This is a genomic window from Phaeobacter sp. G2 (assembly GCA_025163595.1).
Classification (GTDB): Bacteria; Pseudomonadota; Alphaproteobacteria; order Rhodobacterales; family Rhodobacteraceae; genus Pseudophaeobacter.
Genome location: CP104100.1, coordinates 1,195,827 through 1,657,199, shown reverse-complemented (window position 1 = coordinate 1,657,199; position 461,373 = coordinate 1,195,827). Strand labels below are relative to the sequence as shown.

392 protein-coding genes, 5 tRNA genes, 3 rRNA genes, 12 pseudogenes and 3 riboswitches (2 of these 415 running past the window's edge) are annotated in these 461,373 nt (G+C 59.3%); of the genes and pseudogenes, 196 read left to right on the top strand and 216 right to left on the bottom strand.

What is annotated here, in order from left to right; all coding sequences use genetic code 11:
* The 6 genes from N1037_07870 to bioB form a co-directional block, all read right to left on the bottom strand.
* Positions 1–58, bottom strand: partial view of a betaine/proline/choline family ABC transporter ATP-binding protein gene (locus N1037_07870; protein UWS80916.1) — the 5' end (the start) only. 1,025 nt of this gene lie to the left of the window's left edge; the window shows 58 of its 1,083 coding nt (coding positions 1–58); its start codon is at positions 56–58; its stop codon lies off the left edge, out of view.
* An 8-nt stretch (positions 59–66) separates the two neighbouring features.
* Positions 67–1,026: an ABC transporter substrate-binding protein gene (locus N1037_07865; protein UWS80915.1), complete on the bottom strand. Its 960-nt coding sequence runs from the start codon at positions 1,024–1,026 to the stop codon at positions 67–69.
* 393 nt (positions 1,027–1,419) lie between these two features.
* On the bottom strand, positions 1,420–2,718 hold the full coding sequence (gene bioA / locus N1037_07860) for an adenosylmethionine--8-amino-7-oxononanoate transaminase (protein ID UWS80914.1): 1,299 nt from the start codon (positions 2,716–2,718) through the stop codon (positions 1,420–1,422).
* Positions 2,715–3,392, bottom strand: coding sequence for a dethiobiotin synthase (gene bioD, locus N1037_07855; GenBank protein ID UWS80913.1), 678 nt, complete (start codon positions 3,390–3,392; stop codon positions 2,715–2,717). Before bioD ends, bioA begins: the two co-directional genes overlap by 4 nt.
* Entirely contained in the window at positions 3,389–4,558 is a 1,170-nt protein-coding gene (locus N1037_07850; GenBank protein ID UWS80912.1) for an 8-amino-7-oxononanoate synthase, read from the bottom strand. The genes bioD and N1037_07850 overlap by 4 nt, the downstream gene beginning before the upstream one ends.
* Positions 4,555–5,595, bottom strand: a complete 1,041-nt coding sequence (gene bioB / locus N1037_07845; protein ID UWS80911.1) for a biotin synthase BioB — start codon at positions 5,593–5,595, stop codon at positions 4,555–4,557. Before bioB ends, N1037_07850 begins: the two co-directional genes overlap by 4 nt.
* Before the next feature lie 204 nt (positions 5,596–5,799).
* Positions 5,800–5,926: riboswitch (TPP riboswitch) on the top strand.
* A gap of 118 nt (positions 5,927–6,044) precedes the next feature.
* On the opposite strand from bioB, the gene thiC reads away from it, so the two are divergent.
* From thiC to N1037_07810, 7 genes are read left to right on the top strand one after another with little or no spacing between them, the layout of a single operon-like run.
* Complete coding sequence (gene thiC / locus N1037_07840; GenBank protein UWS80910.1) at positions 6,045–7,871, top strand: phosphomethylpyrimidine synthase ThiC; 1,827 nt, start codon at positions 6,045–6,047, stop codon at positions 7,869–7,871.
* The gene (locus tag N1037_07835; protein UWS80909.1) at positions 7,868–8,833 is read left to right on the top strand and encodes an FAD-dependent oxidoreductase; all 966 of its coding nucleotides are present in this window, start codon (positions 7,868–7,870) and stop codon (positions 8,831–8,833) included. Before thiC ends, N1037_07835 begins: the two co-directional genes overlap by 4 nt.
* Positions 8,830–9,027, top strand: a complete 198-nt coding sequence (gene thiS / locus N1037_07830) for a sulfur carrier protein ThiS (protein ID UWS80908.1) — start codon at positions 8,830–8,832, stop codon at positions 9,025–9,027. Before N1037_07835 ends, thiS begins: the two co-directional genes overlap by 4 nt.
* Positions 9,028–9,030: 3 nt before the next feature.
* Complete coding sequence (locus N1037_07825) at positions 9,031–9,798, top strand: thiazole synthase (protein UWS80907.1); 768 nt, start codon at positions 9,031–9,033, stop codon at positions 9,796–9,798.
* 14 nt (positions 9,799–9,812) lie between these two features.
* Positions 9,813–10,403, top strand: coding sequence for a thiamine phosphate synthase (locus tag N1037_07820; protein UWS81328.1), 591 nt, complete (start codon positions 9,813–9,815; stop codon positions 10,401–10,403).
* On the top strand, positions 10,403–11,416 hold the full coding sequence (locus N1037_07815; GenBank protein ID UWS80906.1) for a HesA/MoeB/ThiF family protein: 1,014 nt from the start codon (positions 10,403–10,405) through the stop codon (positions 11,414–11,416). Before N1037_07820 ends, N1037_07815 begins: the two co-directional genes overlap by 1 nt.
* Complete coding sequence (locus tag N1037_07810) at positions 11,413–12,150, top strand: hydroxymethylpyrimidine/phosphomethylpyrimidine kinase (GenBank protein UWS80905.1); 738 nt, start codon at positions 11,413–11,415, stop codon at positions 12,148–12,150. Before N1037_07815 ends, N1037_07810 begins: the two co-directional genes overlap by 4 nt.
* Positions 12,151–12,185: 35 nt before the next feature.
* Here the strand turns inward: N1037_07810 and N1037_07805 are convergent, their stop codons facing one another.
* From N1037_07805 to N1037_07795, 3 genes are all read right to left on the bottom strand, one after another.
* Positions 12,186–14,621, bottom strand: a complete 2,436-nt coding sequence (locus tag N1037_07805) for an ATP-binding protein (GenBank protein ID UWS81327.1) — start codon at positions 14,619–14,621, stop codon at positions 12,186–12,188.
* A 322-nt stretch (positions 14,622–14,943) separates the two neighbouring features.
* Positions 14,944–16,428: a HAMP domain-containing histidine kinase gene (locus tag N1037_07800; protein ID UWS80904.1), complete on the bottom strand. Its 1,485-nt coding sequence runs from the start codon at positions 16,426–16,428 to the stop codon at positions 14,944–14,946.
* Positions 16,425–17,180: a response regulator transcription factor gene (locus N1037_07795; protein ID UWS80903.1), complete on the bottom strand. Its 756-nt coding sequence runs from the start codon at positions 17,178–17,180 to the stop codon at positions 16,425–16,427. Before N1037_07795 ends, N1037_07800 begins: the two co-directional genes overlap by 4 nt.
* 286 nt (positions 17,181–17,466) lie before the next feature.
* Between N1037_07795 and N1037_07790 the strand changes: the two genes are divergently transcribed.
* The 5 genes from N1037_07790 (at position 17,467) to N1037_07770 (ending at position 22,621) form a co-directional block, all read left to right on the top strand.
* The gene (locus N1037_07790) at positions 17,467–18,720 is read left to right on the top strand and encodes an ABC transporter substrate-binding protein (GenBank protein UWS80902.1); all 1,254 of its coding nucleotides are present in this window, start codon (positions 17,467–17,469) and stop codon (positions 18,718–18,720) included.
* A 92-nt stretch (positions 18,721–18,812) separates the two neighbouring features.
* Positions 18,813–19,685, top strand: coding sequence for a sugar ABC transporter permease (locus N1037_07785; protein UWS80901.1), 873 nt, complete (start codon positions 18,813–18,815; stop codon positions 19,683–19,685).
* A complete protein-coding gene (locus N1037_07780) occupies positions 19,678–20,574 on the top strand; it encodes a carbohydrate ABC transporter permease (protein ID UWS80900.1) in 897 nt (298 codons plus the stop codon). The genes N1037_07785 and N1037_07780 overlap by 8 nt, the downstream gene beginning before the upstream one ends.
* Positions 20,575–20,578: 4 nt before the next feature.
* Positions 20,579–21,676 carry a sn-glycerol-3-phosphate ABC transporter ATP-binding protein UgpC gene (gene ugpC, locus N1037_07775; GenBank protein ID UWS80899.1) on the top strand — a complete coding sequence of 366 codons (1,098 nt, stop codon included), beginning with the start codon at positions 20,579–20,581 and terminating at the stop codon, positions 21,674–21,676.
* Complete coding sequence (locus N1037_07770; GenBank protein ID UWS80898.1) at positions 21,677–22,621, top strand: glucokinase; 945 nt, start codon at positions 21,677–21,679, stop codon at positions 22,619–22,621.
* Between the two features lie 521 nt (positions 22,622–23,142).
* Here the strand turns inward: N1037_07770 and N1037_07765 are convergent.
* The 7 genes from N1037_07765 to N1037_07735 all read right to left on the bottom strand — a co-directional run bounded on the left by N1037_07765 (position 23,143) and on the right by N1037_07735 (position 29,098).
* Positions 23,143–23,880, bottom strand: coding sequence for a thioesterase domain-containing protein (locus N1037_07765; GenBank protein ID UWS80897.1), 738 nt, complete (start codon positions 23,878–23,880; stop codon positions 23,143–23,145).
* Positions 23,881–23,959: 79 nt separating this feature from the next.
* Positions 23,960–24,157, bottom strand: a complete 198-nt coding sequence (locus N1037_07760; GenBank protein UWS80896.1) for a hypothetical protein — start codon at positions 24,155–24,157, stop codon at positions 23,960–23,962.
* Between the two features lie 220 nt (positions 24,158–24,377).
* Positions 24,378–24,680 carry an AMP-binding protein gene (locus N1037_07755; protein UWS80895.1) on the bottom strand — a complete coding sequence of 101 codons (303 nt, stop codon included), beginning with the start codon at positions 24,678–24,680 and terminating at the stop codon, positions 24,378–24,380.
* A 437-nt stretch (positions 24,681–25,117) separates the two neighbouring features.
* Entirely contained in the window at positions 25,118–25,918 is an 801-nt protein-coding gene (locus N1037_07750) for an SDR family NAD(P)-dependent oxidoreductase (protein UWS80894.1), read from the bottom strand.
* Positions 25,918–26,856 carry an SDR family oxidoreductase gene (locus tag N1037_07745; protein ID UWS80893.1) on the bottom strand — a complete coding sequence of 313 codons (939 nt, stop codon included), beginning with the start codon at positions 26,854–26,856 and terminating at the stop codon, positions 25,918–25,920. The genes N1037_07750 and N1037_07745 overlap by 1 nt, the downstream gene beginning before the upstream one ends.
* On the bottom strand, positions 26,853–27,755 hold the full coding sequence (locus N1037_07740) for a bile acid:sodium symporter family protein (GenBank protein UWS80892.1): 903 nt from the start codon (positions 27,753–27,755) through the stop codon (positions 26,853–26,855). The genes N1037_07745 and N1037_07740 overlap by 4 nt, the downstream gene beginning before the upstream one ends.
* Positions 27,752–29,098 carry an NAD(P)-binding domain-containing protein gene (locus N1037_07735; GenBank protein ID UWS80891.1) on the bottom strand — a complete coding sequence of 449 codons (1,347 nt, stop codon included), beginning with the start codon at positions 29,096–29,098 and terminating at the stop codon, positions 27,752–27,754. Before N1037_07735 ends, N1037_07740 begins: the two co-directional genes overlap by 4 nt.
* Positions 29,099–29,176: 78 nt before the next feature.
* Between N1037_07735 and N1037_07730 the strand changes: the two genes are divergently transcribed.
* Positions 29,177–29,845 carry a TetR family transcriptional regulator gene (locus N1037_07730; protein UWS80890.1) on the top strand — a complete coding sequence of 223 codons (669 nt, stop codon included), beginning with the start codon at positions 29,177–29,179 and terminating at the stop codon, positions 29,843–29,845.
* 65 nt (positions 29,846–29,910) lie between these two features.
* On the opposite strand, the gene N1037_07725 is transcribed toward N1037_07730, so the two are convergent.
* The 5 genes from N1037_07725 to ugpB form a co-directional block, all read right to left on the bottom strand.
* Positions 29,911–30,867 carry a glycerophosphodiester phosphodiesterase family protein gene (locus N1037_07725; GenBank protein ID UWS80889.1) on the bottom strand — a complete coding sequence of 319 codons (957 nt, stop codon included), beginning with the start codon at positions 30,865–30,867 and terminating at the stop codon, positions 29,911–29,913.
* Entirely contained in the window at positions 30,867–31,937 is a 1,071-nt protein-coding gene (locus N1037_07720; GenBank protein ID UWS80888.1) for a sn-glycerol-3-phosphate import ATP-binding protein UgpC, read from the bottom strand. The genes N1037_07725 and N1037_07720 overlap by 1 nt, the downstream gene beginning before the upstream one ends.
* A gap of 11 nt (positions 31,938–31,948) precedes the next feature.
* Positions 31,949–32,800 carry a sn-glycerol-3-phosphate ABC transporter permease UgpE gene (gene ugpE / locus N1037_07715; GenBank protein ID UWS80887.1) on the bottom strand — a complete coding sequence of 284 codons (852 nt, stop codon included), beginning with the start codon at positions 32,798–32,800 and terminating at the stop codon, positions 31,949–31,951.
* A complete protein-coding gene (ugpA, locus tag N1037_07710; GenBank protein ID UWS80886.1) occupies positions 32,800–33,681 on the bottom strand; it encodes a sn-glycerol-3-phosphate ABC transporter permease UgpA in 882 nt (293 codons plus the stop codon). Before ugpA ends, ugpE begins: the two co-directional genes overlap by 1 nt.
* Before the next feature lie 122 nt (positions 33,682–33,803).
* On the bottom strand, positions 33,804–35,105 hold the full coding sequence (gene ugpB / locus N1037_07705) for a sn-glycerol-3-phosphate ABC transporter substrate-binding protein UgpB (GenBank protein ID UWS80885.1): 1,302 nt from the start codon (positions 35,103–35,105) through the stop codon (positions 33,804–33,806).
* A gap of 135 nt (positions 35,106–35,240) precedes the next feature.
* Here ugpB and N1037_07700 point away from each other — a divergent pair, with 135 nt between their 5' ends.
* A complete protein-coding gene (locus tag N1037_07700; protein UWS80884.1) occupies positions 35,241–36,149 on the top strand; it encodes a LysR substrate-binding domain-containing protein in 909 nt (302 codons plus the stop codon).
* Positions 36,150–36,172: 23 nt separating this feature from the next.
* Here N1037_07700 and N1037_07695 read toward each other — a convergent pair whose 3' ends face one another.
* From N1037_07695 to urtA, 11 genes are all read right to left on the bottom strand, one after another.
* Positions 36,173–37,186: a LysR family transcriptional regulator gene (locus tag N1037_07695; protein ID UWS80883.1), complete on the bottom strand. Its 1,014-nt coding sequence runs from the start codon at positions 37,184–37,186 to the stop codon at positions 36,173–36,175.
* 30 nt (positions 37,187–37,216) lie between these two features.
* Positions 37,217–38,239, bottom strand: a complete 1,023-nt coding sequence (locus tag N1037_07690; GenBank protein ID UWS80882.1) for an ATP-binding cassette domain-containing protein — start codon at positions 38,237–38,239, stop codon at positions 37,217–37,219.
* Positions 38,239–39,228: an ABC transporter ATP-binding protein gene (locus tag N1037_07685; protein ID UWS80881.1), complete on the bottom strand. Its 990-nt coding sequence runs from the start codon at positions 39,226–39,228 to the stop codon at positions 38,239–38,241. The genes N1037_07690 and N1037_07685 overlap by 1 nt, the downstream gene beginning before the upstream one ends.
* 5 nt (positions 39,229–39,233) lie before the next feature.
* Positions 39,234–40,178 (bottom strand): ABC transporter permease, encoded by a 945-nt coding sequence (locus N1037_07680; protein ID UWS80880.1) that lies wholly within the window; start codon positions 40,176–40,178, stop codon positions 39,234–39,236.
* On the bottom strand, positions 40,175–41,155 hold the full coding sequence (locus N1037_07675) for an ABC transporter permease (GenBank protein ID UWS80879.1): 981 nt from the start codon (positions 41,153–41,155) through the stop codon (positions 40,175–40,177). Before N1037_07675 ends, N1037_07680 begins: the two co-directional genes overlap by 4 nt.
* Positions 41,156–41,350: 195 nt before the next feature.
* Positions 41,351–42,907: an ABC transporter substrate-binding protein gene (locus N1037_07670; protein UWS80878.1), complete on the bottom strand. Its 1,557-nt coding sequence runs from the start codon at positions 42,905–42,907 to the stop codon at positions 41,351–41,353.
* A gap of 256 nt (positions 42,908–43,163) precedes the next feature.
* Positions 43,164–43,859, bottom strand: coding sequence for an urea ABC transporter ATP-binding subunit UrtE (gene urtE / locus N1037_07665; protein ID UWS80877.1), 696 nt, complete (start codon positions 43,857–43,859; stop codon positions 43,164–43,166).
* Between the two features lie 3 nt (positions 43,860–43,862).
* The gene (urtD, locus tag N1037_07660; GenBank protein UWS80876.1) at positions 43,863–44,603 is read right to left on the bottom strand and encodes an urea ABC transporter ATP-binding protein UrtD; all 741 of its coding nucleotides are present in this window, start codon (positions 44,601–44,603) and stop codon (positions 43,863–43,865) included.
* Positions 44,600–45,832 carry an urea ABC transporter permease subunit UrtC gene (gene urtC / locus N1037_07655; GenBank protein ID UWS80875.1) on the bottom strand — a complete coding sequence of 411 codons (1,233 nt, stop codon included), beginning with the start codon at positions 45,830–45,832 and terminating at the stop codon, positions 44,600–44,602. The genes urtD and urtC overlap by 4 nt, the downstream gene beginning before the upstream one ends.
* Positions 45,833–45,835: 3 nt before the next feature.
* Positions 45,836–47,821 (bottom strand): urea ABC transporter permease subunit UrtB, encoded by a 1,986-nt coding sequence (urtB, locus tag N1037_07650; GenBank protein ID UWS80874.1) that lies wholly within the window; start codon positions 47,819–47,821, stop codon positions 45,836–45,838.
* A gap of 56 nt (positions 47,822–47,877) precedes the next feature.
* Complete coding sequence (urtA, locus tag N1037_07645; protein ID UWS80873.1) at positions 47,878–49,158, bottom strand: urea ABC transporter substrate-binding protein; 1,281 nt, start codon at positions 49,156–49,158, stop codon at positions 47,878–47,880.
* A gap of 445 nt (positions 49,159–49,603) precedes the next feature.
* On the opposite strand from urtA, the gene N1037_07640 reads away from it, so the two are divergent.
* From N1037_07640 to N1037_07590, 11 genes are all read left to right on the top strand, one after another.
* The gene (locus N1037_07640; protein ID UWS81326.1) at positions 49,604–50,455 is read left to right on the top strand and encodes an urease accessory protein UreD; all 852 of its coding nucleotides are present in this window, start codon (positions 49,604–49,606) and stop codon (positions 50,453–50,455) included.
* Between the two features lies 1 nt (position 50,456).
* The gene (locus N1037_07635; protein UWS80872.1) at positions 50,457–50,759 is read left to right on the top strand and encodes an urease subunit gamma; all 303 of its coding nucleotides are present in this window, start codon (positions 50,457–50,459) and stop codon (positions 50,757–50,759) included.
* A 23-nt stretch (positions 50,760–50,782) separates the two neighbouring features.
* Positions 50,783–51,370, top strand: a complete 588-nt coding sequence (locus N1037_07630; GenBank protein UWS80871.1) for a HupE/UreJ family protein — start codon at positions 50,783–50,785, stop codon at positions 51,368–51,370.
* A 14-nt stretch (positions 51,371–51,384) separates the two neighbouring features.
* Positions 51,385–51,690 carry an urease subunit beta gene (locus tag N1037_07625; GenBank protein ID UWS80870.1) on the top strand — a complete coding sequence of 102 codons (306 nt, stop codon included), beginning with the start codon at positions 51,385–51,387 and terminating at the stop codon, positions 51,688–51,690.
* Between the two features lie 71 nt (positions 51,691–51,761).
* Complete coding sequence (ureC, locus tag N1037_07620) at positions 51,762–53,504, top strand: urease subunit alpha (GenBank protein UWS80869.1); 1,743 nt, start codon at positions 51,762–51,764, stop codon at positions 53,502–53,504.
* A gap of 10 nt (positions 53,505–53,514) precedes the next feature.
* The gene (locus tag N1037_07615) at positions 53,515–53,952 is read left to right on the top strand and encodes an urease accessory protein UreE (protein ID UWS80868.1); all 438 of its coding nucleotides are present in this window, start codon (positions 53,515–53,517) and stop codon (positions 53,950–53,952) included.
* Entirely contained in the window at positions 53,936–54,601 is a 666-nt protein-coding gene (locus N1037_07610) for an urease accessory protein UreF (protein UWS80867.1), read from the top strand. Before N1037_07615 ends, N1037_07610 begins: the two co-directional genes overlap by 17 nt.
* A complete protein-coding gene (ureG, locus tag N1037_07605) occupies positions 54,598–55,221 on the top strand; it encodes an urease accessory protein UreG (protein UWS80866.1) in 624 nt (207 codons plus the stop codon). The genes N1037_07610 and ureG overlap by 4 nt, the downstream gene beginning before the upstream one ends.
* A 103-nt stretch (positions 55,222–55,324) precedes the next feature.
* Positions 55,325–55,945: a glutathione S-transferase gene (locus N1037_07600; protein UWS80865.1), complete on the top strand. Its 621-nt coding sequence runs from the start codon at positions 55,325–55,327 to the stop codon at positions 55,943–55,945.
* 969 nt (positions 55,946–56,914) lie between these two features.
* Positions 56,915–58,675: an ATP-binding protein gene (locus N1037_07595; protein ID UWS80864.1), complete on the top strand. Its 1,761-nt coding sequence runs from the start codon at positions 56,915–56,917 to the stop codon at positions 58,673–58,675.
* A 154-nt stretch (positions 58,676–58,829) separates the two neighbouring features.
* Positions 58,830–59,432 (top strand): autoinducer synthase, encoded by a 603-nt coding sequence (locus N1037_07590; GenBank protein ID UWS80863.1) that lies wholly within the window; start codon positions 58,830–58,832, stop codon positions 59,430–59,432.
* A 118-nt stretch (positions 59,433–59,550) separates the two neighbouring features.
* On the opposite strand, the gene N1037_07585 is transcribed toward N1037_07590, so the two are convergent.
* The 3 genes from N1037_07585 to N1037_07575 are packed head-to-tail and all read right to left on the bottom strand — an operon-like array spanning position 59,551 to position 64,893.
* On the bottom strand, positions 59,551–62,895 hold the full coding sequence (locus N1037_07585; GenBank protein UWS81325.1) for an error-prone DNA polymerase: 3,345 nt from the start codon (positions 62,893–62,895) through the stop codon (positions 59,551–59,553).
* Positions 62,896–62,945: 50 nt separating this feature from the next.
* Positions 62,946–64,400 carry a DNA polymerase Y family protein gene (locus tag N1037_07580; GenBank protein ID UWS80862.1) on the bottom strand — a complete coding sequence of 485 codons (1,455 nt, stop codon included), beginning with the start codon at positions 64,398–64,400 and terminating at the stop codon, positions 62,946–62,948.
* A complete protein-coding gene (locus N1037_07575) occupies positions 64,315–64,893 on the bottom strand; it encodes a hypothetical protein (GenBank protein ID UWS80861.1) in 579 nt (192 codons plus the stop codon). Before N1037_07575 ends, N1037_07580 begins: the two co-directional genes overlap by 86 nt.
* A gap of 166 nt (positions 64,894–65,059) precedes the next feature.
* Positions 65,060–65,270, top strand: a riboswitch (cobalamin riboswitch).
* 158 nt (positions 65,271–65,428) lie between these two features.
* Between N1037_07575 and N1037_07570 the strand changes: the two genes are divergently transcribed.
* The 12 genes from N1037_07570 to N1037_07515 all read left to right on the top strand — a co-directional run bounded on the left by N1037_07570 (position 65,429) and on the right by N1037_07515 (position 76,801).
* Positions 65,429–67,312: a TonB-dependent receptor gene (locus N1037_07570; protein ID UWS80860.1), complete on the top strand. Its 1,884-nt coding sequence runs from the start codon at positions 65,429–65,431 to the stop codon at positions 67,310–67,312.
* 3 nt (positions 67,313–67,315) lie between these two features.
* On the top strand, positions 67,316–68,152 hold the full coding sequence (locus N1037_07565) for an ABC transporter substrate-binding protein (GenBank protein UWS80859.1): 837 nt from the start codon (positions 67,316–67,318) through the stop codon (positions 68,150–68,152).
* A complete protein-coding gene (locus tag N1037_07560) occupies positions 68,149–69,132 on the top strand; it encodes an iron ABC transporter permease (protein ID UWS80858.1) in 984 nt (327 codons plus the stop codon). Before N1037_07565 ends, N1037_07560 begins: the two co-directional genes overlap by 4 nt.
* Complete coding sequence (locus tag N1037_07555; GenBank protein UWS80857.1) at positions 69,129–69,884, top strand: ABC transporter ATP-binding protein; 756 nt, start codon at positions 69,129–69,131, stop codon at positions 69,882–69,884. Before N1037_07560 ends, N1037_07555 begins: the two co-directional genes overlap by 4 nt.
* Positions 69,884–70,543 carry an adenosylcobinamide amidohydrolase gene (locus N1037_07550; protein UWS80856.1) on the top strand — a complete coding sequence of 220 codons (660 nt, stop codon included), beginning with the start codon at positions 69,884–69,886 and terminating at the stop codon, positions 70,541–70,543. Before N1037_07555 ends, N1037_07550 begins: the two co-directional genes overlap by 1 nt.
* The gene (locus N1037_07545; protein ID UWS80855.1) at positions 70,536–71,537 is read left to right on the top strand and encodes a hypothetical protein; all 1,002 of its coding nucleotides are present in this window, start codon (positions 70,536–70,538) and stop codon (positions 71,535–71,537) included. The genes N1037_07550 and N1037_07545 overlap by 8 nt, the downstream gene beginning before the upstream one ends.
* A 37-nt stretch (positions 71,538–71,574) precedes the next feature.
* Positions 71,575–72,216: a MotA/TolQ/ExbB proton channel family protein gene (locus N1037_07540; protein UWS80854.1), complete on the top strand. Its 642-nt coding sequence runs from the start codon at positions 71,575–71,577 to the stop codon at positions 72,214–72,216.
* Positions 72,213–72,593, top strand: coding sequence for a biopolymer transporter ExbD (locus tag N1037_07535; protein ID UWS80853.1), 381 nt, complete (start codon positions 72,213–72,215; stop codon positions 72,591–72,593). The genes N1037_07540 and N1037_07535 overlap by 4 nt, the downstream gene beginning before the upstream one ends.
* Positions 72,594–72,598: 5 nt before the next feature.
* Positions 72,599–72,982, top strand: a complete 384-nt coding sequence (locus tag N1037_07530; GenBank protein UWS80852.1) for a biopolymer transporter ExbD — start codon at positions 72,599–72,601, stop codon at positions 72,980–72,982.
* 1,379 nt (positions 72,983–74,361) lie between these two features.
* Complete coding sequence (locus tag N1037_07525) at positions 74,362–75,522, top strand: iron-containing alcohol dehydrogenase (GenBank protein ID UWS80851.1); 1,161 nt, start codon at positions 74,362–74,364, stop codon at positions 75,520–75,522.
* A complete protein-coding gene (locus N1037_07520; protein ID UWS80850.1) occupies positions 75,522–75,968 on the top strand; it encodes an acyl-CoA thioesterase in 447 nt (148 codons plus the stop codon). Before N1037_07525 ends, N1037_07520 begins: the two co-directional genes overlap by 1 nt.
* Before the next feature lie 77 nt (positions 75,969–76,045).
* Complete coding sequence (locus N1037_07515) at positions 76,046–76,801, top strand: NAD(P)H-dependent oxidoreductase (protein ID UWS80849.1); 756 nt, start codon at positions 76,046–76,048, stop codon at positions 76,799–76,801.
* Here the strand turns inward: N1037_07515 and N1037_07510 are convergent.
* Both N1037_07510 and N1037_07505 read right to left on the bottom strand, forming a co-directional pair.
* Positions 76,728–77,552 carry an RNA polymerase sigma factor gene (locus N1037_07510; protein UWS80848.1) on the bottom strand — a complete coding sequence of 275 codons (825 nt, stop codon included), beginning with the start codon at positions 77,550–77,552 and terminating at the stop codon, positions 76,728–76,730. The two genes, N1037_07515 and N1037_07510, sit on opposite strands and share 74 nt — an antisense overlap.
* Positions 77,549–77,950, bottom strand: coding sequence for an SRPBCC family protein (locus N1037_07505; protein ID UWS80847.1), 402 nt, complete (start codon positions 77,948–77,950; stop codon positions 77,549–77,551). Before N1037_07505 ends, N1037_07510 begins: the two co-directional genes overlap by 4 nt.
* 106 nt (positions 77,951–78,056) lie before the next feature.
* On the opposite strand from N1037_07505, the gene N1037_07500 reads away from it, so the two are divergent.
* Entirely contained in the window at positions 78,057–78,371 is a 315-nt protein-coding gene (locus N1037_07500) for a M48 family metallopeptidase (GenBank protein UWS80846.1), read from the top strand.
* Between the two features lie 240 nt (positions 78,372–78,611).
* Here the strand turns inward: N1037_07500 and N1037_07495 are convergent, their stop codons facing one another.
* The gene (locus tag N1037_07495; protein ID UWS80845.1) at positions 78,612–80,909 is read right to left on the bottom strand and encodes an adenosylcobalamin-dependent ribonucleoside-diphosphate reductase; all 2,298 of its coding nucleotides are present in this window, start codon (positions 80,907–80,909) and stop codon (positions 78,612–78,614) included.
* A 190-nt stretch (positions 80,910–81,099) separates the two neighbouring features.
* On the opposite strand from N1037_07495, the gene N1037_07490 reads away from it, so the two are divergent.
* Positions 81,100–81,531 (top strand): DUF1489 domain-containing protein, encoded by a 432-nt coding sequence (locus tag N1037_07490; GenBank protein ID UWS80844.1) that lies wholly within the window; start codon positions 81,100–81,102, stop codon positions 81,529–81,531.
* 275 nt (positions 81,532–81,806) lie between these two features.
* Here N1037_07490 and hisG read toward each other — a convergent pair whose 3' ends face one another.
* The 4 genes from hisG to N1037_07470 all read right to left on the bottom strand — a co-directional run bounded on the left by hisG (position 81,807) and on the right by N1037_07470 (position 86,103).
* Entirely contained in the window at positions 81,807–82,499 is a 693-nt protein-coding gene (gene hisG / locus N1037_07485; protein ID UWS80843.1) for an ATP phosphoribosyltransferase, read from the bottom strand.
* Positions 82,496–83,584, bottom strand: coding sequence for an ATP phosphoribosyltransferase regulatory subunit (locus tag N1037_07480; protein UWS80842.1), 1,089 nt, complete (start codon positions 83,582–83,584; stop codon positions 82,496–82,498). The genes hisG and N1037_07480 overlap by 4 nt, the downstream gene beginning before the upstream one ends.
* Positions 83,585–83,587: 3 nt before the next feature.
* A complete protein-coding gene (gene hisS / locus N1037_07475) occupies positions 83,588–85,087 on the bottom strand; it encodes a histidine--tRNA ligase (protein ID UWS80841.1) in 1,500 nt (499 codons plus the stop codon).
* Between the two features lie 188 nt (positions 85,088–85,275).
* Positions 85,276–86,103, bottom strand: coding sequence for a crotonase/enoyl-CoA hydratase family protein (locus tag N1037_07470; protein UWS80840.1), 828 nt, complete (start codon positions 86,101–86,103; stop codon positions 85,276–85,278).
* Positions 86,104–86,216: 113 nt separating this feature from the next.
* Here N1037_07470 and N1037_07465 point away from each other — a divergent pair, with 113 nt between their 5' ends.
* Entirely contained in the window at positions 86,217–86,411 is a 195-nt protein-coding gene (locus N1037_07465; protein UWS80839.1) for a SlyX family protein, read from the top strand.
* 61 nt (positions 86,412–86,472) lie between these two features.
* Here N1037_07465 and dnaE read toward each other — a convergent pair whose 3' ends face one another.
* Entirely contained in the window at positions 86,473–89,985 is a 3,513-nt protein-coding gene (gene dnaE / locus N1037_07460) for a DNA polymerase III subunit alpha (protein UWS80838.1), read from the bottom strand.
* Positions 89,986–90,433: 448 nt separating this feature from the next.
* On the opposite strand from dnaE, the gene xdhA reads away from it, so the two are divergent.
* From xdhA to N1037_07385, 15 genes are all read left to right on the top strand, one after another.
* On the top strand, positions 90,434–91,795 hold the full coding sequence (gene xdhA, locus N1037_07455; protein ID UWS80837.1) for a xanthine dehydrogenase small subunit: 1,362 nt from the start codon (positions 90,434–90,436) through the stop codon (positions 91,793–91,795).
* Positions 91,792–94,149 (top strand): xanthine dehydrogenase molybdopterin binding subunit, encoded by a 2,358-nt coding sequence (gene xdhB / locus N1037_07450; GenBank protein UWS80836.1) that lies wholly within the window; start codon positions 91,792–91,794, stop codon positions 94,147–94,149. Before xdhA ends, xdhB begins: the two co-directional genes overlap by 4 nt.
* Entirely contained in the window at positions 94,139–95,083 is a 945-nt protein-coding gene (gene xdhC / locus N1037_07445) for a xanthine dehydrogenase accessory protein XdhC (protein ID UWS80835.1), read from the top strand. Before xdhB ends, xdhC begins: the two co-directional genes overlap by 11 nt.
* Positions 95,080–96,597, top strand: a complete 1,518-nt coding sequence (locus N1037_07440; protein ID UWS80834.1) for an ABC transporter ATP-binding protein — start codon at positions 95,080–95,082, stop codon at positions 96,595–96,597. The genes xdhC and N1037_07440 overlap by 4 nt, the downstream gene beginning before the upstream one ends.
* Positions 96,598–96,663: 66 nt before the next feature.
* Positions 96,664–97,746: an ABC transporter permease gene (locus tag N1037_07435; GenBank protein ID UWS80833.1), complete on the top strand. Its 1,083-nt coding sequence runs from the start codon at positions 96,664–96,666 to the stop codon at positions 97,744–97,746.
* Positions 97,746–98,666, top strand: a complete 921-nt coding sequence (locus N1037_07430) for an ABC transporter permease (protein ID UWS80832.1) — start codon at positions 97,746–97,748, stop codon at positions 98,664–98,666. The genes N1037_07435 and N1037_07430 overlap by 1 nt, the downstream gene beginning before the upstream one ends.
* A gap of 77 nt (positions 98,667–98,743) precedes the next feature.
* Entirely contained in the window at positions 98,744–99,817 is a 1,074-nt protein-coding gene (locus N1037_07425; protein UWS80831.1) for a BMP family ABC transporter substrate-binding protein, read from the top strand.
* Between the two features lie 307 nt (positions 99,818–100,124).
* Positions 100,125–101,057 carry an IS5 family transposase gene (locus N1037_07420; GenBank protein ID UWS80830.1) on the top strand — a complete coding sequence of 311 codons (933 nt, stop codon included), beginning with the start codon at positions 100,125–100,127 and terminating at the stop codon, positions 101,055–101,057.
* Positions 101,058–101,318: 261 nt separating this feature from the next.
* Positions 101,319–102,266 (top strand): aldo/keto reductase, encoded by a 948-nt coding sequence (locus N1037_07415; GenBank protein UWS80829.1) that lies wholly within the window; start codon positions 101,319–101,321, stop codon positions 102,264–102,266.
* Positions 102,263–103,342: an FAD-binding oxidoreductase gene (locus N1037_07410; protein UWS80828.1), complete on the top strand. Its 1,080-nt coding sequence runs from the start codon at positions 102,263–102,265 to the stop codon at positions 103,340–103,342. The genes N1037_07415 and N1037_07410 overlap by 4 nt, the downstream gene beginning before the upstream one ends.
* On the top strand, positions 103,342–104,001 hold the full coding sequence (locus tag N1037_07405) for a class I SAM-dependent methyltransferase (GenBank protein ID UWS80827.1): 660 nt from the start codon (positions 103,342–103,344) through the stop codon (positions 103,999–104,001). The genes N1037_07410 and N1037_07405 overlap by 1 nt, the downstream gene beginning before the upstream one ends.
* Positions 104,002–104,102: 101 nt before the next feature.
* Positions 104,103–104,441 (top strand): carboxymuconolactone decarboxylase family protein, encoded by a 339-nt coding sequence (locus N1037_07400; protein UWS80826.1) that lies wholly within the window; start codon positions 104,103–104,105, stop codon positions 104,439–104,441.
* Between the two features lie 207 nt (positions 104,442–104,648).
* Positions 104,649–106,658: a hypothetical protein gene (locus N1037_07395; GenBank protein ID UWS80825.1), complete on the top strand. Its 2,010-nt coding sequence runs from the start codon at positions 104,649–104,651 to the stop codon at positions 106,656–106,658.
* Positions 106,659–106,759: 101 nt separating this feature from the next.
* Positions 106,760–107,842 (top strand): phosphatase PAP2 family protein, encoded by a 1,083-nt coding sequence (locus N1037_07390; GenBank protein UWS80824.1) that lies wholly within the window; start codon positions 106,760–106,762, stop codon positions 107,840–107,842.
* A 72-nt stretch (positions 107,843–107,914) separates the two neighbouring features.
* Entirely contained in the window at positions 107,915–108,892 is a 978-nt protein-coding gene (locus N1037_07385) for a C1 family peptidase (protein UWS80823.1), read from the top strand.
* Between the two features lie 16 nt (positions 108,893–108,908).
* On the opposite strand, the gene N1037_07380 is transcribed toward N1037_07385, so the two are convergent.
* The 5 genes from N1037_07380 to N1037_07360 form a co-directional block, all read right to left on the bottom strand.
* Complete coding sequence (locus N1037_07380) at positions 108,909–109,724, bottom strand: DNA-binding domain-containing protein (protein ID UWS80822.1); 816 nt, start codon at positions 109,722–109,724, stop codon at positions 108,909–108,911.
* Complete coding sequence (locus tag N1037_07375) at positions 109,721–110,674, bottom strand: DUF692 domain-containing protein (protein UWS80821.1); 954 nt, start codon at positions 110,672–110,674, stop codon at positions 109,721–109,723. Before N1037_07375 ends, N1037_07380 begins: the two co-directional genes overlap by 4 nt.
* Positions 110,671–111,282 carry a hypothetical protein gene (locus tag N1037_07370; protein UWS80820.1) on the bottom strand — a complete coding sequence of 204 codons (612 nt, stop codon included), beginning with the start codon at positions 111,280–111,282 and terminating at the stop codon, positions 110,671–110,673. Before N1037_07370 ends, N1037_07375 begins: the two co-directional genes overlap by 4 nt.
* A gap of 97 nt (positions 111,283–111,379) precedes the next feature.
* On the bottom strand, positions 111,380–113,200 hold the full coding sequence (locus tag N1037_07365; protein UWS80819.1) for a ferritin-like protein: 1,821 nt from the start codon (positions 113,198–113,200) through the stop codon (positions 111,380–111,382).
* A gap of 327 nt (positions 113,201–113,527) precedes the next feature.
* Positions 113,528–115,303, bottom strand: a complete 1,776-nt coding sequence (locus tag N1037_07360; GenBank protein UWS80818.1) for a biotin carboxylase — start codon at positions 115,301–115,303, stop codon at positions 113,528–113,530.
* A 230-nt stretch (positions 115,304–115,533) separates the two neighbouring features.
* Between N1037_07360 and N1037_07355 the strand changes: the two genes are divergently transcribed.
* Entirely contained in the window at positions 115,534–117,093 is a 1,560-nt protein-coding gene (locus N1037_07355) for a long-chain-fatty-acid--CoA ligase (protein ID UWS80817.1), read from the top strand.
* A 140-nt stretch (positions 117,094–117,233) separates the two neighbouring features.
* On the opposite strand, the gene lanM is transcribed toward N1037_07355, so the two are convergent.
* The 8 genes from lanM to N1037_07315 form a co-directional block, all read right to left on the bottom strand.
* On the bottom strand, positions 117,234–120,452 hold the full coding sequence (gene lanM / locus N1037_07350; GenBank protein UWS80816.1) for a type 2 lanthipeptide synthetase LanM: 3,219 nt from the start codon (positions 120,450–120,452) through the stop codon (positions 117,234–117,236).
* Positions 120,449–121,309: a cupin-like domain-containing protein gene (locus tag N1037_07345; GenBank protein UWS80815.1), complete on the bottom strand. Its 861-nt coding sequence runs from the start codon at positions 121,307–121,309 to the stop codon at positions 120,449–120,451. The genes lanM and N1037_07345 overlap by 4 nt, the downstream gene beginning before the upstream one ends.
* The gene (locus tag N1037_07340; protein UWS80814.1) at positions 121,303–122,265 is read right to left on the bottom strand and encodes a UPF0489 family protein; all 963 of its coding nucleotides are present in this window, start codon (positions 122,263–122,265) and stop codon (positions 121,303–121,305) included. The genes N1037_07345 and N1037_07340 overlap by 7 nt, the downstream gene beginning before the upstream one ends.
* A gap of 2 nt (positions 122,266–122,267) precedes the next feature.
* Complete coding sequence (locus N1037_07335) at positions 122,268–123,215, bottom strand: GNAT family N-acetyltransferase (protein ID UWS80813.1); 948 nt, start codon at positions 123,213–123,215, stop codon at positions 122,268–122,270.
* A 105-nt stretch (positions 123,216–123,320) separates the two neighbouring features.
* Positions 123,321–123,605 carry a hypothetical protein gene (locus tag N1037_07330; GenBank protein ID UWS80812.1) on the bottom strand — a complete coding sequence of 95 codons (285 nt, stop codon included), beginning with the start codon at positions 123,603–123,605 and terminating at the stop codon, positions 123,321–123,323.
* 195 nt (positions 123,606–123,800) lie between these two features.
* Positions 123,801–126,620, bottom strand: coding sequence for an ATP-binding cassette domain-containing protein (locus N1037_07325; protein UWS80811.1), 2,820 nt, complete (start codon positions 126,618–126,620; stop codon positions 123,801–123,803).
* Positions 126,617–128,761, bottom strand: coding sequence for an NHLP family bacteriocin export ABC transporter peptidase/permease/ATPase subunit (locus N1037_07320; protein ID UWS80810.1), 2,145 nt, complete (start codon positions 128,759–128,761; stop codon positions 126,617–126,619). Before N1037_07320 ends, N1037_07325 begins: the two co-directional genes overlap by 4 nt.
* Before the next feature lie 3 nt (positions 128,762–128,764).
* Positions 128,765–130,111: an NHLP bacteriocin system secretion protein gene (locus tag N1037_07315; GenBank protein ID UWS80809.1), complete on the bottom strand. Its 1,347-nt coding sequence runs from the start codon at positions 130,109–130,111 to the stop codon at positions 128,765–128,767.
* Between the two features lie 312 nt (positions 130,112–130,423).
* Between N1037_07315 and N1037_07310 the strand changes: the two genes are divergently transcribed.
* On the top strand, positions 130,424–131,026 hold the full coding sequence (locus N1037_07310; protein UWS80808.1) for a class I SAM-dependent methyltransferase: 603 nt from the start codon (positions 130,424–130,426) through the stop codon (positions 131,024–131,026).
* Between the two features lie 130 nt (positions 131,027–131,156).
* Here N1037_07310 and N1037_07305 read toward each other — a convergent pair whose 3' ends face one another.
* The 4 genes from N1037_07305 to N1037_07290 form a co-directional block, all read right to left on the bottom strand.
* Positions 131,157–131,870: a DeoR/GlpR family DNA-binding transcription regulator gene (locus N1037_07305; protein ID UWS81324.1), complete on the bottom strand. Its 714-nt coding sequence runs from the start codon at positions 131,868–131,870 to the stop codon at positions 131,157–131,159.
* Positions 131,871–131,905: 35 nt separating this feature from the next.
* A complete protein-coding gene (locus N1037_07300) occupies positions 131,906–133,591 on the bottom strand; it encodes an ABC transporter permease subunit (GenBank protein ID UWS80807.1) in 1,686 nt (561 codons plus the stop codon).
* On the bottom strand, positions 133,588–134,622 hold the full coding sequence (locus N1037_07295; protein ID UWS80806.1) for an ABC transporter ATP-binding protein: 1,035 nt from the start codon (positions 134,620–134,622) through the stop codon (positions 133,588–133,590). Before N1037_07295 ends, N1037_07300 begins: the two co-directional genes overlap by 4 nt.
* A gap of 81 nt (positions 134,623–134,703) precedes the next feature.
* Complete coding sequence (locus N1037_07290; GenBank protein UWS80805.1) at positions 134,704–135,711, bottom strand: ABC transporter substrate-binding protein; 1,008 nt, start codon at positions 135,709–135,711, stop codon at positions 134,704–134,706.
* 212 nt (positions 135,712–135,923) lie between these two features.
* Here N1037_07290 and hisN point away from each other — a divergent pair, with 212 nt between their 5' ends.
* The 4 genes from hisN to N1037_07270 all read left to right on the top strand — a co-directional run bounded on the left by hisN (position 135,924) and on the right by N1037_07270 (position 137,691).
* Positions 135,924–136,724: a histidinol-phosphatase gene (hisN, locus tag N1037_07285; GenBank protein UWS80804.1), complete on the top strand. Its 801-nt coding sequence runs from the start codon at positions 135,924–135,926 to the stop codon at positions 136,722–136,724.
* A gap of 137 nt (positions 136,725–136,861) precedes the next feature.
* Entirely contained in the window at positions 136,862–137,038 is a 177-nt protein-coding gene (locus N1037_07280) for a hypothetical protein (protein ID UWS80803.1), read from the top strand.
* Between the two features lie 97 nt (positions 137,039–137,135).
* Positions 137,136–137,209: transfer RNA gene (locus N1037_07275), tRNA-Cys, on the top strand.
* Between the two features lie 224 nt (positions 137,210–137,433).
* A complete protein-coding gene (locus N1037_07270; protein ID UWS80802.1) occupies positions 137,434–137,691 on the top strand; it encodes a hypothetical protein in 258 nt (85 codons plus the stop codon).
* Here N1037_07270 and N1037_07265 read toward each other — a convergent pair.
* Positions 137,688–138,698, bottom strand: a complete 1,011-nt coding sequence (locus N1037_07265) for a tyrosine-type recombinase/integrase (protein ID UWS80801.1) — start codon at positions 138,696–138,698, stop codon at positions 137,688–137,690. The two genes, N1037_07270 and N1037_07265, sit on opposite strands and share 4 nt — an antisense overlap.
* A gap of 889 nt (positions 138,699–139,587) precedes the next feature.
* On the opposite strand from N1037_07265, the gene N1037_07260 reads away from it, so the two are divergent.
* Positions 139,588–140,040 (top strand): hypothetical protein, encoded by a 453-nt coding sequence (locus tag N1037_07260; GenBank protein UWS80800.1) that lies wholly within the window; start codon positions 139,588–139,590, stop codon positions 140,038–140,040.
* A 578-nt stretch (positions 140,041–140,618) separates the two neighbouring features.
* A pseudogene (locus N1037_07255) lies at positions 140,619–141,563 on the top strand (methyl-accepting chemotaxis protein).
* A gap of 279 nt (positions 141,564–141,842) precedes the next feature.
* Here the strand turns inward: N1037_07255 and N1037_07250 are convergent.
* Both N1037_07250 and N1037_07245 read right to left on the bottom strand, forming a co-directional pair.
* Positions 141,843–142,376 carry a thermonuclease family protein gene (locus tag N1037_07250; protein UWS80799.1) on the bottom strand — a complete coding sequence of 178 codons (534 nt, stop codon included), beginning with the start codon at positions 142,374–142,376 and terminating at the stop codon, positions 141,843–141,845.
* A 666-nt stretch (positions 142,377–143,042) separates the two neighbouring features.
* Positions 143,043–143,567, bottom strand: coding sequence for a MarR family transcriptional regulator (locus N1037_07245; protein UWS80798.1), 525 nt, complete (start codon positions 143,565–143,567; stop codon positions 143,043–143,045).
* Positions 143,568–143,615: 48 nt separating this feature from the next.
* Between N1037_07245 and N1037_07240 the strand changes: the two genes are divergently transcribed.
* The 3 genes from N1037_07240 to N1037_07230 all read left to right on the top strand — a co-directional run bounded on the left by N1037_07240 (position 143,616) and on the right by N1037_07230 (position 147,583).
* On the top strand, positions 143,616–144,773 hold the full coding sequence (locus N1037_07240; protein ID UWS80797.1) for a C4-dicarboxylate ABC transporter substrate-binding protein: 1,158 nt from the start codon (positions 143,616–143,618) through the stop codon (positions 144,771–144,773).
* Between the two features lie 67 nt (positions 144,774–144,840).
* Positions 144,841–147,144, top strand: a complete 2,304-nt coding sequence (locus N1037_07235; protein UWS80796.1) for a TRAP transporter fused permease subunit — start codon at positions 144,841–144,843, stop codon at positions 147,142–147,144.
* A complete protein-coding gene (locus N1037_07230; protein UWS80795.1) occupies positions 147,125–147,583 on the top strand; it encodes a DUF3237 domain-containing protein in 459 nt (152 codons plus the stop codon). The genes N1037_07235 and N1037_07230 overlap by 20 nt, the downstream gene beginning before the upstream one ends.
* 275 nt (positions 147,584–147,858) lie before the next feature.
* Here N1037_07230 and N1037_07225 read toward each other — a convergent pair whose 3' ends face one another.
* Positions 147,859–148,173, bottom strand: a complete 315-nt coding sequence (locus N1037_07225; protein UWS81323.1) for a helix-turn-helix domain-containing protein — start codon at positions 148,171–148,173, stop codon at positions 147,859–147,861.
* Between the two features lie 129 nt (positions 148,174–148,302).
* Positions 148,303–148,800 (bottom strand): annotated as a pseudogene (locus N1037_07220) (hypothetical protein).
* A 106-nt stretch (positions 148,801–148,906) separates the two neighbouring features.
* Between N1037_07220 and N1037_07215 the strand changes: the two are divergent.
* The gene (locus N1037_07215; GenBank protein UWS80794.1) at positions 148,907–149,806 is read left to right on the top strand and encodes an alpha/beta hydrolase; all 900 of its coding nucleotides are present in this window, start codon (positions 148,907–148,909) and stop codon (positions 149,804–149,806) included.
* A gap of 215 nt (positions 149,807–150,021) precedes the next feature.
* Here the strand turns inward: N1037_07215 and N1037_07210 are convergent.
* Positions 150,022–150,743 (bottom strand): annotated as a pseudogene (locus N1037_07210) (IS3 family transposase).
* A 170-nt stretch (positions 150,744–150,913) separates the two neighbouring features.
* Here N1037_07210 and N1037_07205 point away from each other — a divergent pair.
* The 11 genes and pseudogenes from N1037_07205 to N1037_07155 all read left to right on the top strand — a co-directional run bounded on the left by N1037_07205 (position 150,914) and on the right by N1037_07155 (position 165,315).
* Positions 150,914–151,456: a hypothetical protein gene (locus tag N1037_07205; GenBank protein ID UWS80793.1), complete on the top strand. Its 543-nt coding sequence runs from the start codon at positions 150,914–150,916 to the stop codon at positions 151,454–151,456.
* A 36-nt stretch (positions 151,457–151,492) separates the two neighbouring features.
* Positions 151,493–153,766 carry a hypothetical protein gene (locus N1037_07200; GenBank protein ID UWS80792.1) on the top strand — a complete coding sequence of 758 codons (2,274 nt, stop codon included), beginning with the start codon at positions 151,493–151,495 and terminating at the stop codon, positions 153,764–153,766.
* Positions 153,767–153,961: 195 nt separating this feature from the next.
* Positions 153,962–154,288: pseudogene (locus tag N1037_07195) on the top strand (IS3 family transposase).
* A gap of 644 nt (positions 154,289–154,932) precedes the next feature.
* Positions 154,933–155,415: an Arm DNA-binding domain-containing protein gene (locus N1037_07190; GenBank protein ID UWS80791.1), complete on the top strand. Its 483-nt coding sequence runs from the start codon at positions 154,933–154,935 to the stop codon at positions 155,413–155,415.
* 1,089 nt (positions 155,416–156,504) lie between these two features.
* A complete protein-coding gene (locus N1037_07185; GenBank protein UWS80790.1) occupies positions 156,505–157,242 on the top strand; it encodes a hypothetical protein in 738 nt (245 codons plus the stop codon).
* A gap of 39 nt (positions 157,243–157,281) precedes the next feature.
* On the top strand, positions 157,282–157,857 hold the full coding sequence (locus N1037_07180) for an ImmA/IrrE family metallo-endopeptidase (protein UWS80789.1): 576 nt from the start codon (positions 157,282–157,284) through the stop codon (positions 157,855–157,857).
* 711 nt (positions 157,858–158,568) lie between these two features.
* Positions 158,569–160,017, top strand: a complete 1,449-nt coding sequence (locus tag N1037_07175; protein ID UWS80788.1) for an AAA family ATPase — start codon at positions 158,569–158,571, stop codon at positions 160,015–160,017.
* Positions 160,018–160,227: 210 nt separating this feature from the next.
* Entirely contained in the window at positions 160,228–160,803 is a 576-nt protein-coding gene (locus N1037_07170) for a recombinase family protein (protein UWS80787.1), read from the top strand.
* 409 nt (positions 160,804–161,212) lie between these two features.
* Positions 161,213–162,577 (top strand): DNA (cytosine-5-)-methyltransferase, encoded by a 1,365-nt coding sequence (gene dcm / locus N1037_07165; protein ID UWS80786.1) that lies wholly within the window; start codon positions 161,213–161,215, stop codon positions 162,575–162,577.
* A 36-nt stretch (positions 162,578–162,613) separates the two neighbouring features.
* Positions 162,614–164,038, top strand: coding sequence for an AAA family ATPase (locus N1037_07160; GenBank protein ID UWS80785.1), 1,425 nt, complete (start codon positions 162,614–162,616; stop codon positions 164,036–164,038).
* 8 nt (positions 164,039–164,046) lie between these two features.
* Positions 164,047–165,315 (top strand): McrC family protein, encoded by a 1,269-nt coding sequence (locus N1037_07155; GenBank protein ID UWS80784.1) that lies wholly within the window; start codon positions 164,047–164,049, stop codon positions 165,313–165,315.
* Between the two features lie 316 nt (positions 165,316–165,631).
* On the opposite strand, the gene N1037_07150 is transcribed toward N1037_07155, so the two are convergent.
* On the bottom strand, positions 165,632–167,065 hold the full coding sequence (locus N1037_07150) for a hypothetical protein (protein ID UWS80783.1): 1,434 nt from the start codon (positions 167,063–167,065) through the stop codon (positions 165,632–165,634).
* A gap of 337 nt (positions 167,066–167,402) precedes the next feature.
* Positions 167,403–167,588 carry a hypothetical protein gene (locus N1037_07145; GenBank protein UWS80782.1) on the bottom strand — a complete coding sequence of 62 codons (186 nt, stop codon included), beginning with the start codon at positions 167,586–167,588 and terminating at the stop codon, positions 167,403–167,405.
* Between the two features lie 414 nt (positions 167,589–168,002).
* On the opposite strand from N1037_07145, the gene N1037_07140 reads away from it, so the two are divergent.
* The 3 genes from N1037_07140 (at position 168,003) to N1037_07130 (ending at position 169,184) form a co-directional block, all read left to right on the top strand.
* Positions 168,003–168,236, top strand: a complete 234-nt coding sequence (locus tag N1037_07140; protein UWS80781.1) for a hypothetical protein — start codon at positions 168,003–168,005, stop codon at positions 168,234–168,236.
* Positions 168,237–168,478: 242 nt separating this feature from the next.
* A complete protein-coding gene (locus N1037_07135; protein UWS80780.1) occupies positions 168,479–168,922 on the top strand; it encodes a hypothetical protein in 444 nt (147 codons plus the stop codon).
* Positions 168,912–169,184, top strand: a complete 273-nt coding sequence (locus N1037_07130; GenBank protein ID UWS80779.1) for a helix-turn-helix domain-containing protein — start codon at positions 168,912–168,914, stop codon at positions 169,182–169,184. Before N1037_07135 ends, N1037_07130 begins: the two co-directional genes overlap by 11 nt.
* 80 nt (positions 169,185–169,264) lie before the next feature.
* Here N1037_07130 and N1037_07125 read toward each other — a convergent pair.
* Positions 169,265–169,351, bottom strand: a tRNA-Leu gene (locus N1037_07125).
* Positions 169,352–169,506: 155 nt separating this feature from the next.
* Positions 169,507–171,165 (bottom strand): peptidoglycan-binding protein, encoded by a 1,659-nt coding sequence (locus N1037_07120; GenBank protein UWS80778.1) that lies wholly within the window; start codon positions 171,163–171,165, stop codon positions 169,507–169,509.
* Between the two features lie 126 nt (positions 171,166–171,291).
* Between N1037_07120 and lipB the strand changes: the two genes are divergently transcribed.
* Complete coding sequence (gene lipB, locus N1037_07115) at positions 171,292–171,951, top strand: lipoyl(octanoyl) transferase LipB (protein ID UWS80777.1); 660 nt, start codon at positions 171,292–171,294, stop codon at positions 171,949–171,951.
* A gap of 76 nt (positions 171,952–172,027) precedes the next feature.
* Here the strand turns inward: lipB and N1037_07110 are convergent, their stop codons facing one another.
* The gene (locus tag N1037_07110; protein ID UWS80776.1) at positions 172,028–173,224 is read right to left on the bottom strand and encodes an alpha/beta hydrolase; all 1,197 of its coding nucleotides are present in this window, start codon (positions 173,222–173,224) and stop codon (positions 172,028–172,030) included.
* Positions 173,225–173,671: 447 nt separating this feature from the next.
* On the opposite strand from N1037_07110, the gene N1037_07105 reads away from it, so the two are divergent.
* A complete protein-coding gene (locus tag N1037_07105) occupies positions 173,672–173,866 on the top strand; it encodes a hypothetical protein (GenBank protein UWS80775.1) in 195 nt (64 codons plus the stop codon).
* A gap of 304 nt (positions 173,867–174,170) precedes the next feature.
* Here N1037_07105 and N1037_07100 read toward each other — a convergent pair whose 3' ends face one another.
* A complete protein-coding gene (locus N1037_07100) occupies positions 174,171–174,596 on the bottom strand; it encodes an HIT family protein (protein ID UWS80774.1) in 426 nt (141 codons plus the stop codon).
* A gap of 341 nt (positions 174,597–174,937) precedes the next feature.
* Between N1037_07100 and N1037_07095 the strand changes: the two genes are divergently transcribed.
* The 3 genes from N1037_07095 (at position 174,938) to N1037_07085 (ending at position 178,028) form a co-directional block, all read left to right on the top strand.
* On the top strand, positions 174,938–176,611 hold the full coding sequence (locus N1037_07095; GenBank protein ID UWS80773.1) for a cytochrome c oxidase subunit 1: 1,674 nt from the start codon (positions 174,938–174,940) through the stop codon (positions 176,609–176,611).
* A gap of 166 nt (positions 176,612–176,777) precedes the next feature.
* Positions 176,778–177,272, top strand: coding sequence for a DUF2244 domain-containing protein (locus N1037_07090; GenBank protein ID UWS80772.1), 495 nt, complete (start codon positions 176,778–176,780; stop codon positions 177,270–177,272).
* A 132-nt stretch (positions 177,273–177,404) separates the two neighbouring features.
* Entirely contained in the window at positions 177,405–178,028 is a 624-nt protein-coding gene (locus tag N1037_07085; GenBank protein UWS80771.1) for a tetratricopeptide repeat protein, read from the top strand.
* A gap of 63 nt (positions 178,029–178,091) precedes the next feature.
* Here N1037_07085 and N1037_07080 read toward each other — a convergent pair whose 3' ends face one another.
* Positions 178,092–178,565, bottom strand: coding sequence for a GatB/YqeY domain-containing protein (locus tag N1037_07080; protein ID UWS80770.1), 474 nt, complete (start codon positions 178,563–178,565; stop codon positions 178,092–178,094).
* Positions 178,566–178,821: 256 nt separating this feature from the next.
* Between N1037_07080 and carA the strand changes: the two genes are divergently transcribed.
* Together carA and N1037_07070 are read left to right on the top strand one after the other, a co-directional pair.
* Entirely contained in the window at positions 178,822–179,985 is a 1,164-nt protein-coding gene (gene carA, locus N1037_07075; GenBank protein ID UWS80769.1) for a glutamine-hydrolyzing carbamoyl-phosphate synthase small subunit, read from the top strand.
* 200 nt (positions 179,986–180,185) lie between these two features.
* Positions 180,186–182,126, top strand: a complete 1,941-nt coding sequence (locus tag N1037_07070; GenBank protein ID UWS80768.1) for a glycosyltransferase — start codon at positions 180,186–180,188, stop codon at positions 182,124–182,126.
* Between the two features lie 134 nt (positions 182,127–182,260).
* Here the strand turns inward: N1037_07070 and N1037_07065 are convergent, their stop codons facing one another.
* Positions 182,261–182,914 carry a GntR family transcriptional regulator gene (locus N1037_07065; protein ID UWS80767.1) on the bottom strand — a complete coding sequence of 218 codons (654 nt, stop codon included), beginning with the start codon at positions 182,912–182,914 and terminating at the stop codon, positions 182,261–182,263.
* 170 nt (positions 182,915–183,084) lie between these two features.
* Between N1037_07065 and N1037_07060 the strand changes: the two genes are divergently transcribed.
* The 3 genes from N1037_07060 to N1037_07050 all read left to right on the top strand — a co-directional run bounded on the left by N1037_07060 (position 183,085) and on the right by N1037_07050 (position 185,423).
* Positions 183,085–183,741: a pyrimidine 5'-nucleotidase gene (locus tag N1037_07060; GenBank protein ID UWS80766.1), complete on the top strand. Its 657-nt coding sequence runs from the start codon at positions 183,085–183,087 to the stop codon at positions 183,739–183,741.
* A 135-nt stretch (positions 183,742–183,876) separates the two neighbouring features.
* A complete protein-coding gene (locus tag N1037_07055; GenBank protein UWS80765.1) occupies positions 183,877–184,128 on the top strand; it encodes a hypothetical protein in 252 nt (83 codons plus the stop codon).
* A gap of 98 nt (positions 184,129–184,226) precedes the next feature.
* Entirely contained in the window at positions 184,227–185,423 is a 1,197-nt protein-coding gene (locus tag N1037_07050) for a UbiH/UbiF family hydroxylase (GenBank protein UWS80764.1), read from the top strand.
* Positions 185,424–185,542: 119 nt separating this feature from the next.
* On the opposite strand, the gene N1037_07045 is transcribed toward N1037_07050, so the two are convergent.
* The 3 genes from N1037_07045 to N1037_07035 form a co-directional block, all read right to left on the bottom strand.
* On the bottom strand, positions 185,543–186,667 hold the full coding sequence (locus N1037_07045) for an aminotransferase class V-fold PLP-dependent enzyme (protein UWS80763.1): 1,125 nt from the start codon (positions 186,665–186,667) through the stop codon (positions 185,543–185,545).
* A 134-nt stretch (positions 186,668–186,801) separates the two neighbouring features.
* Positions 186,802–187,260 carry an Lrp/AsnC family transcriptional regulator gene (locus N1037_07040; GenBank protein UWS80762.1) on the bottom strand — a complete coding sequence of 153 codons (459 nt, stop codon included), beginning with the start codon at positions 187,258–187,260 and terminating at the stop codon, positions 186,802–186,804.
* Complete coding sequence (locus N1037_07035; protein UWS80761.1) at positions 187,257–187,712, bottom strand: Lrp/AsnC family transcriptional regulator; 456 nt, start codon at positions 187,710–187,712, stop codon at positions 187,257–187,259. Before N1037_07035 ends, N1037_07040 begins: the two co-directional genes overlap by 4 nt.
* Before the next feature lie 131 nt (positions 187,713–187,843).
* Between N1037_07035 and ilvC the strand changes: the two genes are divergently transcribed.
* The 3 genes from ilvC (at position 187,844) to N1037_07020 (ending at position 190,948) form a co-directional block, all read left to right on the top strand.
* Complete coding sequence (gene ilvC / locus N1037_07030; protein ID UWS80760.1) at positions 187,844–188,866, top strand: ketol-acid reductoisomerase; 1,023 nt, start codon at positions 187,844–187,846, stop codon at positions 188,864–188,866.
* A 174-nt stretch (positions 188,867–189,040) separates the two neighbouring features.
* Complete coding sequence (locus N1037_07025) at positions 189,041–189,952, top strand: DMT family transporter (GenBank protein UWS80759.1); 912 nt, start codon at positions 189,041–189,043, stop codon at positions 189,950–189,952.
* An 84-nt stretch (positions 189,953–190,036) separates the two neighbouring features.
* On the top strand, positions 190,037–190,948 hold the full coding sequence (locus N1037_07020; protein UWS80758.1) for a DMT family transporter: 912 nt from the start codon (positions 190,037–190,039) through the stop codon (positions 190,946–190,948).
* 9 nt (positions 190,949–190,957) lie between these two features.
* Here N1037_07020 and folP read toward each other — a convergent pair whose 3' ends face one another.
* From folP to N1037_06980, 8 genes and pseudogenes are all read right to left on the bottom strand, one after another.
* The gene (gene folP / locus N1037_07015) at positions 190,958–191,953 is read right to left on the bottom strand and encodes a dihydropteroate synthase (GenBank protein UWS80757.1); all 996 of its coding nucleotides are present in this window, start codon (positions 191,951–191,953) and stop codon (positions 190,958–190,960) included.
* The gene (locus N1037_07010) at positions 191,950–192,870 is read right to left on the bottom strand and encodes a dihydroneopterin aldolase (GenBank protein ID UWS80756.1); all 921 of its coding nucleotides are present in this window, start codon (positions 192,868–192,870) and stop codon (positions 191,950–191,952) included. Before N1037_07010 ends, folP begins: the two co-directional genes overlap by 4 nt.
* 198 nt (positions 192,871–193,068) lie before the next feature.
* Positions 193,069–193,716, bottom strand: coding sequence for a cell wall hydrolase (locus N1037_07005; protein ID UWS80755.1), 648 nt, complete (start codon positions 193,714–193,716; stop codon positions 193,069–193,071).
* Between the two features lie 178 nt (positions 193,717–193,894).
* A pseudogene (locus tag N1037_07000) lies at positions 193,895–196,466 on the bottom strand (pyruvate, phosphate dikinase).
* 308 nt (positions 196,467–196,774) lie between these two features.
* Entirely contained in the window at positions 196,775–199,000 is a 2,226-nt protein-coding gene (gene glyS, locus N1037_06995; protein ID UWS80754.1) for a glycine--tRNA ligase subunit beta, read from the bottom strand.
* Positions 199,001–199,009: 9 nt separating this feature from the next.
* Positions 199,010–199,144: pseudogene (locus tag N1037_06990) on the bottom strand (sodium/glutamate symporter).
* Positions 199,145–199,216: 72 nt separating this feature from the next.
* Positions 199,217–199,756, bottom strand: a complete 540-nt coding sequence (locus tag N1037_06985; protein ID UWS80753.1) for a DUF6446 family protein — start codon at positions 199,754–199,756, stop codon at positions 199,217–199,219.
* A gap of 94 nt (positions 199,757–199,850) precedes the next feature.
* Complete coding sequence (locus tag N1037_06980) at positions 199,851–200,786, bottom strand: glycine--tRNA ligase subunit alpha (GenBank protein ID UWS81322.1); 936 nt, start codon at positions 200,784–200,786, stop codon at positions 199,851–199,853.
* A 351-nt stretch (positions 200,787–201,137) separates the two neighbouring features.
* On the opposite strand from N1037_06980, the gene N1037_06975 reads away from it, so the two are divergent.
* Positions 201,138–202,934 (top strand): trypsin-like peptidase domain-containing protein, encoded by a 1,797-nt coding sequence (locus tag N1037_06975; protein ID UWS80752.1) that lies wholly within the window; start codon positions 201,138–201,140, stop codon positions 202,932–202,934.
* Positions 202,935–203,092: 158 nt separating this feature from the next.
* Here the strand turns inward: N1037_06975 and N1037_06970 are convergent, their stop codons facing one another.
* The 4 genes from N1037_06970 to N1037_06955 all read right to left on the bottom strand — a co-directional run bounded on the left by N1037_06970 (position 203,093) and on the right by N1037_06955 (position 205,917).
* On the bottom strand, positions 203,093–203,734 hold the full coding sequence (locus N1037_06970; protein UWS80751.1) for an SDR family oxidoreductase: 642 nt from the start codon (positions 203,732–203,734) through the stop codon (positions 203,093–203,095).
* Between the two features lie 62 nt (positions 203,735–203,796).
* Positions 203,797–204,357, bottom strand: a complete 561-nt coding sequence (locus N1037_06965; GenBank protein ID UWS80750.1) for a DUF1178 family protein — start codon at positions 204,355–204,357, stop codon at positions 203,797–203,799.
* 186 nt (positions 204,358–204,543) lie between these two features.
* Positions 204,544–205,311, bottom strand: a complete 768-nt coding sequence (locus N1037_06960) for an EcsC family protein (protein UWS80749.1) — start codon at positions 205,309–205,311, stop codon at positions 204,544–204,546.
* 57 nt (positions 205,312–205,368) lie between these two features.
* Entirely contained in the window at positions 205,369–205,917 is a 549-nt protein-coding gene (locus tag N1037_06955; protein ID UWS80748.1) for an N-acetyltransferase, read from the bottom strand.
* Between the two features lie 92 nt (positions 205,918–206,009).
* Here N1037_06955 and N1037_06950 point away from each other — a divergent pair, with 92 nt between their 5' ends.
* Both N1037_06950 and N1037_06945 read left to right on the top strand, forming a co-directional pair.
* Entirely contained in the window at positions 206,010–206,615 is a 606-nt protein-coding gene (locus N1037_06950) for a flavin reductase family protein (protein UWS80747.1), read from the top strand.
* Positions 206,616–206,624: 9 nt separating this feature from the next.
* Positions 206,625–207,266 (top strand): CatB-related O-acetyltransferase, encoded by a 642-nt coding sequence (locus tag N1037_06945; GenBank protein UWS80746.1) that lies wholly within the window; start codon positions 206,625–206,627, stop codon positions 207,264–207,266.
* Positions 207,267–207,415: 149 nt separating this feature from the next.
* On the opposite strand, the gene N1037_06940 is transcribed toward N1037_06945, so the two are convergent.
* Entirely contained in the window at positions 207,416–209,059 is a 1,644-nt protein-coding gene (locus N1037_06940) for a SulP family inorganic anion transporter (protein ID UWS80745.1), read from the bottom strand.
* Positions 209,060–209,508: 449 nt separating this feature from the next.
* Between N1037_06940 and N1037_06935 the strand changes: the two genes are divergently transcribed.
* From N1037_06935 to N1037_06920, 4 genes are all read left to right on the top strand, one after another.
* On the top strand, positions 209,509–210,372 hold the full coding sequence (locus N1037_06935) for an S-methyl-5'-thioadenosine phosphorylase (GenBank protein UWS81321.1): 864 nt from the start codon (positions 209,509–209,511) through the stop codon (positions 210,370–210,372).
* 133 nt (positions 210,373–210,505) lie between these two features.
* A complete protein-coding gene (locus N1037_06930) occupies positions 210,506–211,516 on the top strand; it encodes a DUF418 domain-containing protein (protein ID UWS80744.1) in 1,011 nt (336 codons plus the stop codon).
* A gap of 57 nt (positions 211,517–211,573) precedes the next feature.
* Positions 211,574–212,206, top strand: a complete 633-nt coding sequence (locus N1037_06925) for a LysE family translocator (GenBank protein ID UWS80743.1) — start codon at positions 211,574–211,576, stop codon at positions 212,204–212,206.
* 179 nt (positions 212,207–212,385) lie between these two features.
* On the top strand, positions 212,386–212,925 hold the full coding sequence (locus N1037_06920; protein UWS80742.1) for an adenine phosphoribosyltransferase: 540 nt from the start codon (positions 212,386–212,388) through the stop codon (positions 212,923–212,925).
* Positions 212,926–213,194: 269 nt separating this feature from the next.
* Here N1037_06920 and N1037_06915 read toward each other — a convergent pair whose 3' ends face one another.
* From N1037_06915 to coxB, 10 genes are all read right to left on the bottom strand, one after another.
* Complete coding sequence (locus N1037_06915) at positions 213,195–214,625, bottom strand: FAD-binding oxidoreductase (GenBank protein UWS80741.1); 1,431 nt, start codon at positions 214,623–214,625, stop codon at positions 213,195–213,197.
* A 316-nt stretch (positions 214,626–214,941) separates the two neighbouring features.
* A complete protein-coding gene (locus tag N1037_06910; protein ID UWS80740.1) occupies positions 214,942–215,526 on the bottom strand; it encodes a GNAT family N-acetyltransferase in 585 nt (194 codons plus the stop codon).
* Positions 215,526–216,788 (bottom strand): insulinase family protein, encoded by a 1,263-nt coding sequence (locus N1037_06905; GenBank protein ID UWS80739.1) that lies wholly within the window; start codon positions 216,786–216,788, stop codon positions 215,526–215,528. Before N1037_06905 ends, N1037_06910 begins: the two co-directional genes overlap by 1 nt.
* A 13-nt stretch (positions 216,789–216,801) precedes the next feature.
* Positions 216,802–218,187: a threonine synthase gene (gene thrC, locus N1037_06900; protein ID UWS80738.1), complete on the bottom strand. Its 1,386-nt coding sequence runs from the start codon at positions 218,185–218,187 to the stop codon at positions 216,802–216,804.
* A gap of 4 nt (positions 218,188–218,191) precedes the next feature.
* The gene (locus tag N1037_06895; GenBank protein UWS80737.1) at positions 218,192–218,866 is read right to left on the bottom strand and encodes an SURF1 family protein; all 675 of its coding nucleotides are present in this window, start codon (positions 218,864–218,866) and stop codon (positions 218,192–218,194) included.
* A 127-nt stretch (positions 218,867–218,993) separates the two neighbouring features.
* Complete coding sequence (locus N1037_06890) at positions 218,994–219,803, bottom strand: cytochrome c oxidase subunit 3 (protein UWS80736.1); 810 nt, start codon at positions 219,801–219,803, stop codon at positions 218,994–218,996.
* A gap of 11 nt (positions 219,804–219,814) precedes the next feature.
* Positions 219,815–220,414 (bottom strand): cytochrome c oxidase assembly protein, encoded by a 600-nt coding sequence (locus N1037_06885; protein ID UWS80735.1) that lies wholly within the window; start codon positions 220,412–220,414, stop codon positions 219,815–219,817.
* The gene (locus tag N1037_06880) at positions 220,414–220,578 is read right to left on the bottom strand and encodes a cytochrome C oxidase assembly protein (GenBank protein ID UWS80734.1); all 165 of its coding nucleotides are present in this window, start codon (positions 220,576–220,578) and stop codon (positions 220,414–220,416) included. The genes N1037_06885 and N1037_06880 overlap by 1 nt, the downstream gene beginning before the upstream one ends.
* Before the next feature lies 1 nt (position 220,579).
* A complete protein-coding gene (cyoE, locus tag N1037_06875; protein UWS80733.1) occupies positions 220,580–221,521 on the bottom strand; it encodes a heme o synthase in 942 nt (313 codons plus the stop codon).
* A gap of 112 nt (positions 221,522–221,633) precedes the next feature.
* On the bottom strand, positions 221,634–222,548 hold the full coding sequence (coxB, locus tag N1037_06870; GenBank protein UWS80732.1) for a cytochrome c oxidase subunit II: 915 nt from the start codon (positions 222,546–222,548) through the stop codon (positions 221,634–221,636).
* 197 nt (positions 222,549–222,745) lie between these two features.
* On the opposite strand from coxB, the gene tldD reads away from it, so the two are divergent.
* The 6 genes from tldD (at position 222,746) to N1037_06840 (ending at position 231,697) form a co-directional block, all read left to right on the top strand.
* Positions 222,746–224,167: a metalloprotease TldD gene (gene tldD / locus N1037_06865; protein ID UWS80731.1), complete on the top strand. Its 1,422-nt coding sequence runs from the start codon at positions 222,746–222,748 to the stop codon at positions 224,165–224,167.
* A gap of 374 nt (positions 224,168–224,541) precedes the next feature.
* Positions 224,542–225,807: a DNA-processing protein DprA gene (gene dprA / locus N1037_06860; protein ID UWS80730.1), complete on the top strand. Its 1,266-nt coding sequence runs from the start codon at positions 224,542–224,544 to the stop codon at positions 225,805–225,807.
* A 215-nt stretch (positions 225,808–226,022) separates the two neighbouring features.
* Positions 226,023–228,743 carry a type I DNA topoisomerase gene (gene topA, locus N1037_06855; GenBank protein ID UWS80729.1) on the top strand — a complete coding sequence of 907 codons (2,721 nt, stop codon included), beginning with the start codon at positions 226,023–226,025 and terminating at the stop codon, positions 228,741–228,743.
* A 258-nt stretch (positions 228,744–229,001) separates the two neighbouring features.
* Positions 229,002–229,721 carry a CoA transferase subunit A gene (locus N1037_06850; protein ID UWS80728.1) on the top strand — a complete coding sequence of 240 codons (720 nt, stop codon included), beginning with the start codon at positions 229,002–229,004 and terminating at the stop codon, positions 229,719–229,721.
* Between the two features lie 3 nt (positions 229,722–229,724).
* A complete protein-coding gene (locus N1037_06845) occupies positions 229,725–230,354 on the top strand; it encodes a 3-oxoacid CoA-transferase subunit B (GenBank protein UWS80727.1) in 630 nt (209 codons plus the stop codon).
* Between the two features lie 308 nt (positions 230,355–230,662).
* The gene (locus N1037_06840) at positions 230,663–231,697 is read left to right on the top strand and encodes a fatty acid desaturase (GenBank protein UWS80726.1); all 1,035 of its coding nucleotides are present in this window, start codon (positions 230,663–230,665) and stop codon (positions 231,695–231,697) included.
* A gap of 225 nt (positions 231,698–231,922) precedes the next feature.
* On the opposite strand, the gene N1037_06835 is transcribed toward N1037_06840, so the two are convergent.
* Positions 231,923–232,789 carry a lytic transglycosylase domain-containing protein gene (locus N1037_06835; protein UWS80725.1) on the bottom strand — a complete coding sequence of 289 codons (867 nt, stop codon included), beginning with the start codon at positions 232,787–232,789 and terminating at the stop codon, positions 231,923–231,925.
* A gap of 15 nt (positions 232,790–232,804) precedes the next feature.
* A complete protein-coding gene (locus tag N1037_06830; GenBank protein ID UWS80724.1) occupies positions 232,805–232,951 on the bottom strand; it encodes a hypothetical protein in 147 nt (48 codons plus the stop codon).
* A 197-nt stretch (positions 232,952–233,148) separates the two neighbouring features.
* Between N1037_06830 and N1037_06825 the strand changes: the two genes are divergently transcribed.
* The 12 genes from N1037_06825 to N1037_06770 all read left to right on the top strand — a co-directional run bounded on the left by N1037_06825 (position 233,149) and on the right by N1037_06770 (position 243,770).
* Positions 233,149–233,346 (top strand): hypothetical protein, encoded by a 198-nt coding sequence (locus N1037_06825; protein ID UWS80723.1) that lies wholly within the window; start codon positions 233,149–233,151, stop codon positions 233,344–233,346.
* Between the two features lie 98 nt (positions 233,347–233,444).
* Complete coding sequence (locus N1037_06820; GenBank protein ID UWS80722.1) at positions 233,445–233,621, top strand: hypothetical protein; 177 nt, start codon at positions 233,445–233,447, stop codon at positions 233,619–233,621.
* A gap of 110 nt (positions 233,622–233,731) precedes the next feature.
* Positions 233,732–234,592 (top strand): Flp pilus assembly protein CpaB, encoded by an 861-nt coding sequence (gene cpaB / locus N1037_06815; protein UWS80721.1) that lies wholly within the window; start codon positions 233,732–233,734, stop codon positions 234,590–234,592.
* Positions 234,593–234,873: 281 nt separating this feature from the next.
* Positions 234,874–236,265: a type II and III secretion system protein family protein gene (locus N1037_06810; protein ID UWS80720.1), complete on the top strand. Its 1,392-nt coding sequence runs from the start codon at positions 234,874–234,876 to the stop codon at positions 236,263–236,265.
* A 20-nt stretch (positions 236,266–236,285) separates the two neighbouring features.
* On the top strand, positions 236,286–236,915 hold the full coding sequence (locus N1037_06805; GenBank protein ID UWS80719.1) for an OmpA family protein: 630 nt from the start codon (positions 236,286–236,288) through the stop codon (positions 236,913–236,915).
* Positions 236,916–237,088: 173 nt separating this feature from the next.
* Positions 237,089–238,327, top strand: coding sequence for an AAA family ATPase (locus N1037_06800; protein UWS80718.1), 1,239 nt, complete (start codon positions 237,089–237,091; stop codon positions 238,325–238,327).
* 41 nt (positions 238,328–238,368) lie between these two features.
* Positions 238,369–239,808 carry a CpaF family protein gene (locus N1037_06795; GenBank protein ID UWS80717.1) on the top strand — a complete coding sequence of 480 codons (1,440 nt, stop codon included), beginning with the start codon at positions 238,369–238,371 and terminating at the stop codon, positions 239,806–239,808.
* Positions 239,809–239,810: 2 nt separating this feature from the next.
* Entirely contained in the window at positions 239,811–240,779 is a 969-nt protein-coding gene (locus N1037_06790; GenBank protein ID UWS80716.1) for a type II secretion system F family protein, read from the top strand.
* Between the two features lie 10 nt (positions 240,780–240,789).
* Positions 240,790–241,770 carry a type II secretion system F family protein gene (locus tag N1037_06785; protein ID UWS80715.1) on the top strand — a complete coding sequence of 327 codons (981 nt, stop codon included), beginning with the start codon at positions 240,790–240,792 and terminating at the stop codon, positions 241,768–241,770.
* Between the two features lie 2 nt (positions 241,771–241,772).
* The gene (locus N1037_06780; protein UWS80714.1) at positions 241,773–242,381 is read left to right on the top strand and encodes a tetratricopeptide repeat protein; all 609 of its coding nucleotides are present in this window, start codon (positions 241,773–241,775) and stop codon (positions 242,379–242,381) included.
* Between the two features lie 28 nt (positions 242,382–242,409).
* On the top strand, positions 242,410–243,261 hold the full coding sequence (locus tag N1037_06775) for a hypothetical protein (GenBank protein ID UWS80713.1): 852 nt from the start codon (positions 242,410–242,412) through the stop codon (positions 243,259–243,261).
* Positions 243,262–243,263: 2 nt separating this feature from the next.
* Positions 243,264–243,770 carry a prepilin peptidase gene (locus N1037_06770; GenBank protein UWS80712.1) on the top strand — a complete coding sequence of 169 codons (507 nt, stop codon included), beginning with the start codon at positions 243,264–243,266 and terminating at the stop codon, positions 243,768–243,770.
* Between the two features lie 99 nt (positions 243,771–243,869).
* On the opposite strand, the gene N1037_06765 is transcribed toward N1037_06770, so the two are convergent.
* Positions 243,870–245,213: a methyl-accepting chemotaxis protein gene (locus tag N1037_06765; protein ID UWS80711.1), complete on the bottom strand. Its 1,344-nt coding sequence runs from the start codon at positions 245,211–245,213 to the stop codon at positions 243,870–243,872.
* 549 nt (positions 245,214–245,762) lie between these two features.
* Between N1037_06765 and N1037_06760 the strand changes: the two genes are divergently transcribed.
* Both N1037_06760 and N1037_06755 read left to right on the top strand, forming a co-directional pair.
* Positions 245,763–247,070: an ATPase gene (locus tag N1037_06760; GenBank protein ID UWS80710.1), complete on the top strand. Its 1,308-nt coding sequence runs from the start codon at positions 245,763–245,765 to the stop codon at positions 247,068–247,070.
* Positions 247,067–247,633: a hypothetical protein gene (locus N1037_06755; protein UWS80709.1), complete on the top strand. Its 567-nt coding sequence runs from the start codon at positions 247,067–247,069 to the stop codon at positions 247,631–247,633. The genes N1037_06760 and N1037_06755 overlap by 4 nt, the downstream gene beginning before the upstream one ends.
* 86 nt (positions 247,634–247,719) lie before the next feature.
* On the opposite strand, the gene N1037_06750 is transcribed toward N1037_06755, so the two are convergent.
* Complete coding sequence (locus N1037_06750; GenBank protein ID UWS80708.1) at positions 247,720–248,205, bottom strand: DUF4405 domain-containing protein; 486 nt, start codon at positions 248,203–248,205, stop codon at positions 247,720–247,722.
* Between the two features lie 210 nt (positions 248,206–248,415).
* Positions 248,416–249,939, bottom strand: a complete 1,524-nt coding sequence (locus tag N1037_06745) for an MFS transporter (protein ID UWS80707.1) — start codon at positions 249,937–249,939, stop codon at positions 248,416–248,418.
* 138 nt (positions 249,940–250,077) lie between these two features.
* Here N1037_06745 and N1037_06740 point away from each other — a divergent pair, with 138 nt between their 5' ends.
* Together N1037_06740 and N1037_06735 are read left to right on the top strand one after the other, a co-directional pair.
* On the top strand, positions 250,078–250,734 hold the full coding sequence (locus N1037_06740; GenBank protein UWS80706.1) for a MarR family transcriptional regulator: 657 nt from the start codon (positions 250,078–250,080) through the stop codon (positions 250,732–250,734).
* Between the two features lie 202 nt (positions 250,735–250,936).
* Complete coding sequence (locus tag N1037_06735; GenBank protein UWS80705.1) at positions 250,937–251,344, top strand: PaaI family thioesterase; 408 nt, start codon at positions 250,937–250,939, stop codon at positions 251,342–251,344.
* Positions 251,345–251,353: 9 nt separating this feature from the next.
* On the opposite strand, the gene N1037_06730 is transcribed toward N1037_06735, so the two are convergent.
* On the bottom strand, positions 251,354–252,115 hold the full coding sequence (locus N1037_06730; GenBank protein ID UWS80704.1) for a LytTR family transcriptional regulator: 762 nt from the start codon (positions 252,113–252,115) through the stop codon (positions 251,354–251,356).
* A gap of 142 nt (positions 252,116–252,257) precedes the next feature.
* On the opposite strand from N1037_06730, the gene N1037_06725 reads away from it, so the two are divergent.
* Both N1037_06725 and N1037_06720 read left to right on the top strand, forming a co-directional pair.
* On the top strand, positions 252,258–252,656 hold the full coding sequence (locus N1037_06725) for a DUF2306 domain-containing protein (GenBank protein UWS80703.1): 399 nt from the start codon (positions 252,258–252,260) through the stop codon (positions 252,654–252,656).
* A 15-nt stretch (positions 252,657–252,671) separates the two neighbouring features.
* On the top strand, positions 252,672–253,196 hold the full coding sequence (locus N1037_06720; GenBank protein UWS80702.1) for a hypothetical protein: 525 nt from the start codon (positions 252,672–252,674) through the stop codon (positions 253,194–253,196).
* Positions 253,197–253,258: 62 nt separating this feature from the next.
* Here N1037_06720 and folD read toward each other — a convergent pair whose 3' ends face one another.
* The 18 genes from folD to ruvC all read right to left on the bottom strand — a co-directional run bounded on the left by folD (position 253,259) and on the right by ruvC (position 270,606).
* A complete protein-coding gene (gene folD, locus N1037_06715; protein ID UWS80701.1) occupies positions 253,259–254,161 on the bottom strand; it encodes a bifunctional methylenetetrahydrofolate dehydrogenase/methenyltetrahydrofolate cyclohydrolase FolD in 903 nt (300 codons plus the stop codon).
* Between the two features lie 39 nt (positions 254,162–254,200).
* Positions 254,201–254,506 (bottom strand): chorismate mutase, encoded by a 306-nt coding sequence (locus N1037_06710; protein ID UWS80700.1) that lies wholly within the window; start codon positions 254,504–254,506, stop codon positions 254,201–254,203.
* Positions 254,507–254,566: 60 nt separating this feature from the next.
* Positions 254,567–256,243 (bottom strand): formate--tetrahydrofolate ligase, encoded by a 1,677-nt coding sequence (locus N1037_06705; protein ID UWS80699.1) that lies wholly within the window; start codon positions 256,241–256,243, stop codon positions 254,567–254,569.
* A 186-nt stretch (positions 256,244–256,429) separates the two neighbouring features.
* Positions 256,430–257,005 carry an MOSC domain-containing protein gene (locus N1037_06700; GenBank protein ID UWS80698.1) on the bottom strand — a complete coding sequence of 192 codons (576 nt, stop codon included), beginning with the start codon at positions 257,003–257,005 and terminating at the stop codon, positions 256,430–256,432.
* 268 nt (positions 257,006–257,273) lie between these two features.
* A complete protein-coding gene (gene ftsH / locus N1037_06695; GenBank protein ID UWS80697.1) occupies positions 257,274–259,247 on the bottom strand; it encodes an ATP-dependent zinc metalloprotease FtsH in 1,974 nt (657 codons plus the stop codon).
* A gap of 24 nt (positions 259,248–259,271) precedes the next feature.
* Positions 259,272–260,555: a tRNA lysidine(34) synthetase TilS gene (gene tilS, locus N1037_06690; GenBank protein UWS80696.1), complete on the bottom strand. Its 1,284-nt coding sequence runs from the start codon at positions 260,553–260,555 to the stop codon at positions 259,272–259,274.
* A complete protein-coding gene (locus tag N1037_06685; GenBank protein ID UWS81320.1) occupies positions 260,546–261,379 on the bottom strand; it encodes a tol-pal system protein in 834 nt (277 codons plus the stop codon). The genes tilS and N1037_06685 overlap by 10 nt, the downstream gene beginning before the upstream one ends.
* Before the next feature lie 13 nt (positions 261,380–261,392).
* Positions 261,393–261,893 carry a peptidoglycan-associated lipoprotein Pal gene (pal, locus tag N1037_06680; protein ID UWS80695.1) on the bottom strand — a complete coding sequence of 167 codons (501 nt, stop codon included), beginning with the start codon at positions 261,891–261,893 and terminating at the stop codon, positions 261,393–261,395.
* 113 nt (positions 261,894–262,006) lie between these two features.
* Positions 262,007–263,335 carry a Tol-Pal system beta propeller repeat protein TolB gene (tolB, locus tag N1037_06675; protein ID UWS81319.1) on the bottom strand — a complete coding sequence of 443 codons (1,329 nt, stop codon included), beginning with the start codon at positions 263,333–263,335 and terminating at the stop codon, positions 262,007–262,009.
* A 155-nt stretch (positions 263,336–263,490) separates the two neighbouring features.
* Positions 263,491–264,660: an energy transducer TonB gene (locus tag N1037_06670; protein ID UWS81318.1), complete on the bottom strand. Its 1,170-nt coding sequence runs from the start codon at positions 264,658–264,660 to the stop codon at positions 263,491–263,493.
* Positions 264,661–264,687: 27 nt separating this feature from the next.
* Entirely contained in the window at positions 264,688–265,194 is a 507-nt protein-coding gene (gene tolR, locus N1037_06665; GenBank protein UWS80694.1) for a protein TolR, read from the bottom strand.
* Between the two features lie 3 nt (positions 265,195–265,197).
* A complete protein-coding gene (tolQ, locus tag N1037_06660; GenBank protein ID UWS80693.1) occupies positions 265,198–265,893 on the bottom strand; it encodes a protein TolQ in 696 nt (231 codons plus the stop codon).
* Positions 265,894–266,082: 189 nt separating this feature from the next.
* On the bottom strand, positions 266,083–266,469 hold the full coding sequence (gene ybgC / locus N1037_06655; protein ID UWS80692.1) for a tol-pal system-associated acyl-CoA thioesterase: 387 nt from the start codon (positions 266,467–266,469) through the stop codon (positions 266,083–266,085).
* 95 nt (positions 266,470–266,564) lie between these two features.
* Positions 266,565–267,119, bottom strand: a complete 555-nt coding sequence (gene thpR, locus N1037_06650) for an RNA 2',3'-cyclic phosphodiesterase (protein ID UWS80691.1) — start codon at positions 267,117–267,119, stop codon at positions 266,565–266,567.
* A gap of 3 nt (positions 267,120–267,122) precedes the next feature.
* Positions 267,123–267,770 (bottom strand): hypothetical protein, encoded by a 648-nt coding sequence (locus N1037_06645; GenBank protein UWS80690.1) that lies wholly within the window; start codon positions 267,768–267,770, stop codon positions 267,123–267,125.
* 503 nt (positions 267,771–268,273) lie between these two features.
* The gene (gene ruvB, locus N1037_06640; protein UWS80689.1) at positions 268,274–269,305 is read right to left on the bottom strand and encodes a Holliday junction branch migration DNA helicase RuvB; all 1,032 of its coding nucleotides are present in this window, start codon (positions 269,303–269,305) and stop codon (positions 268,274–268,276) included.
* A gap of 111 nt (positions 269,306–269,416) precedes the next feature.
* Positions 269,417–270,112: a Holliday junction branch migration protein RuvA gene (gene ruvA / locus N1037_06635; GenBank protein ID UWS80688.1), complete on the bottom strand. Its 696-nt coding sequence runs from the start codon at positions 270,110–270,112 to the stop codon at positions 269,417–269,419.
* Entirely contained in the window at positions 270,109–270,606 is a 498-nt protein-coding gene (gene ruvC / locus N1037_06630; protein ID UWS80687.1) for a crossover junction endodeoxyribonuclease RuvC, read from the bottom strand. Before ruvC ends, ruvA begins: the two co-directional genes overlap by 4 nt.
* A gap of 370 nt (positions 270,607–270,976) precedes the next feature.
* Between ruvC and N1037_06625 the strand changes: the two genes are divergently transcribed.
* A complete protein-coding gene (locus tag N1037_06625) occupies positions 270,977–271,195 on the top strand; it encodes a DUF1127 domain-containing protein (GenBank protein ID UWS80686.1) in 219 nt (72 codons plus the stop codon).
* A gap of 391 nt (positions 271,196–271,586) precedes the next feature.
* Here the strand turns inward: N1037_06625 and N1037_06620 are convergent, their stop codons facing one another.
* The 3 genes from N1037_06620 to N1037_06610 form a co-directional block, all read right to left on the bottom strand.
* Positions 271,587–271,931 (bottom strand): hypothetical protein, encoded by a 345-nt coding sequence (locus N1037_06620; protein UWS80685.1) that lies wholly within the window; start codon positions 271,929–271,931, stop codon positions 271,587–271,589.
* Between the two features lie 104 nt (positions 271,932–272,035).
* Positions 272,036–272,908: a 50S ribosomal protein L11 methyltransferase gene (locus N1037_06615; protein ID UWS80684.1), complete on the bottom strand. Its 873-nt coding sequence runs from the start codon at positions 272,906–272,908 to the stop codon at positions 272,036–272,038.
* 118 nt (positions 272,909–273,026) lie between these two features.
* Positions 273,027–274,262 (bottom strand): MFS transporter, encoded by a 1,236-nt coding sequence (locus N1037_06610; protein UWS80683.1) that lies wholly within the window; start codon positions 274,260–274,262, stop codon positions 273,027–273,029.
* Between the two features lie 240 nt (positions 274,263–274,502).
* Here N1037_06610 and N1037_06605 point away from each other — a divergent pair, with 240 nt between their 5' ends.
* Complete coding sequence (locus N1037_06605) at positions 274,503–275,576, top strand: YeeE/YedE family protein (protein ID UWS80682.1); 1,074 nt, start codon at positions 274,503–274,505, stop codon at positions 275,574–275,576.
* A gap of 146 nt (positions 275,577–275,722) precedes the next feature.
* On the opposite strand, the gene N1037_06600 is transcribed toward N1037_06605, so the two are convergent.
* Both N1037_06600 and N1037_06595 read right to left on the bottom strand, forming a co-directional pair.
* On the bottom strand, positions 275,723–277,030 hold the full coding sequence (locus N1037_06600; protein ID UWS80681.1) for a M10 family metallopeptidase C-terminal domain-containing protein: 1,308 nt from the start codon (positions 277,028–277,030) through the stop codon (positions 275,723–275,725).
* A gap of 370 nt (positions 277,031–277,400) precedes the next feature.
* The gene (locus N1037_06595) at positions 277,401–279,596 is read right to left on the bottom strand and encodes a primosomal protein N' (GenBank protein UWS80680.1); all 2,196 of its coding nucleotides are present in this window, start codon (positions 279,594–279,596) and stop codon (positions 277,401–277,403) included.
* Between the two features lie 97 nt (positions 279,597–279,693).
* On the opposite strand from N1037_06595, the gene fsa reads away from it, so the two are divergent.
* From fsa to N1037_06580, 3 genes are all read left to right on the top strand, one after another.
* A complete protein-coding gene (fsa, locus tag N1037_06590; GenBank protein ID UWS80679.1) occupies positions 279,694–280,347 on the top strand; it encodes a fructose-6-phosphate aldolase in 654 nt (217 codons plus the stop codon).
* Between the two features lie 380 nt (positions 280,348–280,727).
* Positions 280,728–281,438, top strand: a complete 711-nt coding sequence (locus tag N1037_06585) for a DUF484 family protein (GenBank protein UWS80678.1) — start codon at positions 280,728–280,730, stop codon at positions 281,436–281,438.
* Positions 281,439–281,579: 141 nt separating this feature from the next.
* On the top strand, positions 281,580–282,518 hold the full coding sequence (locus N1037_06580; protein ID UWS80677.1) for a tyrosine recombinase XerC: 939 nt from the start codon (positions 281,580–281,582) through the stop codon (positions 282,516–282,518).
* A 106-nt stretch (positions 282,519–282,624) separates the two neighbouring features.
* Here the strand turns inward: N1037_06580 and N1037_06575 are convergent, their stop codons facing one another.
* Positions 282,625–283,098, bottom strand: coding sequence for a class I SAM-dependent methyltransferase (locus N1037_06575; GenBank protein UWS80676.1), 474 nt, complete (start codon positions 283,096–283,098; stop codon positions 282,625–282,627).
* Positions 283,099–283,391: 293 nt separating this feature from the next.
* Here N1037_06575 and N1037_06570 point away from each other — a divergent pair, with 293 nt between their 5' ends.
* Entirely contained in the window at positions 283,392–283,613 is a 222-nt protein-coding gene (locus N1037_06570) for a hypothetical protein (GenBank protein UWS80675.1), read from the top strand.
* Between the two features lie 39 nt (positions 283,614–283,652).
* Positions 283,653–284,345: a CDP-alcohol phosphatidyltransferase family protein gene (locus N1037_06565; GenBank protein UWS80674.1), complete on the top strand. Its 693-nt coding sequence runs from the start codon at positions 283,653–283,655 to the stop codon at positions 284,343–284,345.
* A gap of 179 nt (positions 284,346–284,524) precedes the next feature.
* Here the strand turns inward: N1037_06565 and N1037_06560 are convergent, their stop codons facing one another.
* The gene (locus tag N1037_06560) at positions 284,525–284,977 is read right to left on the bottom strand and encodes a methylated-DNA--[protein]-cysteine S-methyltransferase (protein ID UWS80673.1); all 453 of its coding nucleotides are present in this window, start codon (positions 284,975–284,977) and stop codon (positions 284,525–284,527) included.
* Between the two features lie 187 nt (positions 284,978–285,164).
* Here N1037_06560 and N1037_06555 point away from each other — a divergent pair, with 187 nt between their 5' ends.
* Positions 285,165–285,557, top strand: a complete 393-nt coding sequence (locus N1037_06555; protein ID UWS80672.1) for a hypothetical protein — start codon at positions 285,165–285,167, stop codon at positions 285,555–285,557.
* 231 nt (positions 285,558–285,788) lie between these two features.
* Here N1037_06555 and ileS read toward each other — a convergent pair whose 3' ends face one another.
* The 4 genes from ileS to N1037_06535 all read right to left on the bottom strand — a co-directional run bounded on the left by ileS (position 285,789) and on the right by N1037_06535 (position 291,730).
* Entirely contained in the window at positions 285,789–288,704 is a 2,916-nt protein-coding gene (gene ileS / locus N1037_06550; protein UWS80671.1) for an isoleucine--tRNA ligase, read from the bottom strand.
* A 331-nt stretch (positions 288,705–289,035) separates the two neighbouring features.
* A complete protein-coding gene (locus N1037_06545) occupies positions 289,036–289,512 on the bottom strand; it encodes a DUF2269 domain-containing protein (GenBank protein ID UWS80670.1) in 477 nt (158 codons plus the stop codon).
* A 1-nt stretch (position 289,513) separates the two neighbouring features.
* The gene (locus N1037_06540; GenBank protein UWS80669.1) at positions 289,514–290,839 is read right to left on the bottom strand and encodes an SDR family oxidoreductase; all 1,326 of its coding nucleotides are present in this window, start codon (positions 290,837–290,839) and stop codon (positions 289,514–289,516) included.
* Positions 290,840–291,019: 180 nt separating this feature from the next.
* Positions 291,020–291,730, bottom strand: a complete 711-nt coding sequence (locus N1037_06535) for a VIT1/CCC1 transporter family protein (protein ID UWS80668.1) — start codon at positions 291,728–291,730, stop codon at positions 291,020–291,022.
* 158 nt (positions 291,731–291,888) lie between these two features.
* Between N1037_06535 and N1037_06530 the strand changes: the two genes are divergently transcribed.
* Positions 291,889–292,338: a group III truncated hemoglobin gene (locus N1037_06530; GenBank protein ID UWS80667.1), complete on the top strand. Its 450-nt coding sequence runs from the start codon at positions 291,889–291,891 to the stop codon at positions 292,336–292,338.
* A gap of 588 nt (positions 292,339–292,926) precedes the next feature.
* Here the strand turns inward: N1037_06530 and N1037_06525 are convergent.
* Genes N1037_06525 through N1037_06515 form a run of 3 tightly spaced genes read right to left on the bottom strand, consistent with a single transcriptional unit; the run spans position 292,927 to position 295,849 of the window.
* A complete protein-coding gene (locus N1037_06525; protein ID UWS80666.1) occupies positions 292,927–293,946 on the bottom strand; it encodes a TIGR01620 family protein in 1,020 nt (339 codons plus the stop codon).
* The gene (locus tag N1037_06520) at positions 293,943–294,437 is read right to left on the bottom strand and encodes a GNAT family N-acetyltransferase (GenBank protein UWS80665.1); all 495 of its coding nucleotides are present in this window, start codon (positions 294,435–294,437) and stop codon (positions 293,943–293,945) included. The genes N1037_06525 and N1037_06520 overlap by 4 nt, the downstream gene beginning before the upstream one ends.
* A complete protein-coding gene (locus tag N1037_06515) occupies positions 294,434–295,849 on the bottom strand; it encodes a YcjX family protein (protein ID UWS80664.1) in 1,416 nt (471 codons plus the stop codon). The genes N1037_06520 and N1037_06515 overlap by 4 nt, the downstream gene beginning before the upstream one ends.
* A gap of 109 nt (positions 295,850–295,958) precedes the next feature.
* Between N1037_06515 and truA the strand changes: the two genes are divergently transcribed.
* Positions 295,959–296,765 (top strand): tRNA pseudouridine(38-40) synthase TruA, encoded by an 807-nt coding sequence (gene truA / locus N1037_06510; GenBank protein UWS80663.1) that lies wholly within the window; start codon positions 295,959–295,961, stop codon positions 296,763–296,765.
* A 137-nt stretch (positions 296,766–296,902) separates the two neighbouring features.
* Here truA and N1037_06505 read toward each other — a convergent pair whose 3' ends face one another.
* From N1037_06505 to N1037_06495, 3 genes are all read right to left on the bottom strand, one after another.
* Entirely contained in the window at positions 296,903–299,059 is a 2,157-nt protein-coding gene (locus N1037_06505; GenBank protein UWS80662.1) for a response regulator, read from the bottom strand.
* 316 nt (positions 299,060–299,375) lie between these two features.
* Complete coding sequence (locus tag N1037_06500; GenBank protein UWS80661.1) at positions 299,376–300,182, bottom strand: thioesterase family protein; 807 nt, start codon at positions 300,180–300,182, stop codon at positions 299,376–299,378.
* Between the two features lie 3 nt (positions 300,183–300,185).
* Positions 300,186–301,421: an acyl-CoA dehydrogenase family protein gene (locus tag N1037_06495; GenBank protein UWS80660.1), complete on the bottom strand. Its 1,236-nt coding sequence runs from the start codon at positions 301,419–301,421 to the stop codon at positions 300,186–300,188.
* Between the two features lie 123 nt (positions 301,422–301,544).
* Between N1037_06495 and N1037_06490 the strand changes: the two genes are divergently transcribed.
* Positions 301,545–302,480 (top strand): glyoxylate/hydroxypyruvate reductase A, encoded by a 936-nt coding sequence (locus tag N1037_06490; GenBank protein UWS80659.1) that lies wholly within the window; start codon positions 301,545–301,547, stop codon positions 302,478–302,480.
* A gap of 19 nt (positions 302,481–302,499) precedes the next feature.
* On the opposite strand, the gene N1037_06485 is transcribed toward N1037_06490, so the two are convergent.
* The 5 genes from N1037_06485 to N1037_06465 form a co-directional block, all read right to left on the bottom strand.
* Positions 302,500–304,245, bottom strand: a complete 1,746-nt coding sequence (locus tag N1037_06485; protein ID UWS80658.1) for an amidohydrolase — start codon at positions 304,243–304,245, stop codon at positions 302,500–302,502.
* Positions 304,246–304,457: 212 nt separating this feature from the next.
* Entirely contained in the window at positions 304,458–307,325 is a 2,868-nt protein-coding gene (gene gcvP / locus N1037_06480) for an aminomethyl-transferring glycine dehydrogenase (GenBank protein ID UWS80657.1), read from the bottom strand.
* Between the two features lie 176 nt (positions 307,326–307,501).
* A complete protein-coding gene (gene gcvH / locus N1037_06475; GenBank protein ID UWS80656.1) occupies positions 307,502–307,861 on the bottom strand; it encodes a glycine cleavage system protein GcvH in 360 nt (119 codons plus the stop codon).
* Between the two features lie 159 nt (positions 307,862–308,020).
* Positions 308,021–308,103: riboswitch (glycine riboswitch) on the bottom strand.
* A 210-nt stretch (positions 308,104–308,313) separates the two neighbouring features.
* Positions 308,314–309,783 (bottom strand): glutamine synthetase family protein, encoded by a 1,470-nt coding sequence (locus N1037_06470; protein UWS80655.1) that lies wholly within the window; start codon positions 309,781–309,783, stop codon positions 308,314–308,316.
* A gap of 80 nt (positions 309,784–309,863) precedes the next feature.
* Positions 309,864–311,180, bottom strand: a complete 1,317-nt coding sequence (locus N1037_06465) for an aromatic ring-hydroxylating dioxygenase subunit alpha (GenBank protein ID UWS80654.1) — start codon at positions 311,178–311,180, stop codon at positions 309,864–309,866.
* 165 nt (positions 311,181–311,345) lie between these two features.
* Here N1037_06465 and N1037_06460 point away from each other — a divergent pair, with 165 nt between their 5' ends.
* From N1037_06460 to N1037_06445, 4 genes are all read left to right on the top strand, one after another.
* Entirely contained in the window at positions 311,346–312,122 is a 777-nt protein-coding gene (locus tag N1037_06460) for a helix-turn-helix domain-containing protein (protein ID UWS80653.1), read from the top strand.
* A 241-nt stretch (positions 312,123–312,363) separates the two neighbouring features.
* Positions 312,364–313,188: a bifunctional allantoicase/(S)-ureidoglycine aminohydrolase gene (locus tag N1037_06455; GenBank protein ID UWS80652.1), complete on the top strand. Its 825-nt coding sequence runs from the start codon at positions 312,364–312,366 to the stop codon at positions 313,186–313,188.
* A gap of 205 nt (positions 313,189–313,393) precedes the next feature.
* Entirely contained in the window at positions 313,394–313,780 is a 387-nt protein-coding gene (locus tag N1037_06450; GenBank protein ID UWS80651.1) for a hypothetical protein, read from the top strand.
* Between the two features lie 121 nt (positions 313,781–313,901).
* Positions 313,902–314,888, top strand: coding sequence for a glyceraldehyde-3-phosphate dehydrogenase (locus N1037_06445; protein UWS80650.1), 987 nt, complete (start codon positions 313,902–313,904; stop codon positions 314,886–314,888).
* Positions 314,889–315,224: 336 nt separating this feature from the next.
* Here the strand turns inward: N1037_06445 and N1037_06440 are convergent, their stop codons facing one another.
* The 3 genes from N1037_06440 to puuE all read right to left on the bottom strand — a co-directional run bounded on the left by N1037_06440 (position 315,225) and on the right by puuE (position 318,633).
* Positions 315,225–316,652, bottom strand: a complete 1,428-nt coding sequence (locus N1037_06440; protein UWS80649.1) for a purine permease — start codon at positions 316,650–316,652, stop codon at positions 315,225–315,227.
* A 68-nt stretch (positions 316,653–316,720) separates the two neighbouring features.
* Positions 316,721–317,218, bottom strand: a complete 498-nt coding sequence (locus N1037_06435; GenBank protein UWS80648.1) for an ureidoglycolate lyase — start codon at positions 317,216–317,218, stop codon at positions 316,721–316,723.
* Entirely contained in the window at positions 317,215–318,633 is a 1,419-nt protein-coding gene (gene puuE, locus N1037_06430; GenBank protein UWS80647.1) for an allantoinase PuuE, read from the bottom strand. The genes N1037_06435 and puuE overlap by 4 nt, the downstream gene beginning before the upstream one ends.
* 199 nt (positions 318,634–318,832) lie before the next feature.
* Between puuE and uraH the strand changes: the two genes are divergently transcribed.
* Positions 318,833–319,201 (top strand): hydroxyisourate hydrolase, encoded by a 369-nt coding sequence (gene uraH, locus N1037_06425; protein ID UWS80646.1) that lies wholly within the window; start codon positions 318,833–318,835, stop codon positions 319,199–319,201.
* A 307-nt stretch (positions 319,202–319,508) separates the two neighbouring features.
* On the opposite strand, the gene N1037_06420 is transcribed toward uraH, so the two are convergent.
* The gene (locus N1037_06420; GenBank protein UWS80645.1) at positions 319,509–320,453 is read right to left on the bottom strand and encodes a LysR family transcriptional regulator; all 945 of its coding nucleotides are present in this window, start codon (positions 320,451–320,453) and stop codon (positions 319,509–319,511) included.
* Between the two features lie 192 nt (positions 320,454–320,645).
* Here N1037_06420 and N1037_06415 point away from each other — a divergent pair, with 192 nt between their 5' ends.
* From N1037_06415 to N1037_06395, 5 genes are all read left to right on the top strand, one after another.
* Positions 320,646–321,878 carry a urate hydroxylase PuuD gene (locus tag N1037_06415; GenBank protein ID UWS80644.1) on the top strand — a complete coding sequence of 411 codons (1,233 nt, stop codon included), beginning with the start codon at positions 320,646–320,648 and terminating at the stop codon, positions 321,876–321,878.
* 257 nt (positions 321,879–322,135) lie between these two features.
* Positions 322,136–323,959, top strand: a complete 1,824-nt coding sequence (locus N1037_06410) for a BamA/TamA family outer membrane protein (GenBank protein ID UWS80643.1) — start codon at positions 322,136–322,138, stop codon at positions 323,957–323,959.
* Positions 323,959–327,471, top strand: coding sequence for a translocation/assembly module TamB domain-containing protein (locus N1037_06405; protein ID UWS80642.1), 3,513 nt, complete (start codon positions 323,959–323,961; stop codon positions 327,469–327,471). The genes N1037_06410 and N1037_06405 overlap by 1 nt, the downstream gene beginning before the upstream one ends.
* 149 nt (positions 327,472–327,620) lie before the next feature.
* Positions 327,621–327,905 carry a hypothetical protein gene (locus tag N1037_06400; protein ID UWS80641.1) on the top strand — a complete coding sequence of 95 codons (285 nt, stop codon included), beginning with the start codon at positions 327,621–327,623 and terminating at the stop codon, positions 327,903–327,905.
* Positions 327,905–328,876, top strand: a complete 972-nt coding sequence (locus N1037_06395; protein UWS80640.1) for a glycosyltransferase family 2 protein — start codon at positions 327,905–327,907, stop codon at positions 328,874–328,876. Before N1037_06400 ends, N1037_06395 begins: the two co-directional genes overlap by 1 nt.
* A 191-nt stretch (positions 328,877–329,067) precedes the next feature.
* On the opposite strand, the gene N1037_06390 is transcribed toward N1037_06395, so the two are convergent.
* A complete protein-coding gene (locus tag N1037_06390; GenBank protein ID UWS80639.1) occupies positions 329,068–329,823 on the bottom strand; it encodes a WecB/TagA/CpsF family glycosyltransferase in 756 nt (251 codons plus the stop codon).
* Between the two features lie 356 nt (positions 329,824–330,179).
* Between N1037_06390 and N1037_06385 the strand changes: the two genes are divergently transcribed.
* The 8 genes and pseudogenes from N1037_06385 to N1037_06350 all read left to right on the top strand — a co-directional run bounded on the left by N1037_06385 (position 330,180) and on the right by N1037_06350 (position 349,223).
* On the top strand, positions 330,180–331,643 hold the full coding sequence (locus N1037_06385) for a hypothetical protein (GenBank protein ID UWS80638.1): 1,464 nt from the start codon (positions 330,180–330,182) through the stop codon (positions 331,641–331,643).
* Between the two features lie 338 nt (positions 331,644–331,981).
* Positions 331,982–338,479 (top strand): annotated as a pseudogene (locus N1037_06380) (KR domain-containing protein).
* A gap of 5 nt (positions 338,480–338,484) precedes the next feature.
* Positions 338,485–339,498, top strand: a complete 1,014-nt coding sequence (locus N1037_06375; protein UWS80637.1) for a glycosyltransferase family 2 protein — start codon at positions 338,485–338,487, stop codon at positions 339,496–339,498.
* Positions 339,495–344,141 (top strand): LLM class flavin-dependent oxidoreductase, encoded by a 4,647-nt coding sequence (locus tag N1037_06370; GenBank protein UWS80636.1) that lies wholly within the window; start codon positions 339,495–339,497, stop codon positions 344,139–344,141. Before N1037_06375 ends, N1037_06370 begins: the two co-directional genes overlap by 4 nt.
* On the top strand, positions 344,138–344,824 hold the full coding sequence (locus tag N1037_06365; protein ID UWS80635.1) for a 4'-phosphopantetheinyl transferase superfamily protein: 687 nt from the start codon (positions 344,138–344,140) through the stop codon (positions 344,822–344,824). Before N1037_06370 ends, N1037_06365 begins: the two co-directional genes overlap by 4 nt.
* Before the next feature lie 3 nt (positions 344,825–344,827).
* Complete coding sequence (locus N1037_06360) at positions 344,828–345,772, top strand: hypothetical protein (GenBank protein ID UWS80634.1); 945 nt, start codon at positions 344,828–344,830, stop codon at positions 345,770–345,772.
* Positions 345,769–348,303: a hypothetical protein gene (locus tag N1037_06355; GenBank protein ID UWS80633.1), complete on the top strand. Its 2,535-nt coding sequence runs from the start codon at positions 345,769–345,771 to the stop codon at positions 348,301–348,303. The genes N1037_06360 and N1037_06355 overlap by 4 nt, the downstream gene beginning before the upstream one ends.
* Positions 348,300–349,223 (top strand): glycosyltransferase family 2 protein, encoded by a 924-nt coding sequence (locus tag N1037_06350; GenBank protein ID UWS80632.1) that lies wholly within the window; start codon positions 348,300–348,302, stop codon positions 349,221–349,223. Before N1037_06355 ends, N1037_06350 begins: the two co-directional genes overlap by 4 nt.
* Positions 349,224–349,341: 118 nt before the next feature.
* Here N1037_06350 and N1037_06345 read toward each other — a convergent pair whose 3' ends face one another.
* Positions 349,342–350,571 carry a glycosyltransferase gene (locus tag N1037_06345; protein ID UWS80631.1) on the bottom strand — a complete coding sequence of 410 codons (1,230 nt, stop codon included), beginning with the start codon at positions 350,569–350,571 and terminating at the stop codon, positions 349,342–349,344.
* Between the two features lie 166 nt (positions 350,572–350,737).
* Here N1037_06345 and N1037_06340 point away from each other — a divergent pair.
* A pseudogene (locus N1037_06340) lies at positions 350,738–351,037 on the top strand (oligosaccharide flippase family protein).
* A gap of 5 nt (positions 351,038–351,042) precedes the next feature.
* Here N1037_06340 and N1037_06335 read toward each other — a convergent pair.
* The 3 genes from N1037_06335 to N1037_06325 form a co-directional block, all read right to left on the bottom strand.
* Positions 351,043–352,323 carry a DUF874 domain-containing protein gene (locus tag N1037_06335; GenBank protein UWS80630.1) on the bottom strand — a complete coding sequence of 427 codons (1,281 nt, stop codon included), beginning with the start codon at positions 352,321–352,323 and terminating at the stop codon, positions 351,043–351,045.
* A gap of 151 nt (positions 352,324–352,474) precedes the next feature.
* Positions 352,475–353,605: an exopolysaccharide biosynthesis protein gene (locus N1037_06330; protein ID UWS81317.1), complete on the bottom strand. Its 1,131-nt coding sequence runs from the start codon at positions 353,603–353,605 to the stop codon at positions 352,475–352,477.
* 247 nt (positions 353,606–353,852) lie between these two features.
* Positions 353,853–354,638, bottom strand: coding sequence for a sugar transferase (locus tag N1037_06325; GenBank protein UWS80629.1), 786 nt, complete (start codon positions 354,636–354,638; stop codon positions 353,853–353,855).
* A gap of 562 nt (positions 354,639–355,200) precedes the next feature.
* Here N1037_06325 and N1037_06320 point away from each other — a divergent pair.
* Entirely contained in the window at positions 355,201–356,082 is an 882-nt protein-coding gene (locus tag N1037_06320; GenBank protein UWS80628.1) for a 2-dehydro-3-deoxygalactonokinase, read from the top strand.
* Positions 356,083–356,319: 237 nt separating this feature from the next.
* On the opposite strand, the gene N1037_06315 is transcribed toward N1037_06320, so the two are convergent.
* Positions 356,320–357,114: a TIGR03084 family metal-binding protein gene (locus N1037_06315; protein UWS80627.1), complete on the bottom strand. Its 795-nt coding sequence runs from the start codon at positions 357,112–357,114 to the stop codon at positions 356,320–356,322.
* A gap of 103 nt (positions 357,115–357,217) precedes the next feature.
* Between N1037_06315 and N1037_06310 the strand changes: the two genes are divergently transcribed.
* Together N1037_06310 and N1037_06305 are read left to right on the top strand one after the other, a co-directional pair.
* On the top strand, positions 357,218–357,916 hold the full coding sequence (locus N1037_06310) for a TetR/AcrR family transcriptional regulator (GenBank protein UWS80626.1): 699 nt from the start codon (positions 357,218–357,220) through the stop codon (positions 357,914–357,916).
* A complete protein-coding gene (locus N1037_06305; protein ID UWS80625.1) occupies positions 357,900–359,042 on the top strand; it encodes an acyl-CoA dehydrogenase family protein in 1,143 nt (380 codons plus the stop codon). Before N1037_06310 ends, N1037_06305 begins: the two co-directional genes overlap by 17 nt.
* 13 nt (positions 359,043–359,055) lie before the next feature.
* Here the strand turns inward: N1037_06305 and N1037_06300 are convergent, their stop codons facing one another.
* Positions 359,056–360,069, bottom strand: a complete 1,014-nt coding sequence (locus tag N1037_06300) for a hypothetical protein (protein UWS80624.1) — start codon at positions 360,067–360,069, stop codon at positions 359,056–359,058.
* A gap of 409 nt (positions 360,070–360,478) precedes the next feature.
* Here N1037_06300 and N1037_06295 point away from each other — a divergent pair, with 409 nt between their 5' ends.
* Positions 360,479–361,900, top strand: coding sequence for a hypothetical protein (locus N1037_06295; protein UWS80623.1), 1,422 nt, complete (start codon positions 360,479–360,481; stop codon positions 361,898–361,900).
* A 126-nt stretch (positions 361,901–362,026) separates the two neighbouring features.
* On the opposite strand, the gene N1037_06290 is transcribed toward N1037_06295, so the two are convergent.
* Positions 362,027–362,536: a thioesterase family protein gene (locus N1037_06290; protein UWS80622.1), complete on the bottom strand. Its 510-nt coding sequence runs from the start codon at positions 362,534–362,536 to the stop codon at positions 362,027–362,029.
* 176 nt (positions 362,537–362,712) lie between these two features.
* Positions 362,713–363,840, bottom strand: coding sequence for a class I SAM-dependent RNA methyltransferase (locus tag N1037_06285; GenBank protein UWS80621.1), 1,128 nt, complete (start codon positions 363,838–363,840; stop codon positions 362,713–362,715).
* Between the two features lie 299 nt (positions 363,841–364,139).
* On the opposite strand from N1037_06285, the gene N1037_06280 reads away from it, so the two are divergent.
* The 8 genes from N1037_06280 to N1037_06245 all read left to right on the top strand — a co-directional run bounded on the left by N1037_06280 (position 364,140) and on the right by N1037_06245 (position 372,073).
* The gene (locus N1037_06280; GenBank protein UWS80620.1) at positions 364,140–365,873 is read left to right on the top strand and encodes an ABC transporter substrate-binding protein; all 1,734 of its coding nucleotides are present in this window, start codon (positions 364,140–364,142) and stop codon (positions 365,871–365,873) included.
* Between the two features lie 162 nt (positions 365,874–366,035).
* Positions 366,036–367,127 (top strand): ABC transporter ATP-binding protein, encoded by a 1,092-nt coding sequence (locus N1037_06275; GenBank protein UWS80619.1) that lies wholly within the window; start codon positions 366,036–366,038, stop codon positions 367,125–367,127.
* Between the two features lie 11 nt (positions 367,128–367,138).
* Complete coding sequence (locus tag N1037_06270; GenBank protein ID UWS80618.1) at positions 367,139–368,233, top strand: ABC transporter ATP-binding protein; 1,095 nt, start codon at positions 367,139–367,141, stop codon at positions 368,231–368,233.
* Positions 368,230–369,093, top strand: coding sequence for a sugar ABC transporter permease (locus N1037_06265; GenBank protein UWS80617.1), 864 nt, complete (start codon positions 368,230–368,232; stop codon positions 369,091–369,093). Before N1037_06270 ends, N1037_06265 begins: the two co-directional genes overlap by 4 nt.
* A 14-nt stretch (positions 369,094–369,107) precedes the next feature.
* Complete coding sequence (locus N1037_06260) at positions 369,108–369,905, top strand: carbohydrate ABC transporter permease (protein UWS80616.1); 798 nt, start codon at positions 369,108–369,110, stop codon at positions 369,903–369,905.
* Positions 369,905–370,183: a DUF2160 domain-containing protein gene (locus N1037_06255; GenBank protein ID UWS80615.1), complete on the top strand. Its 279-nt coding sequence runs from the start codon at positions 369,905–369,907 to the stop codon at positions 370,181–370,183. Before N1037_06260 ends, N1037_06255 begins: the two co-directional genes overlap by 1 nt.
* Before the next feature lie 332 nt (positions 370,184–370,515).
* Positions 370,516–370,932 carry a BlaI/MecI/CopY family transcriptional regulator gene (locus tag N1037_06250; GenBank protein ID UWS80614.1) on the top strand — a complete coding sequence of 139 codons (417 nt, stop codon included), beginning with the start codon at positions 370,516–370,518 and terminating at the stop codon, positions 370,930–370,932.
* Positions 370,922–372,073 carry a M56 family metallopeptidase gene (locus N1037_06245; GenBank protein ID UWS80613.1) on the top strand — a complete coding sequence of 384 codons (1,152 nt, stop codon included), beginning with the start codon at positions 370,922–370,924 and terminating at the stop codon, positions 372,071–372,073. Before N1037_06250 ends, N1037_06245 begins: the two co-directional genes overlap by 11 nt.
* A 54-nt stretch (positions 372,074–372,127) precedes the next feature.
* Here N1037_06245 and N1037_06240 read toward each other — a convergent pair whose 3' ends face one another.
* Positions 372,128–372,586: an Lrp/AsnC family transcriptional regulator gene (locus N1037_06240; protein UWS81316.1), complete on the bottom strand. Its 459-nt coding sequence runs from the start codon at positions 372,584–372,586 to the stop codon at positions 372,128–372,130.
* 134 nt (positions 372,587–372,720) lie between these two features.
* On the opposite strand from N1037_06240, the gene N1037_06235 reads away from it, so the two are divergent.
* The gene (locus tag N1037_06235) at positions 372,721–373,932 is read left to right on the top strand and encodes a methionine gamma-lyase (protein UWS80612.1); all 1,212 of its coding nucleotides are present in this window, start codon (positions 372,721–372,723) and stop codon (positions 373,930–373,932) included.
* A gap of 30 nt (positions 373,933–373,962) precedes the next feature.
* On the opposite strand, the gene N1037_06230 is transcribed toward N1037_06235, so the two are convergent.
* The 4 genes from N1037_06230 to N1037_06215 form a co-directional block, all read right to left on the bottom strand.
* Entirely contained in the window at positions 373,963–375,195 is a 1,233-nt protein-coding gene (locus N1037_06230; protein ID UWS80611.1) for an FAD-dependent oxidoreductase, read from the bottom strand.
* Between the two features lie 114 nt (positions 375,196–375,309).
* A complete protein-coding gene (locus tag N1037_06225; GenBank protein UWS80610.1) occupies positions 375,310–376,740 on the bottom strand; it encodes an aldehyde dehydrogenase family protein in 1,431 nt (476 codons plus the stop codon).
* A gap of 32 nt (positions 376,741–376,772) precedes the next feature.
* The gene (locus N1037_06220) at positions 376,773–377,705 is read right to left on the bottom strand and encodes a proline racemase family protein (GenBank protein ID UWS81315.1); all 933 of its coding nucleotides are present in this window, start codon (positions 377,703–377,705) and stop codon (positions 376,773–376,775) included.
* Between the two features lie 2 nt (positions 377,706–377,707).
* On the bottom strand, positions 377,708–378,658 hold the full coding sequence (locus tag N1037_06215) for a dihydrodipicolinate synthase family protein (GenBank protein UWS80609.1): 951 nt from the start codon (positions 378,656–378,658) through the stop codon (positions 377,708–377,710).
* 232 nt (positions 378,659–378,890) lie between these two features.
* Between N1037_06215 and N1037_06210 the strand changes: the two genes are divergently transcribed.
* Positions 378,891–379,553 carry a GntR family transcriptional regulator gene (locus N1037_06210; protein ID UWS80608.1) on the top strand — a complete coding sequence of 221 codons (663 nt, stop codon included), beginning with the start codon at positions 378,891–378,893 and terminating at the stop codon, positions 379,551–379,553.
* 95 nt (positions 379,554–379,648) lie between these two features.
* On the opposite strand, the gene N1037_06205 is transcribed toward N1037_06210, so the two are convergent.
* Positions 379,649–379,855 (bottom strand): cold-shock protein, encoded by a 207-nt coding sequence (locus N1037_06205; GenBank protein ID UWS80607.1) that lies wholly within the window; start codon positions 379,853–379,855, stop codon positions 379,649–379,651.
* Between the two features lie 353 nt (positions 379,856–380,208).
* Between N1037_06205 and N1037_06200 the strand changes: the two genes are divergently transcribed.
* From N1037_06200 to N1037_06190, 3 genes are all read left to right on the top strand, one after another.
* Positions 380,209–381,162 carry a GAF domain-containing protein gene (locus N1037_06200; GenBank protein ID UWS80606.1) on the top strand — a complete coding sequence of 318 codons (954 nt, stop codon included), beginning with the start codon at positions 380,209–380,211 and terminating at the stop codon, positions 381,160–381,162.
* Positions 381,163–381,316: 154 nt separating this feature from the next.
* The gene (locus tag N1037_06195) at positions 381,317–382,840 is read left to right on the top strand and encodes an aldehyde dehydrogenase (GenBank protein ID UWS80605.1); all 1,524 of its coding nucleotides are present in this window, start codon (positions 381,317–381,319) and stop codon (positions 382,838–382,840) included.
* Between the two features lie 88 nt (positions 382,841–382,928).
* Entirely contained in the window at positions 382,929–383,783 is an 855-nt protein-coding gene (locus tag N1037_06190) for an EAL domain-containing protein (protein ID UWS80604.1), read from the top strand.
* Between the two features lie 167 nt (positions 383,784–383,950).
* On the opposite strand, the gene N1037_06185 is transcribed toward N1037_06190, so the two are convergent.
* The 10 genes from N1037_06185 to N1037_06140 form a co-directional block, all read right to left on the bottom strand.
* Complete coding sequence (locus N1037_06185; protein UWS80603.1) at positions 383,951–384,184, bottom strand: hypothetical protein; 234 nt, start codon at positions 384,182–384,184, stop codon at positions 383,951–383,953.
* A gap of 50 nt (positions 384,185–384,234) precedes the next feature.
* A complete protein-coding gene (locus N1037_06180; protein ID UWS80602.1) occupies positions 384,235–385,698 on the bottom strand; it encodes an aldehyde dehydrogenase family protein in 1,464 nt (487 codons plus the stop codon).
* Between the two features lie 24 nt (positions 385,699–385,722).
* Complete coding sequence (locus N1037_06175) at positions 385,723–386,607, bottom strand: dihydrodipicolinate synthase family protein (protein UWS80601.1); 885 nt, start codon at positions 386,605–386,607, stop codon at positions 385,723–385,725.
* Between the two features lie 8 nt (positions 386,608–386,615).
* The gene (locus tag N1037_06170) at positions 386,616–386,963 is read right to left on the bottom strand and encodes a ferredoxin family protein (GenBank protein ID UWS80600.1); all 348 of its coding nucleotides are present in this window, start codon (positions 386,961–386,963) and stop codon (positions 386,616–386,618) included.
* A gap of 11 nt (positions 386,964–386,974) precedes the next feature.
* Positions 386,975–387,751, bottom strand: a complete 777-nt coding sequence (locus tag N1037_06165) for an enoyl-CoA hydratase-related protein (protein ID UWS80599.1) — start codon at positions 387,749–387,751, stop codon at positions 386,975–386,977.
* Positions 387,748–388,914, bottom strand: coding sequence for a CoA transferase (locus N1037_06160; GenBank protein ID UWS80598.1), 1,167 nt, complete (start codon positions 388,912–388,914; stop codon positions 387,748–387,750). The genes N1037_06165 and N1037_06160 overlap by 4 nt, the downstream gene beginning before the upstream one ends.
* A gap of 9 nt (positions 388,915–388,923) precedes the next feature.
* Entirely contained in the window at positions 388,924–390,288 is a 1,365-nt protein-coding gene (locus tag N1037_06155) for an FAD-dependent oxidoreductase (GenBank protein ID UWS80597.1), read from the bottom strand.
* 79 nt (positions 390,289–390,367) lie between these two features.
* On the bottom strand, positions 390,368–391,174 hold the full coding sequence (locus N1037_06150; protein ID UWS80596.1) for an ABC transporter permease: 807 nt from the start codon (positions 391,172–391,174) through the stop codon (positions 390,368–390,370).
* Positions 391,174–391,983 (bottom strand): ABC transporter ATP-binding protein, encoded by an 810-nt coding sequence (locus tag N1037_06145; GenBank protein ID UWS80595.1) that lies wholly within the window; start codon positions 391,981–391,983, stop codon positions 391,174–391,176. The genes N1037_06150 and N1037_06145 overlap by 1 nt, the downstream gene beginning before the upstream one ends.
* A gap of 7 nt (positions 391,984–391,990) precedes the next feature.
* On the bottom strand, positions 391,991–393,034 hold the full coding sequence (locus tag N1037_06140; GenBank protein UWS80594.1) for an ABC transporter substrate-binding protein: 1,044 nt from the start codon (positions 393,032–393,034) through the stop codon (positions 391,991–391,993).
* An 81-nt stretch (positions 393,035–393,115) separates the two neighbouring features.
* On the opposite strand from N1037_06140, the gene N1037_06135 reads away from it, so the two are divergent.
* On the top strand, positions 393,116–394,090 hold the full coding sequence (locus N1037_06135; protein UWS80593.1) for a LysR family transcriptional regulator: 975 nt from the start codon (positions 393,116–393,118) through the stop codon (positions 394,088–394,090).
* Positions 394,091–394,187: 97 nt separating this feature from the next.
* A pseudogene (locus N1037_06130) lies at positions 394,188–395,216 on the top strand (IS110 family transposase).
* A 220-nt stretch (positions 395,217–395,436) separates the two neighbouring features.
* Here N1037_06130 and N1037_06125 read toward each other — a convergent pair.
* Positions 395,437–396,375 carry an IS5 family transposase gene (locus N1037_06125; GenBank protein ID UWS80592.1) on the bottom strand — a complete coding sequence of 313 codons (939 nt, stop codon included), beginning with the start codon at positions 396,373–396,375 and terminating at the stop codon, positions 395,437–395,439.
* A gap of 411 nt (positions 396,376–396,786) precedes the next feature.
* Between N1037_06125 and N1037_06120 the strand changes: the two are divergent.
* Positions 396,787–396,938 (top strand): annotated as a pseudogene (locus tag N1037_06120) (IS3 family transposase).
* Positions 396,939–396,942: 4 nt separating this feature from the next.
* Here N1037_06120 and N1037_06115 read toward each other — a convergent pair.
* On the bottom strand, positions 396,943–398,016 hold the full coding sequence (locus tag N1037_06115; protein ID UWS80591.1) for a putative sulfate exporter family transporter: 1,074 nt from the start codon (positions 398,014–398,016) through the stop codon (positions 396,943–396,945).
* A 119-nt stretch (positions 398,017–398,135) separates the two neighbouring features.
* Here N1037_06115 and N1037_06110 point away from each other — a divergent pair, with 119 nt between their 5' ends.
* The 12 genes from N1037_06110 (at position 398,136) to metC (ending at position 409,479) form a co-directional block, all read left to right on the top strand.
* The gene (locus tag N1037_06110; protein ID UWS80590.1) at positions 398,136–399,272 is read left to right on the top strand and encodes an ABC transporter substrate-binding protein; all 1,137 of its coding nucleotides are present in this window, start codon (positions 398,136–398,138) and stop codon (positions 399,270–399,272) included.
* 69 nt (positions 399,273–399,341) lie between these two features.
* Complete coding sequence (locus N1037_06105; protein UWS80589.1) at positions 399,342–400,217, top strand: branched-chain amino acid ABC transporter permease; 876 nt, start codon at positions 399,342–399,344, stop codon at positions 400,215–400,217.
* The gene (locus tag N1037_06100; protein ID UWS80588.1) at positions 400,214–401,218 is read left to right on the top strand and encodes a branched-chain amino acid ABC transporter permease; all 1,005 of its coding nucleotides are present in this window, start codon (positions 400,214–400,216) and stop codon (positions 401,216–401,218) included. Before N1037_06105 ends, N1037_06100 begins: the two co-directional genes overlap by 4 nt.
* A complete protein-coding gene (locus N1037_06095) occupies positions 401,215–402,036 on the top strand; it encodes an ABC transporter ATP-binding protein (GenBank protein UWS80587.1) in 822 nt (273 codons plus the stop codon). The genes N1037_06100 and N1037_06095 overlap by 4 nt, the downstream gene beginning before the upstream one ends.
* Positions 402,029–402,757 carry an ABC transporter ATP-binding protein gene (locus N1037_06090; protein ID UWS80586.1) on the top strand — a complete coding sequence of 243 codons (729 nt, stop codon included), beginning with the start codon at positions 402,029–402,031 and terminating at the stop codon, positions 402,755–402,757. Before N1037_06095 ends, N1037_06090 begins: the two co-directional genes overlap by 8 nt.
* A 32-nt stretch (positions 402,758–402,789) precedes the next feature.
* Positions 402,790–403,833: a M14 family metallopeptidase gene (locus tag N1037_06085; protein UWS80585.1), complete on the top strand. Its 1,044-nt coding sequence runs from the start codon at positions 402,790–402,792 to the stop codon at positions 403,831–403,833.
* A complete protein-coding gene (locus N1037_06080) occupies positions 403,823–404,668 on the top strand; it encodes a hypothetical protein (GenBank protein UWS80584.1) in 846 nt (281 codons plus the stop codon). The genes N1037_06085 and N1037_06080 overlap by 11 nt, the downstream gene beginning before the upstream one ends.
* Positions 404,665–405,447, top strand: coding sequence for an IclR family transcriptional regulator (locus N1037_06075; protein ID UWS80583.1), 783 nt, complete (start codon positions 404,665–404,667; stop codon positions 405,445–405,447). The genes N1037_06080 and N1037_06075 overlap by 4 nt, the downstream gene beginning before the upstream one ends.
* 34 nt (positions 405,448–405,481) lie before the next feature.
* The gene (locus tag N1037_06070; GenBank protein ID UWS80582.1) at positions 405,482–406,081 is read left to right on the top strand and encodes an urea carboxylase-associated family protein; all 600 of its coding nucleotides are present in this window, start codon (positions 405,482–405,484) and stop codon (positions 406,079–406,081) included.
* A gap of 35 nt (positions 406,082–406,116) precedes the next feature.
* Positions 406,117–406,716 carry a cysteine dioxygenase family protein gene (locus N1037_06065; GenBank protein UWS80581.1) on the top strand — a complete coding sequence of 200 codons (600 nt, stop codon included), beginning with the start codon at positions 406,117–406,119 and terminating at the stop codon, positions 406,714–406,716.
* On the top strand, positions 406,713–408,284 hold the full coding sequence (locus tag N1037_06060; protein UWS80580.1) for a rhodanese-like domain-containing protein: 1,572 nt from the start codon (positions 406,713–406,715) through the stop codon (positions 408,282–408,284). The genes N1037_06065 and N1037_06060 overlap by 4 nt, the downstream gene beginning before the upstream one ends.
* Entirely contained in the window at positions 408,277–409,479 is a 1,203-nt protein-coding gene (metC, locus tag N1037_06055; protein UWS80579.1) for a cystathionine beta-lyase, read from the top strand. The genes N1037_06060 and metC overlap by 8 nt, the downstream gene beginning before the upstream one ends.
* An 18-nt stretch (positions 409,480–409,497) precedes the next feature.
* On the opposite strand, the pseudogene N1037_06050 reads toward metC, so the two are convergent.
* Together N1037_06050 and N1037_06045 are read right to left on the bottom strand one after the other, a co-directional pair.
* A pseudogene (locus N1037_06050) lies at positions 409,498–409,784 on the bottom strand (transposase).
* Positions 409,785–410,127: 343 nt separating this feature from the next.
* Positions 410,128–411,297, bottom strand: coding sequence for an MFS transporter (locus N1037_06045; GenBank protein ID UWS80578.1), 1,170 nt, complete (start codon positions 411,295–411,297; stop codon positions 410,128–410,130).
* An 88-nt stretch (positions 411,298–411,385) separates the two neighbouring features.
* On the opposite strand from N1037_06045, the gene N1037_06040 reads away from it, so the two are divergent.
* The gene (locus N1037_06040; protein ID UWS80577.1) at positions 411,386–412,708 is read left to right on the top strand and encodes a PLP-dependent aminotransferase family protein; all 1,323 of its coding nucleotides are present in this window, start codon (positions 411,386–411,388) and stop codon (positions 412,706–412,708) included.
* 201 nt (positions 412,709–412,909) lie between these two features.
* Here the strand turns inward: N1037_06040 and N1037_06035 are convergent, their stop codons facing one another.
* Both N1037_06035 and N1037_06030 read right to left on the bottom strand, forming a co-directional pair.
* A complete protein-coding gene (locus N1037_06035) occupies positions 412,910–413,485 on the bottom strand; it encodes a hypothetical protein (protein UWS80576.1) in 576 nt (191 codons plus the stop codon).
* Positions 413,486–414,194: 709 nt separating this feature from the next.
* On the bottom strand, positions 414,195–414,752 hold the full coding sequence (locus tag N1037_06030; GenBank protein UWS80575.1) for a TetR/AcrR family transcriptional regulator: 558 nt from the start codon (positions 414,750–414,752) through the stop codon (positions 414,195–414,197).
* 133 nt (positions 414,753–414,885) lie between these two features.
* Here N1037_06030 and N1037_06025 point away from each other — a divergent pair, with 133 nt between their 5' ends.
* A complete protein-coding gene (locus N1037_06025) occupies positions 414,886–415,320 on the top strand; it encodes a DUF3995 domain-containing protein (GenBank protein ID UWS80574.1) in 435 nt (144 codons plus the stop codon).
* A gap of 724 nt (positions 415,321–416,044) precedes the next feature.
* Here N1037_06025 and N1037_06020 read toward each other — a convergent pair.
* The 8 genes from N1037_06020 to N1037_05985 all read right to left on the bottom strand — a co-directional run bounded on the left by N1037_06020 (position 416,045) and on the right by N1037_05985 (position 427,083).
* Positions 416,045–417,805: an AMP-binding protein gene (locus tag N1037_06020; GenBank protein ID UWS80573.1), complete on the bottom strand. Its 1,761-nt coding sequence runs from the start codon at positions 417,803–417,805 to the stop codon at positions 416,045–416,047.
* Between the two features lie 10 nt (positions 417,806–417,815).
* On the bottom strand, positions 417,816–420,209 hold the full coding sequence (locus N1037_06015; protein UWS80572.1) for an amidase: 2,394 nt from the start codon (positions 420,207–420,209) through the stop codon (positions 417,816–417,818).
* Positions 420,206–420,922 (bottom strand): ATP-binding cassette domain-containing protein, encoded by a 717-nt coding sequence (locus tag N1037_06010; protein UWS80571.1) that lies wholly within the window; start codon positions 420,920–420,922, stop codon positions 420,206–420,208. The genes N1037_06015 and N1037_06010 overlap by 4 nt, the downstream gene beginning before the upstream one ends.
* Positions 420,915–421,952: a branched-chain amino acid ABC transporter permease gene (locus tag N1037_06005; GenBank protein UWS80570.1), complete on the bottom strand. Its 1,038-nt coding sequence runs from the start codon at positions 421,950–421,952 to the stop codon at positions 420,915–420,917. The genes N1037_06010 and N1037_06005 overlap by 8 nt, the downstream gene beginning before the upstream one ends.
* Positions 421,952–422,818, bottom strand: a complete 867-nt coding sequence (locus N1037_06000; GenBank protein ID UWS80569.1) for a branched-chain amino acid ABC transporter permease — start codon at positions 422,816–422,818, stop codon at positions 421,952–421,954. Before N1037_06000 ends, N1037_06005 begins: the two co-directional genes overlap by 1 nt.
* Before the next feature lie 99 nt (positions 422,819–422,917).
* A complete protein-coding gene (locus tag N1037_05995) occupies positions 422,918–424,141 on the bottom strand; it encodes a transporter substrate-binding protein (protein ID UWS80568.1) in 1,224 nt (407 codons plus the stop codon).
* A 44-nt stretch (positions 424,142–424,185) separates the two neighbouring features.
* Entirely contained in the window at positions 424,186–425,790 is a 1,605-nt protein-coding gene (locus N1037_05990) for an SPFH domain-containing protein (protein UWS80567.1), read from the bottom strand.
* A 141-nt stretch (positions 425,791–425,931) separates the two neighbouring features.
* Entirely contained in the window at positions 425,932–427,083 is a 1,152-nt protein-coding gene (locus tag N1037_05985; protein ID UWS80566.1) for a substrate-binding domain-containing protein, read from the bottom strand.
* A gap of 75 nt (positions 427,084–427,158) precedes the next feature.
* Here N1037_05985 and N1037_05980 point away from each other — a divergent pair, with 75 nt between their 5' ends.
* The gene (locus N1037_05980; GenBank protein UWS80565.1) at positions 427,159–427,581 is read left to right on the top strand and encodes a MarR family transcriptional regulator; all 423 of its coding nucleotides are present in this window, start codon (positions 427,159–427,161) and stop codon (positions 427,579–427,581) included.
* Positions 427,582–427,768: 187 nt separating this feature from the next.
* Here N1037_05980 and N1037_05975 read toward each other — a convergent pair.
* Positions 427,769–428,038, bottom strand: a pseudogene (locus tag N1037_05975) (IS5/IS1182 family transposase).
* An 88-nt stretch (positions 428,039–428,126) separates the two neighbouring features.
* Here N1037_05975 and N1037_05970 point away from each other — a divergent pair.
* Positions 428,127–429,113 carry a LysR family transcriptional regulator gene (locus tag N1037_05970; GenBank protein ID UWS80564.1) on the top strand — a complete coding sequence of 329 codons (987 nt, stop codon included), beginning with the start codon at positions 428,127–428,129 and terminating at the stop codon, positions 429,111–429,113.
* On the opposite strand, the gene N1037_05965 is transcribed toward N1037_05970, so the two are convergent.
* The 6 genes from N1037_05965 to N1037_05940 all read right to left on the bottom strand — a co-directional run bounded on the left by N1037_05965 (position 429,110) and on the right by N1037_05940 (position 434,683).
* Positions 429,110–430,366 (bottom strand): TRAP transporter large permease, encoded by a 1,257-nt coding sequence (locus N1037_05965; GenBank protein ID UWS80563.1) that lies wholly within the window; start codon positions 430,364–430,366, stop codon positions 429,110–429,112. The genes N1037_05970 and N1037_05965 overlap by 4 nt on opposite strands.
* A gap of 12 nt (positions 430,367–430,378) precedes the next feature.
* Positions 430,379–430,951 (bottom strand): TRAP transporter small permease, encoded by a 573-nt coding sequence (locus N1037_05960; GenBank protein ID UWS80562.1) that lies wholly within the window; start codon positions 430,949–430,951, stop codon positions 430,379–430,381.
* A complete protein-coding gene (locus N1037_05955) occupies positions 430,951–431,916 on the bottom strand; it encodes a TRAP transporter substrate-binding protein (protein UWS80561.1) in 966 nt (321 codons plus the stop codon). Before N1037_05955 ends, N1037_05960 begins: the two co-directional genes overlap by 1 nt.
* A 73-nt stretch (positions 431,917–431,989) precedes the next feature.
* Complete coding sequence (locus N1037_05950) at positions 431,990–432,742, bottom strand: glucose 1-dehydrogenase (GenBank protein ID UWS80560.1); 753 nt, start codon at positions 432,740–432,742, stop codon at positions 431,990–431,992.
* A 49-nt stretch (positions 432,743–432,791) separates the two neighbouring features.
* Positions 432,792–433,835, bottom strand: a complete 1,044-nt coding sequence (locus N1037_05945; GenBank protein ID UWS80559.1) for a transketolase family protein — start codon at positions 433,833–433,835, stop codon at positions 432,792–432,794.
* The gene (locus tag N1037_05940) at positions 433,832–434,683 is read right to left on the bottom strand and encodes a transketolase (protein UWS80558.1); all 852 of its coding nucleotides are present in this window, start codon (positions 434,681–434,683) and stop codon (positions 433,832–433,834) included. Before N1037_05940 ends, N1037_05945 begins: the two co-directional genes overlap by 4 nt.
* A 384-nt stretch (positions 434,684–435,067) precedes the next feature.
* On the opposite strand from N1037_05940, the gene N1037_05935 reads away from it, so the two are divergent.
* Positions 435,068–435,808: a hypothetical protein gene (locus N1037_05935; GenBank protein ID UWS80557.1), complete on the top strand. Its 741-nt coding sequence runs from the start codon at positions 435,068–435,070 to the stop codon at positions 435,806–435,808.
* Between the two features lie 407 nt (positions 435,809–436,215).
* Here N1037_05935 and N1037_05930 read toward each other — a convergent pair whose 3' ends face one another.
* From N1037_05930 to N1037_05890, 9 genes are all read right to left on the bottom strand, one after another.
* The gene (locus tag N1037_05930; GenBank protein UWS80556.1) at positions 436,216–436,548 is read right to left on the bottom strand and encodes a nuclear transport factor 2 family protein; all 333 of its coding nucleotides are present in this window, start codon (positions 436,546–436,548) and stop codon (positions 436,216–436,218) included.
* A gap of 62 nt (positions 436,549–436,610) precedes the next feature.
* Positions 436,611–438,056: an aldehyde dehydrogenase gene (locus tag N1037_05925; GenBank protein ID UWS80555.1), complete on the bottom strand. Its 1,446-nt coding sequence runs from the start codon at positions 438,054–438,056 to the stop codon at positions 436,611–436,613.
* Between the two features lie 23 nt (positions 438,057–438,079).
* Positions 438,080–438,859: a coniferyl-alcohol dehydrogenase gene (locus N1037_05920; protein ID UWS80554.1), complete on the bottom strand. Its 780-nt coding sequence runs from the start codon at positions 438,857–438,859 to the stop codon at positions 438,080–438,082.
* Positions 438,860–438,876: 17 nt separating this feature from the next.
* Entirely contained in the window at positions 438,877–439,512 is a 636-nt protein-coding gene (locus N1037_05915; protein ID UWS80553.1) for an ABC transporter ATP-binding protein, read from the bottom strand.
* 92 nt (positions 439,513–439,604) lie between these two features.
* Positions 439,605–440,336: an ABC transporter ATP-binding protein gene (locus N1037_05910; GenBank protein UWS80552.1), complete on the bottom strand. Its 732-nt coding sequence runs from the start codon at positions 440,334–440,336 to the stop codon at positions 439,605–439,607.
* Positions 440,333–441,259, bottom strand: coding sequence for a branched-chain amino acid ABC transporter permease (locus N1037_05905; GenBank protein ID UWS80551.1), 927 nt, complete (start codon positions 441,257–441,259; stop codon positions 440,333–440,335). Before N1037_05905 ends, N1037_05910 begins: the two co-directional genes overlap by 4 nt.
* Positions 441,259–442,119 (bottom strand): branched-chain amino acid ABC transporter permease, encoded by an 861-nt coding sequence (locus N1037_05900; protein ID UWS80550.1) that lies wholly within the window; start codon positions 442,117–442,119, stop codon positions 441,259–441,261. The genes N1037_05905 and N1037_05900 overlap by 1 nt, the downstream gene beginning before the upstream one ends.
* Positions 442,120–442,187: 68 nt before the next feature.
* Positions 442,188–443,405: an amino acid ABC transporter substrate-binding protein gene (locus N1037_05895; GenBank protein UWS80549.1), complete on the bottom strand. Its 1,218-nt coding sequence runs from the start codon at positions 443,403–443,405 to the stop codon at positions 442,188–442,190.
* On the bottom strand, positions 443,402–444,859 hold the full coding sequence (locus N1037_05890; protein ID UWS80548.1) for an aldehyde dehydrogenase family protein: 1,458 nt from the start codon (positions 444,857–444,859) through the stop codon (positions 443,402–443,404). The genes N1037_05895 and N1037_05890 overlap by 4 nt, the downstream gene beginning before the upstream one ends.
* A 206-nt stretch (positions 444,860–445,065) precedes the next feature.
* On the opposite strand from N1037_05890, the gene N1037_05885 reads away from it, so the two are divergent.
* Complete coding sequence (locus tag N1037_05885) at positions 445,066–445,836, top strand: AraC family transcriptional regulator (protein UWS80547.1); 771 nt, start codon at positions 445,066–445,068, stop codon at positions 445,834–445,836.
* Positions 445,837–446,186: 350 nt separating this feature from the next.
* On the top strand, positions 446,187–447,074 hold the full coding sequence (locus N1037_05880) for a recombinase family protein (GenBank protein ID UWS80546.1): 888 nt from the start codon (positions 446,187–446,189) through the stop codon (positions 447,072–447,074).
* 359 nt (positions 447,075–447,433) lie between these two features.
* Here N1037_05880 and N1037_05875 read toward each other — a convergent pair.
* The 9 genes from N1037_05875 to N1037_05835 form a co-directional block, all read right to left on the bottom strand.
* Positions 447,434–447,510 (bottom strand) — tRNA-Met (locus N1037_05875).
* A gap of 95 nt (positions 447,511–447,605) precedes the next feature.
* Positions 447,606–447,720, bottom strand: a 5S ribosomal RNA gene (gene rrf / locus N1037_05870).
* Between the two features lie 194 nt (positions 447,721–447,914).
* Positions 447,915–450,742, bottom strand: a 23S ribosomal RNA gene (locus N1037_05865).
* A 449-nt stretch (positions 450,743–451,191) separates the two neighbouring features.
* Positions 451,192–451,267, bottom strand: a tRNA-Ala gene (locus tag N1037_05860).
* A 21-nt stretch (positions 451,268–451,288) separates the two neighbouring features.
* Positions 451,289–451,365, bottom strand: a tRNA-Ile gene (locus tag N1037_05855).
* Between the two features lie 259 nt (positions 451,366–451,624).
* Positions 451,625–453,084, bottom strand: a 16S ribosomal RNA gene (locus tag N1037_05850).
* The 16S, 23S and 5S rRNA genes sit together here with 3 tRNA genes alongside, the layout of an rRNA operon.
* Before the next feature lie 787 nt (positions 453,085–453,871).
* Positions 453,872–454,597 (bottom strand): NAD(P)-binding domain-containing protein, encoded by a 726-nt coding sequence (locus N1037_05845; GenBank protein UWS80545.1) that lies wholly within the window; start codon positions 454,595–454,597, stop codon positions 453,872–453,874.
* Between the two features lies 1 nt (position 454,598).
* On the bottom strand, positions 454,599–456,644 hold the full coding sequence (locus N1037_05840; protein ID UWS80544.1) for an NADH:flavin oxidoreductase: 2,046 nt from the start codon (positions 456,642–456,644) through the stop codon (positions 454,599–454,601).
* Between the two features lie 90 nt (positions 456,645–456,734).
* Positions 456,735–458,297: a trimethylamine methyltransferase family protein gene (locus N1037_05835; GenBank protein UWS80543.1), complete on the bottom strand. Its 1,563-nt coding sequence runs from the start codon at positions 458,295–458,297 to the stop codon at positions 456,735–456,737.
* Positions 458,298–458,402: 105 nt separating this feature from the next.
* Here N1037_05835 and N1037_05830 point away from each other — a divergent pair, with 105 nt between their 5' ends.
* Positions 458,403–459,044, top strand: a complete 642-nt coding sequence (locus N1037_05830; GenBank protein UWS80542.1) for a TetR/AcrR family transcriptional regulator — start codon at positions 458,403–458,405, stop codon at positions 459,042–459,044.
* Here N1037_05830 and N1037_05825 read toward each other — a convergent pair.
* Positions 459,031–459,942, bottom strand: coding sequence for a LysR family transcriptional regulator (locus tag N1037_05825; protein UWS80541.1), 912 nt, complete (start codon positions 459,940–459,942; stop codon positions 459,031–459,033). The two genes, N1037_05830 and N1037_05825, sit on opposite strands and share 14 nt — an antisense overlap.
* Positions 459,943–460,002: 60 nt before the next feature.
* Here N1037_05825 and N1037_05820 point away from each other — a divergent pair, with 60 nt between their 5' ends.
* A complete protein-coding gene (locus N1037_05820; protein ID UWS80540.1) occupies positions 460,003–460,284 on the top strand; it encodes a DUF1330 domain-containing protein in 282 nt (93 codons plus the stop codon).
* A 317-nt stretch (positions 460,285–460,601) separates the two neighbouring features.
* Here the strand turns inward: N1037_05820 and fdhF are convergent, their stop codons facing one another.
* Positions 460,602–461,373, bottom strand: partial view of a formate dehydrogenase subunit alpha gene (gene fdhF, locus N1037_05815; GenBank protein UWS80539.1) — the final stretch only. 2,003 nt of this gene lie beyond the right edge of the window; the window shows 772 of its 2,775 coding nt (coding positions 2,004–2,775); its start codon lies beyond the right edge, outside the window — the gene reads right to left on this strand; its stop codon occupies positions 460,602–460,604.

Genomic DNA, 461,373 nt, shown 5'->3' with positions numbered 1-461,373 from the left:
AGGAAATGGCGGGCGTATCAGAGCCAGCCGCAGCTGTCTCGCGGGCTGTCTCGATCACCGTCTTGCTCACTTGATTGCGGCGTCGACGACGGGGCGCCAGCTGGCTTCATTGGCTTCCATCCAGGCTGCAACCACCTCTTTGACCTTGCCACCGTCCACATCGATAGCGCCCATCATCGGCTGCTGGTCGGCTACGTTGAGGGTGTAGTTGGACAGGATCTCATAGGCTGCGGGCCAGGTTTCCGCCGTACCGGACCAGGCCGCCTTGAAGATGCGCGAAGGCGCAAAGTCACAGTCGTTGATCGCATTGGGGTTTGGACCCCAGGCCGGATCGGTAAAGCAGGCCTCTTCGCCTGCGGGCAGATCGACAAATTTTACGTCATAGGCCGACATCGCCCAATGGGGTTGCCAAAAGGTGACCAGCAGCGGCGTCTTGCGCTCGGTCGAGGCGCGCAGCTCGGCGATCAAGGCGCCTTCAGACCCTGCGGGAACCGCTTTGAATGGCAGTTCAAGCCCGGTCATGCGGTCGGCACCAGGGGTGCCCCAATCAGCGGGGTAATCCACCAAACGACCTGCTGGCAGGGTCTCAGCCGTGGCAAACAGCGGCGCGCAGGCCTTCAGGGCTTCCCAGGCTGGCAGACCGGGGCAGAGCTCGGCCACATGAGCGGGATAGGCGATACCTTCCTTCGCCGCCAGCTCCAGATCGCCCAGCTCAACAACAGTGCCCTCAGAAATCTTGATGGCATATTCATCGGAGACATTGGAGGACCAGATTTCCAGCGTGGCGTGGATTTCCCCATCAGCAATCGCTTGGAACTGGTTCAACATGCCAGCGGTGACATATTCCACTTTGTAACCCGCCGCTTTCAGCATCTCGCCAGCGATATGGGTGGTGACATGCTGGCCGGTCCATTCGTTGATCGCCAGTTTGATCGGCTGATCCACGGCGCCCAGCTCTGCCGCGTTGGCGGTGCCTGCAACCAGTGCTGCAGCGCCAATAAGGCATGCAAATGTTGTCTTTTTCATTGTTCACTTCCCTGTTGTATGCCTTGCCATTCCAATTGGTCGGCAAGGTGATTATGGTAGACCAGAACAGTCCAATACGGCCCCAGAACTCCTGATGCTCCGCACGCAAAGGCACATGCCAACGGTACAGGCCAAAGGCACGGGCCAAAGGTACAGCTGCCAGTCACAGCCGCCAGTCTTGGCCCAAGTGTGACCGGGTATGCCACAAGTATTTGAACGCTTTACGACCATTTGTCGAGGTTTTGCGGCACATTTCAGGTAAAACCTTGATCCGCCATTCAAGTTTCGAAATGAAAAAGCAATTTTATGGCGCAGCGTGACACATGATTCCCCAAGCTGTCTTGCCCCTGCGCGACTCGCGGCGGTGCTAAAACCTCACCGCCGCTTGCTGTCTCACAGCTGCTGCGCCAGGTGCAGCATCCCTGCGGTGATCTGGCTCAGCTGCTCGGGCGTGGTCACAAAGGGCGGCATGGTATAGATATTCTTGCCAAAGGGGCGCAGGAAAACCCCCATCTCATGGGCCAGCCCATGGGCCGCATCCGCCGAGACCACATGAGCCATCTCGATCACACCAATGGCCCCCAGCACCCGCACATCGCGCACATTTGGCAGGGCGCGGGCGGGTTCCAGCTCTTGTGTCAGCTGGTCAGAGATCGCGGCCACCCGGGCGCGCCAGTCCTGCCCCGTCAACACATCCAACGCCGCTTTTGCCGCAGCGCAGGCCAGCGGATTGGCCATATAGGTGGGCCCATGCATAAAGATACCGGGCGCGCCACCGCCAATGCCCAGCGCCACCCGGTCATTGGTCATGGTGCAGGCAAAAGAGATATGGCCCCCTGTCAGCCCCTTGCCAAGGCAGATGATATCGGGCTCCACCGTGCAGAAATCGGTGGCAAACATCTCGCCGGTGCGGCCAAACCCGGTGGCGATCTCATCAAAGATCAGCAGAATGCCCAGCTCATCACAAAGGCTGCGCGCCTGATTGAGGTACTCAGGATGGTAGAAATACATCCCCCCGGTGCCCTGCACCACAGGCTCCAGGATAAACCCGGCGATCTTGTCGGCCCCCGCCTCCAGCAAAGCCCGCAGTGCTGCGATGCCGTTTTGCGCCGGGTCCTCGACCCAGTCCTGACCCAGGGTGATGGGCGGGCGGGCCACAAAATGCTGCGCGCTCAGCGCGCCCTGAAACAGATGGTGCATGCCGGTATCCGGGTCGCAGACGCTCATCGCCTTCCAGGTGTCGCCGTGATAGCCTGAGCGCACCGTAGCGAACTGACTGCGGCCCTCAAACCCCTGAGCGTGCTGATATTGCACCGCCATTTTCATTGCCACCTCAACCGAGACGGATCCAGAGTCGCAATAAAAGATCCGGGTCAGGCTGGGCGGGGTGATCTGCAGCAGCATGCGGCCCAGGTCGATGGCCGGATCATGGGTCAGCCCGCCAAACATCACATGGGGCAACCGGTCCAGCTGTTCATGGATCGCGGAGGTGATAGCCGGGTGGCGATGGCCATGCATCATGCACCACCAGGACGACATGGCGTCAATCAGCCGGGTGCCATCCTCCAGGGTGATATGCACCCCCTCACCCTCTTTCACCACAAAGGTGGGACCGGGTTTGGCAACATTGGTATAGGGATGCCACAGATGCTGCTGGTCAAACTCCAGCTGGCTCAGCTCAGCAGTACTCATGGCAGTTCTCCTCCGGTCAGGGCCGCGCGGATCAGGTCCAGTTTGATGTGCCTGGCAAAGACCTCTGCCAAGACCGAGGGCTGTGCCCCCAGAGCGGGCTCTGCCCCCAGATCCGTGATCATCGGCAGCCGCCCCAGATGGGCCACTGCGCCAAATTGGACGATGCTCTCCTCCACCTCCGGCTCGGCATCGCCAATGAAGGCCACCCCAATCACGGTGCAGCCCGCGTCCCGCAGCGCCTTGAGCGACAGAAGCGTGTGATTGATGGTGCCCAATTGCGTGCGCGCGCACAGGATCACCGGCGCGCCCCAGCGGGCAAAGAGATCCAGATAAAGCAAGTCGCGGTTCAGCGGCACCATCACCCCGCCCGCGCCCTCGACCACCAGCGGGCCATCCAGCTGCGGCAGCGCCAGGTGAGCCGGGTCGATCTCAACCCCTTCAGCCTCAGCTGACAGATGCGGCGAGGCGGGCAGTTGCAGGCGATAGCCCTCAGCCAGGACTGTGCCAGCAGACAGGCGTGCGACGATCTCGCTGTCGGTTTCCTCTTCCAGGCCCGACTGCACCGGTTTCCAGTAACTGGCCTGCAGCGCCTGAACCAAACCGGCGGAGAAAACAGTTTTGCCGATGCCAGTGTCCGTTCCGGTCACCACCAGTGTCTGGTTCACAGCGCTCATGCCACCTGCTCCAGACCCGCTGGCTGTTGCTGCAAACGCGCCAGCTCTGGCGCCAGTCTTTCAAACAGCTCGGTGATAATGCCTTTGGTCAAGGCGCCGGTCAGCGAAATCCGCAACCGTGACGTGCCCTTGGGCACTGTCGGCGGGCGAATGCCACGCACGTCAAAGCCCTGGCCCTGCAGATGCTCGGCCAGCGCCATGGTCCGCCTGTCATCGCCAATCACCACCGGCAGGATCTGGCTTTGAAAGCCGGTGAGACCGCACAGCCGCGCCGCCTCGCTGTGGGCATGGGTGATATGGTCCCAGGCCCGGTTGCGCCGCTCAGGGTTGTGCGCCAGATCACGCAGCGCCACCCGCACCAGGGCTGCATTCAGCGGCGAAGGCGCGGTGGCAAAGATAAAGCCCCGCCCGCGATTGATCAGAAAATCAATCAGCACTTGGGCGCCGCAGATCAAGGCCCCGGAAACGCCCAGGCCCTTGCCGCAGGTGTGCAGTGTCAGCACAGCAGGGTTCTGGGCATAGTCATGGGCCAGCCCGCGCCCCAGATCGCCAAACAGCCCGGTTGCATGGGCCTCATCCACCACCAGAACCGCCGCCTCGCGCGTGGCCAATGCGGCAAATTCCGCCAGCGGTGCCTGAGTGCCCTCCATGGAATAGACCGACTCGATGGCGATCCAGACCTGGCCGGCGCCACCTGCCGCGCGCCACTGGGCGATCTGCGCCGCCGCATCGCTGGGGTCATTGTGGCTGAATTTACGCGTCTCCGCCCGGCCCAGCCGCATGCCATCATGGGTGCTGGCATGGATCAGCGCATCATACAGCACCAGGTCGCCGCGCTGCGGCAGGGTGGAAAAAATCGCCTGATTGGCATTAAAACCGCCGCCCATGAACAGCGCCGCCTCACTGCCAAAAAACGCCGCCGCCTCGGCTTCGAGCAGGGCGTGCTCATCAGCATTGCCGCGCAACAGCCGCGAGCCACCGGCGCCAACCGGCACCCCCCGCTCCAAAGCCTCCAGCGCCGCTGTTTTCAGGGTCTGGCTCTGCGCCAGCCCAAGGTAGTCGTTGGAGGAAAAGTCGTGCCCGGCGCGGGGGATCAGGCGGCGAAACCGCCCCTGGTCGCGCAGCTCCTGCAGCCCGGCGGCATGTCGCGGAAAACCCAGGCTCATGCCGAGACCACTTCGCCGTTATTGGCCGCACTATCCGCGCATGTTTTGCTCTGGTTTTCGCTATGGCTACCGTCGCAACCCACGCCCATGGCGGTGATACCCAGACGATCAAACAGCATCTGATCTTTGTCCTCTTCGGGGTTGTCGGCGGTCAGCAGGGTGTCGCCCACAAAGATTGAATTGGCCCCGGCAAAGAAACACATGGCCTGCAGCTCATCCGACATGTCACTGCGCCCGGCGGAGAGGCGCACATGGGATTTTGGCATCAGGATTCGGGCCAGGGCGATGGTGCGGACAAACTCAATCGGGTCCAGCTTGGCCACATCGGCCAGCGGCGTGTCTGGCATCGGGATCAGCATGTTCACCGGCACCGAATCCGGGTGTTCCTCCAGCGTGGCCAGTGCCAGGATCATGTCGATACGGTCCATCTGCTGCTCACCCATGCCAACAATGCCACCGGCGCAGACCTTCATCCCCGCCTCGCGCACCCGGTTCAGGGTGTCGATCCGGTCGGCAAAGGTGCGGGTGGTGATGATTTCGGAATAGTAGCGTTCCGAGGTGTCGATATTGTGGTTGTAATAGTCCAGACCTGCGTCGCGCAGGCGAAAGACCTGACTGTCATCCAGCATGCCCAGGGTCATGCAGGTTTCCATTCCCAGATCCTTGACCCCCTCGATCATCGCCTCAAGCGCGGCCATGTCGCGAACCTTGGGCGAACGCCAGGCCGCCCCCATGCAATAGCGCGTGGCGCCGCCTGCCTTGGCCTTGCGCGCCTCGGCAATCACCCGTTCCACCTCGATCAGCTTGCTGGCCGACAGCTTGGCGCCGTTGCGGGCAGACTGCGAACAATAGGCGCAATCCTCGGCGCAGCCGCCGGTTTTGATGCTCAGCAGTTTGGATTTTTGCACCTGATTGGGATCATAGTGCTGACGGTGCACCGACTGCGCCTCAAACAACAGATCCATGAAGGGCTTGTTGTAGATCTCTTCCGCCTCGGCGCGGGTCCAGTCGTTTCGAATAGGGGCAGCGTCCAGCATGGGCTCTCCTGAGGGTCACAGTGTTGCGTTTGAGCGGCCCTGAGGCGCGCTGTATTTTTATAGATAATAATCGCAAGAGCGCAAAGAAAATATATTGCAGCGCGGCTTTACCTGCAAAACATAGGCATATATTTCTGTTATTGTTGAATTATTTTTATCTATCAAAATTCATGTTGACGGCAACCCATCGCCTCCCCTAGGTCTTAACTCACGCAGGGGAGTCCCACCGAGGGGACTGAGAGGCTGACAGGGCAGAGCAATCTGACCGGCGACGCGACCCTTAGAACCTGACCCAGTTGACACTGGCGTAGGAAGCTAGGACGCGCCGCCAACGGGCTTTTGCCTCTTTGGCTCTGCGCCCGAACCGGGAGGGCCGTAGATCCTCCCCGCGCCTCCCTGCCATGCCTCATCTGGTGACTTTTTTGAGTATTGGCTCGAGGAGCACCAAAATGAACGTAAGCCCGCCAAAGATCACCCCAAAGGTGACAACAGGCGCCCTGCCTGCATCGCGCAAGATCTATGTGCCCGGCGAGATCCACGCCGATATTCGTGTGCCTATGCGCGAGATTTCCACCCATCCCACCGCAGGTGAGGCGCCGCTGCCGGTCTATGACAGCTCTGGCCCCTATACCGATCCGCAGCAGCAAACCGACATCCGTCAGGGCCTCGCGCAGCTGCGCCGCAGCTGGATTCTGGCGCGGGGGGACGTTGAGGAATACCAGGGTCGCGCCATCACCGATGCGGACAATGGTTTTGTCGCAGGCGACCGCCTGACGCCGGAGTTCCCGGTCAAACCCGCGCCGCTGCGCGCCAAGGGCGGCAAGGCGGTGACCCAGCTGGCCTATGCCCGCGCCGGCATCATCACGCCAGAGATGGAATTCATTGCCATCCGCGAAAACCAGCTGCGCGAGACCTCGCCCTGCCACCGGGACGGCAATGACTTTGGCGCCAATATCCCCGATTATGTGACGCCGGAATTTGTCCGCCAGGAGGTCGCCGAAGGCCGCGCCATCATCCCGGCAAATATCAACCACCCCGAGATCGAGCCGATGATCATCGGCCGCAATTTCCTGGTGAAGATCAACGCCAATATGGGCACCTCGGCGGTTTCCTCCTCGATGGAAGAGGAAGTGGACAAGCTGGTCTGGTCGATCCGCTGGGGCGCGGATACGGTGATGGACCTGTCCACCGGCCGCAACATCCACAACACCCGCGAATGGATCATTCGCAACTCTCCCGTCCCCATCGGCACCGTGCCGATGTATCAGGCGCTGGAAAAGGTGAACGGCATTGCCGAAGACCTGACCTGGGAAGTGTTCCGCGACACCTTGATCGAACAGGCGGAACAGGGGGTTGATTACTTCACCATCCATGCCGGCGTACGGCTGCATATGGTGCCGATGACGGTAGAGCGCGTCACCGGGATTGTGTCGCGCGGTGGCTCGATCATGGCCAAATGGTGCCTGCATCACCACAAGGAGAGCTTTCTCTACGAGCACTTTGAGGAAATCTGCGACATCTGCCGCAAATACGATGTCTCCTTCAGCCTTGGCGATGGTTTGCGCCCCGGATCAATTGCCGACGCCAACGACGAAGCGCAATTTGCCGAGCTGGAAACCCTGGGCGAGCTGACCAAGATCGCCTGGGCCAAGGATTGCCAGGTGATGATCGAAGGCCCCGGCCATGTGGCCATGCACAAGATCAAGGAAAACATGGACAAGCAGCTGGAGTGCTGCGACGAGGCGCCGTTTTACACCCTGGGGCCGCTAACCACCGATATCGCGCCGGGCTATGATCATATTACCTCGGGCATTGGGGCGGCGATGATTGGCTGGTTTGGCTGCGCCATGCTCTGCTATGTGACCCCCAAGGAACACCTGGGCCTGCCCGACCGCGACGACGTCAAGGTTGGTGTGATCACCTACAAAATCGCCGCCCATGCCGCCGATCTGGCCAAGGGCATGCCCGGCGCCCAGCGCCGGGACGATGCGCTGAGCCGCGCCCGGTTTGAATTCCGCTGGGAGGATCAGTTCAACCTGTCGCTGGACCCGGATACTGCCCGCGACTACCACGACCAGACCCTGCCAAAAGAGGCCCATAAGGTGGCGCATTTCTGCTCCATGTGCGGGCCGAAATTCTGCTCGATGCGGATCAGCCACGACATCCGCGCCGAGGCCCAGAAGGAAGGCATGGAGGCCATGGCGGCCAAGTTCCGCGAAGGCGGTGAGCTTTATGTGCCTGCCCCAGCTGACAAAGCGCTGGAACCGGGCGCATGATCACCATCGCGGGGGCGGGGCTTGCCGGCCTCGCCACCGCTTACGAGCTGTTGCAGCGCGGTGCCAAGGTGACGCTGTTTGAACGCGGGCCAGGCCCAGGTGCGGCCAGTGTGGCGCGCTTTGCCGGCGGTATGTTGGCGCCCTTTTGCGAAGGCGAAAGCGCCGAAGAAGAGGTTGTCAGCCTCGGCAGCCGCGCCTGTGACTGGTGGGCCAAGATCACACCGGTGCATCGGCGCGGCACGCTGGTGGTTGCGCCTGCCCGCGACCGGGCCGAGCTCAGCCGTTTTGCCCAACGCACCCGGGGCCACCAGCTGCTGGGCGGCAGTGATATCGCCGAACTGGAACCCGCCCTGGCAGGTCGCTTTGCCAATGGCTTGTTCTACAAGGACGAAGCCCATCTCGATCCGCGCCGCGCGCTGGTTGACCTTGCCACCGCCGTAGAAACCCTCGGCGGACAAATTCGCTATGACACCCCGGCCCCACCGCGCGTGGATCTGGACTGCACCGGCATGGCTGCCGCCCTGCCCGCCCTGCGCCCGGTGCGCGGCGAAATGGCGCTGCTGCACTGCGAGGGGGTCGAGATCAACCGCACCCTGCGACTGCTGCACCCGCGCATTCCGCTGTATCTGGTGCCGCGGGGCGACCAGCATTTTATGATCGGTGCCACCATGATTGAAAGCGCATCCACCCGCGCGCCCAGCCTACGATCGGTCAATGAATTGCTCAGCGCTGCGTTTGCGCTGCACCCCGGCTTTGGCGAGGCCAGCGTGGTTGAGCTCGGCGCTGGTCTGCGCCCCGCCTTTGCCGACAACCTGCCCCGCCTGATCGAACAGGACGGCGTGCTGCACCTCAATGGGCTGTACCGCCACGGCTTTCTTCTGGCGCCAGCCATGGCGCGCCGTGCCGCCGAACGGTTGCTGCCACAGCCCGCAGACCTCGTGTTACTGGAGACCTCTGGATGAACATTACCGTAAACGCCAAACCGCATGACATCTCTGCCACCACGCTGGACGCCGCCCTGCACGAGCTGGGCCTGACCAGCCCGGCGCTGGCCACCGCCCTGAACGGCAGCTTTGTTTCGCGTGCGAAACGTGTTGATACCCCGTTAACAGAAGGCGACCGGATCGAAGTCCTGGCGCCGATGCAGGGAGGCTGAGCCATGCAGTTTTACGGCACTACGCTCAGCTCTCGGCTGTTTCTGGGCACCGCGCAATACCCCTCCCCCAAGGTGCTCTGTGAGGCGATTGCCGCCAGCGGTTGCGAGGTCATCACCCTGTCCCTGCGCCGCGAAACCAGCGATGGTGCTGGCACCGGGTTCTGGCAGATGCTGCGCCAGACCGGCGCCCGTATCCTGCCCAATACCGGCGGCTGTCACAGCGTGCAGGAGGCCGTGACAACCGCTCAGATGGCGCGCGAGATCTTTGACACCGACTGGATAAAGCTCGAGGTCATTGGCCATGCCGACAGCCTGCAACCGGATGTCTTTGGCCTGGTGGAGGCCGCAAGGATCCTTAGCGACGATGGCTTTAAGGTCTTTCCCTACACCACCGAAGATCTGGTGGTGGGCGAGCACCTGCTGCAGGCAGGTTGCGAGGTCCTGATGCCCTGGGGGGCGCCGATTGGATCTGGCCAGGGGCTGCGCAATCCCGATGGGCTGCGGGCCATGCGGGCGCATTTCCCGAATACGCCCTTGGTGGTGGACGCCGGCATTGGCCGCCCCTCGGATGCGGCGGCGGCGATGGAGCTGGGGCTGGATGCGGTGCTGCTGAACACGGCGGTGGCCAAGGCCGGGGACCCGGTCGGGATGGCCCGCGCCATGGCCCAGGCGGTGGCAGCCGGTCAGGCCGGCTATCAGGCCGAGCCCATGCCGCGCCGCGACATGGCGGTGCCCTCGACCCCGGTTTTGGGACTGGCAGAGCTGACATGAAGGACAATCAGGCAATGGAACGGTTTTATCTCATCGTCGGCCACGTGGGCCGGCTGGAACTGCTGGTGCCGCAGGGGGCCAGATTGGTGCAGCTGCGGATCAAGGACGCCACCGAGGCTGAGCTGCGCCGCCAGATCGCCCGCGCCCGTGATTTCTGCGCCGTGCACGGTGCGCAATTGGTGGTCAATGATCACTGGCAGATCGCGCTGGATCTGAACTGCAGCTTTGTGCACCTGGGTCAGGAGGACATGGCAACCGCCGATTTTGCCGCGCTCAACCGTGCCGGGGTGCGCTATGGGCTGTCGACCCATGACGAAGCAGAACTGGAGCGGGCGCTGCGCCATGATCCGGCATATGTGGCGCTGGGGCCGGTCTATCCGACCCTGTTGAAGAAAATGAAATGGGGGCCGCAGGGGCTGGACCGCGTCAGCCGCTGGAAACAGATCGCGGGGCAAACCCCGCTGGTGGCCATCGGCGGCCTAACGCCCGCGCGCCTGCCCGGTGTTTTTGCCGCCGGCGCAGATAGCGCCGCGGTGGTGACGGATATTCAACAGGCACCGGACCCCGAGGCGCGCTGCCGCCAATGGGCCGAGGCCTGCGCCTGATGTCGCGCTACGCCCGCCAAATGGCCCTGCCCGAGGTCGGTGCCGCCGGTCAGGCGCGACTGGCACGCGCCCATGTGCTGGTGGTGGGTGTCGGCGGGCTGGGCGCGCCGGTGTTGCAGTATCTTGCCGGTGCCGGTGTCGGGCAGCTCACCCTGCTGGATCCAGACCGGGTGGAGGAGAGCAATCTGCACCGACAGGTGCTGTTTACCATGGCCGATATCGGCCAGCCCAAAGTCACCGCGGCGCAGGCGCATCTGATGGCCAGAAACCCAGGCCTGACAGTGCACCCCCTCGCCGAGGCCCTGAGCGCGGCAAATGTGGCGCGGAATCTGAGCAACGGGGATCTGGGCGCGGTGGATCTGGTGGTGGATGCGGCGGATAGTTTTGCCACTTCCTATATCCTGTCGGATGCCTGTCTGGCGCGGGGATTGCCGCTGATCTCGGCCTCGGTGCTGGCGCAACGGGGCTATGTCGGTGGCTTTTGTGGCGCGGCGCCCTCGCTGCGCGCCCTGTTTCCAGAGCTGCCAGAGAGTACCGCAAGCTGCGCCAGTGCCGGGGTGATGGGACCGGTAGTGGGTGCCATTGGCGCGCTGCAGGCACAGATGGCGCTTAAGACCCTGCTGGGCCACAGCCCCACGCCGCTGGGCCGGGTAATGCAGATAGACATGGCGGATCTGACCCTGAGCAGTTTTGACTTTAGCTCTGCCTGCGAACCCGCAGATCCCCTGCGATTCACCAGCCCCGAGCTGATCCCGGCGCAGGCCCAAGTGATAGATCTGCGCCCCGTTGAAGAAGCACCCCAGCCTGCTGTCACCGGGGCGCGACGCTGCCTGCCCGATGACCTGATTGCTGCAAATAGCATCGCCGCGGCCCCGGCCCCTGCCAGGCTTGAGCCCGGGCTGCCAACAGTTCTGTGTTGCCGATCCGGCGTCCGGGCTTGGCGCACGGGGCGCGCGCTACAGGCACAGGGTTTTAACCAGATTGAAATTCTCGCCGTTGGTGACCCCGCATGAGCCGCATTCTGGTGGTGGCCGGCACCGACAGCAGCGGCGGTGCCGGCCTGAGCCGCGATGTGGCCATGGCCCAAAGCCTGGGCTGTTCGGTTGCACCGGTGGTGACTGCCGTCACGGTGCAGACCAACTCGGCGCTGATTGCCACCCAGCCAATCCCACCGCAGATTATCGCAGATCAGGTCACAGCCGCTTTTGATCCGGCGGGGCAGATCCCACGCGCCATCAAGATTGGCATGATCGGCACCCCAGAAGCCGCCCGGAGCCTGGCACAAGCGCTGGCCGCCCAGGTGCCGATTGTGCTGGATCCCGTCCTAAGAAGCTCCTCTGGCGGCGACCTGATGTCTTTGGAAGCCCTGAGCCCCCTGCTGCCAAAAGTGACGCTGTTGACCCCCAATCTGGAGGAAAGCGCCCGGCTTGCCGGCACCTGCCACCACCCCCAGGAGCCGCCAGAACTGGCAGAATTGAAAATGCGGGCGCAGATCATTTTGGCGACGGGCGTTGCTGCGGTATTGATCAAGGGTGGACATGGCCAGGGCACCCACAGCACGGATCATTTGTTTACCGCTGACAGCCATCAGATGTTTTCAGCCCCACGTCTGCCCATAAGCAAGCGCGGCACCGGCTGCAGCCTGGCAACCGCTCTCGCCTGTGCGCTGGCGCAGGGCGCATCTGTGGCAGAAGCCTGCGCCCAGGCCAAGGCACAGATGACCCTTTGGTTGAGCAATCCAGATTAAGCCATAAACCCTGTTATCGCGGCAAAATCCCAGGATCAGCCGGATTGGCCGTTATTTTCATCCTGGCCAATGCGCAGCATGGTCAGGGTGCGCAACAAAACCGATTTACTGATAGGTTTTTGCAGAAAATAATCCATCCCCGCAGCCAGACAGGCCTCGCGGTCGGATTCAAAGGCATTGGCGGTCAGCGCAACAATCACTGGCTGCTCGATCTCAAGAGCGCGAATTTCCCGCGTTGCCGCAAGCCCGTCCAGCTCGGGCATGGACATATCCATCAAAATGATATCCGGCGCCATTTCCTCCTGACACAGGGTGACCGCCTGTCGGCCATTATGGGCTTCGCTCAGGGTGATGCCCAGATCGGCCAGATACTTGCGGACCAGCAAACGGTTGGTCCTGTTGTCCTCTGCCAGCAAAACCCGGCAGCCTGCCAAAGCTGCAGTGTCCATCATGGTCTCAACCCGAGAGGCGCCGCTGGAATTAACCGCCTTGGCCAGTTGAACTTTCAAGCGAAAGCACGAGCCCTTTTCCTTGAGACGACACAGATCAATGCCGCCTCCCATGCGCTTTGCCAGGATGCTGGAAATCGTCAATCCCAGCCCGGTGCCGCCAAAGGCCCGCGTGGTGGCCGCATCCGCCTGCTTGAAGCGATCAAAAATATATTCGGCCTGGTGGTCTGAGATACCAATGCCGGTATCATCCACCGCAATCACCAGATTGTAGGGGTCGTCTGCGCGGCAGCTGACGCTGATGTCCACGCCGCCCTCAGAGGTGAATTTCACCGCATTGCCGATAAGGTTCACCAGAATTTGCCGCAAGCGACCATCGTCACCATGCACCCGTTCCGGCAGGTTGTCCGCAAAACTCACCGACACCCAAAGGCCTTTTTCCCGAGCTTTGGGCCGCAACAGATTGACCGCGCCAGCCACACAGTTTTGCAGATCAAAATCAATCGGGCTGATCGCCAGGCGCCCCGCTTCGAGACGCGACAGGTCAAGAATATCGTTGATGATTTTAAGCAGCGCGTTGGAGGAATCCTGAATGGTGCTCAGATATTGTCTTTCCTCCGGGCCCAGATCGAACTCCGACATCAGCTCCGCCATGCCCAGAATGCCATTCATCGGCGTGCGGATCTCATGGGACATGTTGGCCAGAAATTCCGATTTGGCGCGATCGGCACTTTCAGCCGCGATCTTGGCATCATTCAGATCATTGTTGCGCTGCAACAGCGCCGTATTTGCCTCGATCAGCTTTTCACGCAGTTGCACGTCCTGGGTCACATCCAGATTGACCCCGACCATCCGCAGCCAGCCATCGCTATCCGCATAGGCGGTTCCCATACTGCGGATATGGCGCACCTCCCGGCTGGGCAAAATGATGCGGTATTCCGATCTGTAGCTGCCCCCGACGTGACAGGCATTGCGGAATTCAAGAACCGTCTTCTTATGATCATCGGGGTGCAGGCAACTCTCCCAGGTGTCAATCGACAGCGGATCATTGAGCTTGAACCCATAGATTTCGCGCAGGTTTGGATCCCAGACGGTTGTACTGTTCTTGGTATTCAGCTCCCAAATGCCGATCTTTGAAATATCCACCGCGATCTCAAGCCGCCGCGACAGGGTCTCCAACTGCCGTTCGCGCCGCTTCAAGGTTCGAATTGCATCGCGCCGTGCCGCCGACAGGCGACTGATCATATAGATCGGCACAACAATAAATCCGCCGGCAATAAAAACCAACAGACGCCAGGGCCAGGGATTGGCCCTGCTGGCCGACCACCCGCCCTTGGGGCGCGCTGCAATTTGCCAGGACCCAACCGGGAGCGGGATGTCCAGGAGAACCGGGTTATCGGTAAAAACGGATGGGTCGCCAAAGAACTGTACGCCCTCGGCCCCCATACCGTCCTGTCCCCGTATTCCAACCTCGATGCCCAGGTCGGGAGAGTTGAACCCATGCGACTCGTACAGAGGTTCAGCCTTCATGACCGAGGATAAAATCCCCCAAAACCGGCGATTTTCCCCTGTTCCGACAAAGACCGGAAAGCGGCCAATAAAGGCCTCATCGCCCTGCACCAGCTGGACCGGACCTGCCAGAACCACTGCGCCCTTATCGCGGACTTTGTAGGCAGCCTCTCGCTGGGCGGCGTTTTGGTTGTAATCCAGTCCCAAGGCCGCCTCGTTGCCGTGCAGCGGGTAGATCATCGAAACCACAAGGTCCGGCGCCGCTGCAACATGGCTAATGCCCGATTGTCTGCCCAGCACCATTTCCCCCAGCTGGGTGAACCGCTCCTGTGACATGTCCGGCTCGGTGGACAACACCGCAACCAGCCCGCGCACCAGCTGAAGATCGGCATTGAGCGCCCCTTCAAGACTGACCTGCAGCTGGTTTACTTCGCGGCGCACATCGGCCCGCAGCGCCTGATTATGGATGATGTCGTTTTGTTGTTCTGAATAATAGCCCGCAGCCAGAACCATAACGAGGGCGACCAGAACCGGGATATGGGCGCGTCGCACTAGCCCGCCAATGGGTTTTGCAGAAGAACCTCTCACGGAACAGACACCACTCAACCTTACCCATTTTGGCCCTTCATAGAAAAGACCAAACCAATTCACCATTATCTATCGTTCGTCATGCAAGCTGCCGCACAGATGTTCATATCTGCTTAAAAACGCTTCCATTCAACGACGTTCTTTACAGACCTAATCCTACCGTAACATTTACATGTCACAAAAAGCAGAGCGTTTATCAGATGAATTCATCACCACCACCCCCTGCAGTCATTGCCCCGACCGGCCCCTAGTGGCGCTGGATGTCCAGGCTGGCGCGCAGCCCCTGGCTGCCCTGATCGAACTGCAGCGTGCCGCCATGCTGTTCTGCGACGGTGGCAACGATGGTCAACCCCAGGCCAAACCCGTCAATAGCAGAGCTGTTGGCACCGCGCTGAAACGGGGCCAGAACCTCCTGGATCTCGGCCACGGTCAATTCAGATCCCTCGTCCTCAACCGTGATCACCGCCCGCTCCGCGCTCGCCTCCAGCCGCACCACGGCACGGCGGCCGTATTTCAGGGCATTGTCCACCAGATTGGTCAGGGCGCGCTGCAACAGGATCGGCCGCGCCGTCACAAGCACCCGGCGCGCATCCGGCAAGGCGCCCTGCCCCGCGCGGGCTGAAAACAGCGACTGCGCCCCCTGAACCACCTCGGGCTGCATCCGCACATAGCTCACTGGCTTGTCCAGATCCTGATAATCCGCCACCAGAGCCTCCACCAGCGCGGTGAGCGAGATCTGGCGCGGCACTTCCAGGCTGAGTTCCGAGCGGGTATAGGTCAGCACGCTTTCGATCATGCCGGTCATACTGTCGATATCCGCCTCCAGCTTGCGGCGCAGGGTCTGGTCCTGGATCAGTGCCGCCCGCAGGCGCAAGCGGGTGGCCGGCGTGCCCAGATCATGGCTGACCGCCGACAGAACCGTGGCGCGTTTTTCGATCTGCGCCCGTGCCCCGGCCAGATGATCATTCACCGCCGCGACAATCTCCTGCAGCTCTGCCGGGCCGGGGGCGGAGTAGCTATCCGGCCCCCCCAGCACCCGCGGCTGACGCAGCAGCCGGGCGAAGGCACCAAACCGCGCCGAGATCTCGCCACTTTGGCTGAGCACAATCGCCAGCCCCACCGCCGCAAGAATCACCGCCAGCAGGCGCAGATCCGTCGGCGCCGCCTGACAGCCCCAGTAGGAAGCCCCCTCGACCTGCCGCCAGCCCCTGTCGCCATATTGGGCAAAGACCAGCGGATCGCTGCAATGGCGTGCCAACAGGCGGGTGACCGCCCCCAGCTGCTGCGCCGCCGTTTGCCGGGGCGCGGTTTGCAGATCGGCAACCCCGTAGCGCAGGCGATCTGACACAATCATCAACCGCAACACCGTGCCGGTGCGTACCCCCATGCCAGGCCCAAAACCTGACCCCAACCCCAACGCCCGCCCTGTTTCCCCCAAGATCGAGATCTCGGTAACAAAACCGCCGCCCGGCACCTCGGGGCGTTGACCGCGCGGATGGTCGTTGGCCACGTCTGACTGCAGCGACAGAGCCTGGATCTGCAGACCTGCGGGCGCAGGCGCATTGCCCTGCAGGGCCTGATACAGCAACACCCCCGCCATCTGGCTGCGGGCCAGATGCTGCTCCCAGGCGCGGGATGATTGCAGCCACAGGAAGGCCGCCCCCAGACCAATGGCAAAGCCGCCAAAGATCCACAGGCGCGCCTGGGTTTTCAGATCCCAGATGCGGCTCACGCGGTCTGCTCTTCCGCCACATCCACGGCCAGGACATAGCCAATGCCGCGCGCGGTGCGCAGCATCTGCGGATCTTTGGGGTCGCTTTCGATCTTGGAGCGCAGCCGCCCCACCAACATGTCGATTGCCCGCCCGGAGCCGTCGGGCTCTGCACTGCTGCCACTGCTGCCACTGGCAAAACCTTCCAGCAGGCCCGCCTGGATTTCCTCGCGCTTCAACGGAATATGCGGGTTGGCCAAAAACACCTTGAGCAGGCTGGTCTCCCGCTGCGACAGCGCCACCTGAAACCCCTGCGGCGAGAGCACCTCATCGCGTTTGCCGTCATAGGTCCAACCGGCAAAGCGGAACAGCGCCAGCCGCCGCCGATGAACCAGCGAGGCACTGCGGTTGGCCCGCTGCAAAACCGCCCGCACCCGCGCCAGCAGCAGCTCCGGGTTAAAAGGCTTTGCCACATAGTCATCCGCCCCGACCTCATAACCCGCCATGCGCTGGTGATCCTGAGACAGCGCCGAGACCAGAATGATCGGAACATCCTGTTCGCGGCGCAAGCGGGCACAGATCTCGACGCCGCTTTCCGATCCCAGCATCACATCCAACAGGATCAGATCCACCCGCCCCGCCTGCATCAGCGCCCGGATCTCCGCCTCATTTTCGGCGGCATGGGCGATAAAGCCGTTTTGCTGCAAAAACTGGGTCAGCATGGCGCGGGTCTCCGCATCATCATCCACCACCATAAGCCGGGGTATCGTCATAGCCTCTTACTGCCTCTTACTCTCTCTGCCTTTGCCTGCCAGACTGCCCCATTTTTGCGGCCAAAGGTACAGCTAGGTAACAAGTTGTAACGGAAGTGACGGATTTCTGCTCTCTGACCACTGCAGTGGTCGGCTCAACCATTGCGACAGCCCCCTCCGTCAGCGCAGGCTAGGGCAATACCGTCGCCTTCAGTGGCGGCATCTGCGCCACTGCATCTTGGAGGAAGAGGTGGTGTAGTTCAAAGGGGCTGGTTGAGCTCTTGACGACTTTAGGGAGGAAGACAAAATGAAAAGATCCGTATTTACGGCCGCGTCCACGCTGGCGGTTGTCGCTGCATCCGCAGTATCCATGGCCCAGGCCGGCCCAGAGGCAGAGGTGCTGCATTGGTGGACCTCGGGCGGGGAAGCCAAATCCGTCGCCGTATTGCAGCAGGAATTTTCCGCCAATGGCGGCACCTGGACCGATATGCCAGTGGCAGGCGGTGGCGGCGATGCCGCCATGACGGCGCTGCGAGCGCGGGTTCTGTCCGGCAATGCCCCCACTGCGGTGCAGCTGAAAGGCCCCGCCATTCAGGAATGGTACGAAGAAGGCGTTCTCGCTGATATCTCGGCCGTGGCCGAGGCCGAGGGCTGGGACAAGGTGCTGCCAGCCTCCATTGCGGCCCATATGAAATGCGAAGGCCAGTGGTGCGCCGCGCCGGTGAATGTGCACCGGGTGGACTGGCTCTGGGCCAATGCCGAAATCCTCGCGGCCAATGACATTGCGATGCCAACCAGCTGGGACGACTTTAACGCCGCCGCAGATAAACTGATGGCGGCCGGGGTGATCCCGCTGGCTCATGGTGGTCAGGCCTGGCAGGATGCCACGGTATTTGAAGTTGTCGCCCTTGGCCTTCTGGGCCCGGATGGGTTCCACAAGGCCTTTGTCGATCTGGACCCTGAAATGCTGGGGTCGGACAAGATGGTCGCGGTTTTTGACCAGATGCGCAAAATGCGCGGTTATGTGGACAGCAATTTCCCCGGTCGCGACTGGAACCTTGCCACCTCGATGGTGATGAACGGCGAAGCGGCGTTTCAGATCATGGGCGATTGGGCCAAGGGCGAATTCCTTGCTGCTGGCAAGGTGCCGGGTGAGGATTTCCTCTGCGCCTCGGCACCGGGGGAAGGCTTTCTCTATAATGTTGACAGCTTTGCCATGTTTGATGTCAGCGGCGACGACAAACAGCAGGGTCAGGCGCTACTGGCCAAGCTGATCGTCGGCCAGAACTTCCAGAAGGTCTTTAACCTCAACAAGGGCTCGATCCCGGCGCGGGTTGATGTTGCCATGGACGATTTTGACTCCTGTGCGCACCTGTCATCGGCAGAGATGACCACCAGCTCCAAAGACGGTTCCCTGCTGCCCAGCTATGCCCATGGCATGGCGATGCGCGGCGCCCAGTCCGGGGCGATCACCGATGTGGTCACCGCGCATTTCAATTCCGACATGTCCTCGGCTGAGGCGGTTGAAATGCTGGTCGCCGCAGTGGAAAACTCGCTGTAATATCACCCGACCAAACGACCCGCTCCACTCACATGAGCTGTTCCGCCCGGGCAATTTTGCCAGGGCGGGACAAAACATAAAGGCACGATCCAATGCGCGCATGGCTGGAACGCCAGATCCCCAAGATGGTACTGGCCCCTTCGTTTGTGGCGATCCTCATCTTTGTTTATGGCTTCATCGCCTGGACAGCCTGGATCTCTCTGACCCGTTCAAAACTACTGCCCAAATACGATCTCTATGGGGTCATCCAGTATAAGCGGCTGTTTGCAGCACCGCGCTGGGACACCGCCATGGACAACCTGTTCCTGTTTGGCGCGCTATTCATCTGCATTTCCATGGCACTGGGACTGCTGTTGGCAATCCTGCTGGACCAGCGCATCCGCGTCGAAGGCGTGCTGCGCACCATCTATCTGTACCCCATGGCCCTGTCGATGATCGTCACCGGCACCGCCTGGAAATGGATCATGAACCCCGGCCTGGGGATCGAGGCCATGGTGCGGAACTGGGGCTATGACAGCTTTCGCTTCAACTGGGTAATTGACCCCGACATGGCGATCTATGCGGTGGTGATTGCCGGCGTCTGGCAGGCCTCTGGCTTTGTCATGGCGCTGTTTCTGGCCGGGCTGCGCAGCGTCGATGGTGAGATCATCAAGGCGGCGCAGATTGATGGCATTCCCGGCTGGCGGATCTATTCGGCCATTATCCTGCCCTCAATGGCGCCGATTTTCCTGTCCGCCTTTATCGTGCTGGCCCATCTGGCGATCAAGAGCTTTGATCTGGTGGTCGCCCTCACCGGGGGCGGCCCTGGCTATGCCACCGATCTGCCCGCAACCTATATGTATGCCATGGCCTTTTCGCGCGGTGACATTGGTCAGGCGGCGAGTTCCGCCATGGTGATGATGGGCGTGGTCTTTGCCATTGTTGTTCCCTATCTCTATTCCGAACTGAGGGCGAAACATGTCTGATTTTTCTGCCGCTCCTGCCGTGTCACCGCCCCTGCGCCCGGGGCAAATTGCCCTGCGCTGGCTGCTGTTTTCCCTGCTGGGCCTGTTTGCGCTGTTCTACCTGATGCCGCTTTTTGTCATGCTCACCACCTCGCTCAAAAGCCTGGAGGAAATCCGCAGTGGCAGCCTGGTGGCGCTGCCCCGCGAGGTCACGTTTGACGCCTGGCGCACCGCCTGGTCCGAGGCCTGCACCGGCATTCAATGCGAAGGACTGCGCCCCTATTTCTGGAACTCGGTACTGCTGGCGGTGCCAGCTGTGTTGATCTCCACCTTTCTGGGCGCCGCCAACGGCTATATCATTGCCCAGTGGAATTTTCGCGGCGCCAATCTGATCTTCTCAGCGATGTTGTTTGGCTGCTTCATCCCCTTTCAGGTGGTGCTGCTGCCCATGGCCCGGATGCTGGGGCTGATGGGGCTGGCGGGGACAATTCCGGGGCTGATCTTTGCCCATGTGGTCTACGGTATCGGCTTTACCACACTGTTTTTCCGCAACTTCTACGTCACCATCCCCGGTGATCTGGTGAAAGCGGCCAAGGTTGACGGCGCCGGGTTCTTTCGCATCTTCTGGTCGATATTCCTGCCGCTGAGCCTGCCGATTATCGTCGTCACAGTGATCTGGCAGTTCACCCAGATCTGGAATGATTTCCTGTTTGGCGTTAGCTTTAGCCAGGCGGGCACCCAGCCGGTGACTGTGGCGCTGAACAATATCGTCAACTCCACCACTGGCGTCAAAGAATACAACGTCGACATGGCCGCCGCGATCATTGCCGGTCTCCCCACCCTGTTGGTCTATGTGGTTGCAGGAAAATACTTTATTCGCGGCCTCACCGCCGGCTCTGTAAAAGGCTAATGCTATGACCCCGATCCTGGACATCCAGTCCCTCAGCAAAAACTACGGCGCGGTGGAAATCCTCAAGGAGGTCAATGTCGCCATCAACCCCGGCGATTTTCTGGTGCTTGTCGGCCCCTCGGGCTGCGGCAAATCCACCCTGCTCAATTGCATCGCCGGGCTGGAGCCGATCTCAGGCGGGTCGATCCGCATTGGCGGACGCGACATGACCCAGGTCAGCCCCAAGGACCGCGATATCGCCATGGTGTTTCAGTCCTATGCGCTCTACCCCACCATGACGGTGGCCAAAAACATCACCTTTGGCATGAAGGTGCGCGGCATAGATGCTGCCACCCAGGCCCGCAAACTGGCCGAGGTGGCGCAGCAGTTGCAGATTGAGCCGCTGCTGGATCGTCGCCCCGGCCAGCTGTCAGGCGGCCAACGGCAAAGGGTGGCCATGGGCCGCGCCCTGGTGCGCGATCCAAAACTGTTCCTGTTTGACGAGCCGCTGTCGAACCTGGATGCCAAGCTGCGGGTCAGTATGCGATCAGAAATCAAGAAACTGCACCAGAACCTGGGCGCCACCATGGTCTATGTCACCCATGACCAGATCGAGGCGATGACCCTGGCCACCAAAATTGTGGTGATGAAGGGCGGCGTGGTGCAACAGATCGGCACCCCAGCCGAGATCTACAACCACCCGGCCAATCTGTTTGTCGCCGATTTCATGGGCTCGCCCGCGATGAACCTGATCCCGGCGCGCACCCAACGGGCAGGCAGTGGCATCCAGATCGAAATCGCCCGCCCCGAGGGCACCCCGATGGTGCTGCAAAGCCCGCATTCGCAAGACCTGCCTGAGGATGTCATCCTGGGCCTGCGCCCCGAAGATATCGCCGAAGCCGGGTTCCGCAGCGGTGCATCGGTTCAGGCCGCCCAGTGCCGCATTGATCTGGTGGAACCGGCCGGCGCCGACACCTATGTGGTCTCGGAACTGGGGGGCAAACAGGTCACCGCACGGCTGCATGCCGAAACCAAAGCCCAGCCTGGCACCCTGCTGGATCTGGCCTTTGATCTCGGTAAGGTGTCCTTCTTTGCGCCGGATACCGGCGAGCGGTTGAACTAGATGCGGCGTCTGGTTGCAGATCTTGGCGGCACCAATTGCCGTCTGGCGCGGAGCACGGCAGCAGGCCAGCCATTGCAGGCGGTGCAGAGCTACCGGAACGAAGATTTTGCCAGCTTTTCAGATCTGCTGGAGCGCTATCTCAGGGATACAGAGCAGACCGCGATTACCGAGATGGTGATTGCGGTTGCCGGTCCGGTCAATGGATCTGCGGGGGACCAACATGCCCAGGTAACCAATCGCGGCTGGGATCTCTCGGCGCGGGATCTGTCCCAGGACATGGGCAATATTGCGGTCTGTTTGCTAAATGATCTCAGCGCATTGGGGCATAGTCTCGCTGAGCTGTCGGAACACGACCTCGCTGAGATCCAGCCACTAGGCACGGCAGATCCTCAGGGGCAAAAGCTGGTCATCGGGATCGGCACCGGGTTTAATGTCAGCCCGGTGATTGCTGCGGATCACGGCGTTGTCAGTCTGAAATCTGAATTTGGCCATGTCGCCTTGCCGCTGGATCTGTATCAGGCGCTGCAGGCGCAGATCGGCGCCAAAGCCACTGATTTCACCACCATAGAGCGCTGCTTTTCCGGCCGTGGCTTTGCGGCGCTCTATGCGGCCTGGGCACCGGATGCCCCGCCGCTGCACAATGCCGCTGCGATCATGGCAGCCTCTTCTCACAATGATAGCGTCGCGGCCTTTACCGGGTTCTACGCAGAACTCCTGGCACTGCTAAGCCGCAACCTCATCAAGGGGTTTTTGCCCCGTGGCGGGCTGTATTTTGCCGGAACCCTGGCCCGTAATCTGCTGACGAGCCCCGCCAAATCCGCCTTTTTACAGGCCTATGGGCGGCCAGATCCCCAGTTCCCGGAGCTGACCGCCCCGGTGTTTTGCATCCTTGATGACGGGGCCGCCTTGAAAGGCTGCGCCGGGGTTGCGCTGCCAAACCGGTGATCTCTGGCCTCCTGACCTGCGCAAACCAGCCGGGGTGCCGCTACACCGCTGCCAACTCCCCTGCCGCCTGCTCTGCCTGTGCCCCTTGCCCTGCCTGTGCCCCTTGCTCTGCCTGTGCCCCTGCTCTGCCTGCGCCAGCCAGAACAACAGGTCGGGGGTGCAGTCTTTGGTGTCTTTTGCAGGTGCCAACAAAGACAAGGCCCTGTGAAACTTCCCTTGCTTGGCCAGGCAAATCCCCAAGGCAATCGAGATATCCGATCGGGTCGCACCAAGTTTATTGGCGTGCACCAACACCGCCGTTGCCTCCTCCATGCGGTCTGTTTGTTGCAGAAGGTCCGCATAGATCACCTCAAGCTCACGTATCCGCTTACCGGCCAAATGAGCGCTGGCGCTGGCGCGCGCTATCTCGACCTCTGCCAGCGCCGCCTGCGGGTTCTGCAAGCGCAGCCCCGTGCCAGGCCAGGGCAGGAACCCCCTTGGGTGGCAGCAGGTCGGCAGTCTCGATCCAATCCGCCAGCATATCAGTGCACTCTTTCCCCATATCCAAGGCCAGCTGATCGGCAACCAAGGCCGCCCAGGGTGGAAAAAACATGGGTGCGCCGCCGTTTTTCAGCCCGAATAGCCTCCCGGCCCCAGGTCGGATCCACCGGCCACTGTCTTCGAAACACCGGCCCATGATCGATAACCGTCAGGCCGGCAGGCGCAGACCCCAACGCTGCAAGCTGGCGCGCGGTTTCAAATGCCTCGGCACCGCCATAGGAAAACCCGGTCAGATGCAGTTTGGCCTCTGGATAGCTGTGATCCAGAACCCTTGCATAACAGCGCGTGTGATCCGCAAAGCTGCGCGGGGTGGCCAAGGCCGCAGCCACAGGTCTTTGCATTAAATAGCAGTTCAGATCCTGGGGCGCCTGGGCCATTATATCCGTCAGATTTGGCCCTGTCGGCACCAGGCCGGGCAGAAAGACAAGCGGGTCAGGTCCACTGCCTGCTTTGGTGCAGACCAGGGCTTGGTGCCATCCTTGCAAAATAGCCGGAGCCAGATCCGCCCCGATGTCCCCTTCTGCACCGCCATGCAAGCGGGGTGCGGGGTTAAATTCTGGGTCATATGCCGCATTCCGGGATGTAAAACGAGTCGCAAAGAGCGCCTTGCTACGACGCGGCAGCGCTCTGCGGTCCAGTTTACCCGAGGGGGTCAGAGGCAGCGCATCACACTGGGCCACCAGTGCTGGAACCCAGGCCGAGGACCGATTTGCCTGCAATAGCATTCCCCACAAAGAGGGTGTGGCAAAGAAATGATGCGGCGCGGTATCGCGCAGGCACTCAACAATATGCCAGGGATCACGGCGCTGGTCGACAGCAGCCGATCACCAGAGCGCAGGCGGGTTGGTCCCCATAGTGATCAAAGGCCCGGGCCAACAGCTCTCCCACCGGCGGGCTTGGGGCGACGACATCACAGGAAAGCACCCGCGAGCGCCCCTCCTGGGCGCTGACCTGGGGGATGCCCAGCGCCAGAGCCTGCTCCAGTGTCTGCTCCAAAGCAGCACAGATATGGGCGATACATGCAGGAATTTCGCCATCGCCTCAAGGGCAGACCAGGTCTGCGCGCCAATCTGCAGCGGCGTGCTTTTGCCACCATAAGAAGGCTGTGCCGGCGGGGCAAAGTCAAAGGGCAGTGGTGCGAATGAGGCCGGGTTCTGCGCGACAGCCGCCCCCTGGGGCTGCTGTTCCAGATCTCTGGCGTAATCGGCAAAATCATTCAGGCGGCGATCCGCTTTCCCGCAGAGATTTGCACCAGTATTTGCACCGGCTTTTGCACAGGAAGACTGCCCATAGAGCTGCCCCAGCTCCTTGCAGAACTTCCCCACTGACCAGCCATCCATCCATGGATATGAAACAGCGGCATGGAGCAGAGCGAGATATCCAGATCGTTCAGCTCCACCGACTGGGCGATATTGCCGCAGGAGATCGCCAAGTTCTGCTGGCTCAGCTGCACCATCTTGGGGCGCGCCGTGGTGCCTGAGGTATGCAGGATAAGCCCCGCTGCGCTGGGCTCAGACATGGCTGGCAAATCGTGCCCCGGCCGGGGGATTGAAACAGCGCATCATCAAGCGTCAGGCTGGCAACACCCACAGCGGCAACTGCGGCATAGGCTGCGGCGCAGGCGCCCTCTCCCACCAGCCCAACCACGGCTTTAGATCCTTGAGATAAAAAGAAATTCTTCGGTGGTATAGTTTGGGTTCAAAGGCGCCGCCGCATGGGCGTGCAGGCAGGCCAGAAACCCAAGCGCAGCATGACGGGCCAGCGCACAATTGTCCTCCAAATGTACCACAGCCCCCCAAATTTAACGATGCAATGCCGCAGGACGACGAAATCGATTGAATAAAAGTCTCCTATTCGCCGTACCATGAAAGATCAAAAGATCCGTTCCTAAACCCGCGTTTTGCGTTAACTTTGGTTAACAACTGGGCCGGGATGGTCATCATTGCGCCAGTTGATCTACTGTTCCTTTGCAAGACCTGCGCCGATCTTTCGCTGCATCAGCCATTCAAAAAGTCCCGGCGACACTCGGTTGATGATCCAGGACAATCGCGCCACCCGCCCCACGGGAATGACGCTTTTGCCCCGCTTCAGCCCCTTAAGGATCTCTGCCGCAGCCTCTTCGGGGGTCATGTAATCCACCCCGTCCACCGCCGCCCCTGGGCGGGCAATGCCATTGGTTTTGGCCTCGGATCGGCCAATATTGGTCGCCACAAAACTGGGCGCGGCAATCGCCACCCGGACCCCGTATTGCTTTTCCTCAGATCGCAGGGATTTGAAGAACCCCTCCAGCGCGTGTTTGCTGGCGGCATAGGCGGTGCGGTGCAACAGCGGGCTAAACCCGGCAACCGATGAGATCGCCAGATGGGTGCCCTTGGCCCGGCGCAGGTCCCCGAGCAGGGCCTGGGCCATTTCCGTTGCCGCAAAGTAATTGATATCAAAAACCTTTCGATGCGCCTCTGGGCTCAGATCGGCGCAGGCGCCAATCCAGGTGATGCCCGCATTATAGACCACCAGATCAATTGAGCCCTGATCGTCACGGATCTGCTCACACAGCGTGCCCATGGCGGCGGCATCCGTCAGATCACAGCCAATGACTTGCCGCCCCTTCACTGCAGGCAGAGCCGCAAGCGCAGGTCCCGGCAAGTCGATCAAGACTGTAGACCAGCCCGCCTGGCGCAACCCCGCATCCAGGGCCAGGCCCAGCCCCCCTGCTCCGCCGGTGATAATAGCCGTTTTGTTGTGGTTCCCGTTTGTCATCACAGCCCCGCCGCCTTTTGCCAAAGCGAAAAAACCTCGGCGCTGGTAAGGTCAGGCACATAGCCAAACCGCGTCTTCAGGGCGCTGTTATCCAGCACCGGACGATATTGCAGGAACCGCACCTGAGCCGGACCATAGCGCGACAGTTTCAAAGGATGAGCGATGGCCAGCGCCACCTTAAGCCCCCAGGCCGGCAGGCGCAGCACTGGTTTATTCATCGCCCGCGCCAGATCCGAAACCCCCAGCGCCCCGTCACCGGCCACGTTGAAAATTCCCGGCGGCCCCTCTGCCACTGCCCGTTTCAGAATCCGTGCCAGATCGCGGGTCCAGATAAAGACAAAGGGGCTGTCACAGCCCGCAATGGCCAACAGGCGTGGTTTGTGAAACAGCGCGGTGATTTGGTTCTCCAGCCCCGCCCCCAGCACGGTCCCAACCCGCAGCACCACCTGCTCCAACGCAGGGGTATCGGCGCGGGCTGTCGCCAGCATTTCTTCGACCTGGCGCTTATGGTCCGAATAGGCGAACTCGCGGTTGCCCCGGACGGGATCGCTCTCAGTCAGTGGCTGCGCATTGTCCGCATGATAGCCATAGGCCGCCCCGGAAGAGGTCACCACCAGACGTTTGACCCCGTGGCTCACACAGGCCGCAAGCACATTGCGCGAGCCAACAACATCCACCGCGTGGGCAAAATCACGCGTCGTTGGCGCAACAATGGAGGCCAGATGGATCACCACATCCGGGCGCTCTTGCCCGATCAGCCGATCAGGATCATCGCCGCGCACGTCAAGTGGCACAAACCGGATCCCCGCAGGCAGAACTGCCGGCGACCGTATATCCGTCGCCACCACCTCATAGGGGCTGCCCGCGTCCTGCGCCAACGCGTGCAGCAGGGCTGAGCCAACATCCCCTGCAGCACCAGTGATCAGAACCTTTGTCATCGTCTTGCCTCCCGCCGGGACATGATTTGGGCCAGGCAGAGACCGGACACCGCGTGCCAAATCCCCCAAAGTGCCGCCACCACGGCCATGCCGCCCAGACCGTTAAAAAAGCCAAAGATCAGCACCAGCCCCAGGCCCGAGTTCTGAATGCCGGTCTCGATGGTGATGGCGCGCCGATCATAGTCGCTCAGCCCCGCCAGCGAAGCGGTGCCATAGCCCGCAGCCAGCGCGATGGCGTTATGCAGCACCACCAGCCCGCCCACAAAAGGCGCAAACTGCAGAAAGAAGGCCCAATTCGCCGCAAGCGCCAGCACCACAAAGGCCAGAAAGATCAGCATCGACAGGTTCTGCATTGGCCGCCGCACCCGGTCGGCCAATGCCGGGCGGCGACTGTTGAGAAAAATCCCCAGCACCAGCGGCAGCACCAACATCAGCGACACCGTTACCGCAATCTGCACCGGGTCGATCGCGACCCGGTTCAAAATCTCTCGCGTCGGCGCGTAAAGCTGGCCCCAAAAGGCGATGTTGAACGGGGTGATCAGGATCGCCCCAACGGTGGCAAAGGCGGTCATCGACACCGACAGCGCCGCGTTACCCCCGGCCCGATGGGTGATGAAGTTTGAGATATTGCCACCCGGACAGGCGGCAACCAGGATCAGCCCCAGCGCAATAGAGGCCCGAGGCTCCACTATAAGCACCAGCAAAAAGCTCAGCGCGGGCAGCACGATAAACTGCGAAATCAACCCGGTCACTACAGGTTTGGGAGCCCGTGCCAGTCGGGCAAAGTCGCTGGGCTTGAGATCCAGCGCGATGGAAAACATCACGATGGCAAGAATGGCGTTCATCACCATCAAGCTGGCACCGCTGAAGTTCAGAACAACTGTATCAAGATCGGTCATGCCCGCCCCCCGGTCAGGGCCGCGATCCAGCCGGTAACGGCCTTGCGGTAGGTTGCCTTGTCCACGTAATAGGCCATACGCGCCAGTTTCAGGTAGTTCATACCGCCGGTTGCCCGCTCAAACCCTGCGGATTTTTCCCGTTTCAGCTGCGCCGCCCCCGCAGAGCCATCCCGCAGCCCCTTGATATAGCGCGCCACCATTTCCGCCTGTTCATGGCGCCCCTGCCAGCCCAGCCCCGAGGCCTCGACCATGCCCAGCACAAACAGGTCGTCGCGTTTGGGATGCATGCAATTGAGGTAGAGATGTGGTGCCGCGCCTTGCCAGTTCAGCAGCTCTTTGTCGATAAAGGGGTAGTGCAGCAAATAGCCGGTGGCGGTCAGGATCATGTCATAATCCGCCTGTGAGCCATCGGTAAAATGCACCGTTTTGCCGTCGATATGGTCGATATCCGGGCGCACAGTCAGGTCGCCATGGCCCGCATGAAACAGGATCAGCGAGTTCACCACCGGGTGGCTCTCATAGAGCGCATAATCCGGTTTGGGAAAGCCGTATTTTTGCGGGTCGCCAACAAACCATTTCAGGATCATCCCATCGACCCGGCGCTTTAGCCACATCGGCAGGCGAATGGCACCGCCCATGGTATCCGCCGGTTTGCCAAAGACGTATTTGGGCACAAAATAGTATCCGCGCCGCATCGAGATATCGCAGCTCACCCCGTGATGAATGGCATCCACGGCAATGTCGCAACCGGAATTCCCCGCCCCGACAATCAACACCCGCTTGTCGGCAAACTGGCGCGGGTCGCGGTACTGGGCCGAATGGATCTGCTCGCCGTCAAAGTGACCTTTGAAGCTGGGTAGATTGGGCTCTGCCAGAGTGCCATTGGCGATCAATACACCGGCAAAGACCGCGCTGTGCTCCTGCCCCTCGCCATCGCGCCAGGTCACGCGCCAGCCATCGCCGCTGCCCCCCAGGGGATCACAGGACAGCACCTGACAGTTAAAAGCGTAGTCTTTGTAGAGATCATAGTGACGGGCAAAATCGCAAAAATAGCGGCGCATTTCCCAGTGCGAGGGGTATTCGGCAACCTCTTCGGCCATTGGAAAGTCGTGAAATTGAGTCATCTTTTTGGACGAAATCAAATGCGCGGTTTCATACATGGTCGATTGCGGCGCATCGATGTCCCACAGCCCCCCCACGTCCGAATGCAGCTCGAACCCCTGAAAGGGAATGCCCTGTTCTTTCAACAGTTTTGCCATGGCCAGCCCCATGGGCCCCGCCCCAATCAGTGCAAACCTATCCGCCGCGACGCTCTCTTGCGCCGCGTTTGTCTGTGCCGTCATCATTTTTCCTCCCTGGTGCGCCATCAGGCGCTCTTTTAAATTGAACGACTGTTAAAAATAGGGCAAGATATTTCTGCCATGACCGAAAAAGTGAAAGAAAATCAACGACAACGTGCGCCGAGCAAGCGCTCTTTGGCGACTCGTGAGCGCATTTTTGATGCCGCAGAGCAGCTGTTTTCAGAGCGTGGGTTTGAAGGGGCTTCGATTCGTGACATCGCCCGCGCCGCCGATGTGCAGGGGGCGCTGGTCAATCATCACGGCGGCAGCAAAGAGGCGCTGTTTGCCACTGTGGTCACCCGGCGGGCGCAGGAACTGGCCCGGCTCAGACAAGATGCCCTGGCGCAGGCAAAGGCTGAAGGTCCGCTCACCCTGCGCCGGATTCTGACCTGCTTTATTGCGCCTTTCATCGACAAGACCCTGAACGGCGGCGCCGCCTGGTCGGCCTATGGTCGGCTGATCGCCCATGTCTCGTCGGATGTGCGCTGGCAGCATATTGCGCAGATCTGTTTTGACCCAACCGTCAGGGTCTTTCTGGCGGAGATTGCAGCAATCCTGCCCGAGAGCTCGCAGCAAAAGATCAGCACCCATTTTGTCTTTATGGTCTCTGCAATGCTGTCCCTTTGCACCTCGCGCTGGCGTATTGCAGGCCTCGCAGACAGCGACCCCCCGCAGGATGCAGCCGGGGACCTGGCTGCGGATCTCACCGCGCACTTGTTGGCCTTTTGCGAGGCGGGATTTAGATCCTAGGGCCAGGCACCCGGCCCCATACAGCGCGCCAGTGTCAGTGCCAGAGCCTGTGCAAGAACCCGCGCCTAAACGGCCATTGCCGCCTGTTCCGTCCAAACATGGTCCAGCGCCAGCAACCTGCGCTGCACCCGGCCTGGGTAGTCGGTGACAATGCCATCAACGCCCAAAGCAATCATCCGGTCGATATCTGCCATCTCATTCACCGTCCAGACCGCAACCCGCAGGCCCAGGGCATGTGCCCGCGCGACCTGCGCTGCGGTCACATCCAGGTAATAGGGGCACCACAGCGCGCCACCTGCCTGTGCCACCAGGTCAGGCGGGCTGGCGTCGGCCTCAGTCAGACCGGGAATCGCAGGGGTGGCGTGATCTTCGCCGATATCCGCTGCATTTTGCGGCATCTGCGTGAGAAAAGAGGTCGGCATTTCGGGCGCCTGGCGGGCACATTCCGCCAAAAGCGCCCAGTCAAAGCTGTGCATCAAGGTGCGCTGCGTCAGTCCCAGGGCGCGAACGTCCGCCACCACCGCCGCCACAACGGCGGCGCGGGCCGAGGCATCCTGTAGTGTCTCAGGGTCGGATTTGATCTCAAGCATCAGATGCACATCCTGATAACCCGGCTGGGCAATCAAGGCACAGAGATCGCTGAGACGTGGAATGCGAGCGCCATAGAGAAAAGCCTGATCGGGAAAGCGCTGGCCGTATTCGCTGCGACCATCCAACCCGCCCACATCCATCTCGGCCAGATAGGCCCAATCCAGATCTGACACCCTGGGCTCTGCCCCCTGCAGCCAGTTGCCGGCCCCGTCCCGCACGATCGAGCCCGTCAGGCTGTGATTATGGGTGATCACCGGCACCCCGTCGCGGCTCATCACCACGTCGAATTCCAACAGGCGCACCCCACAGTTCAGGGTAAAGGCAAAGCCCTCCATGGTGTTTTCCGGCATCACACCGCGCGCACCGCGATGCCCGATCACCCGGATCAGACCATCGCCACCGGTAAAGGCCGCCAGCTGGGGGAACTGCATCACGCCTCCAGCCGTTTTTCGGTCTTGGCGTCGAACAGGTGCAGCAGCTCTGGTGCGGCAGAAAACCGATGCTGCGCACCGGCCTGGGTAGACACATGCCCCGAAACCGAGGCCACCATGGCGTGAGTGGTGCCGCTGAGCATGCCATGCAACAGTGTGTTGGCGCCCAGTTGTTCCACCATATCCACATCAATGGCAATGGGGCCGTTTTCATCCGCCACCAGATGTTCGGGGCGAATGCCCAACAAAACCGACCCCGCCTGCGCCTGTGCCTCAGACAGCTGCGGCGCCGCAAGTTTGGCGCCATTTGGCAGCCCCATGCCGTCGGCCGCTACCGTGACGGGGATAAAGTTCATCGCCGGACTGCCAATGAAACCGGCCACAAAGACCGACGCCGGGCGGTCATACAGCTCAATCGGGGTGCCGAACTGCTCAACATAGCCTCCGTTCAGAACCATCAGACGATCGCCAAGGGTCATGGCCTCAACCTGATCATGGGTCACATAGATCGAGGTCACCCCCAGGCGCTGCTGCAGCTTGCGGATCTCCAGCCGCATCTGCACCCGCAGTTTGGCATCCAGGTTCGACAGGGGTTCGTCAAACAGGAACACCTGCGGATCGCGCACGATGGCCCGCCCCATGGCAACCCGCTGACGCTGGCCACCGGACAATTGCCGGGGTTTGCGGTCCAGATACTGACGGATTTCCAGAATATCGGCAGCCTCTTCAACACGCTGATTGATCTCAGCCTTGGAGAGTTTGCGGATCTTCAGCCCGTAAGCCATGTTTTCACGCACGCTCATATGCGGATAAAGCGCGTAGTTCTGAAACACCATGGCGATATCGCGCTTTGATGGCTCCAGCTCATTCACCCGACGCCCCGCAATTGCGATCTCGCCAGAGGTAACAGTCTCCAGCCCCGCCACCATGCGCAGCAGGGTGGATTTGTCGCAGCCCGAGGGGCCAACGATGACGATGAATTCGCCATCTTTGATCTCGCCCTCAACATGGTGCAGCACTTCGGTGGGACCATAGGATTTGGTCAGGTCGGTCAGTTTAATTTCAGCCATTGAGGGGCGTCCTATTTATCGGTTTCCGTCAAGCCCTGCACAAAGAGCTTTTGCATCGAGATGACGACAAAGATCGGTGGGATCATCGCCAAAAGGGCGGTCGTCATGATGATATTCCATTGCGGGCTTTGCTCGGCCGCCTCCAGCATCTGTTTGATCGACATGACGATGGTGGTCATCGAGGTATCCGTGGTGATCAGCAGCGGCCAAAGGTACTGGTTCCAGCCAAAGATGAAGAGGATCACAAACAGCGCCGCGATATTGGTGCGCGACAGCGGCAGCAGGATATCCCAGAAGAACCGCATCGGCCCTGCCCCATCAATGCGCGCACTTTCCAGCATCTCATCCGGCACCGTCAGGAACACCTGACGGAACATGAATGTTGCCGTCGCAGAGGCAATCAGCGGGATCGACAGCCCCCAATAGCTGTTCAGCATGCCAAGGTTGGCCACCACCTCAAAGGTGGGCAGGATCCGCACCTCAACCGGCAGCATCAGGGTGATGAAGATCATCCAGAAACAGGTCATACGGAAGGGAAAGCGGAAATAGACGATGGCAAAGGCCGAAAGCAGCGAGATGGCGATCTTGCCCAGCGCAATCATCATCGCCATGGCCAGGCTGTTGAACAACATCAGCCAGACCGGCGCGCCTTCGCTGCCGCTCAGCCCAGAGCCAAACAGCGTCTGTTTCAGATTGTCCCACAAATGCGTTCCCGGCCACAGGGGCAGCGGCACCTGGTTCATGCGGAACTGATCATGGGTGGCGGCGACAAAGGTGATCCAGATCGGCAAGGCAATGGCGATGACGCCAAGCACCAGCACAAAATGGGTGAGCAATGCGGTAAGTGGACGATTTTCAACCATCAGTATTCCACCTTTCTTTCAACATAGCGGAATTGGACAACGGTCATGGCAATGACCAGCACCATCAGGATCACCGACTGCGCCGCAGAACCGCCGAGATCAAGACCCACAAAGCCATCGTTGAAGACCTTGTAGACAAGGATCGTGGTAGAGGAGCCAGGCCCGCCTTGGGTCACGGCATGGATGATGCCGAAGGTTTCAAAGAAGGCGTAGACCATGTTGATGACCAGCAGGAAAAACGTGGTGGGCGAGATCAGCGGCAGGATGATAGAAAAGAACCTGCGCCCCGGCCCGGCGCCATCAATGGCGGCGGCCTCGATGACACTGTTCGGGATCGATTGCATGGCGGCGAGATAGAACAAAAAGTTATAGGCCACCTGTTTCCAGGCGGCAGCCATGACCACCAGCGCCATGGCCTGATTGCCATTCAGGTAGTGGTTCCAGTCGATGCCGAAAAAGTCCAGAAAATAGGGGAAAATCCCCAGTGTCGGGTTGAACATAAACACCCACAGCGCCCCGGCCAGAACCGGCGCAACCGCATAGGGCCAGATCAGCAGGGTGCGGTACATCATGGCGCCGCGCACCACCCGCTGGGCAAATCCTGCCAGGATCAGCGCCACCCCCATGGACAGCGCCGCCACCAAGAGCGAGAAAATGGCCGTCCGCCAAAAGGCATCCAGATAATGCTGGTCCCCCCAAAGAGCCTGGAAGTTCTCAAACCAGACAAATTCGGACCCCAGGCCAAAGGCATCCTCGATGAGAAACGACTGATACATCGCCTGGCTGGCGGGCCAGATAAAGAAAACCAGCGTAATCGCCAGCTGCGGTGCCACCAGCAGATAGGGCAGTGGCGAAGAAGGAAAATGGACGCGTTTCAGCATGGAGTGCCCCGTGTAGTACCCGGTAGAGAGTGGTGCCCGGTAGAGATGCGCCGCTTGCGGCGGCGCGCAAAACGAGACCATGCCGCCCGAGGGGCGGCATGGCTCAGATCATCACGCAGTGCTTATTTCGCGGAGCGTTCGAACTTGCGCAGCAGGGTGTTGCCACGCTCGGCCGCTGCATTCAGCGCGTCGGTTGCAGACTTGTCGCCTGCCCAAAGGGCTTCCAGCTCTTCGTTGATCACGTCACGCACCTGAACAAAGTTGCCAAAGCGCAGGCCGCGGCTGTTCGGGGTTGGTGTGTTCAGGCTCAGCTGTTTGATGGCGATGTCGGTGCCGGGGTTGGCTTCATAGAACCCCTGCTCTTTGGACAGCTCATAGGCGGCTGTGGTGATCGGCACATAGCCGGTTTCCTGGTGCCACCAGGCCTGCACTTCTGGCGAAGACAGGTAGGTCAGGAACTTGGCAGTGCCTTTATACTCTTCGTCCTCGTGACCGGCCAGAACCCACAGGGTTGCGCCACCGATAACAGAGTTCTGCGGTGCATCCGCCAGGTTGGTGTCCAGCGGCAGCATGGTCTGACCAAATTCAAAACCGGCCTGGCTTTTCATCGAGCCATAATAGGCAGAGGAGTTCATCCACATGCCGCATTCACCATTGGTGAACATCGGCAGGCTGTCGCCGCGACGGCCACCGTATTTGAACAGGTTGCCTTCGGTCATCGAGGCAATGTCGTCCAGACGGGCAGCAACCGCAGGGTTGTTGAAGTTGAACTCGGTGTCGAAACCGGCAAAGCCGTTTTCCTTGGTACCCATTTCCATGTTGTGCCAAGCCGAGAAGTTCTCGATCATCACCCAGGACTGCCAGCCAAAGGAGACACCGCATTCCATGCCGTTGTCGACCAGTTTTTGCGCCGCAACCTTCACATCATCCCAGGTTTCTGGAACCGATGCACCCGCCGCGTCCAGCGCGTCTTTGTTGTACCACATGACCGGGGTGGAGCTGTTGAAAGGCATCGACAGCAGCTCGCCTTCGGGGGTCTCATAGTAGGACACAACCGCAGGCAGGAAGGCGTCGCCATCAAAGGGCTCGCCGGCGTCTTTCATCAGCTGCTCGACAGGATAGATCGCGCCCTTGGCAGCCATCATCGTGGCGGTGCCGACTTCAAAAACCTGCACGATCTGCGGGTGTTCTTTGGCACGGAAGGCCGCAATCGCGGCAGTCATGGTTTCGGTATAGTTGCCCTTGTAGACAGGAACGACCTTGTAGTCGCTCTGCGTGGCGTTGAAATCTTCGGCAATTTTGTTGACGCGTTCGCCATTGGCACCGCCCATGGCGTGCCACCACTGAACCTCGGTTTCAGCAAAGGCAACACCAGCGGTCGAGGCCAGGATGGCCGACGTGCAAAGAAGTGATTTGATAGACATATGAGATCTCCCCGTTCATCTGATGCCCAAAGAGTGAGCAGAAACAGGCATAATGCAAGTGAAAGTTTTTTGACATCAGGCATAACACAATGTTATGAATAGCCTCAGATATTCCGCAAATTTGAGGCTAAGCCATTGAAATTCAAGCTGAGGCAGTTGGAGGCTTTTCAGGCCGTTGCGCAGACCGGGTCGGTCACCCGTGCTGCAAAAACTTTGGGCATCTCACAACCCGCCACCAGTCGGCTGTTGTCAGACTTTTCCAACTCGGTCGCGATCGAGCTGTTCCAGCGCAAGGACGGCATGCTGATTCCCACCAGCGAAGCGCGCTATCTGTTGTCCGAAGTTGGCCGGGTCTTTGACAGTCTGCGCCATCTCGAAGAACTCAACCGTGACTTGACGGATCGAACGGCCGGGCATCTGCGGATCGCCTGCCTGCCGGGCTTTGCCAGCTCCCATCTTCCCAAACTGCTCGCCAAGTTTCTGCAGCAACGTCCGGGGGTGAATCTCACGCTTGAGCCGGACCGCCCGGAGCGGATCCTTGAGTGGATCATAGGCGAACAATATGACTGTGGCATAACAGATGGGTTCACGGGCCATCCAGCCGTTGAGCACATTGATATTGCGATCAAAACGGTCTGTATTTTTCCACGCGGTCACCGGCTGGCCAAGCTGGAGCAGATCTCGCCGATGGATCTGGCGGATGAAAAAATCATCCACGCCCGCAAAGGCAGCCCGTTTTTCAACAGCCTGTCGCAGGCCTTTGCCGACCATGGTGTCTTGTTGAATTCCTGGGTCGAGGTCCGCCAGTTCTCAACCGCTTGCCTGATGGTGGCCGAAGGTCAGGGGGTTTCCGTTGTCAGCGCCCTGGACGCCGATCAGTTCAAATCAAAAAACGTCCAGTCCAGACCCTTTGACCCAGAGATCTCTCACTGGCTGTCCATTTTGCGGCCTGTCTCTGGCAGCAGGTCGCTGCTGTCGCTGGACTTTGTCGATACCTTTTTGGAAAGCCTACAGCCCTATATCGCCGAGACCGCGTCGCGCTAGCCCACGGGCGCCCAGCCTATAGCCTAGGACGCCGCGTCGGGGGTGTCTGGGTTGGGAGTGCCTAGGTCGTCGGGAGCGTCTGGGTCGGGGCTATCTGGGCAGGGGCTATTTTGGAGGGTTGCGGCATCAGGGGAAAGCGCCTGCATGTCGCGCCACAGGCGGTTCAGCGTCGGTTTGCTGTTCTCCTTGTCCCGGTAAAGCCGGATCTCCAGCGCGTGGCAGTGTTGCGGGCCACCAACGATCTGCATCCGCCCCTCTGCCAGCTCTTCCTTGCACAGCTCCCGTGGCAGCCACCCCAGGCCAAAGCCCTCGAGCACCATCGCCTTGACAGAATTGGCCAGCGCGCTTTGGTTCACCACCAGCATCTTGGGGCCGTCAGCATTTTGCCGCAGGGCGTGTTCCACCACCGAGCGCAGCGCCGAAACCGTGCCGTAGGACAACAGCGACACTGGTTTCTTGGGGGGGGCGTCAAAATGGTGCAGCGGCCCATCCGGCCCGGTTTTGGACACCGGCACAAAGCTGTCTTTGGTCAAGGTGATATAGTCACAATTCCCCAGCGCCAGTGGCGCCAGCGCATCCATGGACGGGTGCCAATAGGTCAGGATCACATCGCAATAGCGCTGCTGCAGGGCGGATACAAACTGATCCGCCGCCCAGCCGGTGGAGTTCAAATCAATCTCCAAGCCCCCCTCATCGACCATCGGGGCGATGTGGGTTTTGTAATGGGTCATGTAAAGCGACTGGGAGGTGGCGAAGCGGATGACATTTTCGCCAGCCGCATCAATGATCTGGCAGCGCTCCAGCGTCTCGTCATAGGTGCGCAGCATCACCCGCGACTGGGCGAGAAACACCTCCCCCGCCGGGGTCAGCGACAGCGGCAGGGTTTGGCGATTGATCAGTTTGACGCCAAACTCCTCCTCCAGCGCCCGAATGCGCCGAGAGAAGGCCGGTTGGCTGACATTGCGCTCTTCCGCCGCGCGCGAGAAATTCTTCTGCGCGACCAAAGCCTCAAAGTCTCTGAGCCAGGCTATGTCCACTGTGTCATTCCGTTCTGCGCCGTTTTGACCCTAGCCGTCCAGCCGGTCTTCTTCGACGGCATGGCAGGCCACCAGGGCGCCGTCTGGCTGCAGCTGGGGACGAGGTTTTTCATTCTGGCACCGGCTATTGGCATGGGCACAGCGACTTTCAAACGGGCATCCCTGTGGCAGATTGATCGGTGTCGGAATTTCGCCACGCAATCGGATGTGGTTGGGATGGTCGTCTTTTAACTGCGGAACCGCCGAAAGCAAAGCACGGGTATAGGGGTGCTTGGGGTTCTCAAACAGCGTCGCCGTGTCCGACAGCTCGCAAACCGACCCCAGATAAAGCACCGCAACCTTGGTGCCAAAGTGCTGCACCACGCTCAGATCATGGGTGATGAACAGATAGGTGAGGCCGCGCTGGTCCTTGGCCTCGAGCATCAGGTTCAGCACCTGCGCCTGGATCGACACATCCAGCGCCGAAATGGGTTCATCGGCGATAATGAATTCAGGATCCACCGTCAAAGCCCGCGCAATGGCGATCCGCTGGCGCTGCCCGCCAGAGAATTCATGGGGGTAACGCCCAGCCCAACTGGGGTCCACACCCACCGAGCGCATCACCTCCGCCACCTTGTCGCGCACCTCGCCCCTGGACAGGGCAGGATTGTGATAGCGCACGGGTTCCTCCAGCGCCTGCTGGATGGTCATGCGCGGGTTCAGCGATGCATAGGGGTTTTGAAAGATCATCTGCATCTTTTTGCGCAGCGGCATCATTGCCCGGCGCGAGCGATTATCAATGCGTTCCCCCGCATAGTGGATCTCACCACCGCTGGGCGTCAGCAGGCCTGCAATCAACCGGGCAACGGTGGATTTACCACAGCCGCTTTCCCCCACCACACAGAGCGCCTCTCCGGCGGCGACTTCCAGCGAGATATTGTTGACGGCATGGACTTCGCGCTTTTCCTGAACCAGCTTGCCGCCCTTGAATTTCAGGGTTTCCAGAAAGCCACGGTCCAGCTCAAAGCGCTTTTCCAGGTTGTCGATCTTCAACAGGGGCTGAGGCGTCGTCATCAGTTCATCTCCTCAGCTTTGTCGCTGTGCAACCGGTTGACCTCATGGCAGGCCACCTGAACATGGGTGTATTGCACCGGCTTTGGCGCCTCGGTGCGGCAGTGATCCTGCACATATTCGCAGCGCGGACTAAAGGGGCAGCCCTTGGGGATTGAGGTCAGCGAGGGCATATTGCCCGGGATCTGTTTCAACCGTTGGCCGGGTTTGGTCTGCTGCGGCAGCGCGTTGATCAGCCCCTGGGTATAGGGGTGCTGTGGGTCGTTGATGATCTCGCGGGTACGGCCAGCTTCGATGATGCGCCCGGCATACATCACCAGGGTGCGTTCGGTCATCTGGCTAACCACGCCCAGATCATGGGTAATCAGGATCAGGCCTACCTTGTTGGAGTCGCACAGCTCCAGCAACAGCTCCATGATGTCGGCCTGAATGGTCACATCCAGCGCCGTTGTCGGCTCATCGGCGATGATCAGCTGCGGATCCAGCAGCAGGGCAATGGCGATGATGATCCGCTGGCGCATGCCCCCCGACAGCTCGTGCGGGTATTGGTCCAGACGCTCCTCTGGCGACGGGATATAGACCTCCCGCAGCTTCACGATGGCGATCTGTTCCGCCTCCGCCTTGCTGAGCTTGCGGTGCGCCATCAGGGTTTCCACCATCTGCTGGCCAATGGTCAGCACCGGGTTCAGCGTCACCATCGGATCCTGAAAGATCATCGCCATCTGATTGCCGCGAATGCCGCGCATCTTGGCCTCGGACATCTCGGCGATGTCGTCGCCCTGAAACAGGATCTGGCCACTGTCAATAAAGCCAGGGCGGCTGAGCAGGTTCATCAGGGCAAAACCGGTGATGGATTTGCCCGCGCCGGATTCACCGACGATGCCCAGGCGTTCGCCCTTGGCCAGATCAAAACTGATCTGATTGAGAGCGGTTACGGTATTGTCGCGCATGGCGAATTTAACGCTCAGGTCGCGCACGGAAAGCAAGGACATTGCGCTTATCCCTTATACAGTTTGGGGTTCAGGGCATCCCGTAGCCAGTCGCCCAACAGATTGATCACCAGCACCAGAACCACCAGCACGATGCCGGGAATGGCGGTGATCCACCAGCTTCCCGAAAAGATATAGTCAAAGCCGGAAGAGATCAGCGATCCCAGCGACGGCTGGCTGGGCGGCATGCCCAGCCCCAGGAAGGACAAGGACGCCTCGGAAATGATCGCATTGGCCACCTGCACGGTGGAGATCACAAAGATCGGCGACAGCGAGTTGGGCAGGATATGGCGCACCATGATGCGCAGCGGGCCAAAGCCCAGCACCCGGGCGCTGTCGACATATTCCTTTTTCTTCTCGGCCAGAACGGTGGCCCGCACGGTACGGGCATATTGCGGCCACTCCGCCACGCCAATCACCGCAATCAGGAAATAGATCGCATACTGGTTGAAGGTCTCAGAGCCAAACATCGCCTGGGTCACCGCCAGAAAGATGATCGCCACCATCAGGGTGGAAAACGACAGCTGGATATCGGCCAACCGCATCAGCAGGCTGTCGATCCGCCCGCCCACATAGCCGGCAATCAACCCGATCGAGATACCAAGAAAAGCCTGCAGCCCCACCGCACAGATGCCAATCAACAGCGACAGGCGCGTACCATAGAGGATGGTCGACCATAGATCGCGGCCCTGATCATCGGTGCCCAGCATGAACTGCGCATCAGCCCCATCCACCCAAACCGGGGGGTATTCGCTGTTCATGATGTCAATCTGACCCGGATCATAGGGATCAAAGGGCGCAATCAGCGGCGCGCAAAACGACATCACCGCAATCACCATAAAGACGGCCAGCGACACCATGGCAACCGGATTGCGCCGGAAGCTATAGCCGATGTTGGAGTTCCAGATCTGCGCCCAGCGCGATGGTTCGACGGTGGTATTCAGGCTGCTCATGCGCCCATCCTCGCAAGATTGACGGTGGGATTGACCAGCCCGTAGATCAGGTCAACGATTGTATTGGTGACAACAAAGATAAAGCCAACAACGATGAGATAGGCGACGATCAGCGGGGTATCGACACGGTTCACCGCCTCCAGGAACATGAAGCCCATGCCCGGCCACTGAAACACTGTCTCGGTCAGGATGGTATAGGCCACCATGGTGCCGATCTGCACCCCGCCGACGGTGATCACCGGCAGCAAGGTGTTCTTCAGCGCGTGCACAAAATAGATCCGCCAGGGCCGGATGCCCTTGGCTTTGGCGTATTTCACATATTCGCTCTGCAGCACTTCCATCATTTCGGCCCGGATCAGGCGGACAAACAGCGGCAACATGATAGAGGCCAGCGCGATCGAGGGCAGCAGGATATGCATCCAGCCATCCACCGTGGCAAAATTGGTGTCCCAAGAGCCAAAGACATGCACCACGTCCCCGCGCCCATAAGAGGGAAACCAGCCGTATTCGACTGAAAACACATAGATCATCAGGATCGCCGTCAAAAACACCGGGATCGAAATACCAATGATCGAAATCCCCATAACCAGACGGCTGATGATCGTATTGGGATAGATGGCGGTGTAGACGCCCACCGGGATCGACAGGCCGATGATGATGACAGCGGCGCCCAGGACCAGCTCCATGGTGGCGGGCAGCTTTTTCAGGATCACATCCAGCGCCGGCTCTTTGAAGAAATAACTGGTGCCCAGATCACCCTGCAGCGCATTGCCGGCAAAGCGCAGATATTGGGTGAGGAAACTGTCGTTCAGCCCCAACTCGTCGCGCAGCTCCTGGCGAACCTCTTCGCTGACGGATTGTCCGACAAGCTCTCGCAGCGGATCACCAAGGTTATCCTGAATGGCAAAACCGATCAGCGAGATGACAAACATCACCGCGATGGCCTGGAACACGCGTTTCACAAGGTAAGCAAACATGCTTTGGCACCTTCCTGGGGCAATTGGTAGTGGGGTCGTTCGGCCTGGAACGAAGAAGAGGGCCTGAGACAAATGGCAAAGGGCATCAAACCTCGCCTCCCTGTGCAGTCAGGAAGCATACCCTTGGCAATCTGTCTTGGAAAGAAGCCGGAACAGGTCACCGTGACCCGCCCCGGCTGAAAGTTGGAACGTTCCTTAATCGACGACAAGGTCACCAAAGTAAGGGAAGTTCAGCGCGTTCACGATGGATTCAGCGTGAACACCTTTGCGCGCACCCCAAGCGAGGTTCTGCCAGTGCAGCGGGATGAAAGCGGCCTCGTCATAGAGGATGGTTTCCATCTGCTGCAGCAGCTCAGCGCGTTTTTCAGAATCGGTTTCCGAATTGGCCTTGGCCATCAGCATGTCAGCTTCTTCGTTGCAGTAGTTGCCCGAGTTATACTGCCCATTGCCGGTTTCTTCATTGAAGCAATGGCTCAGGAACTGGTGGAAGTTGGCCGAGTCTTCGGTATCCGAGTGCCAGCCGATCATCATCATATCTGCTGCGCGCTCGTCAAAGGCGGGCCAGTACTGGGCCTTTGGCATGGTCTGCAGGTCAACCTTGATGTTGATCTTTGCCAGCATCGAGGCAACCGCCTGAGCGATCTTGTCGTCGTTCACATAGCGGTTGTTGGGCGCCATCATGGTCAGCTCAAACCCGTCGGCATAGCCTGCTTCGGCCATCAGTTCCTTGGCCTTGGCAACGTCAAAACGTGGGGTCAGATCAGCATTGTGACCCAGATAGCCAGCGGGGCTTGCCTGGGCGCCAACGGTGCCAAAGCCACGCATGATGCGATCGACGATACCAGCATTGTTGACGGCATAGTCGATGGCCTTACGGACGCGGGCATCTTTCAGCGCTTCGACACGGTCCTGGTTCATCTGGAAGGTGATGATCCGGGTGCCGGGCATGGTGATCAGATTGGTGCCTTCGTTTTCGTCAACACGGGCCAGATCGGTGGGCGGAACCGGCGCGATGAAATCAACATCGCCCGACAACAGGGCGGCCACACGGGTGGGGCTTTCCTTGATCGGGGTCAGGATGATCTGATCCACGTTGCCAGCGGTTTCGGTATCCCAGTAGCCTTCAAAACGGTCAAAGACCATCTTTACGCCCTGCTCCCGCGAGGTGACCACAAAGGGGCCGGTGCCGGAGACATTGCGCGAGGCGAAGCTGTCGCCGTGCTTGACCAGCTCAGCGCGATCCTTGCCGTCGTCAGTGGTGCCCGAATAGAACTTGCTGTCCATCGGGAAGATATAGGTCACCGTGTGCAGCACCAGCGGATAGGGCTCCGAGGTGATCAGATCAAAGGTATTATCGTCGATCACTTTCACATCGGTGAACAGGCTGAAGATCCCCTTGAAGTCGGGGCTTTCTTTCAGGCGGTCAAAGGTCCAGTCGACATCCGCTGCGGTCAGCATGTTGCCAGAGTGGAACTTTACACCTTCGCGCAGGTGAAACCGCGTGGTGTTTTCGTCGATCTGCTCCCAGCTGGTTGCCAGGCGGGGCTCAAACTGCAGGTCCTGGGTCCAGCGGACCAGCGGGTCAAAAGACATATGCGAGAACTGCAGCGTGCCCCCGGACAGTTGCTCATGTGGGTCCAGTGACACCGGATCGGCGTCATAGGCGACTTTGACTGTGACTTCGGCCTGAGCCACGGCGCCAAAGGCGAGCGACATCACACCAGCCGCAGCGATGCGGATAAATTGGTTCATTCTTCCCTCCATGTCGGACGCCTTGGTTGGCCTCCTGAAACAGTGAGAGATACCTAAGCCATGGCGCCCAACAGGGGCCAATGCCAATTTCAAATCACCCATGCAAATCCGGAATAGAGCGCATATCGCGCAGGCGCCAAACAGCAAACAGCGCCCTGCATGCAACGATGCAAAGCGCTGTTCTGAATAGGCTATACTCCAATCAGGACGATGTGCCCCCTGCCTGCCCCCGGCGTCTGCGCTGGCCGATCCACCGCTAGACTGAGACTTTCGGCAGCACCTCTTCGCGGCTGGTGCTGGCCTTGTCGCCGTCAAAGATCACCTCGCCCCGGCGCAGCACCACGATGTGATCTGCCAGCTCATAGGCAAAATCAAAATACTGCTCCACCAGTACAATGGCCATGTCGCCGCGATCGCGCAGCAGCCGGATCACTTCGCCGATCTGCTGGATCACATTGGGCTGAATGCCCTCGGTTGGCTCATCCAGCAGCAAGAGTTTGGGCCGGGTGATCAGCGCCCGTGCAATGGCCAGTTGCTGCTGTTGCCCACCGGACAAATCGCCACCGCGCCGATCAATGAAATCCTTCAGGATCGGGAACAAATCAAACAGCTCATCCGGGATGTGATGGTCGGATTTGGGCAGACAGGAAAACCCGGTTTCCATGTTTTCGCGCACCGTGAGCTGCGGAAAGATCTCGCGCCCCTGCGGCACCACAGCGACGCCCTTTTGCGCCAATTTATGCGCGGGCATCGGTGGCAGTTCTTCGCCATCCAGAACCATGCGCCCGCCCGAGCGCTGATGCTGGCCACAGATCGCCCGGATCAGGCTGGTCTTGCCCACCCCATTGGTGCCCATCACACAGGTCACCGCACCCGCCTTGGCCTCTAGCGAGACCCCATGCAGGATTTGGGAGTGACCATAATGCAGGGTGAAATCGTCGAGTGTCAGCATTTCTCAGCGCCCCAAATATACATCAATGACCTGGCTGTTTGCGGTCACGTGATCCAAAGAGCCTTCCGCCAGAACCGCCCCCTCGTGCAAGACCGTGACGCGGCAATCCAGCCTGCGCACAAACTCCATGTCGTGTTCCACCACCACCACGGCGCGGGTTTTGGCGGCCTCCACCAGAATGGCAGTGGTTTGCTCGCGCTCAGCCGGGGTCATGCCAGCGGCCGGTTCATCCACCAGCAACAGGCGCGGCTCTTGCGCCAGCAACATGCCAATTTCCAACCACTGTTTCTGCCCGTGGCTCAGCTCGCCGGATTTACGCCCCAGCGCCTCTGACAGGCCAATCTCAGTGGCCAGCTCATCAACCCGCGCCAGGTCGGCAGCGGTGGCACGATAAAACATCACCGCAAAAGGGCTACGGTTGGAGCGCAGCGCCATCAGCAGATTTTCCAGCACTGTCTGGTCCTCAAACACCGTGGGTTTCTGGAACTTGCGCCCAACGCCCTCGCGGGCAATGCGGGCCTCGCTCATCCCCAAAAGCGAGATATTGCGCTCGCCCCAGGTCACCCTGCCCTCGTCTGGTTTGGTCTTGCCGGTGACGATATCCATGAAGGTGGTTTTGCCCGCCCCATTGGGACCGATGATAGCCCGCATCTCTGCCTGGCCAATGGCAAAGCTCAGGTTGTTGATTGCCTTGAACCCATCAAAGCTGACGGAGACACCAGAGACTTCCAGAAGCATGCTCATTCATTCGCCTCCTTTTCGCGCAGGGCGCCGGCGCCCGGTCCCAGATCGGCACCGTGACGGTCGGGTCGACGCCGCTCGCTCCACAAATCAACCAGCCCACCAATGCCGCGCGGCGCAAACAGCGTCACCAGAACAAAGCTGAGCCCCAGCACAATGAGCCACCAATCGACCCATTTCAGTGTGTAAAAGCCAAGATTCACATCCGGCGCCTGACCGCCGGTAAACCAGGACGACACCAGGCTGACAAATATGGCGCCGATCACCGCACCGTACAGCCGGCCTCGGCCACCAATGGCCACCCAGACCGCCAGATAGATCGAGGCAACAGGGGCAATTTCCGCCGGGTTGATAATCCCCGCCTGCGGATAATACAGCGCCCCGGCGACACCTGCGATAATGGCGGTGACGGTAAAGATGAACAGCTTGTAGCCCTCAACCGAGTAACCAAGAAAGCGCACCCGCGCCTCGTTGTCGCGAATGCCACGCAGCACCGAGCCAAACTTGCCCGAAACAATCCAGGCGGCAAACAGATAGCCCAACGCCAGGGCCGCCGCCGAGGCCCAGAAAAACCAGATCGACATGGTGGCCTGTGGCACATGATCCAGCCCCGGCAGGTTTTGCAGGCCTGACAGCCCATTGTTGCCGCGCAAGCCGCTGTCGTTTTGAAACAGATACAGCGCCAGCCCCAGGGTCATCGCCTGGGTCAGGATCGACAGATACACACCGGTGACGCGCGAGCGGAAGGCCAGCCAGCCAAAGACCAGCGCCAGCACACCCGGCACCGCCACCACCAGCACAAGCTGCAGCAGCAGACTGTCAGCAAACATCCAGATCAGAGGGAACTCGCTGGATCCCACCACGCCGAAGATCTGATTGCCAATGGCATCGACAACCTCGCTCTCGGTGGCGGGGATCGGGGCCTCGGCCAGCGACGAGACAACAATCGCTTGGGTGCGGGCATACATCAGCCACATGCCGATCATGTAGCCGCCCAGGCCAAAGAAGGCAAAATGGCCCAGCGACAGGATACCCGTGTAGCCCCAGACCAGATCCATCGCCACCGCCACCAGGGCCAGACACAGCGTCTTGCCCAGGGTTTTGACAAAGCTGGTGGAGATCACCCCGGCCCCTGCCCCTTCGGCCAACAGGGTCACGCCCAGCACGAACAGGGCCAGCACAGCCAGAAACACCAGTGTCGAGGGGTTACGTTTGAAGAAAGTGTCGGACATCGCTTAATCTCCCGCCGCCCGGCCTTTGAGGGCGATGATCCCTCGTGGGCGAAATTGAATGAAGACGATGATAAAGACGATCATATAGGTCTGTGCGGCCAGGGTGTTTGACGGGTTCAGCCACTCGACGCCCTTTTGGAAGAAACCAATCATGGTGGCCCCTGCCAGGGTGCCCCAGATGTTGCCAACGCCGCCAACAACCACGGTCATAAAGCTTTGCACGATGTAGTCCGAGCCGAGCTCTGAGGTGACCTTGGCAAACAGCCCGATGGCGACGCCCGCGATGCCGGCAATGCCGGACCCCAGCCCAAAGGTGAGCATATTCACCCGCTCCGGGTTGATCCCCATGGACCCGGCCATGGCCCGGTTCTGCGTCACCGCACGGGTTTCCAGCCCCAGCCGGGTGCGCCGCATGATGAACAGGAACACTGCCAGAAAGATCAGGGCCAGCATGAAGATGGCGATGCGAATATAGCTGATCGACACCACATCGTTGATGATCCAGGCACCATCCAGCCAGCCCGGCGCGGTCAGCGGGCGCGCCTGGGTGCCAAAGATATTCTTGGCCAGCTGCTGCAGCGCAATCGAGATGCCAAAGGTGGCCAGCAGGGTCTCTAGCGGGCGATTGTAGAGCCAGCGAATAACCAGCCGCTCCATCGCCACCCCGGCGGCAAAGGTCACCGCAAAGGCCAGCGGCACCGCCACCAGGATCGACACCGTATGGTTGGGGATCACCTGCTGCACCACATAGCCGGTATAGGCGCCCATCATGATGAATTCCCCATGGGCCATATTGATCACCCCCATCACCCCAAAGGTAATGGCCAGACCAATGGCGGCGAGGAAATAGATCGAGGCCAGCGACAGCGCATCCAGCGTCAGGTCCACCGTCTGACCAATCGCCACCTGGGTGGAAATGCTTTTGAGCGCTTCGCTGGCTGCACTGATAATAGCCGCCGCAGGTTCATCGTAGATTTCGGCAAACACATGCGCGTTCAGGCTCTGGGTGATTTGTTCAGCACTGACCAGCGCCGGGGCCAGTTTGGCTGCAACCAGCGCCCCGTAGGCACGGGTCCGTGCGTCCTCTTGGCTCAACTGCGCCAACGGCACCCCGCCGACCCGGCCGCCCTCGATATGGGCTGCCAGCGTGGTGCGGATCTCATCACTTGAAACACGGGCCGGGGCCAGTTTGGCCGCAACCAACAGGTCGTAGGCCGCATCCTGTGTCAGCGCGTCCTGCCCCGGTTCCACCCGGCGCGCGACATTCAAGCCCGCAGGGATATCCCCGGCAAAGGCGCGCAGCTGGGTCGAAACCAGCGGGTTCAGCGTCGCCCGCACATCCAGCCCCAGATCCCCGGACAGGGATTGAATAGTGGCGACGCGACGGGTCTCATCCGTGTCATAGGCAATGGTCAAAAGCTGCTCAATGCGGGTTTTTCGCGCTTTCAGAACCGGATCTGTCTCGCCGGGGATCGAGGCGCGCAGCGGCGCAAGCAGCGCGCCAGCGGGGGCGCGCTCAATGGCCAGCAATGCTTCCTGGCGGCGGGAAGGATCCGGGTCCGACAGCTGAAACTGCACCAAGGCGGTGGCGATCAGGGCCCGAATGCCGCTGTTGGGTTTGATCTGTTTCAGATCCGATTTGGCCGCATCCCCGATGGCCTCTCCGGTATCAAAATCAAACAGGCGATAGCTTTTGCTTTCCAGCTTTTCGCCGCGAAAGAACAGCCCGTCAGACTTGCGCATCCACAGGGCCTTGACCTGCCAGGCCTGCAGCACCGCCTGCGCCTGGGGCAGCCCGCTGTCAGCGATCGCTGCAATCGCCGGGGCAATGGTCTTGCGTGAGCTTTTAAGGATCAGCGCGCTTTGCTCTTGTAAGAGGCTCTGCATTGCTGCCGGTTGCGTCAAATTTGTCTGGGGGGAGACCTGCTGCGCCAGGGCAGCAAGGCTCGATAGAAGGACCAGAAGGCCCGCCAAAAAGGAAGTTCTCATGATGCTGGTGCCTTCAATGTCCCGCAGAGCCGAGGGGCCCTGCGGGACTGTTACGATCAGTAGTTCGAGTTCAGCTGAACGCAGGTTTTGGTTTCGGTGTTATACATGCCGCAACCGATGTCTTTCCAATCAGACATCAAAACCGCACTGTCAGGCAGGAAGTCGGTCCAGGCATCGCCGGGGACTTCGGTGGTCTGGCTGATGATGTCAAACTGGCCGTCTTCCTGGATTTCACCAATCAGCACTGGCTTGGCCAGGTGGTGGTTGGGCAACATCACAGCAGTGCCGCCGGTCAGGTTGGGGAATTCCTGCCCATACATGGCCGTCCGCACCGCATCCACATCGGCGGTTTTTGCCGCTTCCACCGCATTCACCCACATGTTGAAGCCAATGTAATGGGCTTCCATCGGGTCATTGGTGACGCGCTCGTCGCCCATGGTGGTTTTCCAGGAGTCGATAAAGGCGGTGTTGGCCTCGCTTTCAGCCGACTGGAAGTAGTTCCAGGCCGCCAGGTGGCCTACCAGGTTCGAGGTATCCAGACCCGACAGCTCTTCTTCGCCAACCGAGAAGGCAACCACGGGGATGTCATCCGCCGAAATACCGGCAGCGGCCAGTTCTTTGTAGAAACCGATGTTGGCGTCGCCATTGATGGTGGAAATCACCCCAACCTTTTTGCCGTCTGCGGCCAGCGCCACAACATCTGCAACGATCTTGGACCAGTCAGAGTGACCAAAGGGGGTGTAGTTCACAAAGATATCTTCGCTGGCGATGCCCTTGGACTGCAGATAGCTTTCCAGAATGTTGTTGGTGGTGCGGGGGTAGACATAGTCGGTCCCCAGCAGGGCAAATTTTTCAACACCCAGCTCTTCGAGGAAGTAATCCGTCGCCGGGATCGCCTGCTGGTTGGGCGCCGCACCAGTGTAGAACACGTTCTTGGAGCTTTCTTCGCCCTCATACTGCACCGGGTAGAACAGCAATCCGTTCAGCTCTTCGATCACCGGCAGAACCGATTTGCGGCTGACGCTGGTCCAGTTGCCAAAGATCACATCCACATCATGCACCGTCAGCAACTCGCGCGCCTTTTCGGCAAACAGCGGCCAGTCGGAGGCCGGATCGACAACAACGGCTTCCAGCTCACAGCCCATGACACCGCCGGCAGCGTTCTGCTGGTCAATCAGCATCAACATGGTGTCTTTCAGCGTGGTCTCGGAAATCGCCATGGTTCCGGACAGAGAATGCAGCACGCCCACTTTATACGTGCAATCCGCTGCCAGAGCTGGCGTGCTGAGGGCGGCGACAGCAGCTGTGGCTGCCAAAGTGGTTTTTAGATTGATCATGTTTATCTCCCGGCGGAGGGGGTCGGGGGTGCTTGCGTCAACGCGCCTCTTTCCGTACCCAGTCCCCGCAACCTTTGTTGCACCCGTGTGGCGGCCGGTCAGAGCTGCAATTCGTCTGGTCGTCACACACCCTTCAAAAACAATTGCTCCTGGCAGGCACATACAGTGCTTCTGCATCGCAGCAATTGAAGCAACGTGCGGCGCCGAGTTTTCCCGCGCCATACTGCAAAATGATCAAAAATTGGGCTGTACGGCGCTCTGCGCGCTAAAAAACAGGCAATGCGTTTTTCAAAAGCGGAATTTTGCAAGTTTTTGTGGAGCCTCCGATCGGAACTGCCGAAAAAAAAGGCAACCGACTTGCGGCTGACATGCTGCTGTCGCCCGAAAGATCCGGCCTGAAGATCTGGCCAAAGGATCTGACCCGATAAAGGAGACCGGCATTACTCTGACCGCCGACATATCGCAGCAAGCCGCCCGGCCTGTGCCCCCTGCCCGCCCCAGCCAACCACGGGCGCAGGGCGCTGTTGACCTTACGGTCAAGCAGACGTCGCGGGGGTCGGTGCTGCGGGGGCTGCGGCAGTCTGGCTCGTTCAGGTGCTTGTTTCCACGAATAAAAACCACAAGCCTCGAGGCGGTGCTGATCAATACGGCCGGTGGCATCACCGGCGGCGATGACATGCGGATCACTGCCGGTGTCGGGGCCGGTGCTGCCTTGACCCTGACCACCCAGACGGCTGAACGCGCCTATCGCGCCCAGCCCGGTGAAGTGGGGCAGCTGCAAACCAAACTGAACGTCGCCGCAGGGGGCCATGTGAGCTGGCTGCCGCAGGAAACCATTCTGTTCCAAAGCTGCGCCCTGTCGCGTCGGCTCGATGTGGATCTCGCCGCCGATGCCACCGCCCTGCTGGTGGAGCCGCTGGTCTTTGGCCGCCTGGCCATGGGAGAAACGGTGACACAGGGGCGCTTTCATGACCGGATTTTGCTGCGCCGTAATGGCACCGAGCTCTACCGCGACGCCATTCGCTTTGACGGTGACATGCAGGCACAGCTGGACCGCCCGCATGTGGCCGCCGGGGCCCGGGCGCTGGTCTCGGTGATCTATGTGGCGCCGGATGCCCGCGGCCAGCTGGCCCCCTTGCGGGCCATGTTGCCGCCCCAGGCCGGGGCCTCGGTGATTGGGGATGACCTGTTGCTGCTGCGCATTCTCGCCGCTGACGCCTATGAGCTGCGCCGCAGCCTGATCCCGATCCTGAACCGCCTGACACAGGGCACCCTTCCCCGATGCTGGATGATCTGACATGAACCTGACCCCCCGAGAAAAAGACAAACTGCTGATCGCCATGGCCGCAGAGGTGGCCCGCCGCCGCCTGGCGCGCGGCGTCAAACTGAACCATCCCGAGGCCATCGCCCTGATCACCGATGCGGTGGTCGAGGGCGCCCGTGACGGCCGTTCCGTCGCTGACATGATGGAGGCCGGCGCCGAGGTCATCAGCCGCGACCAATGCATGGAGGGCATCGCCGAGATGATCCATGACGTGCAGGTCGAAGCCACCTTTCCCGACGGCACCAAGCTGGTGACCGTTCACAACCCCATTCGCTAATGTCCCATTTGGAGAAGCCCAAGATGAAACGACTGCTTGCTCTCACCCCAGCCCTCACCCTCACCGCTGGTCCTGCATTGGCCCATCTAGATCCGACCGAGCATGGCTCATTTGTTGCGGGCATGAGCCACCCGGTGTTTGGCGCAGACCATATCCTGGCCATGGTCGCCGTTGGACTGTGGGCGGTGATGCTGGCCGACAGGTCAGATGACCGTCGCGCCTTGGCAGCGCTGCCGGTCGCCTTTGTCGCTGCGATGGCTGCGGGCTTTCTGCTGGCAATGGCGGGTGTTGGCCTGCCTTTCGTGGAGCCGGTGATCCTCGCCTCTGTGTTGGTCCTTGGCGGTCTCTGCGCACTGGCCCTGCGCCTGCCGCTGACAGGCGCTGTTGGCGTGACCGCGCTTTTTGGCATGTTTCACGGTCACGCCCATGGGGCCGAACTGGGAAGCGCTGAGGCGCTGCCCTATCTGGCGGGTTTCGCCATCGCAACCGCGCTGCTGCATGCTGTGGGTGTTCTGGGCGGGCTTGGCCTCGCACAGCGGGCACCGCTGGCCACCCGCCTTCTGGGCGGATTGGTCGCCGCAGCAGGCACCACACTGATGATTGCAGGCTGAGGAGGGAAAAAGCCATGATCCCCGGAGAAATCATCCCCGCCGCAGGCGATCTGACCCTGAATGCAGACCGTGAGGCGGTATCGCTGATGGTGGCGAACACCGGCGACCGCCCGGTGCAGGTTGGCTCGCACTACCATTTTGCCGAAGCCAACCCGGCGCTGGAGTTCGACCGCGAGACCGCCCATGGCCATCGCCTGGACATTGCTGCGGGCACCGCCGTGCGGTTTGAACCCGGCCAGCGCCGCGAGGTGCAGCTGGTGCCCTTTTCCGGTGCCCGGCGGGTCTTTGGCTTCAACCAAAAGATCATGGGCGCGCTCTGACCGCTGCTGCCCCCTCTCAGGCGCGTGCCACTGCGCCCTACACCAAACTGTTTTGCTGAGGTTTCAACCCCATGCCCACCCAGATTTCCCGCGCCGATTACGCCGCCATGTTTGGCCCGACCACCGGCGACAAGCTGCGCCTTGCCGATACGGACCTGATCATCGAGGTCGAGCGCGACATGACCGCCGAGCGCGCCTCGGGCTCAGGAAATGCGCCGCTCTATGGCGAGGAGGTCAAATTTGGCGGCGGCAAGGTGATCCGCGATGGCATGGGGCAATCCCAGGTGACCCGCGCCGCTGGCGCGGTGGACACGGTGATCACCAATGCGCTGATCATCGACCACACCGGAATCTACAAGGCCGACGTGGGCCTAAAGGGCGGGCGCATTGCCAAGATCGGCAAGGCAGGCAACCCTGACACCCAGCCCGGAGTGGATGTGATCGTTGGTCCCGGCACCGAGGTGATCGCTGGCGAGGGGCGCATTTTGACCGCAGGGGGATTTGACAGCCATATCCATTTCATCTGCCCGCAACAGATCGAAGACGCGCTGCATTCCGGCCTCACCACCATGCTGGGCGGTGGCACCGGCCCGGCTCATGGCACCCTGGCCACCACCTGTACCCCCGGCCCCTGGCACATTGGCCGCATGTTGCAATCAGCCGATGCCTTTCCCATGAATCTGGCCTTTGCCGGCAAGGGCAACGCCGCGCTGCCCGCCGCCCTGGAAGAGCAGGTTCTGGGCGGCGCCTGCGCGCTGAAACTACATGAGGACTGGGGCTCGACCCCCGCCGCCATCGACTGCTGTCTGTCGGTGGCCGACGCCTGGGACGTGCAGGTGATGATCCATACAGATACCCTGAATGAAAGCGGCTTTGTCGAACATACCGTCGACGCCATCAAGGGCCGCACCATCCATGCCTTTCACACCGAAGGCGCAGGTGGCGGCCATGCGCCGGATATCATCAAGATCTGCGGCGAAGAGCATGTGCTGCCCTCCTCGACCAACCCGACGCGCCCTTTCACCGTGAACACGCTGGAGGAACATCTGGACATGCTGATGGTCTGCCACCATCTGGACAAATCCATCCCCGAAGACGTCGCATTTGCCGAAAGCCGCATCCGCCGCGAAACCATCGCCGCCGAAGACATCCTGCACGACATGGGCGCGTTCAGCATCATCGCCTCCGACAGCCAGGCCATGGGCCGGGTCGGTGAAGTGCTGATCCGCACCTGGCAAACCGCTGATAAGATGAAGAAACAGCGTGGCCGCCTGGCCGAGGAAACCGGCGACAACGACAATTACCGGGTGCGACGCTACATCGCCAAATACACCATCAACCCGGCCATTGCCCATGGGATATCCCATGAAATCGGCAGCCTGGAAGAGGGCAAACGCGCCGATCTGGTGCTGTGGAACCCAGCGTTTTTTGGCGTCAAACCCGAAATGGTGCTGCTGGGGGGCTCTATCGTGATGGCGCAGATGGGCGATCCCAATGCCTCGATCCCGACGCCACAGCCGGTCTATTCCCGGCCGATGTTTGGCGCCTTTGGCCGCGCCGTGGAAAACGCGGCTGTCACCTTTGTCTCGGCGGCCGCGCAGGACGCTGGCATCGGCCAGAACCTGGGGTTGGCGAAACAAACAGTGGCGGTGCAAAACACCCGCAACATCGGCAAGAAAGATCTGCTGCTGAACACTGCCACCCCGGTGATGGAGGTGAACCCCGAAACCTATGAGGTGCGCGCCGATGGGGAGCTGCTGACCTGCCAGCCCGCCGAAGTGCTGCCCATGGCACAACGCTATTTCATGTTCTGAGGAGGCCACAATGGACCTGCCAACCGCCCGCGAAGTGATCCACAGCCACCATGGCGACGACCAGGTGACGCTCACCTATGATGCACGGTTTTTGCGCCGCAAGGTTTTGACCGCCACCTCTGGGGCGCAGTTCCTGGTGGATCTGGCGCAGACGTCCTCTGTGGGTGGCGGGGATGCGTTCAAGCTCTCTGACGGGCGGCTGATTGAGGTCATCCCCGCCACTGAAACCCTGCTGGAAGTCACCGGCGATCTGCCCCGGCTTGCCTGGCATATCGGCAACCGCCATACCCCCTGCCAGGTCGAAGACAACAGGCTGCTGATCCAGATGGACCATGTGCTGCGCGATATGCTGGAAAAACTGGGCGCTGATCTGCGCGAGGTCGAGGCACCCTTTACCCCCGAAGGCGGGGCCTATGGCCACGGACGCACCCATGGTCACAGCCACTAGCGCCCAGATCCTCACCCTCAGCCAATGGCTGTCACCGGCCTATCCGGTAGGCGCCTTTGCCTACAGTCACGGCTTGGAAGCGGCTGTGGACCAGGGCTGGCTCCGCGATGGCAGCGATCTGGAGACCTGGCTACAAGAGGTGCTGGAGCATGGTGCCGGGCGTTCGGATGCGCTGTTTCTGGCCGCCGCCTGGCGCGCGAATGCGGCCGCTGATCTGGTCGCTGAACTGGCCGCGATCGACGCCACCGCCTGTGCCTTTGCAGCGTCACAGGAACGGCTGTTGGAAACCCGCCAGCAAGGCCGCAGTTTTGGCCTTGTGACCGAGGCGATCTGGGGTGCGCAGCTTGCCGGGCTCACCTATCCGGTGGCACTGGGGGCGGCGGCGGCGGCTGAGCGCCTGCCGCTGGAGCTGACCCAGGTGATGTATCTGCAGGGGTTCTTGTCCAATCTGGTCGCGGCGGGCCAGCGGCTGCTGCCGGTGGGCCAGACCCAGGGGCAGCAGATCCTGCAGCGACTCAGCTGCCGCCTGCCCACCATTGCGGACCAGACCCGCGATGGCGATCTGAGCCAGCTGTCAGCCACCGCCTTTCTGGCCGATATCGCCGCGATGAAACACGAAACTCAACGATCAAGGATATTTCGCACATGACGAGCCCCAATGGCCCTCTTCGTATTGGCATCGGCGGACCGGTTGGCGCCGGCAAGACCACGCTGACCGCAGCCCTGGCCGAAACCCTGCGGGACAAGCTTTCCATTGGTGTGATCACCAATGATATCTACACGCAGGAAGACGCCGAGGCGCTGGTGCGCATGCAGGTGCTGCCCTCGGACCGGATCATCGGGGTGGAAACCGGCGGCTGTCCGCACACCGCGATCCGCGAAGATGCCTCGATCAATCTGGCGGCGGTGGCTGAAATGGTCGACCGCCACCCGGAGGTCGAGGTCGTGCTGATCGAAAGCGGCGGTGATAACCTGTCGGCCACCTTCAGCCCCGAGCTGGCGGATCTGACCATCTATGTGATCGACGTGGCCGCGGGCGAAGAAATCCCCCGCAAGGGCGGCCCGGCGGTGACCCGTTCGGACATTCTGGTGATCAACAAGACCGATCTGGCCCCCCATGTGGGCGCCAGCCTGGAGGTGATGGAGCGCGACGCTGCGCGCATGCGCCAGGGGTTGCCGACCTATTTCACCAACCTGAAGGCCCGCGTCGGTGTCGATGAGGTCTGGCAAGAGATCCGCAACATTGGCGGCCTGCCCTCGGCGGCGTAGCCCCCGCCATATGCGCAGCTGACCCAACGTGACACTGGTGCTGGGCGACAAAGGAGGTCAGCCTGTGAGACAGGACACAGCACCACTGGGTCAGGAGGCCAGCATGTTTACCGTACATCATCTCAACAACTCACGTTCGCAGCGGGTTCTTTGGCTGCTGGAGGAACTGGGGCTGCCCTATGAGATTGAACACTATCAGCGCGATAGCGTGACCAATCTGGCGCCCCCTGCCCTGCTCGCCAAACACCCCTTGGGGAAATCCCCCATGCTGGAGGTAGACGGGCGGATCATCACCGAAAGCGGCGCAATTGTTGACTATCTCTGCGCCGGCTTTGGGCCGCAACTGGTGCCCGACCGCGACACCGACGCCTATATCAGCCATCTGGAGCTGATGCATTTTGCCGAAGGCTCTGCGATGACGCCCATCCTGTTGCAGCTTTATGTGGGCAAACTGGGCGAAGCAGGCGCGCCGCTGGCACCGCGTATCACCCAACAACTGGAAAGCCACTTTGTTTATATGGAGAGCCTGCTGCGTCCCTCGGGGCATTTTGTTCAGGATGAGCTGTCCGCCGCAGATATCATGCTGAGCTTTCCCGCCGAAATCGCCATCGCCCAGGGCCAGGGGAAAAACCTGCCAAAACTTGCGGGCTTTGTGGCCAGTATGCAGGCGCGGCCGGCCTATCAGCGGGCGCTTGAAAAAGGCGGCGCCTACGCCTTTGCCTAGGGTCAGGACCGATTGTTTCTGAGCTCCAAGCCCTGGTGTGCCGGGCCTGCTTGGGGCTCGGCTTCCTGCCTTTCATCTCTGGCCACAGCAGTCCCCGGAATCCGGGAGACTGCACTACCGTGCACTCTGACCCTGCGTTTGGCTAATTTGCGCCAGCACTCGCAAAAGTTGCAACCAATCCCTTAGGCGGTCAGCTGACCCGGCGCTTTAGATTCTGCTGATCCGGTTTGCCCAATCATCCCCAACGCCGATGCGCTCTGTGTCACTGGCACCGCCAAACGATCTAACGGCTCTGGCAGGTTTCGCCCCCTCACCCGCGCCTATAATTTGAACACAAAGCCTGGAATGAACACGAAGAGCTGAACCGGGCAAACCCAGCGCGGCGGGTCAGGCGCAGGGTCAGCCCAGCCGCCGTGCAGAACACGGCCCCCTCCTGCAGGGTCTTGCGGCTAAATCAATTTGCCCCCGGTGTACCAGCCTGTCGTGCAACAGATTTAGCCTCCCTGCGAGTGTTCCCAGCAGGTCGCTGTCTACCGCGCATCTGGTCAAACGGAACCGATCTGCACTGCGCAAACATTTCTGCGCGGCCACCACAAACCGTCGCGTGGAAAAATTTTTCCTTTGGTTTTATTCAATTACCACTTTACCCGCAGCCTTGCTGCACTGCCCATTGATGCTTTTTGCACGAGGTGCGCCCCCATCAGGATCCTCAACAAAGCGCGTGGTTGCGATTGACGGGCTTGATCATGGGGCACCCAAAGGGCAACACTTAACGAAAGATGGAAACACGGTCCTGCTTTCGGTGCGAGGTATTTCTACCACCCTGTGCCGATTAAGGGACCGCTCACCTTTTAATCCTACGCTGCGCGCAGGAGTTCGTGTCTATTTTAAGGGGTTGTTAACGGTTGCTACCGGCGCTTGGTTTGCCAAACAAGGAACGATGTGAAGGACACCGCAAGGACAATGCGAATGTTGAAATTATCACCAGACCTTAAGGCTTCGGTGTGCGCCCAAAACCAGCTGGTCCGCGAAGACATGCCGTCTCGGTTTGCTTCGATCACCGTCATTTCGCTCTTGTCGCTCTACTACCTTCCGTTTCAGACGGTTTGCTTTTTCTATGTCGCCATCGCCCTCATCGAACTTGTCGGATTGTATGTGTATAACAAGCTAAGGCACAAGGTGACTCTCGCCGGGGTTGTTATTTTTTCCCTCTCAGCCTTCGTTGGCATCTTGCTTTTCAATGCCATCCCGATCCTGCTTTTCCTGGAACCCGACGCCTTTCCCAAGCTCGCCGGGGCCATGCTATTGGTGATCGCGCTCAATCACAGCGTGGTGGCCCGCTCTGAGTGGATGTTCTTTGGCCTGCTGACCGCTTTGCCAATCATTTGCGCTGTCGGCTATATGATTGTCAGTTTTCTTCACTCCTTTGCCAGTCCGGTTGAGATTGGCATAGCCGTTGTCATTCTGGTGTTGGGGGCCGGCTATGTCGCCCATAGCATGCGAGCGCTTAACAAAATGACCGATCGTCTGCGCCAAGCCCTGAGCGCCGCTGAAGCCGGAAGCCGTGCCAAGAGCAGCTTTCTCGCCGCCATGAGCCATGAGATCCGCACTCCGCTGAACGCGATTTGCGGCATGGCAGAACTCATCGACGAAGAGGACACAGATCCAAAAACAAAACAGGAGCGCAGCCTGTTGCTGCGGCAATCCGCCCAGGCGCTTACTGGTATTTTGAACGATGTTCTTGACCATGCCAAAGTGGAATCCGGTCATATCGAAATCAATGTCACCGCTGCCTCGCCCCAGGTTGAAATCACCAGTGCGGTAGAGATGTTTCGGGCCCCTGCCCGGGCCAAGGGCCTGCAGTTCAGCCTGAATTTTAGCGAGGATCTGCCACGCTACGCTGAGTTTGATGCCTTGAGACTACGGCAAGTGATTGGGAACCTGGTGTCCAATGCAGTCAAATTTACCGAGACAGGGCATATCAAGGTTCAGGTGTCATCGCAGCAGGTTGATGCGACCTGCGTTCTGACCGTCCAGGTTTCGGATACCGGGCGTGGGATCGCCGCAAATCAGATCCCTCATCTTTTTGCTGAGTTTTATCGGGCCGTGGATAAAAACGCGCCAACGGTCCCGGGCACCGGCCTTGGGCTTTCGATTGCACGTCGGTTCGCCCGGATGATGGGGGGAGACATTTCAGTTCGTTCTGTTCTCAAGGCGGGAAGCTGTTTTTCTTTCACCAGTCAGCTCAAAATCCTGGAAGAGCCACAATCCCCGCCGGAGTTTCCCAACGCCAAACACGTCACAGACAACCCGCAAGCGCTTGACCACGATCTAGGCGTCAAATCCATATTGCTTGTCGATGACACCCAATCCAATCGCATGGTTGTGCGCTCCTTTCTGAAAAAGAGCAATGTCGAGATTATCGAGGCCGAAGATGGCGCCAAAGCATTGAAATGCCTCGAACAGCGCCCTGTGGACCTTGTTTTGCTGGACATGAAAATGCCAATCATGGATGGTGAAGAAACCTTGTTGGAAATGGCGCGGCGCGGCGGCCGAATTGCTGCAACGCCGGTGATCATGCTCACGGCCAATGCCGCAACCGAAGATCGCCAACGGTTCCTTGCGCTTGGGGCCTTGGGCTATATCGCCAAGCCCGTAAAGAAATCGGTCCTGTTGTCTGAGATCCGCAGCGTTTCAGCCGTCAGCCATGAGGCAAAAACCGCGCTTTAAACCGCAGACATCCCGCCTCGGGGCCTCACAAACCCTAAAATGACCCTATGTAAGTTAATGTAATATTTACGATTTCCTGTAAAAGTTGTTTTAAATTTTAGCAAATCCCCAAGACTGAGTCTTGAGAGATTCTAACAAATGGGTAGGCACCCAAATGCAATCGACAGAGATCACCTTTGATAACTTGGGTGAAACCGGTACATTATTCACGGCGCTTCTGCGCGCACGGTATCATCACTTCATCGAAACGCGCGGTTGGAAACTCCCCAATACGCGCGGGCTCGAATTTGACCAGTATGACACCCCGGAAAGCATCTATTGTACAATACATGATGGGCTGACCGTTTATGGCGGCCTGCGGGTGACGCCCACTACCGCCCATAACATCAACGCCAGCTACATGCTGCGCGATGCGCAGCTTGGCCTGTTACCGGATATGCCGACGAACCTTCTTGACGAGCCTGCACCACAGGATCCCGGCACATGGGAGGTCAGCAGAGTTTTTGTGACCGACACCCTGAGCAGCCGGGACCGAATGCGGGTGAGAAGTGAAATCGGCTTGGCTCTCGCCCGTTTGGCAGAGACCTGGAAGTTTGACTCCTATATCTGCCTGACCTCTGTCGCTGCAGGCTTGCTCATGCGCCGCACGGGTCTCACAATTTCGCCGGCAGGCCCGCGTCTCGAAGTCGGTGGCGAAACCTGCCAAGCCTATCACCTGAAGGTGGACGCCAAGAACGTGCGTAGCCACGCGGCCTGATCTAGCCGCCCCAGATTTCTCCGCTCCAGATTTCTCCTCTCCTGGGCGTAAAATGAGCCCCGCAGCCCTGTCGCAGCTTTGCGCACATCGTTTGGTGCCATTGGATACATGCCTGTTCTCAGTGGAAATCCCGGCTTGGGAACAACCGCTTTGCCTGCTCGCGCGGGTGACGGGCGGAGGTTTTGTAGCCTCCTCTGGGGGCGCCGTCCGCCTGGGGCTGGGTGATGCCCACCGCGTCATCAAGAGGATGACCCAACTCAGAAAGCCGGTGGGAGAGGTCCTCGATATGATCGGCGATGAGATGCACAACGATGCCTTCACGCTCCAACCGGCCTGTCACCCGCAAAAGCCGCCCCCCCATGACCACCCGCCGAAAGCGTTTATAGACCTTGGACCAGACCACCACATTGGAGACGCCAGTTTCATCCTCAAGGGTCAGGAAAATCACGCCAGACGCGGTGCCGGGGCGTTGGCGTGTAATGACGAGGCCGCAAACACTGGTGCGTTTCAGGGGGGCCTCGGGCAAACGGTCATGGGGCGTCAGATCGGGGATCATCGGGCGCAACAGCTCCATCGGGTGGGCGCGTAATGTGAGCCGCATGGAGACATAGTCTTCGACAACTTCTTCTCCCAGATGCATGTTGGGCAGATGCACCAGGGGTTCGTGAATGCCCTCTCCGTCCATTGGATTGGCAAAAAGCGGCAGTGGTTTGGCGGCGCGGATCGCCCGAACCTGCCACAGGGCATCACGCCGTGTCAGCCCCATGCCGATAAACCCATCCGCCTCTGCCAGCCGTTCCAATACCGAGGGCGCAACCCCCGCACGCAGCCAGACGCTTTCGGGGTCCTGATAGCCGTTGCCCCGCGCCGCCCTGATCCACCCCGCATCCTCCTTGCGAAACCCTTTGATCTGGCGAAACCCAAGGCGCAGCGCCAGCGCCCCATCGGCGCGCCGTTCCAGACTGTTGTCCCACTCGGAGTAATTGACGCAGACCGGTCGCACCTCGACGCCATGATCGCGCAGATCACGCACGATCTGGGCGGGTGCATAAAACCCCATCGGTTGGGAATTCAGCAGCGCGCAGGCAAACACCGCCGGATGATGGCATTTGAACCACGAGGAGACATAGGTCAGCATGGCAAACGCAGCCGCGTGGCTTTCGGGAAATCCGTAGTCAGCAAAACCCTCGATCTGCGTAAAACAGGCCTCGGCCACCTCTTGCGGATAGCCGTTGTCCAACATGCCCTGCACAAACCGGTCGCGATGCTCACCGATGGTGCCCATACGCCGAAACGACGCCAAAGAGCGGCGCAGTTTGTCGGCCTCTTCCGCCGTGTAGCCCGCGCCGACCACCGCGATCTGCATGGCTTGTTCCTGAAACAGCGGCACCCCAAGAGTTTTGCGGGTCACCTCTGCAAGTGCGGGACCAAAGGGTTCGGGGGCCTCTAGCCCCTGCCGCCTGCGGATATAGGGTTTGACCATGCCCCCCTGGATCGGGCCGGGGCGCACAATGGCGACCTCAATCACCAGATCATAAAATGTCGCGGGTTTCATCCGGGGCAAAAAATTCATCTGCGCCCGGCTTTCCACCTGAAACACCCCCACCGCATCCGCCCGCTGCAGCATCTCATAGGTGGCACGATCCTCCTGCGGCACGGTGTCAAGAGCCAGCTGCCGCCCCTCGAACTCCGCCAAAAGATCAAAACATTTATGCAGGCAGGTGAGCATCCCGAGAGAGAGCACATCGATCTTCAGGATGCCAAGCGCATCAATGTCATCCTTGTCCCACTCAATCACGGTGCGATCCTCCATCGCGGCATTCTCGATGGGGCATAGCGCGTCGAGCCGCTCATGGGTGATGATGAACCCGCCGACATGCTGGGACAGGTGACGCGGAAAACCGATGATCTCGCCAATGAGTTTGAGCGTCTGCGCCAGCCGCAGATCCGTCGGGTCCAGACCCAGCGCTCTGACCCGGTCCATGTCCACCCCCGCATTGGTCATGCCCCAGATATCGCCCGACAGCCGCGCCGTCAGGTCCTGAGACAGGCCCATGACCTTGCCCACCTCGCGGATTGCAGCGCGGGTGCGAAAGTGGATCACCGTGGCACAAAGCCCCGCACGGTGTCGGCCGTATTTCTCATAGATCCACTGGATCACCTCTTCGCGGCGCTCATGTTCGAAATCCACGTCGATGTCGGGCGGCTCGCCGCGGTATCGGGAGATGAAGCGTTCAAACACCATACCGATCATGTCCGGGCTGACATCGGTGATGCCCAGCAGGTAACAAATAATGGAATTGGCCGCCGAGCCCCGACCCTGACACAAAATGCCACGCGCGCGGGCTTCCTGCACGATATCATGCACCGTCAGGAAATAGGGCGCATACCCCAGCTCACCAATCACCGACAGCTCCTTTTGCATCAACTGATGCACCCGCGCCGAGGTACCCTCCGGATAGCGCCGGCGCAGCCCTTCCTGGGCCAGGCGGGTGAGCCGGGCCTGCGCGGATTCTCCTTCGGACATCTCGTCGGGGTATTCATAGCTCAGGTCCGACAAATCAAACCCACAGCGCGCGGCAATTTCCAGCGTCCGCTTCAGCGCCGCCGGATGCCGCTGATAGAGCCGCGCCATGTCGCCAGCACCTTTGAGACGGCGCTCGGCATTGGGCAGGGCCTTGGTGCCGATCTGGTCAATCGGGACGCCGTCGCGCAGGCAGGTGAGCACATCCGCGAGCTGTCGGCGTTTGCCGTGATGCATCAGCACATCCCCCACCGCCACCATCGGCGCAGAACAGCGTAGCGCCATGGCAGCACAAGCATCGAACCAGGCCTGATCGGAGCCGTCATAGCGCGGCGGCGCAGCAAAAAAGACCGCGCCGGGAAACCGCCGCCCCAGTCGCTGCACCGGTTCCTGCGCGCGGCTCAGATCCGCAGGCGGCAGGGCAATGAGGATCATCCCCAGGCAGCCCGCCTCCAAGTCTTGCAGATCCAGATGACACTCCGCCTTGTCGGCCCGCCGCTTGCCAAGGGTCAAAAGCCGCGACAGGCGGCGGTAGGCGGCACGGTCTGTGGGCAGAGCCAGCCAGTCCACCGGGCAATCCCGCAACACCAGACGGCTGCCGACGATCAGTTTCGGCAGATGCGGCGCTTGGGATGTATGGGGCACCTGAGGCAAGGGCAAATCCTGCGGCTGTCCGACCTGTTGGCGCGAACAGGCATCCACCTGATGCGACGAGCGCACCCGCAAGCTCTGACTCGCCTCGTCGCGCAGGGTTTTCAACGCTGAATAGGCCCGCACCACGCCAGCCAGCGTGTTGCGGTCAGTGATGGCGATGGCTTCCAGACCCAGCTCCGCCGCGCGCAGCACCAATTCCTCCGGATGTGAGGCACCGGTGAGAAAGGTGAAATTTGTTGTCACACACAGCTCCGCATAGCCCGCCTTGTCACGGTGCCAGAGCATGGGGTCAAAGCGGCGGGCCTCCTCCTGCCCCTTGTCACGCCCCCCCTGGGTCATGTGAATTCACCCTGTGCAAACCAGCCCGGGTTCTGCGGGGTATAAAACAGCCAGAGCCGCCGCCCTTCGCGGGTGTCCACCTGCCAATAATCACGCAGGCCCGTACGCCAGGTGTCATCCGAGAGCCACCATTCCGGCGCGATCCGTTCGGGGCCGATGGCACGGCCCGTTGTGAGCCGCATCCGCCGCCAGCGAAACTGAACCGGGGGCTGTGGTCCACGGGCCGCGATCGGCTCGGGGGGGAACAGGCACAGCGGGCGCGGACGCGGTGCGACCCAACCAGTCTCGGGCTTGCTAAAGGCAGCGGGCGCAATGGAAAAGGCGCGTTCGGGGATATGGCTGTCGGCGGGCAGGAAGCGCTGGATATTCTCCAACCCAATCCGGGTGCCGATGCGGGTGATCAGATCGTTGAGTTGGTCGGGAGAGCTCTGGCCGCTGCCAATCTGTTGGGCGGGGAGCGGCTCGATCAGCGTCGCCTCAATCCGCATTTGGTCGATCCCGAACCCGGCGTCGACCTCGCCCACGCCGCGCTCAAACAGCGGCAAAATACGGCTCGGGTCGCGCATTGGCGCGGCCAGGCGCAGCTCGACCTGCTGATGCCCCTGATCAACCCGCCGCAGGGTAAGACACAAGCGGCGCGCGCCCATTTCCTGGGCTTTGAGCTTGTCGCACAGCGGTCTGAGCAGCCGTGCGGTGATGCCCATCACGTCCTCGGTCAGGCCAATCGGGTCAGGCAGGCTCATCCGTGTGGCAAACTGCGGCGCCACGCTTTCGGGCATGATCGGCTCAGAGACATGCCCCATCGCCTGATCCAGCCGCAGCATCAGGTCGGGGCCAAACCGACGGGCCAGCGGAGCACGGGCCGCCACAGTGAGATCGCCGATACAACGCAGACCAAGACGTTGCAGCGCCGTGACCATCTGATCGTCAATCCGCAACGCAGCAACGGGCAAATCGGTGAGCGTGCTCTGTGCCTCGCCGTAATGTGCCCGCGCCCAGGCCGCGCCACGGCTCTCCCCCAGCCCAAGGCGCAGCTCCAATCCCGCACGGCTGGCCCGCGCCCGCATATCAGCCAGCATCATAGGCTCACCGCCCCAAAGATGGGTCGCGCCACTGACATCAAGCACCAGACCATCCATCCCCTCATAGCCCACCCAGGGACAATAGCGCGTCGCCCAGCGGCGCAGGCTGGCAAGGAAAGCCCTGTCGAGATCAGGGCGGGCGGGCTGGCTGATCAGATCGGGGCAAAAGGCGCGCGCATCAGCAAAGCTCATCCCGCGGCCCAGGCCGGCCTGTTCCGCCGCCCGGTTGAGGCAATAAATTCGTTCGGTATTCTTGGCCTTCAGCGTCAGCGCAAAAGCCCCGTCAACCGGGCGCGCCCGCAGAACCCGGTCGCTCGCCAACCGGGGAAACCACATCGAGACGACTCGTTTGCTGATCCCATCGCACATGCCAGGCTCCCAATGTTCCTGATTTGTTCTTGGTAATTTCCCAGCGCTTCAGAGTCGAGTCTTCTTGTTCAAAATCAAAAACCGGACGGGCGTGCCAGCGGGTTTCCGCAGCATTCGATCCCATGCCTTCCGGGATAATGCACAGCCCCGTCGTGCCCCCCGCCTTGGCCGCCAATTGCAACCGCCGCCCCTCGCGCAGATCAAGCGGACGGGTTATTTCGAGCACCACATGGGGCAGCGCCCCATCTTTGAGACCCTCTTCGGCCACCGCAAGCGCGTCCAGCTGATCCTTGGGGCGGGCCAGCAACATCTGCGCCGGATCAAAGAGCGGCAGCATCCCCTGTGGCGTCAGGGTCTCGGACAGCCACGCTTGCCGAATCCAAAGCACAGGCCCCCGTGCGGCCAGCACCGCAAACCCCATGGCTCCGGCCCCGCAGACCTCATGGACGCGGGCACGGCGCAGGGGAAAAACATTATGAAACTCGACTCGCATGCACGTGAACATAAAGGGAACAAATGGGCGCATCAATAACCCTGCTCTGGTGCAACAAAGTCGCCCAGTCCGCCACCTGCAGTGCTGCGCACCCAAACCTCACCATGCGACTGTTCTCAAGCGATCCGCTGTGAACTCGCTTCTTGACAGAGCGGACAATGCCGGACTAAGTCGTGAGCATTCTGGTCCGGCTGGGAGACCACCCGGATAATAGGGAACACGGTGAGGTGTAGCCAATAGGCGCCTAATCCGTGACTGCCCCCGCAACTGTGAGCGGAGAGCAATGCTGCAAAATGCCACTGCCCCAATAGGGCGGGAAGGCGCAGCAAAGCCTCGACCCGCAAGTCAGGAGACCTGCCAGAATGATCACCCTATCCCGGTGCGGGGCGCGCTGTAGATAACGGTTTTCCGTAGTGGTGGCGTTTTCACCGTCTGCGGAGGCACGTCCTCTCAAAGGCTCTCATTTTGAACGAGCTGTCCGCTATGGGCAGCTGCTTGGCCTGTGCTTTGACACCAGGCCGGGAGGAATTGAATTATGCGCAAGGCACGCCTGTCCTTGGCTGCGGCTCTGGCCGCGACCCCCGCTATTGCATTGGCCCAAGACTCTGAGGTTACCGACCTGGGCGAGATCATCATTTCTGGTGGCTTCACGCCTATTGAGGCCCAAAGATACGGCCGCTCAGCCTCGGTTCTCACCAGCGAAGAGATCCAGGAACGCGGCATCACCACCGTCCAGGATGCACTGCGGGCAGTGCCCGGCCTGATGGTCAATGGCTCCGGTGACAGTTTCACTCAAATCCGCATTCGCGGCGGCGAAGCCAACCACACCCTGATACTGATTGATGGCGTTGAAGCCTCCGGCGGCGATAGCGAATACATCCTGTCCGGTCTGGACACCGCCAATATCGAACGCATTGAGGTCCTGCGGGGTCCACAATCGGTGTTTTATGGCTCCAACGCCTCGGCCGGGGTGATCAACATCATTACCAAGACCGGCGGCATCGGCACCGAATACGGTGGCAGCGCCGAGGTTGGATCTGACGGCTACCGCGCCTCTGCACGGGTCTCCACACGCTCTGAGCGTGGTGGCATCTCTTTCAGCCTGGCCCATGACCAAGACGATGGCTACGACATCTCCGGCGATGGCGGCGAAGAAGATGGCATTCGTCGCACGACGCTTCAGCTGAAAGGCGACTACCTAGTCACGGAACGATTGAAACTCGGCTTCAACCTGCGCTCCTCGGACGAACACTACGACAGCGACAGCACCTCCGCCATCGCAACCGATGCGGCCGGTTATGTGGTGGACGATCCAACCCAATTCAGTGAGCGGGACGAGAGCCTGGCGCAGATCTATGCCGAGTTGGACACCTTGGGGGGGCGTTTGAAGCATCGCCTGTCTTTGGAGCGCACCGATTTTGACAGCGCCAGCAATGGTGGCACCCCAACCGAGACCACGACAGAAGCAGCCAAATATCTGCTGAGCTTTGGTCTGGATGGGCAGCCTGTTGATCAGGCCAATCACCAGCTGAACGCGATGCTGGAATGGGACGAGGATTCCAGCAGCAGCAACCCGCTTTATGCGCGCCGCACCAACTCATTCGCCTTGGAGTACCGTGGCAGCTTTGCCAATGGCCTGGATCTGCAACTTGGCGTGCGACGCGACAATAACAGCGCCTTTGAGGATGCAACCAGCTGGACCGCCAGCGCCTCATATACTTTTGCGGGCAGTGGCATCCGCCTGCATGGCTCGGCGGGGACAGGCGTGGTTAACCCCTCCTATTTCGAACTCTTTGCCAATGTGACGTATGGCACAACCACCTATCTCGGCAATCCGAACCTGAAACCGGAAGAAAACCGCAGTTTCGACATCGGTGTCGAGGTCCCATTCCTGCAGGGACGCGGGCTGGTTGACGTGACCTACTTTGACGAGACCCTGACCGGTGAGATCGAAAACTATGTGGTAAACCCCACCACCAGATCCTACCGCAACCAGGCAGGTGACAGTGACCGAAAGGGCGTTGAGCTCGCCGCCAGTCTCGACGCCACAGACACCCTCGACTTGCGTCTGACCTACACCTATCTGGACGCCAGCAATCCCGATGGCTCAGTTGAAGTGCGCCGCCCGGAACATGAGCTGCTGCTGAGCGCCACCCTGCAGGCCTTTAATGGCCGTGGCTCCGTAACGGCTGACCTCCGCCATGTGGCCGGCAATTGGGACAGCCAGTTCTTTGGCTCCTATGCCACCGCCCAACTACCAGACTACACCACCGTGGATCTATCGGCCCAGTATGAGCTAACAAACAACGTGGTTTTGACAGGCCGTGTCACCAACCTGTTTGACGAGGATTACACGGATGTCTGGGGCTATGCCAAACGGGGCCGTGCCGCCTATTTCGGCGTAAAGGCCTCGTTCTGATCCATGCGCAAACTGCCCGGAATAGCACTGGCCCTGTTTTGGGCCGCCACTGGCGCCTTTGCCGGGCCCGCGCGCGTGGTTTCAATGAACCTCTGCACGGATCAGCTGGCCATGCTGCTGGCGGCCCCCGGGCAGCTGGCCTCGGTTTCCTATATCGCGCGCGACAAGCGTGCCTCGGCCATGGCGGACACAGCCATGGCCTATCCGGTCAATCATGGCCAGGCAGAAGAAATCTACCTGATCAAGCCGGATCTGGTCATCGCCGGTGCCTATTCAACACGGGCAACAACCGACATGCTGCAACGTCTTGGCGTGCGCGTTGAGGTCTTCCAACCCGCCAACTCCCTACAGGATGTACGCAATCGCATCCGCGAAATGGGCGAGGTCTTGCAGCGACAGGAGGCCGCCGCAGACCTGCTGTCGGAGTTCGATAAGCAGCTAACAGACCTGCTGCCCGGGCCCGGGCAGCAGCCGCGTGCCGCGCTCTATGCTGCCAACAGCTACACCTCTGGGCCCAAAACCCTGGCCGGACAAATCCTGGCATCCGCAGGGCTCGGCAATATTGCTGCCGAACTTGGCTATGAGCGCTCTGGAAAGCTCCCCCTGGAAGTGCTGGCCATGGCGCAACCCGATCTGCTGGTGACGACCTCCCCCTATCCGCGGGCCTCGCGCAGTGAAGAAAACCTAGCCCACCCCGTGGTGCGGCAACTGATCGCCCAAAGTGCCTCTGGACAGATGCGTGATGCGGATTGGGTCTGCGGCACGCCGCATGTGCTGCGCGCCATCGAAAAGCTGGCTCAGGAACGCCGCCATTTGCTGGAAAAGGAAACCCTGCAATGACACGATTGATACTGTCGCTTTTGACTGCTGTTGTGGCCTTGTTCCTGGTGTCACTTTCCTTGGGGCCTGCCGATGTGAGCCTGGGCGAAAGCCTGGCTGCGTTGTTCGACGACAGCTACGGCCCCTTGACCTTGGTGATGCAGGAAATCCGCCTGCCCCGCGCCATTCTGGCTGTTGTCATTGGTGCTGGACTTGGCCTGGCCGGAGCCGCAATGCAAGGCTATCTGCGCAATCCACTGGCGGAACCTGGTCTGATCGGTGTCTCCTCCTCGGCGGCCCTGGGCGCGGTGCTGGCGATAAACACCGGGTTGGCGGCAGCGCTGCCCCTGGGTCTGCCGCTGGCGGCCCTGGCGGGTGCCCTCGCGGGTGTCTTTCTGGTTATGTCCCTGGCCGGACCACAGGGCGGGTCGCTGTCGCTGATCCTGGCTGGTATTGCGATTTCAGCCCTGGCAGGCGCGCTCACGGCGCTGGTGCTGAACCTGTCGCCCAATCCCTTTGCTGCAAATGAGATCGTGTTCTGGATGATGGGATCCCTGGCCGACCGCTCGATGGTGCATGTCTGGCTGGTGCTGCCCTTCGTGGGTGTTGGCATCGCGATCCTGCTGACATTGGCGCGCGGCCTGGATGCGCTGACGCTGGGTGAGGACGCGGCGCAGACGCTGGGAATGAACCTGAACCGGCTGCGGCTCTTGCTGGTCATCGGCACCGCCAGCATTATTGGTGGCGCTACGGCGGTTGCCGGGGCCATCGGCTTTATCGGTCTGGTGGTGCCGCATATCCTGCGCCCCTTTGTGGGGGGGCAACCCTCACGGCTGCTCTGGGCCTCGGGCCTAAGCGGCGCGGTCATGCTGCAGCTGGCGGATATCGCCGTGCGGGTAATTCTGCCCGCGCGCGACCTGAAACTCGGCGTGGTCACCGCTTTGGTTGGTGCGCCGTTGTTTCTGCATCTGATCTACAAGACCCGGAAGGGCCTGGCATGAGCTTGTTATCCGTTCAGAACCTGTCTGTGACATTGCGCAACCGCCCGGTGCTTCAGGATGTGTCCTTCGATATCAAACCGGGTGAGTTTGTGGGCCTGCTTGGCCCCAATGGCACCGGCAAGACCAGCCTGATGCGCGCCGCCCTTGGGTTGCTCGCCGCAACCGGGCACAGCTCACTCGCCAAGATGAGCGCCTCAGAGCGTGCCAGGGCAGTGTCCTGGATGCCGCAATCGCGCGAGATTGCCTGGCCGATCCCGGTGGAAAAGCTGGTCGCCCTTGGCCGCTTGCCACATCTCCCCCAAGGGCTGCGACTGCCCGCCGCCGACCAGGCACTAATCGATCAGGCGATCAGTCGGATGGGGCTGGAGTGCTTCCGCCAGCGCGCCGCCTCGCGGCTGTCCGGTGGCGAACAGGCGCGCGCCCTGATTGCCCGCGCCCTGGCCCAGGATACACCGCTGTTGATGGCGGATGAGCCCGCCGCCGGGCTGGACCCGGCGCATCAGATTTCCACCATGGAGGTCTTTGCCGCGCTTGCCGACGAAGGCCGCTCGGCCCTGGTGTCCCTGCATGATCTGGGATTGGCCGCCCGCCACTGTACCCGGCTGATCCTGCTGGCAGAAGGGGGCATTCTAGCTGATGGCACGCCCGCCCAGGTGCTGACGCCGGATCTGATGGCCCGCGCTTTTGGCATTTCCGTCTGGCATCAAAACACTGCCGAAGGCCCCGTGTTTCAGCCGCTGGAAGTCCTGTGATGGGCCGCGTCACACTGCAACGCCCCTGGATCGAGTTTGATCTAGGCGCTGACATGCAGGTGCTGAGCTGGGCGGTAAACCGTCCGGGTTTTGCCACTGCCCGCCACATTCTCTGGCGTGAGGTCCGCAACCGCGATCTGCCTCCCGAGCTGGAAGTTGAGGAGTGGTTCGCAAGCGAGCTGTCCGCGCGCGGCAGCCAAGACGCGGTCGCCTTTCTGACCTCGCGCGATGTGCGCCACTATTGTGAGGCCATGGCGGAGGTGGAAGGCATATCTGCCCATGCCGTTGCTACCGTTGGCCTTTCCAATGCCGAACGTGTGGGCAGCCGGGTGGACTACTCTGGCCGCAACTGGGGCACCATCAATGTGGCATTGCACCTGTCTGAAGGGCTGAGCCAAACCGGGCTGATCGAAGCCATGAGCATTGCCGTTCAAGCCCGCACCGCCGCCGTGATGGAGGCCGCTATTGACCTGCCCAGCGGAACCGCAACGGGCACCGGCACCGATTGTCTCGCCGTCGCAGCCCCGGCCGGAGCGACCCCCTATGCCGGGCTTCACACCGCCATTGGCGAAGCGGTCGGAAAGGCCGTCTACCAGGCCGTCCATCGCGGCGCGCTGGACTGGAAATCAACCAACAGCAGGAGAGCAGAACATGCCTGAGCTTCAACAGATCTTGAAAACCGCACTGACGCAAGAAGACTGCGGCTGGAACATGGGGGCCTTTGGGGCCATTGGCGAATTCCACCATGTCTATGGCGATCCGGCGCCAGCCGACCATGCCGGGCTGATGCAGCTCACCAGTCGCGGCGGCGTCCGTATTGACAGACTGGAGGGGGTGCGCCCGGTGGCCTATGAAACCCTCAGCCCCAAGCCCCATCGCTGGACCCAGGCGGTCTCGCTGTGCCTGCCCACAGAGGATGCGGCAATGCACCAGCGCGACGTGTTGACAGCGCTTGGCCCAGACACCGACGCCCTGCGCATGGAGGATCGCAGTGCCGAGCTCTTTGATATGGGGCTGGGCCAGTATCAGGCTGATTTTTGTATCCGTACTGCCGACCCCGAGCTTTTGGCAGTGCTGAACCAAAACGCGGGGCGGTCGCTTTTTGAACAGGGCAATCCGGCGATGGGGGCCATTCTGAAAGCCCATCCACATCGCGTGGTGCTGACCCAGATCGGTCGCGTCGAAGTCTATCAGATGATCGGCGGCCCCGACACCGGCGGCAAATCTCCTGAAGGGCCACACACACATGTGCTGCCCAAGCTCCTGAAAGCGGATCGCACCCATTCCGCCAACACGCCCATCCCCGAAGGCTGGGTGCCCTGCTGCGGCGTACATCCCGAAAACCCGGTCATTGGGCGCCTTGGCGAGGACAAGCCTTTTAACCGTACCGCCTTTGACGCGTTTCAACAGCTGCTGGGCGACTGGGGCGCCCAAGATTACTGTCAGGGGAAGGCTGCGGTTTGGCAGTTGCTGCAGTCAGGAACCCCTGCTGACCGCGCCCAAGAGCCACAAAGCCGCGAAGGCCGGGCTGGCTGGCGCAATGGGATCCGTCAGTGGCGCGTGCTGCAGGGGGCCAACAGCCTGACAGAGGACTATGCCGCACAGTTTGACCGGGGTGCCGATCAGACTGACCCGGAAAACCCAGGTCACTAAACTAGGTCACTAACCCTGGTCACTTACGGAGAGCACGATGTCCTTTGCCCCTCTTTTTGAATTCATGGCGCGCGGTGGCCCTGCCCTTTGGGTGATCGCGGCTCTCTCGGTCCTCACCCTTTCCCTCTTGCTGTGGCGGGTGGCAGAGCTGATGCAAGCAGGCCTTTGGCGCAGATCACAGGCAGAAGCCTGGCTCGACCTTTGGCGCAGGGGCAACGCAGCCCCAAACAGCGCCGCGCGCACGCCACGGGATCGGCTGACGCAGGCTGCGATGCATGCCGTGCTGACGCCGGCGTTCAGCACCGAAATGGCGGAAAAGGAAATCACACGCATTGCCAAGGGGGAACTGGCCGTCCTGCGCCGGGGGCTGCGCCCATTGGAATTGATCGCCACCATTGCGCCTCTGGTCGGCTTGCTCGGGACTGTTTTGGGCATGATCGGAGCCTTCCAGGCTCTACAGGACAGCGGCAACGGTGCCGACCCATCGGTGCTGGCCGGCGGGATCTGGGAGGCGCTATTGACCACCGCTGCCGGCATGGCCGTGGCCATTCCCGCTTCGGCGCTCGTGTCCTGGGTTGAGGCTCTGACAGAGCGCGAACAGGCCGCCATGGAAGACATTGCGACCCGTGTTTTCACCGGTTCGGCCACCCGACCGATCCTGCATCAGGCTGCTGAATGACACTGGTTTTTGGAACACCCCCGGCCAAAAGACGCCTGAGTCTTGCGCCGATGATCGACGTGGTTTTCCTGCTCTTGGTGTTTTTCATGCTGGCCTCGCAGTTCGGCCACGACCGAGCGGTGCCGCTGGCAATGGCGGGCGGGAGCGCCGCCTATTCCGGCCCGCCGCGTCTGGTTCTGGTGACAGCTGACGGGCTTCGGCTGAACGGAATTCCGGTGCAAACCGAAGCCTTGGTAGAACAGATGTCCAAGCTCACCCGTGAGAAATCGGATGCAATCCTCCTGCAACCAGACGCCAGCGCCTCGCTGCAGCAGCTGATGGATGCGGCCGAAGCGCTGACCGGGGCCGGGTTTTCCCAGCTCGTGGTCATGGAGTAAGGGCGATGGATTTCTCGCGCCCCCAAAAGCGGCAAACTGGCGAGCCGATCCTGCCGATGATCAATGTGGTCTTTCTGCTGCTGATCTTTTTCCTGCTGTCGTCACAGATCGCCCCACGCGCGCCCTTTGTGGTGGCGCCACCGAGGCTGGAAACTGGTCAGCCCTCTGGCTCAGAAGCCTTGCTGTTCATGGCAGCGGATGGTCGCCTACATTTTTCCGGTGCGCAAGCCGAAGACGCCATGACCGCTGTTTTGGCGCAGGCTTCGGAACTGGAGACCCTATCCCTCCGCGCTGATGCCAAAGTGCCGGCCAGAGAGGTGGTCCTCCTGATCTCCAAGTTGCGCGACGCCGGCATCCGATCTGTTACTCTCAGAGGGACCAGGCCATGAGTCGACCGGCCCTGTTTCCCATTTGCCTGGGCACAGCCTTGGCGCTGCATATTTTGCCCTTTCTGGTGCTGAACAACGGCGGCTCAAGAGCGACGGGTTCTGGGAGTGGCGGCAGTGGTCAGGTCACATTGGCTGCCGCCTCTCAGCAACTCGTGCAACAAGCCAAGCAGTGGAACCGCCCGCCGGATGTCCCGGATGTTTCCCCGGCAATTACCACTCCTGAAGTGGCAAACCAACCCCAGTTTACAACGCCCCCTGCGCGCCCCCAAGCGCCCTTTCCCGCTTCCCATCTTGCGCCCCCTTCGACCCCGCGTCCGGCAACGCCCTTCGCAGATGCAAGCCCGGCGTCTCCGGCGTCTCCATCGCCGCCAGCAAAGCCCGTCGCGCCAGAAAAACCTACGGTCACAGCTTCAGCGGCCCGCCAGCAAGAGCAAGCTACAGGCAAACAGCAGCAAGAGATCAAGGGAGATGCAGGAACGCAGGCCACCACAACCGGTGATCCGAGCCGCGCGGCCGCCAATCTAAAAAACCGCTGGGGGGCTGCCATCATTGCACGCATTCAGCGGCAGAAACGCCCTCCGCGCGGGGGCGGACGGGGCACAGTCCGCTTAAATATCTCGGTTTCAACCAAGGGGCGTCTGATTGCGGTTTCCCTCGCCCAAAGCTCTGGCCACGCTGCAATAGACCAGGCAGCATTGGGGGCGGTTCGAAAAGCCCGCTTACCGCGTTCTCCCAAAGCGATTTCTCCAGGAAATTACAGCTTCACCTTCCGCATGGTCTTCACCGACTGAGAAATACAGTTGCTAGTCACCCTCCTTACGTCGCTTTGGTACCATCGCGAATGACAATCACGCCACGGCCAGTGGTTTTCTTGCGGTGCACTCCTCGCGCGGGGCTCGGGCACTCAGCTTGGGCTGCGAGGGGGCTTGGGGACCAAGTGTCGTTCCTTTGGATCAAGAGCCAAGGGAACGCGCCTGTTTCCTGGCCTCACGAATGGGGTCATTTATGCATCCATCCCCCAAAGCACGACCTTTGGGCTAGGCATTTAATAGCCTATACTAAACCAGCGAAGCCGAAGTTGAGCACTTTTCCAAACGCGGCGCTTCAGCAAGTGGGCGCGTTCGCGGGGGAGGCAACCCATCGCGCAGATGCAGCGCCAGCAGGCGTCCCAGTGGCCTTTGTGCTATCAGATGACGGAACGTAACCCGATCTTGGAGCAATTCGTGCCTATTGTGGAGACCGGCTTTGCTCCTAAAAACCTATAACTGTAATACGAACAGTCCCAGTAATTCTGCCCAGGGGGGCGGGCAAGGTCATGCGGCTCAAACGGCGTGATAGCGACAAGGAAGAGGCGTGACACAGCACTCAAGGACACCAAAATGACACCATTCATTTTCAACACCACCAAATCTCTGGTTTTTGAAACCGGCGCATCGGCACGCCTTTCTGAGGTGGCAGGACAAACGCTGGGTAAATCGGTCTTGCTGGTGACAGATCCCGGACTGCGCCAGCTGGGGCTTGCGGATCCCGCCATCGCCTCACTTGAAGCCGCCGGACACAGCGTTGCGGTTTTTGATAAAGTAGAGGCCGACCCGTCGCGTGACACGCTACTGCAGGCGGTGGAGTTTGGACGCGAAGCCGGGGCGACCGGTGTCTTGGGCTTTGGCGGTGGTTCATCCCTTGATGTGGCGAAACTGGTGGCGCTGTTGCTGGGGTCGGGTGAGGATCTGGACGAAGCCTGGGGGGTTGCCCAGGCCAAGGGCCCACGCCTACCGCTGGTTCTGGTGCCCACCACCGCTGGAACCGGGTCCGAGGTTACCCCGGTCTCGATCATCACGGTGGGGGCAGAGGAAAAGCGCGGCGTCTCTTCACCGGTCATCCTGCCGGATATTGCGGTGCTGGATGCAGACCTGACTGTGGGTCTGCCCGCCCATATTACCGCCGCCACCGGTGTCGACGCGATGGTACACGCGATCGAAGCCTATGCGTCAAAATCGGCCAACAACAACCCTCTGTCCAAAATGCTGGCGCGCGAAGCCCTGCGCCTGCTTGGCGCCAACATCGAAACCGCCGTATTCAATGGTCAGGACAAAGATGCACGCGGCGCCATGTTGCTGGGCTCGATGCTGGCAGGTCAGGCCTTTGCCAACTCGCCGGTGGCTGCGGTACACGCGCTGGCCTACCCCATCGGCGGCACCTTCCACATCCCGCATGGGTTGTCGAACGCCCTGGTTCTGCCCCATGTGCTGCGCTTTAACGCGCCCGACGCCCATATGCTCTATGCTGAGATTGCCGCAGACGCCTTTCCACAGATCGCCGCGATCGAAGGCAGCCAGGCACGCTGTGCCGCCTTCATTGACGCGCTGGCAGATCTGTCCAAACATCTGGGCATGAAAACCCGCCTGCGGGACGTGGATATCCCCAAAGAGGCCATCGCCAAAATGGCATCGGATTCGATGGTCCAGCAGCGTCTTCTGGTCAATAACCCCCGCGAGGTCACCGAAAGGGACGCATACAACATCTACGAGGCAGCCTGGTGATGGGAGACAAGGCACCGATCACCACCCGCGCGGATTACCCCGCGTTCTATCCGCTGCAAACCCGCTGGATGGATAATGACGTCTATGGCCACATGAACAATGTGGTCCATTATTCTCTCTTTGACACTGCGGTGAATGGATGGCTCATCGAACGCGGTCTGTTGGACCCGCGCAATTCTGAAACCTATGGCCTGGTGGTTGAAACAGGCTGTAAGTACTATTCAGAAATGGGGTTTCCCGATAAGGTAACAGCCGGTCTGCGGGTGGCCCGGCTGGGCTCCAGCTCAATCAAATACGAAGTCGCCCTATTCCGCAATGACGAGACCACCGCCACCGCCGAGGGTTTTTTTGTCCATGTCTATGTCAATCGCAAAACCCACCGTCCGGCGCCAATCGAAAGCCACCGCCGGGTCGCATTCCAAAGTCTGATGAAAGACGACACCTGATACACCTTTGACCCTCTGCTGACCCTCTGCACGCCCCTGCGCTTTGGGTGGCAAGGCGCAGACTAAGGGGCTGAGCAGTGCGCGACACTGGACTGCGGCGTTCGCACTGCTGTTCGCTAGCGTCGCCTCGCGGCGATAACTCACAATCCTCAAAATTGGCAAATGCGTATCTTGCCGAACGCAAGGCTCGTCAGCCCAGCGTGCAAATTGATGCTCTTGATCTGTGGCAAGAAGATCGGCCTGAATTCGACGGCGATAAAGCTGCGGCCAAGATGACATTCTTTGGCCTAGGCGAAATGAACAATGAAACCCAATCAGCGTGGGATCAGATTGCCACGATCACACAACGATTTACCGATGCGGATGAATATGTCTTCTCGGTTCCGATGTGGAACTGCGGTGTCAACTACAAGCTAAAGCAATACATCGATATCATTACCCAACCTGGATTGCTTTTTGGGTTTGACCCAGAGGCCGGATATAGTGGGTTGCTGGAAAACAAAGTGGCGCGTGTCTTTTACACAGCGGGTGTTTATGCGCCCGGTGCGCCGGCGAAATACGGGTCTGATTATCAGTCAAGCTATCTGTCTTGGTGGCTCGAATTTATCGGTGTTTCTGAATTTAGGGACGTCCGTTTCCAGCCCTCTCTTTTGACAGGTGACCCGCTTGGGGACCAAAAGGCCGCGATTGAGCGTTCTGTCGAATTGGTATCGCAATATCGCCTGCTCCCCCGAAGGCCTCTTGGTCTTCGGGGGATCTTTACGAAATCTGGTCCAGCAGTTGCCCGACCAATGACGGAACCGAGGCCGCGAATTGCGGGTTCGATCGCATGATCGCGACTGTGCGTTGTACATCCTCCAATACTGCTACATCTTGCGTGATGACATCCGGAGCCCTGTGCCCAACCTGATCGCCGTCCAGATGTGTGAAGCCCTTCGCGATACGTCCCTTCTTGAGGGCGGGTGCGATACGGTTGTCACAGCGGCACTGCGCCTGTTCAGATTGGATGCCGCAATTCTTTTGCATGAACCCGCTGACTGTAGATCGCGCTCGCCGCAGCCTTTGGCGGTATGTGCCGGCTGGGATTTCTAGAACGCTACTGGCTTCTGTATCTGTCATCTCGAAGATATCACCCAGAATATAGGCCATGCGCAGTGGCCGTGACAGGCACACCAACATTGCCAACGTACAACCGACCTTCACTTCCTTTAACGCAAGCTGATGTTCAATTTCGGTCAATCCAAGATGTGCGGCGTCACCTTGATCGTGATGCAGATCTTCAGCGAAATCATCAAAAGTCATCCGTATCTTTTCGACCCGACCCAGCCGCGCGGTTTCACTCAGATGGCGGGTCGCGACACGAAAAGCCCACGCGCCAGCCAAATTGACGTCACGCACATCACCAAGGTGGGTGATGATCTTGATCAGAATTTCCTGCGTCGCGTCTTCGGCGTCCTCGCGATGGGCAAGCATCCGCATCGCGACGTTGAAAATGGGGCCTTTTGCCGCGTGAATGAGCGCGTCTAAGGCCGCGCGACTTCCCTGTCGCGCGGCCTCCACTTGTAAAGGATCAAAGATGATCATGCGGCAAGGATTCCTTTCAGTTCTTCCAGCTCGGTCGAGAGAATGCCTTTTTGGGCTTCAAGCGCACCTTCCAATGCTTCGAGCGGAACAGGCGGAGCCATCAGCACGAAGGAATAGATGGCTTCATCGTCGCCGTTTGGCGTGATCCGTGAATACGCTGCACCCGTTGAACCATCGGGAAAAGTCATTAACCAATCGACACTACCCGCGTCCCGTGACACCACAGTTTGCAACTTGATTGGAACTTCACCATTTGGCGTAACAAGGTCAGCCGTTGTGGCATCTGCGCGTGAAAACGCATTGGTCCATTTCGGCAAGTTGGACGGCTGCGAAATGTAGTCAAACGCCACGTTTGCGGAAACAGTAAGGCCGATAGATTGTACGTCGAAATTTTTCATTTTGATCTCCAAGTTTCCCGTCGCGAAAGTGCGGCGGATACATATGAAGAGAGGGCGAGATAGCAAACTGTTACATGTTGGTTCAAAGTATTTTGGTTTGGTGAGTATGGAAGATGTCATCGAAGGCCGTCTTCGTGCCTGGAACCTCGTGAGAGGTCGTGACTGCCTGAGCCGTCGCATTGATGCGTTGGCAAAAATCCTCCCCTGGGTGGATGCACCGCCACCCTTTCGACTACTGGAGATGGCACGCCAATGGGGAAGCTGCTCCCCGTCCGGCGAGATCATCATCAATCGTCACTTGGTCAAAGCGCCGCGGCAGTGTGTCGACTATGTGCTCATTGATGAACTGGCGCACCTAAAGCACCACGATCACAGCCCTGCCTTCTGGAACCTGATCGACGCACATGCAGGGGATTGGTGAAAAGCCAAGCATCATTTGGATGGGTTGGTCGAGGTTTTGATGGATTGAAGCGAGTCAAAAAGCTTGAAGGGTATCCCTTGGGACAGAGTCGAACCTCTGGCATTATGCTTCAGGGGCCAAAAACAAGAAAATCGGGCGTTTCCGCCCGATAGACTTCTTATGCTTGCAAAATGACCATTCTAACCCGGCCGGTGGCCATGAATTGGTAGCCAGAACAAGAATAAGAGGCTTTCTTCTCAGTCAGCCACATTTCGAGTGGCCACAGCTGCGGCAGGTCATGCAGCCTTCGATCATCTGCATGTCGAATTGGCCACAGCTTGGGCAGGCCTTACCGCGGGGGGCATTCAGGTTCACCACCTCTGCCTGCGGGTCGGACTTCAACCCCATGCCTTCGCCCTCAAGAAAGCCCGTCTTGACCATATGGGTCTCGATCACCCCACCAATGGCCGCCAAAATCGAGGGAATGTATTTGCCCTGTACCCAGGCCCCTCCGCGTGGATCAAATACTGCCTTCAGCTCCTCCACCACAAAGGAGACATCGCCACCGCGCCGGAACACCGCAGAGATCATCCGGGTGAGCGCCAAGGTCCAGGCATAGTGCTCCATGTTCTTGGAATTGATGAAGACTTCAAACGGCCGACGGTGATCGCTGATGATAATGTCGTTGATGGTCAGATAGATCGCATGTTCCGAATCCGGCCATTTCAGCTTATAGGTGTGCCCTTCCAGCGACTGTGGACGATCCAGTGGCTCCGACATGTAGACCACTTCGGCACCGGTCTCTCCCTGCGCGCTGGCATGGGGAGCATCTGCGGTTTCACCAGGAGCGGTATCAGCGCTTTCAGACACAGACAGAACTGACCCGGTCACATCGTTGGGGCGATAGGTGGTGCAGCCTTTGCAGCCCTGATCCCAGGCCTGCATGTAAACATCCTTGAAGTCGTCAAAGGAGATGTCTTCGGGGCAGTTGATGGTCTTGGAGATCGAGCTGTCGATCCATTTCTGTGCTGCGGCCTGCATCTTGACATGGGCCGCAGGTGGCAGCGTCTGGGCGTTGACAAAATAGTCGGGCAGTGCGGCATCGGTGCCAAATTTTTCCCGGTACATCTGTACTGCGTAATCGACGACCTCTTCTTCGGTGCGGCTGCCGTCTTTCTGCAAAACCTTGCGGCTATAGGCATAGGCAAAGACCGGTTCGATCCCCGAAGATACATTACCCGCATAGAGGCTGATGGTTCCGGTGGGCGCAATCGAGGTCAACAGCGCGTTGCGGATACCGTGTTCGCGGATAGCCTCGCGCACGTCCTCATCCATGTTCATCATATTGCCCGAGGCCAGATAGGCTTCGGCATCAAACAGCGGGAAGGCGCCCTTTTCCTTGGCCAAATCCACCGAGGCCAGATAGGCGGCGCGGGCGATCGCATGCAGCCAGCGGTCGGTCTGACGCGCCGCTTCGTCCGAGCCATATTCCAGCCCCAGCATCAACAGCGCATCGGCCAGCCCCGTCACGCCCAGGCCAATCCGGCGTTTCGCCTGGGCCTCGGCGGCCTGGGCCTCCAATGGGAATTTCGATACATCCACCACATTGTCCATCATACGTACGGCGGTGGCGACCAGCTCCTGCATGGCGCTTTGGTTCAGCTCGGCAGAGGCTTCAAAAGGGTTGGAAACCAGGCGCGCCATATTGATCGAGCCCAGCAAGCAGGCGCCATAGGGCGGCAGCGGCTGCTCGCCGCAAGGGTTGGTGGCGCAGATGTTTTCAATATAGCTGAGGTTATTGGCCTTGTTGATCCGGTCAATAAAGATCACGCCGGGCTCGGCATATTCATAAGTCGCCTGCATGATCTTGTTCCACAGATCCCGCGCCTGAACGGTGTGGTAGATTTTACCGTCGAACTGCAGCTCCCAGGGGCCATCCGCCTTGACGGCTTCCATGAAATCATCGGTGATCAGCACCGACATGTTAAACATCCGCAGACGGGCCGCGTCGGATTTTGCGGTGATAAAGGCCTCAACATCCGGATGGTCGCAGCGCATGGTGGCCATCATCGCGCCGCGGCGCGAGCCTGCGGACATGATGGTACGGCACATGGCATCCCAGACATCCATGAACGACAACGGCCCCGAAGCATCTGCCGCCACGCCTTTGACATCCGCGCCGCGCGGGCGAATGGTCGAAAAGTCATACCCGATGCCGCCCCCCTGCTGCATGGTCAGCGCCGCCTCTTTCAACATGTCAAAAATACCCGCCATGCTGTCGGGTACGGTCCCCATTACAAAGCAGTTGAACAGGGTCACCTGACGCGCGGTGCCAGCCCCAGCGGTAATCCGGCCTGCGGGCAGATATTTAAAGTCTTCCAGCGCCTCGTAGAACTTCTCTTCCCAGACGGCGGGCTTGTCCTCGGCGCGGGCGAGATCACGAGCAATACGACGCCAGCTATCCTCCACGGTCACATCGATGGGGGTGCCGTCCGCTTCCTTGAAACGATACTTCATATCCCAGATTTGTGCGGCGATGGGGGCAGCAAAGCGGCTCATATAGTGATTCCCTATTGGTCGGTGATCGGAGGTGAGTGGCGGCTTCGATACTACAGGCGGATAGAAATCCTCAACGGTGAAATCACAGATCGTTGAGAAATAATTACTGAGTGTACCACAATATCTTGCTCGCACCAAATTTCAAAACACTATATAAGGGTTGGGCTCTGGACGACTCTGTGGGGAAGCTGTGGATAACTATGTCAATCTGGTGAAGCTCTCTGTTGGCACAGAAAGCGTTGAAAACCTGCAGGACTGGCAGGACTTGACCGGGCTGCGACTGCCCGAAGGACTGCCGCGTCACGTCACCCGCATGTGGCCCAAACGCGAGGCAGAGATTCTTGCTGGTGGATCAATCTATTGGGTCATCAAGGGACAGATCCAGTGCCGCCAGCGCATCCTGCGCATGGATGAGGTGATCGGCGAGGATGGTATTCGCCGCTGCGCCATTATCCTTGACGCCAAACTTCACCGCACCCAGACCGCCACCAAGCGCCCCTTTCAGGGCTGGCGCTACCTCAAGCCCGAAGACAGCCCCGCCGACCTGCCAGAAGGGCGCAGCACAGAAGAGCCTCTGCCTCTGGAGCTCTCCCAGGCTCTGGCCGAAATCGGCGTCCTCTAATCGGCAGAAAGCCACAGTGGCCTCTCTGGTGTCCGGATTTTGCGGCACGCACCACCGCACCGCCCTGCGCAACAGGGTTTAGCCGTGCGGTCGCAAGGGTATGCATTGCTCTCGATCTGCGCAAAACCTGTCTCAGCACGAAAAAGCGCCGCGCGATAGCGCGGCGCCGGGCCCAACGGGAGCCCGGTGCACTTTAGTGCATGGGCGACGGGCGGGAGCCCCCCTTTTGGCCTTCTAACTCAGCGTTCCCTGGTCATTCCCCGGTCACCCCCAGCTCAGCCGTGGATCAACTCTGACAGCGCCTTCAGCGCGACGCGTTCCGCTTCCGAATAGGAGGCCACACGGCTGCGCCACAGGGTCGCCTGGCTTTGCAATACCAAACCATCCGACAGCAGTTTGAGGTGATTGGCCCGCAGGGTCTCGCCGGTGGAAGTAATATCGGCCACCATCTCTGCGGTTTCATTCTTCACCGTGCCTTCAGTGGCACCCTGGCTGTCGACCAGCTGGTAATCTGCCACTCCGGCCTCGGTGAGGAACTCACGCACCAGGCGGTGGTATTTGGTGGCAATCCGCAGGCGGTGACCATGGGTTTTGCGAAAAGCCGCCGCAACCGCATCCAGGTCATCCAGCGTATCCACATCGATCCAGCACTGCGGCACCGCCAAGATCAAATCCGCATGGCCAAAGCCAAGTGGCTCCAGCTCTTCAAGCTGTTGCTCCCAGAGCGGCAGTTTTTCCTGCACCAGATCGGTGCCGGTCACGCCCAGGTGAATGCGGCCTGCCGCCAGCTCCCGCGGGATTTCCCCCGCCGAGAGCAGCACCAGCTCCATGCCTTCAACCCCTTCGATGGCACCGGCATATTCCCGTTCCGACCCGGTCCGCGCCAGGGTCACGCCCCGTTTGGCAAACCAATCAAAGGTCTTATCCATCAGCCGCCCCTTGGACGGCACACCCAGTTTCAGGCTCATGACTGACCCTCCTCGAGCATCAGCATCAGATCCGGGCGCAGCACGCCCCCAACAGCGGGGATTTCACCGCCATTCCCCAATTGCCGCGTCAGCGCATCATAGCGCCCGCCACTGGCAATGGGAGGCAAATCCGGCCGCACTTCGGCATAGAACCCAAAGACAAACCCGTCATAATATTCCATCGAGGTGCGCCCGTAGGAGGCCTCAAAATCCAGACTGTCAATATCAATGCCCCGCGCCTTGAGCGCCGCAATCCGCCCGTCCAGACGATCCAGGGCCGGGTTGATTGCAGGCAGGTCCACCGCGATATCGCGCATCTGTTCAATGGCAAAGGGTACGGTTTCGCGTACCGCCATCAGCGCCTCAAGCGCCAGCAACTCGTTTTCCGCAATGGGCGGCGCCGCAGCATCGGCCCGCAGCAGCGCAATGCGCGCCTCCACTTCCGCTTCGCTGCGCTTGCCCAGAACCGTCGTCTCACCCGTCAACCCGCTTTCCGAGGACAGCAGTTTCAACCGGCTTTCCGGTACCGCACTGCGGCCGGCATAGCGGTCCAGCAAAGAGCGAAACCGCCGGGGACGCCAGATATGGCGCATCAGGGCAGATTTACGGATCTGCGTGGTGTTCAACCCCTCAACCGCAGCCATCAGAATACCAATATCGCCGGTTGCCGCCCGCAGGGGCAAGCCACGCAGTTGCAAGGCAATCAGCGCAAAGACCTCGGCGTCGGCGGCAGCAGGGTCATCGCGTTCAAACACCTCATAGCCCACCTGTAGGTATTCGCTGGCGCGATCCGGATCATGTTCCTGGCGGCGAAACACTTCGCCCGCATAGGTATAGCGCGCGGGCTCGGCCCCCTCCCGCATATGCATCTGCACCACGGGCAGGGTGAAATCCGGGCGCAGCATCTGTTCGCCACGCACCGCGTCCGAGGTCACATAGGCCCGGGCCCGAATGTCCTCACCATAGAGATCCAGCAGGGTGCCGGCCGGCTGCAACAGAGGTGGCTCCACCACCTGCGCCCCAGCGGCCTCAAAGTTCATGCGCAGCCGTGCGGCCCGCGCCAGTGTTTTTGAGCGATCCATCATGGTCTAGCCCTGGCTCTCTAGAATTTCGCGCACCTTGGCGACCAGTTCGCCGCGCGGCACTTCAAACTGGCTGGGACGCTCTTTCCACTCTTCCAGCGTGGCGCTTTCAGAGATCTTGGCGCCCAGGATCAGATCCTTGATCTGAATGACGCCATTTTCCTTTTCGTCGCCGCCTTCGATTACCGCGATGGGGGAATTACGCTTATCCGCATATTTCAGCTGATTGCCAAAATTCTTGGGATTACCCAGGTAGACTTCGGCACGAATGCCAGCATTGCGCAGCTCGGCCACCATCGCCTGATAATCCGCCATGCGGGCTTTATCCATCACTGTGACCACAACAGGCCCCGTGGGCGTGGCACTGAGGCGGCCCTTTTCGCGCAGCGCAGCGAGCAGGCGATCAACGCCAATGGACATACCCGTTGCTGGCACTTCCTGACCGGTGAAACGTTTCACCAGATCATCGTAGCGCCCGCCCCCGGCAACAGAGCCAAACTGCCGTTTGCGCCCCTTGTCGTCAAAGATCTCAAAGGTCAGCTCGGCCTCGTAGACCGGGCCGGTGTAATATCCCAGGCCCCGCACAATCGAGGGATCAATTTCAATCCGGTCAGCGCCATAGCCGCCGGCGGCCATCAGATCACCGATCTGTTCCAGCTCGCCAATGCCTTCGGCCCCCACTTTTGAGGCACCAACGGCGGCGCGCAGGTTCTCAAAGGTCTTGGCGGCCGTATCAGCCTTGGAGGTGAGGAATGCAATCACCGGCTCTGCCTGATCGGCGCTGAGACCAACCCCGTCAATATAGGCACCAGAGGCATCCAGACGGCCCTTGGTCAGCAGCTCACGCACGCCGGCCTCGCCCACCTTGTCAAATTTGTCGATGGTGCGCAGCACGTTGTCGCGGGCCAGCTGGTCATCGCCCAGCCCCATGACCTCCAGCACGCCGTTCATCACCTTGCGGTTGTTGACCCGTACCAGATAGTCACCACGCGGGATGCCGACGGTTTCCAGCGTATCAGACAGCATCATGCAGATTTCGGCATCTGCCGCCATAGACGCCGTGCCCACGGTATCGGCATCGCACTGATAGAACTGACGATAGCGGCCGGGACCGGGTTTTTCATTGCGCCAGACCGGCCCCATCGCATAGCGGCGATAGGGGCTGGGCAGATCATTACGGTGCTGGGCATAGACCCGCGCCAGCGGCGCTGTCAGGTCATAGCGCAGCGCCATCCAGTCGCCCTTGTTGCTGTCGGGATCGTTTTCATCGACCTCCTGCCAGGCAAAAACACCAGCGTTGGGGCGTTCAACATCGGGCAGAAACTTGCCCAGCGCTTCGACGGTTTCCACCGCCGCGCTCTCCAGCGCCTCGAACCCGTAATGATGATAGACACCCGCGATGGCACGCAGCATTTCAGAACGCTGTGTCACCTCTTCGCCGAAATAGTCACGAAATCCCTTGGGCGTTACCGCCTTGGGACGGGGCTGTTTCTTGATCTTGGCCATGAAAAGGCCTCCTCACGGGTGGGTTTGGGTCATTTACTCGCCGCGCGGTCTAGCCCAAGCCGTGCCTGTGAGCAAGGCAACAGGTTCGACCACACCGGGTCAAGCCCAAGCGATCTGGCGCTGCCTAGCTTTTCAGCATGACAGGAATGCGACAGCCCCTGCGCCGCACCAGGTACGGGCAACAAAGATCAAATCTGAGAAAAATCGCCGGACCGCCCCAGCCCAGAGGCAAAGCGCTGCGCCCCGTCGCGTCCCTCTGTCAAAAAGGCCTTGGCTGACCGCCACTCCCGCCGCAGCGCCGCCACCAGCTCCTGCGAGGGCAACCGCGCCGACAGGTGATCTGCCCGCATGCAGGCCTGCGGAAACCGGGTGAGCTCCTGCGCCAGGGCCTGCGCCATATCCAAGGCTTCCCCCGTTGGGGCAAGCCGGTCGGCAAAGCCAATCCGGTGGGCCTCCTCGGCGGGCAAGGTGCGGCCCGTCAGGATAAGATCATTGGCGCGGCCCTGCCCCAAAAGCCGCGGCAAGCGCACGGTGCCGCCGTCAATCAGCGGCACTCCCCAGCGGCGACAATACACCCCGGCAAAGGCATCCTCCGCCATGACCCGCATATCGCACCAGGCCGCCAGCTCCATACCGCCCGCCACAGCCGGACCTTCAATGGCGGCGATCACCGGTTTTGACAGCATCAGCCGCGACGGCCCCATGGGACCGGGTCGGGGATCAACAACGGGATCACGCCAATCCGCCTCGATATCCAGTGCGGCCAGCCACTCATCCGATGCGCCCCCCCCTGCGGATTTGAGATCAAAGCCGGCACAGAAGTAGCCGCCCCGACCAGTCAGGACCGCCACCTTAGCCGTTTCTTCGGCCTCAAAGCGCAGAAAGGCCGCATAAAGCGCGCGCGCTGTGGCGGGCCCCACCGCATTGCGGATTTCCGGACGGCAGATGGCAATTGTCATCACGCCGTCGCGCTGGCTGATGTCTACTGGTGGCATTTCATCTTCAGTTGCAGCCATGGTTATGTCCCTTGCAGCTCATTGGCATCTCTCTTTGAGCTGAGCCTGCGCGTCTTCCCCATGGACCGGCAAGAGGAAGGTGCTTATGACGTTGCGCAGCTATGGAGAAACACATGCAAGCCTTGGAAGAAAAGATCGCCCACCTGACCCGCACCGTCGAAGAGCTGAGCGACGTGGTCGCCAGCCAACAAACCGAGATTGATCGCCTGTCCAAACGGGTACGGATGCTGATGGAGCGCGAAGCTGGACGCGAGCAGGGCAGCGGCGGCGCCCATGTGTTCGGCGACGAGCGCCCACCGCACTACTAGGAAAGCGGCAGCCGGTTACCAGTGCCGGGAGGACGGTGAAGCAGGCACCGCAGGCGGCACCCTAAATCTCCTCAACCTCCATCACCCCTTCCAGTGATTTCAACGCGCCTTTGATCTGCGGGTTGATCGGGAAGGGCTGGCCCAGGTCCATCTCCACATCCCCGGGCAGGCCAGGGTCCTGTAGATAGAGGTAGATCGCCCCCGGGCTGGCGTTGCGGGCGGCGGATTTGGCGTCTTCCAACACGGTGGCGACGGTTGTGATCGCATTCGCATCGTCCAGATAGATCCGCAGCGAGGACCGCCCGGCATCGGCAATGGCCGCGTCCACCGGCCCGGCAGAACGCATCAGGAGTTTCAGCTGGTCGCTCTCCATCGTGGCCTCGGCGGTGATCACCACCTTGGAGCCGGTTTCGAGAAATTCGCGCGCCTTTTCCAGCACATCCGAGAAGATCGTTACCTCATAGCCGCCGGTGGTATCCGACAGCTGAGCAAAGGCAAAGCGATTACCGCGGGCCGATTTGCGCTCTTGCCGCCCTGCAACCACCCCGGCCATTTTGGCCATGAAAGGTCCGCGCGCAGCCTTGACCATGACCTCATCCAGGGTCATCACATCCTTGCGTTTCAGGGCCGGCATATAGTCGTCCAGCGGATGGCCAGACAGATAAAAACCAATGGCCTTGAACTCTTCAGACAATCGCTCAGCTGGCAGCCAATCGGGGGTATTGGCCAGACGCGGTTCCGGCAGGTCATCGCCGGCCTCCCCAAACAGGGACACCTGGTTGGAGTTCTTCTGTTCATGGATCGCGTTTGAATAGTTCACCAAGCCTTCGAGGCTGTCAAAGACCCGGCGACGGTTGCGGTCCAGCTGATCAAAGGCACCGGCGCGGGCCAGCATCTCCAGCGGGCGTTTGCCGATCTTTTTCAGGTTCACCCGGCGGGCAAAGTCGAACAGATTGACAAAGGGGCGCTCAATCCCGTCCTCAATGCGGGCCTCCGCCACCAGCCGCATCACATCGGCACCAACGTTTTTCAGCGCGCCCAGCGCATAGACCAGCTCGCCGTTGACCACATTGAACGTCGCCAGCGAGCGGTTCACACAGGGCGGCACATAGGGCAGACCAAGGCCCTTTTTGACCTCTTCAAAATAGATCGCCAGCTTATCCGTCAGATGGATATCACAATTCATCACGCCGGCCATGAATTCAACCGGGTGGTTCGCCTTCAGCCAGCCGGTCTGATACGAGACCACCGCATAGGCCGCCGCGTGGGACTTGTTGAAACCGTAGTTGGCGAATTTCTCCAGAAGGTCAAAAACTTCCGAGGCTTTTTTGGCAGGCACACCGTTTTCGCCCGCACCCTTTTCAAATTTGGGCCGTTCGGCGTCCATCGCCTCCTTGATCTTTTTACCCATGGCGCGGCGCAACAGGTCAGCGCCCCCCAGGCTATAGCCCGCCATCACCTGGGCAATCTGCATAACCTGTTCCTGGTAAACAATAATACCCTGAGTTTCCTCCAGGATATGGTCGATCAGGGGATGCACGGATTCGATCTTTTTGAGGCCGTTTTTCACCTCACAATAGGTGGGGATGTTCTCCATCGGACCGGGACGATAGAGCGCCACCAGCGCCACGATGTCCTCGATACAGGTTGGCTTCATCCGTTTCAGCGCGTCCATCATGCCGGTGGATTCCACCTGGAACACCGCCACGGTCTTGGCCGAGGAATACAGCTTGTAGGTGGGTTCATCATCCAGCGGGATGGCGTTGATCTCGTTCACCGCGCCCTCGGGCGGTTCATAAAGCGGGGTGCCGTCGGCTGCGGTGTGCAGATCACGCCCCGACTGTATGATCAGATCCACCGCGTTTTGGATAACCGTCAGGGTTTTCAGGCCCAGAAAGTCGAATTTCACCAGCCCGGCTTGTTCCACCCATTTCATGTTGAACTGAGTTGCAGGCATGTCTGATCGCGGATCGCGGTAGAGCGGCACCAAGGCATCCAGCGGCCGGTCGCCAATCACCACCCCCGCCGCGTGGGTCCCGGCCGAGCGCAACAGCCCCTCGACCTGCATGCCGTATTTCAATAGCCGGTCTACCACCGGTTCGTTCTTGGCCTCTTCGGCCAGGCGTGGTTCTTCTTTCAGACTGTCCACAATGGACATCGGCTTGACGCCTTCGACAGGGATCAGTTTCGACAGGCGATCGACCTGGCCATAGGGCATCTGCAAGACGCGACCCATGTCACGCACTGCCGCCTTGGACAAAAGCGCACCAAAGGTGATGATCTGGCCAACCTTGTCGCGGCCGTATTTTTCTTGCACGTATTTGATCACCTCTTCGCGGCGATCCATACAAAAGTCGATGTCGAAGTCGGGCATCGACACCCGTTCCGGGTTCAAGAACCGCTCAAACAGCAGCGAATAGCGCAGCGGGTCCAGGTCGGTAATTGTCAGCGCATAGGCCACCAAAGAGCCCGCACCAGACCCCCGCCCCGGCCCCACCGGGATATTGTGATCCTTGGCCCATTGGATAAAATCGGCAACGATCAGAAAGTAGCCGGGGAAGCCCATGCCCTCGATGATATTAAGCTCGAAGTCGAGCCGCGCCTGATATTCCTCAACGGTGACCGCATGGGGGATCACCGACAGACGTTGTTGCAGGCCTTCATTGGCGATGCGGCGCAACTCAGCCACCTCGTCATCGGCAAACTTGGGCAGGATCGGGTCGCGCAGATAGGCTTTGAAGGCGCAGCGCTTGGCGATTTCAACGGTGTTTTCAATGGCCTCGGGCAGGTCCGCAAACAGCGTGACCATTTCCTCCTGGCTTTTGAAGTAATGCTGCGCGGTCAGGCGGCGACGGGGTTCGGATTGGTCCACATAGGCGCCCTCGGCGATGCAGATCATCGCGTCATGGGCCTCATACATTTCTGTATTGGGGAAATAGACATCATTGGTGGCCACCAGCGGCAGGTCCATGGCATAGGCCATTTCCACATGGCCGCGCTCACTCAGCTTTTCTGCCTCGGGCTGGCCGTCTTCACCGGGATGGCGTTGCAGTTCCACATAAAGCCGATCTGCAAAAATCGCCTTGAGCCGCTGCATCAGCTCTTCTGCCGCCGGGCGCTGCCCCTGGCGCAGCAGCCGCCCCACCGGTCCATCCGGTCCGCCGCTCAGGCAGATTACATCGCCCGCGTTTGTCGCCAGCTCCTCCAGCGTCACATAGGGCAGTTCGCTGCCCTGGCGCAGGTAGAGACAGGAGTTCAGCTTCATCAGATGCTCATAGCCGGTCTCGCTCTGGGCCAGCAGCACCAGCGGCGCCGGCGGCTGCGGCCGCTCCCCCGGAGCAGGGTCGACAAAGCGCAGATCCACCTGACAGCCAATGATCGGCTGCACCCCCGCATTGCTGGCAGAGACCGAGAACTCCAAAGCCGAGAACAGGTTGTTGCTATCGGTCACCGCGATGGCCGGCATCTCGTGCTTTTTGCACAGATCCGGCAGCTTTTTCAGGCGCAGGGCACCTTCAAGCAGGGAATATTCCGTATGGCTACGCAGGTGAATGAATCGTGGAGCATTTGTCATGGGGGCCAAGCTATCCGATCCCCGGCGCAAGGATAAGAGCTGTTATTGCGCAAAAATATCTGGGGCACAGGCTGCTGACGCGTTAATAAAGCGGCGTGAATTTGGTCAAACAAGTCGCAATGTGATGCTTATTGCACCCAAGACACCCTGAAAAATTGAGGGTATTATCAAATCAAGTTTGAAAGTCCTACTCGAACTCCCCCACCCTGAGACCGTTTTTCGGGGGTTTTCCGTAGGAAGTGCTTTAAAAATAACAGCATGCCCCTAAAAGGAGTAATAATCTTGCGCGACCAAATGTAACAGAACAGAGTCACTTTTTCTTGCCAGAACGAGCTGCTGCTTCGTAGGTTAATCGCAGCAAGCATATGCAAAGGCCCGCCAGACTTTCTACGTCGCATCGAAAGCATGGCATTTGGGGTGGTTCACGTAAGGCGACGGGTTTCACACGATGACAATCACCTTTCATTTGAACGGTGAAGAGGTTGTGCTCGAGGATCTTGATCCCTCGGCCACTCTGCTTGATTTTTTACGCGAAGAGCGCGGACTGACAGGGACCAAAGAGGGCTGCAACGAGGGCGACTGCGGCGCCTGCACCGTGATGGTAACGGATAGGTCGGGCTCCAAGCCGTTGAATTCCTGCATCCTGTTCCTGCCGCAGCTCAACGGTAAATCCATTCGCACTGTAGAAGGTGCCGCGGATGCCGATGGCACACTGCACCCGGTACAAGAGGCGATGATCAGCCATCACGGCAGCCAGTGCGGCTTTTGCACCCCCGGTTTTGTCATGTCGATGGTCACCGCGCATAAAAACGGTGCGACGGATCATGATGTGCAGCTGGCCGGCAACCTGTGTCGCTGCACCGGCTACGCGCCGATCGTCCGCGCCGCCGAGGCAGCTGCCAATCAGCCGGTGCCTCAGTGGATCACCAAGGAACCCCTGCCCCAAGCCACCGAGGCGGCCAATATTCCGCAATCGTCGGATGCATTGGCACAGCTTTACGCGGCCAAGCCCGAAGCCCGGCTGGTGGCTGGGGCCACCGATCTGGGCCTTTGGGTCACCAAGGGGCTGCGCGATCTGGGAGAGATGATCTTTCTCGATGGCTGTGACGACCTGAAACAGATCACGCTGACCGACCAGGAGATCCGCTTGGGTGCCATGGTGGACATGAACCGTATGCGCGAGGCGATTGCGCCGCTGCACCCCTCTTATGGGGAAATGATCCGCCGCTTTGCCAGCCAACAGGTGCGCGCCGCCGCCACCCTTGGTGGCAATATCGCCAATGGCTCGCCCATTGGGGACAACCCACCTGCGCTGATTGCCCTGGGGGCGCGCCTGCATCTGCGCCAGGGCGACAGCCGCCGCGACATCGCCATTGAGGACTTCTTTATCGACTACGGCAAACAGGACCGCCGCCCCGGTGAGTTCGTCGAAGCCGTTAGCATTCCGCGTCAGCCAGACCGGTTGCGGGTCTATAAGCTTTCCAAGCGATTTGACCAGGATATCTCAGCCGTGCTGGGGGCGTTTAATGTCACTGTATCAGGTGGTCTGGTGACCGCCGCCCGCATCGCCTTTGGCGGGCTTGCCGCCACCCCAAAGCGCGCCAACGCTCTGGAGGCGGCGCTGACTGGCCAGCCCTGGAATGAAACCAGTGTCACAACGGCTATGGCCGCGCTGGCGCAGGATTTCACCCCACTCAGCGATATGCGGGCCTCGGCGGAGTACAGGCTGGAGACCGCAAAGAACATGCTTGCGCGCTATTTCGATGACATCAACGGCAACAGCCACTCAGTTCTGGAGGTGCAGGCATGAGCGTTGCAAAACCCCTGCCCCATGACGCGGCAAAACTACATGTGACCGGCAAGGCCCGCTATGTGGATGACACCCCCCTGCCGCGCGGTGCGCTGCATCTGGCCTTTGGGCTGTCGACAATTGCCAAGGGGCGCATCGACAAAATGGATCTGGCAGCGGTCAAATCCAGCCCCGGTGTGGTGGCGGTGCTGACGGCGCCGGATCTGCCCTTTAGCAATGATGTCTCCCCCTCGATCCATGACGAACCACTGCTGTCGGACGGCACGGTACATTATCTGGGTCAGCCGCTGTTTTTGGTGGTGGCCACAAGCCATCGCGCCGCCCGCGTTGCTGCGCGTCGGGGGACGGTTTCTTATAGCGAAGAAGAGGCGCTGCTGACCCTGGATGCCGCCCTGGCCGCCAACAGCCGCTTTGAGGAAGGCCCACGGATCTATCAAAAAGGCGATGCTGCAGCGGCCATCGCCCAGGCGCCGCATCAGGTTGAAGGCACGTTTGAGCTGGGTGGGCAGGAGCATTTTTATCTGGAAGGTCAGGCCGCCCTGGCGCTGCCACAGGAAGATGGTGGCATGCTGGTGAATTCCTCAACCCAGCACCCAACCGAGATCCAGCACAAGGTGGCCGAGGCCATTGGCCTGCCCATGCATGCAGTGCGGGTCGAGATCCGCCGGATGGGCGGTGGTTTTGGCGGCAAGGAAAGCCAGGGCAATGCCCTTGCCGTGGCCTGCGCTGTCGCCGCGCGCCAGACCGGCAAGCCCTGCAAAATGCGCTATGACCGGGATGATGACATGGTGATCACCGGCAAGCGTCACGCCTTTCGGATCAGTTATCGGGCTGGTTATGACGAGACGGGCCGCCTGCATGGGGTCGAGTTCACCCATCTGGTCAACTGCGGTTGGGCCCAGGATCTGTCGCTACCAGTGGCAGATCGCGCCATGCTGCACAGTGACAATGCCTACGCCATTCCCGCCATCCGCATCGAAAGCCACCGGTTGAAGACCAACCTGCAAAGCGCCACCGCCTATCGCGGCTTTGGCGGGCCACAGGGCATGGTGGGGATCGAGCGGGTGATGGATCACATCTCTTATGCGTTGGGCGCGGATCCTGTCGCAATACGGCGGTGCAACTACTATGACGCGCCCGACGAAAAGCCAGAGGGGGGCGCTGCCCCCCGGTCTGCGACCGCCCCCCGAGGTATTTCAGGCAAGATGAATACACGCGACAATACCACGCCCTATGGGATGGAAGTCCGCGATTTTGAATTACACACTTTGACAGATCAGCTCCTGGAAAGCGCTGATTACGCGGCGCGGCGGGCTGAGATTGCCGAGTGGAACAAGGGGCAGACCGATCTGAAACGCGGGCTTGCCTTTTCGCCGGTGAAATTTGGCATTTCCTTTACCCTCACGCATCTCAACCAGGCGGGCGCCTTGGTGCATGTCTATCAGGATGGGTCGGTACATCTGAACCACGGCGGCACCGAAATGGGCCAGGGGCTGTTTCAGAAGGTGGCGCAGGTGGCTGCCAGCGGTTTTGGGATTTCCGTGGATAAGGTGAAAATCACCGCCACCGATACCGCCAAGGTGCCCAATACCTCGGCGACGGCTGCTTCTTCTGGCTCCGATCTGAATGGCATGGCGGTAAAAGCCGCCTGTGATACCATCCGCATGCGCATGGCTGCATTTTTGGCTGAACGGCATCAGATAGCTGTGGAGGACGTCGTTTTCTCAGGCAATCTGGTTCGCGTTGGCAGCGAGGAGATCACCTTTGATGAGGCCGCAAAGCGCTGTTATGAGGGGCGGATCAGCCTTTCGGCAACTGGATTTTATAAAACACCCAGCCTGCAATGGGACCGGATCAAAGGCCAGGGGCGGCCGTTTTTCTACTTTGCCTATGGGGCCGCGCTGACTGAGGTGGTGGTGGATCGTCGCAGTGGCGAAAACCGCATCCTGCGCTGCGATATCCTACATGATGCAGGCGCCTCGCTGAACCCGGATCTGGACATAGGTCAGGTGGAAGGCGGCTATGTGCAGGGCGCGGGCTGGCTCACCACAGAGGAGTTGGTCTGGGACCAGCGGGGCGCCTTGCGCACCCATGCGCCCTCGACCTACAAGATCCCGGCCTGTTCCGATCGACCGGATGTGTTCAATGTGGCGCTGTATGCCGGCGAGAACCGTGAGGACAGTATTTACCGCTCTAAAGCGGTCGGTGAGCCGCCCTTTATGTTGGGGATTTCGGCCTGGTTGGCGATCAGCGATGCGGTGGCGCAGTTTGGCAACAGCTACCCGGCGCTGGCGGCCCCGGCGACGGCGGAAGAAGTCTGGCGCCAGGCCCGGAGGCAGCGCGATGGGGTTTGATCTGGACGCGCTTCGTGCCGCCCTTTTGCAACATGGCCGGGTGTGCCGGGTTGTGATTGCCGCCATTCGTGGCTCATCGCCGCGGGAAGTGGGGGCAGCCATGCTGGTTTGGGACAAGGGACAAAGCGGCACCATCGGCGGCGGCGCGCTGGAGTTTGAAGCGGCGGAGACGGCACGCAGGCAAGACAGGAAAACCCGTCTCAGCACCCATGCCCTGGGACCGGATCTGGGCCAGTGCTGCGGCGGATCGGTTACTCTGGTCAGCGAGATCTATGACATGGAGGATTTTGCGCGACTGGACACGGAGGTCATTTTGCGCCCCGTCACGCCGGAGGCCGCTACAAGCCCGCCACTGGCCGTGAAGCGCCAGCTGGCGCAGCTGCGGGCGCAGGGACAACGCCAGCAGACACAACTGATTGATCACTGGATGCTGGAGCCGGTACACAAGCCACAGCAAGATCTGTGGATTTGGGGCGCCGGTCATGTGGGGCGCGCCTTGGTTGATGTGCTGGCGCCCCTGCCGGATCTGGCAATCACCTGGGTGGATACGGCAACGACGCGGTTTCCGGCGCATGTTCCAGCGGGCGTGACCATTCTTCCAGGCCAGGACCCGAGCCTCCTGCTGCGTCATGCACCGGTAAATGCACAGCATCTGGTTCTCACCTATTCCCATGAGCTGGATCTGGCGCTATGCCACGGTCTGCTATTGCATGGGTTTTCCTTTGCGGGGCTTATCGGCTCGGCCACCAAATGGGCGCGGTTTCGCAGCCGATTGGCAGCCCTGGGTCACAGCCCGGCCGAGATCGCCCGCATAACCTGCCCAATTGGCACCCCTGCCCTGGGCAAACACCCGCAGATGATTGCGGTCGGCGTCGCGGCAGAGCTGCTGGCGCGGGCGGCACGCAGAGAGATAAAAGAGGAGCAGCGCGCGTGACTGAGGTACTCTTAAGCCTGAAAGGTCTGACCAAGGCCTACCCCGGTGTGGTGGCCAATGACGCTGTCTCCTTTGATATCGGCGCGGGCGAAGTGCATGCCCTGCTGGGAGAAAACGGCGCTGGGAAATCCACCCTGGTCAAAATGATCTATGGGCTGGTGAAACCCGACAGCGGCGAGATGACCCTGCGTGGTGCGCCCTTTGCCCCCGGTGAGCCGCGTCAGGCCCGCGCCGATGGCATTGCCATGGTGTTTCAGCACTTTTCCTTGTTTGATGCGCTCAACGTTGCAGAAAACATCGCGCTGGGGATGGAAAACCCGCCTGCGCTGCGCGATCTGGCCACCAAGATCCGCCAGGTCTCAGAGGCCTATGGCCTGCCGTTGGATCCCTATCGCACCGTTGGCGATCTGTCCGCCGGGGAGCGCCAGCGAGTGGAGATCATTCGTTGCCTGTTGCAGGACCCAAAGCTGCTGATCATGGATGAACCCACCAGCGTGTTGACCCCGCAAGAGGTCGAAATCCTGTTTCTGACGCTGGAAAAACTGCGGGCTGAGGGCACCTCCATCCTTTATATCAGCCATAAGCTGGAGGAAATCCGCAGGCTCTGTGATCACGCCACCATTTTGCGGCTGGGCAAAAACGTCGGCGAATGTGTTCCCGCCGAAACCTCGGCCAGTGAAATGGCGGAACTGATGGTGGGATCGGCGCTGACTCCGCCAGAGCGTGGAGACCGCGATTTTGGGGCTGTGGCGCTGGACATTTCCGGACTGTCGGTGCCGTCCCCCACGGCTTTTGGCACCGCGCTGCGCAATGTGCATCTGACCGTGCGCCGTGGCGAGATCCTTGGTATTGGCGGTGTGGCTGGCAATGGCCAGGACGAGCTGCTGTCGGTGCTCTCTGGCGAGGTCCAGACTGAGGCTGATGCGGTCAAGCTGGGCACCGATCCCATTGGACAGCTTGGGCCGGTTGCGCGGCGCGCGCTTGGCCTGTTAACCGCGCCCGAAGAACGCCTGGGCCATGCTGCCGCCCCTGATATGAGCCTGACCGAGAATGCCATGCTCACCGGAGCCACCCGTGAGGGGCTGGTAAAGAACGGCTTTCTCAAATGGGGAGCTGCCAGGGACTTTGCCAAGCGAGTGATCAAGGACTTTGACGTGCGCACGCCGGGGCCGGAGAATGCTGCCCGTTCCCTGTCGGGTGGTAACCTGCAGAAATTTGTCATTGGCCGCGAGGTGTTGCAACGCCCCGAGGTTCTGGTGGTGAACCAGCCCACCTGGGGGGTTGATGCCTCGGCGGCGGCTGCCATTCGCCAATCGCTGCTGGACCTGGCCGCAGGCGGCTGCGCCGTCATCTGCATCAGCCAGGATCTGGATGAACTCATGGAAATCTCTGACAGCTTTGCCGCCCTGAATGAGGGCCGCCTGTCTGCGCCGCGTCCTGCTGCGGGGTTAAGCGTGGAAGAAATCGGCCTGATGATGGGCGGCGCCCATGGCATGGAGGTGGCACATGTTTGACACCCTATGCCGTGAGATCGCCTTTGGCGGGAATATTTGGGGAAAGATAAAACAGGGGGCCGCGCAATGATCCGGCTAGAGAAACGACCGCAGCCGTCACGGGCCTGGTCACTGGCCACGCCGCTGTTGGCGGTTCTGGCAACCATGATTGCCGGGGGCTTGTTATTTGGGATCCTCGGCAAAGACCCGGTAGAGGCTATTCGCACCATTTTCTGGGAGCCGCTGTTTGGCGAGTTTGCCTTTTATTACCGCCCGCAGCTTTTGGTCAAAGGCGCGCCTTTGGTGCTGATCGCCATCGGTCTGTCGCTAGGGTTCAAGGCCGGTATCTGGAACATCGGCGCCGAGGGGCAGTATATCATGGGCGCCCTGTTTGGCGCCGGTGCGGGTCTTGCCTTTTATCCAACAGAGGCCTGGTACATCTTTCCGCTGATGGTCATCGCAGGGGGCTTTGGCGGTTGGGTCTGGGCAATGATCCCAGCCTTTCTAAAGGTCCGCTTTGGCACCAATGAAATCCTTGTCTCCCTGATGCTGGTCTATGTAGCGGAGCAATTCCTGGCCTCTATGTCATTGGGGTTGTTGAAAAACCCCGAAGGTCATGGATTTCCCGGGTCGCGCAACCTGCAACAATATGACAGCGCCTATAACGCTGACCTGATTGCTGGCTCTGGCATGCACTGGGGCGTGGTGGCAGCGCTGATTGCGGTGATCTTTGCCTATGTGCTGCTGAACCGCCATATTACCGGCTACCACATCCGCCTGACCGGCGAGGCCCCCCGCGCAGCACGCTTTGCCGGGGTCAATCCAAGCCGGTTGATCCTGTTCTGCCTTGGCACCTCCGGCATGTTGGCTGGTCTGGCAGGCATGTTTGAGGTCTCCGGCCCGTCGGGGCAGGTCAGTATTGATTTTAACGTCGGCTACGGGTTCACCGCCATTATCGTCGCCTTTCTGGGGCGTCTGCACCCCGTGGGCATCCTGCTCGCTGGGGGGCTGATGGCGCTGACTTACATTGGTGGCGATATCGCCCAGTCGAACCTGCAGCTGCCCTCTGCTGCCATTCAGGTGTTTCAGGGCATGTTGCTGTTTTTCCTGCTGGCCTTTGATCTGTTGACCAATTTCCGCATCTCGCTTGGCAAACCGGAGGTCGCGTAATGGATCTTTCTGCAATTAATCCCGTCCTGCTCATTGCCTCGCTGATGGTGGCAGCCACACCTCTGTTGTTTGCCGCTATTGGTGAGCTGGTGGTGGAGAAATCCGGGGTGCTGAACCTCGGCGTTGAGGGGATGATGATCATTGGCGCGGTGGCGGGCTTTGCCACGGCTGTGGAAACAGGTTCACCGCTGCTGGGGTTTGTCGCCGCTGCTGGGGCTGGCGCGACCCTGTCTGTGCTGTTTGCTATTCTCACTCAATACGCCCAGGCCAATCAGGTGGCTTCTGGCCTGTCGCTGACGCTGTTTGGCCTCGGCATGTCTGCCCTGTTGGGGCAGTCCTATGTGGGGGTGAAACCGCCTCAGATGGAAAAGCTGGACATTCCGGTGCTCAGCGATCTGCCGGTTGTCGGCCCGATCCTGTTTGGCCATGACCTCATGCTATATGTGGCGCTGGTCTTGATTGCCGCTGTTTGGGCCGTAATCAAATTCAGCCGGATTGGTCTGGTGCTGCGTGCGGTGGGGGAAAACCATGATGCCGCCCATGCCCTGGGATACAAGGTGGTGCGCATCCGCATCATGGCGATCCTGTTTGGGGGCGCCTGTGCGGGGCTTGGCGGTGCCTACATCAGCCTGATCCGGGTGCCGCAATGGACCGAGGGCATGACCGCAGGAATCGGCTGGATCGCCCTGGCTTTGGTGGTCTTTGCCAGCTGGAAACCCTGGCGTGTGTTGCTGGGTGCCTATCTTTTTGGCGGTGTAACCGTTGTTCAGCTTAATCTTCAGGCTGCCGGCGTTGCCATCCCGGTAGAGTATCTGGCAATGTCGCCCTATCTGATCACCATTCTGGTGCTCGTTATCCTATCGGCCGATAAGAGCAGCGCACCCGCTGCTTTGGGTCGCAATTTCCACGCTGCGCGCTGATTTATTGGCGGGCAGCCTACGACTTGCCCGGGCTACGCCCCTGGGCACAACTAAAACCAAAACGGGGGATCCCTTTGATGAAACTGACCAATCTTATGACCAGCGCCGCAGTGGCCTTTGGTCTTGCAACCGCAGCCCTGGCTGACGACCCGACCAAAGTCGGCTTTGTCTACGTCGGCCCTGTCGGTGACGGCGGCTGGACCTACGAGCATAACCAGGGCCGCAAGGCGGTTGAGGCCGAGTTCGGCGACAAGGTCGAAACAGTCTATGTTGAAAACGTTGCCGAAGGCCCCGATGCCGAGCGCGTGATCACCCAGATGGCGCTGCAGGGCGCTGACCTGATCTTTACCACCTCTTTTGGCTACATGGACCCCACCATCAATGTTGCGGCCAAATTCCCGGATGTAAAATTCGAGCACGCCACCGGCTATAAAAACGCGGATAATGTTTCGACCTATTCCGCCCGTTTCTATGAGGGTCGCGCGGTTCAGGGCACCATTGCGGGCCACATGACCGAAAGCAACATCGTGGGCTACATCGGATCCTACCCGATCCCCGAAGTCATCCGCGGCATCAACTCGGCCTATATCCACGCCAAGAAAGTAAACCCTGACGTCACCTTCAAGATCGTCTGGGCCTTTACCTGGTTTGACCCCGCCAAAGAAGCCGACGCCGCCAAGGTTCTGATCGAACAGGGCGCCGACGTGATCCTGCAGCACACCGATTCTACTGCGCCTCAGGCTGCGGCCCAGGCTGCTGGCAACGTCATCACCTTTGGTCAGGCCTCCGATATGGCCGAATACGGTCCAAAACCCCGCGTCTCCTCCATCATCGACGACTGGGCGCCTTACTACATCGCCCGGACACAGGCCGTTATGGATGGCACCTGGGAAAGCAAGAGCACCTGGGATGGGATCGGCGCCGGCATGGTTGGCATCGGTGAAATCTCCGACGCGGTTCCTGCTGACGTGAAAGCTGCCGCCCTGGCAATGAAAGCCTCCCTGGCGGATGGCTCCTATCACGCCTTCACCGGCCCGCTGAACAAACAGGACGGTTCTGCCTGGTTGGCAGAGGGTGAAACCGCCGATGACGGCACCCTGGCTGGTATGAACTTCTATGTTGAAGGCATCGAAGGCGATATCCCACAGTAAGCCTTTGTAGCATTACAACTAAGACGGCCCGCCCTAACAGGCGGGCCTTTTTGTTAAGACGCCACCTCACCTACTATTGGTAAAGCCCCTGTTAAGGCTGGGTTAGACCTTTTGATCAACACCACCGTAATCGCCTTGGGCGGGACAGAGCAGCCTATGTGAGACCGGAGGCAACGACGGCCCCCAGCGATCCTTCGCGGCCTGTGCAGCAACAAATCCACGGTTTAACATGACGGTTCCAAGGGGCTTTGTTGCACAAATCGTGACGGGGATTCACTGTATGAATCCAGCGTGATAGCTGGGATGCATGAGCAGTTGGGCCCCTACGAAGTATAAGACCACGAATTGGTCGTCTTCCAATGACGCGCTGAAGCAGCGTGGATCGTTGGCGATCTGGTTTGATCCCGAGATGGTTTGGACACCGCCACCGACCGGCAGGCGCGGTCGTCAATGCAAGTTCAGCGATGCCGCGATCCAGACCTGTCTGACCATGAAAGTCCTTTTCGGTATGCCACTGAGGCAGACGGCTGGGTTCGTTGAGAGTCTGTTGCGGCTGGTCGGACTGGATTGGTCCGTGCCCGATTTCAGTACGCTGTGGCGCCGCCAGAAGACGCTGAACGTGAGCTTGCCGTATTTCGGTGGGACTGGCCCACTGAACCTTCTGATCGATAGCACAGGCATCAAGGCAGAGGGCGAAGGTGAATGGAACGCCCGCAAGCATGGCGGCCCCAAGCGACGTATTTGGCGCAAGATACATATCGGGATTGATGAGGAAACGCTGGAGGTTCGCGCGGTAGAGGTCACCACCAGCAACATCGGTGATGCGCCCATGTTGCCTGAACTGCTCAACCAAATCCCACCAGATCAGGACCTTGGGTCAGTGACCGCCGATGGTGCCTACGACACGCGCAGATGCCATGACGTGATTGCAGCACGGGGCGCTCATGCAGTCATTCCGCCGCGCAAGAACGCCAAACCGTGGAAACCCACAAGCGCCGGAGCCATCGCAAGAAACGAAGCGGTCAATGCCTCACGATACCTAGGGCGCGCGCTGTGGCGACGATGGAGCGGATACCACCGCCGAAGCCGCGTTGAAACCAAGATGCACTGTGTGAAGCTGCTCGGCCAATCGCTGATGGCCTGGGACTTCGACCGGCAGGTAGCGGAAATCCAAGTCCGCATCGCGGTCCTAAACCGCTACACCGCTCTTGGCATACCCGTCACAGAGCCCGTAGGGTAAATCCGTCCAGGGAAAGGGGAAATGCGCTCAGACCCCGATTCGTGCAACAAAGCCCTTCTGTTTGCAAGCGGCCCTTGCAATGGTGGCTTTTCTCAAACCTTGGCCGCCGTGCCACATCACAGGGCGCCTCCCGGTATTGCACCAGTACCGCCCCAATGCCCATGCGGCGTGTTTGGTGCCAATAGCAAGTTCACCCCCAAAAGATCTTGCGACAGAACCTTGGCTCTTTTCCCCGTACCAAGGACGTGGCAGGTTGCCCGCATGACACAAATACTGATCTCCCCCGATGGAACCCCTGCCAGCCGTTTTGCCTTTGGCACCATGCAGTTTGGTGGCCGTGCGGATGCAGCACAATCTGGCGAAATCTACACCGCCTGCCGCGCCGCTGGCATCACCCATTTTGATACTGCCTGGGTCTACACAGACGGCCGCAGCGAAGAGATCCTGGGGGACCTCATTCGGGCAGAACGGGATCAGCTGATCATTGCCAGCAAGGTTGGCTATACGGGCGGCGCCGGGGCTGAAAACATGCAGGCGCAGTTTGACTCCAGCCGCAAACGGCTAGGGCTGGACTGCATTGATATCCTCTATCTGCACCGGTTTGATGAACAAACTGATCTGCGTGAAACCCTTGGCTGGTTTGGCGCCCGCAAAGAGGCCGGGGATATCCGCTATACCGGCCTGTCGAACTTTGCCGCCTGGCAGGTGATGAAGGCGCAGATGCTGGGGGCTGACCTGGGCTTTGCGACGGATATCCTGCAACCGATGTATTCGCTGGTCAAACGCCAGGCAGAGGTGGAAATCCTGCCCATGTGCACAGACCAGAACATCGCCATTGCCCCCTATTCCCCCCTGGGTGGCGGCTTGCTGACCGGGAAGTATGCCAGTGGCGGTCAGGGACGCCTGAGCGAGGATGCCCGCTACAACAGCCGTTATGGGCAGGCTTGGATGCATCAGGCTGCCGAGGGGCTCAGCGCGCTGGCTGACAGTCTTGATGTCTCCCCTGCCACACTGGCGGTGGCCTGGGCGGCGGCCCACCCATCGGTACCGATGCCGATCATTTCAGGGCGCACCGCTGAACAGATTGCGCCCTCGCTTGCCGCCATGGATTTTCAAATCGACGCCGCGCTGTATGACCAGATCGAAGCGCTCAGCCCGCGTCCCGCCCCGGCGACAGACCGGTTGGAAGAGCAGGAGTTGGGTGCATGAAATGTGATTTCCTGATCATTGGCGGCGGTATCGCGGGCAGCAGCGCCGCTGCCCGTCTGTCAGAGCTGGGCCATGTGGTGCTGCTGGAGATGGAAGACGCTCTCGGCTACCATGCCTCCGGGCGCTCGGCCGCCATGTTTGAGGAAAACTATGGCCCCGCCTCTGTGGTGGCTTTGAACACGGCCAGCGCCAGTTATCACCACACGGCCAATGGCGGCTATCTCACCCCGCGCGGCTTTATGTTGGTCTCTGGCCCCGGTCAGGAGCAGCAGTTTGCCTCTGACATCCAGCAGCTCCACCTCGATGAGATCAGTTTTGCCGAGGCACAGGCCCGCGTGCCAATCCTGAACCCAAAGACCGTCACCCATGCCGGGTTGCACGAGGCGGCGCAGGATCTGGACACCGATCGTATGGTCCAGGACTTTGCCAAGGCAGCCCGCAGCAATGGCGGCAAGGTCATCACCCGCGCCAAGGTCACCAGTATCAGCCGCAGCGCAGTGGGCTGGCAGGTCGAGGCAAGCGGCGAAAACTATACGGCCAAACAGCTGGTCAACGCGGCAGGTGCCTGGGTGGATGAAATTGCAGCCATAGCCGGTGTCGCCCCCATTGGCATTGCCCCGCGCCGTCGCTCGATGGCGCGGCTGCCGGCGCCCGGGGGCCATGACGTGACCAAATGGCCGATGCTGATGGGCGTTGGCGAAACCTGGTACGCCAAGCCCGACGCGGGCAAGCTGCTGGTCTCGCCGGCGGATGCAGATCAGGTTGCGCCACATGATGCCTATGCCGACGACATGGTGCTGGCCGAAGGGCTGGCCCGCTATGAAGAAAGGGTCACCACCCCGGTGACCCGGGTCGAAAGCAACTGGGCCGGGCTGCGCAGTTTTTCCCCCGATGGCACATTGGTATTGGGGCCGGACCCGGACCACCCCGATTTTATCTGGTGCGCGGCCCAGGGCGGATATGGCTTTCAAACCGCCCCTGCGGCCTCGCGCTTGCTGGCGGACCTGCTGGGCGGCACCACCTCAGAGCTGGACGCCGCAACCCGTGCAGCCCTCTCCCCAGAAAGGCTCCGCTGATGCCCGTTCGATCCACTCCCGGCACTGCCTCGGTTGCCAATCCCGAGGGCGGCAAGCTGTTTGCCCCGTCAGCGGCGCGCAACCTGGATGTGCTGGCTGACCTGCTGGAACAGGTCGCGCCGCCCTCGGGTCGCACCGCCCTGGAGCTGGCCAGCGGCACCGGCCAGCATGTGGTCGGCTATGCCACCCGCCTGCCGCAATATACCTGGCACCCCACCGAGGCTGACCCCAGCCGTTTGCACAGCATTGATGCCTACATAGCTGAGGCCGCGCTGGACAATGTGCGGGATGCCAAGGCGCTGGATGCCACCGCCGCAGGCTGGAGCGCTACGCAGGAGCCACAGGACCTGATTGTGCTGTCAAACCTGATGCACCTCATCAGCACGCCCGAGGCCCGCTGCCTGCTCCGCGAGGCGGCAAACACCCTCACCCCCGGGGGCCGTCTGGTGATCTACGGGCCGTTTTTGCGCGCGGGCGAGCTCACCAGCCCCGGCGACGCGCAGTTTCACAGCTCGCTCAAGGCCCATGACCCCGAGATCGGATACAAGGATGATTTTGATCTTCTGGACTGGGCAGAAGAGGTTTGGTTGAGCCCGGTTGAGGTCATTGAAATGCCCGCCAATAATCTGGCACTGGTCTTTGCCAAAGGTACCGCCTGACACGGCGGCTTTGCTGATTTTCCCCATGACCTAGATCAAGGTTGCGCTGACCAGAGCCGCCTACACCTTCGACAAGTTGAATATTTTTCGAAGGACATGCCATGAGCTGGTCAAACAAACTGGAAAGCACCCGCCAAGGGCTGCGCAATCTGAACAAATCCATTCCGGACACTGCGCAGGCCTTTGGTGCGCTTGGAAAATCCGTGAAACAGGGCGGCGTTCTGGAATTCAAACACAAAGAGTTTGTCGCCCTGGGGATCGCCGTCGCGGTGCGCTGTGACGATTGCATTGGCCTGCATGTGGAAGCCCTGATCAAAGCCGGCGCCAGCCGCGAAGAAGTCTCTGATGTGCTGGCAATGTCGATCCAGATGGGCGGCGGGCCCGCGATGATGTACGCGGCCAAGGCGCTGACCTGTTTTGATGAACTGACGGCCACTTAAAAACCTGAAAGGCGCCAAGGCGCGTCAACTGGCAGGCCGCACCAACTCCGCAAGTTCATAGCAGATCCGCGGTGGATTTTCTTGAGAAGGTCTGCCGCCACCAAGCCAGCCATAGCCCGTCACTTTTCCGCGCTGGTCCTGTTGGTCTTCCCCGTGTTGTCTGCTGAAAGAACCTGTGATTAACTTTCTCCTTGGGGGAAGACCACAATGCAGCAGACCAAGTCAGGCCTTTATATTCGGACACTTGGCAGTCCCGGTGTCAGCTGGGCTGGCGAGCCAGTGTTTCAGGGAAAGAAAAAGGCCACCGCGTTATTGGTGTACTTAGCTCTGCAGCCGGAACAGCGCGCCCTGCGATCAAAGCTGGCCGAATTGCTCTGGGAAGGCAGCGAAGAGGGCCGCGCGCGCTCCTCGCTGCGCCAATGCCTGTCAGAAATCAGACGCGAAGCGCCTGACCTGATGGCGACCGCACTTGAGGTCAACACAACAGACATTGCGCTGCGGGCGGATTTTGTTTCGTCAGATATTGGCGATCTGATTGCGGCGCTGGCGCAGAAAATTCCGGGACAGCATCTGGAAGCTGGCGCCGAGTTTAGCGATCTTTTCCTGATGGGATTTGGCCATATTGGTCAGGGCTTTGAAAACTGGGCGCGCGAGTGCTGCCAAAGCTGCGAAACGCAACTGATTGCGCGCTTGTTTGATCTGATGGAGGCCCCCCAGACCCGCGCCGCCGAAGCCCTGCGCGCCGCCCGTATCATCTGCCGTCTCGACCCCCTGAACGAGGAAGCCAGCCGTTTTGCCATGCGCAGCTTGGCTGAGCGCGGCGAAACCGGGGCCTCTTTGCAGATCTATGGCCAGCTTTATGACCGCCTCGACGAGGCCCTGGCAATGGATCCCTCAGCAGAGACCCAGGCGCTGGCGGTTGCGATCAAAAACGGTGATCTGCAGCACGCCAAGCCGAAGCCCCCACCGCCACAGCCGCGCGGTGTGTTCTCTGCGGCGTCATCCATCGCGCCCAACCGGGAGGGTCCGCCAAAACTGGCGATTTTTCCCTTTGTCGATCTGGGGCCTGTCCCCGTTGAGAGCTATTTCCTCCATGGGATCCTGGAGGATACCGTGTCACTGCTGGCACAGCTGCGCGAATTGCAGGTCTATTCCAGCAATACCACCCGGCAATTCCAGGGACTGCCCGGCGCCCCCGGCAGCCAGCCGCCAGAACTGGACGCCGACTATGTGGTGACCGGCAGCGTTCGCGGCGCAGGTGATCGGTTTCGCATCACGGTACAGCTGGTAGATACCCGTACGGGGCTGGTTGAATGGGCCAATACCTATGCCGCCCATGCCTCGGAACTGTTTGAAATGCAGACCGATATTGCCATCAACCTGACCCATCAACTGCTGCCCTCGGTCTCGGCGGCGGAACTGCGGCGCACCGAAGGCAGCCTGCCCGAAGACCTGTCGGCCTATCATCTGATGATCCGGGGGCGCGACATCGCCTTTCATCTTGATCCGGCCACCTTCACCACCGCCAAATCCCTGCTGGAAGAGGCCTGCGCCCGCGATCCCCGCTATGGCATAAGCCGGGTTGCCCTGACCGATTGGCACTCTGTTTTGCTTGGTCAAGGCTGGTCCAAGGACCCGAAAGCCGATGGCAAAGCTCTGCAAAATGCGACCGAAGAAGCGGTGCGGCTCAGCGGTGAAAGTGGCCGTGCGCTGGCCCGCTATGCCCATAATCAGACGGTGTTGTTTGGCTATGCGGAACAGGCGATCGAGATCTGTGGTAAGGCTTTGCGCAACGCCCCCAATGATGCCGAGGCGCTTTTGTGGTCCTCCCCGACGCTGACCTTTTCTGGTCAGCCAGAGCAGGGTATCAACAACGCCCGCACCGCCATTCACCTGTCGCCCTGTGACCCCTATCTGTTCAGATCAGAGCATTTTCTCAGCATCGCCCATTTTGCCGCCGGCAACTACGCCGAGGCCGTGGCCGCAGGGCGGCGTGCCCAAAGGCTGAACCCCAATTATACCTCCAACCTGCGCATGACCGCTGTGGCCCTGGCCGAAACCGGAGATCTGGCGGAGGCCGGCAAGATTGCGTCTGAGATCAAACGGTTGGATCCCGGCTTTCGCATTGGCCAATTCCTGAAAAAGCAACCTTTCCAGGATCAAGCCACCGGCCAGAGATACGCCGCCCGCCTGCGCGAGATTGGCCTACAAGACTAACCGATCTCACGGGCTCTTCACGCCAGGCTAACGCAGTGCTTTCCAGAGTTAATCTGGTCGGGCGTTCTATTCTAGAACCAGGGGCCGGAGTGGAGGGTTACATGACACATGGATATCGCGATGGCGCAGTTGACGGGGCCGTAGACGGCGCAGTGGATGGGGCCGTTGACGGGGCGGTAGATGGCGCTGTTGCCGCCGGATCTTACGCCCCTTATCGCTCTGCAGGAAAAGCTGCCGGGCTGCCCTTTAACGAGCCTTTGGGGCGCAAAGGTGGCGTGCCTTTTAGCTATCTCGGCGGTCAGGAATTTCCCGCCGATGCCTGGTCGCCGCAGCTCGAAGTCAAGCTGATCCTGCAGCGGTTTGCCAAAACTGGCTGGGACGAAGGCGATAGTGCCATTCAGGTGGATAACCCTGATGACGGCGATCTGGCCTTGCGCCGCGAAGTGCATGATCTGATTGCCATGCGCAACAACCACAGGTCCCATCGCGCCGCAGAGATCGTAGCGCAGGTCGCCAATAGCGAGGCCTATTGGTCAAACATGTTGATGATGGGGGCAGGCAACCGGCCCGCGACACAGAAATTGATCATGCTGGCAATGCAGGCCGGACAGATGGTTGCGCTTCATTTCAAACATAAGATTGGCCGCGCCCGCCCGGTGCAGGTCTGCCCAGCGCTGATGCCCCTGGTACCAACCCCGCCGCATGCCTCCTATCCCAGCGGCCACGCCACCCAGATGACCCTGATTGCGACGATGATTGCCGCTCTGTTTGACGACGGCGAAGCGCATGCCATGGCCCGCTATGCCGCTGCACTGGCGCAGCGCATTTCCGAAAACCGCGAAATCGCCGGAGTGCATTTTCGCAGCGATACCCGGGCTGGGCAGCAATTGGCAAAGGACACTTTTCACGGTTTCCTCAAGGAGATGCCGGAGGTCAAAGCCCTGCTCGCCGAGGCCCGCGCAGAGTGGTCCGGGATCACCTGCAGCTTTGCCCCTGACCCTGCGACCCTTCCGGATCTGGAGGGCGGCACCTCTTTGAGCCGCAGGGTATCCAACGCTGTGGCCAGAAGGCTGGCCAATGACCTGCCCGATCTGATTGCAGCAGCCCTGAACAGCGACTGCGAGGCTAAAAAAGCGGAACGCCCAGACAAGTCATTCAAGGACCAGAAAAAGAAATCCCCTTGATCCCAGCCATGGCCCGGCTCGGCCTGCTTTGCCCCCGATCCTCTCCCCGTTCCCCCGCTCATGGAGGCTGCCATGCCTGATTTTCCAACGCCCTTGGGACGCTTTTTTGCTGGGTTCACCCCCCCTGAGTCTCTGGACCAGCTGTTTCGCGCGCCTGGATATGCCGAATGGGTCCATCGCTGTGCCCACCTTGGAGCAAGCAGCGCTGAAAGCGCCCTGCGGGCGCAGGTGATTGATCTCGAAGCAGGTATGTCACCCCACTGGGATCCTCGGGATCAGCGCCCGCGCGGGACCTGCACCGCCTTTGCCGTCGCAGCCTGTGTCGATATCCTGCAGGCCCGGCGGGGGGAACAACCGGTCCTGCATTCGCCGGAATATCTTTATTGGCACATGCGTGCGGCCATTACCGCCGAGGAAGCCGCAGTTCTGCCGGACTATGCCAGGGGCGCCACCAAATTGAAGCAGGCGCATAAGGTGCTCGCCGCCCGTGGAATATGTACCGAGGCCCTGACCCCCTACCAGACCAGCGACCTGCAGAACGGGCTGTTTTCTAAACACGCCCCCCCTGAGGCCGCCGAAGCGGATGCCGCAACCCGGCGGTTTTGCACGGTAAAATATGAGGATTTTGAAAACGGCCCTGTTGCTGAAACCACAGCAGACAGTATCCTGCAAGAGCTGAGCCAAGGGCGCCCGGTGGCGCTGGGCCTGCCGGTGTTCAAGCTGAAGAACTCCCACAAAAACAACTGGACCTACAACGGCGCATTGAACTCTGGCATTGTATTTGACCCGGTGGCCCGCCCGGACCTGGTGGACCGTGAGGTGCGGGTTTCAGGCCATTGCGTCTGTGTGACCGGGTTTCAGCCCGGACCAGAAGAGCTAGGAGGCGGCTGGTTCATTTTCCGCAACAGCTGGAATGGCGATTTTGGAAAATACCCGGACGACCCGCTGGCGGGCTATCCAGGGGTTGGACGCCGGGGCAATGGCGCGGTCAGTTTGGACTATGTGAACGGCTATACCGTGGAATATCTGAGCCTGATCCCGGCGGACTAACCGGGAGGGGCAACCCCTAGGCCCATCTGCGATCCAGGAAAAACCCCGCTGTGATCCAGCCATCGCGTATCTCGGCGGCGTCTTTCCACGCCTGTTCAACCCTGTCCGGGGGCTGCCCAAGCTGCTGCGCCACTGTCGCCAGAGCAGTCTGCACCGTTCCGCCCTGGCACATCGCGTGCAAGAACACAAAATGGCCAAAGCTCACCGGGATGGTATGGGTGACATAATCCTTGCGCAGAACCGCTAGATAAACCTGCTCCCGCTGCGGCGGCGGCGGCGCGCGCCCCTGACGAACCGCGTGATAATACGTCCCGACAGGAAACCCATAGGACGCGACCGACAGGCTGGGTTGCACCACAAGCGCGGCGTCTGGCGTCGCCAGCTCTGCCAGGTGCAGATCCTCTGCTCCGGCGCAGTCAAAGGTGGAAAAAACCTGCCGCTCAAACCGGGTGAGGTCGATAATGAAATCCACCCAAAGTTCGGGCACGGCGGCGCCAAGATCGGGGCGATTGGCCTGCAAAAACCCTGCAAACCGGCGACCTAGATCATACAGAGTATAGCTTTCGGGCGGGTCCTGGCGAATGTATTCCGCAACAAAATCATTGAACAACCCCTCCCCCAAGGCATAGCACAGCGCCGGAAACTGATCGCGCATACAGGCCGCGATCCGCAGGTTGTAACTGTTTTGATAGATCTCCAGGCCCGCCGCAGCCGACAGCCTGGATGTGGACTGCACCCGGTCTTCAATTTCCTGGGGCGGCGTCTGTTGCGGCTGTAGCAACGCCCCCTGCATCCACTTTTGCAGGTCCAGCAGCTCAGGCGGGGCGCTCACCCCTTTTCCAGCTCTACTGCTCCGGCCATAACATCCGGCACCAGGAAACTGACTGGGTTGGATACCGCCCGGGTTTCAGCCAGCGGAGCAGGCGCGCCGGTCAGAGACGCAAAACCGCCATTCATATAGGCTTTGGCCTTGAGCAACTCTCCATGGCAGACCTCAAAGGCGGGAATATTGCCGTCCCACTCCAACAAGGTAGAGGCCCCATTGCTGCGCTGCCAGGCCAAGGCAAACAGCGCCCAGACCTCCGGGCGCACTGGTTGGTCATGGGTATCAATCAAATGGCTGCCACAATCCGTATGCCCCGCCAGGTGCATCTGCACCACACGGGCCCAGGGGAAGCTGTCAAAATAGTCCACCGGGTCGCTTTCGGCGTTGAAGCAGCTCACAAAGACGTTGTTGACGTCCAAAAGCAATCCGCAGTCGGTGCGGTCACAGAGGGCACGCAGGAATTCAGGCTCGGACAGAGTATTTTCGCGGAAATTCAGATAGGTAGAGGGGTTTTCCAGGATCAATGGACGCCCCAGCACCTCTTGCACACGGTGCACACGGGCGGCGATATGGTCCAGCGTTGCCTCGGTCAGCGGAACCGGCAGCAAATCATGCGAGTTCAATCCCATGACACCGGTCCAGCATAGGTGATCACTGATCCACTGCGGCTGCACCTCTTGGGCCAGGTGCTTTAGCCGCTGGAGGTAGTCCATGTTCAAAGGATCACTGCTGCCAATTGACAGCGACACCCCATGCAGCACCACCGGATAGCGCTCTGCCACTTTGCGGATCACCTGACGCGGACGCCCACCGGAATCCATAAAGTTCTCCGAGATGGCCTCGAACCAGTCGACCTCCGGCCAAGTGGTCAGGATATGGTCAAAATGGGTGTTGCGCAGCCCCAGCCCCAGGCCAAGCCTGGGCAGTTTTGCGATCTCTGTTGGCGGTGGTGTCACGAACAGCTGCCTCCCCCCGACAGCCCGCTGGCGCCACAGGCGGCAAAGCTGTTGCAGTTTTCCGTGATCCAGGATTCCGTCGGGCCGGTGTCGCTAAACGGCGCTGGTGCCGCCCCGAGCTTTTCACCCGATTGCTTTTGCGCATAGGCTTCCTCAAACACCTGGCGGGCCCGGGTCCAGACGCTCATCCCCTTGTGGTCACCTTCGGTGATAAAGCGTTCGGCATTGATCGGGGCCGCACATGACCCCATCGAGCGGCAGTCGTTCTGGCCGGGCTGGTCCATATCGGGCCCCCAACCATACAGCCCGCAGCCGCCCTGATTGGCGCAGTTGTTATTGGTATGGCAGGAATGGATTTCGGTGGTGGCGCAAAACCCCTGCCCGGCACAGCTGTTTGGATTATTGCCATTGGGCCCATGAATGCCGTAGCGATCCTGCCCCTTGCAGGAATTCAGCCCCAGACAGGCGTGCAGTTCTGCACCTTCCGGCAATTCCAGCGGCGCCCCTGCCTTACCATAGGGAGTGTCTTTCCAGTTAAAGGGCGGGGGCACCACAGCTGGCAGATCTGTCTGCGTTGTCTTGGCGTTGCTGTGCTTGGTCTCAGACATGGGTTTGTCCTTTCGGCATCTTTAAGTGGCGTAACGGCCAGTTCATTTGCAGCTTTTCAGGCCGGAACAGACCTGAACTGCAGGTGCAGATTGCGACCTAGGTCTGTGGCCAATAGGCGCTGACATCAGGCAGGTGCATACCCTCGCCATCAGCGGATGTTTTGTTGATGGTCAGGGCCACCAGCGGCGCCACAGACCCGTTGAGCGCACTATTGCCCGCCGTCGCAAGCAGCGCCTCGGCGCCAAGCTGCGCCAGATTGGCAAAGGCCTCCTGACGTGCGCCCAGCCCCTGCCCCGCCGGGCCAAAGCCAAGGTTATCAAAACTGGGCGCCAATGCGACGGTCCGGCCATCCGTCAAGGTCACCTCATAGCCACGCATCAGGGCGATGAATTTATCCAGAATCCAGATCATCGAGCGATGCAACGCGATGTTGAAAAAGTACTTTTGATGGGGAACAGTGCCATCTTTTGAAACCTTGTCAGCCCCCGGCTGGTCCGGCGCGACATAGTTCGGTTCGATCTTGTAGATGGTTTCGGACAGGATCAGCATGTACTGGAACAAGCCACTACAAAAATCATTCAGCGCCGTTGCGATCGGATCATGGGCATAGTCCGCGCGCGTCGGATTGGCCGGGTAGTCAAACAGCAGTTCTTTGGCTTTGAGCCCCTCCGCGCTCCATTTATTCGCCTTGCCCTGCACCGCTTCCGACAGCCACTGCAGGTCGATCTGTTCTTCCATCCAGGGCGGCAGGCTTTCCAGGCTGTGCGAAAAGTCCTCAAACTGCATCTGCAACTCAAGAAACTTGTCAAAATGGCTCTGCTCTGCCTGCGAGGCCGGGTCATCCCAGTTTGCCTCGCTACCGCCGGGTTTGGCGGAATATCCCTCGCCCTGCTCACAAATTGTTTCCAGCGCCAGCATGACATCCTGGCGACTGGAAATCGTCATCAGCTCAAAAGCGCCAGAAACCTTATGCCCCTTGTGGTCCTCAACCGGGCGCACCGGCGCATCAGAACTATCCGCCGCGTCGGCATAGACAGTGACCTCTGCGGCACCGGGCAGCCCCGCTGGACAGCCCGAGCCGCCCCCCGGAGCAGTCGGCGCCGGTTTGGAAGGATCAAAGGCCTGTTTGGGATAGATGGTGTCGATATTGTTCGGGGCGTAGTTATAGGGCTGGATTTGCTGCTTGGGATCTCCGGCCTGAAAATCCCCATCGTCAAAATAGGAAGAGGCCACAATGCAGCGGATAAAGGAATAGAACTGGCCAATCGAATTCCAGTTCTGATCCATCGGCCAGCCGTGTTCATTCAAAAACGCCAGGGCCTCCTTGCCGGGCATCTGGGACAGCTCCCGCACCAGATCCGGCAAAGCCTCGGCCGGGATTTCACTAAAGAACGGGTTATGGGGATATTCGATCTGCAGGAAATGCCACAGCTGAGCCGAGCAGAAAGGCCGCAGCGGGATCCCGCCCTTGGACTGTGGGTCCGGGCCTTCTGGCACCACCGGATTATGATGCGGCAACAGCGCAGGATAGCTTTGCGGTGCCGCCTGGTAAAGCTGCGGCGGCTGGCCTGTCAAAGCAAAATAAATGTTGCTGGACAAAGACATGTGCAGCATTTCTTCGACAGCAACCGACATGATGACGCCGCCCGCCTCATTGGCAAAAATCTGCGCGGCCTCCAGGTCTTTGCCCTGTAGCTTGGTCCGATTGATCGAGTAATAGGTGTACAAATACAGCGGAATAGTTGCCAGTTCGACCTGGATGGCGGCCTGCAGGTCCGCGATCAACCGCGCCTTTAGCGTGTCCTTATCCCCCAGCACCCCTGCATTGATGATGGCAACCATCATGACCTCTGCCTGCGACAAATCAAACGCTTCGTGCATGTCCTGCACGTGTTTCAAACTCGCATCTACATCCATTTGGGTGCCCCAATTTATCAAACAATGAGTTGGCTCTGACGGCTGCGCCGCGCACGACGTTGTGCAATGGGTGCACAGTTCCACCTGAGGTAGAGTTAGTCAAATATTTTCGCACACGTTTTGAGGGATAACACACCTCCCCCCATTGCAAAAGCTCTGGCCCCTGCGCCGCCCATTTTGGCCGGGACATGTCTGCCCTCAGCAGGGGCGATCTGGGGTTTGGGGAAGTCGGCTGATCAGAGGGCGGCGCTGGCCAGAAAGCAAAGAGCCCGATGCCGCCCAGCTGTTTCAGCTTTTGCGCGAAGTCGCGCGTGGTATCATCGTGCCTTACCAGGCATCGACATAGCGATCACTGGGGATGGTGGGACCTGACGCCGCGATAACCCGCGCGATTTCCTCACGCGTCAGGGCAGGATCAATCACCGCGTCGAATTCCAGCAGGCTCGCAGCGTTCAGGGCTGAACCGTTTTTGTACAGCTCGGCAACCAGGCGCTGGTATTCTGCCTCGCGCGCCACCGGATCCGAAATTGCGGCCAGGTGGTCGCGGTGGCCCAGCTTTACCGCGCCCTCCAACCCCATGGCGCCCACCTCGCCCGTGGGCCAGGCGCAACAATAATGCGGCCGGTCAAAGCCGCCGCCCGCCATCGCCATCGCCCCCAGGCCGTAAGCCTTGCGCAGAATGACGGTCACCAGGGGTTGGCCAAAATGTGCGCCAGCAAGGAACAGGCGCGAGATATGCGCCACCTGCCCGGTCTCTTCGATCGCTGGCCCCACCATAAAGCCCGGTGTGTCGCAGAGCGTCACAACCGGCAGCCCCCAAGCGTCGCAAAGTTGCAAGAACCGCGCGCCCTTGTCCCCTGCGGGCGCATCAATGGCGCCGCCAAGATGCAGCGGATTATTTGCCAAAATCCCATAGGCGTGCCCCTTGATACGCACAAACCCGGTGATCATGCCCTGACCAAAATCCCGGCGCAGTTCCAGGAAACTGTCCGCATCGGCCAGCGCCTCAATGGCCTGGCGCATGTCATAGGCGCGGCTGCGATCGGCGGGCACAACGCTGCGCAGGGGGATGACCGGCACGGTTTCTTGCGGGCAGATTTTTGCAGCTGACAACCCCAATAGCGCCTTTGCGGCGGCGACCGCCCCGGCCTCGTCCTGGCGCAACAGGTCGATGACACCATTGGCCTTTTGCGTTTCGGAGGGACCAATCTCCTGAGGCTTTACACTGCCCAAACCGCCGCCTTCGATCATCGCCGGGCCACCCATGCCGATCCAACTGTTGTCGGTGGCAATTCGGACATTACACAGGCCAAACATTGCTGCATTCCCGGCAAAGCACATCCCGGCGGCGATGCCGATCTTGGGGCCCCGATGGGCGGCAAAGTTGCGAAAGGAGGGCACGTTCAACCCGGCCACCACCAGCGGCGCCACATCGTAGTCATTGGGACGCCCGCCGCCACCTTCTGCAAAGAGCACGATAGGCAGATCGTCCCGCCCAGCGCGTTCAATCAAGCGGTCCATCTTGCGGTGGTGATTGTAGCCCTGGGTACCAGCAAGCACCATGTAATCAACCGCCATTGCCGCAACAGCGCGCCCGTTCACCGTGCCTGTGCCGCAAATGATCCCATCCCCCTGGGTGCGCGATTGCAAATCCGCCAGGGGGCGTTTTGTACGCTGTGCAGCCACGGCCAGGGCTCCGTATTCAGTAAAGGACCCTGGATCGAACAGATCATCGATATTTTCGCGCGCTGTACGGCCGCCATTTTTCTGACGCTTGGCAACCGCCTGTGATCTGCTGCTATCCGCAAGCCCCGCCATGCGCGCCTCAAACTCGGAAAACTCCAGCCGCAGCCCTTGCTCTTGCTGCTTCACCTGCAAAGAAACCTCGCCCGGCTCCAGGCTCACCAGCGGTTCGCCACCGCGCAGCTCATCCCCCGGTGACACATGCAGGGCCGTGACCACGCCACTTTCATCCGCGCGGATCTCGTGCTGCATTTTCATCAGCTCCGTCACAAGCAAAACAGTGCCTGCGGCAATCTCATCCCCAAGCCCTACGCGAATTTCAGAGACGATGGCCGGGTTTTCAGCTTTGATGGTTTTCACGTCTGTCCTCTTTAGATTGGCCGCTTCGGCTTTGCCCCTCACTGCTCCTTGCCAGGGTTCCGCCTCAGCATGCGCCAGTTCCGGCGCCCTGTGCAAAGGACGTTCCGTCACATCAAAATCAGGATTATCCAATCAGCCAAAAGCGTTGACTTGCGAGGATCTGATGATCAACTCTGGCTGAAACCCCGGGTTCCGCCCTTTCAATTCACAGCAACCTGAGAGGTCGCACCATGCAGATCACTTCGATGATCAAACGCGCCGCCCAGATCAATCCCAACGGGATTGCCACAATATTCCAGGACCGTCAGCAAAGCTGGAGCCAAATGCTGGACCGCGTTGCCCGCCTGGCTGGCGCCCTGCAGGGCCTTGGCATGAAACCTGGCGACCGGGTGGCTTTGGTCTCGCTGAACTCGGACCGGTTCATCGAATATTATTTTGCCGTGGTCTGGGGTGGCGGCGCCATGATGCCAATGAACATTCGCTGGAGCGCCGCCGAATGTGCCTATGCCCTGAACGACGCCGGGGCCGAAATCCTGATCTGCGACGCAACTTTCAAGGATCTCGCCGCCGAGGTGAAACCGCAAGTGGCCGGGCTAAAGACGCTGATCTATGCCGGAGACGACGCCACGCCAGAGGGCATGGAAAACTACGAAGACCTGATCGCAGCCGCCGCGCCTGCTGCTGATACAGAACGCAGCGGTGATGATCTGGCCGGTGTTTTTTACACCGGCGGCACAACCGGTTTCCCCAAAGGCGTGATGCTGTCCCATACAAATTTCTATGTGGCGGCAGTTGCAAACGCCCATGACATCAACATGCACGACAGGACGGTCTATCTGCATGCTGCCCCGATGTTCCACATCGCCGATCTGCTGTGGTTCAGTGCCATCACCCTGATGGCGGGGACCCATGTCATCATCCCCATGTTCACCCCTGAGGGTACTCTGAAAGCGATTGAACAACACCGCCCAGACCAGACCCTGCTGGTGCCGGTGATGTTGCAGATGGTTCTGCAAAGCGACAAGCTGGCGCAGACGGATATCTCCTCTTTGCGCCAGATCGCCTATGGCGCCTCTCCCATTACCGAGGCGGTCCTGAAAGACGCCTTTGTGAAATTCCCCAATGTTTCGTTTTTGCAGGCCTTTGGCCAAACCGAGCTGAGCCCGGTCGCGACCATTTTGCCCGCCGAATACCATGTGCTGGACGGCCCCAAAGCAGGTAAGCTGCGCTCTGCTGGTCGTGCCACGCGGGTGTGCGAGATCCGCATTGTGGATGATCACAACCAAGAGGTCGCGCGCGGCGATGTTGGTCAGATTGCGGTCAAGGGGCCGACCACCATGCTCGGCTATTGGAACAAGCCAGAGGTGACCGCAGAAACCATCATTGATGGCTGGGTCATGACCGGGGATGCTGGCTATATGGACGAAGACGGCTTTGTTTTTTTGGTGGACCGGGTGAAGGATATGATCGTCTCAGGCGGCGAAAACGTCTATTCTGCCGAAGTCGAGAATGCTCTGGGCCAGCACCCCGCCGTCGCCACCAGTGCGGTCATCGGCATTCCCAGCGATCAATGGGGTGAAAGCGTGCATGCTCTTGTCATCCTGCACCCTGACGCAACCGTCACCACCGAAGAGTTGCAGGCCCACTGTCACCAGCTGATCGCCGGATACAAATGCCCGCGTAGCATCGAATACCGAACAGAGCCCTTTCCCCTGTCTGGTGCAAACAAAGTGCTGAAAACCGAGTTGCGCAAACCCTACTGGCAAGGAAAGCAACGTCAGATCTCGTAACCACGCCCTGGCAAGGGTCCCGGCCTGCACCCTGTTTCACAGCGAAAACCAAGGCCGGGATCTACGCGCACCCTTCGCGAAACGGCAGGGATGCGGTGGAGCACTGGGAAATCAACATAATTTCAAGACGCTCAGCGCCCCTAAAAATAGGCAAATATATCGGGCAACCCTTGATCAACCTCGCAACGCAGCAGTTGGTAGCCAATTCCGGCGGTGCCTTGGAAAAAGCCAGGCAATGCTCCCCCCCGGGGCCAGCCAAACTCCAAATCACCGCTGGCCGCCCGGCCCCATAACCGGCGACTGGCACAAGCGGCATCCGCAGCCCACTCCGGGCGTCCGCAGACGTCGGCGCTGCGCTGCAGGATAGAAACCCGGGCTGCCTCTCCAAAACACAGATCATCCAGCGCGAGCCCAGAGTGACTGCCGAGCGCCACCATCTGCCGTTCAAGCCAGCTGCGCAAATCCAAATCCTCTGCACCAGGGACGGTCAGCGCTTCTTGCACGGCAATGCAAAGCCCTATGCGGCCGGTTTTCCAGCCTAGATCCTCCTGCAGGGCCTGATCCTGACGTAAAGCAAAACTGAGACCGCGACGGCCATAGTCCCAAAGCTGCGTATCCTGCAGGTGGCGTGCTGCGCGCATGAGAACTGTTGCGACCCCTGCGCTGCCATGGGCAAAACCATACACCCCGGGGCCATAGGGCGACGGCCAATAGACCCCGCCCGCCTGATCAGGAACCGCCGCCGTGACAATCCGCGCCGCACAATCTTCAAGCGTGCGCTGCACCCGGGCATCGCCGGGGTAATGCTGGTCCAGCGCCAAACATGCGTTCACATATCCCGACAGGCCGGCAGAGAGACCGTAGTCCGCTTTGGTGGTGCTGTGTGTACCGCTGCTGCGGTGGGCCTCAACCCTATAGAAGATATCCCGTGCCACATCGGCCAGATTATCTTGACCGCTGATCCGCGCAAGCTGCACCAGACCATAGATCGCCGACCCCACCCCGGTGCCGCACCCCAGCCCCGGTGCCATCAGCATACGCACCGTCGCCGCCCTGCCTGCGCTCTCAAGCAGGTTTGAAATCCCGCTGAGCCCCGCCTGCAAATAGTCATTGTTGCCGCTTTGCCGGGTCAGCGCCGCCAGGAACAAGGCAATGCCAAGCGCGCCATCAAACACCCGCTCGCGCAGGGGGGACAGACGCCAGGCGCCGATGCTTTCCTTATACACTGGCGCATGCCAGGCAAGCGACCCCTGCGTGCCGCGAATGGCCTGCGCCAAAAGATCATCGCCCAGGCGGCCCAGCACCACGCCCAAAGATGGATTAGCAGCAACCGGCCTGTTGGTTTCGACGCTCTGTTGCGGCCTATGTTGCGCCCAGGCAGAACACTCCGGCCCCGTCCGTTGCTGACAGGCAAAACTTGTGAGGATCTGTTGCCTTTGCAGCGCCAAGTCTTTGTCACCCAGCCGGGCAATCCGCGCCTTTAAGTTCTCCATGGCGGAGGTTGGAAACACATCGCGAACCTCAGTTTTACTTGGCAGCTGGATGGCGCGGCCATTGGCGCCGGCGTGCAGCACCGGCACGTCCATATTCATCAGTTGGGCAAGCTCGCTTTTGACAACGGGAACCAGGCTATCCGCCGTCGCCGGGTCCTGCAAAAGCGATTGAAACAGGCTCTCCATGGACAGCTGCGCGGCAATGCCATTGCGCAGATTGGCCGGCGCACACAGGCGGGTCAGCCGCTCGCTATAGGCACGGCTCTGCCGCAACACCACCCGGGCGCGCAGGGACTGTAGCTTTTGAACCAGCGCATCAGGCAGCTCCGGCGCGCTGCGCAGCGCGTGGTAAGCATCTGAAAACCCTTGCAAGATATCATCAACATGATCTGCAGACTGCACAATCCTGCCATCATGGCGCACCAGATTTTCCATGCGCCGCTCAACCGGTGTGATCTTGCGCACCAGCCGCATCAGGTCCGAATTCGGGTGCAAAACCACCAGGTCTGGCGTTTGTTTTTCGGGACCGCCTGCCCCCCCCAAAGCACTGATGTCGACCCGCTGGCCCTCAAAGGCGTCATTCCACTCCGGCAGCATCGAGCTCCGCAAAACGGTCTCAAATACCATGGCACGCACAGCGGCAACACCTGCCGGGGTCTGATCAACGCTGGGCGCTGGCCAATTGGTCATCAGACATTCCTGATCAATGATGACCGGCACCGGCCCCGCTGCAATCAGGTTATCACGGTGAATGTCTGCGCCGCCCAACAGGTACTGGCCAAACAACAGATGCCCGCTGGCGCGAAAGAAAGACGCAACCTCTGCCGCATCACCGCAGGCTGCAGATATGGTTTCCCTGCTCCAGCCATATAGACCACGATCCAGATTTTCCCCAGTGGTGGGCGCGGGAAGGCCAAGCAGCCCGGCCAAATGTACCTGGAAGGCTTCAAACACCAGCTCTGGCTGCAGCGATTTTGGTTTATAGAACACCGCCGGTCCGGCCTGCGGCACCAGTTTCACACAGACCTGGCCACCCAGATGCGGATCAGAGCCCGCCAATTCCAACCGGGCGGGCCCAACAAATCCAAACGCCTGCTTCAGCAGTGGCAGGTCGGCCACCAGACGGTCACGCAATGTGCGGGTAAATGCGATCCCATGTTGCAGAACCGTAGCCAGAAGCCGCGCAAGCACGGGGTATTTCTGAAAAAGCCCCAGCAAACCCGCCCCGTCCTGAAGGGAGCCGACAAAGGCGTCATAGGCGTGATGCGCGCCCGGCAGCACCATGGTCCCAGCCAACCGCGGGTGGCGAAAGATTTGAAATTCCGCCGTCAAGACCTGCACAGACACATCGCATAGACGGCTGAGCAAGGCGTCCTGCAGCACCGCAGGGGTGTCGCAGCCCAGCGCCTTGGAGATATCCTCATAGACGGTTTGTAAATGCTGCGTCGCGTAGTCGGAAAATCCTGCCAGAACCTCGGCAAAAGGATGGGACGAATGAGCAGCAGGGGCTGGGCTGGCCCCTGCATCAGGGCGGGGATTAGCCAACACATTAAGCAACCACTCCGCCCACTCCGGCCACTGACTGCGCGGCATGGCTGGAGGATCGCCCAGATAGGTCTCCAGCCGCGCCGGAGTAAGCCCTGACCACGCGAGACGTTTGTCGAAGTCTGCCGGATCGCCCTGACCACAGATCTGCCGCCAGTTCTGGACCATTTCGGCCTGCTGGTGCTGTGGCCAGTGCTGGTCCAGCGCTACAGGGTTTGCCAACCGCTCTTCCAGGGTCTGGGCGCGGGCGGCGATTATTGCCACCTGCTGCACCAGGTCCACAGCCCTGTCGCAAACCGCTGCAGGCTGGGCTGTGGTCATGGGGTCAGCTGCGCCTTTAGCGCCGGAACAAGACGCGCCTTTGCCTGCCAGACATCTGGCTGAGTATAGATGGTACGGAAAAATGCAGCGCTGTTGGTGGCGTTGAAAAAGTTCCCGGTGAGGCTGATCGAGGCCTCAAGAGCCACCACCGCATGAGCCCACCCCATTGGAATAATGAGTGTCTCGCCCGGTTCAAGCACCACCTGAAAATCCGGTGCATCCCCCTGCGCCGAATGGCCCGGCGTCCACAGATCAAACCGTTTGCGCCCACAAATCTGGGTGTTCCAGGCATGGGTATTCAGCGTGTCCAGATGCCGGGGCGTATAGGTCCCGGCCGGGCCGATGAACAGCCAGGAAAACCCGCGCAGCGCCCACTGCGCCATCAGCGCTTCGCTGGAACCCTCAGCGGCGTCAATCCCGCTGGCCTCCGGCATCCAGTTCTCAACCGTCTCAGAGACATCAAAATCGGCGGATAACTCCGGATGATCCACAAAAGGCGACCAATAGGGGGAATACCACGGGGTTTCGGCCTGCTGCCCTGGTAAAAGATCCACCGAAGGGTCGCGCACGTAGTCCAGATAGCGGCCAAAGCCGACCTTGTGGAGGTTCTTTGAGCCCAGGTAATCAGTCACTATGACCCGCTCATCGCCATAGGTTTTTGCAAAATGGTCAAAGCTCCAGCGATCCATCGCGGGCCAGCCATCGGTCAACCCCGTCAGCAGTACAGGCTGGGTGCTGCCCTGGCTGAGGAAGGCGCGGTTCAATTCAGAGGCCAATACCCGCGTGCGACGCGCGATCGTTGCTCCCTGCGCGCCTGCCTCTGGCGCCTGCGGGCTGGGTAAAGCGGCACTCACCATAGGTCAGATCCTTCCAGAAGTGTGCAGGGATAAACCGAGGCCAGCATGTCCTTTACCCGGGCCTCGATGAATTCGCATTGGTCGCGGGGGGTAAATCCGCTGATCTGTGAACGGGCGATCAGGATCAGGGCCGGGGCCTGTGTCTGGCGTGACAACATCGCCCCCAGCCTGTCGATCTCGACCTCAATCTCTGCGGTGTTGCGCACCAGCGGATCAGAGCTCCGGGGCGGCAGCATGTCATATTCCAGCCAGTAGCCCTGTTCATCGTGACGGGCCTCAACCCGGTGCGAGGGCGACAGGCGCAGCGGGTGGTGGCGGTTGGTGGAGACCTGTTCGTAGGTGTCCCGGGTGACACTGATGCGAAAGCCATTGTCCGGCATGCTGTTGCAAGAGAAGTAATCCAGATCAATGCCCAACACCCAGGGGGCGGCCTCCGGGCCCGGCCGGTCGGGCATCTGGGCCTCGGTATCAACAAAATGCAACGTCATCGACTTGCGGTCGTCATTGCCCACCTCACTGGCCTCAGGGCGCTGCGCCAGGGTGATCATCTCGCGCCGTTGCTCATCCATGGTGGCGATCCACAGGTACTTACTGGGCAGGGCTGAATGAGGTCGTCCCCCGGCAATGGCAGCCTTGGGCGCAAGCCAGAACATCTCATCCAGAAGCCCCAGATAAACCCCGGCCCAGATAAAGCTGGCGATGGAGATTTCGGTCTCCACCAGGTCTTTGATAGCCGCAACCGTCAGCGGCGTGCCGCCAATCGTTCGTCTGAGCTGGGGCACCACCAGATCCTGATGTTGATCCACATGCAAAAGGCGCGCAGGTGCGTTGCCCAGCAGGGAATTCTCGCGCGCCCAGGCCAGCGCAATCAGGGCCTCGTTGTGCTCTTCAAACCCGATCACCGGGATCGTGGGGGGCCTGTCTGTCTGCTGTAAAGGTGTCGTATGGTGCGCCATGGTCAGCATAGATCCTTTGCCACAAGATAGCTTTGATAGGAGCTGTCGATATAGGGCGCGATCCGACGCCTGTAGACAGTCATCATGGCCGTGTTGCGCTCATCCACATCAAAAAGAACCGTCGGATGGCTTTGGTGCAGGCTGCTGTTGACGTGACGCTCCAGGGCCGCTGCCATGATCCAGGCGCCATTGCCCCGAAAAGCGGTCTCGGCATGGCAGAAACTGCGGCTAAACCGGATGCTGCCTGGCCGCTGAGGTACAAAATGGCAGACCAGCCAGCCCACAACGCGCCCATCTGCCGCACGCAGGCCCAGACTGACCGGGGCGATATTGCCCTCATCCCAGAACGGGGAGACATCCTGCGGGTAGCGCCCAGCTGCTATTTCAGCCTCGACAAAGGCGCGGTCCGCTGGCGTCAGGTCGCTCCAGTCAAAGGCGGTAGCATTGCGCGGTCCCCGGCTCAGCACCCGCTGCGCCCAGGCCTGTTGCAACACCTGCTGCGGCGCCGTTTCTGCAAACAGTATTCGGGGTGCCGGCTCCGACCAGCCTGTACTGCGCAGCAAGGCTTTTAATGCTGTAACCTGGGGCATCCGGGACACAAACGACAGGCAAGCCCGTTTGGCCCCCTGTATTTCGGCTTGTTTCAGAGCCCGTTCCAGAAGCGCCCTGGCGATGCCCCTGCGGCGAAACTCGGGGGCTACAGCCAGCGACAAAACCGTGGCGTTGGGCTGATCGATCTCAACCAGAATGGCGCCCAGAACCCGCCGCGTTGCACTGTCACCCTGCGCCACAGCCGCCAATCGGATGCGTGCTGGATCTGTCCCGTTCAGGTGATTTCTATAATGCGGAAAAACCACCGAAGCCGCCGATTGGGCCAGCCACGGATCCATGGGTTGAATACAATAGGGCGGACAGGGCGACACTGCAGGCGTGGAAAACGGGACTGTCACAGAACGACCCTCAGGAAAAATCTGGGCCGGGCCTCAGCAAGAGGCGCGGCGCGTGATCCGGCCGGGCGCTGACGCGGCCAGCCGGAGCGCTTGATCAGTCGCGGATTACATAATGGTGACGGTACAGCTGCGACCACCACCGGCGACAGCTTCCAGATCCGCATCGGACAGATCTTCGCTCACCGGGTCGGGCAGGACCAGGGTCAGATCAGCCCCCTCATTTGCCACCAGACGCAGATTAAAGCCTTCAGGCAGCGCCTTGCCGGACACGGTTTTGATTGCCGCAGCAGGATCTGCAAGGGCGCTTTGATAAAAGTTCGCATCGCTTGCGCAGCGCTCCAACAAAGCGGAAATGGCAGTGTGTTGGTCTTCTTCGGTCCAAGTCGACATAATACGTTCCTTACGTGAAGTTTAAAAAAGACCCCTGCCCTAAGGCGGCATGACAAATATGCCCACTGGAGCAAAAGGCGCGGTTGTATTGTGGGGAGACGATAAAATGAAAAGGGTTAATTAGTTTCAAAGGCGCCATTGCAATGCCTGCTTTTTAAGGGCTGCCGCAGTGTTAGTTCCTGCAGGCCGCCAAAATCAGACAAGCTGGCGCTGTGCCAGGGCAGCAAATTTGCCATCCTGCGCCATCAGGCTGTCATAGTCGCCAACCTCGACCACCTTGCCATGATCCAGCACGATGATCTTGTCGGCTTTCACCACCGTGGACAGCCGATGCGCCACAACAATGCGCGTCGCCGTCATCCCGTCCAGCGTTTCTGTCACAATGGCCTGTGTCCGGTTGTCCAAAGCACTTGTCGCTTCATCCAACAACAAAACCTTGGGATTGGCTGCGATGGCCCGCGCCAGCATGATGCGCTGCACCTGGCCACCAGACAGACCACCGGAGGATTCAACAACCCCGGTTTGCAGCCCCATGGGCATCTGCTGAATGTCGTCTGCCAGTCCTACCTGACGAATGGCCCGGCTCACCTGCTCCATCGGCATGCCAAAATTGGTGCCGACAATATTGTCATAGATCGAGCCCGGCAGCAGTTTGGCATCCTGCATGACCACCCCAAACTGGCGGCGCATCAGGCGTTTGTCGATCACTCGCAAATCGATTTGGTCCAGGCTGACAGATCCCGACTTTGGCGTCTCAAACCCCATGAGCAACCGCAGCAGGGTCGATTTTCCGCAGCCCGAGTCCCCAACCAGCGCCACATAATCACCCGCCTTGATTGTCAGGCTCAGCCCATCCAGGATCATCGGACCCTGGTCTTTGTAGGCAAAGCGCACATTGGTGAGCGAAAACGCCCCCTGCAGCGCGCCGGGGTCGGTGCCGCCCTGACTGTTTTCTGGGATCTCCTGCAGAATGGGGGCTGCAAAATCATAGATCGGTTTAAAGCTGGCAAGCTGCGTCGCCGTGCGGGTCAACTGGCCTAAGCCCGTCATAAAGCTGGCAAAACATGTCAGAAAACTGACCAGACTGGCGGTAGAGAGCGCACTGTCACTCCCGCGTTGTCCAATCACCACAAAAACCGTCAATGTAGCCGTTGCCAGGAACGATCCGCTAAAGGTTTCCATCAGCGCCGCCATGCGTTTTTCCCGGTAGGCCGCCGATTGTTGCAGCTGAAAAGCCTGTGTCCAGCGCTCAAACGCCGGCGCCTCGGCAGCAGAAAAACGCAGTTTTTCAATGCCCTGCGCAATATCCATCATGCGCGCAATAACCGGGCCACTGGTCAGGATCTGACTGCGGGCGGCGGCTGTCTCGGCCCGGCCCAGCAAGGCGGCAATGACGATAAAAACCGCCGCCGCTCCGAGCGCGGGCAGGACAAGTCCGGGGGCAAAATGAAACATCAGGCCAAAGCTCAGAAACGAAAACAAGCCCGACAGGACACCGGTGATCATGCCATTGGTCACCAGACGCTCCAATCGGCTGATCGCCAGGGCGCGCTGGGTCAGCTCACCCGATGCGTACCTGCGAAAGAACCCCGTGGGCAGGCGCAAAATCCGGTCCATGACCGATCCCTGGATCCAAAGCGTCGCACGGGTTTCAATCCTGGCAGCTGCAATCTGGGAGATAATGCCGATGGCAAATTGCACCATCGCCACCAGCGCAAGGATCACGCCAAGCTGCACCAAAAGAGCCTGACTTTGCTGCGGGATGATTTGCCCAACCAGAATGCCCGCACCAATTGGCAGAACAAGCGCCAGCAGGCTCATGGCCAGGCTCACCCCAAAGACAGTCCAAAGATCCGAGGCGCAGATGCGAAACACCCGCCCGATCAAGCCCCAGCCATTGACCGGCTGATCTGGAAGCGGCCAATAGAGGAACAACCCCTGCCCCTCCCATTGGGCTGCCATCTCGGGACGAAACTGCCGTTTGTCACCATTGGCATCCATCACCACATAGGATCTGTTTTCGCGCATGAGGGTGAAAACCTGGCCAGCCTCATCAAAGACAACAAAGTCACCGGAATCCTTGCGCCACCAGTGTCCCGTCAGCGTGATTGTGCGGTAGCGGATATTGTTGGCATCGCACAGGGCGCAGATATAACCCCGCCCGGCCAGATCTTTGCCAGGCTCAAACGCAGTCAGGTCATGCCCTGCCCGCCGGGCCAAATGCGCGATCTGGGCAAAGCCAGCCGCCATCTGGGCAGGGCTGTGTCCCTGCTGAACTGTGGGAGATTTGGCCGACAAGGACGCGGTCAGCCGCCCAAAAGCACGATCCAGACGCGCCGTATCCTGAGTAGCCTGCAGCACCCGCCGCTGGACCTGGGCCTCCGCTCTGCTTTGCATCCCGTCAGCAATGGTCTGGGCAAGGTGCCCATTGGCCGCTGCAATGGTGGCAGCAGCCATCGGCTGTGCCAAGAGTGCCTCGGTATCACGGACGAACACAGTGAAGGAATTGCCATCCTGGTCCGGGGTGCCATCTTGTGGGAAATGCGGTCTCGGCAGCGCCTCTGCGCAATCAATGTCTTTGACCCATGTAATGCCCTGCGTCATCGCAGGGTGATCTGGCTGCGTGCCCTGCTGGGCGTAGCCCGGTGCAATCGCGTTGAGACGCGCCAACCAGATATCAAGGTTCAGCGCGTGCAGCAGTCTTTGCTCGGCATCCGCATCCGGGGCGCAATAGGCAGGCAGTTCTATCCGGCACAGCTGCAGATCGCCGCGCGCCCGGCCAAACAGGCGCTCCCTGCTGCCGTCCAGACCGAGAATAACCTCGCCCTCAACCAGCTCCGCTATGGCCTGTGACTGGTCTCCGCAGCCAATATAGACATCCAGGCGCCCGCTTTCGATCAGGAAACACCGGTTTGCCCCCTGCAAAGAGATCTGCGCGCCGTCGCCGTAGGCCACCATATCCTGATCATCCGCCTGCAATAAGCGCTGTGCAGCGGGGTTGGGCTGCGTGCTCATGCGGCGATCATCCTCTGATAGGGACCCTCCACATCGCGCAGACCTTGGTGGGTGCCCCGTTGCACAACGCTGCCATGATCCATCACCAGTATCTGATCGCAATCACGAATGGTCGACAACCTGTGGGCCACGATCACACAGGTGATCCCCAGCCGGGCAATATTCTGCATTACCTTTGCCTCGACAATGGGATCGAGCGCACTTGTGGCCTCATCCAGAACCAGGATGGATCCATCCCGCGCCAGCGCCCGGGCGATCTCAAGCCGCTGGCGTTGGCCGCCGCTCATGTTGCGCCCGCCTTCTTCCACCTGCGTGTCATAGCCGCTTTCCGTGCCGGCAATGAAATCATGGATTTCAGCCGCCTGGGCCGCTGCAGTCACCTGATCGTCGGAAATGGTTTCATCCCACAGGCGGATGTTGTCGCGAAAGCTGCCTTCAAACAACACGATGTTCTGGTCAACAACGGCCAGAGAGTTTCGCAAGACCGCGCGCGGCAGATCTTCGATTGATGTCCCGTCAAAGTCGATGCGGCCGGACCAGGTTGAATAGGCGCCGGTAATCAGTTTGGCCAAGGTCGATTTTCCACTGCCGGAGCCGCCGACAAGGGCAACACGTTGTCCCGGCGCCACCGCAAGATCGAGGTTTTCGATCAAAGGCGGGGACAAGCGGCTGTAGCCAAAACTGACATCCGACAATGAAATCGCGCCGTTTAACCGCGATGCGCCCGCAGGCTCCGCCGGGTTGCGCCGCTGGGAAAATTCACTGGCCTCCGGGTGGTCGGTAATATCCCTGAGCTGGTTCAACGGTCCCTGCAATTGCTGCAGCTCCTGCACGTTGCTCATCAGCCCCTGAAAGGGCCTGTCCATCGCCGCAAGCAAGGCCTGAAACGCCACCAGCGACCCCACTGTCAGCTCCCCGGCCATGACCTCAAGCCCGCCGATCACCAGTGTCAGGGCCTTGCCAAAGAAGGACACAAATCCCGGCGTGACCTGCAGCACCGATTGCCGAAGGGTCAGCTCAGCCTGTCCGTTCACTACATTGGCGTGGGTGCCGGCCCAGCCTTCAAAATATTTGGCTTCGGTGCCCGAGGACTTGATGCTTTCGATGGTCTGCACCCCGACCATGGTCTTGCCGGTGAGTTTCATAAACTCGATCATCGTCTTGATCGAAAGCTGATCCATACGCTGCTGCACCACCCAGATCAGCAGCCCACTGCCCAGAACCAACAGGCCCACCACCGCCGCCATCTGAAGGCTATAAAGCGCCATCACTGCGAGGAAAAAGATCAGGGTGGTTCCCTCCAGCGCGGTCGAAAGCAGAGTTTTGCCAGCCAGTTGCGCAATCCGTGCGGCCATCTGCCCCCGCCCGGCCAGCGCCCCGGAAAACCGTTGCTGAAAGAATGGAAGCGGCAACCGCAGCAAACGCCAGGCAAGCTTGGCGTTCAACGACAGGGCCAGTTTTGCTTCCAGCTTGGCGCTCAGCAAACTGCGCAGGGCCATCAGCCCGGACTGAAGCGCAATCACCGCCAGCATCATAACCGCAAACCAGAACAGCCAGTCGTCCTGCCCACCCATCAAAATATCGTCGACAAAGGCCTTGCTGAAGGCGGGAATAGCCAGACCGGGCACAATCAATGTCATCCCACAGAGCAGAATAAGCTGGCTGGCTGTGCGATCCCATTGCAGATAGCCGATCAGCGAAGACAGCTTGCCTGGCGGGCCTGCCTTGCGTTCAAACGCCTCCCCCGGTTCAAGCAAGAGAGTGATGCCCGTGAACATCTCATCAAAGGCGTCATGGTCGACAATGCGCCGCCCGGCAGCGGGATCATTGATGCGATACCGCCGCGCCGAGACCGCTTCCAGAACCACAAAATGGTTCATATTCACAAAGATGATCGCAGGCAGGGGAATTTCGGCCAGGCGCGGCAGTTCAAGCCGTTTGGCGCTGGCCGTCAGGCCATGGCGGCGCGCCCCCTTCAGCACATTGGCCGCCGTGGCCCCATCCCGGGAGACGCCACATTCAATCCGCAAATCCTCAAGCGGAATGTGACGGCCATGATAGGCCAAAACCATGGCAAGCGAGGCTGCGCCACATTCCTCGGCTTCGATTTGCAGGATTGTGGGTGTTTTGACCCCTTTCATGGCTCAGCCCTCAAGCCGAGACATGGGCTGCGGCGGCGCGGCAACCACCGGGGTCGGAGCGATACTGTCCACGGCGGGCAGGATCTCATCCAGTTTGGGGAACACAAAGCTGGCGATCCGCTTTCGGTCAACCACAAAACTGGCCTCTGTCAAAGTGCCGGGATGGATCACGAAGGCGGGCCCTTCGCCGCTGGACCAGGCAAGCCCGCTGGCCGTGCTTGGGTCAGGTTGAAGGCGCACCAACACTTCGCGAACCGGCCCATTGGCCAATAGCGCCGTAACCAATTCTGGGTTCTGCACACGCTTTAGCAATTGCGCCTGCGTCGCTGGCAGGACCGAGGCCTCAATGATCTGACCCTGAATAAACCCATCGCGTTCCAGTTCAACGGATGCAGGCACCACCTGAACCGCTGCCCCGGTTTCCAGCCTTGCTGCCTGGCTGGCATCCACATAGAGCACGGCCAGCAAAGCCGGTGCCTCTGGCTGGTCGCTAGCGACGGGAGCCGCGTCCGGCAGGATTTCAAAGAGAATTTCATTGGCGCTGACCTGATCACCGATGCTTTTGGTGCTTTCCGTCACAATGCCTGCCGCCAGGGCGCGGATCTCGACACTGCGCTGATAATCCGCCTGCAGGTCTTTCAGTCTTTCACGCTCTATTTCGGCTTGGTTTTCTTGCGCGGTGACATCGGCTGTCGATTTATGGATATCTGCCAGAACTGTCGTGCGGGTGGACGAAAAATCGTATTGCGCGGCGCTGAGGCTTTGACGGGCATCTTCCAGGCTCTGCAGGGTCTCAAGAAGTTTCTGTTCGACAATCAAGCCCTTGTCAAAAAGCACCTGTCGCTCTTGGTTGAGTTTGGCCAATCGCGCAATTCGATCGCGCAAATTACTGGCCTGATCCTGGTGAAAGGCCGCAGCATCCGCAAGCTCCGTCCGGAGCGATGTCACAAATTTCTGGTGTGCCTTGCGCGTTTGCGCCAGCATGGTTTCGCGCCGGGCCAAAGCAGCCTTGCCCTGCGCAATGGCTTCTTGCATCTGGAAATTTTCCAGGCGCGTCAGTAAATCCCCCTCCTGCACCCGGTTTCCGACCTCGGCCAGTTGCCCGACCACGATACCAGCCCCCTGGGCGCGCGCTGTGACGATCTCCCCCTCTGTCAAAAGAATGCCGCTGCCAACAACCTTGACCGGGGCTGTCGCAACCAGCGCCCAAAGCAGAAAAGCAAAAACGCTTGCCACAAGCAGCAGCGAGGCCAGCCAACCAAGCGGCGGCACCACGGTCAACATCGCGTCCAATTGCTCAGGCGACCGCGCCTTTTTGAGGGCGGACTTTCTAATCTTGTCCGATAACATGTCTGGCCTTCAAAGCGGTTAGCTATTAAATTTCTGAGGTTTCAGATCACAGTAGGCCTTGTTACCTTGCGATAAGTTTAATCACGGGCTGAAGTGGTCCCAGCAGGCCGGACCATTGGGAAAGGTGGCGTTGCAAGCTCTGCAGTGCAGCCCGTCATTCCCGAGTTCCCCGGACAGCATTGGATCAGAACTTTACGGAGAAAGCCCCTTCGTTTCAGCCGTTGAATTTGCGGGCTGTGGTCAATAAAGAAAACAGTACAAACTGAAAACCATGGAGAGCGGTGCTCTTCTGGGTTCGGAAATGAGTAGAGTGTGAAACAGGCTGTGGCAGAACTAAAGGTCGATTTTGTCAGCGGGTCAGTCGCGCACCGCCTGCGGTTCGGTGGCGGCCGTGGTCAAGACTTGGCAAAGGCTATGGGGCTGCGGGCGGGAAAAACGCCAACGATTGTTGATGCAACTGCCGGGCTGGGCCGCGATTCATTTCTCCTGGCCTCTCTGGGTGCGCAAGTGACCTTGATAGAGCGATCAGAAAAAATGCACGCCTTACTGGCGCAGGGTATGCAACGCGCCGAGCAAGAAGGCGGTCAGTTTCGCGAAATTATCAGCCGCATGACCCTGTTAAAGGGCGACTCCAAAGATTTGATCCCCGCGTTATCCTGCGACGCAATATTAATAGACCCGATGCACCCTGAACGGAAAAAGTCAGCGCTGGTGAAACAGGATTTGCGTCAGGTTCGAGAGCTGGTCGGCACTGACGATGACGCGGCAGATTTGGTTCGCATAGCGATTGAACACGCGCAAAAACGGGTGGTTCTCAAGTGGCCTGCAAAAGCAGATCCGATAGCTGGGGTTCAGAAATGCACCCACCAAATTCGCGGCAAAACAACGCGATATGATGTTTTTATGGTCGGCTAAGCAAGGGCATGTCGCCCAACTGTTGCAATACCCAGGGCCCGCCCCCAGACTGGATCGGCGAGCACTGCTATTCCAGCTCCCCGCGATTTTACCAGTCTGACCGCGCCCGGAGACCAGCCATCAAAACAGACTAAAGAACTTCGATATCGATGGTTCGGAACTGGTCAAGCAGGGCTGTGGCGGCGGTGTGGTTGGTGATCACCGTTGAGATCTCTGCCACGTCCCAAGCACGCACGCGATTGGTGGTGCCCAGTTTTGTGTGGTCAGCCAACGCCACTGTCCGCCGCGCCTGCGCTGCCATCGCGATGGAGATTTCGGCCTCCTGCAGGTCATAGAAATATGAGCCTTTTTCCGGGTGCAGGGCAACCGGGGCGGAAAAGCACAGATCGACCTCAAAACGCCGGATTTCTGACAGGGTAAGCTCGCCCACTGTTGCGGGCACATCTGCGGCGATCCGCCCCCCCAGCAGGATCACATCCATTCCGCCAGCCTGCAAGGTGGTAGCAATGTCCAGCGAATTGGTGATGACGGAAACCCCCGGAACCTTCACCAGTTCGCGGGCGAAGACAGCGGTGGTTGATCCGGCATCCACCATGATCGTCTGACCGGGCTGGATCAGGCCGACGGCCTTTTTTGCCATTTCGGATTTTGCCCGGATCTGGGTCGTCATCCGTTGGTGAAAAGGATCCTCGGAGCGGGCCTCTGGCAGGATGGCACCGCCGTGGACGCGTACAACTTTGCCGATCTCTTCCAGGTCGAGCAGATCACGGCGCACGGTTTCGCGCGAAACGCCCAGCATCCCGGCCAGATCATTGGCGCTGACCTGCCGGTTGGCCGTAAGCATCGACACAATCCGCTGATGACGCTCCTTTGCCCACATCAGACCGTCCCTTTGCTCCGACTGCGACGCCCCATCAGCGCCAAGGTTGCCTTCATTGACAAGACCGCTACACAGACCACCGCCATCACGCAAGTGGAGAAGGCTGCGGCCTGTGACGTCAGCCCGGCATCGTCCAGGCGCATGATCGTCACGGCGGCGACGCTCAGGTTTGGCGTGGTCAGGAAAACCACAGCCGAAAGCGTCACCATGGAGCGCATGAAGAGGAAGAAAAAGACAGAAACCAGCATCGGCGCAATAAAGGGCGCCACGATGTCGCGCGCAGTGCGGCCCAGCCCAGCGCCGAGGCTTCCGGCGGCTTCTTCCAGCGCCGCGGGCAATTGGCGAAACCCTGTCATCACTGTCAGGAACCCCTGTGTGTGGTAGTGGTAAAAGTTGACGATGGCGATCAGCGCAGCGGTGCCATACAGCAGGTAAAGCGGCGTCGCAGTGGAGTTAAAAGTCAGGATATAGGCCAGCCCCAGCACCATGCCCGGCACGGCGGCAGGCATCGCCGCAAGGATCTGGATCGGCTGGGCAAGGCTCTGTGGCAGGCGGCGCAGGCCGAGACCCAGCATGAACACCGCAATGGTGCCGCCGACGGCAGCTGCCAAAGAGACAAGGATCGTCATCCAAAGTGACGAATACCCCCCTGCCAGGGTGATGTTGTAGTGTTTAAACGACAATGACATGTTGTAGGGCCACAGCTTCACAAAGCTGGCATAGACCACGATCCCGATCACCGCGACAATGGCTGAACAAATCACCAGCGAGACAGCAGCCATGCTCAGGTCGCGCAGCGGTGCAAAGCTGGGCTGGTATGCGACCTGCCCGGTGGTCTGTCCGGCCTGCTGCCGCTTCATCGCTTGGCGTTCGATACTGTAGGAAATGACCGTGGGCAGCAGCAACATGATGCCAACCACGGCGCCCATGTTAAAGTTCCTCTGACCAACGACCTGGCTGTAGATCTCTGTGGCCAATACGGAATAATCGCCGCCGATCACCGCAGCATTGCCAAAGTCGGTGATTGTGATGGTAAAGCAGACAAACGCTGCATTCAGCACCCCAAATCGCGCGGCTGGCAGGGTCAGATCGCGAAACTGCCGCCAGGGCGACGCCCCCATGACCTCTGCCGCCTCATAGGTGCGGGCATCCAACAGGACCAAAGCCGCGCCAATGATCATCACCGCCTGCGGCAGTGCATAAAGCGTATTGGCGATCAGTAGCCCCCAAAACCCATAGATCTCGATCTCAACCCCAAGCGCCCGGCTGATGACGCCATTGCGCCCCAGCAAAAAGATAAGCCCCAGCGCCTGCACCAGAGACGGCGCCAGCAATGGCAGCACGATCACGCTGCGGATCAGCCATTTGCCCCTGAAGGCACAGCGGTATAGCCCATGGGCAATGATAAAGCCCAGAAAGACACTGAGCACCGTGGTGGCGCCCCCCATCGCCAACGAATGCCGCGTCGCCCGCCAGAAACCGGCAGAGCCGAGGACCTCGGTATAGTTGCCGATACCATAGCTGTCTGCGACGGTGATGGAGCGCAGGAAGACGATCACCATCGGGTAGGCAAAAAACAAGATCAACCCAAGCAACGGCAGGCCTACGCAGGCAAGTGTCAAAAGGCGATCGCCGTCAAAGTGACGGTGCAATGCGGGGCGGGAGGTCTGGTCGGTGGTGTTCATGCTGTAACGGTCTTTGGCTGATCCACGTCATCAAGAACCCAGGTACAGGCCTGTGAGGCGATGCTCAGATCTACGGAGTCTCCAGTACCACAGGGGGCCCTGCCGTGTGTTTCGACCAGGAGAGGGCCGGCCGGGCTGTCCACTTCCAGGCGCTGCAAATTGCCCAGAAAACTGATACTTCGTACTGTGGCGTTGCCGTTCTGATCAGGTGTCAGGACGATCTGCTCGGGACGGATACAGGCGAGATATGTCTTGTTATCGGCGGGACAGGTGGACATCAGTTCCGGGAAATGCTGTCTCACCTCTTGGGTCGACAACAAGTTGCTGCTGCCCATGAACTCCGCCACAAACCGCGTGGCAGGACGGTGGTACAGATCTTCCGGCGTGCCTGCCTGCACGACGATGCCGTGGTTCATACAGATGATCTTGTCGGCAAGCGCAAGGGCCTCTTCTTGATCATGGGTCACCATAAGCGTTGGAATTTCCAGGGACCGCTGCACCTGGCGGATCTCGTCACGCAGGGTGGCGCGGACCTTTGCATCCAGCGCCGAAAGTGGTTCGTCCAGCAACAGCACCCGTGGATCGACGGCAATCGCCCGCGCCAATGCGATCCGTTGTTGCTGCCCGCCAGACAGCTGGCCGGGTAGCTTGTCAGCCACCTGTGGCAGTTTCACCAGATCCAAAAGCTCCGTCACCCGTTCCGCAATTTCAGCGGCGGGAATATCGCGGATCTTCAGACCATAGCCGATGTTTTCTGCCACGCTCATGTTTGGAAACAGCGAATAAGACTGAAAAACGATACCAAAGCCACGCTTGCGTGCAGGCAGGTCGGACAGCGCCGCCCCCTCCAGGGTGATTTCTCCGCCATCCAGATCAGCCAATCCAGCGATCAGACGCAGCAGGGTGGTCTTGCCGCATCCAGAAGGGCCCAGAAGGCAGACAAATTCGCCCTTCTCGATCTCGATCGAGACGCGATCAAGCGCGGTGAAGGTACCATAGGTTTTTGTGGCGTCACGGACGGTTAAATACATAGGGGATCTTTCCTGGCGTACGGGCGGCTGGGTACCGGCCCGGGTAGACGTGGGGCGACCCTGGCCGCCCCAGTGTTTGGCTTAGCGGCCGAACTTCTCTTTCCATAGTGCCTTCACCGAAGACTGCTGCGTCGAGGCCTTAACAAAATCCACATCCGCGAGGATCGTTGAGATATCGGCAGGCAGGCCAGCCGCCTCTGCGGCTTTGGAGGCATCAACACCCGGCACTGTGATCAGGGCTTTGTAGGTCTGATACAGCCCGATGGCCTCATCCGACATGGTCCAATCCAGGAACGCCTTTGCGGCCTCCTTGTTGTCCGAACTTGCCATCAGGCCTGAGGCTTCCAGCTCATACCCAACGCCACCTTCGGGAAAGACCATGGCCAGCGGATAGCCTTCCTCGATCGACTGCATCGCGGTAAAGGCCAGCGAGATCCCGACGGTGTATTCCCCCACGCGGGCCGCTTTGCACGGCTTCGACCCAGAGGAGGTATACTGCGCCATGTTTGGATCAACAGCTTCAAGCTGGGCCCAGCCCGCCTCTTCTCCCATGCCCTGTAAGACAGCGTTTACATGCAGGTAGCCGGTGCCGGAAGAGTTTGGATCAGGCATCACCACCTCACCTTTGAAGGCCGGATCTTGCAGATCCGTCCAGCTGGTTGGCATCGTTAGCCCCTTCTCCTCCAGCCGCGCAGTATTGACGCAGAAGGCGCCCATGTAGCCAATCGGGGCGAACCATTTGCCATTTTCGCCTCGGAACGTGTCGGGCAGCACCTCGACACCCGCGGCCTGATAGGCTTCCAGCATCTCAAGGATCTGTGGGTCCATCATGGCGCTGACCGCCCAGCCCCAGATCACATCTGCCTGCGGATTGCCCGCTTCGGCCAGAAGCCGCGCGCCGAGCTTGCCGGTGGAAAGACGCAGAACGTTGATCTTGGTATCGGGCATAGCGGCCTGCGCTGCGGCAACATATGCGGCGATCTCTTCTTCTTCCAGCGCGGTGTAAACCGTCAGGTCATCGGCAAGGGTGGGTGCGGCAAAGCCAAGGGCTGCCAGCGAGAGTGCGGTGGTCTGCATCCAGGTTTTCATCGTGATCTCCTTGTTGGTCCATATCTGTTGGCCCGGACCTGTATCCGGAAAGCTGCGGGTCCTTGTGATGACCCGTTCTGATTGCCCCGCTCTGTTTTTAAACTTGGGGTTATTTGTGTAGTCTTGCGTTTTTGTGGCATTTGTCTACAACAAATTCCCAACACCGATGCCCACAGCCCGCCAACCCGCGCAATTGAGGAATTTTTATGCAGATGATGACGACTCTTTCTGAACCGGAGATGCTGGCCCAGTTTGCTGATCGATTGGCCAATACCACCGATACAATGGCCATGAGCTATTTCCGCAACCCGCTGGACATCGAGTCAAAAGCGGACGATTCGCCCGTTACCCAGGCGGACCGCGCCATCGAAGAAGAAATGAGGCGGCAGATCACGGAGACCTTTCCAACCCATGGGATTCTCGGAGAAGAACAGGAATCCATACGGTTAGAGGCCTCCCATTTGTGGGTCATTGACCCAATCGACGGCACAAAGAGTTTTCTGTCCGGCATGCCAACCTTTGGAACGCTGATCGCCTGCATGACCGATGGCAGGCCCGATCTGGGGGTTGTTTCAATCCCGCCCACCAGCGAACGCTGGGTCGGTCAGCGTGGCAAGCCCACCCTGCTCAACGGCAGAGCCTGCAAGACCAGCGCCAAGGCGCAGCTTGCCGATGCGATCCTGTATACCACCAGCCCCGACAGCTTTGACGCCGCGGGTTTGGCACAGTTTGAGACCCTGTCCAAACGCGCTGCTCTGCGGCGGTTTGGCGGCGATTGCTATGGCTACGGCCTGCTGGCTTCGGGGCATGTGGACCTCCTGTTCGAGATGAACCTGCAACCCTATGACTACATGGCCCTTATCCCGGTCATAGAAGGCGCAGGCGGCGTGATTACCGACTGGGATGGACAGCCGTTGACGCTGGCCTCCGAGGGAAAAGTCATCGCAGCCGCCAGCACCACACTCCACGCAGAAGCGCTGGCAGCTCTGCGCAGCGACGGCCCAAACCGCTAGTCCAGCCCCGTGTTTGATCCCAAGGACTGATTATGTGATCCGTTCGTATTCATTCCGGCGGGGCTGCGAGCAACGCCCCACAGATCAGACTACGGTGGCTCTGCCGCTGTGCAGCAGATCGGGACGGGAATGGGGCCATGACCTGGGGCATATCTGCGGCCTGCCACGCCACCACTGCCGAGCGTTTTCGGGCCAATGACAAGGGTGAAACCATCGCTGCACACCCCTGTAAAATGCGCCAACATAGCCCCCATTCCACCCGGCTTGTTCGTCAAAACACATCTGCCCAGCAGCCCATTGATTTTCGCGCCTAATTGTCGTTTTGCCCCTTGCGAATAAAAGGGAACAGAAATAGAAGGTGTCGCAGACTGTGTGGCAGGACACCACGTGCCACGGTTAAGTCCTGTAAAAGGCGAGTTGGCGGAGTGGTGACGCAGCGGATTGCAAATCCGCGTACACCGGTTCGATTCCGGTACTCGCCTCCAAACAAAATCAAGTACTTAGTCAGATTTTGACAGTTGACGCCATCGGCGTCTAAACAAATGTCTAAACATTCTGTTTTTGTTCTGTTCCACAACCACGCCAATTCTAGACTGGAATTTTACTCCTACGCCGCGACGAACTCTCAGGAAAGATGACACGCGAGGCTTGCAAGCAGCATAAAACAAGCTCAACCATAGCAGCACATGCGGGCATAGGAGTTGTTGCAGTGTTTTTTGTTATTGCAGGTCGCATCATTGCATGGGCCATGATGGGCTTAGGTGTACTACGCGTGGTAATGGGCTTTATCGTCGCTTCTACTTCTGAAGACGCCGCGGCCTTCGAGGCCGCGTCGAGGCGCTATCTTGGCGGCTCAACTTCCGGCGAGGCAATCGATAAGGGCCTGCTCTATATAGCAACCGGCATCGCATTCGGCCTTCTGGTTAGAATTGCGACGCGCGATAACCACCCTTCCAGTTCAGACTAGGACACATTGCCTTGGCTAGCACGCTTTTCTTGCGCTTGAAGTGCCCGCACCCTCTGACGAACTTTTTTCGTGTAATGCAGAACCATCGCCGGACTTTGCCCTGTGACCGAGGCGACCAGATCGTCACTACAGCCTGCTTCCACAAGCTCACAGGCAGCGTTGTAGCGCCAGCTATGGATATCATAGCGAATGGCACCAATGCGCTCCCTGACGTTTCTAACAGCCTGTGACGCCCCACGATATGACCAACGATTGGTTCCGCGCTCATTGGTCAAGATAAACATCGAATGCCGACTGGCGCCATTCAGCGCCGCTTGAAGTTCGGAAAGGATAGGAATCCAGAGTTCCTTGCCGGTTTTGTTCTGGCGAATAACAAAGCCACCATCCTGAATATCAGACCAGCGCATTTCCAACACGTCTCCGATCCTCTGCCCCGTACCGAGACACAGCTCCATCAGCAGCCGCTCCCGAGTGCCGAAGGCGCATGCACCGCGATAAGCTTCAAGAAGCTCTTGGGGCCAAGGATCGCGCTGTTGCTTTTCGGATTTAATCTCTGACACGCCCTTCGCCGGGTTGCTATCGCACCAGCCGAGATCCACACAATGCTCCATAAGGACCCGCAGCACACGCAGGGAGTAATTCGCAAAGTAAATTTTGTCCGCATTCGCGTCCCGCAACCGGATGACGTCTTTGCGCTTCATGTTGACTGGATTGGCGCCAGCCATGATTGACAGGAAGAATTCCAGATACTTGTCATAATCGAGCGCAGTTCTTGGCTTGAGCCGCGTATAGCGAGGCGACTTTCGGTAATCGCTAATCAAAGCCGAGAAGCTCCTAACATTGACCCGCTTGGGCTCCGCCCTGCCCGCAAGAATGTCGGCATATTCCTTCCAGAACTCCGGCGACCCAAAGTCGTGCTGGAACTTTCTAGACGGCCAGCCGCGACGCTGAAAGTATAGCCCGTTTCGCTGGCGATAGACGTGCTTGGGAAGTTCACGCTTTGCCATGACGCATTTCTATCCTCTCAAATTCGTCCAGCTCGTCGGACGATTTAAGCACAAGTTCGATCTTGCGTCCGTCCAAAGTGACACGGCTAACGGACTTTCCAGCCCTCTCGAACGCTGCAAGCGCTCTCAATGCCCTTTCCTCAATCGTTGTCCGTGCCATCTCACTTACCTTGCAGTCTTTCCATAAAAGTGCGCTTGCGCATCCTTTCGGCTGAATGGGCTGTTAGACCCATGCAAGCTCACTACGGAAAAAATACTCGTCAGCTGATTCGCTGACAACCGAGCAGACCGGAAAACGGAAATATTTCAGTCAGGGGGTGTCAGTAAACGTATACAACGAAACGTGCTTTGTTCTCCACAAAGCATCCACTTTGAAAAAAAACGAAACCCCGATCAAGAAAAAACTTGACGTGACCCGCACCAAAATCTGGCCAAATGTTACAATTTCGGGGTGTCAGTAAATGTATACAGGAACAAGGGGGGGAGGTGTTTGTGGCTCGCCCTTCTCTTCCTCCGATACTTGAAGTCTCCGGAAGAAAAGGGCTTGAGGCGAAAGAATAGCAGGCACGCGGGCAAAATGGAACGCTCAAGGCGCCGCGTCCACTCTTTGGCGCCCCACTCCTGCAGCAAAGCCATAGGGGCCCTCCTTGCTAGCGTCTAAGCGCCCCTATGGCTGCGAAGACTCTTCTCCCACCGAAGGAGCCGAAAACCGCAGGAGGTCAGCAATGCGCAGATAGCGACCTTTGCAAAATCTGCCTTTCGACCTAGGAATATAGCCTGTGACCGCTGCGCTACCGTATGAAAGCGGACATTGTGAACTCCATGTCGCAAATTCACTGGTCGGACTGTGTCTAGGCGGACATTGCTACACTTAAAGAACTGAGCCGCAATGACTTCTCCCAGTCCGACACAGACAGCAGTTCTCAAAAATGTGACCTTTTCTTTTCGACCTATTAAGATTGTCGGTTTTTTTGTCAGGGCAGTTCCTTGGGTCTTTAGATTCGATAAGGGATTTTGCTGCAAAGCTCTCAAGATGAAAGTTACCGTTTCAGATGCAGCACTCATGATGATCGCCACGGCCATTGTGATCTGTTCACCAATCTTGCCGCTGTTTATGCAGGCACGCCCACAAGTTGGAGACATCGCATTGGTTGTTGCGTCTCCTTGGGGAGATGCCGCATGGATTGCTAACAAGGCCGGCGTGCAAGAAGTGGCACCAGAGCGCGCGCCCTTGGGTGTTCTGGTTGCTCTGGAAAGTCCTGAAAGCGTTTCCCAGCTTTACGCGCATGGTGCTTGGCTGGTTATTGATGGTGAAAGAGTCTTAGAAATATGCGCAATATGAAACCCTCCGGGGATAAATCGAGTTCCGTCAGCGGGATCTTTGCAAACGAACGTAGCATTCAGCAAATCACCAGTTGGCTCTTGGTGCCAGGCCCGGCAGTTGCCGCACTCTACCTTAATGGCAATGGCAATTGGTGGGTCTTTGCGGGTTTCAGCATGGTGCTAGGTGTTCTTACCTATGTGTCAAAGGCCCTGCCTCCCTCAACAAGAGACTACTTGTTGAGTTTCAGCTTTGTGGCCCACTGTATCTTGCTGACAGCATCGCTGAGTGGCCACGCTTGGCAGCTAGATGCCCATATGATGTTCTTTGCGGCTCTTGCCATTGTCTCAACCTTAGCAAACCCTAGGGCATTGATCTTTGCAACTGTCTTGATCGCGCTGCACCATATTTCCTTTAGCGTTCTGTTGCCCAAGATGGTGTACCCCAGTGGTGATTTGATGGCGAACCTGCAGCGCACCGTTTTGCACGCAGGTATTGTTTTGCTGGAAGCGGGCGTTTTGTTGCTTAGCATGCTCAAAAGTATCGCGGCCGATACTGAGCTTAAACACCAGCAAGAAGAAGCAAGCGCGCAGACCCTTGTTGCTGAAGAAGCGCAGGCAAAGGCCACCAAAAGCCAGCAAGATGCTGAACATGTGGTGAAAACTGTAGGGTCACATCTGGGTGAGATGGCACGTGGCCGGTTGGATTGCACGATCAGTGGGAGTTTCCCGGGTGAATACGAAGAGCTACGCACGAACTTCAACACAGCGGTGGTCTCGCTGAAAGACACTATGAAACAGGTGGTTGGGGCAAGTGAGAGCATTAAAAACGGGGCCACTGAAGTCAGCCAAGCCTCGGATGATCTGTCGCATCGGACCGAAAGTCAGGCCGCCACGCTGGAAGAGACGGCCGCAGCCTTGGAAGAAATGACAGTCTCGGTGAAATCTGCTGCAGATGGTGCCCGCAATGTTGAAAACACCATGGATGAGGCTCGCAAGGAAGCCGAAAGCAGCGGTGAAATTGTCACCAAGGCGGTTGCAGCGATGTCAACAATTGAGAGTTCCTCTGATCAGATTGCGCAGATCATTAGTGTTATTGATGATATCGCTTTCCAGACCAACCTTCTGGCCTTGAACGCTGGTGTTGAAGCTGCGCGTGCTGGGGAAGCAGGCAAAGGGTTTGCGGTTGTTGCTTCCGAAGTACGCGGATTGGCGCAGCGGTCTGCCGATGCAGCGACTGAGATTAAGGTGCTAATCACCGAGAGTTCGAAGCAAGTTGAGCAGGGCGTTACCCTGGTTGGCGATGCCGGAAAATCCATCGGCACCATTGTCAGAAGGGTGAACGAAATTTCAAAACTGATTTCAGACATTGCCAATGGCGCGGTTGAGCAATCAACGGGCCTAGGGGAAATCAACACCGGTGTTAGCCAGCTGGACAATGTGACCCAACAAAACGCCGCAATGGTGGAACAGGCGACTGCCGCTGGCCACATGTTGCAGGCTGATGCAACCAAACTCTCGGGCTTGATGGCACGGTTTGAATTGGATCAACAAACTTCGGTGACGCCTAGCAGCGCTGCTGCTTAGGGCAGAGACAAAAACTGAAATCGGGGTTCCGTAGCAGACCATTGCCGCTACGATTTGAATTCACAAAGAGCGGTTACTGCATATCGCGGCCATTGGTTGGAGGTGCGGCATTTGTTTGGACAGCTATTACCCTTTGAATGGCAGATTCGGGAAGTTAGGCCAGTTTCGTTGGCCTCTCTGTATAGACGAAGCTACGCAAAGCACGAATGTCGTGAAAGGGCTGACTGCCGCCAATACCTACTTATTGAATACCTGCATATGCCCTCTTTGGCGTGCCGCCGCCTTCCAGTGTTTTTTACGCACGCCTTCGGGCTCAAGATGGGCGTATTTTCCGCCTGAAAACTTTGGCCAGTCCAAAGCTAGCCCTAAGCGCACCATTTCTGCGCTCAAGTCGCGCCCGTCTGGTAGGAAACAGGTTGCGACCAGACGATCGTAAGAGAGCTCTGGTTCGATCTCTGCTGTGATCACCTGCCCTCTACAAAGCTGAACAAGCTCCCACTTGGCTTTCTTGCCCCATGGGTGTTCCATTTCTGGCGCATCAATCCCAGCCAAGCGTAAACTCACCTTGCCAATCCTGATTGTATCCCCGTCAACAACATAGCATTTTCCGGAAAGCGTCGTCTCATGCGTAGGCTCTGGAAGGTCTGTCGGGGTCGCAATAGGAGCAGCCGATTTTACGGGAACAGCACGCGGCGGAACGAAGTCCCTTATAGGTGGACGTTTGGCCACTCTTTGGCTTTGAAAGAGAAGACGCCAGATAAATTTGATCATCACGAAGCACTTTGAATGAATAGAGAAATCACAACCTCTGACTGTGCGACAGATCGAGCACCCGATCAATACCTGCGGCTATTTCATAGCCCTTACGTCAGAAGACGTATCCGTTCTCCTTGGCAGCCAAGCAGCACCTTGAAGGATTACGAAAGAGGGAAGTTTCGATCTAAACATTCACGCAATGTTCCCCGCATTTCAGCCTTATATCTAAACATAATTCCACTTATTTTCAGACAGATACCTAGTCTTGCAAATCCGCGTACACCGGTTCGATTCCGGTACTCGCCTCCATTTAAAAACAATTACTTACATCACTCCTTGCCGTGTTTGGGCCCCCGCGTTTACAGGGGCGTTTACATTTTTGTGTCTTGAGACAGTAATTTTGCTCGATTGAGCTTGCGCAGAGCCGCATCGCTTTCGTCCGGGCTAACCTGCGCATATTCGATCGGCAACCAGGACCTTCTCCTAGAAGATGCTGAAACAGCAGCCGCTGCTGGAATCGGTCATTTAGAACAGGGTAGGTTTCAATTTCCCACTGATAGGCTCCAAGAACTGTCCGTCAGGCTTCGAGGGTTCGTAGCTCTCGCTGAAAGGCTAGCGGGTGATCTGTCCGAAACAACTCTCCTGAGTCCGCCATGATCCACAGGGCGTTGGGGCATTTGGTCACTTTGTGGGGTCCTTGCGTGCAATCCCGTCCGCAACAAGCTGTTCGACCGGAATGCGCAGGAACTGTTCCAGCCGGTCGAGGTAGCCGGCGAAGTCAGCTATTTCCTCTTCCGTGAAGACATCCCTTAGGGCAGCGCGGCGGTGGGCCATGACCGGGGCCGCCCGATCATAGGCGGCACGCCCTTGCGACGTGATCTCTACCATGGTCTGCCGCGCGTCTTGGCTGCTGCGCTGCATGGCGACGTAGCCCTTTTTCCGCATGTCCGGCAGGGCGCGGCTGAGCAGCGAATGATCCGCGCGCTGGATCGCGGCAAGATCGCGGATGGTCATCGGCCCGGCTTCGACAAGATCCCACAGTGTCCGCCACTCGACGATCGACAGCCCCCCGGCGAGGTCGAGGAACTTGCGGCCCTGGGTCCGCGACGCGGCGTAGACGGCCGGCAGGCGCGAAAAGATGTTCAGGCCTTCACGCTCCATCCGGGCGCGCACCTGGTCGGCGTCTATCTTTCCCTGTTCGGTCACGGCTTCTCCTCTCATCTGGTCATCTGGCAAATCATGGAGAAAAAGATTTTGCGTGACAAGTCATATAATTTCTGCAAGCCTTTGTGTGGGGCTCCGGGAAACCGGGCCTGCGTGCCTTTGGAGGAAGGCACGGGTTCAAGGGAGGACAGTATGATCAAGACAGTGATAATCGGGGCCGCGCTAGCAATCGCGCCCATAGCGGCGACCGCACAGGCGACGCTGACAGCGGAAACCACCACGCCGGGGTCGACCCCGCATTACATCGACACCACTCTGGCCGGGATCCTCGACAGTGCGGGCGTTGCGACGCTTCAGATCACCGAAGGCGCAACGCTAACCAATTCGGTGCAGGCCGTTGCCGAGGGCCAGCTTGACATGGCCCCCGCGCCGCTGATCCTGCCATTCCTGCTATCCCGCGGCATTGGCCCTTATAGCGGTATCGGTGCCGAAGATGGCGCTAGGCTGGCCGAAAACCTGCGGGTGATCTTCTGGAATTCAGGGTCGGCGCAGATCTTCGCCTACTACAACAACAACCCGGTCGAGGACATCCGTGCCCTGGACGGCCTGCGGATCTGGAACGGCCCGCCGCGCGGCGCCGCGCTGACCTCGGGCCGGGCCATGGTTCAGCTCTTGTCAGGATTGAAGGACGGCGAGGGCTATGAGGGCATCCAGACCCCCTGGCCCGACGCGGTATCGACCATCACCGGTGGCGGCGCCGATGCCTGGACCTCACCCGAGGGGCTGCCCTCGGGCCGACAGATCGCCATCGCGGCCGCGGGCGGAATCACTATGCATGATATCCCCTCCGATCTTCTGGCCAGCACGCTGGGCCAGCAGATCGTTGCGGCGCCCGGCCACGCACCCTATTCGCTGCCGGTCGAGGATTTCCGCAACGCCTATGCCGGCAACGACATCACCGTCGTGACCGACGACGATACCTTCGACACCTACGCCACCGCATTCGGGCAGATCGTCAACGCCTCGATGGACGAGGATCTGGCCTACCGGATCACCAAAGCCTACCTGGACGGGGAACGCCGATTCATCGAAGGATCGCCGCGCGGTCCGTTCTCGCGGCTCAGTTTCGGGGACATCGACGGCGTGTCGCAAGGCGCCTGCGGAGCTGTGCAGGTCAAGATGCACGCCGGCGCGATCCGCGCCTTTGAAGAGGCGGGCCATACGGTCGCCGATTGCCTGCGTCCATAACGCCTGAACTTGCCTGAACAACATGGAGGGGCTGGTTTTCGGCCTCTCCCTTGGGGACTTGTGCGCAATGACATCTCAGACATCCATCATCCTGCCGCTTGGCCGGCGCATCGCGATACTTCTGGCGCTGGTGCTGGTCTTTGTCGGCATGGCCAACACCATGCCCGAAATTCCCGGCCTGCAGGATTGGGCGCGGGATGTCACAGGGCGGCCGTTCTTCCGGGTGTCGAACTTCCCGCCCGAGTATTTCTACCCCCCCGTCTTCATGCTGATGATGGTGATCGTGGCGCTGGATGCCAGCGTCTACCGGGCGTGGAAGCTGGACAAACCTCAATTCGCCTGGTTTGGGCTGATGCTGGATGTCGGCCTGGTGATCGCGGCCTTTCTTGCCGCCTTCGGCTTTCTGGTCGAAATCGATTCCATCTGCCTGATCGACCAGATCACCGGTGAACGCGCGCGGCTGATCCAGGACGCGGCGGAACGCTCAGCAGGGGCGATCCCCGGCATCTCGTTCGAGGCCGAGGTGCCCGCCTGTCAGGCCCGTTTCGGGATCTGGATTCTGCCGCTGCTGTTCACGATCATCACGCTGTTCTTCCTCTACAACATTCGCATCTGGGGCCTGCCGCTTGTGGCGGTGGCCAGCATCGTCGTGCTGTACACTGTGGGCACGGCGCTGATCTGGGTTTTCGATCTGTCGGATAACAACTTCCTGCTGACCAAGCTGGGCGCCGAGGGTGGCGATCCGACTGCCGCCGCGATTCAGAAAGCGACGAACGTCTTCGTGACCCCTGACGGCTTCATGGGCCGGTTCATGGACATCGTCGTGAACCAGGTCTTTCCCTATGTGGTGCTTGGTGCTCTGTTCGGCACCTCGGCGGGCGGCACATCTCTGATCAAGCTGGCGGTGCGGGCCACGCGCAACCTGCGCGGCGGGCCCGCGCATGCGGCCATCGTATCCTCTGCCATGTTCGGCACCATTACCGGCGGTCCAGTGACCAACGTGCTGTCCACCGGTCGCCTGACAATCCCGATGATGCGCCGTAACGGGTTTTCACCGCAGTTCGCCGGCGGGGTCGAGGCCGCAGCCTCGTCCGGCGGGCAGATCATGCCGCCGGTCATGGGGGTCGCGGCCTTCGTCTTGGTGGCTTTGACGGCGGTGCCCTACACCAAGGTCATCACCGCCGCCTTCCTGCCCGCGATGTTCTTCTTCTTCTCGATCTTCCTGGCCGTCATGTTCCAGGCCCGGCGCGAGAAGGTCGAGGCCATGCGCGAGGTCCCCGACGACCTGATCATGGTCCGGCAGGATTGGTACAACCTGATCATCATCATCGTGCCGATCGCGACGATCCTGTTTCTGCTTCTGGGCAGCAAGGACGCCATCGGCGGCGGCCTGCTCGCCGCCATCCTGCCGGACGCGGCCCTCCGTACGATAACCAATTCGACTGGCGACGCCGTGTCAGCGGGCTGGTGGGCGGTCGCCGTCCTGATCCCGCTGCTGTTGCTGGACCCCGAGACGCGGGCTAAGCCATCAAAGATCCTTGCCTCCTTGGCTGATGGCGGGCTGCTGATCTCGCGCCTGTTCCTGCTCTTGTTCGCGGTGTCGATCATATCGGCCTTCCTGAACGAAAGCGGCCTGACCGGAGAGCTGACGCGCGCCGTAACCTCCTGGCTGGAGAAGGCGCAGGTGCTGCGGATCTTTGGCTTAGAAGTACCGATCGTCGGTGGCGTCTACCTGATGCTGGCGCTGACCTGCGCCATGTTCTGCGCGATCCTGCTGGGCATGGGGATGCCCACGGTTCCGGCCTATGTGAACGTGGCCCTGCTGCTGGGGCCGCTGCTCACCAACCTTGGCGTCAGCTTCTTCACCGCCCATATGTTCGTCTTCTACTTCGCGGTCGCATCAGCAATCACGCCGCCCGTCGCCGTCGCCGCTTTTGCCGCAGCCTCGATCACCGGGGCCGAGCCGATGCGCACCGGCTTTGCCGCCGTCCGCGTGGGAATCGTCATGTTCACGATCCCCTTCATCTTTGCCTGGTACCCCGAGCTTTTGCTGATCCCCGAGGCGGTGATGATCACCGACGAAAGCGGCGCCAAGACCCTGATCGAAGGGTATAGCGGCGAGGTCGAACTGGCTGCCCTTGGGCTTTTGTCGCTGCGGCTGATCCTGGCGCTGTACCTCGTGGCGTCGGCGCTGGCGCGGTTTGACCGTGGCCCGATGCGCGCCTGGGAAATCGCCTGCAGGCTGCTCCTTGCGGTGCTCATCATGTGGAAGACCGATCCCGTCATGTGGGTCGGCATTGTCGCCGGGCTGTCGCTGATCAGTCTGCATATTATTCTGTCTCGGAGGTCAAATGAACCCGCCCCTACTTGAATTCGCCTTCCGCCTCGAAGTGAAGCTTGGTCCGATCCGCGAAATGGGCCCCGGGCGGGCTGGTCATCGCCGGATCATCCCGATCATCGGCGGTACGGTCAGCGGCCCGAAGGTCAACGGGACGATCCTGAACCTTGGTGCCGACTGGCAAACCATCTTCGGGGACGGCACCGCCGAGCTGGACACCCGCTACGCGATGGAAACCGATGACGGTGCGACTATCGAGATCCGCAACTATGGCTTTCGCCATGGCCCGCCCGAGGTGATCGCAGCAATTGCCCGAGGCGAGGACGTGCCGCACGACAGCTATTACATGCGCACCCACGCCCTGCTGGAAACCGGAGACGAGCGCTACAACTGGGTCAACCGCACCCTTTTCGTGGGAACCGGTCAACGCCGCAACGCAAGCGTCATCGTCGATCTGTTCAGTCTGAATTGAAACGGGAACCATAGGCGGAGTGTGTGGAACGGGGATAGCCTAGGGTCGTGACGAATGACCGATATCGTGACTGGGCAGAACAGGATCATGAGGTTAGCGAGCCTGGGTACTTGTTTCAGGGGGGATAGGGCAGGAAAGCTATGGTTGGACGTTAGGGATCCAGCGAGGAATTCAGCTGCCCGCTAGCACACATCGCCCGTTTTGACGCCTACCCATTGCGGGGCAGTAGTTTAGCGACTTATTCCCCAGAAGCTCGCTCATAGTGTGCGACACGCTTAGTTCGCGTGGCGACAGTCTCTCGGGCTGACACCAAAGCGGCGTTTGAAGGCGCGGCTAAAATGGGCGGAGCTTGAAAAGCCGTGCGCAAAGGCAACCTGAGTCAAAGATGACGACCGCTCTGGGCTTTGGCGCAGCACCCTTGAGATCGCATCAAGTCTCTTTGCGATCAGCCTCGCCCGAAAGGTATCAGGCTCATCGACGAAGAGGTGGTGCAGGTAACGGACCGATATCCCAACGCTGGCCGCGATGTCAGCGGGGCTCAGATCGGGGTCGTGCAAGTGTTTGCCAATTGCGCTGTCGACCCGTGCCATAAGAGCGTCCCTTGGCGCGGTTACGTCGCGATTGCCTTGTGCCAGCAAACCGACCTCTTCGATCAAGGTTCGCCCGAGCCGCGAGAATGCAGCCTGATCCATGTCGCTCAGCACGGGCGGCAGCGACAGGATCCTGTCCCGCAACAGCGCGCCCCATCCGCCGGACACATCCAAGCGACCAACCGTCAAGGCGTCAGATCCCGTGATATCGCGAAGCAGTTTCCGGCTGATGAACAGCGTGGTCTTGTTAATCGGCCCTTCGGTTTTGAAATGGCACGGCAAGGAGGCATCCCAGACCATCATATCGCCCGCCGAAAGCGTCACCGCCTGATCCTCCTGAACCACGTGTTCACGACCAGACCTCAGTCCAAGCAGCCCAAAATACGCGTCATCGCTGTTCCCGATTTCCCGGTGCCCACGGGTGCCATGACACGGATCACAACCGCATTCGATAATCGAAAACCCGGACCCAACACGCGACGAGACAGTCGCCTTGAACCCATCCGCGCGGCGCCCCCGGTGCGCGCCCAAAGACCAGGTCTGATGCGAGGCATTCAACCCTTCACTCCACGCATCAAACTGGTGCGCCTTGTCTTCCAGGGCGTTGGTCCAGCGCTCTATGGCCATCAATCTTCCTCCCGACTTGCACCCACGATCAAACAATAATGCGCTGGCAGTCAAGAACAGGGCGTCCATCGCATGCACACTGCTTCATCTGAAATGGGAGGATTTCATGAGAAAAGATGTAAGCTTCAAGACCGAAGACGGCACCGAGCTTGTCGGCTGGTTCTACCAAACCGAAGCGACCCTGGCGCCCTGTATCATCATGGCGCACGGGTTCTCGGCGACCAAGGAAATGCACCTGTCAGGCTTTGCCGAGACGTTCCAGAATGCTGGTATGAACGTGCTGGTTTACGACAACCGCAACCTCGGCAGCAGCGGCGGACAGCCGCGCGGCGAGATCGACCCTGACCAGCAGATTGCGGACTATCGCGACGCGATTACCTATGCGCAGCAACTGGATTCGGTCGATGCCGAGCAGATCGGCATTTGGGGGTCCAGCTACTCTGGCGGACATGTTCTGGTGATCGCGGCCAAGGATCGAAGGGTCAAATGCGTCGTCAGCCAGGTGCCGCTTGTCTATGGTCTGGAGAATGCGCAGCGCCTTGTGCGTTCCGATCACTGGGCGGGCCTGCGTGCCGGATTTGCAGCAGATCGCACCGGGCGGTTGAACGGCGACGCGCCGCTCCGCCTGCCGGTCGTTGGCGAGAAAGAAGGCGACCCTTGCGCCTTGCCGACAGATGACAGCCGGGAGTTTTTCTTTGGCTTGAGCGACCAGGACCGCGGCGCATGGGAAAACGACATCACCCTGCGGTCGATGGAGCTGTTTACCGAATATGAGCCCGGAAACTGGGTGTCGCGCATCGCGCCCACGCCCTTGATGCTGGTCGCGGGCCGTCATGATCATTTGACGCCAGCGGATCTGACCTTGCGGGCCTATGAAAATGCCATGGAGCCTAAGAAACTCTTGATCCTCGACTGCGCACATTTCGAGGCCTATACCGATGCGCCGTTCGATATCTCGGCCCCGGCGCAATGTGCATGGTTCGCCGAACATCTGGGCGTCGCATGACTTGACCTGAGCCAGGGTCAAAAGGCCTCCACCGCGCTTGTTTACGGGGCGGTGGAGCTTTTGCCTGTCGTCAGCGAACCCACCCAACTGGATCCCGAACTAGCCGCGCGTCACGGTGTCTCGATGGCGCTCAAAACAAACGTCCACCAGTATGTGGGGCGCTTTGTTGCAGTAATTGCTATCAAAGGAGCGGCATCAAACCGTGACAGGTCCAAATCGACCCAGCCGAGAGTGGCCATTTCCAGATCCTGCATGTTGCGCCATGGCCTCTGGCAGTGGACCAGTTCGGTTTTGTAGAGACCATTTTTCGTCTCAGCGAGGGCGTTGTCGTAAGAATCCCCGACGCTGCCGACCGATGGTTCAATGCCTGCTTCGGCCAAACGCTCGGTATGGCGAATGGATAGATATTGCCCGTGGCGACCCTTTTGATCTCAGGCCGCAGCTCCGTGTCACGCTGATGCCGCGCCAAAGCTTTGGACGGATCAGCGAGGCATGCCAGGCGGTGATGGAATGTTCCCTCTCGAGAGATTGCTGCGCAATGACCTGCCGGGCAGTGAATGAAGGCGATCCTCGCTTCAGTGAGCGGTCGAGTTCCGCCTGCGCAAAGTCGAACCCGTCACGCCACGGGTTCGAGTGGGAGGTGAAACGCTGACGCCTTGCGGAGAATTTCATTCGCCTGGCGCAGTTCACGGTTCTGTCGTTCCAGGGTCTTGATGCGATCACGTTCCGCGGTCGTGACACCGTCGCGTATGCCACTGTCTGTCTCGGCCTGCTTACCCCATCCACTCAAGGTCTGGGGAATACAGCCGATCTAGGGTGCAATGGCGGCGATCGGACCCGCCTGCGTTTCATAGGAGCCTTGATGCTCAGACACCATATGGGCCGCGCGGACGCGGACCTCAGGCGAGTGGCGATTTGCCATTTTGCTTTTTGTCAGAACCATCATGCTTACTTTAATTGATGGTCTCCGACAAACTCGGAGCGATTCACTAGACCATTTTGGTGGACTATTTTTCGAGCTCGCCCTAGGCTTCATCAAAATTTTATCAGCCAACTTGTTTCGAACACCCCTGAAGGGGGTAGGTACTTTTGATGGAGAACTTCTAGTTGGAATACTCTGCTCGCAGCCAAGCTCGACGTGTTCTCGGAAACTCAAATATCGAAATTCGCAAACTCGAAGAAAGGGATCGCGCGGAGATCCTAAGGTTATGCCGATCAGCCTACGCTGAAATCTCTGGTCCCGAAAAACACCTGAAACAAAGTAAGTTTGATCGCGGTTTTGAACACGCTCTGACAGGCAAAAATGGCGATCTCAGTCTGGTTGCCTCGCGCAGACAAGGCGCGGACGAACACCTTGCTGGTTTTTTGTACTCCATTGCTGTGGAAGACTTTTTTTCTGAAGATATCATGGTGTCCTGTCAGGCGCTCTATGTCCAGCCCGAAGCCCGACATACCGTAGCTAGTTTCATGCTATTGCGATCGCTGATGCGCCGCGCAGTGAATGGCGGTGCAAAAAAGATTGGCGTGCAGGTGACGTCTGGGTTTCGGTTGAAGCAAACGCATCGTTTTCTGTCGAAAATGGGGTTCCAGTACATGGGGGGAACCTATGAGTTTTCAGCCGACAAGGTTCGCCCTGCCAAAGCAACGTGAAGTGTTAACTAGTAGCGCAAGAAGAGGATTCTTCCAATGGCCACCGTCATTTCCCAATCATTGGCACCTGGCCAATCGATGTTCTACAACGATCCTCTCGCGATCAATGGAACGATACCGGAGGGCGCGACCGGGGATGACGTGCGCGAAATCGCCAACGAGACCGAATTTCAGGCCACCATCCAGCTCAGGCTGACAGCCTTCAAAGGCGTCCTCACGGCCCGAAGTGTAGAAACTGTGGCTCATTTTCAGGGGAGCGGGTTTGTTTATGGCGAAGATGTCGGTGACCTGGTTTTCCCAACGGCCGGGAACATCAACACGCTCATTGTTGGAACGGAATGGGGGGTGCGCGTACGCCGCCCGGTAGGTGTTGAGACCCGTGAATCCAGCCTCACAATCAGTGATCTAGATCTCGATGTGGCCTCACTTCCAGGCCTCGATACAGACGAGCTTTGGTCGCTCATTTTTGATGGGGACGACGATTTCACGCTTAATCAGCGCGTAGACAACGAAGTTGCCGGTGACGGACGAGACCTGAATTCAGGCAATGTGACAGGTGGCAATGATGTCATGCGCCTATTTGAATCTGAGCCTCAACCGCCTCTGAACACGACTGATGGCAGCTTCGAATATAGCAGTACGCAGTACTTCGGAGATTTTTTCACCGTTGGTTTTTCTGCCACCTTGCAGGGCGGCAACGACAGCATTTCGGGGTTGGCACCAAAAAACCTTGCGTCTGGTGATGTTGAGCGGGCCATCGGAACGCTGACTGGTGGCAATGACATTATGGACTTCTCCACCAGTACGCGGGCTGTGACCGCGTTTGGCGATGCGGTATCGAACGCCACGACTGCAACAGGTGGTAACGACACAATTACAGGCACTGACCTCAACGATGTCTTGGTTGGCGACGTTGGCACGGTCGAGGATGGCGCGGTGCTATTTGGCGGTGATGACAGTTTGATTGGCGGTGCAGGCAATGATCAACTGTTCGGTGATCAGCGCATCATTGACGGCATAGGGACTGCCAACGGCGGCAATGACAGGCTGTTTGGCGGTTTGGGGGACGACACGCTCAGGGGCGGCGGCGGCGATGACGACCTAGAAGGCGGCGCAGGGCTGGACAGGCAGTTTGGAGAAGGTGGAGACGATTTTTTCCTCTTGGTCGACCCATCTGAATTGGTGGCCGGTGAAATCTATGACGGCGGTGAAGGCACCGATGAATTTGTTATCTTCTTTCAGGGGGACTATGACTTCACAAGTGTAGACCTTACCTCGGTTGAAGGGGTGCGAATGGGCGATATTTCGGGCCGAACAACCGTTCGCCTGGACTCAAGCCAGATCAATTCTGCTGGCTTTTCCCCAGACGCAGTGTTCGAATCCCTAGTTCCGACGGGGTCCAGAGAGTTCCTGATCGTGCAGGTTACTGACGGGAGCGCCGATCTGTCCGGGTTTTCGTTCATCGGCTGGGAAAACTTCACAGATGTTATCGAAGTTACCGGCAGCGATCTTAACGATACCATCGTTGGAACATCATTAACCGATTTCTTGTTTGGGCGTGACGGTGACGACTTTCTAGACGGCCGGGGTGGCAATGATTCTATGTCCGGCGGATTAGGCGATGACACCTATATGATTGACGGCGGTGACATAGCATTCGAACACACTGACGCAGGTACCGATTTGGTGCGGTCCTCCGTCTCTATCAACGCTCTAAATTCAAATATCGAAAACCTGGAACTATTGGTTGGGGAAAACGCTGCCATCGCGGGCATCGGTAATGAACAGAATAATCGCATTTCCGGAAATGAATTTGACAACAAATTGGGTGGCGGCGCAGGCCGCGACACACTGAAGGGACATGTCGGGAACGACACGATATCTGGCAATTCCGGTCGGGACAAACTCTTTGGCGGTAGCGGAGGTGACACTCTGAAAGGCGGCAATGGGAATGACAAGGTGTTTGGCGGCAATGGGAGTGACAAGGTGTTTGGGGGAAAGGGCAGCGATCTGCTGAACGGCGGTGGCGGCCGTGATGTACTGCAGGGCCAAAAAGGCAGTGATGTACTCACAGGTGGATCTGGTCGCGATGCTTTCGTGTTCAATCGCGGCGACGGACACGACACGATCACGGACTTTGCGGTCGGCATCGATCACATTCAAATCGGACGAGGTGCATCGAGGCTGCGTCAGCTAGACTTTGAGCAGCAAGGTGACGACGTTCTAGTAAGTTTCCGCAATGTTGAGATTACTGTCGAGGATATGACTGTTAGTGAAATAGCAGACAGCGACAATTTCCTGTTTGTCTAACACGTCTTTGAACTCGAAGAAAAAAAGAAAAGTGGTCGCCCCCGGCCAGCACGAAGCCAGACGAGGGTGTTTCTAGGCTAGCTTCCGGGTCAGCACGTATTCCACCAACCTGTCTGACGTCAGCCCCTTTGGAACAGATCTGAGGATTTGAACAACGGAGGGTTTCTGGTTCATCGTAGCCTTTAAGGAGCGAAGATGAACAAGAAGCCCGGAACATCGAAAGACGCAGCTGACAAACTGGTCGAAAGCATCCGCCGCAAGACGCGCCAGACCTACTCGGCGGCGGAGGAGAACCGCATTGTTTTGGCCGGATTGCGCGGGGAGGAAAGCATCTCGGTATTCTGTCGTCGTGAGGGTATCTCTGACAGCCCGGATTACACTTGGTCGAAGGAATTACTTGAGGCTGGAAAGCGTCGTCTTTCCGGCGACACAGCGCGTCAGGCAACTTCGCCTGAGGTGAAGGATCTGCGATCCGAGGCCATGGCTCTGAAGGAATGTGTGACCGACCTCACCTTGGAGAACGTCGCGTACGAAGACACCGATGAGGCCATCAGGATGCAGGAAGAAGTGCGGCGCTACAATGAGGTGATCGCCAACGCCTTCATCGACATTCCCAGCCAAGAAGAGCCAAGGGTCGATGACGTCGCAATCGACCACCATCACAAGCGGACCCGCCGGATCTTTAGCGGTGAAACTGGGAGCTAAATGGTCGATTCTATGGGGGCTGGTGGCAGAGCCTGAACAGCGACTGGCGCTCCAGGATCTTCATCAACGATACTCCAGTGGTCGAGGTAGCCTTCCGGGGACCGCATGTCTCCAACCAGAATCTGTTCGCATTGGCCGCGTAACATGCCCAGAACAGCGATCACCACATTTTCTGCCTGACTAATGCAACAGTCCCAAAAACGTCAGATTAGTGGTGAATTGTGTGCTTGATGTGTTCCAAGTTGCATTCTCCGGAGTTGAAAACTAAGGGAAAACAATTTCTTAACTATGGATAATGGTGCGGTCGAGAAGACACAGTGCGTGTAGCACGCTGTTGCAGGATGCCGATTTTGACAACTAATTTCAGCGACTTACGCAAGATCCTGTTGCCGCAGATCGCATGCTGATGCAGAAAATCGCAAACAAATTGTGGGGCTAACTGTGGGGCCAGAACAGCATACATGACCAGAGCAAGACATAAACTGAGCGCAGCCAAGATCAAGAACACCGAAACCGGTACTCTATATGATGGCGGGGGTTTGCAACTGCAGAAAACTTCCCGCAACTCAGGAAAGTGGATCTATCGCTACAGCTTCCTTGGCAAAAGACGCGACATGGGGTTGGGATCATTCCCAAGCATCGGTTTGGCTAATGCGAGATCGTTTCGAGATCACTGGGAGCACACTAAAATCTCGGGGCGCGATCCAGTTGAAGCACGGGAAGATGAACTAGCCCAAAAAATGAAGCAACTAAAGGCTTTCGACCCAACATTTGAAGAAGCCGTGGAAAGATGTCGCAAGCACAATGCTGCTAAGCTAAAGAGAGGAGGCGATGCTGGAAGGTGGAGGTCCCCTTTGGACACCCATGCCATCCCACTGCTCGGGAAGAGGCGTGTGTCCACTTTAAAAGTTCCGGATATCAAAAGAGTCCTAGAACCCATCTAGACAAGCCGCCAACCTACCGCAGAAAAAGTTGTCCAAAGAACCCGTATGGTTCTAAAATACTGCGCGGATTACGAAGCTCAGGCCGATCCCGATATCGTCAACAAAGCTGTGGGACAGCTTCCAATCGTAAATCATAAGACCAGTAACATTGCGTCCACCCCATGGCGAAACATCCCAGCCTTGTACAAACGGTTGAGCAAACCAACAGCCAGCAACTTGGCACTGAGGCTATTGATCTTGACCGCCCAAAGAGCTGACAGCGTATGTGGTGCTCGGGTTAAGGAAATTGAAGGAGACGTGTGGACAATTCCAGCATCACGCATGAAAAGTACTGAAAGCCAAGCAAAGGACTTTAGAGTTCCTCTATCGCCAGAAGCTCTAAATGTGATCTCTGAATGCCGCAAGCGGGGAAAATCAGAGATTCTTTTTCCCGGTCATAGAGGTAAGCCCATTCACGGGAACGCGCTTCTTAAGGCGCTAAATGAGCTAAATGAACCAGGCCGGCCTCATGGGTTCCGCAGTAGTTTTAAAGACTGGTCAAGGGAGTGCCACTCCGGCTTGCGTGAAGTCGCGGAAACATGCCTCGCCCATAAGGTTGGAAACAAAACCGAACGTTCTTACCATAGGTCTGACTTGCTGGCTCCACGCAGGAAGCTAATGAATTCCTGGTCAAGTTTCGTAATTCAAAAGAACAAACCTGAACTGTCGTCAAATAACATCGCAACGGCTAAGTAAGCCGCGGTATTGGCTCTGAATGCTACCAATCTCTTCCGCATTGGTTCAAGTACCATATTGGAACGCTTACGGCAGTCTTTTTGGCCATATCGTCGCCTTAGGTTTCTTTGTTTTATTACCTGTTTCCAATGACTTATACCCCAAGCAATCGTACTAGTGCATCGACTTATGGAGAACCCAGATGGCAGCTTGGCGCAGAAGCAGCCTTTGCAAAGTCAGAGACTCTGGCGCTGAGACACCGCTAGAAGCAAAAGCTTGGCGTGCCGCTCACGAACGTCTGGTGGGTTGCACAATTTTATGTTCTACACTCAAGAGCATAGTTGATACCCACCTTTTTTGAGGCTTAGATAGAAATTGAATCGATACACCCCTCGTTTGCTTTTACAAGTTCTTCTTTTTGTGGCATGCGCAACGTCCTCAGTGATTGCTCAATCGGCTCCGAAGAACGCTAGCCTTTCATCGGAACCGATAGCGCTACATGAGTTAAAAGATCATATCGAGGGTCTACAACAGCGGCTGGAAACAATTGAGGCGCGTCAGGCCGATAGTGCGATTTTGGTTGAGAAAGTCCAGTGGATCGAGAGGGAGTTAACCAATTCCCTAATGAACATTTCAAATGTTCTTGATGCTAGCAGCATGAATATGGATGCCGCCCACGCCACCATTGAGGCATCGCAATCTGCCGTCAGTGCAAGTGAAGCGTATCTTTCAATGGGAGGCTTTGCTGCAGCAATCCTAGGCATAGTGGCGGCATTCGCCGCAATCGCTGCTGCAATCGCAATGGAAGTAACAAATAGAAGGATCCGCAATGTAGCTTCGACAGCGGCTGAAGACATAATAAAGGAGTTCGTGTCGAGCTCCAGCGACACACCGAACCACGGAACAAGAAAAGTTCTCGAAGCTGTAAGAGAGAGCGTCAAAGAAGACCTCGAAGAGACTCCTGCATTGCTCATGCAAAACGGTGAGTTCAAGAACATGTTGACGCGCTTGGTCGACGCTGCGGTATCAAATAAATTGTCAAAGCCTGAAGATGATGACGGTGGAAGGAAAGCTACGTTCAATACGCTTGACGATGATGACTTTGCGAAATAGCGCCTATATAATCTCTAATGAGAGAGCTGGAGGTAGATTATGAAGAAGGAATTTCTTGAAAACCCAAGGCCTTACACTGCGCGTGAGGTCCTGGAGCTTGCAGGCATTACAGAGCCACCTGTTGATCTAAGCAAAGTTCTTGCGGCCTTTGAGCTGGCTCAGAGCGAAAATTTCGAGTTCGACCAACTGGAATTGTCGGGGTCGATCGAGTGGACGGCTGACCGAAAGTCCGCGAAAATTTGGGTGAACCCCATCGAAGCAGAAGTTAGGCAGCGGTTTACACTCAGCCATGAGCTAGGCCACCTTTTCCTCCACATGCTGCCCAAGCATGACAAAGAAGGGGAAGCTGATACCTTTAAGGACACGCCCAATAAGTTTCATAGAGACGGGAGCACTTCTCAGGTAGAACGTGAAGCAAATCAATTCGCAGCACGCCTCTTGATGCCTGCCCCGCTAGTGAAAGAATATGCAAAAAATATTGCTGATGAAAACCGCACTGATGACGGAAAGATTGGAATGTCACGAAATGCATATATTGAGGAGTTAGCAAGTATATTCAACGTCTCCAGGCAATCTATGGAGATTCGATTGAAGAACCTTCGAGTAATTTCCTGACCTCAGCCTATTCGTCCGGAGGTGTCCCTTCGCGACTGCAAAGAAGATCTCTAGGCTACCGACTGTATCTTCCTTAAAGCGCTTTTCTGCGCTTCCTAAGATGGCCGCGTCGAGATCGGCCGCACTTTGCCCTTCTCTCAGCCTCCATAGAAGCAAGAGATTTCAAGAAAAACATTCCCCTTTCCTCTCTCTGACTTTTGGTCGGAAGCAAAGGCTAAACTCTATACTGCGACGCACCACCTAACGGTTGTTGAGAGTTGCTCTCGCGGGAGGGCATGAAAGCTGACAATAGCCTAAGATGAAGAATTTCTGCACCTACGTCGAGCGGCAACTTCGGGTTTAAATGACACCTCCAAGGCATCGACGCAGATCAAACTAAATAGCGGGCACACCAACATTTCACACTCCCCTTTTTGGCGCATTTTTTACGATACGCTTTGTAAAATAAGCACTCACCCTTTCAAGAGCACCAGATTTTCCTTCTCCCTTTGACTTCTAAACCTCCCCTAACTACTTTAGGTGGATGATCAACGCACGCAACCACACCACGTCCGAAAGAATATCTACCTAAGTCAGATATTGACCCACTTTTGTGGGAGGGCGCAGGTGCGGCGGTCGGGTTTATACCCCTTCATTGTCGGCAGCAGATTACTGTGACACCCTAGGGTTCGAGTCCCTGTCCTCCTACCATTTTCAATGTAGGAGATTGAAATGACGGCCGACGAAACCACAAGTTTCACTATGGAGACGCTGAACTCCAAGACTTCTTCCAGCGGCAGTAAAGAGGATAGCCACGGTGCCTCCGAATCCTCCCAATCAGACGAACCCAACTGGCAGGCATTGATCACTCTCTGGGCGAACGGCAGCCCTGAAGACGCAGGTTGGTTAGGTGAGCTATTCAATAACACTCCCTATGAGCTTCTTGCTGAGCTACAAACCCGTCTTCTGATCTCGGCCTCCGATCAGCAAATTCTATCGGAGCATACAGCGAGACAAGCAAAGCGCGAGACCTCTTCCCGACGAGAGGCTGAAAGACTTGTGGGCGTAGAAAATGGCTCGAACTCAGGAACCCTAGCCAACGAACTGACTGGATGGATTTCCACCTCACATAGCCCTGAAGTCTTCTTTGAAACCCTCCAACAACTTTTAAGGAAACTGCCTGTTGAAGATCTTCGCCAGGGGATTGTTGGTCGCCGACCCAGAGATGAATCCGAGGCGGAAGAGATTAAGCACGAATGGCAGGCAATTCACGCAACGCAAGAGTCGAAAAATGTCACTCACAGCAGCAGCAATCGCTATCTGCTGAAACACAGAAAGTCACTGTCGCGAACCACTCAAAACAACATCAAAGGAAAACTAGAGAACATTCTCAAGCCTCTTAATTTCTCAAGGGTAACACAGGCACAGCTCCAAGCCGTTGCTAAGCTGGGTGAGAAGTTTCCAAACGCTGAGAATGCAATCGAACTGATTGGCCGGAATCTACGTCGCCGATGGCAATATGGTGACGACCGGGTCCATCTTCGCCCAATGATCTTAACGGGCGAACCTGGTACAGGAAAAACTAGGCTGTGCCGGGAGATTGGCAAAATTCTTAATGTGCATGTAGCCATCACTACCGTTGCTGGCCATTCTGACTCTCAGATTTTTGGAGTGTCAGGGGGATGGAGTTCTGCATCTCCGTCCGTCATGACTACAGCAATCTCAGACTCCGGCTCCATGAATCCTCTGATTATGGTAGACGAAATCGACAAAGTGAGGCCATCTCAAAATGGAGATGTCTGGGCTGAGTTCTTGGGCTTGCTGGAACCAACTGAAGCACAGACCTATTACGAACGCTTCTTAGCGACGAACGTAGATGCGAGTGGCATCTCCTGGGTGTTCACTGCGAATGATGTTACCTTGATCCCCCGGCCATTTCTATCTCGTTGTATGGTTTGCCGGATCGAACCCCCGCTTCCTACTCAAATTCGAGCAATCATTAGAAGCTTGATCTCAGACTATGCACAGGATCTGGGCATCGACCAACGCTTCCTTCCCGTGATGTCAGGAGATTTAGAGCAGCTTGAAGAAAGTTGGCCGAAGCACCGCTCAGTCCGAATCCTTTCTGAGCTCTTGAAGATTCTGCTGGATGATCGCCAAAAATTCTTCGGGAAAGCCTAACCAATTGACAGAGAAAAACATCGATCATTTTTTGATGGAGGCAACTTACTAAAGGTCAGTGAAATTAAAACCACCAACATAAAATACGCCTCTCAATACGGTACACCCGGGCAATAAATCCTCAAATCAGTACAAAGCCTATCATTAGGGTCATTTTAAAATCGATATACACCTTTATCAATTACATTCAGAATCAAATCATAAGGAAAAATGAAAGTGACAAAACTGGGTTACAAACGAGTTTCATCAAAAAGCCAATCTACAGAGCGTCAAGAACTACCAAACGACATATCCCCGAAAAACATCTACGAAGAAAAGGTATCAGGAGGAGGCAGGTATGATCGCCCAGAGCTTACAGAACTGCTAAGGCGAATTGAACCTGGAGACGAAATCTATGTATACAGTATCGACCGCTTGGCCAGGTCACTTACAGACCTGAGCAACATCGTAGATGAAATCGTTGACAAATCCTCTTCTGTACATTTTCTGAAAGAAAAATTGACCTTCTCTACGGGTACAGAAGATTTCGCTGGTCGCCTAATGATGCAAGTACTTGGGGCAATCGCTGAATTTGAGCGAAACTTGATCCGTCAACGACAGCGCGAAGGGATCGAAAAAGCCAAAAGCGCTGGAAAATACAAAGGCAAGCCTAGAACCATTGATCGGGAACCCATAGCACAAATGCTAACAGCGGGAGTAACTCCAACGCAGATAGCAAAACTGGCCAAAGTTGGGGTCGCTTCTGTGTACCGAATCCGCAAGGAGTTGGCCGAGGCGCCTTCGTAACACTCTCCCTCTATGACGTTCACTACATTTTGGGACGAACCTACCAATGCCAGACGTGCCAGATCTTCAGCAGAACGTGAACGGCCCATTCCTGCCGTTCGCCTCTGCTTCCGATCCCGCACGCGGGTTCACCAGTCCGGACATTCGCCGCAGCCGCAAAGAGCTATGGCGATCGAACTCACGCTATGTGGACATAGCGACGCCCACCTTCCCATCGTGATGACTGCGCAGGCGAGCAAGACCTCGCCGCGCCACTGAAGCTCAGGAATCGTGTTGCAAAATGGGTACGAAACCGCTAGATTTTGTGAGAACAAAACAAGAAATAGGCTGCCGGCTGTTCCTGTTTAGGTGCTATTGAAGAGATAGCAATCGATGAGCGTCAGTATAACGGCCGTGGAGACAGGTAGAGATGAACAAAACATTGCACCTCGGATTAAATCCTGAACCGGTTCATCCATCTGTCGACAAGACCGAAAAAAGTCAGAGCACGACTTCCCGCAAGACAAGATTATCGGTCAATTCTCTATTTGCCGGTATCGGTGGGTTTGATCGTGCTTTTGAACTCGCCGGAGCTGAGGTCAAGTTTCAGTGCGAACTCGATCCATTCTGTCGATCAGTGTTATCACGACATTGGCCGAACGCTGAATTGAAGTCCGATATCAAGTTATTGCAGCCAAATGACATTCCAAAAGCAGATGTGTGGACTGCCGGATTTCCATGCCAAGATGTTTCACTTGCACGGGGCAATCACGGGAGAACCGGGCTGAGAGGGAAGCAGACGAGCCTTTTCTATGAGCTCATGGCATTGGTAGAAGTCGCCCAACCGAAAGTCATCTTACTTGAGAATGTAGTTGGCCTCCTCAACTCCCACAAAGGTCAAGATTTTGCAATCATCCTGAAAGAGCTGATGCGACGGGACTACGCGGTTTCGTGGCGCGTCCTCAATGCTCGCTATTTCGGCGCCCCCCAATCCAGATCGCGCGTGTTTATCTGCGCCTGGAAGGGTGATTACAGAAGAGCGATTGAATCTCTGTATGAAGGTGAGGTTGGTGCAAAAACACCGCGGGAACGCTTAGGGTTTATCACTCCCACGGTTCACAAAACCGGAGCTATTGTCCCCGAAACAGCGTATTGTGTCGCTGCAACCTCAGGCCGACATACAGGAAATGACTGGGCTCGATCATACATTTCCTATTCTGATCGTGTTCGTCGACCCACACCTACCGAGAGTGAGCGGCTTCAGGGCTTTCCAGCCGGGTGGTCGATGCCTCTCGATGATTATGCCACGCCTCTCCGCGGTCTTGATTCTGACCGCTATAAAGCAGTTGGTAATGCGGTAGCGGTGCCCGTTGTTGATTGGATTGCCAAGCGCATTTCTTCTGTTATTCAGAAGAAATATCCCGGAAGACGTCGGAACTGCTTTGAGAGCGATGTACTGGCACGGGCTCCGGACTTAGAAAACCATTCACAGTTTTTCAACGTGAATGAGATTCTTCATGATGTAGAAGAAGAAGGTTTTTCTTACCGCTGGAAATCCGGTGGTTGCGCTTGGGGGGACCATATAGTTGAAGGCAAAGCATCCCAGGCACCTTCAGAGATTATCGGTTCCCGCTTCGTCGATGCGCTGGATGACGTGTGTCCAGATGATCGATATTTTCTGACGGCCAACGCCGCTGCTGGAATTATTCGACGAGCAGACTCCGTTGGTCGCACCCTGTTCTCGCCAATGCGACACGCGCTCGAAAGAATGGTTTCAAAGATCGCTGCTGAGTGATTGTAGGAAACGAACACTCTGAAGGAAAAGGCCTGTATGGAACCTGCGATAGTACGTCTTGGCCCGAGTAGTGCCGAACTTTCGAGAAACCTGGCAGGAGCGCCTGCAGGGTCCTATGGCGACTATATCGAAATCACCTGCGCCCAGGTCCCAGCTGATTTTGATGTGGGTTCTCAGGTGTGGCTATGGCTAGGTAGTGACAACAATAAGGGCCAACGCACGGACTGGGAGCAAGGCATACGTGCGTACGCCGTATGCGCGAATAAAGAAAGAGATCCGGTCAACACCAAGAGTTTTGAGATCACACTGAGTGACGTGATACTCTTGCCTCGAGCGATTGAGAAACACGAACTCCTCGAAACGTCTCCTGAAACCTATGCTCGATCTCTTTCGAGAGCTGCGATCGTGGGTCTCAATAACTACTCATCTCAAGTCGTTCAAATACTATCCGGGAATGAATTTAAGACAATCGGCGCAGTGATTTTCCAACTTCTACCAGAAGTCAGACCGGCATTAGAAGCCGCCATTCCCGGTATCGGTGATATCGAGTTGATTGAAAGACAATCTGGCGAGGAAGCGAAAGTCATCTCGTCCGATAACAAAAAAACTGAGCCTGAAATCAGTGAGGACGATCTGATCTTTCAGGAGGTGAAAACACTTATTGAGGACGATGGTGTTGGCGGCGTCTTGTTGCAAGGTGTCCCTGGGACCGGGAAGACTTGGTATGCCAAACAGATCGCGCTCCGTTTCGTCGACGGCCGACAAGAATTCATTCGCGAAGTTCAGTTCCACCCATCGTACCAGTACGAAGACTTTGTTGAAGGTTATGTCCCGAACGGCGAAATGGGCTTTACTATTCGCGACAAGCATCTTTTGCAAATGTGTACGCTTGCGAGGTCGCATGATGGACCCGTAGTCCTGATCATCGACGAGTTCAGCCGTACCGACCCTGCGAGGGTGATGGGTGAAGCGATGACATATATGGAAGGCACGTTGCGCGGCCAGGACTTCAGCTTGCCGTCTGGTCGGCATGCAAACATCCCGAAGAACCTCATCCTCCTGGCAACGATGAACCCCGAGGATCGCTCCGTAGATGAAATCGACGCGGCTATGGAACGGCGGTGGGCGAAGGTTACGCTCGATCCCGACAGCAATAAGCTTCGTCAGTTTTTAACAGATAATGGAATGACGGGTGCTCAACTTGGACCCATAATCAAGTATTTCAACGATCTACAGCGTCACATCAGCATAGGTCACGCGCTCTTTCGGACTATTCGAGACACGGCTTCCCTCGATCGGCTTTGGCGGACGCAGCTCAGGCACATCGTTTTCAAGAGGTTCCGTTTCGATGAAGTGTCATTCAAAGCAGTTGAAAATCTGACCGCAGATTGCCTGGAAGCTCTAAATGGAAATACTGATGCAACGGAAGGTGAAGCCGCCACCTTCGACGCAAATCAATAGGCGTAACATTGAGTGGTATCGTGATCACACGAAGCGTACCTTCAAGGAAATCTACCGAGCTGGATCTCGCAGACTTGCTGGTGAACGGCAAGCTTCAGATCTACCCTCATGTCGAAGAGAAGGGTTTGCTTTTCCTGCAATTCCGGAACGATAAGGTAATCGTTTCCGCTGGCCCGTATATTGGCCTGATCCCGCTGACGCCGTCAGTATCGATAGAGGTGGAGCCGAAGCTTCCAGTGAGCAACCTTGCCCGAGTTCTCGATACCGCCCGCAGCTCGTTGACAGCGCTCTCCGGAACCGACCGTCTCTACCTTGCCAGCGAAGCAAGCTCGAACAGCATACTGGAGTTTCTGGGTGCCAATCTTGTTGATGCTCTTAAGACCATAGAGGAGAATGGTTTTCACAAAGAATATCTCCCGGTTATCGAAAAGACATCATATCCGAGCGGTAAGTTGCTCTACTCTGAAACGCTTCTAAAATGTTGGAGCCGGGGCGAATACCACAGGGTGCGAGCGCAGAAGTTCGTACACACGGCAAATACTCCCCACAACAGAACATTGAAGAGTGCGCTTCGCATTCTTCTCAGTCGCCTTGATCCAGGTTCTGAAGGCGCTCGACATCTGATCAAGGTCGCCAATCAAGCTTTTGCGCGGTTCCCTGACATCGTCAAGGAGATGACCGGCAGAGATATGTGTGTCTGCCAAGCGACTATCGAAACTAGAAGCCTGCCGGCCACGAAGAGTTACTATTACCGTGCTCTCGATATCGCATCCCTTATTCTGTCGAACAAGAGCGTTGCACTCCAAAGTGTTGGGAGCGATATAATTCTGAATACATTCATCATCAATTTTGAGGTGCTATTTGAAGAATATCTCCGGCGCATCTTGAGCGCACACCGGCCAAACAGTGTTTCTGTTCAGGATGGAAACAAGGAAGGTAAAAGATCTCTATTTGATGACAAGAGGGATCCACCCGCGCAGCCAGACATAGTTCTACAATCGACACCTGATGGCACACAGATTGTTGGTGAAGTTAAATATAAAGACAAGCCCAATCGGGAGGATATAAATCAGGCTATTACCTATGCACTGTGCTACAGGACGCAGAAAGCTATATTGATTTACCAAAGCAGTCCAAGAAAGAAATCCGGACCTACAATAATTGGCGAAATAAATGGCATTACACTAAAGGGTTACGCCTTCAATCTGGAAAACGAAGACCTTGATCAAGAGGAAGAAAACTTCGCCACTTTCATGTTCCAAGAGCTAGCTTCTTAATCTCACCTATGGAACAGCTGTCTGCACCCTGACCAATCCCACACCCACTCCTTTTTTCAACCGCCATCACTTGCCCCTGTTCAGCATCGCTCGTGACCTTCCGCGCGCTTCCTCGATCAGAAGCGTGGTGAAATACTTGGGGTGGAGCGGCGGCGATTCTGGCGTGACGAGGACAAGCTCGAGATTGTCATGTCGGTTGAGATGGGCGGTGCAACGGTGACGCAGGTGGCACAGCCTGTCCTATTTCTCCTCGGAAAACGTCCTACCATCTCGGACGGATCGCAGCTGTGGCAGAGCGTGATCCCCAAGAAACCCATCACATCAAGTTATCGGCCCACTCTCGCCTTCTGTCTGCGATGCTGGCCTCTATGTGTCTCAAGACATCATAAACCTTGGGGCTGAATATTACCGTGTAACTCTTAAATAAAGAGGCTTTGATTGCTGCAAGTACTTCGAAAGCCAGAGGGCTAAGAAAAGTTTCCAAGTCGAATTTCTCCTTTGTGTTTCGCTCCCACGCCACTCGCGCTTCTTCATTCGCCTTGTAGAACATCCCCCGTTTTTCTCTAGATAACAGTTCAGGAAGTTGTTGTTCATTGAAGTTTTGCACGAAACCAAAGGCCAGCAACCGCCCTCCTGGCGCGGGGGTAGCCGGACTGCTTCCACAGTAAACATTTGAATTGGTTTGCGCCTCACTCTGCTCGGTTCTGTCCGAGCTAGAATGCGGAGTTTGCCCAGTAGCAGGCGTTTTGCAAGTGCCCACCCCCACCTTCTCCACTAGCACAACATGCGTGTCACCAGTGCTGTCACACCTTTGGAGCTTTGCCCGGCGCCCAGTTGCTTTGAGTGTTGCTAAACAGGCCTTCAAGCCATTCTCGGTTCGTGTGAGCCGCTTTCCACTAGTTGCGTCATAATAGTCTCTAAACGTGCTCTCATGGCCTGCTGCAGCGATCGTAACCGCAGTCTGGCTCGGCTTTGTACCGTAGCTGATGAACCGCATCGCATCCCGAGGAGCAACTTTTTTTAGCTCAACCCCAGAATGGCCGCCAACCCAAGGCATGTTTTCGTTAAGAACCTCATGAATACTACTCTTGTTCGCATCATAGTTTCGCGCTTCAAGAAACACATGGAAGTGTAGGTAGAACGTTTCATCATCTTTGCAGTAAGCCATTTCAAGCTGCGCATAAAGGAAACCTCCAAAACCAGATTTAGAGAAGCGGTGCTTTACAGATTTGTAGTGGGTGAAAGCAGCCTCAACGCTCTCTTTGATGTCTTCGACTTGAACCCGTGAACTTAAGGCCGGAAAAGTTAACGCTATGAGCCCACAAGAACTCGGCATCTCGGCTTCAACATAATAGAGCAGGTTTGCTGAAGCTTGCTTGCTGTCAACAATAGCGCTGGATGGAAGGTGCTTGCTGTGCGCAGGAGCATCATAAACGACCCCAAGATATTCACCATCAGGTAGTCCAAGTAAGAACTGCGCAGATTTTCCACCCCCGTTCCTGCGTAGCGATACCCCCACTCGATCACCCATTTCCATAACAATTTGTGTCTGTTCTCTGTGATCTAGTGAACCAGCTGCAAATTTGAATCCCCCTGTATAAACAGCATCAGTCCCAATCTTGCTGAGATTAACACCTCCTTCTATCAGCTCGTGCCCACGCAATGTGCGGGCCGCCTCCTCCTCACCTTGAACCTTCTTTTTTGCACTACCACGATCATCACCAATCGGACACTCTCTCGAGATTCTCATACCTCGCCTCCAAAGTTATTGGATCGAGATTTGGTGAACTCAGCCGCAAGACCAAAAATTGGCAATGGTGAAACCGGACACTCGATCATGTTACAAGCGAGAGCCAGTCAGTGTTCATATAGCATTCTGACTCATCACTTTGAGTCATATGGTCGAGCAATTTTCGCAGGTATTAAAAATTCTGGAGCTTAGGTGATTTCACCCTGGAAAGAAGGCATCACGAAACAAGCCAAAGGTTTTAGTTCAAACTGACTTTTGAGGAGCTCCTCCCGTTACTCCGTAGAAAAGTAATAAATTTCCACATTAAGGTACGAAAATTCCACTCCAAGAAAAATTTTCACTCTGTACGTTTCCATCTCCCATTCTTCTCCTCAGTTGCTAAACCAATTTTTATGAGTTCTCGAATTGCTTTCGATTTCCCATAAATCCTTCTCTGATGAAGGTACTCTTCAACATCCATCAACTCCTCTTCAGTAATAAGCAATTGAACTCGCTTTGGCGGTTCATTTCCTAGTCTTTCCACTTATCTCTCCCATTTTTCAGAGTTTAGTCATGCACAGACACCAGTAGTTGACACAACTTACGCCACACTATACGCACTATACGCACTATACGCACTATACACATCATACACACATTACTTCAATCACTACCTATCGCTCGGAGAAATATCATGATCAAGTTCATTCAATCTCGCTTCCACCAGCTGCATGAAATCTGTGTCGTCGTCTACGTTTGCTCCGCCGGCCTTGAACTGGCTCAGGTAGCACTACGCTTCTAACGTCATGAAGATGTCAGACCGCACAGTAGCGAAAACTCTACCGACCTATTACAAAGCGGCCAGATCTCTTTTAGGGCACCTACTAGGATCGCTTCTTTACGAACCGATAACAACAAAGCCTGAAAGTCATCAGTCCAGGATCAGGTGACAACACCAATGCTCACAACTGATTCCTCCTTCTACTGCTTCACTCCTTTCACTCTTGTCAATTTGGGCAATATTGAAGAAACGGCCCACCCCAGCAACAAGCAGTTGCACAAACGCATCACTCTCCACTTTTCCATGGGAGGAATTTTTTATTTATCATCGATGATGAAGGCAGAAATTGACCAAATCACACCAATCCTAGCTATTCTTGCCTATTCCCATCCTATCCTTGGCTATTCTTGAAAAGAAATAGATCTATCCTTGAAAGGGATCGTCGCGAAAATAAAAACAACTAAATTCCCCAAGGACAGCGCATATCAATCTGGATCAACATTTCGGATAACTATGTCAAATTCACGCCGTCATCGACTTTCCACGCCAGTTGCCACGGTGAAAGCTTTGACCTAACGATCCTTTATTGGCCTTTGACTTAACTCCGAGGCCAGCGCCTGAAACTTAAAACATCACGGAAGCAAAGGATCCAAATGATTACAACATCCATTCCCGGCAGAACGGCGGTAACTTGCCCTAAAGAACTAGAGTACATCGAATATCTTGACTGCCTCCCCTTTCCAGAATTGGGATTTGAAATCGACCTCCTCGACAGTCAAATAGAGGGAAAAATAGAAGACAGGTGCTTCGATCTGCCAGCGGACAAGAGAAGCGATCTTGCATTTTCGGTTTCAATCGAAAGGATCAATAACCTCCTCAAACCTATCTCTAGAGAGCAAAGGACTTTAAAAACTCTATCTCTCGAGGAAATTCAAAGATTTCGTGCTTCTGGCAACCACGCAAGTCTAAAAACATTGGAGTTCCTTCTCAGGACAGAGACCAAGAATATGGAAGAAGATTTCGACCCCGACATCTCACCCACGCAGAATCTAATCTCTCTCCTGGTAGCAAGAGCGAGGGCCAACCATGGGGAGTAACTTCCAAGAAACAAAGGTAGAGGAAAGCTCAATTAACAGATGTGACATAACCGAGATCCGCGAAGCAGCTAAAGAAACACCTGAACTTTCTCCGCTCTATGTCCCGCTGATCGAAGTACAAAAATGGTTCGGCATTTCACGCGACACGATCTATCGAGCAAAGAAGAAGGGAACGATCAAGATCTACAAGGCTGGAAATCGATCCCTGCTGCGGGTCGCAGAGGTTCACAGATGGATTGAGCATTGCTCAAACGTGCCTTGATCAATGTGGGGCTACTTGTGGGGCTGACCTAGCAACCCACTCAACTTATGAAACGTTGTCAAGGCTTTAGGCCTTGACAATGGTGCGGTCGAGAAGACTCGAACTTCCACGGGTGTTACCCCACAGCGACCTCAACGCTGCGCGTCTACCAATTCCGCCACGACCGCACTGTCTAGGCTTGGTGTGGGCGTATTAGACGAGGGGGGCAGAGATGTGAAGAGGCTAAATGGACCTTTGTGCAACTTTTGGCACAATCGGAATTCCAACGGCCGGAGCGGAGGAGCGGCCGTTGGGTTTTTGCTTGTGCTCAGTTCTGCCGACGCTAGTTGGAAGAGAAGCTGGGCAGGGCTGAGCTACTGGCGGCTGCGGGTACAGGCTGTACCATTGCCCCGCCAGTCAGACCGGAGGAAGCGGCTTTGATCAGAGCCGTGCGTTCGGGCTGCCCGGGCGCAAAGACCGCTTCGGCACCGCTTTCTAGCGAGGTGAGGGCCAGACCGTACCAATCCTGCGCTTGCGCAGTAGACTTCGCCACGCCAAAGCCCTGAGACAGGTGATGCCCTAGCAGTTCGCCATAGGGGCGTTGGCCGATACCCACCATGATCAGCGCGGCGCCAAGGGCAACCTCCATGTTGTCGCGGCGATAGCCCGAGAACATGCAGATCCCGGCGGTATTGGCGAGCTGCTCAATCGACATGTTCGATTGCAGGACAAACTTCTGCACCTCTGCCACCAGTGCTTCGCTTGAGGAGGTGCCGAGCTTGGCCAGGAAGGGCTGAACCGCTGGGCCAAAGGCATCACATTGGCTATCGACCTGCGCCTGGGTGACACCGCCGAGCTTGGCCACCATGCCTTCTCCAGAGTTGATAGCATAGGATCGGGCCAGGCAGAATTGTTCGCCAAGGGCCAGTTCCGGGTCGGTCATGTTTGCCACGGTCATATAGCCGCCGTTGGATCCGGTCAGCAGGCTCAGCTTGCTGCAGTGGCTGGCGAGGGACTGGGTTGCGGCAGGTGCGGCGGGGGCCGCAAACAGTTGAATACCTGCAAGCGGTTGTGCGGGTGCGGCAGCAGTAACCGGCGCGGGCACGGGTGCCGCAGGGGCGGGCGCAGCCGCCATGACAGTGCCGCCCGGTACAGCTGCGCTGGGGGCTGCGGCGCTGGCCATCTGGGTGCCAGTGCCTTCGTTCATGCGGCATATCCCCTGGTGGCACGAAAAATCAGCCGTGGTCACGCCGCGGGCCATGAAATCATTGCGTTGATAGCCCTGCGGTGTCGAGGCAAAGACCATGACAGAACAATGGGATGCGCCGCACCAGAAAGAGCTGCCAGAAACCGAGGTGTCGATCATATAGTCGTTTTTGCCGTCGCCGTTCAGATCGGCAAGATGCATGAAGCCCGACCGCTGCAACAGCTGTTCGGCGCTGGGTTCGGCGCTTTCGGCAATTTCATCTACCGCTTGGCTGACCTCGATGGGCATGCCGCCATACCCGGATCCGCTATAGCTCAACCCCGTGGTGCGCACGCCTGCGGCCTCGTCGCGCCAGATATGCAACAACCCGCGTACGCCATTGCCGCCCTGCATTGCCTTGATGACCTGCGGGCCGCCAATCTGCGCGCGACTATAGGATGAAACCAGAAAGTCGCGTTCATAAGGTGACAGCTGCCCGGTGGTGGGAAACCCCATAAAGGCCTGATACTGCCCAATCGCGGTGCGCGACTTGCGCCCCATGACGCCATCGGGCGTGCCGGCCGGGAAGCCGAAATAGTTCAGCGATGTCTGGGTCTCGCGGTTTTGTACCCTTGCTGCTGAATAGGTGCTGCGCCGCGTCGTGGTGCGGTTATTGCGCTGCACGCCGTTGGCGATTGCACCGCCAATCAACCCGCCAACAAGTGCCGCGCCAAGATTGTCAGCCGCCACAGATCCGGCGCCAGATGTGAAAATGATTGATGCGGCTAAGGCCGTCTTAAGTGACTTTGATAACATGCCACTCACCCCCTATAGATACGTTGAATGGAATCACGATAGCCAGTTCGGCGCTATTCACCTAGCAATTTCGCCGTTAATCTGGTTGCAGGGTTTATAGCCCCTTACCAAGCAGGAAGATTATTCATGGTTGAATGGATCACATCTGATCGTCCGGTCGACTATGACGAGGCGATTGATTTTATGGAAACGCGCGCCGCCGAAATCGCCGCGGGCACAGCCCCTGAATGTATCTGGCTGCTGGAACACCCGCCGCTGTACACGGCTGGCACCTCGGCCAGGATCGAAGATCTGACAGAGCCGGATCGCTTTCCGGTCTATACCTCAAAGCGGGGCGGGCAATATACCTATCACGGGCCGGGCCAGCGGGTTGTTTATGTGATGTTGAATGTGGCCAAACGGGGCCATGACGTGCGCCGTTTCGTGCAAGAGCTTGAAGCCTGGGTGATCAAGGCGCTGGCTGAATTCAGCCTGACGGGCCACATCCGCGAGGGCCGCGTCGGTGTCTGGGTGGAACGGCCTGACAAGCCCCGCCGCGCCGATGGCGCCCTGACTGAGGACAAGATCGCAGCTATCGGCATCAGACTGCGCAAATGGGTGAGCTTTCACGGGATTTCGATCAATGTCGAACCGGACCTGGAGCATTTTGGGGGTATCGTGCCTTGCGGCATTCAGGAGCATGGTGTGACCAGCCTGGTCGATCTCGGCCTTCCCGTTACCCTTTCGGACGTGGATGTCGCCCTGAAACGCAGCTTTTACGAAGTCTTTGCAGCAGAGATCGAATGATCAGCAGCTGCCTTTTCCTGCCTGGGGTTAGACAGCTATCCCGTTGCAAACGGACGCGATATCGCCACCTCTGACCTCATCCCCCCTGGCGAAACTGCGACGGAGGAAGCGAAGACAAATCGTCAAGCGCCGAAAGCACCAGTTCCGGACAGGCATACAGCAGCACATCTCCCGCCCCGGAGCAGACGCGAAGCTGGACTTTCTCGGCGCCCAACACCTGGGGATACAGCCCATTCTGACGGACCAAAGCATCCTCTGCGCCGCACAGATACACCGCCTGGTCTGCATGACCGATCATTTGCTCACGCCAATCCTCGGGCTGCAGCTTCAGGTCAGCCAGAATTCCCGCGCCGTCCTGTTGCATGATCATCGACAGGCTCAAAGAAAGCAGGTCCTCTAGCTTTTTGCCCCGAAGCCGCTCCAAGCCTTTGCTGCCTGATCGCGCCTGGTTGCGCACCAGAACTGCAGCCCCCTGTCGCTGAATCGATTTGCTCCAGCTCTTTAGAACCAAGGGGATAAGGGGCGGCAAAAACTGGGCACAAAGCGCCAAAGAGCGGTGGTTACGGCGGTAGTCGCGGGCCTGGGCGAGCGGCGGAGCGGGTGCGACCCCCAAAAGCCCCCCCACTCTGCCGCGCAACCGTAACGCCGCCGCCCGGGCAAAGATGACGCCACTGCGATGCCCCAACAGAAGCGGCCGACGCAGGTTTTCCTGATCAATAAGCGTCTCAATCTGCGCCACAAAAGCGTCGAGCTGCTGGTGCTTTTCCGGCGCCGGATGTGAGCCACCATAGCCCCCCCGCAGGGGCGCATAGACCCGAAAGCCGCCGGCGCGCAGCAGCGGCTGCAATTGCTGCACTCCTGCAATCCCATCCAACATACCATGCACAAATATCACGGGCTGGCCCGCCTCGGCCCCGAGTCTGAAACACTGGGTCACCCGCCCCTGGCTGTCGCGGATTTCCACACTTTGCGGCAGACACACGCCACGAGAAATTGCCATATCGCGCGCATGTTCCTGCAATAAGAACCCGATAAGACGGACAAGCTCCGCAGCACCGGGCGCGCCGGCCTTGGCGGCAATTCTTACCGGGTCCTGCGCCTGAGACCGCTCCTGCTCTGAGCCGAGCACAAGGGTTCGCAGACTATGCACCTCGGCAGAGCTGAGCCCAAAGGTCTTGGCGATAAAGCTATCGGCACTGCGGGGCCAATCGACCTCCAGAAGTTCAACCGATATTGCGACAGGCGGGCCAGACGCGCCTGCGTCTGCGCCCATACAAACCGGGCGGCACAGAAGCCTCCTGTTCGGCACCGATGTTTCAAGAACCAAAATGTCTTGCCAGGAAAAATCCTGCGCTCTGATTCGATCTACGAACCCGTGCCATTCCCCGTCGACTCGCTGTGCATGTCTCACCCAGGACAGCGTTTCCTGTTTTGCGCGCGCACGCGGGTCCGTGTCCCTGACCGGCGGTGCCTGCGTTTCTAATAGCTCCGCCTCGAGCGTTACCAGGATCCAGATTTCATCCTCGCTGGCGGTCTTGCCCTCCCAGCCGGGAACATCAGGGTTTGCCCATATCGTCGCCGGGTTTGGTCGTCCCATCTTTACCCACTTTTGTTCCAGAATTTCCAAAGCACGGGCAAAATGGCTCTGTATTCCCGGCGCTTCAAAGATCCGACTGGGTCCATCTGCTATGGGGTTTGCGCCTAAAGCTGAGCCAGACTGATGCGCGACGCTGAACCTGTCAAAAAACTGCGGCCGCAAAACAGTTTCATAAATAGCCGCAGCAATTTGCTCTCTGGAGGGCAGGAAATCTGGCTGAAAATCGGTCACACGCACCTCACCCATTACAAAAAAGCGACACACAAATCAGGTGCCCGAAAACAATACCAGCCGCCGCCCCGCGGCCCTGCCCATTGACGTTAAACGGCGACACGCCCCGCTAAAATGTGCGAACCCCATCGCAACCAGAGTTCAGCACTGCATCAGATCAAAGGGGCACAAGCGCCACAGACAAACTGTCGTTCAATGTCAGCCTTCAGTGATCTCAAATTTCAAAAAGCTGTAGTTTCATTTTGAGAAATACTACGCGACAAAATACTTAATCAACCCTGCGCTGAAAGAAATCTCAATATGATCGCAAACAGGACGGTATAGGATACCCGGTGCTCATCACCAGGTATTCACCTGATACCTTGCCGAAAGGAACCCACCAGCCCCGAACCTAAAGGGTCGCAACAGCCTCGCGGATCTGCGCGGCATGGGCTTCGATAACGTCGCGCTCTGCCATTGTTCCAGGGGGGCGCATTTTGTCTCCCTCGTGGCGCGGCAGAATGTGAAAATGCAGATGAAAGACTTCTTGCCCGCCGGCCGCCTCGTTAAACTGCTGCAAAGTGACCCCATCGGCCGAAAAGGCCTTGATCACGGCTTTGCTCAGTTTCTGCACCGTTTGCATGACCGCCGCCAGTTGTTCCGGGCTGGCATCCAGGACGTTACGGCAGGGGGTTTTGGGGATCACCAACAGATGACCATCGGCACGGGGCATGATGTCCATAAAGGCCAGGGTCTGCTCATCTTCATAGACGCGCGCCGCCGGGACTTCTCCGCGCAGAAGTTTGGCAAAAATGTTCTCGGGATCATAGGCAGTCATCTAGCTGGTCTCCATAGGTTGCTCGGATCTGTTTTGCAGCGCACTGTAGTGGGGTTTTGCGGTGCATGCGCTCCGTGGTCAAGCCTTTGGACTTTGGCGAGCCAAACGGCGCCTTTCCCAGCTGCGGCACCAGGCATTCAGGACAAATCAGCAAGATCCTAACAAATGCGGATGAAAGTGGGGAAAACGCTACAAAAAACAAGTGCCCGCGACAATTAATCTTGATCCAGATCAAACTCCGCCATTGAAGGCCACCACACGGCACACTAAAACCGCATGTGAGTCTATGGCCACCCGGAGTGTTTCCTGGGGCCAGAAAGTTTTGCAACAGGAGGCACCTAATGGCAGACGCAGCCATTCATGGTCACGGCCACGAAGACGAGCGCGGATTTTTTACCCGCTGGTTCATGAGCACGAACCATAAGGATATCGGCATACTCTACCTCATCGTTTCGGCGCTTGTAGGTTTCATCTCCGTCGCGTTCACCGTCTATATGCGGCTTGAACTGATGGATCCAGGCGTTCAGTACATGTGTGCAGAAGGCGCCCGCTTCTTCGCGGATGCCTCAAGCGAATGTACCCCGAACGGTCACCTTTGGAACGTGTTGATCACCGCGCACGGCATCTTGATGATGTTCTTCGTGGTGATCCCGGCGCTGTTCGGCGGCTTTGGCAACTACTTCATGCCACTGCAGATCGGCGCGCCTGACATGGCCTTCCCCCGGATGAACAACCTCAGCTTCTGGCTCTATGTGGCTGGTACTTCGCTGGCGGTTGCTTCGGTTCTGTCGCCTGGCGGCAACGGTCAGCTTGGCTCTGGTGTGGGCTGGGTTCTGTACCCACCGCTGTCGGTCAATGAGGGCGGCTATTCGATGGATCTGGCGATCTTTGCCGTTCACGTCTCTGGGGCCTCTTCGATCCTGGGCGCGATCAACATGATCACCACCTTCCTGAACATGCGTGCCCCTGGCATGACCCTGTTCAAGGTGCCGCTGTTCAGCTGGTCGATCTTTGTCACCTCCTGGCTGATCCTGCTGTCGCTGCCAGTTCTGGCGGGCGCGATCACCATGTTGCTAATGGACCGCAACTTTGGCTTCACCTTCTTTGATCCTGCCGGTGGCGGCGATCCAATCCTGTATCAGCACATCCTGTGGTTCTTTGGTCACCCCGAAGTCTACATCGTGATCCTGCCGGGCTTTGGTATCATCTCTCACGTGATTGCCACCTTCTCGCGCAAGCCTGTGTTCGGCTACCTGCCCATGGTCTGGGCGATCATCGCCATTGGTGTTCTGGGCTTCGTCGTTTGGGCGCACCACATGTACACCGTTGGCATGTCGCTGAACCAACAGGCCTACTTCATGCTGGCCACCATGGTCATCGCGGTGCCCACCGGCGTTAAGGTGTTCTCCTGGATTGCCACCATGTGGGGCGGATCGATTTCGTTCAAAGCACCAATGATGTTTGCCTTTGGCTTCCTCTTCCTGTTCACCGTTGGTGGTGTCACAGGGGTGGTTCTGTCCCAGGCCTCCATCGACCGCGCCTATCACGACACCTACTATGTGGTTGCTCACTTCCACTACGTGATGAGCCTGGGTGCCGTGTTTGCGATCTTCTCGGGCATCTACTTCTACTTTGGCAAGATGACCGGTCGTCAGTACAACGAGCTGGGCGCACAGATTCACTTCTGGATGTTCTTCATCGGCGCCAACCTGACCTTCTTCCCCCAGCACTTCCTGGGTCGTCAGGGCATGCCACGTCGCTACATCGACTATCCCGAAGGCTTTGCCTACTGGAACAAGATCTCGTCCTATGGCGCCTTCCTGTCCTTTGCATCCTTCATTCTGTTCTTTGGTGTGATGATCTACTCGCTGCTGCGCGGCGCACGTATCACCCAGAACAACTACTGGAATGAATATGCTGACACCCTCGAATGGACCCTGCCCTGCCCACCACCAGAGCACACCTTCGAGATCCTGCCAAAGCAGGAAGACTGGGATAAACCCCACGCGCACTAAGGTGACGTAACAGACGCAGAAAGGCCCCGAAGCAGACGCTTTCGGGGCCTTTCCTTTTGCAGCACAGCGCGCGCAATTGCCCGCTTGAAAACCTGTCTGCGACAGACATAAATAATCAGACCCTCCGTTCAGACCGCCCTCAGACCGCCCCTGACAAAGACCAAAGATGCCCTACTCCTGGATCACCCCTCCCCCAGCGTCCCCCGTGGCCGATGCCCCCGGCGAAATGCATCTGTGGCCGCACCAATCGCTGCCGCCCCAGGGCTACGCCCGCTTCATTGGGGTAACCGCGCTACTGATCGCCCTGCCGCTGCTATCCTTTGCAGGATCTATTGTGTTCTGGGGGCTGCTACCGTTTCTGCTGCTGGCGCTTTTTGGTCTGAAATACGCCCTGGACCGCAACCGCCGCGATGCGCAGGTGATCGAGGTCTTGACCCTGGACGCCACTGAGGCCCGCCTAGAGCGGCGCAATGCCAATGGCACCCAGCAAAGCTGGCAGTGCAATCGCTACTGGGTTGCCGTGGAGCTGCACCCCAAGGACGGCCCAGTTCCCAATTACGTCACCCTGCGCGGAGGTGGCCGCGAGGTAGAGATCGGCGCGTTTTTGTCCGAGGAGGAGCGCAAGGCGTTGTTTGATGAGTTGCAGAGAACCATGCAATGAGCGCAAACACCATCGTCAGCTTTGCCACTGATGTTTGCAGGGCACCACTCCAGCCTAAATTCCCAATCGCTCTTTACAACCATTAATTGCTACCGTTTGTTTAAGGCAAGAGCACTTGGGAGTTTTCGGTCTATGATTTTTGTCCGCTGTATCGTCGGCCTTTTCTGCACCGTAGCAGCCACTTCCTTCGCCTACGCAGGCCCGATCGAAGACTGTTCTCAAGAAAACAATCTGAGGCTTTCAGTCAGAGCTTGCTCGAAGGTCATCGAGTTGAATTTGCTGCCAGAAAAATCTGAAATGACCTATTACTTTCGAGGCAATGCCCATCATCGGCTCGGGAACACACGTCGTGCTCTGAAGGACTTACATCGATCAGTGGAAATTAACCCGTCTTATAAACATCCTTACATCGAGCTTGGAATTATCAGCAAGAACCGCAAAAACTACAAACTAGCTCTGGAGCACTACAACAAAGCTCTAGAAATTGACCCTCGGTTCGCAAAGGCATATTACAATCGCGGTAATGTTTATTTTGGAATGAATAGGTACACACGGTCGATCGCAGACTATGACAGAGCAACAGAGCTAGAGCCTAACTATGTTTTTCCCTACATTGGACGTGCATTTTCTCTTCTAGAAATGGGAGACAACAAAGCCGCGCTAGATTCAGCGGAACATGCACTGAGGTTAGCTCCCCGGAATGCCCATGCAGCCGAAATCCGAGCACACATACTGGACGAGGCCAAGCGCAACTAAAAGACAAGGAGGTTTCGATTGGGGAGGCACTTCGCGACGCCGCAATAATAGCGGCGCCCTATCTCAGCAGCCGCCGTCCTTGCACAGCTCGTCCTTGACCATGGGACCCACTTTGCCGAAATCCATCTGGCCGGTGAATTTGGCCTTCAATGCGCCCATCACCTTGCCCATGTCGCGAATCGAGGCTGCACCGCTTTCAGTCACTGCGGCCTTTACCGCAGCGCGGACCTCATCTGCGTCGAGCTGCTTGGGCAGGAACTCTTCTATAATCGCAATTTCTTCCAGTTCGCGCTCGGCCAGATCCAGACGGCTGGCTTCCTCATAGGCGCGGGCGCTTTCGTTGCGTTGCTTGGTCATTTTTCCAAGAATCGCCAGGACTTCGCTGTCCCCGAGGGCGATCTCGCCATCCTCGGCACGGGCTGCGATTTCTTTGTCTTTGATTGCGGCGTTGATCAGGCGCAGCGTGCTTACCCGTTGGGCAGCCTTGTCTTTCATCGCCCGTTTCAGAGCCTGGTTGACCAGGGTTCGCGTATCCATCGTTTTTATCCATGCAGAAGAAACCGGAAGTGGCACCTCTATCCAATCGACTGGCTCAGTTCAAGCGCCTGCTCTCCCACCTCGCCTTGCGTCAGGTCAACTGCATAGCCGTTTCAGCCGAGCCAGAACCGCGGGCGGCGCGCCTAGGGGCAATTTACCTCATGCTTCTTGTCCCCCTTGCCGCTCTGCTAGGCTTGACCCCATGCCCGCCCGGCCCTAAAAGCCGATGAATTTCACCCTCAGGAGAGTCTCTGTCATGGCCGATACTGCACCGTCCAAGCCAACCGCATGTCTGGCGCTAGCCGATGGCACCGTCTTTTATGGAGCCGGGTTTGGCGCCACTGGTAGCTGCGTCGCCGAGCTGTGTTTCAACACCGCGATGACCGGTTACCAGGAGATCATGACAGACCCGTCCTATGCAGGGCAGATCGTGACCTTCACCTTCCCCCATATCGGCAACACCGGCGTTACCCCGGAGGATGACGAAACCGCAGATCCGGTTGCCGCTGGCATGGTGGTAAAATGGGATCCGACGCTGGCCTCCAACTGGCGCGCCACCGAAGAGTTGACAAGCTGGCTCACCCGGACTGGCCGGATTGCCATTGGCGGTGTTGACACCCGCCGCCTGACCCGCGCCATCCGCCAACTGGGCGCGCCCCATGTGGCCCTGTCCCATGATCCCGAGGGCAACTTTGACGTTGAGGCCCTGGTGGCTGAGGCCCGCGCATGGGCTGGGCTGGAAGGTATGGATCTGGCCAAAGAGGTCACCTGCGCCCAAAGCTATCGCTGGGACGAAATGCGTTGGGCCTGGCCCGAGGGGTATTCGCGTCAGGAGAACCCGGTGCACAAGGTGGTCGCCATTGACTATGGTGCCAAACGCAACATCCTGCGCTGCCTGGCTTCGGCTGGCTGTGATGTCACCGTTCTGCCGGCAACAGCCACGGCCGAAGAGGTCCTGGCCCATAGCCCAGACGGCGTGTTTCTGTCCAATGGTCCCGGTGACCCCGCTGCCACCGGCGAATATGCCGTGCCAATGATCACCACCATTCTGCAAGACACCACTCTGCCGGTTTTTGGCATCTGCCTGGGCCATCAGATGCTGGCGCTGGCGCTTGGCGGCAAAACCGTCAAGATGAACCACGGCCACCACGGTGCCAACCACCCGGTCAAGGAAAAATCCACCGGCAAAGTTGAGATCACCTCGATGAACCACGGCTTTGCCGTCGACGCCCAGAGCCTGCCCGAAGGCGTCGAAGAAACTCATATCTCGCTGTTTGATGGTTCCAACTGCGGTATTCGCATGGCAGGCCGTCCGGTCTATTCGGTACAGCACCACCCCGAAGCAAGCCCCGGCCCCCAGGACAGTTTCTATCTGTTCGAACGCTTTGCTGCAGCCATGGCGGAGCGTAAAGCTTCGTAAAGATTCTAATAATTCCCGGTTAAAACCGCGACACGGATAATGTGGTTAACACACTGTTAAGCCGCCCTCTTCAACCTCAGATGTGCAATGCATCTGGGGTTTTTATTTTGAGTGATCGAATGCGCGGTTTGCAGTCTCGCGGCTTTAAACGTCTTCGCCGCCCTATCTGGATTACCCAGCCAGGGACAGGGTCCTCTGTATTGGCCGCGCCAAAAGATACAGTGCAGGAAAGCGCGCGGCAGGTCTATCTGCGCGGGAAAAACCACCAGCGCGAGGATCCGCCTCCTGCCGCCAAACAGGGACGGCAAGCCCCCCCCGGAGCGCCAGAATCCGCCCCCTTAGCCGCGCCTGCATCCGGTGCCGTCGCGCCGAAAGATCGCCCAGCGCACCCTAAAGAACACGTCGCGTCGCAGTCTGTCGCCGGGGTTTTCCGTGCCGAGGCACTGGCCCTGCGGTCTGTGGATCTCCGCAAACACAGGCCCAGCGCCCTCCTGTTGAATCGGATGCCCGCCAGTTTCTGGCTGCGTCACTGCGCGATTCCCTGGGTGCAACTCGGTGATACCATCGCCATTGCCTTTGCCTCCGCTGCAGAAGCCGAAAGCCAGCGACAAACCCTGAGCGCCTGTTTTGGTCCCTTCATACCCGTTCTCGCTCCGGCGGCGCAGATCTCACCGCTTCTGCAGGCCCATTTCAAAACAGCAATGGCCCGACAGGCAAGCAACAGTATCGCCCCCGACCTCAGCAGCAGAACGCTGTTCCAGCACTCCAAGCGCTTAAAACAACTGCTGCCTGTCTCCGCGTTTCTCTGCCTCTCGGTACTGTTCCCGCTAACGGTCTTCTCCTTTTGCTGCGGCGCTGCGCTGCTTTTTCTGCTGATGTTCACGGGGTTAAAACTCTGCGGCCTTGTCGCGCATCTTGTTCCAAAGCTGCACAACGGCCCAGCATCGCTGCCGCTGCACAACCCACAGAAACAGCCCCCAGAGCACCTGCCAAAGATCTCGGTCCTGGTGCCGCTCTACAAAGAATCCGCCATCAGCTCGGCATTGCTCAAACGGCTGGCACGCCTCACCTACCCGCAGGACCGAATGGAGGTTCTACTGGTTCTGGAAGCAGGCGACAGCCTCACTCAGCAAACCATCTCAGAGGCAACTTTGCCGCCCTGGATCTCAGCCATTGAGGTCCCCGCCTGGGGCGAGCTGCGCACCAAGCCGCGGGCGATGAACTATGCGCTGAACTTTTGCCAAGGTGAGATTGTCGGGGTCTGGGACGCCGAGGACGCACCACAACCGGATCAATTACAAAAAGTGGCCGCAGCCTTTGCCGCAGCCTCACCCGAGGTGGCCTGCTTTCAAGGGGTTCTGGACTATTACAACCCGCGCGCCAATCTGATTTCACGCTGCTTCACCCTGGAGTATGCCAGCTGGTTTCGCATTGTTTTGCCGGGCATTGCCCGGCTTGGGCTGGTGGTGCCTTTGGGCGGAACCACCATGTTTGTGCGCCGGGCTGTGCTGGACAAACTGGGGGGATGGGATGCCCATAATGTCACCGAAGACGCCGACCTTGGCGTTCGCCTGTATCGTGCTGGCTATCGCACCCAGATGCTTGCCACCGCCACCTATGAAGAAGCCAGCTGCCATATAGCCCCCTGGGTGCGTCAGCGCTCTCGCTGGCTCAAGGGGTTTATGGCCACCTATCTGGTCCATATGCGGCAACCGCTACATCTTGCACGGGGACTGGGCTGGCGCGGTTTTCTTGGCTTTCAGGCCTTTTTCTTGGGCACTATCGGCCAGTTTCTACTGGCGCCGTTCCTGTGGACCTATTGGTTGGTGTTCCTGGGTCTTCCACATCCCAGCACAGCTGTGCTGCCGGATATGCTCCTGTTTCTTGGCGTCTCATCCCTGATCAGCTTTGAAGCTCTGGGCATGGGCATAGCCGCATGTGGCGCTTTTGCCTCCGGTCGCCCCCGGCTGGCGCTCTGGGTGCCAATTTTGCCGCTTTACTATCTGATGGGGCCGATCGCGGTTTATAAAGCGCTTTATGAGCTGCTCTATAATCCGTTCTTTTGGGACAAAACCAGTCACGGCATGCATCCCCCGGATCGCAACGCGCAGGAACACGTCGCTTCGGAACAAGACCCATAGCAGGCGGGCCTAAATCAGACGGGCCTAAACCAAACAGGCCTAAATCAGACGGGTCCAAAGCAGGCGGGGCAGTAGCTTTTCACAGCCGCAATGCCGGATCTCTAAGACCTGAAGCTGGTATGGCGCGGTGACTGCTAGCGTCCCTGGCCACGGTCCCCCGCATCCTGTTTCAACCGGGTCATAAAGGCCACCGAGATATGATCCTTCAGCGCCTGACCTGCGGCCTTTTCATCGCGCGCCTCAATCGCGGCAACAATTTTTTTGTGTTCTGCCTGAGCAATTTCTCCCCGCCCTTCTGCCGCCAAAGAGGTGGTGGCCATAAGCGCCATGGAGCGATGCACCAGATTGAGTTGCTGCACCAGGTAGCGGTTGTGAGAGGCAAGATGGATCTGTTCGTGAAAGCGCCGGTTGGCCTTGGCCAAGTCTGCAGGTTTATCAATCAGTGCGTCATCCTCACGCACCATGTCTTTCAGCACCCGCACTTCTTCTTCGGTGGCATGACGCGCAGCCAGGCTGGCTGCCAGCCCCTCCAACTCGCGGCGCACCATATACAGCTCGGCCATCTGATTGTGATCCAGCGAGGCCACGATCAGTGAACGCCCGTCCCGCTCCAGCAAAGACTGGGTCTCCAGCCGCTGCAGGGCCTCACGGATCGGGGTGCGAGACACCCCAAGCCGTTCCGCAAGGTCGCTTTCCACCAGGCGATCCCCCGGTTTGTAGACCCCCACGTCAATGGCTTCCAGAATGAGAGAATAGGCGTCTTTCTGGGTGTTGCGGCTCTGGTTCATCTGCTGTCCCATTCAAATGGTAGGTCTGTATTCCTACAGCTCACGCCTTGGCAATCAAGCCTTTGCCAGATTTTTGGGGCCAGAATACGACAAAAGAAGCCAAAGCAATTTCACCCGGTCTACGTCAAATCCTCATTGCAAAACAATTCCAGTCTGCCTAGGTGCTGCCCATGGTCAAAAAAGCTTTCTCTCATGTGCGCCACTGGGTCTTTGACCTGGACAACACACTTTATCACCCTTCGGCCCGACTGTTTGATCAGATCGAGGTCAAGATGACCAACTATGTCATGGCAGAGCTGGGGGTCGACAAGGCAGAAGCAGACCATCTGCGCAGCAGCTATTGGCAAGAGCATGGCACCACCCTGGCAGGGCTGATGCGCGAACATGATATGGACCCTGTGCCCTATCTTGAGGCAGTCCATGACATTTCAATGGATCATCTGCCCAAAGACCCGGAGCTGGCCGCCTGTATCAAGGCCTTGCCTGGCAAGCGTATCGTCTACACCAATGGCAGCGCCCCCTATGCTGAACGGGTGCTGGCCGCACGTGGCCTATCGGGGCTGTTTGACGGGGTTTTTGGTGTGGAACATGCCGATTACCGCCCCAAGCCCGAGCGCGCCGCCTTTGACATGGTGTTTGACAAGGCAGGCATTCACGCCGAAACCGCCGCCATGTTCGAAGACGACCCCCGCAATCTCTCGGCCCCTCATGCGATGGGGATGCGCACTGTCCATGTGGCGCCAGAAGCGCTTGGCCAGGCTGAGGCGCGCAGCCACATTCACCATCACACCGACGACCTGGCCGGGTTCCTCGCCAAGATCCTGTAAACAGGCCCGGCCCACGCCCTCAAAACGGGGACACTCTGTCGCAGGAAGGCCGGTAAAAGACCGGCAAACTGGTCTCAAATTCTGCCCCCAAAGGCCCTACATAGGCAGCGATAACAACGCTAAAGGATCGCGCGCATGGCCCTTGCCTATACTCTCCCTGACCGTCTGCCTCTGTGGCAACGTTTCCTCTTTGCCATTCCCCTGCTGGGGCGGATTTCAAAAGAAGTGGCCTATGGAGAGGAAGAGAATTTCTACTATGCCCTGGCCATTCTGATCTGCCTCTGGGGCAGCTCGATCCTGTTGTTTGGCATCCCCGGTCTCTACCTGCCGGCAGTGGCGCTTGTGCCGGTGATGTTTACCCTGCTTATCGCCATTTCGCGCGGCTAGTGGCCAAACTCGGCCCAAGGTGGCCACTGGGACCACATGCCGCTTGTCATTGCCCTGGCCTCGGTCCTATCTGAGGAAGAGAGACGAAAGGCAGGGCAATGGCTGAAACATGTGACATTCTGGTTTCCGGTGGCGGTGTAGCCGGACTGACGGCAGCGGCAGCATTTGGGGCCGCCGGGTTCAAGGTGATCTGTGTAGACCCGACCCCGCCGGTGACCACACGCGATGCTGCGGGGTCTGATCTGCGCACCACTGCCTTTTTGCAACCGGCGCAGGCGCTGTTGCAGCGGTTTGGCATCTGGGAGCAACTGGCGGATCATGCGGCCCCCTTGCAGATCATGCGTATCGTTGATGCGGGCGGCGCCGAACCGGAACCCCGGGTGATCAAGGATTTCAACGCCGCTGATATTTCGCAAATGCCCTTTGGCTGGAACCTGCCCAACTGGTTGCTGCGACGCGAAATACTGGCCCGGATTGCGGCGCTTCCAAATGTGGAGTTTCGCGCCGGCACTGGCACAAAATCGCTGTTCACCCGCAACCATGAGGCTCGGGTCACCCTGAGCGATGGCGATCAAATCCGCGCCAAGCTGGTTGTCGCCTGTGATGGGCGCTCCTCGCCAATGCGCGCCGCCGCAGGTATTCCGGTAAAAACCACCCGTTATGGGCAAAAAGCATTGGCCTTTGCCGTTACCCACCCAGTGCCGCACGACAATGTCTCCACCGAGATCCACCGTTCTGGCGGCCCTTTCACCCTGGTGCCGCTGCCGGATTATCAGGGCAAACCCTCCTCTGCGGTGGTCTGGATGGAGCGCGGCCCGCGCGCCGAAGAGCTGCTGGCGCAGGCGCCGCAGGTGTTTGAAGCGGAAATGACAAGGCGCAGCTGTGGGCTGTTTGGCGACCTGACCCTGGCCTCACGTCGCAGTATCTGGCCAATCATCAGCCAATCCGCCGCGCGTATGGATGGCCAACGCCTGGCGCTGATGGCCGAAGCCGCCCATGTGGTGCCGCCAATTGGTGCCCAGGGTCTGAATATGTCACTGGGCGATCTGCGGGTGCTGCTGGAGCTGGCGGAGACCCGCCCTGAGGGTCTGGGGGACGCACAGATGCTGAGCGCCTATCACAAGGCACGTCACAATGAGATCATGCTGCGGGTGAAAGGCATCGACCTGCTCAACCGCAGTTCGATGATCGAGGCGCGCCCCCTGCGGGATTTGCGCGCCTTTGGCCTCAACGCGCTCTATTCCCTGGCGCCCGTACGCAAAACCCTGATGCAGATGGGACTGGGGGTAAAATAGAACCCGGTTTTCCCAAATGGGGAAAACCGGTGCCTTCGGCGAAGGTATTTAAGGCAAGATGAAAGGGGCGGCCCGCGAAAGCCACTGGCCAGCCCGCCCCTCACAGAAAGTAGCCCGGGTCAGAGCACCTGATCTACCGCCTTTTGCAGACGGCCAAGCGTCGCCTCGACATCGTAGAGCTTGTCGAGGCCAAACAGTCCCAGGCGGAAGGTGCAAAACTCGGTGGGTTCATCACATTGCAGCGGTACGCCTGCGGCGATCTGCATGCCTAGGGCGGCGAATTTTTTGCCGTTTTGCACTTCAGGATCTGAGGTGTAGCTGACCACGACCCCCGGAGCGCCAAAGCCCTCGGCGGCCACCGAAGTGACCCCCTTTGCGGCCAACATTGCGCGCACCTCATTGCCAAGCTGCCACTGGGCCTGACGCAGTTTTTCAAACCCGTAGTCTTTGGTTTCCAACATGGTATCGCGAAAGGCTTGCAGCGCATCCGTGGGCATGGTGGCATGATAGGCGTGGCCGCCATCTTCATAGGCCTGCATGATGGCACGCCATTGTTTCAGGTTCAGGGCAAAGCTGTCGGATGTGGTTTCCTCCAGCCGCGCCAGGGCGTTTTGTGACAACATCACCAAACCGGCCGAGGGAGAGGCGCTCCAGCCCTTTTGTGGCGCCGAAATCAGCACATCGACGCCATTGGCTCGCATATCAACCCAGGCACAGCCAGAGGCAATACAATCCAGCACCATCAGCGCGCCGACCGCGTGGGCGGCCTCGGCCATCGCGGCGATATAGCTGTCAGGCAGGATCACCCCAGCAGCAGTTTCCACATGTGGGGCAAAGACGATACCCGGCTTTTGCGCGTGAATGGCAGCGGTGACCTCCTCGATTGGAGCGGGGGCAAAGGGCGACTGGGCCTCATTTCCGCTTTGTCGCGCCTTCATCACCGTGGTCGCAGCTGTCAGCCCGCCAGTTTCAATGATCTGGCTCCAGCGATAGGAAAACCAGCCATTGCGCACCACCAGAACCTCTTGCCCCCGCGCGAACTGACGCGCCACCGCTTCCATCGCATAGGTGCCGCCACCGGGCACCAGGGCTACCGCATCTGCCTGATAGACCTCTTTCAGCAGGGCATTGATGTCCAGCATCACCTGCTGAAAATTCTTTGACATATGGTTGAGCGAGCGATCGGTGAAGACCACCGAGAATTCATCCAACCCCTGCGGGTCCACGGTTTCCAAAAGTGCCATTGCTGTCTCCGATCTGTTTGCCGCTGCCCCGCACGCTATGCGCCGGACCGTTACCTGCGGACATACTAAATTCGCTGTCGGGCGAAAACCCGCCCCTGCGCAAAAGCTGTTTCAAATTCCCGAGACAACACGACCTAGCCCAATGGGCCGGGGCGTCGTTCTTCGCTCAGCAGAACATTGGCATCCACAGAGCCGACCCCGGGCAAAAGCATGACCCGGCGACGCAGCACCCGTTCAAAATCGGCAATATCCCGGGCGGTGACCCGCAACCGGTAGTCATACAGCCCCAGCACATGCTCCACGGTCTGGACTTCGGGGATGGCACAGACGGCGCGTTCAAAATCTTCCAGGCTGACGCGGCCTTTGGTGCCCAGTTTGACCCCCAGAAACACCGTGACGCCAAAGCCCAGTTTCTCGCGGTCAAGATCCAGCCGACGCCCTAACAGGATGCCCAGCTCCTGCAACCGTTTGATCCGCCGCCAGGTGGCCGGTTGGCTGAGCCCAAGCGCGCGCCCCAATGCCCCGGCGGATTGATTTGCATCACGCGACAAGGCCTTTAACAGGCCAAAATCAATCTCATCCAGATCTGTCATAATGGCAGGCTTTCGTTGCTTTTGATCCGGGCCACATGCATCAAGGCTTCGATATCTGCGATATGTGGCAGGGTCAGAATGGCGCTGCGATAGATTTGCTGGTAGTGCCCCATGTCGCGCGCAATCACCGACAGGCGCACATCAACCTGGCCCAGAAAAGTCTGGATCTCCAGCACCTCGGGGATGTCACGCGCCTGGGCAATAAATTCGTCAAAGGCACGCGGATTGGTCTTGTCCAGGGTGACCCGCAGCGAGACCTCCACCGTGTAGCCAAGGGCGCGCCAGTCGATCATCGCCCGGCTGCCCAGCAGAATGCCCCCCTCGCGGAGCTTTTCCAGCCGCCGCGACAGGCGTGACGGGGTTAGCCCCAGGCGTTCGGCAAGGTCCGGAATCGATTGTTCCGGGTCGCTTTGCATATGGCGCAATATGCGCCGATCCAGGTCATCAAGCATGATTACACCAATACTTATCAAAATGACGAATGACTACTGCAAAATTTCCAGAATATTTGCCAAAGGCAGCACTGCATATCCCAGCCCGCGCCTTATGATGCCTGCAAACGACAACCAAGAGGAACTCTGATATGCGCGTATACTACGACCGCGATTGCGACGTTAACCTGATCAAAGACAAAAAAGTGGCCATCCTGGGCTACGGCAGCCAGGGCCATGCCCACGCGCTGAACCTGCGCGACTCTGGCGCCAAAAACCTGGTTGTTGCCCTGCGTGAAGGCTCTGCCTCTGCCAAGAAAGCCGAAGGCGAAGGCCTGAAAGTTATGGGTATCGCGGAAGCCGCAGCCTGGTGTGACGTGATCATGTTCACCATGCCCGACGAGCTGCAGGCCGAAACCTACAAAAAATACGTCCACGACAACATCAAGCCAGGTGCCGCCATTGCATTCGCCCACGGCCTGAACGTGCACTTTGGCCTGATCGAGCCAAAAGAAGGCATCGACGTGATCATGATGGCGCCCAAAGGCCCAGGTCACACCGTGCGCGGCGAATACACCAAAGGCGGCGGCGTGCCTTGCCTGGTGGCTGTAAACACCGACGCCACCGGCAAAGCGCTGGAAATCGGCCTGTCCTATTGCTCCGCCATCGGTGGCGGTCGCTCCGGTATCATCGAAACCAACTTCCGCGAAGAATGCGAAACCGACCTGTTCGGCGAACAGGCAGTTCTGTGTGGCGGTATCGTTGAGCTGATCCGCTGTGGCTTTGAAACTCTGGTTGAAGCTGGCTACGCGCCAGAGATGGCCTATTTTGAGTGCCTGCACGAAACCAAGCTGATCGTTGACCTGATCTATGAAGGCGGCATCGCCAACATGGACTATTCGATCTCCAACACTGCCGAATACGGCCAGTATGTCACCGGCCCCCGCATCCTGCCCTACGAGCAGACCAAAAAGGCGATGAAAGAATCGCTGCAGGACATTCAGTCCGGCAAATTTGTGCGTGACTTCATGCTGGAAAACGCCGTTGGCCAGCCCACCATCAAAGCCTCGCGTCGTGCCAACGACGAGCACCAGATCGAAGTTGTTGGTCAGAAACTGCGCGACATGATGCCGTGGATCTCTGCTGGCAAAATGGTCGACAAAGCAAAGAACTAAGGCGCCCGCGGCATAGACCGCAGCCTGAACACGACGGGGCGCTCCAAGCAATTGGGGCGCCCTTATTTTTCGGTGTATTTCTGACCTTTCAGAACCTATGTACCCCGACCCGAACTTTTTGGCGCCGCCTGATCCCGGATGGCGCCCCCTCCCCAGCGCAACAGGAAATTTCAGATGAGCAACACCATTGGCGCCATCAACTGGATCAAACTACTTATCCTCGGCCTGATCTGGGGGTCCTCCTTTATGGCGGTCTCCATCGCGCTGGACGGATTCGCGCCGATGACAATTGCCGCAACACGGATCACGGTCGGTGCGCTCGCCCTGTTGCTCATCACCGCCATAATGCGGATTGAGCTGCCCTCGCTCAACACCCGCCACGGACGCACTGTCTGGCTTTGTGCGCTGGGGATGGGTTTCTTCAGCAATGCGCTGCCCTTTTCCCTGCTCAGCTGGGGGCAAACCTACGTGGCCAGTGGCTTTGCCGGGGTCTGCATGGCGGTGGTGCCGCTGTTTGTGCTGCCACTGGCGCATTTCCTGGTGCCCGGAGAGCGCATGACCCTGCGCCGCGCCCTCGGCTTCGCCATCGGGTTTGGCGGCGTGCTGACACTGATCGGGTTCAAGGCCTTTGCCTCTGCGGGCAGTGATTTTGAATCTCTGGCCCGGCTGGCCTGTCTGGGGGCGGCGCTGTGCTACGCGATTGGCTCGATCATCACCCGGCTGTGCCCCGGTGTGAATATGCTCTCGCTCTCTGCGGCAGCGCTGAGCTGCGGGGCGGTGATGATCGTTCCAACCGCGCTGTGGCAAGAGGGCCTGCCCAGCCTGCCAGAAGGGCGCTCCCTGTTGGCTGTGCTTTATCTTGGGCTGGTTCCCACTGCATTTGCACAGGTGCTGCTGGTCCAGGTGGCGCGCAGCGCCGGCCCCAGCTTTCTGTCGACGGTGAACTATCAAGTTCCTGTTTGGTCAGTGTTTTTTGGCGCGTTGCTGCTCAACGAGACCCTCCCGCCGCAACTCTTTGCCGCCCTGGGGTTGATCCTGGGGGGCTTGTTGCTCAGCCGGGCACCGGTGCATCGCCAACGCCCCTGATGCCGCCCAACAGAGGGCCGAAATTGCAATTGACCTGCCGGGTGCAAAACCGTCTTGTACAGGCCTGACAGAAGCGGAGAATCTATGCCAGATCGAATGGGAAAATACTGGCTGATGATTGCCACGCTTGGATTTGTCTGGGGTGGGACGTTTCCACTGATCAAGCTTGCGCTGGACGGGATTACCCCCTTTTGGCTTGCTGCCGGACGGATCGGATTTGCCGCTGCTTTGCTGGGCGCTGTTTGGGCCTGGCGTGGCTTTGCCCTGTTCAAGGGGGCGCGCAACTGGTCGGCGGTGCTGATTATCGGCGCCTTCAGCACGGCCCTGCCCTTCATGCTGATCAACTGGGGGCAACAACATGTCTCGGCCGGGTTTACCGGGCTGAGCATGGCGGCAATTCCGCTGCTCGTCCTGCCCCTGGCGCATCTCTTTATTCCGGGAGAGCAAATGGTGCTGCGCCGCCTGGTTGGTTTTGTCATTGGCTTTGTCGGCGTGGCGATTTTGATCGGCGGCAAGGCCTTTGCCAGCAGTCATTCAGAGCTGGAACTCTGGGGACGTCTTGCCTGCGTATCAGCCGCTGGCTGCTATGCTGTCAGCTCGATCCTGACCCGCCGCCTGCCGCCGGTGGATCCGGTGGGGCTGGCTGCTGTTCTTTTGCTTATTGGCAGTGTGATCATCCTGCCCGTGGCCTGGAGCATCGAAGGCGCGCCGCCGCTGCCCGACCATCAGACGCTTGCACTTATTGCCCTGCTCGGGTTGATCCCCACCGCAGCGGCCAATCTGTTGCGGGTGATCGTAGTGCGCGAAGCCGGGCCAACCTTCATGACCCTCACCAACTATCAGGTGCCCATCTGGGCGGTGCTGCTGGGTGCAGTGTTCCTGAATGAAGCGCTGCCCGCTTCGATGATGCTGGCCATGGCGCTGATCCTGACCGGCCTGTGCATCAGCCAATGGGGGGCACTGACCCGACTGTTCACCCGGTCCCAGCATAGCTAGGGCTATGGTCTAGCGTGTTGCCTGCCACAGCCGCAGGGCCTGTGCGGTTTCCGCCACATCATGCACACGCAGCATCTGCACGCCTTTGGCCACACCAGCCAAGGCAACAGCAATCGAACCGGGCGCCCGTTTGTCCGCCTGCGGCTCCTGCCCGATATCGCCAATGAACCGCTTGCGGGACACCCCAAGCAAGACTGGACAACCCAGCCCGTGAAACAGGCTCAACCCTTTGATAAGGGACAGATTATGCGCCTGTGTTTTGCCAAAGCCAATGCCGGGATCCACCACGATCTGATCGCGCAGAATTCCCGTCGCCTCGAGCCGGTCCACCTGTTTTTCCAGGTAGTCATAGACGTCCAGCAGCACGTGATCATAGCGAGGATCTTTCTGCATGGTTTCAGGATCCCCCTGCGAGTGCATCACGCAAACCGGGGCGCCTGCCTGGGCCGCAAGCGGCGCCAGGGCCGCATCATAGGTAAATCCCGAAACATCATTGACCAGCTGCGCCCCCGCCTCCAGGGCGTCCATGGCCACAGCTGCCTTGCGGGTATCAATCGAGATCGGCACATCAGATGTGGCGCGAATAGCGGCAATCACTGGGATGGTGCGGGCAATTTCTTCATCTTCGGGCACAAAAGCCGCCCCCGGGCGGGTGGATTCCCCCCCAATATCAAGCATATCAGCACCCTCTGCCACCATACGCTGCGCCGCCTCCACACCAGCTGCAACGCCAATGTGACGCCCCCCATCGGAAAAACTGTCGGGGGTCGCATTCAGGATACCCATGATTTTAGGGCGGGTCATATCTAGGCCCGCAATGGCCGCGCGCCGAAACGTCAACCGGTGGCGCACCTCAGCCGGGACCAAACCAACCGGTACAATCCGTGGCGGCGCCTCCCGGCTCAACAATTCTACTTCTGAAAACCAAAGCGACCCGCCTGCAAGCGGCAGCGCGCCTTCGGGTCGTGTCTCTCCATGCCGCACCAGTGGCCGGTAATACATCACAACTGGGTTTGCTCCACATTGACGACGCGCAGCGGCACCTGCGGGCTCTCAGGAGACTCAGCGCCAATAACAATCATTTCGCCCGCTTCAAAGGTTGCCGCAAACCAGGCTGCCAATGCAACCGCTTCAGAAGGCGCTTCTGACGGACCATCCACAGCGTCCAAAACGATCTTTGACGGCGCCCAGACGCAGATCTGGCCATTTTTCATGGCCCAATCGAGCTCGGTCCGGGTGGCAACCACCACGCAGCGGTCGTCTTTGGCCGCCAGGCGCCAGGCATTTTGTTCGATAGAAAGTAAATCAATTCGACGCTGAGTCATTTTATGGCCGGTTTTGGGCACTTCCAGCGGATGTGCCCCGACGCAGAGAATCAGCGGTCGCTGCCGGCTTTCCATCTGGTCGATCCAGGTCTTGAAATTTGCGCTCTCGATCGCCGCGTTAGACAGATACATCAGCCGAGGATGCGGCGGCTCGTCCTCCTCGACGCTGTGGTTCACCTGATCTTTGGAGCGGGCAATTTCCACCCCCAGAGCGCCAGGGCCACGGTCCAGTTTTTCGATACGCACAAAAACCCGCACCGCCTGCGGTTCATGCAGGATCCGTTCTGCAACCCGTTCCGCCAATGTTTCCAAAAGGTTGAGCCGCTCTGCAGCCAGTTCATAGGCAATGGCTTCGGTCACTTTGTCATAGGACAGGATCCGATCCACATCGTCGTCCAGATCCGCAGGCAGAGGCGTTACCTCAACCACGACATTGAAACTGATCCGCTGGGTATTGCCCCTTTCGGCCTGAAAAGCGCCGATCTCAACCTCGACCATATGGTCGCGTAGGGAAATTCGGTCCAGAGGCCCCGGCCTGGCAGTCGCAGCGGCGCGTTCGGAGGGGTGTTCAAAGGCGAGGCGAACTTCTGAAGACATGGCAAACGGGCCTTTGGCTGGCAAGAGGTAGAACGTCATTCAACGCATAGGGCTTAGTCTAAGCGTTGATCCGTGCCTTAACAGGCCCGCTTACGTCCGACTAGGCCCTGAATGCGGCGCAGCATGGCTCCGCACTGTCAAAAACTGCCAGCCTCGGCGGCAGCTGGACCCCAGCACAGCATACCGACGGGCGTGTCCTCAGTCATTAGAGGCGGTGCGGTAGCGGTCATCGCGGTAAAACAAATGTACGCCGATACGCGTGGTCTTGGTAAAGCTACGGCTCCAACGCGGGCTGACGGCATTGGTATGATAATACGTCGCCCCCTGGGTAAGGTCAGGCGCAGCACCGTCAATCACCATACGTGCAATCTTGGCCCCCCGCACATAGGCCGTTTTCTCCCGGATCACCTCTTCGCGGCCATCACAGGTATAGGTAAACTGGCACTGATAGCGTCGGCCGGTCCCCTGGTTGATCACCCCACACAGCGAGTTGGGGAACTGGGCGCTTTTCACCCGGTTCATGATCACTTCAGCCACTGCAAACTGGCCTTTGACGGTCTCACCGCGCGCCTCAAAGTAGAGGGCTTCGGCCAGGCAGGCGAAGTTTTCTCCCCCTGTGGCCACGGGCTGTTCAGCCAGCCAGGCCTTGGTAAAGGTGATATCTTCTGGGGCCGTTGTCTTGGGGCGAATTTTGAAACCAAGAAAGCTCGACAGACGGGAGCCTGGAACCGAATTGAGGGTCGATTGCTCACGCTTGAACAGAGCGCTCAAGCCGGTCTCGGCCTTGGCCATTTGTCCCGTCATTGCTGTTGCTACCGCCAGGGCAGCCAAGGTCAGGAATTTCATGTCAGGGGTCCTCAAATTTTCCACTTCCGCACAGCCTCCCCAGTCCAATGCGATCGCCTCCTTTAACCACATTCGGCCAAAACGTCCAGTTCCGGGGCTCCCGCCCCCCTGAGACGCCCAAAACCCCGATCACAGGCCTGCCTATGTCGGGGTCGGAAAAAACAAATTTTTCCTAATTTTATGTGTATGTTGGAGAAACTGCGCCGGTTTTCTCGCCAATTGCCAGCTGTGCCGCAGCCAAGCGCACCACCGGAACCCGAAAAGGCGAACAGGACACATAATCAAAGCCAGCTTCACGGCAAAAAGCAATTGATTCGGGGTTGCCCCCATGCTCACCACAAATCGACAGGGTGACCTCGGGATTGGTGCTGCGTCCACGCTGCACACCCAGCTTCAACAGCTCGCCAACGCCGTCCACATCCAGCACGTGGAAAGGATCCTCGGGAAAGACCCCCTGCTGCACATAATTGGACATAAACCGACCCGCATCATCGCGCGACAATCCGTAGGTCATCTGGGTCAAATCGTTGGTCCCAAAACTCAGGAACGAGGTATGCGGGGCGATCTCATCCGCGCGCAACGCCGCCCGCGGTGTTTCCACCATGACCCCAAGACGGTAGTCAAAGCTTTCGCCCTGTTCTGCGGCAACCGCAGCAGCAACCGCATCAATGCGCGCCTTGACCAGTTCAACTTCACGCTTGGTCGAAACCAGCGGGATCATCACCTCCGGCACCACCGGCGCCCCATCTTTTGAAGCCAAAAGTGTGGCTTCAAAAATGGCCCGCGCCTGCATGTCATAGATCTCTGGCACGGTGACGCCCAGACGTACGCCGCGCAGACCCAGCATTGGGTTATACTCCGCCATTTCCTCGACCCGCCGGGTGACATCGCTCACCGGAATATCCAAAGCCTCAGACAGTTCGCGCTGGCCCGTTTTGCTGGTCGGCAGAAATTCATGCAGCGGTGGGTCAAACAGGCGAATGCAGACCGGCAGCCCCTCCATGATGCGGAACAGCTCCAGAAAATCCTCACGCTGCATCGGCAACAGCCGCGCCAGCACCGCAGCCCGCCCACTGGAGGTTTCGGCAAAGATCATTTCCCGCATCACCGTCAGGCGCCCGGGATCAAAGAACATGTGCTCGGTCCGGCACAGGCCAATGCCCTGAGCGTTGAAATTGCGCGCTGTCTGCGCATCTGCCGGGGTATCGGCATTGGCGCGAATGTCGATATCGCGCGCCTCATCCGCCCAGGCCAGCAAGGCTTGAAAGGCATCGTCCTCCGCCGCTTCCAGCATTTCAGGTTCCCCCGCAAGGACTTCTCCGCGGCTGCCATCAATGGTCACGATGTCGCCAGCGTGAAAGACCTGACCACTGGCGGAAATCAGTCGTTTCTTGCGGGAATCAAAGGTCATGTTCGACGCCCCCACAATGCTGGGCAGGCCAAGCCCACGCCCGATCACCGCCGCATGGCTGGTCATCCCGCCCCTGCCCGTCAGAACCGCCACCGCCGCATGCATGCCGCGCACATCATCCGGCGAGGTCTCCCGGCGCACCAAAACGCAAGGCTCACCACGAGCAGCGCTGGACTGCGCATCCGCCGCCGTAAACACCAACTGCCCCGTTGCGGCACCCGGGCTGGCAGCAATGCCGGCCCCGATCACATCCCGGGCTGCGCTGGGGGCAACCTGCCGGTGCAACAGCTCGCTCAGCACATGGGCGTCCACCCGCATGACCGCCTCATGTGGGGGGATGATCCCATCCTGCGCCAGCGCCACCGCGATCCGCACCGCTGCGCGCGAAGACCGCAGCACCCGCACCCCATCCAGGATATGCAATGCACCGTTCTGGATGACAAATTCTACCTGCATTTCTTCGCGCAGGCGCACCCGCATCAGCGCGGCATCCGCCTTGATCCGCGCAAAAGCCTCTGGCGCCAGCTCCTCCAGCGAGGGCCCCCGCGCATCTTTTTCCAAGAACAGCGCCTCAGTGCCTGCTCCCAATGCCTCGCGCCCCTGGCTTTGGCTCAGATAGCGGCCCGTCAGCTGCGGCAGCCCGGTATCAGAATCCACCAGCTGCAGCACGCCTGATCCGCATTCCCCCTGGCCCAGACCGGGAATCATCTCTTGCACCACCAGCCCCAGACCGGCATCTGCCGGAGCCCCCTTGGCCTGCCGCAACAGCCGCGCCGAGGTGCCCTCCCAGGCCCGCGCCATTGAACGCAGCACCGCCGCCAGCTGTTCGCCGGGATCCTGTGGGAAAACCTCGTCCGTCTCGGCCTCATAGGCCTGCAGGATTTCGCGCAGCGCATCCGGCCCGCCGTCTTCGACGTCATCAAAAACATCCGGATCCAGCCGCGCCACATGCACCGCATAGGACTGCACGAACCGCAGATACAGCGAGGCAGCAGCCGCCTGCCCCAAGACCTCACTCAGGGACAGATAGCGGGCGTCGTTCATACCGATATTCAGGATCGCACTCGGCCCGCCCCAATCCGGCACCTCAGACGAGGGCCGCACACAGAGCAGCGCATCCTCCGAGAACTCTGCCAGAATGGCACGAATGTCCGGCAACTCGCCCGTGGCCACCTGCTGCACCGCAGCAAAAGACAGGGCCACAGTGCGGGGAACCGGAAGATCCAGCCGCACCAAGCGCTGGAGGCATTTGGCACGCCCACCATGATTTGCGGCCTCAATTGGGGCCGTGGCGGTGATCAACGTAGAAAGCGGGATCTCAGACATGGTTTTTCTGCACTGCGGCACCTTTTATTTGCCTGCAGCATAATCACGCCAGCCACCTTCGCAAGAGCCAAGCCCAAAGCCACCGCTGAATTTACCTCAGGCTCTCTTCCATGCCACAGAGCAGACCTCGCGCTACAATGCCGGTTTGGGGCGCCAATCGGGTCAAAGCTGGCCCTGCCTGAACGCCCCTTCAGGGCCAAAAGGGGGGCGCTGGCGTTCGGGAAGGCCGAGCCCCGCCCAAAACACGCCTCTGCACAAAAACAGGGGCCGCGCCAAAACGCAGCCCCCTAAACTCTGGAAACTCTGATAATGCGCCCGACTTCAGGCTTCGATAAGAGACAGGTCCGCAACCTGGCCGCAGACCTTGCGGATTTGGCTCAGCAGGTTCAACCGGTTGCGACGGACAACTTCCTTCTCCGAATTCACCTGTACCGCTTCGAAAAACGCATCCACCGGCGCCCGCAGGGCCGCCATGCCGCCCATGGCGGCCGCGAAATCCTCGGCCTCGATGGCCGTGGAGATCGCTCCCTCGCTCGCAGCAAGCGCGGTGAAAAGAGCCTTTTCACTTTCGTCCTCGGCAAATTTCACATCGGCGCCATAGGAGTATTCCACCCCATCTTTTTCCTCAGCCTGGGTCAGGATGTTGTTGGCCCGCTTGAAGCCCTGCAGCAGGTTGGTACCGTCTTCGCTCTTCATAAAATCTTCCAGAGCCCGGGCGCGTTTCACCAGCAGCGTCAGATCGTCATTACCGTCCATGGCAATGCAGGCGTCAATGACATCGTGGCGAATGCCCTGTTCCCGCAGAAAAACCTTCAGGCGGTCATGGAAAAAGGACAACAGATCATCCGATAGATCCGGCACTTTTGTTTCCAGATCCAAGAAGGGCTCTTCGGCCAGATCGCCAAGGCTCTCCTTGACCACCTTGAAGGATGCACCAAAGACACCGTGTTCTGCAATTTCCTGCAGCAGCGATTCAATATCGGCCGCGGGCAACGAGCTGTCCAGCGCGCTTTCGACCCGCAACAGATGGCCGTCAAAAAACCGGTCCAAAGGCATGCGTGCACCATTCTCCAGCACCAGCCGGATCACCCCCAGTGCGGCGCGGCGCAGGGCAAAGGGGTCTTTGGATCCGGTGGGTTTTTCATCAATCGCCCAGAACCCGGTCAGCGTGTCGATCTTGTCGGCCAGCGCCACAGCCACCGAAACCGGCTCGGACGGCACATCATCAGAGGGGCCCAGCGGCGAATAATGCGCCTCACAAGCATTGGCGACCTCCTGCGGCAGGCCAGCCGCCTGGGCGTAGTAGCGCCCCATCAGCCCCTGCAGTTCGGGGAATTCATAGACCATCTCAGAGGACAAATCCGCCTTGGCCACCCGGGCTGCCTGTTCTGCCAGATCCGCATCGGCGCCCACCACCGGCGCGATTTCCCGCGCCAGGGCTGCGATCCGGTCAATCCGTTCCGACTGCATCCCCAGCTTGTTGTGGAAGGTCACATTGCTGAGCTGCGCGGTCCAGGCTTCCATGCCGGTTTCCGACTTGGCCACCCGCAGATCGTTTTCCCAAAAGAACTTGGCATCGGCCAGACGGGCGCTCAGAACCTTTTGATTGCCCGCCAGAATGGTCGCGCCATGGTCTGCGGTTTCACGGTTGGCAACAGTGACAAAGCCCTCGATCCGACCGGTTTTTGGGTTCTTCACCGAGAAAAACTTTTGGTGCTCGCGCATGCTGGTCTGCAGCACCTCCGGCGGCAGCTCCAGGAATTCGGCGTCGATATCACCCAGCAGCACCACGGGCCATTCCACCAGGCTAGCCACCTCGGTCAAAAGCCCCTTGTCTTCGACCAGTTCCAGCCCACGGGCAAAGGCCTGGTTGCCAGCCTCCTGCCAGATCGCCTGGCTGCGCTCTGCCGGGTCCAGCACCACATTGGCGCGCTTCAGCTTGGCCGCGTAATCCTCAAACCCATTTACCGTGATCTCTCCCGGCGCCATAAAGCGGTGGCCCTGGGTTACATTGCCCGCGACAATTCCGTCGATCTCAAGCGGCACCACTTCGGATCCGTTTTCATCGCTGAGCTGACAGAGGATCGAATGTAGCGGCCGCACCCAGCGCAGAGATCCAGCGCCCCAGCGCATGGACTTGGGCCAGGGGAAGTTGCGCACCGTTGCTTCCAGCACCTCGGCGATGATTTCAGCGGCTGGACGACCGGGCTTTTCAATCATAGCAAAATAGACCGCGCCTTTTGGCGTGTCGCGCTCTTCCAGCTGATCGCGGGTCAGCCCGGCGCCGCGTAGAAAGCCTTCGATTGCCTTGTCCGGCGCGCCAACCTTTGGCCCCTTGCGCTCTTCGCGCAGGGTCGGGCTTTCGGCCAGCAGGCCCTCCAGTGCCAGGGTCAGACGGCGCGGCGTCGAGAACGCGGCGGCGCCTGCATAGGTGAGACCTGCCTCGACCAGACCATCGGTCATGCGCTTTTTCAGATCCTCAGCCGCACGCGCCTGCATGCGGGCCGGGATTTCTTCGGAAAACAGTTCAATCAGCAGGTCGGGCATCTGGGGTCCTCAGAAGTTCACAATCGCCTGGATGACGATGGCATTGGCGATATCCACACAAGGCGCGGACAGCAGGGGAAGTACTACAAAAGCAACAGGAGAGGGTCCATAGGCTTTGCTCACTTCAGTCATATTCACAACGGCGCCAAAGAGCGCCTGGGTCGATCTGCCAACCCCCACAGCTGACGCGCCAAGGCGGCAGATCGCTCCATTCAGTTATTCTGCAGGCGGAGTATTCTGCGGGCGCGGCGGGCAGGTTTCCCCAACAACGGTGCCATCATAAGCCTTTTCACCGCAGGCGTTCAGCTCATGCCAGGCATAGCCCAGCCCCTGATCGGTGACAGCCACGATGCGATCCACCCCGTAAGAGATATTCTTGACCGAGACAAAGGCGGTGGCGGTCCCTGCCTGCAAAGCCTCTCCCAGGGCTTCGGCATCAAAACAGTCAAACCAGCCCGGTGCATTGCGCGGGACCTTTTGCTCTGACACCTGAAACAACTGCGCCAATGCTTCAGGCTTCAGCGAAGTGCTGAAACAGGCCCGATAGCGGATAGGGGAGCTGCTGGCATCAATCGCCTGAAAATCCCCATAGGCGATCGGCAAGGGGGTGTCCTTGCCCAAGGGAAGCAGCACCACATCCTGGCCCGGCTTCAGCGTCACCTCGTCATAATAGCCATAGACCTGCAGGTAATACATCGCCCCGCCAGCTGCGAGGCCGGAAACCACAAGTACAATCGCAAGAAACTTACCCAACATTGGCAATCGCCCTTATTCTGTCGCCAGCCTCACACCGATGCCCCGCCCAGCAGTGCACAGGTGGGGCATGGCCCAATTGACACCCAAACCTGGGTTAGCCCGAAAAACCGCCCGCGCTGGTCTGTACAAAGGCGTCAGCACATTGTTTTGCCAGTGTGCGCACCCGGCCAATATAGGCCTGACGCTCTGTCACCGAGATCACACCGCGCGCGTCCAGCAGGTTAAAGATATGGCTGGCCTTGATGCATTGATCATAGGCCGGATGCGCCATGATGATGCGCTTGCCGGTCTTGGGATCCACATGGTCCTGCGCCAGAATGGTGGCACATTCGGCCTCGGCCTCTTCAAAGTGGCGCAGCAGCACTTCGGTGTTGGCCACGTCAAAGTTCCAGCGGGCGTATTCTTCTTCGGTCTGTTTGAACACATCCCCATAGGTCAGCGGGATTGGCGCCTGCGGGTCGTTGAAGGGCATGTCCATCACATGGTCAACCCCCAGCACATACATCGCCAGACGTTCCAGACCATAGGTCAGCTCACCGGAAACCGGGTGACAGTCGTGGCCGCCAACCTGCTGAAAATAAGTGAACTGGCTGACTTCCATACCATCGCACCAGACTTCCCAGCCCAGGCCCCAGGCGCCCAGCGTCGGGCTTTCCCAGTCATCCTCGACAAAGCGGATATCGTGCATATCCATATCAATGCCAATCGCCTCTAGACTGCCCAGATACAGCTCTTGCAGATTGGGCGGGCTGGGTTTGATCAGGGCCTGAAACTGGTAGTAGTGCTGCAACCGGTTGGGATTTTCACCGTAGCGCCCATCGGTGGGGCGGCGCGAGGGCTGCACATAGGCTGCGGCCCAGGGCTTGCTGCCCAATGAGCGCAGGGTTGTCGCCGGGTGAAAGGTACCGGCGCCCACTTCCATGTCATAGGGCTGCATGATGGCGCAGCCCTTGGCGGCCCAATAGCTTTGCAGCCGCAAGATGATCTCCTGGAAAGAGCGCGGAGTGGATCTGGTCGCGCCAGCTGTCATCGTGCCCGTCTGGCCTACAGTCTGGCCCACGGTCTGACCGGTCGCCTGGGTGGCGGTCGGGGTGGCGGTCTGGGTCATATCCAAATCCCTCGTATAAGCAGCAAATGCGGCTTTCTTCCTATGCAAGCCCCCCGGCGGGGTCAACGGCTAGAAGCAGCCAATGCGGCGCAGATCAGTGACCAAGGAACCACAGGGCGTCTCAACATGACATTTTGTCGTGGCATTAAGGCCATAATCACCAGATTGCTGCATCAAGTGTGGAATTCCCCCCTGCAAGGGGCGTTTCCTTTGCCGCCACAAAATGCTTATCTGCGCGGCAATAATTTGGTTTACCGGGATAGGGTCCTGAGAATGAGAAAAATGATTGCCGCATTGGTCCTGTCGCTCAATGCGCTTGCCATGCTTCTAGCTGTACCAGCGCAAGCGCAGCAAAACCCACAGGACACAGTCTGGATCCAGGTGGCGGCACGCCCCACCCTGGCCTCGGCCAACCAAGAAGCACAGGTTTTTGCCGCCAAGATCCCTGATGTTGCCGGCTTCTCGCTTGTCGGTGGCTGGTATGGTGTCTTGATCGGCCCCTACACCCGCGAAGACGCGAATCGTGTGTTGCAGGTCTACCGCTCTGAAGGGCAGATCCCGCGCGACAGTTTTATCGCCCTGCCCAACAACCTGCGCAATCAGTTCTACCCATTGGGGGAAGACACTGCGCAGACCACCCAGCCAGCCCAGGCCCCAGCAACGGGTGCCACTGCTGAGGCGACAACGGCACCACAGACGCAGACCGCAGACCCCGTGGTGATCGCGGAACCGAGCCCCCCAGCCCTGCCCGACGAAAGCCCCGCCGAAGCCCGGCGCAGCGAGCGAACGTTGAGCCGAGATGAGCGCAAAGAACTGCAAATCGCACTCCAGGCCGCCGGGTTCTACAACTCGGCCATTGATGGCGCCTTTGGCCGCGGCACCCGCAGCTCCATGTCCGATTGGCAAGCCGCCAAGGGGTTTGAGATCACCGGCGTTCTGACCACGGCACAGCGCCAGATTCTGCTGGACGACTACAACGCGCCGCTGATCTCGGTTGGCATGCGCCGCATTATCGACACGCAGGCTGGTATCTCGCTGGAAATCCCCGCAGATGAAGTCACCTTTAGTCGATATGAGCCCCCCTTTGCCCATTACGACAGCTCCGGCGATCTGGGTGTCCGGGTGCTGCTGATCAGCCAGCGCGGCGACAAAAGCACGCTTTATGGCCTGTATGACATCATGCAGACTTTGGAAATTGTGCCCCTGGAAGGCCCGCGCGAGCGTGAAAACGACAGTTTCACCCTGGAAGGGCGCAACAGCCGCCTTGTCTCCTTTACCCAGGCCAGCCTCAAAAACGGTGAGATCAAGGGCTTCACCCTCATCTGGCCAGCTGGCGATGAGGCCCGCCGCAGCCGCGTTCTCTCCGCCATGCAGGCGAGCTTTGAGCGCAGCGAAGGCGTGCTGGACGATTCCGCAGGCGGCGATATTCAGCAGGACATTGACCTGCTGTCCGGTCTGGAAATCCGCAAACCCAAAATGTCGCGCTCTGGCTTTTTTGTCAGCAGCGATGGTGTGGTTGTGACCACCGCCGATGTGGTTCAGGGCTGCACCCGGGTCACCCTGGATTACGGCTACCGTGCTGAAGTTGTCAGCGCCGATACCCAATCCGGCATGGCGATCCTGCGGTCGACCCAGTCCCTGGCGCCGATCGCGGTGGCTGAGTTGAGCCCGCAAAGCCCACGGCTGCAATCCGAAATCGCCGTTTCCGGCTTTTCCTACGAAGGTGTGCTGGGAGCCCCCAGCCTGACCTGGGGAAAACTGGCCGACGTCAAAAGCCTGGAAGGGGATACCAGTGTTGCACGGCTGGCGCTTGCCGCCCAGCCTGGTGACGCGGGTGGCCCGGTGGTTGATGCCTCGGGTGCGGTGCTTGGTATGTTGCTGCCCCAAACCGCGCAGGGCCGTCAGCTGCCCGCCGGGGTGAGCTTTGCGGCAAATGCCGAGACCATTCGCGGCGCCATGGAGGCCGCAGGTCTTGAGGTTCAGACCCAGCTCGCAGGTGCTGCCCTGCCAAACCAGGCCCTGGTGAACCGGGCCACCGGAATGACAGTTCTGGTCAGCTGCTGGGAATAAGCACGCCTAGCCTGGTATTAGACCATCCCCAGAGACGGCACACCGCGCTGGCTCTGGGGATCACAAAGAAAAGACGCTGGTGGACATCCCACCAGCGTCTTTTTTGTTGCGCTTGTGGTGGCCAAAACCACCCACCAAAACCATCCGCCGGCCGCCTGTCAGTAGGCGTGAATACGCCCGTCCCAGGTATGAAAACAGCCTGTGATCTCTATGGTTAGTGCATCAAATTCCCGGATCAAGCCAGAGGCCGATTCCTCAACACTGATGTCGCCTGCCTCACCGCCCATTTCCGTGCGCACCCACCCCGGATGATAGATCCCAACAGCAATGCCTTCTGGCTTAAGATCGGTGGCAAGGTTGCGCCCCAAGTTCAGCACAGCCGCTTTGGAAGCCCGATAGGCATAGCTGCCCCCAGGTGCCCGCGCATGGCTGGCCATCTGCGACGAAATGATTGCGATCTTTGGTGCCGTCCCCAACCGCAGATTGGGCAACAGCGCCTGAACGGTCAGAAACACCCCGGTCACATTTGCGGCCATGCTCTGGCTCCAGATATCGGCTGTATAATCTTCCAGTGCCAGCCCCTTATCGAGATAGACCCCCGCGTTGCAGACCAGCAAATCAATCGGACGATCGCCAAGATGCGCCGCAAACTGTGCCTGTTGATCTGGGTCGGTCACATCCAGCGTCACCTCAGATGCGCCATCGCGGGCGGTTCCTGTCACCACATGGCCTGCCCCACTGTACTGAGACGCCATCTCGCGGCCAATTCCGCGATTTGCACCGGTAATCACTACATGCATAAGAATTTGCCTCTCACTTGGTCATACAGGTAATACTGTGGGTGGTTCATTTGTGAAGACCTTTAGTTGGTTTTGCGACTGCGCCCAAAGGGCAGCGGCACAACCGGGATCCCCTCTTCAATCAAGGCCTTGGCCTCTTCCGGCTTGGCCTCGCCATGGATTGCACGTTCCGGCGCATCACCCAGATGCATGGCACGGGCCTCGCTGGCAAAATCCTTACCCACATAATCAGAGTTTTCTTCCACCTTGCGGCGCAAATCGCCCAAGGCCTTTTGCATCTCTGCCGCCTCACTGCTCATCGGGGTGCTCAGCGCGCCCGGTCCACGCTCAGCGCCACGGTCTGGGCCAGCAGCCCCTGCAGGGGCATCCCCCTGGGCGGAAGCAGAGGGCGTATTTTGATGCTCTGGCGTCGCTGGCAGGTTTTGCTCTGGCTCCCCCATACCAGACACCGCTTTGCGTCCGGTGCGCACCCGTGGCGCCATGATGGCTTTCTCGACTTTGCTACTGCCGCAATAGGCACAGGCGACCAGACCGGCTGCCGCCAATTTGTCAAAAGCGGACGCGGATTGAAACCAGCTGTCAAAGCTATGCCCTTGGGCGCATTTAAGGCTGTAGTTTATCATTCTCTTACTCGTAGCAGGCTTTTCTGATTAACGGGCGAACAAATACAAGATCAAGAGGGGAAATATGCCGCAGCCCCGTCCGGGTGTTGTCCTGATGCCCCGCCAAAGGCCGCTGTTTGTTTCCGCAACCCAACGGACCTCACGCCTTGGGGGGCAAGGCAGGTGATCCGCGGCCGGTTTTCGATCCTAGCCTTTCACTGGCAAACGGCGGACAAAATTCGCCAGCAGCTCCGCCTCTGGCTGATCCGCCTCGATCGCAAGGCGGCGCAGGCCAAAATGCACCAAGGCGACCTCATGGTAGTAGCCGCAATAGACATAGTTCACCGTCGCCCCAGCAGCGGCCCCAAGGATGGGCACCGATTGAGCGGCAAGTTTTTGCCCCATCGCAGTGGCCAATCGCGGCGCCACAGTGGCAATGATCTGATTGAGCGCCTGGCCAGACAGGCTGAACCGCAAAGAGACAAAAGCGGTGTCGCTGCCATCATCCCGCGCCAGCGGTCCCGCCGAGGCAAAGACCCGCAGGCAATCAAACATGACGCTCTCGGCATTCGGGGCAAATCCTTCGGCCGCAGCGGCATCCTGGATCGTGCGTAGCAAAAAGGCGGTTGTGGCGGGCAGCTCGACCAGGGCTCCCGGCAATCCGGCAGCCCCGCCGGCTGCCCCCATCGCGGTGCTGACCAAACGGTTCACCCGACGCGATTGCCCCGGCACCACGCGTCGTGACTGTCGCGCAGCCTGCATCGCCAAATGCAAGGCCCGCTCAGTGGCCTGCCCCATCTGGGCGCGCGCCCCAGCGGGCATCTGCGCCAAAAAGCTCTCGACTTGCCCGCCGATCACATTCAGCAGGTTCACCCCCAGACCGCTTGCCGCCCGGTAGCGCCGCGCCAGGGCCTCCAGTTCGACCTCTATTTCACCGGGTGACAGGCTGCGGGACTGCTGCAGTATTTCGCTCATGTGCTTTGGCCCTCTCTGTCAAAGAGATTGGCTCCCGTCACGCCGGTTTCAAGTCCGTCAGGCCGTGAGCTCTGCTCCCTGCCAACGGATAACCCGGCCCCGGACCCCTTCCCAGGCCCCGGATTGCGCGCCCAGCCCCAGCACCCGCTCCGGGTTGGTGGGCGGTGGCATTTCCACATCCGACAGCCGCTCAAAGCCAAAACGGCTGTAGTAGGGGGCGTCCCCCACCAGCATGACCCGGTGCCAGCCCTTCTCGGCTGCCTTGGCCAGGCTGTCACGGATAAGCGAGCCGCCCAGCCCCTCGCCTTGGTGGGTGGGATGCACCGCCACCGGCCCCAACAGCAGTGCTGTTACCGGATCAGAAGCCGTGCTGGGTAAATCGCCTGCAGCCGGGCTCGGGGGCTCGATATGGACGGGCCAGAATCGGATGGCCCCGGCCAGAATGCCCAATTCGTCGCGGGCGACCTGGCTCAACCCCGGAACAGGTGGCACGTCATCGCGCAGCCGGTAAGACGACAAAGCCTCTCGTCCCGGCGCAAAGCACAGATCATACAGCGCCTCTACCTCCCAGCGATCGCCGGGCTGTTCTGCCATGAGTTCAATCACGCCGTTTGCTCTCCGTCCCTGCCCTCACCTCAAGGGGCTGGAAATCGCCCTAGCACGGGCGTAAGTCTGGGGCAAACAATTGGAGTCGCGCCATGTTCTACCGCCCCGAAGACGGCCATGGGTTGCCGCATAACCCCTTTAATGCCCTGATCACCCCTCGTCCGATCGGCTGGATATCCTCCCGCGCAGCGGATGGCAGTAACAATCTCGCCCCCTATTCCTTTTTCAACGGCGTCGCCTATACGCCGCCGCAGGTGATGTTTGCCTCCACCGGTAGCAAGGACGACCAACCCGGCACCAAGGACAGCCTTGCAAACATCGAAGACACCGGCGTGTTCTGCGTCAATATCGTGGCTTATGAGATGCGTGACGCGATGAACGCCAGTTCCGAGATGCTGCCCAAAGAGGTGGACGAGTTCTCCCATGCAGGTCTCACAGCGGTGGAATGCGACACCATCAACTGCGCCCGCATTGAAGGTGCCCCCGCAGCCCTGGAATGCAAACTAACCCAGATCGTCACCCTGCCCGGCGTGGCAAACCGCGTCGCCTTTGGCGAGGTCACCGGCATTCACCTGCGCGATGACTGCCTGCGCGATGGCATTTTTGACGTCACAACTTTCCACCCCCTGGCCCGCATGGGCTACCGTGATTATACCGTCGTGCGGGATGTGTTCTCGCTGGCGCGCCCTGATGATTGAGCCCCACTGATGCCCCTCCCAAATCCCGCCCTACGCAATCCCATTGTCCTCCCCGATGGCCAGGCCCATGCCGGCACCGTGATGCTGTCGCAGGCCATCACCCACCCCAACTTTCAGGTTGGCGAGTTCAGCTACGCCTCGGACTTTGCGCCGCCGCAGGACTGGGCCAGCCATCTTGCGCCCTATCTTTTTGCCGGCGCCCGCGAACGCCTGGTGATTGGGCGGTTCTGCCAGATTGCCCATGGGGTGCGTTTTATCACCGCCTCCGCCAATCACGCGCAGGATGGCATCAGCTGTTATCCGTTCCCGGTGTTTGATCCGGCGCAGATGGCCGGTTTTCAGCCAGACACCCGCGACACCGTGATCGGCAATGATGTGTGGATTGGCTATGGCGCCCTGATCCTGCCCGGCGCCCGTATTGGCGATGGCGCTATCATCGGCGCCGGGTCTGTGGTGCGGGGTACTGTCCCGCCCTATGGCATTGTCACCGGCAATCCGGCCAGCCTGCAACGATTTCGCTTTTCCAAGCCTCAGATCGCCCGCCTGTTGTCGCTGAAATGGTGGCACTGGCCACAAGAGCTGCTGGCTCGCGCCGAACCTGCGCTGCTGGCAGGAGATCTGGAGATGCTGGAAAGCCTCGCCCCCGACTGACAGGGCCTCCAGCTTGTCAGGGCCTCCAACACCAGCAGCAGCTCCAGCCTGCTGCTTGGTCCAACACTTCAGAGGCCTGTCTCTAAAACAAAACAGCCGCGCCCCATCTGGGGCGCGACCGCTCAACAACAGCAGGGTGGCTTGGGACGCTAGTGCCCCCCCAGGACCCCGGTCTTGACAGAATAATCCGCCGCCACCTGATACTCTGGATCGTCGTCGCTATCGATCATCAAATGGCCCGCTTTGGTCAATAGCTCATGGCAGTCACGGCTAAGGTGCCGCAACATCAGCTCCTTACCCGCCGCCTCATATTTACCCGCAATCACCTCAATGGCTTGCAACGCCGACTGATCAACCACGCGGCTGCGGCCAAACTCGACAATCACCTTGTCCGGGTCATTCTCGACATCAAACAGCTCAATAAACCCGTCGGTAGAGCCAAAGAACAGCGGCCCTTCGATCTCATAAACCTTGGCCCCCGCTTCGCTTTCGGATTGCCGGGTGATCGCGTGAATGCGGCGCGCGTTGCTCCAGGCATAGGCCAGGGCCGAGACAATCACACCCACTACAACCGCAATGGCCAAATCGCTCATCACCGTCACCACGGTCACCAACACAATCACAAAGGCATCCATGGGCGGAACTTTGGTCATGATCTTCAGGCTGTTCCAGGCAAAGGTTCCGATCACCACCATGAACATCACCCCAACCAGCGCCGCCAGCGGAATCTGCTCAATCAGCGGCGAGGCCACCACGATAAAGGCCAGCAGGCACAGCGCCGCCACAATGCCGGCAATCCGGGTACGACCGCCAGATTTCACATTGATCATCGACTGGCCGATCATGGCACAGCCGCCCATACCACCAAAGAAGCCGGTGATCACATTGGCAGTCCCCTGCGCGATACATTCTTGGCTGGCGCCCCCCCGCTTGCCGGTGATTTCACCCACCAGGTTCAGGGTCAGCAGGCTCTCAATCAGACCAATGGCGGCCAGAATGACCGCATAGGGCAGGATGATTTTCAGGGTTTCCAGATTGAACGGCGCCAGCATGTCACCATAGATGCCGAGCCCGGAGCCAAAGGGGTTGTGAATGGACGGCAAAGCCCCCTTGATCGAGGCCATATCCCCCACCCGGGGCACATCCAGGCCAAAGATAATGACAATCCCGGCCACAATGCCAATCCCGGCCAATGGCGCCGGAATGATCGAGGTGATCCGTGGCGTCGCCCAGATGATCACCATGGTCAGCCCAACAAGGCCCAGCATCAGCATCATCGGCATGCCCGACAGCCACTCAGCGCCCCCTGTGCCCGGCACTTTGAACTGGGTCATCTGAGCGAGGAAAATCACAATCGCCAAGCCGTTGACAAACCCCAGCATCACCGGATGTGGCACCAAGCGGATAAATTTCCCCCAATGCATCACCCCAGCAATCACCTGCAGGATACCCATCAAAACCACAGTGGCAAAAAGATACTCAACCCCGTGCTCTGCGACCAAAGCCACCATGACAACCGCCAGCGCCCCGGTGGCACCAGAAATCATCCCCGGACGCCCGCCAATCAGCGCCGTGACCAGCCCCACCAGAAAAGCAGCATACAGCCCCACCAGAGGATGCACCCCAGCAACAAAGGCAAAGGCCACCGCCTCGGGGACCAGAGCCAGGGAAACAGTGAACCCTGACAGGATCTCGGTGCGCACGCGGGCAACTGACCAGCCCTCGTCCTGCATGATCGAAAGGTTCGGCGGGGAAATATGATTGGCCAGCAGGGCCATGGCGGCGCGTCTCATGGGGGATACCTGTGATTGGAGGAGCTTGGTGTTCGCTGCCCGCCCCTAGCGGAAATTCGCCGATTGCACAAGGGCAGAGCCCTTCCTGCCGCGCCCGCAACCAAAGGCAGGTCCGCAAACCGTCACTTCCAGGCAGCAATCGCCAGCTGCGCTGCCAACCGCAGCCCCAGACACCATAACAGCCCCCCTACCAGGCACCAGCCCCGACACCATGACCAGCGTTGGTGAACCCTGGGTAGGGCACGCGGCCGTTGACCCCGCCAACAACAACGCCGCCGCCTTTGCGCGCGGCACCCAACCTTTCATCTTGCCAAAAATACCTCCGCCGGAGGCGCAAAAACACTGCAGTCACAGTCCCGGCAGTTGTCAAACCACATCTGGGCAGGCACAACCCAGTATAGCGCCAGTAAAGTGGAAAAACAGGAGTGTAGCACGTGACACAGGACACCATGATCGCCGTCATAGGCGGCTCGGGCATTTACGAAATCGACGGGCTGGAAGCCGCTGAATGGGTCTCTGTCGACACCCCCTGGGGTACGCCCTCGGATCAGATCCTCACCGGGCATCTGGATGGGGTCAAAATGGCCTTTCTGCCGCGCCATGGCCGTGGCCATGTGCATTCACCGACCGAAGTCCCCTACCGCGCCAACATTGATGCGCTCAAACGGTTGGGCGCGACAGATGTGTTTTCCGTCTCTGCCTGCGGATCGTTCCGCGAAGAAATGGCGCCGGGGGATTTTGTCATCGTTGACCAGTTCATCGACCGCACTTTCGCCCGTGACAAAAGCTTTTTTGGCACCGGCTGCGTCGCCCATGTCAGCACCGCCCACCCCACCTGTGCGCGGCTCTCTGATGCGGCCGAGCAGGCCGCCAAATTGGCCGGGGTCACCGTGCATCGCGGCGGCACCTATCTCTGTATGGAGGGGCCGCAGTTTTCCTCCATGGCCGAAAGCAAGATGTACCGCGAAAGCTGGGGCTGCGATGTTATCGGCATGACCAATATGCCAGAGGCCAAACTGGCCCGCGAAGCAGAGCTCTGCTATGCCTCCATCGCCATGGTCACCGATTATGACAGCTGGCATCCTGAGCATGGCGCGGTGGATATCAGCGACATTCTGGCCACCCTTCAGGGCAACTCCAACAATGGCCGCGACCTGGTGCGCCGCCTGCCCGCTCTGCTGGGCAAACAGCGCGACCTTTGCCCCCATGGCTGCGATCGTGCCCTGGAGTTTGCCGTGATGACGGCACCTGACAAACGCGACCCCGCCCTGCTGGCCAAACTGGACGCGGTGGCTGGGCGTGTCTTGGGCTAATCTGCCGCCAACAGACCCCCGGCAACACCACAGAGGGGGCGGTTTTTTTTTCGACCGCCCCCTTTATTTTCCACGGTTTTATCCCTTGATAGACAGCACGCGACCCCAAGTTTTTTGGCGAGATAATAACAACATGCGTCTTCACGGATTGGATATCGCCCGTTTTTTTGCCTTTTGCGGCATGGTGCTGGTGAATTTTAGAATTGCAGCCCAGGTGAGCCCAGGTAGCGATTTTGCCTCACTCCTGACCAATGCGCTGGAGGGGCGTGCCGCCGCCCTCTTTGTCATTCTGGCCGGGATCGGTCTGACCCTCAGCCAGCCCCCCAAACGGGTTGTTGCAGCCCGGGCCGGGGTGCTTTTTGTTTTGGGCTTGGCAAATCTCACCATCTTTGAGGCGGATATCCTACATTTTTACGCCCTGTATTTCCTAGTTGCCCTGCCCTTTCTAAACGCCGCACCACAGCGGCTTTTGCTGGCTGCTTTTGCCGCAATGGCGCTTGGTTTTGCCGGCCTGATTTTGCTCGACTATGAGGCCCATTGGAATTGGCAGACCCTCGCCTATTCGGATTTCTGGACCCTAGAGGGCTTTCTTCGGCACTCGTTTTTTAACGGCTGGCATCCGGTGTTTCCCTGGGTCAGCTTTGTGTTTTTCGGCATGTGGATCGGGCGCCAGGATCTGGCACAAAAGGCAACGCAAAACCGGTTGATCCTGTGGGGGCTGGCCGCCAGCCTGCTTGCCGCACTCCCAGGTATGATTATCAAGGATCCACAACTGGCTGAGCTCCTGGGCACCGCGTCACTGCCGCCGGGCCCCTGTTACCTGATTGCCGCCAGTGGCAGTGCCTGTGTGATGATCGGAGCCCTGTTGCGCCTGCAAGGTCTGCTGGATCGGTTCGGCCTGGCCGAATGGCTGGCAGCGCCGGGGCGTATGGCGCTCAGCCTCTATGTTGCCCATATTCTGCTGGGCATGGGCACGCTTGAAGCCATGGGACAGCTGGATGGGTCGCTGTCGCCAGAGGCCATCTTTGGCTTTAGCCTCGGCTTTTGCGCTCTGTCGATGATGCTGACCTGGGTTTGGACGCTCCTCACTCCCCGTGGCCCCCTCGAAGCCCTGATGCGGCGGATCTCTGAAATTTTCCGTTGACCTGCCTCAAAGCCGCTGTCTTTGCTGTGCTGAGCGTGCAGAGAAGAGAGGGATACAATGGACGTCACACTTTGGCTGGCCTTTGCCGCCGCCTCTGCAGCCCTGCTGTTGATCCCTGGCCCCACCGTGCTGCTGGTGCTGAGCTATGCCCTGTCCAAGGGGCGCCCGGTGGCCGTGGCCTCTGCTTTGGGCGTGGCCTTTGGTGATCTGATCGCCATGACCGCATCCCTGGCCGGGCTTGGCACCTTGGTCATGACCTCTGCAACCCTGTTCACCGCGCTGAAATGGGTCGGGGCGGCCTATCTTTTGTGGCTGGGGATCAAGCTGTGGCGCAGTGCCTCTGGCAGCAGCGGGTTGGAGCACCTGGCCAGCCCGGATGCGGTCACCGCGCGCGGGGTTTTTGGCCACATGGCTGTGGTCACCGCGCTGAATCCAAAATCCATTGCCTTTTTCATCGCCTTTGTGCCGCAGTTCATCCGTCCAAGCGATGCGCTGGCACCGCAGTTTGTGACCCTGATTGCCACCTTCGTGGCCCTGGCCGCTGTCAATGCCATGGCCTATGCGCTGCTGGCGGATCGGTTGCGGCGCTGGATCGCGCGCCCCACGGCAATTGCTCACCTGACCCGGGTCGGTGGCGGGGCGCTCATCGCTATGGGACTGGCCACCGCGCTGCTGCGCCGCCCGACCTGACGTTCCCGCGGGGGGCAGCCTGCTTGCCCCTTGCACGCGGGGACAGCTTGCGCCAAACCCTGCTGGCCAAACCCCGGTGACCGTTCCTGTTGGCCGTCCCTGTTGACTGGGACGCAACAGGCACAAAGCCGTATCGTCGCCGACCTGCCAAGACCTGCCCAAGCAAGAGAAAGCCCCCCATGCCCAAAAAAACCGCCGTGAAAGACTACATCCGTACCATCGTTGATTTCCCTCACGAGGGGATCATGTTTCGCGATGTCACCACGCTTTTTGCCGACCCGCGCGGATTTCGCATGGCCATTGACCAGATGCTGCACCCCTATGCTGGAGAGCGGATCGACAAAGTGGTGGGGCTGGAGGCCCGTGGCTTTATCATGGGTGGCGCCATTGCCCATCAGCTCAGTGTTGGGTTTGTTCCAATTCGCAAAAAGGGAAAATTGCCGGGCCGCACCCTGAGCCAAGATTACAAGCTAGAGTACGGCGAAGCCATTGTGGAGATCCATGAAGACGCGATCCAGCCCGGTGAAAAGGTTCTGGTGGTAGATGACCTCCTGGCCACCGGCGGCACGGCCTCTGCCGGCATCAAACTGATCGAACGCCTGGGCGGAGAAATCATCTCCTGCGCCTTTATCGTGGACCTGCCGAATCTGGGCGGTCGCAAGGTTCTGGAGGACCTCGGCATGGATGTACATGTTCTGTGTGAATTTGACGGCGAATAGACAAAGTATCTGCGAATAGGCTGTAGAGCCAGGCGCAGGACCCGCCCACCGGCACGCCAGTTTGCAGCAGCCGGGGGGCTCCCGCCCGTCAGGTCTCCCCTAAAGGGGAAACCTTCCCGTTGGGCATGGCCTTTTTGGCTCAAAGAGCCAAAAAGGCGCGCCGCGCGTCAGCGCGGCGCCGGGCCCAAGCAGCCCTTCCTCCGAATAGGAGGGAGCAGGCTGCGCGGGAGCCCCCCTTTTTCTTGTTTCAAGCTGCTGGTTCTCTGGTTTCAAGGCTTTGGTAACGGGAGGACTGCGCCAGGGTTCATGATCCCCCGAGGGTCCAGTGCCTGTTTGATTGCCTGCATCATTGCCAGCTTCACCGGGTCACCATAGGACTGCAGATCTGCAACCTTCATCCGGCCCACGCCATGTTCTGCGCTAAAAGACCCACCCATATCCTGCACCAGATCATGCACCACGGTTTTCACTGCACCACGCAGGTCGTCGTAGTCCGTGCGCGACCGCCCCTCTGCGGGAAAGACATTGTAGTGCAGGTTGCCATCGCCCAAGTGGCCAAAACAGTTGATGCGCATATCCCCCTGCCCCAAAGCAGCAATTGCTTCGCCCCCGCGTCGGATAAACTCGGGAATAACCGAGATCGGCACCGAAATGTCGTGACTTGCAATCGATCCAACCAGACGATTCGCCTCCGGAATTTGCTCGCGGACCGCCCAGAGTGCCTGAGCCTGCGCTTTTGACTGCGCAATCACCCCATCCTCAGCCAATTCAGCCTCAACCGCAGCTTCAAACAGATCGGACAAGGCAGCAACCGGATCCTGTCCACGGGCCAGCCCCAGATCAATCAGAACCGACCATTGCGGCGCTTGGGCAAAGGGTTGGCGCAGCTGCGGCAGGTGCTGAGCAAGAAACGCCAGCCCTTGCCGGTGCATCAGCTCAAAGGCGCTCACCGCCTCACCCAGTTGGTCCCGCGCCAATGCCAGCAGCGCGATTGCCGCCTCTGGCGACGGCACCACAAACAGCGCCACACCCTGATGGGCGGGGATCGGCGACAGCTTGAGCGCCGCAGCCGTGATCACCCCCAGAGTGCCCTCGGAACCGATCAAAAGGTTGCGCAGGTCATAGCCGGTATTGTCCTTGCGCAGTCGGGTCAGCCCGTTCCAAATCTCGCCACTTGGCAAAACAGCCTCCAGCCCCAGGCACAGGTCACGGGCATTGCCATAGCGCAGCACGTTCACCCCGCCTGCATTGGTGGCCAGGTTGCCACCAATGCGGGCGGTACCCTCCGCCGCCAAGGACAACGGAAACAGCCGCTCCTGCTCTAGAGCAGCCTGCTGTACATCAGCCAAAATAGCGCCGGCTTCTGCCAGGATAACGTTTTCCTGTGGATAGACAGCGCGGATCCGGGACATGCGTTCCAGTGAGATCACCAGGGGCGCCGCCCCCTCCGGCTTCACCTGGCCGCCAACCAACCCGGTGCCGCCCCCGTAGGGCACCACCGGCACACGGGCGGCGTTGGCAGCGCGCAACAGCGTTGCCACCTCTGCGGTGCTGTTTGGTTTGGCCAATAGCCCCGCCTGTCCCTGGTAGCGCCCGCGCGGCTCCTCCAGGTATCTCGGCGCGCAGGGGCCCAACACCCCCTCGGGCAAGGAAGCGGTCAGGCTGGCGGCGAAGGCGGCATCTGCAGGTGAATAGCTCATGCCCCTGCATCTCCAATCCCAGCCCCCGTGGCAAGCTTTTCTCGCCGACCTATCCCGGTAAAGAAGCAGACCACCGGTTTGAACAACTCCAAAATGCGCCACGGGGTGCCAGACTGGTTGCCAGACGGGTTTCCAGTCTGCTGGCACTGGGAGCACCCGCGCCGCGCGCTTGCGCGGCGCGGGGCCCAACGCTTATGTGACAGACCCGGGCCGTCAGGCAGGGGGCTATCGCAAAAGGGGCGGGAGGCCCCCCTCTTTGATCAGCAATCAGGTCCGATAACACCCAGCCCACAGTGATCCTCAACAGTATCAGGGGCTACCCCGCCTGTGTGCGGCCTCGACGGTCATGGCGTAGGGCAGCATATAGAACATGGGTGCGCCAGCGTCCGGCAATTTGCAGATAGGACTGGGCAACGCCTTCGTATTTGAACCCGGATTTTTCCAACAACCCGCGCGAGGCGGCATTTTCCGGCAGGCAGGCCGCCTCAATCCGGCTGAGATCCAGCTTGCCGTAGGCGTAGTGCACCACGGTGCCAATGGCCTCGCGCATATAGCCCTGACGCCCAAAGGGCTGACCAGTCCAGTACCCCAGCGTGCCGGCCATGGCCGGGCCGCGGCGGATATTGTCCAGGGTAATGGCACCAACGATCACCTGATCCTCGCGCCGGATCAGAAACAGCGGTAGCGCCGTCCCCCCAGAAACCGAGCGCTGCGCCCAGTACACCCGGTTGGTAAAGCTCTTGCGGCCCAGATGATCGGGCGCCCAGGCGGGCTCCCAGGGGGTCAGGTAGTCGCGGCTTTGCAAGCGCAGCGCCGCCCAGGCCTGAAAATCGGAATGCACCGGTGGGCGCAGCGTCAGCCGCTCGGTCTCAAGTCGAAGTTTGCGACGGCTCAGCAGCATCAGGCAACACGGCGCTCCTGCAGCGCGGCGAGGCTGGGGGCGCCCTCAACAGGCCCATAGAGCGCCATCGCCGCCGGGGCGCGCACCGCAAGCTGTTCGGCCATGGCGCGCACATCCGCAGTGCTGACGGCATCAATCAGTTTCACCGTCTCCTCAAGCGCAGGCACCCGGTCCCAGATCTGTACCAGACGTGCCAGACGTTCGGCGCGGTTGGTGGGGCTTTCCAGCCCCATCAGCATACCTGCCTTCATCTGCGCCCGGGCCCGCTCCACCTCGGCATCCGACATGTCTGTTGCGGCGCGCTTCATCTCATCCACAGTGATATGGGCGAGTTCTTCGACCTGATCCGCAGAGGTGCCGGCATAGATCGTGGTGCTGCCGGTATCCGCATGGGCGCCAGCCTGGGCAAAGATGGTATAGCACAACCCGCGTTTTTCCCGCACTTCCTGAAACAGGCGGCTGGACATACCGCCCCCCATGACGGCCGAATAGATCTGCGCCGTATAGATAGCGTCATCGCGGTAGCCTGGGCTTTCAAAGGACAGGGCAAAATGCGCCTGCTCCAGATCCTTGGCGTGACGGGCCTCACCGCCGGTGAACTGTGCAGGCTCCATCACCAGCGCTGGCCGCGCCGTCATATCACCAAACAGATCCTCCGCCAGTTTGACCAGTGCGTCGTGATCCACCGCGCCGGCTGCTGACAGGATCATCTGCCCCGGGCCATAATGTTCCGAGACAAACTGCGTCAGATCCTCGCGGGTGAAGGCGCTGACCCGCTCTGCCGGGCCCAGGATGGTGCGGCCCAGCGGCTGGTCGTGATAGCTTTCTTCCTGCAGCCAATCAAAGATCACATCGTCCGGCGTATCCAGCGCCTGGCCGATCTCTTGCAGGATGACGCCGCGCTCCACCTCGATCTCGCGCGGGTCAAACACCGGATTGCGCAGAATATCCGCCAGCACATCCAGCGCCAGCGGCACATCATCCTTGAGCACCCGCGCGTAATAGGCAGTCACCTCGCGCGAGGTATAGGCGTTGATATAACCGCCCACATCCTCCACCGCCTCGGCGATCTGCAGGGCGCTGCGCCGCTTGGTGCCCTTGAACGCCATATGCTCGAGAAAATGCGCAATGCCGTTCTGCTCGAGGCGTTCATTGCGGCCACCGGCGGTCACCCAGATGCCGATCGAGGCCGATTGCAGACCCGGCATGGCCTCGGTGACAATGCGAAAGCCATTGGCGAGTTGGTGCTGTTGGACGCTCACTGAATAGATCTCATTATGCGATGTTCTTTCTGATGTGGTCTTCGATGGCCGCCAGATCATTGTCGATCCGGCTCAGCCGTTCCTCACGCTCATACAGATCCGCCATACGGTCCGGCAAGTCCGGATATTGACCAGAGGCCTTTTCCACCGCTGCCGGGAATTTTGCCGGATGCGCTGTCGCCAGGGTGATCATTGGCACATCAGCCGCCCGTTGCTCTGCTGCGACCTTTACCGCAACCGCGCCATGGGGGCACAACAACTCACCAGAGGCCGCAAGCTCGGATTTGATGGTCGCCAGCGTTTCCTCTTCCGAGGCACGGCCCGATTTATAGGTTTCCGACAGGGCCTGCATGGCGCCCTGGCTGACCTCAAAACCGCCGTTCTTCAGCTCCCCCATCAGCTGCGCCACAGCGCTGGCGTCTTTGTCATAGGCAAAATAGAGCGCCCGTTCAAAGTTGGACGAGACCTGGATATCCATTGAGGGCGAAATCGACGGGACGGTATCGCCCTTGTGGTAGCCCTGACCTTCGAGGCAGCGGTGCAGAATGTCGTTTTGGTTGGTGGCCACCACCAGATCCTTGATCGGCAGGCCCATCTGTTTGGCAATGTAGCCTGCAAAGATATCGCCAAAGTTACCGGTGGGCACGGTAAAGCTCACCTCCCGTTCCGGTGCCCCAAGGCTGACAGCGGAGGAGAAGTAATAGACCACCTGCGCCAGCACCCGCGCGATATTGATCGAATTCACCCCGGCGAGTTTCACCCCATCGCGGAACTCAAAGTCGTTGAACATGTCTTTGACCCGGGCCTGGCAATCATCAAAGTCACCCTCCAGCGCCAGCGCATGTACGTTCTGATCCGCAGGTGTGGTCATCTGGCGGCGCTGCACCTCGGACACCCGGCCATGGGGGTACAGGATAAAGACATCCACGTTGCTGAGCCCGCGAAAGGCCTCCATCGCCGCAGATCCGGTATCGCCAGAGGTGGCTCCGGCAATGGTGACGCGATCGTTGCGGCGCTGCAGTGCCACCTGAAACAGCTGACCAATCAGCTGCATGGCAAAGTCTTTGAAGGCCAGCGTCGGCCCGTGGAACAGTTCCAACAGGAAGTGATTTGGCGCCAGCTGTTTCAGCGGCGCGCGGGCGGCGTGGTTGAATCCGGCATAGGCGCGTTCGATGATGCCACGAAATTCTTCGTCGGTGAAACAATCGCCCAGAAAGGGCTTCATCACCCGAAAGGCAGTTTCCTCATAGGACAGGCCAGACAGGGCGGCGATCTCATCCCGGCTGAGGGTTGGGATCTCGGCAGGCACATACAGCCCCCCGTCACGGGCGAGACCGGTCAGCATGGCCTCTTCAAATGTCAGCTCGGGCGCCTGCCCACGGGTAGAGATATATTTCATCGCTTCAGCCTTCGGATTTGGCGCGGGAACGCCATAGAAAAGAGGCAGTCATCGCGGCCCAGATAAAGGCCAGCGAAAACCAGGTGATCGCATATTGCAAGTGGTTGTTCGGAATGCCCTCAGCCGTCACAGCCTGTGGTGTCACGGCTGTTTCGGGCGTGATACTGCGGGCAACAATCAAAACCGGCTCGGTGCCCAGTTGTTCAGCCATATAGGCAAGGTCACGTGCATAAAGGATATTGGTATCGACTTCCGGCGCCGGCGTGGTCCAGTCGCCCTCATCCGGCCACAGAAGGTTCCCCGTCACCAAAACCGCTGCGGAGCTGCGGCGGCTATCCTTGTCAGCCGCCGGAACAAAGCCCTGATCCAGAAGCAGACGGCGTCCATCGCCTGTTTCCAGGGCAGAGATCACACGATAGCCCGTTTCGGCCTCTTTGGTGACCCAGAAGACATGCAGTTCCTGCGTCCCCAGCTCCCCCGCGGCGGTGACGGCACGGTAGCGGTCTTGAGCTTCGGATGGCGTCAGCGGGACATCCACAGGCGTCGCTGCGATGCGGGTCTGAATGACCTCCAATAGATCCGCTTTCCAAGCCAGACGCTGCACCTGCCAGGTGCCCAGCCCCAGCAGGATCGCCAGTCCAAGCCCGCCAATGGCGGAAAGGAAAATCAGTCGCTGCATGTCAGTTCCGTTGCCACAAAAAACAGCGCATGAGTTGCCCCATGCGCTGTGCTTGATACGGTCTGTTGCGTCGTTTTGAAACCTCAAACATGTACCCGGTACATTCCACCGGGCACTGGATTGATGATTACAAGCCCGAGGTGCCCCAGACATAGACTGCGAAGAACAGGAACAGCCAGACAACGTCCACGAAGTGCCAGTACCAGGCTGCGGCCTCAAAACCGACGTGCTGCTCGGGGGTGAAATCACCCTTCATCGCACGGATCAGGCACACAATCAGGAAGATGGTGCCCAACAGGACGTGGAAGCCGTGGAAGCCAGTTGCCATGAAGAAGTTGGAGTAGAACTCATCACCGCCAAACTGCCAGCCTTCGTGCAGCAGGTGGGCGTATTCGTAGCCCTGCAGGAAGGTGAAGAAAATGCCAAGCACGATACCAATGGACAGGCCCTGGATCAGCGCCTTGCGGTCATTGTTGTGCACCAGCGCGTGGTGCGCCCAGGTGACGGCACAGCCCGACAGCAGCAGCACAAGCGTGTTGATCAAAGGCAGGTGGAACGGGTCCACCCCGTAAATCTCTGGCTTGGCATATTCGGTGCCAAAGTATTCTTCCATTGGGTACATGGCGTGTTTGAAGAACGACCAGAACCACGCGAAGAAGAACATCACTTCGGACATCACGAAGAGAATGAAACCGTAGCGCAGCCCGATGCGGACCACTGGGGCGTGATCTCCCTGGCGGGCCTCGACGACCATCTGGGACCACCAGTCAAAGCTGACATAGAGCACCATGACGAGACCGCCCCAGAACATCCAGGCCGTGATACCCTGCATCCACAGAACGGCACCGAAGAGCATGATGAAACCGCCAAGAGCTGCCAAAAATGGCAGAATCGATGGAGGCAGAATGTGAAAATCGTGATTTTTAGCGTGCGCCATTTAAGTGTCCCTCACCCGTCGGCCTGGTTCGTAGTAAGATCTGCCCCGGTGTTGTCCCCGGTATCGAGGGCGGCATAGCCCTCGGGCAGATCGATTTCATAAAACGTGTACGAAAGCGTTATCGTATGCACGAATTTCCCGTCCCGGTCGGTAACGATTTCCGGGTCGACAAAGAAGGTCACGGGCATTTCCACCCGCTCCCCTGGTTGCAGCACCTGCTCGGTAAAGCAGAAGCAGTCGATTTTTTCAAAGAACGCGCCTGCGGAATAGGGCGTCACATTGTAAGAGGCCTGGCCGGCAATGGGCCGGTCCGTTGGATTGTAGGCCTCGTAGAAGGCCAGACCAGTATCACCGATCTGGATTTCCATTTCCCGCTGCACGGGTTTGAATTCCCAGGCAAAGTCGCGTTCTTTGGAACCGTCAAACCGTATGGTGACCGTCTTATCCAGAACCGTATCAGAGCCGCGCTCGGCCACCCCAGTGACGCCACCAAAGCCGGTGACCCGGCAGAACCAGTCGTAAAACGGCACCGAGGCCCAGGACAATGCGCCCATGGTGACGACAACACCCACCAGCTGCAAAACTGTTTTTTGTGGCCCCTGCAGCGCCATCAGTTCTGCTCACTTTGTGTTTGCGGGAACTGGAACCCGTTCGAGGTCACCTTGACGATGGTCAAGGCCAACACCAGCACCACAAAGCTGCCCAGCAACAGGCCAACGCCCATATTGCGGCCAAAACGGCGTTTGTGCAGGTCGTGTTCTTTGTTCAAAGCCATCTTACCAGCCTCCCAATCCATAGGGTTTCAGCGATGCTTCTACCAAGATGGCGCCAAAATGCAGGAAAAGATACAGCAGCGACAGCTTGAAGAACCTGCGCTCCGCCTTGAAGTTATCCTCTTCCGAATTGGTTTCATCGCGGCGGAAAATCTTCCAGGCGCCGAGCAGGAACAAGGCATTCATGACAACAGCGACGGCAAGGTAAATCGGCCCGCCGATGCCAGAAAAGGATGTTCCAATGGCTAGAATGGCCAGCAGGATCGTATAGACCAGGATATGAACCCGGGTGGCGCGGCGGCCATGGGTCACGGTCAGCATCGGCACGCCCGCATCATCGTAATCCGAGCGCATGAACAGGGCCAGGGCCCAGAAATGCGGCGGCGTCCACATGAAGGTCAGGGCAAACATCAGCCAGGGCTCAACCGACATGGTGCCGGTGGCGGCAATCCAGCCGATCACCGGGGGGAACGCCCCCGCGGCACTGCCAATAACGATGTTCTGTGGCGTCGCCCGCTTCAGCCACATGGTGTAGACCACCACATAAAAGAAGATGGTAAAGGCCAGGAAAGCGCCGGCAAAGACATTGGTCGCCAGCGCCAGCATGATCACCGACATGCCCGACAGCGCCAGCCCCAGGCTCAGCGCCTCGCCTGCCTCGACCTTGCCGGCGGGAATGGGGCGCGATTTGGTGCGCTTCATCACCTGGTCGATGTCGGCGTCCCACCACATGTTCAGCGCCCCGGAGGCGCCGCCGCCGATCGCGATAAACAATACGGCACAAAAGCCAATCACCGGATGCACGCCTACAGGGGCCGCCAACAGGCCAACAAAGGCCGTAAAGACGACCAGTGACATCACCCGCGGCTTGAGCAGGGCGAAATAATCGCCAAAGCTGGCCTCGTCTTCACGGGGAGTGCTGGCGTTGATGCTTGCGTCGCTCATCATAGACCCTTTTGTCGACCAGAAATGCGCAGACCCCTGCGCATTTCTCTGGTTTCAAACCCCTTCCGGGCGCCCTTCAGCGCGCCGGGGGAGCAGATTGGTGAGGCGTGCCTCAGTTGGAAGCAACCTGATAAGACTGGGGCAGACCGGCGTATTCGTCGATCGCACCTTGCAGCCACGCGTCATAGGCCTCTTGGCTGACCACTTTCACAGTGATCGGCATATAGGCGTGGTCCTTGCCGCACAGCTCGGAACACTGACCAAAGTAGATACCTTCCTTGTCCGCCTTGAACCACAGCTCGGCCAGACGGCCAGGAACCGCATCCTGCTTTACGCCAAAGGCGGGAATGGTCCAGGAGTGGATCACATCGGCACCGGTCACCTGCATCACGATGGTTTTGCCAACCGGCACAACAACCGAAGTATCTGTGGCCAGCAGGAATTCATCTTCGTTGAAACCCGCATCCACCAGCTTGGCGCGCATCGCATCGTCCAAAACAAATGGGGTCACATCGGCATCTGCAGCGCGGACTGTTTCATCCAATGTCGAGGGGTTGCCCAACATGTAGCTTTCAAACCCAAAGCCGTGATCGACATACTCATAGCCCCAGTACCACTGGTAGCCTGTCACCTTGATGGTAACGTCGCCTTTTGGGATTTCCTGTTGGCGGAACAGTTCGGGCAAGGAGAAGGAACCGATGAAAACCAAAACCAGGATTGGGATCAGCGTCCAGGCGATTTCGATAGGTGTGTGGTGGGTAAAGGCGGCAGGTGTTGGATTGGCGCGACGGTTGAACCGTACAATCGCATAAAGCAGCAAACCCGCAACAAAAACGCAGACCACGGTGATGATGACAAGAATCATCCAGTCGAGTTTGTGGATACCCTCCGCCAGTTCAGTCCCCGCTGGCTGGAAGTTCAGGCCGCCGTTGGTTGGCTTGCCAATTGTTTCTAGTGCTTCTTGCGCCATGGCTGGAAGACTGGAAAGGCCAGCAAAAAGGCCCGAAAGCATCAAAGCATTCTTCATATCATGTCCTGATCGTTTGTGATCGATTTATTCTTACAGCCGATTGCGCCCCATGGAGAGTTGATTCCACAAATCGCGCTCGTACCCGTTGTCTTTGATGCTGCTTAAAATCATATTCAGGCGTACAGATAAAGAGGCAGGCGAGCGTCAAAGCGTCGCTTTCTTGATTTAGATCAAAAAAACCTGAGGTCCGTGACATGGAAAACCCAGCCTTTCGACCCTTTGAAACCCTCCTCCCCGAGGATGAGGCCCTGCCAATCCTGCACGAAACCCTTGCAGGCGCCGAAGATGGAGAGATATTTGCCGAGCGTCACAAATCAGAGGCCCTGATGTTTGACGATGGTCGCCTGCGAAGCGCCAGCTATGATGCCTCCGAAGGGTTTGGCCTGCGGGCGGTCAACGGCGAGGTGGCCGGATACGCGCATTCCACCGAGGTTTCCATTGCCGCCCTGAAACGGGCAGCACAAACCGCGCGACTGGCAGTGGGGGAGGGCGGCGGCACCTATGCGGATGCCCCCCAGGCGACCAACAAACGGCTTTATACAGACGCGGATCCGATTGGCGACCTGCCCTTCCCCGTCAAGGTCGAGACCCTGCGCGAGATTGACGCCTATGCCCGTGATCTAGATCAAAGAGTGGTGCAGGTCTCCGCTTCGATTGCCGCCTCGCTGCAGGAAATCGAAATCCTGCGCGCCGATGGGGTGCGGGTGCGCGACACCCGGCCGATGACCCGGCTGAATGTGTCGGTGATTGTCGAACAGGACGGGCGGCGCGAAAGCGGCTCGGCTGGCGGCGGAGGCCGTGTCGGGCTGGACGGGCTGATAGATCCCGCCGCCTGGGCCGACAAGGCCAAAGAGGCACTGCGCATTGCCCTGGTCAACCTGGAGGCGGTCCCCGCCCCGGCGGGCGCCATGGAAGTGGTGCTTGGCCCCGGTTGGCCCGGCATTTTGCTGCACGAAGCCATCGGTCACGGGCTGGAAGGCGATTTCAACCGCAAGGGCAGCTCTGCCTTTGCCGGGCTGATGGGGCAACGCATTGCGGCCCCCGGCGTTACTGTGCTGGATGATGGCACCATCGCGGATCGGCGCGGCTCGATCACCGTGGATGACGAAGGCACCCCGTCGCAAAAGAACACCCTGATCGAAGACGGCATTCTGGTGGGCTTTATGCAGGACCGCCAGAACGCCCGCCTTATGGGGGTTGAGCCAACCGGCAACGGGCGACGCCAAAGCTACGCCCACGCGCCAATGCCCCGGATGACCAACACCTATATGCTGGGCGGCGAAACAGACCCCGCCGATCTGGTTGCCGGCGTCAAAGACGGCATCTGGGCCGTTGGGTTTGGTGGCGGCCAAGTTGATATTACCAATGGCAAATTTGTCTTTTCCTGCACCGAAGCCTACCGGGTGGAGAACGGCAAGGTGGGCGCCCCGGTCAAAGGCGCCACCCTTATCGGCGATGGCGCCACCGCGCTGAAACAAATCCGGGCACTGGGCAATGACATGCAGCTGGACCCGGGCATGGGCAACTGCGGCAAGGCCGGACAATGGGTGCCGGTTGGCGTGGGGCAACCCAGCGTGCTGATGGATGGGCTGACGGTTGGCGGTTCGGCAACTTGAGATCACGCGCCGTGCTTTACGGCAGGCGACTTTCTCAACCCCAGCCCGCCGCTCGCAAAGGCCAAAACCCGCCCCCTAAAGGGCGGAAAAAAGCTATCATAAATCGCGAGGATACGCGGGTTCTTTACCAAAAACGCGGCCGATTTGGGCGCGTTTTTTTGGAATTTTTGCGGGCTATTACAAGGAAAAACAGGCAAGCTGGTACCAGAAGCACGAATCTTTACTGTTAGTTTTCAATGCCCTGCAAAGGGTTTTCGTAGGATCTCTAAAAATCACGCTCAGGTTGTCGAAAATCTTTGGATAATTTTCAAATATTCACCGCCTGTTAACTGTTTCTAGGGTATCCCTTTAACTGCAAATAGGCGGAGCGACGGATGACCGAGGAAGCACATTCTTCCACTCACCCCCCACTCCCACCCACCACGGAAGATAGCTGGTTTTCCAAGCTCCGCCTTTTGCGCTCTCGACGTGTAGGCCCGGTGACGTTTCACCGCCTCCTCGCAGAGCATGGTTCAGCGCAGAACGCGCTGGATGCGTTGCCAAAAATGGCACGTGCCGCCGGAATGTCAGGATATGAAATATGCCCTGCAAGTGCGGTCACCGCAGAAGTAAACGCCGCAAAAGCCGCCAAAGCGCGGCTTTTGTGCTTTGATGCTCCGCTCTACCCCCCTGCACTCTCGCAGCTTAGCTCAGCGCCACCGTTGCTCTGGGCGATTGGCGATTTGCAGCATCTGACCCGACCAATGATTGCCCTGGTCGGCGCCCGCAATGCCTCCTCTTTGGGGACCCGCATGGCCCGTAGCCTGGCCCGGGATCTGGGTGCAGCGGGATTTACCGTGGTGTCAGGTCTGGCGCGGGGCGTGGATACTGCGGCCCATCTTGCCAGCCTGGAAACCGGCACCATTGCGGTTCTGGCCGGGGGCTGTGATGTGATTTATCCCTCGCAAAATACCGACCTGGCCCAAAATATCGCCCGCAAGGGCCTGATCCTGTCAGAACAACCCATGCAGCGTACCCCCCAGGCCCGTGATTTTCCCAAACGCAACCGCATCATTGCCGGTCTCGCCCAGGCCGTCATCGTGGTTGAGGCCGCCGGTCGATCCGGCAGCCTGATCACCGCCCGTGACGCGCTGGATCTGGGGCGCGAGGTCATGGCGGTCCCCGGTCACCCCTTTGACGCCCGCGCTTTTGGCTGCAATGCTCTGATCCGCGACGGCGCGGTACTGGTGCGCAACGCTGAAGATGTCATTGCAGCGCTGCCCCCGATGTCATTTACGGCAACTGGCAGCGTGTCAACCGCTGCCCCACCAGCGCCTGAGGTCTCCAAACCCGCGGCATCTGGCCGCAAGGAGACTGTGACAGAAAAACTGACGCAGCTTTCGGCCCTGACCCAGGCTCTGGCAGGGGTGCCGACGCCGCCGCCGGAAAAGCGCAGCCTGAAAGAAACTGCGGCCTTGCATCAGATGATTCTGGCCGGCCTCGGCCCCAGCCCGACGGCTTCCGACCAGTTGATGCGCGATCTGGAGCTGACACCGCAGGCTTTCACCCCGGCGCTGACCGAACTGGAGCTGGAGGGCAAGATCAGCCGTATTCCCGGCGGCCTGCTCACCCGGCGCAACCGCGGGGACAAGAGTGGATAGCCTGCCCCGCAACACCCGCCCGCCCCGTGTCTTTGCGCCCCCCGAGAGGGGCGAAAAGTCACCCCAAACATGACGTGGATCAGGTCAGAAAACGCCCCTGACAGCAGTCACACCTCCTGCGTCCAATGCTCTCTCATTGACATTCTCCCCTTGCGCCGCTGAACTTGCGCAGCCATAGAACGCCCGTTAGTGCACTTAAGAGGCCAAAGAATTACATGCCAGTTGTTGTTGTCGAATCCCCGGCCAAAGCCAAAACAATCAATAAGTACCTGGGGTCAGACTATACCGTTCTGGCCTCTTATGGCCATGTGCGCGACCTGCCCGCCAAAAACGGATCGGTCGATACCGACAACGAATTTGAAATGACATGGGAGATTGGCAACGACAGCCGCAAACATGTCAAAGCCATCGCCGATGCGCTGAAAGAAGACAACGAACTGATTCTCGCAACTGACCCCGATCGCGAAGGCGAGGCGATCAGCTGGCACCTGCAACAGGCGCTAACCAAACGGCGCTCGATCAAAAAGGATACGCCCGTCAGCCGGGTGACCTTTAATGCCATCACCAAAGAGGCCGTGGCCGAGGCCATGCGCAATCCGCGTCAGGTGGATATGCCCCTGGTCGAAGCCTATCTGGCCCGCCGCGCGCTCGATTATCTGGTGGGGTTCAACCTGTCGCCGGTTCTATGGCGCAAACTACCCGGCGCGCGCTCGGCCGGGCGAGTGCAATCGGTCTGCCTGCGCCTGATCGTTGAGCGCGAAATGGAGATCGAGGCGTTTAATCCGCAGGAATACTGGTCGGTCAAAGCCAATATGACCACTCCGCGCGGTCAGGATTTTGAAGCCCGCCTCACGGTACTGGGCGGCGATAAGCTCGACAAATACAGCCTGGCCAATTCCACTGCCGCCGAACTGGCGGTGCAGGCAGTATCCAGCCGCAACATGGTGGCTCAATCGGTAGAGGCCAAGCCCGCCTCCCGCAATCCATCTGCCCCCTTCATGACCTCGACCCTGCAACAAGAAGCCAGCCGCAAATTTGGCATGGGTGCCAAGCAGTGCATGAACGCCGCTCAGCGGCTTTATGAGGCGGGTCTCATCACCTATATGCGAACCGATGGCATCGATATGGCGCCTGAGGCGGTGCAGGCCGCGCGCGATGAAATCAAGACACGCTACGGGGCGGAATATGTTCCCAGCTCCCCGCGCATCTACAAGAACAAGGCCAAGAACGCGCAAGAGGCCCACGAATGTATCCGCCCCACCGAAATGGGCCGCGACGCCAAAAGCCTGAAGGTCTCGGAAGAGGACCAGCGTCGGCTGTATGATCTGATCTGGAAGCGCACCCTGGCCTGCCAGATGGCCGGTGCCCGGCTGGAGCGCACCACGGTTGATCTGGGCTCTGACGATGGCCAGGTGGTGCTGCGCGCCACCGGTCAGGTGATGCTGTTTGACGGCTTCCTCCGGGTTTATGAGGAAGGCCGCGATGACGTGGTCGACGAAGACGACAAGCGCCTGCCGCAGATCATGCAGGGCGAAGCGATGAAGTTCTCCGCCACCATGGGGCCACAGGCCGACAAGGCTGGCAAAGACGCCTCGATCCTGTCGGACAACAAGGCGGTTCTGGGGCTGCAGCACCACACCCAACCACCGCCGCGCTTTACCGAGGCAACCCTGGTCAAGCGGATGGAAGAGCTGGGCATTGGTCGCCCCTCTACCTATGCCAGCGTCATCACCACAATTCAGGACCGCGAATATGTCCGTAAGGACAAGAACCGGCTCTACCCCGAAGACAAGGGCCGCATCGTCACCATCTTCCTGCTGAACTTTTTCCGCACCTATGTGGGCTATGAGTTCACCGCCAATCTGGAAGGTGAATTGGATGACGTCAGTGCAGGCGGGCGCGACTACAAAGACATCCTAAGCAAATTCTGGCGCGATTTTTCGGCTGCGATCTCAGAAACTTCGGATCTGCGGATCTCGGAAGTGCTGGATGTGCTGGACGAAACCCTCGCACCACAGCTGTACCCGCCGCGCGAAGACGGCACCGATCCGCGCGTCTGCCCAAAATGCGGCGCCGGTCAGCTGCATCTGAAGACCTCGCGCACCGGTGGCTTTGTCGGCTGCGGCAACTACCCCGAGTGCAACTATACCCGCCCCATTTCGGGTGAGGGCGCCGAGGGCTATGAAAAGGTTCTGGGGGAAGACGACGGTGATGAAATTCATCTCAAGTCCGGTCGCTTTGGCCCCTATGTGCAACGCGGCGAGGCCACGCCCGAGAACAAAAAACCACCGCGCTCATCGCTGCCGAAACAGGGCAAGGAATTCCTGGCCGGCTGGGGCCCAAATGAGGTGACGTTGGAACAGGCGGTTACCCTGCTGACCCTGCCGCGTGAAATTGGCCCCCACCCCGAAGGCGGCGTCATTGCGGCCAATCTGGGTCGGTTTGGCCCCTATATCATGCACCAGCTGCCGGATGAGGAAAAACCCGTTTACGCCAATCTGAAAGAGACACTGGATGTCTTTGAAATCGGCATGAACCGGGCGATGGAGATGATCACCGAGAAGCGCAACAATCCGGGCCGCGGTCGTCGGGCAGCCGCCAAGGCGCTGCGCGAACTGGGCGAACATCCTGACAGCGGCGGCGCAATCCAGATCATGGATGGCCGGTATGGGCCGTATGTGAAGTGGGAAAAGGTCAATGCCACGATCCCGAAAGAGGTCGAGGTGAAGGATGTGACCCTGGAACAGGCGGTGGAGTGGATTGCCGAGAAGGCTGGTAAATCGGGGGCAAAGAAAAAGGCCCCGGCCAAGAAAAAAGCACCTGCCAAAAAAGCGACAGCCAAAAAGCCCGCAGCGAAGAAGCCTGCGGCCAAGAAAGCTGCACCAAAGACCGCCGCCGCAAAGGCCACCACGACAAAGGCCACAGACAGCAACTAACCTCTGTCTGTCGGCCCCAAGGTCGCAGTTGGGGGCGCTGCCCCCGGCCCCCTTTTTTTTGGGGGGCCTCCCCCGAGGTATTTTCGGTAAGATGAAACCCAGCCGTTGCAACGCCTGCTGCTGTAGGATGCGGCGGACGGCTCGTTTTGGGACGCCGGGCTGACGGCTCCGTAGTAATACGCGCGCTGATCAGTATTATTGACTCCGCGCCGCCTCGGGGCCAGAACCGGGGCAACTGGCTGTTGATGGGAGAACTCAATGAAGAAGATCTATTCCAGCGCCTCTGAAGCACTTGATGGGTTGCTTCATGACGGCATGTTCATTGCGGCGGGTGGCTTTGGCCTCTGCGGCATTCCCGAGCTGTTGCTCGATGCAATCAAGGAGGCAGGCACCAAGGATCTGACCTTTGCCTCCAACAATGCGGGTGTCGATGATTTTGGCATTGGCATTTTGCTGCAGACCAAACAGGTCAAGAAGATGATCTCTTCTTATGTGGGGGAAAACGCTGAATTTATGCGTCAGTATCTCAGCAATGAGCTGGAGCTGGAATTCAACCCGCAAGGCACCCTGGCTGAGCGCATGCGTGCCGGTGGTGCTGGCATTCCCGGGTTCTACACCAAGACCGGTGTGGGCACCGTGATTGCCGAGGGCAAAGAGCACAAGGATTTTCCCACCGGCGCCGACGGCCAGCCTGAGACCTATATCATGGAAGAGGGCATTTTTGCCGATCTCGCCATCGTAAAGGCCTGGAAAGCTGACGAAACCGGCAATCTGGTGTTCCGCAAGACCGCGCGCAACTTTAACGCGCCTGCCGCCACCTGTGGCAAGGTTTGCATTGTTGAAGTCGAAGAGATCGTGCCCACGGGCAGCCTGGAGCCCGACAGCATTCACCTGCCCGGCATCTATGTGCATCGCATCATCAAAGGCGATCACGAGAAACGCATCGAACAGCGCACTGTGCGCCAGAAGGAGGCCTGATCCATGGCATGGGACCGCAATCAAATGGCCGCCCGCGCAGCGCTGGAACTGCAGGACGGCTGGTATGTGAACCTCGGCATCGGTATCCCGACCCTGGTCTCCAACTATATCCCCGAAGGTGTCGAAGTGACGCTTCAGTCGGAAAACGGCATGCTGGGCATGGGCCCCTTCCCTTTTGACGGAGAAGAGGACGCCGATCTGATCAATGCCGGCAAGCAGACCATCACCGAGCTGCCGCAGACCGCCTATTTTGATTCCGCGCAGAGCTTTGCGATGATCCGCGGCGGCAAGATCGCCATGGCCATCCTGGGCGCGATGGAAGTGGCCGAAAACGGCGATCTGGCAAACTGGATGATCCCGGGCAAGCTGGTCAAAGGCATGGGCGGCGCCATGGATCTGGTGGCTGGCGTTGGCCGCGTTGTGGTGGTCATGGATCACACCAACAAACATGGCGACAGCAAGGTGCTGAAAAGCTGCACCCTGCCCCTGACCGGTCAGAAAGTTGTCGACCGCATCATCACCAATCTTGGTGTGCTGGATGTGGTTGAAGGCGGCTTGAAAATCGTTGAATGCGCCGATGGAGTCTCTGAGGAAGAGCTGCGCGCCGCCACCCAGGCCACCATCGTCAACTAAGCCCAAAGGGTCTGTCATTCCGCGCTTTGGTGAGGGACCGCTTTGTTAGAAAGGGCTCGTCTCATTTTGAGATGAGCCCTTTTCGATTCTCGACAGGACCTAAAGGCGAGTATGCTGGCGCAAAACCTGACCTTGACGTAAGGCAAGGGGTCTTTGGAGCAGAGCAGAAAAAATGCTGGGTATGTCGTTTTTAATGCGCCTTTTTCGACGGCATAAAGTCGCTGTGAACACATTGCGGGCAAAATTAACTTGCCAAGCGACACAGGTAGTTTATCCGAAGGCACATATTCAAAAAACACGGCAGGCGCATGACAAACTCCAATGACCTTCCCAAACCGCAGTCTCCTGAGCGGTCTTCGCGCGATTGGGTGAAGATTTTGGCAAAATATCGCGAGCCCAACGAGCTGCGCAGCGGCTTTGAACTGGGGGTCAGCGCGATACCGTTCTTCCTGCTTTGGGCGCTGGCGTGGTGGGCTTTGTCATACAGCTACTGGCTGGCTTTTGCGATCTCGGTGGTAAATGCTGCCTTTTTGCTGCGCCTGTTCACAATCCAACACGACTGCGGCCATGGTGCCTTTTTCAAAAATCGACAGTTGAGCGACTGGGTTGGCCGGATCTTGGGAGTTTTGACCCTCACCCCCTATGATGTCTGGCGCCGGACCCATTCTGAGCACCACAGCGCTGCGGGCAATCTCGACAAGCGTGGCATGGGGGATGTGCACACACTCACCGTGGCGGAGTATCAGGCGCTGTCGCCTTTTGGTAAGTTGCACTACCGGGTCTATCGCAGCCCGTTCACACTGTTTGGCCTGGGGCCAAGCTACCTGTTCCTTCTGCAAAACCGCATCCCGCTGGGTCTGATGAACAGCCTGCGCTATTGGACCAGTGCCATGGGCACCAACCTGGCCATTCTGGCGGCTCTGGGCGCGATCTGGTACTTTGGTGGCCTGTTGCCGCTGTTGCTGATCTTCCTGCCCTCGACCATTCTGGCGGCCACCGCAGGTGTCTGGCTGTTCTACGTGCAGCACCAGTTTGAAACCACCCACTGGGAAAACGCCGGCGATTGGCAACTGCATGATGCGGCGCTCAATGGCAGCTCTTACTATGTCCTGCCAGCGGTCTTGCAATGGTTCACGGCCAATATTGGCATTCACCAGGTCCATCATCTCTATAGCCGTATCCCCTTTTACCGTCTCACCGAGGTGATTAAGGATCATTCCGAGCTGGCGATGAAAAACCGGCTGACCATCCGCGAAAGCCTGGCCTGCGCTCGCCTGCATTTGTGGGATGAAAACAGCAAACGCCTGCTGTCGTTCTCGCAGGCGCGGGCCCTTTACGGGTAAACGCCCAATCAGATGGCACATCCATCATGCGGGGCCATGTGGCCCCGTTTTTTGTGGGGCCTTTGCTATTTTTAAGCCTGCTGGTGATGAGTGCCTGCGCGCCAGATCGCTGCACAAACGGCTGCGATTGCTTCCGGTAGGATCTGCAGCCCCTGTCCATCGACCGGCGACCGCTGATCGGACCGCTGATTAGCCTGCCGAGGCTCTCTCAAACGGTTCTCGCCGTCATTTCACCGGTCGAAACACACAGCCATCGCTGATCAGCTCTGGCGGTGTCAGGCACAGCGCCCGGGCCACTTGATAGGCCGCAAGCACCTTGGGCACATAGTCACGGGTTTCGGCAAAGGGTGGCACGCCTTGATGGGCCCGTACTGCCCCTTCGCCTGCGTTATACCCCGCCAGCGCCAGAACCGCGTCCCCGGAAAATTCGTCAAGCAGCCAATCCAGGTATTGGATGCCGCCACTGATGTTTTGATCCGCCATCAAAGCATCCGACACGCCAAAGCGCGCTGCGGTATCCGGCATCAGCTGCATCAGCCCCTCTGCCCCGGCGCTGCTCACCGCCTCTGCCTTACCTGCGGATTCCACCGCGATCACCGCCAGCACCAGCGCCGGGGACACCTGGCTATCCGCTGAGGCAATCAAGATGGGCACGGCCTGTTCCTGGATGATTTGCTGCATCAGCTGCAAGCCAGGTGCGGAAACCGGGGTTGGTGCGGTCCTGAGCGCCGTCAACGCCAGCTCCAGGCGATTGTGCGTCGGCTCCCCCGCGATCCCGGTTGGAACCCGCTGCCAGAACCAGCCATAGCGGCCAATCTCCCCCGGTGCAGCAGCTGCACTGGTTGCGGCCTGCGGTGCGTCAGCAGAACCGGTCGCAGGCGCCGTCTGCGGTTCCTGGATCTGAATGGTGATCTTTGGCGGTGTGCCGGGCTTGGGCGCAGCAACGCGTCTGGCTTCAAAGGTTGGAAAAGGCTGCGGCACGTTCCTTGGTCTGCCCGCATCACTCTGTTGGGCAGCGATCTCTGCCACCCCGAGGGCCAGAACCAGGGGGGCAATGATAAATGTCATCCCCAATAGAGATCTCTTGGTCATTTCACCGCTCAAAACTTAGGTCTTTTTTCCGGCAGACTCACCGATCCCGGCGCAAAAAGCCAGTTTTACCGCCGCAAATCTGGCAGTTTCGCCATATTTGCCGCCAACCGCCCCAGCAAAGCCCCGAGGATTGACAAAGAGTAAATTCTTAAATTGTTCCATTACAGACACTTACCTGCGATCTTGCCAAAAAGTTAAAATTGGGCAGCGATTTTCAGAATCCGGCCCAATTCCTGCCATGCTCTCCCGGCTATATGTATTCATCCAAGCGACACAGGGTCGGTGAGAGAGAGAGACAGACCCTGAAACGACGTCGCCGGGTAACGCAAAACCTTAGATATCCCTGGAGGGACAATACAATGATCAAATTCATCAAAAACTTCCGCAAAGACGACTCTGGCGCCGTGACTGTTGACTGGGTTGTTCTGACCGCTGCTGTTTGTGCCCTGGCTGGCGCTGCTTATACCGCGATCGAAACTGGTTCCGGCAACCTGACCGCAGACACCAGCGCCTACCTGAGCGGCAAAACTGATACTATTGGTGTTGCTGGTCAGTAATTGACCTTAGCGCGCTAGTATTATCGACGATTGCTTGGGGCCGTGTCTTTGCAAAAGGGCGCGGCCCCTTCCCGAAGCTACATATGAGCGAGGGTTAAATGAAGAAAATTTGGTTGTTTATAGCTAGCGACGACGGCGCTGTAACTGTTGACTGGGTCGTGCTGACCGCGGGAATAATTGGCTTAACAATGTTCGCTTTCAACTCGATGCTTGATGGCACTCTGAGCTTTACAGACGCGGTGATCGAGTACCTGTCAAACTGGGACTTCAGCTAACGCACCCCCATTGGCCAGGCCAAAGGGCTGCACTTTTGTCACTGTAAGACTTATCACCTTACCGGTTCTGCCCTTGGCTAGAGCCGGTTCCAAAAGAGAAAGGTCACACAATGCGCGCAGTATTTGGATTAGTCCTTATTGTCGGGGTCGCCCTCGCTGGCGGCGCTGTGATGATGGCAAAGAACTACATCTCCGCCTACCAGAACGAACTTGCCCGGGAACGCGCCAATCGTGGCGAAGTGATCCCAACCACAGACGTTTTTGTGGCCAACAGCCAGTTGAAATACGGCGAGCGGCTGACCAAAGACCTGGTGCGCAAGGTGCGTTGGCCCAGTGAATCTATCCCCGAAGGTGCCTTTACCTCGCTGGAAGCCCTGTTCCCCCCGGCCAATCCTGGTGATCTGCGGGTGGTGTTGCGGACCATGGAAAAGGATGAGGCCCTGCTGGCAGCCAAGCTGACCAATCCTGGTCAGGATGCCGGCATTACATCGCAGTTGCGCCGCGGCATGCGGGCTTTTGCCATCAGCGTTGATGTGTCCTCAGGTGTGTCTGGATTCCTGCGTCCCGGCGACCATGTGGATGTCTACTGGACCGGCAGCGTGCAGCATGGAGCAAATCGCGGCGGGCAAGAGATCACCCGGCTTATTGAACCCAGCATCGAATTGATTGCAGTGGACCAAAGCGCCAGCAGCGAAATCAACGGAGCCACAATTGCCCGCACGGTGACCGTAGCGGTGCAGCCAGAACAGGTGGCCGCATTGGCACAGGCCCAGACCACCGGGCGCCTGTCACTATCTTTGGTTGGCGCCGGTGATGACACTGTGGCTTCGGTTGTCGAAGTAAACCAGCGTAGTCTTCTGGGCCTTGGGGAGCAACTGGCGCCAGCGCCGGTCGAACAAAAACGGGTCTGCACCATCCGCACCCGCCGTGGCGCTGAAGTGGTGGAAATCCCGATCCCCTGCACCAACTAAGGCGCAGTGCAAGAAGCAGTGCCCAAACCAGCGACTTCCGGCCAGATCGTTTAGGCCTGTTGATTTGGGAAGGGCTGTGTTCTCAACCAATTAACCTCCAGCACCGGGCTGTCCTTTGGGATGGCCCGTTTTTTTCTGTTGCCGCTGCCCCACAGGGAAATAGCTGTAACTCTCCGCCAGAAGCCTTTGATTCTTGCAATAATTCGCAAATTGCCGCAGAGTGTAGCCAAACAACGGGCAAAAAGACCCGAAAATGAGGCGTGATCGGAAAGGCAGGTCACATGAGAATTCGTGGATTTATGGCGGCAGCTCTCACTGGGCTATCGTTGCTCTGTATGGCTGTGCCAGAGGCGTCTCTGGCCAATGGGTTGCGCGTGGTCAAACGCGGCACCTCTGTTACTTTGGATGTGCCGATGAACCGCGCCGTGGTGGTCGAAAGCGATGACCCCTTTGCCGAGCTGAGCATTGCCAACCCCAATATCGCCGATATCTCTTCGCTGTCCGACCGCACCATCTATGTGCTGGGGAAATCCCCCGGTCTGACCACCCTGACCCTGCTGGATGCCTCGGGCAAGCTGATCACCAATGTAAATGTACGGGTGGCTGCAGATGTCTCGGAGTTCAAACAACGCCTCCGCCAGATCCTGCCGGGTGAGCAAATCGAAGTGCGTACCGCAAACGACGGGATCGTTCTGTCCGGCAATGTCTCCAGTGCGGCACGTCTGCAACGTGCCCTGGATCTCGCCGAACGTTATGCCCCCGAACGGGTGAGCAACCTGATGAACGTCGGCGGTGTGCAGCAGGTCATGCTAAAGGTGCGCTTTGCTGAAATGCAGCGCTCCGTTTCCAAAGCCCTGCATTCCTCGGTTGCTCTCGGCGGCAGCAGTGGCACCTCTGGTGAAACCGGCCAATGGCTGCAAGGGACCAATGGGCTCGGCAATCCCGTCGAAGTCAAAAACGGCATTGCCGGGGCGCTTGCCTTTCAGTTCGGTGTCGGATCACTTCAGGTTGGCCTGTTGCTGGAAGCCCTGGAACGCAAAGGCGTGGTGCGCACCCTGGCAGAGCCAAACCTGTCTGCCCTCTCCGGGCAAGAGGCCAAATTCCTTGCCGGTGGCGAATATCCTATTCCCGTCGCCCAGGATGGCGGCACCGTCTCCATCGAGTTCAAACCCTTTGGTATCGAGTTGAACTTCGTTCCACGGGTCGTGGATGGCGATCTGATCAATCTTGAGCTCAAGGCCGCTGTTTCTGCGGTTGATACCAGTAACTCGATCACCGCAAATGGTCTTGACGTGGCCGCGTTCTCGCGCCGCGAAACATCGACCACAGTCGAGTTGCGTGACGGTGAGAGCTTTGCTGTTGCCGGGCTGGTGCAGGATGACTTTTTGGATCAGACCTCACAGGTGCCGTGGATTGGCGATGTTCCAGTGCTGGGCGCCCTGTTCCGCAGCGCCGATTATCAGCGTAATCAAACAGAGCTGGTGATTATTGTCAGCGCCCACCTGGTCACCCCCACCCGTGGCGAGGCCCTGAGCCTGCCAACCGACCGCATCAAACCCCCAAGTGAGTCCGAGCTCTTTCTCTTGGGCCGCACGGTTCATTCCCAAAAAGGCCCTGCCAGTGAAGTTGCCAAGCAAGACTTCAACGGCTCTTACGGCTATGTGATGGACTAAAGCAAAGGATGACCGGGAAAATGATCAAAAGCGTAGCGATCCTGGGGCTGTTCCTAAGCGCCACAGCCTGTAGCCACAATCAGGCGGGTGAACCGCTGGACAGCAGCCTGATGGGCGCAGCCACCGCCAATAACACGGCGATGATGCGCGGCGAAGGTGAATATGCCATTCAGCTGGCCGCACGGTTTGCCGAAGAAGTGCCAACCACTATCAATTTTGGCTTTAATGAGGCCCGCCTGGATGGTGAAGCCCGCGCGGTGCTGGATCGCCAAGCGGCATGGATCAAGCAATTCCCCGAAGTCCGCTTCCGGGTCTATGGCCACACGGATGCCGTTGGCGGCAATAGCTACAACAAACGGCTTGGCCTGCGCCGCGCCCGCGCTGCCGTCAATCACCTGGTGAGCCGTGGCATTGATCGCCGCCGCCTGGAGGCCATGGTGTCGCAGGGGGAAAGCCAGCCGCTGATCCTGACCCAGGAACCGGAGCGCCGCAATCGCCGCACCGTCACCGAAGTAAGCGGTTTCCTGAAACGCCACCCTTCGGTGCTGGATGGCAAATATGCGCAGATCGTCTATCGCGACTACGTCGAAAGCGCCGTTGTCCCCACAACACTGACCGCTGAGCAATCTCTGCCCACCGCTGGGGAATAATCTGGCCCTAACGGCCCGCCAAGTTCTTAGAGTTTTAGGAACCCTTAACAATTCCCAATAATTGGGGCTTTTTGGCCCCAATCTCGCCCAGATCTTCACCGACATTGATCCTCAGAAGCAGTCAGGCAATCCGTCGTTTGCCAGACCGCTTTGGAACCAAGAGGATGATGTCGATGAGCGGTGAAATGCCACAAACTGAAACAGCTGCCATTGTTGCCTGCACAATCAGCCGCGACGTGCAGAATTTCGACCTCTTGATTGAAGACATGGAAACAGCACTGGGCGAGGCCTGGGGCGATCTTGGGTTTAACGAAACCCTGGCCTTTTTTGCCCAGCCCGAAGCCGAGACCCTGGAATTTGTCGCCCTCGCAATGGACAGTGAAGATGAAGCCAACCTGGCGCAGATGGGCGAAATCATCACTCAGGCCAAGGCTCGCGACATCAAGGTGATTCTGATCGCCGAGGAAGTCAGCCCCGCCGCCCTGCACACCCTGCTGCGACAGGGGGCCGATGAGTTTATTCCCTATCCGCTGCCAGAGCGCGAATTGCAGGCCGCCATTGACCGGCTCAGCACACCCGAGCCCGAGCCAGCAGCGCAAAACAATCCACATGCTCTGCAACCGGATGCCCGCCGTGAAGGCGCGGTTATCGTCTGTCACGGCTTGGCCGGTGGCACTGGCTCGACCACGCTGGCTGTGAACCTCGCCTGGGAGCTCGCCGAGATGAGCAGCCAAAAGGCACCTTCGGTTTGCCTGCTGGACTTTGACATGCAGCAGGGGTCGATTTCGACCTATCTCGATCTGCCGCGCCGCGAGGTCGTGATGGAGATGTGGAGCGAAACCGAAGAGATGGATGCCGATATTTTTGGCCAGGCGCTACTGCCCTTTGAGGAAAAACTGCAGGTTCTGACTGCGCCCAGTGACATGATCCCGCTGGAATTCATCTCAGTGGAAGACATCGAACGCGTAGTGGAAATGGCCCGCAGCCATTTTGATTTTGTCATCATCGACATGCCCCATACGCTGGTGCAGTGGTCGGAAACCATTTTGCAGATGGCCCATGTCTATTTTGCCCTGATCGAGCTGGACATGCGCTCGGCCCAGAACGCCCTGCGCCTGAAACGGGCCCTGCAATCCGAAGGCCTGCCCTTTGACAAACTGCGCTTTGCCCTGAACCGGGCACCAAAATTCACCGACCTCAGCGGCAAAAGCCGGGTCAAACGCATGGCCGAAAGCCTTGGCATCTCGATTGATCTGCAACTGCCCGATGGTGGCAAACCAATCACCCAAAGCTGCGATCACGGGCTGCCACTGGCAACATCAAACGCCAAGAACCCCCTGCGCAAGGAAATCGCCAAACTGGCGCGTTCCCTGCACGACTTGGGGGCCAGCGAGGCCGAGGCAGCAGCCTAGCCTCTACCGTCCCATTTTACTGAGTACCCGGGGGGTCTCTCATGTTTTCGAAGTACAAGAAACAACCATCCAAGCCAAAGGCCGCAGCACCGGTCGTCGAAGCTGCTGCAGCAGCGACGCCCAGCCCAGCTGCAAAACCCAGCCTGCGGCGTCCGATCACCCGCGTTGCTGCCGAAGCCTCCGCCCATGACAAGGAGCGCAAGCGCCAGGAACGTCTGAGCGAAATCAAGGTTCAGCTGCACCGCGATTTGCTGGAAAACCTCAACCTGGCTGCCCTGGAAACCGCCCCGGAAGCAGAGCTGCGCGGCGAAATTTCTGCCATTGCCGCTGAAATCCTTGAAGAAAAGGGTATCGTGCTCAACCGTGAAGACCGCATGACGCTCAACAAAGAGCTCTATGATGAGGTCACCGGCCTGGGCCCGCTTGAGACGCTTTTGCAGGATGAAACCGTCAGCGACATTCTGGTCAACGGCCCGCACCAGATTTTCATCGAACGCAGCGGTAAACTGCAGCTGAGCAACATCGCCTTCAAAGATGAAAAGCACCTGATGCGGATCATCGACAAGATTGTATCGGCTGTTGGCCGTCGTGTGGATGAGAGCAACCCTTATGTGGATGCCCGTCTGGCTGATGGTTCGCGATTCAACGCCATGGTGCCGCCGGTTGCGGTGGATGGCTCATTGGTGTCGATTCGGAAGTTCAAAAAAGACAAGCTGGGCATTGATGACCTGGTTGAATTTGGCGCCTTCACCGAAGAAATGGCCGCCTATCTTCAGGCTGCCGTTTCCACCCGGCTCAATGTGATTGTGTCAGGCGGGACCGGGTCTGGTAAAACCACCACGCTGAACGCGCTTTCGTCCTTTATTGATAACGCCGAACGTATTCTGACGATCGAGGATACTGCGGAACTTCAGCTGCAACAGACCCATGTGGGACGGATGGAAAGCCGCCCGCCCAATGTTGAGGGCAAAGGCGAAGTCTCGCCGCGGGATTGTCTGAAAAACGCCCTGCGGATGCGTCCGGACCGGATCATCGTCGGGGAAACCCGTGGTGAAGAAGTCATCGACATGTTGCAGGCGATGAACACCGGCCACGATGGATCCATGACCACAATCCACGCCAACTCGGCGCGCGATGGCATTTCCCGACTGGAAAACATGATCGCCATGGCCGGCATGGAAATGCCGATCAAGGCGGTGCGCAGTCAGATCTCTTCGGCGGTGAACGTCATTGTACAGGCCTCGCGTCTGCAGGATGGCTCGCGTCGGATGACCTCGATCACCGAAATCACCGGCATGGAGGGCGATGTGATCTCGATGCAGGAACTGTTCCGCTTTCAGCGTGTCGGGCTGACCCCCGACAACAAGATCATCGGCCATTTCACCGCCACCGGCGTGCGCAGCCACTATTCCGAGCGCTTCCGTCTTTGGGGCTATGACCTGCCATCTTCAATTTATGAACCCAGCCAAGTGGAGGTCTGAAGATGCAACTGAGTGCAGAACCGGTCATCTATATCCTGATCTTTGTCGGTGTGGTGGTGCTGGTCGAGGGCATCTATCTGGTAGCCTTTGGCAAATCCATCCGGCTGAACAATCAGGTCAATCGCCGTCTGGAAATGATGGAAAAGGGCAGCAGCCGCGAACAAGTGTTGGAGCAGCTGCGCAAGGAACTGGGCCAGCATGGCAAATCCAAGACCATCCCGCTCTATTCCATTCTTGCCGAAAAGGCGCAAAAGGCGGCCATCGCCTTTAGTCCCAAACAGCTGATGATGATCATGGCAGGGGTCGCCACCCTTGCCTTTTTTGGCCTCAGCATCGGTACCAATACCCCCCTGCCCCTGCGGGTTCTGGCCGCGATCGTCATGGGTGTGGGCGGTGTGTTTTTCTGGGTCAACCGGAAGGCCAGCAAACGCATGGCGATGATCGAAGAGCAACTGCCAGATGCGGTGGAGCTGATGGTGCGCAGCCTGCGGGTGGGCCACCCGTTCAACTCGACCGTGCAAATCGTCGCGCATGAAATCGAAGATCCCCTGGCCACCGAATTTGGCATCATTGCCGATGAAAGCGCCTATGGGCGGGATGTTGGCGAAGCGCTGAAAGAAATGGCCGAACGGCTCGATATTCAGGATCTGCGCTTTTTGTCCGTTGCGGTGACCATTCAGCAACAATCAGGCGGCAACCTGGCTGAGGTTCTGGCCGGTCTGGCCAAGGTTATCCGGGCCCGGTTCCGATTGTTTCGCCGGGTCAAGGCCATCACCGCCGAGGCACAATGGTCCGGTAAATTCCTCTCGGCCTTCCCGCTGCTGGCCCTAATGGTCACCCTGCTCCGGGATCCTACCTATTACGACGAAGTGATGGGGCACCCTTGGTTCATTCCAGCCTGTTTCTTTGTCGGCATCATGTTGACGGTGAACCTGTTTGTGATGCGCCACCTAACCAACATCAAAGTGTGAGGAGGAGACCATGAGCATCTTTGCCAATATCGAAACCTATCTCACGGATCAGTTTGGTGCCTTTGGTCCGCTGCTGGTGCTGGGCCTTTTGGGCCTGCTGATGGTGGTCATTGCAGCGCTTCTGCTGCTCAACCAGCCCGAAGATCCACTGAAGAAACTGCAACGGGACCTGTCCACGGACAGCCGGAAAACACCGCAGAAAGAACGCCTGCGTCAGCACAACCGCAACGAACAGTTGCAGAAATTTGCCAGTTTCCTGGAGCCCCAGAACGCCGAGGAACTGTCGGCGATGGAGCTGAAGCTGCGCCAGGCGGGGTATCACTCAAAGGATGCTGTGCGGATTTTTCACTTCGCCCAAATGGCCTTTGGCCTCATCGGGCTCGCTGCGGGTCTGTTCTATGTCTACGTGATGAACGCCGGTTTTGAATTCGAAACCCAGGCGCTGGTCATTCGGATCATTGGCCCAGGTGGCGCCGGCTATATGCTGCCCAGATATTGGGTCACCCGCCGCATTGCCGAACGCAAAGAAGAAATCGAATCCGGTTTCCCGGACTCTCTGGACATGATGCTCGTCTGCGTTGAGGCAGGTCAGTCACTGGATCAATCCATCGTCCGCGTCGCTTCCGAGCTCAAGGCCTCTTACCCGCAGCTTGCCTATGAATTCGACATTGTCGCCCATGAGATGAAGGCCGGTAAAGACAAGGAAAAGGTGCTGCGCGACATGGGCACCCGCTGTGGCGTGCAGGATATCTCCTCCTTTACCACCGTGATGATCCAATCTGCCGCCTTTGGCACCTCGATCGCCGAGGCACTGCGGGTCTATGCCGCGGAAATGCGGGACAAACGCGTGATGCGGGCCGAAGAGGCCGCAAATAAGTTGCCAGTGAAGATGACCCTTGCCACAATGATGCTGACGGTTCCACCGCTGCTGATCATTCTGGTTGGCCCATCGGTGCAGAACATCACCAATATGGGCAATGCAGGCAACTGATGATGACGAAATTCGAACGGGGTATCCCTGTTCGCCAATATGCACCGCGCGCCGCCGCCTTTGCTTTTGCATTGGTGGCGGTTGGCTGTTCTCCGGCGGGCCTCTCACAGAAAAATTCCAACAGCTGGGCACCAGGCATCGACAGCCGCCAAGAAGGGGAAGATCCGCTCGTGGTCGGCCACCGTTTGATGGCTGCCCAGGAATACGACCTCGCGCTGGATGCCTTTACCCGCGCCACATTGGACCATGGATTGACCCCGGAGATCCTGTCCAGCCTGGGCTCGGCCAATCTCGGTCTTGGCCGAATGGGTCAGGCCGAGGAGCTGCTACGGCGCGCGGTCAAACAGGCCCCCGACTGGGCCGAGCCCCATAACAACCTAGGCATAGTGCTGATGGAACGGGGCAAAACCGCTGAGGCGGTGCAGATCCTCAAGCGGGCCTTTGCGCTGAACAATGGCGAAAGTGACGCAATCCGGGATAATTTGCGCTTGGCTCTCGAAAAAAATGAAAACACCCCTCATAGTGACGGGCAAAGCACAGAAAACAACGCGTACAAGTTGGTGCAACAAGGCGGGGGAAGCTATGCGCTTCACAAAAACCCCGACCTATAGAGGCTGAGCAGAAAAAGGACGCAGGAACATGCGCCACGTATTTCTAGTATCTGCATGTCTGGCAGGCGCTCTTGCGCTGTCAGCCTGTGGTAAACAGGACGGTGAAGAAACCGTCGAACGCGCCCTTCAGGACGTAAATGTCATTGATGAAACCAATCTCAATGATGTGATGTTGACCGTGGCCGATCCTAATCAGGCGGTGACCTATTTCCGGGACAGTGTGAAAAACAACCCCGAACGGATCGATATGCAGCGTGGCCTGGCGATCTCTTTGATCCGGGCCAAGCGCAACACCGAGGCCGCCGCAGCCTGGAAAAAGGTTGTTGCCATGCCCGAGGTCACCAGTGAAGATCGTCTTGGGCTCGCGGACTCGTTGATCCGTATCGGCGATTGGGATCTGGCAAAAACCGCCCTGAATGCGATCCCCCCGACCCATGAAACCTACCAGCGCTATCGCCTGGAAGCCATGGTCGCCGATGCCAATCAGGAATGGAAACGCGCCGATAGCTTTTATGAAACCGCTGTTGGGCTCACCACCCGGCCTGCCAAGATCATGAACAACTGGGGCTATTCCAAGCTGACCCGTGGCGATTACAGCGAAGCAGAGCGTTTGTTTGGCGAAGCGATCCACCAGGACCAAAGCCTGTTCACCGCCAAGAACAACCTGGTTCTGGCCCGTGGCGCCCAGCGCAACTACGATCTGCCGGTGATCTCCATGACCCAGACAGAACAGGCCAAGTTGTTGCACACACTGGCACTTTCGGCAGTCAAACAGGGCGATGTCAAAATTGGCGAGGGCCTGTTGCGCCAAGCGGTTGCCACCCATCCGCAGTATTTTGAAGCCGCCGCCAAGGCGCTGAGCGCTTTGGAGAACAGCTGATCATGCAGCTTATGGCCGGATCGGCAGAGGTGGCGCGTTGGTTTTTGCCCTTTGTGTTGCCGCTGTGTTTTGCCGCTGCCTACACCGACCTGTCGACGATGCGCATTCCCAATTGGATCAATGACATCCTGGGCGCGGTCTATGTGATCCTGGGGCTGTTTATCATGCCGACCTGGGCCGACTATGGCTGGCAGCTGCTGCATCTGCCTATTGGCGTTGCCATCGGTTTTTTGTTTTTCTCGGCTGGCGTCATGGGCGGGGGAGACGCTAAATTCATCGGCGCTGCCGCGCCACTGGTGGTGCTGGCCGATCTCCCTGCCCTGATCATGATCTATGCAGCCAACCTGCTGGCGGCCTTTGCCACCCATAGATTGGCCAAACACACTCCGCTCAGCCGCCTGGCGCCGCAATGGCAAAGCTGGAGTGTCGGCAAGAACTTCCCCATGGGCTTTTGCCTTGGCGGCACCCTGGCGATCTATCTGACCCTGGTGGCATTCTTTGGACAATAGTGCCGCCAGGGTTTCGAAAAATCTGCGCACCTAAAATCGCCAAGAGCGCGCGACGGAGCCTAAAAAAACGGGTTCAGGCGCAGATTTCGCAATGGCGTATCAGGTTCCAAAAGCAACCCGGTCATACCGGTGTGTCCCACCTGAAGCAGCAGCAGAAGGCATCTTTACGACGTTTCCAGCCTGGGTGTTAAACTTATCCACCTGCTGCGCCAGATTTGCCGCATCGTTTGCCAGAATTTGACTTGCTGCCGTCGTCTCTTCCACCATGGCTGCGTTTTGCTGCGTCACCGCATCCAGCTGACTTACACCGGTATTGATTTCTTCAAGTGTGATCGACTGTTCCTGTGCACCGCGAGCGATATTAGACACATGCCCGGAAATATTGCCGACATTCTCGATAATCGCATTCAGCTCAACCCCGGCTTTCCCAACCAGATCCACCCCTTGGCTCACATGATTGGAACTTTCTGAGATCAGCTGTTTGATTTCTCCAGCCGCCTCTGTGGATCGCTGCGCCAGCGCCCGAACTTCTGAGGCAACCACGGCAAAGCCACGTCCGGCGTCGCCTGCGCGGGCCGCTTCGACCCCGGCATTGAGCGCCAGAAGATTTGTCTGGAAGGAGATGTCATCAATGACTGAAATGATACGGGAAATTTTGTCCGAGGACCCCTGGATTTGATCCATGGCCACGATTGCGTCTTGCACAACCAAATTGCTGCCTTTGGCTGCCGCAGTTGCGTTGGCAACAATGTCTTCGACCTGTTTTGCGCCCTCAGCAGCAGAGCGTACGGTGGCTGTCAGTTCTTCAAGCGCAGCAGCGGTTTGTTCCAGGGTCGCCGCCTGGGTTTCGGTGCGGTTGGACAAGTCCGATGTTGATCCGTTGATTTCGTGAGCGGTGGAGGACACAGCCACAGACACGGATTTGACAGTATCCATGGCCTGTGAAAGCTGTTTCATTGCCTGGTTCAGCGAGCTACCCAGAACGCTCAGGTCTTCGATGCTCGATACCTGAACATGGTGTGCGAGATCCCCACTGGCCATTGCTGCCAAACCATTGGCGATGTCTTCGGTATCTTTTCTGCGTTGGGTCACATCCGTGGCGAGCTTGATAACGTAGTCGACAGTTCCGTCAGCGGCCAGAACAGGAGCGTAGGTCGCTTGGATCCAGATTTCATTTCCGCTCTTGGTCACCCTTGGAAACTGATCGGTGAAAAATTCACCCGCAGCGAGGTCTTTCCAGAAAGCGGCGTAGCTCTCTGTCTTGACGTACTCAGGGTCGACAAACATTGAATGGTGGTGGCCAACGATCTCATCCAGATCGTAGCCCAGCGCAGATAGAAAATTGTCATTTGCTTTCAGGATGGTTCCATCTGTTTTGAACTCAATAACCGCTTGAGTACGGTCGATGACCTCCATAAAGGATCGTTTCTCAGCCAGTTCCATGACTTCTGCGCGTCTTTTTGACCTGAACATTTTCATCAACCTTTTCCCAAGATAACAACGCTTTACAAATGAGCAGTATGTGAACACTGCGCTGAGAAGTTATTAACACTCCTTACTTCATCTCTGGGTAGCAATTTGGGCGTATTTGGCCCCTCTTTAGTATAGAAATGAGACCTGTTTCCCCTATTAAGTGCAACTAGGCCATGGCCAGAGCAGTACATTTTACGAATCACTTGGACAAAATAGACCTTTGCGAACCAACTACAGCCGAGGCCATTTTGGTTAATGTCAAGCTCTCCCATCCCTTGCACCATTGTGTTGTCGACAGAACCTCGGAACGCTGTATTCCCCCCCCCAGCCGCGCTGACGATGCCCCCTGAGGCTGGCTTCAGCTATTGGCTGCAATCCATTTCAAATCTGCCCTACTCCACCGCTAAATTGCTCTGGCTTTGCCTCAGTCTTGCCGCAGTGGTGAATAGACTGTTGCGCAAGCCCCCCCTGCCCTGTGCAGGCCCCGGCACCTTCGCGATCAGATGAGCAGGCCACCAGATGAACATGCAAAACAGCCCCGTCACTGCACCTCCGACCCCCAAGGGATTAGAGCAGATGCAGCTACCCATCGTGATGATGCGGGACATCCTGCTCAAGACGATTTTCCGTAAGAACGTCAATGTGGTCAGCGAAGTGGCCGAGGCGATCTGCCTGCCGATGCCGGTAACACAAGAGCTGATCGACATGGCCCGCGAGCAAAAACTGCTGGAGGCCACCGGCACGCTCAACGCCAATAGCGGTAACGAGATGGGCTATCAGCTGACCGATGCGGGCAAGGCGCGTGCACAGGACGCGCTGAGCCAATCAGAGTATTTTGGCGCCATGCCGGTGCCGCTGGATGTCTACCGCGAACAGATCAAACGCCAGTCGATCCGCAATATCATGGTGACACGGGATCAGCTGGTCAGCGCCATGGGCCATCTGGTGCTGCCCAACAGCCTGCTGGACCATCTGGGGCCCGCCGTCAGCGCTGGCCGCTCTATCCTGATGTATGGCCCGCCCGGCAACGGTAAATCCTCGATCTCCAACGGGATCCGCGATGCCCTGGGTGATCACGTCTATGTGCCGCGTGCTATTGAATATGCCGGTCAGGTGATCACCGTCTATGACCCAATCGTACATACCTTGATCGAAGAGGCGCCAGAGGATCCAAACGCCCTGCGCCGCCCCAAACGGTTTGACAGCCGCTATGTGAAATGTGAACGCCCCACGGTGATCACCGGCGGCGAGCTGACGCTGGATATGCTGGATCTGGTCTACAACCCAACGGCCCGCACCTATCAGGCGCCGCTGCAACTGAAATCCGCCGGTGGCATCTTCATCGTCGATGACCTTGGCCGCCAGGCGGAACCGCCGCAGACCTTGGTCAACCGCTGGATTGTGCCGCTGGAAGAAAACAAGGATATCCTCGCCCTGCAATCGGGGGAGAAATTTGAGGTGCCCTTTGACACCCTGGTGATCTTTTCCACCAACTTTCACCCCAATGAGATCTTTGACCAGGCGGCGCTGCGGCGGATTTTCTTCAAGATCAAGATCGACGGCCCAAGCCAGGAAAACTTCCTCAAGATCTTTGCCATGGTGGCGCGCAAACGCGGTATGCCCCTGGACGAGACCGCGCTGGTGCATTTGCTGAAAGCAAAATACCCGACCATCGACAATATCTACGCCAACTATCAGCCGATCTTCCTGATCGACCAGATGATTGCCATTTGTGAATTCGAAGGCATTCCCTATCAGATGTCACCAGACCTGATCGACCGCGCCTGGGCCAATATGTTTGTCAAAGACGAGCATATCGTCAAATGACGGTGACATCCTTGGCCCGTCTCGGTGTTGCTTTGCTGGCAGGTCAGGCAACCCTTGGGGTCTCCTTTGCTTTGGCGGACAGCCACAGGCAAGCCCTGGCCGCCCAGGTGGAAGCCGCTGGCTTTCATGAGACCGCAGAGCGCCGACATGAAGTGCGCCTGCAGCACTGTAGCCTCACCACCTATGTCTATGAAGACTGGCAGGACCACGGCAAGGTCCTGTGGTCGTCTTTTCTGCTCAACCTGAAAGATCTGCAGCTGCAGGACCCAGACCGCGACGGACACCGCTCCGCCTGGATCCCCGATTATGGCGATGGAAAAGGCGCCGCCATCATGGTGTTCACCATGGCAAAAGGGTCTTTTGCCCGCCACGAAATGGCAATGCGCCGCACTCCCAAACCGCCCTATACCCCCTCCCCCAGAGAGGGGGCAGACAGCTATGTTTACAGGGACAAAACCAGTTTCTTTATTCTGCATGAGAAGCTGGAAAGCCCTGAAAAATCGAATACTTTCATATCTCTGCTTGAACAATACCGGCTCGAATACTGCTTTCCTGTTAGCTGAGCCCTGCCCCTGCAGCCATTTGGCAGCGCCGCTGCAGACTGCCGCAGAGCCGGGCCAAACGCCGCGCTGCAGCGGCCAAGGGGTGGTTATTCGCCCGCGGTAAACAACACATCAATCACCTGCATTTGCACCCCGCGCGCGCCACCGGTGAGCTCTGCCATGGTGGTGGTGCGATCGGCCTGCAGCCCTGCCGCCGCCAGCGCCTCCAGTCCCGCATCCAGCTGCTGGCCGCTCAGCGCGATGACCGTGGCAACATCCGACTGCGCCACCGCCTGCATGAGATGGCGCACCGGGCTTCCATCGCTGGAAACCGGCCAGAAGGACAGCGCCAGAACCACCACCCCCAGCCCGATGATGCCCTGGCCGATGGGACGTTTCAGATAGCTGGTAAAGGGGCGCCAGTTCAGCACCAGATGCGCCAGTACGCCCCCCACCATCAGCCAGCCGCCCCATTCATGCAGCAGTTTGTTCAACGTGCTATCCAGATGAAAGAACATCAAAATCCCCGTCATCCCCATAACAAGGAAGGTTGCGACGGTCAGTGGCGTGGCCCATGTGCGTAACGCAGACATCATAAAGCTCCTGTATTTGACTTGCTTTATATCTGAACGCAGCGCCACCAGGTTTCCGTCGCGCCTCCTTGCCAGAATGGCGCACAATCTGCCGTGCCGTCTGGGGTCTCTGTCTTAATCCGGTGCCATTCCGGCCCAAAGGGATATTGACTACTGCCTGACCTTTGGGCGGCACAGCACTTGCCGCCTCAGCTGCCGCAGGCCCCGTCGCTATTCAGCGGCGTCCGCGCCCCTGGGGGCCAGTCTATCCTCCAAGGGAATTTCTGTCAGAAACAGCGAAATCAAGCAGGCGAGGCAGGCCATCACTGCCGCCGCCCAGAACAGAGGATGCAAAGCCTGTGCGATGCCACTCACCACCATCTCGCGCAGCTCAGGCGGCATTGCGGCAATGGCATCCTTGCTGAGACTGCGCGGATTTACCCCGCCAAGCGCGCCGCCAAGCTCCCGCGTTAGACCTGCGGCAAAGACTGCACCAAACACTGCTGTGCCCACCGAGCCGCCGATCATGCGAAACATATTGGCGCTTGCCGTGCCCACCCCCACCATGGAGACAGGGACTGCGTTCTGGATTGCCGTCACCCCGACTGCCATCACAGGTCCAATCCCCAGCCCGGTCAGAACCATGGAGACGGCGATCCACCAATCAGCCGTCTGGGTGGTCATCTGCGCAAAAGAGGCCATGGCTACGGCCAGCACCAGCGTAGACACTGTTGGCATCCGGCGATACCGCCCGGTCCGCACCATGATGCGCCCCGAAATAGTCGAGCCCAGAATGATGCCGATCATCATCGGGAAGGTGAACATGCCCGACAGCGCCGGCGACATGCCCTTGACCACCTGCATGAAGAAGGGGACAAAAACAATCGTCCCGAACATCGCAGAGCCGACAATCAACCCCACTGCGTTTGACACCAGGAAGGTGTTGATCCGAAACAGCCCAAGGGGCAAAATCGGCTCTGCCGCGCGTGTCTCGATCACCGCAAAGGCCAGCAACGCCACAGCTGTCGCCAGCAACAGCCCCAGCATCTCGGCACTGTTCCAGGCCAGAACGCTGCCCCCCAGGCTTGCCGAAATCACCGCCAACGACAGCAGCAGGGCCAGGCTCAGCCCTCCCGCGTAGTCAATTGAGGGACGCCGACCAGTCGGCACCGAGGTCAGGGAGCGCGAAAGCACCACAAAAGCAGCCAGCCCCAGGGGCAAGTTCAACAGAAACAGCCACTCCCAGGCAAAATGCTGCACGATAAAGCCCCCGGCCAAAGGCCCCACCACGGTGGAGGCTGCAAAAACGCCGCCCAGAAGCCCCTGATAGCGGCCCCGCTCCCGCGCCGGCACCATATCGGCCACGGTGGCCATCGACACCACGATCAAACCGCCGCCGCCAATCCCCTGTACGAACCGCCCTGCGACCAGCGCCCACAGGTTGGGCGCCAGCGCGCAAATCAACGACCCCAGCAAAAACACCGCAATGCCGCCCTGCATCACCGGTTTACGCCCAAACAGATCGCCCAGCTTGCCGCAGATGGGCGCCCCCACCGTTGCCGCCATCAGATAGGCCGTAATCACCCAGGTAATCTGCGCCAGCCCACCCAGCTCACTGAGGATAGTTGGCAGCGCGGTGGTCACCACGGTCTGCCCCAGCGAAGCAATAAACAGAACCGAAGCGATGGCTCCGATCATCAGTTTCAGCTCCCGGTCATCCAGGGGCGCGGGAGGACTTGGGATTGGTCCGTTCACATGATAATCCTTGCTCTGGCCGTGGACTGGAAAGATGCCATCCCAACGGACTGCTTGCGATCTGTCCTGCAACGGCTCATCTGTTGGTAGCAGATGTATGTTATTAGCAATTACATGTCAACAGCATGTAATTTTCACATGACGATCCCAGCGGGCGTCAGCAACCGGGAGGGCGGAGCTATAGGCGGACGCGACACTGAACTGACGCAATTTCTGGAACAGGCCGGAATTGACAGCCGGACCGGAACAGCCGCACTGGAGGTCGATGGCGTCCTGCAGCAGTGGCGGCGCCGGGTGAACAAGCGCGAACTGGGCGCGGCGGCCCTGGCGGCCTTTGGGCTGGACGATGAAATCGATCTGGCGCAGCTGGATGTAATGATGGCGATCTGGGCCCCGGCCAGCGCCTTTGGCGGCGACGACGAAACCGAAGAGGTAATGGTGGCCACCATCGCCACCCGCCTGCGCATAGACCCCTCGCGCGCCTCGCGCGTTGTCAGTGACCTGATCGCGCGCGGGCTGGCCAGGCGCACCGCCAGCCAGCGCGATGCCCGCCGCACTCTGGTAGAGCTGACAGACCGTGGGACTGCCATCATCGAGGCTGTGCGCCGCTTCAAGTTTCTGATCCTTGGGGAATTCCTATCCGGCTGGAGCGAGGAAGAGCTCGCGCTGTTTGTGCCGCTGTTCGAACGCTTCGCCGCATGGACGGAAGAGGCCGGCCCCATTGGCCGAACCCGGTTCCCGGAGGAAATCAAGGCCATCGCCGAGCAGCTTGCCAAGGATCCCGACACCACCTGACAACCTGCCGTAGCCCGCAGCCCAGGAGCGGGTCACGATGCGTAAGACAATGCCCCTGCTGTCACCCTGCGGCTATGCAGGGCTGCACCGCCCGCAGGCCATTGCGCGCTTGATCGGCACGCAGCGTCACCCGCGCAAGCGCCCTGTCCTGCTTTAGGCTTGGCGTCTGAACATTCACGACTTGCAACAAAAGGACCCGCCTTTGGAACAGCGCATTCGCGACAGCTTTGCCCGTCAGAGCATGATGGAAACCCTCGGGGCCAGTCTCAGCAGCATTGCCCCCGGAGAGGTGGTGATCACAGCCCCCATCCTGGCCACCAGCCGTCAACAGCAGGGCTTTGCCCATGCCGCGCTGACCTTTGCCATAGGGGACAGCGCTGCGGGCTATTCGGCGCTCACCCTGTTGTCACCAGATCAGGAGGTGATGACAGCCGAGATCAAGGTCAATCTGCTGGCCCCCGGCGCCGGGGACTATCTGCGCGCTACGGGCCGGGTGATCAAACCCGGGCGCCGGCTTGTTGTGGTCAGCGCCGAGGTGCATGCCGTCACTGGCCAGCAGGAGAAACTCATCGCCGTGCTGCAAGGCACCATGATACCGGTTGAGCCCTAAGCGAGGGCTCTAGAAAAGCCCCGCCGCCTGCGCGGCCTCTTTGTAGCTGCGGCTAACCGGCACCTGCTGCCCATCCGCCATCTTGAGAAAGTCACGGCCCTTTTGGCGGCTGTGCCCGCGCACCTGCGCGCAGCTGACCCAATGGGAGCGATGCACCCGCACCCCAACCTCAGCCAGTTCGTCAGCGGCATCGCCAAGGCGCAACAACAGGGTGTCGCGGCCTTGGTCGGTGACCACCAGTAAATAGTGATCCTGCGCCTCCAGCCGGATCAAAGCGCCGCGTTTTTCCAGTGGCAAACGGCGCTGGAACAGAACCGCCGGGTCAGGTTCACAATCAGCACCGGGATCAGGCGGCGCCGCCGGGTTGTCGGGCTCAGCTGTCGGCGGCACCACCGGCGGCGCAACCGGCTGGGCATAGCTGCGGGCCAGGAAAACCGCCGCCTCAATCATCAAAACAACACTCAGCGTCACCAGGGCCAAAAAGCCAAAATCGGACCAGCCGCCCCAGTTTGCAAAGATCACCATATTCATGCCGTGGGCAATCGCCGCCAGCGCCAACCCATAGGGCAGCTGGCTGGCAAAGCGCAGGATCTGTGGCCGACCGCGCAACAGATGCAATTGCAACCGGGTCAGACAGATCGACAGGCCCACAATCACGGCCCAATATCCAAGGCGCCCCCCAAACCCCAGGCCTTCAAAGGTGCCAAAGGGTCCGGCCGAGGCGGCAAAAATCGTCACCAGGACCCAGAGCAAAAGCAGCCAAACTGTCATCGGTTGTTGGCGCATCGTGAATGACATTTCCACAAAATTCCCTGCATTTCACGAAGCCATCTGGCCTCTGGCGTAAATCACTTTGCCGATATTGCGCTGAAATTGCCATGGGTTGAGGGCAGATATCAACCATGGACCTCCAATGACATTTTCACCGCTTTTCTCTGCGCCCTGGCCCATTCAGGTTCACGCCTGTGCTGCCCTGGCCCTTATCCCGCTGACCATCGCCCTGTTCACCCTGGTGCGCGGCAATCGCCTGCACAGGGTCCTTGGCTGGGCTTGGGTTTTGCTGATGGCCTGCGTCGCCCTGTCGAGTTTCTGGATCCAGGAGATCCAATTGATTGGCGGCTTCAGCCCCATCCACCTGTTGTCTCTGGTGACCCTGGTGTCGCTGGTCGTGGCTGTTTCTGCCGCGCGCGGCAAGCGCAGGGGCCGGCACCGCCGGGTGATGACCTGGCTCACCTATGGCTCTTTGACGGCGGCTGGCGTTTTTACCCTGCTGCCTGGGCGGCTGATGCATGCCGTTGTTTTTGGTCTTTGAACAAGGAATATGATGATGAACTTTCTAACTGAATTTCTGCCTGGCATCGTGACCGGCATTGTAACGGGCGCCCCGATCTGGATCTGGCCGCTGCTGTTTTTGCTGATTGGACTGGGAATTTTCTGTAGCCGGGACCGCAAAATTTCGATCCTGCCCTATTTCCTGATGCCACTGATTGCGCTGACCACCGTCCCTACCCTGATGGCGCAGCAACGCCCCGAGCTGGCCGTAACCGCCTGGGGCCTGGCCTATCTCTGTGGTATCCTTGGCGGGTATCGGCTGCAGGGGCGTTGGACCCTCTCCCGCACCGGGCTGCGGGCTGAGGTCACCGGAGAATGGCTGAGCCTCTGCGTCATGATGTTGTTGTTCTGGGCCAACTTTGCCAATGGCGTCTTTGCCGCTGTGGCGCCGGACCTGACCGCAGGGCTGGTCTATCAGATCCTGTTCCCGGCCCTGCTGGGGCTGGCCTCTGGCAGTTTTCTGGGGCGGCCCCTGCGCATCCTGACCTGGCCCAGCACCAGAGGCGCAGCTTTGGCCTGAAACAACACAGGGCACCCTGTTTAGGGCGCCCTGCTGGTTTTAAATCCAAAAGGTCGGCAGGATCAGGCGGTCAGGCCTTCGGGCTCTGCCAGACCATTGGCGCGGCAGCAGGCGGTAACCGTATTGGCCAAAAGGCAGGCAATGGTCATCGGGCCAACGCCACCGGGAACCGGGGTGATGGCACCGGCACGTTCCGAACAGCTGGCAAAATCAGCGTCGCCGACCAGCTTCATCTTGCCTTCGCCCTTTTCCGGCGCCGGGATGCGGTTGATGCCTACGTCAATGACGGTGGCGCCTTCTTTGATCCAGTCGCCCGGCACCATTTCAGGGCGACCCACAGCGGCCACCACGATATCGGCACGGCGCACCACCTCTGGCAGGTCTTTGGTGCGGCTATGCGCGATGGTGACGGTGCAGCTATCGCCCAGCAACAGCTGAGCCATCGGCTTGCCGACGATATTGGAGCGGCCAATCACCACCGCATCCATGCCAGAGAGGCTGCCGTGATAGTCACGCAGCATCATCAGGCAGCCCAGCGGGGTGCAGGGCACCATGGACTTTTGTCCTGTCCCCAGCAGGCCGACGTTGGAGATATGGAACCCGTCCACGTCTTTTTCCGGCGCGATGGAATTGATGATCAGGTCTTCGTTCAGATGATCGGGCAACGGCAGCTGCACCAGAATACCATGCACGGCAGGATCATTGTTCAGCCTATTGATCACCGCCAGCAAATCCTCTTCCGAGGTATCGGCCTCCATCTTGTGCTCATAGGAGTTCATGCCGACCTCAACAGTCTGCTTGCCCTTGGAGCGCACATAGACCTGGCTTGCAGGATCTTCGCCCACCAGAACCACGGCAAGACCGGGAGTAATGTCGTTTTCTTCCTTCAGCCGCGCAACATGCCCTGCGACTTTTTCGCGTACCGTGGCGGCGAAGGCTTTGCCGTCAATGATGTTTGCTGCCATTGCATTCTTCCTTTTACCGCGAAACCAAACCGGTTCGCCTTATCTCTCGTGGATCACTCGCGCCTCACGCGCAATCGACCATTCCACCAGCTGGCGCCACAGGCCCTCGATCAGATCCGGGTCCAGCCCGGACTGACCCGCCTTGGCGCGGGCGTTGCTGATGACTTCCTCTACCCGAGCCGGGATCCGTGCCGGCCAGCCATTCTGGCTTTTGAGCTCAACCGCCCGGTCAATATACCCCGCGCGTATCGCCAGGAGCTCTACCAGCATTTGGTCCAGATCATCAATCTGGACCCGCAGTTCGGTCATGTCAGCGCAGTTCTGCGCCGGGGTCAAATCTGTCATCACTTAAAACTCATACGGCCCGAGAGAGTGTCTCGGGCCGCAGAAAGCGCATTTTGCGTCTTAGAACAAGCCTTCGATCTGGCCGTCGTCATTTAGGCAGATATTCTCTGCTGCAGGGGTGCGGGGCAGACCCGGCATGGTCATGATCTCACCGCAGACTGCGACGATGAAACCAGCCCCTGCCGAAAGGCGTACTTCGCGAACCGGAACCGAATGGCCAACAGGCGCGCCGCGCAGGGTTGGGTCGGTCGAGAAGGAGTACTGGGTTTTCGCCATACAGACCGGCAGGTTGCCGTATCCTGCCTCTTCCCATTCTTTCAGCTGGTTGCGGATCTTGTTGTCAGCCAGCACTTCGTCCGCGCGGTAGATACGCTTGGCAATCGTGTCGATCTTGTCGAACAGTGACATGTCGTCAGGATAGATCGGCGCAAAGTTGGCAGATCCGGTATCGACGATTTCAACAATTTTCTCGGCCAGCGGCGCGGAGCCTTCCGAACCCAGCTCCCAGTGGCGCGACAGAACCGCCTCAACACCATGGGTTTCTGCATAAGCTTTGACCGCGTCAACTTCGGCTTCGGTATCAGTGACAAAGTGGTTGATGGCAACAACAACAGGCACACCAAAGCTTTTGATGTTCTCGATGTGGCGACCCAGGTTGGCACAACCATTGTTCACCGCCTCGACGTTTTCAGCGCCCAGATCTGCCTTGGCAACGCCGCCGTTCATCTTCATCGCACGCACGGTGGCAACCAGAACCACAGCCGACGGCGCGATACCGGCCTTGCGGCACTTGATGTTCATGAACTTTTCAGCGCCAAGATCAGCACCAAAGCCCGCTTCGGTCACAACGTAGTCACAGACTTTCAGCGCGGTTTTGGTGGCGATGACCGAGTTACAGCCATGGGCGATATTTGCAAAAGGACCGCCGTGTACAAAGGCTGGGTTGTTTTCCAGGGTCTGTACAAGGTTTGGCTGCATCGCGTCTTTCAGCAGCACGGTCATGGCGCCTTCTGCTTTGATGTCGCGGCAGTAGACGGCGGTTTTGTCGCGGCGGTAGGCCACGATGATGTCGCCAAGGCGCTTTTCCAGGTCTTTCAGGTCGGTGGCCAGGCAGAGGATCGCCATGACCTCGGAGGCCACGGTGATGTCAAACCCGGTTTCACGTGGGAAACCGTTGGACACGCCACCCAGGGAGGCGGTGATCTGACGCAGGGCGCGGTCGTTCATATCCACCACTCGACGCCAGGCGACGCGACGGATGTCGATGTCGCATTCGTTGCCCCAGTAGATGTGGTTGTCGATCATCGCCGACAGCAGCGAATGCGCCGAGGTGATCGCATGGAAATCGCCGGTAAAGTGAAGGTTCATCTCCTCCATTGGCACAACCTGTGCATAGCCGCCGCCAGCAGCGCCGCCCTTCATGCCAAAGTTTGGCCCCAGCGAGGCCTCACGGATGCAGACCATGGCGTTTTTGCCAATGCGGTTCAGGCCATCGCCCAGCCCCACGGTGGTGGTGGTCTTGCCTTCACCCGCAGGCGTCGGGTTGATCGCGGTCACCAGGATCAACTTGCCATCGGTACGGTCCTGCACCGAGTTGATGAACTCCTGGCTGACCTTGGCCTTATCGTGGCCATAGGGCAGCAGATCACCGCTCGAAATTCCGATTTTGGCACCAATCTCTTGGATCGGGAGCTTATTCGCCTCGCGGGCGATCTCGATGTCACTCTTGTAGCTCATGGCCTGGTTCCTGAATGTGAGAAAACGAACACCGGCCTGAATTTACCGGTTCTGTCTCAGATTTAGTCAGAATGTGGCAGCTTGCGCGCGTGGTTTCCGACATTTTCCGGCCGTGAAGCGGCGTCCCCCAAAGTTTGAGGGAACGAAAGTTGCCAAAACGAAAGTTCTGTCCCCGATGGGGTGCCCCTAGGGCGCCCAGGCGCGCTGATCTGGCACAAACAGCTGCAGGCTGTCGCCGCGTTTCAACTGCCCCGGGCGCTCAACCCAGGCAGTGATTCCCCGGCGCCCACGCGCCGCTGGTTTGAACTTGGGGCCAAAACCTGCGTGATCTTTGTCAATTTCGCGCCCCGGAAAGATGCAGGGGCGGTTCTCCATGTCCACGGTCAGGGTGACCCCATCGGGCCCCTGCAGCCGGGAGGAGGGCGGCACATAGGTGAAATCCGGGATACCACGCAGCACCAGGTTGGCCCCCAGGGCGGCAGGATCGACCCGTTGCAACCCCATATCCGCCGCGATCAGCGCCAGCTCCTCCTCTGACAGGATGCTCAGCTGTCTCACGTTCCGGATGGTGGTCCCTTCTGGGTAGAGGTTACGCATACGCACACAAGAAGCGCGGTTTTCACCCTGGTGACGTTCCCCGCTCACCCCGTGAAAACCAAGCGTCAGAGCCGCCACTTGCGTGGACGCAATGCCGCTATCGGCACCGGTTTCCCCAGCCCAGACCACTTCACCTTTGAATTCTGTTTCCAATAATACCGGCATGTCTCGCCCCTTTTCCCCAGATACCACGTAGGCTTTTGTTGGCGACAATAAGACTATCCCCGGCAAGAGAAAGCCCTCTTTCGGGTCGGATCGCAAAGCGATCCGACCCGGGCGCTGCGGCGGCGGGCAGCTTTAGCTGCCCGCCGCCGCAGCGCCACCCCCAAAGCCAGCCAAAGCGCAGTTCCTTAAAGAACACCGCCAAACGAAAAACCCCGGGACGCCAATGCAGCATCCCGGGGTCTATTACGTTTAGTGCGGCTCAAGGGCCTCAGGAAGTTGGTTCCGGCTCCAGGCCCGAATCAGTTTCCCCATCTGAGGAGGGTTTCTTGGGCTTGGCTTTCGGAATGGCTGTGACCGAGGAACTTCCCTGATCTTCATCCGAATCGTCGCCCTTTTCATGCGGCGGCTCGCCCTTCATCACCCGCTTGATCTCATCTCCGGTCAGGGTCTCATATTCCAACAGCCCCTGCGCCAGGCGCTCCCATTCGTCCTGATGCTCTGTCAGGATCTCAAAGGCGCGGTCATAGCCGTTCTGAATGAAGGTACGGACCTCTTCCTCGATCAGCTCTTTGGTATGAGCCGATACAGAGAAGCCAGTGGTATTGCCGCTGTAGCCCTCATGGGCTTCAGCATAGTCAATGTTCCCCACCTTATCGGACATCCCCCAGCGCATGATCATAGCGCGAGACAATTGGCTGGCCTGCTGGATATCGCCCGCCGGACCGTTCGACACATGGTCTTCGCCGTATTTAATGATCTCAGCCGCCTTGCCTGCCATGGTCATGGCCAGCTTCTGATTACACTCATCCTTGTGCCAGTTGAGGCGATCCATCTCCGGCAGCGACACAACCATGCCCAGGGCTCCACCACGGGGAATGATCGTCGCCTTATAAACAGGATCACATTCCGGCAGTTTCAAGCCAACAACCGCATGGCCTGCCTCGTGATAGGCGGTCTTTTCCTTCTGGTCCTGGGTCAGCACCATCGAGCGACGCTCGGCCCCCATCATCACCTTGTCCTTGGCGGATTCAAAATCCTCCATGGTGACAAAGCGACGGCCAACGCGAGCTGCCATCAGGGCAGATTCATTGACCAGATTGGCCAGATCCGCCCCGGAGAAACCCGGAGTACCACGGGCAATAATGCGCAGATCCACGTCAGGCCCCAGCGGGGTTTTGCGGGCATGCACGCCAAGGATCTTTTCCCGGCCTTTGATGTCGGGATTGCCAACGGTGACATTGCGGTCAAAACGACCCGGACGCAGCAAGGCAGGATCCAGCACGTCTTTACGGTTGGTGGCAGCCAGGATGATGACGCCCTCATTGGCTTCAAACCCGTCCATTTCAACCAGCAGCTGGTTCAACGTCTGCTCACGTTCGTCATTGCCGCCACCATAGCCGGCGCCACGATGGCGGCCCACGGCGTCGATTTCATCAATGAACACGATACAAGGCGCGTTCTTTTTGGCCTGCTCAAACATGTCGCGCACCCGGGATGCACCCACGCCAACAAACATCTCAACAAAATCAGAGCCGGAGATGGTGAAGAACGGCACACCGGCCTCCCCTGCGATGGCACGGGCCAGCAGGGTTTTACCAGTACCGGGAGGGCCAACCAGCAGTGCCCCCTTAGGGATCTTACCGCCGAGCCGCGAGAATTTCTGCGGGTTGCGCAGGAACTCGACGATCTCTTCCAGTTCCTCCTTGGCCTCATCAATGCCGGCAACATCGTCAAATGTGACGCGACCATGCTTTTCCGTCAGCATCTTGGCCTTGGATTTGCCAAAGCCCATGGCCCCGCCTTTGCCACCGCCCTGCATCCGGTTCATGAAATAGATCCAGACACCGATCAACAGCACAAAGGGCAAGAGGGTGATCAGGAAAGACTGGAACCCAGACTGCTGCTGCTTTTCAGCGCGCACCGGAATGTTATTGTCGATCAGCAGCTTTGTGACTTCCGCATCCGACGGCCGGATGGTCACATACTTCTGACCATCGGACGTGGAAAAGCGAACCTGCTCGCCATCCAGAACCACGGTGCTGACCTGACCAGCTTCCACCGAGGTGACAAAATCCGAGAAAGAGCGCTCATTGCTCTGCATCGTACCGCCTGAGCCACTGAACAGATTGAACAGCGCCAGTATCAAGACGAACAGAACAACCCAGAAGGCGATGTTACGTGCGTTACCCAAGGAATATCTCCTAATATCCGGGCATCCTCGCAGGACGCCCTCGTTGCGCATAAAATAAGGAACATTCAGGCAGGTTCAATGCGATAAAAGCGATGCGAAGAACTCTTCTGCACTATTTATCGGTTCTGCACTGCATCCATTGGCGAATCCGGCCAGTGGCGCCGCCATCAGATTGCCCTCCCGCCACAGCGATGGGGTGACTTCCAGAACCGGCGCAGGACAGCCCTCTGCCCGCCAGTCCGGGCAGAGCTTCACCCCCGCCGCACCCAGGGGGCGCACCTCGCAAGCCTCTAATTTTCCTGCAAAAACCCGCCAGCGCTGATCCCACACCTCACCTGGATCGCCAGCCGCCTGTTGCACGGTGGCAGCTTCCCGGCAGATCCAGATTTTGTCCCGGTGGCTCAGGATGCGGCAGCCCGCCAGGGTGGATGAACCGCCCCGTTGCGCAATAGCGACAGCTTCGATCATCGGCTGTCGCCTCGGCGCGTATTGGCCACCAGAAACCCATAAAAGTGCCTGAACCATCAACCGATGCGAGATCTCATCCGGCAGAGTTCGGAATTTTCGCAGCTCAAAAACCACCGCCCCGGCCTTGATTTCAGCAAGATCCCGCGCTGTTAAGAAGGCATACCAGCCCAAAGCGGTCTGCGCCTTTCCCATGTTCTGCGCCACGGTGACCAAAGCGGGCACTGTCAGTCCCAGATCTTCCAGAACAGCCAGCGCCTTGCGGGTTTTGATCCGGTCGTAGGTCTCATCTTCGTTTGACGGGTCTTCAATCCAGCTCCGTCCCATAGCCCGCAAGTAGTGCCGCAGGTCGCTGCGGCGCAGACCCAACAGCGGCCGCTGCAAGGAGACCCCATCCTGGGTTCGCCGCCGCGCCATACCGGCCAGGCCATTCACCCCAGCGGCCCGCTTCAGGCGCATAATTACCGTTTCAGCCTGATCATCCGCGGTGTGGCCAAGCGCTAAAACCGGAATGCCGTTTTGCCGCGCCCAGGCGGTCAACAGCGCGTAACGGGCGCGGCGAGCCTGATCCTGCAGGTTCCCTGTAGGCTCTGGCCCTTCGCCCCAGGTCAGAATGTCATGGCGCAGACCAAGCTGTTGCGCCATCTGCGCAACCTCTTCGGCCTCTTGCCGTGATTCGGGGCGCAGCTGATGATCGACGGTTGCCACCATCAGTTCGACCGGGTCATCGCAAAAGCAGTCTTTGAGAAGATGCATCAGCGCGACGGAATCGCCGCCACCGGACACCGCGATGCCGATGCGCGCAGGCAGCGGTGGGGTAAACTGCTGGCGCAGGGCACTCACCAAATCATCCCCGCCCAAACCGCCAGCCGCATTGGGCTGCGTCAAGAGCATCCCAACGCGGTCATTTCGGCCTCAGCCGGCGCGACCATATCGCCCCCCGCAAACCGCACGCCCACCTCTGACAGGGTAATGCAGGCTTGATCAAGCTGCCCAAGACGCCCCAGGGCGGCGCCCAATTCAAACAACGCCTTTGGCGCGGTCTGGCCATTTGCATCGCCAGTAAAGGAGGCCAGATAGGCGCGTGCCGCTTCCCGCGTGTCCCCCAACCCGTCCAGCGCCTTGCCACGGCTGAAATCGGCCTCTGGTGCCAGCGGGCTGCCGGGATAAGACTGGGTGAAGATTGCAAATTTTTCCGCCGCCACTTGGTAAGAGCCCGCGTCCAAATCCTGCATTGCCCGGTCAAAATCGGCCTGTTCCCCAACCGCCAGTTCGCTGCCGCTGTCAGTGGCCGCCTGGCCGCCGCCCGATGTGCCGCCCGCCGCCAGGGCTTCTTCGCCGCCCAGGGTGCTGGTCTCGCCCAGGGCGCCGATATCGCCGCCTTCCAGCTCAACCAGGCGGAATTCCAGATCGCCAATCCGGTTGGTGCCATCGGCAACAATGCGGTTGATGCGATACTCCAGCTGCTCGGTCTGCGCCGTAAGCCGCTGTAACCCAGCCTCAATGGCCCCAACCCGGTCGAGAACAGAACTGCTGGCGGCCACGGTGGAATTCACCCCGCCTGTGGTCGACAGCTCGCGCTTCAGACGCTGGATGTCCACGTGCAACACGGTCAGCTCCTGACGGATGTCCGCCAGGGTTTGCTGATCCTGTGCAAAGGCCGGTGAGACCAGAACCGAAGTCCCAAACAAAGCACCGACAAGAAAGGCCGCTCGCATCAGACGCATCATGTTACCCCGTCAATCCACCCGCCAGCACGGTGACGGCACGGCGGTTTTTGGCATAGCAGCTTTCGGCAGAACAAATCTCCAGCGGGCGTTCCTTGCCGTAGCTGACCACTTGGATCCGTGAGCCGGCAATCCCCTGCGAGATCAAATACTCCCGCGCGGAATTGGCGCGACGCTCCCCCAGGGCCAGGTTGTAGATCCGCGTCCCCTGTTCATCGGCATGGCCCTGAATGGTGACGGTGTAATCTGGATTGGCCGTCAACCAGCGTGCCTGGCCTTGCAGGATGGCTTCCGCTGTGGGGTTCAAACTCGACTGATCCACCAGGAACAGCACACGGTCCCCGATGGTTTCTTGAAAATAGGCGGGGCTGGCCGGATCCAGGTTGGAGCCAATGCCGCCAGGACCGCCGGCGCCGCCCGCTCCGGTATCGTCCCAGGAGGTGTTACTACAGGCTGAAAGCCCCAAGGCCGCAACAAGCACAAATGCCTTCTTAAAACCGCTCATGACAGTGTCTTTTCCTTTGGTTTCTTAGCCCTAATCTATCACAGAGATTGGGCCGATTCTATGCAGGTCTTCCAGTCTTGCGTTTTCATGCCGGTCCGCCCTTTGACCACCTGTTATTTTTGCAACGGTGACCAAGCCGGGTCCGAAGCACCATCCGGGGTGCGCACCGGTTTCAGGTTCCGCCCCAGGATATCCACCGAATACAGCAAGGCCCGGCCATTGGCCCCCTGGGTTTCACGGGTGAACATGATCACCCGGCCATTGGGGGACCAGCTCGGCCCCTCATCCAGGAAAGAGGCCGTCAGCAGGCGCTCTTCGCTGCCATCCAGCCGCATCACACCAATGTGAAAGCGGCCTTTGCTTTGTTTGGTAAAGGCAATCAGATCTCCACGCGGCGACCAGACCGGGGTGCCATAGCGCCCCTTGCCAAAGCTGATCCGGCGCGCTTCACCACCACTTGCCGCCATGACATATAGCTGCGGCGTACCCGAGCGGTCGCTTTCAAAAACAATCTGGCTGCCATCGGGCGAATAGGACGGCGCGGTCTCGATTGAGGGCGCATTGGTCAGACGCTGACGCGCCCCGGTGGCGATATCCATGGTATAGAGATCGGTGTTGCCGCCCTCGGCCTGCGAATAGACCACAGTATTGCCATCAGGCGCAAAGCGCGGCGCAAAGCTCATGATGCCCTTGTCTGCCGACAAAACCCGGCGCTGCACCTTGCCCACATCCAGCACATGGATCTGCGGAAAGCCGCTCTCGTAGCTGGTATAAAGCACCCGGTCGCCAGTGGGCGAGAACCGCGGCGCCAAAACCAGGGCGGCGCTATTGGTCAGATACTGCACGCCTGCCCCATCATAATCCATAATCGCCAACCGTTTGCGGCGGTCGTTTTTGGGGCCTGTCTCGGAAACAAAAACCACCCGGCTGTCGAAATAGCCGCTTTCGCCGGTGATCCGGCTATAGATGGCATCTGCCACCTTATGCGCCATGCGCCGCCAGCCATCTGTGGTGCCGTTGAATTGCAGGCCCGAGCCCAGCTCCTTGTCGGCAAAGACATCATAGCCGCGAAACCGCACGGTCAACTGCTTGCCATTGACCGAAACCGACCCGGTGATCAACGCCTGGGCATTCACCGCTTTCCAGTCGGCGAATCGCACCGGCGCGTTAAAATCACTCACTGTGGAGATATGCGCCGAAGCGGGAATTTCGCGAAATAACCCGGTGCCGCTGAGATCCGCCGCGACCACCCGGGTGATCTGATTGGCCAGCTCGGCCGCTGCCGGGGTTTCGGGCAGAAAATTGGGCACCGCATAGGGCAAGGGTTCGATCACCCCATCGGTGATTTCGATCCGCAGCGGCCCGTCCTGGGCCTGGGCTGCGCTGCCAGTGGTCAGCAGGGGCGCCGCCACAAGAAGAAGGCTTGCCAAAAGGCCTGTCAGGGTGCGCCTCATGTGCGTCGCGTCCTTTCCGAGGTGAGTATCAGTGCGGTCTATCAGGGCAGTATCGGGGCTTGGGGGTGTCAATGCAGGGGGAAAATCCCCCCTCCCCCTGTCATAGTCGAGCCCCGGCCGAGGCGTGATCAAATTCTGGTGTCTCATTTGATGCGCATCTTTTCTGGATTAAAGGTCATGACGATGTCCCGCCAATGGTCATATTTGTCGCTGGGCAGTTTAAACCCCTTGGCGCCACAGCGGATGATTGCCCGGCGTGCCGCCTCATAGGCCTGTTTGGCCGCTCCGGTTGAGCCCCCGGTGCTGGAAACCATGCGGATGGTGCCGGTTTTGGGCCGCCCGTCCGGATCCAGCGAGACCGAAACCTCGACCGTGGTTTTCAGCGCTTCGGTGGACAGCGAGCCGACGTTCCAACATTTGGAGACCGAAACCCGCAGCGCGTCTTTTTCCCCCACCGTCAGCGGCGGGCCAGCGGGCTCTGGTGCTGCCACCTCGCCACCACCTGCAATGGCCGCCGCCAAAGCATCCTCAATCGCTGCGGACTGGTCCTCTTCTTGCGGCGTCGTTGGCGTGGCAGGTGTGGGTTCGGCAACCTCGGCAGGGGTGGCTTGCGGCCTGGGTCTTTGTGGCCGTGTCCTGGGCCGGACTGAGGTTACCGGCGCGGTCACAGGTGGCGCGGGCTCTGCCTCGTCGCTTTCATTGGCTTCGGTGACAATCCGGTCACTGGCAGCCTCGGGGGCGGTGGCTTCCTGCACCTCTTGTTCGCTCAAGGCGCCCTGATCCGGGCTCACTTCGGGCTGCACCAGATCGTCAATTGCCACTTCCTGTTCTGGCGCCTCCACCGGCACCGGGGCCACCCGGTCCGCCGGGCGGACCTGCTCTGGGACCGCAGGGCTGGGGACAATCGCCGGGGCGTCCGTTGCCTGCTCGGACGGGGTTTCCGGTTCTGGCAGCGTATCGGTGATCTCTGGTTCCGGCTCTGGCTCTGGCAGCGCCGCCACTGGTGTTTCCACCACAGGGGCCGGGGTGGCCTGCGGCGCAGTGGTTTCGGAGCGGGTTTCGGGCCGGGTTTCCGGGCGGACGGACACCTCGGGCGGTTCCTGCGCCGGGTCAGGTGGCGTCAGGTTGCTCGGGGTTTCGGTAACCTCAGGCGCCTGGATCTGCTGGCTCAACCGGGCGAACTCATCAGCCGAGATCACCGCAACCTCTTGCACCGGAATCGGCAAAGGCTCTGACGGCAGCCAGGCGCCAAAGGCAGCCCAGCCCACCAAAAGGCCGTGCCCCGCAAGAGAGATTTTGGTTCCGGTTTGCAGGCCCATTAAACTGCCTCAAGCTCCCGCTTATTGATCCGCGCTGCTGGCTGGCGCGCCTGTGGGGACGGGTCCAGCTGTCGGCTCGGGCCCGGCCACATCCGTCACCAGACCAACATTGGCAAAGCCGCCTGCGTTCAGCGCCCCCATCACCTGCATCACTTCGCGGTAGGAAATCCCACCATCCGCCCGCAGATAGATGCGCTCAGAGCTGCGCTCTGCCGCAATGGCGCGCAGTTTGGAGACCAACTCGGCCCGCGCCACGGGGGTTGTCTGGATCTGGATCTCACCGCCCAGGATCATCGTCACAGTCAACGGCTCTTCCTGCTCACTTGGCAGCGCCCCCGCCTCGGTCTTTGGCAGATCCACCGGCACGCCAACCGTGGTCAGCGGCGCCGCCACCATAAAGATGATCAACAACACCAGCATTACATCGACAAAGGGCGTCACGTTGATTTCGGCCATGGGCCGCGCCCGGCCACGGCGCCGCCCGCGCCGCCGCGTCTCCGAAGAGCTCTGTTGAACCGCTGCGCCCATGGCTCAGGAGTCCAACTGACGGCTGAGGATGGTGGCAAATTCGTCGGCAAAGGCCTCGTAGCCACCCAGTATACGATCGCTGTCGGCGCTCAGTTTGTTGTAGAACACCACCGCCGGGATCGCCGCCAGCAGGCCAAGCCCGGTGGCCAACAGCGCCTCGGCAATACCGGGGGCAACCACCGCCAGATTGGTGCTTTGCTGCTGCGCAATTTCGATAAAGGCAGTCATAATGCCCCAGACCGTGCCAAACAGCCCGACAAAGGGCGCGGTAGAGCCAACGGTGGCCAGCACCGACAGCCCGCGCTGCAGGTCTTCGGTCTCTTTGGCAATGGCCACATCCATCGAGCGGTCAATCCGCGCCTGAGCACCGGGAATAAGCCCGCCATCGCTGCGATGGCTGCGCCGCCATTCCGCCATGCCAGCGGCAAAAATGCGCTCTGAATGGCCCGAAGGCTCCGGCCCCAATTGGTCAAACAGCCCATCCAGCGGCTCGCCGGACCAAAAAGCCTGATCGAACAGCGCTGCCCGGCGGCGGGCCTGACGGTAGTTGATCAGCTTTTGCACGATAATCGCCCACGACCAGATCGAGGCTGCGGTCAACAACAGCATCACCAGTTTCACGGTAAAGGTGGCCCGCGCGAAAAGACCCCACATGGAGAAATCAATCTCCTGCGCCAGCGCCAGAGTTTCTGCTTCCATTTGCCTGCTCAATTCTCTGCCGGATCGCTCCGGTCTTACGTATTTGCCGCGCGCCCCATTTCAGGAGCCCCGAGACGTTCTGCTTGTTGCCATCACTCACGATCAGCCGTCTGTTGCGGCCTTATTTACAGGCACGCTAGCGGAGTTCAGCCGTAAAAGCCAATCAAACAGTGCACAAAGGCGGTAATGTTACAGCAATGCGCGAATCTCTGCCGGAAGCCGCGTTGGCCGCCCGGTTTCAGACGAGATACACACCGCCGAAACATGGGCCCGAAACAGCGCGGTCTCGCCGCGTTTGACCAGCTGCCCCATATTCAATCGCGCCGGTGTCAGTTTGGTCACCTCGGTCTCGATCAGCAGCTCGTCGTCGTATTTTGCAGGCGCCAGGTAATCCGCCTCAATCCGCTGCACCACCCAGATCACCCCTGCATCGCGCATGGCGTTTTGATCATTGCCAAGGCCACGCACCCAGTCGCTGCGGGCCCGCTCAATGAACCGCAGATAGTTGGCGTGATAGACGATACCGCCCATGTCGGTATCTTCGTAATAAACGCGGACCGGAAAGGTATGGATCATTGGCCTGTGCTCCTGTGCTCTGCTCAGCAACCTAAAACCCATAGAAATCAGCTACAAGCCCCGGTAGACTTGCTGCGGCATGTTCCGTTGCGCTCTCAGGCTGTCTCTGCTTCCAGCGGGTACTGCGCCAGCGCCTCGTAGCGCGCGCCATCTGGCAGCAGTGTCGATTGGTAGAGCGTAATCTGCTGCACCGTAAAGACCGGAGTGGTAAAGCCGCCAAAATGCTGCAGCAGTTGATGGACAGCCTGCACTTGTCCCGGCTGCAGGCGCGCCCCAAACCGTGCCAGTGTCACATGGGGGCGAAACCGGGCGCGCGGCAATGCCATACCGCAGGTCTGCGCCACAGTGCGCAGATGGCGATGCACCGCGGTCAGCGCCGCATTCGGGGTGACTTGCGCGCTCAACACTCTTGGGCTTTTGCCCCCCATGACGCCAAGCCCGCGCAGTTCCAACTGCAGCGGCGGCGCCTTCAGCTTCAGCAACTCCTGGTGCAGTGCCTCCAGCCGCGCTTCCGGCTGCTCATCCAGAAAGCTCAGGGTGATATGCAGGTTCTCCCAGGGCACCAGCCGCCCCACCGGGATTTCGTCCTGCAGTCGTTCCAGCAGATCCAAAACCGGATCCGGCAAAGCCAGCCCTAGAAAGCAGCGCATGGCCTACCCCTGTGTTGGCGCCTGCAATCGCGCAAACAGCCGCAAAGCGTGGGAGGCGTCATTGGCCGAAGGTGGCATCATCCGATCATACCCGGCGGCAATGATCGCGGCAATTTCGGGACGTAGAATTGTGGCACCGGTCTCTGGCAGGATGGCCAGCGGCGAGGTCTCGGCAAAGGCCTGATCCCCCCACAGCAGAATAACCTGCGCCGCCTGGCTCAGCGCCAGGGTTTCAGCCGGCAGTTCAGCCATGGCCCCCTGCATGCGCAAAAACACAAAACTGGCCTGAATGGCGCCGGTGTCATCAAAGCGAAAGGCGCGATACTGGCTGGCGTCGGCCGCTTGCAGCCGCGCCACCAATGGCGCCAGATCCGGGATCAGGCGGCCAAGGTCGGGCACATCCAGCAGCTCGGCCCAGTCGCGGAAGAAAAAGAACATCAGGTTGGAGCCAAGTTCCGGGTCGGTTTCCGCCATCGGATGCCCCGCCAAGGTGGCAACGGCCTCAATCGCCCCTTTCACCACCGTCAGTGTCTCCTCCTGCACCCCAAACACAATGGGCGCGATGGGACGCCCCCAGCGGGCAAACCCATAGGAGCCATCGCTGCGGGTAAACAGGGCTTGGATTTCTTCCGGTGTCAGGTCCAGCGACATGGCGGCACTCCATCAGATTAGGTACAGGCGGGTTGCCGTTCTATGCCCGCCGCAGCGCAAAACGGCAAGCCCGCGCAGCCGCGCAGGCAGCCTGCCCCGATATCGGCCCAGACCTGCGGGTCAAGGAGGCCGCAAGGCCCCGCGCAGCGGCTTGTCCTTGAGGCGCCCGCTGCAAAACAATGGAATGCGGCCTCACGGGGCAGACCCGCCCCTTGAGGCCTTCTCAGCAACTCAAACCCGTTTTTTCAGGTCCCGGCCTCCCTGGCGCATTGTGTTTTCTGGCCCTACGGAAGCCTCCGCATCAGTTCCCTGCCAATCGGTACAGAACAGAGCGAAGCCCGGCAAATCTGCCATCTCATCTTCCAGAAAACGACGCGAGGCGGTACCCCACCCCTGCCAAATCACGCTTCCTGCTGGTGACCTTGCCGTCTCTCTGTGCCTGTGTCACGCAAACACCAGGGTCACGCAAATTGATGTGTCACGCATGGGGCAATCGCAGCTGCTTAGCCAAACAGATCCGTCGCGCGCGGCGGCGGGGCGATGCCCAGGTGGGTCCAGGCCTTCTGCGCCAACATCCGCCCGCGTGGGGTGCGCTGAATCAGTCCTTGTTGCAACAGATACGGCTCAATCACATCTTCCAGCGAGTCACGGCTTTCACTCAGCGCTGCTGACAGCGTCTCGATCCCCACCGGGCCGCCGCTGTAGTTTTCGGCAATCAGCCGCAAATAGCGCCGGTCGGCGCCATCCAGCCCCAGCCTGTCCACACCCAGCCGCGTCAGGGCCCCATCCGCCAGGTCTCGGGTGATGCGCCCATCGCCCTCGACCACCGCAAAGTCCACCACGCGGCGCAAGAGCCGCCCGGCGATCCTTGGGGTGCCGCGTGCGCGCCGCGCGATCTCACGGGCGCCCTCCGCATCCGCAGGGGTGCCCAGTTTGCGGGCATTGCGGCTGACGATCTCAAACAGCTCATCCACCGTGTAAAACTGCAAACGGGTGGGAATGCCAAAGCGATCCCGCAGCGGCGTGGTCAACAGCCCCATGCGTGTCGTCGCCCCCACCAGGGTGAAGGGCTGCAACTCAATGCGCACGGTGCGCGCCGCCGGCCCCTCGCCAATCACCAGATCCAGCTCAAAATCCTCCAGCGCGGGATACAGGATCTCCTCCACCACCGGGTTCAGCCGGTGGATCTCATCAATGAACAACACATCCCGCGCTTCCAGATTGGTCAGGATCGCCGCCAGATCGCCGGCCTTGGCCAGCACCGGCCCCGAGGTCATGCGAAAATTCACCCCGAGCTCCCGCGCCACAATCTGTGCCAGGGTGGTTTTGCCCAACCCAGGAGGCCCGTGAAACAGCGTGTGGTCCATTGCCTCACCACGGCGGCGCGCACTTTCGATAAAGATCCGCAGATTGGCGCGGGCCTCAGCCTGGCCAATAAACTCAGACAGTCCCTGGGGACGCAGGGCGCGGTCGCCATCGCTCGCGCCATCCTCAGGGATCGGCTCGGGGCGCAGGGTTGGGTCAGCGTCGATCATCTGGGCCTCTCTGGGGTTGGCGACATGCTATTGTCTGGCCTTCTATTATCTGGCCTTTGGGTCCGGTTGCGACCGCACTCAGGGGCGGGCCTTGCGGTAACACGATGCACCTCATCCCTTTGGGGCCAGCAGGCGCAACGCGGCGCGGATCAGCGCCGCCTCATCGGCCTCCGGGTTGTCACCCGCCGCCTCGGCCACAGCCGAGGCCGCATCCGCAGGGCTGTAGCCCAGATTGCCAAGCGCCGACAGCGCCCCGGCAGAGGCCGCCGCCGCGCCAGAGGGTTTCTTGGCGGCGGATTTGCGCGCGGGCTTTGGCGCCGCTGCGGCAGCCTCAACCGGCTCCACCACCGCGTCAAGATCAGGCCCCTCCATCGCATCGGGCAGGCTGCCGCCCATGGCCATGACGCCGGGGGCCTTATCCTTGAGATCCAGCACAATACGCTGCGCCGTCTTCGGCCCCACACCTTTGGCCGCTTTGACGCTGCCCCAATCCCCCAGAGCAATGGCGCGGCTGACCCCATCCGGCCCCAGGGTGCCAAGGATCGCCAGCGACACCTTGGCGCCAACCCCCTGCACCGAGGTCAGCAGGCGATGCCATTCCTTTTCCACCAGCGAGGTAAAGCCATAGAGCTGCATCAGATCCTCGCGCACCACCATATCCGTATAGAGCGCCACAGGTTCCCCAACCCCCGGCAGCGTCATCATGGTGCGTTCGGAGCAATAGACCAGGTAGCCAACTCCGCGCACATCGATCAACAGATGGTCGCTGGTACGATAGTCCACACGGCCCGTCAGTTTGCCAATCATGCCCGCACCTCCTTGAGCTGTCGTTGCTGGGTGCCACCGTAATAGGCGTGACAGATGGCAATCGCCAGAGCATCCGCCGCATCGGCGCCTTTGGGATCGCAGCCCGGCAGCTGCAGCTTCACCATATGGATGATCTGCTCCTTGCTGGCATGCCCCACGCCCACCACCGTCTTTTTCACCCGGTTGGGCGCGTATTCGCCGGTTGGCAACCCCGCCTTGGCCAGGGTCAGCAGCGCAACCCCGCGCGCCTGCCCCAGTTTCAGCGTCGCAACGCCATCCTTGTTCACAAAGGTCTGTTCGATCGCCGCCTGGGTCGGCTGATAGGCCGCGATCACCTCGGTGACCTGATTGTGCAGCGACAACAGCCGCTCGCCCAGATCATCCCCATCAGAGGTACAGACCCCATTTGCCACATGGCTGAGCCGACTGCCCTGCGATTCGATAACACCCCACCCGAGGTTGCGAAGCCCCGGATCAATTCCCAAAATGCGCATGTTCTGCCCGGCCTTTGCCTATGTGTTCAAAGTATTTTTCCACCAATTAGCACAAAAGGCGAACATCGCCAAACGCTTTCCCAGCGCTGCGCACGGCCCCGATGATGCCCCCGTAGCGACAAGACTGCGTGCAAACCCCCAAAACCTGTTCCAAAACCGACCCTTTGCCAAGGCAGCTGCGACATTTCCAAACGCTGGGTAAAAAGACGCAGATTAGCCTTATTTTTAAAGACCAAAGCTATGCTTTCCGCGCATAGGACGCATGCAATTTTCGCTACTTGCGCGGGCAAAATTTCCTCCCTAAATGCGCAAAATCGCATCAACATCCCGTTGCTGCAAAACAGTTCACTCAGATACGAAGGATGAGGATATGGCTGCTTTTGACACGACCCGCACCACCTATGGCTCCACCGGCCTGTTTGGCCGTATCGGCATTGCCTTTGTCGCCCTGACAAGCTCCGTAATGACTTGGAATGATGCCCGCACTTCCAAGAATGCATTGAATGCTTTGTCCGATCGCGAATTGGCAGATATCGGACTGAGCCGCGCCAATATCGAAGACATCGCAACTGGCAAGCCCGTCTTCTAATACGCACAGAAACGGTCTTATCGGTCATCCTGCGTTCTCCCCGTCAGGATCACACATCCCACCGCCGCGCGCCATCCTGGCCGCGGCGGTTTTGGTTTGCCCAAAGGCGCGGCACAGTCCCGCAAGACAGCAAAAAACCGCCCGGCAGAGCCGTAGCGGTTTAGAGGCGCGTTGAATATTCGGCCTGCTCTTTCTGCGCCGCCCAACCAGACTGGCTGTTGGCAGACAGGTGCTGTCAGACTGGCCCTCGCGGACTGGCCAAATTCAAACTAGCCAAATTCAAACTGACCAAATTCAAACTGGCCAGGTTCAAACTAGTCAGGTTCAAAACGGCTGGGTTCAAAACGGCCGGCAAGCGGGGCGCGAACTGCCCCGTCAGAGTATGAGAGCTTTAGCGCAGAATAGGCCCGGCCTGTTGCGCCGCCCAGACAGAGACTGGATCAGACTGCATAATCACCGCACCCAGCTGCTCTATGGCGCTGCCCTCGGTCAGCTTTGCCACCCGTTCATCATAGGTGTCAAAGCCAAGGGCCGCCATCAGGAAGGCCTTGAACAACAGGAAGGCCGCGACAATCAGGATAAGGACTTTTCCGGAGGTGTTAGACCGGATTTTGCGGGGCTCGATTACAATCAGCCCGTCAGACTTAACACGCGCAGTCGAACCCTGCGAAAAGCCAGCATGCTTGCTCTGCAAACGGGCCACACGACCCCGAAATTCTTGATGTTGAACACTCATAAAGTTGCTCCGAACTGGCCCCCACCAGCGGATAAAACTTTATAGAATCTTAACGATGTGATTCCAAGGGAATTACCTAAAATTAGGCATAAACCTTCGTGAAATCAGCCGTTTCGCTGCAAAAGCAGTGTGGTCCATTCACCAATCACATCGCGTCGCACAAGATTGGTTCCATTCTCGGCATAAACAGAAATGACACTATCGGCCTGCTCGTTGAGAATGCCGGAAAGAATAGCATAGCCCCCGGGGCGCAGATTGGCGCACAGATCCGGTGACAGCGCCACCAGCGGACCTTTGAGGATATTTGCAAAGATCAGATCATAGGGCGCCAGTTCTTTCAGTCCGGGGTGGTCAAAACCTGCGGCCTCCAGGCAGGTGACAGCGCCTTCCATGCCATTGGCCTTGAGGTTGGCTTCGGCAACATCCACCGCCACTTCGTCAATGTCGCTGGCGACAAAATCGCCCTGCCAGACCCGCGCGGCCGCCATGGCCAGAACCGCAGTACCGCAGCCAATGTCAGCCACTTTGGCGCCGACAAACCCTTCTGAAATCAGATGGTCCAGCGCCTTGAGGCAGCCCAAGGTGGTGCCATGGTGGCCAGTGCCAAAGGCCATCGCCGCCTCGATGAGCAGTGGGATGCGTCCCTCGGGCACCGTATCGGCGTCATGGCTGCCATAGACATAGAACCGCCCGGCCTCTACCGGTGCCAGCTCGCGGCGCACATGGGCCACCCAATCGGTTTCCGGCAGCTCGGAGACGGCAAATTCCTTGGCGCCATGCAGCGTCGCCAGCAGGGCCAGCCCCGCCTGGTCCGGCGCTTCGGTGAAATAGCCGCCGACCTCCCATAGGCCCGATCCGTCCTCGACTTCAAAAACGCCAACCCCGGTGGGTTCCGGCATCAGGCTTTCCATCGCCTCGCCCAGAGCTTCGGCTTGGGGTTTGCCAGGCAGGGTGGTCAGGGCGGTAAAGGTCGGCATGTCAGATCTCCAGCTGCAGTGCTCTGCGCCTAGGCCCAAGGCCGCCAGAGGTCAAGAGCAGAGCCACGTTCCACCGCTCTGTTCGCTGTTTTCTACAGTCCGCGCTGCTACTGGGCGGCTACTGGGCGGCAACGCGGCTGCGATATTTGGCAAAAATCGTCTCATTGCCCGGCGCCGGATGGCGCGGCACCAGACAGGACAGCCCCAAAGACACCAGCGCCATTGCCGCCGCCAAGGCAAAGACCAGCGAGGGAGAGATCACCCAGAGAAGCCCCAGCAATACCGGCAAAAACACCGCTGCGATATGATTGATGGTAAAGGCCACAGCCGCCGTCGGCGCGATATCTGCCGGGTCAGCGATCTTCTGGAAATAGGTCTTCAGCGCCAGCGCCAGGGCAAACAACACATGATCCACCACATAAAGGCAGGAGGCCAGCAAGACGCCCCAGCCAAACCAGTAGATGCCGCCATAGAGCGCAAAAACCAAGGCAAGGCCGGTGTATTCGATGATCAAGGTGCGGCGCTCGCCAAAAGCGGCCACAAACCGCCCCAACAAAGGCGCCAACAGAATATTGATCACCAGGTTGATCAGGAACAAGCCCGTGACTTCATGCACGTCAAAGCCAAAGCGCTCCACCATCATAAACCCGGCAAAAACGACAAAGATCTGACGCCGTGCCCCAGCCATGAACTGCAACAGGTAATAGAGCCAATAGCGCTGCCGCAGGATCAGCTTTTTGTTCTGCGGCGTGGGCGAGTCAAACTGCGGGTAGACCAGCAGGCACAGCATGGCAATCAGCGTGGTCACGCCGCCAGCCGCCATAAAGACCATATTATAGCTGAGCTCAAAACTCTCCCACAGCAGCACAATCGCCCCATAAACCACAAAGGTTGCCGCCGATCCGGTGGCAAGCAGCCAGCCCAGCATCTGCGGCGCCCGGTCCTTGGGCAGCCATTGCAGCTGCAGCGACTGGTTCACCGTCTCATAATAGTGAAACCCGATCGAGCTGAGCAGCGTGATCATCAAAATGCCGCCCAGCGAAGGGAACCAGGCGGTCAGCATGGTGGCAATGCCCAGCATCATCAATGAGATCAGCCCAAGCACCTGCTCGCGGACGAACAGGATGATGGCAATCACCCCCACCGCCAGGAACCCCGGAATTTCGCGCACCGTATGCAACAGGCCAATATCGGCGCCGTCAAACTGGGCCACCTCGATGACAAAGTTGTTCAACAGGGCAAGCCAGGCATTAAAGGCAATAGGCATGCAGATCGCCATCACAAACAGCAATGTTGTCGGGCGACGCCACAGCGGCAGATCACGGGCCGCATCCAGGGAGAGAGGTTTAAACATGCCTTTCCTTTACGCCTCTTTTTCCGCCAGCGCGAGACCAAAGCAGCCGCCGCACATACTAGCCCGCATCGACGCACATAAGACGCACAGAAAAGGGCCAGCAGTGTTGGGCATCGCAGAAGTCTAAAACACCGACGTCCACAGGGCCACGCAAGGGGAGCACGCCTATGACCTAAATCAAATCACAAATCAGAATGTGTGTATATAATGCAGCATTTACTTCTTACGGGGGCCAGGGTCATGGATCTGCTTACTCTCATCGAAATCCTGGCCGAACGCCTGGGAGAAGCGCCGTTGGCGGGGCTTTTTGGTCTGCTGACCGGCGTGACCTTTGGCGTCGCTGCCCAGCGCTCTCGCTTTTGCCTGCGCGCTGCCACGGTAGAATTTGCCCGTGGCGGCATGGGGGATCGCATGGCAGTCTGGCTGCTGACCTTTTCAACCGCCGTGGTCTGGGTCCAGGGTGCCGAGCTCCTGGGGCTTATGCGCAGCGCCGATGCCCGCATGATGGCGGTGCCCGGCAGCTGGTCCGGAGCCATCATCGGTGGCTTGATCTTTGGCGTCGGCATGGTGCTGGCGCGTGGCTGTTCCGGTCGCTTGCTGGTGCTGGCTGCCACCGGCAATCTGCGCTCTGTTGTGTCTGGCCTGATCTTTGCCGTGGTGGCACAGATGAGCCTCTCTGGCATGTTATCGCCCCTGCGTGACAAAATCGCTGCGCTCTGGGTCACCTCAGGCGGGCGCAACATGGATCTGTTGGTGGAAGCAGGCCTGCCCAACTGGGGCGGGCTGGCGCTGGGGCTGGCAATTGCAGTTGTCGCTCTGGTGCTGGCGCGCCGCAGCCAGATCAGCGCCTCCCGACTGATTTTTGCCTCCGGGGTCGGCTTTGCCGTGGCTCTGGGCTGGGTGCTGACCTACGGGCTGTCGCAGGTGGCCTTTGATCCGGTGCAAATCGAAAGCGCCACTTTCACCGGCCCCTCCGCCCATACCCTGATGTTCTTCCTTGATCGCAACGCCATTCTGGAATTCGACATCGGTCTGGTGCCCGGCGTGTTCATCGGCGCCATGCTGGCCGCCTGGGCCGCCGGAGAGATGAAGCTGCAAGCCTTTGACGATGCCGCCACCATGCGCAAGGCGATGATCGGTGCAGTGTTGATGGGCTTTGGCGGCATGCTGGCGGGGGGCTGCGCCATCGGCGCTGGCGTTACCGGTGGTTCGATTTTTGTTGGAACGGCTTGGGCAGCCCTGTTCTTTATGTGGGTTGGAGCAATGGCAACCGACCTGTTGATTGACCAGCGCATGCAATCGGTAACCACCTAGCCAAGCAAGGCCCTGACCAAACCTTTATCCTGCATCCCAAGTATAGATGATTTTGGAAGGTAAAGATAAAAGTCTCCTTGGTAGGCAGATACATCAAATCGGCCCCCAACTAACAGGCTGGAGGCCCAAGAGCTTGTGTCTACGGCCTAGATAAAGGTGATGTCGTCCGCCAGGGCGTTTAGGTCAAAAACACCGATCAGACGAAGACTGTCATTGGCATCTGCTCCCAGAACTTCACTGTCCCCAAAGTCGAGGGTGACACCCCGCCGACCCACGGTTCCATATTGGTTGACCAATTGCTCCGCGGTCAGTCCGTCGAACTCCAGCGCCGAGAACAAGAGCTCATCCCTGCCCAGAGTGAAGTCGCGGATCTTGTCTGTGTCATGACCAAAGCCAAAGAAGAACTCATCAGCACCGCGACCACCAACCATGAGATCATCGCCTTCACCGCTGTCCAGGCGATCCGCACCACGGTTGCCAAACAACCGATCATTCATCGCGCCGCCAAACAGTTGGTCGCGACCACCGCCGCCACTGAGCCGGTCGGATCCACCGCCCCCATTCAACGCATCGCGACCACCGTGGCCAGTGATCTGATTGTCAAACTCGTTTCCAACAACTGTGTCATTGCCTGAGCCCATGCGAGCATTTTCGATCTGAGATCCACGCGCGATCGCCAGACTACTGGTCAAATCCGCAACGTCAGAAAAGCTGCCATCATTCAGGTCCAGCCTGTCGTTGGTCGTGCTGTTACGGAGGTCAATCGTATCAGTGCCACCATTGACGCCATCAAACAGGGTAAAAGCAATCGGATCTCGTTCTTCGGTCGCTGGATCGCCATCATCAACCCCAGCATAGAGGGTGGCAAAATGGCGGGACATCGTGTTCCCCTGGCCCCAGGTTGTATCCCCTGCGGCGGCATTAGAGGTGCCGTAGAGCTGTTGGATCGCAACCATATCAGCCATCATCGCACTTGTTGGCTGTGCATAGCTGGCAGTGCCGCCTTCCACCTGATCCTGTGGAATGTAGGACATCACCGAATACTGATAGCTATCATTGGCAAAAGTCGCTCCACCAGAGGTGAAATTATAGTTGCCAAGGTGCCCAAGGCCCAGCGCATGGCCAAATTCATGCACATAGGTCGAGAAAGCGTAGGAATCGAGCGTGACCCCATAGAGGTCGAGCCAAGCCTGATCAACATTGACATAGGAGGTGATGATCTCGGTTGGGTCCGATAACATGAATTCGCTCTGTGCAAAGGCACCGCTTTCCTCATCATCGACGATGATGTCGCCACCGCTCTCGACCTCGACAAACTGAATATCCGCTGCCAGTTCCCAGCTTTCAAGCGCCCAACGCGCTAGACGCTGAGCCGCAGAGGTGATGCCCGTGAGATTGACCTCAATCACATAGCCGACAGAGTTCCCCGGGGTCGCGGAAAAACTATGTTGCACGCTGTTGTTATCACTCCAAAAGCCCGTAGTAAGATAGCTGGCAAACTGATCAAGTGTTCCATCTGGCAGAGGGTCCGGCTCTACAGGTGCAGGTTCCGGGTCAGGCCATTCCAATGTCCCAGAAACGAGATGTCGGCTGGGGTCAAAATTTTGGGTCGCTACACAAAGGTCACACATAGGACTGGGCTCTCGGTTGGTGTTTGTACTTTATTCTGAGCCACTGCCCAGAGACCCGCATGACAGCTTGCCGGCCAGTTCTACTTTTGCAAGAAAATGAGATGAAAATATGGCCGCCGACAAACTTTGGACGAAAGCCTTTCCCCAATTTTAACGACTTTGCCTTACGCCTCAGTAATCCGCTGCCCAGCCTTTAGAAAAAATTCTGCGGGTCAATATCAATGCTGAGCCGCAGATCGCCCTTCATGCGAAAAGGCTGGACCCAACGGCTCAGCGCCTCTTGCAGCGCCACCCCCTTGGCCGCCTTGACCAGTAGTCGTACCCGATGCCGCCCGCGCACCCGGGCAATGGGCGCCGGCGCCGGGCCATACAGCTGCGCCCCCACCTGGCGCAACGGACCATCGTTGCGCGCCAGCGCATTGCCCAGATCAAAAACCTGCGCCAGATCTGATCCCGACAGGATAATCCCCGCCATGCGGCCAAAGGGCGGCACTCCGGCCTCGCGGCGCTGCGCCGCTTCGGCACGCCAGAATTCTTCTTCATCGCCGGTCAGGATAGCGCGGATTACCGGATGCTCTGGTTGAAAGGTCTGCAACAGGGCCTCACCGGGGCGTTCCGCCCGACCCGCCCGGCCCGCCACCTGCCGCATCAATTGAAAGGTGCGCTCCCCGGCCCGCAGGTCTGATCCCTGCAGGCCAAGATCCGCATCGATCACCCCCACAAGGGTCAGCAACGGAAAGTTATGCCCCTTGGCCACCAGCTGGGTGCCCAGGATAATATCGGCCTCCCCCGCTGCGATCTCCTCAATCCGCGCCTTCAACGCCCGCGCCGATGCAAACAGATCCGAGCTCAGCACCGCAATGCGCGCCTCAGGAAACAGCGCTGCCGCCTCCTCCCCCAGACGTTCGATGCCCGGCCCAACCGGCGCCATCTTGCCCTCCACCTGACAGGAGGGACAGCTCTCGGGCACCGGCTTGGTCTCGCCGCACTGATGGCACATCAGCCGTTTCATAAACCGGTGTTCCACCATGCGGGCATCGCAATTGTCGCAGGCCACCTGGGTGCCGCAGGCCCGGCAGATCGTAACCGGCGCAAAGCCACGCCGGTTCAGAAACAACAGCGACTGCTCGCCGCGCTGCATCCGCAGGGCCATCGCCTGTTTCAAGGTCGGAGAAATCCAGGTGGCCGGCGCCAGATCCTCAGCCCGCATATCCACCGCCTTCATGACCGGCAGCACCGCCGAGCCAAAGCGCGCCGTCAGATCAACGCGCTTGTACTTTCCGGCCTCCGCATTGCTCCAGGTCTCCAGACTGGGGGTGGCCGAGGCCAGCACCACCTGCGCCGAGCACATCGCCGCGCGCAGCACCGACATATCGCGGGCGTTATACAACACGCCTTCTTCCTGCTTGTAGGCGGTGTCATGTTCCTCATCGACAATGATAAGGCCAAGATCGCGAAACGGCAAAAACAACGCCGAGCGCGCCCCGATCACCAGCTGCGCATTGCCCTGGCCGACCATGCGCCAAACCCGGCGGCGCTCGGTCATGGTGGCACCGGAATGCCATTCTGCCGGGGTGGCGCCAAAGCGCTGCTCCACCCGTTTCAAAAACTCCGCCGTCAGGGCAATTTCCGGCAGCAGTACCAGGGCCTGCCGCCCCCTGCGCAGACAGGCCGCCACCGCCTCCAGATAGACCTCGGTCTTGCCCGACCCGGTGACACCTTTCAGCAGGGTGGTGCCATAGCTGCCGCTCTGTACCCCTTCAGACAGGGTGGCGGCGGCGCGGCTCTGGTCTTCGGTCAGATCCTTGCTGGGACGGTTGGGATCGAGGGCCGGATAGGGCAGATCGCGGGGCGTTTCCTCTTCGCGCAGCGCCCCCTGCCCCACCAGGCCTTTGACCACCGAAGGCGTCACCCCGGCCATATCCGCCAGCTCCTTGGGCGTAAACGCCATGCCGCCGAACTCTTCCATCACCGCCAGCACCTTGGCCCGTGCCGGGGTCATCCGGTCCGGTTGCGTGTCGCCCAGCCGCAACACTTTGCGCATGGACGGCGGGTCCGACAGGCCGGGCGCGCGGGTGGCCAGCCGCAGCATCATCGACATCGGGGTCAGCGTATAATCGGCGGCCTTGCTCAGAAACTGGCGCATCTCATCGCGCATCGGCGCCAGATCCAGCACCCGGATGACACTGCGCAGCTTGGCCGAATCAAAATTGCCGCTCCCCGCGCCCCAGATCACCCCCAGAACTTTGCGCGGTCCCAGCGGCACCTCGACAAAGGCACCGCGAAAACAGCCGCCCTCGGGGGCGCGATAATCCAAAAGCCGATCAAGAGGTTGCGCGGTCAGCACCGCCACCCTGTCGCCCTGATGGAAAAATTCCTGCCCGCTCACCTGTACCGCCTCCAAACCTCGGGGCTTTTTAATGCCCGCGCCATGCGCTAAAGGCTAGCGCAATCCAGGCCAAACTTTCCCAAAAGGATCCCCGCCGATGAAATTCTTTGTAGATACCGCCGAAATCGACGCCATTGCCGAACTCAACGACCTTGGCATGGTGGATGGTGTGACCACCAACCCCTCGCTGATCAAAAAATCCGGCCGTGACATTATCGAGGTCACCAAAGAGATCTGCGCCATGGTCACCGGCCCGGTTTCTGCCGAGGTCACCGCGACAGACGCCGAAACCATGATCGCCGAGGGCCGCAAACTGGTCGAGATCGCCGAAAACATCGCCGTCAAAGTGCCACTGACATGGGATGGCTTGAAGGCCTGCAAGGTCCTGTCCGACGACGGCCATATGGTCAATGTGACGCTCTGCTTCTCCGCCAATCAGGCGCTGATCGCCGCCAAGGCCGGTGCCACTTTCATCTCGCCTTTCATTGGCCGCCTGGACGATATCAACCTCGACGGCATGGAGCTGATCAATGATATCCGCCAGATCTATGACAACTACGGCTTTGATACCGAAATCCTCGCCGCCTCGATCCGCTCGGCCAACCATATCCTCGACAGCGCCCTGATTGGCGCCGATGTGATCACCGCGCCCCCCGCCGTGATCAAGTCCCTGGCCAACCACCCGCTGACCGACAAGGGGCTTGCCACCTTCCTTGAGGACATCAAGGCAGCCGACATCAAAATCCTGTAGCAACAGCGCCAGGACTTTTGGGGTCGCCGGGATTTTCGGGGTCCGGGATTTTTGGGGTCAAGGGGCGCCACTTTGGCGCCCACGCGCCAGCGTGGCTCGCCCTTGAGGCCGCAAATTCCCTGACAAAATAGATGCGGCGCGTTTAAGGGCAGTCCTGCCCTTAAACCGCTTCTCAGCCCCTTTTCTTTCTTTTTGCGCCGGGCGCAGCCCGGCGCCCGGCCCAACTGGGGCAAGGGATCTTTGATCCAGCAGCCCTGGGCGGGAGCTCCCCTTTTTGGGGGGCTTTTCTTCGGCCTTTTCCCGCCCGTAACACATTTTTAGCCACTCTGTTCGAAAACCCGTGTTATAACCCGGTCTCAAAGCCCCACAGAGGTTCAAGAATGAGCAGCACCACAGCCAAACTAGACACGCCCCTGCGCGATGCGATTCTGGCAAAGCCAGACGCGGTTCTCGAAGATCAGGGCCTGATGGATGCCCTGGTTTCGGCCAATGAACGCGCCATGGGCTCCAATATCGTTGACCTGCGTGGCATCGCCATGGAACGGATGGAGGCCCGGCTGGATCGGCTGGAAGACACCCACAGGTCGGTGATTGCGGCGGCCTATGAAAACCTCGCTGGGACGAATCAGATCCATCGCGCTGTTCTGCGGCTGCTGGACCCCACCGATTTTGAGGGCTTTTTGCAGGCGCTCAATGGCGACCTGGCCGAGATCATGCGGGTGGATTCGGTTTCTCTGGTGCTGGAAACCCTGCAGGACGATGGCGGTGCCGCAGCCGCGCGCATGGGCGAGATGCTCAAGGTGGCCAACCCCGGCTTCATCGACAGCTATGCCGGATCGGACCGCGGCGGGCCAGCCCGTCAGGTCACTCTGCGCCAACTGCAGGGCGGCACCAGCCAGATCTATGGCGACAAGGCCGAATGGATCCGCTCCGAAGCCTGCCTGCGGCTGAATCTCGGCGCCGGCCGCCTCCCTGGTCTGTTGGTGCTGGGCTCGGAAGATCCGCATCAATTCACCCCGCAGCACGGCACCGATCTGTTGACCTTTTTTGCCGGCGTCTTTGAACGCGCCATGTGCCGCTGGCTGGCATGACCCTGGCATGAGCCGCCCTGGCCTATCCCGGCGCCCCGGCGGCCTTGGATCTGCCGCGCGGCGCTGCATGCCACCAAAACATGTGAACTCAGGTGCTTTGGCGCGGCCTATGCCGGGTGGGATGCTGAGGGGGGCACCAAGATGAGCACGCCAGAGGCGCAGATGTTGATCTCTCCGGCTTGCCGTGATGCGCTACAGCTCTGGCTGCAGGGCATAAGTGCGCTGGACGGGGCTGCGGCCAATACCATCAGCGCCTATCAGGGCGATCTCAGCGGCTTTCTCGCCTTTATGACCCGGCACACTGGCGCGCCGCAGGGGCTTGGCGCACTGGCGCGGATCACCACCTCGGACATGCGCGCCTGGATGGCACAGGAGCGCAACTCTGGCACCGGAGCGCGCTCGCTGGCGCGCAAGCTCTCTGCGGTGAAAAGCTTTTATCGCTGGCTGGCAGACCGGGAAGGGTTTGAGCCCACCGCCGTTTTGGCAGCACGGGCGCCAAAGTTTCAAAAGAAACTGCCCCGCCCGCTGGACCAGGATGCCGCCCGCGCGGTCATCGAGACCGTCGAGCTGCAGTCCGGCACAGATTGGATCGCGGCGCGAGATGTCGCCGTGGTGACGCTGCTATACGGCTGTGGGCTGCGTATTTCCGAGGCCCTGTCCCTGACCGGCAAGGCCGCCCCCCTGCCGGCCAGCCTGCGCATTCTGGGCAAGGGCGGCAAGGAACGGCTGGTGCCGGTCATCGACGCTGCCCGCGAAGCCGTGCAGCGCTACCTCGCCCTGTCGCCCTATCCCAAAGACGACGACGGGCCGCTGTTTCGCGGCCTGCGTGGTGGCGCGCTCAATCCCCGCCAGATCCAGGGCGCCATGGCCCAGGCCCGGGCGCAGCTGGGGTTGCCTGCCAGTGCCACCCCCCATGCCCTGCGCCACAGCTTTGCCACCCATCTGTTGGAAGCCGGTGGCGATCTGCGCTCCATCCAGGAACTTTTGGGCCATGCCTCGCTGTCGACAACGCAGGCCTATACCGCTGTGGATACCGCCCATCTGATGGCGGTCTACAACCGCAGCCACCCCAAGGCCTGATCCGGCGCTTGGCGATACGCCCCGGACCTCAGGCTGATCGCGAATACTGCCCCCTCAAACAGGCCCCTCAAACTGGCCTGCCAAACTGGCCCTGAGATCCGGCCTGTTATAGTTTTTGGAACACACACCACGTACAGGCCTGCGCCTGCCCCGTCGGGGTGCCATGGGTCTCGGCCCAGCTGTGCACCAGATCATAGCTCTCCCCCAGCTGGCTCTGCAGCCCGTCGGGCGCACCGCCGGCGAGAATCACATGACCTTTGTGCGGCACCGCAGCACCCAGGGCCTGCAGGTAAGCCTGGCGATCCTGGTCCTCGGTCAGAAAGCGAAACACCGCCCGGTCGTGCCAGATGTCCCACTGCCGGTGGGGCTGCCACCGGGTAACATCTTTTGCGATCCAGGCCACTTTGCGCCTGTCAGCACCAAGCCGGACACGGGCCAAGGTCAGGACGCGTTTCGACAGATCCAGAACCGTCACATCATGGCGGCGCTGCTCCACCAGGGCGCCCGCCAGGCGAGAGCTTCCCCCGCCGATATCAATGATCGACAGGGCTTGGCCACCACAGAGCGCAATCGCACTCAAGGATGGCCTCGGGTCGTTCTGAAACCAGCTTGCCGATTCGGTTTTCCGTGCCTCATAGATCCTGTCCCAATGATACGCGCTTTGCCCCATTAAAAGCCCCGTCTTTTGCCTGCACTATGGCACTCCAGCAGATAAATTCCATTATTGGAATTTGATTTGTGCAGCAGCGATCCCGGAGGAAAGCGGGCGGTGACATTGCTAAAATTCGAGATAAGTTCTGCCTCCGGCTGCATCTGTGGTTAACGCCTTGCCGCTTATCTGAAGCCTCCTCTTGCTCCAGAAAGGATGCTCAGTTGACTGTACAGACTCTTGCGTTTCATCCCGCCCCTGCTTGCCCCGCCCCGGCCCCGTCGCAGATCCACATTCCGCGTCTGCCCCATCGCATTCGCCGGTCCGATCTGCCCCAGCCAGATTCGCCCAAGGCAAAAATGATCTTGCTTGCTGCGCAAGATGAGGCCCACGACACGGTGATGATGGGCCTGCAACGTCAGGAATACCCCACTTGGTTGCACTGAGGTCTTGCAGGCGTCGGTGAAATTCGCCATCACGAGATTATGACACCACAGTTTCGCGCCCTCTCCGTTCACCTGCTCACCGCCACAGGTGCTGTTTTTGCAATGCTTTCCATGCTGGCCGCAGCGGAGGCCAAATGGAGTTTGATGTTCGTTTGGCTGGTTGTGGCCTTTGCGGTGGATGGCGTTGATGGACCATTGGCGCGACATTATCAGGTTGGTCGCTATGCACCGCAATTTGACGGCGTGCTGCTGGATCTGATCATCGACTACCTGACCTATGTCTTTATCCCGGCCTTTGCCCTGTTCCAATCCGGGCTGATGTCGGGCTGGACTGGCTGGTTTGCCATTATTGTCATCACCTTTGCCAGCGCGATGTATTTTGCCGACACCCGAATGAAGACCAAGGACAATTCCTTTTCCGGCTTTCCAGGCTGCTGGAACATGCTGGTGCTGGTGATCTTTGCCCTGGAACCCAGCCATTGGACCATACTGGTGCTGGTGACTCTGCTGTCTATTGCCATGTTCCTGCCCCTGAAGTTCATTCATCCCGTGCGCACCGAGCGCTGGCGCCGGGTCTCGCTTCCGGTCGCCCTGGCCTGGACTTTTTTTGCCGGCTGGGCCGCCTGGGTGGATTTCCACCCGGAAAGCTGGGCGCATTGGGGCTTGGTTGTGACCTCTGTCTATCTGTTGTTTGTCGGCATTGCGCAGCAGATCTTTCCGCAGCGTGACTGACCTTCCACTTTGCGTGACTGGCCTCCCACTTTGCGTCCTGCCAAAGCCAGCCCCTGTTTGCAGCGGTGTAATATAAAAGAGACCAACCCCTCTGTGCTGTGACTGAGTCAAAGCACATGCCCGCCGGAACGTTGGTGCAAAGACACAAACCAGAGGTCGCATTGGGGGCGCGCAAAGCCTCAGATCAGTAAGCTGGCAGCGCCTTCGTGTTTGAGCAGGGCTATTTTTGTCTCAATCCCCGTGCCGCCAGAAAACCCGCCCAGGCCCTCTGCCGCCAGAACCCGGTGGCAGGGAATGATTACCGGGATTGGATTGGCGCCACAGGCATTGCCCACGGGTTGAGGCGGGATGTTCAGCTCCTTGGAAATATCACCATAGGTCCTGGTCTGCCCCATGGGAATTGCCAGCATTGCCGCGCAGACCGCCTGCTGGAACGCCGATCCGGCAATATGCAATGGCAGATCAAAACGATGCAGCTCCCGGGCAAAATAGGCTCTGAGCTGGTCTATGGCGCGGTCCAGGAGCGCGGTTCTGGATTGTTCCTGCGGCCCCCAGCGCAGGCCGGTTATCGCCCCATCGGTCTCTGTCACGCTCAATATTCCGACAAATGTATCAATCTGGGCCGACGGCATTGCAGATGCTCCGTAAGGATAAGGACGGTTTCCTGCACTAGGGCATAGTTTTGGGGCGTAAATACAGAGTAAATTCGCACTTTCGTATAGGTCGCTAACCTAATTCCTCCGAACCGTGACCCAAGGGGGGGCGTCAATTTTGATAAAACTCTGTTAAAACAAGTTCAGAAAGAATGGATGGGTTAAGATGATGATCTCTGCAATTGGTTCAAATCTCAATGTCAGCAACCTTGCCGCTTCTTACAAGGCAGGCGTTCCTGAAATGGATGCAAGTCTTAACGAAGGTAAGACCCAAGGAATGGATCGGGCCATCCAGCGTGAAACAGCGCTGAAGGCGGCAGAGAAAGCCCAGCAATCCGAAATGGGCACCCCCCAGTCAGCAGGCCCGGCCCTAGAAGCGGCAAGAAACAAGGCCCTGGGCCGTGTCAGCTATGCCGAACAGGCAATGTTGGCGCAGTTCCTGGCTCTGACCTCGAACCATGCCCCGGGTCCAAAACCTGTCAGCAGCCTGATGGCAGAAGACAGCTATCGCGCCGCGCGCAGCCAAGCTGTGGCTGCGGTTGATGGAGCCTCTCTGTAACGCCCTCCACATCAGAACCCTCCCGCGTATTACGACCTCTCTCTCCTTCCCCTCCAGACAAGAAAACCTGCCGCGCATGGCGCGACAGGTTTTTTTTGTTCGCCCGGCCCAAGCTGCGAGTCGCACCGCAGATTGGGGGCCGTTTTATGGGTGGCCGGCAGCACCAGGCTGCCAGACACGTTTTGAGTTCAGACCCTTATACGATTGGGCCCGTATATACTGAGGCGCGCCTCAGCTCAGGGCTGTATCGCAGCGGCCGCAGAGGCCGGCGTGGGAATGGCTGCCAACATCCGGCAGGATTTTCCAGCAGCGCTGGCACTTGTCGCCTTCGGCTTTTTCAAAGACCACCGAGATACCGTCGACTTCGGGCATACGGAAGGCCTCTGCCGGCGCCGGGTCAGTGGTGAGGGAGATGTCGGAGGTGATGCAGATATCGGCAAAGTTCACCGATTTCAGCAGGGCCAGCACCTCTGGATCACGCACATGCACCACCGGATTTGCCTCCAGCGAGGCACCAATCACCTTGTCGATACGCTGCAGTTCGAGTGCAGCTGTCACCACCCGGCGGGCCTGACGGATCTGCGCCCATTTGGCCGAAAGCGGCTCGTTCAGCCAATCTGCCGGGGTATCGGGGATATCTACCAGATGCACCGAGCTGTCCTCGCCGGGGAAACGCTCCAGCCAGACTTCTTCCATGGTGAACACCAGGATTGGCGCCAGCCAGGTGGTCAGACGGTGAAACAGGATATCAAGCACGGTCCGGGCGGCGCGGGCATTCAGCGTGTCGCCGTCACAATACAGCGCATCCTTGCGCACATCAAAGTAGAAGGCGGAAAGGTCGACGGTGGCAAAGGTAAAGATCGCCTGCCACACCCCGTTGAAATCAAAGGCTTTATAGCCGTTGCGGACCTGGTGATCCAGCTCGGCCAGACGGTGCAACACCCATTGCTCCAGCTCGGGCATATCCGCAGCATCAACGCGCTGATCATCGGTGAAATCATGCAGCGAGCCCAGCATATAGCGCATGGTGTTGCGCAAGCGACGATAGCTGTCGGCGGTGCCTTTCAGGATCTCAGGGCCGATGCGCTGATCCGAGGTATAATCGGTCTGCGCCACCCAGAGCCGCAGGATATCGGCGCCGTACTGTTTGACGATCTCCTCAGGCACGATGGTATTGCCCAGAGATTTGGACATCTTGTTGCCCTTGCCATCCAGGGTAAACCCATGGGTAACAACGTTTTTATAGGGTGCACGGCCCTTGGTGCCGCAGGCCTGCAACAAGGAGGAGTGGAACCAGCCCCGGTGTTGGTCGGTGCCTTCCATATAGACATCGGCAATACCATCTTCGGTGCCGTCTTTGCGGTCGCGCAGCACAAAGGCATGGGTCGAGCCGGAATCAAACCAAACGTCGAGCACGTCGAACACCTGCTCCCACTCGTCCGCATTGTAATCCGATCCCAGGAAACGTTCCTTGGCACCGTCCAGATACCAGGCATCGGCGCCTTCGGTTTCAAAGGCTGCAACGATACGGGCATTCACCGCGTCATCGCGCAGCAAAAAGCCCTCATCCGTGGGCAGCAGACCCTTTTTCACAAAGCAGGTCAGCGGCACGCCCCAGGCGCGCTGGCGCGACAGTACCCAGTCAGGGCGGGCTTCGATCATGGAATAAAGCCGGTTACGGCCCTTTTGCGGCGTCCATTTCACCAGCTCGTCGATCGAGCGCAGGGCGCGTTCGCGGATGGTTGTGCCCATCTCGTCCTGACCGTCGCCCACCGCGCGATCCACGCTGGCAAACCACTGGGGTGTGTTGCGATAGATGATCGGTGCCTTGGAGCGCCAGCTGTGCGGGTAGCTGTGCTTGATCTTGCCACGGGCCAGCAAGCCGCCGACCTCGACCAGCTTGTCGATTACGGCCTTGTTGGCATCGCCCTCGCCGCCCTTGCGGTTAAGGATGTATTTGCCACCAAAGAACGGCAGATCGGCGCGAAAGCCGCCATCATCCATGACGTTATAGGTGATCACCTGCTCCAGCATGCCCAGATCACGGTAGAGCTCAAATTCCTCCATCCCGTGGCTTGGCGCGCAGTGCACAAAGCCGGTGCCTTCTTCGTCGGTCACAAAAGGCGCGGCGCGGAAATCACGCGGCGCATCCCATTCGCCATTGCTGCCGTCGGCGCCAGCCAGCGGGTGCGACAGTTGCAGCGGTGCCAGCTCATCCGCTGGCACGGTGCGCACGCGGCTATACTGGCCCTCGGCCAGGCGGGCGCGGGACATCACGTCAACGGCCAGTTTGTCGGCCAGGATGAAGCGATCGCCTTTGGCGGCCCAGCATTCTTCCGGCGCGTCGGTGACCTCGTAGAGGCCGTAATCAAAGCTATCGCCATACACGACGGCCTTGTTGGACGGCATGGTCCAGGGGGTGGTGGTCCAGATCACCACATGGGCGCCTGCCAGATCTTCAGATCCGCCGGTAACGGCAAACTTCACCCAGACGGTAAAGCTCTCCTTGTCGTGGTATTCTACCTCGGCCTCGGCCAGGGCGGTTTTTTCCACCGGCGACCACATCACCGGTTTGGAGCCCTGATACAGCGTGCCGTTCATCAGGAACTTCTGGAACTCCGCCGCGATCACCGCCTCGGCATGGAAATCCATCGTGAGGTACGGATCAGCCCAGTTGCCGGTGATGCCCAGGCGCTTGAACTCTTCGCGCTGGATATCCACCCATTGGTCGGCAAAGGCGCGGCATTCCTGGCGGAACTCCACCACATCCACGGCATCTTTGTTCTTGCCCTTCTTGCGGTACTGCTCTTCGATCTTCCACTCGATCGGTAACCCGTGGCAATCCCAGCCCGGCACGTAGCGCGAGTCAAAGCCCATCATCTGGTGCGAGCGCACGATCATGTCCTTGATGGTCTTGTTCAGCGCATGACCAATGTGCAGATGGCCGTTAGCGTAGGGCGGGCCGTCATGCAGCGTGAAAGGCGTGCGCCCTGTCTTTTCGCGCAGCCGGTCATAGACGCCGATCTTGGCCCAGCGCTCCAGCCAGTGGGGCTCGCGCTTGGGCAGGCCTGCGCGCATGGGGAAATCGGTCTTGGGCAGGTTCAGGGTCTGTTTGTATTCGGGGGTATCAGCAGTGTCGGCGCACATGGGTGGCGTCCTTTGGATAATCGGTTCGGAAATCGGGTTATTCGGTTCGGCGCGATGGCTCAAGCGCCTTTGCCCGGCGTCTCATGTGATCAGAGCGCCGGGGATATAATTCGAATAATGATGGCCAGGATATTGGACATGCAGGCGTTATAGGCCGACTACGCCCCGGGGTAAAGCGGGGTTCTACCAACGCTGAATGTCGCAGCCTGGCAACAGACTTCAGGCTAGATTGCGGCTCCCTTGTTCGCTCAGGTCTCAGCCCATCGGTTTGATTTCTGGCAAACCCGCTTGCACCGACATGCCTGCGACGCCCTGCCAGAGGCACAGAGCTTCAAAAGCCTATATCGGGGCGCGCCAGCATCAGCCAGACGATGGCCAATACGGCTGCAAAGGCGGGAAAGCCGCAGGCAAACCAGATGCGAAACAGGCGATGGTATGTGGCTGGGAGCCCGGCCCCTGTGGTCGCCGCCGCGCGCGCAAGATTGCGAAGCCGGATTTGGATCCACACCACCGGCAGCCAAAACAGCCCCGTCAGCAGATACAGGCCCAGCGACAGCAGAATCCAACCTTCCCACAGGCTCCACTCCAGCGCATGTGCCAGCAAAGCACCGGTCACCGGCTGCACCACCACGGCCGTGGTGGTAAACAAGAGATCGGCCAGCACAACCACCCCGGCGGTATGGGCAATTATCCGGGGGTCCGCGCTGCGATGCGCCATCACCATAAAAAAGGCGATACCAGCGCCGGTGCCAAGCAGGGTACAGGCGCCCAGCACATGCAGCCAGCGCAGGATCAGGTCATACTCCACCTTAACGCTCCTGCAGCAGTTGATGGGTGATCAGGGCCAGCATCAGCCCCGGCAATGTCTTGACCAATGGACCCAGCGGATCGCTCCACATCTGCGGCGTCACCAGGCTGGCAGCGCCAAGGTAAAACAGCGTCACAGCCACCATGCCAAGACAGGCCTGCCGTGCCCGGGGGCGCCACAACAGCGCCAGTGCCAGGGCGATATCAACCCCCGCCCAAAAGGCCACACTGGTGCGGGACAGGCCGGGGCTCCAGCCAGCTGCTGTCAGATGCAGTGCTGCGCTGTCGAGCTGCCACAGGGCGATGATGCCGGATAAAAACCAAAACAGGCTCAGCAGCGCCACCGCAAAGGGCATGCAAAGCAGCATCCGCGCTTCCAGCCGGTGCTCCCGCCCCGCCCGCATCTCGCCCAGGATCTGTGGCAGGGCAGCCACCCCCTGCCCGGTCGCTTGGCGGTAGGGGGCGGGATCGCCAGCGATGCCCTGTTCCAGCACCTGAACCGCAGTGCGGCGCAGCGGCGAGCGCCAGCCCAAATAACCCAGCACATCCGCCCCCCGGGTGGTCAGCCACAGCAGCGGGCGCGGCAGCAAAATCTGCCAGCGCGCCGGGGCAAAACCCAGCCAGGCCCGGGTCTGCCGCAGGATCTCTTGCAGGCTGTGCGGCTGATCCTCCACCAAATCATAGCTGCCCGGCGGCAGCGCGGCCCGCGCCGCCTGACAGACAGCAGTGGCCACCGCCTCCAGACCGACAGATTGGATTTGTGCCTGGCCCAGTGCCACGGGTTGCACCACAGGCATGGCCGCCAGCATCCGCAACAACGCAGTGCCGCCAAAAGCACCCTGACCAAGAACCAGCCCAGGTTTCAGCACCCAGATATTGGTGCGGTCGGCCTGTTTCACCACCGCCGCATCTGCAGCCGCCTTGCTGCGCATAAATTCTGTGGCGCTGTCAGCACAGGCCCCCGTAGCAGAAATCTGCACTAGGCCAGTCCCCGTGTCGCCACAGGCCACCGCCAAAGCGGCAATCGCCAGATGCTGCACCTGATCCAGCTCTGCCGTCGAGGCCTGCAATTGCCCCGCTGCGTTCACCACCAGATCATAGCCCCTGATCACCGCCAGCCAGTCCTGCGCCTTTGCAAAACTGCGCAGATCTCCGGGGACAAACGCCACCCCCGGCGCGACGCGCTCTGCCATTTTGCCATCACGGCCAAAGACCGCAACCGCGCAGCCCGCCCGGATCAGCGCCCGCACCAGCGCGGCGCCAATAAACCCATAGCCCCCAAGGACCAAAACCCGAGGTCCTGTACTGGGGGTGGTGCTCTTGGCCATTGTCATGAATTTCCATTGAATCAGCCCCGGCAAGCTGGCGCAGCGTCGGGGTTTTGTCCAGCGCACAAGACCGCCTGTGACACCTGCGCACACCAGTTTAGGAAAGTCCGAAGCAAGGTTAGCAGATCGCTAATTCGTTTCGCACGCGAAACCTTTGGGGTAGTGAACCCCCGGCCTGGCTCAGGCCTGAAACAGGCAGCCCACCCCATAGGCCAATGCCGCAGCTGCGCCGCCAATGGCCAGGGTCTCTGCCCCCGAACGCCACCAGGGCGTCAGGGCCCAATGGCTTTTGAAGGCGCCAATGGCAAAAAAGGTCACCAGCGTCAGCCAGACCGAAATGGTAAAGGCCGATTCCAGCCCCAGCAAAAAGGGTAGCAACGGCACCATTCCCGCCAGCAGAAAGGCCGCAAAGGTAGCCAGCGCCGCGCGCATTGGGTCAGGGTCCACCGGGCTGACGCCATATTCGCCCTCCATCATCAGGTTGATCCAGGCCTCTTTGTCGGCGCAGATCGCATCGGTCGCCGCCTCCAGCACCGGCCCCGACAACCCCTTGAGCCGCAGGATCTCCCGCGCCTCGCCACGCTCACCTTCGGGGTAGGTTTTGATGTGGTTCTCCTCGACCTGACGCAGGCGTTTGAGATCGTCCAGTTCCGCCTTGGTGCCGGAATAATTGCCCGCAGCCATCGAAAACCCATCCGCCAGCACATTGGCCAGCCCCAGCGCCACAATGACAAAGGGCGACAACCCCGCACCCGCCACCCCGGCGACAATTGCGAAGGTGGTGACCGAGCCATCAATGGCACCGTAAACCACATCCCGCAGCACCCCGCGCCCCGGAGGCCTGCCAATGCGATCGCTGATTTCCTGCGGGCTGTGACCGTGATCGACCATGGCGGGCTCCTTCTGTTAGGGCTCCTACATCTAATGGATCCCGGCGCCTGTGCCTTGCGACAGATCAACGCCGCCCCTACCCATCAGCCAAGGAAACCCCTATGTGAGGGCAGCAGCGGGACCGGCCGCTGGGCCAAGACCGCAAGCGAGACAGCCCCATGACCAAGACCTCACCAACCGACACCCCCCAAACCGCCAATCACCCGATGAAGCGCTTTGACATCAGTGGATCCGAAATCGACCGTGTGGTGACCCTGTTCTACATCCGCATCCGCGCGCATCCAGAGCTGGGGCCCATTTTTGCCCGCTATGTGGAAGATGCAGACTGGCCCGCGCATGAGGCCAAGATCGCCCGGTTCTGGCGTAATGCGATCCTGCGCGAAAAGAGCTATAATGGCAATCCGATGCGGGTGCATGTCTCGCGCCCCGAAATCCAGGCAGAGCATTTCCCACAGTGGCTAGGTCTGTTCCACGAAGTGCTGCGGGCCGAGCTGCCCGCGCCGATTGCGCTGCAATGGGGCACGCTGGCAGATCGTATCGGCGAGGGCTTTCGCACCGGGATCGTAGCCATGCGCCAACCCAAGGACGGACCGCCCAAACTTTTCTAAGGCGCAGCGACGTCCAGACCGGCCCCATACCTGAAATCAGGGCTAACCCCAAAGTGCCCAAAGTTGAGAATTGGAAAATTATCGCCCCAAATTCCGGTTACGCCCGCGATAATTGTTAGAAAAACATCACTAAAGAAACGCAAAATAGCCGTGACAGAGCTGCCACCGCAATCTCAATTCTGTGAATAAATATGCCCCGCCTGTGGATAACACCTCCCCACCTGTGGAAAACAGCGCTCTTGCAGAGCCTCGCGGCTCTCATGGCGCAGCTGCCACCTGACCCAGCTTTTTGCGCAGGTCACCGGCCGCTGAGCGGGTGCGTTTCAGCCGGGTGGGGCAAAGACAGGCAAAGCAACGGATCCCGGTTATCACTGATACCCACAGCCAGCGCCTGTCCGCAGCTCAGCTGAAGCAAAGGGGAAAGGCCCTTAATATCATTATGATTTTGGGTCCCTTCCTAGCACTGTGCACAGGTATTTCCACAGGATTTTCCACAGCAAAGATCACCCTGACCTGTGGGTTTGACCGGGCCTGTGGGCCTGACGCGGCCTGAGCTACGCAGAACAGGCGATTGGATTATCACGACTTTTACGGTTCCGGCGCCTGATCGCGGCGAAACAGCCCGGCCAAGGCGCCTTTGATCACCCGCCGGGTCGCGGGGCGATGCGCCCGCGAGAAGGGCAAGGGGCGGCAGACCTCCATGGCAGCGATGCCAACACGGGCCGACAGGGCGCCATTGACCACCCCTTCGCCAAAGCGGCGTGACAGCTTGGACAGGACCGAGCCGCCCAGCACCGACTCCAGAACATCATCCCCCGCAGCCACCGCTCCGGTGGCGGCAAGATGGGCCAGCACCGCGCGGGTCAACCGCCAGGAGCTGAACAGCCCCGAGCGGCCGCCATAGATCTGCGCCACCTGGCGGATCATCCGCACTGAGGCCAGCAGCGCCACGGTGACATCGGCCAGCGCCAGCGGCACCAGCGCCGTCACTGTGGCAACCTGACGGGCGGCGGCCTCGACCTCTTGCAGGGCACGGGCATCCAGTGGCGCCAATAGCTCTTCTTCTGCCAGCACCAGCAGAGCATCGGCGTCCAGCACCTCATCCTGTCGCTCTGACAGCCGGGCCAATTGCCAGGCCATATCCGGGCGCCCGGCATAAAAACGCTGCAGCTTGGCCACATGTGTCTTGGCGGCGGCAAGGTCGCTATGCGCCAGCGCTGCCCCCTGACGCAGCCCATCGACCCGCTTCAACCGGGCCAGCGCTGCCAGCTCGCGCAGCAGCATCACCAGCGCCAGGATCAGGGCCAACACCAGCCCGGCGCTGACCGACCAGCCCAAAAGCGGCATCCGCGCCACCAGCCCAACGGCAAAATCCCAGGCCGCCAGGGACACCACCGCGCCCAGCAAGCCCAGCACCAGCCCCCAGAACCACCGCGCCAGCCGTGAAGGCGGCCGGGCCGCCAGACGCGCCGCCTGCTCCATCGCAGCGGGGGGCGCAGACTGGTCCAGGTTCGGTAGAGCATCCGGCACCGGCGGGGCGGCGGCCACATCCGGGGTCTCGGGGCGGGCATCCTGCTCCAGATCAAACAGTACCGGTTTCTGGCTCATCCCTGTTGCTCCTGCTGTTGGGGGGCGTACGCGTGGGTCTCGGCCTGCCATTCCATGCGGACATCCGGCAGGCCTTCGTCGTTGCCGCTGCCGTCGCTGCGGTCCGTTTCAAAGAACCCTTCGCGCTGATAAAAGCGCCGGGCGCCGGTATTGGCCGCAAGGGCCCGCAACCACAGCGCCGGCTGTGCCGCCTTGGCCTGTCGCAACAGGACCTTGCCAACCCCCTGCCCCCGTGCGTCCGGTGCCAGATAGAGGCTGCAGATCTCGGCGCCGTCGCGGGCCATAAAGCCAACCACCCGCCCGTCATGTTCAGCCACCGTGACCCAGCCGTGCCCAATCATTACCTCGCAAAAGCCAATGGTTTCCGCCTCGGAGTACAGCACAGGCATCCACGGGGTGTAGAGCGCAAAGCGGTGCAGAATCCAGCCCGTGGGACCCGCATCCAGGGCCGAGGCTGGACGTAGGCTGACAGCAGGGAGTGGAGAGTTCACAGGGCGTCTCCGATCAGGAATTCTGCGGCCCGGTCCAGCCGGATATGGGGCGGCCCATCCCCCGGCTTCAGACTGAGCGGCGCCGGGGCAAACTGCATCGCCTGATAATCGCCGTCCAGCCAGTGCCGCGCCCCCTGACGCGCCGGAGACAGCAGCTGCGCCGGATCCGTCGGCAGGGCGCCGGGGTAAAAGGCCGCCTGCTTACCGGTCTCCAGCAACCGCCCGCGCACGCAGGCCAGCTCTGCCCCATTGTGAGGGCGCATCTCTTCGGTGGTGGCCCGCAGCGACGCCAGCGCCAGCGCCGCGGTTTCGGCCCCGGCGAACTGCGCCCTGTCGCGGGCATCGCTGGTCAGGGCTTCGATGATGGCGGTCATCTGTGGATGTTGCAAATGGTGCAAATGGTCGGCCTTGGTGGCGGCGAAGAGGATTTTCTCAACCCGCTTGCCGCGCAACAGCGAGGTGAGGAACCCATTGCGACCGGGGCGAAAGGCCGCCAGCACATCGCCCATGGCCAGACGCAGATCTTCCACCGCCTGCGGCCCGGCGTGAATGGCGCTGAGCACATCCACCAGCACCACCTGACGGTCGATGCGGGTGAAATGATCGCGGAAAAACGGCTGCACCACCTTGGACTTATAGGCCTCGTAGCGGCGCTCCATCTCGCGCCACAGGCTGCGGCGCGGCGCGGTCTCTTGTGGTGGCAGGGGGCCAAAGGTCAGCACCGGGGAGCCCTCAAGATCGCCGGGCAGCAAAAACCGCCCCGGCGAGCAGTCATAAAACCCGGCCCGGCGCGCCGCGTTCAGGTAGCGGGTGAATTCAGCCGCCAGCGCCTGTGCCTGTGGTTCATCATGGGGGGCCTGTGGTTCAACCGTCGTGAGCGCTTGCAGGAAATCCGCCGCCACCTCGCGGGCGGGCAGCCGGTCCAGCACCTCGGCGGACCACTGGGCATAAGATTTATCCAACAGCGCCAGATCGAGCAGCCATTCGCCGGGGTAGTCGACGATATCCAGATGCAGCCGACGCGGCCCCTGAAAGCCGGACAGCAGCCCCGCAGGGCGCAGGGTGAGACTGAGGCGCAGCTCAGACACCGCGCGGGTGCTGGCAGGCCAAGAAGGCTGCGGGCCGGTCAGCGCCGCCAGATGGTCCTCATAGGCAAAACGCGGCACCGTATCGTCGGGCTGGGGTTGCAGATAGGCGCTGTCGATGCGGCCCATGCGCGCCGCATCCAGTTGCAGCATCCGCCCCCGGTTCAGCAGGTTGGCCACCAGCGAGGTGATAAAAACCGTCTTGCCCGCCCGCGCCAGACCCGTGACACCCAGCCTGAGCGTCGGCTCAAAGAACCGCGAGGACACAGTGCTGCCAAGGCTGTCCAGCCCGCGTGCCGCGCCCTCGGTCAATGTCGATAATACCACCCGGCCCACCTGCTGTTGTTTGCTTGGCTCAAGATAGGCAGGTGGTAGCGGGTTTTCCAGTCTGTCTGAGCACTTGCCTCAGCCCTGTTGCCGGGTTACTTGCCCGCTCATGGCTCGTTTTGCTCTCAAAGTTGAATACCACGGAAAGCCCTTTGCCGGATGGCAGCGGCAGAAAGATCAGCCCTCGGTGCAGGGCGCGATCGAAGATGCGCTCGCCCGGCTGGAACCCGGTCCCCATACCATTGCCGCTGCAGGTCGCACGGATACCGGCGTGCATGGGTTGGGACAGGTGGCCCATTGTGATCTGCACAAACCCTGGACGCCCTTTCGCCTGTCGGAGGCGCTGAATTTTCACCTGAAGCCCGCGCCCGTGGCGATTGTGGACTGCGCCGAGGTCGACCCGGAGTGGCACGCAAGGTTTTCCGCCATCGAGCGGCAGTATCTGTTTCGCATTCTGATCCGCCGCGCACCCGCCACCCATGACGCGGGCCAGGTCTGGCAGGTCAACAATGATCTGGATGTCGGCGCCATGCAGGAGGCGGCCAACCACCTGCTCGGCAACCATGATTTCACCACCTTCCGCTCGTCGATCTGTCAGGCGCAAAGCCCGCAGAAAACCCTGGATGAGCTGCGCATCGAGCGGGTCATGGGACTGTCTGGCCCCGAGGTGCATTTTCACGTGCGGGCGCGCAGTTTTCTGCACAATCAGGTGCGCAGCTTTGTTGGCACATTGGAACGCGTCGGCGCCGGCGCCTGGGAGCCGCAGGATGTGAAATCCGCACTGGAAGCCTGCGACCGCGCCGCCTGTGGCCCGGTCTGCCCCGGCCATGGTTTGTATCTGGCCCGGGTTGGCTATCCGGTGGATCCGTTTATGGCGCCCGACCATAGCCCCAAGGACAGGCTGACCGGTTCTTGAGCCGCTCTGGCTTGAATGCCTGCCAGCCGTTCATCGCTTACAATGGTTATGTGCTGCCCTAGCGGGCTGCTGAAAAACGCCCAGCACATCTGCGTCTGCTACGACCATTTAAGTAGAGCCAGACACAACCGCGTTTGTCATGTTTCAGCGTCTGATAGAGCCGTTTCTTTTCCCTGCTTGCCCTCCAGGACCATGCCGATGGCGGCCAGAAGCTCTGCCCTGCCAACAGGTTTCATCAACCGACAGTCTTCTGGCATCAGCCCATTGCCGTGGATCATTGCCTCACTGGCATAGCCGGACATAAAGACAAATGGGACAGTTGGGTCGACCGCCCGGATCTCTTTGGCAAGATGGGTTCCCTGGAGCTGCCCCGGCATGACAATATCGGTGATCACAGCGTCGAAGTCTCGCAAGTCAGACCAAGTGGCAAATGCCTCATCTCCACTTTTCGCCGTGGTCACACTGTATCCGGCTTTGGTCAGCATTTCTGCGAGCGGCTTTAACAACTCGGCATTGTCTTCCACCAGAAGAACTTTGCTGTGATCTGCCCTGGCAGTCCGGGCTTCCATCACCGGCATCGCGTTAAAGGAGGCAGCCTGACCTGCTGCCTTGAAGTACAATTTGAATGTCGTACCAGTGCCGATTTCAGAATAGACCTGTACCGCCCCCCCTGATTGTTTCATGAACCCGTGCACCATTGAGAGCCCAAGACCTGAGCCTTTACCAACTTGTTTGGTTGAAAAGAACGGTTCGAATATCTCTTTGAGATGCTGAGGTTCGATGCCGGACCCTGTGTCTGAGATGGCCAACATGATGTACCGGCCTGGCTTGATGTGTTCATTCCTCTCACCCAGGTATTCATCATCTAATCGAACATTTGCGGTTTCAATCGTCAAACGACCGCCATCGGGCATCGCGTCTCTTGCGTTCAGCAGAAGGTTAAGAAGGGCGCTCTTTGTGAGCGCATCATCGGCTAAAAACGGCCAAATAGATCCCAGCAGAGATGTTTGAATTTCAATGTTGGCGGGCAGCAGACGCTCTGCCCAAGTCAGCACTTCTCGAACGACAGAATTCCCGTCCAAGAGCTGAGGCTCCAGGTGTGATTTTCGCGCAAAGCTGAGCACATTCTTCGTTATCTCAGCACCCCGTTTTGCAGCCTGAATCGCACTTGTGCGATAGCGAGAGTGGCTCTCTTGCTGGTCCGTTGTTTCCATCAATTCAAGGTTACCAAGGATGACCGCCAGAATATTATTAAAATCATGCGCCATCCCACCGGCCAAATTCCCAACAGCCTCCATTTTCTGAGATTGCCGAAGCTCGTTTTCCAGATCAATTGTTCTTGAAATATCCTGGATAATCCCAACAAAACCATAAATTTCGCCCTGACCATCAATAACGGGCTCTCCGGTATTCACAACGGACAGTTCTGACCCATCTGCAATTCTTATTTTATGAAAGCAGGTATAGGGTTCCCGCTGGTGGCCGGATTTAGACATCCGGCTCTCCAGCTTTTCCCTGTCCGCATCAGACATTAGGGAAAAGAATTTCTCCAGCGTATCGGGGTCCTCGGAACTTGAGAAAGCTAGAATTTCTCGCATTGATTTCGAGGTTTTCAGCGCGCCGTTTTTCAGCACCTTCCAGTGGCCTAATCTGGCAATTCGTTCAGCCTGCAACAGTGTCGCTTCACTCTCGCGTGCCTTTACCCGCGCTTTTTCAGCGGTCTGCAGAAGCCGAACCAGCGTTACTGTCAATAACAGCAATGTGAGCACGAAGGCGGCAAAACAGCCCCCACCTACGGTCACAAGAAGCCACCTACGCCCCTGCATTGCGTTGATTAACTGGAGCTCAAAGGCGCGTATGTTCTCAGCGGCGTCAATGTCCGACAGACGCACGCGGGCATCGACTTCAGCTGCAGATTTTCCCGTCAGCTGCAGTTGCCTGGCTTCATCGATCATCACGCGATAATCTGACAATGTGTCCTCCAGAGAGGCAAAATCGGCCTGCAACCCCACCGATTGCGCCGTGAGGCTGATCCGCGTGAGAGTGGCCACTATTTCATCATAGTTACGTTCCGCTTTGGTAAAATATTCCTCATCCCGGCGCAGGACACCATTTTTGAAATTGTGAATAAACCCATCATATCCAAGCGATCTCTCCAGCTGTATAACCTGTTTCGGCAATACATAGATGGCTCTGTCGAGTTCAACCGCTCTGCTGACAAGAAAAACTGCTGACAAGGCAAATATTACTGCGGCAAAACCAGCAATCTGCAATCGGCTCTTGACCAAGGTCATAGCGGCATTCCTCGCAACGTTTCCACATTCACGAGACAGATTGTTCTGTGACTTGTCAAGTTTCGGGCTGAACAGGCAATTAATACGAAGTGCTATTTTGTGCAGATATTCAACACGCCAATAGGGTGTATATTGAAACTCTCAGGCCTCTAAACCTAGGGTCAGGACCCATTTACCCTACGCCGTCAGCGGTAATCTAACGTCATTTGCAACCTCTTGCGCCGCTCGCAAATGCAACCACTATTGGCGTGATGCCCCAAACCCTTGAGATTTTACAAAAGCGCTGCCAGGCATGCTGAATGAATAGGGCCTGATCCTAACCTTTGGGCGGATGTAGAACCAGGGTTTGCAGGGCTGTGGCCACCGGGCCTTGTTCGTCCTGCAAAACCGATTGCGACATGCCAATGCCGCTACTGTGCCAATGGGAGATCGATTCTGAGGCATGCCAATCGCCAACGGGCTCGCGGTGCACATTGAGGGTGAGGTCGGTATTCATAAAGCCCATCTCGCTGGGGGCCGCATTCCAGGAGATGCCATTGCCACAGTCCGCCAGCGCACAGAGCGACTGGATCGGCGATTGCTGCTCCCCCTCCAGCAGGGTGGTGGTGCGCATCCAAAGGGTCTTTGGTCCGGGCTCCAGGCCAAACTCAGGCGGATAGGCCACATCCAGAAATTCACCAAAATAGGGTTTGTCATGCAGACCTGCGCCAATGGAAAACCGCCCCGGCACGGCCTCGGCGCGGTTCAGTGGCAGCACCGGCGCGGTTGGCACCGGCCCCAGATCTTTACGCACCAGATGCATCGAGGTGCCCAGCGCGCACAGGTTGTTGTCGAGATCATGTACGGTGATCTGTGTCGTCGCCAAGGTGCGGCTGTGGCGCGTGGTTTCGGCCGCAACCCGCAGCCCCGCCAGTGGCAGCGGGCGCAAAATATCCAGCGTCAACCGACAGAGCATCTTGTCGGCGCCCACCTCGATCTCGGCGGCGCGAACCGCCAGGCCGGTGACCGGCCCGGCATGGCAGTGATCCGCAGACCAGGGCCCCCGCGCCGGATCGTTGCCCACAAAAACGCCTTCAGAGTTTTGCGAAAAGAACGGTGCCGCCGCGAGAGCCTTGGAGGTCATGGATCAGACCTTTTCCTGAGTGTATTTCTTCAACTCAACCCGCGCCACCTGGCGCCGGTGCACCGCATCCGGGCCATCGGCCAGACGCAGGGTGCGCACATGCGTCCAGGCCGTGGCCAGCGGTGTATCCTGGCTGACGCCCTGACCACCAAACATCTGCACCGCCTCATCAATGACTTTCAGCGCCACCCGTGGCGCAACCACCTTGATCTGGCTGATCCATGGCGCCGCCGCACGTCCATCACCCTGATCCATGTACCAGGCAGCCTTGAGACACAGCAGGCGCGCCATTTCGATTTCCATGCGGCATTCCGCAACGATATCGTAATTGGCGCCCAGATGGGCCAGCTTCTTGCCAAAGGCTTCGCGCTGCAGCGACCGTTTGCACATTTGCTCCAGGGCGCTTTCGGCCTGACCGATGGCGCGCATGCAGTGGTGGATCCGTCCAGGCCCAAGGCGGCCTTGGGCGATTTCAAAGCCACGGCCTTCGCCCAGCAGGATACTATCGGCTGGCACCCGCACATTGGTGAAGCGGATATGCATATGGCCATGGGGCGCATCGTCGTGGCCATAGACCTCCATCGGGCGCAGCACTTCGATACCGGGGGTGTCTGCGGGCACCACGATCATCGACTGACGCTGGTGCTTGGGCTGCTCTTCGCCAGCGGTTTTCACCATGACGATATAGACCTTGCAGCGCGGATCCCCGGCCCCCGAGGCCCACCATTTTTCGCCGTTCAGCACATAGTCGTCGCCATCGCGCACGCAGGCCATCGACACATTGGTCGCATCCGAAGAGGCCACATCGGGCTCGGTCATCAGATAGGCAGAACGGATCTTGCCCTCCAACAGCGGCGCCAGCCACTGCTGTTTCATCGCCTCGGTTCCGTAACGCTCAAAGACTTCCATATTGCCGGTGTCCGGCGCGGCGCAGTTGAACACCTCGGCGCCCAGCGGCGTCTTGCCCATTTCCTCGGCAAAATAGGCGTATTCCACGGTGGAAAGCCCAAAGCCCTTGTCGCTGTCGGTGAGCCAGAAGTTCCACAGCCCCGCTGCTTTGGCCTTGGCTTTCAACCCTTCGAGGATCTCAGCCTGGCGGGCGGTATATTGCCAGCGGTCACCTTTGCCGATCTCGGCTTGATATTCGGCCTCCAGCGGCATGATCTCATCGCGCACCATAGTGGCAACCCGCTCCAACAGCTGGCGATTCTCTGCCCGCATGCCAAAATTCATATCCATAGAAATTCTCCTCCACTGCCACTTTCGCTCTTGCGAAAACCATGGCTTAGTCGCGCAACAACTGTCCAGCGCAATGACGGGACGTCATTGAGACACAATAGAAATTATACGGAAGGAACCAGCATGGCGTTATTGGTCAATATTGGACATGACGGATGGTATCGCGACCGCGAACTGGCAGCTGAGCTGCGCAATTTGTCCCCCGGCGCCGACATCCGCACCCTGGAAGAGCCCGGCGATCTGGCAGAGATCACCATGTTGGCCGTCTCCGGGCTGGCCGACGATCTGCCGCCCCAATTGCCCAATCTCGCATTGGTGCAAAAACTAGGGGCCGGTGTGGAAACCATCGTCGCCCACCCGGCCCTGGCGCCACATGTGCAGGTCACTCGGTTAAAACCGCTGGAACCCGCCCGCGAGATTGCCCAGTATTGCCTTGCCTATGTGCTGCAGGGGCAGCGCAACATTCTGGCCCATGCGGCCAATCAGGCCCGTGCCAGCTGGGAATCGCTGGAGCCAAAGGAAAACCACAAGACCCGCGTTGGGGTGTTGGGTATGGGTCATATCGGTGGCGAAACAGCCGCTCTGATGCGCGATCTCGGCTTTGAGGTGCACGGCTGGAGCCGCTCTGCCAAAGACATGGAAGGCGTCACCTGCCACCACGGGGCGGAATCGCTGGAGCCTATGTTGGGCATCTGTGACTATATCTGCGCCATCCTGCCCTCGACCGGCGAAACCCGTGGCTTGATCAATGCGCAGACATTGGCCGCAATGAAACCAGGCGCCACCTTCATCAACGCCGGGCGCGGCGATTTGGTGGATGAAGCGGCGCTGATTGCCGATCTGGATCGCGGCCATCTGGGCCATGCAGTGCTGGATGTGTTTTGCACCGAGCCCCTGCCCGAGCAGGATCCGCTGTGGGCGCACCCTCAGGTCACCATCACGCCGCATATTTCGGGCTGGCACCTGGGCGAGGCGCTGCAGGATGTGGTGGAAAATTTCCGTCGTCTGGGCGCCGGCGAAGATCTGCTGCACGCCGTGGACCGGCAGCGGGGCTACTGACCCCGCCGCCACTGCGTCGCTAAAACAGCATAGATTTGAGAGCCGCAAACGCCGGGCCAAATCGCAGCCAGCCCCCCAGCCCGGTCTGGGTGGGCTGGCCATCCTTCCACGTTCCCGCCACGGATAAGCCCTGCCAGTCCGCGGTCAGCGGGTTGCCGTTGAACAGGGTGAAATCCGCGCGTTTGCCGACCTCAATCGTACCAATCAGCGCCTCCTGCCCCAGCTGCTGTGCCGCCTGGCGCGTCATCGCCGACAGAGCCTGATAGCGAGAGATCGCCTGATCCGGCGCGGTTATGGTCGCGCCTGAAACCGAGGTCCGGTCCACCGCCGTGCGCAGGGTGCGCAACGCGCCAATCGGCGAGGCCGGATGATCCCCGTGCAGCGTGGTAATCACCCCGGCGCGCATCGCCGTCCCCACGGGCATGTAGCGCTCTGCCCGGTCCCCCACGATATCCGGCAGCGCATCGCCGTAGTAAAAGATGTGGTCGACAAAAAAGCCGAGACTGATGCCCAGCCCCTTGGCCCGCTGCATCTGCGCGGCGGTGATCAGCGCATTGTGCTCCAGCCGATGCGGCAGACCAGGGTTTGGCCCGGCAGCCTCAAACGCATCCAGCACTTCGTCAATGGCGCGTTCCCCCTGGCTGTGCACGGCAATCTGATGCCCGGCGCTTTGCAGCGCGGCGACCTCGGCGGCAAAATCACCGGGGTCATGGTTCACCGGCCCCAGATGGCCGTGGGGGATATGCATCCGCTCCGAGGTAAGATCGCTGTGCTCATAGGCCTCGGCAAAGGCTGCACCACCGGTAAAGGGCGAACCATCCATCCAGAACTTGGTGCCCAGAACCCGGAAATCATCGTTTCCGCCCAGCGCCTTGCCCTGATGCGGCAGCAGATAAAGATAGGCCCGCAGAGGCGCAGCCGTGGCACCAATATGACGCAACAGCCCCACCGGATCCGGGTGTTTGCCCACCGCCCCGGTGATGCCGATGGTGGTATAGCCTGCCTTGGCATAGGTGGTGTATTCCTTACGCACCAAGAGCTCGATGACTGCGGGATCGGCCGCGGGCATGGCGCCGAGGATGGCGTTCACCGCCTCCAGCTCGCGGAAGGCACCGGTGGCGCGGCCTGCGGCGTCGCGGATGATGCCCGCTTGCCCCGCCTGTACGTCCTGCGCGTCCTGTGAAACCAAATCGATTCCAGCGGCTTGCATGGCAGCCGTATTGGCAAAGACCTCATGCAGCATCTGGGTGATCACCACCAGAGGGCGGTCCGGCACAATGGCGTCCAGCTCTGCCAGGGTTGGCGCAGTGAGATCAGCGATGGCCACCGGATCCCAGCCGTAGGCCACCAGCCAGGGGGTCAGCGCCGTGCCATCCGCCGCCTGCACCAGGGTTTGCATCACCTCGCCGCGACTGCTGTGGGTAAAGCCGCTGACATCCACCACCGCCCCCAAAAGCGCCGTGGCAATTGGGTGGGTATGGGGTTCGATCAACCCCGGCGTCAGCACCTTGCCCGCTAGATCATGCACTGGCGCGCCACTTTCTTGCAGCTGTGCCAAGGTGCCAACTGCGGTGATCACGCCATCCTCTACCAAAATCGCCTCGGGACCGGGCGCCTCGGCCGCTGTGGCCATGGGAAGGATCTCCCCTCCGGTCAGGATCAGCTGGGATGCGACGCGCTCGGGGCGCAGGAGATACCAGACCAGCCCCGCCGCCAGTAGCCCCAACAGCAACAATCCTTTGAGTACGCGCCGCAGCCATTTCATCGCACACATCTCCCCGTCCCTTTGGGCGGCAGGATTGGGGCGGTGCTGATTCCAAACAAGGCTGACGTGGCGGGAAGGTGCCTACAAATAGGAGAATGCCCCTGCGCTCTCGCAACCTTGGCGCAGCTGCGGACACAAAACGGGCCCCGAAGGGCCCGCCTGATATACCCGCCTGATTTACACGCCTGATTTACATGCGCTGGCGGTTTGGCCTACTCCGCCGCTTCGGCGTAGTCTTCCAACGGGGGACAGGTACAGATCAGGTTGCGGTCGCCGTAAGCATTGTCAACGCGGTTGACCGGCGGCCAGTATTTGTCGACCCGGAAGGCGCCAGGTGGGAAACAGCCTTGTTCGCGGCTATAGGGGCGATCCCAGTCCTTCACCAGATCCTCCATGGTGTGCGGCGCATGTTTCAGCGGGTTGTTCTGCGCATCGATTTTGCCGTCTTCGATGGCCTGCACCTCGGCCCGGACCGACAGCATGGCATCGACAAACCGATCCAGCTCCGCCTTGGTCTCTGACTCGGTGGGTTCCACCATCAGGGTGCCGGCCACAGGCCAGCTCATGGTGGGGGCATGAAAGCCGCTGTCCATCAGCCGTTTGGCCACATCATCCACCGTCACCCCCGCGCTCAGGTCAAACGGACGCGTATCCAGGATGCATTCATGGGCGACACGGCCAGTTGGCCCCTTGTACAGCACCCCATAGGCGCCCTCCAGCCGCTTGGCGATGTAGTTGGCGTTAAGAATGGCCACCTTGGTCGCCTGGGTCAGCCCAGCGCCGCCCATCATCAGGCAATAGGCCCATGAGATCGTCAGGATCGAGGCAGACCCGTAGGGCGCTGCTGAGACCGGCCCCGCATCTGCGCCGCCCCGTTCTGGGTGTCCCTGCTCCGGGTGTCCCGGCAGATGCGGGCTCAGATGGGATTTGACGCCAATTGGGCCCATGCCGGGACCACCGCCGCCATGGGGAATGGCAAAGGTCTTGTGCAGGTTCAAATGGCTGACATCGCCGCCCAGGTCGCCGGGACGGCTGATCCCCACCATGGCATTCATATTGGCGCCATCAATATAGACCTGACCGCCGTGATCATGGGTGATCTGGCAGACCTCATGCACGGTTTCCTCGAATACCCCATGGGTCGAGGGGTAGGTGATCATGCAGCCCGCCAGATTATCGGAGTGCTTTTCCGCCTTGGCGCGGAAATCATCCAGATCAATATCGCCATTCTCCGCCGATTTCACCACCACGACCTTCCAGCCCACCATCTGCGCCGAAGCCGGGTTGGTGCCATGGGCCGACATCGGGATCAGACAGATATTGCGATGCCCCTGCCCCTGGGCGCGGTGATAGGCAGCAATAGTCAACAGACCCGCATATTCGCCCTGCGCGCCGGAATTGGGCTGCATCGAGATCGCATCATAGCCAGTGATCTGGCACAGCTTGTCCGACAGGTCCGTTACCATCTCAGCGTACCCTGCCTGCTGCACGGCGGGGGCAAAGGGGTGGATATGGGCAAACTCGGGCCAGCTGAGCGGCATCATCTCGGCGGCGGCGTTCAGCTTCATGGTGCAGGACCCCAGCGGAATCATGGCGCGATCCAGCGCCAGATCACGATCCGCAAGACGGCGCATATAGCGCATCATCTCGGTCTCGGCCCGGTTCATGTGGAAAATCGGATGGGTGAGATAATCGGATTCGCGGTGCATATCCGCTGGTACACGGTATTCCGGCGCCAATTCGTCATCCACACGGGTAATGCCAAAAGCGCGCCAGACCGCCTCGGTGGTGTCCCGCCGGGTGGTCTCATCCAGGGTGATGCCAACGCGGGTCTCACCGACGCGACGCAGGTTAATGCCCTCGTCGAGGGCCGATTTCATCACCGCCGCCTGCAGCGGCCCCACATCAACAGTGATGGTGTCAAAAAAGCCTTTGGGATCGACCTTAAAGCCCGCCTCTTCCAGCCCACGCGCCAAACGCACGGTCTTGCGGTGGATCCGCTGGGCAATCGCCTTGAGCCCTTTGGGACCGTGGAACACCGCATACATCGAGGCCATCACCGCCAACAGCGCCTGCGCGGTACAGACGTTGGAGGTGGCTTTTTCGCGGCGGATATGCTGCTCGCGGGTTTGCAGCGACAGCCGGTAGGCCTGGTTGCCCTGGGCATCGATCGACACGCCGACAATGCGCCCCGGCATCGCCCGTTTATAGGCGTCACGGGTGGCCATATAGGCCGCATGTGGCCCGCCTGCGCCCATTGGCACGCCAAAGCGCTGGGTCGAGCCAACAGCAATATCCACCCCCATGGCGCCCGGCTCTTTCAGCAGGGTCAGCGCCAGTGGGTCTGCCGCCACCACGCCAATCGCACGGGCGGCGTGCAGCGCCTCCATCTGCGGGGTAAAGTCACGCACATGGCCATAGGTGCCAGGATACTGGAACAGGGCGCCAAAGACCTGATCGGCCTGCATCTTGTCCGGGTTTCCGACAATCACTTCGATATCCAGTGGCTGTGCCCGGGTCTGCACCACGGCAATGGTCTGCGGGTGGCAGTCCCGATCAACAAAAAACGCCTTTGCCTTGGATTTGGCCAGCCGCTGCGCCATGGTCATCGCCTCGGCCGCCGCAGTGCCTTCATCCAGCAGTGACGCATTGGCGACTTCCAAACCGGTGAGGTCGGAAATCATCGTCTGAAAGTTCAGCAAGGCCTCAAGCCGGCCCTGGGAAATTTCGGGCTGATAGGGCGTATAGGCGGTGTACCAGGCGGGGTTTTCCAGAATATTGCGCTGGATCGCCGGGGGCGTCACCGTGCCATGGTAGCCCTGCCCGATCAGTGAGGTCAGCACCTGGTTCTTATCCGCCACTTCGCGCATGTGAAACAGCAGCTCGCGCTCGGACAGCGGGCGGCCAAACTCCAGTGCTGCAGCCTGCCGGATTGAGGCCGGAACCGTGTCGTCGATCAGCGCCTCCAGGCTCTCGGCACCGATGACGTCCAGCATGGCCTGCATCTCTTCGGGAGAGGGGCCAATGTGGCGACGGTTGGCAAAATCATAGGGAAGATAGTCGGTGGGAGTGAAAGGCATCACATAGGTCCTGTCTGTTCAGGGCGGGTCAAAGCGGTTCGGTGCAGGGCGCGACAGCAGATCGCGGACACAGGAAATGCCTTCGGGCAAACCCGTCTGCCTGATCCAGGCGACCACGCCAATCTGCAGCTGCTAAGCAAAACCCGCCGAACCAGGGGTGCGACGGGCTGTAGATCTTATCCGATGAAAGTCTTGTAGGCGGCTTCTTCCATGTAGTCGTCCATCGGCGACAGGTCTTCGACCTTGAGCTTGAAGAACCAGGCATCGCCCTGTGGATCGTCATTCACCTTGCCGGGGGTCTCGGTCAGGGCCTGATTGACCTCGACAACTTCGCCGTCCAGCGGCGACAGGATGTCAGAGGCGGCCTTCACCGATTCAATCACCACGATTTCATCGTCTTTGGCAAATTCGTCGCCAACCTCGGGCAGTTCAATAAAGACCACATCCCCCAGCTGCTCGGCAGCATGGGCGGTGATGCCCACGGTCACAATATCGCCGTCCACGTCCAGCCATTCGTGTTCTTCGGTAAATTTCATCGCTCTCATCCCGTTATGCTTGCCCCGGAGCACCTTGCCCGGTGGTTTGATCTGGCCTTCCCGCCCCCAAAGGGAGCCGGATATTCGGGCCGGCTTGATCAGTGGGATCTGGTCAAGTCTCTCCGGCATCCCCGCGCGCGCACCCGGCCCGCACAGTTCGATGCCCCCTCTGTCCGCTTGCCTGAGATCGTTATCCCTTCGGCGGCGCGGGCTCTCCCCGCGCTCTCTCCAGAGTCTTTCGTGTATAAGGTCCCTGCTGCCTGAGAGTTTCCGGGGCGGTTGCTCCTTCGGCACCGGGCTTACGCAGGGGCCCAAAAGCCCAACAGCGCCGCGACGGTTCTCCCATATACACAAGGCCACAAGTACCAGCGCGCCGGGGCGCGTTCAAGACGCAAATACGCCCCAGCTTGTCGCTTTTACTCATAACCATCTTGAGCGCCGCAAAAGGCGCTTCAGAACAGGTTGAAATACTCCGCCTGCTCCCACTCGCTGACGGTGTTGAGGTAGCGTTCCCAATCAAACCGTTTCAACTGTGCCAGGTAGCTGACAAACTCGGGCCCCAATGTGTCGGCAAACAGATCGGAGCTGGCAAAGCTGTCCAGCGCCTGCCCCAGCGAGCGCGGCAGCCGCGCTGCGCCGGTATCATAGGGGGAGCTGGTCGGCGCCGGGGCCTGCAGGCCCGCCGCCATCCCGGCAGCGCCCGCCAGGATCTGTGCGGCAATGGCAAAATAGGGATTGGCCGAGCTGTCAGGAGCGCGGTTTTCTATCCTTGAGGCGGCGTCTCCCGGCTGCATCAGGGCGCGCAGCATGGCGCCGCGATTGTCCTGCCCCCACTGGATGCGATCCGGCGCCAGTTGATAGGGCTGGTAGCGTTTATAACTGTTCACCGTTGGCGCAATCATCAGGGAGGAGGCCGCCGCATGGGTTAACAAACCCGCAATCCAGCCCGAGGCCTGCGCGGTCAGACTGCCATCCGCACCCGGTTCAAACAGATTGCGCCCAGAGCGGCGCTCCAGCAGCGATTGATGCAGGTGCCAGCCATTGGCCATGGCGTTGTCCAGACGCGGCTTTGCCATAAAACTGGCGTGCAACCCGGCGCGGGCGCAAAGCTCTTTGACCATGGTGCGGAACATCACCATGGCATCGGCCTGCTCTAGCGCCGGCAGCGGCGCAAAGGTGAATTCAAACTGGCTCGGCCCCATCTCGATCTCGACCGATCGCACCTGTAGCCCCAGTGCCTGCGCATTGCGACGGATGTCATCCAACACCGCCTCACAGTCGCTGTAGCGGCTTTCGGTCAGGAACTGATGGCCCTGGGTCAGATTGCGGGTGGCCACCGGTGCGCCCGGCATGGTGCTTTGGCTGTGATCCAGCGCCGCATCCAGCCGTTCAAAGATCTGAAACTCCACCTCCAGGCCAAAAATCGCCTCCAGCCCCTGGGCGTCCAGATCGGCAGTGGCCCGGCGCAGCACCTGGGTTGAGGAAAAGCTGATAGGGCTGCCATCGGTCTGCACCGGGTCGCACAGAAGCCAGGCGGAATGCGGCGACCAGGGCAGCACTCGAAAGGTTTCCGGACGCGGCACCAACAGCACATCCCCGGCGCCGCGCATGGGCACAAAGGCGCCACCATCGCCCTGCTCGGCCTCCCAGACCGCAAAGGCAGTCCGGTGTGACGTATCCTTGAGCAGCAGGGTCGAGGGCATGTTCAGCCCGGAGCGAAACACCCCCTCAAAGGCCTCCGCAACCAGGGTCTTACCGCGCAGGATACCGTGCTGATCGACAAACAGCACCCGCAGGGTTTCAATGTTCTGCGCCTGGGCCCTGGCCAGGACGTCCTCTGCCAGCGCCAGCGCCTGCGGGGCAAGCAGCCCCATCCGTGCCAAGCGCCCCGTTGCAAGCCCTGTCGCCAGATCTTCAGCCATTGCACATTTCACCTTTTATTGCGGCACCAGCCCCTTGGCTGCCCCCGTGGTCCGTCTATCACCCTGCACTGATTGGTCGTCTAGACCTTGGCATCCCAGGAACAGGCGCCGCGACGCTGAAGATCAGCCTCCTGTGCGGCACGTTCCCAATCACCATCCTGCGCAATCGAGTCATTGGAAACTGGCCCGAAAACGGTGGCAAGGTCCAGCCCGCCATACATCGGCAGATCCTCATCGCGCCCCTCTTTTACCGCAGCAATGGCGGCGCGCAACTGGCGACGGTAGCGAATGATGCCAACATCGGTCTTGCCCAAGTGTTCCTGCGTGCGGTCCTGAATGGCGCCCATGCTTTCAACCGCCCATTGATCATGCACATTGATATCCAGCCCCATGCCGGTATAGGTCTCGCGCTGCTGCTCCTCCGGATCAAAGCCGTAGTTGTTATGGCGGCCTTTTAGCGGCGCATAGTCCGGCAGGCGGTGTTCCTTGAGACGCTGTTCACGCATCAGCGTCTTATTCACCGGTTGGTCAAAACTGGTGAACATGGAATACCAATAGCAGGATTTGTCGTCGATCGGCACATGCCACTGGGTAATGGTCATCTCGCGCGACATCGGGATGCAGATCGCCTCCGGGAAGATCTGGTTGGTGATGCGCACATGAGTGCGCCCATCGCCAAGATCGCGCAGGGCGGTGATCTTGAGCCCATGATCCGCCTCTTCGGCGGTGATTTCAGGGCGGGGGAAATCGCGCAGCAGCTTGGTCATCGGGATTTCCGTATTGCCAGCGGTGTCGCGGAACTGCTTGCCATAGGCCTCTGCCGGGTCTTCGTCCTGCAGGAACCGATGCAGGAATGACGCATGCGCCGGGTCAATCCCCACCTCCATCGCCTGCAGCCAGTTGCAGTCCCACAGCCCCTTGAAAGCAAAGACATGGCTGGAGGGCGCGCGGAAACAGTCCAGTGCGGGAAAGTCCGGCGGCGTGCCCGGCCCCATATAGGCCCAGATGATGCCGTTCTTTTCCACCACTGGGTAGGCGGTGCTTTGGATCTTCTCATGCATCCGGCTGCCCGCCGGTTCGCCGGGCTGTTCGACACATTGACCGGCCCGGTTGAAATGCCAGCCATGGAACGGGCAGCGCAACCCGTTGTCCTCTAGGCGGCCGAAACACATATCGGCGCCGCGATGTGGACAGTGGCGCCCGATCAGGCCCAGCTCGCCCTCACTGTCGCGAAACAGCACCAGGTCCTCCCCCAGCAGCCGCACCGGCACCACGGGGCGGACACCTTCCAGCTCATCCACCAAAGCCGCCGGTTGCCAGTAGCGCCGCAAAACCTCCCCGGCATCGCTGCCTTTGCCAACACGGGTGAGGCTATCGTTCAATTCCTGGCTGATCATGGCTGGCTCTATCCTTTGGCGTTGCGCACTGTGGATGGCGCTTTCGCGCCCTTGACAAAGTTCGTTAAACGTACTTATGTTTTCACATACGACCAATTTTTGTTGTGTGTTCCGACCATTGTCAAGGTCACAGCCAATAATCATTTTTGACAAGCGACAGGTTACATGACCAAACCAGTACAAGACCGAAATATTTCTTCCAGTTTTTCCAAAGGCCTGGCCGTTCTGGCCGTGTTTGATGCGGCCACGCCCTGCATGACCCTGGCAGAGATCGCCCGGCGCACCAACCAGGATCGCGCCACAGCGCGGCGCGGCGCGCTGACGCTGGTACAGGCGGGGTATCTGCGCCAACAAGGGCGCATGCTGTCCCTCACCCCCAGGGTTCTGGCCCTGGCCGGCGGCTTTTTGCAGGCCAATCAGTTTGGTCGCCGAATTCAACCCACCCTGAACCAACACGCGCGCGATCTGAAAAGTGAACTCAGCCTGGCGATACTGGATCAGGATCGGGTGCTGCTGCTGGCGCAATCCACCACCGAGAGCGGACCGGTCACCTTTGGCTTTACTGCGGGCGCGCATATCCCGCTGGTGCATACCAGCCTTGGCAGGATGCTGCTGGCCTGCCTGCCCCAAGACGAGGCCGCCGAGCTGCTGCACCGCGTGGAGATCCCGCGCCACACAGAGCAATCGATTCTGGACCGGGAGGTGATTTTGCAACAGATCGCCGAGGCCCGCAGCTGCGGCTACTGCATCACCGACAGCGAGTTTGAACCCGGCATAGCTGGCTACGCGGTGGCGCTGTCACGACCCGGCAATACACCGGTGGTGCTGGGCAGTTCTGCGGCCAGTGGTCTACACCCAAACCGCCGCAGCGACGCGCTGATACAGGGGCTGCAGATCTGCGCCGCTGAGCTGCGCCAAACCAATGCCGTGGACGATCTCTGATCCAGCCTGCCCCAGGGCCTGAACAGACCCTCGGCGTCTTTGGGTTTGTCGTTTTGCTATTTCCGGGCTTGTGCTCCGGGGCGCTGCCCCAAACGGCCGCTGCACTGCCATTGCGGCGGCCGTTTTCAAAAAATTACGAAGGTAGTTATCGCCCTTGTGTCGCTTGGACCGGCGCCCCGACACCCGCATATTGCCTGTGACCTGCCCCGATGGCAGCGACGGTATCGAGCAAGGACGCACCATGAGCCAAAGCAGCTATTTCACTCCCAAAGGCGGCCTTCCCGGCCAGCAGCAGCTGCTCACCGGGCGTGCGGTTTTTACCGATGCCTATGCGGTACTCCCGCGCGGCACCATGCGCGATATAACCACCTCTTTCCTGCCCGGCTGGACTGGCATGCGCATGTGGGTCATCGCCCGTCCCATGACCGGTTTTTCCGAGACCTTCTCGCAATATATTGTGGAACTTCAGCCGGGGGGTGGTTCTGACTGCCCTGAAACTGATGCCTCAGCCCAGAGCGGACTGTTTGTCACCGATGGCGCACTGCAGCTGACCATAGACGGCGCGGCACATAGTCTCACCGCGGGCAGCTTTGCCTATCTGCCCGCTGGCAGCGCCTGGCAGCTGCACAACAGCAGCGAAGCCAGTGCCAGTTTCCACTGGATCCGCAAGCGCTGGCAATCCGCCCCCGGTCTCGACAAACCCCAGGCTTTTGTCTGCAACGAGCAGGACATCGCCCCCAATGCGATGCCCGACACCGAGGACCGCTGGGCCACCACCCGGTTTATGGATCCCGAAGACATGTCCCACGACATGCATGTGACAATTGTCACCTTTCAGCCCGGCGGCGTCATCCCCTTTGAGGAAACCCATGTGATGGAGCACGGGCTTTATGTGCTGGAGGGCAAGGCGGTTTACCTGCTGAACAAAGACTGGGTCGAGGTCGAAGCCGGGGACTTCATGTGGCTGCGTGCCTTCTGCCCACAGGCTTGCTATGCCGCCGGACCGGGGCCTTTCCGCTACTTGCTGTACAAAGATGTCAACCGCCACATGCCCCTGAGCCTGTAGGCAGGACCCGTAGCCTGCCCCTGCAGGCTGCACCTGTCCCCCAATGGCCAGCCCCCACAGCCTGTGCGGCCGGACTGGTGACAACCCCTGGTGCGGTCATAGCCCCTGCCGGGTTCTTTGTGCCGCTGGCAGAGATCACCATTGCAAAGCGCCGATGCAACGCTAGGCTGGCGGCAAATATCTTTGACCGCCGGAGCTGTTCCTGATGATCCCCCGCCCCCTGCTCTATCCCCGACCCCGTCCACTGCCGCGCGCGCGGACCGCTGCCCAAGCCCTGACGCTTGGTCTGTGCCTGACGCTTGCCACCTGCCTGATGCCGACCGGGTCCGGGGCCAAGGAGGCATCAGCGGAGAAACACGTCACTGTTCTGGGACGCAACTGGGTTGTCGCTCCCGCGGAACAGGCGCCGGGGCTGTATCGCGCGGTTCGGCTCAACACCGAGCTACAGCCCAATCGCCCGCCTGCTCTGCTCAGCGCCCGCCAGGCAGTGCGGGCCTTTCGCAAAGCGACCGGCTGCAGCGCCAATCTCGACTCGCTGTATCGCAACATCACAGGGGCCTATTTTGCCACCCTGATCTGTCCCCGTAAGTAACATCACCCATGTAGCCACCAGACGCCGGTTTGATCTTGATCGGCCAAGGTAAATCCCCTGAACAGATCCCGGTGCACTGCCCCCATCCCCGGGGGAGCCGGAACGCTAAAGAGTTGCGCTTATGAAAATTGCCATCAATGGGTTTGGCCGCATCGGTCGCGCCATTTTGCGCCAGATCCTCACCACGACGCGCGGCGAGGCCGTCGAGATCGCCCTGATCAATGACATTGCCCCCTTGGATATCTGCGCCTATCTGTTTCAATACGACAGCACCTTTGGGCCCTTCCCCCATGCGGTGACCCATGGGGGCGGCACGCTGAGCGTGCTGGAGCAGAAAATCCCGTTTCGCCATGAGGCCGACCTCACCCGGGTCGATCTGTCCGGGGTGGATGTGGTGCTGGACTGCACCGGCATTGCCCGCAGCTCGGATGTTGCGCAGCGTGGCCTGGCGGCGGGGGCCACGAAGGTCTTGATCTCAGGTCCCTCGCCCGCCGCAGAGCAAACGGTGGTCTATGGCGCCAATGAGGACCAGTTGGGAGCAGCGCGGATTGTCTCCAACGCCTCCTGCACCACCAATGGGCTGGCCCCGCTGGTCAAATTGGTGGATGAGATCGGCGGCATTGCCAGCGCCCATATGACCACCATCCATTGCTACACCAACTCGCAGCCCATGGTTGATGCGCCACGGGGCGATTTTGCCCGCTCGCGGGCGGGCGCCCTGTCGATGGTGCCGACGACCTCCTCGGCCACCCATCTGATCGACGAGGTGCTGCCGCATCTCAAAGGCCGGATCAGCGGCGCCGCCGTGCGGGTGCCCACCGCCAGCGTCTCGGCGGTGGATCTGGTGGCGCAGCTGCACAGCCCGGTTGAGGAGCACCGTTTCATCGCAGCCCTGCAGGCCGGTTGCGCGGCATCCGAGGTGCTGGGCTGGACCGACATGCCATTGGTGTCGTCAGATTTGCGGGCGCGGCCAGAATCCCTGGTGCTTGCAGCGCCGGAAATCCGACGGGTTGGCGACCAGCAAGTCAGGGTCTTTGGCTGGTATGATAATGAGTGGGGCTTTTCGGCGCGAATGCTGGATGTCGCCCGCCTGATGGCCCGCCCCTAAGAAGCCAAAGCCCAGCTCTCCCGCCCGTCGCTGAAGCAGCACAGCTGCAGCGCTCCCGTTGGGCCCAGCGCCGCGCCCTATGGAAAAAGCAGTTTCTTGCCGCATCCTGGGTCAAGGGCAGCCTTGGCTGCCGCGCGCAAGCGCGGTTCACCCTTGAGGCAGGATGCGGCGCCACAAGCTTTAAAGGGTTCTGAAGGGGCAAACCCGCCCCTTCAGAACCTCTCAGCAAAAGAAAAGCGCCGCGCGTCAGCGCGGCGCTGGGCCCAACTAAACTGGACCAATCTATGATTGGACCAGTTTGGACGGGAGCTCCCCTTTTTTGGCTTCTAAAAACCATTACTCTCCAGGCAGGCTGCCATCACCATGCCCTGCCATGCCGCCAGAGACTTCTTCGGTGGCTTCATCCGCCAGTTCTGCAGGCAGGACCAGGTTCAAGACGATTGCAATCAATGCAGCCGGTAGCAAGCCACTGGTCATCAGCACCTTCAGCGTGCCCGGCAGATATTGCACCGCCCCCGGCTCCAACTGCAGCCCCAGACCAACCGACAAAGATATGGCAAAGATCACCATATTGCGCCGGTTCCAGTTCACATCGGACAGCATCGAAATCCCGGCGGCCACAACCATGCCAAACATCACGATGACACCGCCGCCAAGCACCTCAATCGGAATGGTGCGAATGATCGCTCCGACCTTGGGCACCAGACCACACAGGATCAGGAACAGCGCCCCGATGGTGACCACATGGCGGCTCATCACGCCGGTCATGGCGATCAGTCCGACGTTCTGGCTGAACGAGGTATTTGGCAAACCTCCAAAAATCCCGGCCACTGCCGAGCCAATACCATCGGCAAAGGTAGCCCCGGTGATTTCCTCTTCCGTGGCCTCCCTCTTGGCGCCACCACGGGTGATCCCGCTGACATCACCAACGGTCTCTACTGCTGACACAAAGGCCATCAGACAAAAGCCCAGAATGGCTGCAAAGGAGAACTCAAACCCGTATTTGAAGGGCACTGGAAGGGCAAAACTTGCCGCCCGCGACCAGCTGTTGCCAATCGCCTCGACCGTCACCATGCCCATCATCAGCGCATAGATATAGCCGACAATCAGACCCAACAGCACCGCCGAAACCGACAGCATGCCGCGGGCAAAAAACTTGAGCCCCAGGGTGGCAAAGATCACCACCAAGGCCGCCGACCAATTCAACAAGGAGCCGTATTCAGGCGTGCCAATCGCAGGCACCCCGCCGGCCGCATATTGAATACCAACCTTGACCAGTGCCAGACCGATCATGGTCACCACCAGCCCTGTCACCAGCGGCGGCAGCGCAAAGCGGATCTTGCCAATCACCAGCCCCAGCAGACCATGGAAGATACCGCCAATCAGCACCCCACCATACAAGGCCGCCAGGCCATCGACGCCCTTGCCCGCCACCAGCGGGATCATGATCGGCAAAAAGGCAAAAGATGTCCCCTGCACAATCGGCAGCGCCGCCCCCACAGGTCCCAGGGTCACAGTCTGCAACAGGGTCGCCACCCCGGCAAAGAGCATCGACATCTGGATCAGATACAGCAGCTCCGGAAAGTCCGGCGAATTGGAGCCAAAGCCAAAGCCCGCCGCCCCCGCCACAATGATCGCCGGGGTGACATTGGAGACAAACATTGCCAGCACATGCTGGATGCCCAGCGGCACCGCACGCGCCAGCGGTGGAGTGTAATTCGGATCCCGCAGTTGCGCAGGTGTTCCTAAAGCGCCATCAGCCATTTTCATATTCCCTCGTTCTGTTGGTTTTCAAGATCGCCACCTTCTTTGGGTGATCCCTCTCGTCGTTGTCAGCTTCGCTCCACCACAAAAGGCGTCTCGAACCAATGTTCCTGCAGGTTGGCGCCAGCGCCAATGCGATCCACAACCGCAAACAGCCCCGGCGCATGCAAAGGTGTCAGAACCCCGTGCCAGGTGCCGCGGTGAAAATTCACCGCCTGTCCCGGCTGGGTCTCAAAGGCCAGTGGTGTGCCGGGCGTGCCGCCCGCATCCCGGGCCACGATCACCAAAAACCCGTGTTCGCTCATCGGGATAAAGGCCTGACTGCCCTGCGGGTGGCGCTCCATCATCGTCAGCGCCAGCGGCAGGGTGCGGGGTTCCGCATTGAACAGGCTCAGCCCCGCCCGACCGTCACAGAAATCCATCTGCGCCAGGTCATGGTAGCGACCGCAAAGCCCCTGATTGATGATCTTGTCCGGCGCGCCAGTGACCTGCAGCAGATCGCCAAAGGGGGCAAACCCCGCAGCGCTTATCGGCTGAATGGCGATCTTGTTCTCCGGCGCGCTCATGCTGGCACCAGATCGCGCAGGCGGAACTCGGCAATGCGCTCCACCTGTTTGCAGGCTTCGGCAAATTCCTCGGCGCGGCTGTTGTCGATGCGCCGTTCAAAGGCCGCCAGGATCGCGGCCTTATCGTAGTCCCGCACCGCAATGATGAAAGGAAAGCCGTGTTTGCCCACATAGGCGCTGTTGAGCGCACTAAACCGCTGCCGCTCCGCATCTGTCAGCGCATCCAGCCCGGCGCTGGCCTGCTCCGTGGTGCTCTCTGCGGTCAGTCGTTTGGCCGCCGCCAGTTTTCCCGCCAGATCCGGGTGCGCGGTCAAAACGCCCAGGCGTTCGTCCTCGCTGGCAGAGCGGAACATCCGGCAGAGGGCATTATGCACCCCCCCTGCGGTGTCATGCGCCGGGCCCAGCTCCAGCCCATGGGCGCGCTCGGCAATCCAGGGGGAGTGCTCAAAGATACCGCCAAAGACCTCGACAAACCGCGCAAGATCCATCTGGCTGGCGCGCTCCCGGCGCTGATGCGGATGGGTCTTGGCCCAATGGTCGGCAATCTCAATGCGGCGCGGGCACCAGACATGATCAAAGCTCTGAATATACTCAAGAAACTTCTTCAACCCTGCCGCCTTGCCAGGGCGGCCAATCAGCCGACAGTGCAACCCGACACTCATCATCTTGGGCGCGCCATTTGTCCCCTCGGCATAGAGCAGATCAAAGGCGTCCTTCAGATACTGAAAGAACTGTTCGCCAGTGATATAACCCGGTGCAGTGGCAAAGCGCATATCATTGGCTTCCAGCGTGTAGGGGATCACCAGCTGGTCGCGCGCACCGACCTCCAGCCAATAGGGCAGATCGTCATCATAGGTGTCCGAGACATAGTCAAAGCCGCCCTCTTCTGCCACCAGCCGCACCGTATTGGCGCTGCAGCGCCCAGTGTACCAGCCACGCGGCCGCTCCCCGACCACTTCGGTATGCAGCCGCACCGCCTCGGCAATGGCCGCGCGCTCGTCTTCCGGGGCCATATCTTTATGCTCGACCCATTTCAGACCATGGCTGGCGATCTCCCAGCCGGCAGATTTCATCGCCGCCACCTGATCGGGAGAGCGCGCCAGCGCCGTCGCCACGCCATAAATTGTCAGCGGGATACCTGCAGCGGTGAACATGTCATGCAGCCGCCAGAACCCAGCCCGCGCGCCATATTCATATATCGATTCCATATTCCAGTGCCGTTGCCCCGGCCAGGGCGCAGCCCCGGCAATATCGGACAAAAAGGCCTCGGACGCGGGGTCGTCATGCAGGGTGCAATTCTCGCCGCCCTCTTCGTAGTTCAGCACAAATTGCACCGCCACCCGGGCCGCTCCCGGCCAGGCTGCGTTTGGAGCCTGCGCCCCGTAGCCAATCATATTGCGCGGATATCTGTTCATGCGCTGCGTCTCTTTCTTAACCTCTGTCCACCGCTCTGTCGTCAAAAACGGCAAAACCGGCCTATTCTCTCTTGCTATTGTAAAAGGCGCGGCTTCTTTTTCAAATATTCCCGAATACACTGTCAAAGCAGCGGTGTTTGCAGCAAAATCCATAGTCATGCAGGAAAATGCAGCACACATCTCACGGAGCGCCTCTGAAATGACCGGATATCTGACCACCCATGTTCTGGACACCGCCCAGGGCAGCCCTGCCGCCAATCTGCCCATCACTCTCTACCGGATCGACGGCGACAACCGCCACCAGCTGGCCCAGATGAACACCAATGCCGATGGGCGCACCGACAGCCCCATCCTACCCCAGGACCAGTTCACCCCCGGCACCTACGAGCTGGTGTTTGACGCCGGCGCCTATCTGCGCGCCAGCGGCCAGGCCGGTGGTCAGGCCAGCGCCGAACCCCTTTTTCTCGATCAAGTGCCCATTCGCTTTGGCATCAGTGATGCAGAGGCCCATTATCACGTGCCCCTGCTGCTCTCACCCTTTGGCTATTCCACCTATCGCGGCAGCTGACCCACGCACTTTGCCCCGACCCTCTGTTTTGACCGGGTCAAGGGCGGCGCAGCCGCCGGGCTATGCCCGGCTTGCCCTTGAGGCGGGCAGGACAGGTTTAAACTCGACAGGGCGTCTTCAGAGGCAGACTGCCTCCTGAAGCGCTTCTCAGCAGTTTTTCTTTCTGCGCCGCGACAGCGGCGCCGGGCCCAAGACCGGGACGGGCCCGTCAGGGCATGTCACCGGGGGCGGGAGCCCCCCTTAACAAAGCTGAGCGGGAGCCCCCTTTTACTTCACAGGCGAGAGCTTCCCTTTTGGCCTCGCGACATTAGTTTTCGCCTGGCGCGCAAACGGCAACAGATGCCTCGGCGGCGCGCACCGAGGCGCCCATGCGTTGGGTCATAAAATCCATAAACAACCGCGTCTTTGGGTCCTGGTGACGACGGTGGGTATAAAGACAGGCCATCTGCACCGGCACCGGCGGGCTCTGCTTCGCCACCGCCACCAGCGCCCCCGAGATCAAATGCTCCGCCACCTCAAACACCGGCTTGAGGGCAATGCCTTCCCCGGCCAGGGCCCAGTCTATCAGCACATCGCCATCGTCACATTCATAGCGCCCGGAAACCGCAAAACGTTTCGGCCCGTCTTCACTTTGCAACATCCACTGAAACTCGCTGGCGCCAGGATAGCGCAGGTTCAAACAATTATGCGCCCCGCCAACCAGATCCTCGCCCCGCTCAGGTGTGCCGTGGCGGGCAAGATAATCCGGCGCCGCACAGAGCACCCGCTGGCAGTCAGCAATCTTTCGAATGCGCAGATTGCTGTCCTCCGGTTGCCCCAGGAAAAACGCCAGATCCAGCCCTTCGGTGGTCAGATCCACCGTCCGGTCTGACAGCCGCAGGCGCATGTTGATCTCTGGGTATTCTGCCAGAAAGGCTGGCACCTCCGGCGCCACCAGCCGCCGGCCCGCCCCCAGGGGAGCCGCCACAAACAGGGTGCCGCGCGGCGTATCCGTCAGATGCATCACCTGGGCCTCGGCCTGATCCACTGCCTCCAGCACCGAAACCGCGCCGGAATAAAACGCCTGGCCCTGTTCGGTTGCGGTCAGATTTCGGGTGGTGCGCTGGAACAGGCGCACCCCCAGGTAATCCTCCAGCTGCGAAATCCGCGCCGAGGTCACCGCCGGAGAAACCCGCAGATCCCGCCCCGCCGCCGACATCGAGCCCAGCTCATAGACACGCACAAAGGTTCGGATATTATCGAGATAAGACATGGCGCCTCCGATTGCCTCACGGCATTCTTCTTGTTTTTTTGATACAGCTTGGAAGTTTACTGGAATACCGAATAAAGATGCGCTTGCCTAGGGTGGCCACGGAGGAAACCTTAGGGAAATCTATGGAACCTCCTGAACAAATCTCAACGCTGCACAAAGACGACACCACACAGACCATATGAGGGCACGGGCATGTATGAAATTCTGATGATGTGGGATTGGCTGGGCTTTGCCATTCGCTGGCTGCATGTAATCACCGCAATGGCCTGGATTGGCTCTTCTTTCTATTTCATCGCCCTGGATCTGGGCCTGCGCAAGGCGCCCAATCTGCCGGTTGGCGCCCATGGCGAGGAATGGCAGGTGCACGGCGGCGGATTTTACCACATCCGCAAATTTCTGGTGGCCCCGGCCGAGATGCCGGAGCATCTGATCTGGTTCAAATGGGAAAGCTACACCACCTGGCTGTCGGGCTTTGCCTTGTTGATGGTGGTCTATTGGGTGGGCGGCGAGCTCTATCTGATTGATCAGGCCAAGGCAGAGCTGACCCTGTGGCAGGGCATTGCCATCTCGGCGGCATCGCTGTCGATTGGCTGGCTGATCTATGATCGCCTGTGCAAATCCGGCCTGTCCGAGCGCCCCACCCTGTTGATGGTACTGCTGTTTGGCCTGCTGGTGGTGATGGGCTATGGGCTCAACCAGGTCTTTACCGGCCGCGCTATGATGCTGCACCTCGGGGCCTTTACCGCCACCATCATGACCGCCAATGTGTTTTTCATCATCATGCCAAACCAGCGCATTGTGGTGGCGGATTTGCAGGCAGGGCGCACCCCGGACGCCAAATATGGCAAGATCGCCAAGCTGCGCTCGACCCATAACAACTATCTCACCCTGCCGGTGATTTTCCTGATGCTGTCGAACCACTACCCGCTGGCCTTTGCCTCTGAGTACAACTGGCTGATCGCGGCCTTGGTGTTCCTGATGGGGGTGACCATCCGGCATTATTTCAACACCAAACATGCAGGCACAGGCAATCCCACCTGGACCTGGCTGGCCACAGCGTTGCTGTTCCTGGGGGTGATTATCCTGTCCACCCTGGGTCTGGAACAGGAGGGCGAGGCCGATGAGGACAGCGCCGCACTGACCGGCACCGCGCTGATCATGGCACAGGCCGATGGCTTTGAAGAGGTCCATGAGATCGTTCTGGGCCGGTGCAGCATGTGCCACGCCCGCGAGCCCTTCTGGGATGGCATTCGCACCGCCCCCAAGGCGGTTTTGCTGGAAACCGAAGCCGATCTGGCCCGCCAGGCCAAGGCGGTGTTTCTGCATGCCGGCATGACCGATGCCATGCCCCCGGCCAATGTCACCTTTATGGAGCCAGAGGATCGCGCCGCCATTCGCCGCTGGTTCAAGAACGCCCGCATGTAGCAACGCCCCCATGTAGCGCGGCTTTCACCTGCCTGCAGCCTGGCTTTCAGATGAGCTTGCACTGCGCGCTACAGGTCAACTTGCGCGGCTTCCTGCCCGCGATGCCAAACTCTGCTCAAATCCCTCTTGGGACTACTTTACCTCACGCTGCTCTGTGCTAGGGTCACCAAGACATCCTGAGTGGCGGCCCTGCCTGTTGCCACGTACCCGGGATCGTTCTGTCTGCGCCCAATTCCTGCACGCTGCCCGGAGTGCCCATGTTTTTCAAATTGCCCCTGCGCTCTGCCCCGCAAAGGGTCCTGCGCGCAGCCGCTTTGGGCCTGTGTTTGACCGCCCCCTTTGTGCCCACTGCGGGCATCAGTGCCGAAGTCCAGCTGGCGGCGCCCGGCGCCTCAGAGGCGCTGACTCAGCGGTTGCAAGGGGCCTCCAGCGTTCTGGGAGCCGATCCGCAGATTGATGCGCAGGAACTGCTGGCCGCCGCCCTGTCGGACTATCGCACTTTGGTGCAGGTGCTGTATGACGCCGGGCATTTTGCGCCGCAGGTCACCATCCGGCTCGACGGGCAAGAGGCCGCCCGCATTGAGCCACTGAACGCGCCGCGCCAGATCAATCAGGTGCGCATTACCGTGATCCCCGGCCCAAGCTTTCGCTTTTCCCGCGCCGAAATCACCCCCTGGCCCAGCAACAGCGATATGCAGCGCCCTGCCGGTTTTGCCGTCGGTCAACCCGCCACCACCGGGGTGCTGCGCGATGCCGGCGCCGCCGGGCTGTTGGCCTGGCGCAGGGCTGGCCACCCAAAGGCCCGTCTGGCACATCAGGCGATCACCGCCAACCATCGCGCCAATACGCTGGACGCCCGCCTGACCATGGCCCCTGGGGCAAAATTGCGGTTTGGCACGCTGCGTCTGGCCACCCCCAGCGCCGTGCGCACCGAGGCAGTCCAGCGCATCGCGGGCCTGCCAACCGGCGCGGTCTACCACCCGGATCTTGTGGCCAAATCCGCCACCCGCCTGCGCCGTACCGGTGCCTTTTCCTCGGTCACCCTGCGCCCCAAAGACCAGCCTAACCCGGACGGAACGCTTGATTATATCGCCACGGTCGAGGACATGCCGCCGCGGCGGCTGACCTTTGGGGCCCAGCTCAGCTCCTCTGACGGGATCGAGATCACCACCAGCTGGATGCACCGCAATCTGTTTGGCGGCGCGGAAAAACTGCGCTTTGAGACCCGGCTCAGCGGGCTGGGGGGCAGTAATGACATTGACGGGCGCATTGCCCTGCGACTGGACCAACCCGCGACGCTGGGGCCAGATGACAATCTGTTCTACCTCATTGAGGCCGAACGGCTGGACGAAGAACATTATACCGCGACCCAAGCCCGGGGCGGTATTGGTCTGCGCCGGGTCTATTCCGATCAGCTGTTTGCCGAAGCGGGCTTTGGCTTTAACACCATCCTGGCCGAGGATGCCTTTGGCAAACGGCGCTTTAAATATGTCGCCGGTTTTTTGCGGGCGGAATATGACCGGCGCAACAGCCGGGTGAATGCCACCAGCGGCTATTTCATCAATGCCCGCCTCACCCCTTTTCTGGGTATAGACGGCACCGACGATGGCCTGCAGATCAAGCTCGATGGGCGGATCTATCACGGGCTGGGCGGCAGTGATCGTCTGGTTCTTGCCGGGCGCGCCCAGCTGGGATCGGTGATTGGCCCCTCGCTGGGCAATACCTCCCCGACATTGCTGTTTTTCTCCGGCGGCGCCGGATCGGTGCGCGGCCATGAATACCAATCTCTGGGCGTGCCTGTGGGTGCCAATTCCGCCGGGGGCCGTGGCTATCTGGCGCTTTCGGGCGAATTGCGCGGCAAGATCACCGACAAGCTCTCGCTGGTTGGCTTTTTTGACATTGGCTATGTGGACAGCGATGCCTTTGTCTCCAGCACCTCGCAAAGCCATTCCGGCGCCGGGTTTGGCCTGCGCTATGATGTGGCCGGGATCGGGCCGCTGCGGGTGGATTTTGCCTATCCGGTGGATGGCGGCACCGAGGATGGATTGCAATTCTACATCGGTATAGGGCAGGCTTTTTGATGCGCGTTTCGGTTCTGTTTCCCGCCGCTCTGCTGGCCAGCTCTGCGCTCACCCTGCCCTTAGTCTCGCCACTGGCAGCGCAGGACACCACGCCCGAAACCCCGCCTGAGCCTGAGCCCAGCTATCTCGAAAGCTTCCTCGAAGAAAACCTGTCCGCAGACAACCAATACATCACCGTAACCGGGCTGAACGGTGCCTTTTCCTCGCAGGCGGTGATCGACGAAATCACCGTCGCCGATACCGAGGGCGTCTGGCTGCGGCTGCGCGGCGCTGAGCTGGACTGGAACCGGCTGGCCCTGCTGCGTGGCAATTTGTCGATCAATCACCTGAAGGCTGCGGAAATTGCCGTGCTGCGGCAACCAAAGCCGCTGCCGCCGGATCCCAGCCTGCCCAGCCCCGAGGCCACGCCCTTTCAATTGCCGGACCTGCCGGTCGCGATTGAGCTGGGAGAGATCAGCGTCGCCCGCATCCTGCTGGATGAGACGCTGTTTGGCTTTGCTGCCAGCCTCAACCTGCAGGGCGGGCTGAAACTGGCCGAGGGCAGTCTGACAACCCAGCTCGAGGTGAATCGGCTCGACAAACCCGGCGACCGGCTGAGCCTTGAGGCCGGATATGCCAAGGACAGCCGCCAGATCACCCTTGATCTGGCGCTCCAAGAAGCCTCGGGCGGCTTGATCTCCACCGCCTTGGCGCTGCCTGCGGCCCCCAGCCTGCAGCTCGATATAAAAGGCAGCGGCCCGGTCGAAGATTTCACCGCCCAGATTGCCCTGTCCTCCAACGGCAGCAACAGACTGGCGGGCCAGATTGAACTGACGGCTCTGGCCGCGCCACCCGAAGCCGGGACAGGTGCCACCGGAACCCCCGACGCTGGCGCCACCACTGCAGCGGCTGGCATTGGCTTCACCGCCGATCTTGGCGGCGATATCGATGCCTTGCTGCTGCCGGACTATCGCCCCTTCTTTGGGCCGGACCTGCAACTGGCTCTGCGGGGCAGTAGCACCTCCACAGCCGGGCTGGTGCTGGACAGTTTTGCCCTGCGCAGCCAGGCCCTGCGGCTCAGCGGGGCACTGGCCATGACCCCCGCGGGACAGCTGGACACCGCCAATATTCGCGCTGCAATCACCCCGCCCCCAGGGCAGGCTGCGGTGCTCCTGCCCTTGCCCGGCGCCGATACCACCCTGGCTGGCACAGAAATCCTGGCGCAGAAAACCAGCGACGGCCCCTGGTCTCTGAGCGCCGAGTTGACCCAGCTCAGCCATCCTGAGGCGCTGATCGAAACCGCGCTGATTACGGCCCAGGGGCGGCTGTCACTGGATGACAGCGGCGCACAGCAGCTCGACGGGGATGTCACCGCAGAATTGCAGGGTCTGAAACTGCGCGATCCAGCCTTGGCCGCCGCAGTGGGGCGCGAGGTTTCTCTGTCCAGCCATCTGACCACCCAGGGCGCGGCGGCATTTTCGCTGCATGAGCTACTGCTGCAGGGGCAGGACTATCAGGCCAGCGGAGACCTGGGCTTTGCGGGGCTGGAAAGCGGCCTGCAGGTCACTGGTGATCTGCGCGTCGGTGCCGGCAACCTGCAGCGGTTTTCTGCTCTGGCAGGCCAGCCCCTGTCGGGCGCCGTGCAAGGCCAGATCCAAGGCGCGCTCACGCCGCTTTCCGGCGCCTTTGAGGCCGATATGGCGCTACAGGGCCAGGGCGTTTCTGCCGGGATTGACGTTCTTGATCAGCTGACAGAGGGCACTCTGGCGCTGACCTTCAAGGGCGGGCGCGATACCGCTGGGCTGGAGATCAAACAGTTCACACTGCTGAGCGGGCAAATCTCAGCCGAGGCCAGCGGCACCCTGGACAGTCGCGCCGGCAGCCTGCATCTGCAGGCGGGCCTCAAGGATCTCAATCTACTGGTGCCGCAGGTTTCCGGGGCGCTGACCCTGGAGGGCGACCTGACCCGAAGCGGCGACAGCCTGTCGGGGCAGCTCCAGCTCAAGGGGCCACATGCCTCCTTTGCCCAGCTCCAGGGCCGTGCCCAGCTGGACGGCGCGGCGGATGTCACCTTTGAGGCCTCACTGGAAGAAATGCAGCGCTTTGTTCCCGAACTGCCGGGCAGGCTCAGCGCGACAGGAGAGGCGCGACGCCGTGATGGCCGCTGGCAGATCACCAGTGATGCCAAGGCGCCTTCGGGGGCTGAGGCGCGCCTTGCCGGCAGCTTTGACGAAAGCAGCGGGCTGGCCGATATCACCGCCACAGGTCAGGCCCGGCTGGAAGGCGCCAACCCCTTTATCACCCCCAATCTGCTGAGCGGCACCGCCGCCTTTGATCTGGCACTAAAAGGCGCGCCCACGCTCGCGGCCCTGAGCGGCAGCATCACCACCCGTGGCGCCGCAATGGCACTGCCTGCTGCGGCCCAGCGGCTCGACGCTATCAACGCAACGGTCACGCTGCAGAACGCTGGCGCGCAGTTGCAGGTTTCGGCCCGCCCCCGGGATGGCGGCAGCCTGCGCCTGACCGGACCCATAGCTCTGACACCCCCGTTTGATGCTGCGCTCAAGATTGCCGTATCGGATGTCACGCTGACTGATCATCTGAGCTATGAAACCCTGCTGGACGGCGCGCTGTCCTTTGCCGGTCCGCTGGCGGGCAACAGCCGTTTGAGCGGTCGGATTGATATTGGCGAAAGCAATATCAACCTCAACACCGCCGGGGGGGCAATCTCGGCGGCGCCCATCCCGCCAATCCGTCACATCGGCGAATCGCGCCCGGTTCGGCAGACCCGCGCCCGCGCTGACCTGATCCAAACCACCGCAAGCACCGGATCCAGCAGCAACATCGCCCTGGATCTGTTGATTGACGCGCCAAACCGCATCTTTGCCCGGGGCCGTGGGCTCAATGCCGAACTGGGTGGCCGCATCCAGCTGCGCGGCAGCACCGCAGCCCTGGCCCCTGCCGGGCAGATCAGCCTCAAACGTGGCACCTTTGACATCCTTGGGCGGCGTCTGGAACTGGACGAAGGCCGCATTACCCTGCTGGGGGATCTGAAACCACATCTGGAGTTCCGCTCCTCTGCCAGCACCGCCACTGGCAGTGCAACGCTGGAAATCGAAGGCCCCCTGGATGCGCCGCAAATCAAGGTCACCTCCGACCCGCCGCGCCCCAGCGAAGAGGCCCTGGCGCTGCTGTTGTTTGGCGACAACATTGATGATCTGTCCCCCCTGGCGCTGGCGCGCCTGGCCAAATCTGCGCTGGATCTCAGCGGGCGCGGACTGGGCAACCAAAGCCGCCTGCGGGACGCAACCGGCGCTGACAACGTCGAGGTCGGGCTCGACAATATTGGCTCGGGACTGTTGGGGCTGGGCGGCTATATCGGCGAAAAGGCCTATACCGATTTCAACGTCAACACCGAGGGCGACAGCGAGCTGAGCATCAACATCGACCTCACAGATTCCGTCACCGTGACCGGCACTGTCGACAGCGAAGGCGAAAGCGGTTTTGGTCTGTTCTTCAAGCGGGATTACTGATTTTCTGGCCCCCGCATACCCCACGCCATCAGCGCTCCGCCCCGGCGGCGCAATTTCGACACATGTCTTCGTTAAGCCTGCACATGCTTTTCCAAACCGGAGCAGCCGCTTAACCTGGCCCTAAAGCCCCGACACGCTGGACAGATTGCATGAGTGAACACCCACCGCAGCCCGCCTTCGCTGCCCGTATCACAAAACACCTCAACTCTGCGCTGCACCGCGCCCGGTTTTTGGCCTCTCAGCGCCATGTGCATGGGCCAAAACAGCGGATCGCCACCGCCGATGAGGTGGTTCTGGTCGCGCTGATGCGCGATGGCGTCACTCCCGCCCCTCATCCCCATGCCTCAACCGGGCTACGGCTGGCACCCCCCGCATATAGCGCCTATGTAGCCACGCACTCAGGCAGGTCTCACAATGACAGAGGGGCCGCATAATGACGGTGTCCGCCCCGAACAGCGCGCCTCACATCAGCGCCGTGGTGATAGGACGCAACGAAGGCGCGCGTCTGCTCGTCTGCCTTGCCTCGCTGCAACCGCAGATACACCGGCTGATCTACGTCGACAGCGGCTCTAGCGATGGTTCGACCAAAGCGGCGCAGGCGCTGGGGGTCGAGGTGGTGGCGCTGGATATGTCGCTGCCCTTCACTGCCGCCCGTGCCCGCAATGCGGGGCTGGACCGGTTGCAGGGCGAACAGGGGTTTGTGCAGCTGGTTGATGGCGATTGCGAGGTGGACGCCAACTGGATCCCCCAGGCCGCCGCGTTTTTGCAGCAGCACCCAGAGGTGGCCGTGGTCTGTGGCCGCCGTCGCGAGCGCTTTGCAGAGGCGTCGATCTACAACCAACTGTGCGATGCGGAATGGAACACGCCCATAGGTGAGGCCAAGGCCTGCGGCGGCGATGCGCTGATGCGGCTGGAGGCCCTGCGCGCAGTGGGCGGATATCGCGCCGATCTGATCGCAGGGGAAGAACCCGAAATGTGCCTGCGTCTGCGCCGCAAGGGCTGGAAAATCTGGCGCATTGATGCGGAAATGACCCTGCATGATGCGCAGATGACCCGGTTTGGCCAATGGTGGAATCGCAGCCGCCGGGCCGGCTATGCCTTTGCCCAGGGGGCCGCGTTGCATGGGGCCTCACCGGAGCGGCACTGGCTCACCGAAACCCGCCGCGCCCTGCTCTGGGGTGGGGTGCTGCCGCTGGCTCTTCTCTTGGGCACTGTGGCGATCTCCCCTTGGGCCCTCGTGGCTGCAGGACTATATCCGCTGCAGCTGCTGCGTCTGAGCCCGCGCATGGGACTGCGGCCTGCCTGGTTTTCGCTGCTGGGGAAATTTGCCGAATGCGCTGGCGTGGCAGAATACTCCTGGGACCGCGTGCGGGGAAAAAACCGCAAAATATTGGAGTATAAATAGGCTCGCACCGCCCGGCCCCTTGCCGCATTTGCCACTGAACACAGAGCACAAAACAATGCGCTGCAGCGCTGGCGCGTCAGAGCCAGCGCCGGGCCCAAGGCTGCCAAGAGGGGGCAAAGCCCCATCTGCAGGCGCGGGAGCCCCCCCCTTGCCGGGTCCCAGCCCGGTTCTATTTATGCGAATAGAGGAGACTACAGTTTGGGCCGGTTGCGCAGGGCCTGCCAGATCTGACCGGGCAGAATGGCAAAACACTTGGCATAGCGTGGCACCATCCGGCCTGGGCTGCTCAAGGCGCGCCACAGCCATTCCATGGCAATCTTGCGCACCCAAAGCGGCGCCCGTGTCTGATGACCACCCAGAAAATCCAGCCCCGCCCCAATCGAGGCAAAGCCAACCAGCGGCGCCGCGCTGCGGCCGCGATGGGCCAGGCGTTCCTGCTTGGGCGCGCCCAGGGCCAGAAAACACAGGCGAATGCCCTTGCTGTTCAGGTTTTCGAGTATTTTACCGGCTTCATCGCTCTGTGGGTCAAAAACCCCCGAGGGCGCATGGCACCAGGCCAGATCCAGCCCCGGCACCTCTGCCTCCAGATGTGCCTTGGCATCGCGCAGTGCCACCTCGGTACTGCCAACCAAGGCCACCGGCACCCCGGCTGCAGCGGCCAGACGGCAAAGCGGCAGAACCAGATCAGACCCCGGCATCAGTTCAACCGGGCGTTTGGCCAACTGCGAAAGCCAGACAATGGGCCGCCCGTCTGCCACCACCAAATCCTGTCCGGCGTAGGCTTGCAGAAACTCTGGCGAGTCAGCCAGCTTAACCAGATGATCCAGGTTCACGGTTGCCAGGGCAAAGCCTTCGCCCGCCGAAAAGCGCCGCAAAACTTCGCTCTCCAAGGCGGCCCGGGTGGGCAAATTCACCGTGATACGCTGGCCTTGAAACTCAAAAAACACCTGTTCACTCCTACGCTGACCCCAAAAACCGAGATCCGCCAATTTCCAAGCAGCGCTGCGCAAATACCCCGCAAAAGACCGTGGCTCAAGCCACTCTAACATAACCGGCTGAATATAGCCGTTTGCGCCCCCTCATTTATCCCTTTGGCTATAATATGCGCGGAATTTCCCGCGACACCGCGCCGAGGCCGTTGTACATCTGATGGGATGTACCTTGCGGCAAAGGGGGGGCCAGTCCAGATCACCAGTTCTGGTCGCTGTATGGGTAACAATTTCGACCACACTCTCCTTACCCCGCCCCGCTGCGGCCACCAAATGCCCATCGCCCTGCCGCAATTGGAGACTAGATCCATCTCATGCCTAATGCACTTGCCTCATTGATGCTGCTGCTCTGGCCTGTGGTCAGCCTGGTGCTGTTCCGGCGCTTGCCGCTGGAACGGGCCATTTTGTGGTGCATTCTGGCGGGCTACCTGCTGCTGCCCCCCGTGGCCGAGTTCGACCTGCCGCTGGTGCCGGATATGGATAAGTTCACCATTCCCTCGATCATGGCTTTTGTCCTGTGCATCGGGATGATGGGTAAAAAAGTACCGCTCCTGCCCCGGCACCCCTTGGCGAAATTGCTGACCCTGTTGTTTGCATTTGCGGTGATTCCCACGGTGATGACCAATGGCGATCCGGTGATCTTTGAAGTGCTGGCAGATGCCGACCCCATTGTCTTTATCACCGATATGCTGCCAGGGCTCAGATGGCGGGATCTTGGATCGGTGATGATCAACCAGGTGATCATCCTGATGCCCTTCTTGCTGGCGCGGCGCTATCTGTCCTCGCCAGAAGGACAAAAAGAGCTGTTGCTCGCCCTTTGCATCGCCGGACTGGCCTATTCGATCCCGTCGCTGATCGAAATCCGTCTCAGCCCGCAGATCAACATTATGGTCTATGGCTTCTTTCAGCATGATTTTGCGCAAACCATGCGCCAGGGCGGCTTTCGCCCTATCGTCTTTATGCCCCATTCCCTATGGCTGGCCCTATTTATGTTTTCCGCAGTGCTGGCCGCCGTGTCCCTGGCCCACGCTGCGAAGGGGCGGGACCGCCTACGGCTCGCCATCGCTGCGGCCTATTTGTTCTTCGTGTTGTATCTGTGCAAAAGCTTTGCCTCGCTGGCCTATGGGCTCAGCTTTGTGCCGCTGGTGGCGCTGGCCTCGCCGCGCTGGCAAATCCGTGTCGCCATCACTTTGGCGGCCCTGGCCATCACCTACCCCATGCTGCGCAACCTCGGGGTCATTCCCACCGAGGCCATCCTGGCCCAGGCCGAGGCCATCAGCCCCGAGCGGGCGCAATCACTGGGCTATCGCTTTGATAATGAAGCAATGTTGCTACAGCGCGCCGCTGAAAAGCCCTGGTTCGGCTGGGGCGGCTGGGGCCGCAATCTGGTGCGCGAGCTGGAAACCGGTGCCATTGTCTCGATCCCGGACGGCCATTGGATCCTGCTCTTTGGCACATTGGGCTGGCTGGGCTATCTGGCCGAGATGGGATTGCTCTCGCTTTCCATACTGTTGCTCGGGATCGAGATCCACCGCCGCCGCCGCCAGCAGATCTCCCCCTATGCCACGCCAATCGCGCTGATCCTTGCCGCCACCATGGTGGATATGATGCTCAATGATACTCTGGTGCCGATGACCTGGCTCTGTGCCGGATCGGTTCTGGGCTATGCCGAACGGTTGCGCTACCCGGGGCTGTTTGAAAAACCCCGTGCCCTGTTTGCAGGCAGGCAGGTCTTGATGCCGCAACCCCTTCCCCCCGGAGCACGCAAGCATATATAATGCCTTATTGTTTTCGCTTTAATACCCGTTTTCAACACCAAGCTTTCACAGCTTTGCCGCAGTGATGCACCAATTTCGCCTTGGGTAACAAGGAATCGTAACCGCAGGCAGATCAGCTGGCCCCAGCCGCCGAACTGCCCACCGCGTGCGCCCGGACCGACCCATCAGATATTTGCCTCTCCTGGGGCACCGGACTCTGCCCATTGGCATGGCAGGGATTGCAGGCAGGAGAGGCATCCCAAGTTTGCCAAATGTAGAGGTCAAAGTTTGTCGTGGTAAAGACAGCAGATCATAGCTCAGGCGCGCCGCAATACAGCGGCGATATCGCCATTGTCGGCATGTCGGTCAATGTTCCCGGCGCCGAGGGCGTGCAGACCTATTGGAACAACCTGCGTGATGGCATTGAATCCATTGTGCCGCTGGACCGCGATGCCCTGCTCGAGGCGGGTGTGTCCGCCGCCACCCTGGCCGATCCAAACTATGTGCCCCATGCCGCCCTGCTGGAGGGCTTTGCCGATTTTGATGCCGAATTCTTTGGCTTCAGCCCCAAAGAGGCGGCCATTCTCGACCCGCAACACCGCAAGTTTCTTGAGGTCGCCTGGGGCGCCATGGAAAACGCCGCCCACCCGCCCGAAAGCCTGTCGGAGCCCATCGGCGTCTATGGCGGCTGTGGCATGGGCAGCTATTTCTATTTCAACATCTGCTCCAACCCTGGTCTGGTGGATGACGTGGGCATGTTCCTGCTGCGCCATACCGGCAACGACAAGGACTTTCTCACCACCCGCGTCAGCCATATCTTTGATCTCAAAGGGCCTTCGGTCAATGTCCAGACCGCCTGTTCCACCTCGTTGGTGGCGGTGCATTACGCCTGCAAGGCGCTGCGGGCCGGCGAATGTGGCATGGCGCTGGCCGGTGGTGTCACCATAGATATGCCCCAGGGGCGCGGCTACCTTTATAAAGAGAACGAAATCCTGTCGCCCGATGGCCATTGCCATGCCTTTGACCACCGCGCCCAGGGCACTGTCTTTGGGTCTGGTGCGGGCGCCGTTGCCCTGCGTCGGCTTGAGGATGCCCAGGCCGACGGCGATCACATCTGGGCGGTGATCAAGGCCAGCGCCATCAACAACGACGGCGCCGACAAGGCCGGCTATCTGGCGCCCTCGGTTGGGGGCCAGGCCAGCGCCATCCGCCAGGCGTTGGACGCAGCGGATATTTCAGCCGAAACAATTGATTACGTGGAATGCCACGGCACCGGCACCTATCTGGGCGATCCGATCGAGGTCTCGGCCCTGACCGAGGCCTTTCGTGACAGCACCGAGGCCGAAGGCTACTGCCGCATTGGCTCGGTCAAAACCAATATCGGTCACTTGGACACCGCCGCCGGCATCGCCGGGCTGGTGAAAACCGCGCTGGGATTGAAGCATCAGCAGATCCCGCCCTCGCTGGGTTATGAGGCGCCTAATCCAGCCATTGATTTTGCCAGCTCCCCCTTCAAGGTCAATGACCGCCTGACGCCCTGGACCTCGCACAGCGGGCCGCGCCGTGCCGGGATCAACGCGCTTGGCGTTGGGGGCACAAATGCCCATGCCATTCTGGAAGAAGCCCCTGCACGCGCGCCCTCCGAGGAAAGCGATTTCCCCTTCCATGTGCTCTGTCTTTCGGGGCAGTCCAAGGCGGCGCTCAACGCCAATGCCGCTGCCCTGGCCGATTATCTGGAGGCCAACCCGGAGCTCGATCTGGCCGATGTGGCCTATACCCTGAAACAGGGACGACGGGGGTTTAGCAAACGCCGGGTACTGGTTGCGGAAACCGCGACCCAAGCCGCCGCACTGCTGCGGGCGGACGATCCGCGTCAGGTTTTTGACCATGATCAACTGGGGGACGCCCCCGAGGTGGTGTTTTCCTTCCCTGGCGGTGGGGCGCAATATGCTGGCATGGCGCGGGATCTCTACGAGACCGAGCCGGTCTTTGCCGATTGGATGGACCGGGGGCTGGATCATCTACAGCCCCAGCTCGACCACGACATTCGCGCCCTGTGGCTGCCGAACCCCGGCGATGAAGGCGCTGCCAATGCCCAGCTGCAACGGCCCTCGGCGCAATTGCCGCTGATTATGATCATTGAATATGCGCTGGCGCAGCTCTGGATCAGCTGGGGCATTCGCCCGGCTGCCATGGTGGGCCATTCCATGGGGGAAAACACCGCCGCCTGTCTCGCCGGGGTGATCTCCTTTGAGGACTGCATTGATCTGGTGCTGCTGCGCGGACGGCTGTTTGACCAGGTGCCTGCGGGCGGCATGTTGTCGATTGCCCTACCGCTGGCCGAGGTAGAGGCGCTGATCGGCGATGATCTCGATATTGCCAGCGTCAATGCGCCCAACCTCACCGCCGTCTCCGGGCCGCAACAGGCGCTGGACGCCCTGGCCGCACAGCTCGCTGCGCGTGAGGTGGATTTCCAACGCATCCAGATTGATATCGCGGCGCATTCACGGATGCTCGACGGTATCCTGGCAGAATATCGCGCCTTCCTCGCCGGGTTGTCCCTGGCGGCGCCACAGATCCCGGTGATATCCAACCGGACCGGTCAGCCGCTGACGGCTGAACAGGCCATGGACCCCGATTACTGGGTTGGCCAACTGCGCAATACGGTGCGGTTTGCCGATTGTATCACCACCCTTGCCGCCACACCCGGGCGGGTGTTCCTGGAGGTCGGCCCCGGCAAGGCGCTGAGCGCCCTGACCCAGATGTCCCCCACTGTGCAGCCCGGACAGGTGCTCAGCGCCCTGCGCCACCCGGAGCAAGAGATCATGGATGACGCCTACTTCTTTGGCGTCATTGGTCGGCTCTGGGCCTGCGGGGTTGAGGCCGACTGGGATCAGATCTGGGGCGAGGCCAAGCGCCACCGCCTGCCGCTGCCCACCTACCAGTTCCAAAGAAGCCGCTATTTCATCGCGCCGGGCACGCAACAGCAGCAGGAAGACGCAGCACCGCCCCGGCGCCATGACGCGATCAGCGACTGGGGCTACCGCCCCGTCTGGCGTCCCCGGCTGGCCGATTGCGCCCTGGATGTGGACACAGACCTGGGCGAAACACCGCAGACCTGGCTGATCTTTGCCGATGACTGCGGGGTGGCCACTGCGACTGCCACCCGACTGCGCGCTGCCGGTCATCGCGTTAGCCTGGTGCGCCCCGGCGACACCTATGCACGGCTTGCCCCCGACGAATATATCCTGCCCCCCGAACAGGGCAGGTTCGGTTATGGCGCCCTGCTTGCCGACCTGGCAGAGGCCGATGCCCTGCCCCATCGCATCGCCCATTTTTGGCTGGTCACCGGCGAGGACGAACAGGTTCGTCCCGGCTCCTCCGTCTTTGACCGCAACCTCGAAATGGGGTTTGCCTCTGTCACTGCCCTGGCACAAGAGCTGGGCGGCCTGGATCTGGATCACCCCGTCCATCTGAACGTCTTTACCACGGGCGCGGCGCAGCTCGGTGCTGAACCCCTGCCCTACCCGGAAAAGTCGATGATTGCCGGCCCCGCCGGGGTGATCCCACGGGAATTCCCCGGGATCACCTGCGCGACGGTGGATATCGAACTGCCCGCCCAGCCCGGACTTATCGCCACTTTGCGCGGTGCCCTGCCCACAGATCTGACCCCGCGCCTGCTGCAAGAGCTGATGGCCGACCCCGCCAATACCGTGAGTATCTGGCGCGGTGACAAACGGTTTGAAAAAAGCTGGCGCAGCCAACCCCTGCCCGAGGTCCCAGACGCGCCAACAGCGGATCTGGCCGGGTTCAAATCGGGCGGCAGCTATCTGATCACCGGCGGTTTTGGCGGCATCGGCCTGGCCACGGCGGCGCATCTCATGCGTCACTATGATGCCAAGGTGGCGCTGGTTTCGCGTCAGGGCCTGCCGCCGCGCGCCGACTGGCCGCGCTATCTGGCCAGCCACAGCCCCGCCAATCGCATCGCCCAACGCATCCGCGCCGTGCAACAGCTGGAAGACATCGGCTCAGGCGCCGTGCAGCCCCTGACCGCGGACATCTGCAACAGCGCCGAAATGCGCAGCGCCCTGCGCAAAATCGAGACCGAATTTGGCCACCTCAACGGGGTGATCCATGGCGCTGGCGTCATCGACGACGGCCCGATCCTGGCCAAATCAGAGGCGCAGATCGCCCGGGTTCTGGCCCCCAAGGTCACCGGCCTGCGGGTGCTCGACGATCTGTTCCCCGACGGCAGCCTTGACCTGATGCTGCTGTTTTCCTCCTCCTCGACGGTCACCCGGCCCGCCGGGCAAATCGACTATGTCGCCGCCAATGAATATCTCAACGCCTATGCCGCCCATCGCCAGGGCGGTCAAACCCGCGTTGTCGCCATTGACTGGGGCGTCTGGGCCGATACTGGCATGGCCGCCGAAGCCATGGCCGCGCGTCAGGGCGGCACCGCCCCATCTGAGCGCCAAAGCTGCGCCCAGCCCCTGCTGGATGAAGTGGGCTTTGAGGCTTTTGGCAATCCGATCTTTGCCAGCCAGCTGGACGCAAACCGGTCCTGGATGTTGAATGAGCACCGCACCAAAGGCGGCACCGCGCTGGTACCCGGCACCGGCTATATCGAATGGATTGCCGAGGCGCTGGCGGCACAGGACCTGCAAGCGCCGTTTGAGATCAGGGACCTCACCTTTTTGCGGCCCCTGGTGGTTGCGGAACCGACCCCGCGCGCGGTGATTTTACGGCTGCAGGCGCAGGATACGGGCTATGATTTTGCCACCCACAGCGCCCTTTCTGCGGGGGGCTATGCGCTCAACGCCGAGGCCAAAATCACCCTGCTGCCCGACTGCAAACACCCCGACAGCAAGCAGCCGCCATCGCTGGATCTCGCCGCCATCCAGGCCCGCTGCCCGCAGGTGGCGCACGCCACAGCCGACAGGCCGCTGCATTCCCCGCAAGAGGCACATCTGGATTTTGGTCCCCGCTGGCAGGTGCTGCAACAGACCGCCTTTGGCCCCGCTGAAGCCCCGACAGAAGGCCTGGCCCATCTGCGCCTGCCCCCGGCGGCGCAGGATGATAACTGCCTGCTGCACCCCGGTTTGATGGATCTGGCCACCGGCTGGGCCATCTCCCTGGCGCCGGGCTATGAGGGCCGCAATCTTTGGGTGCCGCTGGGCTATCGCAGCATCCTGGTGCGGGCGCCTTTGACCACAGAGATTTGCAGCCATATGCGCCTGCGGTCTGGCGCCACCAGCGACAGCGCAGCTTTTGATGTTACCCTCACCGACACTGAGGGTCGGGTGCTGGTTGAGATTACAGATTTCCAGATGACCCGGCTTGCCGGAGGCTTTGAAGCCACGCCGCCCCAGACCAATGCCGACCACAGCGCCGAGGCCCTGGGCCTTGTGGCCAGTGCCGCGCCGCAGCCTCTGTCGGAAGACGAACGCCGGTAGCAGCTGAACCTGTCCAATGGCATCCGCGCGGCCGAGGGCCCAGAGGCGATGGTGCGCGCGCTCGCGACAAACCGCGCGCAAATTGTGGTCTCTTCGCTGGATCTGCCGTCATTGATTGAACAGACAGCGCAAAGCCGTGCAGAGGCCGTGGCCGATGAGAGCCAGAGCTTTGAGCGCCCCCAGCTGGATACAGACTATGTGGCGCCCTCCACCCCGGTGCAAGAGCACCTGGCAGCGCTGTTCCAAAGCCTGCTCGGCGTTACGCAGGTTGGGGTGGCGGACAGCTTCTTTGAACTGGGTGGCCATTCGCTGATCGCGGTGCGGCTCTTTGCGCAGATCAAACGCCACTATGATGTGGACCTGCCCCTGTCGACCCTGTTTGAGGCCCCCAGCGTTGCCGCCCTGGCCGATCTGTTGATGGCGCGCGGCGCAGGTGCGGGACAGGGAGCTGCCGCACAGGGCGATGCCGCGACCCAGACCGGCCAAGAGACCGACCAGGAGACCGCTCAGAACACGGCGGCGGCCCATTCCCATCTGGTGATGCTGCACCCCGGGTCCGGCACCGGTGCCGCGCCGTTCTTTGTGGTGGCCGGGATGTTTGGCAATGTGTTGAACCTGCGCCATCTGGCGCTGGAACTGGGCGGCGAGCGCCCGGTTTACGGCCTCCAGGCCCGTGGATTGATCGGCGAGGAGGCCCCGCATACCAGCATTGCTGCAGCGGCCACCGATTACCTGGCCGAGATCAGGCAGATCCAACCTCAGGGGCCCTATCTGCTGGGCGGCTTTTCGGGTGGTGGCATCACCGCCTATGAAATGGCCCAGCAATTGCAGGCAGCCGGCGAAGAAACGGCGGCGCTGGTGTTGCTCGACACGCCCCTACCAGTGCGCCCCAGCCTGAAACCTGTCGACAAGGCGCTGATCAAATTGCAGGAGCTACGCCGCAAAGGCGCGGGCTATTTGCTGGAATGGGCCAAAAACCGCATCCTGTGGGAGCTGAGCAAACGCCGCCAGGCCCCGGCAGAAACCGGTCAGGCGCCCGCTTTCAACAACCGCAAGATCGAGCTGGCCTTCCGGCACTCGGTCGAAAACTACGCGCTGCAGCCCTGGAACGGCCCGCTCACACTGCTGCGCCCGCCACTGGACCGCCATTGGCAGGTCTCGGGCGGCAATTGGGTCAGCTGCGAGCGGGAATATGTCTTTGCCGACAACGACTGGACCAGCTGGGTGCCCAGACTGGAAGTGATCGAAGTGCCCGGGGACCATGACAGCATGGTGCTGGTGCCCAACGTGAGCACCCTGGCCGCGGCGCTGAAGCCCCGGCTGGCCAGTGATCCACAGGCACCACAGCCAACCCCCAAGGACGCCGATCTACAGGCGCCCTATTCGCGAGCCGCGGAATGACCCAGATGAGCACAGGCAGCATTCTCACCATTATCCTGAACTACCGCACCCCGGAGATGACCCTCCGGGCCGCCGAGGCTGCCCTGGTGGAGATGGCGGATCTTTCGGGTGGGGTTCTGGTGATCGACAATGGCTCGGGGGATGGATCATGGGAAGCGCTGCAGGCCGGGGCAGCGCAACGTGGCTGGCAGGCCAGTGACAAGATCAGACTGCTGCAATCCCCGGTCAATGGTGGCTTTGGTGCCGGCATGAACATCGGCTTTGCCGCTGGCCTGTCGGATGGCACCGCACCCGATTATTATTACCTGCTGAATTCGGATGCCTTTGTGCAGGGGCAGACCATGCGCACCCTGCGTGATTTTCTGGCCGATCACCCCGGTGCCGGGCTGGCGGGCTCTTTTGTGCATGGCACCGATGGCACACCCCATCGCACCGCCTTTCGCTTTCCCTCGATCGCGGGTGAGTTCGAAATGGCCGCACGCACCGGTGTCTTTACCCGGCTGCTGCACCCCTGGGTGGTGGCGATGGAGATGCCGCGGACACAAACCCAGGTGGATTGGACCGCTGGTGCCAGCCTGATGATCCGCCGCCAGGTGATTGAGGAAATCGGCGGTTTTGACGAGACGTTTTTCCTCTACTTCGAAGAGACCGACCTGTGTCGTCGCGCCGCCCAGGCGGGCTGGCGGACCCATTATGTGCCGGACAGTCACGTTGCCCATCTGGGCTCTGCCTCGACAGGCATGAAAGACTGGGACCGCACCCCAGCCTATTGGTTCCAGTCGCGCAGCCATTATTTTGCCAAATCCCATGGCCGCGCCTATGCCGCCCTTGCCACCCTGGCCCGCATTGCAGGCACCGGTCTTTATGCACTGCGCCGTCTGGTGCAGGGCAAGCCGCAGGCCGATCCCAATCATTTCCTGAAAGATCTTATCTCACATTCCCTTGCGCCTGTGTCGCACAAGCCCTCACCCCCATGTGAAACGCGCCTTCACTCCCCGGTTTCGGAGGATCCAAAATGAGCCAATTTTCCTGTGTCGTCATCGGCAATGAATCCCTATTGATCGGCTGCGCCGAAACCGTTCTAGCCCGTGGACACCAGATTCAGGCGGTGGTTTCGACCGACAGCGACATCCGTGCCTGGGCCGAGGGCAAAGCGCTGCCCGTGCTCACGGACGCAACTGAAATCACTGACGCGTATGATTGGCTGCTCTCGATTGCCAACCTGCGGGTGATCCCAGATCCAGTGCTGGCCTTGGCGCGCAAAGGCGCGGTGAATTTTCACGATGGCCCGCTGCCGCGCTATGCCGGTCTGAACACCCCCAACTGGGCGATTATGGCTGGCGAAGCGCAGCATGGCATTACCTGGCATGTGATGGAGGGCGGCATTGATGAGGGCGACATCCTCGCCCAGCGCCTGTTTGATATTGCCGAGGATGAGACCGCCTTTAGTCTCAACTCCAAATGCTACGCCGCTGCCATGGACAGCTTTGGTGAGGTGCTGGAGCAGCTGAGCACGGATGCGCTGCATCGCCAGCTACAGGATCTGTCCCAGCGCAGCTATTTTGCCCGGGATCACCGTCCCGCTGCAGGGGGGATTCTGGATTTTTCCCAGACCAGTCAACACCTGAGCCGCCTTGTGCGCGGGCTGGATTATGGTGCCTATTGGAACCCGCTTGGCTGCGCCAAACTGCTGCTGTCTGATCAGGTTTTGCGCGTGGGTAAGGCTTCCCTTGCTGAGGGCAGCGGTCCGCCAGGCACCCTGCTTAGCGTGACTGGCGCGGTTGTCAGCGTTGCCACCGCTGATGGTGCCATTGCGCTGGAAGATATCACCACACTTGACGGCGAAAGCCTCGATCTGCCGGCCCTGTTTACAGCCGGCCAACAGCTCCCGGCGCTGCATGATCAAGCGGCCAATGACGTCGCCACCACCCTGGGGCAGAGCCAAAGCAGCGAGGCTCATTGGCGCCGTGCTTTGGCCGCCATGCAACCCGTCACGGTGCCGCTGGCCGCTCGCCATGACAAACCTGCAGGCACCACGCGCTACCCGCTGACCTTGCCGCGAGAAGCCGGTGTTGACCTCACCGAAACACAGATCCTTGCCGCAACCCTGGCCTGGGCGCTGCTGGGCACTGGCGCAGATCAGGCCGATATTGCCTTTGCCACACCTCTGGCGGCTCAGGGCGCGGCAGCACAGGTGGTTTCCAACTGGATTCCGCTGCAGGTGACACGCGATTCATCTGTTAACGGATTAGCGACTCAGATAGATATAGACGTAGCAAAGGCTCGCAAGTTTGGCGGTTTTGCCCTGGATCTGGTGGCCCGCGCCCCAGAGCTTTGCGCGCAAGACATGCCGGCAATCGGGTTCTCAGCGGAACGGGATGCTGCCCTGCCAGGCTGCATCGCCACCGTTTCGCTGGTTGAGAGCGTCTTGGCGCTACATGTAGATGACACCCGGCTCGATGCTCAGGCCGCGGAGCTGCTCGCCGCGCGGCTTGAAAGCGCGCTGGGTGTCATCGCATCTCTCCTCTGCTCTGGCGGGGATTGCCCCCTGTCTGATCTGTCGATCCTGCCGGAAACAGAACGCCGAGTGCTGCTGGAAGACTGGAACCAGACCGCCTGCGATCTGCCTGCCGAAGAAACCATACAAGCGGCATTTGAGGCCCAGGTTGCCCGCACGCCAGAGGCCATAGCCCTGGTGTTTGAAGGCGAAAGCTACAGCTACGCGGGCCTCAACGCCCGGGCCAATGCCCTGGCCCGCCAGCTGCAGCAGGTCGGCGTCAAACCCGGCGCCCATGTGGGGCTCTATATCAAACGCTCCGCCGATCTTATGGTCGGGGCGCTGGCGGTGCTCAAGACCGGCGCCGCCTATGTGCCGCTGGACCCGGCCTATCCGCGGGACCGGATCGCCCATTACCTGTCGGACAGTCAGGCCAGCGTTGTCGTCACGCAGGACGCTCTGCGCCCAGAGCTGCCCGCAACCCAGGCCAAAATCGTCTCTGTAGATAGCCTGACTGTGAATGGCCCGTCGGCATCAGAGGCTGTGACGACAAACGTCACCAGCGCCGCAACCGGCGCCGATCTCGCCTATCTGATCTACACCTCCGGCTCCACCGGCACCCCCAAGGGCGTAATGGTACGCCAGGACAATGTGGCCAATTTCTTTGCCGCCATGGATGCGCGCATTCCTCACAAGGCGGGGGATGCCTGGCTGGCGGTGACCTCGCTGTCTTTTGACATCTCGGTGCTGGAGCTGTTCTGGACTCTGTCACGCGGTTTTAAGCTGGTGCTCTCCAGCGATGAAAGCCGCCTGGAGCTGTCCAATGGTCCCATTGCGACCTCGGACCGGCGGATGGATTTTAATCTGTTTTACTGGGGCAATGACGACGGCCCCGGCCCGCGCAAATACCACCTGCTGCTGGAAGGCGCCAAGTTTGCCGATGCCAATGGCTTTAACGCGGTCTGGACGCCTGAGCGCCACTTCCACGCCTTTGGTGGCCCCTACCCAAACCCTGCCGTGACCGGGGCGGCGGTGGCGGCGGTCACCAGTAACCTCAGCGTGCGGGCCGGGTCCTGTGTGGCGCCGCTGCACCATCCCGCCCGTGTGGCCGAGGAATGGTCGGTGATCGACAACCTGACCAATGGCCGTGCCGGGCTGGGCATTGCTGCGGGCTGGCAGCCCGATGATTTTGTGCTGCGCCCGGAAAACACCCCGCCGGCCAACAAGCCCGCCATGTATGACTGTATTGAGACCCTGCGCAAACTGTGGCGCGGTGAGGAGGTGGAGTTTCCCCGCAAGGATGGCTCCATGCATGGTGTTGTCACCCAGCCGCGCCCAGTATCGCGGGAGCTGCCGGTCTGGATCACCACCGCTGGCAACCCCGACACCTGGCGCGAGGCAGGTGAGATTGGCGCCAATGTACTGACCCATCTTTTGGGCCAAAGCATCGAGGAAGTCGGCGGCAAAATCCGCATCTATCACGATGCCCTGCGCGCTGCGGGCCATGATCCGGCGGAATTCAAGGTGACGCTGATGCTACACAGCTATCTGGCTGAAACCCGCGAAGAATCCCGCCGCATCGCCCGTGAGCCGATGAAGGATTACCTGCGCTCGGCCGCCGGCTTGATCAAGCAATACGCCTGGGCCTTCCCGGCCTTCAAGCGGCCCAAGGGGGTCAATAACGCCTTTGATATGCAACTGGACGGGCTGAGCGCGGAGGAGCTGGAGGCCATCCTGGAGTTTGCCTTTGAGCGTTATTTTGAGGAGACTGGCCTGTTTGGCACCGTGGAAGACGCCCTGGTCCGCACCGAGCAGTTAAAACGCATCGGCGTTGATGAGATCGCCTGTCTGATCGACTATGGCATTGCACCAGAAGTGGTGCTGGAGGGATTGAAGCCGCTGGCCGAAGTGCTGCGCCGCGCCAATACCCCGCAAGAGCTGGCACCGGATGACTTTTCTCTCTCAGCGCAGATGATGCGCCATGGCGTCAGCCATATGCAGTGCACCCCTTCGATGGCACGGATGCTGGTGCAGGATGATGAGGCCCGCATGGTGCTGGGGCGGCTCAAACATCTGTTGGTTGGTGGCGAAGCCCTGCCAGGGGATCTGGTCGGCGCCTTGCAGGAGGCGACGCCGGCGCAGCTGCACAATATGTATGGCCCTACTGAGACCACCATCTGGTCCACCTCGACCCCTCTGTCTGGTCAGTTTGATCTGTCTGGCGGCACCGCCGTTATCGGCACGCCGCTGGCCAATACCCAGGTCTATGTGCTGGACGCCGCTCAGCGCCCGGTGCCCATGGGGGCGGCGGGTGAGCTGTATATTGGCGGCACTGGTGTCACCTCGGGCTATTGGCAACGGGCTGAGATGACTGCAGATCGCTTTGTGCAGCTGCCCTTTGCAACTGGCCCCCTTTACCGCACTGGCGATTTGGTCCGGTGGACGGCTGCGGGCCAGCTGGCCTTCCTGGGGCGCACCGATCATCAGGTGAAGATCCGTGGCCAGCGCATTGAGCTGGGTGAGATCGAAGCCGCCCTGGCCAGCCAGCCCCATGTCACCGGCGCGGTTGTGGTCGAGCGACAGTTGGGCGATAGCGCGCAACTGGTGGGTTACATCACCCAAGACAGCGACAAACCGGCGGATCTGACCGCGATCAAGCAGGACCTGTCCCGCCATCTTGCCGCCGTCATGGTGCCCTCTCATCTTGTGGCGCTTGATGCTTTCCCGCTGACCCCAAACAAGAAAATCGACCGCAAGGCGCTGCCTGATCCGAAATTGGTTGCGCCCAAAGCCCCCCAAGCGGCGGCAGAGGTGGCGCCTCTTGGCGCTGGGGTACAGGCCGAGATTGCCAAGGTCTGGTCCCGAATTCTGGGCGTAGACGGGATTGGCGCGCAGGATAACTTCTTTGCCCTGGGCGGCCATTCGCTGCTGGCGGTGCAATCGCACCGTGACATTCGGACGGCACTGGGGGTCAACAAACTGTCGATCACCGATATCTTCCGCTTCCCAACCCTCGCCGGGCTCGCCAGCCATATCGAGACCCTTGCAGGCGGCAGCACAAAGCCCGATGATCCGGTAGAAGACGAGGCCGCGCAGGCCGCCAAATCCGACACCATGTCGAAGCGGCGGGCGATGCGGGCAAACCGCAAAGCACGAGCAGGATGACGGCAGAAAGTTCACCACAGGAAATGGCCCGGCTGGCCTTGGTGCGCCCGCTCTTTGACAGGGATGTGGGGGTGGCGCTGGTCAACCCGCTGGCGGATCCGCCAGCGCCCTTTGCCGCCGAGATCGCCTGTTTGTCCCCCAATGCGGTGGACAAACGCCGCCGCGAATTTGCTGCCGGGCGCGCTGCCGCGCATCAGGCGATGGCGCAGCTGGGCCATGCCCCCGTTGCCATTCCCGTAGCCAAGAACCGCGCCCCGCTCTGGCCCTCCGCGCTGGTCGGATCGATCACCCATACCCGCAGCTGCGCCATGGCTGTGGTCGCCGCCAAGGGCCCGGTTCAGGGGCTGGGCATCGATGTGGAAGAGGACAAACCCCTGGCAGATGAGCTTTGGCCCGCGATCTGCTCGGCGCAGGAACAGGACTGGCTGCGCCAACAGGACAATCCCGGCCAACTGGCCAAACTGGTGTTTTCCGCCAAGGAAGCCGCCTATAAGTGCCAGTTCACAGTCAGCGAAAGATTCTATGGGTTTGACGGGATGGAGCTGACAATCGACCTTTCGGAGTGCCGGTTTTCGGCCCGTTTCTGTGCCGATCAGCCGCCTTTCACCTGTGGCGACCACATCTCAGGGCGCTTTGCCATTGGGGCGGGCCTGATCGTGACCACGGCCGAGCTGCGGAGCTGATCCATGATATCACGTCGCGTCCTTTTGGCGGTGCCCGCCCTGCTTGCTCTCTGGCCACTGGCCCGCTGGTGGCGGCCCAGCGCGCTGCCGCCAGTGCCGGTGCTGGCTCCGCCCCAGGGGCCGTTGCGTGTCTATCATCTTGGCCATTCCCTGGTGGGGCCGGACATGCCGCATATGCTGGCGCAACTTGCCCCTCAGGGCCATCGCTGGAACAGCCAGCTGGGATCCGGCACCAATCTGAAACAGCATTGGGAACCGGACCTGGCGATCCTAGACTTTGAAACCAGCAATCAGCCGCCTGCCTTTCGCGCGGCGCGTGAAGCCATTGGCTCCGGCGATTATGATGCCGTGGTGCTAACAGAAATGGTCGAACTGCGCGACGCCATCCGCTATTTTGACGGTGCCGAATATTTTCACCGCTGGGCCAGTCTGGCCCGCGCTGGCGCCGCCAAAACCCGTGTCTACCTGTATGAAACCTGGCACCACCTGAACGACCCGGAAGGCTGGGACAGCCGCATTGCCAGTGACCTCGATCGACTTTGGCTGCAACAGCTAACAGGGACAGACAGCCGCGCGGCGCCCGACCGCCCCGCCTATCTGATCCCGGCAGGACAGGTCATGGCCGCAGTTGCCCGCGCCGCTGAGGCGGGAGAGATCGACGGGCTGAACGCCCGCGAGGATCTGTTTGCCCGCAGTGAAACAGGCGCGTTGGATACCATCCACATCAATGATCTGGGCGCCTATGTGGTGGCGCTCACCCATTTTGCGGTGCTCTATCAACGTGCGCCCCTGGGGCTGCCACACCAGCTCAGCCGGGCGGATGGCAGCGCCGCGCAGAGCCTGTCGGCGACAGCCGCAGAACAGGTACAACGGATCGTCTGGCAGGTGGTCTTGGCCCAGCCCCGCACAGGTCTCGCCCTGGCGGCGCAGGCAGGAGGTGGGGCATGAACCTTGAGGCGCTGATCACCTCGGTGGTGATGGTCGGACATTCGCTGTTTGGCCCGGACAATCCGCAAATGCTGCAACAGCTACTGGCGAAACAGCCGGGTGCAACCGCACCGGTCACGGTCGAGGCCCAGATCATCAATGGCGCGCCGCTCAGCTACAATTGGCAACACGCCGAAAGCGCCGAAGGCATCAATGCCCGCCAGCGGCTGACCGCGCCTGTGGATGCGGTGATCGTCACCGAGGCAATCCCGCTGGCCAATCACTTGAAATGGAGCAACTCCGAAGAAGCCGTGACCCAGTTCTATGAGCTGGCCCGCAGCGCCAACCCGGATGTGCAGTTCTACCTGCAAGAGACCTGGCACAGTCTCAACAGCGGCACTGGCACCGAGGTGCCCTTTGACGAAGGCGCTGCAACCCCCTGGCGGCAGCGGCTCGAGCAGGATCTGCCACGCTGGCAGGCTCTGGTCGATGATGTAAACGCAGCCACCGGCGGCACCGTGCGCCTGCTGCCTGCAGGCCAGGCCATGGCCCGGCTGGATGATGCCATCACCGCCGGCACCCTGCCCGGGCTGCAGTCCATTTCGCAGGTATTTTCCGACGATATCCACCCCAATGCGCTGGGGTTTTACTACCTCAGCCTGGTGCAATATGCGGTGCTGACCGGACAGGACCCACGGGGGCTGCCCCATCGGCTGCAGGACCGCTGGCGACAGGGTTACACCGCCCCGTCTGAGGCTTTGGCACGGCAGCTTCAAAGGCTGGCCTGGGCCGCAGCCGGCGGCAGTGATACCGCCTCTGCGGCTCTGCCCGATGAGCCCGCGCCGCTGCCCAAGGAGCCTGAGCTGGCCCAGTTGAACAGCCCAGTCCCGGAAGAGCTGCCACAGCAGCGGCACGCTGTGGCGCCCCAGCCCCCCAACCGCCAGCCCATTGCGATGAACCTGATGTCGGTGGCCGATTGGAGCCCACAGGCACCGTTTCTGGATCACTTCAAGACTGCGCGTCCCTGGATCGGGCATCTGCCCGGCCAGTGGGGCGGCGCCAACGAGGCAGATCTGGCACAGGCCGGCTATCTGGACGCGGCGGGCTGGCCCACTGCGCTGCCGCCCGAGCTGGGCTCGATCGGGACGGTGATCCTGACGGACCTGCCCGAGAGCGCGCATAGTTTGGCCGGGCGCTATGTGCTGCGCTTTGACGGCGAGGGCATCGTCGAGGTCTCAGGACGGGCGCGCAATCAGCGCTATGGCAAGGGCGAGGTCTCGTTTGATTTCACCCCTGGTCCCGGCCCGGTCGAAATCCGGCTGCAGCGCATCGACAAGGGGGGCGACTATCCGCGCAATATCACCGTGGTCAAGGAAGAGCACCTGCCGCGCTATGCCGCTGGCGAAATCTTTAATCCGGACTGGTTGGAGATTTTGGACGGGTTTGCGGTGCTGCGCTTTATGGATTGGATGGGCACCAATGATTCGCGCCTCACCGGCTGGGAGGACCGCCCCCTGGTCAGCGATTACAGCTGGGGCCGCAAGGGCGTACCGCTGGAGGTGATGCTGGCGCTGGTGAATGAGCTGGGCGCCGATGGCTGGTTCAACATGCCCCACCGCGCCGATGACAGCTATATCCGCAACTTTGCCCGCGCGGTTAAGGCGGGGCTGGATTTTGATCTCAAAGCCTATGTCGAATATTCCAACGAGGTCTGGAACTGGCAGTTCGACCAGGCGAATTGGGCCGATGCGCAGGCGCAGGCGCGCTGGGGCGGCAAAGATTTGTGGGTGCAATTCTACGGTGGCCGCGCCGCAGAGGTTTCGCAGATTTGGACCGAGGTCTTCGGCGCGGCATCACCCACACGTTTGGTGCGGGTGTTGGCCACCCAGACCGGCTGGCTGGGGCTGGAAGAGCAAATCCTGACAGCGCCGCTGTGGGTGGCCGAAGCCGCCGACCGCGAGGCTCCTGCTGCCTATTTTGATGCCTATGCGGTCACCGGATATTTTGGCGGCATTCTGGGGATAAAGGAACGCGCCCCAATCCTGCGGGCCTGGATCGCCGACAGCCAGTTACACGCCCGCACCGCTGCTGCCGCCCAGGGATTAAGTGGGACAGAGGCCGAACAATTCATTGCCGACCACCAATATGATGTTGCCAGCGTCCAGGCCGCCGCAGAGCTGACTGATGGCCTGGTCACCGGCGACGCCACTGATACGCTCAGCGATTTGCTGGGCCGTGTTTTGCCCTACCACCGTGCTGTCGCCGATCAGCATGGGCTGGATCTGATCATGTATGAGGGCGGCAGTCATGTGGTTGGCATTGGCCCAATGACCGAGGATGAGGTGCTCACCGGGTTCTTTACCCATTTCAACTACACGCCCGAGATGGGAGCACTCTATGTAAGGCTGCTCAGCGGCTGGCAAGAGCTGGGCGGCACGCTGTTTGTTGCCTATGCGGATGTGGCGGTTCCCGGCAAATGGGGCAGCTGGGGCGCCCTGCGGAGCCTCAGCGATGACAACCCGCGCTGGTCTGCATTGGAATCCGTAAAATGAGCGCCTTCCCTGCCCCAACAGACCCGCAAACAAGCCCACCAACCGCCGCCGCCCAGCCACAGGTGAGCGTGTTGATCCCAGCCCATAACGAAGCCAGCTACATCGCGGACTGCCTTGCGGCGCTGTTTGTCTCCGCACTGCCTGCGGGGATGCAGGGCGAAGTTCTGATCCTGGCCAATGGCTGCACCGATGCCACCGCCAGAATTGCAGCGGCGCAAGCTGCCCCCCCCCAGTGGCAGCTTCGCGTGATCGAGCTGCCAGAAGGAAACAAGCTCAAGGCGCTGAATGCAGGCGATGCGGAGGCACGCGGAGCGGTGCTGGTCTATCTGGATGCCGATGTCATCGTTGATCCCGCCTTGATCGGTCAGATCGCCACTGCGCTTGGCGACGCCCAGATCCAACCCCAAGCCCAGGCCCAGGCCCAAGCTCAGCCCCGGTATGCCAGCGGCACCCCTGTTATTGCCCCCGCCCAAAGCGCCTTGACCCGCGCCTATGGCAGGTTTTGGATGCGCCTGCCTTTTGTCCAGACCGGCACCCCTGGCTTTGGCCTGTTTGCAATGAACCGCGCCGGGCGGGCGCGCTGGCAGGATTGGCCCGATATTATTGCCGACGACACCTTTGCCCGGCTTTCCTTTACAGCGCAGGAGCGGATCAAACTGCCCGCCCGCTACTCCTGGCCAATGGTCGAAGGGCTGCGCAATCTGACCCGGGTGCGGCGGCGACAGAATGCGGGCGTCGCAGAGCTGAATGAAAAATACCCCCAACTGCTGGCCAATGATGACAAAACACCGCTCCCTGCGGCGCAGCTGTTCAAGCTCTTGCTGCAGGATCCCATCGGCTTTGCCGCCTATGCGCTGGTGTCTTTGGCGGTAAAATCTCCGCTGTTTCGCAGCCGCCAACGCTGGACACGCGGACGCTGATCCCCCCGCGCCCCTTCTGAGGCGCCTGCCATGACACGCTGCGCTGCTACCGGCGCTGACGCGCCGCGCTTTAGCGCGGCGCCGGGCCCAAGCGCTTTGGTGGTTTCGTCAGAAACAATCAAAGCGCGCGGGAGCTCCCCTTGCCCTGGCAGGCCTCCCGGAACAGATCAGCCAGCTTACCCGCCTCGATATCGCTGTCGTGGCGCTCCAGAACCCGCTCACGTGCCGCCGCGCCCAAGCTCGCCATCTGCGCCGCAGGAACCTGTGCCAGTTCGGCAATGGCTGCGGCCAGGATCTGCGCGTCCCCCGCCGGGACCAACCAACCGGTCTTACCGGGCAAAACCAGCTCAGGCGTGCCGGCGATATAGGTGGCCAGAACCGGACGGGCTGCGGCCATGGCCTCCATCACCACCATGGGCAGGCCTTCGGCAAAGGAGGGCATCACCAGAGCATGAGACGCGGCCAGCTCTGCCCGCACGCCCGCCTCGGACAACCACCCTGTCAGGGTCACGTTGTTCTGCAACCCAGCGGCGGCAATTGCGACTTCCAGATCGGCGCGCATCTCGCCATCGCCGATCAGCGCCAAATGTACCTGCGGATGGGTCCGCACCACCTCGGCCATGGCGCGTATCAGCACCATCTGGCCCTTTTGCTCCACAAAGCGGCCAATCGCTGCCAGCCGCAGGCCCCCCTCCGGCAGCGGTGCCGTGGTTTCAAACCGCGCCGGTTCAATACCGCAATGCACCACCTTCAGCCTGTCCCAGGCCGCAAAATCGGCCCAACGGCTGAGCTGGCTTTTGCCAAAACTGCTGATCGCCACGGCAAAGCGCGCCCGGTTGATCTTTTCTCCCAGGGAGAGTGCCACAGGGGCGTCAAACTCTTCCGGGCCATGGGTGGTGAAACTGTACCCCGGCCCGCCCAGCGCCTGTGCCAGCAGCGCCACCGCCGTGGCATTCGTGCCAAAATGCGCATGCATGTGATCAACGCCCTCGGCCCGGCAGCGCGCCGCCACATAGCAGGCCTCCGCCAGATAGATCAGGTGCCGCAAGACCCCGGCCTGTGAAACCCGCCCCAGCCGAATGGCCACCCCCATGGCCCGCAGGAACACCGCCGGTGCCGCCACGCCCCGGCGCAAAAGCGCCAGCAGCAAGGGCAGCAGACCCCGGTGCAAAACATACTCGGTCTGCGCCGCCTCCGCCCTGTCACCCGGATCCACCAAGGGCGCGGATCCGGGTCGCATGGCCAGGCGCAGCACGGCAATCCCCTGACACTCCAGCGCCTGAATTTCCCGACGGATAAAACTATGGGAGGGCTGCGGGTAACTGTTCAGAACATAAGCAACTTTCAAAGGCCCATACTCCAGTCAGCCAGTTGGTTTTAGCCAAGGTAGCGGCTCGGTCCCGGCTTGCCTAGAGGCCGCAGGCGCCCGTCATCGAAACCAAATCAATGCACGATATCAATACGGATTGTCTGGCCTTTTTCGCCACAGACAGCCATTTTGGCCTGCCCCGTTTGGCCTGCCCCGGCTGCGCAATCGCTTTTGCTGGCAGCCTCAATCGGTGACCGAGCTGGTGCGCTTTGGCAAATGGATCTTTTTGTCCACGGCCTTTTGGTTTTTGACCTCACAGGGACACCGGGCGATTTTGGAGAAATTTATCTCGCTCGAGGTGCTGGGCATCTACAATATCGGCTTTTTCCTTGCCAGTTTTCCCATGCTGCTGGGCCATGCGGTCAATCAGCGGCTGATGATTGTGATGATCTCGCGGGCTTTGGTGCCGGCGGTGATCACCATGACCTATGATCCGGCAGCCCTGCCAGATCAGCGGCGCGCCAGTTTCTGTGGCAGCAGCCGTCGCCAGGCACGCACAATGCCCCACAGCCCCCGGCCCCGTGGTTTGGTCTCCAACACCGGGATCGACGCCACCGGCGCCAGACCGGTTTCGCGTTCCATCTGCGCCGCAGAGCGCAGCACTGGTGCGCGCAGTTCCAACACAAAAGCAAAGGCCAGCCCTGCCAGAACACTGGCAATGCCGCCCATCAAAGCCTTGTTTTTGCGCGCCGAAGTTGACGGGTAATCCGCAAGCCCTGCGGGTTCCAGCACCGTCAGGCGTTCGCCCTGGCGCGAGGTTTCCAGACGAAAGCCCACTTCGGCCTCGTTACGGCGGGTCGACACGACCTCCAGTTCGCCTTGCAAGGCTTCCATCTGTCGACTGTAAACCCCAAGCTGCCGCTGCACCTCCGGGGTGGTTTGCAGCGCTGCTTCCAGCTCATCCTTGCGTTGGCTCAAAAGATCCCGTTGCGCATCCAGAGTGTTTAGCTTGTCCTGCGCGTCGGCCAGCACTCGGCGTGCGGTTGCCGGGCGTTCCGAGGCGCTGGCCTGATCGGCGGTGCGCCGGATCAGGATCTTTTCGCGTTCGATATCCAGCAGGCTTTCGTTGATGGTTGCCACTTCGCTGCGCCGAAACTCCACGGTTCCAGGCTGGGCCACGTCATTGGCGGCGTGAAAGGCCGAAATTTCATCTTCCAGCGCCGACACTTGACTGGCCAGGGCGGCTTCCTTTTCGGCAAAGAAGCTCAGGGTTTCGCGCGCCTGGGCAATTCGGCTGCTGACGCTCAGCTCGATGGTGCGGCGGCCAAATTCGCTGGCCACCTGCTGCGCCTGTTGCGCCGTCGGCATCAAGGCCGTGATGGTCAGCACCGAAATGGTTCCGTCATCGGCAAAGCCTTCGCGCACCGCAGCCACGCCGGTGATGCTCACGGCCTGGCGCAGCATCACTACTTTTTCAGTTGGTGTGAGACTGGGCAGATCGGCATAGAGCGCAAATTTGTCGATGATATCCAGCAGAGTGGCGCGGGCCATCAAGCGCTGTTCGATCAACTGCATCCGCCGCGCCGAGGAGCCTTCGACTGTGGATTTGGCCAGATCGTCAGCGATAGTTGGCCGCGTGACCTGGATCACTTCGGCGCTGTGGTACATATGCTGTTGATTGAGCGCCACCCAGAGCGACAGAATGCTGCCCGCCGCGATGACATACAAAATGACCGCAGCGCGGCGGCGCAACATATCCAAAAAATCTGCCAGCGAATAAATCGGGCCCATGGGTCAGCTCACCTTGTCGTCACATCTGTCATCCTGCCAGCCTTTGCCCCATCAGGCCAGCGCGCAGCGGTTGTATTCACCAGACCTTACAGCACAGCAACCGGGCAAAACTGTGGCTCTGACCGGGCGCTGCAACGTGGAAATGGGGGATTTAGGGGGTAACTTGCGTCTTGTCGGACTGTTGCGCCTTGTTCAGCACCACGCCAAGCAAGGGCGCGTGCCCTGCCAGCATCTTTTCGCAGGCGGCAAGTTCGGCAGCAGTGGTCCGGTCGCCATCGGAAATCAACAGCACCCCATCCACCTGCGGCAGAAAAGCGGTGACATCATCATGCTCCAGCACCGGCGGCAGATCAAACAGCACCGTGTCGGCCTGGGTCTCGTCGATCATGGTGGAGATCACATCTGCGGCGCGGCGATCATGCAGGATATCCGAGGCATTGTGATCGGGATGACAATTGCTTCCCACCGCCAGCGACTCGGACAGGCGTTGCAATTGCTGGCTCAGCGGCACTTCACCGGCCAGGAAAGCCGCCATATCGCCATGTGGTGGAATACCCAGTGCAGCGGCGATGCCAGGATTGCGAAAGTTCATATCCATCAACAGGGTACGGCTTTGCGGCACCCGCGCCAGGCTCAGCGCCAGATTGACCGCGCAAAAGGTGGTACCGCCGCCTGCAGCAGGGCTGGTGACCGCCACCCGTTTCCAGCCATGGGCCTTGAGGCTGTGCAGCAACCGGGTGCGCAGCAAATCAAAGGCCCGCGCTGTCGGCGAGGCCCGAAAGGCGCTTACCAGCGGCAGGCGTGACGGTTTTTGTCCCAGAAAATCAAAGGGAACCTGCGGTATCTGCAACCAGGGATCAAAACGGGTTGGCAAACCGATGGGGGGCTCCTGCGGCAGGTCAACACGTGCCTGCCGGTCCAGTTCCAACCGCGGTTTGGCCCGTGCAGGTCGCGCGGGCTCTGTGCGGGGCTTGGCCGCGACAGCAGGCTGTGGGTTGTCCAGTTGCGGCGCAGGCTCCTGGTTTACCTCCTGGGCCGGGTTCGCCCCTTTGACCGGGGTTGCCCCCTTGGTCTGAGCGGTCTCCCGAGTTCTGTTCTGAGCGGCCTTTGGGGCCGGGTCTGGCTGTTTTGACGGTGCAGAAGGGGCCGGAGTTGGCTCTGCGCTCACCGGGTTTGCGGCGGCGTCGACTGTTGGACCAGCCTGTTGCCGCGCTGCTGTGTTGCGGCGGCGAAACGTCTTGTACCCCTTTTGCGTCATACGGTCCTCACCACCCCTATCCAAGGCAGGCGTTGTGTTGTTCGGATCATCTCCTGCACCCCCTGGACGGGCCGGAGTGCCATCAGAGGCTGATACAGCAAAATGCTTCATGCGTCATCTCCTGACAATTCCAACGTCGCGCCCCTGCCCTGTCGTATCCGGCCCACTGGTCCCAGCCGTCTCGCAGTCAAAGGCAAAGAGATTAATATCCAGTGCCCCACCTTGCCCTGCGCCCCGGCCAGCGCGCCAGGCTCCGGCTGAATGTCCCGGATTAATATCCGGTCCCTTTGGCAACCACGCCAAAGGTGCGCCAAATAAGGTTCAAGTCTTGCTGCACCCCCATTTGACGCAGGTAATCCACATCAGCCTTGGCCCGCGAGGCAAAGCTGCTCTCGTTGCGGGCCGAGACCTGCCAGATCCCGGTGATGCCAGGCTTGACGGCAAAATAGGCGGCGGCCTCACCATACAAAGCCAGCTGTTCCGGCAGCATCGGGCGCGGGCCAACCAGGCTCATCGTGCCGGTCACCACATTCCAAAGCTGTGGCAGCTCATCCAGCGAGGTCATGCGCAAAAACCGCCCGACACGGGTAATCCGCGGATCATGTTTAAGCTTTTGGGTTGTTTCCCATTCCTGGCGGAGCTCTGGATCGCTGTCCAGGTAGCTCTGCAAGCGGGCATCCGCGTCCCGCACCATGGTTCGCAGTTTATAGATACGGAAACGCTTGCCATGCTGCCCCAAACGATCCTGGCTATAGAACGGCAATCCGCTTTCCAGCCAGAGCATCACTGCAGACAGGACAATAATCGGCAAGGCGACAGGCAGCGCCAACAAGACCAAGCCCAGGTCCAACAGCCGCTTGCCAGCCAAGGCGTAGCCAGAGTTCTTACTGCGCGCAATCGCCAATGCCTGGCTGATTCCGGTGCCGACCGCAGGAACAGCGGTAGCAGGCACGGCAGCACAGATCAAAGAGGAACGCCCAGTGACGCGCACGCCAGACAGCGCCAGCCCAGGAGCGGTCAACGCCTGCTCCGTTGCGTTTGATACAAAATCTTTCATCATCACCCCATGCGCTCACAGCTCAAGCTCCGGGGAAACCCCAGGGCCGTCAGCTCTTTGTATTTTCAAAACCCGCAACAACAGCGACGCGGGTAATGTCATCACGTTCTGGGTGTTGCCGAACCATGCCCCCACATGTTTCGCCCCTGATGAATGCCGGAGTTGAATACCCCTGTGGCTCTTTCAAGCTACCGCATTCCGTGACAAGAATAAATCTAACCGAATTAATGAGAATTATAACCAAAGCTTAGCGATTACGGCAAAAAGGGGCCTTGCCTAGCCAATAGCGGAAACAATCTAGCCTTTTGATTATAAACTATCCCCAAATACCGCCGCAACCATGAAACCCTGGTTCTTTTTTTCGACGCCAAAATGTCTGATTCTGTGTCGCCGCATCGCCCCTTGGCTGCTTGCCCTTGCCCTGTTCGGTCACAGGTTTCCTCTAGCAGTTTGAAACCCGACGCGTGCACCAGTATGACTGCAGGGCAAATTCCGGTGCTCAGCCTCGGATATGGCCAACTGCCGGTTTGCACCGCGACAGGTACAAAAGGATCGTCAAACAATGGGCGCATCACATCGCCAGACAGATTGCACCGCCGCTCTGATTGGCGATGCCGAAATTTCCCTCTGGAGCCTTGCGGCCGGGCAGATGGTAAAGCAACACAGCTTTGCCCGCACTTCCGCGCCCCCTGAGCAGGATTTATCCGCTGCGCTGGGTCAGGCCCAGGTGCCCAACTCGGACGCGCCCAACTCGGCCCCGGTTTTGGTCTGTGGTCTCCCCCCCGCCTCTGCGGCGGTCGCGGTCCCCGCCACACCGGGGGATCTGCCCCTAACCCAGCTGGCTCTGGATCGCTGGCAGCTGCTGGTGCTTCCCGGCCTGCAGCAAAAGGCCCCGGCAGGCCTGATGCAAGAGAGCACCGCGCAGATCGCCGGCTTTGTGGCGCTCAATCCCAAATGGGACGGGGTGATCTGCCTGCCTGGCGAGGTGACACATTGGGTTCAGGTCAGCGCCGCTGAGGTTGTCAGCTTTCAAAGCACCCTGACGACCGGTCTCTATTCCGCCTTGGCAGCGCGCCTCGAAGTGCCTGCGCACTGGTCCGAAAGCGCTTTGGCACAGGGCGTTGCCGATACCATGTCGCGCCCCGAACGCTTGGCTACCCGGCTGGCCGAACTGCACGCCAGCCAGCTTGCCCCAGAGCCAAATGCGACAGAAGCCGCCGGCTTGTTGTGGGGCTATCTACTTGGGGCAGAGCTGGCCGCCGCGCGGGCCTATTGGCTGGGGCAAAACCTCGCCTTGGTCGCCCCCGACCACTTGGCCGCCCCCTATATGGCCGCCTTCGCGGCACAGGGCCTGCCTGCCACCCAGGCCCATCCCGATCGGATGGCGATCGAAGGGTTGATGCAAGCCAGGCGACAAGCGGAGAAAGCGGCGCCTGCTCCCTAGGAGGAGGAGGGTCAGTCCGCTCAAAAGAAGCAAGATTTCTGCGCCAGCCGCAAACTGGGGCTTGCCCATCTCACGGTGCAGCGCCGCCGCCCGGCAGGGCGGCGGCGCTGGGCCCAAGGGGATGCAGTCCCCCAAAGGGGACAAATCTGCGCGGGAGCCCCCCGTTTTTTGAGCAGGCGCTTGCGGGCTTCCACTCCTGGCTCTCAAACGACCTGACTGCGCGATCTCGCTTGGACCTTATGCCTTGTGACGCGCCCCCTTCGCGGGTGGTGTTTCAGCCGGACCGGCAAAACACTGGGCGATTGCCATCCAGCGCGCGGCAGTGCCTCCCTGGGTCTCAAGGTCAGTATCGGCGATGTTGCGCACCTGGGTCACCACCTGGGCAAACTCCACCGCAGACCCGCGCACCACGTTGTCCTGTTGCGGATCATTCCAGGTCCAGACGGCACCAGAAGGACCGGTCAACTCGACAAAGGGGGCGGGCTCGGGCACCGGCTCTTTGCGGTTGAGAAAGGTCCAGCCATAGGTCGACACCCCCAGATGGGCGATATTGCGGATGCGGTCCTGCTCCTGCTGCTCTACCCCCAACAGATCAAACACCTCCTGACCATGAGCCCAGGTCTCCATCTGGCGCGCGGTGATCGAGCTCAGCGCGCTCATCTCCGGCCCCACCCATTTCACCCGCGCTTTGGGGTCAGCCTGCGCAAAGGCATCAGCACAGCTCTCGGCCCCGGCCTGCCAGGCTTCAAACAGGGCGCGGCCTGACAGACCGTCAAGCCAGGGAAACTGACACTGCAAAATCGACATGCCGGCCTGCATGTTTTTCACAATTGGGCCGATAAATGTCGCAAAGGCCGCTTCCCCCTGCAGCGAGGTTTCAGCCGCCACATTGAACAGATGCAAATGCCCAAGCACATGGTCGATGGTCCACTCCTTGAACAGGGTAACCCGGTGCAGATCCGCCTCGGGCAGGTCCTGTAACACAGCAGCCAGAGCCTGGCTCTCAGCTCGGAAATCTTCGGCTTGTTGCATGTTTCGTGCCCTCTCTTGATCAAATTCCGCTGCGTCTGATCCAAATTCATGTGATTGAACAGACCAACCGTTCTGTTTAACGATTCGTCAAAAGGATATGCTGATGTGCCCAGGAACCGAAGACCAACCGAACGTCACCTCCAGCGACAGCCCGCCCATGCGCGGCAACCCGGCGCGTGTGGCCCGCACCCGTGGCAAAATCTTTGATGCCGTGATCACCGCGCTCGACGAGGTCGGCTATTCGGAATGCTCCATCAACCGGGTGCAAACCCTGGCCGGGGTCTCCCGTGGTGCGCTCACCCATCATTTTCCCTCCAAAGAAGAAATGATGGTGAAAACCCTCGAACACCTGCTGGCGCCGGTGCGTGGCGCCTCGGCGCCAAATGACCAAGAGGCGAACCTGCTACGCCCCTCTGATGCCGGGAGCAGCCTGCAGGACCAGTTGCATGCGCTGTGGAGCCGGGTGATCAACACCCGCGAAGGCCGCGCTTTGATGGAAATTCTGGTGGCAGCCCGCACCGATCAGGTGCTGAACAGCCGCATCACCCCCTCGCTTTGGAGCTACAACGACGAATTCAACCGCAATATCGCCAATCTCTACCAGGCCGCCGAAGGCCATGAGGATGAGCTGACGCTGCTCTGGTCGATCTGCCGGAGTTTCATGCGCGGCTTGCACAGCCAGGCTCCTTTTGAGCGCGATCCAAAAATCATAACCAAGATGGTGGCGCTATTTGGCCGCATCATGGCGCCGCATTTGTCTGCGCGCAGCCCTAACGGAGACACAGATGAAGAATCCCTTTGAAACGTCAGAGCACCGGGCCTTTCGCGATACCATCCGGGCCTTTGTCGAAACAGAAATCCAGCCCTATTGCGACGACTGGGACGAGGCAGGCACAGTCCCCTGGGAGCTGCATCAGAAGATTGGTGCATTTGGCGTCTGGGGGTTTGGCATTGACGAAAAATATGGCGGCCTTGGCTTTGACGATTGCTTTTTGCGCGTGGCCTACAGCGAAGAAATGGCCCGCTGCGGTGCTGGCGGAGTAACTGCGGCTCTGGCCGGGCGCACCATTTCAGTTGAACCGATTGCGCGGCTGGCCGATGAGGAGATCCGCCAGCGGGTGCTGCCGGAAATCCTGTCCGGGCGCAAAGGCTCCTCATTGGGGGTCACCGAACCCGGGGGCGGCTCGGATGTGGCCAACCTCAAAACCACGGCCCGGCGCGATGGCAATCACTGGGTGATCAATGGCTCCAAGACCTTCATCACCGGCGGCATGACCTCTGACTACTTTGTCATCCCGGCCCGCACCGGCGGTGCTGGGCTGGATGGCATTTCCCTGTTTTTTGTCGAGGCGGATACCCCTGGCTTTTCCCGCACGGCCCTGACCCGCAAGATGGGCTGGTGGTGTTCGGATCAGGCAACGCTGTTTCTGGATGAGGTCCGCGTGCCTGCCAGCAACATGATGGGGGAGGAAGGCACCGGGTTTCTGGCCATCATGAACAACTTCAACATGGAGCGGATCAACCTGATTGCCGGGGTTCTGGGCATGATGAAGGCCTGCCTAGAGGACAGTATCGCCTGGGCGCAGGAGCGCGAGACCTTTGGCAAAAAGCTGATCCGTCATCAGGTGATCCGCCACAAGATCGCCGAGATGTCGGCCCGCATTGATGCGGTTGAGGCGACACTGCGGATGATCTGCTGGCAGGTCAATCAGGGCGATATGCCAGTGGCCGAGCTGAGCAAGGCCAAGTTCTTTGCCACCAAGGCCTGCGAATACTGCGCCTCTGAGGCGATGCAGATCCTGGGCGGCGCCGGATATCTGCGCGGCAACCGGGTGGAGCGCATCTACCGCGAGGTCAAGGTCATGGCCATCGGCGGCGGATCAGAAGAGATCATGCGCGATCTCGCGGTGCGCCAGATGGGGCTGTGATACCCCAAGCGGATTAGCCGTCTGCGATGGCCTGAAAGGCGCGCCCGGCAGCCTCAAAATTGCGGGCCAGGGGCGCGGTCAGTTTTGACTGCGCCGCATAATAGGCCCCAACCCGACAGAGTTGGCGCGCATAATCCGGGTGGACCCCGGCATCATCATATTTGATCACCCGTGTTTTGCTGAGCCAGCCGCGTTTTTTGACTTCCTTCTGGATCAATTTCAGCCGCTGCACCGCATGCAGAGTGACATAGACAGACAGATAATCCAGGTAGTCAGCGATGTCATAGCCAGAACCATGATCATAGGTGTCGATCATCACATCAGCCATTTTATCTGGCGACACCGGCCAGGTTTCATCGGCAATGAGCCAGGCAAAATCCTCGGCGCCATGACGCAGGCCGGCATATTCAAAATCAAACCAGCGCACAAATCCATCATCGCCAATGGCGGCATTGCCCGCCCGGCAATCCCATTTCAGAAATTGCCGCCCCGGCTGATCCATGCGTTCGGCTACGGCAACAAAATCAAACTCCTTGGGGATACCCATGGAATAGGCCTGCAGGGCATCAACGGATCCCACCAGATTGATGATCCAATCCCGGTTCGAGCCCAGATGCGGCAGCATCTCTGCCAGATCGGTCTGGCGGGCGGCGGCGTGAATACGAAAGATCGCAGCACAGGCCTCAGCTGCCAGTTCCACCTGGTCGCTCTCATTATGCTCCAACACTTCGCTGCTCAGCCGGATTTCACCAGTGTCAGACTGAAACAGCACATCTTCATTGACGCCCAGAACCCGGGGGATGTCGTCGCAGTGGGGGCCCAGTTTTTCCAGCACATAGGCTTCCAGATGGGTACGGCGAAAATTCTCCCGCAGAGTGGCAATGGCTCTGTCGTCGCCAAAATGCAATCGCATAGAGGAGCGGGACTTGCCGCCCGGCGTGGTGATCCGGTCCGGGGTTTTGCCCAGGGTCTCTTGTGCTTTTGCGACAATATAGGCCGCGCGCTCATCAAAGCTTGTGTCCGCCACCAACTCCACCCTCTCAGTTCTTTAACACACCCTGCCGAAACACTCTGCGCCCCGGACAGCACTGGTAACTCCTTAGGCGCAGAAGATGGCAATTTTCGGGAAATTTCAGGCCCCCTAACAGGCCCCCTAGAAACAGGCGATGGCGATGCGCGTATACCGCTCTCACCGCCTTGGGCTGGAGGGGACCTTTGCCGCCCCGTGCTAGCGCGACTCACTTTGCCTTGGCGCTTCTTGCAACAGTTGGGCGCGCCTCTATTGCATTGTTTCCGGATTTACGCGGCAATGGATCAAATTTGCCAAAAATGCGGCGAAAATTTGGCTCAAACCCACAGCTATTCTAATTTCACGGGATGCGTGCCACGTGGGGTCACGGCGGCATCGAGCGACATTGTGTTAAGAGGTGTTAAGTATGAGCTGGGGACATTTTTCTGGTTGGGGCGGTGGGCGCTCGGCATGGGGTGGGCACAGCGCCTGCCAAAGCAAAAGCTACCATGACGGCGGTGTGCGCGATGGCGGATTTGACCGCTGGTATAGCGACAAACTCTCCAATCACTTTGGCCGCCATAGCGGTCGCAAACATTGGCAGCGGGACGAAGACGAACATGGATCCGGCACAGGCGGGTCCGGCACAGGCGGGTCCGGCACAGGCGGGTCAGGCACCGGAGGCAGCCACGGCAGCCGCGACCACGGTGGCAAGAAGTGGTGGCAAAACCGCGACGACGACAACAACGGCTCCGGGACATCTGGATCCGGTACCGGTGGCTCAGGCACTGGTGGCACGGGCGATCAGGGCTGTGGTTTCGGCGGTGGCCACGGGGGCCATGGCGGTCATGGCCGGTGGGGCAAAAAGTGGTGGCAACATCGCGACGAGGATGAAAACGGATCTGGCACAGGTGGATCTGGTACAGGCGGCTCCGGTACGGGCGGCTCCGGTACGGGCGGCTCCGGTACAGGTGGCTCCGGTACAGGTGGCTCCGGTACAGGTGGCTCCGGTACGGGTGGCTCCGGTACGGGCGGTTGTGGCACTGGTGGGTCTGGGACTGGCGGTTCGGGAACCGGCGGTACAGGGACTGGTGGTACAGGGACTGGCGGCACAGGAACTGGCGGTGATAACGGCGGCGGGGACGGCGGTAGCGACGGCAAAACCACCCTTAGTTTTGAAGTCGGCGGCAATGGCGATCCCAGCGTCACCGTGGAAGTCACCCAGACTCCCCAGGGACAGCTGTTCATCAACCTGCAACCCACCTCCTATGATGGTGAAGTGGCGGATATCGACGGCATGTTCTTCAACATGAACGATGATTCTGATGTGCCGGGATTGAATTTCTCCCCGGATGAAAACGCTATTCCTGTTACCGGCCACCTGGCAGAGGCCAACTCTGTCAACACCCTGGACGATGGTCTTACAGTGCCGGAGAACTACGACGGAATGGTGCAGTTTGGTCAGGCACCCGACAGCACAGATGGCACGGTGAACAATGCCAACTTCACGCTCTGGTCAGATGCTGGCCTGACCCTGGATGACATCGACCTCAGCTCGGTTTCGCTGGTTGTGAGCAACCCGGATGGCAGCCAGGATGTGCTGTCTGGCGGCTATGACCCGGCAGCAGCGGCCTCTGATAGCAGCAGCTATGCCAATGGCGGTGTATCAGATGCAGGGTTGGAGTCCTGGTACGCAGCCAATACTGCCCCAACAGGCGGCGACGACGGTGGCGAAGACGATGACAACTCTGTCTTCGCAGAGATCATGGCGCTGATGAACCAGCCGGTCGACGATCTGCCAGAGGACTGTGAACAAGAAGAAGCGGTGGAACCCGACTGTCTGGTCTAGCACCTGACAGGATCACATCACTGCCAAAGGGGGCGCATCACTGCGCCCCCTTTGCTATTTGTGCCTGCTCTTTCACTGTACCAAACGGCCCTGCAAAACGCTCATAACTGATCAGGTCTGCGACACTCAGCCCCGGCGAATGCCGAGCGTGGCCCCCAGCCGTTCGGGACGCGCAAGCGCGGCGTGATCCGCCTGCAACTGCGCCAAGCGCGCCTGCAGCCAGTCGGGAAACACAGCCGAACGTTTGCTGGTCAGGTCAACATGCATCGCCAGGACTTCCTGGGTGGCGCAGACCTGCCCGTCCAACAAAATCTCTGACCAAAAATGCAGCCGCTTGGTGTCGTGATCAATAAGCTGAAAACTGACCGAGAAGACCTGCCCCAGCCGCAGCTCTTGCAGGAATTGCATATTCGACTGCAGCACAAACATGCCCTGGGCGGCGACACGCACATAGGCCTCGCCATTGCCTATGTGGTTATCAAACATCTGATCAATCGCATTATCAAAGGCCAGACCATAATAGGCGACGTTCATATGGCCATTGTAGTCGATCCACTCTGGCAAAACTGATCGTTCTGTCACCACAATGGGTGCTGGATAAGGGCCATCATGCCCCTGCGTGGGTTGTGTTGTCATGGCTGTCCTGCCCCCTGTTGCTCGGCCTGTTGCTCGACCTGACGCCCGACAGTGTGCCCGGCATCATTGCTGTCGGCATAGCTGCGGCCAACATCCCTGCCCCAGTGCCACGGGTAAAGAGAATCCCCACGTCACAGTTGCAGAAGCCGTTGCGTTTCTTGAGCAAAAGCGCCCGTTCAGCGCAGGGGAGCCGTTTTGAACAGGCGGATTTTCAGCCCGCCATGGGCCACCGGCGCCCCCAGGGGCAACAGCGGCAGCCCCGTGGCCTTGGCCAGCCCGGTCTCGCTGGTGACAATGCCAACCCGCCAGCCGGAAAAGCGCTCCATCAGGGTCTTGCCCAGCGCACCATAAAGCGCAAAGAGCAGTTTCTTGTTGCCAATCCGCGCCCCATAGGGCGGGTTGACGATCACCAGCCCCGCTGGTCCATCGGGCGGCATCAGGTCACTGACCGCGTGATGGCTGAACTGCGTGATAGCCGCCACCCCGGCACGTTCGGCATTGGCGGTTGCCATCTCAACCGCACCGGCGTTGCGGTCAGAGCCATAGAAGTTCAGCGCCGAGACATCCACCTCCTGCGGCGTCAGCTCTGCTTTCAGCGCTGCATAGGCCGCGGCGTCAAAGCTGGCCATCTGTTCAAAGGCAAAGCTGCGGCTGCGCCCCGGCACCAGGCCCAGGGCAATTTCTGCCGCCTCAATCACAAAGGTGCCAGAGCCACACATGGGGTCGACCACCGGCTCACGCCCGTCAAAGCCACAGTCGCGCAGGAACAGCGCTGCCAGGTTTTCCCGCATCGGCGCCTTGCCAACGGCGGATTTATGGCCGCGTTTGTGCAGACCTTCGCCTGAGGTATCAACACTGAACTGGCACATGTTGTCGTCGATCCGCAGCTTCAACGTCAGTGCTGCCTCTTTTGACAGGGTGGCGCCAAAGCTTTCAACCAGTGCCTTTTCCACCCGCTGCGCCGCGGCGCCAGCATGGTAGATCTTGGACTTCTTGTTGGTGGTGACCTCCACCTTGACCGGCACGTCCTTGCGCAGCACCTCACCCCAGGGGAACTTGCGCGCGCGCTTATCCAGCTGGGCCAAATGAAAGGCGCGAAACTCCCCAATGCGGGCCAGCACACGGGCAGCGCCCCGCAGGCTCAGGTTGGCGCGCCAGACCTCGCGCCAGTCCCCCTGCACGGTGACGCCACCGGGCACGGATTTGGCAGCGGCAAAGCCAGCCTCGCGGACCTCGGCCAGCAGCGCAGCCTCCAGCCCTGGGGCTGCGGTCAGAAAGATCTCGAATGTGTCTATATCGCTCATCCGGCTCTCTTACCCCGGTTTGCACCTCTGGGCGATGGCTATTTTGCCAATATGTCCGGTCAGGACTGCAGGCCGACATGCCGCATTGCGGCAAAGACTCGCCGCAGGCTTTGCACCCAAAGACGCCACTACCGTCGGTTTGGTGGATCAAAAAATGATCATTAAAAATACAGTACTTTCAACAGCATAATCTAAAACTAAATTTTTAGTTTGACAACTGCAACGCCTATATGAAAGCTAAATACCAGTCAGATGCGAGAGAGCGCAGCTGGCCTTACAGACTTTTAGGGAGGAAAAAGATGCGCAGGTATCTTTTGTCCGCAGCAGCGGTATGCGCCGTGGCTGCGGGACAGGCGGTTTATGCCGATGAAGCAGCCGCAGTTAAGTGGATCGATGAGGAGTTTCAGCCCTCGGTCCTGACCAAAGATGAACAGATGAGCGAGATGCAGTGGTTTATCACCGCCGCCGAGCCCTTCAAAGGTATGGAGATCAACGTGCTCTCCGAGGGGATCCCGACGCATTCTTATGAGTCGGAAGTTCTCACCAAAGCCTTTGAAGAAATCACCGGGATCAAGGTCAATCACCAGATTCTCGGCGAAGGCGAAGTGGTGCAGGCGGTGCAGACCCAGATGCAGACACAGCGCAATCTTTATGATGCCTATGTCAATGACTCGGATCTGATCGGCACCCACTCGCGGCTGCAACTGGCCCATAACCTGACGGATATGATGGCGGGTGATTTCAAGTCGGTGACCAACCCCGGCCTGGATCTGGATGACTTTATGGGCACCCAGTTCACCACCGGTCCCGATGGGGATCTGTATCAGCTGCCCGACCAGCAGTTTGCCAACCTGTATTGGTTCCGCAAAGACTGGTTCGACCGCGCCGATCTGCAAGAGGCCTTCAAGGCAAAATACGGCTATGACCTGGGGGTTCCGGTCAATTGGTCCGCCTATGAGGACATCGCCGAATTCTTTAGCGAAGACGTCAAAGAAATCGACGGTACAACGATCTATGGCCATATGGATTACGGCAAACGCGCGCCTGACCTGGGCTGGCGGATGACCGATGCCTGGCTGTCGATGGCCGGTGCCGGGTCCAAGGGTGAGCCAAACGGCGTGCCAATCGACGAATGGGGCATCCGCATGGAAGCCGGCACCTGTAACCCGGTTGGCGCCTCTGTCACCCGTGGTGGCGCTGCAAACGGTCCGGCTGCGGTCTATGCGATCCGCAAATGGGACGAATGGCTGCGCAAATATGCACCTCCCGGTGCCGCGTCTTATGACTTTTACCAGTCTCTGCCCGCGCTTGCGCAGGGCAATGTTGCCCAGCAGATCTTTTGGTACACCGCCTTTACCGCCGATATGGTAAAGCCGCAGTCCGAAGGCAACAACACAGTCGACGAAGCAGGCAAGCCCCTGTGGCGGATGGCGCCTAGCCCGCACGGCCCCTACTGGGAAGACGGCCAGAAGGTTGGCTATCAGGACGTTGGTTCCTGGACCTTCCTCAAGTCGACGCCTTTGGAGCGCTCGCAGGCAGCCTGGCTTTATGCTCAGTTTGTTGTCTCCAAAACTGTCGACGTGAAAAAGTCCCACGTGGGTCTGACCTTCATTCGTGACAGCTCGGTCAACCACGAGAGCTTCTCGGAGAGAGCTGAAAACCTGGGCGGTCTGGTGGAATTCTACCGCTCGCCGGATCGTGTGGCCTGGTCGCCAACCGGTGTGAACGTGCCTGACTATCCAAAGCTGGCCCAGATCTGGTGGCAGCAGATTGGCGACGTGAACTCGGGGGCCTTTACCCCGCAGGAAGCCATGAACCGTCTGGCCGAAGAAATGGACATCACCATGGCCCGGATGCAGCGTGCAGACGAGCAGGCTGAGATCTACGGCGGCTGCGGTCCGCGTCTCAATGAGGAAAAAGACGCTGAGTGGTGGTATGCCAATGGCGGCGCCAAGCCACCACTGGAGAACGAAAAACCTGCAGGTCAGACCGTCAACTACGACGAGCTGGTCGCCCGCTGGGCCTCGCAGTAACCGCTCCTCCCCGTCGGGCCTGATCCCCTTTGGCCTCTGGCCCGACACTTTGCCTCGGAACGGTGTTCTTACACTGCTTCGGGGCTCTTTCTCCCCCGCTACGTACAGACACGGCCCCTGTCAGTTTTGCTGCAGGGCCGGTTGCCGGAAAGTTAAATAACGATGGCACTAGAATTAAGAAACGTGACCAAGCGCGTCGGCGCGGTCACCCATATCAAGGAGACATCCTTGATGCTGGAACCCGGTCACTTCAACGTCCTGTTGGGCGCCACCGGTTCGGGCAAGACCTCCCTTATCAAGCTGATGGCCGGGCTGGACCCGATGGCCAGCGGTCAGGTGCTGATGGAGGGCGAGGATGTGTCCCGCCTGAGCACCCAGAAACGCAACATCAGTCTGGTGCACCAGTTTTTCATCAACTACCCGCATATGACGGTCTATGAGAATATCGCCTCGCCGCTGAAAGTGGTTGGAATGGCGAAGTCCGAGATCGCGGATCGTGTCGCGGAAGCCGCCAAAATCCTGAAGCTGGAGCCGATGCTGCACCGCCGCCCGCATGAGTTGTCCGGCGGCCAGCAACAGCGCTGCGCCCTGGCCCGGGCCATTGCCAAGGAAAGCCGCGCGGTGTTTCTGGACGAGCCGCTCGCCAACCTTGACTACAAACTGCGCGAAGAGCTGCGTGACCAGCTGCCCGAGCTGTTTGCCGGGCGTGGCGCCGTGGTGGTCTATGCCACTTCGGAACCCGAAGAGGCGCTGTTGCTGGGCGGCAAAACCGCCTTGATGCGCGACGGGCGCGTCACCCAGTTTGGCCCCACCGCTGAAATCTACCGCAACCCCGGCAATCTGGACGCGGCACGAGTTTTTTCTGACCCGCCAATCAATACCGCCACGGTGATCAAAGAAGGCACTACCGCCCGCATGGGAGACCGGGTGAGCTGGCAGCTGAGCGGCACCGCCGCCGGGCTGAGCGATGGCGCCTATTCCCTTGCCATCCGCCCCTATCACGTCCTGCCCAGCGCCAGCAAAAAGGCCACTGTGCGCCTTGATGGCCGGGTACAGGTGACCGAGCTGTCAGGTTCGGAAAGTTCTGCGCATTTCGATCTTGGCCTTGGTGGCACCGCAGGCGGCGAAGCCCACGCCAACTGGGTATCCCTGTCGGCGGGGGTGCACCCCTACGAGATTGGCGAAATGCATGATTTCTACATGGACCCTTCGGCGTGCTACTTCTTTGCACCCGATGGCTCCCGCGCAGCCTGAGGTTCAGGAAAATGGCAAAAATTACACTCTCAAAGCTGCGACACAGCTATATGCCCGCCCCGAAATCCCCGTCAGACTATGCGCTAAAGGAGATTGACCTGGATTGGAGCGACGGCGGCGCCTATGCGCTGCTTGGCCCTTCGGGCTGTGGTAAATCCACCCTGCTCAACATCATTTCCGGCCTGTTGGTGCCCTCGGAGGGCCAGATCCTGTTTGACGGCCAGGACGTCACCGCCCTGCCGCCGGATCAGCGCAACATTGCCCAGGTGTTTCAGTTTCCGGTGATCTACGACACCATGACGGTCTACGACAATCTCGCCTTCCCGCTGCGCAACCGTGGCCGGGATGAGGACACCGTGCGTGACCGGGTGATGGCCATTGCCGAGATGCTCGAAGTAACGGAAATGCTGGACCAAAAGGCCGCAGGCCTGTCCCCCGACAACAAACAAAAGATCTCCATGGGGCGTGGGCTGGTGCGCGAAGACGTCAATGTGGTGATGTTTGACGAACCCCTGACGGTGATCGACCCGCATCTGAAATGGAAGCTGCGCTCAAAGCTGAAAGAACTGCACCAGCGCGTCAAAGCCACGATGATCTATGTCACCCACGATCAGACAGAGGCGTTGACCTTTGCCGATCAGGTGGTGGTGATGCAGGACGGCGAAGTGGTGCAGATCGGCACGCCTGTCGAGTTGTTTGACCGCCCCGCCCATACGTTTGTCGGCCACTTCATCGGCTCACCGGGGATGAACATCCTCCCCTGCGAACTGCAGGCAGGATCTGCCCATTTTGCCGACCAGCCCATCGCGCTGGAAGGCCCAATCCAAGGCGAAGCCAATGGCAAAACAGAAATCGGCATCCGGCCGGAATTTGTCTCTCTGGCGGACACCGGCCTGGCCGCAACAGTGACCAAAGTCTCGGATGTGGGGCGTCATACAGTGGTGGAATGCCAGACCAATGGCAGCCGCATCAATGCCGTGATCGAGGGCGCAGGACCTGCAGTTGGCAGCCCGGTGCATCTCGATTTTCGGCGTGACCAAACCCGGCTTTATGTGGATGGCTGGCTGGCCACCACCCCCGACACCGCAGCGGAGGCGGCACAATGAAAACCGAAAATCAAAAAGCCTGGTTCTTTGTGCTGCCCGTGCTGGTGCTGGTGGCCTTTAACGCGCTGATCCCGATGATGACCGTGGTGAACTACTCGGTGCAGGAAACCTTTGGCGACAATGTGTTTTTCTGGCAGGGCCTGGATTGGTTCGAACAGATCCTGCGCTCTGATCGTTTTCACGCCGCCCTGGGACGTCAGTTTCTCTTTACCTTCCTGATCCTGATCATCGAGGTGCCACTGGGCATTATCATCGCCCTGTCGATGCCGCGCAAAGGCTTCTGGGTGCCGGTCTGTCTGGTCACCATGGCGCTGCCGATGCTGATCCCCTGGAACGTGGTGGGGGCCATGTGGAACATCTTTACCCTGCCGGACATTGGCCTGCTTGGCTATTTCCTCAACCACGTGCTGGGCATCTCTTATGACATGACCCAGAACCCGCTGGCGGCCTGGGTGACCATCGTCACCATGGATGTCTGGCACTGGACCTCACTGGTGGTGCTCTTGGCCTATGCCGGCCTGGTATCGATCCCCGATGCCTATTACCAGGCGGCCAAAATCGACGGAGCCTCCAACTGGGCTGTGTTCCGGTTTATCCAGCTGCCCAAGATGAAAACCGTCCTCACCATCGCCATCCTGTTGCGGTTCATGGACAGTTTCAACATCTACACCGAACCCTTTGTGCTGACCGGTGGTGGCCCCGGCAACTCCACCACGCTGTTGTCGATTGATCTGGTGAAAATCGCCCTGGGTCAGTTTGACCTTGGCCCCGCCGCCGCCATGTCGCTCATCTACTTTGCAATCACGCTTCTGGTCTCCTGGCTGTTTTACACGCTGATGACCAAAGACGACCTGAACTAAGGAGGGTTTGAGAAATGCAAAAACGCTTTATCATCCCCATTGTCTACATCCTCTTCCTGATGCTGCCGATCTACTGGCTGGTCGCGATGAGCTTTAAGACCACCAATGAGATCCTCTCGGGCTTCTCGCTGTTTCCACAGACCTTCACGCTGGAAAATTACGCCACCATCTTTACCGACCCCACCTGGTACTGGGGCTACATCAACTCGATCCTCTACGTCAGCATCAACACGGTGATTTCGGTGGCCGTGGCACTGCCGGCGGCCTATGCCTTCTCGCGCTACCGCTTTTTAGGCGACAAGCAGCTGTTCTTCTGGCTGCTCACCAACCGGATGGCGCCGGCGGCAGTCTTTGCCCTGCCCTTCTTTCAGCTCTATTCGGCGGTGGGGATCTTTGACACCCACTTGGCGGTGGCCCTGGCCCATTGCCTGTTCAATATCCCGCTGGCGGTCTGGATCTTAGAGGGCTTCATGGGCGGCATCCCCAAGGAGCTGGACGAGACCGCCTATGTAGACGGCTATTCCTTCCCGCGCTTCTTCGCCACCATCTTTATCCCCTCGATCAAGGCCGGGGTCGGCGTTGCCGCCTTCTTCTGCTTCATGTTCTCCTGGGTAGAGCTCTTGCTGGCCAAGACCCTGACAGCGGTGGCCGCAAAACCTATCGCTGCCACCATGACCAAAACCGCCTCAAGTGCCGGCTATGAGCTGGGCCTGCTGGCAGCAGCGGGCACATTGACAATCATTCCGGGGGCCATCGTGATCTGGTTCGTCCGCAACTATATCGCAAAAGGTTTTGCGATGGGGAGAGTATAATGCTGTCATGGATGGCCTGGACCTGGCCCACGGCTTTGGTTTTTATCGGTATTTTCTCTGCCATCGGGGTGCTTGTGCTGCTGGAAATCCGCAACCCCGGCGGCGACCTGCGCAAAGGTGTGCTGGGGCTCTCCACCACCCGCGGGGACCGTTTGTTCATCACCCTGTTGGGCACCAGCTACATCTTCCTCGCCTGGCTTGGCTTGGTCGGCGTGCCGCTTTGGTACCCGCTGGGGCTGGCCATTCTCTGGGGCATCTTCACCTTCTGGAAGGTGTAACACCACCGCTTTGGGAGGTGCGGGTCAAGGGGGCCAAAGGCCCCGCGTCAGCGGCCTGCCCTTGACGCGCAAGCCTGAACAAAATTGCGAACGGCCTGAAGGGCAGTCCTGCACCTTCAGGCCATCTCAGCCAACATACAACAGCACGCCCCAATCTCGTCGGCCTAGACTGATATATCACCCCGCCTCTGGCAGAAATAGGCGCGCGGAAGCGCTCAATTTGGCAACGCCCAGATGGAGCCAACATCTGGCTTGGATCCATGGCGCCCAGGTCTGCTAAAGAAATAGTTTTCAAACTCCCCCCTTTCCACTAGCATTGCTGAAAGACCAAAATGGACCGGACATCAGACGACATGCGCAAGAAACAGGACAATTCACTGCTAACCGAGGTTGAGCTTGAATTCATGACCGTCGTCTGGGCCACTGGGGGCGGTACTGTCAGGGATATCCTTGCGGTGCTGAACCAGGCACAGGAACGCGCCTATACCTCGGTGGCGACTGTGCTTAAAATCATGGAACAAAAGGGCTTTCTTAGCAGCGAAAGGGCAGACCGTTCGCTGATCTACCGCCCCGCAATTCCCAAAGCAGAGTATCAAAAAACCTCTCTGAAAAACCTTTCGAGCAAGCTGTTCAACGACACGCCCGCGGCCCTGGTCGCCCGTCTTGTTGACGATGAAGAAGTTACCGACGACATGCTCGTTGAGATGCGGGCGCTGCTGAACGAAAGGTTGGGGGACAATGGAAACTGACGCGCTGATCAATAGCTATCTGGATCTCAATCTTCTGGTGCTTGCAGGTACCCTGCTTTGGCTGGCGGCGCGGAAACTTCTGTCTCACTCTCATCTTGCCCATGCCTTTGGGGCGCAGCTGCGGCTGATGAATGTCCTCACCCTGCTGCTGGCGCTGTCGCCCTTTATGATGTTTGCCTTTACCCATCTGGTGATGGCCCATCCGCCCAATCTCTCCGATCTTCTGGTGTCGCAGTTTCTGCAGGGCAATGTCAGTATGAGCGCCAGCAGCTTTGAAACCCTCCTGGGCCTGCGCGAAGACACCGTGCGGGTGCTCTCCTCCCAGCAACTGCTCTGGACCCGGCTATTGACCACGGCGCTCGCCATCGGCGGGATGATCTGTGCCGCCCAACTGGCCTCCTCGATCTATCGCCTGCGCCGGGCGCTTAAGCGCAGCTTTATCTGGAAAAACATTGGCGCCACCCAGATCCTGATCTCTGACGAAACCCCGGTTGCCTATTCGACCCGCGGGCTGTTCAGCCGCTATGTGGTGCTGCCCTCGGCACTGCTGAGCCAGCCGCAGGATCTGAAACTGACCCTGGCCCATGAGCTACAGCACTTCCGCCAGCGCGATATCGAATGCGAGGTCCTGCTGGAGCTGCTGCGGCCGCTATTGTTCTGGAACCCCGCTTTTTACCTGTGGCGCCGCGAGGTCCGGCATCTGCGCGAATTTGCCTGTGATCAGGCCTTGATGGCGCGCCCCGGCCTGGATATCCGCGCCTATTGCGAATGCCTGATCCGCGCCTGTGCCCAGGCTGCGCAGGAACGCGTTTTCTTTACCCGCCGCAGCCCGGCTGTTGCCCTGGTGGATCGGCGCGAAACCCGTCGCGATTCAACGCTGCAACAACGCATCATTGCGGTGACCGCCCAACAAACCCATGGAGAAACCGGCTTTGGCTGGGCCATGGTATCAGGCCTGATGATCGCATCGGTCCTGGCCACCGCCATGCTGATGCAACGCCCCGGCGACTGGAGCCATGATCGGCTGATGCTCTCGACAATTGTCAATCTCGAACGCATGGCCAGCCGCAACGCTGCCCCCAGCAGCTCAGCGGCAGGTCGCAATATCCTGCAAGGCAGCTTTATCCCTGCCGGACGTTAGGCGCTGTCCCATGCGGCACACACCACGACGATCCTGCCCAGGCGCCCATGATGCCTATCCGAGGTCGGGAAACACCGCCGTTTGCTTGACTGTGCCATAGACAAAACTGGTCTCAATTGATCCCACCCCGCCGATAGGATGGATCTTGTTGCGGATAAAATGCTCATAGGCATCCAGCCCCGCCACCAGAACCCGCAATTGATAGTCAACCTGCCCGGTCATCATGTGGCATTCCAGCACTTCCGGCATCGCCAGGACCTGACGCTCAAAGGTCTGCACCACCTCCTGGTGGTGCCGCTCCAGCCGGATCCGCACAAAGATCTCCATGCCCAAACCATACAGCTTGGCATTTGCGCGGGCGGAGAACCCGGCGATCACCCCAGATTTTTCCAAATTCCGCAGCCGCCGCAAACAGGGGGATGGCGACAGGTTGACCGCCTCGGCCAGATCCTGATTAGACATCCGCCCGTCCCGTTGCAGGGTTCGGATAATCTGCCGGTCTTTTTGATCCAATGTCGCCAAATCAGCCTCCAACCTCAAAATATTGGCAGATTCTGCCAGTAGATACCAAAATCATGGCATAAATCGCAATTTCATCACGAAATAACAAGGGCATCATAGCGCCAGACCCGCGACAGGAGCCTGCGATGACCCACCCGACCGACACCACGCCCGGCTTTGCCACCCGCGCAATTCATCACGCCTATGACGCCCAGGCCAATGAGGGCGCCTTGACGCCGCCGCTGCATCTCACCTCGACCTTTGCGTTTGAAACGGCCGAAAGCGGTGGCGAAATGTTTGCAGGCAATCGCCCCGGCCATATCTATTCCCGCATCTCCAACCCTACCCTGGATCTGTTGGAGCAACGCATTGCCACGCTCGAAGGTGCCGAGGCCGGATTGGCGCTGTCGTCAGGCATGGGGGCAATCACCTCGACGCTCTGGACCCTGCTCAGCCCCGGTGACGAAATCCTCGTGGACAAAACGCTCTATGGCTGCACCTTTGCCTTTATGCGGCACGGGTTGCAGAAATTTGGCATCACCGTTTCCCATGTGGACATGACAGATCTGGACCAGCTGCAGGCGGCGATCAGCCCACAGACTCGCGTGGTCTATTTTGAAACCCCGGCCAACCCCAATATGCGGCTGGTTGATATTGCCGGCGCCAGCCGCATCGCCCATGCCCATGGCGCAACCGTTGTGGTGGATAACACCTATGCCACGCCCTATCTGACCCGCCCGATTGAGCTGGGCGCCGATCTGGTGCTGCATTCGGCCACCAAATACCTTGGCGGTCATGGGGATGTTGTCGCCGGGTTGCTGGTCGGGCGGGCCGAACAAATCCAGGAGATCCGCCTTACTGGTATGAAGGACATGACCGGAGCCGTCATGGCGCCGTTTAATGCAATGCTGGTCCTGCGCGGGCTGAAAACCCTGGCGCTGCGGATGGAGCGCCACAGCAGCACCGCCGCCGAAATCGCCGATTGGCTAGAGGCACATCCGGCCGTGGCCACAGTTCACTACCCCGGCCTGCCCAGCTTTGATCACTATGACCTGGCCTGTCGCCAGATGGCCCTCCCCGGCGGCATGATTGCCTTTGAATTAAAAGGCGGCTTGCCCGCAGGGCGGGCGATGATGAACCGGCTGAAAATGATCACCCGCGCGGTGTCGCTGGGGGATGCGGAAACGCTGATCCAGCACCCAGCCTCGATGACCCATTCCACCTATACGCCGGATGAGCGCGCCGAACATGGCATCACCGAAGGTCTGGTGCGGCTGTCTGCCGGGTTGGAAAATGTCGCTGATATCCTGCAGGATCTGGAACAATCCCTGGAGTTTTTGCAGGAACAGGCCGCCTGAGCGCGGCCTAAAGACCATCTATTACACCGGTTAGAACCGTTGCGGGGACAACGCCGCAAGCGAGATTTCAGGTGGGCGCGCCATCACCAGGTCCGCCACCAATTCCGCCGTCGCCGCCGATTGGGTGAGGCCCAGATGACCATGGCCAAAGGCATAGATCACCGCATCTGAAGCGGAGGAGGTGCCAATCACCGGCAGGCTGTCGGGCATGGAGGGACGGAACCCCATCCACTGGGTGCCGCTCGTGCGATCCAGCTCCGGCATAAAGCGGCAGGCCTTTTTCAGCAGCACATCAGCGCGTTTGAAATTGGGCGGCAGTTTCAAGCCGCCCAGCTCTACCGCGCCGCCAATTCGCACGCCGCCATTGATCCGGCTGGCAACAAATCCGTGGCTGCCAAAGGTCACATGGGTTCTAAGGTCAAAGGCACCGGCAGGCAGGGTGGTGTTATAGCCGCGTTCGGTTTCCAGCGGCAGCGCATCCCCGAGGCCCCGCGCCAACTGATGTGACCAGGCGCCGGCGGCAAGGACCACGCGGTCCGGGGTAACCCTGTGACTTCCCAAATCCAGCGAGACCGACCCCCGGTCCGCACTCAGCCCTTTGACTTCCTGAACCTCGATACGACCACCGCGCGCCATGAACTGCCCGGCCAGGTATTCGCACCAGGTCTTTGGGTCCACCGTGTTTATCCAGTCCGGCGTATAGCCAGCATGGGTGAATTGTCGGCTCAATCCCGGTTGTATCTCGGCGATTTCATCCGGGTTTTGCAGCAGCTCATAGCGAATACCGGCCTGACCACGGGCCTCCCAGGCTGGCAGGCTGGCCTGGTATTGTTTTTCGCCCTCAAACAGTTGCAACTGGCCATCGCGCTGGATCAGAAATTCGCCATCCGTATCGCTGATCTGACGCTCCAACGCCGCCCGTGCCAGCGCCATCAACGCCGATTGCGCCGCCATGGACGCCGCGTAACGATCGCGCCAACTGGCCCGCCAGAACCGCAGCAGCCAGGGCGCCAGCTGCAGGGCATAGCGCGGCGGGATCGACAACGGCCCCATGGGATCCAGCAGCCATTTGGGGGCCTTGCGCATCATCCCCGGCGTCGCCAATGGAATGATTTCACTAAAGGCAAAGGCCCCGGCATTGCCCGCCGACGCCTCTGCTGCCAGCCCTTTGCGATCATAGATCGTCACCTGATGGCCGAGACTTTGCAGGCGCAACGCGGTGCTCACTCCAACAATGCCAGCACCAATCACAGCAATCGTCATGCTGCCCTGAGAAGACGCTTTTGTCGCCGCCGCTTTGCCCATCGGATGCCTCTCACGTTGTGCCAAATCACTACAGGCACATCCCGGTGCCTGTAGTGGGGTTATCTCGCGATGTCAGGGCAGTGTATAGGCCGTCTTTACCCGCGTGTAGAATTCAGCAGCATAAGAGCCCTGTTCGCGGGCGCCATAGCTGGAACCTTTGCTGCCGCCAAAGGGCACGTGGTAATCCACCCCGGCGGTGGGCAGATTGACCATCACCATGCCCGCTTCAGCATTTGCCTTGAAATGGCTCGCCTGTTTCAGCGAGGTGGTGCAAATTCCTGCGCTCAGACCAAAGGCGCTGTCATTGGCCAGCGCCAGCGCCTCATAATAGTCGCGCGCCCGCAGGACAGAGGCCACCGGGCCAAAAACCTCTTCGCGGTTGATGCGCATGTCGTTGCTGGTCTCACTCACCAAGGCAGGCGCCATGTAAAAGCCCTCCTGCGCCAGAGTCAGGTGCTCCCCACCAATGACAGTGCCGCCCTCGTCAGCTGCGATCTTCAGATAGGACAGGTTCTGCTCCAGCTGTCGCGCATCCACCACCGGCCCCATCTGAATGCCCGCCTCCAGCGCATTCCCAACCTTCAGCCCCTGCATCGCGGAGGTCAAAGCAGCGACAAACCGATCATGGATGCCCTCGGTAACGATCAAACGGGACGAGGCGGTGCAGCGCTGGCCAGTGGAGAAGAAGGCCCCGTTCAGACAGGCCGCAACCGCCAGATCCAGATCAGCATCATCCAGCACCACCATGGGGTTTTTGCCGCCCATTTCCAGCTGCACCTTTTTCAGGGTCTTGGCACAGGAGGACGCAATTGCGCGGCCCGTCGGCACCGAGCCGGTAAAGGACACCGCATCGACATCAGGGTGGTCCACCAGATGCTGGCCGACACTTGCCCCCTTACCAAAGACGATGTTGAACACACCTTCAGGCAGTCCAGAGCGCGAGATGATTTCGGCCAGGGCCCAGGCACAGCCGGGGGTGAGCTCGGCGGGCTTTAGCACCGCGGCATTGCCATAGGCCAGAGTCGGCGCAATCTTCCAGGCGGGGATGGCGATGGGGAAATTCCACGGTGTGATCAGCCCGACAACTCCCACCGGGGCGCGGGTCACATCGACCTCGACACCCGGGCGGACCGAGGCCAAGCGATCACCGGTCTGGCGCAGGCATTCGCCGGCAAAGAATTTAAAGATCTGCCCCGCACGCGCTGCCTCGCCAATGCCTTCGGGCAGGGTCTTGCCCTCTTCGCGTGACAACAGCTGCCCCAGCTCAGCCTGGCGGGCCAGGATCTCGCTGCCGATGAAATCCAGCACGTCAAAGCGCATCTGCGGCGTTGCCTGCGCCCAGTCGGCGGCGGCAGTTCGGGCACTGGCAACGGCGCGATCCATGTCGGCTGTCTCGCTGAGTGCCGCCATGCCAATAACGTCGGTAATATCCGACGGGTTTACATTGGCGCAGCCATCACTGGTGTTTTCCCAGCTACCGGCAATCAGATTTGTGTAGTCCATAGTCATACGTCCTTTGAGTTTTTGACATGTTTTCAGAGCTGAATGCCGCTGCGATAGGGGTCGTTTTCTGCAAAAATCAGGGTTGTGTCAGCGGTGACATGCGCCGCGCCCTCGATCTGTGGGATCACCTGACCCGCGCCATTGCGGCGATACCTGAGGGTGTAAGTGCTGCCGATGATGCTCTCTTGAATCCAGGCGGTTCCTGGTTCCAGCAGGCCATCCTCGGCAAGACAGGCCAGTTTGGCAGAACAGCCGGTCCCGCAGGGAGAGCGATCATAGGCCCCACCGGGGCACAGCACAAAGTTGCGCCCATGGCTTTGCGGGGATTGTGGCGCGGAGATAAATTCCACATGATCGATCCTGGCGCCCCTGGCCCCGGTGATCCCACCCGTCCAGAGGGCGTCGCGAATAGCCAGGGCCGCTGTGGTCAGCGCTGCGATGTTTGCCGCCTCCAGGGCCACCGGGCAATCAGGGGTGAGAAAAAACCAATTGCCGCCCCAGGCGACATCCCCGATGATCCCCCCCAGCCCTGGCAGCTCTAGCGAGACGGATTTGAACTGGCGATAGCTGGCGACATTTTCCACCACCGCCCGATTTGGGGAAATCAGGTCCACCTCGACCACCCCGACCGGGGTTTCAAGACGGTGCAGGCCCAGATCAATCCGTCCCAAATGGTACAGCGTCACCAAGGTTCCAATGGTGGCATGGCCACACATGCCCAGAGTGCTAGCCGGGTTGAAGTAGATCACCGCCGCGACACAGTCCCGGTCCTGTGGAGGCAGCAACAGCGCCCCCACCATGGCGTCGTGACCGCGCGGCTCCAGCAGGACGGAGGCGCAGAAATCGCTGTGGTCTCGCCACAACCTTGCGGCGCGATCCGCCAGCGACCCGGATCCAAGGTCCGGGCCACCGCTCAGGATCACACGCGTTGGTTCTCCGGCGGTGTGACTGTCGATCACCCGCATGGTCAGGCGGCAGTATCGGACTGCAGGGCCCAGTCTGCATACCATGTCTTGAACAGGGTATATTGCGTCTCGACATAGCTGCGCTGGCTCTCGGTGAGCGCGTCGCTCTCGTTGAAGTGCAGGCTGTATGCGCTGTCACCGTTCAGCACCATGAGGTGTTTATAATAAAGCACCAGATCCGGTCCTTCATCAAAGGACGACAGCACGCCAAGCGCCGCTTCCAGCTCTTTCGCCCGCTGCCGCGCCCCGACATCGCCCGCAGCGGCCCGCTGACACAGCGCCACCAGATGCAGCACTTCGCGCGGCAGGGCATTGCCAATCCCGGTAATGGCCCCGGCGGCACCGCAGTTCACAAAACCATGGAAAACGGTGGTATCCACCCCAATCATCAGAGTGACGCTGTCATCATGTCCAGTGATGTTTTCAGCCGCATAGCGCAGATCATCGGCGCCGCCAAATTCCTTGAATCCTACCAGGTTGGCGTGCTCTGCGCGCAGAGCAAAGAACAACTCCGCCCGGGTGGCAAAGCCGTAGTAGGGGCTGTTGTAGATCACCGCCGGCAAGTCCGGGGCCGCTGCAAGAACCGCCTTGAAATGGGCCTTTTGTGCAGCGCTGGAGGATCCCCGTGACAGAACGCGCGGGATCACCATCAGCCCCTGGGCGCCAACCTCCGCCGCATGGGCGGCATGCGCTGCTGCCAGTTTACTGTTCACCGCGCCGGTGCCGACGATTGTGGGCACCCCGGCAGCCACCAGACGCGCCACACCCTGCATACGGTCCGCATCCGTCAGCAGTGGCCAATCGCCCATCGAGCCACAATACACCACCGCCGACATGCCTGCCGCAATCAGCTCCTGCCCCGAGCGCACCAGCGCATCAAAGTCCGGGCGGCGATCCGCAGTACAGGGGGTCATCAGGGCCGGGATGCAGCCGGAGAAGATATTTTTGCTCATGGTCTTTTCCTTTCAGAACCAGCCTCTGCGGCCGAAGAGTGACAGGCACCAAAGCCCCCTGCCCTGCTCTGGACCCAGCCTTGAGGGCCGTGAATGGAACAGGGAAGCGACAGTTGCTGTGGCGGCGCCTGCGCTGTTCTATTTCATATTGGATCCAATTTACAATATATTTTCTTACGCAACTTTCCTCAGCAAAGAAATAGCGCTATGAACACTGCAGGAGGAGTGCCCTATGAAGTTGAATTCCGTCGATATTTCAAAAACCGCTTCGGCGTCCTCAATCGTGTTTGAGGCCCTGCGCAAAGCCATCATCGAGGGCGACGTCAAAGAGGGGGAGCCCCTGCGCCAGGATGAAATTGCCCGGCTGTTCAACACCAGTCGAATCCCCGTGCGCGAGGCGATCTCCCGGCTGGAAGAACAGGGTCTGGTCAAAACCCAGCGCTACAAAGGCGCTGTTGTTTCTGGGCTTTCTGCCACCGAAGCCGAGGAAATATTTGATTTCCGGGCCTTGATCGAACCCGAAGTGATCCGCCGCGCCGTGCCCTTGATGTCGGCAGAAACACTCGAAACCGCCCGCGCCTCCTGGGCGGCGTTTTCGGCCTCGGCGGACCCGATGAGCTGGGGAGATCTCAACCGGGATTTCCATTCAACCCTCTACCGGGCCAGCGGGCTGCAATACCATCTGGATGTCATCGACAATGCCATGGACCGGATTGACCGCTACCTGCGGGCGCAGCTGGTGATGTCGAACGGGATGGAACGCGCCAACCAAGAACATATCGCCATCTGGGAGGCCTGCCTGACCGGCAATGCCAGCCAAGCTGCCGAACTGACGCGGCTTCATATCTCCGGCGCCCGGGAATCGCTGATCCAGAACATAAACAGCCTGCGCTGAACCCGCCGACACTGAATGGCCCGCGCAAAGAAAAACGCGCCCCCTGTTCCCAGAGAGCGCGTTTCACAGTCTTCACCCCTTGGTGGGGGATCAGGTCAGAGCAGTGCCAGATTGACCGCAGCCTCACGGCCATCCCGGCCGGGCTCGATGTCGAAGGACACTTTTTGATTGTCGGCCAGACCAGTCAGGCCAGAGCGCTCAACCGCAGAGATGTGCACAAACACATCCTTGCTGCCGCCATCGGGCGCGATAAAGCCAAAGCCTTTGGTAGAGTTGAACCATTTTACGGTGCCAGTAGCCATTCCGTATACTCCCTAAAAATTGCTGCCCGCAGGAGTGCGACAGCCCGGCGTTGTTGAGTCTGGATCGAAGACTGAACGCCGTTATTCCGGAGGCAGCAGGTCGACATAGAGAAACACAAGCACTCAAAATATGCGACTGCTCTCGTTTCGTTTCAAGAGTACATTTCCGGTTTCACTCGATAGAGGCAATTTTTTGCAAGGCCAGCACCCCGCCCCATATGCAATCTATCCGTGCAGGCCAAATCCCCCCCCTTTCCCCCGTTCAAATGTACCCGCGGGCACAGAGATTGTCGCGGCGGGCAAGTTGACGTAGCTTATAAAAGAATTCCGACATTCCGAGGGGGGGAGGCACCATGCTTGGCAAGTTGGCACATGTTGAAAAAGTCTTGGGCGTCACAAATTCCGCCTCGGCTGCTGCCCGCTCTCGGCTGGCGGCAAGCTGGAGACGTTCGGCAGACAAACACGGACTCGACCCTGCTGAAAACCGGGGGCCAGAACGCATTGATAGCACCCACCTTCGCGAACGGCAGGAAGTGCTCGAGACATTCATGACCGTATCAGCGCCAAGGCTGGACAGTCTGTTCTCGCTGGTTGGGCAGTCCGGCTGTGCTGTGCTGTTGACCGATGATGATGGGGTGGTTCTGGATCAGCGGGTTGCCGAGGCAGACGCCCCGGTTTTTGAATCCTGGGGGCTGTGCATCGGCGCCGATTGGAGCGAAGAGCGCGAAGGCACCAATGGCATCGGCACCTGCCTGACAGAACAGCGGCGGGTGATTATCCATCGCGACGAACATTTCTATGCGCGAAACACTGCCATGAGCTGCATTGATGCCCCAATCTATGGGCCAGAGGGGCAGATTGTGGCGGCGCTGGATGTCTCCTCTGCCCGGGCTGATCAAACAGAGGCTTTTAACCGGCTGATCGCAGCCCAGGTTTGCCAGACCGCACGGGCCATTGAGGAGGTCAATTTTCGCGCCGCCTACGACCGCACCCGCATCATTGTTGCCGAAAGCGACGATGCCGAGGCTGCGACGCTGTTGGCGGTTGATGCCCATGACCTGATTGTCGGCGCCACCCGCGAGGCCCGCCGGGTGTTTGGTCTGGCGATGACAGGCGCCCTGACGCCCCGCCCCGCCGCTGACATTCTTGGACGCGAGGACGGGCCCACAGGCTTTGAAAAAGCCGAACACGCCGCAGTGGTGCGGGCACTGGCGCGCTCTGACGGCAATGTCTCACAGGCGGCCCGCCAACTAGGCATTGGCCGCGCGACGCTGTATCGGCGAATGAAACGGCTGGGTTTGGAGTAAACGGCTGGGTTTGGAGTAAAGTATCGCCAACCTGTCTCACTCCTGAGACACCTTTGATCCTCCGGCTTTTCCAGCTGGCAGACAAGCGCCCCTTAGCAGGGGCAGTGTCCTGAGCAATCCGGGAGGAGGTCCCGGTAATTGTGGAGGATACCAAATGAACGACATGACCCATACCGAGAAAGGCACCTATGTCTCGCCTTTCAAACCGCGCTATGACAACTTCATCGGCGGTAAATTCACCCCACCTGTAAACGGTCGCTACTTTGACAATGTGACCCCGATCACCGGCGAAATAATCACCGAATGCGCCCGCTCGGATGCCGCCGATGTCGATTTGGCCCTGGATGCAGCCCATGCCGCCAAAGACAGCTGGGGCAAGACCTCAGCATCTGAGCGCTCCAACCTGCTGTTGAAAATTGCCGATGCCATTGATGCCAATCTAGAGCGTCTGGCGCAGGCAGAAACCTGGGACAACGGCAAACCAATCCGCGAAACCATGGCCGCTGACATTCCCCTGTCCGCTGATCATTTCCGCTATTTTGCCGGGGTCCTGCGGGGCCAGGAAGGCAATATGAGCGAGATCGACGCCGACACGGTGGCCTATCACTTCCACGAACCCCTGGGCGTTGTCGGCCAGATCATTCCCTGGAACTTCTCTATTCTCATGGCGGCCTGGAAGCTGGCCCCTGCCCTGGCGGCGGGCAACTGCATCGTGCTGAAACCTGCGGAACAGACCCCGGCTGCGATCATGATCCTGGCCGAAATCATGGCGGACTATCTGCCCGCAGGTGTGTTGAACATCGTCAATGGCTACGGCGCCGAGGTCGGTGCGCCTTTGGCCAGCTCCCCGCGCATCGCCAAGATCGCCTTCACCGGCTCAACCGCCACAGGGCGCAAGATCATGGAGGCCGCGACCGCCAATCTGATCCCAGTAACGCTAGAACTGGGCGGCAAAAGCCCAAACATCTTTTTCTCTGATGTGATGGCCAAGGATGACGCTTTCCTGGACAAGGCCGTCGAAGGCTTTGTGCTGTTTGCCTTCAACCAAGGGGAAGTCTGCACCTGCCCCTCGCGTGCCCTGATCCAGGAAGACATCTACGAGGCCTTCATCGAGCGCTGCATTGAGCGGGTCAAAGCCATCAAACAAGGCGACCCGCGCAATCCGGAAACCATGGTGGGGGCGCAGGCCAGCACCGAGCAACAGGAAAAGATCCTGTCCTACCTGACCATTGGCCGCGAAGAAGGCGCACAGGTTCTGGCCGGCGGCGGCGCGGCGCGCTTCAATGGCGAATTGTCCGGGGGCAACTACATCCAGCCCACCATCCTCAAGGGTCACAACAAGATGCGGGTGTTCCAGGAAGAAATCTTTGGCCCGGTGGTCTCGGTCACCACCTTCAAGGACGAAGCCGAAGCCTTGGCGATTGCCAATGACACCATGTATGGGCTTGGCGCTGGCGTCTGGTCCCGCGATGCCAATACCTGCTACCGCTTTGGCCGCGCAATCGAGGCCGGTCGCGTCTGGGTCAACAACTACCACGCCTACCCGGCCCATGCCGCCTTTGGTGGCTACAAGCAGTCCGGCATCGGCCGGGAAAACCATAAGATGATGCTGGATCACTACCAGCAAACCAAAAACATCCTGATGAGCTACAACCCAAACAAGCTCGGCTTTTTCTAGACCTCACCCCCGGCGATGGCAGCTCGCTGCCATCGCCTCTTCCCAAGCCATCCCGCGTTGCGGTTGGCATGGTCTTTGGGAGGCACTGTTGCCCAAAAAAGAATTTTTTCACAATTTGCACTTAGAACTACCGGGAGTAAGCAAGAAGGCAATTACAGTGGCTGATCTGGAAAAGTGTAAGGCTTGTCGAAACGGTAACGGCTTTGAAATCCCCATTTCGATGGCGTTCCAGCCTATTGTTTCCGTTGGATCTGGAAAAGTGTTTGCCTATGAAGCACTTGTGCGGGGACAAGATGGATGCGGCGCGGGCCAGGTGTTCGAGCAGGTAACCGATGACAACCTCTATGCCTTCGACCAGAAATGTCGAAAAACCGCTATTGAACACGCCAGTCGTCTAGATCTTGGTGAAACTGGGTCGCTGTTGTCGATCAATTTCCTGCCCAATGCGGTCTATGATCCAAAGGCCTGCATTCGCCTGACACTGGAAACGGCCAAGAAGACAGGCTTTCCGCTTTCGCAGATCATGTTTGAGTTCACCGAGGTCGAACGCATTTCTGTGCCGCATCTTCTGAACATTCTCAACACCTACCGCCGCCTTGGCTTCTTGACCGCGATTGACGATTTTGGCGCCGGATATGCCGGGCTTGATCTGCTGTCGCGGTTCCAGCCAGATGTTGTGAAGCTCGACGCTGAGCTGATCAGGGAGATTGACAGCTCAAGTGTCAAGCAAACGATTGTGCGGCATGTGGTGTCGATGTTGGAGCAACTTGGAATTATTGTTGTTGCGGAGGGCATCGAGACTGAGGGCGAATTCTCCTGTCTCTACGACCTTGGAATTGATTTGATGCAAGGTTGGTTGTTCGCCAAGCCAGGTTTTGAAAGCCTGCCCGGCGTTCGCTGGCCGCAAGCACTTGTAAAGCCAGACAATAGTCGTTCAGCCTGACGCAGGCACCGCATCAGGTGTGAAAGCACATCACAGGTATAGAGACACAACCCCTGAGTTACCGCCCGAAGTTGGGACACTGGCGTAAGCTTAGATTTGTTATCTGCTGATCTTCAACATGAAGGAGGTCGGCGCTGTTCGCTGGCAAGGAGGCCGACGATGATGAGCTACTCCCCGAAATTCGGACACTGACATATCCGAGCGGCGTTATAGATTGCGTTGCGTTCAGCGTGTTCGAACCAATAGAATTTCTCCCCGCTCGCTCGATCGAAACGGACGGGCTCGTTCGAGGCAATGCCGCGCGGCAGGCCGTTATAGCCCGTCGCGCGGATTTCATGGTCAGGCCCGAAGATTACCGCCCCGACATGGAAGTCGCGGTCCTCCGACCAACCGGCGATCACCCCCGCCAGCTGGAGAAATCTCGCATCTCAAGTGGCGCGATCTGCCATGGTCAGCCTGCGAAAACATAGGAGGTTTTCACAGTGGTATAGAATTCCACCGCGTAGCGTCCCTGTTCGCGCGCCCCAAAGGACGAGCCTTTGCGGCCCCCAAACGGTACATGATAATCAACCCCGGCGGTCGGAAGGTTCACCATCACCATGCCGGCTTCAACACGGCGTTTGAAGCTGCGCGCCAGTTTCAAACTGCTGGTGCAGATCCCGGCAGAGAGGCCAAATTCAGTATCATTCGCCACCGCCAGCGCCTCGTCGAAATCGGCAACTTTGATGACCGTCGCACAGGGGCCGAAAATCTCCTCTCGGTTGATGCGCATCGAATTATCGGTGCCGACAAACAGCGCTGGCGCTTGATAGAAGCCAGGCATATCGCGCTCCAACTGCTCACCGCCGATCACTTCGGCGGCCTCAGATTTGGCCAGTGCGACATATTCGAGGTTCGACCTGAGTTGCCTTGCATCCACCACCGGCCCGATCTGGGTCTCGGGGTCAAGCGCGTCCCCGACCTTAAGTGCCTGCATTTGCTTGGTCATTTCGGCCACAAATTCGTCGTGAATCCCAGCTTCTACAATCAGACGCGAAGAGGCGGTACAGCGCTGTCCGGTAGAGAAAAAGGCGCCATTCAGACAGGCTGAGACGGCCACGGATAGATCCGCGTCGTTCAGCACGACCATCGGGTTCTTGCCGCCCATCTCAAGCTGCACCTTCTTCTTCATCTTGCCGCAGACCTCGGCAATGTGATTTCCGGTGCCGACAGAGCCAGTGAAGGAGATGGCCGTGATATCAGGATGAGTGACGATGGCCTCGCCTACGGACGAGCCGCGCCCCATCACCAGATTAAAGACACCGGGGGGGCAGCCGTTTTCTTGCAGCAGCTCGGCAATGGCGTGGGCGCAGCCGGGGGTCAGGTCGGCGGGCTTCATGATGACGCAGTTGCCATAGGCCAGCGCCGGGGCGATCTTCCAAGCGGGGATGGCGATCGGAAAGTTCCATGGGGTGATCAGCCCCACAATACCAACCGGTTCGCGGGTCACTTCGACATCGACGTTTGGCCGGACCGATGCTTGCAAATCGCCCACCTGGCGCAGCGCTTCACCGGCGAAAAACTTGAACACCTGACTGGCGCGCATGGTTTCGCCAATGCCTTCGGCGAGGGTCTTGCCCTCTTCGCGGGCCAGAAGACGGCCAAACTCTTCCTTGCGGGCGGCCAAGGCATTGCCGACGGCGTCCAACAGATCATAGCGGGCCTGCGGGGTGCTGTCGCCCCAAGCGTCTTGGGCAGTTTTGGCGCCCTCGACAGCCTGCTCAACGGAGGAGGCATCGCCGTAAGAGTAGCTGCCGATGATGTCATTGGTGTCAGAGGGGTTTACGTTATCCTTGTAGTTGCCAAAGCTGACCCAAGTGCCGTTGATCAGATTGTCATGCTTGCCCAGATGGGAGAGATTTTCATGTTTGGTCATATGCTTTGCTTTCTGTCTGTTGGGTCAATGGGTCAGCGCGGGCATTGGCAGGTCGATCTGATCCAGCCGGGCCGTCTGGGCGTCCGTTAAAGAGGTGAAAGGCGGCAGCGTTTGGGCCCAGAGGCCCGCTGTTGTCCGCCGTGCCACAAGGTATTTCACCGCCGGGATCAGCGGCTCACTGGCAATCGCGGACCGAAGCGCGGCGATCCGCGCCATGGTCTCGGCGTTCGGTGCGCCACGCGCCCGCCAGACCTGCGCGCAGAGCGGCGCGGTTTGGTTAACCGTGGCCGAGATACAGCCCGCAAAGCCCGAGGTTGCGGCCTCGGCCAGGGATGTCTCGGAACTGGGGAAGACGGCGAAATCCGGTAGGGCCGTGGTCAGGGTCCGGCAATAGGCCAGATCGCCGGAACTGTCCTTGATGCCGGTAAAGCGCTCGGGATAGGCGCGGTGCAGCCGTTCGATCAAGCGCGGTGTCAGCGGGGTCCCGGTCATCTGCGGGAAATTGTAGAAATAGATCTCGATCCGGCGCCTGCCCAGCCCATGGTGCAGTGCCTCATACCAGCGAAACAGCCCGTCTTCGCCGGCGGGCTTGTAGTAATAGGGCGGCAAGACCAGCGCCACGCCGTAGCCTGCGTCATCTGCATGCGCGCTCAGCGCGAGGGTTTCCGCCAGCGCGGGCGTGCCAGTGCCAACCATCAGGCGGGCAGTGTCAAGCGCCTCTGCCGCCCAGGTCATAATCTCCTTGCGGGTGGCCGTGTCAAAGGAATTGGCTTCGCCGGTCGAGCCCAAGACGTTGAGCGCGTCACAGCCGTTCTCCAGTGCCCAACGGCAATGCTCAAGAAACGGCGCCTTTTGTGGCACGCCCTGCGCATCCACGGGGGTCGGCACGGCGGCAATGATACCTTGCATTGATAACCTCATTGATCCTGTGTTTCGGGTTGCCGCGCCTCATGAGCGGCGACCTCTGGGTGATCCTTGATCAGATCGGCGCCTTTGTACCAACCGCCCGGCTCGTCGATCTCGCCCGAGACATCGTGAAAGGCTTCGGCATTGATCCGAACGAATTTCGACTCTGCCCCGGTGGCTTCGTCATCATACCGGATCGCATCCACCGGGCAGATGCTTTCACACATGCCACATTCGATGCATTCGGTCGGGTGGATGTAGAACATCCGATCGCCCTCGTAGATGCAGTCGACCGGACAGGAGGTGGTGCAGATCCCGTCTTTGACGTCGATACAGGCGCTGGTGATAATCAAAGGCATGACGACCTCTTTTAATTGCCGCGCCAGACCGGGGCGCGTTTTTCGCGAAAGGCTACGACGCCCTCATCGGCATCCTCGGATTGCAGCGCAGCGATCAACGCGGGGGTTTCGTGCTGAAATGCCTCATGTACAGTCATATGCGCAGTCTCGCGGGCGGTGGCCTTGATCGCCTTAACGCTCAGCGGAGCCGAGGTGAGGATGTCGGCGACCCAAAGGTCGACCTCGGCGTCGAGATCGGCGGCAGGAACCACCGCGTTAACCAGACCGTAGCCCGCCATATCCTGTGCCGAGACCATGCGCCCCGTCATCATCATGCCCATGGCGATGTTACGAGGAATCAAACGCGGCAGCGTGACCATGCCGCCGTCCAGCGGCAGCCGACCCACCTTGGCCTCGGGCAGGCCAAAGCGCGCAGTGTCGGCGGCGATGAGAATGTCGCAGCCCATCGCCATCTCCAACCCGCCGCCAAGCGCCAGCCCGTTGATCCGCGCGATCACCGGGGTGGTCAGCGTGCCGCGCAGGGCGATCCGACCAAAGCCAGTGGCGCTGATGTCCTTCCAGTAATCGACACCGGACATGCCGTTGTCGTCTTTCAGGTCCGCCCCTGCCGAGAAGGCCCGGTCCCCGCTGCCGGTCAGCACCACGCAGCGGATCTCGGGGGTAGCCTCAATCTCGTCCCAGATCTCGGCCAGCCGGGACTGCGTCGCGCTGTCCATCGCGTTCATCCGGTTAGGCCGGTCGATAGTGACGCGCGCCACATGATCTTCGACGGTGAAGAGTACGCTCATCCTGCGGCCCTTTCCTTCTGCCGCAGGCCGAATTCGGCGATAACCTCTTCGGTATGTTCGCCCAGACGCGGCGGCATCCGCCGGATGCCCATCGGCACATCGCTCAGATGCACTGGAGAGCCGACCAATTGCATTTCGCCAAGGACTGGGTGGTCAATGTCCAAAAGCATGCCGTTGATCGCGGTCTGCGGGTCTTCCAGCGCGGTGCTCAACGAGCGTACGGGGGCGCAAAGCAGATCTTGAGCCTCCAGACGCTCCAGCCAATAGGCTGTGGTGTTGCTGGCAAAGCGCTCGCGGAAGGTGTCTTGCAGGAAGGGCTTGTTCTTACGTTGCGTGGCAAGGGTTGGATACTGCGGCGACAGATCCTCAATCTCAAGCGCATTGCAGATGTCCTGCAGTGGGTTGAGCTTGAACGCCCCCACGACAACCACGGCGCCATCGGTGGTGTCGAACACGCCCGTCAGCGGCATTGCGGCCCAGTTCAGCACCTCACGGTGTTTGCTCCACTGCGCGGCTTCCTGCATCTGCATCGCAATCATCGAGTCATAGAGTGACACACTGACCTTTTGCCCCTGCCCGGTCTTGGCCCGTGACAGCAGTGCTGCCAGCACGCCCTGCACCAGATGCATCCCGGCGGTGTAGTCGCAAAGCGTGGTCGGGTAAATCGACTTGGGGATCGATGGGTCTGACCTCTTCTCCATCACGCCGCTCATGGCTTGGGCCAGAACGTCCTGCCCGCCCTTATGGGCATAGGGACCAGTCTCGCCGTAGCCGGTGCCTGAGGCACAGATAATGGCGGGGTTGATCTCTTTCAGCTTGTCGTAGCCAAAACCGAGCCGTGCCATCACACCAGCGCGGAAGTTGTCGACCACCACATCAGATTCGCGCACCAGATCATAGACCATCTGCTTGCCTTCGGGCGATTTGGTGTCGATCTCGACCGAGCGTTTGTTGCGGTTGAGCGAGGCGAAGACGGCGTTGTTCACCGCCTCCTCACTATCCTCGCCATAGAACCCCCGCGACAGGTCGCCGGCGCCGGGGCGCTCGACCTTGATCACATCTGCACCGAAATCGGCCAGCATTTGGGTGGCGCAGGGGCCGAGCATCACTTGGGTGAAATCGATCACCCGGATGCCATCAAGTGGGAGAGTATTCTGCTGCATTGGGGCCTCCTATGCGTCCATTTTTTCTTCGACGAGGGCGTTGGACGAGGGCACATCGCCCGGGTCTGCGCCCTGCGCGCGCATTTGTTTCTGGATTGCGGTCACATCGACGTCACGCAGGGCGGTGTTCCCCTGCAGCGCCTTGGCCACGGCGACACCGGCGGCCTCACCTTGCGACATGCAAGGCGGGATCTCGCGCGACATCTTCTGGGCCTCACTCTCGACCGAATAGTGGCGGCCCGCGACGATCAGATTGTCGACACCTTTGGGCAGCAGCGCGCGGTAGGGAGTGTAGTAGTCCCGGCCTCGGCAGACGCTGTCGGCAAAGTGCCGACGGCTTTTCACATCGTCTTTGGTGACGACATACTCGCCTTGCAACAGACGGGTCTGGCGGACGCCCATTTGCTCTGCTGCGCCCAGCATCTTGGCATTCTCAAATCCGGGGATGTTCTCGCGGGCATAGGCCAGAAGTTTCATCATCCGTTCGCGGCCCTCGAACTCGGCCTCGACCATATGCTCAGGCGACATGCCGTCATAGCCCGGCATATGTGGGCAGTTACACCACACGATGCCTGGCAGCGGCGTCTTCAGCCACCACATGCCCCAAGCGCCGCCGATGATGCGGCGCGCCTGCCGGTCGATCTTTTTGTATTCCTCAGGGTTGGCGTATTCAAAAGCTTCGGCCTTGTCGGTATCGACGTCGCAGAGGCGGAAGACGGTAGTCACGATGAACTGACCGTCGATGAAGGACGCGCCAGCGGAAGAGGCCACATCCAAATCGCCACTGGCGTCGATTACCATGTCGGCCTTGATCGCCTGACGGCCAAGTTTGGTCTGGCAGATCACGCCGGTCACCCGGTTTTCTTCGACCAGCGCCTCGGAGAACCAGCTGTGCAGACGCAGGTTGATGCCCGAGTCCTTGACCAAATCAAGGCTCACCCGCTTCCAGGCGTCGGGGTCAAAGGCCACGGCGTGAATGATCGGCTGCGGCATGCCGGTTTTATGGAAGTCGATGCAGCCCCACCGGGACCATTTCTGCCACATGTCCCAATTGGTCAGGCAGTCTTCCGACGGCGGGTAAACCGCGCCGTCTTGCTTGACCATCCGGTCGACATATTCGTTGACGATGCCGGTGGTGACGACTTCATTGCCTTCGTTGACCATGTCGTCGAGGACCAGGACCATTCCGCCAGAGGCCATGCCGCCAAGGTGGTGGTAGCGCTCCAGCAGGGTGACCGAGCAGCCGTTGCGGGCGGCAGAGACCGCGGCGGAAACCCCTGCCGGGCCAGCGCCGATGACGACGACATCGGTATGAGCAACAACCGGAACCTGCTCGCCGCGGGTTTGAACGTGATCTTTGATTTGTGCAGTCATGAGACGTACTCCTCTCGGTACCCTGCCTGGCCCTCGGGCCGCAAGCAGTGCAATTTACGTTTTTTTTCAGTTTATTAGCTTACCAGCGCACAACCAGACGTTCGACGATCGATACGGTCGCGAACATCAGTACCGACAGTCCTGAGGACATAAAGACGGTGGCATAGAGCAAGGGTGAGTTGAAGTTGAAGGTGGCGTCGATGATCAGCGCCCCAAGGCCCATATCAGCCCCGACCCATTCGCCGACAATCGCCCCGATGACACTGGTGGTCGCTGCGATTTTCAGCGCAGAGAACAGAAAGGGCAGCGACGATGGCAGCCGGATCTTCCAGAAGATCTCGGATTTGGAGGCCGACAGGATACGGGCCAGTTCCAGCGCCTGCGGGCTGACGGCCTGCAAGCCGCGGACCATATTCACCAGCGTCGGGAAGAAACAGATCAGTGCCGCGATCACTACCTTGGCCGTCAGGCCCGGCCCAAAGATCAGCACCAAGATCGGCGCGATAGCGAGGATCGGAATGGTGTTCACAAAAACCGCGATCGGGAAGAAGGCCCGCTCCACCGTGCGGCTGTGGACAAAGGCTACCGCGATCAGCACCGCCGCGATATTGCCCACAACGAACCCGAGCACACTTTCGTAAAGTGTCGGCCAGAAGTTGGCCAAGAGGATCGGAAACTTGTCGACCAGCGTATAGGCCACATCCGTCGGCGCGGGCGCGATATAGGTAGGCACGGCGAACAGGCGGACACCAATTTGCCAGAGCAGGATCAGACCCACTGCGGTGCCCAAGGGCACGGCGATGGCCAGCATTTTCTGGCGCCTTTCGAGGGCGCGTTCGACGTCAAGCTCCGGGTCGGCAGCCTGACTGTTCTCAATGGCGGTCATCAGCAAGTCTCCAGCAGCTTGCGCAGATAGGCGGAATATTGAACGAATTCCTGCGTATCGCGCTGTTCGATTGTGCGCGGGCTCGGCAAATCAATGTCGACCACCTCGCGCAGGCGCCCGGGGTGGGCCTGCAACATCATCACCTTTTGGCCCAGAAACACCGCCTCCGGGATCGAGTGGGTCACAAACAGGATCGTGACCCCGGTCTCTTCCCAGATCTTCAGCAGCTGTAGGTTCAGGTGATCGCGGGTCATCTCATCCAGCGCGCCAAAGGGCTCATCCATCAGCAGCAGCTTGGGCTGACAGACCAGCGCCCGGGCAATCGCCACCCGCTGGCGCATCCCGCCCGAAAGCTCATGCGGCAGCGCGTCTTCTCGGCCCTCAAGCCCCACAAGTTTCAAAAGCTCGCGCGGGGTCTTGTTGCCAATGGGGAGCTTGATGCCCCGTCGGCGTCCGATCTCAAGAGGCAGTTCAACGTTCTTGAGCGCCGACCGCCAGGGCAACAGGGTCGCATCCTGAAAGACAAAAGCGAACTCGCGCGCCAGCCGGGCCTCTTCGGTCGACTTGCCAAAGATCGACACATCGCCCGAGGCAGCCGGGATCAGATCCGATACCAGCCGCAGCATTGTTGACTTGCCACAGCCCGAGGGGCCCAGAATGGTATAGAACGCGCCCTCTTCGATATCGATCGACATCCCGCGAATGGCCGTGAAGGAGCCAAATTTGACGGAGGCGTCTTTCAGAGAGGCGGCAATTGGGCCAGTCGGAGTTCCGTCAGGCGTGGCTTGGGTTTCAACTATCGATGGCATTGGTCAATCATCCGTATTTGGGACGTGCGGCCTCGATGGCTTCGAGCACGGAGAGGGTCATCACGTCTTCGAGCGAAGGCGCGCCATTTTCAAACTGGCCGAGCTGGTCATAGATGTCGATCTGGGCTTGCCAATTTTCCGGGGTCATCGTGCCCCAGCCTTTCGCAGCGGTCTCTTTGTTAAAGGAATAGTCGAGCACGAGGTCGATGGTTTCCATTTCCTTTGCGCGGTCCATGTTGGGATAGCGCTTGACCAGCATGTCGACGGCTTCTTCGCGGTTCTCATGCGCATAGCCCCAGCCCTTGGCAATCGCACGGATCATGCCGTTGACCTGCTCGGGGTGCGCGTTCAGCGTCTCGTCGGTGACGTAATAAGGGTTGGCATAAAGCTGGATGCCGGCATCCCAGAGCGTCATATCGTTGCGCTGGTCGCCCAGGACGGCAAGGGCGCTGGTGTTTGTCTTCCACCCCGTCACCACATCGACCTGGCCGGTCATCAGCGGCGCCATATCCGACCCCATGACCATGATCTCGACATCATCCTCGGAAATGCCGTTCGTGGCCAGCAAAGCGCGCAGCAGGATGCGGGCGGTGCCATTGGTCGCAACCCGTTTGCCAACCAGATCCTGTGGGGTGTTCACCGGATTACTTTTGAGCGAGAAATAGGTGAACGGGTGCTGTTGATACCCGGCGGCGATACATTTGACAGGCAACCCCGCAGAGCGCGCCAGCATCAGAGACGGGCTGGACGAGATTTGACCCAGATTGGCGCGGCCAGATGCAACCGACGCGACACCATCAACATTCGGGCCGCCAGCGACAATATCCAGGCTCAGCCCCTCTTCGGCAAAGAAGCCTTTCTCGTCGGCGACGACTTCGCCCAAAATCCCATTTGTGGCCAACCAGCCCAACTGCAGGGTCACGTTGAATGTATCCTGCGCAAAAGCTTTTTCGATGCCCACGAAGGTGCCGGTGGTGGCAGCACCGCCGAAAGCAGCCATAGATTTCAGCAGCGCGCGCCGGTTCATCTCGAAGAAAGAAGGTCGTGTCATTGATGATCTCCCGTTGGTCGTATTTTAGTTGCTTGTCTCTGTATGCCTTGTTCACATTTGACACTACGTCTGTGGAAGGCGATGCAGGAAGGATCAATATTTACCCGCAGCGGTGCAAATAATGCACCACCCCAAAATCGGAGCATCGTCTTGCACTCTAACTTTCTGAAATACTTTGATGAAGTTGCGCGTCAGGGGTCGATCCGCAAAGCCGCAACAGTTCTGAATGTGTCCTCAACCTCGGTAAATCGCAAAATCCTAAGCGTTGAGAAACAGCTCGGAGTCGCCGTTTTTGACCGCACGCCGGAGGGCGTTGAGCTGACAGGAATCGGCAGCATCCTTTTGGAGCACTGTCGCAAGACCCTGCACGACTATGAGCGCACTCGTATCCTAATCGATGACCTGCGCGATTTGCGAACCGGCCACCTTAAGGTTGAAACGATAGATTCAGTGGCATTTGGAATTTTACCTCAGGCATTGCATCAGTTCAGCCAAACTTTCCCTGATATCTCCATCTCCGTCACTACCGCACTGCCTGACGATGTGATGAAATCCGTCGCTGAGGGCAGCACAGATATTGGCATCTCGTTCTTATTGGACCTACACCCTGATGTACGGGTGATTTCCGAAAAATCCGCGCCGTTCGGTATAATCGTCCGTAGCGATCACCCGGTGGCCGAACGCAACAGCGTTACCATCGACGATATCGCCAGCTATCGTCTGGTACGCACTCTCGACGCCCGTGGTCGCAATTCCATCATCGATCAGGTCGTCTCGACTATCACCCCACCGCTATCAACGCATGTTTTTACCAACGCACTCATCGTTGCGAAGCAAATGATCCTCGATAATCAGGGAATCGGCCTTTACACAAAAATTGGCTTTATTGACGAGATAGAGGCGGGGAAGCTAAAATTTATTCCTTTGGTACAAGAAGGGCTCAATGACATACGGATCGGCTTGCTGGTGTCCGCAACTCATGGCATTGATCCAGCGAAGCGGCACCTTTGCGATGTAATTGGGCGCGCTCTTCGAATGATGCGGCTCGACTCTTAGATCGGGCTTTGTTGATGGCATGGATGCCCCCTCCCGACGGCATCATAATGTGCCAAGGTGATGTTTTCTGAAGACATCACAGAAGGAGAGAGCAACCATGTCCGAAGTTACCATTGTCGGGATTGATCTTGCAAAGCGCGTTTTCCATTTGCACGGCGCGCGCGACGATGGATCTGTCATGTTCCGCAAGCAGCTTTCACGGGCTCAGCTGCTCGCGTTCATTGCCTAACATCCGAGGTGCATTGTAGCCATGAAAGCTTGCGCCACGGCACACGGGTGGGGGCGCGAATTTGAGAAGCTCGGGCATGACGTGCGATTGATCCCACCGAACTATGTGAAACCTTTCGTGAAGCGTCAGAAAAACGATGTGACGGATGCCGAGGCGATTGTGGAGGTAGCATTACGCCCAACCATGCGTTTTGTCCCCGTGAAGACGGAAGATCAGCAAGCGCGCGCCATGCTGTTTCGAACACGGCAGATGTTTGTCGGCCAGCGCACTCAGATGATCAACGCCTTGCGTGGACACTTGGCCGAGCACGGCCTGGTCGCGGCTCGTTGCCCCGCCCATCTCAGGCGGCTTGCGGACGCCATCGCAGAAGAAGAAATAGCTCTGCCAGACGACGTTCGAGAGCTTGGCCGTCTGTATCTGGAACAGATTGATGGCCTGACCGCTCGGATGGCGGAGCTTGACGGAAAGATGAAGCGCACTACCAAGGAAGCCGATTTGGCGCGCCGCGCACAAACCATGCCGGGGGTTGGCCCTGTCTTGGCGTTGGCGATTGAGACATTTGCACCTGACCTGGCCACCTTCCGGCGCGGGCGCGATTTTGCCGCCTGGCTCGGGCTCGTGCCAAAACAACACTCGACGGGCGGCAAGCCGCGGCTCGGACAGGCCTCGAAGATGGGGCAGCGCGACATCCGCAGGCTGCTGGTCTCGGGTGCGATGGCCGTTCTTCAGGCGGTCGAGCGGCTTGATACGCCGAACAACGGCTGGCTGAAATGCCTGCTGCCCCGCAAACCACGCATGGTCGTCGCGATCGCGCTGGCCAACAAGATGGCGCGTACCCTATGGGCGATGCTGACGAAACAAGAGGATTACCGGAGCCCGGTGGCTGCGATGGCCTAAGCGCTCCGCGCTTACCAACCCGTCCCGGCACGTCGGGAGTGTGAGGAGGTCACTGAACAGTAAGGGCAAAGGATCGATTAGATCCGGGTCAGAGAACGTAGCATTTGTGCAGGAGCCAATGAGCTCGGTTTGTTGATATGCTTCTGATCCGCGCATCGCCATACCGGCCAGCGGCCATGTCAACGCCGTAGAGAAAGGCCTGATACATGACCGCACCCGATCACATGCTCGATCCGTTCAAAAACCACTTGCACCAACGGGGGCATCCATACATGCACAAATCGCGGGCTGAACGCAGCTCGGTGACCTGGCGCTCGAAGTCTCGGGGCATCAGGGATTGGCCGAGCAGCTTGATGCAGTTCATCTTGCTTTCGACACGGCTCCGAGGGTGGTAACAGCTCCACCGTCGCCAGATGGCGCGGCCCAAGTACTTCGAGGCTCGCAGCGCTTCGTTGCGGGCGACGGCGCCGGGACTCGTTGGTTGCCAAGGCTTTGCGTTCTTGCCTGGCGGTATGACAGCGGCGGCATTTCGGGCAGCGATTGCCTCGTGGCACTTTCGGGTATCGTATGCTCCGTCGGCGGTGATCGATGCGACCCCCTGATCCGCTTCGATCTGGTCCAGCAGTTCCGGGAGTATGGGCGCGTCACCGATATTGCTGCCGGTGACCTCCACGGTTCTGACCTGCAGCGTTTCCTCGTCAATTCCGATGTGTATCTTGCGCCAGATGTGCCGCTTGGTGCCACCATGCTTTCGGGCACTCCACTCACCTTCGCCCTCGGCCTTGATACCGGTGCTGTCGATCAGAAGGTTCAGCGGGCCTTCCCCTCCACGGTAGGGGATGGCCAAGTTCAGCTTTCGTTGGCGGCGGCACAAGGTGCGGAAGTCCGGGGCCGACCAGTCCAACCCGACCAACCGAAGCAGGCTTTCGACGAAACCAGTCGTCTGTCGCTGCGGCATACCGAACAGGACCTTCATCGTCAGGCACGTCTGGATCGCCGCATCGTTGAAGCTCAGCTGCCGACCACGTTTTCCGGTCGGAGGTGGTTTCCACACCATATCGAGATCAAACCACACCGTCAGCGAACCGCGCCGCCTCAGCGCTTCATTGTAAGCCGACCAATTCGTGGTCTTGTACTTCGTAGGGGCCCAACTGCTCATCCCTCCCAGCTATCATGCTGGATTCATGCAGTGAATCCCTCGAAAGATTTGTGCAACAAGGCCAGGTGACAGATAAAGCGGGTTTAGTGGTTTTTTGGGCTCGCGTTTCAGGTCGTGTGACACGCGTTAGCACAATAGAAACAGGCGTTGGCATTATAGCCCTTTCCCCTTGCTGCAAATACAGCTGAGCGACAATCAGCATACCAACCGAGAGCAACTCTGTTCCAAGAGGATGCCGGATTTTGGCAACCCAGCGCATCGCTTCTATGCACCTAATGATCACCGTTGGGTTGTGCATTGGAGTTTACCAAATAATCCGGCATTTTATCTTCCTTCAGAGTATTTTCACTGAAACATCATCCAAATGGCGTTTCAGGTCCACATCGCCACCTCATAAATTGCGCAACATATCTTCGACGTGAGGTGTCCAAGCTGAAGGCGGAGCGGGATATCCTAAAAAGAGCGAGCGCCTAATTCGCCAAGGACCAACTGTGATGTTTGGGTTCACGGCGAAGCACCGAGGGGTCTGGCTGGTAAGTTGGATGTGTGACGCGCTCTCCATACCCTTCAATGAAAGGACGGGAGATAAATCGAAGCAGCGAGCGCAAGGCAGAGGATGAGGAGTGTGGCCAGCACGGACATCGCGGCGGGAGCCGGCCCCCCGCGCGTCACGTCCAGAAACGGTGTCAGCACGCAGACCGCGAACACCGATGCGGTGAGCATCAGCTGAGAGATCAATGTTGTTGCCTCGACCAGCGGGACCGGGACCACGCCCGTTGTATTGACCACAACACCCGCGAGGAAGGCGAGGATAAAGAACGGCAAGCGCGGTGCCGCCCCTGCTCCGCCGGAGCGGCGGCTCACATGGGCCAGGGTAAAAACCAGCGGAAACAGCAGCATCACCCGGAAGAGCTTGACCACGACCGCCGTTTCGCCTGCGGTGTCGGACATCGCGTAGCCCGCTCCGACAACCTGTGCCACGTCATGTATCGAGGCGCCCAGCACGAAGCCTGCCCGCTCATCGCCAAAGCCCAGGGCCAGGAGCCCGGCGGGATAGGCGACCATGGCAACGGTGGAGAGCAGCGTCACCGCCATGATCGTAAACGACAGCTGCCGGTTGAGCCGCTCGGAGGGGGGCAGCACCGCCGAAATCGCCAGGGCCGCCGATGCGCCGCAGATCGCTGTCGCACCCCCGATCAGCAAACCAAACTCTCGCCTCTGGCCGAACAGCGGCGCGGCCAGAACCGTCAGGCCGATGGTTGCCACAGTAGCCGCAACAAGAAAGAGCAGGCTGCCACCGCCAAGCTGTAACACCGTAGCGACGCTGATCTGCAGCCCAAGCAGCGCCACGCCGATCCTCGTCAGCACACGAACCGTGAGCTTCAGCCCCGGCGCCAGCAGAAGACTACGGCGAAACGAACAGCAGCTCGCGCCGAGCAGCAGCGCAATCATCATCGCAGGAAATTGGCTGTGCCTCGCGCCCCAGATCGCGAGGCCGCCCGCCAGCAGGCTCAGGCCGATGCCGGGCAGGCCGGAAAGAATTTTGCGTCCGCGCGCGCGCAACGCGCTGCGCCAGGTCCACGATTTCCACTGATTCGACTGATGAGTGTCGCTCTCCGAAGTCTTAGATTTCTGCTGCATTTTTCGCCTTTCGATGTCGATTTTCGACGTGCCGTTTGACAGGCGAGCTATAACGTGCCTACGATAGTTGACAAATAGGAAATTGAATTTCCAAATAGGAAACTACAGGGAGACGAACAATGGAACTGAAGACTATTGCCCTTGCGGCGACCTTCACCGGGCTTGGCCTTGGCCTCAGCCCTGCCCTCGCAGAGGATCTGCGGATCGGCCTCAGCACCCCGCTGTCTGGCGGCGTCGCCGCATTGGGCCAGCACGAGAAGTGGGGCGCAGAACTGGCCATCGCTGAACTGAACGCCGCTGGCGGAGTCGATGGCCAAGCACTTGCGCTCGATGCTCAGGACAATCAATGCAACCCCTCACAGGGTGTGACCAGTGTAGAAAACCTGCTTCAGAACGATCCTGTGGCGATTATCGGCGCCCTGTGCAGTTCGGTCACGCTTGCGATCATGCCGATGGTGAAACGCGAAGAGGTTCCGCTGGTCGTCGCGGTCTCGACCTCCAAGGTCATCACCGAGAAATCCGGTGTCGGCGGCAATGATTGGACCTTCCGTATCAACCCCTCCGACGTGGGGCTTGCCGTGGCGATGGCCAATTACATCGCCTCCAGTGGCGATATCGGCACTGTCGCATTTGTCGGCGAGGACACAGATTACGGCCGCGGCGGCCATGAGGCGATCGCCGCGGCCCTTGAGGCGAAAGGCGTCGAAGTCATTTCGGCCGATTTCTTTCAGCAGAACACGCCGGATTTCACCACGCTTCTGACCCGGCTGGCCAATACCGCCCCCGATGCCATCGCGCTATATGCTGTCGGCGCGGACGAACTCAACTTCCTGCGCCAGTTCCGCGGTATGGGCCTGCCTGCGCATCTCACCGGTCGGATCGCCTTTGATGAGATCCGCGACACGGTGGTTGCCTCGGGCGCAATCGACGGGGCGACAAGCGTCTTCCCCTACGCCGCCGATCTGGACACGCCCGAAAACCAGGCCTTTGTCGAGGCGTTTGAAGCGAAGTATGGCGAACTGCCCAACTACCAGAGCTTCGAAGCCTATGAGGCGGTGAAGATCATCGCCGATGCGGTCAAACGTGCCGGATCGAGCGACCGCACCGCGATCCGCGCCGCACTAGAGACGACGGAATACACCTCTCTGACCGGCCGCACGATTGCCTTTGACGAGAACAACCAGGCCCATAACGCCGCCATCATCCTGCGCGTCGACGGCTCCGAAGTCGTCATCGAAGCGCAGTCGGACACCTGATCCGCACGTTCGCCAGAGGAGGGGCTCCGGCCTCTCCTTCTTAAATCGAACTTTAGGGAGGTAAACACCTTGACCTGGCTTTTCATTAGTCAACTGGTACTGAATGGCGTCGTGATCGGACTGACCTATGCGCTTATCGCTGTTGGCCTGTCACTCATCTTCGGCGTGATGGAAATCGTAAATTTCGCGCATGGGCAGGTCTATATGCTGGGCGCAACGATGATGCTGACTGGCGTCACCGTTTTGGGTCTGGGGTATTTTCCCGCCGTGTTGCTCGCCACGCTCGCGGTGGCGGTGACCGGACTGTTGCTATACGCGACAGTTCTGCGCCATCTCCGGCAGGGCGAATTCGAGCGCGGCATCATCCTGACCATCGGCATCGGCATGGTGCTGCAGAACGGGATCACCTATCTGTTCGGCGCCCAGCCGCGCGTCGTCGACACCGAATTCAGCTTTATCTATCTGAACATGGGCGGCCTCAGGATGGACCTGATGCGGCTGCTGACCATCGGGCTGAGCGCGCTGGCGATGGGGGGCCTTTACCTGCTGCTGCAGCACAGCCGGATCGGCAAGGCGATGCGCGCCTTTGCTCAGAACCGCGAGGCCGCGTTTATGGTCGGGATCCGGCCTGCGGTCATTGCCGGCACCGCCGTCAGCCTCGGAATCGGGCTCGCCGGGCTTGCCGGGGCCTCGCTCGCGCCGGTATTCACGGTACATCCGGCGATGGGTATTCCTATTCTCTTCAAGGCCTTCGCAATCGTCATCATCGGCGGTCTCGGCCACATCCCCGGTGCGGTGCTCGCTGCGGTACTGATCGGCGTGACCGAGAGCCTCGTCGGCGGCTTCGGCTCCGTCGCGCTACAGGATGCGGTGGCCTTCCTCGCGATGATCGCCATCCTGATGGCCCGCCCCGAAGGGCTTTTCGGCAAAGGAGTACGGGTATGATGACGCGCGCATTAAACGGTGGCCGCGCTACCAGGTCTTTCTCTCCAGATGCACGCTGGTGCGTCTGCGTGGCGATCCTCGCTCTTGCCCCGACCCTGACGGGTTCAAGCTATGTGCTCAATGTCGGATCGCTGGCGCTGGCCTTTGCCGTCCTTGCAACCTCGCTGAACCTGATCTTCGGCTTCACCGGGCTGCTGTCCTTCGCGCAGATCGGTTTCTGGGGCGTAGGCGCCTATGTTGCGGCGATCGCGGCGGCGGATTACGGCCTCTCGCCCTGGCTCGCCTTTGTCGTGGGCGGCGCCTTTACCGGCGTGCTCGCGATCCTCGTCGGCATCCCGGCGCTGCGCGTCTCGCGCGCCTCCTTCGTGATCGTATCGCTCAGCTTTACCCTGCTGGCGACACTGCTCTCCCGCAGCTGGATCGATGTGACCCGTGGACCACTCGGCATTCCCGGCCTGCCTGCGCCCTCCATCACCATCGGCGACAAGCTGCTGCTCGACGGGCACGATCCGCTGACCTTCTATTGCATCATGCTCGGCTTCGCGGCGCTGGCACTGGGGGTCATCTTCGCGCTGATCCGCTCTCCCATCGGCCGCATCCTGCTCGCGACCAACCAGAACGAGGCGCTGGCCCGCTCGCAAGGGATCAATGTGAAGCATTACCAGCTTCTGGCCTTCTCGGTGGCGGCTGCGTTTAGCGGCATGACCGGCGGTCTCTACATCTTTCACCTCGGCATCGTCGATCCGTCGATCTTTGACACCTATTACAGCGAGATGCTGCTGATCATCGTGATCCTCGGCGGGGCCGGAAACTTCTGGACCGTGATCGTTGCCGCCTTTGTCCTGACCGCAGTGCCCGAATTGCTGCGCTTCGACCCGGAGCTTCGGCTGGTGATGTTCGGTGCGGTGCTTGTGGGCGCGGCGCTGGTGCTGCCGGGCGGCTTTGGCGGCTACCTGCGCGAGGCCAACCTGAAACGCTGGAGAAAGGAGGTCCGCCCGTGACCAACCCTATAACCAACGAGACTCACCCTCCCATGCTGCAGGTCTCCAACCTGACCAAGACCTTCGCAGGCGTCACCGCAGTGGACGATGTCAGCTTCGACGTCCTGCCCGGCAGCATCGTCGGCCTGATCGGGCCCAACGGATCCGGGAAATCCACCACCATCGACTGCCTGACCGGGTTCGCCCGGCCGGACGGTGGCCGCGTCAACTTCGACGGACGCGAGGTGACGGGCTGGCGCCCCGAGCAACTGGCCGCGGGGGGAATGGTGCGCACCTTCCAGAACGTGCGTATCTACGAGGGGATGTCGGTGACCGATAACCTCGTCGTCGCCGCCCGCAGCCTGCGCCGCTTCACATGGGTCGAGCAGGTCCTGAAACTGCCGTACGTTACGCAGCACGAGGCGGAGTTGCGCGAAGAGGCTCTGTCGCATCTCTCGCTGGTGGGCATCGAGAAATATGCCGACGCGCCCGCCGGTATCCTGTCCTATGGCCAGCGCAAGCTGGTGGCCTTTGCCATGTGCCTGATGGGTCGGCCACGCCTTATCATCCTCGACGAGCCGCTGGCGGGCGTGAACCCGACGGTGATCCGCCGGATCTCCGAGCTGATAGATACGCTTAACGCGCAGGGCCAGACCTTTCTGCTGATCGAGCATAATGTCGATTTCATCATGCGCCATTGCGGCAAGGTGATCGTGCTCGAACAGGGCCGTCTCCTGACAGAAGGGCCACCCGACGTCATCCGCAACGACCCGCGCGTGCTCGAGGCTTACCTGGGCAATTACGCTGAATATGCAGAAGAGGAGGCTCTACATGTCTGACCCAATCCTGTCCCTTCGCAGCCTTGCAGTCGGTTATCTCGATGACCCGATCGTGCGGGATTTTTCGCTCGATGTGCAGAAGCAGACGATATGGAGCCTTCTAGGCGGCAATGGCGCGGGGAAATCCACCCTGCTGAAGTCGCTCTTCGGCCTGTCGAAATGGTTCAGCGGCGAGATCATTTTCCAGGGTCAGCCGATGCAGGGCAAAAGCCCCGGCGAATGCATGCGCGCAGGTATCGGCATCGTGCCGCAGGGGCGCTGCAACTTCCCGCAGATGACAGTGCGCGAGAACCTCGAAATGGGCGCTTATACGCTCGCCAAAGGCGACAAGGCAGCGGCTCAGGACCGGGTGATCGACCTGTTCCCGATGCTGGGCCGCAAACTCAGGACGATGGCCGGCAATCTCAGCGGCGGCGAACAGCAGGTGCTGGAAACCGCCATGGTGCTGGAAACCGACCCGGTGCTGCTGCTGCTCGACGAACCCTCGCTGGGTCTGTCGCCAAAGATGCAGCAGGACGTGTTCGATAACGTCGCCCAGCTGCGCGATGCCGGTGTGACCGTGATCATGGCCGAGCAGAATGTCGTGGGCTCGCTCCTTGTTTCCGACAGCGCGGTGGTGCTGGACCTTGGAACCAAGCTGATCGAAGGCCCGGCCCGCGAGGTGATGAGCGACCCCAAAATCAGGGCGGCCTTTCTCGGTGGCGAGCCGGTGGACGCCTGAGCCCCTCTTTTCCAGAACGAAAGCACTCCGTTATGAACCTGCCATTGACACCCGAAACTCAACGCCTTGCTGCCGCGTCCGAGCAGATCGAACGCGCAGCGCCAGGCGAATTCACCCATTCGACCCTGCAGGTCGGCACAATGGCCAGCGGCCAGCCCATCGCCCTGCCGCTCCTGTTGGCGAAAGGCCGCAGCGAAGGGCCGGTCCTGTGGCTGAACGGTGCGGTCCACGGCGACGAGATCAACGGTATCCTCGCGATCTCTGACTTCATGGCCGGGCTCGATTGCGACACGCTGGCGGGCACGGTGGTGGCCACGCCGGTATCGAACCCCACCGCGCTCGACGCGCGACGCAAGCGCGTGCCGCAGGACGAACAGGACCTCGACCAGAGCTTTCCGGGCGACGACGCAGGTATGCTAGCCCAGCTGCTGGCCCATGCGGTGTTCGACGGCATTCGCCAATGCGCGGACGCGGTGGTCAATTTCCACACGATGAACCCGCTGTTCTCCAGCATGCCCTACGCGGTCTATAAGGACGCCGGAGACGGTGCCGCGAGCGAGGATGAAATCCTCGGCGCCGTCGCGCAATTCTCGCCTTTTGTGGCCTGCCGCATGTCTGTGGCATCGGCAGCGGAACTGCCGGGCAACAATGCCGGAGCGCTCGACTACCAGTGTCTGAAGCATGGCAAACTGGCCTTTATGGTCGAGCTTGGCGCGGGCAGTCAGCAGCAGCCCGAGCATATCCGCTCCGGCGTCGAGGGGCTCAGACGTCTCGCGGCGCATCTGGGGATGTTGCCCGCGAATAAGACGAAGCCCGCCCCGGTCCGGCGCGTCACGCGCCGCACTCATGTCTTCAGCCGTCAGGGCGGTTTTTTCCGCCAGCAGGCGGCGGCGGGCACCACTCTGCCCGCAGGCCAGCCGCTCGGTCTCATTCAGGACGTGGCGGGCAAGACCATCGAAACCATCACTTTTGCGCAGGACGTGCAGGTTATCGGCATCCGCAACGACCCCGTGGTGCATTCCGGCGATCGGGTCGGTTTTGTGGGGCTGGAATGGGACACATGGCATGAGCAGTAAAACCATCAGAGTCGCGGCGGCGCAATATGCCCCGGCCCTGGGCGACACACAGGCCAATCTTGCAGCCAGTCTCGACTGGATCGACCGGGCCGCGGCAGCGCGGGCAGAGCTGCTGGTTTTGCCCGAATGCTGCCTCAGCGGTTATGTCTTCGCCGATACCGAGGCCGCCGCACAGCATGCGACCTCGATCGACGGACCCGCGATCGCGGCCTGGCGCGCACGCGCGGCACAGCATGGCCTGACCCTCGTTGCGGGCCTCATCGAAGCGGCCGACGACGGGCTTTATGATAGCGCCGTCGTGATTGCCCCGGATGGGGAGGTCTCGACCTACCGCAAGCTGCACCTCTGGAACAGTGAGCGCAGCCTCTATCGCCCCGGCAACCGCGCAGTCGTCGTCGACACCCCCGCCGGTCGGATCGGCCTCATGATCTGCTACGACCTGTGGTTTCCCGAGTTGAGCCGGGCGCTGGCGCTGGCGGGCGTGCAGCTCATCGCCTGCCCGGCCAATTGGGCAGGAAACCCACGGATGAAAGCACCGCTGGACCCTTATGGGCAGGCGATGGGGTTTCACGTCGCCCGCACCACCGCCTGCATGAACGAGATCCCGGTGATCGTCGCCGACCGCGTCGGGCAGGAGGCGGACCTCACGTTCCTCGGCAACAGCTGCATTATCGCTGGTACCGGAGATGTCGCCGCCGGTCCGGCCCCGGTCGGCACAACCGACCTGCTGGTCGCCGACATTCCCCTCGGCCCCTCCCGGGGCGCCGGACAAAGCCATATGGCCTCCCGACGCTCCGATATTTACGCGATCCAGATATTGGAGGATCTTTCTTGAAGTCCCTGGAAACCGCATTGAACGTCCTGAAGGTCTTTATCGAGGCCGACAACGACCTGTCCGTGAACGAAGTCGTCGAGCTGGTCGATTTGAAGAAAAGCCACGTCTCGAAGATCCTCAGCACCCTGCGCAATGCGGGCATGGTGGAGCAGAATTCCGCGACGCGGCGCTATTCTGTCGGCGTCGAGGCCTTTGAGCTTGGCACCCGGTATATTGTCCGCTCGCAGCAGGCGCGCGACGCACTGCCGCTGATGCGCCAGCTCGCGAATGCCAACGGCCACTCCGCCACCCTCAGCGTGCTGCGAAGCACCCATGTGCTGCACATCATGGCGGTCGAAGGTCCGCATTACATCGACGGTCGCTGGCGCGTTGGAAGCCGCCTGCCAATCCACGGAACCTCGGCTGGCAAGGTCCTGCTGGCCTGGCTACCCGAAGCGCAGCGGCAAGAATTGCTGGACACGCTCGACCTACGCCCGCTCACGGAAAAAACCATCACGCGCCGCGACCGTCTCGAAGCCGTGCTTGCCGATATCCGCAAGTCTGGCTGCTCTGTCACCCGCGGCGAGAGCGCCCCCGGCCTGGCGGCACTGGCGGTGCCAGTTTTCGACGCAAAGAACGAAGTGCCGCTGGCCCTCGGCGTCGTGCTGCCGGAGACGCTTTTCGAAACCGAGGATCTCGATAAGCTGCGCGAGCAACTCTTCGAGGCCTCACGCACATTGTCGCTGAAACTCGGCGCGCAGGATTTCCCGTTCGGCGCCGGAGGAGCCCACTCGAAATGACAGCAGAATCCCAGAACAAAGGAGCACGCCAATCATGAGCCGCCAAGACCATACCGTTCCCGCCCGACGCGGCAAGGCGATCCATGTCGCCGCTGGTCAGGACTTCCGGGTCATCAACACCCATGGCACTCAGGTGCTCGACACCTGGGCTTTTGCCACCGGCGACAGTTCCACTTTTCTGTCGATGGCGCACACCCGGTCCTATATCAGCCGCATTCACATCCGCACCTGCGACACGCTCGTTGACAACCACTATCAGCCGATGCTGACGGTGCTGGAAGACACCTCGCCGGGGGTCCATGACATTCTGATGTGTTGCTGCTCCCTGCCGATCTACAAGCGCATGGGCTGCACCGAGTATCACGACAATTGCGAGGATAACCTGCACGCGGCTCTGGCCGAAGTGGGGCTGTCCTCGCCCCACACGCCCGCCCCTCTTAACCTCTTCATGAACTACCCGGTCGGCGCGGATGGCGGGTTTGCGCGCAAGCCCCCGGTCACCCGCCCCGGCGACTATGTTGCGTTCCGCGCCGAACGCGACATAGTCCTCGTCCTCTCGGCCTGCCCGCAGGACCTCATTCCGATCAATGGCGAAACCCGGATGCCGACAGAAGCGCATGTCGCGCTGCTCTGAGCCCGGCTGACGTCACTATCAAAGGAGTACAACCGATGACCGATCACTCTCAGCAACGCAGCCAACTCGTTGACGCCCTGCGCAAGAGCGCGCGCGAACGCATCGATAGGCAGGGCGTCACCCGTGGCTCCATCAGCGCAATTGCCGAGAGCCTGCGGGAGATTGCCGGTCAGACCGCGCTGTGGTCGGAGGATCAATTTCCACCGCCGGACGACGACAGCCAGCAGGCGCGCTACCTGATCGCCCAAGATGCGGGCAAGACCTATGCACTCTACCTCAACATCATGCGTCCGGGCAAACGCATCCCGCCGCACAACCACACCACCTGGGCCTGCGTTGCCGCGGTCGAAGGCACCGAGCTCAACACCCTCTGGACCCTCACGGATGACGGCACGGAACCGGGCCGCGCCACGGTGGAGAAAGCCCGCGAGGTCTCCATCGAGCCGGGAACCGCTATCGGCATGCTCCCCGACGACATCCATTCCGTCTTCATCCCCGGCGACGCTGTTATCCGGCATCTGCACTTTTATGGCCGGGCTCTCGAAACCCTCTCCGAACGGGTGATGTTCGACCCGGAGGCAGGCACATGCTGGACGATGGACGTCGGCGTACAGACACGAAAGGCAGACAAATGATCGGATCCGTTTCCGCAGCAGCCCTCAAAGGCAGACTCGACGCCCAGGCCCGGATCGGGCTTCTCGACGTCCGCGAGCACGGCCAATATGGCGAAGGCCACCTGCTGTTCGCCTCGAACTGCCCCTACAGCCATCTCGAGCGCCTAGCGCTGCGTCTTCTCCCGGACAAGCTGACCGAGATTTACCTCTACGACGATGCCGATGGTGTCGCTGAACGGGCCGCGCAGCGCCTCAGGGAGATCGGCTACAAGGACGTGTCGATCCTGTCCGGCGGGCTGCCCGCCTGGCAGGAGGCGGGATACAGCGTCTTCAAAGGCGTCAACGTCCCCAGCAAGGTGCTGGGCGAGCTGGTCGAACTGGCCGAGCATACGCCGCAGATCACCAGCGCGGAGCTTTTGGCAATGCAGAAGGATGCACACGGGCCACACCTGATCGACGGTCGCCCCGCGAGCGATTACCGCAAGATGACAATTCCCGGCGCCCAGAGCATCCCCAATGGTGAATTGCTCTATCGTTTTGCGGCGCTCGACCTACCCGAAAACCAGACCATCGTCATCCATTGCGCCGGGCGCACCCGTGGCCTGATCGGCGCTCAGAGCCTGATCAACGCGGGCATCCCGAACCCGGTCTACGCGCTGGAGAACGGCACGCAGGGCTGGGTCTTGTCCGGCAAGGAGCTGGCCCGCGACAATAGTCCCGCAGCGCTGCCGGAACTCACCGCCGCGCAGCTCGAGCGAAGCGCCGCCTTCGCCGACCGGCTGATCGCGGAATATGACCTGCCTGTCATCGACGGCGCCGACCTGCCCGCCTGGCGCGAGGGAAAAGCCTATCTGCTCGATGTCCGCTCGGGCGAAGAATTTGCCGCCAGCCACGTTCCCGGATCGGTACACGCGCCCGTGGTGCAGCTTGTGCAGGCCACCGATGAATGGGTCGCCATGCGCCGCGCCCGGATCGCGCTGATCGACGACAACGGCGTGCGCGCGGCCTCAGCGGCCTTCTGGCTCCGCCAGATGGGGCATGATGCGGTTATCGTCCGCGATAGCCTGACACTGGCAGAAAAAGCCCCCCCGTCCGACCAGGCCGGAACCCTTCCAACCCTCACCCCGGATGAGGTCGTGCAATTGACCGGCTCGGCCACCATCCTCGACCTGCGCTCCAGCATGGCCTATCGCAAGGAACATATCCCGGGTGCGGTCTGGGCCATCCGCCCAAGGGCAGCTGCGGTGGCAAAGGAACTGACCGGGCCGGTGATCCTCGTCGCCGACGATCCCCGCGTCGCAGACCTGTTCGCATCTGAGCTGGAGGCGCTCACCACAGTGGACTGCCACTGCCTCGCGGGCGGCATGCAGGCGTGGAAGGCCACCGGCAAACCTGTCACCGCCAACCCCGACACGCCCTCGGACGCGGACGCGATCGATTTCCTTTTCTTCGTGCATGACCGGCACAGTGGCAACCTTGAGGCCTCGCGCCGCTATCTCGAGTGGGAAACCGGCCTCGTGGACCAGCTCGACCAGATGGAACGGGCGGTGTTTCAGCTCATCCGCACCAAGGAGCATGCAGATGGATGATGCCACCCGTATGATCCGCGCGGCCAAGGTGCAGGAAGGGGCGCCGCATGCGGTGAATCCCCCTGTCGTGCGCGCCTCGACGGTGCTCTTTCCCGATATGGCTACGATGCGTGATTATCGCCAGCGTCGCGGAACCGGCGAACGTCTGTTCAGTTACGGCGCGAGGGGCACCCCCTCCTCGATGGCGCTCGAGGATGCGCTGTGCGAACTGGAACAAGGCGACCGGGCCTTCCTCTACCCGTCAGGCCTCGCGGCCCTCGGCGCGGTGTTTCTTGCCTATACACGGCCCGGCGATCATGTCGCAATCATCGACACTGCCTATCCGCCGGTGCGCAGGCTTGCGGAAAACTACTTCAAGCCGCGCGGCGTCGACTTCAGCTTCTTCGCGCCCCAGACCGAAGCCCTGCGCGATATTTTACGCCCCAACACGCGGTTGGTGCTGGCGGAATGCCCCGGCTCGAACAGCTTCGACTTGATCGACCTGCCCGCGATGGCCGCTCTCAGCCACGCGCAGGGCGCGCTGCTGGCTGTCGACAACACTTGGTCAGCCGGGGTTTTCTTCAAGCCGCTACAACATGGTGCCGATATCTCGATCCAGGCCGCGACCAAATACATCTGCGGCCATTCCGACGTGATGATGGGCGCGGTGGTGACGCGCGAAGCGTGCTATCGGCCGATGTTCGACCTCAACAGCGATTTTGGCATCTGCGTCAGCCCGGACGATTGCTATACAGCGCTCCGGGGTCTGCGCACGCTCAAAAGTCGTCTGGAGGCTCATGAACGCAGCGCAGTGACGATTGCCCGCTTTCTGGACCAGCACGAAAACGTCGCCGCCGTGCTGCACCCAGCGCTCGAGAGCTTTGCCGGTCACGATCTCTGGCGGCGGGACTTCACGGGGTCTTCGGGCCTCTTCGCTTTCCGCCTCGCTGCGCCGCTGACCGAGCAACACGATGCTTTCGTCGAAGCGCTGACGCTGTTTGGTATCGGCGCCTCCTGGGGGGGCTACGAAAGCCTTGCCCTGCCGCTTAGTCTCTGCAATCCGGCGCCTGGTGACGAAGAAAGTTTCGTAATCCGCCTGCATATTGGCCTAGAGTACGTTGAAGACCTAATTCAGGACCTTACGAATGCCTTTGCGACGATCGGTGGGAATGGGGGTGCCGGGCTTGGCGCGCCCCCATCGGGTGGTCCGGTTTGATTGTTAGTGCATCGTCGGTCACTGATCTATTGGTACGATGCTTTCCGGCGCGGGTGGGCGATAGCCCAGAGCGCTGTGCGGTCTGATCGTGTTGTAGTGGATGCGCCATTGTTCGATCAGGACTTGCGCCTCCCTTAGGCTGTAGAAGGTTTCACCGTTGAGCAACTCGTCCCGGAAGCGGGCGTTGAAACTTTCGCAGTACCCGTTTTCCCATGGTGACCCGGCTCGATATAGGCCGTCTTGGCACCGACCGCCGCGATCCAATCCCGCACCTTCTGAGCGATAAACTCTGGGCCATTGCACGTCAGGAAAAAGCGTCTACATCCGGGCTGTCTTCGCGCTTGGCATTCAGCAACCTAACAAAGGCGGTTTCAAAATTTGCGTCAGCAGCGTCTAGAAAAACGGGCATATCGGTTCTCTCTGGCTGTTATGGCCGACATAACGTCCCATGGGCGCTGCGACAAGCGCTAGGGCGGAACCAGCATCCGTTTATCTGTTCACTGAACTGGCTGCCCTGGTCGGTGTTCATGATTTCGGGCGGTCCGAAGCGGTGGATGGCCTCGTTCAGCGCCTCAACGCAAAAGTCGGCCTCAGGGCAGCAGTGCGGACGGAGCCGCCATTTCGCTGCACTTTCACGAACGGCAGCTTTCAGGTCGCTGTTTCAACGGTTACGGTGGGTCTCGCGGCCTGCCATTTCCACATAGTGACGATGATTACTGTGACTACAATTTGCGCGGCTGAGAATACGGTCATAGCCGTCAGCAGGCCAAGCAGGTCGGCCAATGCGCCACTGGCGATCACGGGAAGGGAAAACCCAAAATACGCATAAACAAATAGTCCAGCCGTCGCCCGAGCGCGATCCTGTGGAGCGCGTAGGGAGACCTCTGAGAGCGATGCGAGATAGCTGAAACCATAGCTAGCAGCGCTCGTGATGCATGTTCCGATAAGCACTAAGGCGAGGAGATGTAGCCAGACGCCAGCTAGGAGAACCAAAAATCCGAGTGGGATCAGCGCAAAGCCCAAGGCGAGCGATTGGCTATTAGTCATACGGCGGGCAATCGGCTGGCAGAGAAATCCTACGAAAATCGCGAGAAAGATCACCAGACCCGTCCAGCCGCCAAGACCGTTTGCTGCTAACTCCAGCGGCACCACCGCGATTGTCATGCCCGTGGTGGACCAAGCCAGGGCCATGGCCACCCCAAACACCCATGTCCCTTTCGGAAATACCGGCAGGCGTAAGACCGACACTTGTTTCGGACGATCTACGCGGGGCAAGACCAATGCAATGATTGCCAGCAGCGGCGCAGCGACAATCAATGCGATGTAACTGGCAGGAAGAAGCGTCGGTCCTTGCAAGCCAAGACTGATACCAGTAGCCAACGCACCTCCGCCAAAGCCAAGAGAGGTGGCCGATGTGACAATGAGTGCTGCGCTGCGGGATCGATCTTCGCCAAGTAATTCGGTCATGTAAGCCGTTCCTGCCGTCGTCGCGAGGCCGGTTCCAACCCCAAGAAATAGCCGCGCAATCACGAGACTGGTCCAGCTTGGAACCTGTACCAAAAGTACAGTTGCAACCACTCCGAGCAGCAGAGCCATCGCAATTGGTATCCGGCGACCGATGCGATCAGACAACCCACCAAGCAACATAAGGGTCGGCATAAGGCCACCGGCATAGGCCGCAAATGCGACCGTCACAGCCGTCGCGCCAACATTACTTTCAGCCGCATACACATCATAAAGCGGTGCTTGTAGGTTCACTGCGAAAGTCACCGTGAATAGCCCGAGTGCGAGCAGCGAGGCGGAAACCGTTTTTGTCATTTGAACACCTTGGGAATTGACTTGAGACCCAAATGCCAAGAAGACAGGAATATAACAATTTTTAAATTGTCATAGATACAGTGAGACGATGCCGAAAGCCAGATACCTGACCCTCGCCGATACGATGGCCCGTTCGATCCAAACGGGCAAATTGGTACCGGGAACCAAACTGCCCACGCATCGCGCCTTTGCCGAACAGTTTGACATCGCCCTCGCGACGGCCACCCGCGTCTATGCAGAGTTGGAGCGTCGGGGGCTCGTTGTCGGAGAGGCCGGGCGCGGCACCTTCGTGCGTGACCTCGATTTACCCATGACACTGGGCATCCATCAGACCGCCAGTGATGGCTTGATCGATCTTGTGTTCAATATGCCGGGTGACGCCGCTGACGTTGATGCGTTGCGTGCCGGTCTTCGAAGGCTGGCGACGGCAGGCGATTTGGAGGCGATGCTGCGCTATCAGCCCCATGGCGGGCGGCTCCATGAACGACGGATCATCGCTGAAAGCCTTCACTCCACTTTGGGTCGCGTTGAACCAGAGCGTCTTTTGGTGACGTCCGGAGGCCAGCATGGATTGGCGATAACAGCCCTTGGGCTTCTTCGGCGCGGAGATATTGTGGCGGTTGATGCGTTGACATATCCCGGCTTCAAGTCGGTTGTTGCCTTGCAGGGGCTAGACCTCACCTCAATCGAGGGGGTTCAGGGCATAATGGTCCCTGATGATCTCGATCGACAGTGCCGCTTGCGACCGATCAAAGCTGTCTATCTGATGCCGACCGTACACAATCCGCTTGGGTCGGTGATGGACGAAGCAACACGCGGTCGTTTGATTGAGGTCGCGCAAAAGCATGACCTTCTTATCATCGAAGATGCCGCCTATGCGTTTCTGGAACCCGATCCACCACCGACGTTTCTCACCTTGGCCCCGGAACGGACGATACACGTTGGCGGGTTTTCCAAGTGCATCGCGACGGGTCTGCGTATTGGATATGTGATTGCCCCGGCGACGCACATAGACCAATTGATCGAAGCGATCCGTGCAACAACCTGGAACGCTCCGGCGTTGATCTCGGGGTTGGTGACAGGCTGGATTGAGGACGGCACCTTGGCCGCATCCGAAGAAAACCGAAGGCTCGACGGAGCAGAGCGTCAGCAGATTTGCAATGCCATCTTCGAAGGCATCCCCATTGTGGCCCATCCCAACGCTGGGTTTGCATGGCTCCCCCTCAATCAAGCTGTTCGGGCTGAGCCCATCATTAGTCGATTAAGGGAAAGCCGCATTTTGGTATCTGGAGCGGAGCCATACGCAACCACCACAGCGGTCCCGCAGGCATTGCGGCTGGCCTTTGGTGGTGTCCCGAAGGCTGGCTTGAGCACCGTTCTCGTGGAAGTGCGTAAATCTCTGGGGATTTGATCGAGAGCAGACGTTCGTGACAACCGCAGCATTGGGGAGTCTGGGCTCGAAGCCGCCGTTCGCCGCGCCTGCACACCAGATCGGCACTCAGGCCTGAGGTCAAGGGAGGCAGAGCGGACAAGCAGTGCGTTCGTTGCACCTTGGCTCAACTTCCGCGTATCGATAAAGGCAGAAATCTTAAGACGACGATATGCGAGAAATTTAACGTCTGGCTTTCGGCGGATTAGTAAGGTCAAGCTGAAAGTATCTGCCATCCTCAGTCATCTGCGCTGAAATGATCCTTAGATTACCACGTGACGGGCCTTTGCGGATGCGGCCAGATAGATCAAAATGAGCGCCCCGACAGGGATCAAAGAAACCATCAAAATCGCCCGCTCGGGTCAACACGACGCAACCAAACCCACTCGGATTTAGGGCCCATGCGAAGAACCACTCCTGGTTCACCATCAGGCTGGTATCCTGTGCTGGGAATGGCTCTGTTTTGCCGGAAAAAACAGAAAACGGATCGGGCCATCGTGCCGTGTCTTCTTGTTGCTTTGCTAGCGTAATATCATCGAAATCTCGCCGCCAGACTATGACTGGGAACTGGTCCATCTTGATGATCACTGCATCACCGGGTTCGAAATCAGCGATCCTGATCAGGGGGTGGTTATAATCAAATTCTGCGAGCACGTCCGCTGTAGGTAGCCCAGATCGAATGAGGGAATGCCCTCCCATTGCTGCAGTAGCAATGGCTGTCACAGTGGTGACAATGTAAAGGAAGTTGAAGCGTTTCATTAATTAGGCGTTTTAGTTGATACCTATGCAGGTTGATATAAAATTTTTGACGCAGGGTGTCGTGGTGGAGGCGGAGTGGCCTAGGCCACTTCCACTTTTGCTTCAAACCGTAAGAGCCAGATGATGGCGAAAGCATGCTCCGTTCGAATGCCAATGGCCATACTCACGTGAAATCTGCCATTCATGCGCCATGAAGCAATGGTAGTTTTGGGCCTGTTCTGTTGAAAAACTCTCTCGCGAGAAAAACGATGCCATATCTTAGAACAACTGTTCCCTGAATGCGCGTCTGGTAAACAATATTCGCAGAATGGCTCCGCAGTGGGACAGTATTCTGCCAAGATGCCCCTAGTTGACCAAACACCGAGTTTTTCAACACAATCAGCTCCATTCGGACTTTCGCTGCTCTCTGGCAATCTGATCATATTGAAGGTCCGCTTCGCAGTGAGGCTTCGCGTCTGCAGCGACAACTCACTTCCTGCCTTCTGTACTGGAGTGGAACGTCTCCTTCGGGCTGACAGCAGTCAACCAGGTGTGCCGATCAGACTGGCGACAGAGTGTTCAGGGTGAAAACCACACGCTGCACCGCCGCAAGTCCGCTGTGAGCCCAAAGTGTCGGAGGCTGCGGAAAGCGTAAACGTCCGCTTGGATGTTGGGGAATATCCGTCGGGAGAGAAAAACAATCTTGGCCGCCATGCGATTGAAAGCAATGCTATACCGTCTTGGTCGTTGCGACGACGGAGTTTGGCATAAGAAACAGATCAATGATTTGGTCTAAAGCGGCGTGCGGCAAATACTCTGAACTCGATGCAGGTGTCATGGCTTGACCCAGATACGCCCAGTATATGAATGCCGCGCGGGCCTTTGCTGTCGCCGATGACAGTCCCTCATCAATCAAAAGCTTGGCCAGATAGCCGATGCGCTTTTGATCCACGAACTCGGTTGCGTCAGATGCCATTTTGTTCTGAGCCGACCAAGACCGTATGGCGCGCTCCAACCTAACGTCCCCTGCAAAGGCTTGATGAACAAGTTCCCGAACCTTGGACCGGCTGTCGTGGAGCAAATCAACATCGTTGATGACTTGCTGGGTCACCATTTCCTGCCAATACGCAAGCAGCTGCTCATGAAAGTCGATTAGGTCATCGAAATGCCAATAAAAACTTCCGCGTGTCACCTTTAGTGATTTCGCCAATCGGTCAGCTTTCAGTGCCTCAGAACCATTCTGAGACAATTCGGAGAGACCGTGTTTCAACCATGATTGTTTGTTCAACTTAGGTTTCATCCGCCCACCATACACAAGTGTATTGACTCATGCCAGCCCACTCACTACCAAAATCCATACACAACTGTATGGCGCATTATTTCACCTGCGTCAGACACCGATCAATCAAAGGAATATCGAAATGGTGCCGCTCACCTACATCACATTTACAGCTCTATTGATGATCGCCGGTCTTCATATCGCATGGGGATTAGGGGTTCTTTGGCCACTCAAAGAGGAAAGGGCGCTTGTTCAGGCAATTGCTGGCTTTAGCGGAGTTGAAAAAATGCCCCCAGCAGCGGCAAGTCTTTTGGTTGCCGCCCTTGTGTTGGTTGCAGCGATGATTGCATTAGACTTAGGGAAAATTGGCGACCTTTTTCCGCACAGCATCACAATCGCCGGTGGCGTTGCCGTTTCAGCCGTGTTCCTTGGAAGAGCCATTTTGGGCTGCACACCTTTCTGGAGCACACTGACACCTGAACAGCCCTTCCGTAGGTTGGACACTGTGTTTTATACGCCATTGTGCTTCGCGCTAGGAGGAAATTTCTCCATTCTCACGTGGTCCTATGTGTTCTGATAAAGCGGCCATTGGCGCAGTTGCAGCGAAAGCTAACTTCGTCCCGCTCAGCCGACATCTTGCCAACAAAAATGCTGCACAACGTGTCGAACGGCTGCTTCGGGGAAGTTGCAACGCAGCGCTTGGATCTCTGGTCAACGGCTGGTGTGGGCCGTCCTTGAAGGGGCCCCTGTCACCCAACGGGCAAAATGCTGCGATCGATCTAATGGCGGCAAGGAGCCCACACCGGAAGTATTGATTTCATGCTGCGCGCGCTCGCAGCGCAAGAAATGCGGCATGAGCGAAAACCACCATACCGCCGCGCAGCGGAATATGCGGCCATTCATGCAATCCGCAGCATGGATCAACGGTCGAATTCACAAGTCGCGGGACAAACTGAGCTTACGCTGCGAATGCGCCAATGCCCGCTTGTGCCATAGATAAATTGGCGACGTTGGTCCTTCTCCAATTTTTGGGATAAAGCCCGGTAAGGCGGACTTTTAATTTTCCAAAGGTCAACAACCGGCAGACTTCGTCAACCGGATCCGTTTTCTCATCCCAAGGCAATTTCACTCATTGCTTCCCAATAACCGAGCTATCTTTTTATCTTAGATAAACCTGACCAGGGAAACCGACGAGCGCACGGTGCCGCGCTTTAGACTTTAGGAGGCTACGCGCTGCCACACCCTCGTCGTTCTCGGGAAATCGGCATCACAGGATGCCTTTAGGTTAAGGGTCAGACGTTTTAGGTTGCCGTAAGAATCTCAACCATTTTGTCCCGCATCACGAATTTTTGCGGTTTGCCGGTGATGGTCATCGGGATTTCCTGAACGATCCGAACATGCTTGGGGATTTTGTAGTGTGCTATCTGGCCTTGGCAGAAACTTCGCACCGCTTCACCGGATAGTTCTTCTCCGGCCCGCGCAACGACCCAGGCACAGACCTCTTCGCCGAGTTTTTCATGCGGAATGCCAAATACTTGAACTTCAGCGATCTGCGGGTGCCGGAACAGGAACTCCTCAATCTCTCGGGGATATATGTTTTCGCCGCCGCGGATGATCATATCTTTGACCCGCCCAACGATCGAGCAGAACCCTTCAGCATCGAGAATTGCCAGATCACCCGTATGCATCCAGCCATCAACGATTGCCTCATTGGTGCGCGCATCATCGTCCCAGTATCCCTTCATGACCGAATACCCGCGCGTGCAAAGCTCGCCTTGCGCGCCTATGGGAACAATCTGGCCCTCGGCATCAATGACCTTTACTTCCAGGTGGGGGTGGATACGCCCGACGGTGGCACATCTTTTGTCGGTTGGGTCATCCACAAAACTCTGGAACGACACCGGCGACGTTTCCGTCATGCCGTAACAGATCGTCACTTCGGTCATGTTCATTTGCGAATTAACCTGTTCCATCACCTCAATCGGGCAAGGCGCACCAGCCATAATACCGGTTCGCAGCGACGCCAGATTGATGGGGTTGTCCTCAAGTTCCTGTAGCATAGCCACAAACATCGTCGGCACACCGTAAACGGCTGTGCAGCGTTCCTTTGACAGGGCCTTTAGGGTAGCCGCCGGTTCAAACGCCTCACCGGGGAAGATCATCGCGGCACCTTTGCTCACGGCACCAAGGGTTCCCATCACCATCCCAAAACAATGATACAGCGGCACCGGAATACACAGGCGGTCAGCATCCGTCAGGTTGATCCGGTCCGTCACAAAACGGGCGTTATTGACGATGTTGTAATGGGACAGTGTCGCACCTTTTGGCGCACCAGTTGTGCCCGATGTGAATTGGATATTGATCGGCTCATCCGGGCTGAGCGTGCTTTCAATCATCGACAATCTAAGCTGTTGGGCCGGCCCACCAAGGGTTTTCACGTCATCAAACCTGAACGATCCGGGCACCTCATCTGCCCCCATCACGATCACATGCTTCAACGTCGGGAGCTTCGCCGCGTTCAAGCGCCCCGGTTCCGCATTTTGCATCTCTGGTGCGAGTTGTTGCACCATTTTCAGGTAGTCTGACGTCTTGAATTCTTTTGCCAGAACCAGCGCCTTGCAGCCCACTTTGTTGAGCGCATATTCCAGTTCAGCCAACCGGTAAGCCGGATTGATATTGACCAGCACCAACCCAATGCGGGCCGTGGCAAACTGCATCAGCACCCATTCGTACCGGTTGGGGGACCAAATCCCGATGCGATCGCCCTTTTCAAGGCCCAAGGCCAAAAAGCCCGATGCCAGTGCATCCACATCCCGATCAAAATCGTAATAGCTAAGCCGCAGTCCTGATTCTGAAAAAACGAAAGCATCCCTCGGTCCAAATCGCGACACCGTCTCGCGTAGCAGGGTCGAGATTGTGATATACCTCAGGTCCGGTTCTTTCGTGCCCGTCACATAGGATTGCCCGTCAGCTGGGGCCGCCCCGGCCGCGCCATTAGAACCGGATTGAGTCACATCAGAGGCCCCGATCTTGTGGGCCAGGCTTTCATTCAGAATTGACATTGTCCGCTCCTCACATTCTCTGCCAGTCTTCGCTCTGCTCAAACGCATGAGCGGCCTGATAAATTTTCATTTCACCATAATTCGGGCCGACAAGCATCATCCCGATTGGAAGTCCTTCCAACAGGCCACAAGGAACACTCATCGCGGGCAGGCCACCATTGAACGGGGCAGTGTTTGCAATCATTTCAAAGGCCCGCTGCACGTAAAGCGATATAGAGCAGTCAGACGGAGGAATTTGCTGCGGCTTCATCGGAACAGTCGGCATCAGCAACAGATCGTACTGCTTGAGCGCCGCGGCGTATCTTTCGTTTACCTTGCGCATCAGGTTTTGCGCCTTGCCGTAGAACCGGCCACGGTATTGTTCCTGGAAGTATTCCCCCAAGAACATGCAAGTCTTGAGCGAATGGCTGAGCTCATCCGGCCTGCTGCGCCACTGCGCCATGTGGTCCATCATCGAAGGCACGAAAAGGCCGCGATAGTTGGTGCCCCCAGAATTACCATGCATCATGTGATCTTGCAGGCCCTCAACTGTGATCGCCGTCCAGCAATCAACAGCCAATTCGTGTTCGGGCACTGAAACCTCTTCGACACGAGCACCCAATTCGCGGAACCGTTCGGCAGCGACCATTACTTTATGATCAACGTCAGATTCTGCGGATGGCCCGCCGAACCCTTCCTTGAGGATCCCAATGCGCATCCCATGCGCGCCTTTGCCAAGCGCTTCGGTGTAGCGATAGGTCTTGGGCTTGTACTGGCGCGGGTCCAAGCCGTCTTCACCTGCCAAAATCTCGAGCAACAGTGCATTATCGGCCACCGTTTTCGTGACTGGGCCGACATGGTCAATGGTCTGCTCAATCGGCATGACCCCCGAGTAAGGCACCAGACCGTGAGTGGCCTTCATGCCATAGACGCCGCAATTGGACGACGGGATACGGATCGAGCCGCCTTGATCGCCTGCAATGGCCATGTCGACCTCACCCGCTGCGACAAGTGCTGCAGAACCGCCCGATGAGCCGCCAGCCATATATCCACGCTTCCAAGGATTGTGGATTGGGCCTTTGGCGTTGGTGTGCGACCCGCCCGACAGGCAGAAGTTTTCGCAATGGGCCTTGCCTGCAATCGTGGCGCCGGCATCCAGCATTCGGGTGACAATGGTGGCGTCAATTTCGGGCGTGTACCCTTCCATAATTGACGATCCGTTCATCATCGGTACGCCAGCCAGACATATCGTATCCTTTAGCGCAATGCGCTTGCCACGCAGCGGGCCATCCATCGCACCTTTGACATCGGTTTTGACGTACCAGGCGTTCAGAGCATTATCCGTCGCATCGGGGAAATGGCCGGGTGCACGCGGGTAGCGCACTTCTGGCAAATAATCCGGCAGCGCATCCAAACGGTCATAAGCCTGAATATAGGGCTCGATGATCTCGCAATACTCCGCCAATTCGGCATCAGTCAGATTCATGCCGAAGCGTTCTGCCATAGTCCGCATTTGGCTAAGGGTTGGACGTTTGATTGTCATATTGGTCACCGCGGTTTGCACAACATCATAAGAGGTGTCAGATGAAGTTTGTGTAGATTTCTTGGGGGCCGGCGTCGGCATATCTGGATCGGAAGATCTGGCATTGGGTGGCGATGGCGAATGGCCCGCATTTCCGCGTGTCGAACGCGCCGCGCCAAAACCGAGGAACTGATCGACCTTTGCCTGATCTGTAAGGTCGCTCTTTGAAAGCTCGCCCGTTATACGACCCCGTTCAAGCACCAGAACGCGGTCCGATAAATCCGAGATGAAGTCGAAGTTTTGTTCCACCAGCAGGATCGATAAGCCGCGATTCTGACGCAATTTCAAAAGCGTTTCTGACATCTCTTCGATGATCGAGGGCTGAATACCCTCAGTCGGCTCATCAAGCAGCAGGAATTCAGGGTCGCCCATCAGGCATCGCGCCAAAGCCAGCAATTGTTGCTCGCCCCCTGAAAGCGCGCCACCTTCGCGATCCAATAGCCGCACCAATCGCGGGAAGTCCTGAAGCACTAGCTCCATCACCTCCTCTTCACTGCCACCGGAATAGTCGTGCCATGCAAACCGCAGATTATCGCGCACCGAAAGTTGCGGGAAAATTCCGCGCCCTTGGGGGACATACCCGATGCCGCGCCCGGCACGCTCATTGGGGTTCATCCGAGTGATTTCGGCGCCGTGAAATCGAATGGTCCCAGAGGCTGCCGGCAAGAACCCCATTGCAGTCTTGAGCAGGGTGGATTTGCCCATACCGTTGTGCCCGAGGATGCCGACGACTTCATTTTCGGCAATCTGGAAATCAATGCCGTGTAGCACAGGCACTTTGCCGTAGCCGCCCGACAGACTTTTGACTTCCAGTAAGATTGCGCGGTCATCTTGTGTCATCATGCGTTCTTTCCAAGGTAAACGTTCCGAACAACTGGATCTGCCATGACCTTGTCGACGTGATCCTCCATCAACACCGCGCCTTGGTGGAACACGGTGACAGTTGTTGCGATGGATCGGATGAATTGCATGTCATGCTCAACGATGACCACGGCGGCTGTTCGCGTTAGCTCGTGGATGATTTCGCTCATGCGTTCGACATCTTCCCCACTCATCCCGGCGGCAGGCTCGTCCAAAAGAACAAGCCACGGGTCGGCGACAGCGACCAGCCCTAACTCGACCCGTTGACGTTCCCCGTGGGCGAGGCGGCCTAGGTCGGCCTTGGCGATCGGCCCGAGCCGCAATCGCTCAATGATGTCATTGGTTTTTTCTGTTGCCTCGCGCGTGGGCATGAAACGCCGCGCCGCCATCCAGATATTTTCGAACACCGACAGCGAGTCCATGACATTTGGCACCTGCGTCTTGATGCCAACACCAAGCGAAGCGATCTCATGCGAATTCCAACCCGTCGTTTCCTGTCCGCGCATAAAGACCTTGCCCTCGGTCGGCGCATGCAGGCCCGTCACGCATTTAAAGAATGTCGACTTACCGGCCCCATTCGGGCCAATCAGGCACCGCAGCTCTCGTGCTTTGAGTTTGAAGTTAACATTGTCGGATGCGACCACACCCCCAAAGCGTTTTGTCAGACCTTCGGTTTCAAGAACGAGCTCAGCCATGGACGCCACCAGATGTGCGCGATCCGCGCCTGTTTCGACGGTTTCTAGGAGAGCGTTTTGCGAAACTGACAGACCAGAGCGACGTAACGGCAGGAACAATCCCCTTGGGGAGGAACAAGACGAACAAGACCAGTATGATGCCCGTGATCAGCGTGTTGTCGACCATTGTCTGCTGCCCGAGCATAAACTTCAGATAGGCCAGCCCCGCAGCTCCCAAGATCGGGCCAAACCGCGTCCCAAGCCCACCGACGATGCACCAGATGATGATCTCGGCTGATTGGCCTAAGCTGAACAAACCCGGCGTTACGATCTCGCCCCAATTGGCAAAGAAACCACCCGCCAGACCAGCAATGCCTGCACCGATCGCAAACAATGCGGTTTTTCGGGCACGTACGTCGTAACCCATCAAAGACACCCGTGTTTCATTCTCGCGAATGCCCACGGCGATGCGCCCGAAGGGGGTGCGCAACACCCACGTCACAAAGAAGAACACGATGATCAGTGCAACCGCGCAGACGTAATACAATGCGTCGCCCCAAATGTAGTTGTTCGGCTGCCCCGGAACGTTAAGCGTATGGAATCCGGGGATGCCATTGAACCCACCCAAACGGGCGTCTCCGATTTCATATTGTGGTCCGGCCGTCGAGTTGATGAATTTGAACAGGATCAACGTCACGACCAATGTTATGACGCCCAGATACACATCCGTAAGCCGCCCATAAAACATCATCGCGCCAAGAAGCGCCGCAAAGACAGCAGGAACAAGGATTGCCAATATCATTGGCACGGTGCTTTCGCCGATGTTGATCGCGGCAATCGCGTAGGTATAGGCCCCAAGGCCAAAGAACGCTGCCTGTCCAAAACACAAGATGCCGCCATAGCCCCAGATCAGGCCCAGACTGAGCCCAAGCATGCCGTAGATAACCAGAACCGTGAGTGTGTAAGTGCTGATGATCATAGGCATCATCAACAGCAAAGCCACCGCAGATATCAGTGCTGCGACGTCCCCTTTTCCCCAAGCGAGCGACATTACATCTTCCCCTTGAAAAACTTGCCCGTAACGCCCTGTGGTAGCAAGCGCAGCAGGACCACGGCTGTGACAAGCAGAGCGACTTCGCCGATCACCGGCGAGATAGCAAACGTGAAGACCTGATTGACGAGGCCAAAGAGACCCGAACTACTGACAAGGCCCGCAATGAGAGACGGCCCACCAGCAATGACGGTGATGAATGCCTTTGCGATATAAATCCCCCCAGACGTCGGCACCAACCCGACCAAGGGCGCAAGGATCGCGCCCGCCAGACCTGACAACGCTGACCCACAAAAGAACGTCGTCATGTAGATGCGATCAGGGCTATATCCAAGGGCCGCGGCAATGTTGGATTCCTGCATGGTACCTCGGGCGATGAGCCCCATCCGTGTCGTCTTGAGCAGGACATAGATGCCGATCAGCAGGCAGATTGTGACAAAGATAATAAAGAAGTTGTACCCGTTGATTTGGTAGTTTCCGACGGTGAAACCCTTAATCGGGGTCGTAATGCTCGTTGTGGTATTGCCAAATATCATCGTAACGGCGCCGATGAAAAACAAGCTAAGGCCCCAAGTTGCCAACATCGTGTCGACCAACCGCCCATAAAGATGGCGGATAACCAGCCTCTCGACGATCAAGCCTATCAGCCCGACGACCAACGGCGCAATTATCAGCATCGCAACAAAGACATTCACACCCAGATTAACGGCCGTGATCGTCGCATATCCGCCCATCATCATGAATTCGCCATGCGCCAGGTTGATCACCTTCATCATGCCAAAAACGACGGCAAGGCCGGCGCTGATCAACGCCAACGAGGCAATAGCGTAGAGGATTTCCACCAAGATAACGACAAATAGATCCATGACAGCTCACATGTTTTGGCAAGCCAAGGGCGTGCCTCGGCCAGTGGTTGAAACGAGGGCCACCCGACAGGTAGCCCTCTGAGGTCGGCAACTAGCGGGCTAGATTTCGATCTCGTATTGTGTGTTGTCGTCCGGGTTAGCCTCAAGATCGCAGACGGCCTGCGTATCAATTGGCTGCCGCTGTGGGAGCGTTTCAATGACCTTCATTTGCTGGTCTTGAATCTCCATCACATGCACATCAAGCACCGCGTGGTGTGTTTTGGGGTCGACCGTCACAACACCGCCGGGGCCAGTAATCGAAATACCGGTTTCCAGCGCGTCAATGATGGCGTCACGATCAAGCGATCCCGCTTGGCGAACACCCTCGGCCCACGTCAGGATACCGTGGTAGTTGGATACTGCGATTTCATGCATGCTCTGGTCGCCGTCATTGGCAGCGGCCCACGCCTCTTTGAACTTTTTGTTTTCGGGCGAGTCCAATTCCTGCGAGTAATTGTAAGCAACCATGATCCCGTTGCCTTCTTCGGGCGTCAGAACCTTGTGCTCGTTGCCGACACCCAAAGTTGTCGAGGCGAGTGGAATGCGATCCTTCATGCCAGCGGCTGCCCATTGACGGAAGAATGACAAGTGATTGCCCCCAACGAGCGGAGCAATCACAAGGTCGGGCGCAGCCGTCTGGATCTTGGCAATCGTTGAACCAAAGTCAGCAACATCGAGCGGGAAAAAGTCAACGCCGACAGTCTCACCACCATTATCGGCGACAAATTTCTGGATCCAGCTCGCCATGTACTGACCGTAGTTGTAATCAGCGGCAAGAATATAAACCTTCTGACCCGATTTCCCCATCGCATAAGGCACCAAGGCTTCGACTTGCTGTGCTGGTGTCACGCCGTTGATAAAGATGTTTCTATCGCAGACGCCGCCTTCATAAAGCACGTTGTAGAAATAAAGCGTCTCTGTCCTGCGCATGGTCTGACGGATCGCCTCGCGGGACGCAGACAGGATGCCACCGTGGACCACATCAACCTGGTCCTGACGGGTGAGCTGTTGGCCATACTGCGTGTAAAGCGCCATGTCAGATTGCGTATCATATGAGATAACTTCGACTTGCTTGCCCAGTAATCCACCATCCGCATTGATTTGATCGACCGCTAAACGCATGGCGATATCCATCGGCTTACCATAGGCGTCAAAGGGGCCTGATGTATCCAGAATGGACCCGAGTTTGATCGTCTCACCAGCCATCACAAAGCTTGGCATCATCGCAGCGCCGGTCAGTGCCGCGCCGGTTCCCAGAAATTTACGTCGATTGAGATTTGTCATAGTATCCTCCACGCATGGTTCCCCACCACGCTCTGTTGGTTGCATCACTTATTTGCTTTGTCGTCTTTTGCCTTGATGCGGTTGGCGTAATCGGCCGTGCGGCCTGCAATATTGGGATCGAAATCAAGTCCGATCTCCTCTCCCATTTGCTTCATGGCGGGCAACCGAACGGCCATGCCCAATATCTGATCCATCGCCGCTCCAAACGCCCCGTCAGCACCCCCATCGCCTGAGCCGCCAGTTGGCGTGCCCATCCCTCCGATGTGGTTGATTTTGATCGAGTCGATCTTTTCAACAGGCTTCATCATCTGCGTCATGATCTCGGGCATACGATCCAGACGTTTCTCCTCAAGGCGCATCCCGACAAGCGTTTCACTCATCGAGTTGTCGGCCTCTATCAGGGCCGTCTTGGCCTTTGCTGCAGCCTCGGATTTGGCCAACTCAGCGCCGGCGATTGTCTTGGCAGCCTCCGCCTCGGCCTTGGTCTTAACAGCCAGTGTTTCGGCATCACTCTTGGCCTGAGCCGTGCTGAGTTTGATTTCTTTTGCGAGCTTCAGTTCGGCCGTTTCAAGTTCGCGCCGCGCGACGGCCTTTTCTTTCTGGGCCTGAACATCCTCTGCCGCCAAAAGAACCGCGACCCGCGCGGATTCCTCTGTTGCCTGCGTTTTGAATTCCGCAGTCCGCAACTCGGCCAGCTTCGTGTCATTCTCGATTTTGTTTTCTTCCAGCGCGAGAATGGCCGCCATCTCTGCGCGGCGCAGCGCCTCGTCATTTGCGACTTTGGCCGCCTTGATCTGGTTGGCAGAGGTCAGTTTTTGCTGCTCGATCAAAAACTCGGCTTCAGACTTGGCCGCCTCCTTCTTCGCTCGCGATTGCGCTTCGAGCTTTTCAAGCGCCTCTTGCTGCGCGATTGTCGCCTCTCGTTCGGTGCGGTCAATTTCAAGTTGTCGTTGGTGCTTGGCCAACCCGCTTTCCCGCACGGCGATATCGGTTTCCGTTTCGATGCGAACCCGCTCGCGGCGCTGCTCTGCGATCAGTTCAGCGTGATGACGCAGCCCCTTAGCCGCAAACGCGTTTTTCTCGTCAAACTGCGATAAATCGCTTTGATCGACACGGATTAATGAAACAGAAACAAGGGACAGCCCTAATTTTCCAACTTTCGCGGCCACCGCGGCTTCAACATCAGATATGAAACTTGAGCGGTCAGAATGCAGCTGCTCAAGCGTGCGTTTCGCTGCTGCGTTTTGCATCGCATCCACCAAAGAACCCGACAGCAACTCTTCGATGGCGTCTCCACCTCGCTCAATTTTTGATCCTAGCGCCTGTGCGGCAGTTGCGACAGCGTCGTCGCGGCTCTCAACGTGGAACTCAAACTCCATTGCGACATCGGCACGCAATTGATCCCCAGTCAGGAGGCCTTGGTTGCCCTTACGCTCAGCCGCGAATGTGACGGCACCCATTGTCACCCGCTGAACATGGTGCAGGATTGGAATGGCGATACAGCCGCCACTCAGGACAATTTTCTGGCCACCAAGACCTGTCCGAACGAGAGCAGAATTCAGCGTTGCCTTAGCATAGAATTTCTGGAGAAACCAAAGGCCCAGTAAAATGACAACGACCAGAATGATGATGGATACGACCCAAGTCAAAGCTACCCTCCCAAGTAGACGAGATGTCGGGATCGCGCTTATCGAAGTCGCAGCAAGCCCCGTCAGCTAAGGCTTGCCGAATTAACTTTCCAATTCAAGTATTTTATTTTCCGTTTCAACTAAAACGTATAACCATTTGATTTATAGCTCTTTTATGATCTCAAAAAGGGCACCGTCAGCCTTGGCCAGGTATATCGGTGCTTCATTCAGGTTCCGTTTGCTATGGCGCGATCGCCGCACGGAATCAAATTTTATCGCGCCCAGACTGCGGCTATCCTTGTCCCGCCAGTCGTCCTTATAGGCTGTCATCAGGCCTGCCAGAAACTGCACACCCTCGTAGGTGGACTGGCCCAAGGCGTTCAAGGCAGGCGCAGTATCCCCGTGAATGCGGTAATATCTTTCGCGGAAATTCTCGTTTTCAGGCGTCGCCAAGGACCCGAAATATGATGCCGCCGAATACAGGCGCTTGAGATTTTCCTCACCGCTCGCCAACAACCCGTTCTCTTCAATCGCGCATGAAAATCGGACCATGCGGTCATGCATTCCCGCCTCACCAAATGCGCGGTTGAACGTGACAGCATCCTGACCAACAAGAGAGAGCAAAACCGCCTCAGCATTGGATTGCGCAATCTCGGACACAAGGCTCGACATATCGCTGACACCGAACGGCAAATAGCGCTCGTAGGTGATATGTGCGGACAACTGAGATAGTTTTTTGGTGGCATAGCTGTTCGATGAACGCGGCCAGACATAGTCATTGCCCACAAGCGCCCAGTTCTTGATCTTCATATCTTTGCAAAAGTGTTCCAGCGCGGGCCCAAGTTGGCGGTCTGGCGTGTCACCAATTGCAAAAATACCCTTTGTATTTTCACCTCCCTCATAAAGTGGGGTATAGATATAGGGGACGCGCTGCCGGATGATCTTGCTCAGGTTTTGACGCACAGCACTGATATGCATCCCAACAATCGCATCAATCGCTTGAATTTCAATTAGCGAGTTGATCACTTCTTCGACTGGTGTCTGCGCCTCAAGTGCTGAATCAATCATGATCAGCTCGACTGGGCGGCCATCTATTCCGTCTTTCTCATTGAGCTGGGCAACCGCGACCTGCGCACTAGATATACAGGATGGCGCCCACAAACCCGCTGACCCGCACATTGGAATGAGCAAACCAATACGAAACGTATTCCTCGGAAAATCTGATAGTTTGCCTTCGATTTCGCTTAGCTCGCTTGGCGCGATTACCTTAGGCGAGCCCGGACCGGCACTTTTGGAGTTATTGGCAACCAACATGAATAGTAAAATGCGTTGAAATTGCTTTCCAAGTCAATTAATTTGCAATCTGGACCCAAAAATACGAGAATAACAATGTCGAGCCCACACCCAGTTCAATCCTACCTGTCCTACTCGCTCGCAACGGCGCACCGCAAAGTTCACGGTGCGCTGAGTAAACGGTTGAGGGAGTTTAACGTTCAGGTAGAAGCTTGGCGCGTGATGGAAATTCTCGAAGCCGGCGCAAAACTGACGATGGGAGACCTGGCAGAGGCTGTCTTGATGAACCCGCCAACGCTGACAAAGCTGGTTGATCGAATGGTGTCTGACGGCATCGTCCACAGACAGATGGCAAGCGTCGATCAGCGGCAGGTCAACCTTGTTTTGACAGATTTGGGCAGGAAACGCGTTGAGCAAATCCGCGAGCAAGCACGACTTGAAGACGATGCGATTTTCAACAAGATCGGAAGTGAAAAAGCCGATTTACTTCGCAAAATTCTGGGTGAACTTGTTAGCTAGGATCCGGACCCTAAGCCCCCCGAGAAATGGACACGTCTTGTCAAAAGGCGCTCGCGAGTATCATTTTCGACAAACCTGTTTCGATTAGGTCATGTTTTGCCATTGACCTGAGCCCCGTCTTTCACTCCGGCCAGGCTTTGTTGCACAAATCGGGGTCTGAGCGCATTTCCCCTTTCCCTGGGCGGATTTACCCTACGGGCTCTGTGACGGGTATGCCAAGAGCGGTGTAGCGGTTTAGGACCGCGATGCGGACTTGGATTTCCGCTACCTGCCGGTCGAAGTCCCAGGCCATCAGCGATTGGCCGAGCAGCTTCACACAGTGCATCTTGGTTTCAACGCGGCTTCGGCGGTGGTATCCGCTCCATCGTCGCCACAGCGCGCGCCCTAGGTATCGTGAGGCATTGACCGCTTCGTTTCTTGCGATGGCTCCGGCGCTTGTGGGTTTCCACGGTTTGGCCGCCCCTTCGTTTGTTAGGAGTGCTACTCGACAATTTCAGCCCATCTTAATAGAGTCTACTCTCTAAGTCCTCAGGGTCCGGCGTCAAATGCGTGACATAAACATCAGAGCAACCGAATACTTCGAATCCGTGGCGCGGCTCGGGACGGTTACGAAGGCCGCGCAGGAACTCGGCGTATCCCCATCGGCCGTAAGCCAGCAACTACGAATCCTAGAAGAGCAATTTGGCGTCAAACTTTTTCGCCGCGAAAAACGACGGCTTATTCTGACACTGGACGGAGATCGGCTGTTTCAAACCACGACCCAGGCCTTCAGTGCCATCCGAAACGCCCGAGGCGCGATCTCGCGCCAGCGGGATACACGCAATCTGACCCTTCGGGTCAGCCCCAGCTTCGGCGTTCGTTGGCTTGGTCCAAAAATCGCAAATTTTGCGACAGAAAATCCCGACTGGAACATCCGCATTGACGCAACGCCCGACTTCACCGCATTCGATACCGAGGCGGTCGATTTTGACCTGCGCTACGGTTTGGGCGGTTGGACGGGCCTGACAGTCAACAACGTCATGCATGATCTTGTGCTTCCGCTGTGCAGTCCGGATTACCTTGCTTCGTTGCAGGAACACTCCGACGATCCGCGCGAACAGATCAAGGCGGCGCGCCTGATCGACAGCGTGAAGATGCTGTATCGTTGGGATCTATGGCTTGCTTCGAACAAGATCGAGATCGAGGGCCTAACATATCCTTTTCGCTTCGACCGATCCTCGATGTCGATTGAACTGGCAAAGCAGGGCGGCGGGCTTGCGCTTGACAGCGTGACGCTCTGCCTGCCGGAACTGCAGCGCGGTGAGCTTGTACCGTTCTCGACGAAATTCGACGTTATAGATTTCCCGGCCTATTGGTTCGTTTGTCCGCCACGCCACTTCAACCGCCGGATCGTGAGCCGATTTGCGAGCTGGCTTCAGTCCAGTGCAGACGAGCACGAAGCGGCCGCGCGCAAGTTTCTGACCGGCTTGGGGTGCAGCTTCCGGCCCGAATCCGGGCCGGAACTGATCGATGTGAAACCCTGGGGTATTTAGTAAATCGTCAAGGCGGGTACGTAAGAGATGAGCAAAAGGACCACGATTGCCACACCGTAGAACGGCAGCAACCACTTCACGGTCTGGCCAATACTCGCACCCGAGATCGCCGAGGATATGAACAAAGTCGTGCCAACAGGCGGGGTGTAAAGACCGATCGCCAAGTTGACGACCATCATCAGACCAAGCTGCACAAGGTCCAGACCGATCGCATTGCCGATCGTGACGAATAGTGGGCCGAGAAGAAGAACTGCGGCAGGCAGATCGAGAAACGCGCCAACGATCAGCATCACCACATTCAAGGCAAGGATAACCATCCAGGGTTCTGAGAAGGTCAGTTGTACCCATTCAGCAAGCTCCTGTGGGACTCGCTCGGCAGTCAGAACCCACTGTATCGTGGAGGATGCCATGATGATGATCATGACCGCGCCGGTCATCAGCCCGGTGTCGACCGAAGCCTGCCAGATTCCACGCCATGTGAGGTCGCGATAGACAAGGCCGGACACCAGGAGTGCATAGGCCACCGCCATGACGCTGACCTCGGTCGGCGTGGCGACACCGAAGCGCAGGGTGCCGATCACGAAGATAGGCATAAGCAGCGCGGGGATCGCCGCGAAAATCTGCGGCTTGAACGCCCGGAAGCCGCCTTCGAGCGGTGAGCGCGGCAGGTTCTTTCTTCCCGCCACCACCGCGACTGCCGCGAACATACCAACGCCGAGCATGACACCCGGCAGGATACCGGCGATGAACAGGTCAACGATTGAGACATTGGACACGAGGCCAAACAGGATCAGCGGAATAGACGGCGGGATCAGGACCGACACGGTCGACGAGGCCGAGTTGATCGCGGCCGAAAACCCGGCCGGATAGCCTTCTTTCTTCTGCACCGGGATCAGCGCATTACCAAGCGCGGAGGCATCGGCCACCGCCGAGCCGGACACGCCGCCAAACATCACCGAACCGATGATCGAGACCTGGCCGAGCCCCCCTTTGAAATTGCCGACAATCAGTCGTGCGATATTGACGAGATAGACGCCGAACTTGCCCGACATCATCAGGTTGCCGGCGAGGATGAAGAACGGGATCGCCAACATTGGGAAGCTTTGTGTCGGCGTATAGAGTCGCTGTGCGATCACTGCCATCGGCTTGCCGTCGAGCCAGAGCGCAGCAGCGACCCCGCCCAGCATGGCATGGGCGACAGGGACCGAAATCGCCAGCAGAATGAAGAAAATCCAAACGAGGGGAGCGGTCATGACGGTCTCCTTTCAGCTCAGGCTTGCGTGTTGGGGATCGTGATTGACAACATCATCGCCGGACAGCGCCCTAAAGAGGTTGAGCGCGGCAATGATCGCTATGGCCGCGAAAGCGTAGACAAGACTCGAATACCCCCAAACCTGCTTTATGCCGAGGGTCGACAGGGTCTGGAACTGCGAGGCCTTTAGAATTGGCTGGCTGGTCCAGAGAACACTAATAGCAATGATCAGGATAATCGCTTGGATGATCAGATTGAGTCCGAGAAGCGCCCGGCCTCTCAGCAAATCAGAAAGCAGCGTGATCGCAATATTGCGCCCGCGCGCCGAAGCAATCACGAGCCCACCAGCCACCAACCAAGGCAGCAGGATCGCATGTATTTCAGAAGCCCATGGGATGCCGGAGCCAAGAGCGTAGCGTAGGATCACATTGACGAGAAGTGCTACGAACATTAACGCGAGACAGGCTGCCACGATGATCCGGCCGCTCCAGTCCAGTACGTTAGTAGCCCCGCGAGCCAGGCTGAGGAAGGGGCTGTTCTGCCCCTTCCCGCCATTCTCTGGGGGCTTGCGGTCCCCGGCGGACATCAAAGGCCCGCCGCTTCGCGCAGTGCCGCAACGAGCTCAGGGTACTGCTCCGCGTACTGGTCGTAGACGGACTGCGTTGCTTCTTGATATGCCGCCTTGTCGGCTTCGGCGAAGATCGCGCCTTCGGCTTCCATCGTCGGCCGCAGCTCCTCGTCAGAGGCCAGTACCAGGCTTCGCTGCATCTCGCCGGCTTCGGCCACGGCGTCGGTGACACAGGTTTGCGTCGCCTCGTCAAGGCCCGACCACCAGGCCAGGCCCGCGACGACTGGCGTGGATTCGTACTTGTGGCCGGTCAGTGTGACGTAGGGGGTAATTTCGTGAAGGTTGGCCGAGTAGATGTTCACAAGCGGGTTTTCCTGCCCGTCGAAGACACCGGATTGCAGCGCGGTCGGCAGTTCTGACCATGCCAAAGGAGCTGGAGATGCGCCCAGAGCCTCAAAAATGTCGACCGTCATCTGATCGGGAGGAGTGCGGATCTGCATGCCCGACAGGTCAGCAGGAGTTGGAACGCCCTTCTCAGTGTGTGTGACGTTCCGGATGCCGTTGTCCCAGAAACCCAAAACCTTGAGGCCTGCGTTGTTGGCGCGTGCGTCGATCATGTCACCGACTTCGCCGTCAAGCACGGCCCAAGCAGTCGGCAGATCCTTGAACAGGAAGGGCAGCCCCAAGAGGCCCACTTCCGGTACGATCTGGCTCATTGCGCCTTGGCTGTTGGCGGTGATGTTGATGACACCTGCCGTGGCAGAGGTCAGCATCTCGGAGTCGTCACCCATCGTAGCAGAGGCTGCCACGTTGACGGTGTGCTCGCCGCCCGTACAAGCAGTAAAGAGTTCGGCGAACTCCTCGGCTGCAACATAGCGAGGGTTACCCGGGTTGGAGCCGTGGGCGAAAATAATCTCGTCGGCTTGAGCGGTGCCGGCGAGTAGGGTTGTGGTGGCCAGTACAGCCATTAGCGTTGTCTTCATTGTAGGTTCCTCCCTTTGAGAAGACTTCAGGTTTTGGCGCCACTCCTCATGGCACCGGCTTTCAGCTCGGTGATCAGTGTATCAAAGAGCCTCCATTGACGTCGACCTCAGTGCCTGTGCAGTAGGCCGAAAGGTCAGACGCTAGAAACAAGGCGCAGCCTGCGACGTCTGACGCCGCTCCGGCTCGGCCCATGGGAATGCCGTCCAGCACCATCTGTTGCTGATCAGCGGTCAGCTTACCTGCTGTGATGTCAGTGGCGATGAAGCCGGGACAGATGGCATTCACGCGCACGTTGTCGGGGGCCAGCTCACGCGCCATTGCCTTGGTCAGACCAAGGACACCGGCTTTGGCTGCGGAATAATGCGGCCCGCCAAAAATACCGCCGCCGCGCTGCGCAGAGACGGACGACAGGTTGACGATGGAGCCGGATTTCTGCGCTATCATCCCAGGGATGACGGCCTGGCTCACATAAAGCGTGCCGCGCAGGTTCACGTCTGTCACCGCGTCATAGTTCTGCGGCTCGATCTCCATGATCTTGAGTGGCTGGGTGATCCCGGCGTTGTTGACCAGAATGTCAATCCGGCCCCAGCTGTCCATCAGCGTCTGGATTGCCGCATTGCAGGCATCTTTGTCAGTGACGTTACAGGCGAGACCGACATGACCCTCTCCGAGGTCCGCCGCTGCGGCCTTTGCCGCGTCCGCGTCGAGATCCAGAATGGCGATTGTTGCGCCGTGTTCGGCGAACATTTGCGCTGTCGCCTTGCCGAGACCTCGGGCCGAGGCCGCGCCGGTCACAATGGCGTACTTGTTCTTCAGAAGCCCCATAGCCTCTCTCCTCCCTTAAATTGTGTTGGACTGACCGAACCCAAAATCGTCACAGCCAATCTTTGATCTTCCCCGCGATCTGGCCGACCGTCAGGCCGTACATTTCGTGAAGCGTCGGCAACGCGCCTGCCTCAAGGAATTCGTCCGGAAGACCAATCATTCTGAACGTCGGGGTTACTCCGTTCGTCAGCAGGGTCCGCGCAACCGCCTCACCAAGTCCGCCAACGACGGTGTGGTTTTCGGCCGTAACGACCAGACGTCCGCCCTTCTGTGCCTCCGCAAGGATCGTCTGGGTATCCAGTGGCTTGATCGTCGGGACGTGCAGAACGGCAGCCTCAACCCCATCCGCTTCGAGTTGGACGGCGGCGTCCAGCGCACGCATGGTCATGAAACCGGTCGAGATGATTAAGGCATCTTTCCCGTCGCGTATGATCTGCGCTTTGCCCAGCTCGAACTTGTAGTCTGGTTTGTGGCGAGTCAGAACGCTCGGAACCTTGCCCCGTGGCAGTCGCGAATAAACCGGACCGTCATGCGCGGCGATCTGCGGCACCATGCCTGCGATATCGTCGGCATCGCACGGGTCAATGATCGTCATGTTCGGCAGGCCCCGGAAGATCGCCAGATCTTCGGTCGCCTGATGCGACGGTCCGTAACCGGTGGTCAGGCCAGGCAAGGCACAGATAATCTTGACCGGCAGGTTTTCTTCAGCAATCGCCATTGCAATGAAGTCATAAGCGCGCCGCGAGGCGAAGACAGCATAAGTCGTGGCAAAGGGATTAAAACCTTCCCGTGCCAGCCCGGCGGCGGCCGACATCAACAACTGTTCCGCCATACCCATCTGGTAGAACCGGTCCGGCATCGCTTTGGCGAAGACATGCAGATCTGTGTATTTGGCGAGATCGGCGGACAGACCGACAATCTTGTCGTCTTTCTGGGCGGCCTCGACCAGGGCATGGCCGAAGGGTGCTGCCACCGTGTCATAGCCCTCTGCCGCCAAGGAGGCTATCATCGCGGTCGTCGCAACCTTCTGACCGTCCGGGCCAAGCTGGACCGTGCGCGGCTCGTATTTGCGCTTCATCGAGGCGAGGGTCATTGCGGCTTTCCTTCTTCCAGCTTGGCCAGGGCTTTGGACCATTCGTCGGCTTCCACGCGCACGAAGTGAGTGATTTCGCGGCTTTCCAGGAAATCTACGCCCTTGCACATGCGTGTGTCGAAAATTATGACACGCGGTCCGGCATGGTCGGTGTTGCGTGCCTCATCGAATGCGGTCACGACGGCATCAAGATCGTTTCCATCCACCCGCTGCGCGTGCCAGCCGAAGGCGGCCCATTTTCTCTCTTCATCCCCTTGCGCCAGCGCCGCGCGCGTCGGCCCGTCAGCCTGCTGATTGTTGAAATCGACCAGACAAATCAGGTTGTCGAGCTTCCACTGAACGGCAGACATGACCGCTTCCCAGGTCGATCCTTCACCCAGTTCGCCGTCCGACATGAGGTTGTAGACGAAGGCGGGGCTTTCCTTGCGCTTTAGGCCAAGAGCCGCGCCGACAGCGATGCCCAGACCGTGACCCAACGATCCACCGGTAATTTCCATACCGGGCGTGTAGGACGCCATGCCAGACATGGGCATCCGGCTATCGTCCATACCATAGGTTTCAAGCTCGTCCTCCGGCAGGATTCCTGCCTCCATCAACACCGAATAAAGCGCGATGGCATAGTGACCGATAGAGAGGTAAAAGCGATCCCGACCTTCCCATTCAGGGTCTTCTGGCCGGTATTCGAGTGCATGGAAATACGACGCGGCAAGTACGTCCGCCACGCCGAGAGCCTGGCCGATATAGCCTTGTCCCTGAACCTCGCCCATCAAGAGCGCTTTGCGCCGGATGTTCCACGCGCGTCGCTCGAGCGAGACGTTGGATTCAGAATGTCGACGAACTGTTTCCATGATTTCCTCCCTTTGCCCAGTTGGGCGTCGGAGGAATTGATAGCAGAGCACACTTCACCGGTCTTTTATCTAAATTTACAGACTTTGTTAGCTCAGCTTAAATGACCTTCATAATCTACGGAACGACTACAGCCAGACCGGCCGCTCTCAAATCAGGTCGTTGGCATCGGCCAAGTTTGGCCGCTGCAATGTCTGTCTGACACGGATTGTACCAGTTCGCGCCCGACGCAGCATTGGTCAGAATGCGCTCTTTGCCGCCGAATGCGTCTGCGGCGTGTCCCAAAGAACAGGCGACCTGACAACGGCCATTCAAACTGCCTGTAAAATTTAGGTGTCAGCGCGGTGCTGATGTCTGGGTTTGGCGGGAGGATTGGAGGGCGTAATATGCCAAGAGTCCAACTTCCCGCTGTCACCCCGAAACGAAGACCCTGGAACCAGGGCCGGATCATCGGCCAGAAACGACCACTGTTGCCGAAACAGGTCTGGGCGACCCTCGACGTGATCGCGCGCGTCGAACTGCCCGACGAGGACATCTACGCCACGCACACCAACCTCAAGATGAAGAAGATCGCCCCTGGCTTCGCCAAGATCACCAGCCATCTGAGCAATGCCGGCACCCTGGCCGTGCAGCCGGTCGACGGGGAAGTGCCCGAACATCTCGACCTACCGCGACTGCTGCGCGACTTGGCCTACCGGACCGCAGGGGCCCCGGCGATCCTGCTGGTCGGCAATCCTCTCTACCACGACGCGACCATGCCCGGCGCGTCGACCCGGGACGCCTGGCCCAGCGACGCCCACTACGCGCTCACCCCTGCCGAGAGCCCCTTCGGCACCGCCGACATGGAGGACCGGCTCGTGGGGCTGAAGATCAACTGGTGCATCACTCAGGACGACTTCGTGAACGGCGCGCACGAAGCGGGTGTGCATAGGGCCAACGCCATGATGATCGCGGGCTACGGCGCCCAGCTGGTCACCTACACGCCCAACCTGACCCAGTGCTTCGAGCGCACGGCGGCGGGCGATGTGTCCGGGGCGGACAGCTTCCCGCCCCTCGATCCCGGCGCCCGCCTCACCGGGGAAGGCCGGCGGTCACCATCACCGCCCATCCCCGTTCGGTGGAACTAGGTGTTCCTAGCCGCGTGTCACGGTCGAGCGAAACGGTTTAGCCGTTGCAATAGCGTCCGTCCCGCCTTCCCGAACGCTTCTATATCCATTTGGAACACCATGCTGTGATGGCAGCGCAGTTCGACGGAACAGACATTCATGCAGCCCGCAGCATCGGTCAAAATGGGCTCACTGCCAACCTTCGCTGCGCGGCAGGGACAAGCGCCTGATCGCCCCGCGCGGCTTCGCTTCCGGCCCAAACCGGCCCTTGTGATGCGCTGAGACCAACGTCCGCTTTTAGGCATTGATCCGGGTAACGAACCAGCTTTTCAGAAGTGGTTCTGCTTTTTGCAGGATCGGGTCGGCTGATTAGTGTCAGCTGTTCAGCCTGGCGGTGCCTTGGTTTCACAAAGCACCGCCAGAATATCTCAAAACATGCCATTTTCATTTGCACTGTTCTTGGGCATCACCTGCAACACGTCCCAATGCTCGACCACCTTGCCGTCACCGTCCATACGGAAAATGTCCATTCCAGCATATTCCAGACCTTCGGGCCAGATCTGATGGCAATGCAAGACGACCCGGTCTCCCTCGGCCAAAGCTCGTTTCACGAGGACTCGCTTGCCGGGGTATTCCACCGCCATCTGTTCGAAATAGGCGATGAAAGCCTCTTTACCGTCACCGACATGTGGGTTGTGCTGAATGTACTCATCCCCCGCATAGGTCTCGATAGCAGTGCGGGGCTGACAATCGTTGAACATCTGTTAGTAAAACGCCACCACATTGCGTTTGTTTTTCTCCAAGTCGTGCATCAGGTTTTTCTCTAGAAGGGAAAGTGTTGATGTGGATCTTCGATGGTCACCCAGCGGATCGAGGTAAAGGCGTCGATTGCCGCCTTGCCGCCAAATCGGCCATAACCACTGTCTTTGACACCACCAAACGGCATTTGCGCTTCATCCCCAACCGTTGGACCATTGATGTGGCAAATCCCACTTTCGATCTGATCGGCCACGGCCAATGCTCTTTGGATGTTGGAGCTATAGACCGCTGCGGACAGGCCATAAGCCGTATCATTGGCCACGCGAATGGCCTCGGCGTCGTCTTTGACGCGAATGATCGGCTTTACCGGGCCAAAGCTTTCTTCGGCATAGACCGTCATGTCTGGTGACACGGTGTCAATCAAAGTCGCCTCAACGATTGAACCGTCGCGGTTCCCACCTGCGATTACCTTGCCGCCCTTGGCCCTTGCATCTGCAATGATGGCATCCATCTTTTCTGCAGCTTCCGGCGTGACCAGAGAGCCCAAGACCACCTGGTCGCGCGGGTTTCCTGCGGACAAGGCATTGGCCTTGGCGGCAAAGGCTTCGATGAATCTGTCGGCGATGCCCTCGTGCACAATAACGCGCTCTGTCGACATGCAGATTTGACCCTGATTCATGAAGGCCCCAAAGGCGGCACCATTCACAGCGGCCTCCAGATCGGCATCGTCGAGAATAATCAACGGCGCTTTACCACCCAATTCCAGAAGCACTGGCTTCAACTGTTGTGCAGCCTTAGTGGCAATGATGCGCCCGACACTGGTGGATCCGGTAAAGTTGATGTGGCGCACTTCCGGCGCAGCAATCAGCGCGGCAACGATGTCGGCGGCATCTTCTGGCGCGTTGGTGACCACATTCATAACCCCATCTGGAAATCCAGCTTTGCGAAAGGCTTCTCCAATTGCCAGATGCGTGGCAGGGCATAGCTCGGACGCCTTCAGGATTGCTGTATTGCCACATGCAATGGCCATCGCGACGGCGCGCACTCCCAGAATGATCGGCGCATTCCATGGCGCGATACCCAGACAAACCCCAAGTGATTTGCGCTGTGCCATGGCCAAAGTGCCGGGCTTGTTTGCGGGAATAACCTCGCCTGTAATCTGTGTGGTCATGGACGCGGCTTCGCGTAGCATTCCGGCGGCCAGCATACAGTTGAATCCGGTCCAAGGTGCTGTGGCCCCGGTTTCAGCGGTCGCCGTTGCGATGATCTCAGGTGTCATCTCTTCCAGTGCATCGGCGGCTTTCAACAGCAAGCCTCGACGCTCAGCGGGGCCGGTTTTTGACCACGCCGGATAAGCCGCACCTGCCGCTTTGGCAGCGATTAGGACATCTTCGACAGAGGCCGCAGGTGCGACGGTTGCGACGTCCCCGGTAACTGGATCGTGACGTTCGTAAGTTCGCTCGCCCGACGCGGCCTGATCCTGACCGCCGATCAACATGGAAATATTCATTTGTCTTCTCCTGGAATTTGCGGTTACGCAAGGCCGTTGCTGGTGGCATCAATGTTGGCACGCATTCCGCCATCAGCGGCGATGTTGACACCCCGCATCCAGACAGAGCCATCACCTAACAAAAACACCACGACTGGCGCGACATCAGTCGGGCGTCCGGGACGGTCCATGATCCGCATATCCTCTTCGGCACGCTCGCCCAGCGTTTCCAGAAAATCTGCCAAAATCGGTGTTTCCACAGGGCCTGGGCTGACCGAGTTCATACGAATACCCCGATCCCGCCATGTCCAGCGGTTCTCATGTGTCCAAGCCACCAACGCCTGTTTGGAAAAGAAATAGCTGTTTTCCGCGGTGACCTCCTTGTCCTTGCAAAACTGGGCAACGTCCGCGTGTTTCAAGCCTTTGGCAGCTGTAATCTTTGCCACTTCACTTTCCCAGCCGATACCTGCCAAAGAGGCCAAATTCACAATAGACGCATTGTCGGCAAGGCTATCTACCAGCCCCAGCGTCAAACGCTTCAATGCTACTAAGTTCACCGTGACAACGGTGTCGACGGGGGCCGTTGGCGGAACCCCGGCAATGTTGGCCAAGCCATCTGCTTTCAATGGTTTGAGCTTTTCAACCAAGTCGTCAAGCGCGGCCTCAGCGGTCAAATCAACCTGATGAAAGGCATCAACGTCGATTTTTGGAGGATTGCGATCTACCGCGATCACAGTTGCGCCAGCGGCCATTAGTTGGCGTGCGGTTTCTTCGCCAATTCCCGAGGCAGCCCCGGTCACAATGATTTTTTTGCGGTTTAACATGTGCTTTCTCCCAGATCTCAATTGCTCTTTGCGGTGTCCGCGCCACCCAGGTAGGCAGCCTGAACCGCCGGGTCATTCAGCATCGCATCAGCAGCGTTTTCACCGGTGATTTCACCGTTTTCGATCAGATACCCCCGATCAGCGATGGCCAGACTTTGCTTGGCATTTTGCTCAACCAGCAACACGCCCATTCCTGTCTCGCGGATGAGTGACAAGTTGCCGAACAGCTCCTGACACAACAGCGGAGACAGGCCCAGAGACGGTTCATCCAGCATCAGAATCTCGGGGTTGGCCATCATCGCCCGGCCAATGGCCACCATCTGCTGCTCGCCACCCGACATGGTGCGGGTGACTTGGTTTTTTCGCTCCAACAGCTTTGGGAACAGTTCCAAAACCCATTTCAGGTTTTTGTCTTTGCCACGACGCCCGCGTTGCGAATAGGCCCCAAGCATCAGGTTTTCCCACACGGTCAAATCGCCAAAAATGCCGCGCCCCTCAGGGACAAAGGCGATACCCGCCTCGACAATCTCATCAGATTTGCGCGAAAAAATATCCTTGCCGCTTAGCTCAACCCGGCCCTCAGCTTGCCCTTCACAGATGCCACCAACGGCACGCAGAAGCGTGCTTTTTCCGGCCCCGTTGGCGCCCAACATGACAACAATTTCCCCAGGTGAGACGTTCAATGAGACTCCGGCTAACGCGCGGTGAAGACCATAAGAAACAGAAAGATCAGAAATGCTTAGCATTATCCTTCTCCCAAATAGGCGCGAATAACTTCAGCGTCTGACAAAACATCGGCAGGCGTGCCCTCGGCGATTTTCTTGCCCGAGTTCATGACCACACATCGATCACACAGCGACCGGATCGCATCCATCACATGCTCAACAAGGATGATGGTCCGCCCCTCTTTGCGCAGATCGGCGATCAACTCGATACCGATCTGCAACTCGCTGGGGTTCAACCCAGCCAACCATTCGTCCAGCAACAGGATTTCCGGCTCGGATGCCAGCGCGCGCGCCAGTTCCAGCCGCTTCTGGTCGATATAGGTCAGCGACCCGATATCAAGATCCTTTTTGTCGCCCAAATCAAGCCGTTCAAGCAGCGCGGTTGCAAAGCGTTCAGCTTCGCCCCCCCAACGCGGCTTATGGGCAAATGCAGCCCCCGCCACGACGTTTTCCAGAACCGTCAGGGTTGGCAGGATGCGCACCAATTGGAAGGTGCGAGCCACCCCAAACCGCGCAATCTTATGCGGCGGCAACGGGGTCAGATCATGGCCTTCCAGAACAATGGACCCGGACGTTGGCTTCAACGCGCCAGAAATCAGGTTCATGGTGGTAGATTTGCCCGACCCATTGGGGCCGATGATGCCCATCACCTCGTGTTCGCGCACATCAAAGCTCATGTGATTGACCGCTACCAAGCCACCAAAACGCTTGGTGAGGTTGCTGACATGAAGGATTGTTTCTCCGGGGATCATTTGCGCACCCTCCGCATGATAGTCTCAACTAGGCCGACAAGTCCGTTCGGAATGAAGTAGACAATCAGCAGGAAGGTCAGCCCCAACAGCAAGGTTGTCGAGCTTGGGAAAGAAATAGTTATGGCTTCCCAGACCAGTGTGAAGGGGACGACACCGACCAGTGGCCCCCACAACCGATGCACGCCACCTAGCAAGGCCATGATCACGACCATGAAGCTCAGCTCGGGTGAAAAGACGACATTTGGTTCAATGTATGAGTACCGTGGCGCCACAATGGCTCCGACCAATGCCGCGAAAAACCCGGTGGTCACAAACAAAACAACCTTGGACCAGGCCGTATTGATGCCGACGTGACGGGCCACTTCTTCGTCATTGCCTAGAATGCGCAGAGCAAAACCCAATCGGGATCTGTTGATCCACCAGCCCACCAGAAAGACAACCACAGCAACTGCCAGCAACATCCAGTAAATGTGCTCTTCGGTGAAGTCGGTCAGCACATATAAGCCGCGCGAGCCCAGAAAATTGTTCTGCACCCAGGACACAAGGTTTCGGATCATCTCGGCCAGGCCAAGCGTGAAGATCACAAAGTACACGCCCGATAGGCGTAACGTGACCAAACCGATCAGCAACGCCAGAAACGCTGCAACAACCGGGGCCATGATCGCCATGGTCCAAAAGGTTTGGTCATAGTCGCTCATACCGGTGCCAACGAGATATCCACCGACCCCAAAGAAGGCACCCGTCGAGAGGGCGATCAGGTGGGTTGGCCCCGAGAACAGTGCCCAGCTTGTGGACAGCGCGATATACATCATCGCGGTTGTGGCGATGGACAGCCAGTACCCATCAGCAATCCACGGGAAGGCAATTGCGACGACGGTAAGCACCGCACCAATAGCAAGATTTCGCAGTTCTGTCGGTTTCATCACACGCGCCTCCCGAACAGGCCTTGCGGACGGAACAACAGCACAGCAAGGAAGATCACATATGCCGCCACAAGAGTGAGCCCAGGATCAACAATGGTCGCTACGGCTGTTTCCACCAATCCAAGGATAAGAGCTGCAATGATGGCGCCGCGAATATCTCCGACACCGCCCATAATGATGATGATCAAAGCCTTCATGGTGAAGATCACGCCAATCGACGCATCCAGAGTGATAAAGGTGGAGATCAGCGTGCCCCCCACAGCAGTAACAGCGCCGCCAACCGCAAAGGCCAGTGCTGAAATCTTGTCGACGTTGATACCGACAAGCCCTGCAGCTTCGGTACTGACAGACACGGCACGCACAGCGGTTCCGGCATATGTATGGTTCAGCCAATAATACAGCCCGGCACCAATGCCGACCGCCACCAGAAACGCCACCAAACGGTTTTGCGCTACGGTGCTGCCAAGAATGGAAAAGGGTTCGGCCAAAAAGGAATAGGTGAAGTATTCACCGTGGATCGACACCATGATCCCAACAAGCGCAAAACTCATCCCGAAGGTGGCAAGAATTGAATCGACTTCTAATTGGCCTTGGCTCTTAGCGCGTCGCACCAGTGGCAACAGCAGATAACGATAGGCCAGCCAGTTGCCACCAAACGCCAGTGGCGCGACGATAACGGCCGTCGTAATCGGGCTCAGGTCAGCGACCGTAAAAAGCCAGAATGCGGCCAGGCCACCCAGCACCAACATCTCACCATTCGCGAGGTTCATGATACGGGCGACGCCGTATTGCAGGTTCAGACCCATTGCCATCAGCGCATAAGTGCCGCCCAGCAACAGTCCGGATATGATGATATCCATTTGAATATTCGCCTAGTTTGTAGATGTCCGCCCGACGTGATTTGGTCGGGCGGATGATTGCGACAGGCTTAGTTCCAGCCCAGCTTGGCAACGGCAGAGATCGAGTCGCCCATGCCAGTGTCTGCAACCGCGCGGAACACACCGTCACGCCATTGGCCAACGGACCAGTACCGCTCAGAGTTGTTGTTCTCGTCGAAGGAAACGGGCCCAATCACAGTATCGAACGTATTGGTTTTTATGAATTCAACAGTCGCCGCACGATCAATTGTGCCAACACCTTCGATAGCCTGCTCGAGGACTTGCAAGCTGGCGTAATACGTGGCCGAAGCCCAGAAGTCGGCATCTTTGCCGGTTACGGCTTTATGCGCTTCGCGGTATTCTTGCATCGCTGCGGTGTCGGGATTGACGCCCCCAGCGCCCAGACTGCCTTCGATCTTTGACCCAAACTTGCCCGCATAGGCCGGGAAAGCGGTGGCCACGGCGGTGTAGAACGCTTTGACGTTGAAGTCTTCGATGATGGCTTGCTCGGTCAAAGCAAACGTATCGGGTGGGTAAGACCAGGCAACAAAGGCATCCGGCGCCGAGGCTTTTGCCCCTTTTATCACGGGCGACACATCCGGCGTTCCCAGGGGGTATGATTTGTCATAGACAATCTCAAACCCGGCTTCGGCAAACATAGGCCGTGCTTTGTCAGCCAACTCAATGCCAAAGGCGTCGGCCACGTTCACCATGGCGATCTTGGTGCCGATGGTGCCTGCGTCACGCATCGTCACAAGCGTGTCGCGCACACCTTCAACAAAGCCGGTCGTGGTGCCCAGCGTAAAGAACATGTTCGGGAACCGCTCGGACAGTTCCGGCATCTTGTCGGTGATTGCACTAACGGCGATCAGGGGATAATTGTGCTTGGCATAGATTGGTGCTGCCGCAATGTTAAAGCCAGTGCCATAGGGTGACAGCATGTAGTCAACTTCATCCTGCGTCGCGAGACGTTGAACAGCTTTGATGTGCTCACCTGGGTTGGTCTTGTCGTCATATGAGATGATCTCAACAGGGCGCCGTGCCCCATCCACCATGAGGCCACCGCGATCATTGACCTGCTTGGACCACAGTTCGATATTTGGAATGTGAGTCACAGCATCGCCACCGGCCAAAGGCCCGGTCAGGTGCGACACCACACCGATTTTGATCGGATCAGCGGCTAAAGCGGTTGTCGCCATTAATGCGGTCAGCCCCAAAGCTGCACCGGAGCCCAACACCAGCGAACGGCGAATTTTGTCAAAGGTCATAACGTTTCCTCCCATTTCCTTTGGTTTGTCGTCTCGGTCTCTACTGCGCGGGTCACCCACCGCAGTTCAGTAAACTCGTGAATTGCCCAACGCCCACCAAACCGGCCATAACCGCTCGATTTTACGCCCCCAAAAGGCGCGTGTGGCGAGTCGTTTACAGTGCTACGATTGATATGGCAGATGCCGCTTTGGACTTGCGCAGCCAGTTTTTCAGCGCGTTCAATGTTTTGACTGAACACGGAACAGGCCAGACCATACTCGCTGTCATTGGCAACGGTTATGGCCTCAAGATCATTGGCAACGCGGGTGATTGATAGGATCGGGCCAAAGACCTCTTCGTTGTAGATGCGCATGTCGGTCTCGACGTCATCCAGCAATGTAGGCTCGACATATGCCTCGCGAAGTTTCCCACCTCCAACAAGCTTGGCCCCCTTTGAAACTGCGTCACTGATCATCCCGGAGAGGCGCTCGGCCGCAGCCAAACTAATAACCGGCCCAACATCCGTTTCCGGTTTGCGAGGGTCCCCAAGAACCAGAGTTCTGCGACCTGCCTCGATCCGCTCGATCAGTGCATCCGCAACAGAATGTAAAACAATCAATCTTTCTGTCGACATGCAGATCTGACCCTGGTTGCGAAAGGCCCCCTTCAGGGCCATGTCCGCCGCGAGATCTATGTCCGCGTCATCCAGTACGACCATTGTAGATTGGCCGCCCAGTTCCAGAAGGGGACGCTTCAGGTGTTTAGCACAGAGCTCTGCGACACGCCGCCCGACCCGTGTCGACCCGGTAAAGTTCACACGTTGCACGACCGGAGATGAAATCAGCGCTTCGACAATTTCCTCACTGTCTTCCGCGCGGGTTTGGACCACCGCAGCAACATCTGCTGGAAGATGCGATGCATCCAGCACCTCAGCGATGAGCCGGAAAGTACGCGGCGCAAACTCGCTTCCTTTGAGGAGAACAGTGTTGCCGCACAACAAGGGCATTGCGATTGCGCGGAACCCCAAAACAAGGGGCGCGTTCCAAGGCGCGATACCAAGGCAAACACCGCAGGGCACTCTTACCGCTTTGCTCTCGATATTCGGAGCGCTTTCGATGCGTTCAACATGGTTAACGTCATCGGCGTAAGAGGCCGTATGACGCAGAATTTCACTCGCAAACCGGACATTGCTTTCTGCCCACTCGATTGGTGTGCCGATTTCTTCGGTCATAGCCGAAATGAACGCGTCACGGCGTTGTTCGAGTTGAACAGCAATATCAAGAAGAATATCTGCACGGTCGGTTGTAGGACGGGCCGACCACGAGGGAAATACAGCGGCTGCCCGAGCAGCAGCTGCCAGACCGGAGGACCGATCATGAGCGTCCTCAATGCTTACAACCTGACCACTTACGGGACTGATGCTTTCAATAACCAAGCCACTTTGCACGAGCGGCACTGCTGACGTGATCGCCATATTCCCCCCCTGAGCCGATAACCCGGCCCCTCCTGTATCCAACAATAACTCTTGCATATTTGCATGAAATGCTAATTTTTGGGCATTCATTGTTAAATTCTGGGGGTTCTGGCGTGAAACAGTCCTACGCAGTCATCCAAGCGGAGCAAGTCGCATTACACAGCCGTACAATACGGTCACGTTTCCCAGATAGGTTTTCCAGCCTCATGTTTCTGGAGCAGGGCCATTTGACTTCCGGCGAAGCAGAAATTGTTACCGTCGGTCCAGCTCTTTGTTTTTGGCCACAAAACCAACATCAAACTCTGAGCCTGAATGCGGGGTCCCGCGCTGTTATTCTGGGTTTGAGTGACACGATTATTCTCGATGCGATCGGCGCCCGCTCCGAATCGGTGCATCTAAGAATGCTCGTTGAACAGACGTTTGCCGCTCCGCTGCCCCATGACACAGACATCGACCAGATTCGCACACTTTTCGCTTGGTTTGCTGCAGAGCAGGCGAAGGAAGAAGGGCAGTCACCCATGTCTCTCGCGGCCTTTTTGCGTCTTATGCTCATCTGCGCGCTAAGGGCCCACCAGCCCGAACCCATCGCAAAAGGTGCAGAGAAAACGAGTATTCTGCGACGGTTTCGACATCTGGTCGAACTACATTATCGAGATCACTGGCCGGTCTCCCGCTATGCGACAGAATTGGGAATAGACTACGATCGGCTGCATCGAACCTGCAAAAGAAAAACTGGCCGTAGCCCCGCCGAACTTGTTCATGAGCGACTGACAGCAGAGGCCAAGGCCCGCCTTGAAAACTCTGGCTCGCCTCTGAAAAAGATCGCCGCTGATCTGGGCTTTGCGGACGCCACACGGTTTTCACACTTCTTCAAACGCCGCACCGACATGTCTCCGGGAGCATATCGTGCGATTGTTTCACGGCCAGACGGAGAAGACCTTGTTGAACTAAGACGTGGATTCTCTGACTGGCCATAATGGCCACTTCACTCACCCGGAAATTGAAAATCATTAACAAGTGAAAGCATCACAAGTCTAAAAGGAAATCCATGTCATTGAGCGACACTCCCATACTTCTCCGGCCGTCCGCTGCGACAAAGTCGATTTTTCAGTTACTATCCCGGCAGACACTCGCGCAAGTTGCCGCGAAAGTCCGGTTTCCGCCCACCCTTTCTCCTCCATGCCATCCAAATTTAACGAGAGGGATGCCCTCTCGCCGCTCTCCCTGTTCTTTTAGCCTCCCGTTTTGCTGCGCGTTCTTTGTGACGCACAGCAAAACGGGAGGCCTTTTAGGTTTCCAAAGCTGGTGTCGATTTTCAATCACATCAATGGAGACCCCAGATGTATTCCTCCCTGCCCCGCGCGGCGGAGCCTGGAAGGTCAACACCATTTACGGCAACGCCGGACGCGGCACCGGGATTCTGAACATCCAGCTTTACGCTGGCACGCGGGTCTGGAACCGGCTCAACTATCGCAAGGATCCAGAGACCGACAAACGCGTGTCCCGCAAGCGGGATGAGGCTGAACTTCTCACCTGCGACGTGCCCGAGCTTCGGATCATAGAACCGGCGCTCTGGGACGCCGTCAAGGCGCGCCAGGGCACACAGCGCAAGACCCTGAAGAAGTCGGCTCCCGTCGCCCTGCGGCGCAAGAAGTATCTGCTGTCCGGACTTGTCCAATGCGGCAAGTGCGGCGGCAACATGACTGTCGCTGGGACCGGGGCACGGCGTGCCTACTACTGTGCCAACGCCAAAGAAAAGGGCGCTACTGTCTGCACGGGTCTCCCAGGCATTCGCATAGATAAGTTGCAACCCCTGGTCCTTGCCGGGCTCAGAGATGAGTTGATGATGCCTGAGGCGGTCGCACGGTTCTCCGAAGAGTATCGGCGCCATATCGTGGAGGTGAACCAAACGAGGCATGAAGAGACTGCGGTCCTACGTCATGCGATCGCACAGCAGCAAAAATCGATCAACGGATGTCTGCGCGCTTTCAGGGATGATCGTGCAAAAGAGAGAATCTATGACATGCTGGTGGAGGCTGAGGCGACCAAGAAGGAGCTGACAGCACGGGCAGTGGGTTGTGTTATTTTTCACATTTGGGGATTGTATTGGGAGGGAGATTGTCGCTGTGCTTCGCGCCCCGGTCTGCTTCCACGGGTTTGGAATGTAGTGCGGCTCTGCTACTGTTGTTTGCTGTGGCGTGTAGCACCACCGTAGCACCGGGCGTAGCGCACCAACGCGCAAAGCCACCCTGAGGTGGCGTTAAGTGTCTTATTTCATGTATTAATATAGGTTGCGGGAGTAGGATACCCGCCAGCTCTTTGCACCAGAGTGAACCACCCAGGAATTTCAAGACTTTCCTGTGACTGAATGTACCATAGTCTCTCTGCTCAACTTGAAAACGACCGTCAAAAAGGGTGGTGTGGGTTCTGACTACCCTCAGATTACCATATGAAAGGAGTATTGAAGATGGATTTCAAAGCGGACACCTGCCGGACACGGGACACGGGACACGGGATCAAAACGCATCAAATCGCCCGAGGGCGATTAGTGTATTGATATTGCTCAGAAATTATTGGTTGCGGGAGTAGGATTTGAACCTACGACCTTCAGGTTATGAGCCTGACGAGCTACCGGGCTGCTCCATCCCGCGACAGTTATGATGTCCTATCGCTTTTCTACTTGAGGACGATTTGTCCTAGTAGTTAGCGTTAATGTTATCGTTTTTGAGATTTTGGATTTTACTAGGTTTGGCAGTGACCTACTCTCCCACGCCTTAAGACGCAGTACCATTGGCGCAAAGGCACTTAACTTCCGGGTTCGGGATGGGACCGGGTGTTTTGCTCTCGCTATCGCCACCAAACCAAGAAAAATCCAAATCCGATATCTTTGCGAAGCAAAGTATCGCGCGGCAGGCAGCGGTTTTGATTTTAAAACCGCATTGCCGCACGTCAGTTATGTCACCTGGTGGTTTCACAACTGATATCGGAAGAAACAATCAACATTAAGTCCAAGTCCTGTGGTGCTTATTTGGTTCTTGGCTGTCTATTACTAGATCAGATCAAGCCAATCGGGCGATTAGTACCAGTCAACTGAACGTGTTACCACGCTTACATCTCTGGCCTATTGACGAGGTGGTCTACCTCGGCCCTCAGGGATACCTTGTTTTGAGGGGGGCTTCCCGCTTAGATGCCTTCAGCGGTTATCCTGTCCGAACATAGCTACCCAGCACTGCCGTTGGCACGACAACTGGTCCACCAGTGGTTCGTTCACCCCGGTCCTCTCGTACTAGGGGCAACTCCTCTCAAGTATCCTACACCCACGGCAGATAGGGACCGAACTGTCTCACGACGTTCTAAACCCAGCTCACGTACCTCTTTAAACGGCGAACAGCCGTACCCTTGGGACCTGCTCCAGCCCCAGGATGAGATGAGCCGACATCGAGGTGCCAAACACTGCCGTCGATATGGACTCTTGGGCAGTATCAGCCTGTTATCCCCGGCGTACCTTTTATCCGTTGAGCGATGGCCCTTCCACTCGGGACCACCGGATCACTATGGCCGACTTTCGTCTCTGCTCGACTTGTCAGTCTCGCAGTCAGGCTGGCTTTTGCCATTGCACTCAACGAGCGATTTCCGACCGCTCTGAGCCAACCTTCGCGCGCCTCCGTTACGCTTTAGGAGGCGACCGCCCCAGTCAAACTACCCGCCACGCAGGGTCCCGGATCCGGATAACGGACCGCGGTTAGACATCAAGAGTGCGAAGGGTGGTATCTCAAGGGAGGCTCCACCGAGACTAGCGTCTCGGTTTCGATGCCTACCACCTATCCTGCACGTCACAATCCTGATGCCAGTGCGAAGCTGTAGTAAAGGTGCACGGGGTCTTTCCGTCTAACCGCGGGAAGCCTGCATCTTGACAGGCAATTCAATTTCGCTGAGTCGATGTTGGAGACAGCGGGGAAGTCGTTACGCCATTCGTGCAGGTCGGAACTTACCCGACAAGGAATTTCGCTACCTTAGGACCGTTATAGTTACGGCCGCCGTTTACCTGGGCTTCAATTCAGAGCTCTCACCCCTCCTTTTAACCTTCAGGCACCGGGCAGGCGTCAGACCCTATACGTCGTCTTGCGACTTCGCAGAGCCCTGTGTTTTTAATAAACAGTCGCCACCCCCTGGTTTGTGCCCCCGGATTCCACTTGCGTAGGACCCGGGCCTCCTTCTCGCGAACTTACGGAGGTATTTTGCCGAGTTCCTTCAACATCGTTCTCTCAAGCGCCTTGGTATTCTCTACCAGTCCACCTGTGTCGGTTTAGGGTACGATCTTATAGAGGGGCTATTTCCAGGAACCGCTCAGCTGCTCATTCAATCCAATAAGGATGAACAACACCTGCGATCCGTCACCACCTCATGGCCCAGGAATATTAACCTGGTTCCCATCGACTACGCCTTTCGGCCTCGCCTTAGGGGTCGGCTTACCCTGCTCAGATTAGCTTTAAGCAGGAACCCTTGGACTTTCGGCGAGAGTGTCTCTCACACTCTTTGTCGCTACTCATGTCATCATTCTCGCTAGTGATCTCTCCACGGGATCGCTCACGCGCCCGCTTCATCGAAAGCTCCGTGTCTCCAATCCTACCGAAGTAGGTAAGGAGACATGGAACTATGTCACACTACGCTCTGCTACCATGCACTATGTGCATCCTCAGCTTCGGCTCATGGCTTGAGCCCCGTTACATCTTCGCCGCAGGACGTCTTAATTAGACCAGTGAGCTGTTACGCTATCTTTAAAAGATGGCTGCTTCTAAGCCAACTTCCTGGTTGTTTTGGACATCCCACCTGCTTTCCCACTTAGCCATGAATTAGGGGCCTTAGCTGGAGGTCAGGGTTGTTTCCCTCTCCACTACGGACGTTAGCATCCGCAGTGTGTCTGCCGTATAGTACTCCCGGGTATTCGGAGTTTGGTTAGGATCAGTAAGACGGTGAGTCCCCATTACCCATCCAGTGCTCTACCCCCCGGGGTATTCGTACGACGCTCTACCTAAATAGATTTCGCAGAGAACCAGCTATCTCCGAGTTTGATTGGCCTTTCACCCCTAGGCACAGCTCATCCCGATCTTTTTCAACAGATGTGGGTTCGGTCCTCCAGTGCATGTTACTGCACCTTCAACCTGGCCATGCCTAGATCACTCGGTTTCGGGTCTGATCCCACGAACTCATTCGCCCTATTAAGACTCGCTTTCGCTGCGCCTACACCTAACGGTTTAAGCTTGCTCGTGAGACCAAGTCGATGACCCATTATACAAAAGGTACGCTGTCAGGCCGCAAGGGCCCTCCAACTGATTGTAGGCGTTCGGTTTCAGGTACTGTTTCACTCCCCTCGTCGGGGTGCTTTTCACCTTTCCCTCACGGTACTGGTTCACTATCGGTCAGTAAGGAGTACTTAGCCTTCGAAGGTGGTCCTCCGATCTTCAGACAGAATTTCACGTGTTCCGCCCTACTTAATACGTCCTATCATGTTTCGAATACGGGACTATCACCCGCTATGGTCCTGCTTCCCAACAGGTTCTTCTCACACTCAAGGCTCGGCTGGTCCCCGTTCGCTCGCCGCTACTAGGGGAGTATCAATTGATTTCCTTTCCTCCGGGTACTTAGATGTTTCAGTTCCCCGGGTTTGCTCTTATAAACCTATGTATTCAGTTCATAAGTACCTGGTTAAGAACATTATTGGCTACCGAAGTAACAATAATGAACTTTCAGGTGGGTTGCCCCATTCAGAAATTCATGGATCAAAGCTTATTCTCAGCTCCCCATGACTTATCGCAGAGTATCACGTCTTTCATCGCCTCTTACTGCCAAGGCATTCACCAAACGCCCTTCTCGCGCTTGATCTGATCCAGAAATAGATAGCCTAAACCATCAGGATCCAGCCGCTGGTAAGTAGCCGGACCACAATCTCTGAACCAAAAAGCATACTTTCCCGCATTTATGATGCGAAAGTCGTTTCACTACTAAGGCTGTGATGTCGGTCGCAGCCCCTTCGCAAAACAAACATCATAAATACAATTGGTTCCAAAACCTTGCGGAATTAGAACCGGGTTAGTGTACTTGACTTGGACAACTCTGTCGTTTCAAACCGGCAGACCCATGGACGTCCGAGGAAACAGACGTGTTCATAAGCTCGCATCATAAACCCGAAGGTCTAATCAGCACCAATCTGAGATCATCCCCACACTCGGGGCGATCAACAGTGTTGTTGATTGTTTCTCTCTTTACGATATCAATTCGTCCAATTGGACGGTTAAGAACTGCGCACAGTGCTTAACGATCTAATTGTTTAATGGTGGAGCCTAGGAGGATCGAACTCCTGACCTCCTGAATGCAAATCAGGCGCTCTCCCAGCTGAGCTAAGGCCCCATCTTAATCCCGAAGGATGAGTGGTGGGTCGAGGAGGACTTGAACCTCCGACCTCACGCTTATCAGGCGTGCGCTCTAACCACCTGAGCTACCGACCCGGTTTTCGATTTGCAAAGCAAATCAAAACCCGTGTGCGACAGGGTATTGCAAAGCAATGCCCGAGAGCAGCACTCAGTGGTTATGTCACCAGGCAGCGCCAGATAACGGCTGCTGCCGCGACTTGTCTGAAGAGATATGAGGACGGCTCGGTCCAAAGGACATCCAGTAGATGCCCCGATGTTGAACAGTTTTGATTACTGTTCATTGCTAAGTGTATCACGAGGAAGAACAAGTTCTTCTTGCTAGATACATCCTTAGAAAGGAGGTGATCCAGCCGCAGGTTCCCCTACGGCTACCTTGTTACGACTTCACCCCAGTCGCTGAACCCACCGTGGTCCGCTGCCTCAAAAGTTAGCGCACGGCCTTCGGGTAGATCCAACTCCCATGGTGTGACGGGCGGTGTGTACAAGGCCCGGGAACGTATTCACCGCGTCATGCTGTTACGCGATTACTAGCGATTCCGACTTCATGGGGTCGAGTTGCAGACCCCAATCCGAACTGAGACATCTTTTGGGGATTAACCCATTGTTGATGCCATTGTAGCACGTGTGTAGCCCAACCCGTAAGGGCCATGAGGACTTGACGTCATCCACACCTTCCTCCCGCTTATCACGGGCAGTTTCCCTAGAGTGCCCAGCCGAACTGCTGGCAACTAAGGATGTGGGTTGCGCTCGTTGCCGGACTTAACCGAACATCTCACGACACGAGCTGACGACAGCCATGCAGCACCTGTCACTTGGTCTCTTGCGAGAAAGCTAGATCTCTCTAGCGGTCCAAGGATGTCAAGGGTTGGTAAGGTTCTGCGCGTTGCTTCGAATTAAACCACATGCTCCACCGCTTGTGCGGGCCCCCGTCAATTCCTTTGAGTTTTAATCTTGCGACCGTACTCCCCAGGCGGAATGCTTAATCCGTTAGGTGTGACACCAACAAGCATGCTTGCTGACGTCTGGCATTCATCGTTTACGGTGTGGACTACCAGGGTATCTAATCCTGTTTGCTCCCCACACTTTCGCACCTCAGCGTCAGTATCGAGCCAGTGAGCCGCCTTCGCCACTGGTGTTCCTCCGAATATCTACGAATTTCACCTCTACACTCGGAATTCCACTCACCTCTCTCGAACTCAAGACCAGGAGTTTACAAGGCAGTTCCAGGGTTGAGCCCTGGGATTTCACCCTATACTTTCTGATCCGCCTACGTGCGCTTTACGCCCAGTAATTCCGAACAACGCTAACCCCCTCCGTATTACCGCGGCTGCTGGCACGGAGTTAGCCGGGGTTTCTTTACCAGATACTGTCATTATCATCTCTGGCGAAAGAGCTTTACGACCCTAAGGCCTTCATCACTCACGCGGCATGGCTGGATCAGGCTTGCGCCCATTGTCCAAGATTCCCCACTGCTGCCTCCCGTAGGAGTCTGGGCCGTGTCTCAGTCCCAGTGTTGCTGATCATCCTCTAAAACCAGCTATAGATCGTAGACTTGGTAGGCCATTACCCCACCAACTATCTAATCTAACGCGGGCCGATCCTTCTCCGATAAATCTTTCCCCCGAAGGGCGTATAAGGTATTACTCACCGTTTCCAGTGGCTATTCCTTAGAGAAGGGCACGTTCCCACGCGTTACTAACCCGTCCGCCGCTCACTCCGAAGAGTGCGCTCGACTTGCATGTGTTAAGCCTGCCGCCAGCGTTCGTTCTGAGCCAGGATCAAACTCTCAAGTTGAAAGCATCTCGCGATGCTATCCTTGACGTTCGAACCTCTGCACATCTCCAATACTCAGGACCGCTTTTGGGGGCAGATCCCTATGTCCACCCGGCTAAGGATTGGACACGTATCGGAAGTCATCTGTTTGATTGTGCTTCAGTTTACAAAAGTAAACAAAAGTCCGTCAAACAGTGAAGCTGACACTAGATCATCGAACAGACCAAATGGCCCACCCTACTAGCGTTGATATACAGACGTTGATCCATCGAAACGAACCAAACCGCCCACATATCTCTTCAGTTATCATCAATGTCAAAGAGCAACACCTAAAGGCCAAAAACAAGGCCACCGCGCCAATTCCTTAGCGCAACCGCCTCATAACATCCTCCAGATGCCCCAGTCTCTCCTGAGCGTCCAGCAGCCTTTCCTGCCAGTCAGCGACCTCTCAGCCGCCCCACCGTGCCGCGTCTCCGCCGCCGGTAGAGGGGGTTCTAAGTATAACCCAGAGAACCCGCAACCCAAAAACCAATCAAATCACAACTTTCTGCAAAAGAAATGTGAAGTAAAAACAAAATCAACCACTTACCACACAAACCACCCCTACACCCACACCCCAAACACCCTCAAAAACAGCCCCCAAAATCCACAAAACAACCAAAATCCAACTTACCCACAACATTACCCACAGACTCACCAAAGGGAATCAAGACAAACAACACAAAGCCCCAGAGAAAAAGCAGCACCGGCGCTTGGAGCCGGGCTGGGCAGGCAGAAGCGCAACATCTGCATCGCCCAGGGAACAGGGTCAGCCCTGCAAAGCGTCCAGACCGGCGGCAAGATCTTTGTGCATGCCTGCCGCTTCCATATGGTGGCGCAGGCGTTGGTTGTAGCCGCCAGGCGTATTCAAGGCCGTGAGCAGATCCTCAGCAGCGCTGCCAGCCAATGAGCTGGAAATCAGTATCCGCAAAAAGGCTTCTCCCTGTGCCGGGTCAGAAACACGTTGCCCCAGCCAGTTGGCCGCCTCCGCCGTTAGCCGCGCCACAGGCGACAGGACAGCCTGGGCACAGAGGTAGGCGTCCAGCTCGCCTGCGTCGCGCAGCATGAACAGGGTATTTTGCGGCACAAAGATCCGGGTCAGCAGCTCAGCATCCCCCAGCGCCATGATGGCGGACCCGCCTTGTGCAATACCCGGAAAGGGCATCATCACCGCCGCAGCCTGAGCCGGGGCAACCAGTGCGGAGACCTGCTCCAGATCAGCGCCCGCCATAAAGGAGACCACATGCAGATCTGCTGGGAAGGTCAGGCGGTCAAGGATGGCAGGGGCGGCTTGCACCATCAGGCCAAGGAAGATCACCTCGCTGTGATCCAGGATCTCTTGCAACTCGGCGATCTGCACTTCCGGGATCTCCGCAGCGAGGGCGTCCGCGCGCGCCTTGCTGCGGGCGCTGATGCGGATGTCATGGCCCTGCCCGGCCACCCCACGCACAACAGCAGAGGCAATGGTTCCGGTGCCGATAAACCCAAGACGCATGTCAGATATCCTTTAGCAGGCGCAGGGCATCATAGATGGCCGCATGGGTATTGCGTGCCGCCACCGCATCGCCGATGCGAAACAGCTGAAAGCCGCCATCAGGGTTGCTGGTAATGCTTTGCGGGCGTCCGTCGATCAGCGCGCTTTGATCCACTTCACCCCGGTTGGACGACAGCTCTTTGAGATCAAAATACAGATCGTCCAGCGGCAGGGTGCCATAGTTCACCACCACCTGATCATACTGCGCCTCGGTTGTGTGGCCGCTGTAGTCAGTGCCAATGGTCGCCGTCAGCTGGTTGCCACTGGGCCTGACCGACAGCAGCCGCCGGGTGACGGTAAAGCGCACGTCCTTATCTTGCAGCGCCCGCATGTAGGGCACCAGGTTCATCGCCATGATATCAGGTGCAAAGGTGCGATCCGGGGTCATCACCTCTACCTTGGCACCGGCATTGGCGGCGACCTCTGCCGCCATCACCCCAGGGTGATCGCCGCTTTCGTCATAGATCAGCACATTTGTCCCCGGCTTTACATCGCCCGAGATAATGTCCCAGCTGGTCACCACATTGGCGGCCTCCTCGCGGGTTTCGTGCAACATGCTGTTGGGCATGCCGCCGGTGGCGACGATCACCACATCGGGGTTAAGCGCCGTGACATCCGCCGCCTCGGCCCAGGTGTTGAAGCGGAACTCCACATCGCGGGCCGCACATTGCGCCATGCGCCAGTCGATGATCGAGATCATCTCGGCGCGGCGCGGGTTCTGCACCGTCAGGCGGATCTGGCCACCAGGATCGGGCTGTGCCTCAAACACTGTCACCGCATGACCGCGCTCTGCTGCCACCCGCGCCGCCTCCAGCCCGCCGGGGCCGGCACCGATGACAACGACTTTCTTTTTCTCCGGCGCTGGGAGAATGTCATGGGGCATGGTCACTTCGCGCCCTGTGGCTGGGTTGTGAATGCACAGGGCCTCACCCGCCTGATAGATCCGATCCAGACAATAGGTAGCGCCAACGCAGGGGCGGATGTCATCCTCGCGGCCTTCGATGATTTTGCGCACCACATGGGGATCCGCCATATGCGCCCGGGTCATCCCCACCATATCCAGCAACCCGGCCGAGACCGCGTGGCGCGCCGTGGCCACATCGGGAATTTTGGAGGCATGGAACACCGGCATGCTGGTGGCGGCACGCACCGATCCGGCAAAATCCAGATGCGGCGCATTCTTCATCCCCTGTACCGGGATCATATCGGTCATCGCCGGATCGGTATGGATACGCCCACGGTTGACGTTGAGAAAATCCACCTGGCCCGTCTGTTTCAGGATCTTGGCAATCTCCACGCCCATTTCGGGGGTGATGCCGCCGTCATGGGCCTCATCCGGGGCAAAGCGCACCCCAAGCACAAAATCGTCGCCGACGCGCTGGCGCACGGCGGCAATAATATCGGTGGTGAGCCGCATCCGGTCCTCCAGGTGGGCCCGTCCATAGGGGCCATCCAGATCATTGGTCAGCGGCGAGATAAACTGATCAAGCAGATGGCCATGGGTCATGATCTCAACCCCGTCCATACCACCCGCCTTCATGCGTTCTGCCGCATCGGCAAAATCGGAAATGATGCGGGAGATATCCCAGTCTTCCGCCAGTTTTGGGAAGGCATGATGCGCCGGCTCGCGGTGGCGGGTGGAGGACACCGCCGGCAGCCAGTCGCCCTTGTTCCAATGGGTGCGACGCCCCAGGTGGGTGAGCTGGATCATCACCGCCGCGCCGTGGTCATGCACCTGATCGGTCATGTTGCGGATCCAGGGCACCACCTCGTCCTTGTAGGCGAGGATATTGTTGAACACCGGCGGGCTGTTGCGCGACACCGCAGCCGAGCCCGCCGTCATGGTCAGCGCCACCCCGGCCTTGGCCCGTTCTGCGTGATAGGCCGCGTAGCGCTGTTTTGGCATGCCCTCTTCGGGATAGGCAGGTTCATGGCTGGTGGTCATAATCCGATTGCGCAGGGTCAGGTGTTTCAATGTGTAGGGCTGCAAAAGCGGGTCGTTGGACATCGGGTCTTCTTTCTGGGGTAACGGCCTTGAAGTGGTCTCAGTGAACTGGCATCCGACGTATAAGTACACCCCGGATGCCAAAAAGCGGGGTCAATACCAGGCGTCTGGCATCGCGGTTTTGGTTTTGGTGATGAACTCCCGCAGCGCCTCATCGGTGCCGGGGTCCAGATCGGGGGCTTGATAGCTGGCCAGCTGCGCCTTCCATCGGCTGTTGGCGCGGGTGGCGGCATCAACGCCCCCCTGCTCATCCCAGGTTTCCCAGGGCTGCTGGTCATCCATGGCGCTGTCCCAATAGGCGCTCTGGTAATGGCGCAGGGTATGCTGAGTGGCAAACAGATGCTGCCCCGGCCCTCCTTCGGCCAGCGCCTCAAAGCCCAGCGTGTCCTCATTCACCTCAAAGCCTTTGAGGTAGGCGTGCAGGGCACCGCAGAGATCCGCATCCAGGATGAATTTCTCGTAGGACATCGACAACAGCCCGTCGAGAAACCCGGCTGAGTGCAAAATGAAGTTGGCGCCACATTGGACCGCAGACATCATCGACATCATCGCCTGCTGCATCGCCTGCCCGTCTGGCAGTTTTGAGGTTGAAAAGTTGCCCGCACAGCGCAGCGGCAGCTGCAGGCGACGCGCCAGTTGCCCCATGGCAAGCGAGCCCAGCGCGGGCTCTGGCGTGCCAAAGGTAGGCGAGCCGGTGCGCAACGACATCGAGCTGATGAAAGAGCCCAGCACCGCAGGTGATCCGGGGCGCACCAACTGGGTAATGGCGCAGGACACCATGCTTTCTGCCAGACATTGCGCCACCGCCCCGGCAGTGGTCAGCGGCGACACCGCGCCGCCCAGCAAAAACGGCAGATGGATCGACCCCTGCCCCGCCGCCGCATAGATACGGATACCCCGCGTTGTCACCCCGTCCATCACCATCGGAGAGGTCGTATTGAAGTTGCCCATGATTACGCAGTTCTGGTCGACAAAATCGGCGCCAAACAGAATGCGGCACATCTCGATACTGTCCTCCGCCCGCTCTGGCGCGGTGATGGATCCCAGAAAGGCGCGATCGGAATAGCGCATATGGGCGTAGACCATATCCAGATGGCGCTTGTTCACCGCCACATCCGTTGGCTCGCAGATTGTCCCGCCGGAATGGTGCAGGTTGGGGCTCATCTGCGCCAGTTTCACGAAGTTCTCAAAATCCGCGATGGTGCCGTAGCGCCTGCCCTTATCGAGATCCATCACAAAGGGCGATCCATAGGAGGGCGCAAAGACCATGGCATCACCGCCGATCTCGACTGTGTTGGCGGGATTGCGTGCCACCTGGGTAAACCGCGCGGGCGCCGTCGACAGGATCTGGCGGATCATCCCCGGCGCAAACTTCAGGTTCCAGCTCTCTGCGGTGAGGTCTGTGACCTGGGCCCCGGCGGCACGAAACAGTTCCACCACCTCCGGGTCGTCGCGAAACTCGATGCCAATCTCCGCCATGATCCGCTCTGCCGTGGCTTCGATCTGCTCCAGGCTTTCCTCAGACAGGATATCATAGGTCGGGATGTTCCGGCTGATGAAGGGCCTCTTTAAATACGCATTCTGACCCGGTTCGGCAGAGCGGCCCTCGCCACGACGGGACCGGCGTCCCCGTGTTTTTACCTGCGCGTCACTCATGCCTTTGGCCTCCCGAGAACTGTACAACTCGACACATGTGTCGATGAGGCAGTCATACCTGTCAACTCTATTGCGACAAACCGATGTCGGTGTTAGGACATTGGCATGAATATTCAGAACCCTTCCCGCCCGCCGACCTCGGAAGAGGCCTGGCTGACAGCCGCGTATGACGAGCTGACCAACAATGGCGTGGAGGCGGTGAAAATCATGGCGCTTGCCAAACGGCTTGGGGTCTCGCGCACCAGCTTTTACTGGCACTTCAAAGACCGCGAAGCACTGCTGGAAGCGATGATTCAACACTGGGAAGACAAGAACACCGGCAATCTGGTGGCCCGCACCGAGGCCTATGCGGCCAATGTCTCGGAGGCGATTTTTAACCTCTTTGACTGCTGGCTGGATGCAGACCTGTTTGATGCCGCTCTGGATCTGGCGATCCGCAACTGGGCGCGCAATGACGCGGCGCTGCAACTGCGGCTGGATCAGGCGGATGCCCGCCGTGAGGCGGCAATGACGGCGATGCTGCAGCGGTTTGGCTATAGTTTAGACACCGCTCTGGTGCGGGCGCGGACCATGATCTACACCCAGATCGGCTATATCTCGATGCAAATCCAACAGCCCGAAGAACGACGCATGGCGCGGATGCCCGACTATATCGAGGTCTTCACCGGCCAGCGCCCGGCGCAGGTGGATATTGATCGCTTTATGGCGCGCCACCAAAGCACAGAAACGCCGCCTACAGCTGAGTAAAATCAGCCTGGCGGGTCCGAAAGAACCGCTTCAAAGCCGCCTTCAAGCTCCGCACCTTGGCAGATTGCAGCAGATCCTGATGGCTGAGCACCCAGATCGGGGCATAGTCCTGCGGCTCCAGCCCCGGCAGCGGCTGCAGCTCTGGATCGCTCCGCCCCAGATACACTGGCATGCGTACCACCCCCATACCGGCCTTGGCCGCTGCGATTAGCGCGGTCATGTCGTCAAACCGCGCCCGGATGCGATAGTTCGGATAGAGCGCCAGCGCCGCCTTGGGTGGGGCCTCCTGCTCACTGTAAATCACCCAATCCAGCAGGGCTTGCGGGTCCGATTTGGCCTGCGCGATGGTTTCAGGCCGGGCAAAACAGGTGGTTTTCTGGTCCGCCAGACGCACCCCCACCAGACTATCCCCAGGGGATTTGCTGATACGGAGCGCCAGGTCCGCCTCGCGCCGGGTCAGATCCAGCACATCATTGGTGGCGCGCACTGTCAGCGCGATCCTGGGGTTCTGTCGGCAGAACTCTGCCAGAAAAGGCGCCAGATGGGTCTGGATCAGCAATTGCGGCGCGGTGAGCGTCAGGGGGCCAGTCAGCCCCTGGTCCCGCCCTGACAACTGACGCAGTGCTGCCTGTTCCTGCTGTTCCATCCGAGCGGCGGCTCTGGCCAGGTCTTCGGCTTCGGGACTGGCCAAATAGCCTTCGGGGCGGCGCTCAAACAGGGGGCGGCCCAGCATATCTTCGGCGCGCTGCACCCGGCGCGCCACCGTGGTGTAGCTAACCGACAGCGCCTCGGCGGCCCCGGCCAGTGTTCCGGCCCGTACCAGCGCCAGGATCGTGCGCATGTCATCCCAGTTGATTTGCATACCATGCGTTTTTGCATGGATAACACGCAAATGCATGTGTTTTCTTGCGCCCGCCCTTCCCCCATCTGTTTGCCATCACTGAGAAAAGGACAAAACATGGCATATGTATATGTAAACCTGGTGCTGGAAGATCCCGAGATCATGGCAGCTTACCGCGAGAAAGCTGGCGCGGCTTTGCAAAAGCACGGGGCCAAACCACTGGTTTCCACCCCCAACCAGACTGTTATCGAGGGCAGCCGCGACACAACCGGCATTGGGGTGATTTTGCAATTCCCCGACGTTGCCGCCGCCAAGGCCTGGATCAATGATCCTGAGTTACAGGAAACCCATGCCCTGCGCCGCGCCGCCGGTCAGTCAGCCATCACCCTGTTGGCTTAACCGCAAAAGCGCGCACTCCCGCCCGTCGGGCGCAGGGGCAAGCCCCGCCCCCTCCCGTTGGGCCCAGCGCCGGGCGTTGCCCGGCGAAGAAAAGAAAATGTGCTGAGATGCGATTGAGGGGCAGTTTTGCCCCTCAATGCGCCTGATCAATTTTAAGATCTGGAGCTCTGCCCTCAAGGACAAGCCGCGCAACGCGCGGGCCCTGCCGGGCTCCTTGACCGCAGGTCTCCACAGTGAGCACAGAGGGTACGGTCAAAAGAGAGGGCGCGACATCCAAGATGTCGCGCCCAATCGTATATGCTGCAGAAAAACGCCCGCTATTGTGCTGCGATCTGGCCTTCGGCTTTTTCGATTTTCACCGCCGCAAATTTGAACTCAGGGATTTTGCCGTAGGGGTCCAGCGCCGGGTTGGTCAGGATATTGGCGGCGGCTTCGACATAGGCGAAAGGCACAAACACCATATCCTCGGCGATGGCGCGGTCTGCACGGGCCATGATCTCAATCGAGCCGCGACGGGTGGACAGACGGACCATATCCCCAGGCTCCACCCCCAGAGCGCGCAGGGTTTTGGGATGCAATGAACAGTTGGCCTCGGGCTCAACCGCGTCCAGCACCAGCGAGCGCCGGGTCATCGACCCGGTGTGCCAATGTTCCAGCTGCCGCCCGGTGGTCATGATCATCGGATAGTCCGCATCCGGGGCCTCATCCGGTGCAATCACACTGGCGGGCGTGAAGCGCGCGCGCCCGTCAACCCGGGGAAAACCATCGCCAAAGACAATCGCCTGACCGGGATCGGTTGCATGCAGCGACGGATAGGTGATGGTCTCGGTTTCCAGGCGCTCCCAGGTGATATTGTCCAGCGACTTCATGTTCAGCTTCATCTCGGCAAAGACTTCTGAGACATCGGCGTAGTCCCAGGGCAGGCCAATACGCTGCGCCAGCTCGACGGTGACTTTCCAATCCTCGCGTGCCTCACCCGGAGGCGCCACAGCGGGACGGACCCGCTGCACCTGGCGGTTGGTGTTGGAAACCGTGCCGTTCTTTTCATAGAGCGCCGAGGCGGGCAGGATGATATCGGCAAAGTTTGCC

Bases quoted from the DNA above. Each gene is read 5' to 3' on its own strand.
- N1037_07865 (UWS80915.1), bottom strand. From the start codon at position 1,026: ATGAAAAAGACAACATTTGCATGCCTTATTGGCGCTGCAGCACTGGTT.
- bioA (UWS80914.1), bottom strand. From the start codon at position 2,718: ATGAGTACTGCTGAGCTGAGCCAGCTGGAGTTTGACCAGCAGCATCTG.
- bioD (UWS80913.1), bottom strand. From the start codon at position 3,392: ATGAGCGCTGTGAACCAGACACTGGTGGTGACCGGAACGGACACTGGC.
- N1037_07850 (UWS80912.1), bottom strand. From the start codon at position 4,558: ATGAGCCTGGGTTTTCCGCGACATGCCGCCGGGCTGCAGGAGCTGCGC.
- bioB (UWS80911.1), bottom strand. From the start codon at position 5,595: ATGCTGGACGCTGCCCCTATTCGAAACGACTGGACCCGCGCCGAGGCG.
- thiC (UWS80910.1), top strand. From the start codon at position 6,045: ATGAACGTAAGCCCGCCAAAGATCACCCCAAAGGTGACAACAGGCGCC.
- N1037_07835 (UWS80909.1), top strand. From the start codon at position 7,868: ATGATCACCATCGCGGGGGCGGGGCTTGCCGGCCTCGCCACCGCTTAC.
- thiS (UWS80908.1), top strand. From the start codon at position 8,830: ATGAACATTACCGTAAACGCCAAACCGCATGACATCTCTGCCACCACG.
- N1037_07825 (UWS80907.1), top strand. From the start codon at position 9,031: ATGCAGTTTTACGGCACTACGCTCAGCTCTCGGCTGTTTCTGGGCACC.
- N1037_07820 (UWS81328.1), top strand. From the start codon at position 9,813: ATGGAACGGTTTTATCTCATCGTCGGCCACGTGGGCCGGCTGGAACTG.
- N1037_07815 (UWS80906.1), top strand. From the start codon at position 10,403: ATGTCGCGCTACGCCCGCCAAATGGCCCTGCCCGAGGTCGGTGCCGCC.
- N1037_07810 (UWS80905.1), top strand. From the start codon at position 11,413: ATGAGCCGCATTCTGGTGGTGGCCGGCACCGACAGCAGCGGCGGTGCC.
- N1037_07805 (UWS81327.1), bottom strand. From the start codon at position 14,621: ATGGTTCTGGCTGCGGGCTATTATTCAGAACAACAAAACGACATCATC.
- N1037_07795 (UWS80903.1), bottom strand. From the start codon at position 17,180: ATGACGATACCCCGGCTTATGGTGGTGGATGATGATGCGGAGACCCGC.
- N1037_07790 (UWS80902.1), top strand. From the start codon at position 17,467: ATGAAAAGATCCGTATTTACGGCCGCGTCCACGCTGGCGGTTGTCGCT.
- N1037_07785 (UWS80901.1), top strand. From the start codon at position 18,813: ATGCGCGCATGGCTGGAACGCCAGATCCCCAAGATGGTACTGGCCCCT.
- N1037_07780 (UWS80900.1), top strand. From the start codon at position 19,678: ATGTCTGATTTTTCTGCCGCTCCTGCCGTGTCACCGCCCCTGCGCCCG.
- ugpC (UWS80899.1), top strand. From the start codon at position 20,579: ATGACCCCGATCCTGGACATCCAGTCCCTCAGCAAAAACTACGGCGCG.
- N1037_07770 (UWS80898.1), top strand. From the start codon at position 21,677: ATGCGGCGTCTGGTTGCAGATCTTGGCGGCACCAATTGCCGTCTGGCG.
- N1037_07755 (UWS80895.1), bottom strand. From the start codon at position 24,680: ATGTCTGAGCCCAGCGCAGCGGGGCTTATCCTGCATACCTCAGGCACC.
- N1037_07750 (UWS80894.1), bottom strand. From the start codon at position 25,918: ATGACAAACGGGAACCACAACAAAACGGCTATTATCACCGGCGGAGCA.
- N1037_07745 (UWS80893.1), bottom strand. From the start codon at position 26,856: ATGACAAAGGTTCTGATCACTGGTGCTGCAGGGGATGTTGGCTCAGCC.
- N1037_07740 (UWS80892.1), bottom strand. From the start codon at position 27,755: ATGACCGATCTTGATACAGTTGTTCTGAACTTCAGCGGTGCCAGCTTG.
- N1037_07735 (UWS80891.1), bottom strand. From the start codon at position 29,098: ATGACGGCACAGACAAACGCGGCGCAAGAGAGCGTCGCGGCGGATAGG.
- N1037_07730 (UWS80890.1), top strand. From the start codon at position 29,177: ATGACCGAAAAAGTGAAAGAAAATCAACGACAACGTGCGCCGAGCAAG.
- N1037_07725 (UWS80889.1), bottom strand. From the start codon at position 30,867: ATGCAGTTCCCCCAGCTGGCGGCCTTTACCGGTGGCGATGGTCTGATC.
- N1037_07720 (UWS80888.1), bottom strand. From the start codon at position 31,937: ATGGCTGAAATTAAACTGACCGACCTGACCAAATCCTATGGTCCCACC.
- ugpE (UWS80887.1), bottom strand. From the start codon at position 32,800: ATGGTTGAAAATCGTCCACTTACCGCATTGCTCACCCATTTTGTGCTG.
- ugpA (UWS80886.1), bottom strand. From the start codon at position 33,681: ATGCTGAAACGCGTCCATTTTCCTTCTTCGCCACTGCCCTATCTGCTG.
- ugpB (UWS80885.1), bottom strand. From the start codon at position 35,105: ATGTCTATCAAATCACTTCTTTGCACGTCGGCCATCCTGGCCTCGACC.
- N1037_07690 (UWS80882.1), bottom strand. From the start codon at position 38,239: ATGACGACGCCTCAGCCCCTGTTGAAGATCGACAACCTGGAAAAGCGC.
- N1037_07685 (UWS80881.1), bottom strand. From the start codon at position 39,228: ATGTCCTTGCTTTCCGTGCGCGACCTGAGCGTTAAATTCGCCATGCGC.
- N1037_07680 (UWS80880.1), bottom strand. From the start codon at position 40,178: ATGAGCAGCCTGAATACCACCGTCGAACCATCGCGCTGGGCGCAGATC.
- N1037_07675 (UWS80879.1), bottom strand. From the start codon at position 41,155: ATGTTTGCTTACCTTGTGAAACGCGTGTTCCAGGCCATCGCGGTGATG.
- N1037_07670 (UWS80878.1), bottom strand. From the start codon at position 42,907: ATGAACCAATTTATCCGCATCGCTGCGGCTGGTGTGATGTCGCTCGCC.
- urtE (UWS80877.1), bottom strand. From the start codon at position 43,859: ATGCTGACACTCGACGATTTCACCCTGCATTATGGTCACTCCCAAATC.
- urtD (UWS80876.1), bottom strand. From the start codon at position 44,603: ATGAGCATGCTTCTGGAAGTCTCTGGTGTCTCCGTCAGCTTTGATGGG.
- urtC (UWS80875.1), bottom strand. From the start codon at position 45,832: ATGTCCGACACTTTCTTCAAACGTAACCCCTCGACACTGGTGTTTCTG.
- urtB (UWS80874.1), bottom strand. From the start codon at position 47,821: ATGAGAACTTCCTTTTTGGCGGGCCTTCTGGTCCTTCTATCGAGCCTT.
- urtA (UWS80873.1), bottom strand. From the start codon at position 49,158: ATGATCAATCTAAAAACCACTTTGGCAGCCACAGCTGCTGTCGCCGCC.
- N1037_07635 (UWS80872.1), top strand. From the start codon at position 50,457: ATGAACCTGACCCCCCGAGAAAAAGACAAACTGCTGATCGCCATGGCC.
- N1037_07630 (UWS80871.1), top strand. From the start codon at position 50,783: ATGAAACGACTGCTTGCTCTCACCCCAGCCCTCACCCTCACCGCTGGT.
- N1037_07625 (UWS80870.1), top strand. From the start codon at position 51,385: ATGATCCCCGGAGAAATCATCCCCGCCGCAGGCGATCTGACCCTGAAT.
- ureC (UWS80869.1), top strand. From the start codon at position 51,762: ATGCCCACCCAGATTTCCCGCGCCGATTACGCCGCCATGTTTGGCCCG.
- N1037_07615 (UWS80868.1), top strand. From the start codon at position 53,515: ATGGACCTGCCAACCGCCCGCGAAGTGATCCACAGCCACCATGGCGAC.
- N1037_07610 (UWS80867.1), top strand. From the start codon at position 53,936: ATGGTCACAGCCACTAGCGCCCAGATCCTCACCCTCAGCCAATGGCTG.
- ureG (UWS80866.1), top strand. From the start codon at position 54,598: ATGACGAGCCCCAATGGCCCTCTTCGTATTGGCATCGGCGGACCGGTT.
- N1037_07600 (UWS80865.1), top strand. From the start codon at position 55,325: ATGTTTACCGTACATCATCTCAACAACTCACGTTCGCAGCGGGTTCTT.
- N1037_07595 (UWS80864.1), top strand. From the start codon at position 56,915: ATGTTGAAATTATCACCAGACCTTAAGGCTTCGGTGTGCGCCCAAAAC.
- N1037_07590 (UWS80863.1), top strand. From the start codon at position 58,830: ATGCAATCGACAGAGATCACCTTTGATAACTTGGGTGAAACCGGTACA.
- N1037_07585 (UWS81325.1), bottom strand. From the start codon at position 62,895: ATGCTCTGGCACCGTGACAAGGCGGGCTATGCGGAGCTGTGTGTGACA.
- N1037_07580 (UWS80862.1), bottom strand. From the start codon at position 64,400: ATGTGCGATGGGATCAGCAAACGAGTCGTCTCGATGTGGTTTCCCCGG.
- N1037_07575 (UWS80861.1), bottom strand. From the start codon at position 64,893: ATGCGAGTCGAGTTTCATAATGTTTTTCCCCTGCGCCGTGCCCGCGTC.
- N1037_07570 (UWS80860.1), top strand. From the start codon at position 65,429: ATGCGCAAGGCACGCCTGTCCTTGGCTGCGGCTCTGGCCGCGACCCCC.
- N1037_07565 (UWS80859.1), top strand. From the start codon at position 67,316: ATGCGCAAACTGCCCGGAATAGCACTGGCCCTGTTTTGGGCCGCCACT.
- N1037_07560 (UWS80858.1), top strand. From the start codon at position 68,149: ATGACACGATTGATACTGTCGCTTTTGACTGCTGTTGTGGCCTTGTTC.
- N1037_07555 (UWS80857.1), top strand. From the start codon at position 69,129: ATGAGCTTGTTATCCGTTCAGAACCTGTCTGTGACATTGCGCAACCGC.
- N1037_07550 (UWS80856.1), top strand. From the start codon at position 69,884: ATGGGCCGCGTCACACTGCAACGCCCCTGGATCGAGTTTGATCTAGGC.
- N1037_07545 (UWS80855.1), top strand. From the start codon at position 70,536: ATGCCTGAGCTTCAACAGATCTTGAAAACCGCACTGACGCAAGAAGAC.
- N1037_07540 (UWS80854.1), top strand. From the start codon at position 71,575: ATGTCCTTTGCCCCTCTTTTTGAATTCATGGCGCGCGGTGGCCCTGCC.
- N1037_07535 (UWS80853.1), top strand. From the start codon at position 72,213: ATGACACTGGTTTTTGGAACACCCCCGGCCAAAAGACGCCTGAGTCTT.
- N1037_07530 (UWS80852.1), top strand. From the start codon at position 72,599: ATGGATTTCTCGCGCCCCCAAAAGCGGCAAACTGGCGAGCCGATCCTG.
- N1037_07525 (UWS80851.1), top strand. From the start codon at position 74,362: ATGACACCATTCATTTTCAACACCACCAAATCTCTGGTTTTTGAAACC.
- N1037_07520 (UWS80850.1), top strand. From the start codon at position 75,522: ATGGGAGACAAGGCACCGATCACCACCCGCGCGGATTACCCCGCGTTC.
- N1037_07510 (UWS80848.1), bottom strand. From the start codon at position 77,552: ATGATCATCTTTGATCCTTTACAAGTGGAGGCCGCGCGACAGGGAAGT.
- N1037_07505 (UWS80847.1), bottom strand. From the start codon at position 77,950: ATGAAAAATTTCGACGTACAATCTATCGGCCTTACTGTTTCCGCAAAC.
- N1037_07500 (UWS80846.1), top strand. From the start codon at position 78,057: ATGGAAGATGTCATCGAAGGCCGTCTTCGTGCCTGGAACCTCGTGAGA.
- N1037_07495 (UWS80845.1), bottom strand. From the start codon at position 80,909: ATGAGCCGCTTTGCTGCCCCCATCGCCGCACAAATCTGGGATATGAAG.
- hisG (UWS80843.1), bottom strand. From the start codon at position 82,499: ATGAGCCTGAAACTGGGTGTGCCGTCCAAGGGGCGGCTGATGGATAAG.
- N1037_07480 (UWS80842.1), bottom strand. From the start codon at position 83,584: ATGATGGATCGCTCAAAAACACTGGCGCGGGCCGCACGGCTGCGCATG.
- hisS (UWS80841.1), bottom strand. From the start codon at position 85,087: ATGGCCAAGATCAAGAAACAGCCCCGTCCCAAGGCGGTAACGCCCAAG.
- N1037_07470 (UWS80840.1), bottom strand. From the start codon at position 86,103: ATGGCTGCAACTGAAGATGAAATGCCACCAGTAGACATCAGCCAGCGC.
- N1037_07465 (UWS80839.1), top strand. From the start codon at position 86,217: ATGCAAGCCTTGGAAGAAAAGATCGCCCACCTGACCCGCACCGTCGAA.
- dnaE (UWS80838.1), bottom strand. From the start codon at position 89,985: ATGACAAATGCTCCACGATTCATTCACCTGCGTAGCCATACGGAATAT.
- xdhA (UWS80837.1), top strand. From the start codon at position 90,434: ATGACAATCACCTTTCATTTGAACGGTGAAGAGGTTGTGCTCGAGGAT.
- xdhB (UWS80836.1), top strand. From the start codon at position 91,792: ATGAGCGTTGCAAAACCCCTGCCCCATGACGCGGCAAAACTACATGTG.
- xdhC (UWS80835.1), top strand. From the start codon at position 94,139: ATGGGGTTTGATCTGGACGCGCTTCGTGCCGCCCTTTTGCAACATGGC.
- N1037_07435 (UWS80833.1), top strand. From the start codon at position 96,664: ATGATCCGGCTAGAGAAACGACCGCAGCCGTCACGGGCCTGGTCACTG.
- N1037_07430 (UWS80832.1), top strand. From the start codon at position 97,746: ATGGATCTTTCTGCAATTAATCCCGTCCTGCTCATTGCCTCGCTGATG.
- N1037_07425 (UWS80831.1), top strand. From the start codon at position 98,744: ATGAAACTGACCAATCTTATGACCAGCGCCGCAGTGGCCTTTGGTCTT.
- N1037_07420 (UWS80830.1), top strand. From the start codon at position 100,125: ATGAGCAGTTGGGCCCCTACGAAGTATAAGACCACGAATTGGTCGTCT.
- N1037_07415 (UWS80829.1), top strand. From the start codon at position 101,319: ATGACACAAATACTGATCTCCCCCGATGGAACCCCTGCCAGCCGTTTT.
- N1037_07410 (UWS80828.1), top strand. From the start codon at position 102,263: ATGAAATGTGATTTCCTGATCATTGGCGGCGGTATCGCGGGCAGCAGC.
- N1037_07405 (UWS80827.1), top strand. From the start codon at position 103,342: ATGCCCGTTCGATCCACTCCCGGCACTGCCTCGGTTGCCAATCCCGAG.
- N1037_07400 (UWS80826.1), top strand. From the start codon at position 104,103: ATGAGCTGGTCAAACAAACTGGAAAGCACCCGCCAAGGGCTGCGCAAT.
- N1037_07395 (UWS80825.1), top strand. From the start codon at position 104,649: ATGCAGCAGACCAAGTCAGGCCTTTATATTCGGACACTTGGCAGTCCC.
- N1037_07390 (UWS80824.1), top strand. From the start codon at position 106,760: ATGACACATGGATATCGCGATGGCGCAGTTGACGGGGCCGTAGACGGC.
- N1037_07385 (UWS80823.1), top strand. From the start codon at position 107,915: ATGCCTGATTTTCCAACGCCCTTGGGACGCTTTTTTGCTGGGTTCACC.
- N1037_07370 (UWS80820.1), bottom strand. From the start codon at position 111,282: ATGTCTGAGACCAAGCACAGCAACGCCAAGACAACGCAGACAGATCTG.
- N1037_07365 (UWS80819.1), bottom strand. From the start codon at position 113,200: ATGGATGTAGATGCGAGTTTGAAACACGTGCAGGACATGCACGAAGCG.
- N1037_07355 (UWS80817.1), top strand. From the start codon at position 115,534: ATGCAGATCACTTCGATGATCAAACGCGCCGCCCAGATCAATCCCAAC.
- lanM (UWS80816.1), bottom strand. From the start codon at position 120,452: ATGACCACAGCCCAGCCTGCAGCGGTTTGCGACAGGGCTGTGGACCTG.
- N1037_07345 (UWS80815.1), bottom strand. From the start codon at position 121,309: ATGGTGAGTGCCGCTTTACCCAGCCCGCAGGCGCCAGAGGCAGGCGCG.
- N1037_07340 (UWS80814.1), bottom strand. From the start codon at position 122,265: ATGGCGCACCATACGACACCTTTACAGCAGACAGACAGGCCCCCCACG.
- N1037_07330 (UWS80812.1), bottom strand. From the start codon at position 123,605: ATGTCGACTTGGACCGAAGAAGACCAACACACTGCCATTTCCGCTTTG.
- N1037_07325 (UWS80811.1), bottom strand. From the start codon at position 126,620: ATGAGCACGCAGCCCAACCCCGCTGCACAGCGCTTATTGCAGGCGGAT.
- N1037_07320 (UWS80810.1), bottom strand. From the start codon at position 128,761: ATGAAAGGGGTCAAAACACCCACAATCCTGCAAATCGAAGCCGAGGAA.
- N1037_07315 (UWS80809.1), bottom strand. From the start codon at position 130,111: ATGTTATCGGACAAGATTAGAAAGTCCGCCCTCAAAAAGGCGCGGTCG.
- N1037_07305 (UWS81324.1), bottom strand. From the start codon at position 131,870: ATGCTTACGGCCAACCGGCAGGTCAGCGCCAATGATCTGGCCGGGATG.
- N1037_07300 (UWS80807.1), bottom strand. From the start codon at position 133,591: ATGAACACCACCGACCAGACCTCCCGCCCCGCATTGCACCGTCACTTT.
- N1037_07295 (UWS80806.1), bottom strand. From the start codon at position 134,622: ATGTATTTAACCGTCCGTGACGCCACAAAAACCTATGGTACCTTCACC.
- N1037_07290 (UWS80805.1), bottom strand. From the start codon at position 135,711: ATGAAAACCTGGATGCAGACCACCGCACTCTCGCTGGCAGCCCTTGGC.
- hisN (UWS80804.1), top strand. From the start codon at position 135,924: ATGATGACGACTCTTTCTGAACCGGAGATGCTGGCCCAGTTTGCTGAT.
- N1037_07280 (UWS80803.1), top strand. From the start codon at position 136,862: ATGACCTGGGGCATATCTGCGGCCTGCCACGCCACCACTGCCGAGCGT.
- N1037_07265 (UWS80801.1), bottom strand. From the start codon at position 138,698: ATGGCAAAGCGTGAACTTCCCAAGCACGTCTATCGCCAGCGAAACGGG.
- N1037_07260 (UWS80800.1), top strand. From the start codon at position 139,588: ATGACTTCTCCCAGTCCGACACAGACAGCAGTTCTCAAAAATGTGACC.
- N1037_07250 (UWS80799.1), bottom strand. From the start codon at position 142,376: ATGATCAAATTTATCTGGCGTCTTCTCTTTCAAAGCCAAAGAGTGGCC.
- N1037_07235 (UWS80796.1), top strand. From the start codon at position 144,841: ATGACATCTCAGACATCCATCATCCTGCCGCTTGGCCGGCGCATCGCG.
- N1037_07230 (UWS80795.1), top strand. From the start codon at position 147,125: ATGAACCCGCCCCTACTTGAATTCGCCTTCCGCCTCGAAGTGAAGCTT.
- N1037_07225 (UWS81323.1), bottom strand. From the start codon at position 148,173: ATGGCACGGGTCGACAGCGCAATTGGCAAACACTTGCACGACCCCGAT.
- N1037_07215 (UWS80794.1), top strand. From the start codon at position 148,907: ATGAGAAAAGATGTAAGCTTCAAGACCGAAGACGGCACCGAGCTTGTC.
- N1037_07200 (UWS80792.1), top strand. From the start codon at position 151,493: ATGGCCACCGTCATTTCCCAATCATTGGCACCTGGCCAATCGATGTTC.
- N1037_07190 (UWS80791.1), top strand. From the start codon at position 154,933: ATGACCAGAGCAAGACATAAACTGAGCGCAGCCAAGATCAAGAACACC.
- N1037_07180 (UWS80789.1), top strand. From the start codon at position 157,282: ATGAAGAAGGAATTTCTTGAAAACCCAAGGCCTTACACTGCGCGTGAG.
- N1037_07175 (UWS80788.1), top strand. From the start codon at position 158,569: ATGACGGCCGACGAAACCACAAGTTTCACTATGGAGACGCTGAACTCC.
- N1037_07170 (UWS80787.1), top strand. From the start codon at position 160,228: ATGAAAGTGACAAAACTGGGTTACAAACGAGTTTCATCAAAAAGCCAA.
- dcm (UWS80786.1), top strand. From the start codon at position 161,213: ATGAACAAAACATTGCACCTCGGATTAAATCCTGAACCGGTTCATCCA.
- N1037_07160 (UWS80785.1), top strand. From the start codon at position 162,614: ATGGAACCTGCGATAGTACGTCTTGGCCCGAGTAGTGCCGAACTTTCG.
- N1037_07150 (UWS80783.1), bottom strand. From the start codon at position 167,065: ATGAGAATCTCGAGAGAGTGTCCGATTGGTGATGATCGTGGTAGTGCA.
- N1037_07140 (UWS80781.1), top strand. From the start codon at position 168,003: ATGCTCACAACTGATTCCTCCTTCTACTGCTTCACTCCTTTCACTCTT.
- N1037_07135 (UWS80780.1), top strand. From the start codon at position 168,479: ATGATTACAACATCCATTCCCGGCAGAACGGCGGTAACTTGCCCTAAA.
- N1037_07130 (UWS80779.1), top strand. From the start codon at position 168,912: ATGGGGAGTAACTTCCAAGAAACAAAGGTAGAGGAAAGCTCAATTAAC.
- N1037_07120 (UWS80778.1), bottom strand. From the start codon at position 171,165: ATGTTATCAAAGTCACTTAAGACGGCCTTAGCCGCATCAATCATTTTC.
- lipB (UWS80777.1), top strand. From the start codon at position 171,292: ATGGTTGAATGGATCACATCTGATCGTCCGGTCGACTATGACGAGGCG.
- N1037_07110 (UWS80776.1), bottom strand. From the start codon at position 173,224: ATGGGCGCAGACGCAGGCGCGTCTGGCCCGCCTGTCGCAATATCGGTT.
- N1037_07105 (UWS80775.1), top strand. From the start codon at position 173,672: ATGCGCGACGCTGAACCTGTCAAAAAACTGCGGCCGCAAAACAGTTTC.
- N1037_07100 (UWS80774.1), bottom strand. From the start codon at position 174,596: ATGACTGCCTATGATCCCGAGAACATTTTTGCCAAACTTCTGCGCGGA.
- N1037_07095 (UWS80773.1), top strand. From the start codon at position 174,938: ATGGCAGACGCAGCCATTCATGGTCACGGCCACGAAGACGAGCGCGGA.
- N1037_07090 (UWS80772.1), top strand. From the start codon at position 176,778: ATGCCCTACTCCTGGATCACCCCTCCCCCAGCGTCCCCCGTGGCCGAT.
- N1037_07085 (UWS80771.1), top strand. From the start codon at position 177,405: ATGATTTTTGTCCGCTGTATCGTCGGCCTTTTCTGCACCGTAGCAGCC.
- N1037_07080 (UWS80770.1), bottom strand. From the start codon at position 178,565: ATGGATACGCGAACCCTGGTCAACCAGGCTCTGAAACGGGCGATGAAA.
- carA (UWS80769.1), top strand. From the start codon at position 178,822: ATGGCCGATACTGCACCGTCCAAGCCAACCGCATGTCTGGCGCTAGCC.
- N1037_07065 (UWS80767.1), bottom strand. From the start codon at position 182,914: ATGAACCAGAGCCGCAACACCCAGAAAGACGCCTATTCTCTCATTCTG.
- N1037_07060 (UWS80766.1), top strand. From the start codon at position 183,085: ATGGTCAAAAAAGCTTTCTCTCATGTGCGCCACTGGGTCTTTGACCTG.
- N1037_07055 (UWS80765.1), top strand. From the start codon at position 183,877: ATGGCCCTTGCCTATACTCTCCCTGACCGTCTGCCTCTGTGGCAACGT.
- N1037_07050 (UWS80764.1), top strand. From the start codon at position 184,227: ATGGCTGAAACATGTGACATTCTGGTTTCCGGTGGCGGTGTAGCCGGA.
- N1037_07045 (UWS80763.1), bottom strand. From the start codon at position 186,667: ATGGCACTTTTGGAAACCGTGGACCCGCAGGGGTTGGATGAATTCTCG.
- N1037_07040 (UWS80762.1), bottom strand. From the start codon at position 187,260: ATGACAGATCTGGATGAGATTGATTTTGGCCTGTTAAAGGCCTTGTCG.
- N1037_07035 (UWS80761.1), bottom strand. From the start codon at position 187,712: ATGCTTGATGACCTGGATCGGCGCATATTGCGCCATATGCAAAGCGAC.
- ilvC (UWS80760.1), top strand. From the start codon at position 187,844: ATGCGCGTATACTACGACCGCGATTGCGACGTTAACCTGATCAAAGAC.
- N1037_07025 (UWS80759.1), top strand. From the start codon at position 189,041: ATGAGCAACACCATTGGCGCCATCAACTGGATCAAACTACTTATCCTC.
- N1037_07020 (UWS80758.1), top strand. From the start codon at position 190,037: ATGCCAGATCGAATGGGAAAATACTGGCTGATGATTGCCACGCTTGGA.
- N1037_07010 (UWS80756.1), bottom strand. From the start codon at position 192,870: ATGTCTTCAGAAGTTCGCCTCGCCTTTGAACACCCCTCCGAACGCGCC.
- N1037_07005 (UWS80755.1), bottom strand. From the start codon at position 193,716: ATGAAATTCCTGACCTTGGCTGCCCTGGCGGTAGCAACAGCAATGACG.
- glyS (UWS80754.1), bottom strand. From the start codon at position 199,000: ATGCCCGACCTGCTGATTGAACTGTTTTCCGAAGAAATCCCGGCCCGC.
- N1037_06985 (UWS80753.1), bottom strand. From the start codon at position 199,756: ATGTTGGGTAAGTTTCTTGCGATTGTACTTGTGGTTTCCGGCCTCGCA.
- N1037_06980 (UWS81322.1), bottom strand. From the start codon at position 200,786: ATGACAGCTGGCGCGACCAGATCCACTCCGCGCTCTTTCCAGGAGATC.
- N1037_06975 (UWS80752.1), top strand. From the start codon at position 201,138: ATGAGAAAAATGATTGCCGCATTGGTCCTGTCGCTCAATGCGCTTGCC.
- N1037_06970 (UWS80751.1), bottom strand. From the start codon at position 203,734: ATGCATGTAGTGATTACCGGTGCAAATCGCGGAATTGGCCGCGAGATG.
- N1037_06965 (UWS80750.1), bottom strand. From the start codon at position 204,357: ATGATAAACTACAGCCTTAAATGCGCCCAAGGGCATAGCTTTGACAGC.
- N1037_06960 (UWS80749.1), bottom strand. From the start codon at position 205,311: ATGAGCGAAATACTGCAGCAGTCCCGCAGCCTGTCACCCGGTGAAATA.
- N1037_06950 (UWS80747.1), top strand. From the start codon at position 206,010: ATGTTCTACCGCCCCGAAGACGGCCATGGGTTGCCGCATAACCCCTTT.
- N1037_06945 (UWS80746.1), top strand. From the start codon at position 206,625: ATGCCCCTCCCAAATCCCGCCCTACGCAATCCCATTGTCCTCCCCGAT.
- N1037_06940 (UWS80745.1), bottom strand. From the start codon at position 209,059: ATGAGACGCGCCGCCATGGCCCTGCTGGCCAATCATATTTCCCCGCCG.
- N1037_06935 (UWS81321.1), top strand. From the start codon at position 209,509: ATGATCGCCGTCATAGGCGGCTCGGGCATTTACGAAATCGACGGGCTG.
- N1037_06930 (UWS80744.1), top strand. From the start codon at position 210,506: ATGCGTCTTCACGGATTGGATATCGCCCGTTTTTTTGCCTTTTGCGGC.
- N1037_06925 (UWS80743.1), top strand. From the start codon at position 211,574: ATGGACGTCACACTTTGGCTGGCCTTTGCCGCCGCCTCTGCAGCCCTG.
- N1037_06920 (UWS80742.1), top strand. From the start codon at position 212,386: ATGCCCAAAAAAACCGCCGTGAAAGACTACATCCGTACCATCGTTGAT.
- N1037_06915 (UWS80741.1), bottom strand. From the start codon at position 214,625: ATGAGCTATTCACCTGCAGATGCCGCCTTCGCCGCCAGCCTGACCGCT.
- N1037_06910 (UWS80740.1), bottom strand. From the start codon at position 215,526: ATGCTGCTGAGCCGTCGCAAACTTCGACTTGAGACCGAGCGGCTGACG.
- thrC (UWS80738.1), bottom strand. From the start codon at position 218,187: ATGAAATATATCTCTACCCGTGGGCAGGCGCCCGAGCTGACATTTGAA.
- N1037_06895 (UWS80737.1), bottom strand. From the start codon at position 218,866: ATGCAGCGACTGATTTTCCTTTCCGCCATTGGCGGGCTTGGACTGGCG.
- N1037_06890 (UWS80736.1), bottom strand. From the start codon at position 219,803: ATGGCGCACGCTAAAAATCACGATTTTCACATTCTGCCTCCATCGATT.
- N1037_06885 (UWS80735.1), bottom strand. From the start codon at position 220,414: ATGGCGCTGCAGGGGCCACAAAAAACAGTTTTGCAGCTGGTGGGTGTT.
- N1037_06880 (UWS80734.1), bottom strand. From the start codon at position 220,578: ATGGCTTTGAACAAAGAACACGACCTGCACAAACGCCGTTTTGGCCGC.
- cyoE (UWS80733.1), bottom strand. From the start codon at position 221,521: ATGAGCGACGCAAGCATCAACGCCAGCACTCCCCGTGAAGACGAGGCC.
- coxB (UWS80732.1), bottom strand. From the start codon at position 222,548: ATGAAGAATGCTTTGATGCTTTCGGGCCTTTTTGCTGGCCTTTCCAGT.
- tldD (UWS80731.1), top strand. From the start codon at position 222,746: ATGGAAAACCCAGCCTTTCGACCCTTTGAAACCCTCCTCCCCGAGGAT.
- dprA (UWS80730.1), top strand. From the start codon at position 224,542: ATGACCGAGGAAGCACATTCTTCCACTCACCCCCCACTCCCACCCACC.
- topA (UWS80729.1), top strand. From the start codon at position 226,023: ATGCCAGTTGTTGTTGTCGAATCCCCGGCCAAAGCCAAAACAATCAAT.
- N1037_06850 (UWS80728.1), top strand. From the start codon at position 229,002: ATGAAGAAGATCTATTCCAGCGCCTCTGAAGCACTTGATGGGTTGCTT.
- N1037_06845 (UWS80727.1), top strand. From the start codon at position 229,725: ATGGCATGGGACCGCAATCAAATGGCCGCCCGCGCAGCGCTGGAACTG.
- N1037_06840 (UWS80726.1), top strand. From the start codon at position 230,663: ATGACAAACTCCAATGACCTTCCCAAACCGCAGTCTCCTGAGCGGTCT.
- N1037_06835 (UWS80725.1), bottom strand. From the start codon at position 232,789: ATGACCAAGAGATCTCTATTGGGGATGACATTTATCATTGCCCCCCTG.
- N1037_06830 (UWS80724.1), bottom strand. From the start codon at position 232,951: ATGGAACAATTTAAGAATTTACTCTTTGTCAATCCTCGGGGCTTTGCT.
- N1037_06825 (UWS80723.1), top strand. From the start codon at position 233,149: ATGATCAAATTCATCAAAAACTTCCGCAAAGACGACTCTGGCGCCGTG.
- N1037_06820 (UWS80722.1), top strand. From the start codon at position 233,445: ATGAAGAAAATTTGGTTGTTTATAGCTAGCGACGACGGCGCTGTAACT.
- cpaB (UWS80721.1), top strand. From the start codon at position 233,732: ATGCGCGCAGTATTTGGATTAGTCCTTATTGTCGGGGTCGCCCTCGCT.
- N1037_06810 (UWS80720.1), top strand. From the start codon at position 234,874: ATGAGAATTCGTGGATTTATGGCGGCAGCTCTCACTGGGCTATCGTTG.
- N1037_06805 (UWS80719.1), top strand. From the start codon at position 236,286: ATGATCAAAAGCGTAGCGATCCTGGGGCTGTTCCTAAGCGCCACAGCC.
- N1037_06800 (UWS80718.1), top strand. From the start codon at position 237,089: ATGAGCGGTGAAATGCCACAAACTGAAACAGCTGCCATTGTTGCCTGC.
- N1037_06795 (UWS80717.1), top strand. From the start codon at position 238,369: ATGTTTTCGAAGTACAAGAAACAACCATCCAAGCCAAAGGCCGCAGCA.
- N1037_06790 (UWS80716.1), top strand. From the start codon at position 239,811: ATGCAACTGAGTGCAGAACCGGTCATCTATATCCTGATCTTTGTCGGT.
- N1037_06785 (UWS80715.1), top strand. From the start codon at position 240,790: ATGAGCATCTTTGCCAATATCGAAACCTATCTCACGGATCAGTTTGGT.
- N1037_06780 (UWS80714.1), top strand. From the start codon at position 241,773: ATGACGAAATTCGAACGGGGTATCCCTGTTCGCCAATATGCACCGCGC.
- N1037_06775 (UWS80713.1), top strand. From the start codon at position 242,410: ATGCGCCACGTATTTCTAGTATCTGCATGTCTGGCAGGCGCTCTTGCG.
- N1037_06770 (UWS80712.1), top strand. From the start codon at position 243,264: ATGCAGCTTATGGCCGGATCGGCAGAGGTGGCGCGTTGGTTTTTGCCC.
- N1037_06765 (UWS80711.1), bottom strand. From the start codon at position 245,213: ATGGAACTGGCTGAGAAACGATCCTTTATGGAGGTCATCGACCGTACT.
- N1037_06760 (UWS80710.1), top strand. From the start codon at position 245,763: ATGAACATGCAAAACAGCCCCGTCACTGCACCTCCGACCCCCAAGGGA.
- N1037_06755 (UWS80709.1), top strand. From the start codon at position 247,067: ATGACGGTGACATCCTTGGCCCGTCTCGGTGTTGCTTTGCTGGCAGGT.
- N1037_06750 (UWS80708.1), bottom strand. From the start codon at position 248,205: ATGTCTGCGTTACGCACATGGGCCACGCCACTGACCGTCGCAACCTTC.
- N1037_06740 (UWS80706.1), top strand. From the start codon at position 250,078: ATGACGATCCCAGCGGGCGTCAGCAACCGGGAGGGCGGAGCTATAGGC.
- N1037_06730 (UWS80704.1), bottom strand. From the start codon at position 252,115: ATGACAGTTTGGCTGCTTTTGCTCTGGGTCCTGGTGACGATTTTTGCC.
- N1037_06725 (UWS80703.1), top strand. From the start codon at position 252,258: ATGACATTTTCACCGCTTTTCTCTGCGCCCTGGCCCATTCAGGTTCAC.
- N1037_06720 (UWS80702.1), top strand. From the start codon at position 252,672: ATGAACTTTCTAACTGAATTTCTGCCTGGCATCGTGACCGGCATTGTA.
- folD (UWS80701.1), bottom strand. From the start codon at position 254,161: ATGGCAGCAAACATCATTGACGGCAAAGCCTTCGCCGCCACGGTACGC.
- N1037_06710 (UWS80700.1), bottom strand. From the start codon at position 254,506: ATGACAGATTTGACCCCGGCGCAGAACTGCGCTGACATGACCGAACTG.
- N1037_06705 (UWS80699.1), bottom strand. From the start codon at position 256,243: ATGAGCTACAAGAGTGACATCGAGATCGCCCGCGAGGCGAATAAGCTC.
- N1037_06700 (UWS80698.1), bottom strand. From the start codon at position 257,005: ATGCCGGTATTATTGGAAACAGAATTCAAAGGTGAAGTGGTCTGGGCT.
- ftsH (UWS80697.1), bottom strand. From the start codon at position 259,247: ATGCGCAACGAGGGCGTCCTGCGAGGATGCCCGGATATTAGGAGATAT.
- tilS (UWS80696.1), bottom strand. From the start codon at position 260,555: ATGCTCTTGACGCAGCCCAATGCGGCTGGCGGTTTGGGCGGGGATGAT.
- N1037_06685 (UWS81320.1), bottom strand. From the start codon at position 261,379: ATGCGAGCGGCCTTTCTTGTCGGTGCTTTGTTTGGGACTTCGGTTCTG.
- pal (UWS80695.1), bottom strand. From the start codon at position 261,893: ATGAGCGGTTTTAAGAAGGCATTTGTGCTTGTTGCGGCCTTGGGGCTT.
- tolR (UWS80694.1), bottom strand. From the start codon at position 265,194: ATGGGCGCAGCGGTTCAACAGAGCTCTTCGGAGACGCGGCGGCGCGGG.
- tolQ (UWS80693.1), bottom strand. From the start codon at position 265,893: ATGGAAGCAGAAACTCTGGCGCTGGCGCAGGAGATTGATTTCTCCATG.
- ybgC (UWS80692.1), bottom strand. From the start codon at position 266,469: ATGATCCATACCTTTCCGGTCCGCGTTTATTACGAAGATACCGACATG.
- thpR (UWS80691.1), bottom strand. From the start codon at position 267,119: ATGCGCTGCTTTCTAGGGCTGGCTTTGCCGGATCCGGTTTTGGATCTG.
- N1037_06645 (UWS80690.1), bottom strand. From the start codon at position 267,770: ATGTCGCTGGACCTGACACCGGAAGAAATCCAAGCCCTGTTTACCCGC.
- ruvB (UWS80689.1), bottom strand. From the start codon at position 269,305: ATGATCGACGCTGACCCAACCCTGCGCCCCGAGCCGATCCCTGAGGAT.
- ruvA (UWS80688.1), bottom strand. From the start codon at position 270,112: ATGATTGGCAAACTGACGGGCCGTGTGGACTATCGTACCAGCGACCAT.
- ruvC (UWS80687.1), bottom strand. From the start codon at position 270,606: ATGCGCATTTTGGGAATTGATCCGGGGCTTCGCAACCTCGGGTGGGGT.
- N1037_06625 (UWS80686.1), top strand. From the start codon at position 270,977: ATGGCTGCTTTTGACACGACCCGCACCACCTATGGCTCCACCGGCCTG.
- N1037_06620 (UWS80685.1), bottom strand. From the start codon at position 271,931: ATGAGTGTTCAACATCAAGAATTTCGGGGTCGTGTGGCCCGTTTGCAG.
- N1037_06615 (UWS80684.1), bottom strand. From the start codon at position 272,908: ATGCCGACCTTTACCGCCCTGACCACCCTGCCTGGCAAACCCCAAGCC.
- N1037_06610 (UWS80683.1), bottom strand. From the start codon at position 274,262: ATGTTTAAACCTCTCTCCCTGGATGCGGCCCGTGATCTGCCGCTGTGG.
- N1037_06605 (UWS80682.1), top strand. From the start codon at position 274,503: ATGGATCTGCTTACTCTCATCGAAATCCTGGCCGAACGCCTGGGAGAA.
- fsa (UWS80679.1), top strand. From the start codon at position 279,694: ATGAAATTCTTTGTAGATACCGCCGAAATCGACGCCATTGCCGAACTC.
- N1037_06585 (UWS80678.1), top strand. From the start codon at position 280,728: ATGAGCAGCACCACAGCCAAACTAGACACGCCCCTGCGCGATGCGATT.
- N1037_06580 (UWS80677.1), top strand. From the start codon at position 281,580: ATGAGCACGCCAGAGGCGCAGATGTTGATCTCTCCGGCTTGCCGTGAT.
- N1037_06565 (UWS80674.1), top strand. From the start codon at position 283,653: ATGACACCACAGTTTCGCGCCCTCTCCGTTCACCTGCTCACCGCCACA.
- N1037_06560 (UWS80673.1), bottom strand. From the start codon at position 284,977: ATGCCGTCGGCCCAGATTGATACATTTGTCGGAATATTGAGCGTGACA.
- N1037_06555 (UWS80672.1), top strand. From the start codon at position 285,165: ATGATGATCTCTGCAATTGGTTCAAATCTCAATGTCAGCAACCTTGCC.
- ileS (UWS80671.1), bottom strand. From the start codon at position 288,704: ATGTGCGCCGACACTGCTGATACCCCCGAATACAAACAGACCCTGAAC.
- N1037_06540 (UWS80669.1), bottom strand. From the start codon at position 290,839: ATGGCCAAGAGCACCACCCCCAGTACAGGACCTCGGGTTTTGGTCCTT.
- N1037_06535 (UWS80668.1), bottom strand. From the start codon at position 291,730: ATGGTCGATCACGGTCACAGCCCGCAGGAAATCAGCGATCGCATTGGC.
- N1037_06530 (UWS80667.1), top strand. From the start codon at position 291,889: ATGACCAAGACCTCACCAACCGACACCCCCCAAACCGCCAATCACCCG.
- N1037_06525 (UWS80666.1), bottom strand. From the start codon at position 293,946: ATGAGCCAGAAACCGGTACTGTTTGATCTGGAGCAGGATGCCCGCCCC.
- truA (UWS80663.1), top strand. From the start codon at position 295,959: ATGGCTCGTTTTGCTCTCAAAGTTGAATACCACGGAAAGCCCTTTGCC.
- N1037_06505 (UWS80662.1), bottom strand. From the start codon at position 299,059: ATGACCTTGGTCAAGAGCCGATTGCAGATTGCTGGTTTTGCCGCAGTA.
- N1037_06500 (UWS80661.1), bottom strand. From the start codon at position 300,182: ATGACCTCCAAGGCTCTCGCGGCGGCACCGTTCTTTTCGCAAAACTCT.
- N1037_06495 (UWS80660.1), bottom strand. From the start codon at position 301,421: ATGGATATGAATTTTGGCATGCGGGCAGAGAATCGCCAGCTGTTGGAG.
- N1037_06490 (UWS80659.1), top strand. From the start codon at position 301,545: ATGGCGTTATTGGTCAATATTGGACATGACGGATGGTATCGCGACCGC.
- N1037_06485 (UWS80658.1), bottom strand. From the start codon at position 304,245: ATGAAATGGCTGCGGCGCGTACTCAAAGGATTGTTGCTGTTGGGGCTA.
- gcvP (UWS80657.1), bottom strand. From the start codon at position 307,325: ATGCCTTTCACTCCCACCGACTATCTTCCCTATGATTTTGCCAACCGT.
- gcvH (UWS80656.1), bottom strand. From the start codon at position 307,861: ATGAAATTTACCGAAGAACACGAATGGCTGGACGTGGACGGCGATATT.
- N1037_06470 (UWS80655.1), bottom strand. From the start codon at position 309,783: ATGGCTGAAGATCTGGCGACAGGGCTTGCAACGGGGCGCTTGGCACGG.
- N1037_06465 (UWS80654.1), bottom strand. From the start codon at position 311,180: ATGATCAGCCAGGAATTGAACGATAGCCTCACCCGTGTTGGCAAAGGC.
- N1037_06460 (UWS80653.1), top strand. From the start codon at position 311,346: ATGACCAAACCAGTACAAGACCGAAATATTTCTTCCAGTTTTTCCAAA.
- N1037_06455 (UWS80652.1), top strand. From the start codon at position 312,364: ATGAGCCAAAGCAGCTATTTCACTCCCAAAGGCGGCCTTCCCGGCCAG.
- N1037_06450 (UWS80651.1), top strand. From the start codon at position 313,394: ATGATCCCCCGCCCCCTGCTCTATCCCCGACCCCGTCCACTGCCGCGC.
- N1037_06445 (UWS80650.1), top strand. From the start codon at position 313,902: ATGAAAATTGCCATCAATGGGTTTGGCCGCATCGGTCGCGCCATTTTG.
- N1037_06440 (UWS80649.1), bottom strand. From the start codon at position 316,652: ATGGCTGATGGCGCTTTAGGAACACCTGCGCAACTGCGGGATCCGAAT.
- N1037_06435 (UWS80648.1), bottom strand. From the start codon at position 317,218: ATGAGCGCGCCGGAGAACAAGATCGCCATTCAGCCGATAAGCGCTGCG.
- puuE (UWS80647.1), bottom strand. From the start codon at position 318,633: ATGAACAGATATCCGCGCAATATGATTGGCTACGGGGCGCAGGCTCCA.
- uraH (UWS80646.1), top strand. From the start codon at position 318,833: ATGACCGGATATCTGACCACCCATGTTCTGGACACCGCCCAGGGCAGC.
- N1037_06420 (UWS80645.1), bottom strand. From the start codon at position 320,453: ATGTCTTATCTCGATAATATCCGAACCTTTGTGCGTGTCTATGAGCTG.
- N1037_06415 (UWS80644.1), top strand. From the start codon at position 320,646: ATGTATGAAATTCTGATGATGTGGGATTGGCTGGGCTTTGCCATTCGC.
- N1037_06410 (UWS80643.1), top strand. From the start codon at position 322,136: ATGTTTTTCAAATTGCCCCTGCGCTCTGCCCCGCAAAGGGTCCTGCGC.
- N1037_06405 (UWS80642.1), top strand. From the start codon at position 323,959: ATGCGCGTTTCGGTTCTGTTTCCCGCCGCTCTGCTGGCCAGCTCTGCG.
- N1037_06400 (UWS80641.1), top strand. From the start codon at position 327,621: ATGAGTGAACACCCACCGCAGCCCGCCTTCGCTGCCCGTATCACAAAA.
- N1037_06395 (UWS80640.1), top strand. From the start codon at position 327,905: ATGACGGTGTCCGCCCCGAACAGCGCGCCTCACATCAGCGCCGTGGTG.
- N1037_06385 (UWS80638.1), top strand. From the start codon at position 330,180: ATGCCTAATGCACTTGCCTCATTGATGCTGCTGCTCTGGCCTGTGGTC.
- N1037_06375 (UWS80637.1), top strand. From the start codon at position 338,485: ATGAGCACAGGCAGCATTCTCACCATTATCCTGAACTACCGCACCCCG.
- N1037_06370 (UWS80636.1), top strand. From the start codon at position 339,495: ATGAGCCAATTTTCCTGTGTCGTCATCGGCAATGAATCCCTATTGATC.
- N1037_06365 (UWS80635.1), top strand. From the start codon at position 344,138: ATGACGGCAGAAAGTTCACCACAGGAAATGGCCCGGCTGGCCTTGGTG.
- N1037_06360 (UWS80634.1), top strand. From the start codon at position 344,828: ATGATATCACGTCGCGTCCTTTTGGCGGTGCCCGCCCTGCTTGCTCTC.
- N1037_06355 (UWS80633.1), top strand. From the start codon at position 345,769: ATGAACCTTGAGGCGCTGATCACCTCGGTGGTGATGGTCGGACATTCG.
- N1037_06350 (UWS80632.1), top strand. From the start codon at position 348,300: ATGAGCGCCTTCCCTGCCCCAACAGACCCGCAAACAAGCCCACCAACC.
- N1037_06335 (UWS80630.1), bottom strand. From the start codon at position 352,323: ATGGGCCCGATTTATTCGCTGGCAGATTTTTTGGATATGTTGCGCCGC.
- N1037_06325 (UWS80629.1), bottom strand. From the start codon at position 354,638: ATGAAAGATTTTGTATCAAACGCAACGGAGCAGGCGTTGACCGCTCCT.
- N1037_06320 (UWS80628.1), top strand. From the start codon at position 355,201: ATGGGCGCATCACATCGCCAGACAGATTGCACCGCCGCTCTGATTGGC.
- N1037_06315 (UWS80627.1), bottom strand. From the start codon at position 357,114: ATGCAACAAGCCGAAGATTTCCGAGCTGAGAGCCAGGCTCTGGCTGCT.
- N1037_06310 (UWS80626.1), top strand. From the start codon at position 357,218: ATGTGCCCAGGAACCGAAGACCAACCGAACGTCACCTCCAGCGACAGC.
- N1037_06305 (UWS80625.1), top strand. From the start codon at position 357,900: ATGAAGAATCCCTTTGAAACGTCAGAGCACCGGGCCTTTCGCGATACC.
- N1037_06295 (UWS80623.1), top strand. From the start codon at position 360,479: ATGAGCTGGGGACATTTTTCTGGTTGGGGCGGTGGGCGCTCGGCATGG.
- N1037_06290 (UWS80622.1), bottom strand. From the start codon at position 362,536: ATGACAACACAACCCACGCAGGGGCATGATGGCCCTTATCCAGCACCC.
- N1037_06285 (UWS80621.1), bottom strand. From the start codon at position 363,840: ATGAGCGATATAGACACATTCGAGATCTTTCTGACCGCAGCCCCAGGG.
- N1037_06280 (UWS80620.1), top strand. From the start codon at position 364,140: ATGCGCAGGTATCTTTTGTCCGCAGCAGCGGTATGCGCCGTGGCTGCG.
- N1037_06275 (UWS80619.1), top strand. From the start codon at position 366,036: ATGGCACTAGAATTAAGAAACGTGACCAAGCGCGTCGGCGCGGTCACC.
- N1037_06270 (UWS80618.1), top strand. From the start codon at position 367,139: ATGGCAAAAATTACACTCTCAAAGCTGCGACACAGCTATATGCCCGCC.
- N1037_06265 (UWS80617.1), top strand. From the start codon at position 368,230: ATGAAAACCGAAAATCAAAAAGCCTGGTTCTTTGTGCTGCCCGTGCTG.
- N1037_06260 (UWS80616.1), top strand. From the start codon at position 369,108: ATGCAAAAACGCTTTATCATCCCCATTGTCTACATCCTCTTCCTGATG.
- N1037_06255 (UWS80615.1), top strand. From the start codon at position 369,905: ATGCTGTCATGGATGGCCTGGACCTGGCCCACGGCTTTGGTTTTTATC.
- N1037_06250 (UWS80614.1), top strand. From the start codon at position 370,516: ATGGACCGGACATCAGACGACATGCGCAAGAAACAGGACAATTCACTG.
- N1037_06245 (UWS80613.1), top strand. From the start codon at position 370,922: ATGGAAACTGACGCGCTGATCAATAGCTATCTGGATCTCAATCTTCTG.
- N1037_06235 (UWS80612.1), top strand. From the start codon at position 372,721: ATGACCCACCCGACCGACACCACGCCCGGCTTTGCCACCCGCGCAATT.
- N1037_06230 (UWS80611.1), bottom strand. From the start codon at position 375,195: ATGACGATTGCTGTGATTGGTGCTGGCATTGTTGGAGTGAGCACCGCG.
- N1037_06225 (UWS80610.1), bottom strand. From the start codon at position 376,740: ATGGACTACACAAATCTGATTGCCGGTAGCTGGGAAAACACCAGTGAT.
- N1037_06220 (UWS81315.1), bottom strand. From the start codon at position 377,705: ATGCGGGTGATCGACAGTCACACCGCCGGAGAACCAACGCGTGTGATC.
- N1037_06215 (UWS80609.1), bottom strand. From the start codon at position 378,658: ATGAGCAAAAATATCTTCTCCGGCTGCATCCCGGCCCTGATGACCCCC.
- N1037_06210 (UWS80608.1), top strand. From the start codon at position 378,891: ATGAAGTTGAATTCCGTCGATATTTCAAAAACCGCTTCGGCGTCCTCA.
- N1037_06205 (UWS80607.1), bottom strand. From the start codon at position 379,855: ATGGCTACTGGCACCGTAAAATGGTTCAACTCTACCAAAGGCTTTGGC.
- N1037_06200 (UWS80606.1), top strand. From the start codon at position 380,209: ATGCTTGGCAAGTTGGCACATGTTGAAAAAGTCTTGGGCGTCACAAAT.
- N1037_06195 (UWS80605.1), top strand. From the start codon at position 381,317: ATGAACGACATGACCCATACCGAGAAAGGCACCTATGTCTCGCCTTTC.
- N1037_06180 (UWS80602.1), bottom strand. From the start codon at position 385,698: ATGACCAAACATGAAAATCTCTCCCATCTGGGCAAGCATGACAATCTG.
- N1037_06175 (UWS80601.1), bottom strand. From the start codon at position 386,607: ATGCAAGGTATCATTGCCGCCGTGCCGACCCCCGTGGATGCGCAGGGC.
- N1037_06170 (UWS80600.1), bottom strand. From the start codon at position 386,963: ATGCCTTTGATTATCACCAGCGCCTGTATCGACGTCAAAGACGGGATC.
- N1037_06165 (UWS80599.1), bottom strand. From the start codon at position 387,751: ATGAGCGTACTCTTCACCGTCGAAGATCATGTGGCGCGCGTCACTATC.
- N1037_06160 (UWS80598.1), bottom strand. From the start codon at position 388,914: ATGCAGCAGAATACTCTCCCACTTGATGGCATCCGGGTGATCGATTTC.
- N1037_06155 (UWS80597.1), bottom strand. From the start codon at position 390,288: ATGACTGCACAAATCAAAGATCACGTTCAAACCCGCGGCGAGCAGGTT.
- N1037_06150 (UWS80596.1), bottom strand. From the start codon at position 391,174: ATGACCGCCATTGAGAACAGTCAGGCTGCCGACCCGGAGCTTGACGTC.
- N1037_06145 (UWS80595.1), bottom strand. From the start codon at position 391,983: ATGCCATCGATAGTTGAAACCCAAGCCACGCCTGACGGAACTCCGACT.
- N1037_06140 (UWS80594.1), bottom strand. From the start codon at position 393,034: ATGACACGACCTTCTTTCTTCGAGATGAACCGGCGCGCGCTGCTGAAA.
- N1037_06135 (UWS80593.1), top strand. From the start codon at position 393,116: ATGCAGGAAGGATCAATATTTACCCGCAGCGGTGCAAATAATGCACCA.
- N1037_06125 (UWS80592.1), bottom strand. From the start codon at position 396,375: ATGAGCAGTTGGGCCCCTACGAAGTACAAGACCACGAATTGGTCGGCT.
- N1037_06115 (UWS80591.1), bottom strand. From the start codon at position 398,016: ATGCAGCAGAAATCTAAGACTTCGGAGAGCGACACTCATCAGTCGAAT.
- N1037_06110 (UWS80590.1), top strand. From the start codon at position 398,136: ATGGAACTGAAGACTATTGCCCTTGCGGCGACCTTCACCGGGCTTGGC.
- N1037_06100 (UWS80588.1), top strand. From the start codon at position 400,214: ATGATGACGCGCGCATTAAACGGTGGCCGCGCTACCAGGTCTTTCTCT.
- N1037_06090 (UWS80586.1), top strand. From the start codon at position 402,029: ATGTCTGACCCAATCCTGTCCCTTCGCAGCCTTGCAGTCGGTTATCTC.
- N1037_06085 (UWS80585.1), top strand. From the start codon at position 402,790: ATGAACCTGCCATTGACACCCGAAACTCAACGCCTTGCTGCCGCGTCC.
- N1037_06080 (UWS80584.1), top strand. From the start codon at position 403,823: ATGAGCAGTAAAACCATCAGAGTCGCGGCGGCGCAATATGCCCCGGCC.
- N1037_06070 (UWS80582.1), top strand. From the start codon at position 405,482: ATGAGCCGCCAAGACCATACCGTTCCCGCCCGACGCGGCAAGGCGATC.
- N1037_06065 (UWS80581.1), top strand. From the start codon at position 406,117: ATGACCGATCACTCTCAGCAACGCAGCCAACTCGTTGACGCCCTGCGC.
- N1037_06060 (UWS80580.1), top strand. From the start codon at position 406,713: ATGATCGGATCCGTTTCCGCAGCAGCCCTCAAAGGCAGACTCGACGCC.
- metC (UWS80579.1), top strand. From the start codon at position 408,277: ATGGATGATGCCACCCGTATGATCCGCGCGGCCAAGGTGCAGGAAGGG.
- N1037_06045 (UWS80578.1), bottom strand. From the start codon at position 411,297: ATGACAAAAACGGTTTCCGCCTCGCTGCTCGCACTCGGGCTATTCACG.
- N1037_06040 (UWS80577.1), top strand. From the start codon at position 411,386: ATGCCGAAAGCCAGATACCTGACCCTCGCCGATACGATGGCCCGTTCG.
- N1037_06035 (UWS80576.1), bottom strand. From the start codon at position 413,485: ATGAAACGCTTCAACTTCCTTTACATTGTCACCACTGTGACAGCCATT.
- N1037_06025 (UWS80574.1), top strand. From the start codon at position 414,886: ATGGTGCCGCTCACCTACATCACATTTACAGCTCTATTGATGATCGCC.
- N1037_06020 (UWS80573.1), bottom strand. From the start codon at position 417,805: ATGTCAATTCTGAATGAAAGCCTGGCCCACAAGATCGGGGCCTCTGAT.
- N1037_06015 (UWS80572.1), bottom strand. From the start codon at position 420,209: ATGATGACACAAGATGACCGCGCAATCTTACTGGAAGTCAAAAGTCTG.
- N1037_06010 (UWS80571.1), bottom strand. From the start codon at position 420,922: ATGGCTGAGCTCGTTCTTGAAACCGAAGGTCTGACAAAACGCTTTGGG.
- N1037_06005 (UWS80570.1), bottom strand. From the start codon at position 421,952: ATGTCGCTCGCTTGGGGAAAAGGGGACGTCGCAGCACTGATATCTGCG.
- N1037_06000 (UWS80569.1), bottom strand. From the start codon at position 422,818: ATGGATCTATTTGTCGTTATCTTGGTGGAAATCCTCTACGCTATTGCC.
- N1037_05995 (UWS80568.1), bottom strand. From the start codon at position 424,141: ATGACAAATCTCAATCGACGTAAATTTCTGGGAACCGGCGCGGCACTG.
- N1037_05985 (UWS80566.1), bottom strand. From the start codon at position 427,083: ATGTTGGTTGCCAATAACTCCAAAAGTGCCGGTCCGGGCTCGCCTAAG.
- N1037_05980 (UWS80565.1), top strand. From the start codon at position 427,159: ATGTCGAGCCCACACCCAGTTCAATCCTACCTGTCCTACTCGCTCGCA.
- N1037_05970 (UWS80564.1), top strand. From the start codon at position 428,127: ATGCGTGACATAAACATCAGAGCAACCGAATACTTCGAATCCGTGGCG.
- N1037_05965 (UWS80563.1), bottom strand. From the start codon at position 430,366: ATGACCGCTCCCCTCGTTTGGATTTTCTTCATTCTGCTGGCGATTTCG.
- N1037_05960 (UWS80562.1), bottom strand. From the start codon at position 430,951: ATGTCCGCCGGGGACCGCAAGCCCCCAGAGAATGGCGGGAAGGGGCAG.
- N1037_05955 (UWS80561.1), bottom strand. From the start codon at position 431,916: ATGAAGACAACGCTAATGGCTGTACTGGCCACCACAACCCTACTCGCC.
- N1037_05950 (UWS80560.1), bottom strand. From the start codon at position 432,742: ATGGGGCTTCTGAAGAACAAGTACGCCATTGTGACCGGCGCGGCCTCG.
- N1037_05945 (UWS80559.1), bottom strand. From the start codon at position 433,835: ATGACCCTCGCCTCGATGAAGCGCAAATACGAGCCGCGCACGGTCCAG.
- N1037_05940 (UWS80558.1), bottom strand. From the start codon at position 434,683: ATGGAAACAGTTCGTCGACATTCTGAATCCAACGTCTCGCTCGAGCGA.
- N1037_05935 (UWS80557.1), top strand. From the start codon at position 435,068: ATGCCAAGAGTCCAACTTCCCGCTGTCACCCCGAAACGAAGACCCTGG.
- N1037_05930 (UWS80556.1), bottom strand. From the start codon at position 436,548: ATGTTCAACGATTGTCAGCCCCGCACTGCTATCGAGACCTATGCGGGG.
- N1037_05925 (UWS80555.1), bottom strand. From the start codon at position 438,056: ATGAATATTTCCATGTTGATCGGCGGTCAGGATCAGGCCGCGTCGGGC.
- N1037_05920 (UWS80554.1), bottom strand. From the start codon at position 438,859: ATGTTAAACCGCAAAAAAATCATTGTGACCGGGGCTGCCTCGGGAATT.
- N1037_05915 (UWS80553.1), bottom strand. From the start codon at position 439,512: ATGTTGGGCGCCAACGGGGCCGGAAAAAGCACGCTTCTGCGTGCCGTT.
- N1037_05910 (UWS80552.1), bottom strand. From the start codon at position 440,336: ATGATCCCCGGAGAAACAATCCTTCATGTCAGCAACCTCACCAAGCGT.
- N1037_05905 (UWS80551.1), bottom strand. From the start codon at position 441,259: ATGAAACCGACAGAACTGCGAAATCTTGCTATTGGTGCGGTGCTTACC.
- N1037_05900 (UWS80550.1), bottom strand. From the start codon at position 442,119: ATGGATATCATCATATCCGGACTGTTGCTGGGCGGCACTTATGCGCTG.
- N1037_05895 (UWS80549.1), bottom strand. From the start codon at position 443,405: ATGACCTTTGACAAAATTCGCCGTTCGCTGGTGTTGGGCTCCGGTGCA.
- N1037_05890 (UWS80548.1), bottom strand. From the start codon at position 444,859: ATGGCGATCACGTCAGCAGTGCCGCTCGTGCAAAGTGGCTTGGTTATT.
- N1037_05885 (UWS80547.1), top strand. From the start codon at position 445,066: ATGTTTCTGGAGCAGGGCCATTTGACTTCCGGCGAAGCAGAAATTGTT.
- N1037_05880 (UWS80546.1), top strand. From the start codon at position 446,187: ATGGAGACCCCAGATGTATTCCTCCCTGCCCCGCGCGGCGGAGCCTGG.
- N1037_05845 (UWS80545.1), bottom strand. From the start codon at position 454,597: ATGCGTCTTGGGTTTATCGGCACCGGAACCATTGCCTCTGCTGTTGTG.
- N1037_05840 (UWS80544.1), bottom strand. From the start codon at position 456,644: ATGTCCAACGACCCGCTTTTGCAGCCCTACACATTGAAACACCTGACC.
- N1037_05835 (UWS80543.1), bottom strand. From the start codon at position 458,297: ATGAGTGACGCGCAGGTAAAAACACGGGGACGCCGGTCCCGTCGTGGC.
- N1037_05830 (UWS80542.1), top strand. From the start codon at position 458,403: ATGAATATTCAGAACCCTTCCCGCCCGCCGACCTCGGAAGAGGCCTGG.
- N1037_05825 (UWS80541.1), bottom strand. From the start codon at position 459,942: ATGCATTTGCGTGTTATCCATGCAAAAACGCATGGTATGCAAATCAAC.
- N1037_05820 (UWS80540.1), top strand. From the start codon at position 460,003: ATGGCATATGTATATGTAAACCTGGTGCTGGAAGATCCCGAGATCATG.